Source organism: Bacillus sp. PK6-013, from assembly GCF_054161445.1.
Window position 1 is genome coordinate 1,960,436 of record NZ_CP096417.1, and the last position, 461,373, is coordinate 2,421,808.

General features: G+C 44.7%; 442 protein-coding genes, 1 tRNA gene, 1 other RNA gene and 9 pseudogenes (2 of these 453 only partly in view). 249 read left to right on the forward strand and 204 right to left on the reverse strand.

Translation table 11 applies throughout. From position 1 onward, the window contains the following. The 7 genes and pseudogenes from M1E03_RS09945 to M1E03_RS09975 all read left to right on the forward strand — a co-directional run. A pseudogene (locus tag M1E03_RS09945) lies at nt 1-895 on the forward strand (type III polyketide synthase) (it extends 204 nt beyond the left edge of the window). A 7-nt stretch (nt 896-902) separates the two neighbouring features. After that, nucleotides 903-1,407: pseudogene (locus M1E03_RS09950) on the forward strand (isoprenylcysteine carboxyl methyltransferase family protein). A 63-nt stretch (nt 1,408-1,470) separates the two neighbouring features. After that, on the forward strand, nt 1,471-1,566 hold the full coding sequence (gene fbpC / locus M1E03_RS09955; protein WP_003182857.1) for a Fur-regulated basic protein FbpC: 96 nt from the start codon (nt 1,471-1,473) through the stop codon (nt 1,564-1,566). Between the two features lie 143 nt (nt 1,567-1,709). Beyond that, nucleotides 1,710-5,273 carry a dynamin family protein gene (locus M1E03_RS09960; protein WP_458110763.1) on the forward strand — a complete coding sequence of 1,188 codons (3,564 nt, stop codon included), beginning with the start codon at nt 1,710-1,712 and terminating at the stop codon, nt 5,271-5,273. 74 nt (nt 5,274-5,347) lie between these two features. Then, nucleotides 5,348-5,617: a YpbS family protein gene (locus M1E03_RS09965; protein ID WP_023857403.1), complete on the forward strand. Its 270-nt coding sequence runs from the start codon at nt 5,348-5,350 to the stop codon at nt 5,615-5,617. 79 nt (nt 5,618-5,696) lie between these two features. Beyond that, a complete protein-coding gene (locus M1E03_RS09970) occupies nt 5,697-5,846 on the forward strand; it encodes a hypothetical protein (protein ID WP_003182852.1) in 150 nt (49 codons plus the stop codon). Between the two features lie 84 nt (nt 5,847-5,930). Next, entirely contained in the window at nt 5,931-6,818 is an 888-nt protein-coding gene (locus tag M1E03_RS09975) for a 5'-3' exonuclease (protein WP_020451896.1), read from the forward strand. 9 nt (nt 6,819-6,827) lie between these two features. On the opposite strand, the gene sspL is transcribed toward M1E03_RS09975, so the two are convergent. From sspL to M1E03_RS09990, 3 genes are read right to left on the reverse strand one after another with little or no spacing between them, the layout of a single operon-like run. Continuing rightward, nucleotides 6,828-6,974 carry a small, acid-soluble spore protein L gene (gene sspL / locus M1E03_RS09980; protein WP_003182847.1) on the reverse strand — a complete coding sequence of 49 codons (147 nt, stop codon included), beginning with the start codon at nt 6,972-6,974 and terminating at the stop codon, nt 6,828-6,830. A 42-nt stretch (nt 6,975-7,016) separates the two neighbouring features. After that, the gene (locus M1E03_RS09985; protein WP_020451895.1) at nt 7,017-7,415 is read right to left on the reverse strand and encodes a reverse transcriptase-like protein; all 399 of its coding nucleotides are present in this window, start codon (nt 7,413-7,415) and stop codon (nt 7,017-7,019) included. Beyond that, entirely contained in the window at nt 7,405-8,106 is a 702-nt protein-coding gene (locus M1E03_RS09990; protein WP_023857402.1) for a queuosine precursor transporter, read from the reverse strand. Before M1E03_RS09990 ends, M1E03_RS09985 begins: the two co-directional genes overlap by 11 nt. A gap of 75 nt (nt 8,107-8,181) precedes the next feature. Here M1E03_RS09990 and M1E03_RS09995 point away from each other — a divergent pair, with 75 nt between their 5' ends. Next, nucleotides 8,182-8,841 carry a reverse transcriptase-like protein gene (locus M1E03_RS09995; protein ID WP_020451893.1) on the forward strand — a complete coding sequence of 220 codons (660 nt, stop codon included), beginning with the start codon at nt 8,182-8,184 and terminating at the stop codon, nt 8,839-8,841. A gap of 14 nt (nt 8,842-8,855) precedes the next feature. Continuing rightward, nucleotides 8,856-9,041, forward strand: coding sequence for a zinc-finger domain-containing protein (locus M1E03_RS10000; RefSeq protein ID WP_003182841.1), 186 nt, complete (start codon nt 8,856-8,858; stop codon nt 9,039-9,041). A gap of 59 nt (nt 9,042-9,100) precedes the next feature. On the opposite strand, the gene M1E03_RS10005 is transcribed toward M1E03_RS10000, so the two are convergent. Further along, nucleotides 9,101-9,367, reverse strand: a complete 267-nt coding sequence (locus tag M1E03_RS10005) for a DUF2564 family protein (RefSeq protein WP_020451892.1) — start codon at nt 9,365-9,367, stop codon at nt 9,101-9,103. A 160-nt stretch (nt 9,368-9,527) separates the two neighbouring features. On the opposite strand from M1E03_RS10005, the gene M1E03_RS10010 reads away from it, so the two are divergent. After that, nucleotides 9,528-9,710, forward strand: coding sequence for a hypothetical protein (locus M1E03_RS10010; RefSeq protein ID WP_003182837.1), 183 nt, complete (start codon nt 9,528-9,530; stop codon nt 9,708-9,710). A gap of 54 nt (nt 9,711-9,764) precedes the next feature. Here the strand turns inward: M1E03_RS10010 and cspD are convergent, their stop codons facing one another. Beyond that, complete coding sequence (gene cspD, locus M1E03_RS10015) at nt 9,765-9,965, reverse strand: cold-shock protein CspD (protein WP_003230776.1); 201 nt, start codon at nt 9,963-9,965, stop codon at nt 9,765-9,767. Between the two features lie 284 nt (nt 9,966-10,249). Between cspD and M1E03_RS10020 the strand changes: the two genes are divergently transcribed. After that, entirely contained in the window at nt 10,250-10,939 is a 690-nt protein-coding gene (locus tag M1E03_RS10020; RefSeq protein ID WP_020451891.1) for an AIM24 family protein, read from the forward strand. A gap of 54 nt (nt 10,940-10,993) precedes the next feature. Here M1E03_RS10020 and M1E03_RS10025 read toward each other — a convergent pair whose 3' ends face one another. Next, nucleotides 10,994-12,145, reverse strand: a complete 1,152-nt coding sequence (locus M1E03_RS10025) for a diglucosyl diacylglycerol synthase (RefSeq protein WP_020451890.1) — start codon at nt 12,143-12,145, stop codon at nt 10,994-10,996. A 269-nt stretch (nt 12,146-12,414) separates the two neighbouring features. After that, on the reverse strand, nt 12,415-13,323 hold the full coding sequence (gene metA / locus M1E03_RS10030; RefSeq protein WP_020451889.1) for a homoserine O-acetyltransferase MetA: 909 nt from the start codon (nt 13,321-13,323) through the stop codon (nt 12,415-12,417). Between the two features lie 151 nt (nt 13,324-13,474). Between metA and M1E03_RS10035 the strand changes: the two genes are divergently transcribed. The 11 genes from M1E03_RS10035 to M1E03_RS10085 all read left to right on the forward strand — a co-directional run bounded on the left by M1E03_RS10035 (nt 13,475) and on the right by M1E03_RS10085 (nt 23,739). Beyond that, nucleotides 13,475-15,154, forward strand: coding sequence for a formate--tetrahydrofolate ligase (locus M1E03_RS10035; RefSeq protein WP_105981366.1), 1,680 nt, complete (start codon nt 13,475-13,477; stop codon nt 15,152-15,154). Nucleotides 15,155-15,169: 15 nt separating this feature from the next. After that, nucleotides 15,170-15,649, forward strand: coding sequence for a glutathione peroxidase (locus M1E03_RS10040; RefSeq protein WP_020451887.1), 480 nt, complete (start codon nt 15,170-15,172; stop codon nt 15,647-15,649). Then, nucleotides 15,637-16,308: an HD domain-containing protein gene (locus M1E03_RS10045; RefSeq protein ID WP_195536690.1), complete on the forward strand. Its 672-nt coding sequence runs from the start codon at nt 15,637-15,639 to the stop codon at nt 16,306-16,308. The genes M1E03_RS10040 and M1E03_RS10045 overlap by 13 nt, the downstream gene beginning before the upstream one ends. Nucleotides 16,309-16,338: 30 nt before the next feature. Beyond that, the gene (locus tag M1E03_RS10050) at nt 16,339-17,475 is read left to right on the forward strand and encodes a conserved virulence factor C family protein (RefSeq protein WP_096748197.1); all 1,137 of its coding nucleotides are present in this window, start codon (nt 16,339-16,341) and stop codon (nt 17,473-17,475) included. A gap of 343 nt (nt 17,476-17,818) precedes the next feature. Continuing rightward, a complete protein-coding gene (gene ilvD / locus M1E03_RS10055) occupies nt 17,819-19,495 on the forward strand; it encodes a dihydroxy-acid dehydratase (RefSeq protein WP_020451884.1) in 1,677 nt (558 codons plus the stop codon). A gap of 88 nt (nt 19,496-19,583) precedes the next feature. Then, nucleotides 19,584-20,018, forward strand: coding sequence for a BrxA/BrxB family bacilliredoxin (locus tag M1E03_RS10060; RefSeq protein WP_020451883.1), 435 nt, complete (start codon nt 19,584-19,586; stop codon nt 20,016-20,018). A gap of 36 nt (nt 20,019-20,054) precedes the next feature. After that, complete coding sequence (locus tag M1E03_RS10065; protein ID WP_458110764.1) at nt 20,055-20,825, forward strand: class I SAM-dependent methyltransferase; 771 nt, start codon at nt 20,055-20,057, stop codon at nt 20,823-20,825. Between the two features lie 272 nt (nt 20,826-21,097). Then, on the forward strand, nt 21,098-21,700 hold the full coding sequence (locus M1E03_RS10070) for a YpjP family protein (RefSeq protein WP_023857393.1): 603 nt from the start codon (nt 21,098-21,100) through the stop codon (nt 21,698-21,700). A gap of 15 nt (nt 21,701-21,715) precedes the next feature. Then, complete coding sequence (locus tag M1E03_RS10075) at nt 21,716-22,255, forward strand: phosphatidylglycerophosphatase A family protein (RefSeq protein ID WP_025811261.1); 540 nt, start codon at nt 21,716-21,718, stop codon at nt 22,253-22,255. A 357-nt stretch (nt 22,256-22,612) separates the two neighbouring features. Continuing rightward, nucleotides 22,613-23,101, forward strand: coding sequence for a dihydrofolate reductase (locus M1E03_RS10080; RefSeq protein WP_212110764.1), 489 nt, complete (start codon nt 22,613-22,615; stop codon nt 23,099-23,101). Nucleotides 23,102-23,115: 14 nt separating this feature from the next. After that, on the forward strand, nt 23,116-23,739 hold the full coding sequence (locus M1E03_RS10085) for a hypothetical protein (protein ID WP_025811262.1): 624 nt from the start codon (nt 23,116-23,118) through the stop codon (nt 23,737-23,739). A gap of 40 nt (nt 23,740-23,779) precedes the next feature. On the opposite strand, the gene trhA is transcribed toward M1E03_RS10085, so the two are convergent. Continuing rightward, a complete protein-coding gene (gene trhA / locus M1E03_RS10090; protein ID WP_020451876.1) occupies nt 23,780-24,421 on the reverse strand; it encodes a PAQR family membrane homeostasis protein TrhA in 642 nt (213 codons plus the stop codon). A gap of 15 nt (nt 24,422-24,436) precedes the next feature. After that, a complete protein-coding gene (locus tag M1E03_RS10095; protein ID WP_212110765.1) occupies nt 24,437-25,438 on the reverse strand; it encodes a sigma 54-interacting transcriptional regulator in 1,002 nt (333 codons plus the stop codon). Nucleotides 25,439-25,670: 232 nt separating this feature from the next. Here M1E03_RS10095 and ilvA point away from each other — a divergent pair, with 232 nt between their 5' ends. The 7 genes from ilvA to ypmT all read left to right on the forward strand — a co-directional run bounded on the left by ilvA (nt 25,671) and on the right by ypmT (nt 30,567). Next, nucleotides 25,671-26,939 carry a threonine ammonia-lyase IlvA gene (gene ilvA / locus M1E03_RS10100; RefSeq protein ID WP_020451874.1) on the forward strand — a complete coding sequence of 423 codons (1,269 nt, stop codon included), beginning with the start codon at nt 25,671-25,673 and terminating at the stop codon, nt 26,937-26,939. Between the two features lie 92 nt (nt 26,940-27,031). Further along, a complete protein-coding gene (locus M1E03_RS10105) occupies nt 27,032-27,283 on the forward strand; it encodes a YpmP family protein (RefSeq protein WP_020451873.1) in 252 nt (83 codons plus the stop codon). Between the two features lie 150 nt (nt 27,284-27,433). After that, nucleotides 27,434-28,276 (forward strand): DegV family protein, encoded by an 843-nt coding sequence (locus tag M1E03_RS10110; protein ID WP_151253415.1) that lies wholly within the window; start codon nt 27,434-27,436, stop codon nt 28,274-28,276. 17 nt (nt 28,277-28,293) lie between these two features. Beyond that, nucleotides 28,294-28,875, forward strand: coding sequence for an SCO family protein (locus M1E03_RS10115; protein ID WP_328056189.1), 582 nt, complete (start codon nt 28,294-28,296; stop codon nt 28,873-28,875). Between the two features lie 140 nt (nt 28,876-29,015). Beyond that, on the forward strand, nt 29,016-29,768 hold the full coding sequence (locus M1E03_RS10120; protein ID WP_212110767.1) for an SGNH/GDSL hydrolase family protein: 753 nt from the start codon (nt 29,016-29,018) through the stop codon (nt 29,766-29,768). Between the two features lie 9 nt (nt 29,769-29,777). Next, nucleotides 29,778-30,350: a YpmS family protein gene (locus M1E03_RS10125; RefSeq protein WP_020451869.1), complete on the forward strand. Its 573-nt coding sequence runs from the start codon at nt 29,778-29,780 to the stop codon at nt 30,348-30,350. A 31-nt stretch (nt 30,351-30,381) separates the two neighbouring features. Beyond that, nucleotides 30,382-30,567: a protein YpmT gene (gene ypmT, locus M1E03_RS10130; protein ID WP_326131224.1), complete on the forward strand. Its 186-nt coding sequence runs from the start codon at nt 30,382-30,384 to the stop codon at nt 30,565-30,567. A 111-nt stretch (nt 30,568-30,678) separates the two neighbouring features. Here ypmT and M1E03_RS10135 read toward each other — a convergent pair whose 3' ends face one another. Further along, nucleotides 30,679-31,383, reverse strand: a complete 705-nt coding sequence (locus M1E03_RS10135) for a DUF4397 domain-containing protein (protein ID WP_105981028.1) — start codon at nt 31,381-31,383, stop codon at nt 30,679-30,681. A 96-nt stretch (nt 31,384-31,479) separates the two neighbouring features. Between M1E03_RS10135 and M1E03_RS10140 the strand changes: the two genes are divergently transcribed. Together M1E03_RS10140 and M1E03_RS10145 are read left to right on the forward strand one after the other, a co-directional pair. After that, entirely contained in the window at nt 31,480-32,811 is a 1,332-nt protein-coding gene (locus M1E03_RS10140; RefSeq protein ID WP_105981027.1) for an MATE family efflux transporter, read from the forward strand. A 135-nt stretch (nt 32,812-32,946) separates the two neighbouring features. After that, entirely contained in the window at nt 32,947-34,035 is a 1,089-nt protein-coding gene (locus tag M1E03_RS10145) for a GGDEF domain-containing protein (RefSeq protein WP_105981026.1), read from the forward strand. A gap of 60 nt (nt 34,036-34,095) precedes the next feature. On the opposite strand, the gene M1E03_RS10150 is transcribed toward M1E03_RS10145, so the two are convergent. Both M1E03_RS10150 and M1E03_RS10155 read right to left on the reverse strand, forming a co-directional pair. Next, the gene (locus tag M1E03_RS10150) at nt 34,096-34,347 is read right to left on the reverse strand and encodes a hypothetical protein (protein ID WP_020451864.1); all 252 of its coding nucleotides are present in this window, start codon (nt 34,345-34,347) and stop codon (nt 34,096-34,098) included. Nucleotides 34,348-34,409: 62 nt separating this feature from the next. Next, nucleotides 34,410-34,844: a MarR family transcriptional regulator gene (locus M1E03_RS10155; protein WP_020451863.1), complete on the reverse strand. Its 435-nt coding sequence runs from the start codon at nt 34,842-34,844 to the stop codon at nt 34,410-34,412. A gap of 356 nt (nt 34,845-35,200) precedes the next feature. Here M1E03_RS10155 and msrA point away from each other — a divergent pair, with 356 nt between their 5' ends. The 14 genes from msrA (at nt 35,201) to M1E03_RS10225 (ending at nt 46,786) form a co-directional block, all read left to right on the forward strand. Continuing rightward, nucleotides 35,201-35,746 carry a peptide-methionine (S)-S-oxide reductase MsrA gene (msrA, locus tag M1E03_RS10160; protein ID WP_075213126.1) on the forward strand — a complete coding sequence of 182 codons (546 nt, stop codon included), beginning with the start codon at nt 35,201-35,203 and terminating at the stop codon, nt 35,744-35,746. Continuing rightward, the gene (msrB, locus tag M1E03_RS10165; RefSeq protein ID WP_458110765.1) at nt 35,733-36,173 is read left to right on the forward strand and encodes a peptide-methionine (R)-S-oxide reductase MsrB; all 441 of its coding nucleotides are present in this window, start codon (nt 35,733-35,735) and stop codon (nt 36,171-36,173) included. Before msrA ends, msrB begins: the two co-directional genes overlap by 14 nt. A gap of 349 nt (nt 36,174-36,522) precedes the next feature. Continuing rightward, nucleotides 36,523-37,290, forward strand: a complete 768-nt coding sequence (locus M1E03_RS10170) for a GNAT family N-acetyltransferase (protein WP_095291666.1) — start codon at nt 36,523-36,525, stop codon at nt 37,288-37,290. Nucleotides 37,291-37,370: 80 nt separating this feature from the next. Further along, nucleotides 37,371-37,499, forward strand: coding sequence for a YjcZ family sporulation protein (locus tag M1E03_RS10175; RefSeq protein WP_003182774.1), 129 nt, complete (start codon nt 37,371-37,373; stop codon nt 37,497-37,499). Nucleotides 37,500-37,638: 139 nt separating this feature from the next. After that, nucleotides 37,639-38,874 carry an MFS transporter gene (locus tag M1E03_RS10180; protein ID WP_020451857.1) on the forward strand — a complete coding sequence of 412 codons (1,236 nt, stop codon included), beginning with the start codon at nt 37,639-37,641 and terminating at the stop codon, nt 38,872-38,874. A gap of 165 nt (nt 38,875-39,039) precedes the next feature. Next, nucleotides 39,040-40,380, forward strand: coding sequence for an aspartate aminotransferase family protein (locus M1E03_RS10185; protein ID WP_043054353.1), 1,341 nt, complete (start codon nt 39,040-39,042; stop codon nt 40,378-40,380). Further along, nucleotides 40,377-41,069 carry a CoA transferase subunit A gene (locus M1E03_RS10190; protein ID WP_020451855.1) on the forward strand — a complete coding sequence of 231 codons (693 nt, stop codon included), beginning with the start codon at nt 40,377-40,379 and terminating at the stop codon, nt 41,067-41,069. The genes M1E03_RS10185 and M1E03_RS10190 overlap by 4 nt, the downstream gene beginning before the upstream one ends. Then, nucleotides 41,051-41,704 carry a 3-oxoacid CoA-transferase subunit B gene (locus tag M1E03_RS10195; RefSeq protein WP_020451854.1) on the forward strand — a complete coding sequence of 218 codons (654 nt, stop codon included), beginning with the start codon at nt 41,051-41,053 and terminating at the stop codon, nt 41,702-41,704. The genes M1E03_RS10190 and M1E03_RS10195 overlap by 19 nt, the downstream gene beginning before the upstream one ends. Nucleotides 41,705-41,717: 13 nt before the next feature. Continuing rightward, nucleotides 41,718-42,986 (forward strand): peptidase, encoded by a 1,269-nt coding sequence (locus tag M1E03_RS10200; protein ID WP_043054352.1) that lies wholly within the window; start codon nt 41,718-41,720, stop codon nt 42,984-42,986. A gap of 27 nt (nt 42,987-43,013) precedes the next feature. Further along, nucleotides 43,014-43,847 carry a putative beta-lysine N-acetyltransferase gene (gene ablB / locus M1E03_RS10205; RefSeq protein WP_458110766.1) on the forward strand — a complete coding sequence of 278 codons (834 nt, stop codon included), beginning with the start codon at nt 43,014-43,016 and terminating at the stop codon, nt 43,845-43,847. A gap of 98 nt (nt 43,848-43,945) precedes the next feature. Then, entirely contained in the window at nt 43,946-45,355 is a 1,410-nt protein-coding gene (gene kamA / locus M1E03_RS10210) for a lysine 2,3-aminomutase (protein ID WP_043054350.1), read from the forward strand. Next, nucleotides 45,352-45,633 (forward strand): YokU family protein, encoded by a 282-nt coding sequence (locus tag M1E03_RS10215; RefSeq protein WP_020451850.1) that lies wholly within the window; start codon nt 45,352-45,354, stop codon nt 45,631-45,633. Before kamA ends, M1E03_RS10215 begins: the two co-directional genes overlap by 4 nt. Nucleotides 45,634-45,718: 85 nt before the next feature. Then, nucleotides 45,719-45,940: a YozE family protein gene (locus tag M1E03_RS10220; RefSeq protein ID WP_020451849.1), complete on the forward strand. Its 222-nt coding sequence runs from the start codon at nt 45,719-45,721 to the stop codon at nt 45,938-45,940. A gap of 165 nt (nt 45,941-46,105) precedes the next feature. After that, the gene (locus M1E03_RS10225) at nt 46,106-46,786 is read left to right on the forward strand and encodes a hypothetical protein (protein WP_043054349.1); all 681 of its coding nucleotides are present in this window, start codon (nt 46,106-46,108) and stop codon (nt 46,784-46,786) included. On the opposite strand, the gene M1E03_RS10230 is transcribed toward M1E03_RS10225, so the two are convergent. Then, nucleotides 46,779-46,913, reverse strand: a complete 135-nt coding sequence (locus M1E03_RS10230; RefSeq protein WP_043054348.1) for a hypothetical protein — start codon at nt 46,911-46,913, stop codon at nt 46,779-46,781. The two genes, M1E03_RS10225 and M1E03_RS10230, sit on opposite strands and share 8 nt — an antisense overlap. 122 nt (nt 46,914-47,035) lie before the next feature. Here M1E03_RS10230 and M1E03_RS10235 point away from each other — a divergent pair, with 122 nt between their 5' ends. The 3 genes from M1E03_RS10235 to M1E03_RS10245 all read left to right on the forward strand — a co-directional run bounded on the left by M1E03_RS10235 (nt 47,036) and on the right by M1E03_RS10245 (nt 48,302). Beyond that, the gene (locus M1E03_RS10235) at nt 47,036-47,206 is read left to right on the forward strand and encodes a YozD family protein (protein WP_020451846.1); all 171 of its coding nucleotides are present in this window, start codon (nt 47,036-47,038) and stop codon (nt 47,204-47,206) included. A 109-nt stretch (nt 47,207-47,315) separates the two neighbouring features. Then, complete coding sequence (locus M1E03_RS10240; protein WP_229078789.1) at nt 47,316-47,927, forward strand: phosphatase PAP2 family protein; 612 nt, start codon at nt 47,316-47,318, stop codon at nt 47,925-47,927. 63 nt (nt 47,928-47,990) lie between these two features. Next, complete coding sequence (locus M1E03_RS10245) at nt 47,991-48,302, forward strand: YodL domain-containing protein (protein WP_173636688.1); 312 nt, start codon at nt 47,991-47,993, stop codon at nt 48,300-48,302. 37 nt (nt 48,303-48,339) lie between these two features. Here the strand turns inward: M1E03_RS10245 and M1E03_RS10250 are convergent, their stop codons facing one another. From M1E03_RS10250 to M1E03_RS10260, 3 genes are all read right to left on the reverse strand, one after another. Then, a complete protein-coding gene (locus M1E03_RS10250; RefSeq protein ID WP_023857374.1) occupies nt 48,340-48,471 on the reverse strand; it encodes a hypothetical protein in 132 nt (43 codons plus the stop codon). Nucleotides 48,472-48,541: 70 nt separating this feature from the next. Beyond that, the gene (locus tag M1E03_RS10255) at nt 48,542-49,414 is read right to left on the reverse strand and encodes a TIGR03943 family putative permease subunit (RefSeq protein WP_059230621.1); all 873 of its coding nucleotides are present in this window, start codon (nt 49,412-49,414) and stop codon (nt 48,542-48,544) included. Nucleotides 49,415-49,430: 16 nt separating this feature from the next. Continuing rightward, nucleotides 49,431-50,438 carry a permease gene (locus tag M1E03_RS10260; protein ID WP_020451841.1) on the reverse strand — a complete coding sequence of 336 codons (1,008 nt, stop codon included), beginning with the start codon at nt 50,436-50,438 and terminating at the stop codon, nt 49,431-49,433. A gap of 208 nt (nt 50,439-50,646) precedes the next feature. Here M1E03_RS10260 and deoD point away from each other — a divergent pair, with 208 nt between their 5' ends. Together deoD and M1E03_RS10270 are read left to right on the forward strand one after the other, a co-directional pair. Beyond that, nucleotides 50,647-51,345, forward strand: coding sequence for a purine-nucleoside phosphorylase (deoD, locus tag M1E03_RS10265; RefSeq protein WP_003182742.1), 699 nt, complete (start codon nt 50,647-50,649; stop codon nt 51,343-51,345). Between the two features lie 33 nt (nt 51,346-51,378). Continuing rightward, nucleotides 51,379-52,200 (forward strand): M15 family metallopeptidase, encoded by an 822-nt coding sequence (locus tag M1E03_RS10270; protein ID WP_020451840.1) that lies wholly within the window; start codon nt 51,379-51,381, stop codon nt 52,198-52,200. Nucleotides 52,201-52,235: 35 nt separating this feature from the next. On the opposite strand, the gene M1E03_RS10275 is transcribed toward M1E03_RS10270, so the two are convergent. Together M1E03_RS10275 and M1E03_RS10280 are read right to left on the reverse strand one after the other, a co-directional pair. Beyond that, nucleotides 52,236-52,490 carry a hypothetical protein gene (locus M1E03_RS10275; RefSeq protein WP_020451839.1) on the reverse strand — a complete coding sequence of 85 codons (255 nt, stop codon included), beginning with the start codon at nt 52,488-52,490 and terminating at the stop codon, nt 52,236-52,238. Nucleotides 52,491-52,589: 99 nt separating this feature from the next. Beyond that, complete coding sequence (locus M1E03_RS10280) at nt 52,590-53,300, reverse strand: class I SAM-dependent methyltransferase (RefSeq protein ID WP_020451838.1); 711 nt, start codon at nt 53,298-53,300, stop codon at nt 52,590-52,592. Between the two features lie 159 nt (nt 53,301-53,459). Here M1E03_RS10280 and M1E03_RS10285 point away from each other — a divergent pair, with 159 nt between their 5' ends. Continuing rightward, nucleotides 53,460-54,857, forward strand: coding sequence for a S41 family peptidase (locus M1E03_RS10285; RefSeq protein ID WP_020451837.1), 1,398 nt, complete (start codon nt 53,460-53,462; stop codon nt 54,855-54,857). A 43-nt stretch (nt 54,858-54,900) separates the two neighbouring features. Here M1E03_RS10285 and M1E03_RS10290 read toward each other — a convergent pair whose 3' ends face one another. After that, the gene (locus M1E03_RS10290) at nt 54,901-56,382 is read right to left on the reverse strand and encodes a sodium:solute symporter family protein (protein WP_020451836.1); all 1,482 of its coding nucleotides are present in this window, start codon (nt 56,380-56,382) and stop codon (nt 54,901-54,903) included. After that, on the reverse strand, nt 56,382-56,585 hold the full coding sequence (locus tag M1E03_RS10295; RefSeq protein WP_059230618.1) for a DUF3311 domain-containing protein: 204 nt from the start codon (nt 56,583-56,585) through the stop codon (nt 56,382-56,384). Before M1E03_RS10295 ends, M1E03_RS10290 begins: the two co-directional genes overlap by 1 nt. Before the next feature lie 320 nt (nt 56,586-56,905). Between M1E03_RS10295 and M1E03_RS10300 the strand changes: the two genes are divergently transcribed. Next, nucleotides 56,906-57,511, forward strand: a complete 606-nt coding sequence (locus M1E03_RS10300) for an alpha/beta hydrolase (protein ID WP_020451834.1) — start codon at nt 56,906-56,908, stop codon at nt 57,509-57,511. A 44-nt stretch (nt 57,512-57,555) separates the two neighbouring features. Here the strand turns inward: M1E03_RS10300 and M1E03_RS10305 are convergent, their stop codons facing one another. After that, nucleotides 57,556-58,176, reverse strand: a complete 621-nt coding sequence (locus M1E03_RS10305) for a nitroreductase family protein (RefSeq protein WP_020451833.1) — start codon at nt 58,174-58,176, stop codon at nt 57,556-57,558. Between the two features lie 134 nt (nt 58,177-58,310). Here M1E03_RS10305 and M1E03_RS10310 point away from each other — a divergent pair, with 134 nt between their 5' ends. The 3 genes from M1E03_RS10310 to M1E03_RS10320 all read left to right on the forward strand — a co-directional run bounded on the left by M1E03_RS10310 (nt 58,311) and on the right by M1E03_RS10320 (nt 59,727). Further along, nucleotides 58,311-58,631 carry a winged helix-turn-helix transcriptional regulator gene (locus M1E03_RS10310; RefSeq protein WP_023857369.1) on the forward strand — a complete coding sequence of 107 codons (321 nt, stop codon included), beginning with the start codon at nt 58,311-58,313 and terminating at the stop codon, nt 58,629-58,631. A gap of 5 nt (nt 58,632-58,636) precedes the next feature. Continuing rightward, the gene (locus tag M1E03_RS10315; RefSeq protein WP_025811284.1) at nt 58,637-59,383 is read left to right on the forward strand and encodes an SDR family oxidoreductase; all 747 of its coding nucleotides are present in this window, start codon (nt 58,637-58,639) and stop codon (nt 59,381-59,383) included. Nucleotides 59,384-59,448: 65 nt separating this feature from the next. Then, nucleotides 59,449-59,727, forward strand: a complete 279-nt coding sequence (locus tag M1E03_RS10320; RefSeq protein ID WP_043054342.1) for a hypothetical protein — start codon at nt 59,449-59,451, stop codon at nt 59,725-59,727. A 113-nt stretch (nt 59,728-59,840) separates the two neighbouring features. Here the strand turns inward: M1E03_RS10320 and M1E03_RS10325 are convergent, their stop codons facing one another. Together M1E03_RS10325 and M1E03_RS10330 are read right to left on the reverse strand one after the other, a co-directional pair. After that, nucleotides 59,841-60,539, reverse strand: coding sequence for an expansin EXLX1 family cellulose-binding protein (locus tag M1E03_RS10325; RefSeq protein ID WP_020451830.1), 699 nt, complete (start codon nt 60,537-60,539; stop codon nt 59,841-59,843). Between the two features lie 228 nt (nt 60,540-60,767). Next, a complete protein-coding gene (locus M1E03_RS10330; protein ID WP_020451829.1) occupies nt 60,768-61,220 on the reverse strand; it encodes a germination protein GerT in 453 nt (150 codons plus the stop codon). Nucleotides 61,221-61,301: 81 nt separating this feature from the next. Between M1E03_RS10330 and rarD the strand changes: the two genes are divergently transcribed. From rarD to bshB2, 4 genes are all read left to right on the forward strand, one after another. Continuing rightward, complete coding sequence (gene rarD / locus M1E03_RS10335; protein WP_043054341.1) at nt 61,302-62,234, forward strand: EamA family transporter RarD; 933 nt, start codon at nt 61,302-61,304, stop codon at nt 62,232-62,234. A gap of 74 nt (nt 62,235-62,308) precedes the next feature. Further along, complete coding sequence (locus tag M1E03_RS10340; RefSeq protein WP_023857365.1) at nt 62,309-62,584, forward strand: hypothetical protein; 276 nt, start codon at nt 62,309-62,311, stop codon at nt 62,582-62,584. 1 nt (nt 62,585) lies between these two features. Further along, nucleotides 62,586-62,936, forward strand: a complete 351-nt coding sequence (locus tag M1E03_RS10345; RefSeq protein ID WP_458110767.1) for a YojF family protein — start codon at nt 62,586-62,588, stop codon at nt 62,934-62,936. A 16-nt stretch (nt 62,937-62,952) separates the two neighbouring features. Continuing rightward, entirely contained in the window at nt 62,953-63,618 is a 666-nt protein-coding gene (gene bshB2, locus M1E03_RS10350; protein WP_025811289.1) for a bacillithiol biosynthesis deacetylase BshB2, read from the forward strand. A gap of 42 nt (nt 63,619-63,660) precedes the next feature. On the opposite strand, the gene M1E03_RS10355 is transcribed toward bshB2, so the two are convergent. Continuing rightward, a complete protein-coding gene (locus tag M1E03_RS10355; RefSeq protein WP_023857362.1) occupies nt 63,661-65,019 on the reverse strand; it encodes an MATE family efflux transporter in 1,359 nt (452 codons plus the stop codon). Nucleotides 65,020-66,138: 1,119 nt separating this feature from the next. Between M1E03_RS10355 and M1E03_RS10360 the strand changes: the two genes are divergently transcribed. The 6 genes from M1E03_RS10360 (at nt 66,139) to odhB (ending at nt 75,570) form a co-directional block, all read left to right on the forward strand. Then, nucleotides 66,139-67,443 (forward strand): C40 family peptidase, encoded by a 1,305-nt coding sequence (locus M1E03_RS10360; RefSeq protein ID WP_020451824.1) that lies wholly within the window; start codon nt 66,139-66,141, stop codon nt 67,441-67,443. Between the two features lie 110 nt (nt 67,444-67,553). After that, nucleotides 67,554-68,147, forward strand: coding sequence for a superoxide dismutase family protein (locus M1E03_RS10365; protein ID WP_020451823.1), 594 nt, complete (start codon nt 67,554-67,556; stop codon nt 68,145-68,147). A 94-nt stretch (nt 68,148-68,241) separates the two neighbouring features. Continuing rightward, complete coding sequence (locus M1E03_RS10370; protein WP_023857357.1) at nt 68,242-69,132, forward strand: ATP-binding protein; 891 nt, start codon at nt 68,242-68,244, stop codon at nt 69,130-69,132. 10 nt (nt 69,133-69,142) lie between these two features. Continuing rightward, the gene (locus M1E03_RS10375; RefSeq protein ID WP_458110768.1) at nt 69,143-71,056 is read left to right on the forward strand and encodes a cobaltochelatase CobT-related protein; all 1,914 of its coding nucleotides are present in this window, start codon (nt 69,143-69,145) and stop codon (nt 71,054-71,056) included. 384 nt (nt 71,057-71,440) lie between these two features. Next, nucleotides 71,441-74,275 carry a 2-oxoglutarate dehydrogenase E1 component gene (gene sucA / locus M1E03_RS10380; RefSeq protein WP_020451820.1) on the forward strand — a complete coding sequence of 945 codons (2,835 nt, stop codon included), beginning with the start codon at nt 71,441-71,443 and terminating at the stop codon, nt 74,273-74,275. Between the two features lie 14 nt (nt 74,276-74,289). Further along, entirely contained in the window at nt 74,290-75,570 is a 1,281-nt protein-coding gene (gene odhB / locus M1E03_RS10385) for a 2-oxoglutarate dehydrogenase complex dihydrolipoyllysine-residue succinyltransferase (protein ID WP_020451819.1), read from the forward strand. A gap of 31 nt (nt 75,571-75,601) precedes the next feature. On the opposite strand, the gene M1E03_RS10390 is transcribed toward odhB, so the two are convergent. After that, nucleotides 75,602-76,582 carry a bile acid:sodium symporter family protein gene (locus tag M1E03_RS10390; RefSeq protein ID WP_026579553.1) on the reverse strand — a complete coding sequence of 327 codons (981 nt, stop codon included), beginning with the start codon at nt 76,580-76,582 and terminating at the stop codon, nt 75,602-75,604. Between the two features lie 214 nt (nt 76,583-76,796). Here M1E03_RS10390 and M1E03_RS10395 point away from each other — a divergent pair, with 214 nt between their 5' ends. Continuing rightward, a complete protein-coding gene (locus M1E03_RS10395) occupies nt 76,797-78,137 on the forward strand; it encodes a sodium-dependent transporter (protein ID WP_025811297.1) in 1,341 nt (446 codons plus the stop codon). A gap of 224 nt (nt 78,138-78,361) precedes the next feature. Here M1E03_RS10395 and M1E03_RS10400 read toward each other — a convergent pair whose 3' ends face one another. From M1E03_RS10400 to M1E03_RS10410, 3 genes are all read right to left on the reverse strand, one after another. Continuing rightward, complete coding sequence (locus M1E03_RS10400) at nt 78,362-78,892, reverse strand: hypothetical protein (RefSeq protein ID WP_020451816.1); 531 nt, start codon at nt 78,890-78,892, stop codon at nt 78,362-78,364. Nucleotides 78,893-79,507: 615 nt separating this feature from the next. After that, nucleotides 79,508-80,293, reverse strand: a complete 786-nt coding sequence (locus M1E03_RS10405; protein WP_224067368.1) for a superoxide dismutase — start codon at nt 80,291-80,293, stop codon at nt 79,508-79,510. Between the two features lie 50 nt (nt 80,294-80,343). Beyond that, nucleotides 80,344-82,242: a terpene cyclase/mutase family protein gene (locus M1E03_RS10410; RefSeq protein WP_396278685.1), complete on the reverse strand. Its 1,899-nt coding sequence runs from the start codon at nt 82,240-82,242 to the stop codon at nt 80,344-80,346. 223 nt (nt 82,243-82,465) lie between these two features. Here M1E03_RS10410 and M1E03_RS10415 point away from each other — a divergent pair, with 223 nt between their 5' ends. Then, nucleotides 82,466-82,867 carry a cytidine deaminase gene (locus tag M1E03_RS10415; protein WP_095291980.1) on the forward strand — a complete coding sequence of 134 codons (402 nt, stop codon included), beginning with the start codon at nt 82,466-82,468 and terminating at the stop codon, nt 82,865-82,867. A 17-nt stretch (nt 82,868-82,884) separates the two neighbouring features. Beyond that, nucleotides 82,885-83,421, forward strand: coding sequence for a GNAT family N-acetyltransferase (locus M1E03_RS10420; protein WP_458110769.1), 537 nt, complete (start codon nt 82,885-82,887; stop codon nt 83,419-83,421). A 128-nt stretch (nt 83,422-83,549) separates the two neighbouring features. Here the strand turns inward: M1E03_RS10420 and M1E03_RS10425 are convergent, their stop codons facing one another. Next, complete coding sequence (locus M1E03_RS10425) at nt 83,550-84,686, reverse strand: MFS transporter (RefSeq protein ID WP_458110770.1); 1,137 nt, start codon at nt 84,684-84,686, stop codon at nt 83,550-83,552. 221 nt (nt 84,687-84,907) lie between these two features. Further along, nucleotides 84,908-86,395: an aldehyde dehydrogenase family protein gene (locus tag M1E03_RS10430; protein ID WP_458110771.1), complete on the reverse strand. Its 1,488-nt coding sequence runs from the start codon at nt 86,393-86,395 to the stop codon at nt 84,908-84,910. Nucleotides 86,396-86,662: 267 nt separating this feature from the next. Here M1E03_RS10430 and M1E03_RS10435 point away from each other — a divergent pair, with 267 nt between their 5' ends. The 4 genes from M1E03_RS10435 to M1E03_RS10450 all read left to right on the forward strand — a co-directional run bounded on the left by M1E03_RS10435 (nt 86,663) and on the right by M1E03_RS10450 (nt 88,686). Continuing rightward, entirely contained in the window at nt 86,663-86,872 is a 210-nt protein-coding gene (locus M1E03_RS10435; RefSeq protein ID WP_020451809.1) for a DUF6501 family protein, read from the forward strand. Nucleotides 86,873-87,307: 435 nt separating this feature from the next. Then, complete coding sequence (locus M1E03_RS10440) at nt 87,308-87,652, forward strand: PH domain-containing protein (RefSeq protein WP_003182669.1); 345 nt, start codon at nt 87,308-87,310, stop codon at nt 87,650-87,652. 112 nt (nt 87,653-87,764) lie between these two features. Next, a complete protein-coding gene (locus M1E03_RS10445) occupies nt 87,765-88,253 on the forward strand; it encodes a TraR/DksA family transcriptional regulator (RefSeq protein WP_020451807.1) in 489 nt (162 codons plus the stop codon). Between the two features lie 202 nt (nt 88,254-88,455). Further along, nucleotides 88,456-88,686, forward strand: a complete 231-nt coding sequence (locus M1E03_RS10450) for a hypothetical protein (protein ID WP_367304831.1) — start codon at nt 88,456-88,458, stop codon at nt 88,684-88,686. On the opposite strand, the gene M1E03_RS10455 is transcribed toward M1E03_RS10450, so the two are convergent. After that, nucleotides 88,574-88,978, reverse strand: coding sequence for an integrase (locus tag M1E03_RS10455; RefSeq protein ID WP_020451805.1), 405 nt, complete (start codon nt 88,976-88,978; stop codon nt 88,574-88,576). The genes M1E03_RS10450 and M1E03_RS10455 overlap by 113 nt on opposite strands. A 1,425-nt stretch (nt 88,979-90,403) precedes the next feature. Here M1E03_RS10455 and M1E03_RS10460 point away from each other — a divergent pair. Continuing rightward, a complete protein-coding gene (locus M1E03_RS10460; protein WP_025811298.1) occupies nt 90,404-91,867 on the forward strand; it encodes a serine hydrolase in 1,464 nt (487 codons plus the stop codon). Nucleotides 91,868-92,167: 300 nt separating this feature from the next. After that, the gene (locus M1E03_RS10465; protein ID WP_020451803.1) at nt 92,168-92,794 is read left to right on the forward strand and encodes an FMN-dependent NADH-azoreductase; all 627 of its coding nucleotides are present in this window, start codon (nt 92,168-92,170) and stop codon (nt 92,792-92,794) included. A gap of 42 nt (nt 92,795-92,836) precedes the next feature. Here M1E03_RS10465 and M1E03_RS10470 read toward each other — a convergent pair whose 3' ends face one another. From M1E03_RS10470 to M1E03_RS10485, 4 genes are all read right to left on the reverse strand, one after another. Next, a complete protein-coding gene (locus M1E03_RS10470; protein WP_020451802.1) occupies nt 92,837-93,352 on the reverse strand; it encodes a DinB family protein in 516 nt (171 codons plus the stop codon). Between the two features lie 123 nt (nt 93,353-93,475). After that, entirely contained in the window at nt 93,476-93,931 is a 456-nt protein-coding gene (locus M1E03_RS10475; RefSeq protein ID WP_020451801.1) for a YndM family protein, read from the reverse strand. A gap of 21 nt (nt 93,932-93,952) precedes the next feature. Further along, nucleotides 93,953-94,078, reverse strand: a complete 126-nt coding sequence (locus M1E03_RS10480) for a hypothetical protein (RefSeq protein WP_020451800.1) — start codon at nt 94,076-94,078, stop codon at nt 93,953-93,955. Between the two features lie 101 nt (nt 94,079-94,179). Next, nucleotides 94,180-94,785 (reverse strand): TetR/AcrR family transcriptional regulator, encoded by a 606-nt coding sequence (locus M1E03_RS10485; RefSeq protein WP_026579558.1) that lies wholly within the window; start codon nt 94,783-94,785, stop codon nt 94,180-94,182. A gap of 263 nt (nt 94,786-95,048) precedes the next feature. Here M1E03_RS10485 and M1E03_RS10490 point away from each other — a divergent pair, with 263 nt between their 5' ends. Then, the gene (locus M1E03_RS10490; RefSeq protein WP_458110772.1) at nt 95,049-97,715 is read left to right on the forward strand and encodes a phosphoenolpyruvate synthase; all 2,667 of its coding nucleotides are present in this window, start codon (nt 95,049-95,051) and stop codon (nt 97,713-97,715) included. 161 nt (nt 97,716-97,876) lie between these two features. Beyond that, entirely contained in the window at nt 97,877-98,335 is a 459-nt protein-coding gene (locus M1E03_RS10495; protein WP_023857340.1) for an NUDIX hydrolase, read from the forward strand. 152 nt (nt 98,336-98,487) lie between these two features. Here M1E03_RS10495 and M1E03_RS10500 read toward each other — a convergent pair whose 3' ends face one another. Next, nucleotides 98,488-98,673: a type Z 30S ribosomal protein S14 gene (locus M1E03_RS10500; RefSeq protein ID WP_003182651.1), complete on the reverse strand. Its 186-nt coding sequence runs from the start codon at nt 98,671-98,673 to the stop codon at nt 98,488-98,490. Between the two features lie 727 nt (nt 98,674-99,400). Then, the gene (locus M1E03_RS10505; RefSeq protein WP_020451796.1) at nt 99,401-100,024 is read right to left on the reverse strand and encodes a LysE family translocator; all 624 of its coding nucleotides are present in this window, start codon (nt 100,022-100,024) and stop codon (nt 99,401-99,403) included. A 174-nt stretch (nt 100,025-100,198) separates the two neighbouring features. Here M1E03_RS10505 and M1E03_RS10510 point away from each other — a divergent pair, with 174 nt between their 5' ends. Next, on the forward strand, nt 100,199-100,435 hold the full coding sequence (locus tag M1E03_RS10510) for a CotD family spore coat protein (protein ID WP_023857337.1): 237 nt from the start codon (nt 100,199-100,201) through the stop codon (nt 100,433-100,435). 82 nt (nt 100,436-100,517) lie between these two features. Here the strand turns inward: M1E03_RS10510 and M1E03_RS10515 are convergent, their stop codons facing one another. After that, nucleotides 100,518-101,021, reverse strand: coding sequence for a hypothetical protein (locus M1E03_RS10515; RefSeq protein ID WP_020451795.1), 504 nt, complete (start codon nt 101,019-101,021; stop codon nt 100,518-100,520). 137 nt (nt 101,022-101,158) lie between these two features. Between M1E03_RS10515 and M1E03_RS10520 the strand changes: the two genes are divergently transcribed. From M1E03_RS10520 to M1E03_RS10535, 4 genes are all read left to right on the forward strand, one after another. Continuing rightward, nucleotides 101,159-101,941 carry an alpha/beta fold hydrolase gene (locus M1E03_RS10520; RefSeq protein ID WP_458110800.1) on the forward strand — a complete coding sequence of 261 codons (783 nt, stop codon included), beginning with the start codon at nt 101,159-101,161 and terminating at the stop codon, nt 101,939-101,941. Nucleotides 101,942-102,173: 232 nt separating this feature from the next. Beyond that, entirely contained in the window at nt 102,174-102,383 is a 210-nt protein-coding gene (locus M1E03_RS10525) for a hypothetical protein (RefSeq protein ID WP_020451793.1), read from the forward strand. 230 nt (nt 102,384-102,613) lie between these two features. Continuing rightward, nucleotides 102,614-102,865, forward strand: a complete 252-nt coding sequence (locus tag M1E03_RS10530) for a CotD family spore coat protein (RefSeq protein ID WP_020451792.1) — start codon at nt 102,614-102,616, stop codon at nt 102,863-102,865. Between the two features lie 370 nt (nt 102,866-103,235). Then, nucleotides 103,236-104,585, forward strand: a complete 1,350-nt coding sequence (locus M1E03_RS10535; protein WP_103749488.1) for an amidohydrolase family protein — start codon at nt 103,236-103,238, stop codon at nt 104,583-104,585. Between the two features lie 171 nt (nt 104,586-104,756). Here the strand turns inward: M1E03_RS10535 and M1E03_RS10540 are convergent, their stop codons facing one another. The 6 genes and pseudogenes from M1E03_RS10540 to M1E03_RS10565 all read right to left on the reverse strand — a co-directional run bounded on the left by M1E03_RS10540 (nt 104,757) and on the right by M1E03_RS10565 (nt 109,561). Beyond that, entirely contained in the window at nt 104,757-105,401 is a 645-nt protein-coding gene (locus tag M1E03_RS10540) for a DUF1796 family putative cysteine peptidase (protein ID WP_020451790.1), read from the reverse strand. A gap of 162 nt (nt 105,402-105,563) precedes the next feature. After that, a pseudogene (locus M1E03_RS10545) lies at nt 105,564-106,430 on the reverse strand (SMI1/KNR4 family protein). 81 nt (nt 106,431-106,511) lie between these two features. Then, entirely contained in the window at nt 106,512-106,949 is a 438-nt protein-coding gene (locus M1E03_RS10550; RefSeq protein WP_020451788.1) for a hypothetical protein, read from the reverse strand. An 884-nt stretch (nt 106,950-107,833) separates the two neighbouring features. Beyond that, on the reverse strand, nt 107,834-108,088 hold the full coding sequence (locus M1E03_RS10555) for a YciI family protein (protein WP_101560992.1): 255 nt from the start codon (nt 108,086-108,088) through the stop codon (nt 107,834-107,836). Between the two features lie 498 nt (nt 108,089-108,586). Next, nucleotides 108,587-108,874, reverse strand: coding sequence for a YozQ family protein (locus tag M1E03_RS10560; protein WP_020451786.1), 288 nt, complete (start codon nt 108,872-108,874; stop codon nt 108,587-108,589). Between the two features lie 378 nt (nt 108,875-109,252). Further along, nucleotides 109,253-109,561: a hypothetical protein gene (locus M1E03_RS10565; RefSeq protein WP_149169608.1), complete on the reverse strand. Its 309-nt coding sequence runs from the start codon at nt 109,559-109,561 to the stop codon at nt 109,253-109,255. Nucleotides 109,562-109,894: 333 nt separating this feature from the next. On the opposite strand from M1E03_RS10565, the gene M1E03_RS10570 reads away from it, so the two are divergent. The 6 genes and pseudogenes from M1E03_RS10570 to M1E03_RS10595 form a co-directional block, all read left to right on the forward strand. After that, complete coding sequence (locus tag M1E03_RS10570) at nt 109,895-110,296, forward strand: YwqH-like family protein (protein WP_458110773.1); 402 nt, start codon at nt 109,895-109,897, stop codon at nt 110,294-110,296. A gap of 655 nt (nt 110,297-110,951) precedes the next feature. After that, entirely contained in the window at nt 110,952-111,617 is a 666-nt protein-coding gene (locus M1E03_RS10575; RefSeq protein ID WP_025811311.1) for a flagellar brake protein, read from the forward strand. 335 nt (nt 111,618-111,952) lie between these two features. Further along, nucleotides 111,953-112,129 carry a hypothetical protein gene (locus M1E03_RS10580; protein WP_458110774.1) on the forward strand — a complete coding sequence of 59 codons (177 nt, stop codon included), beginning with the start codon at nt 111,953-111,955 and terminating at the stop codon, nt 112,127-112,129. A 346-nt stretch (nt 112,130-112,475) separates the two neighbouring features. Further along, entirely contained in the window at nt 112,476-113,627 is a 1,152-nt protein-coding gene (locus M1E03_RS10585; RefSeq protein ID WP_051502138.1) for a serine hydrolase, read from the forward strand. A 342-nt stretch (nt 113,628-113,969) separates the two neighbouring features. After that, nucleotides 113,970-114,098 carry a hypothetical protein gene (locus M1E03_RS10590; RefSeq protein ID WP_257007282.1) on the forward strand — a complete coding sequence of 43 codons (129 nt, stop codon included), beginning with the start codon at nt 113,970-113,972 and terminating at the stop codon, nt 114,096-114,098. A gap of 134 nt (nt 114,099-114,232) precedes the next feature. Continuing rightward, nucleotides 114,233-114,340 (forward strand): annotated as a pseudogene (locus M1E03_RS10595) (XtrA/YqaO family protein); the annotation flags it as partial. Here M1E03_RS10595 and M1E03_RS10600 read toward each other — a convergent pair. Together M1E03_RS10600 and M1E03_RS10605 are read right to left on the reverse strand one after the other, a co-directional pair. Beyond that, nucleotides 114,333-114,890 (reverse strand): GNAT family N-acetyltransferase, encoded by a 558-nt coding sequence (locus M1E03_RS10600; RefSeq protein WP_458110775.1) that lies wholly within the window; start codon nt 114,888-114,890, stop codon nt 114,333-114,335. The pseudogene M1E03_RS10595 and the gene M1E03_RS10600 sit on opposite strands and share 8 nt — an antisense overlap. A gap of 344 nt (nt 114,891-115,234) precedes the next feature. Then, complete coding sequence (locus tag M1E03_RS10605; RefSeq protein ID WP_458110776.1) at nt 115,235-115,837, reverse strand: response regulator aspartate phosphatase; 603 nt, start codon at nt 115,835-115,837, stop codon at nt 115,235-115,237. Between the two features lie 279 nt (nt 115,838-116,116). On the opposite strand from M1E03_RS10605, the gene M1E03_RS10610 reads away from it, so the two are divergent. Both M1E03_RS10610 and M1E03_RS10615 read left to right on the forward strand, forming a co-directional pair. Further along, nucleotides 116,117-117,781, forward strand: a complete 1,665-nt coding sequence (locus M1E03_RS10610) for a T7SS effector LXG polymorphic toxin (protein WP_458110777.1) — start codon at nt 116,117-116,119, stop codon at nt 117,779-117,781. Continuing rightward, the gene (locus M1E03_RS10615) at nt 117,778-118,434 is read left to right on the forward strand and encodes an SMI1/KNR4 family protein (protein ID WP_025811315.1); all 657 of its coding nucleotides are present in this window, start codon (nt 117,778-117,780) and stop codon (nt 118,432-118,434) included. The genes M1E03_RS10610 and M1E03_RS10615 overlap by 4 nt, the downstream gene beginning before the upstream one ends. Nucleotides 118,435-118,808: 374 nt before the next feature. Here M1E03_RS10615 and M1E03_RS10620 read toward each other — a convergent pair. Then, a pseudogene (locus tag M1E03_RS10620) lies at nt 118,809-118,913 on the reverse strand (YjgB family protein); the annotation flags it as partial. A 147-nt stretch (nt 118,914-119,060) separates the two neighbouring features. On the opposite strand from M1E03_RS10620, the gene fdhF reads away from it, so the two are divergent. Genes fdhF through M1E03_RS10640 form a run of 4 tightly spaced genes read left to right on the forward strand, consistent with a single transcriptional unit; the run spans nt 119,061 to nt 123,251 of the window. Beyond that, on the forward strand, nt 119,061-122,018 hold the full coding sequence (gene fdhF / locus M1E03_RS10625) for a formate dehydrogenase subunit alpha (RefSeq protein WP_458110778.1): 2,958 nt from the start codon (nt 119,061-119,063) through the stop codon (nt 122,016-122,018). Next, complete coding sequence (locus tag M1E03_RS10630) at nt 122,011-122,571, forward strand: helical membrane plugin domain-containing protein (protein WP_025811317.1); 561 nt, start codon at nt 122,011-122,013, stop codon at nt 122,569-122,571. The genes fdhF and M1E03_RS10630 overlap by 8 nt, the downstream gene beginning before the upstream one ends. Nucleotides 122,572-122,631: 60 nt before the next feature. Then, on the forward strand, nt 122,632-122,901 hold the full coding sequence (locus M1E03_RS10635; protein ID WP_025811318.1) for a pre-toxin TG domain-containing protein: 270 nt from the start codon (nt 122,632-122,634) through the stop codon (nt 122,899-122,901). Beyond that, nucleotides 122,895-123,251 (forward strand): MmcQ/YjbR family DNA-binding protein, encoded by a 357-nt coding sequence (locus M1E03_RS10640; protein WP_151253421.1) that lies wholly within the window; start codon nt 122,895-122,897, stop codon nt 123,249-123,251. Before M1E03_RS10635 ends, M1E03_RS10640 begins: the two co-directional genes overlap by 7 nt. A gap of 244 nt (nt 123,252-123,495) precedes the next feature. On the opposite strand, the gene M1E03_RS10645 is transcribed toward M1E03_RS10640, so the two are convergent. From M1E03_RS10645 to M1E03_RS10655, 3 genes are all read right to left on the reverse strand, one after another. Next, nucleotides 123,496-123,569: transfer RNA gene (locus M1E03_RS10645), tRNA-Arg, on the reverse strand. Nucleotides 123,570-123,693: 124 nt separating this feature from the next. After that, nucleotides 123,694-123,870 carry a YjfB family protein gene (locus M1E03_RS10650; RefSeq protein WP_003182594.1) on the reverse strand — a complete coding sequence of 59 codons (177 nt, stop codon included), beginning with the start codon at nt 123,868-123,870 and terminating at the stop codon, nt 123,694-123,696. A 229-nt stretch (nt 123,871-124,099) separates the two neighbouring features. Continuing rightward, nucleotides 124,100-124,234: a hypothetical protein gene (locus M1E03_RS10655; RefSeq protein ID WP_255204346.1), complete on the reverse strand. Its 135-nt coding sequence runs from the start codon at nt 124,232-124,234 to the stop codon at nt 124,100-124,102. A gap of 101 nt (nt 124,235-124,335) precedes the next feature. Between M1E03_RS10655 and M1E03_RS10660 the strand changes: the two genes are divergently transcribed. The 4 genes from M1E03_RS10660 to M1E03_RS10675 all read left to right on the forward strand — a co-directional run bounded on the left by M1E03_RS10660 (nt 124,336) and on the right by M1E03_RS10675 (nt 129,619). Next, nucleotides 124,336-124,857 (forward strand): hypothetical protein, encoded by a 522-nt coding sequence (locus tag M1E03_RS10660; protein ID WP_458110779.1) that lies wholly within the window; start codon nt 124,336-124,338, stop codon nt 124,855-124,857. A gap of 184 nt (nt 124,858-125,041) precedes the next feature. Next, entirely contained in the window at nt 125,042-126,823 is a 1,782-nt protein-coding gene (recQ, locus tag M1E03_RS10665; protein ID WP_026579571.1) for a DNA helicase RecQ, read from the forward strand. A 236-nt stretch (nt 126,824-127,059) separates the two neighbouring features. Then, nucleotides 127,060-127,869 carry a 3D domain-containing protein gene (locus M1E03_RS10670; protein ID WP_023855696.1) on the forward strand — a complete coding sequence of 270 codons (810 nt, stop codon included), beginning with the start codon at nt 127,060-127,062 and terminating at the stop codon, nt 127,867-127,869. 160 nt (nt 127,870-128,029) lie between these two features. Continuing rightward, a complete protein-coding gene (locus M1E03_RS10675; protein ID WP_020451769.1) occupies nt 128,030-129,619 on the forward strand; it encodes a solute:sodium symporter family transporter in 1,590 nt (529 codons plus the stop codon). A 31-nt stretch (nt 129,620-129,650) separates the two neighbouring features. On the opposite strand, the gene M1E03_RS10680 is transcribed toward M1E03_RS10675, so the two are convergent. Continuing rightward, entirely contained in the window at nt 129,651-130,616 is a 966-nt protein-coding gene (locus M1E03_RS10680) for a S66 family peptidase (RefSeq protein WP_020451768.1), read from the reverse strand. A 44-nt stretch (nt 130,617-130,660) separates the two neighbouring features. Next, a complete protein-coding gene (locus M1E03_RS10685; RefSeq protein ID WP_023855698.1) occupies nt 130,661-131,170 on the reverse strand; it encodes a GNAT family protein in 510 nt (169 codons plus the stop codon). Nucleotides 131,171-131,399: 229 nt separating this feature from the next. On the opposite strand from M1E03_RS10685, the gene M1E03_RS10690 reads away from it, so the two are divergent. The 6 genes from M1E03_RS10690 to M1E03_RS10715 all read left to right on the forward strand — a co-directional run bounded on the left by M1E03_RS10690 (nt 131,400) and on the right by M1E03_RS10715 (nt 137,050). Then, complete coding sequence (locus M1E03_RS10690; RefSeq protein ID WP_020451766.1) at nt 131,400-132,380, forward strand: hypothetical protein; 981 nt, start codon at nt 131,400-131,402, stop codon at nt 132,378-132,380. Between the two features lie 152 nt (nt 132,381-132,532). Beyond that, nucleotides 132,533-133,066 carry a DUF420 domain-containing protein gene (locus M1E03_RS10695; RefSeq protein WP_020451765.1) on the forward strand — a complete coding sequence of 178 codons (534 nt, stop codon included), beginning with the start codon at nt 132,533-132,535 and terminating at the stop codon, nt 133,064-133,066. A gap of 169 nt (nt 133,067-133,235) precedes the next feature. Next, the gene (locus tag M1E03_RS10700; protein WP_020451764.1) at nt 133,236-134,453 is read left to right on the forward strand and encodes a glycosyltransferase family 4 protein; all 1,218 of its coding nucleotides are present in this window, start codon (nt 133,236-133,238) and stop codon (nt 134,451-134,453) included. 6 nt (nt 134,454-134,459) lie between these two features. Further along, entirely contained in the window at nt 134,460-135,002 is a 543-nt protein-coding gene (locus M1E03_RS10705; protein WP_020451763.1) for a hypothetical protein, read from the forward strand. 375 nt (nt 135,003-135,377) lie between these two features. Next, nucleotides 135,378-136,025 carry a DUF1796 family putative cysteine peptidase gene (locus M1E03_RS10710; protein WP_025811320.1) on the forward strand — a complete coding sequence of 216 codons (648 nt, stop codon included), beginning with the start codon at nt 135,378-135,380 and terminating at the stop codon, nt 136,023-136,025. A 38-nt stretch (nt 136,026-136,063) separates the two neighbouring features. Further along, complete coding sequence (locus M1E03_RS10715; protein ID WP_458110780.1) at nt 136,064-137,050, forward strand: polysaccharide biosynthesis protein; 987 nt, start codon at nt 136,064-136,066, stop codon at nt 137,048-137,050. 133 nt (nt 137,051-137,183) lie between these two features. Here the strand turns inward: M1E03_RS10715 and M1E03_RS10720 are convergent, their stop codons facing one another. Both M1E03_RS10720 and M1E03_RS10725 read right to left on the reverse strand, forming a co-directional pair. After that, nucleotides 137,184-137,834, reverse strand: a complete 651-nt coding sequence (locus M1E03_RS10720; protein ID WP_023855702.1) for a lysozyme family protein — start codon at nt 137,832-137,834, stop codon at nt 137,184-137,186. Nucleotides 137,835-137,924: 90 nt separating this feature from the next. Next, nucleotides 137,925-139,262, reverse strand: coding sequence for an APC family permease (locus tag M1E03_RS10725; RefSeq protein WP_023855703.1), 1,338 nt, complete (start codon nt 139,260-139,262; stop codon nt 137,925-137,927). Between the two features lie 152 nt (nt 139,263-139,414). On the opposite strand from M1E03_RS10725, the gene M1E03_RS10730 reads away from it, so the two are divergent. The 3 genes from M1E03_RS10730 to czrA all read left to right on the forward strand — a co-directional run bounded on the left by M1E03_RS10730 (nt 139,415) and on the right by czrA (nt 141,049). Next, nucleotides 139,415-139,666, forward strand: coding sequence for a YnfE family protein (locus M1E03_RS10730; protein WP_023855704.1), 252 nt, complete (start codon nt 139,415-139,417; stop codon nt 139,664-139,666). Between the two features lie 140 nt (nt 139,667-139,806). Further along, entirely contained in the window at nt 139,807-140,631 is an 825-nt protein-coding gene (locus M1E03_RS10735; protein ID WP_458110781.1) for a hypothetical protein, read from the forward strand. Between the two features lie 85 nt (nt 140,632-140,716). Beyond that, nucleotides 140,717-141,049 (forward strand): Zn(II)-responsive metalloregulatory transcriptional repressor CzrA, encoded by a 333-nt coding sequence (czrA, locus tag M1E03_RS10740; RefSeq protein WP_003182557.1) that lies wholly within the window; start codon nt 140,717-140,719, stop codon nt 141,047-141,049. Between the two features lie 40 nt (nt 141,050-141,089). Here czrA and M1E03_RS10745 read toward each other — a convergent pair whose 3' ends face one another. After that, nucleotides 141,090-141,569 carry a sporulation protein gene (locus tag M1E03_RS10745; protein WP_189396870.1) on the reverse strand — a complete coding sequence of 160 codons (480 nt, stop codon included), beginning with the start codon at nt 141,567-141,569 and terminating at the stop codon, nt 141,090-141,092. A gap of 208 nt (nt 141,570-141,777) precedes the next feature. Here M1E03_RS10745 and M1E03_RS10750 point away from each other — a divergent pair, with 208 nt between their 5' ends. The 9 genes from M1E03_RS10750 (at nt 141,778) to M1E03_RS10790 (ending at nt 148,817) form a co-directional block, all read left to right on the forward strand. Then, nucleotides 141,778-142,713, forward strand: coding sequence for a helix-turn-helix transcriptional regulator (locus tag M1E03_RS10750; RefSeq protein ID WP_079289530.1), 936 nt, complete (start codon nt 141,778-141,780; stop codon nt 142,711-142,713). Between the two features lie 53 nt (nt 142,714-142,766). Further along, a complete protein-coding gene (locus M1E03_RS10755; RefSeq protein ID WP_020451755.1) occupies nt 142,767-143,051 on the forward strand; it encodes a zinc ribbon domain-containing protein in 285 nt (94 codons plus the stop codon). Further along, nucleotides 143,048-143,521, forward strand: a complete 474-nt coding sequence (locus M1E03_RS10760) for a GyrI-like domain-containing protein (RefSeq protein WP_023855709.1) — start codon at nt 143,048-143,050, stop codon at nt 143,519-143,521. The genes M1E03_RS10755 and M1E03_RS10760 overlap by 4 nt, the downstream gene beginning before the upstream one ends. Nucleotides 143,522-143,602: 81 nt before the next feature. Further along, nucleotides 143,603-144,316 (forward strand): MBL fold metallo-hydrolase, encoded by a 714-nt coding sequence (locus tag M1E03_RS10765; protein WP_035338584.1) that lies wholly within the window; start codon nt 143,603-143,605, stop codon nt 144,314-144,316. A gap of 7 nt (nt 144,317-144,323) precedes the next feature. After that, entirely contained in the window at nt 144,324-144,896 is a 573-nt protein-coding gene (locus tag M1E03_RS10770; RefSeq protein WP_023855711.1) for a TetR/AcrR family transcriptional regulator, read from the forward strand. 243 nt (nt 144,897-145,139) lie between these two features. Continuing rightward, nucleotides 145,140-146,039: a DoxX-like family protein gene (locus M1E03_RS10775; RefSeq protein WP_039072779.1), complete on the forward strand. Its 900-nt coding sequence runs from the start codon at nt 145,140-145,142 to the stop codon at nt 146,037-146,039. A gap of 1 nt (nt 146,040) precedes the next feature. Beyond that, nucleotides 146,041-146,658 carry a DUF4166 domain-containing protein gene (locus tag M1E03_RS10780; protein ID WP_145624551.1) on the forward strand — a complete coding sequence of 206 codons (618 nt, stop codon included), beginning with the start codon at nt 146,041-146,043 and terminating at the stop codon, nt 146,656-146,658. Then, nucleotides 146,655-148,301, forward strand: a complete 1,647-nt coding sequence (locus M1E03_RS10785; RefSeq protein ID WP_145624550.1) for a YndJ family protein — start codon at nt 146,655-146,657, stop codon at nt 148,299-148,301. Before M1E03_RS10780 ends, M1E03_RS10785 begins: the two co-directional genes overlap by 4 nt. Before the next feature lie 30 nt (nt 148,302-148,331). Continuing rightward, nucleotides 148,332-148,817, forward strand: coding sequence for a DinB family protein (locus M1E03_RS10790; protein ID WP_020451748.1), 486 nt, complete (start codon nt 148,332-148,334; stop codon nt 148,815-148,817). A gap of 69 nt (nt 148,818-148,886) precedes the next feature. On the opposite strand, the gene yqeK is transcribed toward M1E03_RS10790, so the two are convergent. Then, nucleotides 148,887-149,501 (reverse strand): bis(5'-nucleosyl)-tetraphosphatase (symmetrical) YqeK, encoded by a 615-nt coding sequence (gene yqeK / locus M1E03_RS10795; RefSeq protein WP_023855716.1) that lies wholly within the window; start codon nt 149,499-149,501, stop codon nt 148,887-148,889. Between the two features lie 149 nt (nt 149,502-149,650). Here yqeK and M1E03_RS10800 point away from each other — a divergent pair, with 149 nt between their 5' ends. From M1E03_RS10800 to M1E03_RS10810, 3 genes are all read left to right on the forward strand, one after another. Then, nucleotides 149,651-150,136 carry a MarR family transcriptional regulator gene (locus tag M1E03_RS10800; RefSeq protein WP_186438601.1) on the forward strand — a complete coding sequence of 162 codons (486 nt, stop codon included), beginning with the start codon at nt 149,651-149,653 and terminating at the stop codon, nt 150,134-150,136. Between the two features lie 100 nt (nt 150,137-150,236). Continuing rightward, complete coding sequence (locus tag M1E03_RS10805) at nt 150,237-150,836, forward strand: TetR/AcrR family transcriptional regulator (RefSeq protein ID WP_023855718.1); 600 nt, start codon at nt 150,237-150,239, stop codon at nt 150,834-150,836. A 6-nt stretch (nt 150,837-150,842) separates the two neighbouring features. After that, nucleotides 150,843-151,253 (forward strand): DUF5367 family protein, encoded by a 411-nt coding sequence (locus M1E03_RS10810; RefSeq protein WP_026579583.1) that lies wholly within the window; start codon nt 150,843-150,845, stop codon nt 151,251-151,253. Between the two features lie 50 nt (nt 151,254-151,303). On the opposite strand, the gene M1E03_RS10815 is transcribed toward M1E03_RS10810, so the two are convergent. Continuing rightward, on the reverse strand, nt 151,304-152,632 hold the full coding sequence (locus M1E03_RS10815; RefSeq protein ID WP_023855720.1) for a S8 family peptidase: 1,329 nt from the start codon (nt 152,630-152,632) through the stop codon (nt 151,304-151,306). Between the two features lie 222 nt (nt 152,633-152,854). Here M1E03_RS10815 and csaA point away from each other — a divergent pair, with 222 nt between their 5' ends. Further along, nucleotides 152,855-153,187 (forward strand): chaperone CsaA, encoded by a 333-nt coding sequence (csaA, locus tag M1E03_RS10820; protein WP_020451742.1) that lies wholly within the window; start codon nt 152,855-152,857, stop codon nt 153,185-153,187. A gap of 44 nt (nt 153,188-153,231) precedes the next feature. On the opposite strand, the gene tlpB is transcribed toward csaA, so the two are convergent. Further along, a complete protein-coding gene (tlpB, locus tag M1E03_RS10825; protein WP_458110782.1) occupies nt 153,232-155,217 on the reverse strand; it encodes a methyl-accepting chemotaxis protein TlpB in 1,986 nt (661 codons plus the stop codon). A gap of 464 nt (nt 155,218-155,681) precedes the next feature. On the opposite strand from tlpB, the gene abc-f reads away from it, so the two are divergent. The 7 genes from abc-f (at nt 155,682) to M1E03_RS10860 (ending at nt 163,830) form a co-directional block, all read left to right on the forward strand. Next, on the forward strand, nt 155,682-157,409 hold the full coding sequence (gene abc-f, locus M1E03_RS10830; RefSeq protein ID WP_145930268.1) for a ribosomal protection-like ABC-F family protein: 1,728 nt from the start codon (nt 155,682-155,684) through the stop codon (nt 157,407-157,409). Between the two features lie 146 nt (nt 157,410-157,555). After that, a complete protein-coding gene (locus tag M1E03_RS10835) occupies nt 157,556-157,681 on the forward strand; it encodes a hypothetical protein (RefSeq protein WP_023855724.1) in 126 nt (41 codons plus the stop codon). A gap of 1 nt (nt 157,682) precedes the next feature. Then, entirely contained in the window at nt 157,683-159,251 is a 1,569-nt protein-coding gene (locus tag M1E03_RS10840) for a spore germination protein (RefSeq protein WP_023855725.1), read from the forward strand. A gap of 21 nt (nt 159,252-159,272) precedes the next feature. Further along, nucleotides 159,273-160,379, forward strand: a complete 1,107-nt coding sequence (locus tag M1E03_RS10845) for a spore germination protein (protein WP_105981012.1) — start codon at nt 159,273-159,275, stop codon at nt 160,377-160,379. Between the two features lie 30 nt (nt 160,380-160,409). Further along, nucleotides 160,410-161,510: a spore germination protein gene (locus M1E03_RS10850; RefSeq protein WP_023855727.1), complete on the forward strand. Its 1,101-nt coding sequence runs from the start codon at nt 160,410-160,412 to the stop codon at nt 161,508-161,510. After that, on the forward strand, nt 161,497-162,693 hold the full coding sequence (locus tag M1E03_RS10855) for a Ger(x)C family spore germination protein (RefSeq protein WP_095292027.1): 1,197 nt from the start codon (nt 161,497-161,499) through the stop codon (nt 162,691-162,693). Before M1E03_RS10850 ends, M1E03_RS10855 begins: the two co-directional genes overlap by 14 nt. A gap of 39 nt (nt 162,694-162,732) precedes the next feature. Beyond that, nucleotides 162,733-163,830 carry a spore germination protein gene (locus M1E03_RS10860; RefSeq protein ID WP_145624546.1) on the forward strand — a complete coding sequence of 366 codons (1,098 nt, stop codon included), beginning with the start codon at nt 162,733-162,735 and terminating at the stop codon, nt 163,828-163,830. A gap of 4 nt (nt 163,831-163,834) precedes the next feature. On the opposite strand, the gene M1E03_RS10865 is transcribed toward M1E03_RS10860, so the two are convergent. Continuing rightward, on the reverse strand, nt 163,835-165,292 hold the full coding sequence (locus M1E03_RS10865; protein WP_458110801.1) for an MDR family MFS transporter: 1,458 nt from the start codon (nt 165,290-165,292) through the stop codon (nt 163,835-163,837). Nucleotides 165,293-165,493: 201 nt separating this feature from the next. Here M1E03_RS10865 and M1E03_RS10870 point away from each other — a divergent pair, with 201 nt between their 5' ends. Continuing rightward, nucleotides 165,494-165,970 (forward strand): MarR family winged helix-turn-helix transcriptional regulator, encoded by a 477-nt coding sequence (locus M1E03_RS10870; protein ID WP_023855731.1) that lies wholly within the window; start codon nt 165,494-165,496, stop codon nt 165,968-165,970. A 40-nt stretch (nt 165,971-166,010) separates the two neighbouring features. On the opposite strand, the gene M1E03_RS10875 is transcribed toward M1E03_RS10870, so the two are convergent. From M1E03_RS10875 to ppsA, 3 genes are all read right to left on the reverse strand, one after another. After that, complete coding sequence (locus M1E03_RS10875; RefSeq protein WP_458110783.1) at nt 166,011-168,050, reverse strand: molybdopterin-containing oxidoreductase family protein; 2,040 nt, start codon at nt 168,048-168,050, stop codon at nt 166,011-166,013. A 146-nt stretch (nt 168,051-168,196) separates the two neighbouring features. Further along, complete coding sequence (locus tag M1E03_RS10880; RefSeq protein WP_026579590.1) at nt 168,197-169,621, reverse strand: MDR family MFS transporter; 1,425 nt, start codon at nt 169,619-169,621, stop codon at nt 168,197-168,199. Between the two features lie 438 nt (nt 169,622-170,059). Continuing rightward, nucleotides 170,060-172,654 carry a phosphoenolpyruvate synthase gene (gene ppsA / locus M1E03_RS10885; protein WP_048350721.1) on the reverse strand — a complete coding sequence of 865 codons (2,595 nt, stop codon included), beginning with the start codon at nt 172,652-172,654 and terminating at the stop codon, nt 170,060-170,062. Between the two features lie 342 nt (nt 172,655-172,996). Here ppsA and M1E03_RS10890 point away from each other — a divergent pair, with 342 nt between their 5' ends. Further along, complete coding sequence (locus M1E03_RS10890) at nt 172,997-173,713, forward strand: 3-ketoacyl-ACP reductase (RefSeq protein WP_020451729.1); 717 nt, start codon at nt 172,997-172,999, stop codon at nt 173,711-173,713. A 46-nt stretch (nt 173,714-173,759) separates the two neighbouring features. Here the strand turns inward: M1E03_RS10890 and M1E03_RS10895 are convergent, their stop codons facing one another. The 5 genes from M1E03_RS10895 to M1E03_RS10915 all read right to left on the reverse strand — a co-directional run bounded on the left by M1E03_RS10895 (nt 173,760) and on the right by M1E03_RS10915 (nt 180,942). Then, nucleotides 173,760-174,974 (reverse strand): cytochrome P450, encoded by a 1,215-nt coding sequence (locus tag M1E03_RS10895; RefSeq protein WP_020451728.1) that lies wholly within the window; start codon nt 174,972-174,974, stop codon nt 173,760-173,762. 236 nt (nt 174,975-175,210) lie between these two features. Further along, nucleotides 175,211-177,034 (reverse strand): ABC transporter ATP-binding protein, encoded by a 1,824-nt coding sequence (locus M1E03_RS10900; RefSeq protein WP_026579592.1) that lies wholly within the window; start codon nt 177,032-177,034, stop codon nt 175,211-175,213. Next, on the reverse strand, nt 177,031-178,758 hold the full coding sequence (locus tag M1E03_RS10905) for an ABC transporter ATP-binding protein (protein ID WP_458110784.1): 1,728 nt from the start codon (nt 178,756-178,758) through the stop codon (nt 177,031-177,033). Before M1E03_RS10905 ends, M1E03_RS10900 begins: the two co-directional genes overlap by 4 nt. After that, the gene (locus M1E03_RS10910; RefSeq protein ID WP_025811346.1) at nt 178,755-179,228 is read right to left on the reverse strand and encodes a MarR family winged helix-turn-helix transcriptional regulator; all 474 of its coding nucleotides are present in this window, start codon (nt 179,226-179,228) and stop codon (nt 178,755-178,757) included. The genes M1E03_RS10905 and M1E03_RS10910 overlap by 4 nt, the downstream gene beginning before the upstream one ends. A gap of 139 nt (nt 179,229-179,367) precedes the next feature. Next, complete coding sequence (locus M1E03_RS10915; RefSeq protein WP_026579594.1) at nt 179,368-180,942, reverse strand: alkaline phosphatase family protein; 1,575 nt, start codon at nt 180,940-180,942, stop codon at nt 179,368-179,370. Nucleotides 180,943-181,072: 130 nt separating this feature from the next. Here M1E03_RS10915 and M1E03_RS10920 point away from each other — a divergent pair, with 130 nt between their 5' ends. Beyond that, nucleotides 181,073-182,989 (forward strand): di-heme oxidoredictase family protein, encoded by a 1,917-nt coding sequence (locus M1E03_RS10920; RefSeq protein WP_103750501.1) that lies wholly within the window; start codon nt 181,073-181,075, stop codon nt 182,987-182,989. 69 nt (nt 182,990-183,058) lie between these two features. Continuing rightward, nucleotides 183,059-183,223, forward strand: coding sequence for a hypothetical protein (locus M1E03_RS10925; RefSeq protein WP_023855739.1), 165 nt, complete (start codon nt 183,059-183,061; stop codon nt 183,221-183,223). 156 nt (nt 183,224-183,379) lie between these two features. Here the strand turns inward: M1E03_RS10925 and M1E03_RS10930 are convergent, their stop codons facing one another. After that, nucleotides 183,380-184,282: a LysR family transcriptional regulator gene (locus tag M1E03_RS10930; protein WP_020451722.1), complete on the reverse strand. Its 903-nt coding sequence runs from the start codon at nt 184,280-184,282 to the stop codon at nt 183,380-183,382. 148 nt (nt 184,283-184,430) lie between these two features. Between M1E03_RS10930 and gltB the strand changes: the two genes are divergently transcribed. The 8 genes from gltB (at nt 184,431) to M1E03_RS10970 (ending at nt 196,943) form a co-directional block, all read left to right on the forward strand. Continuing rightward, on the forward strand, nt 184,431-188,996 hold the full coding sequence (gltB, locus tag M1E03_RS10935) for a glutamate synthase large subunit (RefSeq protein WP_256164076.1): 4,566 nt from the start codon (nt 184,431-184,433) through the stop codon (nt 188,994-188,996). Nucleotides 188,997-189,012: 16 nt separating this feature from the next. Then, nucleotides 189,013-190,494, forward strand: coding sequence for a glutamate synthase small subunit (gene gltD / locus M1E03_RS10940; protein WP_020451720.1), 1,482 nt, complete (start codon nt 189,013-189,015; stop codon nt 190,492-190,494). A gap of 233 nt (nt 190,495-190,727) precedes the next feature. Continuing rightward, nucleotides 190,728-190,928, forward strand: coding sequence for a hypothetical protein (locus M1E03_RS10945; protein WP_020451719.1), 201 nt, complete (start codon nt 190,728-190,730; stop codon nt 190,926-190,928). A gap of 139 nt (nt 190,929-191,067) precedes the next feature. Continuing rightward, nucleotides 191,068-192,768 carry a DUF6044 family protein gene (locus M1E03_RS10950; protein ID WP_412675748.1) on the forward strand — a complete coding sequence of 567 codons (1,701 nt, stop codon included), beginning with the start codon at nt 191,068-191,070 and terminating at the stop codon, nt 192,766-192,768. Between the two features lie 22 nt (nt 192,769-192,790). Continuing rightward, nucleotides 192,791-193,798, forward strand: a complete 1,008-nt coding sequence (locus M1E03_RS10955) for a glycosyltransferase family 2 protein (RefSeq protein ID WP_026579598.1) — start codon at nt 192,791-192,793, stop codon at nt 193,796-193,798. Nucleotides 193,799-193,863: 65 nt separating this feature from the next. Beyond that, entirely contained in the window at nt 193,864-195,105 is a 1,242-nt protein-coding gene (locus M1E03_RS10960; protein ID WP_020451716.1) for an MFS transporter, read from the forward strand. Nucleotides 195,106-195,122: 17 nt separating this feature from the next. Continuing rightward, complete coding sequence (locus M1E03_RS10965) at nt 195,123-196,229, forward strand: mandelate racemase/muconate lactonizing enzyme family protein (RefSeq protein ID WP_050821058.1); 1,107 nt, start codon at nt 195,123-195,125, stop codon at nt 196,227-196,229. 90 nt (nt 196,230-196,319) lie between these two features. Then, on the forward strand, nt 196,320-196,943 hold the full coding sequence (locus M1E03_RS10970; RefSeq protein WP_020451714.1) for a YitT family protein: 624 nt from the start codon (nt 196,320-196,322) through the stop codon (nt 196,941-196,943). An 18-nt stretch (nt 196,944-196,961) separates the two neighbouring features. Here M1E03_RS10970 and M1E03_RS10975 read toward each other — a convergent pair whose 3' ends face one another. After that, nucleotides 196,962-197,726: a phosphosulfolactate synthase gene (locus M1E03_RS10975; RefSeq protein ID WP_020451713.1), complete on the reverse strand. Its 765-nt coding sequence runs from the start codon at nt 197,724-197,726 to the stop codon at nt 196,962-196,964. A 611-nt stretch (nt 197,727-198,337) separates the two neighbouring features. On the opposite strand from M1E03_RS10975, the gene M1E03_RS10980 reads away from it, so the two are divergent. The 7 genes from M1E03_RS10980 to M1E03_RS11010 all read left to right on the forward strand — a co-directional run bounded on the left by M1E03_RS10980 (nt 198,338) and on the right by M1E03_RS11010 (nt 205,401). Continuing rightward, a complete protein-coding gene (locus M1E03_RS10980; RefSeq protein WP_020451712.1) occupies nt 198,338-199,048 on the forward strand; it encodes a phosphoadenylyl-sulfate reductase in 711 nt (236 codons plus the stop codon). A gap of 14 nt (nt 199,049-199,062) precedes the next feature. Then, nucleotides 199,063-200,202: an inorganic phosphate transporter gene (locus M1E03_RS10985; RefSeq protein ID WP_026579602.1), complete on the forward strand. Its 1,140-nt coding sequence runs from the start codon at nt 199,063-199,065 to the stop codon at nt 200,200-200,202. 302 nt (nt 200,203-200,504) lie between these two features. Further along, the gene (locus tag M1E03_RS10990) at nt 200,505-201,182 is read left to right on the forward strand and encodes a DUF421 domain-containing protein (protein WP_458110439.1); all 678 of its coding nucleotides are present in this window, start codon (nt 200,505-200,507) and stop codon (nt 201,180-201,182) included. A gap of 351 nt (nt 201,183-201,533) precedes the next feature. Beyond that, complete coding sequence (gene proC, locus M1E03_RS10995; RefSeq protein WP_075213795.1) at nt 201,534-202,385, forward strand: pyrroline-5-carboxylate reductase; 852 nt, start codon at nt 201,534-201,536, stop codon at nt 202,383-202,385. A gap of 38 nt (nt 202,386-202,423) precedes the next feature. After that, nucleotides 202,424-203,545: a glutamate 5-kinase gene (proB, locus tag M1E03_RS11000; RefSeq protein WP_020451708.1), complete on the forward strand. Its 1,122-nt coding sequence runs from the start codon at nt 202,424-202,426 to the stop codon at nt 203,543-203,545. A 25-nt stretch (nt 203,546-203,570) separates the two neighbouring features. Then, nucleotides 203,571-204,842, forward strand: coding sequence for a glutamate-5-semialdehyde dehydrogenase (locus M1E03_RS11005; RefSeq protein WP_023855748.1), 1,272 nt, complete (start codon nt 203,571-203,573; stop codon nt 204,840-204,842). A gap of 208 nt (nt 204,843-205,050) precedes the next feature. Further along, entirely contained in the window at nt 205,051-205,401 is a 351-nt protein-coding gene (locus tag M1E03_RS11010) for a winged helix-turn-helix transcriptional regulator (protein WP_020451706.1), read from the forward strand. Between the two features lie 34 nt (nt 205,402-205,435). Here M1E03_RS11010 and M1E03_RS11015 read toward each other — a convergent pair whose 3' ends face one another. Continuing rightward, nucleotides 205,436-205,996: an NAD(P)H-dependent oxidoreductase gene (locus M1E03_RS11015; RefSeq protein WP_020451705.1), complete on the reverse strand. Its 561-nt coding sequence runs from the start codon at nt 205,994-205,996 to the stop codon at nt 205,436-205,438. Nucleotides 205,997-206,226: 230 nt separating this feature from the next. Here M1E03_RS11015 and M1E03_RS11020 point away from each other — a divergent pair, with 230 nt between their 5' ends. From M1E03_RS11020 to M1E03_RS11080, 13 genes are all read left to right on the forward strand, one after another. Continuing rightward, nucleotides 206,227-207,387: an acyl-CoA dehydrogenase family protein gene (locus M1E03_RS11020; protein WP_020451704.1), complete on the forward strand. Its 1,161-nt coding sequence runs from the start codon at nt 206,227-206,229 to the stop codon at nt 207,385-207,387. Nucleotides 207,388-207,418: 31 nt separating this feature from the next. Further along, nucleotides 207,419-209,056, forward strand: a complete 1,638-nt coding sequence (locus M1E03_RS11025) for an AMP-binding protein (protein ID WP_081044000.1) — start codon at nt 207,419-207,421, stop codon at nt 209,054-209,056. Between the two features lie 507 nt (nt 209,057-209,563). Further along, on the forward strand, nt 209,564-217,219 hold the full coding sequence (locus M1E03_RS11030; protein WP_458110440.1) for an amino acid adenylation domain-containing protein: 7,656 nt from the start codon (nt 209,564-209,566) through the stop codon (nt 217,217-217,219). Between the two features lie 26 nt (nt 217,220-217,245). Next, nucleotides 217,246-224,940: a non-ribosomal peptide synthetase gene (locus tag M1E03_RS11035; RefSeq protein WP_274685512.1), complete on the forward strand. Its 7,695-nt coding sequence runs from the start codon at nt 217,246-217,248 to the stop codon at nt 224,938-224,940. Nucleotides 224,941-224,956: 16 nt separating this feature from the next. Then, the gene (locus M1E03_RS11040) at nt 224,957-232,597 is read left to right on the forward strand and encodes a non-ribosomal peptide synthetase (protein ID WP_026579609.1); all 7,641 of its coding nucleotides are present in this window, start codon (nt 224,957-224,959) and stop codon (nt 232,595-232,597) included. Nucleotides 232,598-232,619: 22 nt separating this feature from the next. Further along, entirely contained in the window at nt 232,620-243,410 is a 10,791-nt protein-coding gene (locus M1E03_RS11045) for an amino acid adenylation domain-containing protein (RefSeq protein WP_458110441.1), read from the forward strand. A 17-nt stretch (nt 243,411-243,427) separates the two neighbouring features. Further along, nucleotides 243,428-247,231 carry a non-ribosomal peptide synthetase gene (locus M1E03_RS11050; RefSeq protein WP_458110442.1) on the forward strand — a complete coding sequence of 1,268 codons (3,804 nt, stop codon included), beginning with the start codon at nt 243,428-243,430 and terminating at the stop codon, nt 247,229-247,231. A gap of 238 nt (nt 247,232-247,469) precedes the next feature. After that, nucleotides 247,470-248,810 carry an acetyl-CoA carboxylase biotin carboxylase subunit gene (locus M1E03_RS11055; RefSeq protein ID WP_082021583.1) on the forward strand — a complete coding sequence of 447 codons (1,341 nt, stop codon included), beginning with the start codon at nt 247,470-247,472 and terminating at the stop codon, nt 248,808-248,810. A 17-nt stretch (nt 248,811-248,827) separates the two neighbouring features. Next, on the forward strand, nt 248,828-249,040 hold the full coding sequence (locus M1E03_RS11060; RefSeq protein WP_003182452.1) for an acetyl-CoA carboxylase biotin carboxyl carrier protein subunit: 213 nt from the start codon (nt 248,828-248,830) through the stop codon (nt 249,038-249,040). Between the two features lie 17 nt (nt 249,041-249,057). Beyond that, nucleotides 249,058-249,969 (forward strand): hydroxymethylglutaryl-CoA lyase, encoded by a 912-nt coding sequence (locus M1E03_RS11065; protein WP_020451696.1) that lies wholly within the window; start codon nt 249,058-249,060, stop codon nt 249,967-249,969. A gap of 21 nt (nt 249,970-249,990) precedes the next feature. Next, complete coding sequence (locus tag M1E03_RS11070) at nt 249,991-250,773, forward strand: enoyl-CoA hydratase (protein WP_020451695.1); 783 nt, start codon at nt 249,991-249,993, stop codon at nt 250,771-250,773. Between the two features lie 20 nt (nt 250,774-250,793). Further along, nucleotides 250,794-252,323: an acyl-CoA carboxylase subunit beta gene (locus M1E03_RS11075; protein ID WP_020451694.1), complete on the forward strand. Its 1,530-nt coding sequence runs from the start codon at nt 250,794-250,796 to the stop codon at nt 252,321-252,323. A gap of 30 nt (nt 252,324-252,353) precedes the next feature. Continuing rightward, entirely contained in the window at nt 252,354-254,306 is a 1,953-nt protein-coding gene (locus M1E03_RS11080; protein ID WP_458110443.1) for an AMP-binding protein, read from the forward strand. A 70-nt stretch (nt 254,307-254,376) separates the two neighbouring features. Here the strand turns inward: M1E03_RS11080 and M1E03_RS11085 are convergent, their stop codons facing one another. Then, on the reverse strand, nt 254,377-254,601 hold the full coding sequence (locus tag M1E03_RS11085; protein WP_020451692.1) for a hypothetical protein: 225 nt from the start codon (nt 254,599-254,601) through the stop codon (nt 254,377-254,379). A 93-nt stretch (nt 254,602-254,694) separates the two neighbouring features. On the opposite strand from M1E03_RS11085, the gene M1E03_RS11090 reads away from it, so the two are divergent. From M1E03_RS11090 to M1E03_RS11155, 14 genes are all read left to right on the forward strand, one after another. Next, nucleotides 254,695-254,925: an excisionase family DNA-binding protein gene (locus M1E03_RS11090; RefSeq protein ID WP_020451691.1), complete on the forward strand. Its 231-nt coding sequence runs from the start codon at nt 254,695-254,697 to the stop codon at nt 254,923-254,925. Nucleotides 254,926-255,323: 398 nt separating this feature from the next. Next, nucleotides 255,324-255,758 (forward strand): helical membrane plugin domain-containing protein, encoded by a 435-nt coding sequence (locus M1E03_RS11095; protein WP_020451689.1) that lies wholly within the window; start codon nt 255,324-255,326, stop codon nt 255,756-255,758. 36 nt (nt 255,759-255,794) lie between these two features. Next, the gene (locus tag M1E03_RS11100; protein WP_020451688.1) at nt 255,795-256,973 is read left to right on the forward strand and encodes an NAD(P)/FAD-dependent oxidoreductase; all 1,179 of its coding nucleotides are present in this window, start codon (nt 255,795-255,797) and stop codon (nt 256,971-256,973) included. 186 nt (nt 256,974-257,159) lie between these two features. Then, nucleotides 257,160-257,765, forward strand: coding sequence for a TetR/AcrR family transcriptional regulator (locus tag M1E03_RS11105; RefSeq protein ID WP_023857514.1), 606 nt, complete (start codon nt 257,160-257,162; stop codon nt 257,763-257,765). Continuing rightward, nucleotides 257,758-258,612 carry an ABC transporter ATP-binding protein gene (locus M1E03_RS11110; protein ID WP_079289105.1) on the forward strand — a complete coding sequence of 285 codons (855 nt, stop codon included), beginning with the start codon at nt 257,758-257,760 and terminating at the stop codon, nt 258,610-258,612. Before M1E03_RS11105 ends, M1E03_RS11110 begins: the two co-directional genes overlap by 8 nt. Then, nucleotides 258,609-259,319 (forward strand): fluoroquinolone export ABC transporter permease subunit, encoded by a 711-nt coding sequence (locus tag M1E03_RS11115; protein ID WP_458110444.1) that lies wholly within the window; start codon nt 258,609-258,611, stop codon nt 259,317-259,319. Before M1E03_RS11110 ends, M1E03_RS11115 begins: the two co-directional genes overlap by 4 nt. Further along, nucleotides 259,316-260,032 carry an ABC-2 transporter permease gene (locus M1E03_RS11120; protein WP_096748123.1) on the forward strand — a complete coding sequence of 239 codons (717 nt, stop codon included), beginning with the start codon at nt 259,316-259,318 and terminating at the stop codon, nt 260,030-260,032. Before M1E03_RS11115 ends, M1E03_RS11120 begins: the two co-directional genes overlap by 4 nt. A gap of 63 nt (nt 260,033-260,095) precedes the next feature. After that, nucleotides 260,096-261,568: a D-alanyl-D-alanine carboxypeptidase/D-alanyl-D-alanine endopeptidase gene (gene dacB, locus M1E03_RS11125; RefSeq protein WP_458110445.1), complete on the forward strand. Its 1,473-nt coding sequence runs from the start codon at nt 260,096-260,098 to the stop codon at nt 261,566-261,568. A gap of 136 nt (nt 261,569-261,704) precedes the next feature. Beyond that, nucleotides 261,705-263,204 (forward strand): glycosyltransferase family 4 protein, encoded by a 1,500-nt coding sequence (locus tag M1E03_RS11130; RefSeq protein WP_458110446.1) that lies wholly within the window; start codon nt 261,705-261,707, stop codon nt 263,202-263,204. A 276-nt stretch (nt 263,205-263,480) separates the two neighbouring features. After that, entirely contained in the window at nt 263,481-265,706 is a 2,226-nt protein-coding gene (pflB, locus tag M1E03_RS11135; protein ID WP_020451683.1) for a formate C-acetyltransferase, read from the forward strand. Between the two features lie 60 nt (nt 265,707-265,766). Beyond that, nucleotides 265,767-266,525, forward strand: coding sequence for a pyruvate formate-lyase-activating protein (gene pflA, locus M1E03_RS11140; RefSeq protein WP_026579623.1), 759 nt, complete (start codon nt 265,767-265,769; stop codon nt 266,523-266,525). A 155-nt stretch (nt 266,526-266,680) separates the two neighbouring features. Next, complete coding sequence (locus M1E03_RS11145; protein WP_043054584.1) at nt 266,681-267,883, forward strand: DHH family phosphoesterase; 1,203 nt, start codon at nt 266,681-266,683, stop codon at nt 267,881-267,883. 91 nt (nt 267,884-267,974) lie between these two features. Then, nucleotides 267,975-269,168 (forward strand): glycoside hydrolase family 10 protein, encoded by a 1,194-nt coding sequence (locus tag M1E03_RS11150; protein ID WP_373368563.1) that lies wholly within the window; start codon nt 267,975-267,977, stop codon nt 269,166-269,168. A gap of 140 nt (nt 269,169-269,308) precedes the next feature. Beyond that, a complete protein-coding gene (locus M1E03_RS11155; protein ID WP_020451679.1) occupies nt 269,309-270,166 on the forward strand; it encodes a RhaT/GlcU family sugar-proton symporter in 858 nt (285 codons plus the stop codon). 22 nt (nt 270,167-270,188) lie between these two features. Here the strand turns inward: M1E03_RS11155 and M1E03_RS11160 are convergent, their stop codons facing one another. After that, nucleotides 270,189-270,914 carry an endonuclease/exonuclease/phosphatase family protein gene (locus tag M1E03_RS11160; protein ID WP_023857522.1) on the reverse strand — a complete coding sequence of 242 codons (726 nt, stop codon included), beginning with the start codon at nt 270,912-270,914 and terminating at the stop codon, nt 270,189-270,191. 123 nt (nt 270,915-271,037) lie between these two features. On the opposite strand from M1E03_RS11160, the gene M1E03_RS11165 reads away from it, so the two are divergent. The 4 genes from M1E03_RS11165 (at nt 271,038) to arsC (ending at nt 274,046) form a co-directional block, all read left to right on the forward strand. After that, nucleotides 271,038-271,631, forward strand: a complete 594-nt coding sequence (locus M1E03_RS11165; protein ID WP_020451677.1) for a YdeI/OmpD-associated family protein — start codon at nt 271,038-271,040, stop codon at nt 271,629-271,631. A gap of 207 nt (nt 271,632-271,838) precedes the next feature. Then, the gene (locus M1E03_RS11170; protein ID WP_020451676.1) at nt 271,839-272,186 is read left to right on the forward strand and encodes an ArsR/SmtB family transcription factor; all 348 of its coding nucleotides are present in this window, start codon (nt 271,839-271,841) and stop codon (nt 272,184-272,186) included. Between the two features lie 122 nt (nt 272,187-272,308). Continuing rightward, a complete protein-coding gene (locus M1E03_RS11175; protein WP_079289101.1) occupies nt 272,309-273,604 on the forward strand; it encodes an arsenic transporter in 1,296 nt (431 codons plus the stop codon). Between the two features lie 22 nt (nt 273,605-273,626). After that, nucleotides 273,627-274,046, forward strand: a complete 420-nt coding sequence (arsC, locus tag M1E03_RS11180; protein ID WP_023857526.1) for an arsenate reductase (thioredoxin) — start codon at nt 273,627-273,629, stop codon at nt 274,044-274,046. A 255-nt stretch (nt 274,047-274,301) separates the two neighbouring features. Here the strand turns inward: arsC and M1E03_RS11185 are convergent, their stop codons facing one another. Then, nucleotides 274,302-275,312: a LacI family DNA-binding transcriptional regulator gene (locus tag M1E03_RS11185; RefSeq protein ID WP_023857527.1), complete on the reverse strand. Its 1,011-nt coding sequence runs from the start codon at nt 275,310-275,312 to the stop codon at nt 274,302-274,304. A gap of 466 nt (nt 275,313-275,778) precedes the next feature. Between M1E03_RS11185 and M1E03_RS11190 the strand changes: the two genes are divergently transcribed. The 11 genes from M1E03_RS11190 (at nt 275,779) to M1E03_RS11240 (ending at nt 288,673) form a co-directional block, all read left to right on the forward strand. After that, entirely contained in the window at nt 275,779-276,783 is a 1,005-nt protein-coding gene (locus M1E03_RS11190; protein ID WP_144497696.1) for a TRAP transporter substrate-binding protein, read from the forward strand. Nucleotides 276,784-276,837: 54 nt separating this feature from the next. After that, on the forward strand, nt 276,838-277,353 hold the full coding sequence (locus tag M1E03_RS11195; protein WP_026579627.1) for a TRAP transporter small permease: 516 nt from the start codon (nt 276,838-276,840) through the stop codon (nt 277,351-277,353). A 38-nt stretch (nt 277,354-277,391) separates the two neighbouring features. After that, complete coding sequence (locus M1E03_RS11200) at nt 277,392-278,687, forward strand: TRAP transporter large permease (RefSeq protein ID WP_458110447.1); 1,296 nt, start codon at nt 277,392-277,394, stop codon at nt 278,685-278,687. 19 nt (nt 278,688-278,706) lie between these two features. Further along, entirely contained in the window at nt 278,707-281,115 is a 2,409-nt protein-coding gene (locus tag M1E03_RS11205) for a glycoside hydrolase family 31 protein (RefSeq protein ID WP_020451669.1), read from the forward strand. Between the two features lie 244 nt (nt 281,116-281,359). After that, nucleotides 281,360-282,430, forward strand: coding sequence for a mannonate dehydratase (gene uxuA / locus M1E03_RS11210; RefSeq protein ID WP_020451668.1), 1,071 nt, complete (start codon nt 281,360-281,362; stop codon nt 282,428-282,430). Nucleotides 282,431-282,446: 16 nt separating this feature from the next. After that, complete coding sequence (locus M1E03_RS11215) at nt 282,447-283,319, forward strand: SDR family oxidoreductase (protein ID WP_373926113.1); 873 nt, start codon at nt 282,447-282,449, stop codon at nt 283,317-283,319. A 297-nt stretch (nt 283,320-283,616) separates the two neighbouring features. Then, nucleotides 283,617-283,991 (forward strand): GntR family transcriptional regulator, encoded by a 375-nt coding sequence (locus tag M1E03_RS11220; protein ID WP_035338680.1) that lies wholly within the window; start codon nt 283,617-283,619, stop codon nt 283,989-283,991. 2 nt (nt 283,992-283,993) lie between these two features. Continuing rightward, complete coding sequence (locus M1E03_RS11225; protein ID WP_035338678.1) at nt 283,994-284,872, forward strand: ABC transporter ATP-binding protein; 879 nt, start codon at nt 283,994-283,996, stop codon at nt 284,870-284,872. Then, nucleotides 284,856-285,512 carry an ABC-2 transporter permease gene (locus tag M1E03_RS11230; RefSeq protein WP_023857535.1) on the forward strand — a complete coding sequence of 219 codons (657 nt, stop codon included), beginning with the start codon at nt 284,856-284,858 and terminating at the stop codon, nt 285,510-285,512. Before M1E03_RS11225 ends, M1E03_RS11230 begins: the two co-directional genes overlap by 17 nt. A gap of 272 nt (nt 285,513-285,784) precedes the next feature. Then, nucleotides 285,785-287,728 carry a BglG family transcription antiterminator gene (locus tag M1E03_RS11235; RefSeq protein ID WP_039072749.1) on the forward strand — a complete coding sequence of 648 codons (1,944 nt, stop codon included), beginning with the start codon at nt 285,785-285,787 and terminating at the stop codon, nt 287,726-287,728. 768 nt (nt 287,729-288,496) lie between these two features. Beyond that, a complete protein-coding gene (locus tag M1E03_RS11240) occupies nt 288,497-288,673 on the forward strand; it encodes a hypothetical protein (protein ID WP_039072748.1) in 177 nt (58 codons plus the stop codon). A gap of 189 nt (nt 288,674-288,862) precedes the next feature. Here the strand turns inward: M1E03_RS11240 and M1E03_RS11245 are convergent, their stop codons facing one another. Further along, nucleotides 288,863-289,177 carry a YfzA family protein gene (locus tag M1E03_RS11245; RefSeq protein WP_039072747.1) on the reverse strand — a complete coding sequence of 105 codons (315 nt, stop codon included), beginning with the start codon at nt 289,175-289,177 and terminating at the stop codon, nt 288,863-288,865. A gap of 538 nt (nt 289,178-289,715) precedes the next feature. On the opposite strand from M1E03_RS11245, the gene M1E03_RS11250 reads away from it, so the two are divergent. The 10 genes and pseudogenes from M1E03_RS11250 to M1E03_RS11295 form a co-directional block, all read left to right on the forward strand. Further along, a complete protein-coding gene (locus tag M1E03_RS11250) occupies nt 289,716-291,659 on the forward strand; it encodes a fructose-specific PTS transporter subunit EIIC (RefSeq protein WP_458110448.1) in 1,944 nt (647 codons plus the stop codon). Between the two features lie 18 nt (nt 291,660-291,677). Next, nucleotides 291,678-292,634, forward strand: a complete 957-nt coding sequence (manA, locus tag M1E03_RS11255) for a mannose-6-phosphate isomerase, class I (RefSeq protein ID WP_023857541.1) — start codon at nt 291,678-291,680, stop codon at nt 292,632-292,634. 460 nt (nt 292,635-293,094) lie between these two features. Next, nucleotides 293,095-294,810 carry an acyl-CoA dehydrogenase family protein gene (locus M1E03_RS11260; RefSeq protein WP_096748128.1) on the forward strand — a complete coding sequence of 572 codons (1,716 nt, stop codon included), beginning with the start codon at nt 293,095-293,097 and terminating at the stop codon, nt 294,808-294,810. A gap of 15 nt (nt 294,811-294,825) precedes the next feature. Next, nucleotides 294,826-295,713: an NAD(P)-dependent oxidoreductase gene (locus M1E03_RS11265; protein ID WP_020451657.1), complete on the forward strand. Its 888-nt coding sequence runs from the start codon at nt 294,826-294,828 to the stop codon at nt 295,711-295,713. 18 nt (nt 295,714-295,731) lie between these two features. Further along, nucleotides 295,732-297,186 carry a CoA-acylating methylmalonate-semialdehyde dehydrogenase gene (locus M1E03_RS11270; protein WP_096748129.1) on the forward strand — a complete coding sequence of 485 codons (1,455 nt, stop codon included), beginning with the start codon at nt 295,732-295,734 and terminating at the stop codon, nt 297,184-297,186. An 80-nt stretch (nt 297,187-297,266) separates the two neighbouring features. Further along, a complete protein-coding gene (locus M1E03_RS11275; RefSeq protein WP_079289547.1) occupies nt 297,267-298,052 on the forward strand; it encodes an enoyl-CoA hydratase-related protein in 786 nt (261 codons plus the stop codon). A 15-nt stretch (nt 298,053-298,067) separates the two neighbouring features. Next, the gene (locus M1E03_RS11280) at nt 298,068-299,129 is read left to right on the forward strand and encodes an enoyl-CoA hydratase/isomerase family protein (RefSeq protein ID WP_023857546.1); all 1,062 of its coding nucleotides are present in this window, start codon (nt 298,068-298,070) and stop codon (nt 299,127-299,129) included. Between the two features lie 115 nt (nt 299,130-299,244). Further along, nucleotides 299,245-299,652 (forward strand): hypothetical protein, encoded by a 408-nt coding sequence (locus tag M1E03_RS11285; RefSeq protein ID WP_224067041.1) that lies wholly within the window; start codon nt 299,245-299,247, stop codon nt 299,650-299,652. A gap of 176 nt (nt 299,653-299,828) precedes the next feature. Then, the gene (locus M1E03_RS11290; RefSeq protein WP_096748462.1) at nt 299,829-300,929 is read left to right on the forward strand and encodes an MBL fold metallo-hydrolase; all 1,101 of its coding nucleotides are present in this window, start codon (nt 299,829-299,831) and stop codon (nt 300,927-300,929) included. A gap of 180 nt (nt 300,930-301,109) precedes the next feature. Further along, nucleotides 301,110-301,981: pseudogene (locus M1E03_RS11295) on the forward strand (NAD(P)-dependent alcohol dehydrogenase); the annotation flags it as partial. A 239-nt stretch (nt 301,982-302,220) separates the two neighbouring features. Here the strand turns inward: M1E03_RS11295 and M1E03_RS11300 are convergent. Next, nucleotides 302,221-303,609, reverse strand: a complete 1,389-nt coding sequence (locus M1E03_RS11300) for an aminotransferase-like domain-containing protein (protein ID WP_458110449.1) — start codon at nt 303,607-303,609, stop codon at nt 302,221-302,223. Nucleotides 303,610-303,800: 191 nt separating this feature from the next. On the opposite strand from M1E03_RS11300, the gene azlC reads away from it, so the two are divergent. The 8 genes from azlC to M1E03_RS11340 all read left to right on the forward strand — a co-directional run bounded on the left by azlC (nt 303,801) and on the right by M1E03_RS11340 (nt 311,982). Then, the gene (gene azlC, locus M1E03_RS11305; protein ID WP_051967052.1) at nt 303,801-304,559 is read left to right on the forward strand and encodes an azaleucine resistance protein AzlC; all 759 of its coding nucleotides are present in this window, start codon (nt 303,801-303,803) and stop codon (nt 304,557-304,559) included. Next, the gene (locus tag M1E03_RS11310) at nt 304,556-304,891 is read left to right on the forward strand and encodes a branched-chain amino acid transporter permease (RefSeq protein ID WP_023857554.1); all 336 of its coding nucleotides are present in this window, start codon (nt 304,556-304,558) and stop codon (nt 304,889-304,891) included. The genes azlC and M1E03_RS11310 overlap by 4 nt, the downstream gene beginning before the upstream one ends. A 27-nt stretch (nt 304,892-304,918) precedes the next feature. Continuing rightward, on the forward strand, nt 304,919-305,377 hold the full coding sequence (locus tag M1E03_RS11315; protein WP_230459171.1) for a PaaI family thioesterase: 459 nt from the start codon (nt 304,919-304,921) through the stop codon (nt 305,375-305,377). Nucleotides 305,378-305,600: 223 nt separating this feature from the next. Continuing rightward, nucleotides 305,601-306,917 (forward strand): branched-chain amino acid transport system II carrier protein, encoded by a 1,317-nt coding sequence (gene brnQ / locus M1E03_RS11320; RefSeq protein WP_095290657.1) that lies wholly within the window; start codon nt 305,601-305,603, stop codon nt 306,915-306,917. Between the two features lie 137 nt (nt 306,918-307,054). Further along, complete coding sequence (locus M1E03_RS11325) at nt 307,055-308,461, forward strand: right-handed parallel beta-helix repeat-containing protein (RefSeq protein ID WP_458110450.1); 1,407 nt, start codon at nt 307,055-307,057, stop codon at nt 308,459-308,461. 268 nt (nt 308,462-308,729) lie between these two features. Further along, nucleotides 308,730-309,908, forward strand: coding sequence for an MFS transporter (locus M1E03_RS11330; RefSeq protein ID WP_328037930.1), 1,179 nt, complete (start codon nt 308,730-308,732; stop codon nt 309,906-309,908). Nucleotides 309,909-309,929: 21 nt separating this feature from the next. After that, the gene (locus M1E03_RS11335; protein ID WP_026579640.1) at nt 309,930-310,487 is read left to right on the forward strand and encodes a TetR/AcrR family transcriptional regulator; all 558 of its coding nucleotides are present in this window, start codon (nt 309,930-309,932) and stop codon (nt 310,485-310,487) included. A 358-nt stretch (nt 310,488-310,845) separates the two neighbouring features. Continuing rightward, nucleotides 310,846-311,982 carry an alpha/beta hydrolase gene (locus M1E03_RS11340; protein WP_458110451.1) on the forward strand — a complete coding sequence of 379 codons (1,137 nt, stop codon included), beginning with the start codon at nt 310,846-310,848 and terminating at the stop codon, nt 311,980-311,982. Between the two features lie 600 nt (nt 311,983-312,582). Here M1E03_RS11340 and M1E03_RS11345 read toward each other — a convergent pair. The 4 genes from M1E03_RS11345 to M1E03_RS11360 all read right to left on the reverse strand — a co-directional run bounded on the left by M1E03_RS11345 (nt 312,583) and on the right by M1E03_RS11360 (nt 315,816). Continuing rightward, the gene (locus M1E03_RS11345; RefSeq protein ID WP_197407288.1) at nt 312,583-313,089 is read right to left on the reverse strand and encodes a GNAT family N-acetyltransferase; all 507 of its coding nucleotides are present in this window, start codon (nt 313,087-313,089) and stop codon (nt 312,583-312,585) included. Between the two features lie 26 nt (nt 313,090-313,115). After that, on the reverse strand, nt 313,116-313,373 hold the full coding sequence (locus M1E03_RS11350) for a YnfE family protein (RefSeq protein WP_023857562.1): 258 nt from the start codon (nt 313,371-313,373) through the stop codon (nt 313,116-313,118). Between the two features lie 98 nt (nt 313,374-313,471). Next, entirely contained in the window at nt 313,472-315,019 is a 1,548-nt protein-coding gene (locus tag M1E03_RS11355; protein ID WP_041817446.1) for a cellulase family glycosylhydrolase, read from the reverse strand. 425 nt (nt 315,020-315,444) lie between these two features. Next, on the reverse strand, nt 315,445-315,816 hold the full coding sequence (locus M1E03_RS11360) for a DUF1360 domain-containing protein (protein WP_020451642.1): 372 nt from the start codon (nt 315,814-315,816) through the stop codon (nt 315,445-315,447). Nucleotides 315,817-315,981: 165 nt separating this feature from the next. Here M1E03_RS11360 and ric point away from each other — a divergent pair, with 165 nt between their 5' ends. After that, nucleotides 315,982-316,695 carry an iron-sulfur cluster repair di-iron protein gene (gene ric, locus M1E03_RS11365; RefSeq protein ID WP_075213281.1) on the forward strand — a complete coding sequence of 238 codons (714 nt, stop codon included), beginning with the start codon at nt 315,982-315,984 and terminating at the stop codon, nt 316,693-316,695. Nucleotides 316,696-316,739: 44 nt separating this feature from the next. Here the strand turns inward: ric and M1E03_RS11370 are convergent, their stop codons facing one another. The 3 genes from M1E03_RS11370 to M1E03_RS11380 form a co-directional block, all read right to left on the reverse strand. After that, nucleotides 316,740-319,094 (reverse strand): nitric-oxide reductase large subunit, encoded by a 2,355-nt coding sequence (locus tag M1E03_RS11370; protein ID WP_020451640.1) that lies wholly within the window; start codon nt 319,092-319,094, stop codon nt 316,740-316,742. 155 nt (nt 319,095-319,249) lie between these two features. Further along, the gene (locus M1E03_RS11375) at nt 319,250-319,918 is read right to left on the reverse strand and encodes a Crp/Fnr family transcriptional regulator (RefSeq protein ID WP_023857565.1); all 669 of its coding nucleotides are present in this window, start codon (nt 319,916-319,918) and stop codon (nt 319,250-319,252) included. A 43-nt stretch (nt 319,919-319,961) separates the two neighbouring features. Further along, nucleotides 319,962-320,201 (reverse strand): DUF2164 domain-containing protein, encoded by a 240-nt coding sequence (locus M1E03_RS11380; RefSeq protein WP_020451638.1) that lies wholly within the window; start codon nt 320,199-320,201, stop codon nt 319,962-319,964. A gap of 220 nt (nt 320,202-320,421) precedes the next feature. On the opposite strand from M1E03_RS11380, the gene M1E03_RS11385 reads away from it, so the two are divergent. Both M1E03_RS11385 and M1E03_RS11390 read left to right on the forward strand, forming a co-directional pair. Further along, nucleotides 320,422-321,606: a nitrate/nitrite transporter gene (locus M1E03_RS11385; protein ID WP_020451637.1), complete on the forward strand. Its 1,185-nt coding sequence runs from the start codon at nt 320,422-320,424 to the stop codon at nt 321,604-321,606. Nucleotides 321,607-321,752: 146 nt separating this feature from the next. Continuing rightward, nucleotides 321,753-322,466 carry a Crp/Fnr family transcriptional regulator gene (locus tag M1E03_RS11390; protein WP_411202503.1) on the forward strand — a complete coding sequence of 238 codons (714 nt, stop codon included), beginning with the start codon at nt 321,753-321,755 and terminating at the stop codon, nt 322,464-322,466. A gap of 45 nt (nt 322,467-322,511) precedes the next feature. Here M1E03_RS11390 and M1E03_RS11395 read toward each other — a convergent pair whose 3' ends face one another. Next, nucleotides 322,512-323,234 carry a YwiC-like family protein gene (locus M1E03_RS11395; protein WP_020451635.1) on the reverse strand — a complete coding sequence of 241 codons (723 nt, stop codon included), beginning with the start codon at nt 323,232-323,234 and terminating at the stop codon, nt 322,512-322,514. A 149-nt stretch (nt 323,235-323,383) separates the two neighbouring features. Here M1E03_RS11395 and M1E03_RS11400 point away from each other — a divergent pair, with 149 nt between their 5' ends. The 9 genes from M1E03_RS11400 to M1E03_RS11440 all read left to right on the forward strand — a co-directional run bounded on the left by M1E03_RS11400 (nt 323,384) and on the right by M1E03_RS11440 (nt 333,657). Continuing rightward, the gene (locus M1E03_RS11400) at nt 323,384-323,851 is read left to right on the forward strand and encodes a cyclic nucleotide-binding domain-containing protein (RefSeq protein WP_020451634.1); all 468 of its coding nucleotides are present in this window, start codon (nt 323,384-323,386) and stop codon (nt 323,849-323,851) included. Between the two features lie 112 nt (nt 323,852-323,963). Beyond that, entirely contained in the window at nt 323,964-325,067 is a 1,104-nt protein-coding gene (locus M1E03_RS11405; protein ID WP_023857568.1) for a TIGR04053 family radical SAM/SPASM domain-containing protein, read from the forward strand. Between the two features lie 109 nt (nt 325,068-325,176). Beyond that, the gene (locus M1E03_RS11410) at nt 325,177-325,401 is read left to right on the forward strand and encodes a DUF1858 domain-containing protein (RefSeq protein WP_229129053.1); all 225 of its coding nucleotides are present in this window, start codon (nt 325,177-325,179) and stop codon (nt 325,399-325,401) included. Further along, nucleotides 325,398-326,639 (forward strand): DUF438 domain-containing protein, encoded by a 1,242-nt coding sequence (locus M1E03_RS11415; protein ID WP_458110452.1) that lies wholly within the window; start codon nt 325,398-325,400, stop codon nt 326,637-326,639. Before M1E03_RS11410 ends, M1E03_RS11415 begins: the two co-directional genes overlap by 4 nt. 172 nt (nt 326,640-326,811) lie before the next feature. Beyond that, the gene (locus tag M1E03_RS11420) at nt 326,812-330,498 is read left to right on the forward strand and encodes a nitrate reductase subunit alpha (RefSeq protein WP_145623972.1); all 3,687 of its coding nucleotides are present in this window, start codon (nt 326,812-326,814) and stop codon (nt 330,496-330,498) included. Then, nucleotides 330,488-331,957 carry a nitrate reductase subunit beta gene (gene narH, locus M1E03_RS11425; protein WP_020451629.1) on the forward strand — a complete coding sequence of 490 codons (1,470 nt, stop codon included), beginning with the start codon at nt 330,488-330,490 and terminating at the stop codon, nt 331,955-331,957. Before M1E03_RS11420 ends, narH begins: the two co-directional genes overlap by 11 nt. A gap of 17 nt (nt 331,958-331,974) precedes the next feature. After that, nucleotides 331,975-332,517: a nitrate reductase molybdenum cofactor assembly chaperone gene (narJ, locus tag M1E03_RS11430; protein WP_020451628.1), complete on the forward strand. Its 543-nt coding sequence runs from the start codon at nt 331,975-331,977 to the stop codon at nt 332,515-332,517. After that, the gene (gene narI / locus M1E03_RS11435; RefSeq protein WP_020451627.1) at nt 332,514-333,200 is read left to right on the forward strand and encodes a respiratory nitrate reductase subunit gamma; all 687 of its coding nucleotides are present in this window, start codon (nt 332,514-332,516) and stop codon (nt 333,198-333,200) included. The genes narJ and narI overlap by 4 nt, the downstream gene beginning before the upstream one ends. Nucleotides 333,201-333,312: 112 nt before the next feature. Next, nucleotides 333,313-333,657 (forward strand): hypothetical protein, encoded by a 345-nt coding sequence (locus M1E03_RS11440; RefSeq protein ID WP_020451626.1) that lies wholly within the window; start codon nt 333,313-333,315, stop codon nt 333,655-333,657. Between the two features lie 45 nt (nt 333,658-333,702). Here the strand turns inward: M1E03_RS11440 and M1E03_RS11445 are convergent, their stop codons facing one another. Continuing rightward, nucleotides 333,703-335,115, reverse strand: a complete 1,413-nt coding sequence (locus M1E03_RS11445) for an alanine/glycine:cation symporter family protein (RefSeq protein WP_023857575.1) — start codon at nt 335,113-335,115, stop codon at nt 333,703-333,705. Nucleotides 335,116-335,453: 338 nt separating this feature from the next. Between M1E03_RS11445 and M1E03_RS11450 the strand changes: the two genes are divergently transcribed. The 3 genes from M1E03_RS11450 (at nt 335,454) to M1E03_RS11460 (ending at nt 337,045) form a co-directional block, all read left to right on the forward strand. Continuing rightward, a complete protein-coding gene (locus M1E03_RS11450) occupies nt 335,454-335,798 on the forward strand; it encodes a hypothetical protein (protein ID WP_020451623.1) in 345 nt (114 codons plus the stop codon). A 28-nt stretch (nt 335,799-335,826) separates the two neighbouring features. Next, entirely contained in the window at nt 335,827-335,952 is a 126-nt protein-coding gene (locus M1E03_RS11455; protein ID WP_020451622.1) for a hypothetical protein, read from the forward strand. A gap of 310 nt (nt 335,953-336,262) precedes the next feature. Then, the gene (locus M1E03_RS11460) at nt 336,263-337,045 is read left to right on the forward strand and encodes a (S)-acetoin forming diacetyl reductase (protein WP_145623974.1); all 783 of its coding nucleotides are present in this window, start codon (nt 336,263-336,265) and stop codon (nt 337,043-337,045) included. 226 nt (nt 337,046-337,271) lie between these two features. Here M1E03_RS11460 and M1E03_RS11465 read toward each other — a convergent pair whose 3' ends face one another. The 4 genes from M1E03_RS11465 to M1E03_RS11480 form a co-directional block, all read right to left on the reverse strand. Beyond that, nucleotides 337,272-338,678: a sugar porter family MFS transporter gene (locus tag M1E03_RS11465; RefSeq protein WP_026579648.1), complete on the reverse strand. Its 1,407-nt coding sequence runs from the start codon at nt 338,676-338,678 to the stop codon at nt 337,272-337,274. A gap of 281 nt (nt 338,679-338,959) precedes the next feature. Beyond that, nucleotides 338,960-340,384 (reverse strand): L-arabinose isomerase, encoded by a 1,425-nt coding sequence (gene araA / locus M1E03_RS11470; protein ID WP_458110802.1) that lies wholly within the window; start codon nt 340,382-340,384, stop codon nt 338,960-338,962. 43 nt (nt 340,385-340,427) lie between these two features. Continuing rightward, complete coding sequence (locus M1E03_RS11475) at nt 340,428-341,123, reverse strand: L-ribulose-5-phosphate 4-epimerase (protein ID WP_411202499.1); 696 nt, start codon at nt 341,121-341,123, stop codon at nt 340,428-340,430. A 17-nt stretch (nt 341,124-341,140) separates the two neighbouring features. Further along, the gene (locus M1E03_RS11480; protein ID WP_411202498.1) at nt 341,141-342,748 is read right to left on the reverse strand and encodes a xylulokinase; all 1,608 of its coding nucleotides are present in this window, start codon (nt 342,746-342,748) and stop codon (nt 341,141-341,143) included. 351 nt (nt 342,749-343,099) lie between these two features. Between M1E03_RS11480 and M1E03_RS11485 the strand changes: the two genes are divergently transcribed. Further along, nucleotides 343,100-344,191 (forward strand): GntR family transcriptional regulator, encoded by a 1,092-nt coding sequence (locus M1E03_RS11485; RefSeq protein WP_195536447.1) that lies wholly within the window; start codon nt 343,100-343,102, stop codon nt 344,189-344,191. Nucleotides 344,192-344,503: 312 nt separating this feature from the next. Here M1E03_RS11485 and parC read toward each other — a convergent pair whose 3' ends face one another. The 3 genes from parC to M1E03_RS11500 all read right to left on the reverse strand — a co-directional run bounded on the left by parC (nt 344,504) and on the right by M1E03_RS11500 (nt 349,636). Continuing rightward, nucleotides 344,504-346,927, reverse strand: a complete 2,424-nt coding sequence (gene parC, locus M1E03_RS11490; RefSeq protein ID WP_020451615.1) for a DNA topoisomerase IV subunit A — start codon at nt 346,925-346,927, stop codon at nt 344,504-344,506. A gap of 4 nt (nt 346,928-346,931) precedes the next feature. Beyond that, nucleotides 346,932-348,899 carry a DNA topoisomerase IV subunit B gene (gene parE / locus M1E03_RS11495; RefSeq protein WP_020451614.1) on the reverse strand — a complete coding sequence of 656 codons (1,968 nt, stop codon included), beginning with the start codon at nt 348,897-348,899 and terminating at the stop codon, nt 346,932-346,934. Between the two features lie 323 nt (nt 348,900-349,222). Then, complete coding sequence (locus M1E03_RS11500; protein ID WP_075754574.1) at nt 349,223-349,636, reverse strand: CoA-binding protein; 414 nt, start codon at nt 349,634-349,636, stop codon at nt 349,223-349,225. 178 nt (nt 349,637-349,814) lie between these two features. Between M1E03_RS11500 and plsY the strand changes: the two genes are divergently transcribed. From plsY to M1E03_RS11520, 4 genes are all read left to right on the forward strand, one after another. After that, complete coding sequence (gene plsY / locus M1E03_RS11505; RefSeq protein ID WP_025809960.1) at nt 349,815-350,408, forward strand: glycerol-3-phosphate 1-O-acyltransferase PlsY; 594 nt, start codon at nt 349,815-349,817, stop codon at nt 350,406-350,408. Between the two features lie 102 nt (nt 350,409-350,510). Further along, nucleotides 350,511-350,798, forward strand: coding sequence for a HesB/YadR/YfhF family protein (locus tag M1E03_RS11510; RefSeq protein ID WP_020451611.1), 288 nt, complete (start codon nt 350,511-350,513; stop codon nt 350,796-350,798). A gap of 267 nt (nt 350,799-351,065) precedes the next feature. Then, on the forward strand, nt 351,066-352,097 hold the full coding sequence (locus M1E03_RS11515) for a YdcF family protein (RefSeq protein ID WP_035338659.1): 1,032 nt from the start codon (nt 351,066-351,068) through the stop codon (nt 352,095-352,097). 426 nt (nt 352,098-352,523) lie between these two features. Next, nucleotides 352,524-352,886 carry a YxeA family protein gene (locus tag M1E03_RS11520; RefSeq protein WP_130569491.1) on the forward strand — a complete coding sequence of 121 codons (363 nt, stop codon included), beginning with the start codon at nt 352,524-352,526 and terminating at the stop codon, nt 352,884-352,886. Nucleotides 352,887-353,109: 223 nt separating this feature from the next. Here M1E03_RS11520 and M1E03_RS11525 read toward each other — a convergent pair whose 3' ends face one another. The 7 genes from M1E03_RS11525 to acnA form a co-directional block, all read right to left on the reverse strand. Next, entirely contained in the window at nt 353,110-353,412 is a 303-nt protein-coding gene (locus M1E03_RS11525) for a hypothetical protein (RefSeq protein WP_020451608.1), read from the reverse strand. Further along, nucleotides 353,412-353,828: a YbgC/FadM family acyl-CoA thioesterase gene (locus tag M1E03_RS11530; protein WP_020451607.1), complete on the reverse strand. Its 417-nt coding sequence runs from the start codon at nt 353,826-353,828 to the stop codon at nt 353,412-353,414. The genes M1E03_RS11525 and M1E03_RS11530 overlap by 1 nt, the downstream gene beginning before the upstream one ends. Nucleotides 353,829-353,932: 104 nt before the next feature. Beyond that, nucleotides 353,933-354,169, reverse strand: coding sequence for a small acid-soluble spore protein Tlp (gene tlp / locus M1E03_RS11535; RefSeq protein WP_458110453.1), 237 nt, complete (start codon nt 354,167-354,169; stop codon nt 353,933-353,935). Nucleotides 354,170-354,194: 25 nt separating this feature from the next. Then, nucleotides 354,195-354,338 carry an acid-soluble spore protein N gene (locus M1E03_RS11540; RefSeq protein ID WP_003182261.1) on the reverse strand — a complete coding sequence of 48 codons (144 nt, stop codon included), beginning with the start codon at nt 354,336-354,338 and terminating at the stop codon, nt 354,195-354,197. Between the two features lie 68 nt (nt 354,339-354,406). Further along, nucleotides 354,407-354,532, reverse strand: a complete 126-nt coding sequence (locus tag M1E03_RS11545) for an FbpB family small basic protein (protein WP_023857590.1) — start codon at nt 354,530-354,532, stop codon at nt 354,407-354,409. 71 nt (nt 354,533-354,603) lie between these two features. After that, a complete protein-coding gene (locus M1E03_RS11550; protein WP_020451605.1) occupies nt 354,604-355,110 on the reverse strand; it encodes a redoxin domain-containing protein in 507 nt (168 codons plus the stop codon). A 69-nt stretch (nt 355,111-355,179) separates the two neighbouring features. Next, complete coding sequence (gene acnA, locus M1E03_RS11555; protein WP_023857591.1) at nt 355,180-357,906, reverse strand: aconitate hydratase AcnA; 2,727 nt, start codon at nt 357,904-357,906, stop codon at nt 355,180-355,182. A gap of 234 nt (nt 357,907-358,140) precedes the next feature. On the opposite strand from acnA, the gene sspO reads away from it, so the two are divergent. From sspO to M1E03_RS11575, 4 genes are all read left to right on the forward strand, one after another. Beyond that, nucleotides 358,141-358,287 carry a small acid-soluble spore protein O gene (gene sspO, locus M1E03_RS11560; RefSeq protein ID WP_020451603.1) on the forward strand — a complete coding sequence of 49 codons (147 nt, stop codon included), beginning with the start codon at nt 358,141-358,143 and terminating at the stop codon, nt 358,285-358,287. 41 nt (nt 358,288-358,328) lie between these two features. After that, nucleotides 358,329-358,475, forward strand: coding sequence for a small acid-soluble spore protein P (locus M1E03_RS11565; RefSeq protein ID WP_003182250.1), 147 nt, complete (start codon nt 358,329-358,331; stop codon nt 358,473-358,475). A gap of 136 nt (nt 358,476-358,611) precedes the next feature. Beyond that, nucleotides 358,612-359,019 (forward strand): Hsp20/alpha crystallin family protein, encoded by a 408-nt coding sequence (locus tag M1E03_RS11570; protein ID WP_020451602.1) that lies wholly within the window; start codon nt 358,612-358,614, stop codon nt 359,017-359,019. A 204-nt stretch (nt 359,020-359,223) separates the two neighbouring features. Beyond that, entirely contained in the window at nt 359,224-359,652 is a 429-nt protein-coding gene (locus M1E03_RS11575; protein ID WP_020451601.1) for a DUF2621 family protein, read from the forward strand. Nucleotides 359,653-359,687: 35 nt separating this feature from the next. Here M1E03_RS11575 and M1E03_RS11580 read toward each other — a convergent pair whose 3' ends face one another. From M1E03_RS11580 to M1E03_RS11590, 3 genes are all read right to left on the reverse strand, one after another. Continuing rightward, on the reverse strand, nt 359,688-360,182 hold the full coding sequence (locus tag M1E03_RS11580) for a CcdC family protein (protein ID WP_020451600.1): 495 nt from the start codon (nt 360,180-360,182) through the stop codon (nt 359,688-359,690). A gap of 73 nt (nt 360,183-360,255) precedes the next feature. Then, on the reverse strand, nt 360,256-360,627 hold the full coding sequence (locus M1E03_RS11585) for a response regulator (RefSeq protein WP_020451599.1): 372 nt from the start codon (nt 360,625-360,627) through the stop codon (nt 360,256-360,258). Nucleotides 360,628-360,710: 83 nt separating this feature from the next. Continuing rightward, nucleotides 360,711-361,418, reverse strand: a complete 708-nt coding sequence (locus M1E03_RS11590) for a cytochrome c biogenesis protein CcdA (protein WP_212110211.1) — start codon at nt 361,416-361,418, stop codon at nt 360,711-360,713. A 242-nt stretch (nt 361,419-361,660) separates the two neighbouring features. Between M1E03_RS11590 and M1E03_RS11595 the strand changes: the two genes are divergently transcribed. Continuing rightward, on the forward strand, nt 361,661-361,822 hold the full coding sequence (locus M1E03_RS11595) for an aspartyl-phosphate phosphatase Spo0E family protein (protein ID WP_020451597.1): 162 nt from the start codon (nt 361,661-361,663) through the stop codon (nt 361,820-361,822). An 80-nt stretch (nt 361,823-361,902) separates the two neighbouring features. On the opposite strand, the gene M1E03_RS11600 is transcribed toward M1E03_RS11595, so the two are convergent. The 6 genes from M1E03_RS11600 to yneA form a co-directional block, all read right to left on the reverse strand. After that, nucleotides 361,903-362,121, reverse strand: a complete 219-nt coding sequence (locus M1E03_RS11600) for a YneF family protein (RefSeq protein ID WP_003182236.1) — start codon at nt 362,119-362,121, stop codon at nt 361,903-361,905. 84 nt (nt 362,122-362,205) lie between these two features. After that, nucleotides 362,206-362,643 carry a sporulation inhibitor of replication protein SirA gene (gene sirA, locus M1E03_RS11605; protein ID WP_020451596.1) on the reverse strand — a complete coding sequence of 146 codons (438 nt, stop codon included), beginning with the start codon at nt 362,641-362,643 and terminating at the stop codon, nt 362,206-362,208. 154 nt (nt 362,644-362,797) lie between these two features. After that, a complete protein-coding gene (gene tkt / locus M1E03_RS11610) occupies nt 362,798-364,801 on the reverse strand; it encodes a transketolase (protein ID WP_212110213.1) in 2,004 nt (667 codons plus the stop codon). Nucleotides 364,802-364,964: 163 nt separating this feature from the next. Beyond that, entirely contained in the window at nt 364,965-365,198 is a 234-nt protein-coding gene (locus tag M1E03_RS11615) for a DUF896 domain-containing protein (RefSeq protein ID WP_020451594.1), read from the reverse strand. Nucleotides 365,199-365,263: 65 nt separating this feature from the next. After that, nucleotides 365,264-365,911: a YneB family resolvase-like protein gene (locus tag M1E03_RS11620; RefSeq protein ID WP_020451593.1), complete on the reverse strand. Its 648-nt coding sequence runs from the start codon at nt 365,909-365,911 to the stop codon at nt 365,264-365,266. Nucleotides 365,912-365,929: 18 nt separating this feature from the next. Further along, a complete protein-coding gene (yneA, locus tag M1E03_RS11625; RefSeq protein ID WP_020451592.1) occupies nt 365,930-366,241 on the reverse strand; it encodes a cell division suppressor protein YneA in 312 nt (103 codons plus the stop codon). A 151-nt stretch (nt 366,242-366,392) separates the two neighbouring features. Here yneA and lexA point away from each other — a divergent pair, with 151 nt between their 5' ends. Then, nucleotides 366,393-367,016 carry a transcriptional repressor LexA gene (lexA, locus tag M1E03_RS11630; protein WP_020451591.1) on the forward strand — a complete coding sequence of 208 codons (624 nt, stop codon included), beginning with the start codon at nt 366,393-366,395 and terminating at the stop codon, nt 367,014-367,016. Nucleotides 367,017-367,214: 198 nt separating this feature from the next. On the opposite strand, the gene M1E03_RS11635 is transcribed toward lexA, so the two are convergent. The 18 genes from M1E03_RS11635 to M1E03_RS11720 form a co-directional block, all read right to left on the reverse strand. Next, nucleotides 367,215-367,643, reverse strand: coding sequence for a NucA/NucB deoxyribonuclease domain-containing protein (locus tag M1E03_RS11635; RefSeq protein WP_267493441.1), 429 nt, complete (start codon nt 367,641-367,643; stop codon nt 367,215-367,217). A gap of 293 nt (nt 367,644-367,936) precedes the next feature. After that, a complete protein-coding gene (locus tag M1E03_RS11640; RefSeq protein WP_075213301.1) occupies nt 367,937-368,776 on the reverse strand; it encodes a thymidylate synthase in 840 nt (279 codons plus the stop codon). A gap of 59 nt (nt 368,777-368,835) precedes the next feature. Beyond that, nucleotides 368,836-369,597, reverse strand: a complete 762-nt coding sequence (locus M1E03_RS11645) for a hypothetical protein (RefSeq protein WP_103750446.1) — start codon at nt 369,595-369,597, stop codon at nt 368,836-368,838. Nucleotides 369,598-369,685: 88 nt separating this feature from the next. Beyond that, on the reverse strand, nt 369,686-370,519 hold the full coding sequence (locus M1E03_RS11650) for a prohibitin family protein (protein ID WP_020451587.1): 834 nt from the start codon (nt 370,517-370,519) through the stop codon (nt 369,686-369,688). Further along, nucleotides 370,512-370,652, reverse strand: a complete 141-nt coding sequence (locus M1E03_RS11655) for a hypothetical protein (RefSeq protein WP_023857597.1) — start codon at nt 370,650-370,652, stop codon at nt 370,512-370,514. The genes M1E03_RS11650 and M1E03_RS11655 overlap by 8 nt, the downstream gene beginning before the upstream one ends. Nucleotides 370,653-370,961: 309 nt before the next feature. After that, nucleotides 370,962-371,576 (reverse strand): NAD(P)H:quinone oxidoreductase, encoded by a 615-nt coding sequence (wrbA, locus tag M1E03_RS11660; RefSeq protein ID WP_026579653.1) that lies wholly within the window; start codon nt 371,574-371,576, stop codon nt 370,962-370,964. A 201-nt stretch (nt 371,577-371,777) separates the two neighbouring features. Further along, nucleotides 371,778-372,386 (reverse strand): flavin reductase family protein, encoded by a 609-nt coding sequence (locus M1E03_RS11665; RefSeq protein ID WP_020451585.1) that lies wholly within the window; start codon nt 372,384-372,386, stop codon nt 371,778-371,780. A 21-nt stretch (nt 372,387-372,407) separates the two neighbouring features. Next, entirely contained in the window at nt 372,408-373,346 is a 939-nt protein-coding gene (locus tag M1E03_RS11670; RefSeq protein WP_026579654.1) for a ring-cleaving dioxygenase, read from the reverse strand. Between the two features lie 346 nt (nt 373,347-373,692). Beyond that, the gene (locus M1E03_RS11675) at nt 373,693-374,148 is read right to left on the reverse strand and encodes a MarR family winged helix-turn-helix transcriptional regulator (protein ID WP_020451583.1); all 456 of its coding nucleotides are present in this window, start codon (nt 374,146-374,148) and stop codon (nt 373,693-373,695) included. A gap of 215 nt (nt 374,149-374,363) precedes the next feature. Continuing rightward, nucleotides 374,364-374,969 (reverse strand): TetR/AcrR family transcriptional regulator, encoded by a 606-nt coding sequence (locus tag M1E03_RS11680; RefSeq protein WP_020451582.1) that lies wholly within the window; start codon nt 374,967-374,969, stop codon nt 374,364-374,366. Nucleotides 374,970-375,292: 323 nt separating this feature from the next. Continuing rightward, nucleotides 375,293-375,595, reverse strand: coding sequence for a hypothetical protein (locus M1E03_RS11685; RefSeq protein WP_020451581.1), 303 nt, complete (start codon nt 375,593-375,595; stop codon nt 375,293-375,295). A gap of 16 nt (nt 375,596-375,611) precedes the next feature. After that, nucleotides 375,612-375,959, reverse strand: coding sequence for a GNAT family N-acetyltransferase (locus M1E03_RS11690; RefSeq protein ID WP_229129055.1), 348 nt, complete (start codon nt 375,957-375,959; stop codon nt 375,612-375,614). Further along, a complete protein-coding gene (locus M1E03_RS11695; protein ID WP_229078912.1) occupies nt 375,917-376,105 on the reverse strand; it encodes a hypothetical protein in 189 nt (62 codons plus the stop codon). Before M1E03_RS11695 ends, M1E03_RS11690 begins: the two co-directional genes overlap by 43 nt. A gap of 130 nt (nt 376,106-376,235) precedes the next feature. After that, nucleotides 376,236-377,036, reverse strand: a complete 801-nt coding sequence (locus M1E03_RS11700; RefSeq protein ID WP_020451579.1) for a DUF2935 domain-containing protein — start codon at nt 377,034-377,036, stop codon at nt 376,236-376,238. Between the two features lie 82 nt (nt 377,037-377,118). Then, on the reverse strand, nt 377,119-377,982 hold the full coding sequence (locus M1E03_RS11705) for a manganese catalase (protein ID WP_023857602.1): 864 nt from the start codon (nt 377,980-377,982) through the stop codon (nt 377,119-377,121). Nucleotides 377,983-378,058: 76 nt separating this feature from the next. After that, nucleotides 378,059-378,511, reverse strand: coding sequence for a redoxin domain-containing protein (locus M1E03_RS11710; protein WP_458110454.1), 453 nt, complete (start codon nt 378,509-378,511; stop codon nt 378,059-378,061). Beyond that, nucleotides 378,453-378,578: a hypothetical protein gene (locus M1E03_RS11715; protein ID WP_256163837.1), complete on the reverse strand. Its 126-nt coding sequence runs from the start codon at nt 378,576-378,578 to the stop codon at nt 378,453-378,455. Before M1E03_RS11715 ends, M1E03_RS11710 begins: the two co-directional genes overlap by 59 nt. A gap of 61 nt (nt 378,579-378,639) precedes the next feature. Then, nucleotides 378,640-379,080 (reverse strand): hypothetical protein, encoded by a 441-nt coding sequence (locus tag M1E03_RS11720; protein ID WP_023857604.1) that lies wholly within the window; start codon nt 379,078-379,080, stop codon nt 378,640-378,642. A gap of 209 nt (nt 379,081-379,289) precedes the next feature. On the opposite strand from M1E03_RS11720, the gene M1E03_RS11725 reads away from it, so the two are divergent. Then, complete coding sequence (locus tag M1E03_RS11725) at nt 379,290-379,616, forward strand: YxeA family protein (RefSeq protein ID WP_217626321.1); 327 nt, start codon at nt 379,290-379,292, stop codon at nt 379,614-379,616. Between the two features lie 36 nt (nt 379,617-379,652). On the opposite strand, the gene speG is transcribed toward M1E03_RS11725, so the two are convergent. The 4 genes from speG to M1E03_RS11745 all read right to left on the reverse strand — a co-directional run bounded on the left by speG (nt 379,653) and on the right by M1E03_RS11745 (nt 381,541). Beyond that, nucleotides 379,653-380,195 carry a spermidine N1-acetyltransferase gene (gene speG / locus M1E03_RS11730; RefSeq protein ID WP_020451574.1) on the reverse strand — a complete coding sequence of 181 codons (543 nt, stop codon included), beginning with the start codon at nt 380,193-380,195 and terminating at the stop codon, nt 379,653-379,655. Nucleotides 380,196-380,223: 28 nt separating this feature from the next. Then, nucleotides 380,224-380,541, reverse strand: coding sequence for a DMT family transporter (locus tag M1E03_RS11735; protein ID WP_020451573.1), 318 nt, complete (start codon nt 380,539-380,541; stop codon nt 380,224-380,226). Between the two features lie 2 nt (nt 380,542-380,543). Then, nucleotides 380,544-380,876, reverse strand: a complete 333-nt coding sequence (locus M1E03_RS11740; protein ID WP_020451572.1) for a DMT family transporter — start codon at nt 380,874-380,876, stop codon at nt 380,544-380,546. Between the two features lie 80 nt (nt 380,877-380,956). Continuing rightward, the gene (locus tag M1E03_RS11745) at nt 380,957-381,541 is read right to left on the reverse strand and encodes a TetR family transcriptional regulator (protein ID WP_458110455.1); all 585 of its coding nucleotides are present in this window, start codon (nt 381,539-381,541) and stop codon (nt 380,957-380,959) included. Between the two features lie 560 nt (nt 381,542-382,101). Between M1E03_RS11745 and M1E03_RS11750 the strand changes: the two genes are divergently transcribed. Then, nucleotides 382,102-382,722 (forward strand): hypothetical protein, encoded by a 621-nt coding sequence (locus M1E03_RS11750; RefSeq protein WP_026579659.1) that lies wholly within the window; start codon nt 382,102-382,104, stop codon nt 382,720-382,722. A gap of 352 nt (nt 382,723-383,074) precedes the next feature. On the opposite strand, the gene M1E03_RS11755 is transcribed toward M1E03_RS11750, so the two are convergent. The 9 genes from M1E03_RS11755 to M1E03_RS11795 form a co-directional block, all read right to left on the reverse strand. Further along, complete coding sequence (locus M1E03_RS11755; protein WP_165389276.1) at nt 383,075-383,248, reverse strand: hypothetical protein; 174 nt, start codon at nt 383,246-383,248, stop codon at nt 383,075-383,077. Nucleotides 383,249-383,367: 119 nt separating this feature from the next. Then, nucleotides 383,368-383,844 (reverse strand): Rok-like winged helix domain-containing protein, encoded by a 477-nt coding sequence (locus tag M1E03_RS11760; protein WP_195536405.1) that lies wholly within the window; start codon nt 383,842-383,844, stop codon nt 383,368-383,370. Nucleotides 383,845-383,974: 130 nt separating this feature from the next. Next, nucleotides 383,975-384,547: a GNAT family N-acetyltransferase gene (locus M1E03_RS11765; protein WP_216920663.1), complete on the reverse strand. Its 573-nt coding sequence runs from the start codon at nt 384,545-384,547 to the stop codon at nt 383,975-383,977. A 33-nt stretch (nt 384,548-384,580) separates the two neighbouring features. Then, entirely contained in the window at nt 384,581-385,063 is a 483-nt protein-coding gene (locus M1E03_RS11770; RefSeq protein WP_224067360.1) for a DUF4944 domain-containing protein, read from the reverse strand. A gap of 105 nt (nt 385,064-385,168) precedes the next feature. After that, nucleotides 385,169-385,765, reverse strand: a complete 597-nt coding sequence (locus M1E03_RS11775; protein ID WP_145685451.1) for an SAM-dependent methyltransferase — start codon at nt 385,763-385,765, stop codon at nt 385,169-385,171. A 110-nt stretch (nt 385,766-385,875) separates the two neighbouring features. Further along, nucleotides 385,876-386,097 (reverse strand): hypothetical protein, encoded by a 222-nt coding sequence (locus M1E03_RS11780; RefSeq protein WP_026579662.1) that lies wholly within the window; start codon nt 386,095-386,097, stop codon nt 385,876-385,878. 59 nt (nt 386,098-386,156) lie between these two features. After that, entirely contained in the window at nt 386,157-387,137 is a 981-nt protein-coding gene (locus tag M1E03_RS11785) for an alpha/beta hydrolase family protein (protein WP_458110456.1), read from the reverse strand. A 240-nt stretch (nt 387,138-387,377) separates the two neighbouring features. Next, entirely contained in the window at nt 387,378-387,680 is a 303-nt protein-coding gene (locus M1E03_RS11790; protein ID WP_039072733.1) for a hypothetical protein, read from the reverse strand. Between the two features lie 604 nt (nt 387,681-388,284). Then, nucleotides 388,285-388,728, reverse strand: coding sequence for an HIT domain-containing protein (locus M1E03_RS11795; RefSeq protein WP_458110457.1), 444 nt, complete (start codon nt 388,726-388,728; stop codon nt 388,285-388,287). A gap of 666 nt (nt 388,729-389,394) precedes the next feature. Between M1E03_RS11795 and M1E03_RS11800 the strand changes: the two genes are divergently transcribed. Then, entirely contained in the window at nt 389,395-389,712 is a 318-nt protein-coding gene (locus M1E03_RS11800; protein WP_039072731.1) for a hypothetical protein, read from the forward strand. A 124-nt stretch (nt 389,713-389,836) separates the two neighbouring features. Here M1E03_RS11800 and M1E03_RS11805 read toward each other — a convergent pair whose 3' ends face one another. The 4 genes and pseudogenes from M1E03_RS11805 to M1E03_RS11820 form a co-directional block, all read right to left on the reverse strand. Further along, nucleotides 389,837-391,273 (reverse strand): DUF6179 domain-containing protein, encoded by a 1,437-nt coding sequence (locus M1E03_RS11805; RefSeq protein ID WP_458110458.1) that lies wholly within the window; start codon nt 391,271-391,273, stop codon nt 389,837-389,839. Nucleotide 391,274: 1 nt separating this feature from the next. Further along, the gene (locus M1E03_RS11810; protein WP_020451555.1) at nt 391,275-391,742 is read right to left on the reverse strand and encodes a DUF6323 family protein; all 468 of its coding nucleotides are present in this window, start codon (nt 391,740-391,742) and stop codon (nt 391,275-391,277) included. Between the two features lie 1,125 nt (nt 391,743-392,867). Next, nucleotides 392,868-393,020 carry a hypothetical protein gene (locus M1E03_RS11815; protein WP_231692497.1) on the reverse strand — a complete coding sequence of 51 codons (153 nt, stop codon included), beginning with the start codon at nt 393,018-393,020 and terminating at the stop codon, nt 392,868-392,870. Between the two features lie 357 nt (nt 393,021-393,377). Beyond that, a pseudogene (locus M1E03_RS11820) lies at nt 393,378-393,674 on the reverse strand (type I glutamate--ammonia ligase); the annotation flags it as partial. 132 nt (nt 393,675-393,806) lie between these two features. Here M1E03_RS11820 and M1E03_RS11825 point away from each other — a divergent pair. Further along, nucleotides 393,807-394,037 carry a hypothetical protein gene (locus tag M1E03_RS11825; RefSeq protein ID WP_009327761.1) on the forward strand — a complete coding sequence of 77 codons (231 nt, stop codon included), beginning with the start codon at nt 393,807-393,809 and terminating at the stop codon, nt 394,035-394,037. 32 nt (nt 394,038-394,069) lie between these two features. Here the strand turns inward: M1E03_RS11825 and M1E03_RS11830 are convergent, their stop codons facing one another. From M1E03_RS11830 to M1E03_RS11930, 21 genes are all read right to left on the reverse strand, one after another. Continuing rightward, the gene (locus M1E03_RS11830) at nt 394,070-394,657 is read right to left on the reverse strand and encodes a hypothetical protein (protein ID WP_020451551.1); all 588 of its coding nucleotides are present in this window, start codon (nt 394,655-394,657) and stop codon (nt 394,070-394,072) included. Between the two features lie 157 nt (nt 394,658-394,814). Next, nucleotides 394,815-395,507, reverse strand: coding sequence for a peptidoglycan recognition protein family protein (locus M1E03_RS11835; protein ID WP_188016677.1), 693 nt, complete (start codon nt 395,505-395,507; stop codon nt 394,815-394,817). A 446-nt stretch (nt 395,508-395,953) separates the two neighbouring features. Then, complete coding sequence (locus tag M1E03_RS11840; protein ID WP_035338636.1) at nt 395,954-396,583, reverse strand: hypothetical protein; 630 nt, start codon at nt 396,581-396,583, stop codon at nt 395,954-395,956. A 683-nt stretch (nt 396,584-397,266) separates the two neighbouring features. Continuing rightward, on the reverse strand, nt 397,267-398,601 hold the full coding sequence (gene glnA / locus M1E03_RS11845; protein ID WP_020451550.1) for a type I glutamate--ammonia ligase: 1,335 nt from the start codon (nt 398,599-398,601) through the stop codon (nt 397,267-397,269). A gap of 56 nt (nt 398,602-398,657) precedes the next feature. Further along, a complete protein-coding gene (locus M1E03_RS11850) occupies nt 398,658-399,065 on the reverse strand; it encodes a MerR family transcriptional regulator (protein WP_003182143.1) in 408 nt (135 codons plus the stop codon). Between the two features lie 102 nt (nt 399,066-399,167). Beyond that, nucleotides 399,168-400,433, reverse strand: coding sequence for a methionine gamma-lyase family protein (locus M1E03_RS11855; RefSeq protein WP_101560874.1), 1,266 nt, complete (start codon nt 400,431-400,433; stop codon nt 399,168-399,170). Between the two features lie 18 nt (nt 400,434-400,451). Then, entirely contained in the window at nt 400,452-401,696 is a 1,245-nt protein-coding gene (hflX, locus tag M1E03_RS11860) for a GTPase HflX (RefSeq protein ID WP_458110803.1), read from the reverse strand. A gap of 121 nt (nt 401,697-401,817) precedes the next feature. Further along, nucleotides 401,818-402,783, reverse strand: a complete 966-nt coding sequence (gene spoVK, locus M1E03_RS11865; RefSeq protein WP_003182136.1) for a stage V sporulation protein K — start codon at nt 402,781-402,783, stop codon at nt 401,818-401,820. Nucleotides 402,784-403,339: 556 nt separating this feature from the next. Next, on the reverse strand, nt 403,340-403,717 hold the full coding sequence (locus M1E03_RS11870; protein WP_103750441.1) for a hypothetical protein: 378 nt from the start codon (nt 403,715-403,717) through the stop codon (nt 403,340-403,342). Between the two features lie 35 nt (nt 403,718-403,752). Beyond that, nucleotides 403,753-403,908 (reverse strand): hypothetical protein, encoded by a 156-nt coding sequence (locus M1E03_RS11875; RefSeq protein ID WP_023857627.1) that lies wholly within the window; start codon nt 403,906-403,908, stop codon nt 403,753-403,755. A gap of 474 nt (nt 403,909-404,382) precedes the next feature. After that, nucleotides 404,383-405,081 (reverse strand): hypothetical protein, encoded by a 699-nt coding sequence (locus M1E03_RS11880; protein WP_023857629.1) that lies wholly within the window; start codon nt 405,079-405,081, stop codon nt 404,383-404,385. Between the two features lie 86 nt (nt 405,082-405,167). Next, complete coding sequence (locus M1E03_RS11885) at nt 405,168-405,500, reverse strand: hypothetical protein (protein WP_023857630.1); 333 nt, start codon at nt 405,498-405,500, stop codon at nt 405,168-405,170. 449 nt (nt 405,501-405,949) lie between these two features. Then, nucleotides 405,950-406,552: a PadR family transcriptional regulator gene (locus M1E03_RS11890; RefSeq protein ID WP_101560868.1), complete on the reverse strand. Its 603-nt coding sequence runs from the start codon at nt 406,550-406,552 to the stop codon at nt 405,950-405,952. Nucleotides 406,553-406,587: 35 nt separating this feature from the next. Beyond that, nucleotides 406,588-407,280 carry a HoxN/HupN/NixA family nickel/cobalt transporter gene (locus M1E03_RS11895; RefSeq protein ID WP_130569533.1) on the reverse strand — a complete coding sequence of 231 codons (693 nt, stop codon included), beginning with the start codon at nt 407,278-407,280 and terminating at the stop codon, nt 406,588-406,590. 65 nt (nt 407,281-407,345) lie between these two features. Continuing rightward, a complete protein-coding gene (locus tag M1E03_RS11900; RefSeq protein ID WP_105980968.1) occupies nt 407,346-408,170 on the reverse strand; it encodes an urease accessory protein UreD in 825 nt (274 codons plus the stop codon). A 1-nt stretch (nt 408,171) separates the two neighbouring features. Next, a complete protein-coding gene (gene ureG / locus M1E03_RS11905) occupies nt 408,172-408,783 on the reverse strand; it encodes an urease accessory protein UreG (RefSeq protein WP_020451539.1) in 612 nt (203 codons plus the stop codon). Nucleotides 408,784-408,803: 20 nt separating this feature from the next. Beyond that, a complete protein-coding gene (locus M1E03_RS11910) occupies nt 408,804-409,487 on the reverse strand; it encodes an urease accessory protein UreF (protein WP_026579680.1) in 684 nt (227 codons plus the stop codon). Continuing rightward, nucleotides 409,480-409,935: an urease accessory protein UreE gene (ureE, locus tag M1E03_RS11915; RefSeq protein ID WP_026579681.1), complete on the reverse strand. Its 456-nt coding sequence runs from the start codon at nt 409,933-409,935 to the stop codon at nt 409,480-409,482. The genes M1E03_RS11910 and ureE overlap by 8 nt, the downstream gene beginning before the upstream one ends. 10 nt (nt 409,936-409,945) lie before the next feature. Beyond that, complete coding sequence (gene ureC / locus M1E03_RS11920; protein ID WP_075213267.1) at nt 409,946-411,658, reverse strand: urease subunit alpha; 1,713 nt, start codon at nt 411,656-411,658, stop codon at nt 409,946-409,948. Beyond that, nucleotides 411,655-411,981: an urease subunit beta gene (gene ureB / locus M1E03_RS11925; RefSeq protein ID WP_020451535.1), complete on the reverse strand. Its 327-nt coding sequence runs from the start codon at nt 411,979-411,981 to the stop codon at nt 411,655-411,657. Before ureB ends, ureC begins: the two co-directional genes overlap by 4 nt. 21 nt (nt 411,982-412,002) lie before the next feature. Continuing rightward, entirely contained in the window at nt 412,003-412,305 is a 303-nt protein-coding gene (locus tag M1E03_RS11930) for an urease subunit gamma (RefSeq protein ID WP_020451534.1), read from the reverse strand. Between the two features lie 240 nt (nt 412,306-412,545). Between M1E03_RS11930 and M1E03_RS11935 the strand changes: the two genes are divergently transcribed. Next, the gene (locus tag M1E03_RS11935; protein ID WP_458110459.1) at nt 412,546-413,490 is read left to right on the forward strand and encodes an urea transporter; all 945 of its coding nucleotides are present in this window, start codon (nt 412,546-412,548) and stop codon (nt 413,488-413,490) included. 570 nt (nt 413,491-414,060) lie between these two features. On the opposite strand, the gene M1E03_RS11940 is transcribed toward M1E03_RS11935, so the two are convergent. The 17 genes and pseudogenes from M1E03_RS11940 to M1E03_RS12020 form a co-directional block, all read right to left on the reverse strand. Further along, entirely contained in the window at nt 414,061-414,312 is a 252-nt protein-coding gene (locus M1E03_RS11940) for a LacI family transcriptional regulator (RefSeq protein WP_458110460.1), read from the reverse strand. A 518-nt stretch (nt 414,313-414,830) separates the two neighbouring features. Beyond that, nucleotides 414,831-415,964 carry a Rap family tetratricopeptide repeat protein gene (locus M1E03_RS11945; protein ID WP_025811520.1) on the reverse strand — a complete coding sequence of 378 codons (1,134 nt, stop codon included), beginning with the start codon at nt 415,962-415,964 and terminating at the stop codon, nt 414,831-414,833. Nucleotides 415,965-416,023: 59 nt separating this feature from the next. After that, on the reverse strand, nt 416,024-417,277 hold the full coding sequence (locus M1E03_RS11950; RefSeq protein WP_025811518.1) for an MFS transporter: 1,254 nt from the start codon (nt 417,275-417,277) through the stop codon (nt 416,024-416,026). Nucleotides 417,278-417,482: 205 nt separating this feature from the next. Then, complete coding sequence (locus M1E03_RS11955; RefSeq protein ID WP_025811516.1) at nt 417,483-417,902, reverse strand: SMI1/KNR4 family protein; 420 nt, start codon at nt 417,900-417,902, stop codon at nt 417,483-417,485. Next, nucleotides 417,902-418,288 carry an immunity 22 family protein gene (locus M1E03_RS11960; RefSeq protein WP_026579688.1) on the reverse strand — a complete coding sequence of 129 codons (387 nt, stop codon included), beginning with the start codon at nt 418,286-418,288 and terminating at the stop codon, nt 417,902-417,904. The genes M1E03_RS11955 and M1E03_RS11960 overlap by 1 nt, the downstream gene beginning before the upstream one ends. A gap of 192 nt (nt 418,289-418,480) precedes the next feature. Then, a complete protein-coding gene (locus tag M1E03_RS11965) occupies nt 418,481-418,936 on the reverse strand; it encodes a DUF4274 domain-containing protein (protein ID WP_026579689.1) in 456 nt (151 codons plus the stop codon). Between the two features lie 267 nt (nt 418,937-419,203). Then, nucleotides 419,204-419,653, reverse strand: a complete 450-nt coding sequence (locus tag M1E03_RS11970) for an SMI1/KNR4 family protein (protein ID WP_026579690.1) — start codon at nt 419,651-419,653, stop codon at nt 419,204-419,206. After that, entirely contained in the window at nt 419,650-421,560 is a 1,911-nt protein-coding gene (locus tag M1E03_RS11975) for a T7SS effector LXG polymorphic toxin (protein ID WP_212791707.1), read from the reverse strand. Before M1E03_RS11975 ends, M1E03_RS11970 begins: the two co-directional genes overlap by 4 nt. 158 nt (nt 421,561-421,718) lie before the next feature. Continuing rightward, nucleotides 421,719-422,273, reverse strand: coding sequence for an SMI1/KNR4 family protein (locus M1E03_RS11980; RefSeq protein ID WP_025811506.1), 555 nt, complete (start codon nt 422,271-422,273; stop codon nt 421,719-421,721). Nucleotides 422,274-423,057: 784 nt separating this feature from the next. Further along, complete coding sequence (locus M1E03_RS11985) at nt 423,058-423,492, reverse strand: DUF2243 domain-containing protein (RefSeq protein ID WP_020451523.1); 435 nt, start codon at nt 423,490-423,492, stop codon at nt 423,058-423,060. A 171-nt stretch (nt 423,493-423,663) separates the two neighbouring features. After that, entirely contained in the window at nt 423,664-425,403 is a 1,740-nt protein-coding gene (locus M1E03_RS11990) for a hydantoinase B/oxoprolinase family protein (RefSeq protein WP_023857639.1), read from the reverse strand. Beyond that, nucleotides 425,400-426,878, reverse strand: a complete 1,479-nt coding sequence (locus M1E03_RS11995) for a hydantoinase B/oxoprolinase family protein (protein ID WP_458110461.1) — start codon at nt 426,876-426,878, stop codon at nt 425,400-425,402. The genes M1E03_RS11990 and M1E03_RS11995 overlap by 4 nt, the downstream gene beginning before the upstream one ends. Then, on the reverse strand, nt 426,875-428,980 hold the full coding sequence (locus M1E03_RS12000; RefSeq protein WP_256163818.1) for a hydantoinase/oxoprolinase family protein: 2,106 nt from the start codon (nt 428,978-428,980) through the stop codon (nt 426,875-426,877). Before M1E03_RS12000 ends, M1E03_RS11995 begins: the two co-directional genes overlap by 4 nt. Before the next feature lie 24 nt (nt 428,981-429,004). Beyond that, nucleotides 429,005-430,354: a cytosine permease gene (locus tag M1E03_RS12005; RefSeq protein WP_075213262.1), complete on the reverse strand. Its 1,350-nt coding sequence runs from the start codon at nt 430,352-430,354 to the stop codon at nt 429,005-429,007. A gap of 32 nt (nt 430,355-430,386) precedes the next feature. Beyond that, complete coding sequence (locus tag M1E03_RS12010; protein WP_020451518.1) at nt 430,387-430,773, reverse strand: OsmC family protein; 387 nt, start codon at nt 430,771-430,773, stop codon at nt 430,387-430,389. Nucleotides 430,774-430,775: 2 nt separating this feature from the next. Continuing rightward, entirely contained in the window at nt 430,776-431,399 is a 624-nt protein-coding gene (locus M1E03_RS12015; RefSeq protein ID WP_020451517.1) for a TetR/AcrR family transcriptional regulator, read from the reverse strand. A gap of 299 nt (nt 431,400-431,698) precedes the next feature. Then, a pseudogene (locus M1E03_RS12020) lies at nt 431,699-431,821 on the reverse strand (hypothetical protein); the annotation flags it as partial. A 441-nt stretch (nt 431,822-432,262) separates the two neighbouring features. Between M1E03_RS12020 and M1E03_RS12025 the strand changes: the two are divergent. Both M1E03_RS12025 and M1E03_RS12030 read left to right on the forward strand, forming a co-directional pair. Beyond that, nucleotides 432,263-432,712 carry a DMT family transporter gene (locus M1E03_RS12025; RefSeq protein ID WP_023857645.1) on the forward strand — a complete coding sequence of 150 codons (450 nt, stop codon included), beginning with the start codon at nt 432,263-432,265 and terminating at the stop codon, nt 432,710-432,712. A 21-nt stretch (nt 432,713-432,733) separates the two neighbouring features. After that, on the forward strand, nt 432,734-433,219 hold the full coding sequence (locus M1E03_RS12030) for a DMT family transporter (RefSeq protein ID WP_020451514.1): 486 nt from the start codon (nt 432,734-432,736) through the stop codon (nt 433,217-433,219). Between the two features lie 147 nt (nt 433,220-433,366). Here the strand turns inward: M1E03_RS12030 and ssrS are convergent. Further along, a non-coding RNA gene (gene ssrS / locus M1E03_RS12035) (6S RNA) lies at nt 433,367-433,550 on the reverse strand. A gap of 159 nt (nt 433,551-433,709) precedes the next feature. Here ssrS and M1E03_RS12040 point away from each other — a divergent pair. Then, the gene (locus M1E03_RS12040; RefSeq protein ID WP_025811494.1) at nt 433,710-434,471 is read left to right on the forward strand and encodes an N-acetylmuramoyl-L-alanine amidase; all 762 of its coding nucleotides are present in this window, start codon (nt 433,710-433,712) and stop codon (nt 434,469-434,471) included. Nucleotides 434,472-434,525: 54 nt separating this feature from the next. Here M1E03_RS12040 and M1E03_RS12045 read toward each other — a convergent pair whose 3' ends face one another. The 4 genes from M1E03_RS12045 to sufU form a co-directional block, all read right to left on the reverse strand. Next, entirely contained in the window at nt 434,526-435,500 is a 975-nt protein-coding gene (locus M1E03_RS12045) for a DMT family transporter (protein WP_020451510.1), read from the reverse strand. 7 nt (nt 435,501-435,507) lie between these two features. After that, nucleotides 435,508-436,173, reverse strand: a complete 666-nt coding sequence (locus M1E03_RS12050; RefSeq protein ID WP_198941257.1) for a GntR family transcriptional regulator — start codon at nt 436,171-436,173, stop codon at nt 435,508-435,510. A gap of 44 nt (nt 436,174-436,217) precedes the next feature. After that, complete coding sequence (locus M1E03_RS12055; protein ID WP_458110462.1) at nt 436,218-436,682, reverse strand: Fur family transcriptional regulator; 465 nt, start codon at nt 436,680-436,682, stop codon at nt 436,218-436,220. 94 nt (nt 436,683-436,776) lie between these two features. Continuing rightward, on the reverse strand, nt 436,777-437,208 hold the full coding sequence (gene sufU, locus M1E03_RS12060) for a Fe-S cluster assembly sulfur transfer protein SufU (protein ID WP_075213260.1): 432 nt from the start codon (nt 437,206-437,208) through the stop codon (nt 436,777-436,779). Nucleotides 437,209-437,407: 199 nt separating this feature from the next. Here sufU and M1E03_RS12065 point away from each other — a divergent pair, with 199 nt between their 5' ends. Next, nucleotides 437,408-438,208, forward strand: coding sequence for an MBL fold metallo-hydrolase (locus tag M1E03_RS12065; protein ID WP_079289119.1), 801 nt, complete (start codon nt 437,408-437,410; stop codon nt 438,206-438,208). An 18-nt stretch (nt 438,209-438,226) separates the two neighbouring features. On the opposite strand, the gene M1E03_RS12070 is transcribed toward M1E03_RS12065, so the two are convergent. The 8 genes and pseudogenes from M1E03_RS12070 to M1E03_RS12105 form a co-directional block, all read right to left on the reverse strand. After that, nucleotides 438,227-438,844: a hypothetical protein gene (locus M1E03_RS12070; protein ID WP_020451506.1), complete on the reverse strand. Its 618-nt coding sequence runs from the start codon at nt 438,842-438,844 to the stop codon at nt 438,227-438,229. A 117-nt stretch (nt 438,845-438,961) separates the two neighbouring features. After that, nucleotides 438,962-439,939, reverse strand: coding sequence for a class 1b ribonucleoside-diphosphate reductase subunit beta (gene nrdF / locus M1E03_RS12075; protein WP_020451505.1), 978 nt, complete (start codon nt 439,937-439,939; stop codon nt 438,962-438,964). 20 nt (nt 439,940-439,959) lie between these two features. After that, nucleotides 439,960-442,062: a class 1b ribonucleoside-diphosphate reductase subunit alpha gene (nrdE, locus tag M1E03_RS12080; RefSeq protein WP_020451504.1), complete on the reverse strand. Its 2,103-nt coding sequence runs from the start codon at nt 442,060-442,062 to the stop codon at nt 439,960-439,962. Continuing rightward, nucleotides 442,019-442,414: a class Ib ribonucleoside-diphosphate reductase assembly flavoprotein NrdI gene (nrdI, locus tag M1E03_RS12085; RefSeq protein ID WP_020451503.1), complete on the reverse strand. Its 396-nt coding sequence runs from the start codon at nt 442,412-442,414 to the stop codon at nt 442,019-442,021. Before nrdI ends, nrdE begins: the two co-directional genes overlap by 44 nt. A gap of 250 nt (nt 442,415-442,664) precedes the next feature. Then, the gene (locus M1E03_RS12090) at nt 442,665-442,877 is read right to left on the reverse strand and encodes a hypothetical protein (RefSeq protein ID WP_020451502.1); all 213 of its coding nucleotides are present in this window, start codon (nt 442,875-442,877) and stop codon (nt 442,665-442,667) included. A gap of 324 nt (nt 442,878-443,201) precedes the next feature. Then, nucleotides 443,202-443,424 (reverse strand): annotated as a pseudogene (hfq, locus tag M1E03_RS12095) (RNA chaperone Hfq). Nucleotides 443,425-443,465: 41 nt separating this feature from the next. Further along, a complete protein-coding gene (gene miaA, locus M1E03_RS12100) occupies nt 443,466-444,410 on the reverse strand; it encodes a tRNA (adenosine(37)-N6)-dimethylallyltransferase MiaA (protein ID WP_026579701.1) in 945 nt (314 codons plus the stop codon). Between the two features lie 101 nt (nt 444,411-444,511). After that, complete coding sequence (locus tag M1E03_RS12105; protein ID WP_026579702.1) at nt 444,512-444,910, reverse strand: YmaF family protein; 399 nt, start codon at nt 444,908-444,910, stop codon at nt 444,512-444,514. A 124-nt stretch (nt 444,911-445,034) separates the two neighbouring features. Between M1E03_RS12105 and M1E03_RS12110 the strand changes: the two genes are divergently transcribed. The 3 genes from M1E03_RS12110 (at nt 445,035) to erbB (ending at nt 446,341) form a co-directional block, all read left to right on the forward strand. Continuing rightward, nucleotides 445,035-445,256, forward strand: coding sequence for a hypothetical protein (locus tag M1E03_RS12110; RefSeq protein WP_020451497.1), 222 nt, complete (start codon nt 445,035-445,037; stop codon nt 445,254-445,256). Between the two features lie 394 nt (nt 445,257-445,650). Further along, entirely contained in the window at nt 445,651-445,968 is a 318-nt protein-coding gene (erbA, locus tag M1E03_RS12115; RefSeq protein WP_023857655.1) for an SMR family multidrug efflux transporter EbrA, read from the forward strand. A gap of 13 nt (nt 445,969-445,981) precedes the next feature. Next, nucleotides 445,982-446,341, forward strand: a complete 360-nt coding sequence (gene erbB / locus M1E03_RS12120; protein ID WP_023857656.1) for an SMR family multidrug efflux transporter EbrB — start codon at nt 445,982-445,984, stop codon at nt 446,339-446,341. Here erbB and M1E03_RS12125 read toward each other — a convergent pair. Beyond that, entirely contained in the window at nt 446,338-446,793 is a 456-nt protein-coding gene (locus M1E03_RS12125; protein ID WP_023857657.1) for an OsmC family protein, read from the reverse strand. The two genes, erbB and M1E03_RS12125, sit on opposite strands and share 4 nt — an antisense overlap. 165 nt (nt 446,794-446,958) lie before the next feature. On the opposite strand from M1E03_RS12125, the gene M1E03_RS12130 reads away from it, so the two are divergent. Next, on the forward strand, nt 446,959-447,264 hold the full coding sequence (locus M1E03_RS12130; RefSeq protein WP_020451493.1) for a hypothetical protein: 306 nt from the start codon (nt 446,959-446,961) through the stop codon (nt 447,262-447,264). Nucleotides 447,265-447,318: 54 nt separating this feature from the next. Here the strand turns inward: M1E03_RS12130 and M1E03_RS12135 are convergent, their stop codons facing one another. The 3 genes from M1E03_RS12135 to M1E03_RS12145 form a co-directional block, all read right to left on the reverse strand. Beyond that, the gene (locus M1E03_RS12135; RefSeq protein WP_025811475.1) at nt 447,319-448,170 is read right to left on the reverse strand and encodes an NmrA family NAD(P)-binding protein; all 852 of its coding nucleotides are present in this window, start codon (nt 448,168-448,170) and stop codon (nt 447,319-447,321) included. Nucleotides 448,171-448,187: 17 nt separating this feature from the next. Next, nucleotides 448,188-448,604 carry a nuclear transport factor 2 family protein gene (locus tag M1E03_RS12140; protein ID WP_020451491.1) on the reverse strand — a complete coding sequence of 139 codons (417 nt, stop codon included), beginning with the start codon at nt 448,602-448,604 and terminating at the stop codon, nt 448,188-448,190. A gap of 88 nt (nt 448,605-448,692) precedes the next feature. After that, entirely contained in the window at nt 448,693-449,277 is a 585-nt protein-coding gene (locus M1E03_RS12145; RefSeq protein ID WP_020451490.1) for a TetR/AcrR family transcriptional regulator, read from the reverse strand. A gap of 182 nt (nt 449,278-449,459) precedes the next feature. Here M1E03_RS12145 and M1E03_RS12150 point away from each other — a divergent pair, with 182 nt between their 5' ends. The 3 genes from M1E03_RS12150 to M1E03_RS12160 all read left to right on the forward strand — a co-directional run bounded on the left by M1E03_RS12150 (nt 449,460) and on the right by M1E03_RS12160 (nt 451,327). Beyond that, a complete protein-coding gene (locus M1E03_RS12150; RefSeq protein WP_328037538.1) occupies nt 449,460-450,719 on the forward strand; it encodes a glycosyl hydrolase family 18 protein in 1,260 nt (419 codons plus the stop codon). Between the two features lie 111 nt (nt 450,720-450,830). Continuing rightward, entirely contained in the window at nt 450,831-451,031 is a 201-nt protein-coding gene (locus M1E03_RS12155; RefSeq protein WP_023857660.1) for a spore coat protein, read from the forward strand. Continuing rightward, nucleotides 451,028-451,327, forward strand: coding sequence for a spore coat protein (locus M1E03_RS12160; RefSeq protein ID WP_020451487.1), 300 nt, complete (start codon nt 451,028-451,030; stop codon nt 451,325-451,327). The genes M1E03_RS12155 and M1E03_RS12160 overlap by 4 nt, the downstream gene beginning before the upstream one ends. A 44-nt stretch (nt 451,328-451,371) precedes the next feature. Here M1E03_RS12160 and M1E03_RS12165 read toward each other — a convergent pair whose 3' ends face one another. Beyond that, complete coding sequence (locus M1E03_RS12165) at nt 451,372-452,949, reverse strand: APC family permease (protein ID WP_020451486.1); 1,578 nt, start codon at nt 452,947-452,949, stop codon at nt 451,372-451,374. 126 nt (nt 452,950-453,075) lie between these two features. Further along, nucleotides 453,076-454,266 (reverse strand): UDP-glycosyltransferase YjiC, encoded by a 1,191-nt coding sequence (gene yjiC, locus M1E03_RS12170; protein WP_020451485.1) that lies wholly within the window; start codon nt 454,264-454,266, stop codon nt 453,076-453,078. 454 nt (nt 454,267-454,720) lie between these two features. Here yjiC and M1E03_RS12175 point away from each other — a divergent pair, with 454 nt between their 5' ends. Together M1E03_RS12175 and M1E03_RS12180 are read left to right on the forward strand one after the other, a co-directional pair. Further along, nucleotides 454,721-455,737 carry a serine hydrolase domain-containing protein gene (locus M1E03_RS12175; RefSeq protein WP_128822436.1) on the forward strand — a complete coding sequence of 339 codons (1,017 nt, stop codon included), beginning with the start codon at nt 454,721-454,723 and terminating at the stop codon, nt 455,735-455,737. Between the two features lie 33 nt (nt 455,738-455,770). After that, entirely contained in the window at nt 455,771-456,421 is a 651-nt protein-coding gene (locus M1E03_RS12180) for a TVP38/TMEM64 family protein (RefSeq protein ID WP_075213252.1), read from the forward strand. A gap of 49 nt (nt 456,422-456,470) precedes the next feature. Here M1E03_RS12180 and M1E03_RS12185 read toward each other — a convergent pair whose 3' ends face one another. The 5 genes from M1E03_RS12185 to M1E03_RS12205 all read right to left on the reverse strand — a co-directional run. Continuing rightward, a complete protein-coding gene (locus M1E03_RS12185; RefSeq protein ID WP_003182008.1) occupies nt 456,471-456,782 on the reverse strand; it encodes a YbjQ family protein in 312 nt (103 codons plus the stop codon). Between the two features lie 279 nt (nt 456,783-457,061). Further along, nucleotides 457,062-457,574 carry a ClbS/DfsB family four-helix bundle protein gene (locus M1E03_RS12190; RefSeq protein WP_026579708.1) on the reverse strand — a complete coding sequence of 171 codons (513 nt, stop codon included), beginning with the start codon at nt 457,572-457,574 and terminating at the stop codon, nt 457,062-457,064. 401 nt (nt 457,575-457,975) lie between these two features. Further along, nucleotides 457,976-459,346, reverse strand: coding sequence for an MFS transporter (locus tag M1E03_RS12195; RefSeq protein WP_261379649.1), 1,371 nt, complete (start codon nt 459,344-459,346; stop codon nt 457,976-457,978). A 293-nt stretch (nt 459,347-459,639) separates the two neighbouring features. Next, nucleotides 459,640-461,109 carry a potassium/proton antiporter gene (locus M1E03_RS12200; protein WP_020451480.1) on the reverse strand — a complete coding sequence of 490 codons (1,470 nt, stop codon included), beginning with the start codon at nt 461,107-461,109 and terminating at the stop codon, nt 459,640-459,642. Nucleotides 461,110-461,235: 126 nt separating this feature from the next. After that, nucleotides 461,236-461,373 carry the 3' portion of a YoaK family protein gene (locus M1E03_RS12205; RefSeq protein ID WP_075213251.1) on the reverse strand. The gene runs 540 nt beyond the window's last position, so 138 of the gene's 678 nt are visible here — the last part of the coding sequence; the start codon falls outside the window, past its right edge; the stop codon is at nt 461,236-461,238.

The window sequence follows — 461,373 nt, forward strand, 5'->3', positions numbered from 1 at the left end:
AAAAATCAGGCGTACATTGAAATGGCTGTCAGACACAGTGCAGAAGCCGTTTCGAATTGCCTGTCAGACGAACGGTTTTTGAAAAAAGAAATCCCTTTCGAAAAAATTGAAGCGATTTTTTTTATATCTTCTACAGGCATCTCGACTCCCGGCATTGAAGCGAAGCTCATGAACATTCTGCCTTTTTCAAAACAGACGAAGCGGATTCCGATTTGGGGGCTCGGCTGTGCAGGAGGAGCTTCAGGTATAGCGCGGGCATTCGAATACTGCAAAGCGTTTCCAAAAGCCCATGTCCTTGTGATTGCGGCGGAGCTGTGCAGCTTAACGTTTCAAAAGGATGATCAATCGAAAAGCAACCTTATCGGCACATCTTTATTTGGCGATGGAATCGCCGCGCTCTTAATGTGCGGCAAGGAAGCGGATTTCTCATCAGCCAGATTGGAGGTTCTTCCGGAAGTAGTGAGCTCACAATCAGCCACCTTGGAAGATTCGGAAGATGTCATGGGCTGGGAAATCAATGACAACGGTTTCCGTGTCGTTTTTTTCCAGGGACATTCCGACATTAATCAAAACACATTTAAAGAACGATGTCGAAGCATTTCTCAATAGGGAACAACTCGCTTTGGAGAACATTCAAGTATTTCTTGCCCATCCTGGCGGAAAAAAAGTTCTCGACGCTTATATGGCAAGCCTCGGCTTTTCCGAAGCGCACATCGACTGTTCACGAAAAATTTTGGCCAGGCACGGCAATATGTCATCAGCCACTGTGATGCATGTTTTAAAAGAATATTGCCTGCATGGCAGTCCCATACCGGGAAAATACGGTCTCTTAGGGGCGCTCGGCCCGGGCTTTTCATCGGAGCTGCTGCTTTTGAAATGGACAAAAAGAGAGTGACTGACACATGTTTTGGACAATTTTAAGCATTTTTGCCGCCCAGCGCCTGCTTGAGCTGGCAGTCGCGAAGTTCAATGAAAAAAAACGCTCTGAAAGAGGGAGCGGTCGAATACGGGAGACGTCATTACCCTTATATCGTCGCGATGCATGTTTTGTTTTTCATATGTTTGATTTGGGAAACGATCGTTTTTCAACGCGGACCTCTTCCGATGGCGCTTGTCGTATTAACAGGCCTCATCTTCACTCAGGCCCTCCGGTATTGGGCGCTCTTTTCTCTGGGGAGATGCTGGAACACGAAAATCCTTGTCATCCCTGGAACGAACCTTGTCCGAAAGGGACCTTATCAATGGTTCAAACACCCGAACTATGTGGCGGTGGCTCTTGAATTTCTGCTTTTGCCCCTGCTTTTCCAGGCATACGCCACCGCACTTTTATTTACGGTGCTCAACGCTGCTGTCATGTACATCCGCATCCGCACGGAAGAACAGGCATTAGAAAAATTACACCATTGAAAATGATTATCATTTGATTTATAATGATGATAAACATTCTCATTATAGGATGGTGAGTCGCATATGACGATGTTTTTTTTGCTGGCGGCGGTCAGTACATACAGTTTATTGATTGGTTATGTCTTAAAAGGTATCGCAGGAGCGAATCCGCAAAAATAAATAAATACACGTGCTGAAGCTGCCGAAACAGGCAGCTTTTTCTCGTTTTTTCTTTCAGATTGTGAAGAAAAATACAGCAAGGTTGTGTAAAATGGGAGAAAGGGCTAAGATGGCAAACAACAACGCAAAAAGGGGTAGGAAACATGGCGCAAATAAACACGAAAGACGACCTGTTGAAAAGAGCCGGAGCGGTTTTCGGGGAGCTCAGGAAGAACGGGGATGACAAGCGGTCTGCGCAGCTTGCGGGAATCATCCGAAAATGGCTGAGAAAAGAAGTGTATATTGCGTTAACCGGACATTATTCAGCAGGAAAATCATCGCTATTGAACGCGCTGCTTCAGGAAGACGTCCTGCCGACAAGTCCGATACCGACGAGCGCCAATCTTGTGCTGGTCCGCCGGGGGGAAATGAAAACAACACTCCATACGATCGATGGAAGATACGCCCGGATGGATGGCTCTTATGATAAAGAAAAAGTGCAGGCGTACTGCAGGGACGGCAGCCAGATTGAAATGGTGGAAATCGAGGGGCCATTTTCAGGAATCGCGCCTCAGGCCGTCTTAATTGACACGCCCGGAATTGATTCGACGGACGATGCCCATTTTTTATCGGCGTCTTCGATACTTCACCAGGCGGATGCCTTGTTTTATGTCGTGCATTATAATCATGTCCATTCCGAAGAAAATGTGAAATTTCTTCGATCAATAAAAGATCAGATACCCAATATTTTTTTCATCGTGAACCAGATTGACCGTCATGACGAAGCAGAAACAGGCTTCCATGCCTATAAAAAGCAAGTGCTTGATATGCTGCAGAAAGAAGGGATCGATGAAGATCATCTCTTTTTTACATCGGTCACCGAAGCCGGTCATCCGCTGAACGAATTCACCCGGCTTCGCGCTGTGCTGGAAAGGTTGCAGCATCAATCCGAACAGCAGCTAAAGGCATATACGGAGCAAAAAATCAGCAGCCTGATTTATGAACATATCAAAATGCTGATCAGTGACGAAGACACGGCTCTGTCTGAAGAAACCGCTTCCTTAAGAGAAAAAGTCGAGTCTGTAAAAGCACGGCTTGCCGATTTGATAGAACAGGAAAAACGGGCGGAGGAACAAATCAAAAAAGACATTCATACAATTGCCCAAAACGCAAACTTAACGCCGTTTGAGATGAGAGAACTGGCCAAATCGTATTTGGAATCTATCGAAAAAGGCTTTAAAAAAGGCTTTCTTTTCAGCAAGGCCAAAACGCTTGAAGAAAAACAAAAACGAAAAGAAGTGTTTCTTGCCGACGTTCAAAAAAGGGTTCAAGCCGAAATCGACTGGCATGTCATTGAAGCAATCAAGGCTTTCATGAACCGCTTTAACGTCCAGAGTGATGAACTGCTTCGGGACGTTCTTCAATTTCGGACAGAGGTAGATGAAAATGAACTGCTTCGTTCCCAGAAAAAAGGGGCTGAGCTTACACCGGAATATGTGCTGAACTATACGAAAGAACTGGCTGAAAACATCAGAAGAAAGGCAAAAAGACAAGCGCAGCCGCTTATCGATCAGCTCAAAACATTCATCAAAGAAAGAAGCGGCCTGCAGGCGGAAGCGATGAAAGTCGAATATGAAGCGGAACAGGCGAAGCTCGCCGAGCTCGAAAGCCGGTTGATCGAACAGCAGAAGTCATATGAAAAAGCAAACCGTCTCTGGGATCAATGGGAACACGGCGATCAGAGCGAGCTGCCAGCGAATTGGTATGCCGAAGAAAAAAAGCCCCTTGAAAAACCGCTTGATGCCCGACGAGCGGAACCGGTCCGTGTGCAAGGGGAAAACAGCAGCCGTAAAGACGATGTGCTCCATCCGAAAAAGGGCGTTTCTGAGTACATTGAGCACTTTTTCGACTTGGCCCGGTTTTTGGCGGATATTCCTGCTTTGGAAAAGCAGCGAAAAGCATTCTTGGACAAAACGGAACGCCTTCATACAAGGCAGTTTACCCTGGCGCTCTTCGGCGCATTCAGTTCCGGCAAATCGTCTTTTGCAAATGCGCTCTGCGGGCGGAAAGTGCTGCCGTCATCTCCGACGCCGACAACGGCAACGATTAATAAAATAACAAAACCGTCGGGAACCAAAAGGAACGGGACGGCTGAAGTCGTTTTTAAAACGGAAGAGGAAATCAGAGCGGAACTGGATCAGCTATTGGAGGGGAAAATGGCTGCGGCAAAAGGCTCCGCTTTTGGCGAAAAACTTGGAAAACTTTTGAAAAAAGGAGACCTGGATGATGATGAACGGCTGCTGATCAAGAACTTCCTCAAAGCTTATGAGCGTTATGGTTCATATATCAACGATCGGGAAATCCTGACGATTTCCGCTGAAGATCTGCATCCGTATGTCGCTGAAGAACAAACGGCCTGCGCCGTCCGTGAAGTCACCGTTTATTTGAGCACACCGGTCACGGAGAAAGGAATTACGATCGTCGATACACCGGGTGCCAGCAGCATGAATAAGCGGCATACTGAGCTTGCGTTTCAATACATGAAAGATGCCGATGCTCTGCTTTACTTAACATACTACCAGCATGCATTTTCCAAAGCGGACCGGTCGTTTTTGCGCAAGCTCGGACTCATTAAAGACGCTTTCAGCATGGATAAAATGTTTTTTATTTTAAATGCGGCAGACCTCGCGGAAAACCCGGCCGAATTACAGACGGTTGAAGACTATGTTAGGGGAGAGCTCTTGAAAGAAGGCATTCAAAACCCGCATCTGTATCACGTATCGAGCAAACAGGAGCTCAGCAAAAAAGCTTCGCCGAATAACGATTTCAGCAGATTAAAGCGGGAGCTCGACGATTTTATCGAAAATGGTCTAGCCAGAACAGCTGTCGAAGAGCTGCTTGATGAAGGCAAAAAACTGTGTGAAACCGTCTTTCAGCTCCGCCGTTCACTGCACCGTTCCGCTGAAGAAAAGGAAGCGGAGCAAAAGCGGATCGCCAAAGCTTATCAAGCGGCTTTAGCTGTCATTGAAGAAGCAGAAAAGGGATCATCAATCCTTCAAATGACCGAAAAGGATGTGGAAGAGCAATTTTACCACATGAGGCAGCGCCTGGCCTTTTATGCACACGATTTATTTAAAGCTGCAATCCATCCAGGGCTTCAGAACGGAGATTGGCGCGCCAATCTGCAAACCGCTTTGAAAAGCTGCTTAAAGGAGTATGAATTCGAATTTTTGCAGGAACTAAAAGCGCTTGATATCAGAATGGAAAACATCATGCTCAAGTATGCCGGCGAACAGTGGGCAAATGCCGTAAAAGAGCGGCTTGCCGATAATCCTTATTTTGCGGTTCATATCACAGCTGACCGCCCTGAGACCGGCAGCTGGGAAACAGCTGCAGCGTCAGCGGATGAAGGGGAATTTGCAGATGAACTGAAAATGTTCAAAACGCCTAAAGCGTTTTTTCAGCAAAATGGCAAAGCCCGGCTTGTCGAGGCGTTTACTGCAAAGCTTTTGGCTATCACGGACGAATGGATTCAACGTGAAAAGCGGACATGTTTAAAGCGCTGCAAAACGAGCGCCGGACAATTACAGAAAGCGGCTGTTCTGTCCGCAAAAGCTCAACTCGAAGAACAAAAAGAAGCGTACTTTCATGAGCCGTTGGAAAGCGCAGAGCGTGAAAACATTGAAAAAGCGCATAACTTGGCAGGCCAATGGCTCCGCTCAAGTTAAATCAGATTGATATTGGTATGGATATCTGGCCGGCAGACATGATAGACTGAATAAAAAAAGAAGGGAATTAGATGATGACAAACGTTCATGAAGCCATTACAGCACATTCCAAAAAACAGCACCAGCACATCAAGCAGTTCGTGCGTCTCGAACAGGAGAGGGAAAAAGCGATCGATGAAGCGGTTGATAAGTGCCGGCGAAATGAAGCATTTTCAACCGGCCTCATCAACCAAATTACCATGCAAATGAACGAATTGGCCAAAAAAGGCATCGTTCCCACGAGACGGCTCGTCTCGAAAGAAATGGTCGCCGAATACGTCAGCCGAAAATATCCGCAGGCCTAGCTGGTGAATCCTTCCGCGTGTGGCGTCATGTTTTTTTGCAAAACATAAACCATGACACGCCCGCTGGAGGTGAAGTGTAATGGGAAGAACAAAGCTTGGCAACGCGAATGCACAGCGAAACAACAACGCTAAAAAGAAGAACGGCTTTAATACTGAATTTGCGACTGAATCCTATTCGCAAATGGAAGCCGCCAAATTAATTTCTAGCAAAAAACAGCACCAAAAATAGAAACAGCGTCGATTGACGCTGTTTTCATCATTTTTGCTCCTGTGGTACAATAAGTGCATTGTATGATGAAAGGAAGTTTCCATAATGAACAAGAAGCTGCTGCTTGTAGACGGGATGGCTTTATTATTCCGGTCTTTTTTTGCGACTGCGGTGCACCGCAATTTTATGCTGAATGACAAAGGGGTGCCGACAAACGGGGTTCACGGCTTTTTAAAGCATCTGTTAACCGCGGTGTCTGCGTTTGAACCGAGTCATGTCGTCTGCTGCTGGGACATGGGAAGCAAAACGTACCGCAACGATTTATTTAAGGACTATAAAGCGAATCGCGGCGAGCCGCCTCTAGAATTGATACCGCAATTTGACATGGCAAAGGAAGCGGCGGAAGAGCTCGGGATTTTAAATATCGGCATTGCGGGCTATGAAGCCGATGACTGCATCGGCACGCTGTCAGCGATGTTCAGCGAAGAAGCGGAGATCACGATCGTCACCGGTGATAAAGATTTGCTTCAGCTTTTAACAGTCAATGTTAAAGTCGCCCTGCTACAAAAGGGAATCGGCAATTATAAAGTATACACGGAAGAATCATTCAGTGAAGAGACCGGTGTCGAGCCGAAGGCTTTGATTGACATCAAAGCGCTGATGGGTGATACAAGCGATAACTACCCGGGTGTAAAAGGCATCGGCGAAAAGACGGCCTACAAACTGATTAAGGAATATTCGACTGTTGACCGGCTGCTGGAAAACATCGGACAGCTGACAAAGGGTCAGCAGACGAAAATAACCGAATGTCTTGAAGACCTGAAGCTGTCCAGAATCCTTGCAGAAATCAAATGCGATGTACCGCTTTCCTGCTCATTGGACGACGCAGACTTCACCTTGATGCATGACAGGGCGAAAGCGATGCTGAGACTTCATCAAATACGGGGAATCGAACCGCTGCTGGTGAAATTCGAAAAAAGAGAGATCGGATAACCGATCTCTCTAATGTTTTGTATTGCTTTTTTTCGCCCGGTTTTCAAGCTCGGTTTTTGGGTCTGTATGCCGGTTATCCCGGTTTAATACAATATCTCCCTGGGGCGTGACACCGCCTGTCAGGCGGCCTCTTCCTGCTGAATGCTGTTTTTCCACATGAACCACCTCACTCGTTATGATGTGCAGCGGGAATGGATTTTACTCGGGGTGGTTCAGCAATATCGCCTTTTTCGCAAGCTTGTCAGCCGCCTGGTTAGACTTCGAAGGAATCCACTTGATAAAAAATAAATCAAAATCGTTTTTTAAGCGGATGATTTCATCCAGATAAGGCTTAAATGCCTGATTTTTGACAAACTCCAAATCCGCCGTGCGCTCGACGATCTGCGAATCGGTCCGAAACGAAACGATCCGGTAGTTTCGTTCGGCGCACAGCTTCATTCCTTCGATCAGCGCCTTGAATTCCGCTTCATGATTGCTCAGTAAGCCGGCGGGAAGGGAGAAGGACTCGGTCTTCTGACCGTCTTTGATGAAAATGCCAAGTCCGGACGGTCCGGGATCACCCGCGCTTGCTCCGTCGATATAGACCTCAATCGGCATTGTTTCCGCTCCTTTCATCCAAAGGGGTGATTCTTTTAGCGGCATAAGCGTACGGCGCTGCGAAAACGGCGACAACGAATTTCAAGACATATGTCGTGATGAAAATCTGAATCCAGACATTCAGCGGATAAGCGCCCATAAATGCGACGCTTGTAAAAATCAATGTATCGAGCAGCTGGCTTAGGGCTGTGCTGCCGCTGTTGCGAAGCCACAGTGCCCGATCGGAAGGAAATAACCTTCTGATTCCCGAATATACATAAACATCAAGCGTTTGGCTGATGATATAGGCGAGCAGGCTGCCGAGCGCCACACGGGGCAAGAAGCCGAATATCGTCTCCAGCGCAGGCTGTGCAATGTCTTCCGGATGCGGCTTGAACAGAAGCGCTCCCTGCATGACGAGCGTCAAAGCAATCAGAATGAAAAAACCGATTGAAACGGCTTTTTTCGCTTCTTCCTTTCCGTATCTTTCATTGATGACGTCAGTCGCAAAAAATACGCTTCCGTACAGGATGTTGCCGAGTGTCGCGGTCAACCCGAACAGCTCGACCGTTTTGACCACCTCGATATTGGCGGCGGCTGTCGCAAAACCGATCCAGACAAATAAACCGGTTTTGCCAAATCGTTTAAAAAAGAAGAGAACAATGATAAAATTAATGATCGCAAAACTAATCCATAATATTTCGTTAAACAAGAACGGGTACTTCCTTTCTGAATAAACTGTTTTGATTATAGCATAACAAGCCATAATTTGAATAAAGGTGATTTTGTGAAACTGAGAGCAGGTATGAAAATCAAGATTAAAGGGTCTTCACCAATTCCTTTTACAGCTGATGAATGGATCGAGATGAAAGAGGCAGTGGCGGCTGGGCGTCAGCTTTCTCAAAGTCCGTATGTCACTGAACTTGAGTTTGAAGATGAGAAGGGCAGCTTTTGGACTCTGAAAGAGCTGGAAAAGCTGAAAGAAGAACTTGCGGCTGAACCGGATGAGATCACCGTCTATTTTGACGGCAGCTATGATAAAGAAAGTCAGCTCGCTGGTTTAGGCATTGTGATATATTACTCCCTCGGCGGGGACCGGTACCGATTGAGAAAGAACAAGAGCTTTCGGCTGACAACGAATAACGAGGCGGAATATGCGGCTCTCTCCGAAGCCGTTAAAGAGCTTAGAGACCTTGGGGCAAGCAGGAACTCCGTCGTCATAAAAGGGGATTCGCTCGTCGTGCTGAACCAGCTTGAAGGTAACTGGCCATGCTATGACCCCGTTCATTCGAAATGGCTGGACAGAATCGAGAGCCAGCTTCAAAAATTAAAGCTAACGCCCACCTATATTCAAATCAGCCGCAAAGACAACAAGGAAGCGGATCAGCTCGCAAAAAAAATGCTTGAGCATACCATTGTGGAAAGCCAAATCAAACTAGATGAATAACGGAGATGAACGTTTTGGATAAGAAAGAGATCTTTAAGGAACTCACACATTTGCAGGACACCTACTGTGAAGGGTGCTTCATTAAAAAACACTTCAGAAAAGAATACGGAAAAACGTATGCCCACGCATTTTGCATTTCAAAATGCACGGTCGGAGAAAAGCTCCGAACCTATGGAGACGTGCTGACAAACAAAAATTGATCCCCCCAATAAACCATCTTCCTTGGGCCGCGCTAAAAAAACCGCTGAACGCGGTTTTTTTAATGCTGTGATTCGTCAAGCTGGTGCTGGCAATCATTTAAGATGTTGAGCTGTTCGTTTAAGAAGTCTTCATCCAGTGCGGATAGTTCCTCAGCCTGTGACAGCTGTCTGGCGTCTTCGATGGATTGATACGCCGATTTCAGCAAAGTGGAGCTCTTTTGCCTCGTCGCCATTCCCGTCGTCTTTTGGGCGGTTTCTACAGCTATTTCAAGCTGCTTGCGCTGATTAAATCCCGTTACAAGATCATCGCGATGTTCTGAGTTCATGATCATACACCTCCGACAAGTATTTTTTCTAAAAAAGGCATTTTTATGTGTGAAATAGAAAAAATAAAGTAAAATTAATCCGATATAACTATTGAACCTAAAAAATATAAGTCTTTATTACTAATTTAGGTAATCATGAAAAAAAGGAGTCTGAGGAACAGTGGAAAGCAATGAACTGCAAACCGTTCTTCACAAGACATTTGTGGAGGTATATAAAGATCTTGAACAGCTCGTTGATATCGCGAAAAAGGGGCGTCCATCTCTCGAGAAGAACATTGAGGAAATCGAGCAAAGGTTGAAGCAAAATATACTGGCAATCGAAATTCAGCTGAAAATTAAATAGGAGAGGCAAAAAATGCCTCTCCTCTTATTTGAAGTCTCAATTGTCTTGATTTTGTTAAAGCTTTACAACGTTAGATGCTTGAGGTCCACGATTACCTTCAACAATCTCGAAAGAAACTTCTTGTCCTTCTTCTAGAGATTTGTATCCGTCACCTTCGATTGCAGTGAAATGAACGAATACATCGTCTCCGCCTTCAACTTCGATGAAGCCGAAGCCTTTTTCATTGTTAAACCATTTTACTTTACCGTTTTGCATATTGCTTAATCCTCCTAGTACTGTAGCACAATGTGCTAAAAAAAATTTTCATCATCTAACGGTGTTCTGCTAAATGATGGTTTCACTATACACTATCTATGGAGGCTTCGTCAAGCTGTCAAGAGAAAAAAATGAACTTTAATGCTTTTTTAAGGAATTTCTTTGAAATCGTTTTCAGTTTCTGGTTATTGATCATTATTTTTCGCAAAGCGGACGAAACATTTTAAGCGTCAGCCCGTATATAATAAAACCAATATCAGGAATGCGAAGAGGAGTGTTTATAGATGAACCGTTATTCGGTTGATGAGTTTGTATCCAAAACCCAGCAGGAAGACAAAGGGGAGGGGCTGTTTGAAATGGAAACACCCCGTCTCTTGGAAGTTAATCTCGATGGAAAAGTGTGGGCAAAGGCCGGTTCGATGGTTTCCTACAGGGGAAGAGTCAAATTTAAGCGTGAAGGGGTATTTGAACACGGAATTGGACGGATGGTGAAAAAAGTGTTCAGCGGAGAAGGGGCTGCACTGATGAAAGCGGAAGGAAACGGAAAGGTGTACCTCGCTGATCAAGGAAAGAAGATTTCCATCTTAAACTTGAAGGGGGACTCCATATTTGTGAACGGGCACGATCTGCTCGCATTTGAGCCGTCGATCCACTGGGACATCAAACTGATGAAAAGAATTTCCGGCATGCTGGCCGGCGGATTGTTTAACATTAAGCTTGAGGGAACTGGAATGGCTGCAATCACAAGCCATTACGAACCGCTCACTTTGATCGTAACCCCGGAAAGCCCAGTCTATACCGATCCAAACGCAACGGTTGCCTGGTCTGGAAGCCTTCAGCCTGAATTTGTGACAGATGTATCTTTTAAGACGTTCATCGGCAGGGGAAGCGGGGAATCGATCCAAATGAAGTTTTCAGGGAACGGGTTTGTCGTTGTGCAGCCGTTTGAAGAAGTTTATTACTCGGAATCTTAATATTAAACGAAAAAAAACACTTGCAAGGCAAGTGTTTTTTTGACTCGGGCTTTTTTAGGACAGCGCCCGGACAGTCTGTTTTTTGTTCATGATGATTTCAGACTGCTCGATAATGTCCGTCAGGATGACTTCTGATGAATTGGATAAATGCAAGTTTTTAATGTTTTTCTTCATTTCGTTTAACTTTTTCTCATCAGCCAAAAGGGAGGAGACTGATTCAAGAATTTCCTCATGCCTGTTGACGACGATGGCAGCTCCTCTGTCTTCGAAGAACAGGGCATTTTCCTTTTCCTGCCCGGGAACAGGCTTGTAAAGGATGACGGGAACGCCGATTGCCGTGGCCTCCGTCAGGGTAATTCCGCCCGGCTTTGTGATCATGCAGTCAGCCACCCTGAACAGCTCGTCAATTCTTTCGATATAACCGAGTGATTTCAGCTTGTTTGGATAAAGGGCTTCAATGTCTTCCAGTGAAGATTTCAGCATCGTATTTTTTCCGCACACCACGACGACTTGAACATCCTCTTTCGTCACCAGAGATTCACACAGTTCCTTTACGTTTTTAAGAACCCCGTGTGCGCCTGCCATGATCAGCAATATCTTCTTGTCGGGAGACAGCTGATACTTCTCGTAGATTTTATCTTTGTCCATTTCTTCTTCAAACTGCCTGCGGATCGGAATACCCGTGATCTTGACATTGCTCGGGTGAGTGCCGATTTCGAGCAGTTTTTCCTTCACATAATCAGTGGCTACGTAATATTTGTCAATGTGTTCGTGGACCCAAATTTTGTGAAGGCAGAAATCCGTCATGACGTTAAAGGTCGGAATGACTTTTCCCATTCTCCGTCTGTATTCGGGTACGACAATCATTGGAAACGTATTGATAATGATGTCTGGCTGATGTTTTTTAACCAGTTGGTCCAGCCGTTTATTTCCCATTTTGAAATAAATATTAAACTTTCTTTTATTGTAAATTTTATCGACCCCATAGTAGAAAAGGCGATAAAACTGTTTACCGATTGAAAAGCTTTTCAGGTAGAGATACTGTGTGATCTCTGACACAATCGGGTTTGATTCTTGATACAAATTCGAAACAGTTACATTCTTAAAACCGAGCCGTTCGCACTCTTGGTAGAGCGTTTTGGCTACTTGAACATGGCCATTTCCGTAATTTGCAGTCAAAATTAATATATTTTTATTGGTATTCAAGCATATTCACCTCAATTAATTCAAACAGCAAGAGCTAAAATGGTAAAAAAACAGGAGTCAATGTCCACACATACCATACCATAAATATTATTTTAATTATAAATGAAGAACAAAAATTAAGGTATTTTTAAAGTATGGATCGGCAGGAAAGCACTGGGTTCCTTATTATTCCTGCTTTCGCGGCCAAGCCGAACCCCCTTATGGAAGACTAACCCAACAGTATTTTAACACATTTTGAATGTCTTGCATCAGACCAGGGCATGAGAATTTCATTTCCACTCGTACGGTGTTTCCTGGTAAACGTAATAATTCAGCCAGTTCATGAACAAAAGAGTCGCGTGGGCTTTCCAGCGGTTTACAGGCGCCGCACCGTCCGGCCCATCTTTAAAATAATTCACCGGCGGATCAATGTCCATGTTTCTGGCCAAATCCCTTTCATACTCTTCTTTAAGAGTATCTGTATCATACTCAGGATGTCCAGTTAAAAAAACTTGTTTTTCATCTTTTGAAGCAATTAAACAGACGCCCGCTTCATCGGATACGCTGAGCACTTTTAAATGAGAAACGGCTTTTAGGTCATCCATATTTATATCTGTATGCCTTGAATGCGGGACATAGTAGAACTCTTCAAAGCCTCTGACCAGTCTTTCATTTTTCTCCATTATTCTGTGTTCGAAAACGCCAAATGTTTTTTTCGGCAGTTTGACTTTGCGAATTCCGTAATGATGATAAAGCCCCGCCTGCGCTCCCCAGCAGATGTGAAGCGTTGACGTGACATGCGTTTTGCTCCACTCTAAAATCTCCTGAAGTTCTTTCCAATAGGACACTTCCTCATACTCCAGGTGCTCGATCGGCGCGCCGGTAATGATCATGCCGTCAAATTTTCTGTTCCTGATCGAAGAAAAAGTTGTATAAAACTGTTCCAAATGCTGCCTTGGTGTATGTTTTGGCGTGTGTGTAGACGGTATTAAAAAAGTGAAATATACCTGTAAAGGAGAATTTCCGAGCATTCTGAGCAGCTGTGTCTCGGTCCTGATTTTCTGCGGCATCAGATTAAGAATCACAATATTTAAAGGTCTGATGTCCTGATGAAAAGCCCGTTTTTCATCCATGACAAAAATATTTTCACTTTCAAGAATCTGCTTCGCTGGCAAATTGATAGGTATGTTGATAGGCAACACGCCACCTCCGGTTTTCTCCGCTGATTTTTCTTCATTATAGGAACTTTTTGGCGATATTTCAATGTGTGAATTGTGTTACAATGAAAGAAGTGTGTGAAAAATATGGAAAATCATCGTGTGATGAACCAAAAGGAGGATCCTCTTGCAAATGAAATCCCATCTATCAGACATAGAAATCGCCCAAAGTACGGAATTAAAACCGATTGCCGAAATTGCACGGAAGCTCAATATAAATGACGATGAAATAGAGTGTTTTGGTTGCACAAAAGCGAAAATTTCTTTAAAAATTTTTGAGCGTTTAAAAGAAAAAAACGATGGACAGGTGATTTTGGTAACCTCCATCAACCCGACCCCGGCCGGCGAAGGGAAGTCGACTGTCACCGTCGGATTGAGCCAGGCGCTCTGGCAGATTGGCAAAAAATCGATCGTTGCACTGAGGGAACCTTCACTCGGTCCGACAATGGGACTGAAAGGCGGGGCTGCCGGAGGAGGATATTCCCAGGTTCTGCCGATGGAGGATATCAATCTTCACTTTACAGGAGATATGCATGCGATCACAGCTGCGAACAACGCTTTGGCGGCTTTTATAGACAATCATATTCATCAGGGAAACGAATTAAACATCGATATTAGAAAAATCGTCTGGAAAAGGACGCTTGACCTCAATGACAGGGCGCTGCGCGAAACCGTTGTCGGCTTAGGCGGAAAAGCGAACGGATTTCCCCGGGAAGACGGCTTTGACATTACTGTCGCATCGGAAATCATGGCCGTTTTATGCCTGGCCGGAGACTTGGCCGATTTAAAAAGACGTCTGGCAGCAATGATCGTTGCCTACACTGTTGACGGACAGCCGGTGACGGCCGGCATGCTCGGTGTTCAGGGAGCGCTCGCTCTCCTGTTAAAAGATGCCATCAAACCAAACCTTGTTCAGACTGTTGAAGGAACACCGGCGCTCGTCCACGGAGGCCCGTTTGCAAACATCGCACACGGGGCGAACAGTTTGATCGCGACTAAAACGGCGGCGAAACTGGCTGATTATGTCGTGACTGAAGCGGGATTTGGCGCGGATTTGGGTGCGGAAAAATTCATGCACATCAAAACGAGAGCCGGCGGGTTCACCCCGGGAGCGGTCGTGATCGTCGCCACCGTAAGAGCGCTGAAAATGCACGGCGGAATGCCTCTCGCCGATTTGAAGCAAAAAGACGTAAACGCATTAAAAAGCGGAATCGCAAACCTTGCCAAGCATATCGAAACGATAGACGCCTTCGGTCTTCCGTACGTTGTGGCCGTCAACAGGTTCGTACACGATGCGGAGGATGAGCTTGAGACGGTTCTTGGCTGGTGCAGGGACAACGGGCATCCGGCTGCACTGTGCAATGTTTGGGAAGAAGGCGGAAAAGGCGGGATTGACCTGGCAAGGGAAGTCATTCATGTCATGGAGCAAAAGGACAATCATTTTTCCTATTTATACGAATTAACCGACTCGATCGAAGACAAATTAGCCAAAATTTCCCGCACCGTTTATGGAGCCGAGGGGGTAGAGTTTACCGAAAAGGCGAAAAAGCAGCTGCTGGAATTGAAAAAGAACGGATTGGACGGGCTGCCAGTATGCGTGGCCAAAACTCAGTATTCTTTATCAGATGATCCGGAGAAAATTGGCAGGCCGAAAGGTTTCAGCATCACCGTCCGTGAATTAAAACCATCGAGGGGCGCGGGATTTATCGTCGCTTTAACTGGCAGCATTTTAACAATGCCCGGGCTGCCGAAACATCCTGCTGCACTTAAAATGGATGTCGGTGAAGACGGCAGGGCCAAAGGTTTATTCTAAAAAGGAGGGACCGTCATGTCCATTTACGATATCAGCGTCAAGACGATTAAAGGCGAGGACACGACACTGCGGCCGTATAAAGGCAAAGTGCTTCTCATCGTCAACACGGCCTCAAAGTGCGGATTTACACCCCAATATCAACAGCTTCAAGACTTGTATGAAACATATAAAGACCGGGGGCTTGAGATTCTGGGCTTTCCCAGCAACCAATTCATGAATCAGGAGCCTGGCGATGAAAAAAGCATAGAAGAATTTTGCAGCGTAAACTACGGGGTCACGTTTCCGATGTTTTCGAAGGTGAATGTAAAAGGAGATCAAATCCACCCGCTGTTCCGCCACTTGACGAACAAGGCGAAGGGCATGCTTGGAACAAAAGCGGTCAAATGGAATTTCACAAAATTTCTCGTTGATCAAACCGGGGAGAACGTTGAGCGTTTTTCACCGCAAACCAATCCAAAGGAGATGGAGGAGGCCATTCAGAAATGGCTGGGCTGAATCAGGAACAAACAGAACAGATCCGCTTGATGTCCGAATGGGTAAGAAAAAAGCTCGCAGCCGAAGGGACAGGACATGACTGGCTGCATATCGAAAGGGTTCGGAACATAAGCCTTCAGATTGCAAAAGAAGAGGGTGCAGACCTGTTTGTGACCGAAGCTTCCGCCCTTCTCCACGATATGATTGATGTAAAGCTGGACGATGAACACCGGGTTCCGCTTGATGAGTTGAAAAGGCGCCTCTCAGAAGACTGGAAGGTCGATCCTGGAACGATTGACGGGATTCTTGCCATCATCACAAGAATGTCATTCAGAGACAGAGAAAAATATAAAGACGAACGCCTTTCAAAAGAAGGTATGGCAGTTCAGGATGCCGATCGGCTTGATGCGATCGGCGCCGTCGGGATCGCCAGGGCTTTGATGTATGCAGGGGCAAAGGGTCATCTCCTCTACGGGAGCGCCAATGCGCCTACTGCTGTCGGCCACTTTTACGAGAAGCTTCTCCTTTTAAAAGATTTGATGAATACAAAGACGGGAAGGATGCTCGCGGAAAAAAGGCATCAGCTGATGCTCGAATTTCTCGGCGAACTGGAAAATGAATGCGCCTTCTCCGGAGAAAGCCGCCTTGATAGATCAGGGCCGGGGGTTATGGTAGAATAAGACCGGATCTTTTAACAGAGGGGGACAATGATGAAAATTAAATCGATAGAACCGACACCGAGCCCGAATACAATGAAGGTGATTTTGACCGAAGAACTGCCGGGCGGAAAAAGCAATAATTATAAAAAGGACCATGCGGAAGGCGCGCCTCCCGTCATCCAAGAGGTTTTAAACATAGAGGGAGTAAAAGGCGTCTACCATGTGGCCGATTTTATCGCTGTCGAGCGCAATGCGAGATTTGACTGGAAAGACATCCTCCCTGCCGTGCGTGCTGCTTTCGGAATGGGCGAAGCCGAAGAGGCGGGGGGCCGTTCCGAAGAAAAAGAATCGTTTGGCGAAGTTAAAGTCTTCGTGCAAATGTTCAGCGGGATACCGATGCAGGTGAAATTGACCGACGGCGAGCGCGAGGAGCGCTTCGGCCTTCCAGAACGTTTCCAAGAAGCGATCTTGAAGCTTAAAACTGCGTCTTCCAACGTCGTGCTCGAACGGTCTTGGAAAGAGCAAGGCGTCAGATTCGGCGATTTTTCAGAAATCGGCCGTGAAGTAACGGAAGAGCTTGAGGCGGCTTACGATGAGGAGCGCCTGCGGAAGCTGACGGAATCAGCCGCATCAAGCGATGCTGAGGATAAACGCGCGGCTGTGCAGCGAAAGTCTTACCGGGTAACGCTTGAAATGATGGATGAGGAAGATTGGCAAAAACGCTATGCCCATCTTGAACAAATGGATCCGGATGAAAAGGACATTCCAGTACTCGAAAAAGCGCTCAATGACCCGAAAACATCGATCAGAAGACTTGCTGTCGTTTATTTGGGCATGATCGAAACGCCTGCGGTGCTTCCTCTTTTATATCAAGCACTCGAAGACAAAACGATCACGGTCAGAAGAACAGCCGGTGATTGTCTGTCAGACATCGGAAACCCGGAAGCGATTCCGGCAATGATCAAAGCGCTCAAGGACCCGAGCAAGCTTGTGCGCTGGAGAGCCGCCATGTTTCTGTACGAAGTCGGCGATGAGAGCGCGCTTCCCGCTTTAAAAGAAGCTGAAAACGATCCCGAATTTGAAGTCAGCCTTCAAGTCAAAATGGCGGTCGAACGGATCGAATACGGTGAAGAAGCGAAAGGCTCCGTATGGAAGCAAATGACGGAAAGCCGCAAAAAAGACGGCTGACAAGGACGCTGGAAACAGCGTCTTTTTTTATGCCTTAAGCTCTTCGCTCTGAAGCGGCGATCCATCCGGGAATTTTGAAAAAAGTCACGCGTCTTGTTATAAAATATCACTTTTTCTATAAAAATATTTCGAATATTGTTGAAAAACACGCTGAAAATATATATAGTAGTTAGCAATCATATGGAATGTGGAGGTTCTGATTCATGGGGAATGATTTACAGATGAAGATCAAAACAACCGTCATCTTGCGGATCAGTCCGGCAAGCGGTTAGCAGACAGTTTTTTAAAACTGAATATTCAGAAAATATAGAATGTAAATACGAAGATGTTTAGGAGGATCACGATGACAGGTTTACGCAGTGACATGATTACAAAAGGGATCGACAGAGCGCCGCACCGCAGTTTGCTGCGCGCGGCTGGGGTAAAAGAAGAGGACTTCGGCAAACCGTTTATTGCCGTTTGCAACTCATATATCGATATCGTACCGGGTCATGTCCATTTGCAGGAGTTTGGAAAAATCGTCAAAGAGGCGATCAGAGAGGCCGGCGGTGTTCCGTTTGAATTTAATACAATCGGGGTCGACGACGGAATTGCGATGGGGCACATCGGAATGAGATATTCTCTTCCGAGCCGCGAAATCATCGCCGATTCAGTGGAAACGGTTGTATCAGCGCACTGGTTTGACGGAATGGTATGTATTCCAAACTGCGATAAAATCACTCCGGGTATGATCATGGCAGCAATGCGGATCAATATTCCGACCGTGTTTGTCAGCGGGGGGCCGATGGAAGCGGGAAGAACGAGCGACGGACGGAAAATCTCGCTTTCCTCTGTATTTGAAGGCGTTGGCGCTTATCAATCAGGCAAAATCGATGAGAAAGGGCTTGAGGAGCTTGAACAGTTCGGCTGTCCGACATGCGGATCATGCTCGGGCATGTTCACGGCCAACTCGATGAACTGCCTTTCTGAAGCTCTTGGCATCGCCATGCCGGGCAACGGCACCATTTTGGCGACATCGCCCGACCGCAGGGAATTTGCCAAACAGTCGGCCCGCCAGCTGATGGAGTTGATCAAGTCGGATATTAAACCGCGCGACATCGTGACCGAAAAAGCGATCGACAACGCGTTCGCTTTAGACATGGCGCTCGGCGGATCAACGAATACGATCCTTCATACGCTTGCGATCGCCAATGAAGCGGGGGTCGACTACTCGCTTGAACGGATCAATGAGGTAGCGGCAAGGGTTCCGCATTTATCAAAGCTTGCGCCGGCTTCCGATGTGTTTATTGAAGATTTGCATGAAGCTGGAGGCGTATCAGCAGTCTTAAACGAGCTGTCGAAAAAAGAAGGCGCGCTTCACTTGGATACGCTGACCGTAACGGGAAAAACGCTTGGCGAAAATATTGCCGGGCGCGAAGTGAAAGATTACGAGGTCATTCATCCGATCGATCAGCCGTTTTCAGAGCAAGGCGGACTCGCCGTCCTGTTCGGCAACCTGGCGCCTGACGGTGCGATCATTAAAACCGGCGGCGTCCAAGACGGGATTACCCGCCATGAAGGACCTGCGGTTGTCTTTGACTCACAGGAAGAAGCGCTTGACGGCATCATCAACCGTAAAGTTAAAGCGGGAGATGTCGTCATCATCCGCTATGAAGGTCCTAAAGGCGGACCGGGAATGCCTGAAATGCTTGCACCGACTTCGCAGATCGTCGGAATGGGCCTCGGTCCGAAAGTTGCTTTAATTACCGACGGCCGCTTTTCCGGAGCCTCCCGCGGTCTTTCGATCGGCCACGTTTCGCCGGAAGCAGCCGAAGGCGGCCCGCTTGCTTTCGTAGAAAACGGCGACCATATCATTGTTGATATCGAAAAGCGGATTTTAAACATCGAAATCTCCGATGAAGAGTGGGAAAAAAGAAAAGCAAACTGGCCCGGATTTGAACCGAAAGTGAAAACGGGCTATCTCGCCCGGTATTCAAAGCTGGTGACATCTGCCAATACCGGCGGCATTATGAAAATCTAGCGGTTTTTTCGCCCGGTGTTTGAAATTCAGCCCCCGCTGTAGTATCCTTGACATCAGTAGTCAAGGTTTATAGAGGGGGCTTTTTAATATGTCAACAGCTTATGAAGAATACATGCGCCAGCTCGTTCTTCCGATGCGTCAGGAATTGGTGCAGGCCGGCTTTAAAGAGTTATCGACCGCGGAAGAAGTTGAGACATTCATGGAAGGTGCAGAAGGCACGACTTTCGTCGTCGTCAATTCAGTCTGCGGATGTGCCGCAGGGCTGGCGAGACCGGCAGCCGTTCAGGCCGTCTCCGGAAGCGAAAACGGGCCTGATGAGACCGTTACAGTCTTTGCCGGACAGGACCGCGAAGCAACGGCGAAAATGAGGGAATACTTCGAAGGATATGAACCGTCTTCACCTTCAATGGCACTGCTGAAAGGCAAAAAAGTCGTTCATTTCATTCCTCGTGAACAGATTGAAGGCCGTGAAATGACGGAGATTATGAAAAACATCACGGACGCTTTTGAAAAACATTGCTAAAATGCCCTTTGAAGGGCATTTTTTACGGAGAAGAACATGATTGTCACAACAAGCTACAGACCGACTGAAAACACGGTTTTAACGGCGGGAAAAATCAGCCGGACGCTCGGCGCCCGCTTTTCCGAACGGAGAAAACGGCCGATTCGCCAAATCCGGGAGACAGAGCAGGAAGATGTTCTCGTGGTTGGAAAAGAGCGCTTCGAGCTGTATCATTCAGAAGGCGAAAAGTTCTTTTTCCACCCGAACTCTGCGATGTTCCGGGCGAAGCGCATGTTAAGAGGCGAACCGGATCCTTTTGTCGAAGCTGCACAAGTTGAACCGGGAGACAAGCTGCTCGATTGTACGCTCGGCCTTGGATCAGACGCCATCATTGCAAGCCTTGCCGCTGGCGAACAAGGCGAGGTGTGCGGAATTGAAAAAAGCCCGCTCCTCGCTTTTCTTGTCGAGGCGGGGCTTCAATCGTGGGAGACAGGCCTTGACGCTTTGGATCAGGCGATGAAAAGGATTCGGGTTCATTCCGGCGACAGCTTTGAATATCTGCTGGAGCTTGATGATGATTCAGCAGATATCGTCTACTTTGACCCGATGTTTGATGATGGAATCGAAGAATCAAGCGGCATCGCCCCTTTAAGAAAGTGGGCGCATTCCGAGTTTACGCTTGACGGTGCTTTAAATGAAGCCCTTCGGGTCGCCAGAAAAAGAGTGGTCCTGAAAGACCACTGGAAAAGTCCGCGCTTCGAAAAATACGGATTTCGCGTAAAAAAACGCAAAACGGCCCTGTTTCATTACGGTGTTCTCGAAAAATGAAATCCCAAGGCATATACCTTGGGATTTTTTAATCTGCGATTTCCATGACGATAAAATAAGCGAGGGTAATCAATGAAGCGGTTATAAAAAGACCTTCAATCATGAACGATCACTCCCAATTTTGGAATTTTCATCTTTGATTGTAAACGTTTTATCGCCAAAAGAAAAGGCGTTTTGTTTATTTGCACCGTCACTTTATGAATGACTGAAAATTCAACCTATGATAGAATAAGAGAAAACGAGAAAGCGATCCAAAAGGGGACTAACCAGTCATGAAGATGTGGATGAGAAAAGCGCTTGTCACATTATTTACAATTGCAACGTTCGGCCTTGTATCTCCTCCTGCGGCATTAATGGCGGACAAGCCGCAGGAGCATCAGAGCATGAAAGAATCCGGGTATACAGCTGTTTATCAAAAGCAGGAAGAGCCCGAACTTGAAGAAGACGGCGAATCCAAATCTTCATTTGACAGCTACAAGGATGAACTGCTCAATGAAGCAGAAGATCTGTCATTCGTAAAATTCGGCAGCAGGATATCGCCGGTCATCGAAGACGAGTACAGGGAAGAAGTGCTTCCAAAGGTCGAGGAGATCATCGTCAGCCATCTCATGACAATGCAGGACAATGACGCTTACCAGGATCTTGTCATTTCCAAAACGCCGACGGCGGGGAAGTCGGAGAGAATCTTCCACGTTTACAACCGGAAAACGGGGGAGGATGTGCTGAGGTTCCATGTGCGCAGGGACAAGCCGCCGCATAAAGGGTACTGGTTTAACTTTCATTATCATACTGCCGAAGACGGCTTTCAAAAACATCACGATCTCGGAAGCATATACTGGGACCGCAATACACCGCCTAACTGGATGAGCCACTAAAGGAGATTGATGCAGATGAAGAAGTATACGATGAATGAAATGGTGCACTTAACGAAAAATATGCTGAATGAGCGCGGGGTTACGATTGAGGATATTGCACTGATCGTACAAAAGCTGCAGGAAAAATACCATCCTGATCTGTCGCTTGCTGTATGCGTTGAGAATGTCGAAAAGGTCTTAAACAAAAGGGAAATCGTTCATGCCGTGTTAACGGGGATAGCGCTTGACCAGCTTGCCGAGAAAAAGCTATTGCCTGAACCGCTTCAATATTTGGTCGAAACGGATGAACCCCTTTACGGGATCGACGAGATTATTCCGCTTTCCATCGTAAACGTCTACGGTTCGATCGGCTTGACGAACTTCGGCTATCTGGATAAAGAAAAGTTCGGCATCATTAAAGAACTGGACGACTGTCCGGACGATGAGGTTCACACGTTCCTTGATGATATCGTCGCTGCCTTGGCGGCAGCTGCTGCAAGCCGAATTGCCCATTCGCATCAGGATCTTGAGGATGAAGAGAGAACAGACGGACAGAGCGTTGCGAAAAGCCGTTGAAAGACCTCGCCCTCCCCGCCATCAGGCGGGGTTTTTTTATGCCGATATTTTATGTCTTTTCCCGAAAAATGTCTTGTTTTCGAAAGGTTAAACAAGATACACTACAAAAGGATGAAAAAAATGAAACATCATGCGGATATATCCCGTCATATGTTAGAGAACCGGAATTGAACAAAACGGGGAATGACACCAATGCATTCGGGCGGCCTGATCAGAATGAAAACCTCGAAGAAAGGTTTCCTCTCATCACAGCTTTAACCTCCATCTTCATGCATCATGTTCACAGATGATCACACAAAGAGATGAGCATCATCCGGCATTATTTCGCTACAAACATCATAAGGGGGCTTTAAATTAATGATTTCATTGATTACCGCCATGGACAGAAACCGCCTGATCGGCAAAGATAATGATCTGCCATGGCATCTGCCGCAGGATTTGAAGTATTTTAAAGAGGTGACGAAAGGACACGCCGTGATCATGGGGAGAAAGACGTTTGAATCCATCGGCAAACCTTTGCCTCACCGGGAGAACATCATCGTTACATCCAATAAAGAACTGGATATTCCGAATTGTCAGATGATGCACTCGGCAGAAGAAGCGGTGCAGTTTGCGAAAAACAAAAACGAAGAATGTTTTGTCATCGGCGGTTCAACACTGTACGCGGAGATTCTGCCTTTTGCGGACAAGCTGTATGTGACAAAAATCGATGAAACCTTTGAAGGGGACCGGTATTTTCCTGAATTCAGCGAAGCTGAGTGGGAAATCGTTTCGAGGCGGAAAGGCCTGAAAGATGACAAAAATCCATATGACTACGAATTCCTCGTTTATCAAAGAAAAGGATAGAGGAGAGGATTTTCATGTTTCGCTATTGTTTTTTATGGATGTATTCGGCCTATATGTTCATCAAGCATATCAAGCTCCTGCAGGCGCTACAGACACTTGACCCGCGCCTTTCGTACGCCAATCAGATGGAAGCTGTCTTTGATAAGCCGAAAGCTTTTTTACGGGGGTGCATCGGCTTAACCGGTTCGACCGTTTCCATCCATCAGAACGGAAGATCCCCGGCTGGCCCCGTCCTTTACGTGCATCCAAAGCTCGGCCTGTCAGAGCTCGCCGTGCTGCTCGGACACCTTGATAAAACGGCTTCGTTTTTTGCTGATCCGCGCGCCTTTCGTTATCCGCTGCTCAGCGGCTGGCTCAATAAAATGGCCGCGGTCAAAAAAAGCGCCGACAAGGAAGCATCACTTGAAAAAGTGGAAGAGATCGTCAGGAAAGGCCAAAGCTTTATTCTGTCTGAAGATGACGGGCTCGATTACAAATCTTTATCCAAAAAGCTCGGCATTCCGATCGTTGCAGTCGAAACAGCCGGTACGGAAGACATGAAGAAAGGCAAGTTGTTCAAGAGGCTGAGACCTGCTGATATCGACTTGACGATCCACCCGGCATACGTCCTGACCGAAAACAAACAGCTTCGGGCATAAAAAAACCAGGCTTCCTTTATGGGAGCCTGGTTTTCGCCGTTTATGATATAAACGGCACCTTTGCCACGTAGAAAAGCACGCAGAAAAACATGGAGGCGCTGCCGCCGAGTACGAAGGTGTGCCAAATCGCATGATGATACGGGATCTTTCTCCATAAATAAAAGATCGTTCCGACAGAATACAATATTCCCCCTAAGAGCAGCAGGGCGAATCCTTCTCCGGTCAAGGCCGTATAAAGCGGCTTGATCGCAATAATCGCCATCCAGCCCATCACAAGATACACCAGCGTGCTGACCACGATAAATCGTTTCACAAAAAAGATTTTAAATACAACTCCGCCAATCGCAAGTCCCCAGACGACCGCAAGCATTGTGTAGCCGAGCGTGCCTTTCAAAGGTCCGAGGAGCAGCGGTGTGTATGTACCCGCAATCAGTACGTAGATGGCTGAGTGATCGATGATCTCAAGAATATCTTTTGTTTTTTGGTGCTGAATGCTGTGCAGAAGGGTCGAACTTAAATACAGGAACAGCATGGAAGCGCCGAAAATCGAAAAGCTGACAACATCCACCGGACTTCCATAGCGAATCGCAAATATCACCAAAAATACGATGGCGGGTATGGAGAGGAGAACGCCGAGCCCATGGGTAATTGCATTCGCAATTTCTTCTTTAATCGTGTACATACCAAGACACCCTTTCTATTCTTGAATAATGTGATGCTTTAAAGAGCTTAAAAAGCGGAGGCCTTCAAGCGTGATTTTTGTCCCGGCTCTTCCGCGGCCCTTTGTAATAAACTCTCTTTTTTCCAAATAATCCAACCTGCTGCGCACTTGCTGGGGGGTAAGCTCCGACTTGCCGTTTTTGCTCAGTTCAGACAGAACTCTGCGGCTGGCAGGCTCTCCTTTTTCATTTAATTGCTTGACTGCATCGAGCAAAAACGCAAACTCCTCTTTTTCCATTAAAGTCAGTGATGTTGAAGCCGTTTTTTTATCTTTTGGCTTCTTCTTTTCGATTTGTTCTCTTAACGCCGGCGGAGTGTCGTAAAGCTGAATCGTTTTCCCGTCTGAGACGGTTTTCATATAATCCGTCATGTTTTTGAGTTCTCTGACGTTCCCCTCAAACTCATGCTGCTCTAAAGCCTTCCAAACGACCGGTTCGACATATATGTCATGATCCCCGCTTTTTAAAAAATGATGCACGAGAAGGGGGATGTCGCTTCGCCGTTCAGCAAGGGGGGGAAGCGGAAGGTCGAGCACATTGAGCCTGTAGTACAAATCCTTGCGGAATTCGCTGCTTTCAATCCGTTCACCGAGCGGCACGCTTGAGGTGACAATCAGTCTTTTTGGCATCCCTTTTTCAATGGCTGCCAAAAGCTTGCCCTGGAGAGGCAAGGAAAGCCCCCACACTTCGTCGAGAAACAAGGTTCCGGATTCATTCATCTCTGAAAGAAAAAAGTCTTCAGTCGCTTCATCTTCATTCAGCGTGCTGCAGCTTACGTGTGTGAAGGGATCATGGTTGAAAGATGATCCGGAATGAATGGCTTTGGCGAACAGCTCTTTGCCTGTGCCTGTTTCTCCATGAATCAGAATCGGATGGGAAGAGGCTGCAAATTGTATCGCTCTGTTTTTCGTTTGCAAAAAGGAATCGCATTCCCCGATCAGCTCGGAGAACCCTATGGATGGGTACGTGTGTTTAATCATGGCGGATCTCCTTTTGGTTCTAATTGGTTCTATTATAACACCCAATTAGAACAAATAAAGAGTTTTTTGAAAAAAAGTATATTTGGCTGCACATTAAGAATCGAAAAGAACTCCGTATATATTGAGAAAGTGTATAATATTCTGTAAATAACAAAGAATTGCCCTTTAAATTTTGAATATTCATGATATAATGGCGTATTAAATAAAGCTTTATACAGAAAGGATCTTATACATGAAACCGTTGCTTAAAGAAAACTCTCTCATCCAAGTCAAAGACATTTTAAAAGCCCATCAAAATGTAAAAGACGTTGTCATTCATACCCCCCTCCAAAAAAATGAGAGGCTCTCCGAGAGGTACGATTGCAACGTATATTTAAAAAGAGAAGACCTGCAGGTTGTCCGCTCTTTTAAACTGAGAGGCGCCTATTATAAAATGAAGCAGCTTTCAAAAGAAACGACGAAAAACGGGGTCGTCTGCGCCAGTGCAGGAAACCATGCGCAGGGGGTCGCTTTTTCCTGTAAACATCTCGGTATTCACGGAAAGATTTTTATGCCGTCGACGACTCCGAGGCAAAAAATTTCTCAAGTCGAATTGTTCGGCAAGGAATACATCGAGATCATCCTGACAGGCGACACGTTCGATGATGCATATCAAAGCGCAGTCGCTTGCTGCGAGGAAGAAAAACGGGCATTTATCCACCCGTTTGACGATCCTGCCGTCATGGCCGGACAGGGAACGGTTGCGGTCGAAATCTTAAACGATATCGAAACAGAACCCCATTATTTATTTGCAAGTGTAGGCGGCGGCGGCCTGCTTTCAGGAGTGGGAACCTACATGAAAAACGTGTCCCCGGATACAAAGCTGATCGCGGTTGAGCCCAAAGGCGCGCCGGCTCTATTTGAATCAAACAAAAAAGGCGAAGTCGTGACCCTCGAGAAAATCGATAAATTTGTAGACGGAGCCGCCGTGCAAAAAATCGGCGAAGAGACATTTAAAACGCTTGAAACCGTTGTAGATGATATTTTGCTCGTTCCCGAAGGAAAGGTATGCACCGCGATTCTTGAGCTGTACAACCAATGCGCGATTGTCGCCGAGCCTGCGGGAGCGCTGCCGATCGCCGCTTTAGACCTTTACAGGGATGAAATCAAAGGAAAGAATGTCGTATGCATTGTGAGCGGAGGAAACAACGATATCGGCAGAATGCAGGAAATCAAAGACAGATCGATGATGTATGAAGGACTCCAGCATTATTTCATCGTGAACTTCCCGCAAAGGGCGGGAGCTTTGCGCGAATTTCTAGATGAAGTGCTCGGGCCGACCGATGATATCACCCGGTTTGAATATACGAAGAAAAATAATAAAAGCAGCGGCCCTGCGCTCGTCGGCATCGAATTGAAGCAGCGCGAAGACTACGAGCCGCTGATTGCGAGAATGGACCGCAAAGGCTTCCGCTATGTCGAAGTGAATAAAGATGAAGGCCTCTTTCATTTGCTGATTTAAGAAATTTTTTTGAAAACACGCATAAATCAAAGACAACGGCTCCTGAGATTATGTATAATAAAGAAAATATCTCATAAATGAGGATTGATAGCTTGTTACTTAAAAGCCTGGAGTTCAAACGTTCGGATGGACAGAAGGTGAAGGTGACGGAAATACCCCTGCTGAAGGAGGACGACCCGCATTTTTTTATGGCCAGTCTGAGGCTCGAAATCTTTTTAAAGACACTCTATTGCTCAAAGCGGAAAAAAAACGTCTACTCCTTTAGGGACTACTTAAAGAGAGCATTGAAATGGCAGGATTACCTCGCCATTTATCAAGAGGAAGAATTGAAGCATAATGCATAAGAATTGATAGCATTCTTTGCCGGCCCATGAAGACAGCCAAATCCGCTTGGAAAAGGGCGGAAGACGGCATTCGGCCGGCAAAGAATTTTTCATGCCGAATTTGGCCTCACTAGGAAATTCACCATTTGAACCGACAGGATGTGAAGGGAATTGCCAAGCATTAAAATTGTAACGGACTCAACAGCTGACTTGAGCGAAGAACTGCTCAGAGAATATCATATTTCCGTTCTCCCGCTCTCGATATCAATCGACGGCATTGTTTACAGAGACAGGTTCGATATTCAGCCGGACGAATTTATTGAGAAAATGGAGAGCGCCGCAGAACTCCCGAAAAGTTCACAGCCGCCTTTAGGCGCTTTTATCGAACTGTACGAAGAGCTGACCGCTGACGGAAGCGAAGTGATCAGCATTCATCTCTCAAGCCAATTGAGCGGGACATACCAGACGGCTGTAAGCGCTTCAAACATGGTCGACGGGAATATTACGGTGATTGATTCCATGTATATTTCAAAAGGCCTCGGCTTTCAGGTCGTACGAGCCGCCTTGCTGGCCGAAGAGGGAATGACAGCCGAAGCGATTGTAAAAGACTTGGAGAACTTGCGCGACCGGACATCCCTCTATGTGACAATTGATCATTTTGATAACTTGATCAAAGGCGGCCGCATCGGGAAAGGAAAAGCGCTGATCGGCTCTTTGCTCAAGGTTAAGCCGATCGCGAGGCTTGAGGACGGAATCTATACGCCTGAAAAAAATGTCAGGAGCACCAGTCAGCTTATCCGTTATTTAACGGGTCAATTTCTTTCCGCGGTGAAGGGAAGGACGGTGCAAGCGATCGGAATCGCCCATGCCGATGCACTCGACCTTGCTCATAGGCTGAAAGACTCTTTGCTTGAACATATCCCGGGAATCGATATTGATATTGCGTACACAACGCCGATTATCTCTGTTCATACCGGAAAAGGAGCGATCGGTTTTACTTTTTACACCGATTGAAAAAGGGGATGTAAGGATTGAAAAACGTTTTTGGCATTTTCCTTGCAGGTATTCTCACAGTGTTTCTTTCGTCCTGCGGAACTAGCAAGATTGAAAATTCTTTAAACTATGACGTACAATCTTTTTCTTTTCAAAATCAAGATGGGAAAACCGTGTCTCTTGAAAGTTTAAAAGGCCAGGTGTGGGTGGCCGACTTTATATTTACGAACTGTAAAACGATCTGTCCGCCGATGACTTCACATATGGCTGAACTGCAAAAACGAATGGAAGAGGAAAACCTGCAGGCCCGCATCGTCTCATTCAGCGTTGACCCCGAAAATGACACGCCGGAAAAGTTGAAAAAATTTGCGGCCAACTATCCGCTCAATTTTCAAAACTGGGATTTTTTAACCGGATACTCGCAGGAGGAAATCGAAAAATTTGCGCTGAAAAGCTTTAAATCAATCGTGAAAAAACCTGAAGATGAGGATCAGGTGATTCACCAATCGTCATTTTATCTAGTCGATCAAAACGGCAAAGTCGTCAAGGATTATGACGGTGCAAAAAATACGCCGTACGATGAAATCATCGCCGATATTAAGACGCTGGAAAACCGTTGATAAAAACGGGCGGCCTGCCGCTGAAGCCTGCTTCCTGACCACCGGAAACAGGCTTTTTTTTACACCTGTCAAATCATTTTCAAAAGAATTAAAACATGGTACACTTTTTTTTAGGTATCTAGAAGGAAGGGGCATCATTTTTGAACATACGGTTTATAACAGTCATGATGGCCCTCGTCTGTCTGCTTTCAGCCTGTACGGAATGGAAGGCGGGCGTTGAAAAAACATCGGTCTCCCCTAAGCGCGATATCGTGATTGCAGCAGTGGGCGATTCTCTGACAGAGGGGGTAGGCGATCAAGAGAAGAAAGGCTATGTCGGCATGGTGGCCGACGAGCTTGAAAACCGGAGCGATGTGAAGTCCGTAACGGTCAAAAATTATGCCGTTAAAGGCTCCCGGACTGATCAGCTGCTTGAAAGATTAAAAGAAAAAGAAGTACAAGAGGGCCTGAAAGATGCAGACTACATTTTGTTTACAATCGGGGGCAACGACCTGATGAAAGTCGTCCGCCAAAACTTCGCGCACTTAACGCTCACACCTTTCCGCGTTGAACAAAAACTGTTTGAAAAGCGGTTTTCGAATATTTTAGCGGAAATCAGAGAGCAAAACGCCAGCGCTGAATTGATTTATGTCAGTATGTATAATCCGTTTAAGTTTACGCTGTCTGAACTGAGGGAAATTGACCAAGTCGTAGACGAATGGAATGAAGGAGCAGAAAAAAGGCTGAAAAAGGTCTCCAATACGAAAATGGCAAATATCGCTGATATTTTTGAGGAATACAGCGATGAAAAGAAGATTGCAAAAGATGAGTTTCATCCTAATCAATACGGGTATTCTTTAATAGCGAAACGCGTTTACGAACAAATTAAAAACGAAGACCCCCAAGCAGAATAAGGTGAAAAAATGAAGAAATGGAAGAACTTATTTTTAATTTTAGCAGCAGTCAACGTCATCATACTTGCCGGGATTTTCATTCTCGTATTCATGCCCGGCGGTCAAAAGGAACCGTCGCGGCCGACTCCGAGCGAATACCAATTGAACGTGACGAGCACGAAAGAATCATTGGCCGCATTCATCAACACATATTTGGAGAAGGAGTCTTCGCCGGATCTTGACTATCAAATCGAAATCGACGATGAATTCCACATCGTCGGTGCGATCCGCGCCTTTTCCTCGACAGTCGATGCGAGGGTGTCCTTTCGGCCGACAGTGGAAAAAAACGGAGATGTGGTTCTTGACGTGACGAGATTTTCGATCGGCAAGTTAAATGTTCCGATATCGATGGTGCTGAACTACATGGATCAATTTTATGATCTTCCTGATTTTGTACACGTTCGTTCGGATGCTAAAGAAATTCAAGTCCGTCTGTCAGAGATGCCGCTTAAAAACGGAATGTATGTGAAAGCAAAAGACATTGATTTAGAAAAAGATCAAATCGAATTTGTTTATTATCAGCCTGCACAAACAGATTCATAGATCGTGCGGCGGGATTTACAGGGGTGAACATATGGAACGTATCTACACATATTTCAGCTTGCTGTCTATGTTGTTTTCACTGTACTTCGGCGGCCTGGCCGCCTTCAGTTTCATCGATGAAAACATGGACAAGATGTATTTGAACATCGGGTATTGTGCGTTGTTTTTAAGCATTATGATTTTTACCCTAGATGCGAAAAAACATAAAAAAAACTGACCATCACAATCAATAATTGCCGGCAAAATCCTAAAACATGAGACCGTTTTAGGATTTTGTTGTCCATGCTTCAGCAGACTGTAAAAGAGACATCAGGTCTCTTTTTTTTCGCTATGAAGGGGGAGCTTTGGCAGGAAACGGCGCCGTTTTTATTGTGAGAGAAGGGGAGCCGTTGACGAAACCGAGGCCATACAAAGTTGTGGATTTCCCGGCGTGAAGCGTGATTTTCGGAACCTTCAGCAGGACCGCTGTTGAACCGGCGGCCTTTACCTCCATGTCGATTTTCTGTGAACGCACCTGGATGTACCGCGTGACCGTTTGAAAGGGGACACCTGAAAACAGGACAGGTCCGTTTTGCACTGCAAAGTCAAGAGCCGGAGAGTCCGGTGATAAATGAACGAAACGGATGCTGCGGCTTTCCGGATCAGCCGCAGGCCGGTCATACATTCCGACGGGAATGAGCTTTGCAGCTGTGCCTGTAACGGCAACCGTGCAGTACCCGCCGTGGATCAGGTGATACTGTACCGACAGCAAGGGACCGTGCGCCCTGCCTCTTTGAAAAACATCGATTTGAATACGGCCGGCAGGAAACCGGACATAAGAAGATAAATCTGTATAGGAGATGTTTTGAAAAACGGATATGCCGTTTATGAATACGTCGAGATTGTCGGTGTGAGGAGCAGCGTGGAGCAGTCTGATCATCGCTGCTTTTCCGCCGTTTCGAAAATAAAAGGGCGCCTCTACAGGCGGAAGATGGTAGCAGTTCCTCCGAAAACCCTCCGCCGTTTGCCGGGCATCATGATCTGTAGAGAACATTTTGTCACGCCCCTTTGCATGCTTTCTGACATTATATGAGGCTGAGAAGCGATCGGTCACATCGCGATCAAGACGACAGATGAAAAGGAGTAAACAATGAAAACGGATTTTACATACGGAAATGTGTTTAAACAGCTGGTCTTTTTTTCCGGCCCGATCATTTTAGCCAATCTTTTGCAGATTTCATTTCAATTCGTCGATAGCTTGTGGGTCGGAAATCTGCTCGGAGCAAAAGCACTCGGTGCTGCGGCCGTCTCGGGGACGGTTTTCTTTACGGTGCTGTCGTTCGTATTGGGCGTCAACAATGCGGCGCTGACGATTCTTGCGCAGCAGAAAGGAAAAAGGGATAAGAAGGGACTTGCTTCATATATCAACGCGTTTGTTGTTCTGATGACAGCGATGAGCGTATTGCTCGGGGTTATCGGCTATTTTTTCACAGAGCCTCTGCTCTCGCTTCTTCAAACGCCCGGAAATATGATGGATTTGGCTGCAAGCTATTTGAGCATTCATTTTATCGGGATTATATTTTTATTCGGCTATAATTTCATCAGTACAGTGTTAAGGGCGGTCGGCGACAGTCAAACACCTTTGCGTTTCGTCCTCTTGGCCGTCATCCTGAACCTGTTCATGGATCCGCTGTTTATCTCGGTATTCAACCTCGGAATTGCCGGAGCGGCCTATGCAACCGTCGTTTCCCAAGGGATTGCTTTCATTTACGGTGTGGTCTATACGGTGAGAAAGCGGCTTGTTCCATTTTCAAAGCCCGCGCTTCCGTCTCTGGAAGAGACGTCCGTCATTTTGAAGCTCGGAGTGCCTGCCGGCTTGCAAATGATGGTGATTTCAGGCGGCTCGATGGCGATTATGAGCGTTGTCAATTCATTTGGAGAACGTGTCGTGTCAGGGTTTGGCGCGGTACAGCGGCTTGACAGCCTGCTGATACTCCCGGCGATGGCCATCGGCACGGCTGTCAACAGTATGGCTGGCCAAACCGTCGGCAGCGGCGATATGGAGCGTACGAAAAAAATCGCTCACTACGGCGTCATTTATGTTCTGCTGTTTATGGCTGTCGTCAGCACCGCGATATTTCTGACAGGCTATCATGCGGTCAGGCTGTTTATTTCGGAAGCCGATTCAGCTGCATTCGGGGAAGAATATTTAAAAACGATTGCTTTTTTCTATCCGTTTATCGGGATTAACTTTGTGTTAAACGGTGTTGTAAGGGCAGCCGGCGCGATGTTTCAAATTTTGGTGCTGAATGTGATTTCTTTTTGGGTTTTGCGCTATCCGTTTACATACTTATTTTCAAAGTGGCTTGGAGATAACGGCATAGCGGTTGGCATTGGAATGAGCTTTATGCTGAGCAGCCTGACCGCGTTTTTATATTACCGCTACGGGAAGTGGAAGCACCTCGTTTTATTTGAAAAATGAAAGAACAAGCTCCTGCGGCAAGCCCCGGAAGCGATTCCCGCCGGGCATCTGAAGCAAAGAAACAAAAATGCTGTTAACGTCTTAATAATTGACGATATATACAATATAAAATGAGTTTGGTGTTGGGGGCTTGTCATGTTTTTAATCGATTTATTTTTGAATTTGTGCATTTTAATTACTTCACTCTTTATCTACACTCAGCTAAAGTGGAATATTTTTTCCCGAAAAGCTACAAACAAACAACTTAATTGGATTGACGGCGTCATGGGAGGATTGCTCGGGAATGTGCTCATGTTCTTTTCGATCCAGGCAACCGATGAAACGATCGTTGATTTGCGTTATGTGCCCGTTATGATTTTGTTTCTATTTACGGGCGTCTTTCCGGCCTTTATTTGTTCTCTACTGATTATAGGAGGAAGATTTGTTTACGGGGGGAATATATCTTCGATTGCAGCGCTTACAGGAATGATCGCTATATTCATAGGATATTATCTCATCCTCAGGGTCATGGATAAAGACGCTGACACTTATCGAAAGACATTTGCTTTGGTTATTTTTGCTAATGTGGCGATTTCAATTGTGATCTTGATGCTCCTCCATGATTTCCATTTAGTGAAAATTTTAATGATATGGTTCTGGATTTTATCTACTATCGGCGGATTTACATCAGTATATGTCGTCTCATATTTAAAAAAATCTCATTTTCTGTTGAAAAAGTATGAAGAGGAATCGTCGCTTGATTATTTAACGGGATTGAATAATGTCCGCCATTTTGATGCGATATGGAATGCTCATATTTCAAACGCAAGGGAGAAGAACGAGAAACTGTCTTTGCTTATGATCGATATCGATTATTTCAAAAGGATTAATGATACATACGGACATTCAAATGGAGACGTGATTTTAAAAGAACTGGGAACGATTTTAAAAAAGTCAACACGTGCGGAAGATATCGTATCAAGAAACGGCGGAGAAGAGTTTTCGGTCATATTGCCGAACAGTTCTCATTCGCAGGCTGCAGAGATTGCTGAAAGGATACGCAAGGAAGTGGAGACACACACTTTTTCAATTTCTCATTCTAAAAAGATTCATATTACCGTTTCGATTGGGGTTGCGGCATTTCCGGAGGTCATTCGCAGTACGGACGAGTTGATTGAAAAAGCCGACCAATGTTTGTACAGGGCTAAACACCTTGGGAGAAACCGGGTGTGCGCCTCCGTTTGAATTCACGTTAAGCTGCACGAAAAAGGATAGATGAAACGATGTCCATCTATCCTGTCTTTGTTATGTTCGTTTATCGAATTCCGCAAGTTTGATAAAAGTCTTTTCGTCTTCAATTAATCCGCACGCGCCGCACTGCACTTTTATGGCGGGACCGCTGTAGGGCAGGTGAAATGGAGAAAGCTCGTCATCTGAATACGTTTCCATGATCTCCCCTGTTGCCGGATCAATCTTAACGGATGTCGGGGACTGTTCGATTAAGTTGAACCGTGTTCGGTTTGTTTTGCAGTTTGGACAAAGATAAGGAGCTGTCATATGTCAATACACCTCTTTTTTAATTAAGGTGCACAGATTCGGGCCAATTTATGAAAACCCGATTAGCGCTGTTCCCGTTTTTTGTCCAATTTGCTGAACAGTTCAATCAGCGTTTTCAGCTCTTCATCACTGAAGCTGCTGAACCGCTTGAAATAATATTCCGTTTTCTTTTCTTCAAAATATCTGATAATTTCTTTTCCCGCGTCTGTCAGATGGATTTTGATGATCCGTCTGTCTTCTTTTGACCGGACTCTCGTGATCCATCCTTTTTCAACCAACGCATCGGTTACAGCTGTGATATGGCTCGCAGAAACGCCTAAAATCGTTGCAAACTCCGTGACTTTCTTCGGACCTTGCTCACTCAGCAGGCGGAGAATCATGAATTCATTGCGGGACATCTCTTTTTCGAGCAGCTCATTTATCTCATCACGTATCTGTTTAAATACTGTGCGAAGCAGTGCTTCCATATCATACATCATTTGTTCTCTAACTTTCAAAATTTCGCCCCTCCATATAAGTAGCAAATTTCAGCTTTTTTTAAAAAGGAATGACCGAATCAGCATGAATATTATTTTTCATGAACATGATATCACTATGATACCATAATTTTCGTTTTTCAAGTGTATGTTTCAGAAGATTTTTAGTTCATTTGACCATCAATTGAACAACGGTCCATGACAATGATAGATGAATACTGCTGTTTCTTAGAATATAGTGATGGCAATGACATATTATTGTCATTTTTTCTTTTTAGGCAGCGGCTGATTTTGCGATGAGCGGGAGAGGGCTTAAAAATGAGCATGCTGTGATATAATGGTTCCCAACAAATGTTGAAAAGAAGGAGGCAGAACAGATGGCTGAAAAACGAGAACTCGCCACATTTGCCGGAGGCTGCTTTTGGTGTATGGTCAAGCCTTTTGACGAACAGCCGGGCATTATAAAAGTCGAATCCGGCTATACCGGCGGCCATACGGAAAATCCGACCTATGAAGAGGTTTGCAGCAATACAACGGGACATAGGGAAGCGGTGCAAATCACGTTTGATCCCGATGTCTTTCCATACGAAAAACTGCTGGAACTCTACTGGCAGCAAATCGATCCTACTGACAGCGGAGGACAATTCGCAGACCGCGGCGAGTCTTACCGGACAGCGATTTTTTTCCATAATAACAAGCAGCGGAAACTCGCTGAGGAATCGAAGAAAAAGCTTGAAGAAAGCGGCATCTTTAAAGATCCAATCGCGACCGACATTCTGGAAGCCGCGCCATTTTATCCGGCTGAAGAATATCATCAGGATTATCATAAAAAGCATCCTGATCGCTACACACAGTATCGGATCGGAAGCGGAAGAGAAGGATTTATACAACAGCATTGGGGGCGTAAGCATGGCGAACAATAAAGAAGAACGGCTGAAGCAGCTGACCCGGATGCAGTATGAAGTGACGCAGAAAAACGGGACGGAGCCTCCATTCCAAAACGAATACTGGGATCTGCACGAAGACGGAATCTATGTCGATATCGTGTCGGGAAAACCGCTGTTTTCATCGCTTGACAAATTTGACGCACACTGCGGCTGGCCAAGCTTCACAAAACCGGTCGATACCGGGGAGATCGAAGAAAAACTTGACACTTCACACGGCATGGTTCGGACTGAGGTGAGAAGCAAGTCTGCCGATTCCCATCTTGGACACGTGTTCCCGGACGGCCCCGGACCGGACGGCCTGCGTTATTGCATCAATTCAGCAGCCCTCCGTTTCGTGTCGAAGGATGACCTTGAGAAAGAAGGGTACGGCGAATATGCCAAGCTGTTTGAAGGGGAAAAATAGATCTTAAAGGCACTCGTCGTGTACCTTGGTATGATAAATAACCAATGGTTTGCCCTCTTTGCTCTCACAAAGCAGAGAGGGCTTTTTCATCTCCGAATTTGGAATTGAATACTCCGAGCTAGAAAGTCGAGTAGTTTCTATTGCTAAAGTAAAGCGGCATCAGACTGCCGTGAGGATACCCAGCATACAGAAAAATCTGTTAACATCCCACGAAATACAAACGAAGAAAGCTGAGAAAAACGGCATGTTCAGATGACTTTTTTCAAAAGGGCCATCTTTTTTAGAGGATTTTCTGCTCTGAAAGCGAAAAACAATATAATAGAACATCATGAGAAAAGAGGCAGCCGTTGTGACATCCATTTCAAACACAGAAGACCGTTATTTAATGCTGACATGCAGCAAAAAAGTTGAGTCGCATTATCATATATACACAGATGACCAGATCCCGCAAATGTTTTCATCTCATTTTCTGCAGCTGCAGGACGAATTTCCGCTGACAGAGCTGTACTCCCTGCTCGTTGGGGTACCCGATATTTTAAACCGAAATTATATTCATGTGAAAAGCTCTTTTAACCGCGATCTCCCTTCCACAATGAAAAAGTCGCTCTTTGATCTTGGATACATTCTTGATGAAGAATTGTTTTATTCGATCCGGCTTGCAGATTGGAAAGGAGTTTCCCCTGTGCGGACAGAATGGGGGACGAAGAAATCTCTCATTGACGGCTGCCGCATCATGCAGGCTTATGATTCGTTGTCGATCAATGAAGCGTTTGCGAAGGAAAAGCTGCTGCGCAAGTATCGTTTTTACGAGGAAGGCATCATCCAGCTGTGTGTCTGCTACTCGGAAGAAGGAGAACCGATTGGATGTGCCGAGCTTTATCTCGATCAGGACGAAAACGTTGCTAAAATCGAGGAAGTCGCCATTTTGGAGCCTTATCAGCGGAAAGGCTATGGATCGGGCCTTATCAAGCAGATGCTCGTCGCTGCCAAACAATCGAGCATGGAATCGTGCTATCTTGTGACTTCGGGAAGCGATCAGGTGAAAACGTTTTATGAAAAGCTGGGTTTTCAGCAGAAGGGAAAGCTTACGACGATATTTAAATATTTGTTCGAATAAAGTAGGCAGGTGCACATACCAATTGGGACTTGGCCTGCATAGGCTGGGGTGTAGACTTTATACGAAAGGATGATAAGCCTGTGCATTACTCCCATTATTGCTGTCCTACTGGAGGATACGGCTACGGGTTTCACGGCAGAAACACATTTGTGCTCATCGTTGTCCTCTTTATTTTGCTCATCATTGTCGGTGCGGCTTTCATTTGCTAGCTAAAAGCCCAACGCCCGGTCGCTTGACATGCTCACAAAGCCTTCCATCCGGAAGGTTTTTTTGTTTTTGTTGTAAAATTTTACATATATATGTAATATAATCATGAGGTGAAAATATCGGACAAACGGGGGAGAAACTTTGAAATATGCTTGGGTCATTAAAGGGGACTTTTTCAGACTGTGGTCTGGAACGTTTTTATCGCTCTTTAGTTCGGTTCTTTTCTATTATTCATTGGTATGGTGGTCTTTAGCTGAAACCGGAAGCGCCCTTTCGGGAAGCGTCGTGATCGGCATCGGGCTGACTGTCTCGATTTTGATATCGCCGTTTACAGGCTGGCTGTCCGACAGGTTTCACAGGGGGAAATTGATTGCGGCTTCAGATATGATCATTTCAACTGTATTTTTAATAATCGGATTTTTGGCGCTGTCAGGCATGAGTTCAGTTATGTTACTGGCGGTTGCAAGGGTGATTGTATCGGCATGTTTGACCGCAATCGAACCTGCTGCAAGATCGCTCTTGCCGGATACACTGAGGAAAGAACAAATTGAAAAAGGAATCGCATTTCAAGAAGTGATCACACAGCTTATCCAAGTGATCGTTCCGCTTGTCACAGGGGTTCTGTTTTCCTTTCTGCATTTCGGCTGGTTATGGGTGCTGTGCGGAAGCCTCTCCTTCCTATCCATCTTTTTGGAGTGGAGAATCAAAGATAAAAGGGGCAGCCAAAAGCGTATTCCTTTTACAAACAAACAATTGTTCAGCGGTTTTACAAGCTTGCTTCAAAATAAGCCGCTCAAGTATTTGTTGTATGGGACGAGCATACAGCAGCTTGTATTCAGCGGTTTTCCAATATATATCGTCATTTGGACCTCGCTATTATTAAAAGATCAGGCTTGGCTGGGCGGCGCTTTTCAATCATTTTGGGCGTGCGGGACGCTGTCTGCGGCGCTTTTCTTGTCTTTTATCGCAAAACCGGAGCACGCAAAAGCTGCTGTGCCCGCTTTAATGCTGATTTTCGGCCTGCTTTTGTCGCCTCTAGGCTGGATTAATCATGTCGTGCTCGGCGCCGCGATTTTGATCGTCATCGGAATGATCAGCGGCGTAGTCAACATCTATATTGAAGGTTACTTGCAAAGGGTAACGGAAGGTGAAAACAGAGGCAGATCGCTGGGCGCTTTTTTTGCGGTCAACAGCGCTTTTATGCCGCTCGGCTATGCGGCCGCGGGAATGTTGTCGGATGCTGTCAGTCCCGAATATTTATTCCTCATCGTCGCACTGCCCGCGCCGTTTGCTGCGTTTTCGATGATGAGATCATTTTATTTATGGGAAAAACAGACGAAGGAAACCGTTGCTTTGCAGGACAAAACGTCAATGTGAATAAGCGCGCTTGGAAAAATAAAAGGACATGTCCTTTTATTTTTTTGTTTACACTAACGGCGATCGCTCCGAAATCAACCATTTCACTTGAAAAGAGAATGCCGCCTTTTCCCCATTCATATAATGTAAAGAAAAACCTCTCATTGGGGAAGGGGGGATGTTTTCATGTCATTTTTGCTTAAGCCTGATTTGCACGCAAGCTATCCGGTCGTTCAGTATGCAAAAGGAAGCTGGATTGTCGACAATTCCGGAAAACGGTACCTTGACGGCTGTTCGGGGGCTGTTACCTGCAATCTCGGGCACGGTGTACAAGAAGTGATTGATTCTCTCAAAGAGCAGCTTGATTCCGTTTCATTTGTCTACCGTTCACAGTTTACGAGTGAACCGGCTGAACAGCTTGCCGAACTCCTTGCTGAATGGCTGCCGGGTGATCTGAATTGGTCTTTTTTTGTCAACAGCGGGTCGGAAGCTGTTGAAACCGCCATGAAAATCGCCGTTCAATACTGGCAGGAAAAAGGACAAAACGACAAAACGATTTTCCTTTCAAGATGGAACAGCTATCACGGAATTACAAACGGGGCCCTGTCGCTGTCGGGATTTTATGAGCGCCGCTACAGGTTTACGCACATGCTGCACAAGTATCCCGCCGCTTCTGCGCCAAACTGCTACAGATGCCGGCTTTCTCATCCCGACTGCCAGGAAGCGTGCGTGAAAGAAATCGAGCTCGCCATTAAAAGGATCGGCAAGCAGTTTATCGCGGGCTTCGTGGCCGAACCCGTCATCGGGGCTGCTGGAGCAGCCATAACAGCGCCCGATGGTTATTACAAAAAAGTAAAAAAGATTTGCGAAGAAAATGAAATTCTTTTTATTGCGGATGAAGTCATGAGTGGGATGGGAAGAACCGGCCGGTTGCTGGCGATTGAACATTGGGGTGTGACCCCGGATATTGCCGTACTCGGCAAGGGGATGAGCGCAGGGTATTCACCGATTGCCGCAGCTGTCATATCCGATGACATCATGGAAACGGTCAAAAACGGCTCAGGAGTCATCATGAGCGGACATACGTACAGCGCAAACCCTTTTTCAGCCCGTGCGGCGCTCGCTGTTCTCCGCTACATTCTGAAGCACGATCTTGTCAAACAAGCCAGGGTAAAAGGGGAAAAGCTGAAAAAGATGCTGAAAGAAGTCATGAAACAGTCGAGCATCATTGGCGACGTTCGGGGCAAGGGGCTTCTTATCGGGATTGAATTTGTCGCCGATCGAAAAAGCAAAAAGACATTTCCTTCATCAATGCCGGTGTCGGCTCTCGTCATTTCCGAAGCGAAAAAAAGAGGCCTGCTTCTTTATCCGTCCCAGGCGGGCATTGACGGCGGCGGGGGAGATGCGGTCATCATTGCGCCGCCCCTTACGATATCGGATCAAGAGCTGGAAGAACTTATTCATATATTTAAACATGCCGTACACGAGATTGAAAAACAAGCAGAAAAGGTGATACGCGAAAGATGACGGTCCTGAACAAACGAATTGCTGTTGAAGATGCGATTGCCGATTTGAAAGACGAAGCGACCGTCATGTTTGGCGGATTTGGGGGAGTCGGTTCACCGCCTTCTTTCATCAGTGCGATTTTGAAAAAAGGCGTAAAAAATTTAACGGTCATATGCAATGACGCAGGCTTTCCCGGCATCGGCATCGGGCCATTAATCGTCAATAACCGCGTAAGGCGGCTGATCGCTTCCCATATCGGATCAAATCCCGTTGCGGGAAAACAAATGACTGACGGTTTTCTCGCCGTTGAATTTTCACCGCAAGGGACGCTCGCGGAAAGAATCCGTGCGGGCGGCACAGGTCTTGGCGGCATTTTGACCGATATTGGGATCGATAATGACATGGTGCGTCAAGGAAAGAAGATCGTTTCTTTGAATGGTCGTGCATACCTTGCCGAAGAAGCGCTGAGTGCGGAATACGCTTTTATTTATGGGAAAACCGCCGATGAATTCGGCAATATCATCTACGACAAAACGGCGCGTAACATGAACCCGCTTATGGCGATGGCTGCTGATCGGACATTTGCCGAAGTGGAGCGGATCGTTCCCCTGGGAGAGCTGGATGAAGAAGAAATTGTAACACCCGGTGTTTTTGTCGAAGGTGTCGCTGAAACGGAAGGGGTGAACTGGAAATGGGTTTGGGAGTCATAGAGCGGGAGAGAATTGCAAAACGGGCGGCCCGCGAAATCAAAAGCGGAATGATTGTCAATCTGGGCATCGGCATTCCGTCTTTAGTTCCCAATTTTCTAGATCCGGGCACTTCCGTTATGATCCAATCTGAAAACGGGCTTCTCGGCATCGGCGAGTCGCCTGAAAAAGGAAGGGAAGATGAGAATCTTTGCAATGCGGCAGGCTGGCCTGTCACCGTAGTAAAAGGCGCTTCTTATTTTGATTCGGCTCTGTCGTTCGGCATGATCAGAAAGGGCGCGATTGATGTCACGATTCTTGGTTCTCTGCAGGTCAGCCAGTCAGGCGATCTGGCCAACTGGATCGTCCCTGGCAAAAAGGTTCCTGGAATGGGAGGGGCGATGGAGCTTGCCCAAAAGGCGAAAAAAGTCATTGTCGTGATGAGCCATACCGATAAAAACGGCGCACCCAAACTTGTCGCGGACTGCACTCTGCCACTGACTGCAAAAGGCTGCGTTGACATGGTGATTACAGAAAAAGCCGTGATCACCATTGACAGCGGCGGCTTTGTATTAAAAGAGCTGATGAATGAAGAGGATCTTGATGATGTGCTGCGGCTGACGGATGGAAAGGTCCGGATCGAACTGCCGCTTTCGTAAGAGGAGGAATTGGATGGAGAACATAGAGAGAAAGGTGTGCGATTGGATCGATTCGCACGAGAAAAAAGCGGTTCGCCTTTTGAAAAAACTCGTCGGAGAAAAAAGCACAATGGGCAGTGAATTTACCGCCCAAGCTGTCGTCCTGGAGAAACTGAGGCAATTCGAAGCTGAAATCGATGTCTGGGAGCCGAGCATGAAGCAATTGGAACAGCACCCGCTGTTTAAATCAGACAGAACAAGCTTTAAAGAAAGCCCGAATATTACGGCTGTCAAAAGAGGAAAGGGCGGCGGGAAATCGCTGATCTTAAACGGACACATCGATGTCGTGCCTGAAGGAAACAGAAAAGACTGGGAGACGGAGCCTTTTCAGCCGGTCATGAAGCAAGGACGGATATACGGCCGGGGCACAACTGACATGAAAGGCGGCAATACGGCTCTTTTAATGGCGATGGAAGCGCTGGAGCAATGCGGGGTTCAATTAAAAGGAGACCTGATTTTTCAAAGTGTCGTAGACGAGGAGTGTGGCGGAGCCGGGACGCTGGCGGCCGTCATGAGGGGCTACAAGGCGGACGGCGCTTTGATTCCCGAGCCGACAAATATGAAAATGTTTATTAAGCAGCAGGGGTCGATGTGGTTCAGAATCACGGTCAAAGGGCTTTCTGCACACGGCGGCACAAGATATGAAGGTGTCAGCGCCGTTGAAAAAAGCATGCTTGTCATCCAGTCGCTTCGCCAGCTTGAACAGGTCAGGAATAAGAGAATAACAGATTCTTTGTATGACAATATCCCGATTCCGGTTCCGATTAACATCGGCACGATCAAAGGAGGCGCATGGCCTTCATCGGTCGCTGACACGGTGACACTGGAAGGAAGGTGCGGAATCGCTCCGAACGAATCTCCTGAAGCCGTCCAGTCCGAGTTTGAAAACTGGCTCAATGATCTTCAATACCATGATGAATGGTTTAAACACTACCCTGTTGACATAGAATGGTTCGGCGCCATGTGGCTCCCGAACGATTTGGCTGAAGACCATGAACTGACGAAAGTGCTGAAATCCGCCTATCAAACCATCACGGCAAACGATCCCCTAATCGAAGCTTCCCCGTGGGCGACAGACGGCGGAATATTGTCGCACGCCGGAGGCACCCCTGTCATCGTCTTCGGACCGGGAGAGACGAAAATGGCCCACCAGGCAAATGAATACATTGAAAAAGACGCCCTGATTCAGTCAGCCAAAATCATCAGCCTGTTTATTATGAATTGGTGTGATTATGAACGGTGAAAAGATCAGCTGTTTTGGAGGTTAAATATGGTGGAAAAATGGAGTAATGACAGCTGTACGCTTGAAGCGGATGTCGACTTGTTCAGTAAAAGAATCAGAATCATCAATTATGAAGGCGATGTGTGTTCATTTTTCCCCGCCATATTGAAAGAAGCAAAAAAACACGGCATAGGGAAAATGATCGTTTTCACCAAAACGAATGACAGAAACGCTTTGCTTGAGCGGACGTTTGAACAGGAAGGGAAAATTGACGGATACTTTAACGGGCATGATGCTGACGTGTTCGTAAAATATGTGAAAGAAGACAGGCGAAAAACCGCTGACTGGTTTGCGCAGGATCAAATGCTGACAGAGCTGTTCAGCACTCCCCGCATCGCGGAGGCCCAAAACGCTTCCTTTCAAATCAGGAGGGCCGCCTCCAGTGATGCGCCTGGTCTCGCCGATCTCTACAACTGCGTCTTTCCTGTATACCCCGCGCCTGTTTCAGATCCGGCATATCTTAAGGAAGCGATGGGGAAAGGGGCCGTTTACTACCTCGCTTTTGACGGGGAAAAAGTGATTGCATCAGCAGGTGCAGACGTGAATCCCGTTTTGGGGAATGCGGAAATAACAGACTGCGCCGTCCTGCCGGAATACAGGGGCTTTTCATTGACGAGGCGGCTGATTGCCGCACTCGAAACCGATTTGAAACAAGCGGGTATCTTTTACGTTTATTCAATCGCAAGAGCAGCTTCTTTCGGGATGAACGCCAGTCTTTATCATTTATCATACTCATATAGGGGCCGGCTTTTGAACAACTGCCTCATTTATAAAACCATCGAGAACATGAACATCTGGTGCAAAAATTTAAGCTGGTCTTAAAAAGCGGTCTTCCGCGGGTTTTATATTTGAAGAGACACTTTTCACACCGGTCACATAACCTGAAAAGTATAGGGAAAATGCTGATAGGGGGATGAAAGATGGAAAACGGTCTGTTTCAGCCGAAAAGGCACTGGAAGGATATTGAGCTTTGGAAAGATGTTCCTGAGGAAAAATGGAACGACTGGATCTGGCAGCTGACCAACACCGTCAGAACGCTTGACGATTTGAAAAAAGTCGTCAATCTTACGAAAGAGGAAGAAGAAGGGGTGAGAATCTCCACAAAGACGATCCCTTTAAATATTACGCCGTATTACGCTTCACTGATGGATCCGGATGATCCGCGCTGTCCGATCAGAATGCAGTCGGTGCCCCTGGCAGAAGAAATGCACAAAACAAAATACGACCTTGAAGATCCCCTTCATGAGGATGAAGATTCGCCTGTCCCCGGCTTAACCCACCGCTATCCGGACCGGGTTTTGTTTCTCGTCACTAATCAATGCTCGATGTACTGCAGGTACTGTACAAGGCGGCGTTTTTCCGGACAAATCGGCATGGGCGTGCCGAAAAAGCAGCTCGATCAGGCGATCGCATATATCCGGGATACGCCCGATGTCAGGGATGTCCTGATTTCAGGAGGGGACGGTCTTCTCATTAACGATCAAATTCTTGAATATATTTTGAAAAACCTCCGTGCGATCCCGCACGTGGAAATCATCCGGATCGGCACGAGAGCCCCGGTCGTCTTCCCGCAGCGGATTACCGACAAACTTTGCAGCATTTTGAAAAAGTATCATCCCGTCTGGCTGAATACGCATTTCAACACGAGCATCGAAATCACGAAGGAAGCGAAGGAAGCCTGTGAGAAGCTGGTCAACGCCGGGGTTCCGGTCGGCAATCAGGCCGTGATTTTGGCTGGTATAAATGACAGCGTTTCCATTATGAAAAAGCTGATGCATGATTTGGTGAAAATCAGAGTCCGTCCGTATTATATCTATCAATGCGATTTGTCTGAAGGAATCGGCCATTTCAGAGCGCCTGTCTCCAAAGGTCTTGAAATCATTGAAGGCTTGCGCGGACACACAAGCGGCTATGCAGTCCCTGCCTTTGTCGTTGACGCGCCGGGCGGGGGCGGAAAAATCGCCATACAGCCGAATTACTTGATTTCGCAAAGCCCCGATAAAGTCGTGCTCCGCAATTTTGAAGGTGTCATTACATCTTATCCTGAGCCTGAGAACTATATTCCGGGAAGAGCGGACGACTATTTTGCCGAAATTTTCCCTGATGTAATGAAGGAAAAAGAGGAGATCGGCATATCCGCAATCTATGCGGATCAAGCTCTTTCATACACACCGGACGGTTTAAAACGGCTTGAAAGAAGGGAGAGCTATTCTACAAGGCCCGATCATGAAACATTGAAAAGCCGCCGGGCAAAGCGCGATGAATTGAAAGAAAAGAAATTCCTTGCCCAGCAAAAAAAAGAAGGCGAAGCTGAGGGGCGTGTGCAATGAAGAGGTGTGAATGGTGCAGTGAAGAAAAAGCCGGGGAAGCCCGCACGGCGGTTTATTGGGAGCTTCCTGACGGGACAAAAGCGATCGAAATCACCGATACACCTGCGGTGGAATGCGAAGGCTGCGGCATGGTCTATCAGGAGGACAATGTCACTTGGGAAATTGAAAATCAGCTGCTCTTGATCGATACAAAAAAACTGCCTTCGTCCGTTTCGTATGATGCGCTGATGAAAACAGAGCGCATATTGAAGCGCAATTACTTTGATTTTTCTTCATGAAGCCGGCTTTTTGCCGGTTTTTTTGTTTGTATTTTTTCAGACGCCCTGTATAATAGAACATCAAAAGAGGACAGGAGGGGAGACCGTGAAGTCTTTTTACCATTATTTAATGAAATACCGCCATCCGAAACCGAAGGACGCGATCAGCGAATTTGCGAACCACGCTTATCTTGATCACGGATTTCCCAAGACATCAACTCATTACGATGAAATCAGCTCTTACCTTGAGCTTAATGGGGATTATTTATCGTCAATGACGACATTTGATGAGGCTTGGGAGCAATATATTTCGGAAACAAAGCGATAAAAAATCCGCAGTTCTGAATAACTGCGGATTTTTTACGTTCGCCTAAAGCCGGCTGGGCTTTTCGGAAAACTCATCGGGCTTTGTAACCTTAGCCCATGCGAATTAACAGCACTCAGCATACGATAAGCGTAACACGGAAGCTTCAAGGCAAGGGGGAATCCAAATATGAAGTCAAACGCGCCTAAATTCAAAGTCGGGGATGTTGTCGTTGTCGTGATGTACGGGACGGTCGGAACGATTACAAAAGTTCATAAAATCGATAAGCATTTTTTGTATGAAGTCAATCATAATGAAGTGCTTTATTTTGAGACTTCTCTTCAGCTCTACAAAGATTATGACGGGGTCATTGTCGATACGGAAAAGCTTGATATCGAATATGAATTTTTAATCGGGGATGTCGTCTATGTAAAAGATTACGGCAAAGAATTGTTTAAAATCACCGGGCACAGAACGGAAATTTGGAGATATGTGGAGGATGGCTGGGAAGACATCATTTACGAGCTGACCCGTTTGAAAGACGGGGAATGGCTTGAAACGGAAGAAGAAGATTTAACGCTCGTCCTCAGAACTTACGAAATGGACCAGTTCGTCCATCAGCTTCTGTTTGTTCATTATGTCGGCGAAGCCGGACAAGAGCTTGATGAACCGATATCTGAAAAGGTGTTTCTGCCATTCGCGGGGGATCCCGAGGAGCAAGAACATGAACGCAACATGGCAGTTGCTGTCGTGGATGAGCTGCTTGATATTTACAATGACTATAAAGTATTGTATGAAATGTTTCAGGATGCGGAATATAAAGAAATGATGGAGTTTGTGTTAAGCAGCCTGAAAGAATATTTCAAATGATAAACAACAAATATAAAAAGTAAGGAAAACAGCCGAACACAATGAGGCCGAACATGGCTTTTAAGACCTTCCCTAATACCAGGTCAAACCCTTCTCCGTCAAGTGCTTCAAGCGTTTTTCGGATCATTTTCTTTTCCCCTTCCGGCTTTTGTCTTGTTACGACATGTATATGACAGAGGACAAACATTATGACAAACCGGTTATAAAACCGGATGCCAGCTCATACATCAGAATAAGGAGGCGATCACAATGAAAGAAATTGAACTGATGATAGATACAGAAGAAATCGCTGATTTTTTTTATCTAGAGCTGACAAGAAGAGGCTACATACCGAGCGAGGACGAACTGTTCGAAATTGCCGATATCACCTTTGATTATCTGATTGCAAAATGTATGATAGATGAGCATATAGAGGATTGAAAAAAGGGACCGGGGCGCACCTGCTCCGGTTTTTCTTATATATTTGCCCAGCGGGGGAGCCGGGTGTAAAATGTTTAAAAACAATGACAAGGAGGCACTGATTTTTTCAATGTATAAAGCACTATTTTCAGCCGCTGTCTTTGCAATGATGGCCATTCTTATCCGCATCCCGGCGGTTCAATCGTTTGATGTGAGCGTGATACAGGCTCTCGAATCTGTCAGACACCCGGTTGTCACAGCGTTTTTTAAAGCGGTGACAGAGCTTGGGTCAAGCGGCTTCATGCTGCCGCTGATGCTTGCTTTAACCTTGGTACTTGCCGTCTATAAAAAAGCAGCGGCATCACTGTATCTTTATTTGCTGTTTTTTGTTGAAAGAACGGCCAATGAAGTTTTAAAAGGCTGGATTGCCAGAGAGCGCCCTGCGATAAACCCGCTCGTCCACGAATCGTCACACAGCTTTCCGAGCGGCCATTCAATGAATGCGGCGAGCATATATCCGTTTATCGCATATCTCTTTTTGCTCTGCATTCCTTTTTTTCAACAACGCAGTCGCGCACTTTACATGTGGACAGGCCTTATCGTCGGACTCATCGGCATCAGCCGCATGTATCTCGGCGTTCATTATATGACTGATGTCATCTCAGGATTTTCTCTCGGTCTGGCGCTGTTTTTCATCTTCAAAAAAATTGGCGAAAAGTACCCGCTTGTTCGACAAAAGTAGTCAAAGGGATTGAGCCGCGAAGCGCCAATTGTATAAAAAAAGGAGGGATCTGTATTGCCGTTAATGTTTCAACTGTTTAAAAAGAAGCTGACACCTTATGATGTGACGATTTTTCAAACGCCTTGCTTTGGTGAAGATAAGGGATATGAAATGGTTTACAGAACGGAAATAAACGGCAGAACCCATGAAGATGTGCTGGAACGGACATTTTCCACTTTCAATGTTTATGACACGGTGCCGAATGATTATAAGGCGAGATTCCTTGCAACAGGCGACATCGTTTTAATCGATGAAGGAAGAAAGGGAAAAACCTATTATAAACTGCTGTCTACCGGATGGAGCAAAATCAACCGCATTTTGCTGCAGTCATCGTAAAGCTGAAAAAACTGCGGAAGCGCTGTCCGCAGTTTTTTTATGTTGTATTCTTTCGTTTTCTGGCGCTGAATTCCTTTTCGTGTGCATCCTCTGCCGCGATGACGTCCTTTGTCGGGATGTGGTTGTTCTTTTTCAGACCGGTGACTCTGTTTCGCTGTTTTTTGCCCATCATTTATGACCTCCTTCCTAAAAAATAGGATGACTAAACGCCCCGCTATTTATCCAAGAGAAAGTCGTCTTTATTCTGTCATATTGATCGCGGCCGGGTAGACATACGGCTGCTTCAGCTCGCTGATCTCCTTCCATCGCTTCGTGCGGATGATCGGGATGACAGCGCCGTTATAAGATGCTTTGCCGAGCGTTCCTTCCAATTCAATCCATGTATCAGGCTGCAATTGCTCAGCGCCGCTCCATTCGGCGAGAAACCCGATCAGGCTGGCGTCTGCGATGCAGTGCGTGATCATAAATCGGGACAGCACGAGCTGGCGTGCGCTCAGCCCCGCTTCCTTATGGACGAAGCCTTTGACCGTGATTTCTTTTCCAATGTAATGATCAAGACGGCTTGTCACTTCATCATAATAGTCTGCAAACATATCGTCATTCATGACAATTCGCTTTTCATGCTTAAATTGCTCCATCTTCCGGTCATACGCCGACTTCGGCATCGCTGAATCGGCGAGCCCCTGCTGAATCTCCGGTGTCATGACATGTTCCTTTTCGCCTTCGGTTTGAGGGGCGATCTCCGTTTTGGTGAGCATCGTCCCTTTATTGGCGGCGACAGACGAATTCAGTACAGCCGGGGAAAGGGTGAATCCGGTGATAAGGGGAAGCGTGATTACGCCATAATGCATCAGCCTGATGAAAAAAGGCTTTGATTCGTCATGATCATGTCCGCAGCCGCAATCTCCAGAGTGGTCATCCTTCACCGTCCAGACCCTTGTCAGCTGAATGATAAACAGAAACGCAAACACACCTGCGGCGATGAGGCTTGTGTAATCGTATTTCGGATTGATCAGCTTATCAATTTCCCCTGTGTAATGGAGCTTGAAAATAAAGACGGAAAAAGCCGCCAACACGAGTGCGCGCAAAAATTGCCGAGGCTGAAAAACCATTGGTGAAACCTCCTTTCTAAAGCAAACTGACAAATTTGATACAAACATAGACAACAACTGTGATCAGAACAGACAAACAAATGACGAACTTTGGCTTAAACGCATGCAGCATCATGACCGTATTTTTTAAATCGAGCATCGGTCCGTATACGAGAAAAGCAAGGATGGACGAAGAAGGAAACAAATTGGAGAAGGAGGCGCCGATAAATGCATCCGCTTCAGAGCACAGTGATAAAAAGTAAGCCAGTCCCATCATGACCAATGCCGAGTCGAGCATGCCCCCTCCGAACAAAAACAGCGATTTTAACGGGAGGTAGGTTTGCACAAGTGCGGCAATTAAAGCGCCGATAATCAGAAACCTTCCCATATCAAAGAATTCGTCAACAGCGTGTTTCAGCATATCAAATAGCTTTTCCGAAAAAGGGGATTGTCTGCCGGAATGGGCGCAGTGTGCAGCTGTTATGCTGCTTTCCGTTTTCAGCTGGCTGGAGCGGAACATCATGCTGATCGCAAAAGCGATGATGACCGCTGCGGCAAAACCGACAGCAACCCTTAAAACGGCCATTCGCAAATCATTGCCAAATGCCATAAAAGTGGATAAGATGACAATCGGATTGATCAGCGGACCTGTCAACAGAAAGCCGACGCCGGCGTAGATGGGAACGCCTTTTGAGACGAGCCTTCTCACGATCGGGACAATTCCGCATTCGCAAGCCGGAAAACAAGCGCCGAGCAAACAGCTGACAATTACTCCTGAAAACCTGTTTTTTGGAAAAAGCGAGCGGATGTGCTCTTCAGTTACAAAAATCTGGATGAAACCGGCGATCAATACCCCGATTAATACAAAGGGAAGAGCTTCGATTAAAATGCTGATGAAAATCGTATTCAGCTGCTGAACGGAAGCCGGAATCTGGAAGGGGAGGCCTGCGGCGAGCGATCCGCCGGCTGACACAAGGCATAGCAAAACACCGATGACAACAAGCCCGGTAAAGTCGATTAAATAACTATTAAGTGAACGAAACATCACTTTTCCTCCATCCTGAAATAGCTAATCGTAATGATTCTTTTTTAAAGGTATGCCTGTCCTTTTTTAAACATGACAACAAAAGAATGATGCCGAAGCGTTGCAGGGCTTTATTTTCTTTTTCCGCGATGTTGGTTTATAATACATATGCGAGTGGATGCTGCAATCATCATCACCAATCAGCTTTAAAAAGGCAGGAGGAATATTCATGAGCGTACATATTGGCGCAGAAAAAGGACAAATTGCAGAAACGGTGCTGCTGCCGGGAGACCCGCTGCGTGCAAAATATATCGCTGATACATATTTGGAAAACGTTGAATGTTATAACGAAGTACGGGGAATGTACGGCTTTACGGGCACTTATAAAGGAAAGCGCGTTTCCGTACAGGGGACAGGCATGGGTGTGCCGTCTATTTCAATTTATGTCAATGAACTGATCAGAAGCTATGATGTGAAAAACCTGATCCGCGTCGGATCGTGTGGTGCGATCAGAAAAGACGTCAATGTAAGAGATGTCATTCTGGCAATGACTTCATCAACCGATTCGCAAATCAACAGAGTGGCATTCGGATCGATCGACTTTGCGCCCTGCGCAGACTTCGGCCTGTTAAAAGCTGCTTATGACGCTGCAAGTGAGCGGAACATCCCGGTTACGGCAGGGAACGTGTTTACGGCGGATCAATTCTATAATGACGACAGCCAAATTGAGAAGCTTGCCAAACATGGAGTGCTTGCGGTCGAGATGGAAACGACGGCGCTTTATACATTAGCTGCGAAATTCGGCCGAAAAGCCCTCTCCATTTTAACGGTCAGCGATCACGTTATTACCGGCGAGGAAACAACGGCAGAAGAGAGGCAGACGACCTTTAATGATATGATTCTGCTGGCTCTGGATACCGCATTGTAACCAGATACATGCACTGAAAAAGGATGGATTCGAATGAACGGAAAGTACAAATACGTGACGATTGCTTCATTGCTGAGTGCAGCGGTTCTGCTTGGCACAGGATGTACCATGACTGAACAGAAGCAAAATGACACGGCTAAAACACAGAACACTGCAAATGCAAGCAAAGATGCGAAAGACCAAAAGGACGACAGCAGCCTGGAAGATCAGGAGTTCATACTTGAGAGCAAGTATTTTAATCAAATTAAAGATGTAGACGGGCTGCCGACGATTCAAAATCCGGAAAACATACTGGCGCTTGTCAATAAAGAGTACGCGCTTCCCGGCAACTATGCACCGAGCGACTTGACAGTGCCTGATGTCGCGTTTTCTTTTACCGAGGATATCGACAAGCGGTATATCAGAAAAGAAGCCGCCAAAGCGCTTGAAGAGATGTTCAGTGCCGCGAAAAAAGAAGGCTATGAACTGGCTGCGGTGTCCGGCTACAGATCCTATGACAGACAAAAAGCGATCTATAACAACGAAGTGAGCCAAAAGGGAGAAGAAAAGGCGAAAGAAGCTGTGGCATATCCGGGTCAAAGCGAGCATCAGACAGGACTTGCGATGGATATTTCCAGCAAAAGCAACGGCTTCGCCTTATCAGAGGACTTCGGCAATACGAAAGACGGACAATGGGTCGAGAAGAACGCCTACAAATACGGCTATATCATCCGTTATCCGAAAAACAAAGAAGACATTACGAAATATAAGTATGAACCATGGCACCTGCGCTATGTAGGCAAAAAAGCGGCTAAAGTCATCCAAGAACACGGCTTGACGCTTGAAGAGTATTTTAAACAGGTGAAAAAGATATAAAAGGGAAAAGGCCGATAGATATCGGCCTTTTCATGTTACCAAAAAAACAAACCTGCAAGGGCCACACCGGCAATTAAACCAAGGCCAAGTCCGTATACAGGGCCCCAACCCCATCCGCCGCCGTAATATCCGTAGGCGAATCCGCGGCCTCCCCGTCTGATCATCGGGGCGATATACACTTTGCTTGGTGATACACGGACGATTCTTCCGACATGGACGCGGCCTCCTTTGTCGGTGATTCTCGCAACTCTGCCAACATTTTGGTGGCAAAACCTATAATATCGGTCCACTTGAATGCTCCTTCCATCATCTAATCTATTCTATTCCTAGTCAGCTTATGACAGTTTCAATAGAAAAGGTTGGACGAAAGAAGGAGGACAAATGATGGTTTATAGATGTGATATAAAAATAATATGATCAAGAGAATCCCGGTATTTTTCCAGGTAATGCAGGTGTTTTTCCATTGTTTCATAGTTTTTGTCGGAAATCGAAGGCGACAAATCCATTTCGACGGCGTCATCAGGGTCTGCTGCGTCTTCCAATAGGACAGGGATGATGCTAACCTTTGAAAATCCTTCTTCCCGCAGGACATTGACCCATTCATTCTCGGCATATAAAGCGGTGAATCCGTAAAAGTCCGTGATTTCTTTTTTGGCTTCGTCTGTCAGAGCGTTGCCTTCCTTAAGGCACACTTCGATCGCGATCAGCATCCCTCCGGGTTTTAAAATCCGCCGGATTTCCTGTAAAGCGGACCGGATATCTGTGAAGCTCAGTACAGATTCAGATAATACACAGGCAAAGCTTTCAGACTGAAACGGCATTTCCTCGAGGGGAGAGTGGACAATCGGAATGGATAGCTGTTCTTTTTTAAAACGCTGTCGGGCTTTATCGATCATGACTGGGTCGGCGTCAAGGGCAGTGACAGGAAACAGCAGCTGCCCCAAATAAGCGGCGGTCTGGCCGGTTCCGCAGCCTGCATCAAGAATCGGCTGCTCAGGGTCGATGCCAGCTTTGGCGAGCACTGCCTTTGACAGGGACATACCGCCAGGATGAGCGGATGAGACGCCGAAGCTGGCAAGCATGTCTAAATAATCGCTCAAATTGAGATCCCTCCTTTTTTGTATGCATATGCAAAAAAGGAATAATGGTTGAAAAACGATCGAATGCCAGCAGCCCGGAAAATCGGATCCTGAGTAATTCGAGTTGACGAATAAAGATTCGTCCATGATAATATGGTAAGAAGAAAAGGTGGTGTTCGTTTGAAACAGCAGTTAAAACTCTTTTTGGCTGTATTGATTACGGCTGTCGCCGCCTCCGCACTGACGCTTTATCTGGTGGGCAAAGGCAGCGGCGGTTCAGTATATTCCGCTTCAGACTCCGAGAAATTCGAAAAGCTGATGGCGGCGTACGACAAAATCAAGAGCGACTATTATCAAAATGCAGACGATGAAAAGCTGACTGACGGGGCAATTAAAGGGATGCTTGGAGCTTTGGACGATCCATATTCAACATACATGGATAAGAAAGAAGCTAAAAGCTTTGAAGAAAGCATTACCTCTTCTTTTGAAGGAATCGGCGCCCAAGTAGAAGAAAAAAATGGACAAATTCTAATCGTCGCGCCTATTAAAGGATCTCCCGCAGAAAAAGCCGGCTTAAAGCCGCATGATGAAATTCAGAAAGTGGACGGCAAAAGCGTAAAAGGCAAGACCGTCAACGAAGCGACAGCAATGATCCGCGGCAAAAAAGGCACGAATGTCAAGCTTGTTCTCAACAGGGGAGGCGTCGGCCAAATCGATGTTACGATTAAGCGCGATACGATTCCGATCGAAACGGTGTACTCTAAAATGATCGGCGGCAACATCGGTGAAATCCAAATTACGTCTTTCTCTGAAAATACCGCTAAGGAACTGACGAAAGCCATTGATGACTTGTCTGAAAAAGGTGCGGAACGATTTGTGCTTGACCTCAGAGGAAATCCCGGCGGCCTGATGGACCAAGCAATTATGATGAGCAACATGTTTGTCGATAAAGGCAAAACCATTATGCAGGTTGAATCCAAAAACGGGAAAAAAGAAGTGTACAAAGCTGAGAAGGAACGAAAAGTGAACAAGCCGACCGTCGTTCTCGTCAACGGAGGAACGGCAAGCGCCGCTGAGATCATGGCAGCAGCACTTCACCAGTCTTCAGGCATCCCGATTGTGGGTGAAAATACGTTTGGAAAAGGAACGGTTCAAAATGCGGAGAGCTTCTCCGACGGATCGACCGTCAAGCTGACGATTGCCAAGTGGCTGACGCCAAATGGTGACTGGATTCACGAAAAAGGAATCAAACCTCAATATAAAGCGGAGCTCCCAAGCTATGCTAAACTGCCGTACCTGGATTCCAAAAAAGAGTATAAGGCAGGCAGCACCGGAGACGAAGTGAAAGCTGCCCAGCAAATGCTCCAAGCGCTCGGCTATAAGCTGAATGCGACGGGAGCATTCGACGCACAGACGGAGGCTGCCGTTAAGGCTTTTCAAAAAGACCAAAAGCTGAAAACGACAGGCATCCTAACGGGCGAGACGACGATCAGCATGACAAGTAAGCTGCAGGCTAAGCTTGCTGACAATGATACGCAGCTGGATAAAGCGATAGAGATCTTAAAAAAAGAAAAATAAAAGAAACCCTTGCGCTCACACGAAGCGCAAGGGTTTTTAGTGATCAAGCGCTTTTTTGCACATCCTTCTTAGCATGGAACAAAAAGCTGATCACAGAATTGTGTTTTACATTTTTCACAAAAAACGGATTCAACAAGACAACGGTCAAAAGGTTGGCGGTAAGCCCCCAGAAGCCTTCGTAAATGCCGAAAGTGGCACCTGTTAAATAAACGGTAAATGTAACGGCCAGGCCGATGAGAAGACCGATGATCGTCGCTTCCTTCGTCTGGTTTTTCCAGAACAGGCTGATGACGATGGCAGGGAATATCTGCACCATGCCTGATACACCGAGCAGCTGAAGCGTTACAAGCGCTGCCGGGAACAGCATTCCGAATAAAAGGGCCAGACCGATGACGACGAATACCATCGAGCGGGTGATGATCGTCAGCTTTTGTCCCGAAACGCGGGGGTTGATCAAATCGCGGTATAAATTGTTAGCGAATAGGTTGGATGCCCCTATCGCCATAATCGAACACGGGATCAGACTTGCCAGGGCAATCGTTGAATAGGCGAATCCTTGCGTGACGCCGCCGTAGGAACTTTGAATTAAATACAGCAATGCAAATCTCGGGTTAATGTCATCAGGAAGTACGAGAAATGCGATAAAGCCTAAGAAAATGACTAAAATCAATACAATATTGTACAACGGCAGAAACATACTGTTCTTTCTGAGTGCATCCGCGCTGTTCGCCGTGAAAACGCCTGTCGCCGCATGGGCCCACATGAACAGAGCAAACGCGGAAACGATCGATGCCGTGATGAACCAGGCGATTCCGCGAGGTCCGTCAGAAGGGATTGTCAGCATATGCGGCGCTTCATTTGCCAGCTTGTCAATCATCGGCGTCCAGCCGTTAAAATGGATGAGCGGCAACGAAACGACCATAAACAGCATCATCACCCAAACTAAAATGTCTTTAATAATGGCAGTGTATGTAGGACCTTTGATGCCGCTGAAAAACGTATAAAGCGCGACAAGGACGAACGAAATGATTACGACGACATTGACGTTAATAAACCCTGTACCCGCGATTTGAAGCGTATCCTGAATTCCGCTGAGCTGCAGGCAGATATACGGGATCAGCATTAAGACGCCGACAATCGCAACAAGCGAAGACAGGAGCTTGCTGCTGAAGCGCTCCCTTGCATAATCGGCCAGCGTTGTGAGCTGGTGCACTTTCGCAACCTTCCAAATCTTCGGCAGAAAAAAATAGGCGATGAAATAGGCCAAAACCGAATAAGGAATCGCGAAAAAAGCGACGCTTCCGCTTGTAAAAGCGGTGCTTGTCAATCCTAAAAACGTGTAGGCCGTATACAAGTCGGCACCCACAAGAAACCAGACGAGCAGCCCTCCGAACCGCCTTCCGCCGACAGACCACTCTTCAACCGATTTCCGCGACTGCTTATTGCTGCCGGCGATAAACCCGATACAGACCACGGTCAAAATAATGCCGGCGGTGATGAGGAGCGCTGTTAAATTTCCCTGCATCACTCATAACCTCCGTTTCTTTTCTCAAATCTGTAAATCGCAAATGTGATCATCGGTGTCAGCACAATCCACAGCACCAGCCAAAAATGAAAAAATGGAAGTCCGAAAACGATCGGATCAATCCGGTTTACAAATGGTAGCAAAGCAAGCTGCCCGACAAAAGGGATGATGAACAAAACCCATTTAAAAAGCTGTTGATTCACCTTTTTTCCTCCTTTAGCGATTTTAATGTTCATAATCATAGCAGTTGTCAGATTTAATCACAAGATAATTATTAGAAAAAAGTGATTTTTTAAATTATTTAAACAGGCGTTCTGGCTTGCATATTCGAAAGTATAACTTTACAATAATTAATATCTTGAATTCGAGATAAAACAGAATGAAGAGGATCACCATGCAGGAGACTGCTGAGTAAAAGAATGGGAAAGAGACGGGCGAACGGGGGCTTTTTGATTGATGAACCGCTGGAAAGCACCGGCGCAATGACATCGCTGAAACAAAATGGGAAAAGGAGTGAAAGGAAATGAATCATATATATGAGAAAGGGAATTCTGATACCACCCTGTTGTTATTGCATGGAACAGGGGGAAACGAACACGATCTTCTGCCGATCGGCAGGATGATTGATTCCGATGCAAATTTACTCGGAGTCAGGGGAAATGTGCTGGAAAACGGAATGCCCCGTTTTTTCAGGCGCTTGAGAGAAGGGGTGTTTGACGAGAAAGATTTGATCGACCGGACGGATGAATTAAAAGCGTTTTTAGATGAAGCCGCAAATGAATTTCACTTTGACAGGAGCCGGGTGGTCGCAATCGGTTATTCAAACGGCGCCAATATCGCGGGAAGTCTGCTGTTCCGTCATGAACGTGTACTGAAAGGGGCGATTTTGCATCATCCGATGGTTCCGTTTAGAAATCGCAAGCTCCCTGATATGACAGGCCTGCCCGTGTTCATTGGAGCCGGCAAAACAGACCCCCTCTGCCCACCGCAGGAATCAAGCGAGCTTGCCGGCTATTTCACAAACGCCGGCGCCCAAGTGCTCCTTCACTGGGAAAGCGGCGGTCATCAGCTGACACACAGCGAGATCGACCAGGCGAAAATCTGGTATGAAAAGCATATAAAAGCATAAAAATAAACCTTAGTCCTTTTTGGGGACTAAGGTTTTTAGCGTGTTTACAGCCATGTAGATACGTCAGACACATCAAAACGATTGCTTTTGTGCGCAGGTTTGACCGGTTTTCCGATCGAAATCAGCATGACCGGTACATAACGTTCATTGATGTTGAATTCTTTAACGAACGCTTGCTTGTCAAAGCCGCCCATCGCGCATGTGTCATAGCCCATAGCTTTAGCCGCAATCATCAGCTGCATGGCCGCGAGCGATGCGTTAGTAAAGGCGGCGTCTCTTGCAAATCCGCTGTTTTGATAAGCGCCGTTGATTTGTCCGAGCAGCGTGTTTTTAATGTCTTCAGTCATATAACCTGCTTCTGTCAGAGGGCCGTATACGGCTTCACCGTTCAGGTTCGCTTGTAAGTCTCCAAGCACGGCTACAACCGCAGATGCCTGGCTGACTTGTTTTTGGTTGAACGCGATCGGAAGGAGCTTATCTTTTGATTCTTGGCTGTGGAAGACTGTAAAATGCCAGTGCTGCAGATTCCAGGCTGACGGAGCCTTTGTTGTGACGCTCAGCAGCTTTGTCAGCTCCTCTTTGGAAATGGAAACGCTTGTGTCATATTCTTTAATCGAAGTACGCTCTTCCAGAATGTTGAGAGCAGTGTTTTCTTGTGAAGACATGTGACTTCCTCCTTTGGGCTAAACATGTTATGATAGAGTCAGACAAAAAGTTAGAAACTTACTTTTTGTAACTTTATTGAGTATTTTAATGGCACACATTATATTTGTCAACTGGATATGGAGGGGTGAGAGAATTGGGGTTTACAATGTGTCCTAGAATGGAAGCCGCCTTTTCTTTACTCGGCAAACGATGGAATGGATTGATCATCCATGTATTGTTGGATGGACCTAAACGGTTTAAAGACTTGACCGAAATGATACCGATGATTAGCCAAAAAATGCTGGCTGAACGTTTAAAAGAGCTCGAACACTGCAAAATAATCGAGCGCCAAGTGCTGCCGGAAACGCCGGTAAAAGTCATCTATCAATTGACAGACAAGGGAACGGCGCTAGAGCCTGTCCTCAGAGAGATACAAACCTGGGCCGAGCATCATTGCGATCCGGAAGGGAGCTGACCGGATTGACTAGTAAAGAAACAGTCGTCATTACAGGCGGGGCCAAAGGCATCGGAAGAGACCTTGTGACCGCCTATGCTCAAAAAGGTTTTATCGTCGTATTCGCCGATGTACTGAAGGAAGAGGGTGAACAGCTTGAAAAAGAGCTGACCGCTTCCGGAGCGCGGGTTCAGTTTGCAGCTTGTGATGTGGGATCTGAAGAAGATGTGAAACAGCTGATGCAGGAAGCTTCCCGAAACGGCCGTTCGATATCTGCGCTCATTAATAACGCGGGCAGATCAGTTTGGAAGTCCCCTTATGATTTGACGGCGGAAGAATGGGACGATGTTCTGAATACCAATTTGAAAGGCGCGTTTCTTTGCGCAAAAGAAGCCGCCAAAAAAATGAAAGAAGCGAAAACAGGCGGAGCCATCGTCAATATCGCTTCGACAAGGGCGTTTATGTCCGAGCCTGACTCGGAAGCCTATGCCGCGTCAAAAGGGGGCTTAATCGCTTTGACTCACGCATTGGCCGCGTCTTTAAGCAAAGATTCAATCGTCGTCAACAGCATTTCCCCGGGATGGATCGAAACCGGTGATGATACTGCCCTGCGGCCTATTGACCACGAACAGCATTTGTCAAACAGGGTCGGCCGCCCTCAGGATATCGTCAAAGCATGCTTTTACTTGACCGATCCGGACAATCGCTTTGTCACCGGTACAAACTTGACGGTGGACGGCGGAATGACAAAAAAAATGATTTATGAAGAATAGCCCAAACGTTTCCCGACTTTATGAATACCTTTACTATAGGCAGACATAAAGGAGGATAAAAGCCAATGAACCCTCATATGCTTTATTCGAGATCAGGTCCTGCCGGATACCCGGCCAGATTCCCGTTATTCTGGGGTTTTGGAGCGCCGCTTGTCGGCGGATTGCTGGGCGGATTTCTCGGAAGTGCGATTTTTAACTACCCAAGACCTTACGCTTACCCGCCGCCATACCCGGGACCTTACGGCGGCACGCCTTATTACGGCTACGGGTCAGCTCCTGGGGCCGTTCCGTACGGAGGTGTTCCGGGCACAGCTCCATTCAGAGGGGCGGGACCGGGCTATTGATCAATAAGCCAATTGTTGCTGGCATCTAAAATGCCGGATGTCCAATATGAAGCGGCGGCCAAAGCTTGCGAATCTTTTCGCCTTTGGCCGCCGTCTCATTCTTTCCGGATCGATCAGTCAGGGAACTGTACTTTTCCAGGTACGGTATATGCGCTTGACGTCCCGTTTTCCGGCAGCTTTTTGATCGTGTCTTTTACGACTTTTCCTCGGATATCTGTAATTCTGACTTTAAGCGGACTTGTCCCAAGATTGGTGCTGACGAAATGGTTGTAGTCCGTTTTCTCCATGTTGATCCACTTTCCGCCTTTGTAATATTCCATTTTCATGACGGGATATTTGTGATTTCTGACTTGGATTGCCGCCCACCACTGGCTGCTGCCTTCTTTGATCCGGTAAGTGAAATTGCCGGTAATCGGCGCTTTGACTACACGCCATTTAATGTTGATTTTGCCGTCTTTCATATCGCCGATCTGGCGAAAAGCGTTCGGTGAAAGGTCAAGAGCTCCCGGCGCGCCTTCAGGATACAGATCGGTCACATAGACGGTCGTTTTTCCTTTCGGCCCTTCAACCCGCAGATAGGCGCCGGCAAGAGCTGCTTTCACTCCGCGGTAATTCATATCTGTCGGATTTAAAGCGGTGATCTTCATATTGGACGGAATAGGATCCAAAAGCAATGCACCGCCGGAGTAACCCGACCCCGTGTAAGTGGCGTAGCCCTTATGCAGTGAGTTGTATGCTGCAGAAGCTTGAGGTGAAAAACAAAGGATCGTCAAAAACATTGCTGTGATCAATAAGCTGATTTTCTTTTTCATATCCATCCTCCTGTTTTATAAATTGAGAACCATTATCATTATAAGGACTAACTGACAACAGCCGAAAGAGCAAATAGTTACAGAGATTTTTTAAGGAATAATGACTACCACCGTTGAAATGTAAAAGTTCAGCCGCATGTCAGGCAAATGAGGTGATCATCCTTGAGGACTAGTGTTAAAATGGTACAGGAAGAAAAAAAACAGCCTGCTTTGCCAAGCTGGCCGTTTTCAAAACGTGATGTCGATTTCAGACAGGTTAAAGTCCTCATTTTTTAAGAACATCACTTCTAAAATGCCGTCTTTAAATATTGCTTTCGTACCCTTTCTGCGCACTAGAGAGGGGAGAACGACTTTTTCCTGCCGCCCTTTTTCAGGGTAGTTTTCTATGATCAGGGTTTGTGAAGTATGTTTAATTTTCAGAAGGTTAAGCTGTTCTTTGGTGAGCGGTATTTTAACAAATACATGGCTTGTCGTTTCAAAAATATCAATCGGATCAGATTCATCTGCCGCCTGTGTTTCTTTTGAGAGAGGGTCACGAAAAGGAAATTGAACTGCATACCCCGGGCCGAAAACGCTTTTCATCATGTGGTGGATATACTGCTCCACATCTTTCGGGTCAGCGTTTTTTAATCCGTCCTTGGAAAACTGCTGAAATGGAAAAAAGCGTTGCCAATCAAACACGATCACACTTCCTTTCACATAGACGGTACAGTATATGCAAAAAAGTGCGGAAAGTGATGAGAAGAAAGGAAAGAAACAGACATGAATCATTCATCTCAAACGAAAGGAATCATTTACACAGCGCTTTCTTATCTGCTGTGGGGGCTCCTTCCTTTATATTGGAAAGTGCTCGATCAGACGGCTGCGCTCGATATACTGGCGCACCGGATTATCTGGTCATTTGTTTTCATGTGCGGCGTGCTTCTCGTTTTGCGGCAGTGGAAAAACGGAGTCAAAGCATTTCGCGCGCTTTCGGGAAACCGTAAGGAATTTATACCGCTCATTTTGTCGTCCGTTCTGATTTCGATCAATTGGTATGTCTACATATGGGCTGTCAGCAACGGCTATATTCTTGAAGCGAGCCTGGGCTATTACATCAATCCGCTCGTATCGATCGTGCTCGGAATTGTCTTTTTAAAGGAAAAGCTGACGCGGATGCAGGGAGCGGCAGTTCTTCTCGCTGCCTTCGGCGTGCTTATTTCCGCCTTCCAGTACGGTTCCGTGCCGTACATCGCCCTGATACTTGCATTCAGTTTCGGGCTCTACGGACTGGCGAAAAAGCGGACATCGCTCTCAAGCGCCATAGGACTTACCCTGGAAACGATGATGATCGCTCCGGTTGCAGTGATCTATCTGTTGTTCTTCAGCCATCCGGAAAAGGCTCAAGCCGCTTCAGGGAGCATCGGCATGATGGTACTGCTGTTTTTGGCAGGAGTGTTAACTGCGATTCCGCTGCTTTTATTTGCGGAAGGTGCGAAAAAACTTCCGCTTTATCAAGTCGGCATTTTGCAATATATCGCTCCGACCATTACATTATGCTTAGGCGTGTTCGTCTACCATGAACCGTTCAGCAGCAGTAAGGTCTTTACGTTTACCTGCATATGGGCGGCGCTGATTTTGTTTACACTTTCGCAATTTCAATGGAAGAAACCGGAGAAGGTATTTTTAAAAAGAAAAAATTCCTTTCATCCGTAAGCCCTTTTTCTTTTCAATAAGCACTGATTATGTATAATTAAACATTATTGAAGCAATTCGGAGGTTATTCCGTCATGGCAGACGAACTAGAGCTTTTCCGGGCGTATAAAACCCTTTGGAAAAACCGGACGATGGACGGAGAAGGCAGGCAGGCGCTTCATCGGGCGATTGATGATGAGTTGAACGACCTCCGCACCCATCCAAGGCTCAGAAAGACGAAGCACGAAAAATACTATCAATCAATCCGGCGCATTGTGAATTCACAATTGGAACCAGATATGAAGCTCAAGCTGATTGAATGGCATACGGAACGATTGGAGTTATTAACAAACGAAGAAAGCAGGGAGTAACATGAAAGCAATAATAAAAGAAGATGTGCAGGCTTCTTTGGAAACATTTTTAAACCAGCCTGTTTACATTCATTTGGAGACGACAACCGGATCGTATTCCGCGCATAAAGATGAGCAGAACATGACCGTGGTGGCGTATATCAGAAACGCGAAGGTGACATGCTCCCGCGCCAAAATCACGGGCGAGGGGCCATTTCGCGCCGGTTTGAAAATCGAAGACGGCTGGATCTACGCCGAAGGCCTGACGAATTATACGGTTGATGATGAAGGAAGGTTGCTTCTCGCCGGCTATTTGCCGGGCGGCAAACTCGCCATTTCGCTTCAAATCAGCAAAAAGCCATTTGCAGTCTAAAAAGAAGGTGTTATAGATGAAAAAACATTTACTCGTGATCTTGCCGCATCCTGACGATGAATCTTTCGGAGTCGCCGGCTTGATCGCCTTAAACCGAAAAGAAGATATACCTGTAACATACGCGTGCCTGACGCTGGGCGAGATGGGAAGAAATATGGGAGACCCGCTTTTTGCCAATAGGGAAACCCTTCCGCTGCTCAGAAAGCAAGAGCTGATCGACGCCTGCAGGGAAATGGATGTACAGGACTTGCGCATGCTCGGATACCGCGATAAAACGCTCGAATTCGAGGATGAAGAAAAACTGGCCGATCGAATAGAGGCTGTCATTGATGATGTAAACCCGAGCCTTGTTGTGACGTTTTATCCGGGACACGGCGTTCATCCTGACCATGATGCGTGCGGTGCCGCGGTTATCAGGGCATTATCGCGGAAAAAGAAAGAAGACCGGCCGCGCGTCTTATGCATGGCCATCACCCACCACAGGGAAGAGGTTCTTGGCAAACCTGATGTCGTTCTTGATATCAAAGAAGCCGCAGATATTAAAATGAACGCGCTCAAAGCGCATAAATCTCAAACAGGCGGCTTTATGAAAGAAATCGAGAAAAAACTCGCCAATGGCGAGCCGGTTGTTGAGACATGGTTTGAAAAAGAAACATTTTGGACCTATCAATGGAATGATTAAAATGATCAAAAAAGGTGTCGGGCATATGAGCCCGGCACCTTTTTACACGCTTTGAGTGTGAATATAGCGGTTTTGAATGCGTTTGAGCCTGAAAAACAGCCCGACTGCACCGGCTGCGAGCCCCGTGATCAGTCCGATCCAGTACCCGAAAGCTCCGAATGAAGTATACGTTCCGATCACAAAACCGACCGGAAGCCCGATAATCCAATACGAGACGAGAGCTGTGACAAGCGTGTAGTTAACATCTTTATATCCTCTGAGCGCTCCTTGAATAGGCGCGGCGATGGCATCTGACAGCTGAAAAAACAACGCAAATAGCAAGAAGTCCTTTGTCAGAAGCAGCACATCCCGGTCAGCCGCATACAAACCGGCGATTTGCTCTCTGAACAGTAAAATGATGAGTGCGGTGAATAATGAAAAACCGACCGCTATTGAAATGCCGAGATAGCTGTAGGTTCTCGAGTCTTTAAACCGTTTTGCTCCGGCCTCAAAGCCGACGACAATTGTCAGCGTCATCGATACGCTCAATGGAAGCATGTAAAGAAGCGAAGCGAAATTCATTGCCGCCTGATGGGAAGCGATCGTGACCGTGTCAAAATGGCTCATCAGCAAAGTGACAGCTGCGAATATACTCGTCTCAAAGAAGATGGCGAAACCGATCGGAATGCCGATCTTCAGCAGTTTCATACTTTCAGCAAAAGAAAATGAATAGAATGTTCCAAAAATCCTAAACTGGTGAAACGGCGTCTTTTTGTGGACGATGTATAAAGAGATCAGACAAATGCACCAATATGTGATGGCGGAAGCCATACCGGCTCCTGCTCCTCCAAGCTTTGGAAAGCCGAAGTTCCCGAAAATGAACAAATAATTCAAAACAAAATTAATGGGCAGAGAACAGAGCGTAACCAGCATCGTCACCCGCGTTTTTCCGAGTGAATCAATAAAGCAGCGCATCACATTGTAAACAAACAACGGCAATATGCCGAGCCCGATGCAGATTAAATATTGCTTTGCGATGACCGCTACCTTCTGTTCAAGATCGAGATTCTCAAGCACCGGATCAATCAGTAAGTACCCGGAGACGATCACGGCAATGCTGATGATTCCGGCCACATAAATCGATTGAATAACAGTATAAGGGACATCCTTTTGCCGCTTGGCCCCCATCAGTTGGGCGACCATCGGTGTTACAGCCGTCAAAATGCCGGCAAGCCCTGTATAAACCGGGGTCCACAAACTCGAGCCGATTGCGACGCCGGCGAGGTCGGCGGCACTGACTTTGCCTGACATCACCGTGTCGAGAACCGTAATGAGCGACAGTCCCGCTTGCGTAATCAAAATCGGAATTAAAATCGTTAAAAACTGCCTTGTTTTCTCCCGCAAATCCTTTGTTTCCCTCATATCAGTTCCCCGTTTCTTTTGGATAACGAGAGAAATTATAACACGTTATGTATAAAATGCAATAAATGTCTGTTCAATCTTTTTTCGCCTGTTTTGCTTTTTTAAACATTTGCACATAAATAAAGGAAAGAGAAAGAATTCCTAAACACGTACATAAATATTGACATATTTTTTGAATGGTCAAGAAGATTCACCTCCATATCTTAAAATGCGTCATAAAAGGAGGAAACATGCATGAAAGCGGCGGTAATAAACCGGAAGTTTTTTTATGTGTTTTCTAATAGTAAATAACGACTATTGATATACAAAAACAAATGAGTATTAAGTGTTAATTTTACATTTATCTTTATATTAAGATAGGAAATAAGAATCTATAGATGAAATAGTAAAACGCCGTTCGATCTAAAAAAAAGATACTCCCAATTCCGGATGTTGGCAAAAAAAATGTATGATATAGTCAATTTATGGTTTCGTGGAGGAATTGGTGCTGAAATGTAGAAATGTATAAGTGATCCTGATCTTTGCTTTTCGATTAGGCAATAGATGAGGATTGATCGGCGATTTACGGTAAACTAATGAATAAGAATACGCAGTTTTTACACCCTCAACTTGAACGCTGGGCTTGACCGTTTGATCCGAAAAAGAAAATCGGCTGTAAAACGGCACAGAAATCCGCATGTTACGGCGTCTATTCGGGCTGTTTCGGCACATGCAGCATATCCAGTTAACTCCTTCTCGCTGTTTTTCACCATGAACCTCTGATTTTAAAACAACTGATCATCGTATTTCCGAAAACTTAAAACTCAAACCTTTGCAAAAAAAGCACCCGATATCTCGAGCATTGAAAAAAGTGTTGATTTTTGTCAATGTGCCTATCAGTCTGTATTTTTAATAAGAAATTTGTAAAAAGGCAAAAAGACTATTAAAAAAATATAAATTAGACCGATACAAATCGTGAATTGCATTTTTTGCTTAAGAATATAAAAGGGGGCTTTCAGCCAAAGGCCATCCATACGGTGATCAGATCACCTGCCTGACCGGCTGGATAAAGTCTTAAGCAATGGCAAATGTAATGGCATACATAGAGAGAACGAAAATGAAACGGGAGGTTAAGAGGTTATGAAGAAGAAGATAGCAGTAGGTTTGGCGGCCTCTGCGGTAGTTGGAACTTCATTGGCGGCGTCACCGGTAGAAGCCCAAACCATCAAGGTGAAAAGCGGAGACTCACTGTGGAAGCTTTCAGCTGAGTACAATACCAGTGTTTCGGCACTTCAATCAGCCAACAATCTTTCATCTACAGTTATTTATGTCGGACAAACTTTAAAAGTACCGGACGGCAAGTCAAAAAGCAGCTCACAGACAAAATCCGCAAGTTCCAGCTCAAGCACTGCAAAGTCAACTTACACAGTGAAATTAGGAGATTCCTTGTGGCTGATTGCCAAAGACTACAAAACAACCGTAAAAGAGATTAAAAACTTAAACGGTCTGAGCAGCGATATGATTTACCCGGGACAAAAGCTGGTCATTAAAGGAAGCGCGAAAAACACCGGTTCCAGCTCTGGCTCAAGTTCGAGTTCCAGTTCGAAATCATCCAGCTCATCCTCAAGCTCGCAAAGTTCAAGCAGCACATACAAAGTCAAATTGGGCGATTCTTTATGGAAAATTGCCAATAATTTGAATATGACAATCGCCGAAATCAAAACGCTGAACAACTTGAAGTCGGACACGATCTACCCGAACCAGGTTCTTAAAGTGAAAGGAACGGTTTCCAGCGGAAGCAAAACATCTTCTGGTTCGTCTTCAAATTCTTCATCAAGTAAAACGAACACAAGCAGCAGTTCAAAAACGACCACTTACACGGTTAAACCAGGCGATTCTCTGTGGAAAATTGCAAATTCGATGAATGTGACAGTACAAAGCATCAGAGAAGCTAATCGATTAAAAACAGATGTCCTGCAAGTCGGCCAGAAGCTTAAAATCTCCGGTGCATCGACTTCCGGATCATCCGGCAGCCCGTCTTCCAGCTCGCCGAACTCTTCAGTTTCAACCGGCACTTCGACAAGTGCAAAGGTCGAACGGATGATTGCAGAAGCAGAAAAGCATATCGGCGTGCCTTACAGATGGGGAGGCAACAACCCTTCAGGCTTTGACTGCAGCGGATTCATCTATTACACGTTGAACAAAGTCACATCTGTCTCAAGGCTGAGCGCAGCCGGATACTGGAGCGTCATGTCACCAGTCAGCCAACCTTCAAGAGGAGACTTCGTTTTCTTCCAAACATATAAAGCGGGCCCTTCACACGTCGGCATTTATTTAGGAAACAACAAGTTTATCAATGCCAACGATTCCGGTGTCACTGTCAGCGACATGAACAATTCCTACTGGAAACAGCGCTATCTCGGCGCAAAACGGTATTCATTCTAAAAAAGCCATTTTATATGGCTTTTTTTTTGCGTGTTTTCAGGATAGGAAGGACAGGTTTAATGCCCCTCTTCGTTGTCTAAACTGAAAAGAAAAGCGAAGGGGGGAGCCGTTTGAGAACATTACATTACATATTGGTCACATGTATGGCCGTTTGTTTGGCAGCTGCATGCACACAGCAGAAAGAAATTCAGCAAAAAAATGTCGACCAGGAACATAGAGAAACCTTTGAAGCGATGACACAGCCGTTAAAAGTACCGCTGATCAAACGCGACGGTACGGAAACCGGTTTTATAGAAGTGTCTGAATCCGCTGCAGAAGGCCTTGATATCAGAGTCAGCGCCCATAATCTGCCGCCGGGAATGCTTGCTTTTCATATTCATGAAACGGGCGTGTGTAAAAAGCCTGATTTTGAAAGTGCGGGTGCTCATTTCAATCCTGACCAAAAGGAGCACGGCTTTCACAATCCGAAAGGACCGCATGCCGGTGATTTGCCGAATATTGAAGTCGGAGCCGACGGCAAAGTCGACGTTATCGTAAATGCGCCGGACGTCACCCTCGATCAGAAAAGCAAGTTCAGTCTGCTTGATCATGACGGAAGTGCTTTCGTCATTCATGAGCATCAGGATGATGATCTGACAAATCCATCCGGAAACTCCGGAGCCCGGATGGTTTGCGGAGCGCTGACGAACACCGGAAAAAAGTGAATCGGCGCATGGAAGCCGTTTATATTGAGGGCAGTGCATCTTTTCTAGTATACTTACATACAGAAGACGCTTTGAGAAAGGAATTTTACAACACATGAAATATGATCTGCATGAACTAGAGCTGCCTGAAAAAATAAAAGAGCGGCTGATTCAGTCTGCCGCTAAACCTGTTGCCGCGGAATACCAATCATTGATTGGAACGCCCGGTTATGAAGCGGAAGACAGCGCCATTCTCTATGACGCGATGATCGCGCTGTCACTCGGAAAAAACGTTTTGTTAAAAGGCCCGACAGGCTCCGGAAAAACAAAACTTGCCGAAACGCTCTCCGCTTATTTTCAAAAACCTATGCACAGTGTCAACTGTTCTGTGGATCTTGATGCAGAGGCGCTTGTCGGTTACAAAACGATTGAAAACACCAACGGGAACGCCTCTATTGAATTTATCGAAGGTCCTGTGACAAAAGCGATGAACAACGGCCATTTCCTATATATTGACGAAATCAACATGGCGAAACCGGAAACGCTGCCGATCTTAAACGGGGTGCTCGATTACCGGAAAATGATGACCAATCCGTTTACGGGGGACGTCATCAAAGCGAAAGAGGGATTCGGCGTGATTGCAGCGATAAACGAAGGCTATGTCGGAACGGTCCCGTTGAACGAAGCGCTGAAAAACCGGTTTGTCATTATCGACGTGCCCTACATTAAAGGTGACCTGCTGAAGCGGGTGCTTGAAACACAATCCGAACTAAAAAATCAGAAGCTGCTGAACCGGTTTGTTACCCTGTCATCGGACTTAATGACGCAGGCTCATAATGGACAGGTTTCTGAAGAGGCCGCTTCCATCAGAGCGCTTCTCGATACTTGCGACCTGTCGACATATATTCCGCCGCTGCGAGCGATCGAACGCGGCATCGTTGAAAAGCTTGATGATGAACGCGAAAAAGCGGCGGTCCGAAATATTGCCCAAACTTTGTTCGAATGAGGGTTTTTTTATGAAGTTTATTAAATTCAATGACAGCAAGATTGACTCTCTGCTTTTTATGGAGCTGACAGATCTCGCGAAAACGCTCGCGAAAAGCGATCAGGTTGAAGTGGAGTACGGGGTTCAGTCTTACTACAATCCTTTTGAGAAAAAGATCTACATGAGCCATTTTTGGAAAGACCGGAACCACCGGGATATGGTAGACGGTTTGAAAAGCGATGTATACTTGCGGTCAATCGGCTCCCGTTACAGCTCGATGAAAGACTTTTCCCGCCTGCTTGACGCGACTCGGAAATATCATTTTAAGAGTTTGGCAAAACAGTTGTTTATGCTTTTTGAAGATATCAGAATCGAAGAGTTCATCAAGAGGGAGCGGCCCGGTACAAAACCGGTATTTTCGAGCCGGAAATCAATGTACCGGAAACATTTTGCGACCCAGTTGACGCTGAATCTGGAGCGGAGCATTTTTACAGATGCTTTGTTTTGCGCTGTATATCTTAAGCTGACCGCGGAGTCGCCGCTTGATGAGATACCGGCTATCCATGAATCGGTCGATCCGATGAAGGGATTTATAGAAGCCGAGCTCGCCCGCGTATTCGAAGCGCGTTCAACTGCTGACATCGTCTCGATTGTAAGCGGGCTGATGGAAGGTTTTGAAGAGGTGCTCGAAAAAGATATGCTTAATACGTACTTCTTTTTTCCGGAATTGGAATACGAACAAGTTGACGAAGAAGCGCTTTTTCAAGATTTGAAAGCAAAACCGAAGCTGAGCGAGGATCTGACGCTTGAAGAGAAAAGTGCGGGTGATGAGGAAGTTCATGAAGAAGAAATGCCGACTTGGCACAGAGAAACGGAAGCTCCGGCGAAAAGCTTTCTCCAGTTTGATTTGGAGCACGGTGCAAAAACCGATATTTCCGGCGGGGCTTTAAGAGAAGGCGAAGACGGCGACCAAGCGCTCGGGTCAGTTCAGGGAACGGCGAAGCAGACGAAAAGAAAAGACTATTCAAAACTTGAATCGCTTGAATCTGTTCAAGATGAGCCAAACGGCGGCGCCGCACCAGCCGGCAAAGAAAACCGCTATGCGTTTTCGGTGATGAAGCCTCCGGAAAAACCTTCTAACGAAGACATATTAGACTACCAGGCTCAAGCAAAAACAATCGAATCGTATCAAAAACGGCTCAAGCAGATGATTCAAAAAACGCTCGAGCATAAAAAAACGCTCCCGAGAACCGATTTGCATGCAGGCAGATTGAACAATAAACTGCTCCGTTACTTTACAGAGCGCAATCCGCGCCTCTTCTATAAAAAGCAAGAACCGTCAACAGAGATCGACGCCGTTTTTACATTGCTCGTCGACTGTTCAGCAAGCATGCATGACAAAATGGCCGAGACGAAACGGGGCATTGTCCTGTTTCACGAAGCGCTTAAATCTGTTGCTGTCCCTCACCAAATCGTCGGTTTTTGGGAAGATACGAACGATGCGACAGAGACGAGCCAGCCCAATTACTTTCATACGGTCGTCTCTTTTGCGGATTCCTTAAAAGCAGGCGCCGGACCGCATGTCATGCAGCTTGAACCGGAGGAAGACAACCGGGATGGATATGCGATCAGACAGATGACAAAGATGCTTGTTCAAAGAAGCGAAGCTCAGAAGTTCCTGATTGTCTTTTCAGATGGGGAGCCGGCCGCATTCGATTATGAACAAAACGGGATTGTCGATACACATGAAGCCGTTATGGAAGCGCGGAAACGAAATATCGAAGTCATCAATGTATTTTTATCAAACAGCGAAATCGAAGAATCGCAAATCAAGACGATACAGGACATGTACGGAAAGTACAGCCTTTTCGTGCCGGACGTCGATCAGCTTCCCGATGTTCTGTACCCGCTTTTAAAAAAGCTGTTGAACAAAAGTATAGGCTAGATAGGACAGATGGCAGCAATACTCGCGGCCATCTGTTTTTTATCGTAGAAACACAGTGAAATATTGAAATTTTTATTATTTTTATCAACTTAATTTTTTGCGGAGCACATCGGGATGTTAAAAAATAGACGGTCAGGGGAAATATGTGAATAAATAATGAGCCGGTTTAAAAGAATTCGGTCTGAAAGTTCAAAATTATAAAATTTTTTATTTTTCAAGATGATTTTTTAATTTTATTTGAACAATCTGTGTAGAAACAAATGAGAAACAGTGGTAAAATGTACGTGGAAGCGTTTTTATTACATATTTCTGGGCGTAAGGTTCAGAAGATATATTAAGATAGTGAATCATTCACTTGATTATTAGGTTGGGGGTAATGTTCAAATGTTTCAAAATAGTATGAAACAAAGAATGACTTGGGAAGAATTTCACGGTCCGAACCTCGGCTATGTGCTGGAGCTTTACGATCAATACGTCAAGGATCCAGAAAGCTTGGATGCTGATTTAAAAGAGATGTTTGACGAACTTGGAGCTCCCCCGGGCGATATAAGGGCCGCCTCTCTAAAAAACGAAGAGGCAGATTTCACGGCTGGATCTATTCAAAAAATCGCATCAGTGATAAAACTCGCAGAAGATATTAGAACCTATGGCCATTTAAACGCTTCCGTCAATCCACTGAGAAAAACACAAGAGAAACAGGAGCTTTTTCCTCTTGCTGAGTACGGGTTAACTGAGCAGGATGTGAAAAAAATTCCGGCGTCTGTCATATGCAAAGATGCCCCTAAAGAAGTAACGAACGGTTTAGAAGCCATCCAGTACTTGAAAAACACATACAAAAAATCGATTTCTTTTGAATTTGACCATGTGCACATTTTTGAAGAGCGCAACTGGCTGATGAAAAAGATCGAATCCGGGGAATTATTCGCCCCGAAATCGAAAGAAAAGCTGGTGGAAGTTTTAAGAAGGCTGACAGAAGTTGAAAGCCTTGAACAGTTTCTCCACAAAACCTTTGTCGGGCAAAAACGCTTTTCAATAGAAGGACTTGATGCGCTTGTGCCCATGCTGGATGATATTATCGCCAAGTCCGTTTCGGCAGGTACGACAAACGTTAATATCGGAATGGCGCACAGGGGCCGCCTGAACGTTCTTGCGCATGTGCTCGGAAAACCTTATGAAATCATTTTTTCTGAATTCCAGCATGCGCCGAACAAAGATCTCGTTCCGTCGGAAGGTTCGACAGGGATCAATTACGGCTGGACGGGTGACGTAAAATATCACCTCGGCGCCAACCGTCAGATTCAGGATGAGCATACGAAAACGGCGCGCATTGCGCTCGCGAACAATCCGAGCCACCTGGAGTTCATCGATCCGATCGTTGAGGGATCGACAAGAGCCGCCCAGGAAACGAGAACGGAGAGCGGCTATCCGCTTCAAGACGTTAAAAAATCGCTGGCGATTCTGATTCACGGCGATGCGGCTTTCCCAGGGGAAGGCATTGTCGCGGAAACGCTGAATTTAAGCCAGCTTAAAGGCTATCAGGTGGGCGGAGCGATTCACATTATCGCCAATAACATGATCGGCTTTACGACGGAAAGCAATGAGTCAAGATCAACGAAATATGCAAGCGACCTTGCAAAAGGTTTTGAGATTCCGATCGTCCACGTCAATGCGGATGATCCTGAAGCATGCCTTTCAGCGGTTCAGCTCGCTGTTGAATACCGCATGACTTTCAACAAAGACTTTTTGATCGATCTGATCGGCTACCGCCGTTTCGGCCACAATGAAATGGATGAGCCGTCTGCAACGCAACCGATGCTGTATGATGCGGTCAGAAAGCACCCGACCGTCAAGAACATCTTTGCTGAAAAGCTGATTCATAACGGGATCGTCGATAATGAAACCGTCGACAAAATCGGGGACGCTGTCATGAAGCGTTTAGAAGAAGCCTATCGCAAAGTGCCGGCCAAAAAGGAAGATATGACGCATGAAATCGTTCTTCCGGAACCTGTTTCCAACGGTTTTCCGGATGTTGACACGTCGGTTGATGTTGAAACTTTGCGCAAAATTAATCAGGAGCTTGTTTCATGGCCTGAAAACTTCAACGTTTTCGATAAGCTAAAGCGAATCCTCGAAAGGCGCGCCAAAGCGTTCGACGATGACCGAAAAGTCGACTGGTCGCTTGCAGAGGCGATGGCTTTTGCATCCATTTTGAAAGACGGCACACCTCTAAGGCTGACCGGGCAGGATTCAGAACGCGGCACATTCGCACACCGCAACCTTGTCCTTCACGACAGCAAGACAGGGGACGAATTCATCGCACTGCATCACCTTGCAGATACGAAAGCGTCATTTGCGGTTCACAACAGCCCGCTTTCTGAAGGATCCGTCCTTGGCTTTGAATATGGATATAACGTGTCTTCGCCGGAAACGATGGTGATCTGGGAAGCGCAGTTTGGAGACTTTGCAAACGCGGCGCAAGTGTACTTTGATCAGTTCATTTCTGCAGGAAGAGCGAAATGGGGACAAAAATCAGGGCTCGTTGTTCTCTTGCCGCACGGCTATGAAGGGCAGGGACCTGAGCATTCAAGCGGAAGAACGGAACGCTTCCTTCAGCTGGCGGCGGAAAACAACTGGACTGTCGCCAACTTGACGAGCGCTGCCCAGTATTTCCATATTTTAAGAAGGCAGGCGAAGATGCTCCTTCGCGAGGAGATCCGCCCGCTGATCATCATGACGCCGAAAAGCCTGCTGAGAAATCCGAATACCGTATCAGAAGTGCAGGAGCTCAGCGACAGTAACTTTAAGCCGGTCTATGAAATGTCAGGACTTTCCCATCAGTATGACAAAGTGACGCGCCTCGTCCTTTCAAGCGGTAAAGTTTCGATTGACATCAGCAGCCATTTCAATAAAATGGAAGGTGAAAAAGATTGGCTGCATATTGCACGGGTTGAAGAGCTGTATCCTTTCCCTGCAAAGCATATTAAAGCGATCTTCAGCAAACTCCCGAATTTGGAGGAGATTGTCTGGGTACAGGAAGAACCGCAAAATATGGGTGCATGGAACTATATCGAGCCTTATTTAAGAGAGATTGCTCCAAAGGACGTGAAGGTCCGCTATATTGGCAGAAGAAGACGTTCAAGTCCGGCAGAAGGGGATCCGACGGTTCATAAAAAGGAACAGGAACGCATTGTATCTGATAGCTTGACTCGCAAAAATTAAGGGGGAACTAAAAAATGGCGGAAATTAAAGTACCTGAATTAGCGGAATCAATTTCAGAAGGAACGATAGCCCAATGGCTGAAACAACCGGGAGATTATGTAGAACAAGGGGAATTCCTGCTTGAGCTGGAGACTGATAAAGTCAACGTTGAATTGACGGCAGAGCAGTCCGGCGTTCTTCAGGAAGTGCTGAAAGATTCCGGTGACACGGTTCAGGTCGGCGAAATAATCGGAACGATTTCAGAAGGCGAAGGAGAAGGAGGCCAATCAACGGCTCCTCAAGCTGACGCTCAAGAAAGCGCCGGCGCTTCGGAAGAGAAGCCAGCCACGTCTGAAAAGACAGCCGAACCTCGCGAAAGCGCGAACGATGAGGCGGATACAACCAAAACAAGGACAATCGCTTCTCCGGCTGCCCGAAAGCTCGCCCGTGAAAAAGGCATCGATTTATCGGAGATTCCTACCGGTGATCCGCTCGGAAGGGTCAGAAAGCAAGATGTTGAATCTTATCAGAAGAACGAGCAGCCGCCAAAAGCTCAGCCTGAACCAAAACGCGAAACACAGGCGCCGGCTGCTAAACAAACCGAAAATGCAGGTAAACCGGTTGAGCGTCAAAGAATGTCCCGCCGGAGACAGACGATCGCCAAACGCCTCGTTGAAGTTCAGCACACCGCCGCTATGCTGACGACATTCAACGAAGTGGACATGACGGCGGTCATGAACCTAAGGAAACGCCGAAAAGATCAATTCCTTGAGCAGCATGATGTAAAGCTCGGATTCATGTCATTCTTTACAAAAGCTGTGGTCGCCGCGCTGAAAAAATATCCGCTCCTCAATGCGGAAATTCAAGGCGACGAGCTTGTGATCAAACAATTCTATGACATCGGAATCGCTGTTGCTGCGCCGGATGGCCTCGTCGTACCGGTCGTTCGGGATGCAGACCGCAAAACCTTTGCTGATATTGAAAAGGATATCGGAGAGCTTGCGAAGAAAGCGAGAAACAACAAATTGTCGCTCAACGAGCTTCAAGGAGGCTCCTTTACGATCACAAACGGAGGAACGTTCGGATCACTGTTGTCGACTCCGATTTTGAACAGTCCGCAAGTTGGTATTTTGGGCATGCATAAGATCCAGCTGCGCCCTGTGGCAATTGATGAAGAGCGTTTCGAAAACCGCCCGATGATGTACATTGCATTATCGTATGACCACCGGATCGTCGACGGTAAAGAGGCAGTCGGCTTCCTGGTTACGATTAAAAATCTGCTTGAAGATCCTGAACAGCTTCTGTTGGAAGGTTAAATCAAGAAAAAAGCTTTGGCCGCATGTACGGTCAAAGCTTTTTGTTTATCATCTGCGGGGCAGGAGAATAATTGTTATTCTTCTGCTTATTTGCTTTCTTGCTCCAGTATGTCGCAAGCCATGAGCCTGAAAGGTTATGCCAGACGCTGAAAACAGCGCTCGGGACAGCGGAAAGAGGAGAGAAGTGCGCCGTTGCCAATGCTGCACCGAGACCCGAATTCTGCATGCCGACCTCAATGGACACGGCTTTTTGTGATGCATAATCCATTTTAAAGCACTTTGCCAAAACAAAGCCAAGGAAAAGGCCGAGGCCATTATGAAGAACGACGACCGCAAAAATCAACAGCCCTGATTGAATAATGTTTTCCCGGTTGCCTCCGACGACCGCGGTGACGATGGCGACGATGCCGAGAACAGAGACGAGCGGAAGCACCTGCACCGCTTTTTTCACTTGTTTTTTAAAGAAAAATTGAACGATCAGCCCGGCGATAATCGGGAGCAGCACCGCCTGTAAAATCGACAAGAACAGTGAGCCCGGAGATACCGGAAGCCATTCTTTTGCGAAAAATAAAATGAGAAACGGCGTTAAAAAAGGGGCAAGCAATGTGGAAACCGTTGTAATCGCCACTGACAGGGCGATATTCCCCTTCGCCAAAAATGTCATGACGTTTGATGCCGTTCCCCCGGGACAGCATCCCACTAAAATGACCCCAACCGCTATTTCGGAGGGAAGCCCGAGTCCATAGGCCAGTCCAAAAGCGAGCAGCGGCATGACCGTATATTGAACCAGCACACCGATCAGCACATGCAGGGGACGTCTCAGCAGCTCTTTAAAATCGTCCGCTGACAATGTCAATCCCATGCCAAACATAATCACGCCAAGCAGGATGGTAATATAAGGGGTGATCCAGGTGAATTGCGTCGGAAAGGCAAAGCCGAGAACCGCAAACAGAATCACCCAAATGGCGAACGTTTTTCCTGCAAATTGACTGATTTTGATCAAATAACTCATAAGTCCAGCTCCTCACATCTGTAGAAAATATAACATCCTCTTATTATAATTAATATTCTGAATAATTCAATACTGGTAAAATTCGAATTTGTTTCAAATAATATTATTATGTAAACTGAAAGAAATGTTTGAAAACCTTGACGAATTCGTTTATGCTTTTTAAAATGATAGTTTGTAGCCATATGCAATTAGACCGAGAAGAAGAGGTGCTTAAGTGGAAAATCAACAAAATATATGGTCATCAAAGCTTGGATTTATCTTAGCTTCGGCCGGCTCGGCAATCGGGCTCGGCGCGATATGGAAGTTTCCTTATGTCGCCGGAACAAGCGGCGGCGGAGCATTTTTACTTATGTTTATTCTTTTTACTTTATTGATTGGGCTTCCGTTATTAATGGCGGAGTTCATTATCGGCAGAAAGACTCAAAAAGATGCCGTTGAATCCTATAAGGAGCTGGCGCCCGGCTCGCTTTGGCATTGGATCGGCCGGCTCGGCATTATCACGTGTTTTATTCTGCTGTCTTTTTATAGTGTTGTCGGCGGCTGGATCATCATTTATATTATCAAAGGACTGACCGGCGAACTGTCAAGAAGCACGGATTATGCAGGTCTTTTCGGAGAGACAATTGCAAATCCGTATCTCGTTCTTGCGAGCCAGTTTGCATTTATCATGATCACGATTCTTGTTGTTGCAAAAGGAGTCAGAAGCGGAATTGAAAAAGCGAGCAAGTTTATGATGCCTGCTCTGTTCGTTATTTTTCTGCTTTTGATCATCCGTTCGCTTACACTTCCCGGTTCAATGGAAGGATTGGAATTTTTCTTAAAACCTGATCTTTCCCATATCACAGCCAAAACGGTGCTGTTTGCGCTTGGACAATCCTTTTTCTCGCTGAGTGTCGGTGTTTCCGTTATGGTAACGTACAGCTCTTATTTATCGAAAAAAGAAAACCTTATACAGTCGGCCGTTTCAGTGACATTGCTCAATGTATCTGTAGCGATTCTTGCCGGGTTTGCGATTTTTCCGGCCGTTTTTTCATTCGGATTATCTCCTGATGCCGGCCCGATGCTGTTATTTAATGTGCTGCCGTCAGTCTTTCACAAGATGCCTTTGGGAATCGTCTTTTTATTGGCGTTTCTGCTCTTATTTTTATTTGCTACACTGACGTCCGCATTTTCAATGCTTGAGATCCTTGTTTCTTCCTTATCAAAAGGGGATCCTAAAAAAAGACAGGCTTTCGCTTGGGGCGGGGGAATTGCGATTTTCCTATTCGGAATTCCTTCAGCATTATCATACGGCGTGCTTCAGGATGTATCGATTTTTAATCTATCTATTTTTGATGCGGCGGATTACCTTGTCAGCAATATTTTAATGCCGCTCGGCGCTTTGCTCATCGCCGTTTTTGTGCCGCTCAAAATCCCGAAAGAAGAGCTTTTTGCCGAATTGAGGGAGGGCTCTAAAATCAGCAGAAAATGGTTTGCAGCATGGCTTTTGCTGATCCGCTACGCCGCTCCGATCGTTATTATTGTCGTCTTTTTGGACGTCATTGGCGTATTTTAAGATTGAATTGTTTATAAGGCCGGATTTGTCCGGCCTTTTTTTCATGCAGACAGTTTGTCAGCGGTACTTTCTTTTCTCTCTGTGAAATGGCAGCGGTATGACCGGCAAGGGAAGTGTTTGATTAATCGGCTTTTTTCTGCGGCAGACATATTAAAAAGGCCTGCCGTGAATTCGTTCTTGACGATTTTACCGGCAGGCAGAAGAGGGGGATACTTTGACTTTGATTAAGGCTTGCGGAATGTTACAGTTTGGCCGTTTCGATCAAACCAGCCTTTAAAGGCCCAGTTAATCCAGCCGCCGTCTCCCTGGTTTGTAAATTGTCCGCTTTCAAATACCCAAATGCCGTAAATCACGCCATGATAGTTGGCAGATCCATAAAATTTTACTCCTCTTAAACCGTTGTGATAGCCTTGGCTTAAGTTGAACACCATGACATTGTATCTTTGCCCTGCAGAATAAAAAGCGGTTTCCATGCAGTTTTTGACGAAACCGCTGCGGTTATTGCTTTGAACGATGGCGTCTCTAATCGAGTTTCCGATTCCTAAGAGGTCGAGGCTGATGTTGAGATTAATAGCGGAAGTTTTAAACTGTTGTTTTTCCTGGTCCAATGACTGATTGAGAGATGTGGATATAGACATAGAAGGCAAGGTTGTAACAGAACTGTCCGTATGCTTTGATTCTTTCGCTTCTGATAAGTACGGCAAACAAGTCAAACCGAGCATTAAGGCTGTAAAGAAAGCAAACATTTTTTTCATGATTTACCCTCCTAAAATAAATTTGCCATTTTCGAAAAACTGACCGGCTGAATCAGACAAACATCGACAGTTTATTCATTTATTCCCTCCCTTCTTGTAGAATAGCTTAACGAGTTTTGGAATTAGAAGAATGAGGAAAAACGACTATTTTCCAAATAAATCAAAAAATGTTCACATTCCATACTTAAGGCACAAATTTGGGATATATTGATAGACTGTTGAGATTCAGTATTTCATAAAGGGATGATCAAAATAGCAGATTCAGAAGGATGTATGGTTGTGGGGGTTCTCTTCCGACCCCTCCTTGCCAATCTCCGTGTAGCGGCCTTAACAATCCTCAAGAGAAACTGGGATATTTAAACTTTTATTTGTTATCTTATTACAGACGATAGAGGGTTTAAGGGATATAGATACGGTATTGAGAGTGATAAGGTATCGGCACTTTCGCTCGATTCGGCCAGTGTCGACGGCTGCCTGGCGCAGAGAAGAGAAAGGTGCGAGAGGAAAGGCTCGTCCGCTTTTTGAGGCAAGGCTTTGACGGGGAGGCCGATGTCGGGCGCAACTACCGAAACAAAAGAGGACTTCAGTAGTTGAAGTCCCGCCATTGAATTTGAATCAGAAGGGCTCCCATAGAACGCGCTTTGCTGTCGCAAACCGCCTTTCAGGTTCTCTCCAGTCAACGACATTCCACCAATTATCGACGTATTTTGCCCTTTCATTTTTATATTGAAGGTAGTATGCGTGTTCCCATACGTCGAGCGGGAGAAGGGGGATCACATCCCATTGGCTCATCAGCTGATGTTTTTCTGCGATCAGAATTTCCAAGCGGTGTGAGCGAGGCGCCCAGACAAGGATCGCCCAGCCCACGCCTTCCACCTTTTTCGCCGCTTCGGAAAATTGTTCTTTAAAGGCCGAATAGCTGCCGAAAGAACGGTTAATCATTTCCAGCAATTCGCCTGTCGGCCGCCTTTTTCCTTTTGGATGCATCGCGTACCAAAATATCGTGTGCAAATAGTGCCCGGCTCCGTGGAAGGCGAGCTCTCTTTCCCAGTGGTTTACAAGGTCGAATTGTTTGGTTTGCCTTGCTTTCTGCAGTTCTTTTTCAGCTTTGTTCAAGCCGTCGACATAGCTTTGGTGATGCTTTGTATGATGAAGAAACATAATTTCTCTTGAAATATAAGGCTCAAGGGCTGAATAAGAGTAGGGCAGGCTTGGCAGGCGATGGCCTCCGATCGGCACTGTTCTGAATGGCTGCCGACCTGCTTGAGACGCATCACTGCGGGAGATGGCTTGATACACGGCTTCTGCCTGTTCATACCATTCCTGTTCGGTCGCACGAGGATCATCCAGTGATTGAAAAAGTTTTTCTAACTGGCTTTCTATAGAAGGATCATCTTTCATCTGGTCTTTCAGACCTTTGGCCCATGACGCTATTTTTTCTTTGTAAGCATTCAATATGTCTCCCTCATTTCCGCTTTTTTAATAAATGCGCTTGAAGCGAGCAATGAAAACACAAAAGGATAACTGTGATAGCGGATGTAGAATTGTTTCGGCAGCCCGATTCCCGTCGGGTATTCGAGTCGCTCAGGCGAGCTTTCGTGATCATCGGTGAGAAAACGAATCCCTTTTAAGATCTTAGGGTCATCCGGACGCTCATATTGCAAAAGCGCCTCCAGCGCCCATGAAGATTGAACAACTGTTCCAAAGTGAAGAGGGACAAAACGCTTCGCTTCACAGCTTTTGCAAGATTCTCCCCAGCTTCCGTCTTCAAGCTGGATCGATTTAAGCCAGGAGACCGCTTTTCTGACAGACGAGTGATTGCGGGAAATTCCGACGGCTTTCATTCCGGTGAGTGCGGCCCATGTCCCGTAAATAAAGCAGACGCCCCATCTGCCATACCACGAACCGTCAGCTTCCTGATGGTGATCAAGCCACCTTAGAGCGCGTCTGACTGCGGGATGGTCATCTGTCAACCGCTCTTTAAGTCCGAGCAGATGAAGAATGCGCCCAGTCAAGTCTGCCGTTGACGGATCGACTGCTGCGTCAGCGGCAGATTCGAGCGGCAGATTTCGGATGAGCGGATGGTCAACGTTTTTTTCAAATGCTGAAAACCCACCATCCTTGTTTTGCATTGATATAAGCCAGGTGAGCCCCCGGTTCCAGGCAGCCGGACGCCTTTGAAACGGAATTGCTTTTAATGCCGCAGCGGTATCGTCCAAATCGGGATTGTTTGTATTGATGTGTGAAAAACCCCACCCTCCCGGTGCCGCTTGAGGGTTTGAGACCGCCCAGTCCGCTTTTTTCACATGCTGTCTTTTGAGAAGGTAGTCCGCTGCCGATGAGATGGAAGAATGTTGTTCAGGTATTCCGGATTCCTGCATGGCAAAGCTGATGAGCGCGGTGTCCCAGACAGTGGAAGTTGAGTTTTCCAAATGGAAGCCTTCCTCTCCGCATGAGGAAATAAGGCTTTTGATTCCGCCGACTGCTTTTTTAACAACGGGGGCGTTTTTTGATATTCCCATCGCTAGCAGGCTGTAAATCATGAACATGGTCGCGCTCGCATAGCTGTATAGTGTTCCGTCTTCTTCGATTCTGTCCAGCATATATTTTTTGCCCGCTTCAAATCCGAGCTGATGAACATAAGCCGGCCATTGAAAGAGCTGTTTCCATTGCAGATTGAAAGAATAGAAGGTTCTCTCGTCAAAAGAGCGGATGTTCAGCCATTCGAGAGGATTTTTTGACATGGCTTCATCCAGATGCCGAAGCGAGCCGATTTGGTTGTTTTTTAAAGAGAATCGTCGATTAAACGTAATGGCCATCGGGACAAAATGAATTCTTGCGTATGTGCTGAAATGGTAAAAATGAAGCGGGAAATAGGGCGGGATCAGTAAAAACGAAAGCGGAATATAGGCTCTCGGCCATGGATACAGCCCGTTGGCAGCGAGCATCCACTTCGTCATAAAGTGCACATTCTTCAAACCGCCTGCTGCCTTAATAAACGCCTCGGCTTTCTGCATATGCGCATCTCTCCGGTCATAGAGCCCCGAAGCCAGCATCCCGGTATAGCCCTGGACTGTCGCGGTCAAATTGCCTGCCGTTTCATCCGGATGATTGCGAAACGCACCGTCTCCGCTCTGCTTCGAACGGATTCGTTCAGCAAGACTTGTGATGAGAGAAGAGTCCTGATCGCCAAGTGAGGTCAGCATCAAAATGAAAAAGCTGTCTGTCATCACGGGCCCTTCAAAACAAAACCGCCATGACCCATCAGGTCTCTGTCTATTTTGAAGCTTTGCGAGCGTCTTTTGTCTGAAAGCTTTCACGTCTTCTAGTAAAGAACGCAATCTTCTCATCTCCTTCATTTTACTGTATTCATTTCGGAAATGTGTCATGCCAACCGGATGAAAACAGAAGAACAGCGATTTTGAATATGTGATGAGCATACAGAGGCATTCGTCAGCGCGGGCATGCGTGAGCATGATCAGGAAATCATGAATATCTTCGTTTACCTCTGTTCCATTATCAGGTATTGTAAAAAGAGAGACCTTAGAAACAATGTTTGGGGGATGTTGCTGAATGAATATTGAACAGATGCTGTATGACACCGCAGTCGAATTGATCAAAAAGAGGTATCCGACCGGATGGGGCGGGGCAGCCGCCATGTATACCGAAGACGGGAGAATCTTGACGAGCGTAGCGCCGGAAGTAATCAACGCTTCAACCGATTTATGCATTGAAACGGGCGCCATTCTCGAAGCCCATAAATATCAGGCAAAAATTACGCACTCTGTTTGTGTCGTGAGAGATGATGAACATTCCGAATGCAAGGTATTAACACCGTGTGGGGTATGCCAGGAAAGACTTTTTTATTGGGGGCCGGATCTTAAAGCAGCTGTAACTGTACCGGATGGGCATCTGCTTTATAAATCTTTAAAGGAAATACAGCCATACCATTGGTTTGCTGCGTATCAAAAGTAGCAGGGGAGGAGCGTTCGATGTTCGAGTGCAACAAGGTTTATCTCAGACCTGTTGAAAAAGGGGATATGGAGAGCTTTTACAAAGCTGTTCAAAATGAAGACATCAGATATATGACGGGCACGACGCGCGAATTTACGATGGAAGACCTTTATGAGCACTACGAGAGAATCACAAGCGACGAGACGCGCTATGATTTTGCCGTCTGCTTAAAGGAGGACGATCGCTTGATAGGCGATCTGTCCATCATTGACATCGACCGGACGAATCGAAAAGCAGGGTTTAGAATCGCTTTGCACAGCCCCGCTTATTTGAACAAAGGCTATGGTCCTGAAGCGGTGCGGCTGGCCATGCAGTTTGCATTCGAAATGCTCGATCTTAACCGCCTTCAGCTCGAAGTCTTTTCACACAATAAGCGCGCGCTGAAAGCATATGAAAAAGCCGGATTTAAAAGGGAAGGTACGGTCAGGGATGCTCTTTATATGAATAAACAGTACTCAGATGAAATCATTATGGGGATATTGAAGCGGGAATACGAAGAGCTGATATCCCGCTGAATCAGAGGGCGCGCAGCATGTTATTCTACTGAGCGCCGCTTTGTTCATTTTTATTTTTCAATCTTTGCTGAACGGCTGTAAATGCCGCCGGCAATCAGCGCCATTGTCATCGAATATCCACAGCAGCTTCATCGTTCTATTTGCCTTGCAGACTGGCTGTACGTTCTCACATCCCGCACGAAAAATGTGACAGCGGCTGTTCCGGCATATAATACAGCGGCAGCGATAAATACGCTTTGGATCCCGATCAAGTCTGCCAAAGCCCCCATAATGGCGATTGTTAAGACAGACCATGCAGTCAAAATGGTATTTTTGGCGGCGGTGACCGGTGCACGCTCTTCATCTGTCAACGTATCTTGAAGGATAACCGTCTGGCTGACGTCTCTTACTTGATAAAGCGGACCCATCATGATACAGAGGATGACCGAAAGGAGGGGATTTGACGAATAGGCGAATAAAAGCGTTGTGATTCCCATTGAAACAGAACCCAAGACAATCATGAGGCCAAGCCTTTTTTTGAGCTGGTTGGAAAAGAGCACAGCGAGAATGCCGCCCAAAATCGCTCCCAAAAAATAACCGGCATTGATGAATCCCCACCAAGCCTCCCCTTTATTTAGCACCTCTTTCGTAAAAGCCAGCAAAACGGCGGAAGTCCAGACCGCATTTGCTAAACCTTCTGACATGTCCATCATCGTAAGCAGCAAAACGGTTTTCTTCCTGTATACAGTGCGCCAGACTGATTGTGTGTGGGTTTTTTGACGAGGGATAACCGCTGTTTTCAAATCCGGCAATTTGATTAAAAGTCCTGATACGAAAAAGAGTCCTGCTGTAAACAATGTCAGCGTGTGAGTTTGGGCCAAAACGGTTAAATAGCCGCCGAGCCCCCAGCCTGCTGCCTGAACAAACTGGTTGACCGTTACGATGCTTCCCGATGCCGCCACGTAATCGCGCTTTTTAATCGCTTGATACAGTAAACCTAACTGTGCGGGGGAATACCAGGAACCGACAAAGCTTTGCAAAAACAGCAGCATATAAATGATATAAGAGGGTAAGCCCAGCGTTTGGCATAAGCCGATGCATAATGCGCAGACCGCTCTGAACCATGTTGACCAAGCCGCTGTTTGAAGCAGGTCGAGGCGCTGAATAGCAAAAGAAGCCATCGCACCGCCTAATACACTGCCGAACGAGGATAAAGCCAAGACCAGACCCGATCCGAATACAGAGTTCGTTTCCTTAAACACATCGACCATGACGATGATCGTCATCAAAATCGACCCGACAGCCTGTGCTGTTTGTGATGCCCATATGTATCTAAAACTTTTTTGATTCCAGAGGGTTTTGCCAAGAGAGGAAGAAAACACGATTCTATCATTCCATTCGACTTAAACTATCATCCATTTTACCATATGTGTCTATAAATGTTTATTTCTATAAAAAAGAAAACCGCCCTGATCGACAGGGCGGCTGCAGAAACTCATGTCTTGCGTTATTCGCCTGTATGAATCCAGACGCTTTTTACTTCTGTATAGTTATCCAGAGCGTATGAGCCCATTTCACGTCCGAGTCCCGACTGTTTGTAGCCGCCGAATGGGGATGCGGCGTCAAAGGCATTATAGCAGTTGACCCAAACGGTACCGGCTTGCAGACGGTCGGCGATATAGTGGGCGTTTTTCAAATTTTCCGTCCATACGCCAGCAGCAAGGCCGTATTCGCTGCGATTGGCCCGTTCGATGACTTCATCTACCGTTTCATAAGGGATCGCCGCCAAAACAGGACCGAAGATTTCTTCTTTTGCTATTGTCATCTCGTCTTCGACATTGGTGAATATAGTCGGAGAAACAAAGTATCCCTGCTCATAAGGGCATGTTCCGCCGGCTGCGATTTTCGCACCCTCCTGACGTCCTTTTTCAATATACGAGAGGACGCGTTCGTGCTGATCTTTGCTGACAAGCGGTCCCATTTGCGTGTCTTCATGAAGGCCCGCACCCTGGCGGAGCGACTTGGAATATGCGGCCATTTCATCGACGACTTTGTCATATTGGTCCTTATGGATGAACACGCGCGATCCCGCACAGCACACTTGGCCTTGATTGAACATTACGCCGGTTAGTGCGCCTGGAATCGCTTTCTTCAGATCGGCGTCAGGAAGGATGATATTCGGCGACTTTCCGCCGAGTTCAAGGGTCACCCGTTTAACCGATTTGGCCGCTTTCTCCATAATTTTTTTGCCGATTTCCGTTGACCCTGTGAATGCCAGTTTGTCGACAAGGGCATGATCGGTCAGAGATTCTCCGGCCGTCTCACCGAAGCCAGGAATGATGTTGATGACGCCTTTCGGGAAGCCTGCTTCATCGATCAGTTCCGCCAAATACAGAGCGGAAAGCGGCGTTTGTTCCGCCGGTTTTAAGACAACCGTACATCCGGCTGCAAGAGCGGCTCCCATTTTCCACATGGCCATCAGAAGCGGGAAGTTCCAAGGGATAATTTGCCCGACAACTCCGACAGGCTCATGTCGTGTATAGTTAAAATAAGGTCCGTTAACAGGAATCGTCTGTCCGGTTATTTTCGTCGCCCAGCCGGCATAATAACGCATATGTTCAATTGACAGCGGAATATCGCCTGCGGTCGTTTCGCTGATCGGCTTCCCGTTATCCAGCGTTTCAAGCTGAGCCAGTTCCGTTTTGTGTTCCTCCATCAGATCGGCGAGTTTGTACATCAGCCGGCTTCTTTCGGCCGGGTTCATCGTCCGCCACTCACCGCGGTCAAAAGCTTCCCGCGCGGCTTTCACCGCTTTGTCCACATCCTCGGGACCTGCTTCATATAAGGTGGCGAGCGTTTCACCAGTCGCCGGGTTTGGGGTCTCAAACGTTTTGTTTGAGGCGCTGGCTACAAATTCCCCGTTAATATAGAGCTTCTTTGTTCCCTGCAAAAATACCTCCAGCTTTTTACTGACCTGCATTGTTAATGAACTCATGTTTGTCAAACAAACCTCCTTTGAAATTTTGGTCTGTCTTCGGGTGAGTTGTCTTGGTGCTGGTTTGTCTTTTGATTTGGTCATTGCGCGGATGAAAGAGGGATATATTTCTGATTTTGGAACTATACACCACCATTCTATAACAGGGAATGAAACCAAATCAATATCCATGCTCTTTAAAATCACATTCGCCTCCAGATCGCATTGCATTTCGGCGAAAAAACGCTACAATGGAAACTATACACGTATGAAAAAGGAGACATCCGCATGATTCACGAAAAATGGCAGAACAATAACACCATTAAAAAAGTAAAGTGCATACATACCGATGCCAAAAAGTACATCGTCAACAGAGCGCTGACCGTAGGCAACGTATACGAGGTCAAAAACGAAACGGAAGAGTTTCTGTTTATCATCGATAATACAAACAAAGTCGGCGGCTATTACAAAGAGTACTTTGAAGAAGTAAAAGCCTGAATCAATTTGCACGGGTCATCAACAGCAATGAATGGGAGTTGAACATACACCCGCACGCATTCATAAAAAATCGGCTGACTGAATCAGTTGCTTGACCTAAGCAGAAGCAAGTGCCTGATATGTGCATATCAGGCATAATAGTCAGAAGAGAACCGCAGAGGAAGAACATCCTGCTGCGGTTTTTTGTTTTATCCGTTATCCACCTTTTGATTGGTAGCAAACGAAAAATAAGCTGAAAAAACTGATAAAAAGTTGAAACCTCCCGCGTCCGCCGGGCGTATTAATTGATAGTAAAAACAAACATATAGCGTTAAAGAAATGTAATCTGCTCGTAATTGTTTATAAATCAGGGTTATCGTATCCTTATTAGTAACATACAGCATACTTTGCCTTGTGCATAAACATAAATTGGACACACAGAAAGAGGGGTTTTGATTGGGCGTTTTTTCAGCAAGCAAGACAGCAGACGGCAAAAAATTTGAACCGCTGCTTATAGAAGGAGAAAAAATAGAATCGGTTTGCAGACTAAGAATGGATCAAATATGTTTTACGAACAAGCGGATTATATTTTTTGATAATAAACTGTTTTCCAAAAAGAAAGTCCGCGTCTTCCTGCCGTACAGATCGATTGAAGGCTTTGCGATCAGAGAAGTCAGCATGTTCAATCCAGACAGTTCTCTTTCTCTGATGACCAGCAGCAAAATCTTTGACCTGGAGTTTACGAAGGATACGGACATGCTTGAAATTCAAGCGCTGTTATCAAAATACTTATGTGCATAAACCGTAAAGGCTGTTCACCGCTTGCCCGCGTCTGAACGGCCTTTTTATTTTGGAAAGGCGGGTTTTTCTCCCACGAAATCGGGAAAGGAAGAAGAAAGGAGGAGGATCAGCCATGCCATTAACACAAAAACAAAAAGACCATCTCTACCATAAATTAATTGACTTAAAACAAAGCCTTTCCCCTGCAGAAGGAACAGATCAGTCGATGGCGGAAGAAACGGGCGAGCTTTCAAACGGAGTTGACAATCATCAGGCTGACCATGCCAGCGTTTATTTTGAACGAATGAGAGAGCAGACCTTCCGGCAGACGGACAGAAATTTATTAAAAGAAGTGGAAGACGCCCTCAAGCGATTGGAAGACGGCACATACGGAATATGTGAAGCAACAGGTCAAGAAATACCATATGAGCGCCTCGAAGCCGTTCCATATGCAAGAAAAACCGCGGAGACTCAAGCTGAAACAGAAAAAAGAAATCAAGAGGGGGAAGGATATGACGAGCAATTTACACGGCAAATGAAGGATTTGACAAACAGAGAAACGATGGATCAAAAGCGTTCATATGCTTACGAACGTCTTGATGAGGAGCAGGATTCAAAATAAGCACCCGCAAAAACAGGGTGCTTTTTTCTATGGCTCTGTTTGTTAAAAGAGATGTCCTACAACTGTCGACGGGGAGTCAAGTACTCGACACAATAAAACATTTATCAGTTATCGGAGGTTTAATTGCAGCTATTGATATTCTAGAGAAAATCCGGACATCCAGGAAAAGTTACACGAAAACGAAAAGTACTTAAGAGACGGCATTCAACAAATAGGTCTTAATGTATTACATAGTGAATCACCTATTATTCCAATTATTCTTCCAGATCGCGACACAACTTTACGTTTTGCAGACTCACTTCATCAAGAAGGTGTCTACGTTAACCCAATTCTCCTCTTCGCATACCTGTTTCTAAAGCTACTAAGACGAGCACATGAAATTCTTCCTCTGTGTGTGCTAGTAGATATGTTCTTAGCTTTTGGAAGTCCGTAATGGATAACGCTTTGTTTCGTTTCGATAACTCTTTCCCACGAGGTTTGACAAGTTCTGCGAAATCATTCGTGAGATAACCACGAGCGTAAGCGTCACGAAGTGCCATTTTGACTTTTATTAACAAGCTGCGAGTGGTACTGTGAGAACGCTTCTTTGCGTATTCATCAATTTTTCTTTGCACAGCAATGTCATTCATATCTTTTAACTGAATATTTCCGAATAACTTTCTAATAATCCCTGACGCTTCTAGGTATCTTTGAAACGTAGCTTTTTGTATATCATTTTTCTTCACAAGATATATCCAGTGTTAGTTGTTTAAAAGAATCTACATGCCTAAGTCAAATCTCTTTGTTTCTTCCATCAATCTGATATAAAAGTCTTTTTTTATCACCTTTTTTATCCAATTCCTTGATATGTCCGCCACAAAATTCCAGCACAGGACATCATTTCCCTTACCGTATCAACGGATTCCATACTATTATTCTCTATTTCCTACCTCCCTGTTAGATATGGAGAGGTAGAATGGTGTCGTTGCTACGCAACGACACGCACACCGCTTCCACTTGCTCGCTTTTGCTGCCGCTTGCGGAAGCGGTGTCACTTCGGCAGTTTTTCATAATTTCTCCATGCACTCACTTCCATTGTGAAAAATGAAGCACTATTTCTATTTATCTCGCTAACCGTTCGTATTCGGTATCTCGGCGCTTATCAATCGCTCTGGAATAGGCTTCCATCATGGCGATATATAGTAGATTGTTTTTACAATCATTAGTCTACATAACAGCTTTTACGGTCAATACTGCTCGCTGTTTTATCAACTACAATGTTTAGAGACTGCTTGTATGTCTCGCTTGAAACAAGTCATCTTAGGTTTCCATTCATGAATGTAGTAGTTTCAAACTTCTGTATTTAGTTGTATGGGAGTATTTTTAAATAATTCCTTTCAAAGACAGCTTATGAAGTGATTTTTCGCATGTAGAAAGGTTTTAGTATGGCTATTCTCACAAAATAAATATCACGATATGCAATGTTGTTTTTTAAAAAAATAGCTCTTCATACATCGCTCTTTCTCATTTTTATTTTCTCGCTTGCTAAGTTTCTGTCTATATCTTTGTTACGGTTAATATCATATTACGATTTGTATTGGAGTTGTAGGGGGGGTGCAAAATAAATCTTTATTTGTTCAATGTTATTATCGCATGATGTGTTGTGATATTGTGTAATATCCTTATCATATCAACTATTAGAGAGGGAGAAAAAAGTATCAAATTCTGCAATGAAATTCTTGCTGCAATAAAATTCTTGCGGACATATTGTCATAGGGGCATAATCGATGTTGAGTGAGAGACAGAACGCCGATAAAGTATAATATCTGGATATAAAACGAAGAAACAATTGCTTGATGGATTGTAGACATGAAAGCATTGAATATACACCTATCAAAATCTTTTACATTAGCAGAAAAATAAGGAGATTTACATATAATCATGTTTAATATGTAAATTTCTCTATTATGTTTATCAAAGATAAGGTAATAGTTTTTACGTACTGCGCCATAACTTAATCTATTTTTTTCCATTTTATTAATCTCATTACATATTCAGAAATAACCTTTTCCCTTGTATAATCGGTATAATGTGTCTGCTTTGAAATGAAAAAATATAGTGGCATCATGATCACAGATAGCGAGTCAATATTTTATTACTGGGGGTGTCTCATGGGAAGTAAGATGATAATTATAACAATAATCACAGTATTTATGTTGTTTGTTGGATTTAACACCTCAGCCTATGCATTGACAGAGGAAGAGTCTGTTGCAATCCAATCATTATTAGAAGATGCTAGGCGTATATCTGGCACACCGGGCATGTCAGTTTCAATACAATCAAGGGATGATACCTATTTCTTTTCATCCGGCTATGCAAACTCTGAGGAAGGGATTTTGACCAATGAAAACACCATATGGGAGTTAGCCTCCGTCAGCAAAGCTTTTACTGCTTTAGGAATTTTACTTTTGGAAGAGCAGGGATTTTTGTCTATGGACGATTCGGTTGTAGAGTATTTACCTTGGTTCTCATTGCGATATCAGGGACAGCCCGTTGACATGCAGAGTGTTACTTTGAATCATTTCCTTCATCATACTACAGGGTTAATCAATAGGTATCATACTCAGCATATCCCAGAGGGAAATACACCAGATATGTTGCAAAAGACCGTTGAAATGTTAATAGATGCCGAAGTGGTATTTCCACCTGGCGAAAGATATGAATATGGGACGGTAAATTATGATGTGCTGGGCTTGGTGATAGAAACCGTATCGGGGCAAAGCTTTGAGGATTTTATGGAAGAACAAGTATTTCGACCACTGGGGTTGTATGAAACTTATGCGAATAGAGGTAAGGTACAAGCGACAGGTCAGTTGGCACAGGGCTATCGTTCCGCTTTTTTCATGACGCTGCCATATGATGCACCGGAATTTAGAGGAAACACACCTGCTGGGTATCTGTTTTCGTCCTCTCAAGACATAGCCCGTTGGATGGGAATTCAATTGGGAATTGTTGAAGATATTCCGGAAATCTTTCAAGGGCTGATTGCAAAATCACATGAGGGCAATAGGTCTGTTGCGGCTGTGGATGAACTGTACTATGGGGCGGGGTGGGTCGTGAATGCAGATCAGACATTCATCCAACACGCAGGTGGTAATCCAACGTTTGCAACAAATATATTCTTATTCCCAGAAGAACAGCTAGGTATCTCTCTATTATCCAATAGTGCCAGTACAAATATTGATATGTTATATAATATTAAGGATATTTTAGACGGAAACATCTCCCAAAGCTATCAAATGAGTTTGATGCAGATTTCCGATATCGCCCTATCTTCCGCTACAATTGCTCTAACATTACTAGCAATTCTATTTTTCTTTTTAGGGGTGCGTAGAAAGAAACAGAATAGGAAATTACCGTTAACGAAAAAGAGATTGATACTCATAGCTTTTTGGCTTGTGACTACAATTTTTATAGGTATCCTATGCCTAATCCTCCCCACAATATTTGGGGCTAGTTGGAGGTCATTTCTAGTTTGGCAAACGTATAGTTATCTAACCGCACTGATTGCGTTGTCTTTACTAAGTGCAAGTATCACTTGGTTTGTATATTGTTATCGATATAAATGTTCCTAATGAGATGTGCCATTGTAACCTAAACGAAAACTTTTTTATTTGCTTCGCAGCATATTCCTACCACGCATAAATATGCTACATAATATAATATTTTATGCTTGAACTTAAATAATGTTGTATTATCCGAACGAAAGTTCTTGCTGATATGAGCAATCGTTTGTTTTTTATCAAATATGAACAGGGCTTTTTTGATAGAAACATCTTTTGGCATCAAAATAAATGAGTTGACTTTCTATTTAAAAGAAAGTAACATACTATTTGTAAGTAAATATTGAAACGTTAGCACGGGAGGAAAATAGAATGTCTAAAGTATTGTTTGTTAAAGCTAATGACCGTACTGCTGAAGAAGCTGTATCTGTAAAACTTTATGATGCGTTTCTTAACAGCTATAAAGAAAATCATCCAAACGATGAAATTGTAGAGCTTGATCTTTACAAAGAAAACCCGCCGTACCTGGGCAGAAATGCTATTAACGGGACATTTAAAGCAGGAAAAGGCATGGAATTGAACGAGGAAGAAAAAGCAGCTGCAGCTGTAGCGGACCGTTACTTGGACGAATTCGTCAAAGCCGATAAAGTTGTTTTTGCTTTCCCATTGTGGAACTTTGCTGTTCCAGCTGTACTTCACACTTATGTGGACTACTTGTCCCGCGCAGGAGTGACGTTTACATACACTCCTGAAGGACCTAAAGGCCTGATGGGAGACAAGAAGGTTGCTCTGTTAAATGCCAGAGGAGGCTTCTATTCTGAAGGACCGATGGCTGCAATGGAAATGTCATTGAACTACATGAAAACCGTCATGGGCTTCTTCGGTGTTCAAGACCTGCATACCGTTGTCATCGAAGGACACAACGCTGTTCCTGACGACGCTCAAAAAATCATTGAAAACGGCTTAGCAGAAGCTAAAAAACTTGCAGCATCATTTTAATTGTGAAACCCTTGTTCCAAAAGCGGAACAAGGGTTTTTTATTTATGTCGGCTGCTTCATGCTTAATAAATAATAAACATAGTCAGTCGGCACACCCGCTTCACCCATTTGCCTCAGCATCGCTGAAATGTTGCCTCTGTGGTACGTGCCGTGATTGACCACGTGATGAAGGAGTTCGCTAACAGGCGTTTTGATTTCGCCGAATGCCGGATGTGCAATCGTGATTTCACCATCGGGGTCTTCAAGATTTTCAAAAAACGTTTCATATTGAAGCGCCGTGTCTTGAAAAATGGAGACGAAGTCATCAATCTTTTTTCCCTTTAACATTTCTTTCAGCCGCATGCCGGTTTCCTTTGCTTCCTCGTAAGCGGCTCCGGATATTACTTTCAGCCACAAGGCGTCGGCCACGCACATATGGGTAACGACCTCAGATACAGATTGAAAAACGCTTTGGATTTCCCGGGTGAACAGCTCTTCAGGCAGGCTTTTCAGGTGGCTGAGCACCCTTTGATTCGCCCAGTTGTGATAATCTAAATGCTTTAGTGCGCGATGTGTCATATTTTTAGCCCTCCTCACTTTTTTATTATCAATTCGTGAAAAAGATCGATATTCCTTTAAATGAGGAAAAAATACCTCGGGGCATAAAAAGTAAAAAACCTGCCGATCGGCAGGTTTTTGTGCTTAGTCTTCGTCCTGTTTTTTAGATGGGGTAACCGGGTAAAGTTCTTCCGATGCTTCACTTTGATACTGCAATGAGCCTGGCTTTTCCCGTTTTTCGTTTTCCGTTTCGCCCAAAACGTTGGCTTCCATATAGCGGTGGAAGAAATATTCGAACACTGTGACGCCGATTGCTGACACGATTGAAGCGGCAGCAAGCGAACCATACGGCGGATTATTTTGCATGGCGAGAATCGCCCAGATCAATACGAGGGAAAGGCCAAAGTCTCCCATTGTTGCAGTTGTATTGTTTGTTCTCGGCAGAAGAAGAAGATCTCCGATCAGATAGGAGATCACACCTAAAAACAATGTCAAAACAAACATTTCGCCAAATGGAACGCCAAAAAATAGAGTTAGCACCACATATAAGAGGACAAGGCTCACAATAAATTTTAAACACAATGCTCTTACATGCTTCATTTCGTTTCCACACCTTTCAGCTTATTTTAAAGCATTCCTGTTTTGTTGCTGTTTATTGCTTTTGTTATCCTGCTGGAATGCGCTTTCTGTTTCGTGGTCGTTTTTCAGCTGCTCGAGGCTGCTGTTTTGAATGCCTTTCTTCTGCATGGTCTCACCACCTTTTTCACTATATTTTGGATTGTTTTTGATTTCTTATACATACCACGAAAAAAGCAAAAAAGAGGGTTATCCCTCTTCCTGAAAGCCTGTCATTTTTTTCTCAGTCCTGCCGCGTATGCAGGGCCCATCCCGGTTATTTTTGATAAAATGAGCGCCATATCATGCGGCGTCTCTTTCATGCCGTTTTCCAGCCATTGCTGCATGACGCTGATATGAGCGCCGGTTATATAGGAAATCAAGTAGTCCTCCGGTACGATCGGATCCGCCTTGATCGCTTTTTTCAGCCGTTTTAAATTGATGCTCAAAACCGATTTGAATTTCAAACGGAAGGAACCCGGGCCTTTCGGGCCTAAAATTGCCTTCATAAAAACCTCGTTTTCTCTTATATATTGAAAAATATCGACGACAAACGTTAGCGGATGATCAATCACATCCTGATTTAATATGTCCATTGAGTGAATCGAGCGTTTAGCAATGTTACTGATCTCTTGGATAATTTCCTCCTCGCTTTGTTCCAGCAAATCGTATTTATCTTCGTAATGCAAGTAAAACGTGCCGCGGTTAATATCGGCTTTCGTTGTAATGTCCGTGACGGATATCTCTTCAAACGTTTTATTTTTCATCAGTTCAGAAAGTGCGTCTCTAATCATTTTTTTCGTGCGCTTTACCCTGCGGTCTTTTTTTTGTCCAGTCATACAAATCCTCCTGAGGTCCATGAAAATCAACAATGTCCATGTTTGTGTTGAGAACTTAACATTTGCTGATTGATTGTTCATTGCATTCGCCTTTTGTGCAATTATAATAAACATGATGAATATTAATCAACACAGTGTTCAATATTTGTGTATGAAAAAGCATGCCTCATAAGACAAAGTGTGTTGAAAGTCCGGCCAGGGCAAAATCAATCGTCCAAAATGAGGCGTGGAATTTCAAAAAGCGGCTCTAAGGAGAGGATAGAATGGAGAAATATGTGCTGTATTTCAATGAAATCGATCAATTTGCTTTGCCCTATGTCGGCGGAAAGGGGGCGAACCTCGGGGAAATGACAAAAGCGGGTTTTCCCGTTCCCGAGGGGTTTTGCATATCAACTGCCGCCTATCGCGCGTTCATACAAACAAGCGGCATCATCGACAGCCTGCTCGACCAGCTTGGACAGCTCAAGCATGATGATCTGGAACAGATTCGGATTGCGGGGAAGCAGATTCGCGAGCATCTTGCCCAGATTCCCATACCTGACGAGATCAAATCGGCGATACTGGAAGGCGTTGATACGACCGGCAAAGATAAAGCCTATGCTGTCCGCTCCAGTGCTACGGCAGAAGACCTGCCGACAGCTTCATTTGCGGGGCAGCAGGATACCTTTTTGAATGTCTGCGGAAAAGATCAGCTTCTTGATGCGGTAAAACAATGCTGGTCCTCTCTGTTTACGGACAGGGCGATTTCCTACCGCGCGAAAAACGGTTTCGATCACCGCTCTGTTTTTCTTGCAGTTGTCGTGCAAGAGATGGTTTTTCCCGAGGTGTCCGGTATTATGTTCACTGCGGACCCGATCACGGGGCACCGCAAAACGGTTTCCATCGATGCCAGCTTCGGCTTGGGTGAAGCGTTGGTGTCCGGAATTGTGAGCGCTGATCTGTATCAGGTTCAGTCAGGTGAAATCGTCAAAAAACAACTTTCGAAGAAGGAATCGGCCATTTACTCCGTTCCAGAAGGAGGAACCATTCAGAAAACCCTCTCTCCGGAAGAACAACAAACACAGGCTTTGCCGGATCAAAAAATCGTCGAATTGGCAGAACTGGGGCGCAGAATCGAGGCTCACTACGGTAAGGAACAGGATATAGAATGGGCTTTTGCCGGCGGCAGCTTTTACATTCTTCAAAGCCGGCCGATCACATCCCTATACCCGGCCGTACACGTTTTTGATGATAAGCCGCATGTATTGATTAATTTTGGCTATATCCAAATGATGACCGATCCAATGAAACCATTGGGTGTATCGGTGATCAGCCAAGTTCTCCGATTTTTTAAAAAAGACCCTTCGGCACAGCCGATTCTTCGCGAAGCGGGAGGAAGAGTGTTCGCCGATATTACGGGTGTTCTTTCCCTCAGATTCGCCCGAAGCCGGCTGCTTAAAGTATTAAATGGTATGGATCAGCTGATGGCATCTGCTGTATCGGAGGCAGTCAAGCGCAAAGAACAACAGCTTAATTCCATTTCGATAAAAGGCATGTTTCATATTGCCGGGAGATTGATGCCGATTTTGATTCCGGCAGCATTAAAGGTTGTCGGAATCCTGCTGATGAAAAACCCCGATAAAGCCGAGAAAAAAGCGGAATTGATCATTGAAGCGATCGTGACGGACACCGAGGAGAAGCTTAGCCGGACTTCCGGTGCTGAGACGATCCGCGTCATCCAAAAAGGAATGGAAAGGATGTTCCAAGACGTGCTTTCAAAAGTCGCTGTATATGTCTTCAGCGGAATGATTGCAGCCGGAGCGCTCGAAAAAAAGCTAAAAAAAAAGCTGGGGGACGAAAAAAGCGCTATTTTACTGGGAAAATTGTATAAATCCCTGCCTCATAATGTCACAACGGAAATGGGTCTTGAGTTGGGGGATCTTTCCGATCAAGCGAGGAAGTATCCTGAAGTCATTGACTATTTCAAGCGTGCAGACAGCGAAAACTTTATGGAAGAATTGCTCAAAATCCCCGGCGGCGCCGAATTGAAGGCGAGTTTAGATGGTTATCTCAAAAAGTACGGGATGCGGTGCGTGGGAGAAATCGATATGACAAGGCCAAGATGGGCAGAGGCTCCGGTTCAGCTCGTTCCGTCCATACTCAGCCATATTCGGACGACTGCCCAAGGGGAACACAGGAGGAAATTTAAACAAGGCGAAATGGAAGCGGAAGAAGCAAAAAAGGAAATCATCTCTCAATTTCGTTTCACGGAAAAAAAGAGAATCTCCCGGCTCGTTCATATGTATCGAAGCCTGATGGGAATGCGGGAGCATCATAAATTTACACTTGTAAAATTGATGTTTTTATACAAAAAAGCCATTCTTAAAGAAGCCCGCCACCTCGTTGAAAAAGGAATCCTCAATTGTGAAGACGATGTTTTTTACTTGACGCTTGAAGAGCTTATCGCGCTATTGGAGAATCGCAGCATCGGGAATATTCCGGAATGGTTAACAGACAGAAAACGGCAGCATATGTCCAATCAAAAGCTCACATCCCCCCGTGTGATGACAAGTGAAGGGGAGATCATCACAGGGAGGCTGCGAAATGCAAAAAGTCCCGAAGGAGCTCTCACAGGGACACCGGTTTCTGCGGGCATCATTGAAGGGACCGCCAGAGTTGTGAAGAGCCCTGAAGACGCGAGGCTGAATCAAGGGGACATCTTAGTGGCGCCGTATACTGATCCGGGCTGGACTCCGCTTTTTACTTCAGCGGTTGGACTGATTACGGAGGTGGGCGGCATGATGACTCATGGTTCAGTAGTGGCAAGGGAATACGGCATTCCTGCGGTCGTCGGAATTGACAAAGCGACAGACATCATAGAAGACGGCGCCTACATCCGAATCGACGGAACAAACGGGTTTGTTCAAATATTGAACAGTGACGGCTCATGAGCGCTTATATTGATGTTTGATGCTTATACCTGATATAATAAAAACAGAACAAGAGTTCGGTTTGATTCTCAAGGTGAGCAAAGCGTTGAGAGCTTTCAATGAACAAAGCAGATTCATGAAAGAAGAAGCCAGTCAAACCAATGAAAATGAAGGAGAAATGGATGTCGCAAAATGGAATTGTTTTAGTAGCCAGTGTATCAATCTTACGGGATGATAAAGTCTTGATGATAAAAGAGAATAAGCCTACCGCCGTTCATAAGTGGAACTTTCCGGGTGGACGTATCGAATATGGAGAGGACATTCTCCATTCAGCTCGAAGAGAAGTTAAAGAGGAAACTGGATTGGACGTAAAACTGATTGCGGCTGCTGGTGTATATAATTTTATCAGCAGGACGAAGAATCAAGTTATTTTATTTCATTTTATTGGTGAAGTTACCGGAGGTTCTATCAAGCTCGAAGAAGATGAAATTTCAGACTGCAAGTGGATAAAAGTAAGTGACCTTGTAACATTTGAGAACGAAGACTTACGAGAACCAAATGTAATAAAGCAAATCATTGATAACCTATTAAAAGAGAATGTACACTCAATGAGTGTGTATAATGAGCAACTGATTCAATAGTTCTTATCCAGCTAACAGAGACGTTAGTTGAACAAGTATAGAGGAAACCCTAATCATAGGATTTCCTCTATTTTCATGCAATATCAACATTAAAATTCAACAGAGCCTAAATCAAAAAAGCCAGCCTCTTAAAAAGGCTGACGAAGTCGTTCTTACCAGCTTGCTTTTTTAACGCCGGGGATATGCCCTTTGTAAGCAAGCTCACGGAAGCAGATGCGGCACAATTTAAACTTCCGAATCACGGAATGCGGTCTGCCGCAGCGTTCACAGCGGGTGTACTCTCTGACTTTGAACTTTTGTTCCCGTTTTTGTTTGACAATCATTGAAGTCTTGGCCATCTTTTTACCTCCTTCATTTTAAATTCATCGATTTATATAAATAAAAATAGAATTTATTTCTGTAAACAATTTATTATAACATTTAAAATATCATTTGTAAATAAATTCAAAAGACTCGCTTTGCAGATAAAAAGCGAAAATGAATCTCATTGATTAAAGCAATTAAACGATCCCGTTTCTCCTTAAAAAGCGGCATGTTCTATCAAAAAAGACCCACGCCCATCGATTGACTGATCTGCCATCCCTAAGATCGATGTGTCCGCTTTGCTCGATCTGATGATTTGGATTGAGAGGAAAATAACCGATTTGCATCATTACGAAGCAGCGGGAAATTTGTATACTGGCTTCAAAGAAAGGGGGGAAGGATAGAGAACAACGGTATTTAGATTTTTGTCTCATTGTCTGACACTCCACTATACAATGAAACGAAGGAAGAATCTAACACAGCAAGAAAGCGCTGCAGAATTTGACAGTCTTGTGATTCGACTCCAGCCAAAGAAACAAATCACTTCGATTCCGCAACACCAGCTCCCGCTCCAGATCAAGCTTGAAAACGAATCACGGAATGCAGGGCTGTTCATTTTCACATGAACCTCGATGTTCTAGGGATGACATTGCCGCTGTGTCCTTGAAAACGGCGCCGACGGCGGATATGGTAAACGCGTCAAATGTTATAAGCGGTAAAATCGGGAAAAGGTGTGCCGGCTGCACACCTTTTTTTCAGCGGCTACCTTTGGCTGACCGCTATTTTAAGCCCGATCAAAGCGAATAAAGACCCTTCCAGCAAATGAACTTTTTTGGCGGCTTGCGGACTTCTGCGCAGCCGGTCTCCGACTTTTTCCGCAAACAGGCTGATCATCACAAAGATCACAAACGCTTGAATTAAAAATAACATGCCGTAAACGAGCATTTGCGTTGTCACGCTGAAGGTGCCGGGATGAATAAATTGCGGAAGAAAGGCAAGGAAGAACAAAGAGACCTTCGGGTTTAATAGATTCATCACAACGCCTTTTTGGTATAAAGCTCTGCGGTTCAATGAATCTTTAGCTTCAAGATTGAAACCAGCACTTTTTCGCCGGAAAGACTGGTAAGCTAAAAACAACAGATAGGCTGCACCTGCATATTTCACGATCGAGAAGGCGACAGCTGATTGATAGATCGCAGCAGAAATACCTGCTGCAGCAGCTGTGATATGGACGACTAACCCTGTGCATAGCCCGCATGCGGTTGCTGTACCTGCCGATTTTCCCTTTGAGATGCTCTGTGCCAAAACGAACAAGTTGTCAGGGCCCGGCATAAGTGTAAGCAGTACAGCCGCACCTAAAAAAGAAACGATCGATATCACATCCATCTGTCCAACTCCATTTTCATTAGTATTTTTTTATTATACTATCAGAGAAACTCTTTTTTGAGTGAAAAGGCGGGGAAAATGGACGGTTTTTTAGTTTCTTGTATTAGTACAAGTTTGTGCTAATCAACATATTTTGATAATGAAGAATGAAACTCAAGGAAGGGAGAAGTGCTTATGTCTTACTGCAAACCGCGCGTTCTGCCGCCAGTTGTGCATCCTACCAGGTACTGTGAGGATCACAGATACTCTAAAACGATCGTTCCTCACATCCATCCGCAGCATATTAAAAAAGTGGATCATCAGAAATACGAGCATGTTCACTATTATCCGCATTCTTATTCAAACTATAAGCCGGTTTATCATGATCACTCTTACTGCGGTAAACCTTGTAATCGCTACGAAAAATACTAACCTTTCCGGAAGAAAAAGTTCTTCTCATGAAAAAAAGGCCGTAAGAAGCGTCCTAATGGTGCTTCTGCGGCCTTTTTTTCATTTAGTTCCTGCAACCTTGCAAAGTCCCCTGCAAAACAGCTCGGCCGGCCTTTTTCGTCTTCGAATTGAAAGGACGCACTTCGACTCGGGTATTCACAGTCAGCTCTGACGATATTTCGTCAAATTTGCCCGCCCAAGGACTTCCGCCAAACCAGCTTGGCGCGTCTTCCCGGACGAGATGCATGGTGAAGCGCCAGCTGATCTGGTCCGGTATCCGGGCCATTCCTTCATATTGATCATAATCTCCAAATGAAGCAGGGGCCGGAAGCCAATCGGCGTAGATGCCGACGCTTCGCCGTTCCCTGACTGGACTGTCAGGTGCTTCGGTATACGGTTTTTTCACTTTTGCAATTAAAGCCGTTCCACGGGCATTGGGAATATCTTGGGCTGGATGAAGAACGACGCTGCATGGATAAGGTATTGGTGCGGCAGGCTGCGCTTGGATCGCCGCCGCAGGCAGCATGAGGACAAGCGACAGCGCAAGACTTCCCAAGCGTTTCATCATTGAACCACCTCCGTATCTTGAAATAGTCTAACCAGTCACACCTTTTCAAATTCTTCACCTTCAGCCGCCAGGACATTCACCTATTGACATTTTGGGAGTACCTTATGGTAAAAGACACCATGATTGGGGGCGACGGCATGGGATACTTTGTTCAGGCAGAATCAGGCGTTAACCTGTACGTAGAAGACATTAATCCTCAAAGCCGCAAAACAATTGTATTTTTGCACGGCTGGCCATTAAGCCATCTGCAGTTTGAATATCAATTTGACGATCTTTCACAAAAGGGATACCGCTGTATCGGCATTGACTGGCGGGGATTCGGGCGTTCGGATAAGCCGGCGACGGGCTACAATTACAACCGTTTGGCTGACGATATCCGCGCTGTCGTTGAGACGCTTCAACTAAACCGCTTCACGCTTGCCGGTCATTCAACCGGCGGCGCCATAGCACTTCGCTATATGTCGCGATACAGGGGTTCCGGGGTCTCAAAGCTGGTTTTGATCGATGCAGCGGCACCTGTGGGATTTACAGAAGAGACGGCAGCCAAATTGCTTCAGCAAGCGTCTCACGATCGTCCTAAGATGATGCGTGAAGTGAGCGACACATTTTTCTTTCAATATATTACACAACCGTTCTCGGACTGGTTTTTTCAATTGGGATTGCAGGCGGCAGGCTGGTCAACAAAAGCGGTCATCGACATGCTGAGAGATGAGAAACTGTATGATGATCTTGGAAAAGTCGCTGCTCAGACCTTGATCATTCACGGTGTTCAAGACAAGGTGATTCCGTTTGCACAAGCAAAGGAACTCAACCGCAAAATAAGAAATTCATATCTTGTTCCGTTTCAATACAGCGGACACGGTCCGTTCTGGGAGGAACGCGAAATGTTCAACCGTATTTTAACGCAGTTTATCGGTTGATTCTATACCGAGGAGCTGCCGCCACATAATGTTCAAAAAGCAGAAAGGAATATTTTGGATAACGTGTTATGATGATAATCACCGAGACTGCTTCTACAGTTTGTAGCGTAAAAATACCCGAATAATTTTGCATTCCAGGGAAGAGAAGAATCGCAATTTTTACTAGGGTGAATCTCCGTTTTGCGCAGAAGCAGAAGGAAGCATGACGTTTCTTGAGGGGGAATGGAATTTAATGAAGTCAATTCAAGCAATCACCGTTCATTCAAAGCAATATATTGTAGGTGAGCCATGCCATCCGCCAGGATTTAAAGACGAAGCGACCGTTATGAAAATTACAGAAAAAAACAAGTTCTATGGATTAATCAGAGGCTTTGTTGTTCATTTCGATACAAAAACAGAGCTGCATATTCATACAGAGCCCGTCAAGGTATATTGGAGATGAAGGACTTTAAGCGAACATTTAAAGTATTCGTTTAGTGTGTTTTTTAACTCCGGAAGCAAGGGGTATTCAACCGGCGGATGCTTCAGGGTAATCAAGCAGATTTTCCAAACACGATCTTCAGAAAATGAACGGGCAAAAATAGGGACAAAGTATAGGTACTTATGCAGTCAGGCTTTAGCTTTTCAGCATAATGTACTAGTGAATCTATAAAATGAAAGGAGCGTGTACACATGTACTGCAAAAAACATCATGAGCCGCATGTTTACCCTACGAAATATTGTGAGGATCATAAGTATTCAAAGTCTGTCGTTCCTCATATTCATCCACAGCATACTAAAAAAATTGACCACCACAAATATGAACATGTTCATTACTATCCGCACACTTATTCACATCATAAAGACGTTTCGCATGAACACTATCATTGCGGAAAACCTTGCAAAGGCTATGAAAAAAAGTCGGACTATGGCCATTGCTATTAATAAAAGCTTGATTATACCATATTTTGATCGCAGTTAAATATACGTTCACTCATTTCACAGACCATAGCTTTTTTATGGTCTGTTTCCATTTGGGAGGTAGTAACCGTATATCGTGATTGCGAGCAGTATGAAAGCAGAATTTACGATAAATACACAACGCATCATTGCAATTTAAACAACCGCTGTTTCCTGCAATTCACCTTTCTTTTTTTTCTAACGTGATCGTGTACTGCATCTCTTCCATCTAGCTCAGAAGGCGGATTTTCAAGTCGCACAATACATATTAATATCATTTATACCTTCTTTATTTTAAAATGGTACATATAGGATGCTGTTTTTTCTAGTTGGCTGGGAAGAAAGGAGAACCGTTATGAAAAAAACACTTTTTCAAAATGCAACGATTGTAACTCTTGATCCGCAGCTTCATACGATCGAAAAAGGGGACATGCTGATTGAAGGCTCCTTCATTCTAGACGTTGCCGAGTCGATTGCACCGGGAGACGCTGAGATTGTTGATGCCTCCAACATGCTGATCATGCCTGGATTTGTCGATACACACCGCCACGTATGGGAATCTGTGATCCGCGGAATCGGAGCCGACTGGTCCCTGCAAACCTATTTAAACCGGATTTATTATGGCAATTATGGATCAATGAGAAGGCCTGAGGATGATTGGGTCGCGAACTATTTAGGAGCGCTTGAGGCGCTTGAGGCAGGGGTCACAACTTTGCTGGACTGGACGATGATTGAATCGCCTGATCATACGGACCAGCTGATTGCGGGACTGAAAGACGCCGGCATTCGCGCAGTATTCGCTTTCGGAACATCCGGTGATGCCGAATATTGGGACAGAGACAGTGATCTTTCGAATATGGACGAAGCGAAACGGGTAAAAAAAGCATATTTTCAATCGAAGGATCAGCTTTTGACGATGGGGCTTGCCATTCGCGGTCCGGAGTTTTCTTCATGGAAGACATCTGTGTTTGAAATCGAAACGGCCCGGGAACTTGATGCCTTATGCAGCATGCATATTGCGTTTGGCAACTGGGGAGCGAAAGATCGTTCGATTGAGAAGCTGAATCAAGCCGGGCTGCTCGGTCCCGATTTAAATATGGTGCATGCCAATGCGATGAGTGAAGAAGAAATGAAAATGCTTGCGGCTCACGGAAGCTCGATTTCTGTGACACCAGAAATTGAGATGATGATGGGGCACGGCTATCCTGTTACAGGGCTCGCCTTAAAAAACAGGGTTCTTACTGCACTTGGGGTTGATGTTGTGACATCGACGGGAGGTGACCTTTTCGCACAGATGAAATTTGCCCTTCAAGCAGAGCGTGCAAAGCGCAATGAAGAGCTGTTGAAAGAAGGGATCATGCCTGGTCCCGAATTGAGCATATCGGCCGAACAAATCTTGAAAGCAGCGACCATTGACGGGGCGAGGGCATTAAGGCTCGATCATAAAATCGGCTCGCTTTCCCCCGGCAAAGATGCTGACTTTATCATGGTGAAAACGGACAGCGTCAATTTGCTCCCTTTGACTGATGCGGTGGGGGCCATCGTCCAAAGCGCGCACACCGGAAATGTAGATTCCGTATATGTCGCAGGAAAAGCAGTGAAACGAAACGGTCGATTGGTTGATGCAGATCTTGAAAAGGTGAGACAAAAAGCGCTGGAAGCTAGAGACCATATCTTATCCCGATCCCCTGAAGGCGCCTATTGATCTTTCCTTTGAAATTCAGTGATAAACTTACCTTGCTTGACTTCAGAAGGCCGCTCTTTGGGAATTGTTTCTGTTTGAAGACCAGCTTTTTGGTTTAGTTTTCAGAGAAGAGTATGTATGGAAAAGGTTATGATGATGTTATAACCTTTTCCTGTCGCTTATAAGTTTTGATTAGAAGGGGATATAATTCACGCCATTAAGCATTTCTCTCCACAGATGATCATTAGACTGCCAGATTTCACGATCTGGAAGTGTAACCGCGCATATTCTTTTTAATGGCCAATTTTGCTCGACAATTCCTTTAACTTTTGAGTGATTGATAAGGAGTACCCTGAAGTCGTTTTGTACTAAATCCGATAATACGGACTCCAGTTCTTGAGCCTCCTTGTAGGTTCCGTTAGTTCTGACAAAAAGGATCCGATTAGCGGTTGACATCTTTTCATAAAATCTGTTGATTCTTCTATTGAATTTTTCCATCACTTCATTGTATGTGGCAAGATGTTCGAGTGTATTTTTATCTGCTTTAAAATCATGAGCTGAATCGACATGATAATAATCATCTGTTAAAGAGATATAACGGTCAGTAGTATAAACACCTGTTGAGTAGCCTGTTACCCTTAGATTTTGGGGTGCCATAAAATTTGAAAAGCGATTCTTTAAAAGACGGTTCAGTTCGGTCAGGGAAGAGGTGCCGACCCAGTCTAAAGGACCTGCATACGGCCTTAAATTGTTTTTCCTAAGCTGAAGAGCAGTTAAACAGAGGTGGCCTAATCCGAAAATGGCATTATAGTCTCCTTTTATATCATTCAAATTCATAATCTTAACTCCTTTTGTGGATTAATTTCCAACAATCTATTTAGTATTCTATGTTTTATAAAAGGGTTGAGTAACAACAGTTGCCTACATTGAGGTCTCGGAACAGGAGAGTTTAAAGAATGGGGCGGAAACATAAATAAAAAACAACGTAAAAGTTGTTTTTTAAAGGGAATTTTTTATCTGTAATAAAAGGATGTCTATAACAGAGTCATTCAAATTCTTTAGAATAGCTGAAATGTCTAAAACCAGCCTTCTTGTTTGTTCGTTATCAAGGATTAAATCTTTATGATGGGAAATAATAGATTCCAAAACAACGGCAAGTTCGACACCATTGTCAATATTTGCTATCAATGAGCTTTCTTTTATTTTTGTCAGAAGCCAATTTAAATCATCCAAACCTTCAATAGGGTAGTAATGAATCTGATACAGATCGGCTGCCGAATTTTCAGTCAGAATCTGTTCCGCTTTTTCTTTTGTGATGGCATCTTCCGAATAGACATAGGGAATATCTGCATTCCCAGAATGTATGCCTCCCGTATGTCCGCAGCGGTCATCGTCAATGGAGTCATCTGTATAAAGTTTAGAGAGAAATTCTCCAAATGAGCCGGCTAATCTAAAATCTTCTTCAAATTCTGAGTCAAAATAGTGAACGGGCGGATTTTCTTTCGTCTCCCTGTAGTCAAGCGCTATCCACGTATGGCCGTCTCCATGAATAAGGACCAGGTTGTCAGGCAGTCCTCATTCTTTAATAAAGGCTTTACTCTCGAGAATTCCATCCTTTTTCCCTATGCCTAATAAGTAGTCAAACTGGACATGATCTTTAGCCCAGGAGGTGGGCCGTTCAGAAGGGAAGGCGTTAAAATTGATATAGCCACCATTTTGTTCAAGAATAAGCGCTTTATATTCCTCCGGAAGTCTCACACCTAACTTTTTTTCAGCTTTCAGAATGCCTCTCTCTGATATGCTTTTTAAAGTGTACGGATCTTCGTCTTCGTATATCCAAAAGTTTTTCAAATGATTCCCCCACATTCGTTTATATCAGTATCTATCATGCAAAATGCTGCTCGGGCCTTTATGCTTGTATTGCCTTCCTGCAGTCTTTTATAACGGCTATCTTTGGCTGAAGACCGAGAAATTATCATACGTTTGCGGAATAGCTCCGTATGTTCCTTTAATACGAATATCTTTACATTCACCTTCGGTATTCTCAAAATAAAGCCTGTAAGTCCTAGGCATCAATGTGATGACATCCTGAGCAGTTCGATCAGGCCAGTTCCCTTCAAAATCTTTAATGCTTAAACTCATAAACCTGCCGGAAAGATGCATCATCTGAATTTTAATCGTTGTTTTGCAGTTTTCTGCATTAAAAATCGTAAACTTGTAGCCAATATGCCAGTGAGAAACGTTAGAGTCGCTATAGGGAATGTCCTCCACATGAGTTCCCGTAAACGTAAGATTCAGCTTGTGCGGGAACGAATAAGCTTCAGCACTGCTCCCAAAACTGAAAAATCCACAAAATAACACCATGACCAGCAAAAAGCGTTTCATTCAAAACCCCCTCCTTTTTCCATTTTATTGTAGCATAGATGAGTTGAAAAAGATGGAAGTTTTTTGAGGGAGAAGCACAAAACCAAAAATCGCGTATGGCTTTGATAGGGTGTAAAAGCCTCTCCAACTTTTTTTAACCGGATGGTCGAGCAGCCATGAAATTGAAGATCTTGGTTTGACTTTTGCTGTAGGGGTTGATGAAGGCCGAGAGACTCCCCTTGAAAAAATTTATTTAAATGGGCGTCAATGATCCAAAGAAAGATCGAATTACCTTGACATACCAATATGTTAATCCGTACACAGCAGGAGCCCAGATTGCCGGGCATGATGAATGCTGGAACGAGCTATTTGCTTCAAACGTTATCGGTGTCAATAGGGAAATCAAATAAGCAGGAGTTGCAGCCATTAACGGAAAAACAAATAGGCTCCTTGGTTTACTAGATGAAAAAGATGTAGACGGGATCATGTGGATCAAAGGGAAAGGGATAGGCGGTACTGTCAAAAACTATGAAAAACAAAAAACTGACGGTCATGGCAGTCAGTGAAAGGGATAGAAGGAATGGGTGGAAAGTTGATCATAAACAGCAAGTGACTGTTCAGAAAATTGATTCGTGGGACTAGGGGGCTGCCGATTTCACCTTTGGCTCCCCCTAGATTGTTGATTGCAAGAAACAGCTTCTTGTCCTACCGACGAAGGAAAAGAAATATGGAACATGAAAAATCAAAGAATTTTAAAAAATGTCGATGGCCGTTTATATTATTCTCCTTCAATAGGGAAAAAACGGTTTTACCGTAATTTCAAAATGACCCGCAGGTCTAGATTTTCCGTTTAAGATTAGCCTTCCCGTGTTTGGAGAGGCTTATGTTGGCTATGTCCAAATAGTTTATTTAATCTGCCATTCTTTAATGACAAGTGTTGAAGAGCCGCTGTCAACAATCGGATCAGAATTTCCGATCTCTGTTGCTTCCTTGAGAGACTCTGCGCTGATAAGATAAGCGCCCCCGGAAGCATCGCTGAAAGGGCCAAACATTTCCAAGCGGTTCTCGGCTTTAAGCCTGTCCAAAAATTGATAATGGGCTGGCACATATTGATCTTTAAAATTCTCGGTTCTGGTTGTTATGAGTAAATATTTTTTCATCGTAGCACGCCTTTTTGTCAAAAGATGACTTTATCTTAGCACAAATATATAGAAGATTCATATAAAAGTTCGATCGGCGGAAGGCGTAGCTGTTTTCCTTTCGATTGCGCCACATTGGCAATGATTGAAAGTGATTTTGAAGTAAAGGAGTGGAAGACCAAGGAGACGGGATTTGAATTTCATGAAAAGAGTGACACGGATATTAATAGGGAAACAGGGAATAAAAAAATAGATATTTACAAAAATATTAGTCTTAAATGGAGAATCCTCGGACACAAAACCAGCGCAATCATGAGTTTGCTTTGTGTCTTTTTTGATCATATAATTGTCAAGATCATTGAGGGAATTCTAGAGATGAGGCAGTAAAAAGACTAAGCTTGTCATTCGGCCATCACTTTTGATGTTACTGAATGATTAATTGGGACTTGAGAACATCGATACTTTGTTAATCTAAGCGGAACTAACTTACTTTTTAAGTTAGTTCCGCCGTTCAAATGACTAATCCAGATTTTGATCGATCGTTCCTTCAAAATAGTCATCACTGACTTGTTCATGAGTTTCAGCCAATCCTTTTTCCAACTGCGTGGCTCCTTCATAATCCGAGGGGTCAAAATATTTTCCTGCCACATCCGTGCTGTCATTCATGTTTTCTTTGTTATCAGTTTCAGTATTAACGTTCTCTGTCTTAGCATTGCTGTCTAACGATTGCTGAGAATCGTATTCCTTGTCTGCTGAAGAAAATCTTTTGTAGTCATCGGGTCTATCTGCTCCATGTTTTTGCGTCACGTTTATCACTCCATATTATTGAATTTTATGTTTCCTTTAAAATAGAAAGGGGCATTTTCAGTCTGATGATCATTCAATACAATGGTTTCACTCCTTTGCGAATTGTGCTGAAATATCAACTCTTTTTATTGTGTCTGTTGAGGTGGTATTCATTCGCTTTTTCGGGAAATCAATCTTCAACCCTATATCAAGGGAAAGAGAACAGGCGCACAAAAATCATAAAGCAAAACCGGGCGTGCAGGAACGACGCCAATCCTTTCAATGGCAGACATCAAACAGGATAACTTCTCATTCGATGATTAAGGCTTATGTATTTAAGAGCATGTGAACTTACGTTGGGCGCCTCCTTTGGGAGATAGAAGCGGAAAAAAAGCGAATTCAACTCTGGAATATATATTTTCCTGCATGTTTATGTTTTTTGTTTCTATATGATGAAATGGTTGTTTTCAATGATGCATATGAACCAATAGCTGCGTAACCATAGAATCCGCCCATAAATACTCCAGCTATGAGGCTGTGTCGATGGCTTATGCAAACAGATATGATTAAGCCTAGTGCGATCGCAATTGATGGGACATACTTTTTGGGAACCTTGAGAAAAATTTTAATTATCTGTGTGACGATCAAAATAATTGGCACTGCTATAACAGCATCCCAAAAGTTTGTATGAATGATTGGAAAATCCAAAAAAGACACCACCTTTTCATCAGTATTTCTTGATTTGCTGAAAAGTATTTAACCCGAGCAGCAGAAAAACTTACGGATCGCATAAATGAGGCATTATATCAGCTTCAAGAAACATCACAAGCGCTCTCAGTCATGATGTTGTTGTTTAGCTTAGAAATAAGTTTTGAATTATCTTTTTGCAGCCGTTTCATTAGCGGCATTTTTTATGCGCTTGAAATTCTTGATTAAAGAATAGTTGAAAGGATTTATTCACCAATTCCTTTCCGTATAGTGGTAAACTTTTAGTTGGTTATTACTTTTGTCATACATTTTTCGGGAAGCGAGGTATTGCAAATGATCGGTTCAATACTTGGAGAAACGCTGGCTTTAGATATCATGAAAGTTGATTTATCGATGAAGAAAGAATTTTTGACAGAGCTGAAAGCTTGCCGTAAAGAGTTAGAAAAAGACAAAACGGAGTTCTCTGATTCTAAAAAGACGATCACCGAACCACAGTTGTCGTCTCATTCGTGGCAAGGCAGTCTTGCTGACTCCTTTGACCGTATTCGAGGCCTAATGAAGACTGCCTACAATGACATCAGCGGAAAACAGCTTTCTGATCTTTTAAGCAAAATCGATGAACGAATCAAATCTTTAGAAGAGGATATTCAATCGCTCAGCCAGGAAGTTCGTTCTTTAGAGAAAAAGATTGAGAACGCGAAGCAAGGAGTAAATGAAAAATGGGTCAAGAAATAAAAGTAAATACTGGGGAAGTCAAACAAGAGCTTTCTAAAAAAATTCCCTAATGAACTAAGAGAGTTTTATTTAAGAGTAGGGTATGGTTTTATTTGTAATCTTGATAAAACCCATAGAGATAGAGTAATGGATCCCCATGAACATGTTAGTCTTTTTTGAAGGGTGAGGGGACATATCTTACTCTAGATTTAGAACGGGAAGAAGAGAACGGTATTTGTCCAGTATATTATTTTGACAAGAAAATAGCGGCCATCACTCGAAGAGTTTTTGAAGAAAATGGATGAAGAACCAGACTATTATATTCATGCTTAAATTGACTTGAGAATTGATTAACTTTGAAGGATTACCTTGATTGGCTATTGCCTTTCAAGGTTTTTTATATTTACTCCGAAAAAAATCGAAAAAAGGGGCATAGAATGGAAGACACACCTATCCCTGATCAAATGATGTATTGAATGATAATGAAGTCGTCATCTTCACAGAGCAGCGAATGGAGTCTATGCAGTATTGCGCGTGATCGTCATTACAAAGCGTTACGGTCCCCATGGGTATGATAAGTCTTTCAATTTCTTCAATGCTTTCTTCTTTCTTTTTTAAAAATTATATGTCATAGTACCGATATAATGATTAAGTAGAATTGAAAGAGTGATGTCCATTGTTATCTTTAGGAAATATTATAACAATAGAATTTGAAAACGAAATTCAAGAATATGTCCTTGCGAAAAGTAAAGTGTTATCAATTGAAGACAATGTTTTAAGAGTGCATTATCCTGTTGATGAAGAAACGGGGAGAACTGTTATTATTCCAACAAATACAGCGGTAACAGTTCATTTTATAAATGAGCAACAAGTCCCATATAAATTTAATAGTGTAATAAAAGGCCGGGAAATTTATCAGGATATACCTGTACTAAATATGTATTTACCTGAAGAAGTTCAAATGAAAAAAGTTCAAAGACGGCAATTTTTTAGAGTCAATACAACGCTTCCCGTCACTGTTCGCCCATATGGATCTGGCTCAATGTTTAAAACATATACAGCAAATATCAGTGCTGGAGGCGCTGCGTTAATCATTGAAGAAACGCAAAAACACGAACCGGAAGAAGATTTGAAGCTAAGTATCCATCTGCCAAATGAGGGACATGATGAAGATGTGATTGACGTCCATGCTCAAGTTAAACGCACTTACATTGATCGCAGAACAAACAAACAGCTCATGACAGTTGAATTTATCAAGATGAATGAACATGATGAGCAAACCCTTGTACATTATTGCATAAAATTGCAATTGACAGAAAGAAGGAAATTGAAAACTGAATGAATGGAAGTTTAGGAATACAGTGATCTGCCTGATATCCCTCAATTAATTCAGAAGAGATGTTTCGTCCCCGCCATATACATTTATGGAAATCTGTTGGCAAGTTGGCGTCCAACTCTGCCAACAGAAGTCATCAACTGCACTGAAGTGTAGTGAGCCTTCATATGTAACAGATATTCTGCATGAAAACGGCAGATCGACAAGCAACATCGTCGGTGAAGCAGTGGAATCCTAGGCTGCGCCGGCCGATTTCAAGGTCAAAAAAGAAGCTTGAGTTCTCGTCGCATAAGCTTGGAATGCGTTATCAAAAAAGGTGACATAACCGGGATTCAATGGTCGTGACCGCTGAACCAACGAAAAAAAAGAGAAGCCTTTTTTCTTCTGCTAATGAAGAAAAAGGGCTTTTTAATTTGCTGAAAAACTTCTTTTTTGAAGCAAAGCACCAAACACCAGTAGAAAAAGGCGGTCGTAAGATTTCTGTGAGCTCTCGTCTGGCAGAATCGAATACGAATTGAAAAAAGGTTGAGAAATTGCTTGATGACAAATTAAAACCGATCAAGACTTAGTTAAAAAAGGCCGTTTGGGATGGCTTATTTTAAAAGGAAGATTACGATGAGAAACCCGGAGATTATCAAAAAGGCAGAAATAACGTTTGCTATTCTTAAAAGCGGTGGACTGGTGATTCCAGCTTAAGTATCAACGTGATGATGGCCGTGTCATTCGGATGGACCATGATGCCCAGAAATCCTGAGAAGAACGGTTTCTGGACTGCGTACCATAAGAGCTGGTGTGAAGGAAATTGAAACCTAACATTATTTAATTCGTATCTATAGTAATTTGAACATTATAGGGAGTGTTAAATTGAAGATTGCACTATTGATTATTGCAGGTATAATAATTTCTCTTGGTTTAGTAATAGCAATCGGTATTCTTATGTTTCGGAGGGAAATAAAAAAGTTAAATCCAGAGTATATTGTACAGTTTGTTAAAGCAAAATCAGGAAGCGGGAATGTCTCATTATCCATAAAACACAACGATGAGAATTGGGTTGATGTTAACGTAAACGAACAACTCCCTCTGGCAAGTACTGTGAAAATCATCTTAGCCATTGAATATGCACAACAAGCAGCAGCAGGAAAAATCGATCCGCAAAAAGAAGTAAGATTAAAGGAATTAGAGAATTTCTATATCCCAAAAACAGACGGCGGTGCGCATGAGGCTTGGATTATTCAATTGAAAAAAGACAAAGAGATAGAGATAGATCGTGTTCCATTATGTGAGGTAGTCAACGGGATGATTGCTTACAGTTCTAATGCAAATACTGAATACTTAATTGAGGTGCTGGGGCTTCAAAACATCAATCATGTTCCAAAGAGCTTAGATATGTTAAAGCATGAGCCTATGTATCCCATTGTAAGTGCACTTTATATACCTGCCCAACTGATGAATGAAAAGAACTTATCGAAAAAAGAAGTCCTAGAAGTAATGAAAAACATGGATATGCATGAATACCGTAATAAAGCGATTGAAATTCATAATAGATGGCTGAGCCAACCACTAACTGATCAAGAAAAAAAACAATTAAGAAAAACTTTGGACAATGATTTTCAAAAAATTTGGTCTGACCGTTTGCCCCGATCAACGACTAGAGATTATGTATCTATTATGAAAAAGCTAAATAGCAAAGTATATTTTAGTGAAAGTGTATATCAATATCTTGATCCAGTAATGGAACAAATAATGAGAAATCCAAACAATTGTGAATGGCTTGTTCATGCGGGACAAAAGGGAGGATCTACCGCGTTTATTCTTACGATTGCAATGTATGCGACAGATAAAGATGGAAACCAGACAGATATTGCATTTTTTGCAAATGATTTAACTCCAGTCGAGAAAGCAAAACTTTCTCGAAATATGAATGGGTTCCTGCTGAAATTTTTAAAAGACTCTAAATTCCGCGCCCATATCAAAAAAGAATTATCTATTTTAGATTTGCCTGGTTCACTTTCATGACTATCCCCCATCGGAAACCACGCTCGCGGTCTTTACCGTATTTGGCCAAAATATAATTTCAATTCTTGGTTTCTCGAAATCAATAATCTTAGCTGTTTACTCTCAGCTTAATAGAGACACGCAGCGTAAAGAGTTTATCAATGTTGAAGTGCTACTTCCTTCGTTCAGATTTGATCAATTTTACGCTACTGAAGAATTCAACATCAAATTGCAATCGGTATTTGTGAATGCGGGCTGAGACTCATGTTAAAGGTCGTTGGAAATATCAAAGAGGAAGAGGTCAATTCCGTTGGGGATGATAGTGTGTTTCAACAAGTTGTTGCAAAAACAGGAGTTGCTTCAGTGGCAAACGTACAAGTGCCAAATCCAGTCGTCTTGGCTCCATCATATAGAACGTTCGCCCAAGTTGAGCAAGCCAGAGTCAGAATTTATATTCAGAATGAAGAATGGTCCAATCTGTGCACTTTTTGAGGCTGATGGTGATACATGAAAGATCAAAGCGATGGACTCAATCAAATATTATGTCGCAACTGCTTTGAGTGAAGAAATCAAACAAAAGAAGTCCAAGTCATCGCGTAATGGGCAAGAGAAAAAAGCGGTGGTACGGAACAGCTTACGAAGCTAAGGCACCGGAACATGGAAAAACGATCATTGAAACGGTGAAGGGTGAATTTCCTCGTGTTGATTACAGAATGGGTTACAAGATTAAGTAGGAAATTTATAAAAGGATTTAAATTCTTCTTTTGTCATACCAAAATAGATTTCATCAAAATATGAACCATTTGTATAAATCATATTTCGTAACCTACCTTCTTCAACAAAATTAAGATTTTTGTGAAGAGTTATAGATTCATTGTTAAACGAGTAAACACAAATGGTTGCCTTTTGATATCTAAGTTCAAAGAAATAGTATCTCAACACAGTTAAAATCATATCTTTACTAAACCCTTTCCCTCTATAGCTAGGGAAAACAGATAAGGCATAAGAAAATGTACCATTTTTAATATCACAATCAAATGTTTCAATCGTGCCGATTACATTTTCATTTTCATCTTCAGCAATAAAATAAAAATCGTCACTTTCATTTAGAGGAGTTTTTGAAATAGTATCAATCCATTCTTGAATTTGTATTCTGGTTCGAGGAAAAGAAATTGAATTCAGATTCTTTAATATGACACGATCCAAAGTATCAAATATATGTATGTCTTCTTTTAAAGGTGCTCTTAACTTAATTGTATTACCGAGCCAATAAGCTGATTTCATTAAGTCTCATACCCTTCCATAAAAAAATGAATCAATCAAATTATACCATTTTAAAATTTATTGGAAAGGATTAAAAGAATTATATAAAGGCAATCATCGTTAATTCAAATACCTTATTGTGGGCGAACCATGCCCCCAAATGGGATTTAAAGATGGGGCTACTGCTTTGAGGATTACAGAAAAAATTCTTTGGTTTGTTCAATGGCTTTGTGGTTCACTTTGACACGAAAACAGAGCTGCATATTCCAATCGTATGATGTCATTGTTCATTAAAGATGATTATTTATTATATTAATTAAATTTTGGAGGTAATATTTCGAGACTGAAAGAATTGAAACTACATTTTAGTTCAGAAGGTCTAAAAGTTGATATAATGGGGGAGAGGAAAACTTTGCGATTTTGTTACATGCAATAACCATTTGACACGTTGCTGCTCTATTGGAATACATACCGTTTGCTTTAAAACTCTCTAATGCTCTTTCAGCATGATTTAAGGAAAAATAATTTTGCCGAATTTCATAGTATGCAATGGCAACTTGATAATTGAACTCTGCCCTTTCGATTTCGTCAGGGATTTTATGTAGACGACTTTCCGCGATTCTATAAAAATTAATGGCTTTGGTAAATCTTTTTTTATAAAACTCATACAATCCAGAAAAGAAATAGAAATAGTACTGAATCATATCATCAGTACAGGATTCTAAAGCTTTTGATTTGATATCGTTTAACAGATCTCCAGATTCTTTGTAATTCTCAGTCATCAGTTTAAATCGTGAATCTATAAGGTTAAAATATAACAGCACATTTTGATTTTCCTTCATATTAGGCAGTATATTTTTAATTTCTTCCCGCAGTTTAGTAGCATTTTGAATATTGTTTTGTCTAATAAAACAATACCAATCATTAAGCATTTTACCGACTTTCTCAAACGCAACTTTAGCTTCCAATGCCCCAGCATCCTTTCATATAGTTGTTTTTAAATATTCAAAAAATTAATGTCTGGTCTTTTCCTTTTTCTGCATATGATTCATTTTACATAAAGGATCATTTTTTGACAATGATTTTCCTTTTTTGGCATTTGAAAATAACAAGTCGAACGTGTCAGGGTATAAGACCTACTCAATAAGATTCATTTTCATGGATTGACAGGATTTATTCACCAATTCTTTTCTATAAAGTGGTAAAATATTTCGAGGTATGTCACATTAGTATTAGAGGAGAATGCTATGAAGACTCTTGATGTTCAGGCGTTGCACAAAGCCATTGATCAAACGCTGGAACAATTAAAACATCAATCAGACGAATTCGCCAAAGTCAAAAAGGCCGTTGACAGCATCACATCACTTGATGATGCTTTAAAAGGAAAAGGCGGCGACGCGATCCGCGCCTTTTACGAGGAGTGCCACACTCCTTTTTTGCGGTTCTATGATACTTTCATAGTGGAATATCGTTCCACGCTGAAGAAATTGAAAAGCGCGCTGAATTCCCTAGAACCAAACCACAACGGATTTATTTCACAGTCCTTTCTCGAACACGAGCTGGAACAAGGGGTGAATGCGGCCGACCGCACAACGAAGCGTTTGGTATCTAAAACAAATGCCTCGATCGCAAAAGTCAGCCACATCGTCGATTTGCCTGATTTGAATGACAGCGATTTTCACGAACAGAACAGGAAAGCATTAAAGGAAATCAATCAGACAATTGAAAAGCTGCACACTTTTGACCGCGAACAGACAAGCGCTCTTAAAACTGCTGAACAAGACCTTGAAACGATGCAAAAATACATCACAGAGCTTGAGAAAATGTACACAGGCCCCAAAATCGAGATCACAAGCTATAAAAAAGGCTCAATTTTAAAACCGGATGAGAATACAAACATTAACGGTCCGGTCGGCGGTTTAAAGGGAGAGTTAGAAAATGCTGAGCCTTCGCCGATGGAAATCATGCTAAAAAAATTGTCCGATCAAGAAGAATCTGAAGTCGATTCACTTACCAAAGCAGATCATTTTAAAAAGATTGATACAGGTATTCGCATCATCAAAGGCAAAGTATATAATATGAAGGGATACAAAAAGCTCGGTTCTGTCGATGTCACCGATGAAATCGGTACAGGCAAGGACTTCGTCGGCGGTTCGTACATGCTTTATTCAAACGGTCAAATTGTCCGAAAATACATATCCGGCGGTGAAGTGAAATACGAACTTGTCAGTCGTATACCGGAAAGCAGAGTGAAGAAAAGCGACATTGAAAAAGCTCTTGATTGGGCTAAAGACACAGTTGGAGAATTGTCCGGTGGTTATGATGGTTATAGAGCGATAACAGGTGTTGACCCTGTGACTGGTGAAAAACTATCCGTCACTGACCGTATCCTGTCCGGTGTTTCTGTCATACCCGCTACTAAAGTAGTCAAGGTAGGAAAATATGTTTTCAAAGCGAATAAAGGTGCGAAGACGGCGAAAAGGGTTTCGACCAGTACTGCTAAAAGGCCAGGGGGATATCTCAAGGAAGATGTTGATGAACATGGCTATTTAAGCCCAGGGGTTAATCGTGCACCAGGGAACAAAAATATTGCTTCTGATAATCGAGTACAGTCTCACCACCCAATACAAAATGAGTGGGCGAAAAGATGGGCTAAAGAAGGTGGATTTGATTATAACGAAAAGAAAGCATCCGCAATACTTCTCCCGTCAAGCTCGGGGCATTCACACGCAAAAATCTCTTCTATGCAAAGAAAGCGAAGAAAAATCGAGGGATTTAATACTGACATACGTTATGAATTTAATGTGAGTTATAGGGAAATGATTGAAGCAGGTGTTGATCAAAAAGCTACCCGAAAAGCAATGAAGGATGCATATAAATATTTCGATGGTTTGGGAGGTTTTGTAAAGTGATTGATTTATCAATGGTTTCAGATTTGATAAAAAATACTCCAGCAAGTGAAAGTGAAATTCAAGAGTCAGAAGATATTCTACAAGCTAAATTACCAAATGTATATAAGGATTTATTAAGAAATACAAATGGTTTTTCAATTGGTGGTGAGGTGGCTATTTATGGTACAGAAGATATTGTGGAAAGAAACGAGACATGGGAAGTAGATGAATATGCAAGAGGATATGTTGCTATTGGAGATGATGGCGGAGGTAATGTTTTCTTAATGCTTCAAAATGAAAAGGAAACAGAAGTATTGATTGTTGACTCTGGAGACATGGATCCAAGCCATGCTACTGTAATCACTTCAGATTTTATTGAATGGGTGAATAGTGGTTGTATTATAAGGGAATCGGAACAGAAAACAATAAGTGAGCCACCTGATACATGCAATATAGTGTTAGCAAAGCCTCTTGATGGAGGATTGAAAGATTTAATAAAAATAAAGAATATATTAGGTATTGAGATTTCAACAGCGGACCTACTAAAGGGTTCAAAAAATCCCCCTTATTTATTAATGGAGAGATTCCCATATGGAAAGGCAAAGAAACTAATTGAAAAATTAGGACCCATTGGTACGGTGCTGAGTTTAGAGCCGATTGTCAAAGATAATTAATATTGGAAAATTAAAGAGAAATACTGCTGAAATCACCAAAACCTTGATTGGCTATTGCCTTTCAAGGTTTTTTTATGTTCCAGTCCGAGAAAAATCCGACAAAAAGGGGGATAAAATGGGGACTTTTTCTATTCCATTTTGTCATACGATAGAGACAAGAAAACGAACGTATACCTGAGTCCAAGAAGGAGAGCCTGCGGACACTGATTTTTTGCACACGGATGTTGTGCAGCTGATTGGTGGCCGCTTTTTTATTGGCCGAAATGGGAGACGCACCTTTCCCTTATCAAGTGTGAACTCGGATGTATCGAATGATGATGAAGGTCGTCAGCTTCACAGGAGGAGCGGCTGGAGTCTATGCAGGATTGCGCGCCTTCAGTTACGGTGTTTGTCGGTGTTGAAAAGGATGCCGCCCCAAAGCCGGAAAGAGAGCCTGTCAGTGCTGCTGCCACGGTTAGAACAGACATTGTTTTTTTCATGCTGATCCCTCTTTTTCATCTACCCTCTCGTTTCCCGGTGAGGGTGCAATAAAACATGTGAGTGCGCTTTGTATGTTTTATTGATCCCTTGCAAGGGAAGAGAAATGGGTAATTCGGTATATACACAAGCAAGAAAGGGGAATGGAGATGGCTGACAAGAAAAAAATCACAATAAACGGCGTTGAAATGGAAGCGTCCGAGGAACAGACGGTGCTGCAGCTTTTGAATAACAGCTCGATTGAAGTGCCGCAAGTTTGCTATCATCCTAGCTTAGGGCCGATTGAAACATGCGATACGTGCATCGTCAGCATCAATGGCGAGCTGAAGAGGTCGTGCTCCGCTGAATTAAAGGATGGCGACGTCATTGATACGCTTTCGTCTGATGTGAAAAAAGCGCAGGTTATCGGGATGGACAAGATTTTATATAATCATGAGCTTTATTGTACAGTTTGCGATTACAACAATGGGGGATGTGAAATACATAATACGGTGAAAGAAATGAAAGTCAATCACCAAAGCATCCCGTTTGATCAGAAGCCTTACCATAAGGATGAATCAAATCCGTTTTACCGGTACGATCCGGATCAATGTATTTTGTGCGGACGCTGTGTCGAAGCGTGTCAGGATGTTCAGGTAACTGAAACACTGACCATAGACTGGGAGCGGAAACGCCCGCGCGTCATTTGGGATAATGATGTGCCGATCAATGAGTCATCTTGTGTATCATGCGGACACTGTTCTACCGTCTGTCCATGTAATGCGATGATGGAAAAAGGAATGGAGGGGGAAGCCGGATATTTAACAGGAATCGATGACGAAACGCTGCGTCCGATGATCGAGATTACAAAAGGCGTAGAAACAGGGTACGGCTCGATTCTCGCCATTTCCGATATGGAATCTGCCATGCGTGATGAACGAATCAAAAAAACGAAAACCGTCTGCACATACTGCGGCGTCGGCTGCAGCTTTGATGTCTGGACAAAGGGCAGAGACATTCTGAAAGTCGAGCCGCAGGAGGAAGCGCCGGCCAACGGCATTTCTACTTGTGTAAAAGGAAAGTTCGGCTGGGATTTCGTCAACAGCGAGGAACGCCTGACAAAGCCGCTGATCCGAGAAGGCGACCATTTCCGCGAAGCTGAATGGGAAGAGGCGTTATCGCTGATCGCCAGTAAGTTCACGGATTTAAAAGAGGAGTTTGGCCCGAATTCGCTTGCCTTTATTACATCTTCTAAATGTACAAACGAAGAATCCTACCTCATGCAAAAGCTGGCCAGAGGGATCATCGGCACAAATAATGTCGACAACTGTTCGCGCTATTGCCAATCTCCTGCGACTGCCGGCCTGTTCCGGACAGTCGGCTATGGCGGTGACTCAGGGTCGATTACAGATATCGCGGAAGCGGACCTTGTGTTGATTATCGGTTCGAACACGTCTGAATCGCATCCGGTCTTGTCCACTCGCATTAAACGGGCTCATAAGCTGAGGGGACAGAAAGTGATCGTAGCGGATATCAGAAAACACGAAATGGCAGAGCGCTCTGATTTATTTGTCCAGCCGCGTGCCGGATCAGATATCGTCTGGCTGAATGCCATCGCCAAATATTTAATTGAAAACGGCAAGGCAGATGAACGCTTTTTGCAGGAAAGAGTGAACGGACGGGACGAATATGTGAAAAGCCTAACGCCGTATACCCTTGAATATGCCGAGGAGAAAACCGGAATTGATCAAGAAACCCTCATCCAAATGGCGGAGATGATTGGTCAGTCTGACAGTGTGTGCGCATTGTGGGCAATGGGCGTGACACAGCATATTGGCGGAAGCGACACGAGCACGGCAATTTCTAATCTGCTGCTTGTGACAGGAAACTACGGTAAACCGGGAGCAGGCTCTTACCCATTGCGCGGCCATAACAACGTGCAGGGGGCAAGTGATTTCGGCAGCATGCCTGACAGAATGCCGGGGTATGAAAAAGTGACGGACGAACAAGTCCGCCAAAAATACGAGCGGGCGTGGGGTGTGCCGCTGCCGAAGGAGCCGGGCATGACCAACCACGAAATGATCGAAAAAATCCATTCTGGCCAGCTGAAAGCGATGTATGTAAAAGGTGAAGAAATGGGTCTGGTCGATTCCAATATCAATCATGTACACGCCGCATATGAAAAGCTTGATTTCTTTGTAGTGCAGGACATTTTCTTTTCACGAACAGCCGAGTTTGCTGATGTTGTTCTTCCTGCGAGCCCGAGCCTTGAAAAAGAAGGAACCTTTACAAACACAGAACGCCGTATTCAGCGGCTGTATCAGGTGTTTGAACCGCTGGGCGAATCAAAGCCTGATTGGCAGATTATTATGGAGGTAGCCAATAAGCTTGGCGCCGGCTGGCACTATGAGCACCCTGGAGAGATTATGGAGGAAGCAGCCATGCTGTCGCCGATTTATGCCGGCGTCACCTATGAACGCCTTGAAGGCTACAATTCCCTGCAATGGCCTGTAAGCGCTGATGGAAAGGATTCGCCTTTACTCTTTACAGAGCGCTTCCCTTTCCCGGACGGCAAGGCCAAACTCTACCCTGTTCAGTGGGCAGAGCCTGAAGAGTTCGGTGAGGAATATGACATCCACGTCAACAATGGGCGGCTCTTAGAGCATTTCCACGAAGGGAACCTGACCTACAAATCAAAAGGGATTTCGAAAAAAACGCCGGAAGTGTTCTTAGAAATTTCTCCTGAACTGGCGTCAGAGCGGGGAATTCAGGACGGAACCCTTGTCAGACTCACATCGCCTTTCGGAAATGTCAAAGTGAATTGCTTGATCACTGATCGTGTCAAAGGGAAGGAAGTGTATCTGCCAATGAACGATTCAGGGGAAGCAGCGATCAACCTGTTAACAGGCAGCCATGCTGATAAGGATACCGATACGCCTGCATACAAAGAAACATCGGCCAAATTGGAAATTTTGAAGCGCGATGGAACCAATCCGCTGCCTAAGATCAATCACCGCAACGGCAATCCGCAGCCGCAAATCGGTGTGCAGGTACAAAAGAAATGGGCGCGGAACGATTATATTTTCCCTGGCGACGCTGTGAAAAGGGGGATTGGGCATAATGGCTAAAGCGATTAAACGAATTCAGAAAATCGAGATAACCGAAGAGGATCAGAGAAAGCGTGATATGAAAGAAATAGAAGATGCATTAGTCGAAAATAAGGAAGCCATTCTTGAAACGCTGCATATGATTGGGCACATGAACGAGCGCGGTGTTTTGCCAATGCTCCGCGGCCTTTTTGGCCAAGGAGATAAAGTTCTGGACATCTTAGTGAAAAAGGCAGATACAGAGGAAACGGCCAACACGCTTAAAAATCTGCTTCTTCTGTTTGGGACGCTCGGCATGTTAGACGTGAAACAGCTGGAACCTCTCATTTTGAAAGTGAATGCGGGGGTTGCAAACGCGGTGGAACAAAAGGACAGCGAAGAGAAAACAGGTTATTTTGATGTCATCCGCTCACTCAAAGACCCGGAAATCAACAAAGCAGTTACACTGCTATTCTCCTTTTTAAAAGGAATGGGACAAGATACAGAGGAGCTGGAACGCACGACTCAGCCTCCGGAGCACCAAAAACATCATCAGGAACCCCGAGAGAAAAGGGGGATGAATCAGAGGGATTGACCACCCGCCCGAGCCGGCTGTTGCCAGCTCGGGTTTTTTGCAGGCAGCCGGCTAATCAATATGAAATCGAAGCAAAAAGAGCTCACTCAAAAAACAGGAAGATCTTGCGAGCGGGAGTGGTATGAAAAAGTGTTGGATGCAGGCAGCACATTTGCAGGAAACATCACCGGATATTATGATTACAAGAAAGCCACTGAGGGTGTTAATCCCGTTACAGGAGAAACATGTCTCCTTCACATCATGACTTCAAAAAATTCACCATTGTTCCATCTGGATCGGCAAATGCCGAAAATCTATTTAAGTTGTTGGAGGAATGATTCAGTATGTTAACAAGAGAAGATATCTTTAAGCATGTCAAAGAAAAATTCGGTACATCGCCAGATTACCCATTTCAAAAATTTCCATACTATGCCGCTTTAAGACATGAATCTAACGAAAAATGGTATGGTCTTGTAATGAATGTTCTTCCAGAAAAGTTAGGCTTAGATGGAAATGACGAAATAGATATTCTGAATTTAAAATGCCCTCCCGAAATAAGCGGCAGTTTAAGAAATGGAAAGAGCATTTTACCTGGATATCATATGGATAAGGAAAATTGGATATCACTTGTTTTAGAACGTATAGATTCAGAAGAAGAAGTTTATAACTTAATTGAGCAAAGCTTTAATTTAACCAAGTAAATCATGAAATGATCGTTTCGCAAAAGGAACCAGAAAATGTTCAAACTTTTTTATAAAACCGAAACTTAAATTCGTTGGATAAGAATCCGTTTTGATCAATCTTTTTTTCAAAACGGGTTCTTTCTATAATATATGGGTTCTCATGATGTTTTTGGTCAACTTTATTTTAAAGCAACAACAACACGGCCATTAACAAAAGAGGCAAACCCTTACGTACCAAGGGTTTGCCTCTTCTCATTTAAAACGTCCCAGGAGAGATTCGAACTCCCGACACACAGCTTAGGAGGCTGTTGCTCTATCCACCTGAGCTACTGGGACACAGAACAATATTATAGTGCAAAAATCAGAAAAAATAAAGAGGTTGCAGCGGTTTTTTTAAAAATTTCTTCGGGAAAACATACATCCGGCAGACTTCGCAGCCTGCTGAATGTATGTTTCGGCCTTAACCTTTCAGGTCAATATGATGTCCTGAAACGGGATGTGGCGCCTGAACCATGTCAACGAGCTGCTGTGCGCTTTGTTCGGCGGTGTCCAAAGCCGTCTTTGTCAGCGACATTTGCACGTTTTGATAAAGAGCGGCCTGACTCATGGCCATTGATAAAACAGCAATATCCAACATAACCACCTCCTTAACATGTGTATCGGTTAGAGAGGTGAGGACTTTACTCATATTTACTAATCAGAATATTCAATTTAATATAGTTGTAAACCGATCCCAGCGGCATCTTAAACACCATGAAAAAGAAGCCGTCTCTCAATACTGCCACTGACCGGTTCCTTGTTTGTCTTCGAATAAGGAGAGGGGCTGTTTTGTATCTTCCGCGATTCTCCACTTCCTGAGCATTTGTCTAATGTTTTTTGTTGATTTCATTCTCAAAGAGGCTGATGATTCTATCATTCTGCTTGACAAGCGTTCGCAACATGGCAACGATGTTTCCTGCAAATCCGATCAATATGATCATCAGTATGATGATGATCCACATGGTAAACCACACCCCTTAATGCACAAAATTTTCCTTTCGATTCAACATTACCACCTGGTCTTTCACAAAACAACTTTCCTTTTGAAACGGAGGCTGATTTTATGGATTGGCTTGAATTTGTTTCTGCGACGGTTCAATCATTGGCATGGCCAGCTACTTTGATGATGTGCGTTTTGCTGTTAAAGGAACCTTTGTCTAAACGGATGAAGGAATTGATCAAACTGAAATACAAGGACTTTGAATTGGAGTTTGACAAAAGGCTTCAGAAGCTCGTCTCCGTACGGGAAAAAAGGTTATCGGGACTGACATCTGTACGGTCAGCGCCGGCAGGGGAGAACATGATCGAAAGCGCTTGGTCTGATGTTCACAATGTTCTGCGGGAAACAGCCTCGACATTTGATCAAAATGCGATCCGCCTTGAAGGCGATGAATTGATTCAAATGCTGCATGACCACGGAATGATACAAGACGACGCGGCATCTGTGCTTTCAGAGCTTTCCGCTCTGCGTCGGGATGCATCGGACAGAGTGAGCATTACCGGAGCCCTGGCATACAAAACACTTTGCTTGGAGGAAGCGAAGCGTTTGCAATTATTAGCTGAACAACAAACTGCGATTAAATGAAAGGCGAAACGATTCATTTGATACTCTGACGCTTTACATCAGCGCCGGAGTTTTTTTGTATTTGAGCTAAAAATGAATTTTCTTTATCGAATAGACGATTTTACGGAGAGAGGCTGATTGCCGGTTTAAATATGATATCATGGTGGACAGGAAGAAGTTTATGATAAGAGAGGGTTTCATTTATATGCTAGAGAAAGCTGAAGCTTTATTGCAGCACTATTATGGCTATCCTTCACTGCGTCCGGGTCAGAAGAAAGCCATTCAATCGGTCGTTTCTGAAAAACGGGATACAGCATGCATTATGCCTACGGGCGGAGGGAAATCAATCTGCTACCAAATTCCCGCGCTCCTTATGGAGGGGACAACCATTGTGATCTCTCCTTTAATTTCCTTGATGAAGGACCAGGTGGATGCGTTAAATCAGCTTGGAATTCAAGCTGCGTACGTGAACAGTTCTTTAGGCCATGGCGAAATCGCTGAGCGGCTTTCCATTTTAAAGGAAGGCGGCTACAAGCTGTTTTATGTCACACCTGAGCGGCTGACGTCTCCCGATTTTATTCGCGTGCTTTCCCGCATTCATATCCCGCTGACAGCGATTGATGAAGCTCATTGCATTTCACAGTGGGGCCACGATTTCAGGCCGAGCTACAGACATATTGAAAGCTTTTTAAATAGCCTCGGCACCCGTCCGGTCGTATTGGCATTGACGGCTACCGCAACGCCCGAGGTTCATGAGGATATTTGTACACAGCTCGGGATCGAAAAAGAGAGCACGGTTTTCACCGGTTTTTCACGGGATAATTTGACGTTTAAAATTTTAAAAGGCGAAAACAAGGATCGTTTTATCGAATCATATGTGGAGAAAAACCGCTCAGAGGCGGGAATTATTTATACAGCGACAAGAAAGGAAGCCGAAAGAATATCAAGCCGCCTGTCTCAAAAAGGAATTGCGGCCGGGTGCTATCACGGCGGGATGAATGATGAAGAAAGGGACCGGCAGCAGGATCTCTTTTTAAATGACGAGATCAGTGTGATGACAGCGACCTCAGCATTCGGAATGGGCATCGATAAATCCAATATCCGCTATGTGATTCATGCTCAAATTCCAAAGAACATGGAGAGCTATTATCAAGAAGCAGGACGAGCCGGACGCGACGGTCTTGACAGCGAGTGTATCCTGCTATTTTCTCCTCAGGACATCCGGCTTCAGCGGTTTTTAATCGAACAGTCGACAGAAGATGAAGACATTCGGGCGCAAGACGTGAAAAAGCTGAGGCAAATGGTTGATTTTTGCCATACTGAAGGCTGTCTTGAGCGGTTTATTCTTTCTTATTTTGGCGAAGTTTCGACTGAAGACTGCGGCAGGTGCAGCAGCTGTCTCGACACCCGAAGCATCACCGATGTGACGAAGGAAGCACAGATGGTACTGTCCTGCATCATCCGCATGGGAGAAAGGTTCGGAAAAACCATGGTGGCGCAAGTTCTGGCAGGTTCGAAAAATAAGAAAGTGGCCGAAAACGGCTTCCAGCAATTATCGACTTACGGAATTTTAAAGAACCGGTCTATTGCCGACATCAGCGATTTTATAGAGTTTTTAATCGCAGATGAGTACATCCAGATGTCCGACGGAACATATCCCGTTCTCTTTGTCGCCAACAAGGGGCGAAACGTTTTGCTCGGCCGGGAAGCGGTGATGCGCAAAGAAAAAATGCAGACAAGTCAAATTGTTAAAGATGACGAATTGTTTGAACGGTTAAGAGCGCTGCGCAGAAAGCTTGCCCAGGAACAAGGCGTGCCTCCTTTTGTCATATTCTCTGACGAAACGCTGCGGGAAATGAGCGGGAAAGTTCCCCTGACAGACGAAGAACTTTTGTCAGTCAAAGGAGTGGGAGAACAAAAAAGAGTAAAATACGGCGCTGTATTTCTACAGGAGCTTCAAGCCTATAAAACTGAGAAAGAAGCATAAAAACCCAAAAACATCATATGTAAAAAGTTTTTTTAGTAAATCTCCTATTGCAGATAAAAAAAGATTGGAACCCTTGATACACCTGAATTTATGCCGATTTTTGGACGGCTGAAAATCCTCCTCGTAAAATAACTGTAATCAAAAACAAATTGTTTTGTTATTGATTTGACATTTTCATATGTTACGATTGCTCCTGTTAGCCGGACAATAAAAAGCTAACAAGGGAGGATTTACTTATGAAGAAGACGTTTATGTCCTTTGTTGCAGTTGCAGCACTATCTTCAACTGCATTCGGAGCGAGTGCCTCTGCAAAAGAAGTAACAGTCCAAAAAGGTGACACCCTTTGGGGAATCTCGCAAAAACAAGGGGTAAATCTGCAGGACTTAAAAGAATGGAATCAGCTTTCCTCAGACCTGATTATTCCAGGACAAAAGCTGAACGTTTCTGAAAAACAGACAGAAGAAAAGAAACAATATACCATTAAAAAGGGAGACACTCTCTGGAAAATCGCTCAACAATTCGGCGTTTCCGTGAACGACCTTAAAAATTGGAACAACATAAAATCAGATATCATTTACCCGAATACATCCATAACTGTTGACGGACAGGCGACGGTTCAAGCTGCTGCGGCGCAGCCTGCGGAAACAAAGCCTGCCGTACAAAAAGAAGCGAAAGTTGAGAAAGCTGCGCCTGCACCTAAGCAGGAAAAAGAAACGGCTTCCCGTTCAAACGAATCTCAAAGCTCTCAAAGCGCTGCAAAAGAACTGACGGTTACCGCAACGGCATACACTGCCAATGACGGCGGAATGACAGGCGTGACAGCTACGGGTTTTGATCTCAATGCCAATAAAAACGCCAAGATTATTGCGGTGGATCCAAACGTGATCCCGCTTGGATCCAAGGTGTATGTTGAAGGCTACGGAGAAGCGACTGCTGCCGACACCGGCGGTGCGATCAAAGGGAACAAAATCGACGTATTTGTTCCAAGCAAATCCGCGGCAAAAAACTGGGGCGTTAAAACGGTTAAAGTAAAAGTTTTAAAATAAGAAGTTTTACCATTGATGGACACTGACCATGGAGATGATCAGTGTCTTTTTTCTGTTTTCTGCATCTTTTTTTCGATTTAGATGTTTTTTTAGATTGGCAAATGGGTAGTTCAATAGATATGTACATATCAGCTGATTTAGAAAAGGAGATGTAGGAGTATTGCTGTGGATTATCATGACATTTTTATTGATTAATGCAGGGATTTTTATTTTTTCTTATCTGAGGACAAAAGATATTAATTTGAAGACGTCAGACGGTTATTTTCTCGGCGGGCGCAGTCTCACTGCTCTCTATATTGGAAGTTCGCTGCTTTTAACCAATTTGTCAACAGAACAAATGGTAGGGTTAAACGGTCAAAGCTATTCGGGAACGATGAGTGCGATGGCTTGGGAGGTTACAGCACCGCTTGCGCTCATTATGCTGGCATTCGTTTTTTTACCGAGGTATCTCAGTTCTGGGGTTACGACGATACCTGACTTTCTTGAAAAACGCTATGATCAAAGAACGCGGCAAATCGTCTCGATTCTCCTGCTTCTGGGATATGCGACCTCGTTTCTGCCAACCGTATTGTACTCCGGGGCGCTCGTTCTCGATCAAGTGTTTAATATTTCCTCTGCGCTTGGAATCAGTACGTTTGCGACTGTTTTTTTCATCTCGCTTGTGATCGGGGCCGCAAGCTGCTGCTACATATTTTTTGGGGGACTAAAAGCTGCGGCATCGGCTGATGCCATTTATGGCGCCGGTTTAATTCTTGGCGGTCTGTTTATTTTTGTGCTTGGAATCATGGCAATCGGCGACGGCAGTCTCTTAAACGGCTATACTGAGCTGACGAGTGTACATAAGGAAAAGCTGAATGCCATTACAGCCGACAACGCTGCAGAAGTCCCGTGGCCGACGATTTTTACGGGACTGCTTGTGAACAACTTATTTTATTGGGCTGTTAATCAGTCGATCGTTCAGCGGGCGCTCGGGGCGAAAAACTTGGCTGAAGGGCAGAAAGGCGCGTTGCTGGCCGGTGTATTTAAGACAATCGGTGTGTTTTATCTCGTTCTTCCCGGGGTTATTGCTTACCATCTTTACGGAGGTCATATTGAAAATGCTGACACCGTTTACCCTAAGCTGATCGTTGATTTGCTGCCGACTGCACTTATCGGTGTCTTTGCCGCGATTTTATTCGGAGCGATTCTCAGCTCGTTTAACGGTTCGCTGAACAGCACGATCACGTTGTTTACATTGGATTTGTACAAACCGATCTTCAAGCCTGAGGCAAAAGAAGAAGAGCTTGTGAAAACGGGAAGGATCTTTGTGGTGATCCTTGCCGCGGTGTCGATTATCATCGCGCCTTTTATTCTGTTTGCGCCGTCCGGACTTTACAATTATTTGCAGGAAATGTTCGGATTTTTCAATGTCCCTGTATTGGCTGCCGTCGTTGTTGGATTCTTTACGAAAAAAGTGCCGGCGCTTGCCGTGAAATGGGCGATATTCGCACACATTGTTTTGTATACCATCTCAAAAATCTATTTTGGCCATATTCATTTTCTCTATATATTGGCCGTTTTGTTTCCGTTTTCCGTCCTCTTGATGCTTTTCATCGGAAAATTGAAGCCAAGGCCGTCAGAATTCAAGCTTGAGAAAAATGCAAAGGTTGACTTGCGGCCATGGAAGCATGCCAAACTTGCTTCTATTCTTGTGATTTGTCTGATGGCCTGCATTTATCTGTTATTTTCGCCTTGGGGTCTTGCCAAATAAAAAAAGGCAGAGGATGTGTTCATCCTCTGCCTTAATGTTTTGTGATACAAAGTGATACATGTTCTTTCTGTGCGTCGATCCGGCACCGTCCGCCAATCGGAAATGTAAAGAAAGGGGTTGTATGGCCGAAATCTATATTTGCGATAACGGGTATTTGAGAAAGCTCTTTTTTTGTTTGCACAATTTGTTTAAGGCGCTCAAGCGTTACGGCTGATGCTGTCTGAAAACGACCAATGAGAACGGCTTTGACACCGGAAAAATCGGGCAGATGAAGCAAGGACTGCAGATCGCGGTCAAAAAACGCTGCCGGCGATTCCCAATCATCCTCAAGAAACAATACGGCGTTCTTGATGTCAGGGAAATATTCCGTACCTTGCAATAGGTTCAATGTGCACAAATTCCCTCCTATGATCTTTCCGTCTGCTGAGCCTTCGTTGATCACAACAGGGCCGCTGTTTTGTTTGGGACATTCTTCAGTTTCGATTTCTTCACACCACATCGATGATGGTTCAACATCGTAGACACCGCTTGCGCAACAGCACTTCAAAAAGTAATCTGTCATATAGTTCAGTCCATACCCCATTGAAAAGCTTGAAAAATGAGGTCCCGAATAGGTGACAAGCCCGGTTTTTGCATAGATCGCCGCTGAAAGAGCGGTAATATCTGAAAAGCCGCAGAACACTTTTGGGTTGGCTTTTATGAGTTCATAATTCAAATGTGATAACAGCTGATTGCTGTTATACCCGCCGAGCACAGTGAGTATTCCTTTGACGCGTTGATCGGAAAAGGCATCATGGAGATCGCTTACTCTCGATTGAATGCTGGAGGAAGAACATTCATCAATTTCATTAGCATGTGCGGAAAAAGAGATTCGAAATCCGAGATTGTTTAAAACCGTTCTCGCTTTTTCGATCTTATCGGTGTTGAGAAGTGACAGGCTTCTCGATGGGGCAATCACCCTGATTTCGTCACCGGGCTGTAGTTTTTCTGGAAACATGAACGGGCACACCTTTCATTGTTTCTATCTATTTCACCATACTTTTAAAGATCCTGCCACTGAATTTCACCGGATTTTAAACCGGGGTCGATCGTTACTTCAAAATGATGCTTTTCATAAAAATGGATCAGCCGGTCCACATGGTCCCAATCCCTTTCAGCAATGTCCCCCGTGATGACCGGTATGTTGTGCTCGCGGGCTTTTTCTTTTAAATATTTCATGCAGATGGAACCATAACCGTAGCCTGCCGGCCCTTTAATATCCCCGATATGGATCGCGCATTTTTCTTCTTTGTAGGAAGCGACAAGAGAAAAATCACATCTTCCGCGGTACGGCGACTGGCAATCGCTTAACATAATCTTGCATGTCCGGCCATCATCAATCGAATGGACAATCATCCATTCATCGTCTTTCGATTGATCAATACCGAGCACTCGCGAATCTTTGGAGATATCCTTCATATTTTCACGCATCCGAAACAGTTGAAATTGCAATTCGTTCAATTCCTTCTGCAAGCCGGAGCTGTCTTTTTGCAGTTCTTCATCCGTTATCATAAAACTTGCTCCTTTCCATTAAAACATACAGTTTTCGATTATAGTAAAAAGAACGGCAATTTGCAAATGGGTTGCTAGAATTAAATTTTAATGTAATTTTAAACAAAAATTTCACATTCTACGATTTTTTTGTGATAGAATTCATATGACTTCTGGTATATTTACCTAGGATACGAGACAATGGATCCTCCTAATCCCAGAAAAACCATGACAAAAGGAGCGTACGATTTTGAAGAAAAGAATTTTTTCTCTATTGATGCTGATGTCAGCTTTTGTTCTTGTATTAGCTGCATGTCAGCAGGCTGATCCAAAAGGATCTTACGCAACGGCTTATAAAAAGCTGATTTCTGCGAAATCATACGAATTTTCAAGTGATATCGGCTTGAAAGTTGACGCATCCAACCTTGGAGCGGAAGATAAGCAAGTTGCTGATATGCTGAACGATGCAACATTAACGATCAGCGGAAAAACGAATGCTGAAACGAAACAGTCTGAGGCTGTGATTAAAGCGAAGCTGAAAGTCCAAAACATGTCGCTTGATTTCGATATTCCGGTTTATATGGACGAAAAGAAACAAGTCGGCTACATCAAAATTGACAGCGTTCTTGACAGCTTCGGCTTCTTCCTTGGAACAGCCGGCATGAATTTTGACAGCGTCAAAGGCAAGTACCTTGAATTCCCGCTTGAAGATGACAAAACTTCATCTCAAGACACGGATGAACTTCAAAAACAATTGATGGAATCCATCAAAGAAGCTGCAGACAATCTGCCTGCAGATAAGTTTGAAAAAGCGGATCTGACAGATAAAGAAAAAGAGCAGGGTGCTGCTCAAAAAGTCGCTTTCAGCTTTAGTGACAAAGAAATTAAAGCTGCGGTCGTCAAGTTCATCGAAATCGCCGGAAAAGCGAGCGGAGAAGCTGTTCCGAAGAGCGAGCTGAACAAGATTAAAGACGGACTGAAAGACGTCACATTCAAAAAGTTCGATGTGACATCAACAATCGATGACAAAGAAAATCTTCTGACTGAAAATGCGGATATCTCTTTGTCTGTTGACAGCAAAAAAGCACCTCAATCTTTAGGCATCACGGCATCTACAACTTACAAAAATATCGATGGTGACGTAAAGTTTGAGCATAAACCGAATAAAGAAGATATCGTAACTGAAGAAGAATTCGAAAAATTAATGGCTAAAGATGCTATGAATTTCTAAGGCATCCGCCTTGGTTCCCTTCCTCGTTCTAGAGGAGGGGAATTTTTGTATATTCTGTGACTAAATTCTGACGAAAAGCCGAAAACGTTGACATTCCTCCTGAATTTGAATACGATTTTGATAGCTTGCACAAATAGGAGAGATTGCCCGATATGACACATACACAAAAAAATAAAAACTATACAGGCATTGTTGTTGCTCTGACGATTATCATAAACGGTGTCATTGCCCTCTTGTTTTTCATGCCGAAAAGCGACAAATTCGCTCATTTGGATTTGACTTTTCTGCCGCTTTTGAACGCAGTCTGCAACAGCTTCACATTCATTTTCTTAGTGGCTGCACTGATCATGATTAAACAGAAAAACATTAAGGCGCACAAGCGGTTTATTTTTGCCGCTTTTACGACAACGTTCATCTTTCTTGTTTCATACTTAACTTACCATTCATTAATGCCTGACACTCATTTTGGCGGGGAAGGGATTATAAGACCGATCTACTATTTTATTTTGATCACACACATTGTCTTGTCCGCTTTAATCGTTCCCTTGGCCTTGTTTACGTTGTTCAGAGGCCTGAGCATGCAGGTGGAACGCCACCGCAAAATCGCCCGCTGGACGATGCCGCTTTGGCTGTATGTCAGCCTGACAGGTGTTCTCGTCTATATGATGATTTCCCCATACTATTAAAAGCCGGAGAATCCGGCTTTTTTTTGTTCTTGCAACATTCTTCTCTTTTAAAAGCGATTTTCCTCTGGTACAAAAATATATCCTGAAATAGATGATCGTCTACACAAGATATGGAAATAGGAATATAAATAATTAGAGCTTTTTATAGAAATGAAAAAGGGAGATGGATATGAAAATTTTGCTTGCCACTTATTGGAGCATACCCCATGTAGGTGGTGTATGGACATATATGGTCCAATTAAAAGAAAAGCTGGAGTCATTAGGACATGAAGTAGATTTGCTCGGATACGGAGAAGAGAACAGCATCATTCATATTGTAAATGAAAACCGGAGTATCGCGAAAGATCAGCTGCTTCCATTAGTGAAAGCAATGATGAGCGAAGAGGATTTTCCGGAAATATACGCAAATCAATTGGTCAGCTATACTGAGCTTCAGCGGAATGCCTATGAGCTGGGCGCTGCCTATTTGGGGCTTGACAAATATGATATTATTCACGCGCAGGATGTCATATCAAGTGCGTGCATCAAGCGTATTATGCCGAAAGATAAGGTGCTTGTCACGTCAATTCACGGCAGTGTCACATATGAAATCAGAGATCAGCTCAACAATATTCACAGATCACCGACCTCCTATATTGCCAAGGAATATTTTGACCACCTTGAACATACGGGGGCGATGTCTGCAGAAACAGTGATTGTTGCAAACAATTGGTTGAAAGACATTTTGACAGAAGAATTTGCGGTACCAGACGGAAAGATTCACGTTTCCCAGTACGGCTATGATATTGACGGATTCCTTGCGCGGATGAACACAAAGACTGCCGATACGCCTGAGACAGACAAGAAAGTGATCCTTTTTACCAGCAGAATGATCGGGAATAAAGGCATCCATTACCTAATCGAAGCACTCTCCCAATTAAAGGACACCCGCAATGACTGGGTTTGCTGGATGGCAGGAGAAGGGGAGAAGCTGGCTGGACTCAAAATTCAAAGCGAGCAGCTAGGCCTTGTTGATGACGTAGTCTTTCTGAAAAACCGGGAGGATGTTCCTTATTTGCTGTCGCTTGCTGATATATACGTTCTTCCAAGCCTTTTGGATAATCAGCCGTTATCTTTAATTGAAGCCCAAATAGCCGGAGTTCCTGCAGTTGTCAGTGATGCCGGGGGATTGCCGGAAATGGTGGAGCATGAAGAGACCGGCCTTATCGTTCCAAAAGGGGATGCAGCTGCACTGTCAAGCAGTTTGGAACGATTGTTGAAAGACGATGATTTCAGAAATAAATTAGGAATTAACGCCAAGGAGTTTGCTAAGAAACATTGGGATATGGATCAAGCGGTTACGAGAATTCTTGATATCTATCAAAATACGAATGGGAAAGAGGAGTGAGATCATATGAAATCTTTAATTGTTAATCATTTGTTTGACAGCTTGAATAAAGAAATGGATGCCGACTGGTGGGCAAAATATTTGGATCTGCTCGTCGAGTTTGCCGAGGAGCGGGCTCTGCAGGAGCAGGATAGCTCTTCAGATTCAGCGGAAGAATCCATCGATGAAAGTCTGAAGCCTTTAATATCGGAGCTGAAATCTATTTTTGAGAGTATAAACAATAATATTTTAGAAAACAATAATAAGGTTTTAAAAGATATTTTAGGAGCTGCTGCTCAAGGAATGGATCGCCAAGTTTTAGAAGAAATTATCGAGTCGGTGCGTTCAGAAGCTCAATTATCCAACACCGAAACGGCAGAGTCTTTGGGAACGCTAAAAGAATCGCTGTCTGATAGTGGGACGGCCGCCGGCTCTACGAAAAGTGTCGAGCGGTCAGTTGTAGAAACGCTAAAAGAATCGCTGCCTGAAGACCACACGATCCCGAGAACTGAAACGGTAGAGGTCCTTAGAGCGGTTCAAGAGAAACATGAGGAAAACGAAAACAATTAATACTGAAATCTTGTCAGCCTTCGCAACTCGAAGGCTTTTTATTTTGGAAAAGAATCCTGCGTCGTGCCAAGCGTTTGTTTCTTGCTGGCTTTTCGGCGGACGCGGAGACCCCTATTACACATTGATCCAGCTGCTGCAAGGGAAAATATAAGCAAGACAAAGCAGAAAGAGTTTGCAAGACGGCTCACGCACAGCTAGGTTAATAGCAAAACGGGAAACAAAACGCCGCCATCTTTTTTCTCTGATTCAAATTAAAAAGGAGTAGGTGGTTGTCTTTTACCTTTCTTTGTAATGCGGCATACAATACTAAAAAACAGCGGATTCTTAACTATAACTATTAATGAACAAAACCGGGAACAATGGGGTGTTAGATAGGTGAATTTAAAGGAGATTAAAGGACAATATAATGCCGTGTTTAGTTTAGGGCATCTTTGTTTGACAGCTATACAGCTGAAAAACAATGACCTAAGACCGTTTTCAGGCCCTCTTGACTGGGTGACTATTCATTCCTTGACAGACCTCAACCTCCTTCTTCGAAATCGGTTTACCGGCTTTATGGAACCAAAAAACCTCAGGGTAATCGGATATAATACCGGTAAAAAAAAAGAAGAAGGATCTACTATCTATGTTTCAGATGATTTTTATAACATTGGCTCTGTTCATGATTTTGATGCAAATCAAAATACGCTCGACCATTTGGCTACCTATCCTGAGGTAATAGAAAAATACAATAGAAGAATCGATCGCTTTATAGAAAAAATGTCAACTAGTAAACGCATCCTATTTGTCAGGACAGAAGGAGAAGGCAGCTTTAAAGAAGCACAGGAACTTGAACTTGTATTATCAGATTTGGTTCAGCACGACTTTAGCGTTCTTCTGGTGAAGCACTCGAAGGTGAATGGGATTGTAGAGAAAAATTGGCCATTAGAAAAGACTTGCACTGTTGAACTGCCGGACAAAGAGATATGGGAGTCAAACAATGATCTATGGGCATCGTTGTTTAAAGGAATCACTCTCGTTTAAACCGGATTTTTTTGGAGTTTACCAGAGGAGGAAAAGAAATGTTTGAAAATAAAACGATATTCATTACTGGAGGAACAGGCTCATGGGGCCAGGAACTCATTCTTCAGCTGCTATCCTTAAATCCTAAAAAGCTCATTGTATTTTCCAGAAATGAAGAAAGACAAGTTCAAATGAGAAGGCAGATTGAAGATCCGAGGCTGACGTTTTTCATCGGGGATATCAGAGATCGGAAAGCGCTGAATACAGGATTAAAAGGTGTCGACTATGTCTTTCATTTAGCTGCGCTGAAGCATGTGCCGGTTTGTGAAGAACAGCCGCTTGAAGCATTAAAAACGAATGTCACAGGGACGGAAAACGTTATTGAAGCAGCGATCGAAAACGGGGTTAAAAAAGTCATCAACGTCTCGACTGACAAAGCGGCTGACCCTGCCAACTTTTACGGAATGACGAAAGCGATCGGCGAGAAGTTGATCGTATATGCGAACCATCTCTATTCAGACACGGATTTTATTTGTGTAAGGGGAGGAAATGTGCTCGGAAGCAGCGGAAGTGTTCTTCAGCTTTTTAAAGACCAGATCAGGAAAAAGAACCAGGTCTCCATCACAGACAAAAGAATGACCCGTTTCTTCCTCACGAAGGAAAAAACGATCCGGCTTTTATTAAAAGCGGCTGAAAGCGGTCAAGGCGGGGAAATTTTCATTATGAATTCGCCGGCCTGCAGAATTTTAGACATGGCTGAAGTGCTGATCGAAGCTTACGGAAACGAAAAAACGTCCATTGCAGAAACGGGGGCAAGGCCGGGGGAGAAGCTTCATGAACTGCTGATTTCACCTCATGAACGGCAGCATGCTGTTTCATTTACAAATGACCTCGCGGTGGTGCTTCCTGCAATCAAAATGCCTGAACTTCATAAAAAGTATGCGGATTGTCAGCCTTTAGAAACTGATCATTTGAGCTCAAAAGACTTTTTAATCTCAAAAAAGGAAGTAAGAGAAATGCTGAAAGAAGGCGGTTTTTTGGAGTAGAAGGATGGACCGAAGCGTTCACGGAGAATACGCGAACTGATGACAGGCATGGCATGCGGCTGCAGGCGATGCTTCTGTTCGCTCCTCGAAAACAGGACAAGCCGGACGAAAATTCACCCGGCTTGCCGTTTTGTCAATGTTCAAGTGTTAACCCTTCGATATGTTCTTCGACTTTTTTTGTGCGTTCCATTACTTTTTCCGTGTAAGAGTAATCCCCGTAGCAATAAGGGTAGCGGAAATTGTTTGTATCTCCGCCGCAATTATACAGATCGGGGTTCTTTTTGACTTGTTCCTCGGAAAATGCCTTTGCCAGCTTCTCTGAGTGCTTTCCGCCGTGTTTTGAGACGTAATCGATATAACCCGATCCCATATTATAGCTTTGGATGATCGTTTCAATATCGACGCCTTTTTTCTGTCCCTTTTTATACATTGCTGTAAAGTGGCGCACACCCTGCTTAATGCTTGCTTTTGGATCGTCAATCTCATTTCGCTTCATACCGAGAGATTCCGACGACTGCATCGGATCACCGCCTCTGCCTTTCGACTCCTGATACATCATGCCCAATAAAAGAGCGGTGTATTGTGAAAGATCCTGTTCATCGAGTTCTTCTTCAACAAGAGGTTTGTAATCTTTTAATCTCTCAAGAATGTTAGATTCAGTGTCAAGAGGAAGCCATTTTAATTGTTCCAGACCGGAGATGGCAAAGAAAATGATCAAGGGAACAAACACAAAAAAAGACAAACAGCCAGCTCCGGCTAAACATCCCGATTTCTTTTTCTTCAATGGTTTCACCTCTGTAGCGCCCTGATGCAAAACAGTATACAGCCTCATTTATTATGACATATATCTTCAAGAAGACCAAGCGATATCCTTCTATCTTGGATCGCGGTCAAAGCCGAATGTGACGTTCGGAAGAGTACGGATTCTGAACAAAAAGTATATAAAACCGGCAATCAGCCAGCCGGCTCCAATCATGAGCGCATTTTTGCTGATGCTAAGCAGCAGCCAGCCGCAGAAAGAGGCTCCCAAAAAGGGCAGAACCAAATAGCGAAGCGTTTTTAAAAAGCCTCTTTCCTGTTTTCGAATGTAGTAATGGCCGATGACAGACAGGTGGACAAAAATGAATCCGATCAGCGCGCCGAAACTGATGAAGGAATAGATGACCTCGAGTTCCCCGATCATGGCCGTCAATGAAATCAGCCCGATGAACATAATGTTAAACACCGGCGTCTTTAAAGTCGGATGCACATAGCCGAAAAAGCGTTTCGGAAGAGAGCTGTCCCGCCCCATCGCATACAAAAGCCTCGAAGCGCTCGCATGCGAAGAAAGCGAGGATGAAACGACAGCGACCATCGTGCCCGCCAAAAAGAAGGACTTTAAAAAAGCGCCTCCTGTATATAGGGCTATTTCCAGCGATGCCGAATCGGCATGCTGGAAGCTATCATAGGACGGATAGATTTGCTGCATCAAGTAAGAAATCGCCGTAAACAGCGTTCCGCCGATCGCTACTGTTAAAAAGATGGCTAACGGAATGTTCTTCTTCGGGTTGACCGTTTCTTCAGACATGGTGGAAATCGCATCAAAGCCAAGAAACGAAAAACACAAAATCGTCGCTCCTGATACAATCAGGGAAGGCTCGATATCAGAACGGAAAAACGGATCGGCTGAAACCAGCTCGCCCGTCCCGAGGCCGTCTGCGAGCCCGGCGATCATAAATCCGGCAAAAGTCAGGGCGACGATCACTTGAAAAGCGACGAACAGCCCTGTAATATTTGCGGTTAGTCTAATGCCTAAAATATTGACAACGGTAATCGATAAAGCGAGCAGAACGACCCAAAAGCCATGCGGCACTTCAGGAAAAGCCGCCGTCAAATAAGCGCTGCCGATCGCAAAATTGACCATCGGCAAAAATAAATAGTCTAGCATGATCGTCCAGCCGGCTAAAAATCCTGCGTGCGGATGAATGCTTTCATATGCATATGTATAAACCGATCCCGCTTTTGGATAGGCTTTGACCATGCTGCCGTAGCTCAAAGCGGTCAAAAGGAGTGCGGCAACAGTGAATATGTATGCCGCCGGAACGTGCCCCTTTGTCAGTTGTGCGACCACTCCGTATGAATCAAATACGACGAGCGGGTCCATATAAGCAAGGCCGATCACAACGAGCGGGCCGAGTGTAAGGCTTCGTTTAAGCGCAGTTTCGTTTTTCAATGACTTCTAAATCCCCTTATGTGAAAAATACAGAAATTAAGACATATTTTATCTGTTTTTTTGCGCTTGAGCAACTGTATAAAACCTCTTTTTTTCGTATAAAAATAGCAACAGTTGCAAACCCTTTGAAAAAAGGCAAGGAGTATGAAGGTATGGATATATTGAGAGGCTATGTTGAAGCCGTCAAAAGAAATATGGAGACGATGAATGCATCTGATTATGATGGAAAAGAAGAGGATCTAAGAAGACAGCAGGAAGAGCTCGAACGCTATGAACAACGGTTAAAAGAGAAAAGCGCTTCGGCCGATCGCTTTGATCAGGTAGTCGATGCCGCTGTAGATTGTGCGGCCGGCGATATTTCATTTTCACAGCTTGAACATATGTATCAGCAAGAAGGCAGCTAGCGTCCGGATCAGCGGACGCTTTTTTCGCGTTTCAGGATGATGCGGACAGATCAGCCTGGATAGCGAAATATATAGAAGCGAAAAAATCATGTACATGTGAAGGAGATGGTAAAATATAGTTTGAAAGGAGAGGAGCAATTTTGACTAACTATATTTGCACGACGTGCGGTGTTCAATATGACGCTGCTCCGAAAGAGCCGGCGGAATGCATTATTTGCAATGAAGAAAGACAGTATGTCAATCATTCAGGGCAAGCTTGGACAACGCTGGAAGAAATGAAGCAAAGCGGAAGGTTTCAAAACGAAATCGCATTGGAAGAAGAGCGATTATACAGTTTGACGACAACCCCCGAATTCGGCATCGGTCAATCGGCATACCTGATACAGGAGCCCGGTTTTAACTTACTGTGGGATTGTATCACATACCTGGATCAGCGGACGATTGAGAATATCGAGCGGATGGGCGGAGTCCAGGCGATCGCTTTATCACATCCGCATTATTATACTGCACAAACGGAATGGGCTGAAATGTTTGATGCTCCGATCTACATTCATGAAGATGACAAACAATGGGTGCAGCGGCCGAGCAGCCGGATTGTGTTTTGGTCCGGCGATTCCCTCAAGCTGTCAAGCGGGTTGACCTTGCACAGGCTTGGCGGCCATTTTAAAGGGGGAGCGGTCTGCCATTGGGCAAACGGAAACGGAGGCAAGGGAATCCTCCTTTCAGGAGACATTATCCAAGTCGTTCAAGATCGCAGATGGGTGAGTTTTATGTACAGCTATCCAAATTTGATTCCTCTTCCTGCCGGCAAAGTGGAGCAAATAGCTGATCAATTAAAAAATGTTCCATTCAACCGGCTGTACGGCGCTTTTCGCCGCTCTGTGGAAAACCATGCCGGAGAACGTGTACAGCTGTCAGCCGCAAGGTATGCAGAAGCGCTTCTGGGAACGCTGTTTTCGACTTGATCTGTTCCCTGGCTATAAAACTTTTCAACCGTTATGTTTTGGTATATGATATGAAGGTAAAAGTTGCGCGGAAAAGGTGAAAAGCATGAGTGAGCACAATCAGGAAACAACAGAAAAACAGGTGCGGGCCGAGTTAGATGAAGAAACTTTATTTCTCGTTTCACAGACGTTTAAAGCGCTCTCAGACCCTACGAGAATCAAAATTCTTCATCTGCTCTCACAAGGCGAACATTCGGTCAATGAAATAGCAGAGAAGCTGAGTCTGCTGCAGTCAACCGTTTCGCACCAGCTCAGGTTTTTAAAAAATCTTCGTCTCGTTAAATCAAGAAGGGCAGGGACTTCCATTTTTTATTCTCCGGAAGACCAGCATGTCCTCGATGTACTTCAGCAGATGATCGATCATACACAGCATGACTAAAGCTTATGAAAAGGCAAACTCCACATCCCGAGTTTGCCTTTTACGCTGAGCGTTTTTCTTCGTTTCTTCCTTTTTTTAAAACAAAAAAAGAGAAACCGACATAATAAACGGCCAGTACAAAAAAACCGATCATCGTGGCCGGGTCCTGCGCAAAAAGGGCGCCGTACGCTGCTGAACCCCCGTTTGAAACCGCAGTCTGGAGCTGGCCGATCTCGGCGATTCGGTAAAGAAACCGGTATAAAAATAACAAAAGTACGATCAATTCAATCCATAAATGCGTTCTGAAATAAAGGATGCCGTCCCGATTTTCGATTGACACATGCTTCAGCGCATAAGCGGTCAAGATGAGTCCGAGCGCGATCCCAATCAGATCATAGAAGTATGATAAAGGGTGAAGTGCGCTCATCGTCAGCAGAAAAACGAAAATTCCCGAAAAGAGGATGATCCGGAACAGCATGCGTGCCGGCTTTAGAGGCTGATAGCCGACTGAGCGTTTGAACTTGATATAGACGAAGGACACAATGGCGAAAAACTGTAAAAAATAATATATGATGTTTTTAAAACCTCCTTTTTTAAGGAGTATATGTCCAAACTGTATAAATCGTAACAGGAAAAGTGATTTTCTAAATAATTGGGTGATGAGATCCCCTTTTTTGTCATGATATTCCAAAATGGTGTGTGCTTTAGAATGAAAATAGGCAGCGTAAGATGAATGTGAGGGATCTGCGGTGAAAATTGACCGGCTATTGGCCATCGTGATTTTATTGATTAATAAACGCCAAGTGCAGGCAAAGGAGCTTGCCGGCATGTTCGAAGTCTCTGTCAGAACGATTTACCGGGATATCGAGGCGATCAACCAGGCGGGCATTCCGATTGTCACCTCACAGGGAGCGGGAGGCGGGATCAGCATCATGGAGCGATTTCGGCTCGAAAATAAACTGCTTTCTGCAGACGAACTGGCTGCCATTACTACGGCTTTGGAAAGCGTTTCTTCAACGTATGAAGTCCTTCATCACGGTTCTGCCCTTGAAAAAATCCGGTTTCTCGTTTCCGAAGAAGAAATGCCGGAATTCCGCAAGAAAACGGAAAAATGGTTTGTTGACATCTCTTCCTGGGGAGAAAGTCCTGTCATCAAAGAAAAGATCCGTTTGTTGGATGAAGCGGCAGACAGCACGCGGGCGGTCTCATTTACATACGTGAACAGAGAGGGGCAAACCGGAACAAGGAAAGCTGAGCCGCATACCCTCGTCCTAAAGGGAAGGCACTGGTATTTATATGCGTTTTGCCTAAAGAGACAGGCGTTTCGCTTCTTTAAACTGTTGCGTATGAAAGACGTGCAGATGCTTGAAGAAAAGTTTGAAAGAAAGGAAGTTGATCTGTCTTCACTTCCTTGGGAAACATCATGGTACAAACCGGACAATATGACCGAGTTGACCCTTCTCATTAAACCGTCGGGAGAGTCTTTGGCGAGAGAATGGTTTGGCTCAGAAGCTCTCACTTATGAAAACGGACAATGCGTGGCAACCGTTTCTTATCCGGAAGATCAATGGCTGTACGGATTTCTCCTCCAATTTGGAACACATATTGAAGTTCTCACACCTCCCCGCATCCGTCAAAAAATAAAAAATTTGGCTAATCAAATTGTACATTTATACGAAACCTGACACGATGCTGTCAGGTTTCTTTTTGTATGATGAAGAAAAAGGAGGAATGAAACATGGAACATCATATTTGCCAAAGCTGCGGCATGCCGATGACAAGCGAACTTTTCGGCACAGAAAAAGACGGGGGGAAGAATCGCGACTACTGTATGTACTGCTATGAAAACGGAGCATATACACATCCGGATGCGACATTGAAAGAGATGATCGACATCTGTGTTCCTTATATAAAAGAAGAGGGAAAAACCGAGGCCGAAGCGAGATCGCTCATGGAGCGGACGCTCCCTCATTTAAAACGGTGGGCGTCGGATACGCAAACGAAAGGCGGGCAGAGAAGATGAGCTTTTCTCATTTCGAAAAACAGAAGGCAAAGTTATTCAGCGGGATATCGACCGTGACAAGCAACCGTGATGAAGTATCTGAAAAAGGTAAAATTCCTTCCATGTGGAGTTTATATCGCGAAAAATTTCCGCATACTGAACGCCAGGACATTAGGAGAGACACGATCGCACTTTATTCAGATTATGAGACGGACGAACACGGGACATATACATTTTCAATCGGAACGTTCGTTGATCAGCAAGAAAAAACGGCCAATCTCATTTCGCTCCCTGCATCCGAATATGCCGTTTTTGTTTCAAAGCGGGGGAGGATCGCGGAGGTCGTGTTTGAAACTTGGCAAGAGATTTGGACATGGGATGAAAAAAATCTTCGTACTTATACCGGAGATTTTGAAGTTTATGATGAACAAGCAGAAAATCCCGAAAATGCCCAAGTTGTCATCTATGTTGCTGTCGATCGAAAAAAATAATGCTTGCAAAACTAATGCCATTAGTTTTAAAATGAAAACTAACGGTATTAGTTTTTTATTTTGATCGAAGAGGTGAAAGCGATGAGGATTACCCGATTTGAATCGGTCTACCAGCTGACTTTTTTTCCGCGCCTATTTCCTGTCAACTGTTATTTAGCAGATGAAGAAGACGGCCTTACATTAATTGATACAGGGATTCCGATCAGCAAAACAGGGATTTTAAAGGCTGCGGATCATCTCCGTAAGCCAATTAAACGGATTTTGCTGACCCATGCCCACAGCGACCATGTCGGTTCGCTTGACGCGCTGTACTACAGCCTTCCCGGTGTGAAAGTGTCCATATCTGAACGGGATGCGCGTCTGTTAAAAGGTGATACAAAGATGCTGGAAGGGGAGCGCGGAACAATCAAAGGAGGCGTTCCGAAAAACATCAAGACAAATCCTGATATCCTTTTAAAGGAAGGAGACAGGATCGGTTCATTGCTGACTGTTTCATCACCTGGGCATACGCCTGGCAGCATTTCGTTTTTGGATGAAAGAAGCGGTCTTCTCATAGTCGGTGACGCGTACCATACGCGAAGCGGCATGACGGTATCAGGACATTTAAAGCTTTCATTTCCTTTTCCGGCTTTGGCCACGTGGGACAAAGAAATCGCTTTAGAAAGCGCGCAAAAGCTGTTAGATTTAAAACCGAAGGCGCTTGCCGCCGGCCACGGCAATCTTGTCCATGATCCGGTTCAAGCGATGACAAAAGCGGTGAACGAAGCGCATATCAAATTGAACAGGAAAGGATGAAGAAATCGTGTCTCCACGAATCGGTTTGAATAAAGAAGCAGTATTGGAAGCTGCGGCATTTCTGGCTGATGAGGAAGGCATTCATGAAGTGACGCTTGCTTCTCTTTCCAAAAGGCTGAATGTCAAATCTCCGTCTCTGTACAATCATATAAAAGGATTGAACGACTTACGGAAAGAACTCGCACTTTACGGCTTGACGATACTTTATGAAAACATGGCTTCTGCTGTCCAGGGAGCCGAAGAGGATCAGGCTGTCAGCAGAATGGCTCACGCCTATGTCACTTTTGCCAAAAACAGGCCGGGGCTTTATGAAGCAACTTTTATTGCAATGCCTGATGAAGATGAACGGCTTGACGAAGCAGGAGACAGAATCCTCGCCTTGGTGCTTTCCGTTCTGAAAGACTATCATTTAGACAATGACTCCGCGATCCATGCGGTCAGAGGCTTGAGAAGCATCATGCATGGATTTGCAACACTCAGGCAACACGATGCGTTCGGTCTTCCTTATGATGTGGAAGAAAGTTTTGATCTGACAATCCGTGCCTTCCTAAAAGGCATCGCTATCTATCAGACCGAATAAACAAGGGAATTTTTCCTTAATTGTTTACATTTTTTCGAAAATTTAGTATGATTGTCGTATGGCTCTTCCATTTTTTGAGTCATAGGTATGAGAAGGCTTAACCAGCCATTAATTGCCTTGGCCTAACAGCCGAGGATTTTTTTATGTCGGCAAAGAGAGACTGGATATGCAAAAATTGGTTCACACATGATGTGTTCCATGTTATGCTGTTATTGTGAATATATTCACAAAAGGGCGTGCGCAATGAAAAAAACTCCGATTTACGTAGAAATATCTATCCAGACAGATATGGAGCGGCTATGGCGCTATACTCAAGATCCTGCACTCCATCGGCAATGGGACTTGCGATTTACGGACATTACCTATTTAAAGCGCAGACCGGGTGAACCGCAAAGGTTTTTATACGAAACGAGAATCGGCTTCGGTTTAAAAATTTCCGGTACAGGAGTGTCTGTCGGAAACGTATATCAAGACACGGGAGACAGAGTCTCGTCACTCAAGTTCGCTACAAACCACCCGCTTTCTGTCATTCGCGAAGGCCGAGGATATTGGAAATACAGCGAAAGCGAAACCGGGATCACGTTTATGACACAATACGATTATGACACCCGTTACGGGAGGCTGGGCCGGCTTGCAGATAAGGCATTCAGGCCGCTCATCGGCTGGGCGACGGCCTGGAGCTTTGCTGCGCTGAAGATCTGGCTTGAAAAAGGACACCATCCAAGGCTGCTTTTTCAAAAAACATTGATCTATTGGCTCGTTTGTCTGCTGTTTTCTTTCGTCTGGATTTACCAGGGGCTTGTGCCAAAGCTCATGATGGTTCATCCTGAGGAAATCAGCATGCTTTCGACTTTCACGGGCGGCCGTTTTCATCCCGAAATGCTCCTGAAACTGATCGGCATGGCCGAGGTGATAGCCGGCGTGTTATGGCTTTATCCAGGTCGGAAAAGGAAGTGGTTTCTTTTGCATATCGCCCTGCTTGTGCTGCTTTCGGTATCTGCAGGAATGGCTGATCTCGCATCTTTTGCCCAACCTTTTAACCCGGTCGTGCTTAATGCCGCGCTTATCATCTTGTCCGTTGTCGGCTATGTGAGCGCTTGCGGCATTCCAAACGCGGGTAATACGATCAGAAAGAGGCGTTGATTTGGTTTCGATGTATGAACGGGTGATCGAGGATTTTCATCTTCTTCACCCAAAACTCAAGGAACGGTATCACCTCACCCAAGAAAGCGCGTTCAGAGGAAAAGGAGTGATGACGGAAATATCCGGCGGTTCGTACTGGATCAGGCTGTTGTTTAAAGCGGGAACGGTCTTCCGCTGTTTTTTTCCCGAAAGAGGGAGGAACATTCCGTTCACGATTGAAAATCACATTCGGCTGACGAAAAATGATACACCGGCAGCCGTTTGGAACAGGACTTTCTTTTTTCGTGATAAACAAAGGTATTTTGATGCTGTCATGATCTATGATGAAAGCCGGGGAGAAATCATCGACTATTTCGGACATCCGCCAATCTTAATTTCAAGCCTGCGGTTTAAGGCGGAAGCTGACGGATCACTGTCGATTACTTCTGTCAGACAATGGCTGCCTTTATTCAGTAAAAAGCTGCCCCTTGCAAAGTGTTTATACGGTATTTCCAGGGTGAATGAATCGTATGACGAAGAAAAAAGCTGTTTTACGATTGATGTTCATGTGAAAAATCCGCTGTTCGGAACGCTGTTTGCCTACAGAGGAACGTTTAACAGGGAGGAGGAGATGGCATGAAATTCCGCCGCTTTTTTGTAAGCGTTCTTTGCTATGCGGTTTTTTTCGCCGGCAAAGCGCCGGACATCCCGCCAGCAGAGGCGCTGCTTTTATTAGCGATGCTATTTTTTGTTCCGGCCGCGCTGGATCTTACTCAGCATGAAAACGGAATGTTTCGGCTGATCAGCGCGTGCTTTCCTTATGCGGCTTGTGCGGCTTCGTTATCCCTGTTGTTCCATTCCCCGCTTTTTTCAGCGATTTGGCTATGCTATACGGGGATGATCGCCTTATACGGCGTCCTTCGTCTCTGGGAAAGAGGAGGAAAGGGCCTTGAAGAGGCATCGATTGACAGCGGTCTGCTTTACCTTCCTTTCGGAGGGGGTTGGCTTTTTGCTTATACGCTGAATCTCCAGGTCATGGATTTCAGCCCGCTGATCGTGCTGCTGACAGCGGTGCATTTTCATTATTCTGCATTTCTCATTCCGATTTTTAATGGAATGCTCGGAAGGAAGCTGAAAAAGAAAGGCCTTTTTTATACAGCGGTGACATGGCTCATCATGCTGTCTCCGCTTTTCATTGCGGTCGGCATATCGTTTTCGAAAACCATTGATGTCTTCGCCGTTGCGCTGTATTTGGCGGCCATATACGGCAGCGGCTTTCTCGTCTCGATCACGGCCTTCAAAAACAGCGCGGCTCGCCGCTTTGTGATCTTTTCGTCTTTTACATTGATGATTACCATTGCTTTTTCACTTATTTACTCTTACGGTGTTTATCGCGGCCGGCCGACTTTTACAATTCAGGAAATGATTTGGATTCACGGGCTTGTCAACGCTTTTGGCGTCATTATTCCAGCGCTGACCGGCTGGCGTCTTGAATCTCCTGAGCCGGACTGTGAAAGGAGGCAAGGCGAAATGATGAGCAACATTTACGGGTCATGGAGAATCGGAGCCGATTTTTTACAACGGCACCGATTACAAAGCGATTCGTCTTACCAAGGTCTTGCCGATGATATGAGCGCATTTCAGAGAAACGGATTTCAGCTTGAGACGGTTTCTCCTCTCATTCTCGATTTCTATGAGCATACTGCCGATTATTCGTTAACAGCGGAGATCGCCTGGCGTCCATGGTTTAAGCCGCTTGCGCACATGTATCAGCTGATTTCAAAAATGACAGGGCAAATTCATTTGGGGACAAAGACCGGGCGGCAAACGATGGAGGGCGAGATTATCGGTGTTGATTCAGCCAAAGACGGCAGGAAGAATGTGCGCGCCTGGGTCAGAACGAACGAGGAAGGCGAGACTGTGTTCGTGGCGCTTTATTCTGCTCATACCCATGATGACATCACATATATGAATATTGCACTGCCATTGCCGTTTTCCAATATGACAGGCATTTTAAAGCCGAAAGCAGAGGACGGCTGCCTGATTTTGACGAGCAGTGACAAACAATCTGACCGGGGTGATGAAGGCATTTTCCTTTCGACCGGAACAGGTACGTTTAAACTGCCGCTTGCCGAACGCTTTATCATCAAAGAGCAGGGACGAAAGAGGCTCTGCGCTCATCACTGCATGTGGCTGTTCGGCATACGGTTTCTCGACATTCAATATCATATTGAAAAAAAGGATTCTGCCGTCAATAGGGCGAAAATAGCAAAAGAAAGCTAGGCAAAAATCGAATCGAACTGGAGGGTATTTATGCTAAAAAACATTTTGCTTGAACAGTTTAAAGCATGCTTTAACGAAACGACTTGGTTTGTTTGTTTTCAAACGGCTTCCGCTGATCTTACGGAAAGCCAGGCAAGGCAAAAAGGGGAAGGTTCGGAAAATTCGATTTTAGAAATTGCCAACCATTTGATTTTTTACAACGAGCGCTATTTAAAGTGGTTTAAAGGAATTCCCGTTCCGGCTTTTGATTATACGATCGATGATACGTTTGTAAACAAAAGCGGACTGGGCTGGGAAGAAAGCCGGCAGGAACTGAATACGATCTATAACGAATGGATCGATGCGCTTTCGGCATGCGAAGAGAAGATGCTGAAGGAGCCGGCCCAGCATGATCCGCATTCCACCTGGGCGGAGATTTTGTCCCTTCTCATTCTTCATAACGCTTACCATCTGGGACAAATCGTCACGATCCGAAAACAGCAGAAATCGTGGGACCCTTCAAAAGGCGTCAACTAACGGTGTTGTCAGGCAAGATGGCGGCTTAAGGCGGTCACCCACCCTAAGCCGCAGTTCATTTTGCCTGGGTCAAGCTTCGATTATTGCTTTCAGGTGATAATAGGCGTCTTTTAGCCAGGGATGGACAACTTTCAGTTTATCTTTTTGTTTCCACAAATACTGAATATAAACAAACGCCCCGTGCTCCAGAGAAATTTCAAGCGCTTCACAAAGCTCCTTGATATAAGGCGGAGTCCCTGTCTGATCCCATTCTATTTTGTCCGCTGAAAACAGGACAAGGTCGAGCTGGGAGGGATTTTTTTTAAGCGTTGTATGGCATTCTATTGCATCTAAAATATCTTGATCCGCCACCTGAAACAGGTCCCGCGCCATCACTTTCGACAGTTTTTGATGGATAATCATCGGAAATATCCGTTCTTCGGGCAGAATATCAATACCGAGCGCCTCAGCAGCCGCAATTCTTTTTTCATTAGGGATGACACCGCTGATGTCATGCATAATACCGGCTATTCCCGCTTTTTGTGCAGGAACATGAAAACGCTTTGCCAATTCTTCCGCCGCTTTTTTCACTCTTATCGAATGTTCGGCTGTTTTTTCGTGGTTATGGCGTCTCAAAAATTCAAGGGCATCTGAACATACATCACCTGTGCAACGAACTTCCATCTCTATTCCTTCAATATTCATCAGAGATTCTCCTTTTTGAGGTTGTTTCATGATAAACAAAACACATTTGTTATCTGATTTTACCTTATCATAACATTGACAAATCCTAAAACATACCATTAAAATATTTTGTTAACCGGAAAATAAAAAGAAGGGACTGTCCATTGACTATGTCTGAACTGACAAAACAGCTGATCTATGATATGTATGTTAAACTCCTGCACCTGAACGAACAAAAAGCGGATACTGATCTCAAGGCATTTTTAAAGCAGGCGGCAGAATCTGATGTTAAACGGCTCCCGGGGAATATGACGACCATCCATGTCATCAGCTGTATCGGTCATGATGAACCGATTAATAATACAGGCATCGCCAAAAAAATGAATTTATCAAAAGCAAATATTACAAAAATCAGTTCAAAGCTGCTGAAAGAAGGCCTCATTAAACGGTTTCAATTGACGGACAATAAAAAAGAGATCTACTTCAGGCTGACGCCCAGCGGAAAACAAGTGTATGAACTTCATGAAAAGCTCCATCAGCAAAAAGCGGAACAGTTTCAGAGGTTTCTCGATTCGTTTTCAACAGCAGAACAGGGAGCTATTTTGAAATTTCTTCAAGGTCTGACACTTATGACAGAAACAAATAGGAAACAATAATAATATTATGTTAACTTGAATGAGCGATTGACAAGAAACCCCTTCCAGATTATAGTTGAATTAATGAGTTAGTTATTCAGATAACTAAGAGGTGAAGTGAATGGCGAGGCCGAATGTGACTTCAAAAGAAACGTTGATTGAGGCAGCTAAGCGCCGCATTGCCGGACAGGGTCTGGACAAACTGACGTTAAAGGCGGTTGCTGAAGAAGCAAAGGTGACACAGGGAACGGTTTACTATCATTTCCGGACAAAAGAGCAGCTTGTGTTTGAAGTGGTCCGCGACCTTTGCCGCGCGTCGTGGGAACGGTTGAAAGCAAATGATAGACCCGCTGCCGAAAGGATAAAAGACGGATTGTCATCGGCGAAATCAAGAACACGGAAAGATGCGTATTACCATCAGCTTTTTTTAGAATTGGCCGTTTTAGGTTTTCGAAATGAAAAGATAAACGAGCAGCTTGGAGAACTTCTCGAAGAGGAAAATACGGTGTTGGCAGAACAGCTTTCCGAGATGTGGAAGCGTTCTCCTGTTGACGGGGTTTCTTTCAGCACGTGGGGCATTCTTTTAAACGCACTAATCGACGGTCTTGCTCTTCAGTCGCTGATGTCTTCGGGATTTTCCTCTGAAAAAGTCTACGGGGAATTAGAGGCGGTGCTGCAGATGCTGACGGAAACCGCCGTAAAACAGCATGGAGGGGAGTAAAGGGAGATGGAGATGTTAACTGAAAAACTCGGTTTGGCTCTTGTTTTTTCGTTCGTTGTCTGGCTTGGCGCCACCGTGTTTTTTATGCTGTTCGGCAGTGCGGTTCTTGCCGAACCCGGCCAAGATTCTTTTATGCTCCGCTTTTTGCTTCTTGAAGCCGGAACTTTTGCCCTACTATATGCCGTGATCCTCGCTTACCGGCGAGTTGACAAATCGAGGTTTGCTGCGGTTAAGTTTGGCATTGTAGGGTCGGCAGTCGGTTTGTTTCTCGACACATTTTCTTTATGGCATCATTCATTGATCTTCCCGGCGCTTTCAAAGGGCCAGGTGATTGGATTTGCGGTTTGGATGGTCTTCGCGTATGCCATGTATTTGACGATACCGCTCATACTTGAAAAAAGAAGGTCTGCGGTTTAAATCTTTTATGTAAGATTCGCCCGCTTTATGCTAAAACGGGCGAACGGTCTTTAATCTTGCGGAACCGATTGTTCTGCATTAATGTATCCCGCACCGTAAACATTTGGATCGCGATCTTTCCATAAATCGGTTCCGTCTATTAACAGTTGTTTGATTTCATCAGGTCCTGTCCCTGGGGCTTGCTGAAGAATAAGGGCTGCAATGCCTGCGCAGATCGGCGTGGCCATCGAGGTTCCGGATAATATCATATAATCTGTGCCGACTCTGTTTGCTTTTTGCATCTTATCGAGGAAAGATCCAGGTGAACGAAGCGATGTAATATTTGTGCCCGGTCCCAGCAAGTCCGGTTTAACTTGACCGTAGATCGTCGGCCCTCTGCTTGAATAAGAGGCAACATCATCATCCTCCCGGCTGACTGTATCCCGGTCATCCAAAGCTCCGACTGTAATAATCTTGCTGCTGACGCCCGGGCTGGCAATCGTTTGCGCATCAGGACCGGAATTTCCGGCTGCCGCACATACAACAATACCTGCGTCCCATGCTGCATGAACAGCTTTAACGACCGGATCTTCTTCCTCATTCTCGTAGCGTAACGCATCTGCCCCCAATGACATTGAAAGAATGTCGATCGGATCATCAGGGTTTTCCTCATTGAATTGAATGCACCAATCGATCCCTTGAATGACAGTTTCCAGCGTGCCGGATCCCATTTTGTCCAATACTTTTACACCGACAAGTTCCGCTTCAGGAGCAGGCCCCCGGTACTGACCCGATGAGGCAGCTCCGTTTCCGCAAGCATCGCCGGCGCAGTGTGTGCCATGGCCATTGTCATCATACGGTTCTGTCCTTTGGTTGACAAAGTCTTGAAAAGCCCTGATCCTGCCTTCAAGATCTTTGTGAGGGTATATGCCCGTATCAATGACAGCGATTGTAACACCTTTGCCTGTCAGCGTCTGGTTGTTTCTGATCACCTCTTTGGCACGGCTTGATTCAACCGCTACGTCGAGGAGCGCTTTCACTTTGCGATTTAAATAAATTTTGCGAATGTCACCGCATTGAGATAGAAGCGATTGCAAAGAAGAAGGGGTGACTTCCGCGCTGCAGCAGCTAATGTTGGAAAAGCGATGCTTGATTTTGTTTCTTCTCTTGCTGCCGATCATTTCATTGACTAATTGATAGCCTTTATGGTGGCTGTCTTTTTCAAATTCAATAATGACCGGTATTTTTTTGTTCTTCATTAATATTTTTTCGAAAAATCCGTGTAAAAAGCAAGGGGTCCATTTAAAAGGTTTATAGAGTTTCAGCACGCTTTCTCTCAGCGGCCGGTCCAGTTTATGGGCGTTGGACCTTACCATTTGAACCATATAGGAACCGAACATCCTAGTTCCACCTCATCTCTTATAGTTTATTCTTCCTCTTAATCTATGAATGAAAGGGGGGTCCCGTAAAGTTGGCTGTCCTAAAACGGCGGCAAAAGAGGCCTGTTTCCCATTCGCTTCTGAAAGTGGCAACGGAAGTCCAGGGTTTAAACGAGCCAAAATACATGATATTCTAGTCATGTCAATATCACCCTCTAGAAAGCGGCCAAAGGAGCTGAATTCATGGCAACAATCGAAGATTTTTTAGAGCTGGATATTCGGATTGGGACAATTTTAAAAGCGGAAGAGTTTCCTGAAGCGAAAGTGCCGGCTATTAAGCTTGAGATCGATTTCGGAGAAGAGATTGGCGTCAAACGTTCGAGCGCTCAAATCACAAAGCGTTATACACCTGAAAAGCTTATAGGCCGGCAGGTGACGGCAGTCGTCAATTTTCCGCCGCGGCGGATTGCCGGGTTTAAATCGGAAGTTCTCGTTCTTGGCGGCGTGCCGGAAAAAGGCGACGTTATTTTGCTGGCGCCTGATCAAGAAGCGCCCAATGGAACGAAGATCAGCTGATGCATAAAAGAGAGGCTCCCTCTACCAGAAGGAAGCCTCTTTTTTTATTTCACCTTGAATTTTTTCGTCAATTCTCGCAGATCTTCCGCCATTTGTTCAAGTGTGGCAGAAGACGTACTGATTTCTTCCATTGAAGCCAGCTGTTCTTCCGCTGATGCCGCAATATCTTGTATTCCAGCTGTGCTTTCCCTTGAAACATCGGCGATTTCCTGAACGGCACCGGAGACTTCCTCTGAGCCTTTAGACAATTGTTCGACCGCTGCATTTAGCGTTTGCAGCTTGCCGGCAATCTCATTCGTCATGCCGCTGATTTCGTGAAAGCTCGTTTCTGTTTTCTCGGTAATTTTGAGTCCGGATTGGACTTCATGGTTGACCGATTGAAACATCTTGAGAGAATGTTCGATTTCTTTGACGATTTCCTGAATCAGCGCTTCGATTTCTTTTGCCGATTCCGCTGATTGGGCAGCAAGCTTTCGAACTTCTTCGGCGACGACGGAAAAGCCTCTGCCTGACTCGCCGGCGCGGGCCGCTTCAATCGCAGCGTTCAATGCCAATAGATTCGTTTGATCGGCAATTCCATTAATGACCCTGAGAATTGATGTGATATCTTTCGATTTGCCTTCGAGACCTTTGACGACGCTCTCAGCTTGTTTGACAGATCGATCGATGGAGTTCATCTGGCCGACCGTTTTCTGAACGAGTTCTCCGCCGGTTTCGGCGATTTCTGTCGATTTGATCGATGATTCAGTAATCGATTCCGACACTTCGGTCATTTCGCTCAGATGTTCATTCATTTGGCTGAGTTGCTGCGAGCTGGTTTCGACTTTTTCATTCTGGCTTTCGGCCCCGTTCGAGAACTGTTCGATCGCGGAAGTAATATGTTCTGTCGCTTGGCTCGTCTGTTCCGCGCTTGCTGTCAGCTGCTCTGAAGATGAGGCGACATTCTCAACCGATTCCTGAATGGTGCCGATCAGTGTGCGGAGCGATTCCGCCATATCATTGAAGCTTGTGCCGAGCTGCCCGAATTCGTCATTTGAACGCACTTTAATTTGCTGTGTCAAGTCGCCGCTGCTGATGTTTTTTGCAGATTGAACGAGCTGATTCAATGGTTTGCTGATCGCGCGGATGATAAAGAAAATGAGAATTCCGCCTAGCACCAAAGCCACTGAAAAGACGATAAGAGCCATATAAAAGACGGGCTTTGTGGCGTTTGTTATCTCATCGGAAAACATTGTCCCGGCAATTTTCCAGCCTGTCAGTTTGTTTGTTGCAAACGCCATTTGCTTTTCTTTTCCTTCAAAAGTATATTTGAATTCACCTTTTTCTTTGCCGTAAACTTGGTCAACCCAACTGCCTTCACCTTCAGTTCCGGCTTTAATCTTCGGATGGGCGATATATTTTTTAGATGCACTTGAGATAAAAGCAAAGCCGTCTTTTCCAACTTTGACATCATTTGTCGCTTTAATCAGCTCATCGATATTCAAGCTGAGCGCCGCGACGCCTGACCCGTCTTCATTCTGCTTGGCGATGGTAATGACCGTGTTGCCGGTGGCGGCAGAGGTGTATGGATCAGTGACGATGATTTCGCCTTTTTTCTCAACCGCTTCTTGGAACCATGGCCTTTCCGCGGGATTATAGCCGTCAGGCATTTTCGTATAAGGATGCTGCACGTAGACACCGTCTGCAGAGCCTGTGAACACGGCTTCTACATCTTTATTTTGTCTGGCGTATTGTTCAAATTTTTGTCTTAACGAAGTCTGGCCTTTTTCCTTGTATGCTTTTTCTTTGATCACTTCACTGAAATATGTAATAGCATCCGCTTTTTTTTCGATATTTTGATCGATCGTTTCGTTTAATTGATCCACGCTGTTTCTTGCGCTTCTCATGATTTCATCTTCAATCGAACTTCCCGCCGTATAATAGGAAACACCTGAAAGGATTAAAACAGGGAGTGTTAAAATCAATAAAAATGAGACCGCTAATCTTTTGGAAAGAGATGGATGCTTGATCCAATTTACTATTTTTTTCATTCGCCAAAACTCCTTTTTATAGGTTACGAGATTAATATCGGACAGTTTTCACACTTTTGCATCAAATTTTAAAATTTAGACTTCAAAATAAAATGCTCAACTAAGGCGAAGGCAACAGTTTTCGGGATTGGCTGAAAAAAGGGCTGCATAACTGTTGACAAAGTTTACCTTCGTTTATATACTAATCGGTAAATACAGTGAAAGGAATAGGTATAGGGGACATGAAGCAGTAATCTTATTTTCCATCGTTTTTTTTTATATGAAAAAACGGAAACTTGGAGAATAGGATGAGTATGCCCTTTTATACCTTGCATCAATTTCTGAAATTTGCATGTTTTTTGTCGTGCAAAGAAATGGGATCGGTTCATACCGCTTTCACGGTGCATATTTTGGCATGATATCCTCTCCGGGTTTCCGCGAGAGGTTTTTTGTTGTCAGCCAAAATAAAAACAGAGGTGAACGGTATGACGATCTTAATGAAAATAAGAGGTTTGCAAAAAAGCTTTGGAGAGCAAACGATTTTAAAAAACATCGATTTTGACATTTCCAATCAAGAGCGGATTGGGTTGGTCGGATACAATGGAGCGGGGAAAACAACGCTCGCAAATATATTGAGCGGTCATATAAAAGCTGACAAAGGCACTGTTCAAACAGACCGGACGCTTAAAATCGGCTATCTGCTCCAGTCGATTGAGTACTCCATTCATGACTTCAACAGCATATTAACAGACGATGAGGGCGGGAAATTATATCAGTTGACCAGCCGTCTTGGCTTATCAAAGGTCCAAAGCTGGAATTCCGAGCGGCTCAGTCATTTGAGCGGGGGAGAAAAACTAAAGCTTGCGCTTGCGCACGTCTGGAAAACGATTCCTGACCTCCTCATCTTAGATGAGCCCACCAATCACTTGGATTTAAAAGGAATCAGCTGGCTCCTTGAAGAACTGCAACAATATCGAGGGGCTGTATTGATTATTTCTCATGACCGTTATTTCTTGGATCAATCCGTTTCCAAAATACTTGAGCTGGAAGATGGGAAGTTGCACACTTATCAAGGAAACTATAGTGCATACAGGCAGGAGAAAAAACGGTTATATGAAGAACGTCTGCACCAATATGAAGTCCAGCAAAAGCAAAAAGAAAGAATCGAGTCACAGATTGCAACGCTCCAAAATTGGTCGCAGAAAGCCCACCGTGACTCAACAAAACAGGGATCACGGTCAGAACGAAGGCAGCTGGGTTTTAAAGAATACCACCGGGTAAAAGCCAAAAAGCTCGATAACCAAGTCAAATCAAAGCTTAAACGCCTTGAACAGGAACTTGAAAAAAACAAAGCGGAAAAGCCACAAGAAGCAGAATCTGTCAATTTTCAATTTTCATCGGGAGAAAAAAGGGGCAAACGGATTATCGAAGCGAAAGGCCTGACAAAAGCGTTTGACGGACGCACCTTATTCAAAGACAGCCATTTTTATGTCAAACATGGCGAGAGAATAGGGCTTATCGGAGACAATGGCTGCGGCAAAACGACCCTTGTGAAGATGATGTTGGATGCTGAACCTGCAACAGCCGGAACGCTATGGAAGAGCCGATCTGTAAAGGCCGCATATTTAAGCCAGGATGTCAGTGATTTAAGCGTTGATCAAACAGTGGCTGAAGTACTGAATTTGTCTGACAGAGCCGAAATCGCAAATGCGCGGACCATTTTGGCCAATATGGGAATCAAAGAAAATCGCTTTCATAATGAAATCGGGACATTCAGCCTCGGGGAGCGGACCCGGATTAAACTGGCAGGTATGATTTTAAAGGATTATGATCTGCTGATTCTGGATGAACCGACCAACCACCTTGATTTGCCAAGCAGAGAGCAGCTTGAACAGACATTGCTTGAGTTTCAAGGCACGATCATCATTGTGTCGCATGACCTGTATTTTACAGATCAATTGTGTAACAAACTTCTCGTATTTGAAAATGGGCGCATCACCCGCGTCGAAACCGGATTGAAAGATTATCGGAGCAGAAAGAAACAGCGACATGCAAAACGCGATGAAGAGGAACGGCTTCGCATCGAAAATCGGATGACCGCCGTTCTCGGAGAATTAGCCGGACTCACCCCCCAAGACCCGAGATATCATGAATTGGATCAGGAATTTTCAGAGCTGGCCAAACGCAAACGGGCGTTTTTAGAAAAAGAATAAATGGAAAGAACCATTTGTGTTTTTTAACACAGATGGTTCTTTTTTGTTTGACGTGGTTTAAATTACCACCCATTAGAGATGGCATCCAAGGTAATAATAGGATAAAAATGATGGACTTACTACAGCAATAAAAAAGGGTGATCAACATGTGGAAAACGATTGTTTCCTATTTTCCGGACTGGATGGTCCTGATGCAGGCTTTTTTTGTTTTTTTCGTCCCGTTTGCCATATCAAAAGTATTTCTGTGGCTTCGTACGGCAGGGGATGATTGATATGAGATGGTGGAAAGCAAAAACGCGCAGATTGATACAGTCGTCCAACAAGCCGGAAAAACCTAAAAATGAAGTGCCGGCTTTGGAATCAACGGGGTATTTGACCGGCGATTTTGATCACGACCTGCAAGCGGTCAAAACAGCCTTGGAGAATAACTCAGACGTTCATTTCCGAGAATTCAACTTAGGGCGCACCGGCATCCGGGCGGCGATTGTTTTTGTTGAAATGCTTGCAGATCAAGACCTGATTGACAAACATATTATGAAATCCCTTATGGATGATTTCTCCAAAGAATATAACATTGAGCTTTCTTCATTAAGCAGCAATATACCGGACTTAATCCAAAAGCAGATTTTATCAATCAGCGGAGTATCAGTGGCAAAGCATGTCAGCGAAGTGGTGCCGGAAGTGTTGATGGGTACGGCCATACTGCTGATCGACGGTTCAGCGGAAGTTTTATTGCTGGGAACCGTTAAAAAAAATACAAGGAACATTGAAGAGCCCGTATCTGAATCCTTGGTCAGAGGGGCGCGCATCGGCTTTACGGAAACAATTGGCACAAATACAGCCCTTTTGAGGCAGCACGGCAAAAATCAAAATTTGTCTATGGTTCAATTTCAAGTTGGGAAGCGAGCTGTCAAAAATCTTGTCGTCGCCTATATTAAAGACGTGGCTGAACCAGGACTGGTGGAAGAAGTCAAAAAAAGAATCGAAAAGATTGATATCGATGATGTGCTCGAATCAGGTTTTGTCGAACAGCTGATCGAAGACAATTATCTCAGTCCATTTCCGCAGGTGCAAAGCACTGAACGTCTTGACAGGGTGATGAGTGCGTTAATGGAGGGCAGAGTGGCCATCTTATTGGACGGGACGCCTTTTGTTTTAATCGTTCCGGTTACATTCAGTATGCTCCTGCAATCGCCCGAGGATTATTATGAACGCTGGCTCCCGAGTTCACTGATCCGCATCATGCGAATTGGCGCAGCGATGATCTCGCTTCTTGGACCCGCTTTATATATTTCCTTTATTTCGTTTCATCCTGGGCTGATTCCGAGTGAACTTGCGATTTCTATTACCGGAACGAGGGTGGGTGTACCTTTTCCATCGCTGATCGAAGCGCTCATTATGGAAGTGGCGATCGAAATTTTGCGCGAGGCCGGCCTCCGACTGCCAAAACCAATCGGTCCGGCGATGGGAATCGTCGGCGGTATCATCATCGGGGAGGCTGCCGTGCAGGCAGGCATTGTCAGCCCGATTATGGTCATTGTTGTCGCCGTTACCGCGATTTCTTCATTCGCCATTCCGCAATACAGCGCCGGTATTTCGCTGCGCATGTTGAGATTTGTGGCGATGTTTTGTGCAGCCACATTCGGTTTGTACGGGGTGATTATGTTTTTCCTCATGCTTGCCAGCCACGCGGTGAAGCTGAAAAGCTTTGGTGTTCCATACGCAAGCCCGGCTGTCCCTTATCGTTTGCAAGATTGGAAAGATTTCATCGTTCGCATGCCGATACAGATGATGAAAAAGCGGCCGAAAATGCTAAAAACAGACGATTCGACACGTCAGTAGCAGAGAAAGGAGAAAACGCTTATGATGGTCAGGCAAGAAGAGCGCATTACCACTTCGCAAACAGCTGTTATCATCACCAATTTCCTGCTTGGGACAGGGATCCTGACACTTCCGCGAACGTCTGTTGACGAGGTCGGAACCCCTGATGTTTGGATCACGCTTATATTAGGCGGCTTAGTCGCTCTCTTGGCCGCGGTCATCATGGTAAAGCTCAACCATCAATATCCTGATAAAACCTTTTATGAATACAGTCAGGACATCATCGGCAAATGGATCGGCAGCCTGATCAGCTTGTTTTTCGTATCTTATCTATTGGCCCATTCCGGTTTTCAGGTCCGCTCGATGCTTGAAATCATTCGCTTTTTTTTACTGGAAGGAACACCCCGCTGGGCCATTGTCATGATTTTTTTATGGGTGGGATTATACTTGATCGTTGGCGGTTTAAGTTCGATCGCCCGATTGTTCCAAATCGTGCTCCCCATTACATTTATTCTTTTTCTGCTGGTCGTGTTTATGGGTATCGGAATTTTTGATGCGGACAACTTGCGTCCTGTACTTGGCAAGGGAATAGGGCCTGTCTTAAAAGGAATAAAGGTGACCGCATTGTCTTTTTCAGGTATTGAAATCATTTTGATCCTGATGCCCTTCATGTATCAGCCTCGCAAGGCCATTCATACGGTTGTGATCGGGATCGCCATCCCTTTGCTTTTCTATATGATCACCGTCGTTATGGTAATCGGCGCCCTGTCTATAGACGGGGTGGTATCACGAACCTGGCCGACGATTGATTTGATGAGAAGCTTTGAAATACCCGGTCTGATATTTGAACGGTTTGAGTCTTTGCTGCTGGTCATCTGGATCATGCAGCTGTTCTCCACCTTTGTCATTTCTTTTTATGGTGCAGCATTAGGCCTGGCCCAGCTCTTTAAAACAAATATTCGGCCGATGCTGTTTGCTTTACTTCCGGTGATTTATCTCATGGCCATGATCCCGAAAAATATCAACAACATGTTTGCATTCGGAGATTTTATTGGAAACAGCGGCGTTTATTTAGGCGGCATGACACCGCTCGTCCTGCTGGTGATTTCAAAAATAAAAAGGAGGAAACAAGGAACTGACAGAGGCTGATGATTGAAAAAGGAAAGGGGGGATTTCTCCATGATGGTGAGTCAGCAAGACAAAATTACCGTTTCGCAAACCGTCATCGTCATCACGAATTTTCTGCTGGGAACTGGTATCTTGACACTGCCGCGGACATCTGTGGAAGCGGTTAAGACGCCGGATGTCTGGCTGTCTGTTGTATTTGGAGGATTGATTGCTCTATTGGCAGGTTTCATCATGGTGAAATTAAGCATGGAATACCCCGAAAAAACGTTATATCAATACAGCCGCGATATTATTGGCAAGTGGCCGGGAGGGCTTTTCAGCCTGCTTTTGATTTGCTATTTTCTCGCAACGTCGAGTTTCCAAGTCCGTTCTGTTACAGAGGTTATGGGATTTTACTTACTGGAAGACACGCCGCTTTGGGCGATGGCGATGGTTTTTTTATGGAGCGGGATCTATTTAATAACCGGCGGTATCAATCCGGTTGCCCGACTTTATGAAATCATTTTTCCGATTACAGTTCTTATTTTTCTTGTCGTCATATTTATGAGTGCAAGCATATTCGAGACCGACAATTTGCGTCCGGTTCTCGGGAAAGGGATCGTGCCGGTGATGCAAGGAGTCAAGACAACGTCTTTTGCTTATACAGGCATAGAAGTTCTGCTGATCATCGTTCCTTTTATGAGAAAGCCCGAGCAAGCGTTAAAAGCTACTTTAATAGGTATTTCTTTCCCGATTGTCTTTTATATGATCACCGTTATTATGGTGATCGGTGCACTGTCGATCGATGGAGTGACATCCCGGACCTGGCCGACGATTGATTTAATGAGAAGCTTTGAAATACGAGGGCTGATTTTTGAACGATTTGAGTCCTTGCTGCTGGTCATCTGGATCATGCAAATATTCTCCAATTTTACGATCAGCTATTTTGCTGCTGCTATAGGTCTGTCACAACTCTTGAAGAGGAGGATGGAACCGATATTATTCGGCTTGCTTCCGGTCATTTATCTCATTGCGATGACGCCTAAAAATATCGACCAGCTCTTTCAAATGGGAGATCTGATCGGCAACAGCGCCATCTTTTTAGTCGGGCTCATTCCGCTCATGTTTTTGGTGATATCGAAAGTAAGGAGGAGAAAGTTTGAAAAAAATTAACACCATTCGCTACTTAACGATTGCTTTACTTTTGTTTTTATTAACCGGATGCTGGAGCAGCCACGAAATTGAAGAGCTGGGTCTCACATTTGCGATGGGGATTGACAAAGGCAAAGAAACCGAACTTGAAAAAAAATTTGACGAAATGGGAGGTGATTACCCGAAAAAAGATCGGATCACGATGATCTATCAATACGTGAACGAACAGGCGGCCGGTTCAAAATCGACTGGAGGAAGCACTGATCAAAAATCGTATATTAACGTTTATGAAACGGGGGACTCGCTTCAGCAAATTAACTCTGAAGTAGCATTGAGACAGGACAGGCCTGTATTCAGTCCTCATTTAAAGGTAATTGTCATCGCCGCTGAGCTTCTCCGCACCTATTCGCTGGCAGAACTGCTTGATCAGCCTCTCCGCGATAATGAAATCAGGCCGAGCAGTATGGTGATCGTCACAAGAGGGCGGGCGAGAGACACGCTTGAGCTGAAGGAAACCGGTGAAATGCCGGCGTTTCGACTGCGCAAAATTGTCGAAAATGAATATAAAGCGAAAAAAATTCTTCCTCCTGTGACACTTGCCAAACTGACAGGCAAAATGAGGTCAGGAACGAGCTATCTGCTTCAAAATGTTATTGGTACCGATGGGGAAGTCAAATATGCAGGAGCAGCCGCGATCAACGGAAAAACCAATAAGCTGATCGGTTATTTGGATGAACATGACTTAGAAGGGGTAATGTGGATCACCGGAATGGGAATTGGAGGCACGGTTAAAAGTTATGATCCGGAAGAAAAAAAAGTGACCGCATTTGGTGTCGAAACGATTAAAAGCGACATCAAGCCCATTGTCAAAGGAAACCGTCTTTCTTTTGAAGTGAACGTAAAGTCAGATGGGTATCTTGCGGAAAACTGGAGCACGAATGAAAAAGCTTTTGATAACAAATTTTTAGAAAAAGTCGAAAAAACAACCGCGAAAACCGTAAAAAAAACGATGGAGGACATTACAAAAAAAATGAAAACCGAATACAAAGCAGATCTTGCCGGATTCGGAAACGAGCTGAGGATCAAGCATCCGAGGCTTTGGGAAAAACTAAAGAAAAATTGGGATGAGACCTTTACCGATATACCGATTACATTTCATGTGCAAATCACGATTAAAGAATACGGTACCGTTGGGGATCAGTAACAGAAGCACTTCTAATCACGAAAGGCGGAGAAATACGCAATGATCCGTTCCGAAGATAAAATTACGACTTCTCAGGCCATTATTGTCTTAGTCAGTTATATTATGGCTGCCGGGATTCTCACCTTGCCAAGAACCGCTGCAGAAGAAGCCGGTACGCCGGATGTATGGATTTCCGTCCTATTAGGCGGAATTATCACAATGGCAGCCGGAGTGGTGATGACAAAATTAAGCCAGGATTATCCCGGGCAAACATTTTTTCAATATGGGGGAAACATTGTCGGAAAGTGGCTCAGTATTGTGATCAGCCTGCTGTTTATTGAGCATTTTGTGATGATTGCGGCTTTTGAAGCAAGAATTATGGCAGAAGTCATCACCTTTTTTTTGCTGCAGCAAACACCGATTTGGGCGATCGTCATGTCGATGATGTGGGTCGGATTTTATTCGATAAAAGACGGTATGGGATCGCTTGCCCGTTTATTTGAAATCATTTTTCCGATTACAATCCTTTTCTTTTTAACCGTCGTATTTATGAGTTTTGGCATATTCGAACTGGATAACCTGCGGCCAGTCCTCGGGGAAGGCATCATGCCGGCATTAAAGGGGACAAAAGCGACAATGCTTTCATTTATCAGCGCAGAAGTGATGATGTTTCTTTTGGCGTTTATGAAAAAGCCGAAAGATGGTGTCAAAGTCGTTGTCATGGGAATCGGCATTGCGATACTCTTTTACTTAACGACGGTCGTATTCGTGATCGGAGGGCTGTCAGTCGACGGGGTAACCGCGTTGACATGGCCGACGCTTGATCTCATCCGCAGTTTTGAAATGCCCGGCTTAATATTTGAACGTTTTGAATCGCTGCTCCTTGTCATCTGGATTATGCAGTTGTTTGCGACTTTTTCCGTCTCATTTTACGCCGCATCGCTGGGGCTGTCGCAAATTTTCAAAAAAAAGAGCAGACCGATTATGTTCGGTCTGCTTCCGGTGATGTATGTTATCGCGATGACGCCCAAAAACCTCGATGGCGTTTTTTCTCTCGGCAACATGATCAGCTACATTGCGGTGGTTTTATTCGGCATTGTGCCGGTTCCGCTTTTATTGATTTCGAAAATGAGGAAAAAGAAACCTTTGCAAAGCTAGATGTTCAGCCCGCTTTGTTCACTTGCTTCTTAGCTCTCGGTTTCACCCTGTCATTCGGCATGAAAAACACGAGCAAAAAGGCGGCCGCTGCGGGGAAAATTGCCCAAGTAAACGTATGAACAATCGAATGTGAAAGCGCCTCGGTGATGTGATTTAAAATATCCGGTGGCATTGATGCCCGGGCACTAGACAAAATCTGGTTGGCATCATTCGGTGAGGCGAGATTTGAAGCGCCTGTGCTTTTAAACATATCTTCCATCTGTTCTGAAAATTGGTTTTTTTGAATCATGCCGAACATACTGGCGCCGATCGTCATGCCGAGAGAGCGCATAAAGTTGCTCGTAGAAGTCGCTGAGCCGCGCTGTTCCGGGCCGAAATGATGGATAGCCGCCATGCTTAATACAGAGAAAGAAAAACCGACTCCCAAGCCGACAACAATCATATAAATGGTTAATAATAAACGCGGAGTGTCAATGTTAAGCGTGCTTAATAAAGAAAACCCGCTGACGAGAACCAGTCCGGAGATGAGCATAATGTTCCGGTAGCTCATTTTTGTCGTTAAGAATCCGCCAAGCTGGGCTGATACGACAGAGCCGAGCATCATCGGCAAAAGAACAAGCCCGGAGTTTGTCGCAGAATCTCCGTAAACACCCTGAACAAAGATCGAAATCTGGATGGTAGCTGAAATAAATGTCCCGCCGTAAAATAAAGCGACAAGCGTGCTGCCGGCAAACAGCCGGTTTTTAAACATATGAAACGAAATGATCGGTTCACTGGCCTTACGTTCGATCATGAGGAAGCAAACCAATAAGACGGCTGCACTTCCGAAAAGTGTAAGGATGACATTCGAATCCCAGGCGTATTTCTCGCCGCCGAGCTCCAACGCAAACATGAGGCAGACGACCGCTCCTACGAGCGTGATCGCCCCTAGCCAATCAATGCGATGCTTTTCATGCTGTTTCGTTTCTTTGTAAAATAGAAGAATGAAAACAAAAGAAACCATACCGAGCGGCAGATTCATATAAAAAATCCAGTGCCAGCTGATGTAGTCAGTGACATAGGCGCCGATGAGCGGTCCGAAAATGCTCGAAAGGCCAAAAACAGCGCCGAAAAGTCCAGTGATCTTACCGCGTTTTTCCAGCGGGAAAATATCAAAAATGATGGTAAAAGCAATCGGAATGAGCGCGCCTCCGCCAATTCCTTGGATCGCGCGGTAAATGCTGAGCTGCTCAATGGTTGTAGCCGTTCCGCACAATGCTGATCCCGCCATGAACACGATGCTGCCAAAAAGAAAAAAACGTTTTCTTCCATACATATCCGACAGCTTGCCGAATATCGGCATGCCGGCCATTTCAGCGACCATAAAGGCAGATACAACCCAGACAAAGCTGTCGAGTCCGCCAAGATCGCCGACAATTGTTCCCATTGCCGTGACAACGATGGTATTGTCCATCGAAGCCATCAAAATAGCAAGCAAAAGCCCTGCTACAACAAATCCTAATTTTCGATTTTGAGTTTGTGACAAATCAATCTATTCTCCTTTAAATAAATTCGTTCTAAAGCAGCGTTTGGCATGGACGCTTCATCCTGTTATGATCATTTATATCAGGAAATAAATATCTTAGCTGCTAAGACATAATGATTTTATAGAAGGGTGTTACCGATGTCAAGAACAAATCATATTGAAGGAGAAGGGCTGCTCAACGAGCTGATACAGCAGTTGAGATTTCACAGCACCGCAACCATTTTTCTGCACGAGGCGATCGGCGAGAAAATCGGACTGAACGCCACGGATCATAAATGCCTTGAGATTATCGCGCGGGAAGGGAAAGTAACAGCGGGGGAGCTTGCCGCAAAAAGCGGGCTGACAACGGGAGCGATCACAGGCGTGATCGACCGCCTTGAGAAAACGGGCTATGTCAGACGCATCAGGGATTCGTCCGACAGAAGGCGTCTTTTAGTCGAGCTGATCCCGGAAAACATGGAGAAGATCTCTCATATCTTTCAAGACTTGGCGCAAGAATCTGCCGGATTTTTAAGCCGATATTCAGAGGGGGAACTGCAAACCATTATCAAATTTTTGAAAAACAGCACGGCGTTCGCCGCCGATTATGCCAAAACTTTAAAGAAGACAAAGTGACAAAAGACCGGTTTTGTTTCAACCGGTCTTTTGTACACGTTCATATTTTTTCAATTTGAACTCTTCCGGAAAAGAAAGTTGCTCCACCGCCCATATCAGCTAATCGATCAGGCGTCAGCGCATTGACGAGATAATGCTTCCCATCTGCATCCGCCCATAATCCTTGGCTGACGGCCACACCCGGAAGGACGTGTTCTCCGACCGCAGCGGGCAGGATACATGATCCGCGGTCATTCCAAACCTTCACCAAATCTCCGTTTTCGATGCCTTTTTCTTCGGCATCCTTTCTATTTAAGTGAAGTTTCGGCTCCTTTTCTAGTTTGATATGCTTTTCATTGTTTGAAAAGGTCGAATTTAAAAAATTATGATTCGGTCCGGGTACAAATAAAAACGGATACTTGTCAGTTTCAACAAGCGGGGTATGAGTCGGCAGGCCCGGATAGCCGTGCTGTTCCATCAGTTTTGAGTACAATTCAATTTTTCCGCTGGGCGTTGGCAGTTTATCAGGAAAAATCGTTTTCCGATTGGCTTTGACAAAATGCTTTTCAGTCAGGCTGTCGTAGTCAATGCCGTCGAGCCACGGATTATCAGGGTAGTCAAGCGCCTGTCTGATCATCTCTTCGTCGGAATCTTTCAGCGGTTCATCATCAAAGCCCAGCGCCTCAGCCAAAAGTCTGAATACTTCTGTATTTGACTTGCTCTCACCGTATTTTTCAATAACAGGCTGCTGAATTTGCGCATAATGGTGCCAATATGATGTATAGAAATCCGTATTTTCGAAAGCGGAAGAAGCCGGCAGGACGATATCGGCATACCGTGCCGTTTCCGTCAGGAATAAATCGTGAACAACCGTGAATAAATCTTCGCGCTCAAGCCCTTTCCTGACTTTGTTCGCCTCCGGCGCGACGACGGCCGGATTGCTGCTGTACACAAACAGCGAACGGATCGGAGGCTCGGTTTCTAGGAGAGCTTTGCCGAGCTGATTCATGTTGATGACTCTCGGCGTTCTGCCTTTTAGTAAATCGGGACGCTGCAAAGCTTTTGTATTATAGGCCAAAAATGCCGTGTTGCCTTTGATCGCTCCGCCTCCTTTTTTCGTCCATTGGCCCGTGATCGCGGGCAGGCACGCGATGGTGCGAACAATCATTCCTCCATTGTCATGATGCTGAAGACCGTTGCCGATCCGGATCAGGGAAGGGGAGGTGCGGCCGTACAAGCGGGCGAGCTCGATAATATCATTCCGGGATACGCCGGTGATTGCCTCTACAGTGGCGGGATCGTATTGCAGTACATGGCGACGGAGCTCTTCATGGCCGACTGTAAATTCTTTCAGAAATGGTTCATCAGCCAAATTTTCCTCGAATAAGACATGCATAATGCCAAGCGCAAGCGCGCTGTCCGTGCCGGGACGAATCGGAATAAACCAATCCGCCATCCGCCCGGTCTGATTTTTATGAACGTCGATCACAACGATTTTTGCACCGTTTTTCCGGGCTTTTTGAGCAATAGTGATTTGATGCATGTTGGTTGAGACTGCATTGATTCCCCAAAAGATAAACAGTTTTGTTTCCGTTGTATCTTCAGGGTCTGTGCCGATGCTTCCGCCCATCGTGTATTTATAGCCGACAGAACCGGCAGGAGTGCAAATCGCCCGGTCAAGCTGGCTCGACCCGAGGCGGTGAAAAAAGCGCCTGTCCATTCCTTCAGCCGTCAAATTCCCCATATTGCCGTAAAAGCTGTAGGGCAGAATGCTTTCGGGGCCTTCCTGTTCAATGAGCGACTGCCAGCGGGAGCGAATCGTTTCAATTGCTTCATCCCAGCTGATCGGTTCAAAAATCCCGTCACCTTTTGGACCCGTCCGTTTCAGCGGAGTTTTCAGCCGTTTGGGATCATAAATACGCTCCGTCATATTGCGGACTTTATTGCAAATATTGCCCTGTGTGACCGGATGGTCCGGGTCGCCTTGTATTTTAACGATTTTTCCGTCTTTTTTATGAACGAGCAGCCCGCATTGATCCGGGCAGTCGAGCGAACATACGGATTTGAAAATCCCTTCTTTTTGATCAACAAATGACTCCATGGAATCCGTTCCTTTCCGATAAAATGAATATGATTCTAGCATTATATCACAAAATCTCGTCAATTCTGAAAATAAGAGCCGAAAGAATCGCGGCAGAACAACGATAAAAAAGGATGCCCCTGGAAGGACATCCTTTAAGTTTTTGTTTATTCTTTATCAAAATCAGGCGCGACCGCTTTTTTAATAAATAAAGCGGTAAAGAAAGCGATACAGCATAAAGCAAGCGCAAACCAGTAGGCATGGTGAACACCGTGAGTCATCGCTTCATGCACGATTTGTGGGCTTGCGGCTTCTTGTCCGGCAAGATAGCTTTTCTGGCCTTGGCTCATGATGCTGACGAACACCGAAACACCGAGTGCGCCTGCAACAGGCTGAAGCGTGTTGGCGATTGCCGTTCCATGAGGATATAAATGTTTCGGCAATTCGTTTAATGCATTCGTCTGCGCAGGCATCATGATGGCTGAGATCGACAGCATCAAGATGATGTACACAATAATAAACGCCCAGACCGGCACCGAAGGATTGATCCTGCTGAAGAAAAACATCACGCCGACGAGAACGATCGTACCCGGAATGATGAGTTTTCTCGGCCCGAACTTATCGAATAAAGCGCCCATGGCCGGTGACATGAGACCGTTTAGCAAGGCCCCGGGCAAAAGTAAAAGCCCTGCTGCTTTGGCTGTAAAACCAAGCGGTCCTTGCAAATACATCGGCATCACGATTTCGGAAGCGAACATCGCCATAATGACAATCACAAATAGGCAGACCCCGCGCGTGTAATTTTTATAGGCGAACACACGCACATCGAGCAACGGTTGTTCAAGCTTCAGCTGACGAAGCACGAACAACACGATACTGATCAGGCTGACGATGATTACACCGATGATCAGAGGGGACTGAAACCCTTCCGGAGCCTCTCCGGCACTGCTGAATCCGTATACGATTCCGCCGATCCCGATGGTTGAGAGAACGATCGATAAAAAATCAGCCCGCGGGCGCGTCGCTTCTCCGACATTTTGCAAATACTTCACCGCAAACAAGATTGAAAATACTGCAAAAGGGATGACGATAATAAACAGCCAGCGCCAGCCGAGGATGTCAACAATGACGCCCGAAAGAGTGGGGCCGATCGCCGGAGCAAACATGATGACCAAACCGAACGTCCCCATGATTTTCCCGCGGACTTCAGGCCGATAAATGAGCAAGAGCGCGTTCATAATAATAGGGATCAAGAGACCTGTACCGACCGCCTGAATCATGCGCCCCGTCAAGAGCATCGGAAAATTCACTGCACAAGCGGCGATGATGGTTCCGACTAAAAAAATCGACATGACGCCGATAAACATCTGTCTTGTCGTGAACCATTGAATCAGTAAAGCGGAAATAGGCATTAAAACACCCATGACAAGCATAAATCCGGTTGCCAGCCATTGAACAGTCGGGGCATCAACGTGAAAGACTTCCATCAGCTCTGTTAATGCGATGTTCAACAGCGTTTCATTTAATATTGCAAAAAATGCACCAATCATGAAGGTGACTAATATTGCTTTGGAATTAAACTTTTTCTCCATATCAAACCTCCTGTAATACAATTTACCCAAAAACATGACGACAAATGATATGTAGGATTCCCAGATATCCGGAGTCCCAATTTGTTTCTTTCGTTTTTCATCTTATATAATAACGTGTCTCCACCGCCGTTCATTGTTTTTCTTCATGATTGGCAACTATATGAGTATACTCGGTTTCACCCATATTTACAATAAAATTGTCAGGTTCATCTTTTGAAGTTAACGTATGGATGATTATGAAAAGACAGGGAGGGAAGGACATAGATCATCTTTTCAGTCAAATCAGCCGATTATTACAGGTATAATTTACCTGTATTGCTGGCAGCTGTTCTGACTGAAGAAATTTATCTCCGGATCCTTTCCCTGATAGATACTAAATCTGAAGAGTTCTTTTAAATGCACTGTCGACTCCCGTATTTATTTGGGCAACAGACACCATTACAATATTTCGATATATCCCTCTGTGCCATGCACGCGAATTTGTTGCCCATCTTTTATCAGCCCAGTCGCATTCTCCACTCCGACGACTGCCGGCAGGCCATATTCGCGTGCGATCACTGCTCCGTGGGTCATCAATCCGCCGACTTCGGTGACCAGGCCTTTTATGGATACAAATAATGGTGTCCAGCCTGGGTCTGTAAAGGAGGTGACTAATATATCTCCATCTTCCAGATCGGCATTTTCCATGTTTAAAATGACACGTGCTCTTCCTTCTATCACTCCGGAAGAAACAGGCAGGCCTGCAATCGCATTAGGCGGCAAATTTTCTCGTTTGTACGCACTTGTAATGATTTCGCCATCAGACGTGATCACACGCGGTGGAGTTAGTTTTTCATATAATTTGTACTCGTCTTTCCGTTTGCTGATGATCTGGTTATCTATTTTTTTTGTGCGTGCGACTTCGTAAAGCTCTTCAAAAGTGAGGTAGTATATATCTTCTTTTTCATGAATAACGCCCGCTTGTACGAGTTGTTCGGCTTCTTTCAGCAATGCCTGCTTATATACGAAGTAGCGACTGACTATGCCGTATTTTGGATATTCCCGGTAGCCGATGAAATTCCGGATGAGATCGATCATTCGTTTTGTTTCTTTAGCTTTTTGTTCACCATCCGGCAATTGCTTCAATCGATCAATTAACTCTTGTTCTTTTTCCAAAGCAGCCCGCAGCCCTTGCTCAAACTTTCGATTGCCGGCGTTAGGCTCGAAGTTTTTGATATGACTAAGAATCATGGGGACAAGTGTAATTGGTTTTTCACTCCAGCGAGGTCTTGTAATATCAATTTCTCCGGGACACCGCATTCCGTATTTGCTGAGATAATCATAAATAGCGTCTTGAATTTCCTTTCCACCATCAAACTTAACCAGTTCATCGAGAAAGTTATCTTCTTTTGCATGCTGCAAATAATCAATCACTTCTGGATAAGGGCGAATCACATCCGCGACATCCATCAGCTCCAGACCCATTTCCGAAGTAATATTGCCCGGTACAGATTGAGAAAGGGTATCAGCGGCGTTTTTTTCGCCTAGCCACTTGTTCATGTTTTCATTGATCCATGTTGTCGCATTTATAGCAGCCATAAACACAGCCGTACTTTGCGGGTCAAATACGATCTTCTTTAATTGCTGGATATCTTCCAGTATAAAATCAAACAAGTCCGATCCCGATTTCGCTTGGATGTTTTGCTTTAACTCTTCGATCGATGTTTGATTGCGCTTCATCAAATCAGAAACGATTGTCGGATCGTTCTCGAATTGCACCGGCATATCTGTTTGACCGTTGCCCGGAATCGGTGCTGTTTGATCATTTGGCATCAATTTTATAAAATCTCGCTCGATTACGGTCATGAGTGCGTCTTTTGTAAGCGGATCTGCTCCCACGGTGTTTAATAAAGCTTCCCGGCCGGCACGTGTCGTCAGCCTAGGCGCAACATCAACAAACAATCTCCCGCCGGCTTTACGCATAGGTGCAGGAGTAATTAACAGATAAAAAGACAATCCCAACGGTTTAATGGGATCAGTCATCATTTGCTGATGACCAACAGATAGATAGACGTGATTTTCTTGATCATTCGCTTCAGGGATCGGGAATAAAGTCGTGATCGGCCGGCTCTGAACAATATAAAATGTATCATCAGCCAAACACCATTCGATATCTTGCGGCTGGCCGAAATGAGCTTCGATCTGTCTTCCGATACGTGCCAGCTGTAAAATTTGCCCATCAGTGAGTGCTTGAGACATCTGCTGATCAGGATCGATCTGCTTTGTCTCTGTTCCGCCTTGTGCTCGTCCATAAATCGCCAATTTCTTGGCCGCTATTCTCTTATCGGCGATTTGTCCGTTTTGCACTTTATAACAATCGGCAGAGACCAAGCCGGAGACCAGAGCTTCTCCAAGTCCAAAACCAGCATCGATTGAAAGCAGTTTCCGGTTGGAAGTCATCGGATCAGCGGTAAATAAAATCCCTGAAGCATGCGGGAAAACCATCTTTTGAATGATAACGGATAAATAAACTTGCCTGTGATCGAATCCATTCTGCATACGGTAGATGACCGCGCGCTCCGTAAACAGGGAAGCCCAGCATTTGCTGATATGCTGCAAGATCGCATCCTTGCCGATAACATTTAAATAGGTATCTTGTTGACCCGCAAAAGAAGCATGCGGCAAATCCTCGGCAGTCGCGCTAGAACGCACTGCATAAGCATGTTTCTCGCCAAATTGAGAGAGATAGTGAGCAACTGCTTTCACAACATCAGCAGGAATTTCTGCTTCCATAATGATTTGCCGAATCTTCCTGCTGATGTCACTAATTTGATCCCGATCCTCAACTTTTAGCATGGCCAGTTGAGCCAGCAACGCTTGGAACGTTTCGTTTCCCTTGACGGCTTTTTGAAATCCTGCTGTCGTGACGCAAAAGCCTTCTGGTACTTGTATTCCTTGAATTTTTGATAATTCCCCTAAATTTAACCCTTTTCCCCCGACAAGCAAAAGCTGTGTTTTTTCCATTTCATGAAAACCGAGAACGAAATGACTCATTCTGCATCTCTCCTTCGAAAAAAAATTTGACAAGAGCTTTCTGATATGGTAGACTTAAAATGTAAGATGGGATATCTATGACATTTAATTTTAAACGTGCGTGATCTGATTATATCATTGCGTCTGTTTTTATGCAATATTAAAAGAACCTGGTAAAACCATGGTTCTTTTTTTGTTTCTTCATGCAATCGAATATAACGATGGCCGATTTAATCCGGTCGGTTCGCGGAAGATGCCAGCTGCGCAGGCGGTTTATTCTTCGCAAGTCGTCATATTTGCAAAAACGTAGTTTATTTTCCTATAATTTAAACGTGTGATACATATAGAAAGGAAGTTTTTCATATGCAATCTTTACAAAACAAAACCGCTCTGATTACAGGAGGGGGAAGAGGGATCGGCCGCGCAACAGCGATTGCCCTTGCAAAAGAAGGCGTACATATCGGCCTTATCGGCCGTACAGCTGCGAATCTTGAAAAAGCAGCAGAGGAATTAAAGGCGTTCGGCGTAAAAGTATCTGTAGCCGCAGCTGACGTAAAGGATTTAACAGCTGTAGAACGTGCAGTCCAATCCGTAAAAGGAGAGCTTGGACAAATCGACATTCTCATTAACAATGCCGGGATCGGCGGGTTTGCAGGATTTCTTGAGCAATCCCCCGAGGAGTGGGAAAATATTGTCCAGGTGAATCTGATGGGAGTTTATAATGTAACACGCGCCGTTCTGCCTGAAATGATCGAAAGAAAAGCCGGCGATATTATTAATATTTCTTCTACAGCAGGCCAAAGAGGAGCAGCCGGGACAAGCGCCTACAGCGCGTCTAAGTTCGCGGTACTCGGACTGACCGAATCGCTGATGCAGGAAGTCAGAAAGCACAATATCCGCGTGAGTGCTCTTACACCGAGCACGGTTGCGACGGACTTGGCAATCGACTCCAAATTAACAGACGGCAATCCGGAACGCGTCATGCAGCCTGAAGATCTGGCGGAATACATGGTTGCCCAACTTAAACTGCATCCGCGCATTTTTATTAAATCAGCGGGCATGTGGTCTACAAACCCTTAAACAATCAGGAAAGGACAGGCTTGAAACAGCCTGTCCTTTTTTCGTGCTATTTTTGCGAAAGGCGTACGGGGAGATGACGGACGCCGAAGACAAACGGACTTTGAATCGCTTCAAGCTCCTCTGAGCTGTCCTTTTCCACGGATGCATGCCGCAGCAAGTAATCGAGTGCGACTTTCGCTTCAAGCCGGGCAAGGGGAGCACCGAGACAAAAGTGGATGCCGAAGCCGAAGCTCATATGAGGGTTTGATTTACGATCAAGCTTAAAGCTGTCAGGGTCGTCAAATTTCAGTTCGTCACGGTTCGCTGAAGCGACCCAGTTGATCACCGTGGAACCTTTTGCAATCCGCACGCCTTTGATGTCAAGGTCTTCAGCCGCCGTGCGGCCGATTGCTTGCACGGGCGGATAATACCGCAGTGTTTCTTCAACAAAAACAGGAACGAGGGACAAATCTTGCCTTACGGCTTCCTGTGTGGCTTTGTCTTCGGTGAGATAGCGGACGCTGTTTGCGATCAGGTTAGTTGTCGTTTCGTTGCCTGCGACCAAAAGAATGATGCAAAAATTCAGCAGTTCTTCTTCTGTCAGCGACTTGCCGTCAACTTCTGCCCGTAGCAAAAGCGAAATCAGGTCGTCTTTTGGCTCTTTTTTGCGCTGCTTGATAATGTTTTTAAAATAATCCGCCAAAAACCGATTGCCTTCTTCACGGCGTTTGTACATCTGTTCAGCGGCTTCAGCCGAGCGGTCTTCCGCACCTGCGACAAGGATGTCTGAATAATGTTTAAACATGAGGCGGTCTTCAGCCGGAACGCCCAAAAGTTCAGCAATGATAATGACGGGAAGGGGAGCAGCCAAGTCATCCACCACATCAAACAAATCCTTCTGTTTCGCTTCGTTAAATAAAAAAGCCGTCACTTCTTCGATATGCGGCTCAAGCTCTTTCACCGCTTTCGGCGTAAAAGCTTTATTAACGATGGCCCTCATTTTTGTGTGTTTCGGCGGGTCCATTGTTAATATGCTTTTTCCTTCCATATTACCGCCGCGTTTTGAAGAGAAAAGCTTCGGGTTTTTTAACACGAATTGAACGTCTTCATACGAAAAGATATCCCAGCATTTTCGCTCATCATCGTAACGCACAGGAGACGTCTTTCTGATCCGGTTATAAATCGGGAACGGAAACAGCCGGTCATTACTGGAGCTGATTTCTTTCATCGGAATCCAATTGGCATAGTGCTTGCTTGATTGAAGTGAATTTGAATTTGCCACGTCAACTCTCTCCTTTAACATGAATCGTTTATACATGATGAACCGGTTCAATCTTTACGTTATCACTATTTTTACAACGGTTTCAACGGACATATCATGAAAAAATTGTCAATTGGCCGAAAGTATCGGATCTAAAAAAGGAAAAAAGGCGAGGTATGCTCACAACACCGGGAACATCAGCTCAGAGATGGATGAAAAAAACGAGGCCGCACCTGATCAGGTACGGCCTCGATCTTTCAGCTTACGGCTTCTTCCCGGGAGAACTGGCTGTTATACAAATCGGCGTAAAAACCGTTCTCGCGGAGAAGCTCTTCATGGCTGCCTTTTTCAATAATATCTCCGTTTTTCATCACAAGAATCAGGTCGGCATCTTTAATGGTAGAAAGACGGTGGGCGATGACAAAACTCGTGCGGTTAGCCATCAGTTTGTTCATCGCTTTTTGAATATTCATTTCCGTCCGGGTGTCGACACTGCTAGTCGCTTCATCCAATATTAAAATCTTCGGATCGGCTAAAATGGCTCTCGCGATCGTGAGGAGCTGCCGCTGCCCTTGCGAGATGTTTTGGGCATCTTCGCCCAGTACCGTATCATAGCCGTCCGGCAAGGTACGGATAAAATCGTCGGCATAGGCGGCTTTTGCCGCCCTGATGATGTCTTCATCTGTTGCGCCATCACGTCCGTAGGCGATGTTTTCGCGGATGGTGCCGTTGAACAGCCATGTGTCCTGCAAAACCATCGCAAACATGCTTCTGGCCTGTTCGCGCGACAGTTCGCTGATGTCAGTGCCGCCGACCTTGATGCTGCCTTTGTTTAATTCATAAAACCGCATCAGCAAATTGATGATCGTCGTTTTTCCTGCACCAGTCGGTCCGACGATCGCAATTGTCTGGCCTTCTTTGGCATGGAGGCTTAAATCGCGGATGACCGGAACGTTTTTATCATAGCCGAAGGCGACACGTTCAAACGATACATCGCCTTTTAATGCGCCGGTATCGATGGAAGCCGGCGTCTCCTCGGTTTCCTCGTCTTCGTCTAAAAGACTGAACACCCTTTCGGCGGATGCGATTGCCGATTGGATTGTATTCGCGATTCCGGCAGCTTGAACGAGCGGCTGGGAAAATTGCTGCGTGTATTGGATAAAAGCCTGCACGCCTCCGATTAAGAGGGTGCCGTTAAGAACGAAAATACCGCCGGTTATGCTGACAAACACATAGCCGAGGTTGCCGATGAATGTCATGATCGGCATCATCAGACCTGAAATAAACTGCGCTTTCCAGCCTGACTGGTAAAGACGCTCATTCACTTCATTGAATTGCTGAATCGCTTTTTCTTCATGACCGAATGCCTTTACTTCCTGGTGCCCTGTAAACATCTCTTCAACGTGTCCGTTGATGTCGCCGAGTTCTTTCTGCTGCGTGCCGAAGTGTTTCTGCGAAAATGAGGCGATAAATCGGACAGCGAGCATGCTGAGCGGAACCGTGATGAAGACGACGAGCGTCAGCACAGGGCTGATCAGGAGCATCATGACGATGATTCCGACTATGGTAATGACAGACGTAATCATTTGCGTCAGCGCCTGCTGCAGTGACGTATTAATATTGTCAATATCATTGACGGCGCGGCTGAGCGTATCGCCATGCGAATGCTTGTCATAGTACTTTAAAGGGAGCCGCGTCAGCTTTTCATTCACTTCCTGGCGCATTTCGTATATCGTTTTCTGGGCTACGCCGGCCATCAGGTATTGCTGCAAGAACGTAAAGAAAGCAGAAAGCAGATACAGTCCTGCCAGGATCATCGTGATCCGGCCGAGAAAGCCGAATTGAACACCGGTGCCTTCTGTAAAGCTTGCGAAAAGGGAAGAGGTCGCATCTCCGAGAAGTTTTGGACTGATGACATTAAACAACGTCGCCAATATTGCAGCACAGACAACGAGCACCAGCTGGAAGGTCCGCGGTTTTAAATAGCGGGCCAATCTCAAGAGGGTCTTTTTAAATTCTTTCGGTTTTGTCTCGTGCATTCCTTTTGGTATCGAGCCGTGATGCTTTTGTTGTTGGCTCATGCGCTTTCCTCCTCGGCCTGCTGTGATGCCACAATTTCCTGGTAAATTCCATTTTCAGCAAGCAATTGTTGATGGGTGCCGATACCGGCTATTTTTCCTTCATTTAATACGATGATTTGGTCCGCATCTGTAATCGTGCTTACCCTTTGGGCAACAATAATGACGGCGGCATCAGCGGTAGTTTTCTGAAGCGCTTTTCTCAGCTTTTGATCCGTTTTGTAATCAAGCGCCGAAAAGCTGTCGTCAAATAAATAAATTTCCGGTTTTCTGACCAATGCCCGGGCGATGGAAAGCCGCTGTTTCTGGCCGCCTGAAAGGTTGGCTCCGGCCTGCTCGATATCAGATTCAATTCCATTTTCCTTGCCTTCCACAAACTCGGCAGCCTGTGCCGTTTCAAGTGCTTCCAAAATTTCTTCATCTGTTGCATCTTCTTTGCCAAATCGGATATTGTCCTTGATCGTCCCGCTGAATATTGAAGCTTTTTGCGGGACATAGCCGATTTTCGCGCGAAGCTCCTTTTGCGCCATCTTTCTGACATCTGTTCCGTTGACAAGCACAGACCCTTTTTCAATATCGAAAAATCTCGGGATCAATTGAAGGATCGTCGTTTTTCCGGCCCCTGTGCTGCCGATGATCGCAGTCGTTTCACCCGGTTTTGCCTTGAACGTAATATTTTCGAGAACGGGCTTTTCAGCTCCGGCATAACGAAAAGTCACATCTTGAAATTCCACATAACCGCGCAAGCCGCTGTCTTTCTGCGGCTCTTTCGGATCGGTAATCGAAGGCACTGTTAACAGCACTTCGTTAATGCGGTCGGCAGATGCCTGAGCCCTTGGGATCATCACGAATGTCATCGCAAGCATGATCAGCGCGATTAGAATCATGGATGCATATTGAAGGAAAGCCATTAAGTTCCCGACCTGCATGCTGCCTTGATCGATGCGGATGCCTCCGAACCAGATAATCGCGATGTTCGTGAAATTCATCATAATCATCATGACAGGAAATAGAAAAGCCATAATTCTGTTGACGGCGATGCCTGTATCGCGAAACTCTTCGTTTGCCTTTTGAAAACGGGCTTTTTCTTGATCAACTCGGTTAAAGGCGCGAACGACGCGAACTCCAGTCAAACCTTCCCTAAGAACAAGGTTGAGACGATCCGTCTTTTTTTGAAGAACGCCGAATAAGGGAACAGCTTTTCTTGTAATGAGAAAAATCAGCCCCGCAAGGATCGGGAGAGCGGCCAGAAATATAATCGACAGCTTGGCATCTCTGGACACGGCAAGCACAATACCGCCGACCAGCATTAACGGCGCTCTTGTCATCAATGAAAGCATCATGTTGAGTACATCCTGGACTTGCTTGACATCATTTGTGGTACGGGTAATGAGAGAAGCAGAACCGATTTTTCCGAATTCATCCATTGAATAGTGTTCAACTTTGACAAACAGCTTGCGCCTGATATCCCTTCCAAAGCCGAGGGCTGTTTCCGAAGCGAAAAACGCTTTTCCGACAGTCATGATGATGGCCAGAAGGGAGCAGGCGATCATCCAGCCGCCGGTTCTCAATATGAATGGCATGTCGCCGTTCACGATTCCGACATCAACGACATCTGCCATTAACGTCGGCAAATAAAGCTCAAGCACACTGCTCAGCAAAGTAAAAACACCGACAAGAATCACTTGCAGCTTATAAGGCTTTAAATATTTTAAGAGTGAGATCATTTTTCAACCTTCTTTTCACTTGTTTTTTCTCCGTGTTCGATAAACTCGGATAACTTATGAATCAAATCGGCGAACTGCCTGCTTTCATCCTCGCCCAGAAACCGAGTGAGCTGCAGGAACCACCGGTTCAGCCCTTTAAGCGCATCGTCCGCCGCTTTTTTTCCTTCATCGGTTAAAAAAATCCGGACGATCCTCCTGTCATCCTCATCCATGCGCCGAAAAACGAGCCCTTTTTTTTCCATTCTGTTCAACATCTGCGTGACGAAAGGGGAGGTGACATGCAGAGCGCGGCTGATTTCGGATGCCATTTTGCCTTCACCGCTTGCTTCATTTAAAAGCATCAGCGCTTTTGCCTCAGTCTTTTTCCATTCAACCGCAGGAAAAGACTGCTTCATTTCCGCATACCGCAGCCGGTTGAAAGCTTCGATCAACTGCACAACGGTCTTGCGGCTGACTTTATCTTGTTTCATAAAAAGCACCTGCTTCTCCATTTTAATTAATTAAGTAAATAAACTAAAACACGGTATTATCATACATAGAACAACAAAAGATTGTCAAAGAAGAAACTTATAAAAAAGAAAAAACCCGATCATTGATGACATGACCGGGTCATTGTACGAGCTTCATAAAAAAATCTTTCATTTCAAGGTGGCGAAGATGTTCCGGAACTTTTTCCGAACCGACGATGATCATCGGAGCCAAGCTATCCGTTTTATAAAGTGAGCCATGGCCGCCTCCGCCAAAATGGAGGGGAGACTTTTCGCCGGCAAATTGGAACCCGGGTTTCGCGTCGGCGATCACAAACTGTCCGCGATGCGAATGCATGGCGCTGTATAGGCGGGCAAGAGCATCCGGGTAATCGCCGTATTGGATCGAGACGCCGTCTGCTTTAATGTCCAATAAAGAAAAATCTCCGCTGATCGTCCATGACTGCCCGTAAGGATCTTGATAGCCGCCTTTTGGACGAAACCGAAGCGGTTTTAAAGAACGCTTCGAATCAACATATATCCAGCCGCTTTTTTTCCACGCTGTGAAAGCGATTCGTTCGTCTTTTTTCAATTCATTGACGGCACCTTGCAGCGGCATGTTTCGATCCGTGACATAAATGTATGCCATTCTGTCGTTTACTGCAAAAAGAAGCTGGGCGTTTCGATCGGGGGCTTCGTTTATTTTAGCGATCCGGTATCCTTTAAAAAGCGAATGAAGCCGGATGGCGGCCTTGTCTTTATCGCGTCCGATCGCTGTCTGCCCGCCATCACCCATGACGACCCATACCGCTTTTTCGGCCGCATCGCGCCAAGAATCATATGCATTCAATATACGCTGCAGCTGCTGGTCCATTTTTTCGAGGCCTTTCATATCCATCGGGCCTTTTTTGTGTGCATCATGGTCAAAATCGGGCAAGTAGGCGACAGTCAGCGCAGGAAGCTTCCTCTTTTTAATTAAATAGGCCACTTCCTGTGCTGTGAACTTGTCGTTAACGCCATAACTTTGCCAAATATGGTGGTGGGGGTTATCGGGATCGAGCTGGGCAAAGCGGCCGAACGAAAAAAGAGCCGGCCCGTTTACCATCATATGTTCAGGCATCAATTTAAGCTTTTTGAGCGGGGGCGGGATATTTAATTCGTGGCGGTCAGGCCCTCTGTATATGAGCCCGTTGATGGATGCCGACTGTTTTCCTCGCACTTGCAAATCATCATGGACCGTTGTCACCTTCCGGCTTAAATGGCGGTGATTAAGAGAAAATATCCCGTCTTCGATCGTTTGTTTGATGCCGAGTGTGGCGATTTCTTTTTTATCGCTCCCGTAATTCACGATTCTCTGTTCATCCTGATCATACCAGACGAGCCCGGGAACGCGGTGGATATTCGGATAAGTTCCGGTGAGCAGGGTGCTGTCAATCGAGACCGACATGGTCGGATACGCGTTTACCACTTCAGGTTCATAATGACCGTTTTCAAGAAAGAATTTTAATGCCGGGGCGCGGCCTGCTTGAATCGCTTTTTTCAAAGGCTGATCCATCAAAGAGTCGATGATCAGGACAATGACCGGTTTTTTGGAGGATTTGACGGCCTCTGCTTCTTCATCCGGGAGTCCCAATTTTTCATTCCCGGCATTCAGCCATATAATAAATGAAATTAGCGCACATATAAAAATGGCAAGAACAATGCTTAGCTTTTTCAAAATGGCCTCATTCCTTTAATCCCATCATATGCATATTCTGGCATGAGACGCCGGAAGTTATAGCTGGTAATACGTTCTAAATGATTCACTGCAGCTCTGGGGAATCCTATTCAATTAGAAAGGAGGGTCAATGATGAATAAGCATAAATGGTTAGCCGCATTTGCTATCATCGCGATTTTAGCCGTAATTGGCTATATCACGGTCAGACATCTTGAACCGGAATATGTATATATGCCTCCTAAAGAAAAAGTCATCTCAAAAGAAAAACGAGTGCACGGATACGATCTATGGGGAGCATTTACACCGGACAAGCCCGCCCCCGCAGAGGAGGGAGCTGTAAAGGTTGATGACCGCCTTCTCGACTTGGGACGGGAGACATTTTACAAGGAAACTTTCGGCAACGAAGTGTTTTTGACAGATATCATCGGACTCCTTGACGGTCCCATTACAGCAGCCAACATGACGAAAGCCATTGCCGGATTGAAAGGGAAAGGGACGACGAACTTGCGCATCGAATTAGCTGAAACGGTTAAGGTCGGCGGGAAAATCTTTAAAAAAGGCGAGAAGATCGACACCGGCATTGATGTTCCAAAAGGGGCATACGCACCGCTCGGCATGCCTTTCAAATACGCTGACGGAAAAATCAAAGCCGGCATCAGCTGTGCGGCCTGCCACGCCGCAGTCGATCCGAAAACGATGAAGGTGATGGAAGGCGTGACAAACTCTGATTTAAATACAGGGCTGATGCTGGCGCTGGCGACAAATTCAGCGGCTTATTTTACACATGCCGAAATTGATAATATTCAACAATTTATGAATGATAAAAGCCCTGTGATCACTGCCAGAAACGGCAAAAAAGAACGCCTTCCCGATCCGGACCGCCTCGAAGATGCGGTCGATCGCATTTTCCTGAAGTGGCCGAGAGGTTTTTTCGACTCGACGATCGATATGAAAAGCAATCCCACGCAGATTCCGGATGCCTATACATTGGGCGACCATCCGTACAGCTGGAGCGGTTCGGCAATGGCCGGTCCTTTTAAAGGCTTGACTGTGTTCAGCAATAATGTTCATGCGCAAAATTCGGACAGCCTCTCGCAAGCCCCGGCAAGCCGGGCGCTTTTCGGCATGAGCGAAGATGTTTATATCGGGACGATCCTGCAAAGGGCTCCCGTCTCAACATACAGGTATCAGCCGAAAAAAAAGGAAAGTCCGACTGCGTTTTTCAAAAAAGCCGATCCCACTCCCGGAGTACCGGGCGTCAACCAAATGGTCAAGCCGCCAAACTATCCTAACATCACATTGGCGGCGCCCGACGGCGTACTTGTGAGCTCACCCGGACGAAAAGTGAATGAAGAAAACAACGCTGTATCCGCCTGGCAAAATACACTTAGACCTCCTGATCCGCGGCAAAAAACCGACAGCCAAACCGTCAGGCGCGGCAGGCGTGTTTTTGAACAAGCGGGCTGCATATCCTGTCATGCCGGCCGGTATTTGACGAACAACAAGGTCATCTCGGTTGAAAAAATCGGAACCGAGCCGACAAGGGCCCGGTCTTTTAAGAAAACGGAAAACATATTCGGGAAAAGCCTTATTCATTCGCCTGACACACCGGTGCCTCTGCCGCGCAAACCGAAGATCCTGAAAGTCCCGACAGCCGGGTTTGACCCCGAACAGATCAAGCTTTCCTGGGCGCAGGGAGATTCCAAAGGCGGGTACAAAGTGCCGAGTCTGATCGGCGTTTACTGGCGCGCTCCTTATTTGCACGACGGAGGGGTTGCAGTGGGAAGCTCATTAAAAGAGACAGGCTTACCAAAGACGGTCATAAACGGTAAGCAGGCGGATCCTTATAACAGTTTGCTGGCGATGATCGACAGAGATTTAAGACAGCAGGTCGTCAAAAGCAATTCGGAATCGCCCGACTTAAAAGCGGTCAGGGTAACCGGCAAAGGGCATGAATTCTGGATCGACGCCAAAAGCGGCTTTTCCGAACAAGAGCAAAAAGCGTTGATTCATTATTTAATCCATGCCGATATGCCGAAAAAGTAAGGAATAAAATGAAACGATAAGCCGCCTGAATGGCGGCTTTTTTTAAAACTTCATCACGGGAGCGGCGATATGATCGCCTTTTCGGTCCTTTGTGACGGCGCGATCCGGCTGACGGAATATGTCATTCACTTCAGCGGTTTTGACGAGTCAAAGGCCGGTTCCAGGCTGCAGCCAGTGCAGGCGAGCCCGTTTCCAGACAGAAAAAACTGGCGTCAGTATGAAAAATCAGCATAAAAAAAGGGGATAAACATACATATATAAGATGCGCTTTTTACAATAGAAGAGATGCGCAGAGAATAAATGGACAGAAAATTCAGACATTAATCATTGTTTATGATAAAATGAAAACAGCCAAGCTTTTGCGCCCGGCTGAATTCGTTGTCATACTGGCTATTGGTATTGCTGAAGGCGAGAAAAAAACTTCTTTACGAACTGATAAAAGACTTTTGCAGAAGGGGAAAGCTCCCTGTTTTTAGGGGTGATGATTCCGACTGTGCGCTTTACTTGAGGATAATCAATCGGGATCTTCTTTGTAAAACGGGGAGCCGTTTCATTAAAGGCGCTTTCCGGCAAAAGCGTCACACCCATATCAGCAGAAACCAGCCCTTTGATCGCATCCAAATCTTCGCCCTCTGAGGAAATTTTAGGCGTATATCCTACTTGCTTGCATGCATCAACAGCCATTTTTCGAAGGATGTATCCGTCTGGAAACAGCACATACTGATCATTTCTGAGATCGCCGAGATGAAGGCTTTGCTGGCCTGATAGGGGATGATTGATCGGCACGAGTGCCAAAAGGCTTTCCGAAAACAAAATGTCCCCTTTAATCTCAGCGATATTTGACGGAACAGGACCGAGAAAAGCCAAATCGATATCCCTGTTTTTCACCGCTTCGATTAAAAATTTATAAGATCCCTGCCTTAAAAGAAAAGCGACATGAGGATGCTCCTCTTTAAAAGCGGAAATAACCGTCGGGAGGAACTGGCCCGCAAGGCTTGTCGGGAAACCGATTTTAACGGTCCCGCGATTCGGGTCCAAATACTCATCGATTTGTTCCTTCGCGAAATCGATCGCTTTCATCGCTGTTTTAATATGGTCTAAAAACTGTCTCCCGATCGGAGTCAGCTTCACATTGCGGCCTTCGCGCTCAAACAAATCAACACCGAGCTCTTCTTCGAGATTGGCGATCTGCCTGCTGATCGCCGACTGAGCGACATGAAGGTGCATGGCCGCTTCCGATACGTGCTCTCTTTCTGCAACTTCCATAAAATAATGCAATTGGCGTAATTCCATCGTTGTTTCACCTGCTCATCTCAAAATGAGATAGTTTTAATCTAAATTATATATTGTTTGTATAGATTTGAAAACCTACAATAGGATTAGAGTTTGTAAGATTTTATGACCGGGGACAAACGGGAAAAATGAACGGGGGAGAGGAACAATGACTTATAATCAACTACCAAAGGCACAAGGTCTCTACCGTCCTGAATTTGAACATGATGCATGCGGAATCGGCCTTTACGCTCATTTGAAGGGCCTTCCTACTCATGATATTGTCAAAAAAGGATTACAAATGCTTTGCCAATTAGACCACCGGGGCGGTCAGGGCAGTGACCCGCATACCGGAGACGGAGCAGGCATCATGATGCAGATTCCGGATGCTTTTTTCAAAAAAGTCTGCGCCGGTTTCAACTTGCCTGAAAAAGGACGCTACGGCGTCGGGATGATCTTCTTTTCTAAGGATGACAGCGGGCGCGAAAAAACCGAAGCGCGCATTAACGAGCTGATCGAACAGGAAGGACAGACAGTGCTCGGCTGGCGAACTGTACCTGTAAATGTCGGAAAAATCGGAACAGTCGCACAGAAAAGCGCGCCAATCGTCCGCCAGGTATTCATCGGAGCAAATGAAGCGATGAAAGACAATCTGGCATTCGAACGGAAGTTGTACATCATTCGCAAACAGGCCGAAAATTGGGCGAAAGAACACGACAAAACGTTCTATTTTGTCAGCCTCTCTAGCAATACCATCGTATATAAAGGACTTCTAACACCCGAGCAGGTTGATGCTTTCTATGAAGATTTACAGGACGAGGACTTCGTCTCAGCTTTTGCATTGGTTCACTCCCGTTTCAGCACAAACACGTTTCCGAGCTGGGAAAGGGCACATCCGAACCGCTATCTGATCCACAACGGGGAAATCAATACGCTGCGCGGCAATATGAACTGGATGAAAGCGAGGGAGCAGCAGTTTGTTTCCGAAGCGTTCGGCGAAGACTTGCCAAAGGTTTTGCCAATCCTCGATGAAAACGGAAGCGACTCCTCGATCCTGGATAACGCTTTTGAATTCTTTGTTCTGGCTGGAAGGAATCCGGCCCATGCTGCAATGATGCTGATTCCGGAGCCGTGGAACGAGAACCCGTACATGTCAAAAGAAAAGAAGGCATTTTACGAATATCACAGCTCTTTAATGGAGCCATGGGACGGCCCGACTGCGATTTCATTTACAAACGGAAAACAGATCGGAGCCATTTTAGACCGGAACGGGCTCAGACCCGCTCGCTATTATGTCACTAAAGACGACTACCTTATTTTTTCCTCCGAAGTCGGCGTGATTGATGTCGAACAGGAAAACATCTTATATAAAGACCGGCTGGATCCCGGGAAAATGCTTCTTGTTGATCTTGAAGAAGGGCGGATTATCTCCGATGAAGAAGTCAAATCCGAAATCGCCGGGGAGTTTCCGTACCAGGAATGGCTCAGTAAAGAACTGGTTCATGTCTCAAACGATATTGAGGAAACCGAAGAAAAATCTGTGCCTGACCTATTGACCCGCCAAAAAGCATTCGGTTTTACGTACGAAGATATTCACAAATATTTAATTCCTGTCATTACAGAAGGCAAAGACCCGCTCGGTTCAATGGGCCACGATGTCCCGCTGGCGGTGTTGTCAGACCGTCCGCAATCGCTGTTCAACTATTTTAAACAGCTGTTTGCACAAGTTACAAATCCGCCGATTGATGCAATCCGCGAGCAGATCGTCACTTCGACATTGACATGGCTCGGAGCGGAAGGCGATATTCTCCATCCGAATGAAAGCAGCTGCCGCCGGATTAAATTGTATACACCGGTCTTGACAAACGCACAGTTCAATTCTTTAAAAGGACTTGTGCATAAGGATTTCAAAAGCAAGACGATTCATACGCTCTTTACAGACGACTTGAAGAGCGGCCTCGAAGATATGTTTAAAGAAGTGGACAGAGCGATCGCCGAAGGCGTGACTCTCCTTATTTTATCCGACCGCAAAATGGACGGTCAGAAAGCGCCGATTCCTGCGCTGCTAGCCGTCAGTGCCTTGCATCAGTATTTAGTCCGCGCGGGAAAACGTACGAAAGTCAGCATTATCGCCCAATCCGGTGAAGCGCGCGAAGTTCACCATTTTGCCGCCTTGATCGGCTACGGAGCGGATGCCATTCATCCGTACCTCACGTATGCGACATACAAGCAGGCGATTGAAGACGGAGCACTTTCCATCAGCTATGAAGAAGCCGTTACAAAATACAGCAAAAGCGTGACAGAGGGCGTCGTAAAAGTGATGTCCAAAATGGGTATTTCCACTGTTCAAAGCTACAGGGGCGCACAGATTTTTGAAGCGGTTGGGATCAGCAAAGACGTCATAGACAGCTATTTCACAGGAACGGCATCACAGCTCGGCGGAATCGGTCTGGATACGATTGCCGAAGAAGCGAAGCGCCGCCACAGGGAAGCGTATGAAGATACATTCAGCGAAACGCTTGATTCGGGAAGCGATTTTCAATGGAGAAAAGGCGGGGAGCACCACGCTTTTAACCCGAAAACGATTCACACGCTGCAATGGGCATGCCGCAAAGGTGATTACAGCCTGTTTAAACAATATTCGAAAGCAGCTGATGAAGAAAGAATCGGTTTTCTCCGCAATCTCTTCTCATTTGATGAAAACCGGAAGCCGCTGCCGCTTGAAGAGGTCGAATCCGCTGAATCGATTGTGCGCCGCTTTAAAACAGGGGCGATGTCATTCGGCTCTTTAAGCAAGGAAGCCCATGAAGCGCTGGCGATTGCAATGAACCGTCTCGGCGGAAAAAGCAACAGCGGGGAAGGCGGAGAAGATCCGGCGCGCTTTACGCCTGACGCAAATGGCGATAACCGCCGCAGCGCGATCAAGCAAATCGCTTCAGGCCGTTTCGGTGTGAAGAGCCATTATCTCGTCAATGCCGATGAGCTGCAAATTAAGATGGCGCAGGGTGCAAAACCTGGAGAAGGCGGACAGCTTCCTGGCAACAAAGTGTATCCATGGGTTGCCAATGTACGCGGATCTACGCCTGGGGTCGGCTTGATTTCACCGCCGCCGCACCACGACATCTACTCGATTGAAGATTTGGCGCAGTTGATCCACGATTTGAAAAACGCCAACCGCGATGCACGGATCAGTGTAAAGCTTGTCGCTAAAGCCGGGGTCGGCACGATTGCAGCCGGAGTCGCCAAAGCGACTGCCGATGTTATCGTCATCAGCGGCTATGACGGGGGCACTGGAGCCTCACCGAAAACAAGCATTAAGCATACCGGCCTTCCGTGGGAGCTTGGACTCGCAGAAGCTCATCAAACACTGATGATGAACGGTTTGCGCGAACGCGTCGTATTGGAAACAGACGGCAAATTAATGACCGGCAGAGACGTTGTCATGGCTGCGCTTTTAGGAGCCGAAGAATTCGGTTTTGCCACAGCGCCGCTCGTTGTTCTCGGCTGCGTTATGATGAGAGCCTGTCATTTGGATACTTGCCCTGTCGGGGTAGCGACGCAAAACCCTGAGCTGCGCAAAAAGTTCATGGGCGATCCGGATCATATCGTGAATTACATGCTCTTTGTCGCAGAGGAAGTTCGCGAATTGATGGCCCGGCTCGGTTTCAGAACAGTTGATGAAATGGTGGGCCGCACGGATGTCCTTCGTGTCAGCGAACAGGCGAAAGCACATTGGAAAGCGGGTCAGCTCGATTTATCAAACCTGCTATATCAGCCGGAAGGCGCACGCACATTCCGTACGCCGCAAAACCACAAAATCGATGAATCACTTGATATTACGCAAATTCTACCCGCCGTCCAGTCAGCTGTTGAAAACGGCACGTCTGCGGAAGCATCCTTTGAAATCCGCAACATCAACCGTGTAACAGGAGCCATAACCGGAAGTGAAATTTCTAAGCGCTACGGCGAAGAAGGCCTCCCTGAAGATACGATTACGCTCAGATTCACAGGTTCAGCGGGGCAAAGCTTTGGCGCGTTCGTACCAAAAGGAATGACAATGTATTTGACAGGAGATGCCAATGATTATATCGGCAAAGGTCTTTCAGGCGGAAAAATCGCCGTCAAAGCGCCTGACGAATTCAACCCTGCATTCCGTGAAAATGTTATTGTCGGAAATGTTGCGTTCTACGGTGCTACAAGCGGAGAAGCTTATATTAACGGACTCGCCGGCGAACGGTTTGCCGTCAGAAACAGCGGAGTCAGCGTTGTCGTTGAAGGCATCGGCGACCATGGCTGCGAATACATGACCGGCGGACGCGTCGCTATTCTCGGCGACGTCGGCAAAAACTTTGCCGCGGGCATGTCAGGCGGAATCGCCTACGTGTACGCCGAAGACAAAAAAGCCTTTAAACGGAAATGCAATCCTGAAATGATCGAATTTGAAACACTTGAAGCACCTGAGGAAATCGCCGAACTGAAAACGATGATCGAAAACCATTACAGATATACTGAAAGCTCAAAAGCAGCTTCGATACTTGATCATTGGGAAGAGGCCGTCGGCCGGTTTGTGAAAGTGATTCCGAAAGACTTCAAGCAAATGATAGAGCGGATTAAAGAGCAAAAAGAAGCCGGCTTGTCTGATGAAGAAGCGCTGATGTACGCGTTTGAAGCCGGTACGAAGCAAAAGATTGAACCGTCTGCGGCTGCTTCATCAAAAGAAGCGGTGGCACAGTAAGAAAGGGGAGGGGAAAATGGGCAAAGCAACAGGATTTATGGAATTCAAGCGGGAAAAGCCTGCTGAACGCGATCCTCTCACACGGATAAATGACTGGAACGAATATTCGTCTCCATTTTCTGAGGAAGCATCAAAAAGACAGGGAGCGCGCTGCATGGACTGCGGCACCCCCTTTTGTCAAATCGGCATGGATATAGGCGGTTATACGTCAGGATGTCCGATACACAATTTAATCCCTGAATGGAACGACCTCGTTTACAAGGGAAGGTGGAAAGAAGCGCTTGACCGCCTTCTGAAGACAAACAACTTCCCTGAATTCACGGGGCGGGTCTGTCCGGCGCCTTGCGAGGGCTCTTGTACGGTGGCGATTTCCGACCCGGCCGTATCCATCAAAGGGATCGAACGGACGATTATTGACAAAGGATTTGAAAACGGATGGATTCAGCCGCGGATTCCGAAAAAACGGAGCGGCAAAAAAATCGCGATCGTGGGCTCAGGGCCTGCCGGTCTGGCAAGCGCCGATCAATTGAATCAAGCGGGGCATTCGGTCACTGTTTACGAGCGCAGCGACCGCCCGGGCGGCCTGTTAATGTACGGCATTCCAAGCATGAAGCTTGAAAAAAGCGTTGTCGAACGCCGCATCAAACTATTGACGCAGGAAGGCATCGACTTTGTCACCAATACGGAAATCGGCAAAGATATTACAGCCGACGAGCTAAAAGAACAGTACGATGCGGTTATCCTTTGCACAGGAGCCCAAAAACAGCGCGATCTCTTGATTGAAGGCCGGGAAGCAAAAGGTGTCCACTTTGCCATGGACTATTTAACAGGCACTATAAAAAGCATGCTCGATTCGAATTTTAAAGATAAACAGTTTATCAATACGAAAAATAAAGATGTCATCGTCATCGGCGGGGGAGATACCGGAGCAGACTGCGTTGCAACGGCCTTGCGCCAAAAAGCGCGAAGCGTCGTCCAGTTCGGCAAACATCCGAAGCTGCCCGATACAAGAACCGCCGAAAATATGTGGCCTGAACAGCCGCATGTCCATTCACTGGACTATGCTTATGAAGAGGCGCAAGCAGCATTCGGCAGCGATCCGAGACAATATTCGATCCAAACGAAAAAGCTTGTCGCAGACAAAAACGGCCATTTGAAAGAACTGCATACGATTCAAATGAAAAAAGTAAAGAATGATCAAGGAAAATTTGAGTTTCACGAAATTCCGGGCACGGAAAAAGTATGGCCTGCTCAATATGTCTTTATCGCTATCGGCTTTGAAGGAACGGAACAGCCGCTGCTTGAACAATTCGGGGTAAATACAGTGAGAAATAAAGTTGACGCAGCATACGGGGAATTTAAAACGAATGTCGATGGAGTCTTCGCAGCAGGGGATGCGAGAAGAGGACAGAGCCTGATCGTTTGGGCGATTCACGAGGGACGCGAAGTCGCCCGTGAGGTTGACAAATATTTAATGGGAAGTTCTGTACTGCCATAAAACAAAGGGGTTTTCACATCATATAAATAAAGCCTGTCCTGCGACCTTCTTTAGGTTGACAGGGCAGGCTGTTTTTTTGTTTGCTTCACAATATTCACCTGCTGATTCGACTTGCCATATCGTTATTTGTTCGAATTTATACAAAGGCAATGATAAAAAAATTGTGTACGTACTCCATTTAATGGTATATAACATAACCTAAAGTATGCAACGCAATAAAGGAGGCTATAACAGTGGAAGAAACTTATCAATATCAAGATGACTGGACGGATGCGGATAGACAGCAGCCTTTTACTTATGGCGGCTACGGCGGCTACCCCTATCCGCGGCCAAGACCGCGCCCTAGACCGAGACCGCCGTTTTATCCGTATCCATTCTTCTATCCGTTCTTTCCTTTTTATCCATACTACCCTTACTACCCGTACCCTTGGTAATGGGTAAAGCGAAGCTGTCTGGTGAAACAGACAGCTTTTTTCATTTTGATGAATTTTTCAAAACGCTTCCACGAATAATAACAGCGATATGATAAAAGCTCTATATTTCCAAAAGAGAACAAAATTGGATGTGGTATTCGTGTCGTTATTCGTCAAAAAGACCAGCAAGGAAAAGCGATATTTAATTTTCGCATTCAGTGTCATTCTTCTCTATGTCCTTCCGCTTTACATATTAAATGAAGACGCTCATATCCGCGTGCATGACAACCTGGATTCCAACATTGCATGGTATAAGGTGCTGGCGGAAAGCGGTCAACTGCTCGGCGGTGTTAAAGCCGTTATTCCGCAAATCATCAACGGACTGCCGCGGGATGCTTACGGAACGGAATGGAGCGGCATTGTCTGGCTTCATGCCTTGTTTCCCTCGATGACCGCATACGCTATAAGCCAAACGATCACGAGGGTGTTTGCCTTTGTCGGGATGTACCTGCTGCTGAAAAGCCATTTGATTCGCGATGAAAAAGCGTATTTCATCAGAATCGCGGTATCACTTGCTTTTGCCCTGACACCCTTTTGGCCTTCGGGAATGCTCAGCACGCTTGGCCATCCTTTAGCTTTATGGGCTTTTTTAAACATCAGGGCAGGAAGAGACTCATGGAAAGAATGGGCGACCCTTGCGCTTTTGCCGCTTTACTCAAGCTTTGTGCTCGGTTTCTTCTTTTTCCTAGCAGCCGTTTCACTGATTTGGCTTTATGATTTGGTTTCAAAGCGCAGCTTTAACCTTCGCTTTCTCGGAAGCATCGCTCTCATGACGGGCATTTTTCTGGCGATAGAATACCGGCTTGTTTATTCGGTTTTCGCTTCAGGCGAAACGATGCATCGGGTTGAATTTATTTCATCCAGGCACGACATCCTTCATTCGTTTCGGCTGTCATTTAAAAATTTCGTGCTCGGCCACAATCATGTCATGACCGTCCATACGGCGGTGATCCTGCCTTTGATTGTGCTCACTTTTGGGCTCGTCGTTGCGAGACAACGAAAAAAGCGGCCAAGAGAAGAAAAGCTGTTCATCTTTTTATTCATTTTAAATTATGCGCTTTCTTTATGGTATGCCCTCTGGTTCAACAAGCTGTGGGCGCTTCCCAAGGAAAAGATCAGTCTGCTTTCGGCATTCAATTTCGCGCGTTTTCACTTTTTGCGCCCTCTTGTGATATACGCAAGCTTTGCAGTTGCATGCTACATATTGTGGAAAATGGGGAAGAGATGGCGGCGCATCGTCCATGCCGCGCTGGTCGCCCAGCTGCTCGTGCTTATACCGTTTCATGAAGAGCTGACTTACGGCGCATACCACCATGCCCCGACCTTTCGGGAATTTTATGCATCAGATCAGTTCAAACAGATCAAACGGTTCATCGGCCGGTCTCCCGATTCCTACCGGGTGGCGAGCATCGGCCTGCATCCCGCGATTGCGCAGTATAACGGTTTTTACACACTTGATACGTATGCCAATATTTATCCGCTGAAGTACAAGTATCAATTCCGGAAAATCATCGCCAAAGAGCTTGATAAAAATCCGGTCTTGAAACGCTATTTCGATGAGTGGGGGAGCCGCTGCTACTTGTTTGTTGACGAGCTCGGAAAACATTACGCATTCAAAAAGAGCACGAAGAAAAAAATCACGAACCTCGAATTGAACACTGAAGCGTTCAAAAAAATGGGGGGGCGATATATTTTTTCTTCGGTTCCGATTATGAATGCAGAACAAAACAAGCTGGCGTTTTTAAAGCGGTTCAGCCACCCGCAGTCCGCTTGGAACATCTATGTATATGAAGCGAAATAAGCATCGATAAGGAGGAAGCAAATTGAATCTTCAACAGCCTTTGCTGACAATCGTCATACCCTGCTATAACGAAGAGGACGTGTTTGCCGAAACCGCAAAACAGCTGACTGCGGTATTGGATGATCTCACAGCAGACAAGCTGATCTCTGCAGAGAGCAAGCTTTTATTTGTCGATGACGGATCGACGGACCGCACATGGCCGCTGATTGCTATGGAAAGCACAAAAAACCGCTATGTGACAGGCTTGAAGCTGGCCCGTAATTCGGGACATCAAAAAGCTCTCTTAGCCGGACTAGATAAAGCGAAGCAAAAATCGGATTGCGTTATTTCAATCGATGCCGACCTTCAGGATGACATTTCGGCGATTCGCCGGTTTATCGAAAAATATCATGAAGGCTATGAAATCGTCTACGGCGTACGCCGCAGCCGGAAAACGGATACATGGTTTAAACGAACGACAGCCGCATGGTTCTACCGGATCATGAATAAGCTCGGCATCCAGCTGGTCGATAACCATGCCGACTTTCGGCTTTTGAATAAACGGGCGCTTGAAGAGCTCAGCCGTTATGCAGAAGCAAATGTTTTTCTGCGCGGTCTGGTGCCTTTGATCGGCCTTCGGTCGGCCAAAGTGTTCTATGACAGAAAAGAGCGGCTGGCTGGAGAAACGAAATATCCGCTGAAAAAAATGCTGTCTTTCGCTTTTCACGGGATTACGTCATTCAGTGTCGCTCCGATCCGTTTTTTTACCCTGATTGGCTTCTTCTTATTTTTCCTAAGCTGCATCGCGGGTATATATGCAATGATTCAAAAGCTGCTCGGCTACACGAATGCTGGCTGGGCTTCGTTGATCATTTCGATATGGTTTTTGGGCGGTTTGCAATTGATGGGGATCGGCATTATCGGCGAATATATCGGAACAATTTTCACCGAAGTGAAAAGAAGGCCGAGGTATGCGGTGGATATCGATTTATATACGGAACGGCTCGGCCGGCGCGAACCTGAAAAACGGCCGGAAACGAAGTTCAGTTGATGACGGATCAAACGGATTACTTAACTTTTACAGTTCATTTTGAATAAGGAAGGATGTACAAATTTATGACAGAAAAACAAACCTCTGGCATGACGGTTGTCGCGATCGGGTCGATCCCATTGATTATGACGTTGGGAAATTCGATGCTGATTCCGATTTTGCCGAAGATGAAATCTGAACTCAATTTATCGCAATTTCAAGTCAGCCTTGTCATTACCGTGTTTTCGATTACTGCAGCGCTCTTTATTCCGCTGCTGGGTTACTTGGCGGACCGCTTCTCAAGGAAAGTGGTGATTATTCCGTGCCTGTTCCTTTACGGGGCCGGCGGGATTCTTGCAGGATTTGCATCGACGACCTTTGCGAACGCTTTCCCGTGGGTGCTTTTCGGGAGAGGACTGCAGGGGCTTGGAGCAGCCGGTACAGCGCCGATCGCAATGGCGCTGACAGGAGACCTTTTTAAAGGATCTGAAGAAAGCCGGGTGCTCGGTCTCGTTGAAGCCTCGAACGGCTTCGGAAAAGTGCTGTCTCCGATTTTAGGATCATTGATAGCATTGATCGCTTGGTTTTGGGTGTTTTTTGCATTTCCTGCTTTCTGTATTGCACCGATCATTTTGACTTGGATTTTTATCAAAGAAAAAGACAAGAAAAAAGATCCGCCGCCTCTCGGAAAATATGTGAAAGGGCTGACAAGCGTTTTTAAACATGAGGGCAGATGGCTTTTCACCGCATATCTCGCAGGGGCCGTCTGTTTGTTTACTCTGTTTGGCATCCTCTTTTACTTATCTGATGTTTTGGAAAAAGAATTTCATACAGACGGCGTAAAGAAAGGTCTGATCTTGGCGATCCCTCTGCTTGTCATGTGTACAACATCATATATTACGGGCAGCAAAATCGGACAAAATCAGCAGCTGATGAAAAAAATGATGGTTATCGGGCTCGCTCTGATTACGGTTTCCTACGGCACACTGTCTTTTTTCTCCGCGCTCATTCCTTTTATTTCGATCCTTGTCATCAGCAGCATCGGTACAGGCTTTGTTCTGCCGTGTGTCAACAGCTTCATAACCGGGGCTGTCGGAAAAGAGAGGCGCGGCTTTGTGACATCGCTGTACGGATCGGTCAGATTTTTAGGAGTCGCGATCGGTCCGCCGATTTTCGGGAGGCTGATGGAATGGTCGAAACTCGGCATGTTTATGTCGATTGCGGGCCTGACATTAGTCGTCGGTGTGTTGGTGCTGACGATGATTCATGTCAAAAAGGAAGACACCAAAAAAGGGGAGAAGGGGCTGCAGCCTGCTGACGCAAGATAGGAGGGAAGAGAAAAAATATGCGCATTGAAAAGGTTGACACATTTCCGCTGTTCCACAGGCTTTCCTCCCCTTACGGCGATGCGAACGGATTGAAAAGCTACAGAACGTGCTACCTGATTCGGATCACGACAGCTTCAGGCCTGTCGGGATGGGGAGAATGTGCGGATTGGCTGCCTGCTTTGGATGCGGGCTTTAAAAAACGGATCATTCCTTACTTAATTGGAAAAGAAGCGGGCAATCGCACGGAGCTTGTCACCGTCATCAAAAAGTGGCATCAGCGGGCCGCAGCTGCCGTTAGCATGGCTTTAACGGACATTACGGCGAAAAAAGCAGGCCTTTCGGTATGTGAATTATGGGGAGGAAAACTGAGGGAGCAGATCCCGGTCTATGCCTCATTTCAATCATATTCAGACAGGCCCGATTGGAGCCGCCATTCCCTCCGGCTCGTCGAAAAGGCCGTGCGGTCCGGATTTAAAACCGTCAAGCTGAAAGCGGGAGGCAAGTTGTTTTCCGAAGACTTGGCGCATATTCAGGCGTTCCAGGAGATGACAGGCCAAAACACCCGACTGATACTCGATGCCAACCAGAGTTATGACCAGGCCGCCGCACGGAAGTGGGAAACGTGGTTTTCCGCCTGGGGCAACGTGCTTTGGTTTGAAGAGCCCATGCCGTTTGACGTTCCCGCTGAATACCGGATGCTGCGTTCAGCGCTTTCTGTTCCGGTTGCCGGAGGAGAAAATGTAAAAGGCGCAAAACCGTTTTTGCCGATTTTTCTGGAGAACGCAGTCGATATTGCTCAACCCGATGTTATGCACTGTGACGGCACAGACGATTTTCAAACCGTTCTGAAGCTCGCCAGGCATTTCGGAAAAAGGGTTTCTCCCCACAGCTATGACGGCGGACTTTCAAGAATGTACGCCGTTTTCGGACAAGCCTGTCTGCCGCCTTGGACCAAAATGGACGGAGAAGATATCGAACCGCTCGAATGGGATGCGATGGAGAATCCGTTCACAAAACTCGTGCCCGTCAGCATAAAAGACGGATACATTCAAGTCCCGGACAAAATCGAAATCGATACAGAGCTCGTAGAAGCGTATGGATGGGACGGCTCGTCTTACATGTGAAAGCGCCAACTCGAAAAAATGTGATATTTTTCATTTCCCCTTACATATAGTAGGAAGAGGACAAGTTTCTTTAAAGGGGATTATATCCGTATGGGAAGAAAGCTCAAAATCGTACATGCTATCGTGCTGGGCAGCGTGTTACAGGGTCTCGGCATGGCGCTGTTTTTGTTTCCGAACCATATTCCTTCAGGGGGCGCAGCCGGCATCGCTGTTTTGCTCAATTTTTGGTTTCAGGTTCCGCACGGATTAACCGTCTGGGCTGTCAACTTTTCGCTGCTTTTAACGGCCGTTAAATGGCTTGAACCCGTAACGGTCTTCGGGACGATGGGGGCGATTACCATGACGTCCGTTTCGGTGCAGATCTTCGAATCCTGCATGCCCCTCATGACGACGAACAATATCTGGCTGGATTTATTTTACGGATCCGTCCTTTTGGGGACGGGGGTTGGACTGCTATATAAATACAATATTTCTAACGGCGGTTTTGGCGCCCTGGCTTTAATGATATCGATTTACCGCGGTGGAAAACCGGGAACGGCGCTGTTTATGATGAACGCATTCATCTTCCTTTTGACGGCGTCTGTCATCGCCTGGGGAATCGTTATCCAAGCTCTAATCTGCCAGTGGATTTCTACGAGGATCATCGATGCGATTTATCAGATTCGCTTCCGTCCGTTATTGATGCCTATCGCCAGTTTCCGCAATAAAAAATAGGCCGCTTTTCAAACGACCCTAATCATATAAATAAAATGTATCTGATCGAAGTCCCAGTCTCAGCGTTTCAAGCGGAATGGCATCCTGAAACGGTATATTCGCCAAATTGGCGTCAGGACCGATTTTTTCAATGAAACACGTCTGCAGCTGTTTCGTCGGCGCTTCAAAAATTAAATCCCTTGAAGCGATGCCGGAATGAAGGATCTCCTCAATAAGCTGGGACCGCATTTCTCCATCGCTTTTGCACAGCCCGCTCGTGCCGCTTTCCCTCGTTTCCGTGATCACTTTCTCGGCCCCGGCTTCAAGATCTTCGAGGATGTAATCGATCCATTCGGCTGACTCGAGCTCACTGCTGAGGGCGCTGTCTTTGCTGCCGACTTCGCTGAACACGTGAAACTCTTTCGAAAAATCGGAAATAAAGCTTGCTTTATCTTTATTAGAGAGACGGACCGTTCCGTTTGATATTTCCACATAACGACATCCATATAATTTGCAGTAGCGATAGTAATCTTCAATTTTATCCTGGCTTAAAAACTTCTCAAACAACGTTCCGCCAAAAAAGAATTGAACGTCATTTTGCTTCAGACAATCGATTTTCTCAACCAAATATTTCGTAATTAAAGATGTTCCCCATCCAAATTTCACAAAATCTATATAATCTGCCGCTCCGTGAATCGTATCTTTAAAAAAGTTCAAGGGAACCCCGTTATCAATCAGGATGGTGATCCCTTTTAATCTTGGTTTAAGCTGCCTGTCGGGCAGTATCAGTTCAGATGAAATCATTGATTACCCCTCACAATCTGCTGTATCTTTCATACTTTTAGGTAAATGTCTGTCGGCCATTATTCAGCTGTCACAATAAGAATTCACCTTTTCCCGTTTATCGTTTCTCCCATTCATGTGTTGCCGTTCGGCAAGGAGTGATCTTCGTCCACCTCCCATTAGGCAGCATGTTAGCCTCTCATCTCCTGACTTGCTTCTCAACTAGGTATCTATCCATTTTGTGAAGTCAAAGTAAGTATATTCGCCGTCCTTTCATATGGTTCCTCACTAGTTCTTCACAATGAAAACTGACGTAAAAAGAAGGCCCGCGACAGATACGCGAAGCCCTTACTTAATCTTAGAAAATATATCAGTATATCAAATCCGGATCTCTCACCGCCAGTTTTTATTTTAATGCCGCAAGACAGATGTAATGATTGACTGATATGAATCGGTTTATTTCAATTTGGCGCGCCGGGTCTTTCAGATATTCACAAAATTGCTGAAATCATAACAATTTCCAGATCACATTTAGTTTAAAAAGTGAATAATCTGCCTATATGTTCTTTCAGTTCATGTTTCGTATCAGGGGGTAAGAAAACTAACCTTTAGGACGTATTGGGGGAAAATCGATGAACGATGTTTTAACGTATCACACATGGAATGAAAAAGCTTCTGAAGAGGTGATGGATACCTTCAGCGGCGAGATGGACGTTTTGAAATGGGCGTACAGCACGTATCAAAAAATTGTTTATGCCTGCAGTTTCGGCGCGGAAGGAATCGTTTTGATCGACTTGATTTCAAAAGTTGTGAAAGAAGCGGACATCGTGTTTTTAGATACAGGACTGCATTTTCCGGAAACATATGAACTTATCAATGAAGTGAAAGATCGCTATCCCGGTCTGTCGATTCGCTTTTTAAAACCCGGCCTCTCGCTTGAAGAACAGGAAAAACGCTATGGCAGCGAACTTTGGAAACGCCATCCGGACCATTGCTGCCGCCTTCGCAAGATCGAGCCGCTCAGAGAGCATCTGTCAGGGATGGAGGCATGGATGACCGGGCTGAGGCGGGAGCAGTCGGAAACACGGAAACATGTCCGTTATATCAACAAGGACGACAATTTTAAACTGATTAAAATCTGCCCCCTTATTCACTGGACATGGGAAGATGTCTGGACTTACATTAAGCTGAATCAGCTGACGTATCACAAGCTTCATGATCAAGATTATCCGAGCATCGGCTGTGAGGTGTGTACGTCTCCCGTGGCAGACGGCGGCAATTTAAGAGCGGGAAGGTGGGCCCGTCAGGAAAAAACAGAATGCGGGCTGCATCAATTCCGGTAGGAGCTGGGTAAAAGATGACGATTACCATTTTGGCATTCATTATCGCTTTGTTTTTTGCCATGAACATAGGAGCGAGCGGAGCAGCAGCTTCAATGGGAATAGCGTATGGCGCAGGTGCCGTCCGGAAAAGGCAGGCGGCCTTGTGGATCAGCGGAATCGGTGTATTTTTGGGCGCCATGATAGGCGGAGGAGAGGTTGTGAAAACAATCGGTTCAGGCATTATCCCCACGTCTATTCTCAATGTGCATATTGTCGTGATTATCCTCGGAGCATCTGCGATTTCGCTGTTTATTGCAAACATCGCGGGGATTCCCCTTTCAACCAGCGAGGTGACGGTCGGCTCGATTGTCGGGGTCGGCGTCGCATTTCAAGCGGTATTTACCGATAAGCTGTTGGTGATCGTCATGTATTGGCTGATCATTCCGATTGCCGCTTTTTTTCTCGCTTTTTTCATTGGACAATTGCTGAAAAAAGCCGAGAAGAGGCTGCGGTGGCTTAAACAGCAAAAATGGGCGCGGCTGCTCACCGCACTAGTGATTTTAACCGGGTTTTTAGAAGCCTTTTCGGCGGGAATGAACAATGTCGCGAATTCCGTCGGACCTCTCGTTGGAGCAGGCCTCTTGTCAGTCAGCAGCGGAACGCTTCTTGGGGGACTGTTCGTGGCTATCGGAGCCATTTGCCTTGGAAGCAGAGTCATTGAGACGAATGGGAAAAAAATCACCGAGTTTTCGCTTTTGCAAGGGTCATGTGTTTCCGGACTCGGTGCGTCCCTAGTCATCGGCGCTTCGCTATTTGGCATTCCCGTGCCGCAAACCCAGATTACGACTTGCAGCATCATTGGGATTGGCCTTTCTGAAAAGGGAAGGGCAATTTTTCGTAAAAGCGTTATTTTGAAGTTAATGAAAGTATGGGTTGTTTCACCGGTTTTTTCACTTGTCATTTCGTATAGTCTCGTGAAAATCTTTCTCGATTTTGATTTATATTCAGTTGCAGTTGTTTTATGTGTTTTTCTTGCCACTCTTGGATCTGTAAGCCTTATGAAACATGCCAGGCAGAAACAATCAGATGTCCGAAGAAACAGGGATCATGTAAAGTCGATCGTTGGAGGAAGAGGGCGTAAAAGAGAACCTGCCGCATGGAGGGACTTTAGTTAACCGGCCCGCCTGTTTTGGATGATTGGGACTAAGGCCCGGAATCAGCCGGATTTAAAAAAGGCGCTCGTGCAGCTTTATCTGTTTCATTGCCTGATCGTGAGAAGTCATGAGCGGAACGGCACTTCTCAGCCGTATGATCGAAGAAGAGGTTGGCACGACGCCGCTATTTTTTGAAGAATACCAATGGATTGGCAGAAGGCGCGGCGCAGCAGATGGCCCTTTTTCTCAGGAAAAGTATTCCTCTGGTTTAAACTACATCCCGATTGTTAACAATGAAGAGAGAGATTCGGGAGGGAACCTTGATGGAATATGTACACTTGGTAGTCGAACTGACGATAGGGTTTGCAGCTTTATTTCTGATGACGAAAATTCTGGGGAAAACCCAATTTGCCCAAATTACGCCGTTTGATTTTATTTCCGCTTTAATATTGGGGGAAATGGTTGGAAACGCGATTTTCGATCAGGATGTCACCATCTGGAAAGTCCTTTTCGCCATCCTCGTTTGGGCCATTCTAATCTATTCAATAGAAGTTTTATCACAAAAAGTGCAAAACACCAGAGGTTTTCTCGAGGGCAGGCCAAGTATTGTGATCAATAAAGGAAAAATCGATTATAATGCCCTCAAAAAAAATAAATTGGACCTGAACCAGCTGCAGACATTGGCACGTGAAAAAGGCTGTTTTTCCTTAAACGAGATTCAATATGCCATCCTTGAAACAGACGGTTCGCTTAGCGTCCTGCCAAAACACAAATACGGGATGCCGACAAAAGAAGACTTAAACATCCCTTACAAACCGGTTCAGCTCCCGGTGCCGTTAATCCTCGACGGCGAGCTCGAAAAGAACAATCTGCATGAAGCCGGCTTTGACGAGCTTTGGCTGCAAAATCAATTATCAAGTCAAGGTATTACACAGTATCAAGAGGTGCTTTATGCGGAATGGCGCGGCGATGAGGGGCAGCTTTACGTTACAACCTATTGATATTGGCAAGCGCGGGTTCGACAAGCTTCGAGCCCGCGCTTTTCTATTTGCGCTCACACGGCTAAAGGATCGTACTTTTTTACCGGTCCGAAAGGCTGTCAATCTCTAAAAAATTCCGTTAAATCATTCAAACGGCCTTCAAATGGAGGAAAGACAAACGACAAAAGGTGCAATTGAAGCTGAAAAATCTGCTTTCAGCCTCTTTTTCTTTTCCTTTTTTCTTCAAAAATCTCCATTTTTCACATGACCTGCGCTGTCCAATCAAAACACGCAAACTTGACATAAATATCTAAAGTGTTAATATACTAACCGTGTTCGAAAAAATACGAACAGAAATGCGAACAAAGGGAGATGTTAAAGATCTTTAATCAAAAAAACGTAGCTTTTATAGGGGCAGGATCAATGGCAGAGGGAATGATCTCAGGCATCGTTCAATCCAAAAAACTGCCTGCTTCGCAAATCTATGTTACAAACCACACGAACCACCGGCGTTTAGAAGAACTCCAGCAGAAATATGGAATACGAGGCGTCAGAAAAGAAGAACTTGACTATCAGAACATCGATTGCTTCATCTTGGCGATGAAGCCGAAAGATGCAGAGAGTGCTCTTACTTCCATGAAACCGCATATTCAACCCCATCAGCTTATCGTGTCAGTTTTAGCTGGCATATCAATTTCATTTATTGAAAACGAGCTGCACGGCATGCAGCCTGTCATCCGAATCATGCCTAACACCTCAAGTGCAATCGGCGCATCTGCAACCGCCATGGCCGAAGGCAGCCATGTAACAGCCGATCTGTCAAAAACCGCGAAACAACTGCTTCAATGCATGGGAGAAGTCTATTCCATCGAAGAAAGCAAAATGGACATTTTCACCGGCATTGCCGGCAGCGGGCCTGCTTACTTTTATTATTTAATGGAGCACATCGAAAAAGCGGGAGCCGAGGCTGGATTAAGCCAAAAACTAACGAGGGAAATCGGCGCGCAGACATTGTTAGGCGCCGCCAAAATGCTGTTGGAAAGCCCTGAAGATACAGCTGTTCTCAAAGACAACATCACTTCCCCTAACGGTACGACTGCCGCCGGTTTAAAGGCCTTGGAGGAAAGCGGCGGAGGCGAAGCGATCGAACAGGCGGTCAAACAAGCCGCAAAACGATCCAAAACCATCAGTCTCGAACTTGAACAATTAGTCGCAGCAAAGTAAGCACCCGTAACGAAGAAAAATACTACAGGAGTGATAAAATGACCTCTAATCAACAGAGGGTAGTTGTCAAAGTGGGAAGCAGTTCTTTAACAAGTCTTCACGGCGAAATCAGCAGCAAAAAGCTCGAAAAGCTCGTTGAGCAGATCGTCCGCCTCAAAGATGAAGGGCACGAAGTCCTCCTCGTTTCATCTGGCGCTGTGGCGGCCGGATACCGGAAACTTGGCTTCATTAACAGGCCGGATACATTGCCTGAAAAACAAGCATCCGCATCTGTCGGCCAGGGCTTACTAATCGAAGCGTATTCCAAGCTCTTTTTATCCCATGGCTATATCGCTTCACAAATATTAATCACAAAAAGCGATTTTTCAGATGAAAAACGGTACAACAATGTGAGAAATACGATGAATGTTCTGTTGAAACGCGGCATTATTCCGATCATCAACGAAAATGACACAGTTACCGTCAACCGGCTCAAATTCGGAGACAATGATACGCTTTCTGCTAAAGTGGCGGGTCTGATCGACGCTAACCTGCTGACCATCCTCTCTGATATAGACGGCCTTTATGACGCGAATCCGCGAAAAACGCCGGACGCCGCACTCGTCCGGGAAGTAAATGAAATCACGCCGGAGATAGAAGCTTCAGCAGGGGATGCCGGAAGCGAAGTCGGAACAGGCGGCATGAAGTCGAAACTGGACGCTTTTAAAATTACAATGGCTTCAGGCATCAAAGGATTTTTAGGGCGTGCAGACACCTCCGGTCTGTTGCAAGAAGCAATCAGCGGGACTGCGAGGGGAACGTATTTTATTCCGAATGACGATTCACACACACTCAACCATAAAAAGCAATGGATAGCATTTAACTCTGGACCTGAAGGAGACATCATCGTCCACAACGAAAGCAAAGAGTTTATTATCGACCGTAAAAAAAGCCTGTATCCTTCTAGTATTTACGAAATTAACGGCCGTTTCAGCAACGGTTCCGTCGTTCGAATCCTTGATCAGGAAGGAGAGGAAATCGGCCTCGGCGTCGTCAACTTTTCCTCATCCCAGCTTCGTAAATGGAAGAAGGATACGAATCAGGAAACAGCCGCTTCCTCACAGGCTGTCGTTGACAGAGAAGCGTTTGTCTGTCATTTAGAGCTATCCGTTCCGCTTTAAAAAACAAATCAAAGGAGGAATTGACATGACGGCGACAAGCGAGAACACCAGGGCACAAATCGAAGAAAAAGCGATAAAGGCAAAAACAGCCGCAAAATCTTTGCGGCTGACAACTGAAAAAGACAAGAACGAGGCGCTTGCTACACTGGCCGAACACCTGAAACAAAACATGAGCTATATTCTCACTGAAAATGCCAAAGATATTGAAGCGGGACGAAAAAAAGGCTATGATGCAGCCTACATCGACCGCCTGTCGCTCAATGAAGACAGGGTACTGGATTTTGCCAATGGACTGCTGGAAGTCGCGGAACTGGATGATCCGGTCGGAGAAACGCTATCAAGCTGGACGCTCGACAACGGGCTAAAGGCGGAAAAAGTCAGCGTTCCTCTCGGCGTCATCGGCATGATCTATGAAGCGCGTCCGAATGTGACTGTCGATGCGACCGGGCTCGCTCTAAAATCGGGCAATGCGATCGTTTTGAAAGGCGGCTCTTCCGCCATTCATTCGAATACAGCGATCGTATCGGTCATGCACCAAGCGCTGGAAACGACAGACATTCCCCGCGATGCTGTTCAATTTATCGAAAGCACGGACCGAAGCGCCACGAAGCAGCTCTTCAAGATGAAAGAGCATATCGATGTACTCATCCCCCGGGGAGGCGGTGCCCTCATTCAGGAAGTCGTTGAGAACGCAACCGTTCCCGTTCTTGAGACGGGAGTCGGCAATTGTCACATCTATATCGACCGGGAAGCAGACCCTGAAAAAGCAATCAATGTCATGATCAATGCGAAAACAGACCGCCCCGCCGTCTGCAATGCGCTTGAAACGCTGATCGTTCACGAAAAATGGCTTGAGGAAAACAGTGCAGCGCTTATCAATGCTTTAAACGAACACGGTATTCAAGTTCACGGGGACGAAAAGGCGGTTCAATGGATTCCAGGCGCGATACCAGCGGGGGAAGCCGATTGGCAGAACGAATATTTAAGCCTTGATCTCGCGGTTAAAGTCGCAGCAAGTCTTGAAGAAGCCTGCGATCATATCGAAACATACGGAACAAAGCATTCAGAAGCGATTATCACCGAAAATCCGAAAACAGCCAAGGCTTTTCTGAATACCGTTGATGCGGCAGCACTGTATCACAATGCCTCAACCCGGTTCACCGACGGCGGCGCACTCGGCTTCGGCGCGGAAATCGGGATTTCTACACAGAAGCTTCACGCCCGCGGACCTATGGGTCTGAAAGAATTGACCACATGCAAATATATCATGAGAGGCGACGGCCATATCAGAAGATAAATAAAAAAGCCTGCATTGAAACTGCACCTCAATTGTCACCTGACAATCTTGAGGTGCAGTTTTTTCTTACGGCTGCATCCGCCGTATCACGGAAAACATACGGCGCTGTGGTTTTTCTTTAAGCATCCTTTAAAATCCTTCCTTTACATCCTTTCAATCAAATTACATAATGATCTATGATATAGGATTCAAAAGGAGAGTGTACGTTATGCAACCCCCAACCGGAAAAACCTGCGTTCCGACCGGTGTGGATCTTAAAAACACCGGTTTTGGATATACGTTGTCATTGATAAGCGGCAAATATAAAATAATCATTCTATATTGGCTGTCTGAACGCGAAGTGATGCGGCATAATGAGCTGAAGCGAAGCATCGGCACCATTTCCTTCAAAACGCTGAGCATCATGTTAAAAGAGCTGGAGGCAGACGGCCTTATTATACGTAAGGAATTTCCCCAAATTCCCCCAAAGGTGGAGTATTCATTATCTGAACGCGGACGTTCTCTCTTACCTTTGTTCAATATGATGTGTGAGTGGGGAGAGAAAAACAGGCTGGGCTGACAGCCTGTTTCAACCGGAATGATTTCCGCAAAACTTAAAGATTGTCAATAAAACGCAAATAATCCCGGGCGCTTTTCTCCAATTCTCCCGCTCCCGGCCCGGTCGCTTCTTCCTCATTTCCGCCGGGCTCATTTTCCTTGCCGTAAAACGCAAAAAATGAACGATAGTCTGCATGACAATATCGGAATGTCGTTTCAAATGGAACTAATATTTGTTCAAGCGTATAGCGGTACCTTCCGTTTTCACCATAATCTTCTTCTTTAATTCCGGCGGATACACCTAATGCCACTTTACGATTTTTTAATCGATCACCTCCATTTGAACCATAAGCCCATCCGTAAGCCAATACATCATCAAGCCATTTTTTAAGAAGAGGCGGACAGTTAAACCAATAGATAGGGAATTGAAAAACAAGATTGCCGTGCGCTTCCACCAATTTTTGTTCTTTTTCCGCGTCAATGTTTCCATCCGGATATACGTCGGACAATTCGTGAACCGTATACTTTTCCGGATATTTTTTGAGCTCCTCTACCCAGCGCTTATTGATAACTGATGTTTCTAAACTTGGATGTGCAACGATAATCAGTGTTTTCAAAAATTTTCCTCCTCCGGCATGTTTTCATCTTGATTATAAAGTTCACACTGCGAATTTGTAAGTATGCACTTTTGGTTCAGGTACTTACGTAAAGGTAAGTATCAGTTGTCATCAAACGGTCCGATTTTGCCTGTCCAAAATCCTCTGGCATGAAAAATGCACTTTTTTAATATAATGTTACAAAGCTCTGCTGCCTAAGGAATTTGACGATCCAAAAAGGGGGTCACTTTATGAATTTTGAACTAACAAGAGAACAGCAAATGGTTCGCGAACTCGCCAGAGATTTTGCGAAACAGGAAATTGCACCGCATGCCGAACATGTTGACAGGACGGGAGAATTTCCGGTTGAGACATTTAAAAAAATGGGGGAGCTCGGCCTCTTGGGGATTCCGTTTCCGGAATGCTACGGCGGGTCAGGCGGGGATACGATTTCCTATGCGCTTAGCGTCGAAGAAATCGGCAAAGCGTGCGGGAGCACCGGTCTAAGCTATGCTGCGGCTGTATCGCTCGGGGCTGCACCGGTTTATTATTTCGGCACCGAAGAACAAAAACAAGAATATCTCGTGCCACTTGCGACGGGCCGGGCGCTCGGAGCGTTCGGGCTGACCGAACCGAATGCAGGATCAGATGCGGGCGGCACCCGGACAAAAGCCCGCTCGGAAGGGGACAGCTATGTGATCAGCGGGGAGAAATGCTGGATCACCAATGCCGGATATGCCCGGACCGTCATCGTCACCGCCGTCACCGGAAAAGATGACAACGGAAAAAACATCATCTCCGCCATCATCGTTCCGACAGATTCGGAAGGCTTCACCATTAATAGCGAATATGACAAAATGGGTGTCCGCGGCTCCAATACATCGCAGCTCATCTTGGACAATGTCCGCGTTCCAAAACAAAATCTGTTGGGAAGCCCGGAAAAAGGGTTTAAACAGTTTCTCAATACACTTGACGGGGGCAGAATTTCGATCGCCGCGCTGGCCGTCGGTATCGCTCAAGGCGCATTTGAGGCCGCGCTTGCATACGCACACGAACGAAAACAATTCGGCCGGCCCATCTCCTATTTCCAGGCGATTCAGTTCAAGCTTGCCGACATGGCCATGGAAATTGAGCTTGCCCGCAATATGGTGCTGAAGGCCGCATGGCTGAAAGATCAAGGCCGGCCGTTTACAAAGGAAGCGGCTTTCGCCAAGCTTTATGCCTCAGAGATGGCGTTCAGGACATGTAATCAGTCCATTCAAATACACGGAGGATACGGGTATATGAAAGAGTACGGAGTCGAGCGGATGCTGCGGGATGCCAAATTAATGGAAATCGGTGAAGGAACTTCAGAAATTCAACGGCTCGTCATCGCAAGGCAGCTCGGCATAGGCAAACAAGCGGCAAAATGAAAACGCTTTCCGGGAGAAGGGAGGGACAACGTTGGCAGAGCTGCTCCATTTGACTATCGGAAAATTGTTGGAGAAAACCGCGGCAAACGCACCTGATCACGAGGCTGTCGTCTATCCGGATCGCCGTCTCCGTTATACGTACCGGCAATTTGACCAGTTGTGCAGAAAAGTCGCAAAAGGACTGGTGGCGCTCGGTATTGAAAAAGGTGAACATGTCGCAATTTGGGCTTCCAATACTCCGGAATGGCTCACCGCCCAGTTTGCCTCGGCAAAAACGGGCGCGGTGCTTGTCACAGTCAACACGAACTATCAATTATCAGAGCTTGAATATGTGCTGAAACAGTCAGATGCCACAACACTCATTTTAATGGAATCATACCGGGGCACTTCTTACATTGATATCCTTTACAAACTGATTCCTGAATTGAAGGAGTCGGAACCGGGTAAGCTCGCATCTGAAAGACTGCCTTTCTTAAAAAATATTATTTTGATGGGAGATAAAAGGCATCCCGGCATGTACCTTTGGGATGACATATTAAAGCTCTCCGGTTCGGTAAGCGAAAAAGCGCTTGATCACAGGATGGAACGACTCAAAGAGCATGATGTTATCAATATGCAATATACATCAGGTACGACAGGCTTTCCAAAAGGCGTGATGCTCACTCATTCCAATTTGGCAAACAACGCGGCAAATATTGCGGAATGCATGAATTTATCGAGAAAAGACAGAATGTGCATCCCCGTACCCTTTTTTCACTGCTTTGGATGCGTGCTGGGAACTCTCGCTTGCGTCACCGCCGGTGCGACGATGGTGCCGGTGCAAGAATTCAATCCAAAAGAAGTGCTTTCCGCTGTCGAAACGGAAAAATGCACGGCGCTTCACGGTGTACCGACCATGTTCATTGCCGAACTGAATGATCAAGATTTTGCATCATATGACTTGTCTTCTTTAAGAACGGGTATCATGGCCGGTTCAAACTGTCCGATTGAAGTTATGAAAAAAGTGATCAATAACATGGGGATGTCTGAAATAACGATTGCATACGGACAGACGGAAGCATCACCGGTCATTACCCAGACGAGGGTCAACGATTCGCTCAAAAGAAGGGTCGAAACCGTAGGGCGCGCCTTGCCGAATGTTGAAGTCAAAATAACTGAACCGGGCACAAATCAGGAGGTTGCAAGAGGCGTTCAAGGCGAGCTGTGCACACGCGGCTACCATGTCATGAAAGGCTATTACAAAAATTCTGAGGACACGGCAGCGGTGATTGATGAGGACGGATTTTTGCATACAGGTGATTTAGCCGTAATGGATGAAGAAGGCTACTGCCGGATTACCGGGAGATTAAAAGACATGATCATCCGAGGCGGAGAAAACATATACCCGCGGGAAATAGAAGAGTTTTTATACAAGCATCCCAACATTCTCGACGTCCAAATTGTCGGTGTGCCTGACGAAACATTCGGTGAAGAGGTCTCGGCCTGGATCAAACTGAAAAGCGGAGCATCCATGACAGCTGACGAATTAAAAGAATACTGCAAAGGTAAAATCGCCCGTTATAAGATTCCGCGCTATATCGCATTTGTCGAAGAGTTCCCGATGACGGCATCGGGAAAAGTGCAGAAATTTAAATTAAGGGAGCAAGCGCTTGAACATTTTCAATTGTAATTTTCTCTTGCAAGTGCGACGAACTAAAATGAGGGACTCTTTTGTTAAACGGATCATCCGCACATGTAAACGGATACCGTGTAGCCTAAAGCTTTTGAAAGTGAAGCAAAACTGTATCTTAATTGGTTAAGGTACAGTTTTTTTATGAGATTTTTCAAAAACACGTGAGATGATATTTTTTACGAATAAATGATGACAATTTATTTCCATTTCTGCTCGGAGTGCGTGGAATTCCAGCTCTGTTTTTTGAATAAAATGGTATAAACATCGTGATATTTTCTCCGCTTTAGAGCTTTTCTTATGTTATGAGCAGTAAAGACAAGAATTTTGCAGATGAGATAAAATAACCATTTTCTAAAAAATTATTGAATTTATTGTAAACATTGTTGTATTTTATCGAATTTGTATTACAATGATTCTCATACGTATGATTTAGCCATATATTGTCATATAACCTGTAATTATTTTACTTTTTTATTCTCTTATATTTGAAATGGAGGGGTTCCATTGAATACAACCTACACTTTGACCCATGCTCAAAGGAGAGTATGGTTTACCGAGCTGCTCGATCCGGGTACAAGTATCTGCAATCTTGCAGCCTGTGTCAAATTCAGGGGCGCTATTGACCTTGATGTGCTGCGGCGGGCTTTGGACTTTTCAGTTTCCCGGCATGATTCACTTCATTTTCAGCTGACAGAAGGGAAAGGGGAAGAGCCTGATCTTTATCTCGCTGAACATCGCTCGCTTTCCATAGAGACCATTGATTTGACAAAGGCCGGCAAGTCCGAACGGAATAAGTGGATTGACGATCAGACTTCGATTCCGTTTAAGCTGTTTCATTCACCGCTTTATCAATTCACCCTGCTGGCGATTTCGAGCGAAGAAGTTTGGCTCTATGCAAAATTCCACCATATCATAATGGACGGTATTTCTCTTAATCTGCTAGGCAATCAACTGATTGAGATGTATCAAAAAATGATTCGGAATGAACCCTTACCTCAACATCATGAACCTTCCTATCTCACCTATATCGAAAAAGAGAAGCAATACTTGCAATCTTCCCGGTTTGAAAAAGACCGTTTATTTTGGACAAACACCTACCACACCATTCCAGAACATTTCCCACTAACAGAAAAAGCCTTGCCTCAACAACAAAGCACCGCCGCTTTAAGAGAAACCCTGACTCTTTCACATCCCTTGGCAGAATCAATCCGACACTTTTGCGAAAAGCATCAAATCAGCATTCTTTCTCTGTTTATGGCTTCGTTTTACATATGCATCAGCAGAATGACATCCAGCAAGGATATTGTGATTGGGACCTATTACGGAAACCGCGCCTCCAGGCTGGAAAAAGACATGCTCGGTATGTTTGTGAGCACACTGCCAATCAGAATGGAAGTTGATCCGGATTGTGATGTTCTTTCATTTGTCACAAGCATCGGGAAAGAACAGCTTTCAGTCATGCGTCATCAAAAATATCCCTACAATCTGCTGATGAACGAATTAAGGCATCAGCATGGTGATCTGCAAAATTTAATCGTCACTTCCATACAGTATCAGCCGCTTCAATGGCAACAAGCAGATGGCTTTGAATATGAAACGGCCATGTATTTCAGCGGGCGCACTGCAAATCAGCTGTCTGTTTCAATTAAAGAGCGCCTTGATACCGGTATCATACAGTTAAATTTTGATTATCAAACCGCTATGTTTACTGAACATGACATCAAACGGATTCAATCCCATCTTTTAACCGTTTTGGAGAAGGCGCTTGAGAAGCCGGACCAGCCGATTAAAAACATCGATATGGTAGAGTCCAACGAAAAGGAACGGATTTTGTCTGCTTTTAACCAAACAGATTCCGTCAAACCTTTGGCGCCGACGCTGCATGGTTTTTTCACCCGCCGCGCGGCGCTGTCGCCGAGCTTGCCGGCGCTTCGTTTTTCCGGCGGTATCTTAACGTACGGAGAGCTTGATCAGTATACCAATCAACTTGCTGTCCGGTTGAAGAAAAAAGGCGTCGCCAAAGAAAGTGTGGTCGGCGTGCTCGCCGACCGTTCACCGGAGATGGTGATCGCGGTGCTGGCTGTTTTGAAAGCCGGCGGCGCTTACGTGCCGCTTGATCCAGACTATCCTGAAGAACGGCTCAGATATATGCTCGCTGACAGTGGCGCCCGGCTTCTCGTCACAGGGCCGGGTTTGTCCGTCTCCGGATTTTCCGGGGAAACGCTTGAAGTCAACCTGTCATCACTTCGAACGGAACCAGCGGAGAACGAACCGGTTTGCGCTCATACGGATGGCGGCTCACTCGCCTATGTCATCTATACATCCGGTTCAACCGGGACACCGAAGGGCGTCGCGGTTGAGCACCGACAGGCTGCCGCCTTTTTGTCCGGGATGCAGCGCCAGTTCCCATTAACTGAAGATGATGTCATCGTGCTCAAGTCATCGTTTTCATTTGATGCTTCGATCTGGCAGTTGTTTTGGTGGATGATTCCCGGCGCCTCCATGTATTTGCTTCCGCAGGACTGGGAGAAGGATCCCGCTTTAATGACAGAAGCCTTCACAAACGAAGGAGTGACGACGGCGCATTTTATCCCGGCGATGGCCAACAGCTTTTTAGACCAGGTGGAGATGGAAACAGAGGAGAAAAGGACAAGCCTTGCGAAAACCTTGAAACGCGTATTCGCCGGAGGTGAAGCGCTCGCTCCCCAGACAGCCGCCCGATTTGCCCGGTCTTTGCCGGAGACTGCGGTCATTCACGGCTACGGGCCGACAGAAGCTACGGTGGATGCCGCATTTTATCGGTACGACCATGAAAAAGACAGGGAACGGATGCGGCTTCCGATCGGAAAACCTGTACCGGGAGCCCGTCTTTATATTTTAGACAGTGAGAAAGCTGTCCAGCCCATAGGGGTGGCCGGAGAACTGTATATCGCAGGCGCGGGCGTCGCAAGGGGCTACTTGAACCGTCCGGAGCTGACAGAAGAACGGTTTCTCGATGACCCCTTTTATTCAGGGGAACGCATGTATCAAACGGGCGATCTGGCGAGATGGCTCCCGGACGGCACCGTTGAATGGCTGGGCCGCATGGACGGTCAAGTGAAAATCCGCGGCTACCGGATCGAACCGGGGGAAGTCGAAGCGGCGCTTCGCCAGATCGACGGCGTGCGGGAAGCGGCGGTTGTCGCACGGACAGAAGGGGAGGAAACCGAGCTTTACGCCTATATTGAAGGTCAGGACCAAAAGACCGCAAGGACAGAACTGGGCAAACGCCTGCCGGTCTATATGATGCCTTCAGCCTTCATCGAGATGGAAAAGTGGCCTGTCACTCCGAGCGGAAAGCTTGACCACAAGGCGCTGCCCGCTCCCGACGGAGCGGCTGAACGACGCGCTTATACCGCGCCGCAAACCATCACGGAAATGAAGCTCGCTAAGCTTTGGGAAGAGGTGCTGAAATACGGCCCTGCCGGCACTCGCGACCACTTTTTTGAACAAGGCGGCCACTCGCTGAAAGCGACAGCGCTCGTCTCCCGCATCGCCAAAGCGTTTGGCGTGCAGGTGCTGCTGAAAGAGATTTTCGCCAAGCCGACACTGGAAGAGCTCGCCGCCGTGATTCAGGAATTGGATGAAAGTCCGCATGCGGCGATTGAACCGGCGGACAAACAGGACACCTACCCGGTGTCCTCGGCGCAAAAGCGGATGTATGTGCTTCAGCAGCTGGAAGACGGCGGTGTCGGCTACAATATGCCGGCGGCGCTTAAGCTGACAGGACCGCTCGACCGCGCCCGGCTTGATGAAGTATTCAGGCAGCTGATCCGCCGCCACGAATCGCTCAGGACGTCGTTTGAAACCGGGGCTGACGGCGAGCCTGTCCAGCGCATCCATGATGATGTCCCGTTTCAGCTGATGGAGTTGGTCGCGGCTGAAGACTTTGTCCGTCCGTTCCGGCTTCAAGAAGCGCCGCTTTTCCGCGCCGCTCTTGTGAAGGAGGCGGAGGAGAGCCACCTGTTGTTGGTGGACATGCATCACATCATTTCCGACGGGGTGTCTGTCGGCACCTTAATCCGCGAATTCAGCGAGCTGTACGTCAGCCAGACGCTTCACCCGCTGCGGATTCAATATAAAGACTACGCCGTCTGGCAACAGGCATTCAAACAAAGGGAGGCGTACAACAGACAGGAAGCCTATTGGCTGAAGCAGCTCGACGGAGAGCTACCGGTGCTGGAGCTTCCGGCCGACAACGCCCGCCCGGCGGTGCGAAGCTTTGCGGGTGATACAGTGTCCCGCACGCTTGATGCGAAAACAACAGCCGGCCTATACAAGATCGCCCGCGACAACGGCTGCACCCTGTATATGGTTCTTCTCGCCGCGTACAGCACGCTTCTTGCCCGGCTCAGCGGACAGGAGGATATCATCATCGGTTCACCGATCGCCGGAAGGCCGCACAAAGACTTAGAACCTGTCATCGGCATGTTTGTCAACACATTGGCGATCAGAACGCATCCGGCAGAAAACAAATGTTTCAGCGATTTTTTAAGGGAGGTCCGAGAAACGGCGCTTGAGGCGTTCGAACATCAGGATTATCCGTTTGAGGAGCTTGTCGACCGGCTCGATGTCGTCCGTGATATGAGCCGCAATCCGCTGTTTGACGCCATGTTTATTTTGCAAAACATGGAACAGCACGATATGCAATTAGCCGGCCTTCAAGTCAATCGCGTTCAAACATTTGCCCATCAAGTATCTATTTTTGACCTTACATTGACCGCTTGCGAATCTAACGGGAATATCCGTCTCGACATGGAATTCAGCACCGATCTTTTCTTAAAAACAACCATCGAGCGCTGGATGAAACATTTGCTTGTACTTTTGCGCCATATCGCCCATCAGCCCGAGACAGATCTTGCACGCTTCAATCTTCTGAACGATGAAGATCAATACCAAATTCTTGTTGAATTTAATCACAAACACCTTCAACTTCCAGAACGAACAGCAGTGTTTCACGAACTGTTTGAAGAAACAACAGCGAATAATCCTCAGAAAATCGCAGTCATTGAGGGCTCGAAACAGATCAGCTATCACCAATTGAATGGTCGCGCCAATCGACTGGCGCGGACGCTTCAAACAGCCGGAATCGGTCCTGGAAAACGAGTTGCGATTTTGGCCAATCGTTCGATTGAAGCCATCATAGGTGTTTTGGCCGTGCTGAAAGCGGGAGGAGCGTATATCCCGATAGATTCCCATTATCCAGAAGAAAGAATTCGGTTTTTATTAAAAGACAGCGAAGCATCTGCGCTACTGGCCCAGGCTGAATATATAGATATCGCTTCACTTTTGACAGATGGCAGTATGCCTTGCATCCAGCTTGACCATGAACATAATGGCCTGCACGAGGAAAATATAGTTTCAACAGCAACTCCAAAAGATACTGCCTATGTCATCTATACTTCGGGAACAACAGGAGCGCCAAAAGGAGTTGAAGTCAGACATCGCAATTTCACACATGCAGCGCTTGCTTGGCGAAGCATCTATGAGCTTGACCGCACACCGGCGAGAGTGCTGCAAATGGCCAGTTTCTCGTTTGATGTCTTTTCAGGAGACATAGCCCGGGCATTCTTAGACGGGGGAACGCTTGTGATTTGCCCGGATGATGTCCGAATTGAGCCCGAACTGTTATGTAAGCTGATGAATCAACAGCAGATTACATTAATGGAATCGACACCAGCCCTGATTGTTCCCTTTATGGAATATGTTTACCGGCGGAAATATCGATTACCGAGCCTAAAGGTGCTGATTCTGGGCTCAGATATTGTCAGTGCACAGGATTTTTACACATTAAATGAACGATTCGGAAAAGAGATGCGGATCATCAACAGCTACGGTGTAACAGAGGCGACCATTGATTCAAGCTATTATGAAATCACGATGAGTAAAGAGCGCTATCACGATTTTGTACCGATCGGCATTCCGCTCCCAAATGTACAAATGTATGTTCTCAACAAGAACAAACAAGTTCAGCCCATCGGCGTCCCGGGAGAACTTTTTATTGGGGGAGAAGGCGTGGCCAAAGGTTATTGGCGAAAAGCAGATTTGACAAAAGCCAAATTCAGCGATCCTTTAGCGCAAGGTCGGCCGCTGTATCAAACCGGAGATCAGGCCTGCTGGCTTCCTGACGGCACCCTCCGTCTTTATGGGCGTCTTGATCAACAAGTCAAAATAAAGGGCTACAGAATTGAGCTCGAAGAAATAGAAAATGCGCTTTTGAAGAACGAGCATGTCAAAGAAGCGGCAGTCGCCATTCAAAAAGATATTGAAGAAAAAACCTATTTGGCGGCATACGTCGTTCCTAAAGAAGCAGACATCATCGATTTGCGTTTAGATTTGGCAAAAAGGCTTCCGGCTTACATGATTCCAGCTCATTTTGTCGGTTTAGAGAAAATGCCGCTTACATTTAACGGCAAATTGAATAAAGACGCTTTGCCTGCTGCACATGTTCAGCCCCTGGAAACTTACCATGCCCCGCAAAATGAAAAACAAGCATTGCTATGCCGGATTTGGGAGGATGTGCTCCATGTACGGCAAGCCGGCATCACCGACTCTTTCTTTCAGCTGGGGGGAGACTCCATAAAAGCGCTGCAAGTGTCGGCTCGTCTTGCCGCTGAAGGATGGGATATGACGATTCGGGATTTATTTCAATTTCCGACCATTGAAGAACTGGCGAGTCACCTGACTCCGACCGTATCAATTGCCGATCAGGGACCTGTTGAAGGGAATGCCAGTCTAACACCTGTACAGCAAAGGTTTTTTGCCTATCCTGGCGCCTTTGAACATCATTACAATCAAGCTGTCATGCTCACAAGTGAAAAAAGATTGGACGAGACTGCACTGCGCCGGGCCGTATCCGCTTTAATCAAGCATCATGACGCCTTGCGGATGATGTTTAAAAAAGACGATAACGGACGCATCCTTCAATATAATCGCGGAATCAGTCAAACGGATGAGGATGGATTCAGCTTTAAGACCATAGACCTCGCCGATGAGACGCAGATTGCCGAACGCATAGAAGCGGAGGAAAAACGAATACAGCGGGCAATACGTTTGGACGAAGGACTCCTTTGTCACATTGGATTGTTCAGATTGCGGGATGCAGACCATCTGCTGATCGCCATTCATCATCTGATTGTGGATGGTGTGTCATGGAGAATTTTGCTTGAAGATTTACAAACAGCTTATCAGCAAGCTTTAGCAGACAGAAAAATTAAATTGCCGCAGAAAAGCGATTCTTACGTAACATATGCAAACAGGCTGCATCCATTGTCAACAAGCAACGAACTGCTTGAGGAAGCGGCATATTGGGAGCATGCGATATCTTTTGAAACAGCCGCATTACCAAAAGACGGTCATAGGAATGCGGACAGGCTGCAAAAAACGGCACTCATCGCTTCGCGCATGTTAAGCGTGAAACTGACAAACCAGCTGCTGTTTCAGACAAAACAGGCATACGGCACAGAGGTGAATGAACTGATGCTGGCGGCCTTGGGAATGGCGCTTGCCGATTGGACGAAACGTGAGCATTTCCTTGTCAGTGTTGAGGGACATGGCAGGGAAGGACATGTTCCGGACATTGATATTTCCAGAACTGTAGGATGGTTCACCTCGATATATCCGGTTCTTCTGGACATGAGTGTACCGGACAATTCAAGCGAAAAAACCGCTTGCCGTATAAAAAACGTGAAAGACATGATGAGACGCGTGCCGAACCAAGGAACCGGATACGGGCTTTTGCAATCGTCCCAACGTATTCAGCACCGTGAACCTGAAATCTGCTTTAACTATCTCGGACAGTTCGACGGTCTCGAAGGAATGATGCGGATGTCTCCTTATCAGCCGCGCCACAACATTGCAGAAGAGCGGCCGAGAGAATTTGATTTGGACATTAATGCCATGGTCGTCAATCAGCGGCTTGATATTCAAACTGTCTATACCGACGTCTTTTCCAGGCGTACGATTGAAACATTTATGGATGGCTTCCATGACCGCCTTTGTGAGGTGATTGAGCATTGTTCCGCCAAGAAAAAACGAGAAAAAACATTGAGCGATTTCAGCAATAAACAATTGACTTCCGCTTCATTCGAAAGTATTGCCAATCTCGTAAAAAAACTTTAATTTCGCCGGAAAGGTGTGTGGCATTCATGGCGCAAGAGACAGAGATTCAAGATATTTATCCATTGTCATATATGCAGGAAGGAATGCTGTTTCATTCACTGCTTCACCCTGATTCAAACGCCTATATTGAACAAATTTCCTTCACCATCAGCGGTGATTTGTGTCTGGATTCATTTCAGAAGAGTCTGGATCTATTGATTGAACGTTACGACATTTTCAGAACGATTTATATAAAAGAGGTGCCTGATCTGGACGGGCCGCAGCAAGTCGTTCTATCACACCGAAAAGTAGCTGTTCAGACGGAGAATATTTCTGCCTTGACGGCTGAACAACAGAATACGTTGATAAATAGCTGCAAACAAGCAGATCGGCATCAACGGTTCGACCTGCAAAAAGGCCCATTAATGCGGCTGACCCTGTATCAAACAGGAGAAAAACGGCATACATGCGTCTGGACCCACCACCACATCATGATGGATGGATGGAGCTTAGGTATTGTGCTGCAAGATTTTTTCCATATGTACTACGCTCTAAGAAACGGCCGGCCTTTCCGCCTTGGGAAGCCGGCGCCTTACAGCACATACATGACTTGGCTTCGCGGTCAGAATAGAGAAAAAACAGCTGCCTTCTGGTCCGATTATTTGGAAGGGTACGGGGAGTCTGTCTCTGTCCCCGGTTCAAAAAGCAAAACAACAGAAGGCGGTTATACACCGAGACACCTTCAATACTCACTCAAGCCGGAAACGGTTGAAAAACTTTCCGATTTAGCAAGGCGATTGGGCGTGACGTTAAACACGTTGTTTACAAGTATATGGGGCTTGCTTCTGCACCGCTACAACGCGACTGATGACGCTGTATTCGGCGCAGTTGTTTCAGGGAGGCCTTCCGCCATTGACGGAATCGAATCAATGGCCGGATTGTTCATTAACACGGTGCCTGTCCGGATTCGTTCTTCCGCGGGTATGTCATTTTCTTCACTCGCCAAACAAGTGCAAAAAGACATCCTGACTTGTGAAGATCACGGCTATTATCCTCTCTATGAGATTCAAAACGAGAGCGGCTTAAACAAAGACCTGGTCAATCATATCCTTGTATTTGAAAATTATCCCGTCCAAATGCAGAAAGAGGTTAACGGCTGGGAAGAATCGGAGGAAAACGCTCTTCATCTTGATCATTTTTCCACGTCAGAGGAAACCAATTACGACTTGAATATTGTCATTGTTCCCGGTGAGACCTTTTACATAAAATTCAGCTATAACGCCGAGGTCTATGATCAAACCGACATACTTCGGCTTCAAGGGCATGTAAAAGAAGTGATCGATTGTATACTATCAGATCCCGATCAATTGATCACAAGCATTGATCCCGTGCCACTCGCTGAAAAAAAACTGATTCATTCCTTTCACGGCAAACAGCGAACTTATCCGGATCAAACAGTTTATGAGCTGTTTGAAGAGCAGGCCGCCAAAACACCGAAACAAGAGGCGCTCAGATTCAATGAAACAAGCTGGAGCTACCGTGAATTAGATGAGCGAGCTAATCAAATCGCTCGTGCGCTAAGGAAAGAAGGCGCAGGTCCAAATCAAGTTGCAGCTGTTATGCTGCGCCGCTCAAAAGAAACTGTCGCAGCTCTTCTCGGCATCTGGAAATCGGGCAGTGCGTATATGCCGCTTGATCCGGATCATCCGCCTGAGCGGCTCTCGTTTCTCTTACGCGACAGTCAAGCCAAATGGCTCGTTACGCAACAAGAACTGCTCCCTTTTATCCCTGCGGATTACAAAGGGAAGATTGTCACAATTGAAGAAACAGACGCGGAACCAAAAGCCGCTCTTTCAGTACAGTCAGACAGCGAAAATTGGGCCTACATCATTTATACATCAGGGACAACGGGGCAGCCCAAAGGGGTGCTCGTCAGCCACAGAAGCATTTCCAATACATTGCAATGGAGACGGGAAGAATACAGCATGACAGACCGAGATATCGCGCTCCATCTCTTTTCATATGTGTTTGACGGGTCAATAACAGGTCTGTTCACACCGCTTCTGTCAGGCTCCTGCGTCTTGCTGACCGATGAAGATGATGCAAAAGATGTCGTGGCTATGAAACAGCTTATCGCCCAACACGGCGTCAGCCATCTGCTCTTCGTTCCTTCCTTATACCGCGTACTGCTGGAGACCTTGACAAAAACAGACGCGGAAACACTCCGGGCTGTGACATTCGCCGGGGAAGCCGTGACACCTGATTTAATCACCGTAAGCCGCGAGATTTGCAGCAACGCCGAACTGATAAACGAATACGGACCGACAGAAAACAGCGTGTCAACGACGGTGCTGCGGAATCTTCAGAAAAGCGAGCGATTGACAATCGGACGGCCGGTTGATAATACATCTGTCTATATTATGCACGGGAACCTCCTTCAGCCGATCGGTGCTGTCGGTGAATTATGCATTTCAGGAAAAGGCCTTGCTGAAGGGTACTTTCAGCAAAAGGAATTGACAGATCAAGCCTTTACCGCCCATCCCTTTCATGAAGGAGAACGGCTGTACAGGACAGGGGATAAGGCGCGCTTTTTGCCGGATGGAACGATCGAATACCTTGGACGCCTGGATCACCAAGTAAAAGTCAGAGGATTCAGAATAGAACTAGGAGAAATTGAATCCGCACTTCGCGGTATTTCCGGGGTAAAAGACGCGGCGGCACTCGTACGCACCACAGCAGATGGAGAACAGGAGCTTGCGGCTTATGTTGTGTTGCAAAAGGAAACAGAGCGCTTGGACCTGCATAGAGCCCTTGCCGGGAAATTGCCGGCCTATATGATGCCTGACAGCTTTACAATACTGCCCAAAATGCCGCTTACAACGAGCGGAAAGCTGGATCGCTCCGGTCTCCCGGAACCGGCACATTCAGGCGGGACAGACGTCATGCCGAAAGCGCCCCGCACTTTGCTGGAAACAGAGCTTATGTCGATTTGGCAAGACGTGTTGAAGCGGGAGCGGATTAGCATACATGATGATTTCTTCCAATTGGGCGGTCAATCTCTTAAAGCGGCGGCGCTTGTCTCAAAAATCTATCAGCGGCTTAATGTTCAGCTGCCGATTCGCGAAGTCTTTTCATATCCGACGATTGCCAGCATGGCTCCTGCAATAGAACGGGTCAAAAGTGAGACCCGTCCGGAGATAAAACCGGCGCCGGAAAAAAATCTGTATCCTTTGTCTTTCGCGCAAAAAAGGCTCTATGCCCTGCATCAGCTGGCAAAAGACAGTACAAGCTACAACATGCCCGCTTGCTTGGAACTCTGCGGAACACTGAACCGAAAGCGATTGAAAGAAACTTTTGCATCATTAATCGACAGACATGAGGCGCTGCGCACTTCGTTTGTTTTACAGGACGGGGAGCCGATGCAAAAAGTCGTATCATCTGCCGAAGTGAAATGGACAGAGTTGCACATCCAATCCGAGAAATCGCTCAATGAAGTGTTGGAATCGTTCGTTCAGCCGTTTGATCTTGAAAGAGCTCCGCTGATCAGAGTCTGTTTAGCCGCGTTGAACAAAGACCGGCATTTCTTCCTGCTTGATATGCATCATCTCATTGCTGACGGAATGTCAATGAGCACGTTTATTCGTGAATTCACGGCCATTTACAGCGGGAAAGAGCTGCCTCCATTGACACTGCAATATAAAGATTTCGCTGTATGGCAAAATGAACAGTTTTCAGCCGGGGCATTCTGCAGCCAAAAACAGTACTGGCTGGAAGTGCTGAAGGGAACGTTGCCGGTGCTGGACTTGCCGCTTGATCAAAAACGGCCGCTTCTCCCCGATTTTAGCGGAGACACTTTGACCACGCATATTGACAGGGAAACAGGGGCAAAGCTGCGCCAGTTAATGGATGAGACCGGTTCAACGTTATATATGGTGTTGCTGGCTGGCTTCTCAGTCTTTCTTTCTAAAATGAGCGGCCAAGAGGATATTGTCATCGGTTCGCCTGCACATGGCCGAGAACGCGCAGAACTTGATGGCGTGATCGGGATGTTCGTGAATACAATGGCGATGCGAAGCAAGCCTGAAGGGAATAAAACAGTCCGTACATATTTGAAAGAGATCAAAACACTGACACTTGAGGCTGTTGACAACCAATATTATCCGTTTGAGGAGCTCGTCCAACACCTTGACGCCCCACGAGAAGTGAACCGCAACCCGCTTTTTGACGCTATGCTGGTGCTTGAAAACAGCGATGATTTCAAGATGGAATTACCGGAACTGACGCTTTTATCACATAAACTGCCGCATCACTCGTCAAAGTTTGATTTGACTTTGCATGCCGAAGAACAAGATGACGGTACGATCAGCTGTCATTTTGAGTACAGTACCGCCTTATTTGAAAAGGCAACGGTCGCGCGCTGGTCTGATCATTTTAAAGCGCTAATCGGCAGCATGTCGGCCAATCACGACATGAAACTGTCCGACATGCAAATGCTGACTCCGAAAGAACAAAACATGCTGATCAATGCTGCAGGAGAAACGGCTGAATACCCGAGACAAGAGAACATCGCGAGTCTATTTGAAAAACAGGCAATGGCCGCTCCGGATCAAATAGCCGCCGTGATCGATGATCGGCAGCTGTCTTACCGGGAACTTGATGAAAAGGCTGAACGGACAGCTGCTGTGTTGAATGAACATGGTGTCGGTTCAGGGCAAGTGGTCGGTTTAATGACAGACCGTTCACTCGATATGCTGGTTGGGATTCTCGGCATCTTAAAAGCGGGAGGCGCCTATTTGCCGATCGACCCTGATTATCCAGCTGAACGGATCCGCTTTATGCTGAATGACAGCGGGGCCAAACTGCTGCTTACTCAATCCGGACAACAATGGGAAGAACCTATAGACATACCTGTTTTATATATTGACGAGGCAGAAAAAGCCGCAGCGAAAAGGCGGCGCCAGCCGATATCAGCCGAACAGCCGGCATATGTGATCTACACATCAGGAACAACAGGAAAGCCAAAAGGTGTAGTGATTGAACACCGCAATGTGGTCAGCCTGATCAAACATGACGAGCTGCCTTTTTCATTCGGATCCCGGGACGTCTGGACACTGTTCCATTCCTATTGTTTCGACTTCTCGGTTTGGGAAATATTCGGCGCTCTTTTACACGGCGGAAAAATTGTCATTGTCCCGAAAGAAACCGCCCGCGATCCCCATGTCTACCGGCGGCTTTTACAAAAAGAAGGCGTGACTGTGCTAAACCAGACGCCTACAGCTTTTCACGGGCTTATCGATGAAGAATTAAGGCATTCGGACCGCTTACAGCTCCGCTATGTCATCTTCGGGGGAGAAGCCCTGCAGCCCGGGATGCTGATGAACTGGATTGAGAAGTATCCAGAAACGGATCTCATCAATATGTACGGCATTACCGAAATAACGGTGCACGCCACGTATAAAAAGCTGACTCGAACCGATATGAAACACAATAAAAGCAATATCGGAAAACCTCTGGCAACCCTACAAGCCTATGTCGCGGACGCCTATATGAACCTGCAGCCTGTCGGTGTGCCGGGAGAACTGTATATCGCAGGCGCCGGAGTCGCAAGAGGCTATATCAACAGAGAAGAGCTGACCGCTTCCCGATTCATCACAAATCCATATGTCGGAGGTCAGCGCCTGTATCGTACGGGAGACATCGTCAAAAGGATGCCAAACGGCGAGCTGGAATATGTCGGCAGAAAAGATGCGCAAGTGAAGATCAGAGGATACCGGATTGAGTTGGGAGAAATCAGAAGCGCCCTTCAAGAACTGCCTCCAATCAAGGAAGCAGCAGTCATAACAAGAAATGACAAAGACGGACAGCAATCGATCTATGGATATGCGGTAACGGCGCAGAGTATGAATGAAGCAGAGATTCGTACATCTCTCAGAACGCTCCTCCCGGAATACATGATACCCGCGCGGATCATACAGGTTGATGAACTGCCGCTGACAGCTAACGGCAAGCTCGACGAAAATGCGCTGCCAGAACCGGCGGCCAATCAGGGCGCAGGTGAAGATATAAGTCCAAGAAACGATATTGAACAGATGATGGCTGAGATTTGGGAAGAGCTCTTAGGAATGGAGGGGCTCGGTGTGAACGCCCATTTCTTTCACCTTGGCGGAGATTCTATTAAAGCGCTGCAAGTATGCGCAAGGCTAAAGCAGCGAGGCTATGAAACAACGGTTCGCGAGCTGTTTAAACATCAGACGCTTGCCGAGCTGTCAAAGCGGGTAACGAAAGTCCGGCGCGAGATTGATCAAGCGCCCGTCAACGGCGAAGTGCCGCTGACGCCTGTACAGCACTGGTTTTTCTCACAACCTTTGTCACACGATCACTTTCATCAATCTGTCATGCTGCACAGTTCCGCGCGATTTGATGAAACAGCTCTGCAAAAAACACTCGCCCATATCGTGGTCCATCATGACGCATTGCGGATGGTATGCGGATATCAAGACGGAGTTTTAACGCAGTACAACAGAGCCGAAGAGCTTGCCAAAGAGGAGCTGTTTTCGTTTGAACTGCTTGATGTAAGAGAAGCAGGATCATTAGCTCAAGAGCATGTGATGATTGAAAGGGCCGCGGAACATATTCAGAAATCGATTCAGCTTCAGACAGGGCCGCTTGTTGCAGCCGGCGTTTTTCGCGGATCGGACGGCGATCATTTGCTGCTTGTGATTCATCACCTTGTCATCGACGGAGTATCATGGCGCATCCTCTTCGAAGATTTAACCGCCGGATACAAACAGGCCCTGGCGGGAAAAGAAATCGTGCTTCCGGAAAAGACAGATTCCTATCAAACCTATGCCAAGCGGCTGACCGATTACGCAACAAGCCGACAGCTATTACGGGAAATAGATTACTGGACTGAAAGGGAAAAAACAAGAGTTGAACCGCTTCCGAAAGATGCCGAAACCATTACGAATCTGCTGCAAGATACAGACACCATAGACATTCGGCTGACAAAACAAGAAACAGAGCGTCTGTTAACGGCTGTAAACAAGCCGTATACGACAGATACAAATGACATATTACTCGCCGCGTTAGGTCTTGCGCTTCACAAATGGACCGGCAATGATCGATTCAAAATCAGCTTGGAAGGCCATGGAAGAGAAGCGCATTTGGAGGATATCGATATCAGCCGGACGGTCGGCTGGTTTACCTCGATTTATCCTGTTTTACTCGATGCAAGCCTTCCGGAGTCCGCAGATGATCATGAGCGTTTCGGCTACCACATCAAGCGGACAAAAGACATGCTGCGCCGTATTCCGTATAAGGGCGTTGGCTACGGGGTGCTGAAATACATCGGCGGCATGTGGGAACCTGAAGATTTCCAGCGTCCCGACATCAGCTTTAACTATTTGGGACAGTTTGACGAAGATATCAAGTCGAGCGGATTTCGCGTTTCTCCCGTCAAAGCGGGGCATGAGATCAGTCCGGATTGGGAGCGGCCTCATCTTCTCGATATCAGCGGCGCCGTATCTTCAGAATGTCTCGTCATGCACTTTGTCTACAACCGGCTTCAATATGAGAAAGAAACAGTACAAGCTCTGGCAGACCATGTTCAATTTTTTCTCAAAACGATCATCAAGCATTGCACAGAGAAAGAAAACCATGAAAAAAGTGCAACAGACTTCACTGATGAAGATTTAACTTTGGAGGAACTAAGCGACATTATGGGAGCTGTCAATAAATTATAGAAAAGGAGAGTCGCTGATGGTGCAGCAACCGGAAATACAAGATATCTATCCTTTATCTTTTATGCAGGAGGGCATGCTGTTTCACTCGCTGTTGGATCAGGAATCTAGAGCCTACTTTGAACAGGCATCATTTACGATAAACGGCTCGCTTGATACAGAACGGTTTCAAAAAAGTTTAGACGCGCTGATTGAACGCTATGATATTTTCCGCACTGCGTTTATACACAAAAATGTGGCAAAGCCGCGCCAAGTCGTGTTAAAAGAGCGGCAAAGCCGCCTTCAATTTGTTGATATTTCTCATCTGGACGAGGCGGCTAAAGAAACATTTGTCGATCAATTCGAACATGACGACAAGAAAAAAGGATTTGATCTGCAAACAGACCCTCTTATGAGAGTATCTATCTTAAAAAGGGCACACGAACAATATCATTGTATTTGGAGCCATCATCACATTTTAATGGATGGCTGGTGCTTTGGTATTGTGATGAAAGAATTTCTTGCGATTTACAAGGCTTTAGGAAAAGGGCAGCTTCCTGATTTTGAACCGGTTCAGCCGTTCAGCAAGTATATTAAATGGCTGATGCGACAGGATCGAAAAGAAGCTGAAGCTTTTTGGAAAACAAGGCTTATCGATGTCAAACAAACCGCATCACTGCCCAAAACATCATCATCCTCAAAAGGAAAGCTTGAGCAGATGGCATTTACCCTATCTAAAGAACAGACTGAAGGGCTGCGAAAATTGGCCTTGCAAGCAGGCGCGACGCTGAATACGGTTTTTCAGGCATTATGGGGAATCATTCTGCAAAAGATCAACCGCTGTGATGACGCAGTCTTCGGCTCCGTTATTTCCGGGAGGCCGTCTGATCTTGAGGACGTAGAAAAAATGGTCGGGCTTTTCATTAACACCATTCCCGTCCGGGTCAAAAGCGGGCCGGAGTCCTTTTTGACATTGGTCAGCCACTTGCAGCAGGAGTCACTGAAAGCGGAAGCGTACAGTTATTATCCTTTATATGATATTCAGGCGCAAAGCACGCTGAAACATGAGCTGTTTGACCATATTGTCGTATTTGAAAACATACCGGCCCAGCGCGAAATTGAAACTCTGAATCAAGCTGATGCATTCGATTTCACAGTCGATGATTTCGATATGGAGGAAGTTACCAACTATGGATGCAGCATTAAAATCATTCCGGGAAGCTCGCTTTATATTCGCATAAATTTTGATATCGGACTGTATGATCCAGCCATGATGAAAAAAATCGAACTGTATTTACGCCATATCATAGGCTCTGTCATCGCTGATCCCAATCAACAAATCGCACAAATTGCATTGCTTGGCGAAGAAACTGCCAAAAAGATGCTGTACGAATTCAATCAAACAGAGCCCGCTGCACCTTTGGCGCCGACGCTGCATAGCTTTTTCACCCGCCGTGCAGCTCTGTCGCCGAACATGCCGGCGCTTCGTTTTTCCGGCGGTATCTTAACGTACCGAGAGCTTGATCAGTATACCAATCAGCTCGCTGTCCGGTTGAAGAAAAAAGGCGTCGCCAAAGAAAGTGTGGTCGGCGTGCTCGCCGACCGTTCACCGGAGATGGTGATCGCGGTGCTGGCTGTTTTGAAAGCCGGCGGCGCTTACGTGCCGCTTGATCCAGACTATCCTGAAGAACGGCTCAGATACATGCTCGCCGACAGCGGCGCCAAGCTTCTCGTCACAGGGCCGGGTTTGTCCGTCTCCGGTTTTGCCGGTGAGACGCTTGAAGTCAACCTGTCATCGTTTCAAGCGGAGACAGCGGAGACCGAATCGGTTTGCGTTCATACAGATGGAGGCTCACTCGCCTATGTCATCTATACATCCGGTTCAACCGGGACACCGAAGGGCGTCGCGGTTGAGCACCGACAGGCTGCCGCCTTTTTGTCCGGGATGCAGCGCCAGTTCCCATTAACTGAAGATGATGTCATCGTGCTCAAGTCATCGTTTTCATTTGATGCTTCGATCTGGCAGTTGTTTTGGTGGATGATTCCCGGCGCCTCCATGTATTTGCTTCCGCAGGGCTGGGAGAAGGATCCCGCTTTAATGACAGAAGCCTTCACAAACGAAGGAGTGACAACGGCGCATTTTATCCCGGCGATGGCCAACAGCTTTTTAGACCAGGTGGAGATGGAAACAGAGGAGAAAAGGACAAGCCTTGCGAAAACCTTGAAACGCGTATTCGCCGGAGGTGAAGCGCTCGCTCCCCAGACAGCCGCCCGATTTGCCCGGTCTTTGCCGGAGACTGCGGTCATTCACGGCTACGGGCCGACAGAAGCTACGGTGGATGCCGCATTTTTTCGGTACGACCACGAAAAAGACAGGGAACGGATGCGGCTTCCGATCGGAAAACCTGTACCGGGAGCCCGTCTTTATATTTTAGACAGTGAGAAAGCTGTCCAGCCCATAGGGGTGGCCGGAGAACTGTATATCGCAGGCGCGGGTGTCGCAAGGGGCTATTTGAACCGTCCGGAGCTGACAGAAGAACGGTTTCTCGATGACCCGTTTTATCGAGGGGAACGCATGTATCAAACGGGCGATCTGGCGAGATGGCTCCCGGATGGAACCGTTGAATGGCTGGGCCGCATGGACGGCCAAGTGAAAATCCGCGGCTACCGAATCGAACCGGGAGAAGTCGAAGCGGCGCTTCGCCAGATCGACGGCGTGCGGGAAGCGGCGGTTGTCGCCCGGACAGAAGGGGAGGAAACCGAGCTTTGCGCCTATATTGAAGGTCAGGATCAACAGACCGCAAGGACAGAACTGGGCAAACGCCTGCCGGTCTATATGATGCCTTCAGCCTTCATCGAGATGGAAAAGTGGCCTGTCACACCGAGCGGAAAGCTTGACCGCAAGGCGCTGCCCGCTCCCGACGGAGCGGCTGAACGACGCGCTTACACCGCGCCGCAAACCATCACGGAAATGAAGCTCGCCAAGCTTTGGGAAGAGGTGCTGAAATACGGCCCTGCCGGCACTCGCGACCACTTTTTTGAACAAGGCGGCCACTCGCTGAAAGCGACAGCGCTCGTCTCCCGCATTGCCAAAGCGTTTGGCGTGCAAGTGCCGCTGAAGGAGATTTTTGCCAAGCCGACACTGGAAGAGCTCGCCGCCGTGATTCAGGAATTGGATGAAAGTCCGCATGCGGCGATTGAACCGGCAGATAAACAGGACACCTACCCGGTGTCCTCGGCGCAAAAGCGGATGTATGTCCTTCAGCAGCTGGAAGACGGCGGTGTCGGCTACAATATGCCGGCTGCGCTTAAGCTGACAGGACCGTTCGACCGCGCCCGGCTTGATGAAGTATTCAGGCAGCTGATCCGCCGCCACGAATCGCTCAGGACGTCGTTTGAAACCGGGGCAGACGGCGAGCCTGTCCAGCGCATCCATGATGATGTCCCGTTTCAGCTGATGGAGTTGGCCGCGGCTGAAGACTTTGTCCGTCCGTTTCGACTTCAAGAAGCGCCGCTTTTCCGCGCCGCTCTTGTGAAGGAAGCGGAGGAGAGCCACCTGTTGTTGGTGGACATGCATCACATCATTTCCGACGGGGTGTCTGTCGGCACCTTAATCCGCGAATTCAGCGAGCTGTACGCCAACCGGATGCTTGCCCCGCTGCGGATTCAATATAAAGACTACGCCGTCTGGCAACAGGCATTCAAACATGGGGAGGCGTACAACAGACAGGAAGCCTATTGGCTGAAGCAGCTCGACGGAGAGCTGCCGGTACTGGAGCTTCCGGCCGACAACGCCCGCCCGGCGGTGCGAAGCTTTGCCGGAGATCATGTGTCCTTTTCACTTGATGCGGACACTTCATCCGGCCTATACAAGATCGCCCGCGACAACGGATGCACCCTGTATATGGTTCTTCTCGCCGCGTACAGCACGCTTCTTGCCCGGCTCAGCGGACAGGAGGATATCATCATCGGTTCGCCGATCGCCGGAAGGCCGCACAAAGACTTAGAACCTGTCATCGGCATGTTTGTCAACACATTGGCGATCAGAACGCAGCCGGCAGAAAACAAATGTTTCAGCGATTTCTTAAAGGAGGTCCGCGAAACGGCGCTTGAGGCGTTCGAGCATCAGGATTATCCGTTTGAGGAGCTTGTCGACCGGCTTGATGTCGTCCGTGATATGAGCCGCAATCCGCTGTTTGACGTTATGTTCGCTCTGCAAAATATGGAGCGGGAATCACTGACTCTGCATAACTTGCATTTGACGACTATAGCTCATGACGCCCATAAAGTCTCTAAGTTTGATATGACTCTTTATGCAGCTGAAGAAGATCAAGAGACAATCCGTTTTGATGTTGAATTCAATACAGACATCTATCAAAAACAAACGATCAAGAAATGGCTTTCCTACTATATTCATATTCTCCATCATGTGATCGAACATCAGAACATTCATCTCGGAGATATCCATGTATTAGATGAACATGAGACAAGCTCATTCATTCACACATTTAATCAGACAAAACAAGACTACCCGAAACACGAAACGATCAGCCGTTTATTTGAATATCAAGCAGCCAAAACACCTCACGCCCCGGCCGTTATATATGACAGACAAACCTTGACTTACCGTGAACTAAACGAACGCGCCAACAGAATAGCCGCTGCGCTTCGAGCAAATGGCGTCGGTTCAGAAAGTGTTGTCGTACTATTAACAAGTCGCACCCCTGAACTTGCGGTCGGAATTCTAGGTATTTTAAAAGCCGGCGGAGCCTATCTTCCCGTCACTGAAGACATGCCGACAGAACGGCTGGAATGGATGTTGTCTGACAGCAATGCTGTGATGCTCCTCCAATCAGATCGATTAGAATCTCATATGGCAGGAAAACGGTTATTCATAGAAGACATCCAGCTTGAGGCCGGCATTTCAGCAAACAATCCCGAACAGCAGGGCGGTCCTGATTCTCTCGCTTATATCATGTATACATCCGGATCAACCGGCACGCCAAAAGGCGTAATGGTTGAACAGCGCGGCGTCGTCCGTCTCGTAAAAAACAGCGATATGGCATTTTCACCTGAAGACAGGATTTTATTGACAGCGTCATTGGGATTTGACGCGATGACATTTGAAGTATTCGGACCGCTATTAAACGGTGCTTGTTTATACATCAGTGACAAGGAAACTTATTTAGATTCCGATCGGCTCAAGACATTCATACAGCAGAACGGCATCACGACTTTATGGCTGACATCATCCTTATTTAATCAATTATCAGAACAAAATGAACGAACATTTTCCGACCTGTCCAGATTGATTCTCGGCGGAGAAGCCCTGTCGCCAAGCCATGTCAATCGCGTTCGCAACGCGGCGCCGGATCTCGCGCTATGGAATGGCTACGGCCCAACGGAAAACACAACATTCTCAACGTGCTTCCGGATTGAACACGAGTATAAGCATTCCATTCCGATCGGCCGCCCAATCGCTAATTCAACCGCTTATATTGTCAACAGCCGCGGGAGATTGCAGCCTATGGGTGTCATCGGAGAATTATGCGTTGGCGGGGACGGGCTAGCCAGAGGCTACTTCGGGAGACCTGAACTGACGAAAGAAAAATTTGTGCCAAATCCCTTCACACCTGGTGAACGAATGTACCGGACCGGTGATTTGGCCCGCTGGCTGAAGGATGGGTCGATTGAATATATCGGCCGGATGGATGATCAAGTAAAAATTCGCGGCTACAGGATTGAGCTGGGAGAAATTGAAGCAGCATTGCGGCAGATTGACGGTGTCAAAGAAGCCGCCGTCATCGTGCGAACCGGTCCCTCAGGACATAAAGAACTCCTTGCCTATATGAGTCTGCAAGCGGAAATGAATATCGAGAAAGTCAGATCCCTTCTTTCTCAGCAATTGCCCGGGTTTATGATCCCGGCGCATTTGGTTGAGCTTGCCGCCTTGCCTCTGACACAAAACGGAAAGCTCGACAGAAGAGCGCTGCCTGAGCCGGAGACCACAGCAATCAACACAGCATACGCCCCTCCGCGCAACCAGCTGGAGGAACGGCTTGCCGTGATCTGGCAAGAGGTGCTCGGCGTTGAAAAAGTCGGGATTGAGGATTCGTTTTTTGAACTGGGAGGCGATTCGATTAAAGCCCTCCAAGTATCTGCGCGCCTTGGACGGTTTGACTTGAAAATCACGGCAGGCGACTTATTCCGCCATCCAACTATTAAAGAAGCCGCGCCTCTCATCCGCAAGACTGAGAGAAATATAGATCAGCGGCCGATTGAAGGAGAAGTACCTTGGACGCCCGTTCAGCGCTGGTTCCTCGCACAGCATATCGAAAAGAGGCAGCATTTCAACCAATCTGTCATGCTTCATAGCTCAGAAGGATTTCAGGAACAGCCGCTTCGAACAGCTTTACAGCATCTTGTCATCCATCATGATGCCCTCCGCATGACAATCATCGATGACGGCGGCCAGCTGCAGCAATTTAACAGGGGAATTCATGGAGAACTTTACAGCCTGAACATAAGAGACCTTTCTAAAACGGCACAATGGGAGAAGCTGATTGAAGACGAAGTCGCTGATTTGCAGCGCAGTATCCATTTGCAAACAGGCCCACTGCTAAAAGCAGGCTTGTTCAACACAATGTCGGGAACTTATTTATTTCTCACCATTCATCATTTGGTCGTCGACGGGGTCTCATGGCGGATTTTGCTTGAGGATTTATCGGCAGCATACAGTCAGGCGGCCGCAGGACAACCGGTTCAGCTTCCGCGGAAAACGGACTCATACCAATATTTCGCAAACCGGCTTGCCGAATACGCAGAGAGCAGCAAGGTCATTCGCGAACAATCGTATTGGCGCACTGTTGAAAAAGAAAAAGCCGCTTTACTTTCTTGTGAAAAACCGCATAGCGCTGCGGACAACATTCGGAAAACGGAAAGCTTTACCCTTTCCGAAGAAGACACACACGTTTTAATCCACAAGGTTAACAACGCCTACAACACAGACACCCAGGATATTCTGCTGACGGCAGCATCATTAGCCCTGTGTGATTGGATGGGAGAGAGGAAACTGCGGATCGCGATGGAAGGACACGGGAGAGATCACCCCCTACCTGAATTGGATATCAGTCGGACAGTCGGCTGGTTTACCACAATATATCCTGTGTTGATTGATTTACATGCAGCCGAAGGCGAGTTGGGGCTGGCAGTGAAAACAGTCAAAGATACACTCGGCAGAATACCGGACAAAGGAATGGGATACGGCATTTTGAAATATTTAACAGCCTCTGAAAACAAAACAATCCAGTTCGGCAAAGCGCCTGAAATCGGTTTTAACTATTTAGGGCAATTCAATGATACAGAACGCCAACAAAAGTTCAGCTTTTCGGGGCTTGCAAGCGGGAAAGACATTACACCTACATGGCAGCGTGAGCAAACGCTGGAAATGAGCGCCATGGTAAGGCAAAATCAGCTGCATTTCAATTTGAGCTATCCGCCAAGCCGGTTCCATACAACAACAATGAAACAGCTGCTGCACATGGTGAAACATAATTTGCACCAAATCATCAAACATTGCGCACATAAACAAGAAACAGAGAAAACGGTCAGCGATTTTAGCAGCCAATCGTTAACAGCGGAAGATTTGGACAATATTGCGAGCTTTGTCGAGGAACTGTAGGAACAGGAGGCAGGGAAAAAATATGACAAAAAAACATGAGATTCAGGATATTTATCCGCTTTCTTATATGCAGGAAGGCATGCTATTTCACACCCTTCTTAACAAGGACACACAGGCATACGTCGAACAAGCCTCATTTTCAATGACAGGAAAGGTTGACACAGACATTTTTCAGAAAAGCATCACTGCTCTGTGCGCCCGGCACGATATTTTCAGAACGATTTTTATCAGTCAAAATGTATCCGTTCCGCAGCAGGTCGTCTTAAAAGAACGGACGATCACAATTGAAGAAAAAGATCTGACTCATTTGGACCGATCCGGCCAGCTCAGATTGATCGATGACGTCAAAAAAACAGACAGAGCCAAAGGATTTCATTTGCAAAAAGATGGATTGATGCGCGTCATTCTTTTTAAAACAGGGGAACGCGAATTTACATGCATATGGAGCTTCCATCACATCATTATGGACGGCTGGTGCCTCGGGATTGTTCTGAAGGAGTTTTTCCATATATACGCTTCCCTTTTGCACCAAACACCATTAAAGCTTGAGCCTGCTGTGCCTTATGGGAGCTATATTCAATGGCTGATGGAGCAGGACAAAGAAGCCGCCGCCCGGTACTGGGAGGGTTATCTTGAAGGATATGACCAACAGAGCCGGCTGCCGCAGCAAAAAAAAGCGGGCGCCAAAAGCAGACAAAAAGAAGTCACCTTTTCCCTTTCTAAAACAGTTACGGATAAGCTGAAAGAGCTGGCCGCAAAGGAAGAGGTCACGCTGAGCACCATTTTTCACACACTTTGGGGAATGTTGCTGCAAGCTTATAACCAGACGGATGATGCGGTTTTCGGTTCGGTTATTTCCGGCAGGCCGGCTGAAATTGCAGGGATAGAGCGGATGATCGGCCTTTTCATTAACACGGTACCGGTGCGTGTTACCGGTACAAAAGTGCCTTTTGTGAAACTGATTAAACAAGTGCAAAAAGATGCGCTGAATGGGCAGCCGTACAGCTACCACCCGCTCTATGAGATACAGGCGGAATCCGCCGTCAAACAAGGCTTAATCGACCATATTCTTGTTTTTGAAAATTATCCTGTTGAAAAAGAAATCGCACTGCTGAACAGTGGACAAGATGCAGAGGATCTGTTTCGGATTCATGATTTCAACATGGAAGACGAGACCAACTACAGCTTTTATCTCATGGTAGCACCAGGTGAAAACATTCATCTCAAAATGAGATTTGATTCCGGCATTCATGAACGTTCTTTCATCGAAAGCGTCAAAGGCCATTTGCAGCATATCATCGCACAAGTGCTGGAAAATCCGAATTTGACCCCGGAGGAATTGGCGATCACAACACAGCAGGAACAAAAAGACCTGCTCAGCACGTTGAAAATAGAGACTAAACAGCGTGAATATGAAACGATCCAGTCGATGTTCGAACGTCAGGCGGCACAATCCCCTGATGAAAAAGCAATTCACTATGAAGGGCAGTCGATCACTTATAAAGAGCTGAATGAAATGGCCAACAAACTTGCACGCCTTCTCCGAAAACGGGGTGTCAAACGCCAGGAGCCGGTCGCGATCATGGTCGAACGTTCTCCCGCATTAGCGGCGGGAGTACTCGGCATTTTAAAAGCGGGCGCGGCATTTGTTCCGATTGACCTGAGCCATCCTGCCGAACGCATTCGCTATTGCATAGAAAACAGCGGCTGTCAGCACATAGTATCACAGCATCATGTGGCGGCTTTAGCAAAGTCAGCCGCAACAAAACGATCTGTGACATTCATAGAAGAAGCAGATGCGGAAAGCGACGGAAGCAATGTCGAGACGGTAAACACTGCGGAAGATTTGCTTTACATCATGTATACATCTGGAACAACGGGGAAGCCGAAGGGTGTTTTATTTGAACATCGAAATATGGCCAATTTGCTTCATGACCAATTTGAAAACTCACGTATTGATTTCAAAACAAATGTGCTCCAGTATGCATCTTGTGCGTTTGACGTCTGCTATCAAGAATTGTTTACAACTTTGCTTAGCGGCGGCACGCTTTGCATCACGCCTGAATCAATCAAACGCGACCCAGCTCAGTTGTTTTTGTTGATCAATACACAGCGAACAGAAGTCGTCTTTTTCCCGACGGCTTTTGTGAAGATGCTTTTTAATGAGGAACACTATGCGAACCACTTTCCAAACTGTGTGAAGCATGTCATCACTGCAGGGGAGCAATTGACGGTCTCGCATATTTTTAAGGCATTGCTCAAGCGGCGCGGCATACACTTGCATAATCATTACGGCCCGGCGGAAACCCATGTCGTCTCGACATGCACCATTCATCCTGAGGGCGACATCCCGGATTCTCCGCCGATCGGAAAACCGATCAGCCATAACGCCATGTATATCCTTGACAAATACAAACGACTTCAGCCCTGCGGTGTAGCAGGAGAGCTTTATATATCAGGCGCGAGCGTCGGGAGAGGATATGTCAATAATCCAATCTTGACAAAACAGAAATTTTTGCCCGATCCATTCAGAGCGGGAGCCGTCATGTATCGAACAGGAGATATAGCAAGGCTTCGTGCAGACGGACAAATGGACTATATCGGCCGGACGGATGATCAAGTGAAAATCAGGGGCTACCGGGTCGAACCTAAGGAAATAGAGGTGACATTGGCAAATCATCCTGCTGTTAAGGAAGCGGTTGTCCTGGTTCAAAAAGACAGTGAAGGGGAACATGAATTGTGCGCATACTACAGCACACGGAAACCGATCGACCCTTCTGCATTGCGTCATGATTTGGCCGACGCCATCCCTGACTACATGATGCCAGTAAAATGGACTGCTGTGCCAGCGATTCCGCTTACCGTAAATGGAAAAGTCGACAAAAGCGCCCTCCCAGAATCGACATCATCCGCATCGCATCAGTCATACGCCGCACCTCGCAATTTGAACGAGCTCAGGCTTTCACAGCTTTGGGAAGGTCTACTGAAAAGGGGGCCGGTCGGCATCCGCGACAACTTTTTTGAACTGGGCGGCCATTCTTTAAAAGCAACATCGCTCATCTCTCGCATCGCCAAAGAATGGAACGTTCAGATTCCGTTAAGTGATGTCTTTGCCCATCCGACCGTAGAAGGATTGGCAGCAGTCATCAGTGAAGCGGAAGAAAACCCGTTTGCTTCGATTCAGCAAATAGAGAAGAAGGAGACATATCCGGTTTCTTCCGCACAAAAACGGATGTATGTTCTGCACCAGCTTGATGGCGGAGGAGTCAGCTACAACATTCCGGCCGTTTTGGAGCTGACAGGCGAGCTCGATCAACAGAGAGTGGAAGCTGTATTTCGCGAACTGATCCGCCGGCATGAACCCCTTAGGACATCATTCGAAGCAGGAGACGACGGCGAGCCGGTGCAGCGGATTCATGAAAAGGTGCCGTTTGCTTTTTCAAACGACTCTTCATCTGAATCATTTATCCGGCCGTTTGATCTTGGAAAGGCTCCGCTTTTCAGGGCGGGCTTAGCGACCATTGAAAAAGGACGATATCTGCTTTTAGTGGACATGCACCATATTATTTCAGACGGTGTCTCCATCCAATTGCTCATGCAGGAATTCAGCGAGCTGTATAAAAGACTTGAACTGGCTCCGTTGCGCATTCAATACAAAGACTATGCAGCATGGCAAGAAACATTCAAAACAAGCGACATATACAAACGGCAAGAATCGTATTGGCTCAAACAACTGGCCGGTGAGCTGCCAGTGCTCGAATTGCCGACGGACAAACCGCGGCCCCCGGCAAAAAGCTTTGCAGGTGACCGGGTTACGTTCGAGATCAGTCAGGAGCTTACATCACGTTTACAACAGCTCGCAGGAGAAAACAGATGCACACTGTATATGACGCTTCTTGGCATATACACCGTTTTATTATCACGGCTAAGCGGGCAGGAAGAGATCATTGTCGGTTCGCCGATCGCGGGCAGACCGCATGCTGACCTTGAATCCGTGCTCGGAATGTTTGTGAACACAATGGCTTTTCGAACACGTCCGGTGAGCGGAATATCTTTCAAACAATATTTACAGGACATTCGAGAAACAGCGCTAGAAGCCTATGAACACCAGGACTATCCGTTAGAGGAGCTGGTTGACCGCCTCGGCGTTCAGCGGGAGATGAGCCGAAATCCGCTCTTTGATACAACGTTTGCACTGCAAAATATGGAGCGGCAACAATTGTCGATGGAGGGGCTTGAGCTTCGGCAAAAAGATATCAGCCACCCGATTTCTAAATTCGACCTGTCACTGTACATGGCCGAAAGCGGCGGACAAATATATTGTCAGTTTGAATACAGTACAGATTTGTTTGAACGGAAAACGATTCAAAAATGGGCCGATTTTTTTAAAACGTTGGCTAAAAACGCTGCACAGCATCCGGAGCTGGAACTGGACCATTTGTCAATCCTTTCGAAAAAGGAAGAAAGCGCGCTTCTGCAAAACTTCAGTCCGATGCAAAAAATCGATTTCCCACTGGATCAGCCGCTTCACCATCAGCTCGAGCAGCAGGCAGAAAAGACGCCTGATCGTCCGGCCGTTTTGGCGGATGGCGTCTCCATCTCCTACAGAGAACTGAATGAACGGGCCAATCAAATTGCATGGAAGCTAATTGGCCTCGGTATTCAACAGGAAGATGTGATTGCCGTGATGGGGAGACGTTCACCAGATATGCTGATTGGAATTTATGGCATTTTAAAAGCGGGAGCTGCTTACGTGCCGATCGACCCTGACTATCCTGAAGAACGAATCCGTTTTTTAATGAAGGACAGCGGCGCAAAGACCTTGCTTGCAGAATCTAATCCATCGATGTTTGAGGGAACCATTTTGCCGCTAGATGGCGGGCGCGGGAATCACGGAGAAGCGGCAGTCAATCCGAATCTCCCGGTACCGCCCGATGCCTTGGCCTATATCATCTATACATCCGGCTCAACGGGACGCCCAAAAGGCGTCATGGTGGAACACAGGTCCGCGGTCAATTTTTTATACTCACTGCAAACCCGCTACTCACTTAACGACTCGGACATCATTCTGCATAAAACGTCTTACTCGTTTGATGCTTCAATATGGGAGCTGTTCTGGTGGCCATTCGCCGGGGCTTCTGTTTATCTGCTTCCTCAAGGAGGGGAAAAAGATCCTGAAATCATCTTAAAAGCGCTGGAGGAAAAGGAAGTTACAGCCGCTCATTTTGTCCCTTCTATGCTTCACTCATTCTTGGAATATATGAATCATAGAAAAAAACCGGCCGACATCAGACATTTAAAAAGAGTCTTTGCAGGCGGTGAGCAGCTGGGGGCGCACCTCGTCTCCCGTTTTCATGAGCTTCTGCCGGGGGTGGAATTGACAAATTCCTACGGACCGACGGAAGCGACGGTAGAAGCGGCATACTTTGATGTCCCTAAAAGGAAAACACTTGACCATGTCCCGATCGGCCGATCAGGACACAATATGAGACTCTATATTTTAAATAAAAAACGGCAGCTTCTGCCGTTCGGCTGTCGAGGGGAACTGTATATCGCAGGCGCGGGCGTCGCAAGGGGCTATTTGAACCGTCCGGAGCTGACAGAAGAACGGTTTCTCGATGACCCCTTTTATTCAGGGGAACGCATGTATCAAACGGGTGATCTGGCGAGATGGCTTCCGGACGGCACCGTTGAATGGTTGGGCCGCATGGACGGTCAAGTGAAAATCCGCGGCTACCGGATCGAACCGGGGGAAGTCGAAGCGGCGCTTCGCCAGATCGACGGCGTGCGGGAAGCGGCGGTTATCGCCCGGACAGAAGGGGAGGAAACCGAGCTTTGCGCCTATATTGAAGGTCAGGACCAACAGACTGTAAGGACAGAGCTGGGCAAACGCCTGCCGGCCTACATGATGCCTTCATCCTTCATCGAGATGAAAGAGTGGCCTGTCACTCCGAGCGGAAAGCTTGACCGCAAGGCGCTGCCCGCTCCCGACGGAGCGGCTGAACGACGCGCTTACACCGCGCCGCAAACCATCACGGAAATGAAGCTCGCCAAGCTTTGGGAAGAGGTGCTGAAATACGGCCCTGCCGGCATTCGCGACCACTTTTTCGAACAAGGCGGCCACTCGCTGAAAGCGACAGCGCTCGTCTCCCGCATCGCCAAAGCGTTTGGCGTGCAGGTGCCGCTGAAGGAGATTTTCGCCAAGCCGACACTGGAAGAGCTCGCAGCCGTGATTCAGGAATTGGATGAAAGCCCGCATGCGGCGATTGAACCGGCGGACAAACAGGACACCTATCCGGTGTCCTCGGCGCAAAAGCGGATGTATGTCCTTCAGCAGCTGGAAGACGGCGGTGTCGGCTACAATATGCCGGCGGCGCTTAAGCTGACAGGACCGCTCGACCGCGCCCGGCTTGATGAAGTATTCAGGCAGCTGATCCGCCGCCACGAATCGCTCAGGACGTCGTTTGAAACCGGGGCAGACGGCGAGCCTGTTCAACGCATTCATGATGATGTCCCGTTTCAGCTGATGGAATTGGTCGCGGCTGAAGACTTTGTCCGTCCGTTCCGGCTTCAAGAAGCGCCGCTTTTCCGCGCCGCTCTTGTGAAGGAGGCGGAGGAGAGCCACCTGTTGTTGGTGGACATGCATCACATCATTTCCGACGGGGTGTCTGTCGGCACCTTAATCAGCGAATTCAGCGAGCTGTACGCCAACCGGACGCTTCACCCGCTGCGGATTCAATATAAAGACTACGCTGTCTGGCAACAGGCATTCAAACAAGGAGAGGCGTACAACAGACAGGAAGCCTATTGGCTGAAGCAGCTCGACGGAGAGCTGCCGGTGCTGGAGCTTCCGGCCGACAACGCCCGCCCGGCGGTGCGAAGCTTTGCCGGAGATCATGTGTCCTTTTCACTTGATGCGGACACTTCATCCGGCCTATACAAGATCGCCCGCGACAACGGATGCACCCTGTATATGGTTCTTCTCGCCGCGTACAGCACGCTTCTTGCCCGGCTCAGCGGACAGGAGGATATCATCATCGGTTCGCCGATCGCCGGAAGGCCGCACAAAGACTTAGAACCTGTCATCGGCATGTTTGTCAACACATTGGCGATCAGAACGCAGCCGGCCGAAAACAAATGTTTCAGCGATTTCTTAAGAGAGGTCCGCGAAACGGCACTTGAGGCATTTGAACATCAGGATTATCCGTTTGAGGAGCTTGTCGACCGGCTTGATGTCGTCCGTGATATGAGCCGCAATCCGTTGTTTGACGCTATGCTTGTCGTACAAAATATGGATCGTCAAGAGCTTTTCCTGGATGGACTGCATATTCAGCCTGCCGATATGCCTCAAACTGGGGCGAAGTTTGATCTGACGCTGCAAGTTTCAGAAGGGGATGAACGCATACACTTTCGGTTTGAATATGCATCATCTTTATTTAAACAAGATACGATCGAACGCTGGGCATCACATTTCACGACAATGCTTCAGCACATTGTCCACGCGCCGCAGACAGCGTTGCCTGCCATCAGCATGCTGACAGCTAAAGAACAACAGCTGCTGAGGACAAACTTTAACAGGATGCCGGAACAACACGGCCCTAACATAACCGTTCACGAATTATTCGCCCGCCAGGCGGCAAAATCGCCGGGTGCAACTGCACTCATCACTCGGGAAGGGGTGCTCACTTATCAAGAATTAGACGAATGGTCCAACAAAATAGCGAGAACATTGCAAAATCAAGGGATTGGTCCGGATCTACCTGTAGGTATTATGATTCCTAAATCAACAGGCTTGATCGCAGCCGTTCTCGGAACCTGGAAAGCAGGGGGCGCCTATGTCCCAATTGATCTTGGATATCCGGACGAGCGCAAACAATATGTATTAGCCGACAGCGGAGCTAAACTGCTAATCACCGATAAAAAAGCAATTCATCAAGTACCTGATGGTTTTAAAGGCGAAGTGCTTCTGATTGAAGATGTACAGGAACAGGACACCTCACCTATTCTAACTGCTTCCGGGCCTGATCATTTGGCTTATATCATTTATACATCAGGTACGACGGGCAATCCAAAAGGCGTCATGGTGGAACACAGAGGAGTCGCTTATACAGTTCAGTGGCGCAGTGCTTTTTATGAATTTCATGATCATGATATCGCGCTTCAGCTTTCCTCATTTTCTTTTGACGCATTTGTCACAAGTATGTTTGCGCCGCTTATATCAGGAGTGCAGACCGTTATCCCGGCTGAGGAAGAAGCGAAAGACATTCTCGCTATTAAACAATATCTAGCCGATTACGGCATTACGCATATGAATCTCGTTCCGATTCTATACCGGACACTGCTTGACGTATTGCAGCCGGAAGATGTACAAACACTGCGACTTGTCACATTAGGAGGCGAAGCGATTGAACCGAATTTGCTGGAGCGCAGTTTCTCGCTCAGCCCTGACATAGAGATTTCCAATGAATACGGGCCGACAGAGAGCAGCATCACGGCCACTGCGGCCAGAAGATTGAAACGAGAAGAAAACATCACGATCGGCCGGCCGATCGGCTATACAAATGTTTATATTTTAAAAGGAGATCACTTGCAGCCTATCGGTGTCACCGGAGAACTTTGCATTACAGGACCGGGGCTTGCAAGAGGATATATCAATCTCCCTGAGCAAACGGCAAAAGCTTTCGTTCAAGATCCGTTCCATCCAGATCAGCGCATGTATCGGACGGGGGATTTGGCGAAATGGCTGCCGGACGGCACACTGCAGTATGTCGGCAGGATGGATGAACAAGTCAAAATCAGAGGCTACCGAATCGAGATAAAAGAAGTGGAAGCGGCACTCTCCGGCCTTGCCGTAGTAAAAGAAGCGGCAGTGGTGGATTCTGTTACCGCAGCAGGTCATAAGGAACTGTGCGCTTATATCGTTGTTGAAGACGGCGCAGATTGCGGCATGGTGCGCAAAGCTTTGGCCAAAAAAGTGCCGTCTTACATGGTACCGGCGTTTTTCCAAACGCTTGATGCATTGCCTACCATGCCAAACGGGAAGCTGAATAAGCCCGCACTGGCAAAGATCCCGCACAAGGGAGAGACTAGGCAAACATTTACGGCTCCGGCCACTGATATTGAAAAAGAATTGGCTGCCATCTGGCGCGGGGTGCTCGGTGTGGACAAGATCGGAATTGATGAATCATTTTTTGAGCTTGGCGGAGATTCCATTAAGGCATTGCAAGTCTCCGCGAGATTGCATCAATCAGGAAAGCAATTGGCCGTAAAAGATATCTTCAGCCATCCGACAATCCAAGAATTGGCGCCATATGTCCGTTTATCACAACAACCGATCAGCCAAGCATCTGTAGAAGGCGAGATGACATGGTCACCGGTGCAAAAATGGTTCCTGTCTCAAGATATAAAAGAAGCCCACCATTTTAATCAGTCGGTTATGCTGCATCGGTCAAATCCGTTAGATGAAGATGCATTGAGGAAAACGCTAAAAGCGATAACCGTCCATCACGATGCACTCAGGCTCATATGCGCCAAAGATGAACAAGGGAACTTGCGCCTGTACAATCGTCCAGCGAACATCGGAGAGGACCAGCTTTACAACTTGCGAATCTTCAATCTGGCCGGCGAACCAAAAGATCATGAACACATTATCAAACACCAAGTTCGTGAGCTGCAAAAAGCAATGGACTTGGAAAACGGGCCGCTGGTGCAAGTCGGGCTTTTCCGCTCAAGCGAAGGAGATGACTTGTTTCTTGCTATCCATCACTTGGCCGTCGACGGCATATCATGGCGGATTATCCTGGAAGACTTGGCATCGGGCTATGAGCAGGCGATTCGCGGAGATGACATAGCACTCCCGCCAAAAACCGCATCATTCCAGACATATACCGAGCAATTAGCCAAGTATGCAGAAAGCCGGCGGTTATTACAGCAAGCAGACTATTGGCGCGCCATCGAACAACATGAAACAGTTGCACTGCCAAAAGATCAGACACATATCGACAAAACCGCTTTGAAAAAACGTAACACCGTATCATTTACTTTAGCTCAACAAGAAACAGACGCGATTCTAAAAGATGTGCACAATGCTTACAATACGGATACCCAAGACTTGCTATTGGCGTCAGCGGTACTCGCTATATGGAAATGGGTGCCGCAAAAGGCGCTAAAAATCGCGCTTGAAGGGCATGGCCGTCAATCTGAGGCGGCATATCACGATATCAGCCGAACCGTAGGGTGGTTTACTTCCATATATCCAGTATTGCTTCAACTTGAACCCAATACATGGGATGACCATCATGAAGAATATATGATCCGCGCATTAAAAATAACTAAAGACACGTTAAGGCGGATACCTGATAAAGGATTTGGATACGGTGTTCTCAAATATATGACACCGCCTGAAAAAGCAAAGATCAAATTCGGCAAAGCACCTGATATCACCTTTAACTATTTAGGACAATTTGAAATCGGAAACCGTGCGCAAACCGAAACAGAACAGCTTGATGCATTTACATTTTCTCCTTTGGGGGGCGGCGAAGATATCACCGGCACTTGGAAGCGTGAACAGTCGCTGGATATCAGCGCACTCGTAGCCGAAGGCAAACTGACCGTTAACATGACATATGAAACAGGGCGTTTTCAAAAGGAAACCATTGAGCGGCTTTCCCAAGATTGTCAGTACTATCTCAGAAAGCTGATGAACCATTGCCTCGGCAAAACTGAAACAGAAAAGACCGTCAGCGACTTTGATGATCGCGAGCTGACCGAGGAAGCTTTTAAAAATATAACCGACTTACTCGGATTTCATTAAACGAGCGGAGGGAAACAATGGATCATACACAAAAAATCCAAAACATTTATCCTTTAAGCCACATGCAGGAAGGAATGCTTTTTCATTCTTTCCTGCAAGACGAAGGAACCGCATATATTGAACAGTCCGTCTTCACAATAAGGGGTCAGCTCCATTTAGACTGGTTTCAACAAAGTGTCCAATCGATCATTGACCGCCACGATATTTTCAGAACGGTTTTTTTGCCTCATGTTGCCGGGCTGAAAGAACCGCGCCAGGTCGTTTTACGCGATCGATCCTTTCAGTTGCATGCTGAAGACTTGACCGAAATGCCGGAGACCGATCAAACCGCGTATATCAGCCAGTTTAAAGAGCGGGATCGGCAGAAAGGCTTCAATCTGCAAAAAGATATGCTGATGCGTATTTCTCTGTTCAAAACGGCGCCGGAACAACACGTATGTGTATGGAGCCATCACCACATTTTAATGGACGGCTGGTGTCTCGGGATCGTACTCCAAGAATTTATGCAGTTGTACGAAGCCATCTATACGGGTGAATCTGTGCCTTTAGATCCTGTTCAGCCATACAGCGCATATATTTCCTGGTTGTATGATCAGGACAAAGACAAAGCCAAGGAATATTGGAAGAACTACTTGACAGACTTCAATGCGCCAACAGGTCTTCCGAAAGTGTCTGCAAAACCTGCTGAAAAGGGATATCGGCAGAAAGAGCTGATGTTTTCATTAGACCGAAAGTTGACAGTCAGACTCAAAACAATCGCCAAACAGCATGGAGCCACACTCGCCACTCTCATACAAACCGTGTGGGGCTTAATGCTTCAGCGCTATAACCGGACAGATGATGTCGTGTTCGGCTCTGTCGTTTCCGGCCGTCCTTCCGTGATTCCGGGCGTTGAGAAGATCATCGGTTTATTTATCAATACTGTGCCGGTGCGAATCAAGACCGAGAGCGAAAATGAAACCTTTTCAGAGCTGCTTCGCCGCTCCCAAAAAGAAAGGCTCGCTCAAGACATGTTCAACTTTTATCCATTGGCTGACATTCAGTCGCATATCGCTTTCAAACAGCATGCGATTGACCATATTTTCGTTTTTGAAAACTACCCTTTGCAGCAAATGCAAGACTCGGCAAACCGCGCCGAATCACCGCTTCAGATCGAAAATGTAAAAGTGTCGGAGCAATCAGGCTACAACTTCAACCTCATGATTGCCCCGGATGATGAACTTGTCATCAAGTTCATCTACAATGCAAACGTTTATGATGAATCATGGATTGACTGTGTGAGGGGCCACCTGCTGGAAGCTTTGCGAAGAGCGGCGGAGGACACCGATATCCCCGCCTCCAGGCTGCCGATGATCGCGCCTGACGAAAAAGCCCGGATCATCGGGGCATTCAACGATACAAAAACGGATTACGATACGAACAAAACAATCACTGACTTGTTTTCCAATCAAGTAGAGAAAACGCCGGATCATATCGCACTACATGCCGGCGGCTTGACGATGACATACCGGGAGCTGGATCAAACATCCACTGCATGGGCCCGCATCTTCCAAGAACAAGGCTTAAAGAAAAACGGAATTGCCGGCATTTTAGCAGAGCATTCACCTGAATTCATCATCGGAGTTCTTGCCGTTTTGAAAGCGGGCGGCGCCTATCTCCCGCTCGATGCCGAACTGCCGCCTGAACGGATCAGCTGCATGCTGAAAGAAAGCGGGGCGGACGTATTGGCCGTTCAGAAAGGACTCAAGACGGACATTGATTTTCCGAAAAAAGTGTTGATATCCAAGGAAGCGCAATTGGCACCTGTCAGCGCTATCAACATAAATACGCGTCCGGATGATCTGGCTTATATCATGTATACATCAGGTTCGACAGGCAAACCAAAGGGCGTAATGATTTCGCACCGCAATGTCGTATCACTGATCTCAAACAGCAATTACACATCAGCCGATACAAATGACCGATTGATCTTAACCGGTTCACTCGGCTTTGACGCCATCACATTTGAAATATTCGGAGCGCTCCTGAAAGGAGCATCTCTTCATGTTATTGACCGCTTGACGATGTTGACTCCTGCCCGTTTTGGCAGCTATTTGCTTCACCATGATATCACAGTGCTGTTTTTAACAACGGCTCTCTTTAACCAGCTGGCACAAGCCCAGCCGGACATGTTTTCAGGGCTCTCCACTTTATATGTCGGCGGGGAAGCTTTGACGCCTGCACTGATGAATACGGTCAGACATCGGTGCCCAAACCTGAAGCTTTATAACATATATGGTCCGACGGAAAATACAACATTCTCTACATTTTATGAAGTCAAGCAAGATTTTTCACAAGCGATTCCCATCGGAAAACCGATCAGCAATTCAAATGCCTTTATTGTTGACGAGAGCGGTCAGCTCGCGCCGATCGGCGTTCCCGGCGAACTTTGCGTCGGCGGCGATGGGGTTGCAAAAGGATATTTGCACAGACCTGATTTGACGGGTGAAGCATTTGTAGAGCATCCGTTTCAACCAGGGGAAAAAATGTACAAAACCGGCGATCTGGCGCGCTGGCTGCCAGACGGCAACTTAGAATATATCAGCCGGATGGACCGGCAAATCAAAATTCGCGGCAAACGAACTGAACCGGCTGAAATAGAAGCGCGGCTCATCGAGATTGAAGGCGTTCAAGAAGCCGCTGTCATCATTGAAGAAAAAAACGAAGAAGCATTCCTTATCGCATATTATGTAAGCGATGATCAAACAGAGGAAAAAACGATCCGTTCATTACTATCAAGGCAGCTTCCCGACTATATGATTCCTCATGATTGGGTTAAACTGGACCGCATGCCTCTTTCGGCAAACGGCAAAATCGACCGCCGCGCGCTGCCTGCACCTGATCAAAAAACGGCTTTGAAACAGATTGTGCCGCCAAGAAACTGGGTCGAAAAAGAACTGATTGACATATGGAGACCTATCCTTGGCGTGAAGGAGCTCGGTATTGAAGATGACTTTTTCGAACTTGGCGGTCATTCGCTAAAGGCTCTTCAAGTCATTCACCAGCTGAAAAACAGCCAGGGGATCGATATTCCGATTGAATTATTATTCGAGAATCCAACAATCGAACAATTGGCCGAAAAGCTGTTTTCACATGAGCTGCGCGCCTCGGCCGTACAGCATGTCAGCAGACTGAATCCGCCGACCGGAGTGAACCTTTTCTGCTTTCCTCCCATTTCGGGCTTCGGGATATTTTATAAAGATCTCGCTGCTAAGCTAAACGGCAAAGCGACTGTGTACGGATTTAACTTTATTGAAGAAGACAGCCGTATGGAACAATACGTGAACAACATCATCCAAAAACAGCCTCGGGGTCCTTATATCCTGCTGGGATATTCAGCGGGAGGCAACACGGCATTTGAGACTGTCAAAGAAATGGAAAACCGTGGTTTGGAGGTCAGCGATCTCATTATTGTCGATGCATATCAAAAGAAACAAGCATTGCCGCCACAGCCAAGCAGCACCACGGCAGAACATGTTCCCGCTCACCTCAGGGAAGCAGTCATCAAAAAGACGGCAAACTATCAAAAATATTGGGCACAATTAATCAATGGCGGCCAAATCAACGCAAACATCCACTTTATTGAAGCCGGCATTCAGACGGATCAAATTGACAGATTCATATTGCAAAAATGGGCCGACGCCACAACAAGAAACTATCAAGAGTATAAAGGAGCCGGACCGCATCAGGATATGTTCGAAACTGCCTTTCTGTCAAAAAACGCCGAGATCATTCAACATATCCTCACAAACAGCGGCAAACATGCAGAGCATTCTCGGTAAAAGCCGTCCAAACACCAACAGGCCCGAGCCAAAACATTGAGAGTTCTAAAGCGATTTCTTAAGCTTTAGGACTTTTTTCTTTCAAATCATCATAAGCTGTAAAGAACAGACAAGACCCGTCTGAACCTATGGCAGGAAACAGGATAAGCTACTTCACTTTCGAATTCGCACAATAAATAAATGAAGGCGCTTTCAAATTCTATTTCAGACACTTTTGAATATGAAAGGGGGCATTTTTTTGCTTCAAAAATTGCTTATCGCCAATCGTGGCGAAATCGCACTTCGGATCATCCGAACTTGTAAACGGCTCGGTATTCAGACAGCTGCCGTCTACTCTGAAGCGGATGCTGAGTCCCTGCACGTTAAAGCTGCAGATGAAGCCTGGCTGATCGGCAAACCGCGGGTCAGTGAAAGCTATTTAAATATCGAAAAAATCATCGAAACTGCTAAAAAAGCGGGGGTCTGTGCCATCCACCCGGGATACGGCCTGCTTTCCGAGAACAGCCGTTTTGCCGAAAGATGCCTGCAGGAAAATATCACGTTTATCGGTCCGCCGTCCGATGTGATCGCCAAAATGGGGAGCAAAATTGAAGCAAGGCTAGCGATGGAACAAGCCGGGATTCCCGTCGTTCCCGGCGTGACAAAAAGCTTGGCCGGTCTGAATGAAGCCAAGGCTCTTGCCGAATCCATCGGCTATCCCGTGATGCTCAAGGCTTCTTTTGGAGGCGGAGGCATCGGAATGCAGCTGATTCGCAATGAAGGCGAATTAGCAAAAGCATATGAAGGCAGCCAAAAACGAGCCGCCGATTTTTTCGGAGACGGGGCTATGTACATCGAGAAATATATCGAAGATGCAAGACATATCGAGATTCAGATTTTAACAGACGAATACGGAAATGCCGTCTATCTTTGGGAACGGGACTGTTCGATTCAGAGACGCCAGCAAAAAATCATCGAAGAAGCACCTGCTCCGTTATTCGATGAAAACATGCGCGCGAAGCTCGGTGAAGCGGCCGTGAAAGCCGCGCTGTCGATCGGCTATGCCAACGCCGGGACAATCGAGTTTTTAGTAGACAGCAAGAATCATTTTTATTTTCTCGAGATGAATACCCGCCTGCAGGTCGAACACCCGGTGACAGAGGAAATTACAGGGCTCGACATTGTCGAAGAACAGCTCAATATCGCAGCAGGCAAAGCGCTTCCGTATAAGCAGAAAGACATTCGGCGTGACGGACATGCGATCGAAGTCAGAATCTGTGCCGAAGATCCGAAAACATTTTTCCCTTCGCCGGGACGGATCACTGACCTTAAGCTGCCTGAGCACCCGAATGTCCGTCATGAATGCGCAGCAGCCCCAGGTATGAACATCACACCGTATTACGACCCGATGATCGCCAAAATGATCGTCAAAGGAAATAGCAGAGATGAAGCCATCCGCACATTGGCCGAAGCGCTCTCACAATATCAAGTGAAAGGCATTAAGACAAATATTCCGTTGCTTGAAGACATCGTACGTTCTGACGAATTCCGAAAAGGCGGGGTCCAAACCGATTTTATCAGTCGTTATCAGTCAAAATGAAATTAAGGAGGCGTGCCATGAATACTGTTGTCACCAATATGGCGGGAAACGTGTGGAAAATATTAGTGAAAGCAGGAGACAAAATCGAAAAAGGGCAGGAAGTCGCCATTTTAGAATCGATGAAAATGGAGATTCCGATTGTCGCCGAAACGGCCGGCACCGTCAAAACCGTCAGAAAAAACGAAGGTGATTTTGCCGATGAAGGAGATGTCTTATTGGAGCTTCAATAAGGTCTGGAGGATGGCAAATGAATGTACCGAAGAAAATTTTCATTAAAGAAGTCGGGCCGCGCGACGGTCTGCAAAATGAAGAAACCGCACTCTCGACAGCCGATAAAATAACCTGGATCGACATGCTTTCCCAAACAGGGCTTTCATATATCGAAATCACTTCATTCGTTCATCCTAAATGGATTCCTGCACTGTCTGATGCCCTTGACGTCGCCAAAGGCATTAACCGGAAGCCGGGCGTCACCTACGCAGCCCTCATTCCGAACCGAAAAGGGCTGGAACGGGCTCTCGAAGGAGGGATCGATGAAGCTTCTGTTTTTATGTCGGCAAGCGAGACACACAACCGGAAAAATATTAACAAATCGATCGGCGAAACGCTTCCAGTCTTGCAGGAAGTCACCGGGACAGCCAAACAAGCAGGCCTCACCACCAGAGCCTACCTGTCCACCGTATTTGGCTGTCCTTATGAACATCATGTGCCATTAGAACAAATCATACGCCTCTGTGATGCGTTGTTCGACATGGGCATCGACGAACTTTCTCTCGGAGATACAATCGGCGCAGCGAATCCCGTGCAAGTTCAAAAGGTGCTTGACGTACTTTTAAAACGCTTTCCGAAAGAGAGTTTCGCCCTTCATTTTCATGATACGAGAGGGATGGCGCTCGCCAACATGATCACAGCGATGGATATGGGAATCACCGTATTTGACGCATCATGCGGCGGGCTGGGCGGCTGTCCTTATGCCCCTGGAGCCACGGGAAATGCGGCAACTGATGATTTGATTTACATGTGCGCCCAGATGGGCATCGAAACCGGAGTTGATCTCAGCAAGCTGCTTTCAGCTGCCAAATGGATCGAAGACAAAACCGGGAGAGAGCTACCAAGCCGAAATTTGCAGGCGGCGAAATCAAAGAATTGCTTTTCATAGATTGAGGAGGAGGAAGACCGAATGGAGCCCAATGTTCTTTATTCCATAAACGAGCAGGCGGTCGCCGTGTTGACGTTGAACAGACCGCAAGCTGCAAATGCCCTCTCGCTCGGACTTCTCGACGACCTTCAGCATATCCTTCGCGATATCCGTTCAAACCCGGCCGTCCGCTGTGTCATTATAACGGGAGTAGGGAACAGGACGTTTTGTGCAGGTGCCGATTTAAAGGAAAGAGCCCGCATGAGCCCCACAGAAGCGAAGCAGGCCGTTTCCATGATTCAACAAGTGGTCAGCCAGACGGAAAAACTGCCGCAGCCCGTCATCGCTTCATTAAACGGAAGCGCTTTGGGAGGGGGGCTGGAGCTTGCATTGGCGTGCGACATCAGGATCGCAGCCGAACATATTGAACTCGGCCTCCCCGAAACAACGCTCGCGATCATTCCCGGGGCAGGGGGAACACAGCGGCTGCCCCGCTTGATCGGCAGGGGAAAGGCAAAAGAAATGATCTATACCGGCTGCCGCATCAGCGCCGAAGAAGCGCAAAAGATCAGCCTAGTTGAACATGTCGTTCCGCTTCAAAAGTTAAAGGAAACAACCGAAAATATCGCAGCGAACATTGCGGCGAACGGACCGGTTGCCGTCAGACAGGCGAAGTTCGCTATCAATCAAGGGCTTGAGACAGATATCGAAACTGGACTCGCGATAGAACAAAAAGCCTACGAGCTGACGATTCCGACGAAAGACAGAACAGAAGGGCTGAAAGCTTTTACAGAAAAGCGGAAGCCGTATTATACGGGAGAATAAAACGAACGGGGGGACAGCCGATGCCGGCCGAAAAGGAATTGTATGAACGCATTCGCCGGATTCAGGAAGGCGGAGCGCAAAAATACCATGAAGCTAATGAGAAAAAAGGAAAATTATTTGTCAGAGACCGATTAAAGCTGCTGCTTGACGAAGGCCTCGACCTTGAGGACGCTTTTTTTGCCAATTGCATGGCAGACGGGCTTCCGGCAGACGGAGTCGTCACGGGAATCGGAAAAATCGGCGGCCGAACCGTTTGCGTCATGGCTAATGATTCAACGGTGAAAGCAGGATCATGGGGAGCGAGAACCGTCGAAAAAATCATCCGCATCCAGGAAACAGCCGAAAAGCTGAATTGTCCGCTTCTTTATTTGGTCGATTCAGCAGGCGCAAGGATTACGGATCAAGTTGACATGTTTCCGGGGCGAAGAGGAGCAGGGCGGATTTTTTATCAGCAAGTCAAATTATCCGGGCGCATCCCGCAAATCTGTCTTTTGTTCGGTCCTTCAGCGGCAGGCGGCGCCTACATACCGGCTTTTTGCGATATCGTTATCATGGTCGAAGGTAACGCCTCGATGTATTTAGGCTCGCCGCGCATGGCGGAAATGGTGATCGGCGAAAAAGTGTCGCTTGAAGAAATGGGCGGAGCGCGAATGCACTGTTCTGTTTCAGGCTGCGGAGACATTCTTGCCGAAACGGAAGAAGATGCGATCAAGTCGGCGCGCCGGTATCTTTCCTACTTTCCGCCGAATTACACCGAAAAAGCGCCTGTCATTGAAGCAAAACCCGCTCTTCCGTTTGACCGGCCGTTGGAGGAGATCATTCCGAAAAACCAAAACGCACCGTTTCAAATGATGGATTTAATCGACCGGATCATTGATGAAGCGTCTTTTTATGAGATCAAAAAATTGTTCGCGCCAGAGCTGATTACCGGTTTGGCGAGGATTCACGGGCAGCCTGTCGGCATCATCGCCAATCAGCCGCGTGTCAAAGGCGGTGTGTTGTTTCACGATTCGGCAGACAAAGCCGCAAAGTTTATCAATTTGTGCGATGCCTATCATATCCCGCTGCTGTTTCTGGCTGATATCCCCGGCTTTATGATCGGAACAAAAGTCGAGAGGGCGGGTATTATCAGACACGGTGCGAAAATGATCTCAGCGATGGCCGAAGCAACCGTGCCGAAAATATCTGTCATCGTCAGGAAAGCTTATGGCGCAGGCTTGTATGCGATGGCGGGACCGGCCTTTGAGCCTGACTGCTGTCTGGCGCTGCCTACGGCTCAGATTGCTGTGATGGGTCCGGAAGCAGCGGTAAATGCCGTTTATGCCAAAAAAATCGCACAATTGCCTGAAGAAGAGCGGTCCGCCTTCATTGCCGAAAAACGGGAAGAGTACCAAAAAGACATAGACATTTACCGGCTTGCTTCAGAAATGATTGTCGACGGGGTCATTCCGGCCGATTCGCTTCGTACGGAACTCATCAAACGGCTGAATGCATATATGACCAAATACATGATATTTACGGAACGGAAGCATCCTGTTTATCCCGTCTAAAGGCCAATGAAACGAAAAGGGGGAAACGGTATGGCCGAAAAAGCGGTTTGGCAGCCTGATCCGGAATTTGTAAAAGCGACCCGGCTGTTTCAATGGATGACAGCTCTCGGTTTTTCCGACTATGATGATTTTTTGAAAGCAAGTACAGACGATATCGCCTGGTTCTGGGAAGAGGCCGAAAAAGCGCTCGGCATCAGCTGGTACAAGCGGTACAGCCAAACATTGAATCTCGATAAAAGCATAAAATGGCCGAAATGGTTTTCCGGCGGACGCTTAAATGCCGTTTGCAGCGCCGTGGAAAAATGGTCCCGACAGCCTGATACGGCCGAGAGGACAGCCCTCATCTGGGAAAGTGAAGACGGAAAAACAGAACGGATCACCTATTCTTCTTTACATCAAAAAGTCGCCCGTGCGGCAGCAGGCTTTAAAAAACAAGGCATATCAAAAGGGGATGTCATTGCGATTTACATGCCGATGATCCCGCAAACGGTCATCGCCATGCTTGCCGCCGCTAAAATCGGCGCGGTATTCTCCCCGGTTTTTTCAGGCTACGGGGCCCATGCGGCAGCCGCGAGACTCAGCGCTGCCGGAGCAAAAATTCTTGTCACGGCAGATGCCTTTTTGCGAAGGGGAAAGAAGGTCTGTATGAAGAAAGAAGCTGACAAAGCAGCAGACCGCGCCCCCACTGTCCAAAAAGTTGTCGTCTGCCGGCTTCACGATGGCGAACAAGATTGGAATCATAAGAGAGATATAGACTGGAATGAATTGATGAAAAGCGATCCTCTCCAGATGACAGAAGAAATGGACAGTTCAGATCCGCTCATGCTGCTTTACACATCGGGCACGACAGGACAGCCGAAGGGAGCGGTTCATACCCACGCCGGTTTTCCGCTGAAAGCTGCATTTGATGCGGGCTTCGGGATGGATGTCAAACAAGGGGACACGTTTTTCTGGTTTACAGACATGGGCTGGATGATGGGACCGTTTTTAATATTCGGGGGACTCATAAACGGAGCGGCAGTTTTGCTGTATGACGGAGCACCGGATTTCCCGGCCCCGAGTCGGCTGTGGGAGCTTGTCAGCAGACACCAGGTGTCGCATCTCGGCGTCTCTCCGACGCTCATTCGCTCACTGATGCAGCACGGCGAAAATTTTCTTCATCAATGCGACCTGAGCAGTCTGAAGGCAATCGGCTCAACGGGAGAACCATGGAATTATGAACCGTGGATATGGCTGTTCCGCCATGCTGGAAAAGAGCGGATTCCTATTTTTAATTATTCAGGAGGAACGGAAATTTCAGGCGGCATTTTGGGCAATGTGCTCCTGCGGCCAATCACGCCGATGACGTTTAATTCGCCTCTGCCTGGCATGGCGGCCAATGTCTTCAACGAAAAAGGGGAGGAAGTCGTCAATGAAGTCGGGGAGCTTGTCCTGACAAAGCCGTGGGTCGGCATGACGAATGGTTTTTGGAAGGAGCCGTCCAGATATGAAAAAGCATATTGGAGCCGCTGGACTGACGTCTGGGTGCATGGCGATTGGGCAAAACGTGATGAAAACGGCTACTGGACGATCAGCGGACGTTCTGATGATGTGATCAATACTGCTGGGAAAAGGATCGGGCCCGCCGAAATAGAGTCCGTACTGGTCGGCCATCCAGCGGTGGCGGAAGCAGGCGTTATCGGCGTTCCGGATCAGCTCAAAGGTCAGGCTGCCGTCTGCTTTGTCGTCCTCACACAGTCGGAAAAGCCGTCGGAAAAACTAAAAGATGATTTGCTGAACCTCGCCTCTGACGCGATCGGTAAAGCGATCAAGCCAAAAGCGGTTTACTTTGTCAGCGGTCTGCCGAAGACGAGAAATGCAAAAGTGATGAGACGGCTGATCAGAGCTGCCTATTTGAACGAGCCGGCAGGCGATTTGTCAACATTGGAAAATCGTCAAACATACGATGAAATTACCGGCCTTTCAGCGCAAAAAAATCTGTAGTATACTGGATAAGGCTTGCAGACAAAGAAGAAGGACACGTCCTTCCTCTTTTTATTTTAAGACCAAAAACTCACATTCTGACGATAACCGAACCTCCGCCGGCCGCGCAGACGCGGTTTTGCTGCTCTTCAATTGAACGCAGCAGCTGATTGTTGCATTCCATGAGTTTGATCAGCAATTCCATTTGATCTTCGAGATTTTTCAGCCTTTGATTCATCTGCTGAGAAGATTGGCCGGTGTGCATGTGCGGGGCTGAAGGCGGATAAGACGTTTCAGAATTCCATTTTGAATACATAGAAATAGGCCTCCATCATCTAAACTGATATATCTTATCGTATGATCCTAAAATCGCAACGTTCGCCTAAATCAAAACGAGAGGAACTAAAACATGTACTTGACGATAAAGGAAACCGCAGAATATTTAACGCTTTCAGAAGCATATGTTGAACAGCTTGTGAGAGAAAAGAAAATTCGCACCGTCTTCGACGGACAGCAGCATTTAATCAACAAAGATCAATTCAATACCCATATGGAACAGATGGAAAAGTATAAAGAGTGGGCGGAATCCGTTCTGAACGAACCCATCCCCGAAGATCCGGATGTTAAAGATGAAGATTAACCAAGATAACGATAATTACATTATGTAAACTAGGTGCGTTTCTGGGAAATATTCGCACGACTCTATCATGACGTGTGAATGGGACGTTTCGTAAAAAAAGACACAATATAGGAAATGAAAGGGATGAAAGAAGCCCTATATATAAAGTTTTCTATGATTTTATTTCATTTCCGAAACAATCACGTTCATTTTTTGTTCAAAAAGTGTTATCATTTAGTAGTAAAAAATACAGTGTGTTTTGAGATTGCGGGTTTTCGGGAATTCCAGACTGAAAACAGCAAAACAAACACAAAAGGGGAGAACCTTTTTGCGGACTTGTTTGTGCACAAATTCACAAACTGTGAAAAAGGGGTTCCTTCAAAAAACAGCACATCGCTTATTGAAAAGGAGAATTGGTTATGCCGGAAACAATCGATCAAACAGCTGATCAAACAAACGAATCTGTAAGCCAAAGCCAACGCGATCTTATCGATCAACTGCTAAAACCTGAAGTACAGGAGTCTTTGACTGTTTTAGTCGACCAGCTTCCAAAGCTGACAGAACTGGTCAACATTTTGACAAAGTCTTACGATTTCGCACAATCCGTTGCAACTGATGAAGTATTAAAAAATGATACGGTCGGTGCCATCACAGAAATTCTTGAGCCTGTCAAAGATACGGCAAAAGAAATCGCGGCTACCGCCATTGAAGCAAAAGACCGCGCTGACGAAAGCAATGAAGTCATCGGACTTTTCGGTTTGCTGAAAATGCTTAAAGATCCGCAGGCCCAAAAGATGTTCCGCTTTGTTCAAAGCTACCTGCAAATCATGTCAGAACGCGAAAAACAAAAATAATCACTATACATTCAGAATAAGGACGGAGGATTCACGATGTCAAAACATATCGTCATTTTAGGCGCTGGTTACGGCGGATTACTGTCTGCTTTAACAGTTCGCAAACACTACACAAAAGAAGAAGCAAAAATCACAGTGGTTAACCAATACCCGACACATCAAATCATCACAGAACTGCATCGCCTTGCTGCGGGCAACGTGTCAGAACAGGCCATTGCGATGCCGCTTGCAAAGCTTTTCAAAGGAAAAGACATCGATCTTAAAATCGCCAAAGTCAACTCGTTCTCAGTTGACAAAAAAGAAGTCGCTCTTTCTGACGGCTCTACCCTGACGTATGACGCGCTTGTCGTCGGTCTTGGTTCTGTCACTGCTTACTTCGGCATTCCTGGCCTTCAAGAAAACAGCATGGTGCTCAAATCTGCAAACGATGCAAACAAGATCTTCAAACATGTTGAAGAGCGCGTGCGCGAATACGCTAAAACGAAAAACGAAGCGGATGCTACGATCCTAATCGGCGGCGGCGGACTAACAGGCGTCGAGCTTGTCGGTGAACTCGCCGATATCATGCCGAACCTTGCGAGAAGCTACGGTGTCGATCCGAAAGAAATCAAGCTGAAGCTTGTTGAAGCCGGTCCGAAAATCCTGCCGGTTCTTCCGGATGAGCTGATCGAACGTGCGACAAAGAGCCTTGAAAAACGCGGCGTTGAATTCTTGACAGGACTGCCTGTCACAAATGTAGAAGGAAACGTTGTTGATTTGAAAGACGGGCAAAAAATCGTCACAAATACATTTGTCTGGACCGGCGGTGTTCAAGGCAATCCGCTGATCGGCGAGTCAGGTCTTGAAGTGAACCGCGGACGCGCAACTGTAAACGATTTCCTTCAATCCACATCACATGAAGACGTATTTGTTGCAGGAGACAGCGCCGTTGTCTTCGGTCCGGATGGCCGTCCGTACCCTCCGACAGCTCAAATCGCTTGGCAAATGGGCGAGCTGATCGGCTACAACCTGTATGCATACTTAGAAAACAAATCAATGGAAACGTTCAGCCCTGTCAACTCGGGCACGCTTGCAAGCCTTGGCCGCAAAGATGCAGTTGCCGTTATCGGCGCGAACAGTACATCTCTTAAAGGCCTGCCTGCTTCATTGATGAAAGAAGCGAGCAACGTCCGTTATCTGACTCATATTAAAGGTCTGTTCAGCCTTGCTTATTAATGGAAATGAAGCGCTACTTATAGTTTAAACTATAAGTGGTGCTTTTTTTTGCTTTAAATTTGACGGGCAAATGAAAATATTGTGGTAAATTTGAACCAAAATGCATTGACAAAAAGACGGTCTCATCGCATTATATGAATATAAAATAAAAATATTTATATGTTTATAAAACAAGGAGAGACTGACATGCCGAAATTTACCGAAAAAGAAAAGGAAGCGATACGCTCAGCTTTAGTGCAAAGCGGAAGAGAGCTTTTTGCGCAGCTTGGATTGAAAAAAACGAGCGTTGGTGAGCTAACAGCCTCGGCCGGAATTGCCCAAGGCTCATTTTATACATTTTTCGACTCGAAAGAGGAGCTTTATTTTGAGATTTTGCAGCAGGAAGAAAGTAAGATCCGCGCCCAGCTTGAGGCATCATTTTCTGAAAGCGGGAAAACATTTGCACAGTTTTTGCGTGAAGCATTGGCGGTGGTGGAAGATAACCCGTACATTCGCCAAGTTTACGATGACAACTTACTCGAGACACTCTTCCGCAAACTCCCCGAAGAAAAGCTGCAGGCGCATTTCGACAGCGACGAAGATTTTTTCAAGCCTTTAATTGAAATGGGCCAGGAAAAAGGCTGGCTTGTCAGAAAAAAACCGGAGACGATCGTCAGTGTGATTCGCGCCATTGTTCTTTTATCCTTTCAAAAAACAAATATTGGGGAAGACCGCTACGACGAAACGATGGATTTGCTTATCGAATTGATCGGACAGGGGCTTTCGGCCAAGGAGGATGCATCCCATGATTGAAGTCAGCGGGCTTCGCTTCACATACCCCGGACAAAAAACGCCCGTATTGAAAGGAATCGACTTTTCGATTCAAAAGGGTGAAATTTTTGGATTTCTCGGCCCGTCCGGCGCTGGAAAAAGCACGATTCAAAAAATATTAATCGGTATTTTAAAGCAATATGAAGGCCGGGTTTCTGTGATGGGGAAAGAATTGAGTCAAGCCGACAGCTCCTTTTATGAGAAAATCGGCGTCGCCTTTGAATTTCCGAATTTCTATCAACGATTAACGGCACTGGAAAACTTAAATTTGTTCCGTTCCTTGTATGCATCTGAAACCGAGGAGCCGGAAACGCTGCTCGCTTTAACGGGTCTTGAAGAGTACGGCCGGACAAAGGTATCCGCTTACTCAAAAGGCATGAAAATGAGGCTGAATTTTTTGAGAGCCCTGATCAATCAGCCTGATCTTTTATTTCTAGACGAACCGACCTCGGGGCTCGATCCCGTGCATGCCAAAAAATTAAAACAGCTTATCCTGAACAAAAAGGCGGAAGGGAAGACGATCCTGATCACAACGCACCACATGCAAACAGCTGAAGAAATCTGCGACCGCGTAGCTTTCATCGTTGACGGCAGGGTGGCTTTGATTGATTCTCCACGCGCCTTGAAAGTGCAAAAAGGAAAAAGGCACGTAAAAGTGGAGTACCGCAGCCGCAGGCAGCTGGAAACTGCTCAATTCGACCTTGATCAGATCGGCAGCAGCCCGGAATTTTTGAACTTGATCAAGGAGCACCCTGTGGAAACCATTCATTCCCAAGAAGCATCGCTTGAAGACATCTTTATCGATGTGACGGGGAGGCGTTTAAGTTGAGGATCTTATCAGCGATTTCCCATGATATCAAACTTCAGTTCAAGCACGGTTTTTATTATGCCTATTTGCTGATCAGCGCGGTGTATATCGCCGTGTTGCAGTTTCTTCCGGCTGTTTACAGGGAGGCGGCCAACATTGCCTTGACGTTTTCAGATCCGAGCTTCCTGGGGTTTTTCTTCATCGGGGGTCTTGTTTTACTGGAGAAAGGGCAAAACATCCATGACAGCCTGTTTGTAACGCCGCTAAGTGCGAGTGAGTATATTTTTTCCAAAACGGCGTCCTTGTCCGTTTTGTCTCTTGGATCGAGCATTTTCATCCACAGCAGTGTGTTTGGCTATGGAACAAATTCCGGTTTGTTCGCTTGCGGCGTGCTTTTTACTTCATTTTTCTTCACGATGATCGGCTTAGGTTTGGCGGTGCGGTGTGAAACCTTAAACGGATTTTTCTTTTTGTCTTCTTTGAGCACCTTTGTGTTCGTTCTGCCTTTGTTTGAAACAGCGGGCATTTGGAGCAGCCCGCTGTTTTACGCTCTGCCGTCAAAGGCCTCATTAATGCTGTTAGGTTCCGCCTTTACCGGCCTTCAGCAGTGGGAGCTCGTCTACGCGATTTCCACTCTCTTGTTGTGGAACAGAGCCGCGTATTTCTGGGCGAGGCATTCACTTCAAACGTTCATCACATTAAAGCTTGGCGGAGGTGATACACGATGATGAAAATCATTCAGCTGATACGCGGAGATATGAAACAGATCAAACGTGATTCAATGCTTGCTTTTTACGGTCTGGCGCCTTTTCTGCTCATCATCGTGACAGCCGCTGGCATTCCTTTGTCAGCGGAACTGGCGGCATTCAATATCACCCCATACCGTCATTTGATCATGAGCTTTGCCATGCTTTTCATCCCCCTGATTCTCGGTATCATGTCGGGGTTTATCCTGCTTGATGAGCGCGACGAAAATATGATTCAGTATTTTGCCGTGACGCCCTTGTCGAAGCGCGGATATGTCTTGATACGCCTCATCCTGCCAATGGCGCTGACTTTTTGCTACAGCATTTTGCTGTTTGCATCCGGCGGTTTAATGGCGCCCGGCTCTGTGTACCTTTTGTTCATCCTGATCATGGTCACGCTTGAAGCCCCGATTTACACGCTGCTTTTAGCCGCTTACGCTTCGAACAAAGTGGAAGGGCTCGCTTTAATGAAAGGGTTCAGCCTGCTCACTTTCATGCCGGCCGCGGTTTATTTTATTCCTTTGCCGTGGCAGCTTTTCGGCGTTTTCACGCCGACCTACTGGACAGCGAAAACGTACTTGGCAGGAACTTCTCATGAAGGGCTTGTTTTCGTTTTCGGGTTCATCGGAGTTGTGCTGCATGTAATGATACTGCTGCTTTTATGCCGGAGGTTTTTGGTGAAAACCGACCAATAGGAGTATATCCCGCCGCGTTTTGCAATAAAGTATTAAAACCATCAGCGGGAGGCGGGATATTCTATGAAGAAAAATATGAAGCTTTGTCTGTGTATGATGATGATCTTTGTATTGACGTTGGCCGGCAGCATAGACGGCTTGGCCGCCGGGGAAAAAGGCGCCGGGCTCAAAGAGCAAATCGATCAGCTGTTAAAGACCGAGCCTGATTTAAAAGGAGCGCTCGCAGGCATCAGCGTCAGGTCCGCGGAAAGCGGGAAAATGATATACGGCCATATGAGCGATACACGGATGAGACCGGCGTCCAATCTGAAGCTTTTAACGGCAGCAGCTGCCTTTTCCGTCCTGGGTGAGGACTATACCTTTCCCACAGAGGTGATGACAGACGGCGCACGATCTGTGAGCACACTCAAAGGCAGCCTTTATCTAAAAGGAAAAGGCGATCCGACGCTTTTGAAAGCCGATTTTCAGCAAATGGCCAAGGCACTCCGAAAACAAGGGATCACTGTCATCCGGGGAGACTTGGTCGGCGATGATTCCTGGTATGATGAGGTCCGCTACTCTCCAGACCTTTCCTGGAGCGATGAAGACGCATACTACGGAGCGCAGATCTCGGCTTTAACAGCTTCGCCAAACGAAGACTATGATGCCGGAACGGTCATCATCGACGTGAATCCTGACGGCAAAACCGGGAAAAAACCCGTTGTATCGCTTACTCCGCAAACTAATCATGTCAAAATCGAAAACGGTGCCAAGACCGTTGCTGCAGACGGAAAAAAAGATATCACGATTAAAAGGGAACACGGCGGAAATACCATCCAAATCAAAGGGACGATTCCACAAGGCGCTTCAAGGGTCAGACAATGGGTTGCGGTTTGGGAGTCGTCAGAATATGCACTCGATTTATTTAAACAGGCTTTACAGCAACAAGGCATTCGAATCCTGGGAAAGACTAAAACCGGCAAAGCGCCAAAAAAAGCGCGCCGCATCACCGCACATCAATCCATGCCGCTTTCAGAGCTGATGATCCCCTTTATGAAGCTCAGCAACAACGGCCATGGCGAAACACTGATCAAGGAAATGGGAAAAGCCGCGAGCCGTGAAGGAAGCTGGGATCAAGGTCTTGAAGTGTTGAATAAAGAACTGCAGGGATTTGGAATGGACACAGAAAAGATCGTTCTCAGAGACGGCTCAGGCATCTCGCATATCAATTTGATTTCTGCCGACCAGATCACAAAGCTATTGTATTCCGTTCAAGAAGAGAAATGGTTTCCGTCGTTTGCCCGTTCACTCCCGGTTGCGGGGGAAAGCGACAGAATGGTCGGCGGCACATTAAGAAACCGGCTGAAAGACCCGGCTCTAAAAGGCAAAGTCAGAGCGAAAACAGGCTCTCTTTCAACCGTCAGTACCTTGTCGGGCTATATCGATACTGCAAGCGGCAAGACATTGATTTTCTCCATTCTTCTCAATCAGCTCGTGGATGATGAAAAAGGAAAGGATATTGAAGATAAAATCGTTCAAATATTAGCTTCTTCATGACAGCTCCCATTGCTTAAGGCAATGGGTTTTCTTTATTGAAAAGGCTTTCCATTCACTTCGTACTTTTTTCAGCTGAGGCCATATAATGCTAAGAGATTTCATTTCAATAAGTTTAACAGCAGGCAGGGGGAAATATATGAACATTTTGCTGGCTTATTATCGATACTCTCCACATACAAACGGCCCGTCTACCTATATTGATATCCTTAGTAAAAGCTTGGAAGGAGAAGGGCATTCTGTCGATTTAATGTCGCACGATACCCGATGGCTCAACATTCAGGTCGCCGATCAGCAGCCGGCCGATAAACACCGGTTAAAATATGAGCTGATTCACCGTCTTCAAACAGCTTATACCGAAAAATATCCCCTGTGGATATATTGGCGTGAAATGGAGCGCTACAGTTTGGAACAAGCTGTTAAACAGTTTGATCTTAAGAAGTATGATTTGATCCACTGCCACGATTTTATGACGGCAAGAGCACTGGCCCGTTCCAAACCTCAGCACACGCCTTTAATCGTGTCCCTCCATAACTTTAAATATCATGAAGCAAAGATTACCGGGGAATTTGACGAGAAAAGCGGGCAGGAACAGCAATACATGAAAATCGAAGAATGTTTGGGCGCAATGTCCGGAGACGTTGTGGCCGTTCCGTGCGAATGGCTGAAACACGAGCTGATTCAAATTGGTGTGACGCCTTCGAACATCCGAGTCATCCCGTATGGAATTGTAAAAACACCCTTTATCGAAAAGAAAAATAATCTCCCTAAAAGCCTCCCGCATCAAGGAAAAAAGATCATTCTCTGTCCGGCGCGGCTCGTTCCGGTGAAAGGACACCGCTATTTGATCGAAGCGCTTTATAAACTGCGGTGCGAAAGGGATGATTTTCACTGCCTTCTCGCAGGCGAGGGTCCGGAGCTCGAAACTCTGCAAAGCCTGTCCGAAAAGCTCGGTATCGCGTCGGCGGTCTCTTTTCTCGGAAAGCGAAAAGATATACCTGACTTAATGAATATTAGTGATGTCATTGTTTTGCCGTCGCTTCACGATACATTTCCGCTCGTCATCCTGGAAGGGCAGTTCTCCGCAAAACCTGTGCTGGCGACAAACGTAGGCGGGGTAAAAGAAATCATTGATGACGGTGCGAACGGATTGCTTGTTCCCCCGGCAGACAGCGAAGCGCTTACTGAAAAGCTGCGCCTGCTGCTCGACGATGACAAAACCCGGCAAAAATTGGGGCGCCAAGCGTTTCAAAAAGCTATGAAACATTGGGATATCAGCTTTCACATGAGGTCGATCGAAAACCTGTATCAAACATTCGAGACACAAAAAAGAGCAGTGCGGTCCTGCAAAAATCATCGAAAAGAGCAGGGGCTGGACCTGGAAATCCTCGAACAAATCGGTGAAAAGAAAACGTCAGAAGCGGAGTACACGATTGCCGGGGAAATCCCGGAACATCTCAAAAGCCAACTTAAAAAAGAGGACCATTACATTCATGTTTATGATTTGTCAGGCGTTTTACTGCAGACAAAAGCGGTCGATTCGAAAGGGTGCTATGAATTTCACCAGCTCCCCCGAGGCAGCTATGTCTTGAAAAGCACTATCGAAGCATTCGGCAATCAGTTCGTATCCCTCGACTGATGATAAATACTTCTGCGCAAGCCGGCTGTTTAGCCGGTTTTTTTATATAACAGTTTTCATTTTATTTGACTTTATTATAATACAGATTCAAATAAGAAAATTGCTTCAAACAACATCCTATATTAGGAAAAACGCGATGTTCAAAGAACTTTCTTAAATTTGTTAACTATTTCACAAAATATGTGATTTTTATCACATTCAAAACTGTTATATTAAACATAAGATATAAATGCAACAACTGTTATATCATTTCAACTTGAAAAGAGGGGGATTTAAATGGAACAATGGAAAGGTTTCACCACAAACGTTTGGCAAAAAGAAGTCAATGTCCGCGATTTTATTCTCTCGAACTTTGAGCCATATCAAGGTGACGAATCGTTTCTCGAACCTCCGACGGAAGCTACATCGGCATTATGGGATCACGTAATGGACTTGACAAAAAAAGAGCGTGAAAACGGAGGCGTCCTCGATATGGATACAGAGATCGTCTCAACGATTACCTCGCACGGTCCCGGCTATTTGGACAAAGACTTGGAAAAAGTCGTCGGCGTTCAAACCGATGAGCCGTTTAAACGGTCGCTTCAGCCTTTCGGCGGCATTCGCATGGCGAAACAAGCATGTGAATCCTATGGTTTTGAATTGAATGAAGAAGTGGAAAGAATTTTTACCGATTACCGCAAAACCCATAACCAAGGCGTGTTTGACGCGTATACGGACGAAATGAAACTCGCCCGAAAGGTCGGAATCATTACCGGACTGCCTGATGCTTACGGGCGCGGGCGCATCATCGGCGATTACCGGAGAGTGGCGCTTTACGGCGTGGACTTCCTGATCGATGAAAAGAAAAAAGATGCGGCCGGCACCTCTCGCGTGATGTCTGAAGAAAACATCCGCCTGCGTGAAGAATTGTCAGAACAAATCCGGGCATTGAATGAACTTAAAGCACTTGCAGCAAGTTATGGCTTTGACATTTCCGAGCCTGCGGCGAATGCAAGAGAAGCATTTCAATGGCTGTATTTTGCCTATTTGGCTGCCATTAAAGAGCAAAATGGAGCAGCAATGAGCCTTGGCCGCGTGTCCACGTTCCTTGATATATACATCGAAAGAGATTTGAAAACGGGCGCATTAACAGAACAGGAGGCCCAAGAGCTTGTCGACCATTTTGTCATGAAGCTGCGCTTGGTCAAATTTGCACGCACACCTGACTACAATGAGCTGTTCAGCGGCGATCCGACGTGGGTGACAGAATCAATCGGCGGAATAGCGCACGACGGACGCGCACTCGTCACGAAAAACTCGTTCCGTTTCCTGCATACGCTTGACAATTTAGGTCCGGCGCCGGAACCAAATTTAACCGTCCTTTGGTCTGTCAGGCTGCCGCAAAAGTTTAAAAACTACTGTGCCAAAATGTCGATTAAAACGAGCTCGATTCAATACGAAAATGACGATATCATGCGTCCTGAATACGGGGATGACTACGGCATCGCCTGCTGTGTATCGGCAATGGCAATCGGCAAACAAATGCAGTTCTTCGGAGCACGCGCCAACTTGGCGAAAGCGCTTTTATATGCGATTAATGGCGGAAAAGACGAAAAGCATAAAATGCAAGTCGGTCCGGAAATGCCTCCGGTTGCTTCCGATGTGCTGGACTATGACGAGGTCATGCATAAATTCGATCAGACGATGGAATGGCTTGCAGGCTTGTACATCAATACGCTCAATGTCATTCACTACATGCATGATAAATATTGCTATGAAAGAATTGAAATGGCGCTACACGACACGGACATTTTGCGGACGATGGCCACCGGGATCGCCGGCTTGAGCGTTGTGGCCGATTCGTTAAGCGCTATCAAATATGCCAAAGTCAATGTTGTCCGCGATGAAAACGGCATTGCCGTCGATTTTGAAACAGAAGGCGACTTTCCTAAGTACGGAAATAATGATGACCGCGTCGACGCGATCGCCGTTGACATTGTCAAGCGCTTTATGAAAAAACTGCGCAAGCACCAGACATATCGCCAGTCTGTTCATACCATGTCAATTTTAACGATCACGTCAAACGTCGTTTACGGCAAGAAAACCGGAAATACGCCGGATGGACGCCGGGCGGGAGAACCGTTTGCTCCAGGCGCGAATCCGATGCACGGCCGCGATACTAAAGGAACGCTTGCATCGCTGTCTTCAGTGGCAAAGCTGCCTTACAGCTATGCGCTCGACGGCATATCCAACACCTTTTCGATCGTCCCGAAAGCGCTTGGCAAAGACGAAGAGAGCCGCGCCGTCAATTTATCAAGCATCCTTGACGGTTACGCCGCAAAAACAGGGCATCACTTAAATGTAAACGTATTTAACAGAGAAACATTGCTCGACGCCATGGAACATCCGGAGGAATATCCGCAGTTAACGATTCGCGTCTCAGGCTATGCGGTCAACTTTATTAAGCTGACGAAAGAACAGCAGTTAGACGTTATCAGCCGTACCTTCCATGAATCGATGTAACGAGCATAAAGCGGAGCGCGGCCGAGGCGCTCCGCCCCATAAAAAGAGGTGATCTTCATCATGGATGGAAATATTCATTCAATCGAAACATTCGGCACCGTTGACGGTCCGGGCATCAGATATGTCGTCTTCACACAAGGCTGCCTGATGCGCTGTCAATTTTGCCATAATGCTGATACATGGGAAATCGGAACCGGAAAACAAATGACGGTTTCCGAAATCGTTCAGGATGTCCAGCAATATCTCCCGTTTATTCAATCATCAGGCGGAGGCATCACCGTTAGCGGAGGCGAACCGCTTTTACAACTGCCATTTTTAATCGAGCTGTTCAAAGCCTGTAAAAGCCATGGCATACACACGGCGCTCGATTCGTCCGGCGGATGCTATTCGGCGGCGCCGGCATTTCAAGAGCAGATCAAAGAGCTGATCCAGTATACAGACCTTGTTTTGCTTGATCTCAAGCATATCAACAGGAAAAAACATATCAACCTGACAGGAATGCCGAATGACCACATATTGGATTTTGCCCGGTTTCTCGCTGATCATCAAGTCCCCGTCTGGATCCGCCATGTACTGGTTCCGGGGATCTCTGATATCGATGACGATTTAGCAGCCCTCGGCACGTTTATCGGCACACTGGCGAACGTTCAGAAGGTGGAGGTTCTTCCTTATCACAAACTCGGCGTCTACAAGTGGGAAGCGCTTGGCCTGGATTATCCATTAAAAGGGGTTGAACCGCCAAGTGCCGCCAGGGCCGAAAACGCATACAGACTACTCACCGCCCACTTGCAAGGCGGAGCCATGCTGCAAGAAACATAAACCCTTTTAACCGGACAGACTTTTTCCAACAAAAAGCTGTCCTTTTTGTCTTACCGCACAACCGTATAAAAAATCCCTTTTTTTACAATAGTAAGATGAGAAAGATGCGCCTGCTGCGGCAGGCCGACAATAAAACAGCAAGGTGGGCGGGAAGCATGTATCATTTGTATTCTCACAACGACTTGGATGGAGTCGGCTGCGGAATTCTCGCAAAGGTGGCTTTTGGCGAACGGGTCGAGGTTCGCTACAATTCGGTCACCGGACTTGATATGCAAGTCGGACGTTTTTTGGAACGGACAAAAGGAAAAGAAAAACAGCATGAAGGCCTGTTTATTACCGACTTGTCCGTTCATCAAGAAAATGAAGAAAGGCTGGACCATTATGCTGAAGCGGGCGGAAAGGTCAAACTCATCGACCACCACAAAACTGCGCTTCATTTGAATGAACGCTCTTGGGGCATGGTAAAAGTTCAATATGAGGACGGCAGGCTCGCTTCAGCGACATCTCTTTTTTATGAATACTTAATAGACAACGGCTATATTCAAGAGACAAAAGCGATGGATCAGTTCGTCGAACTCGTACGCCTCTATGATACATGGGAATGGGAACAGACGGACGCGCTCGAAGCAAAGCGCCTGAATGACCTGTTTTTTATGGTCTCCATTGACGAATTTGAGGAAAAAATGGTCCGGCGCCTTAAAGAAAGCGACGCGTTTTCATTTGATGAATTCGAAGTAAAAATCTTGGATATGGAAGAAGAAAAAATTGAACGGTATATCCGCAGGAAACGGCGGGAAATCGTTCAGACCTTCATCAATGCACACTGCGTCGGCATCGTGCATGCGGAATCCTATCATTCCGAAGTAGGGAACGAACTCGGAAAAACGTATCCGCACCTTGACTATATCGCCATCTTAAATATGGGCGGCAAAAAAGTGAGCCTTCGCACCATCCATGATGAAACAGATGTATCAGAAATCGCCGGCACGTTCGGCGGAGGCGGCCATGCCAAGGCAGCGGGGTGTCCGCTGACAGATGAAGCATTCAAGCTGTATGTGACTGAACCGTTTCCGCTGGAGCCCTTGAGAGCGGATGCCTTTAAAAACGTCTATAATGTAAAAGAGTCGGATAACGGCAGCCTTTATATCAACAGGAACGAAGACCAGTTTTTTCTCTTTCCTGGAGAACACGGCTGGAACATTCAATTAAACGGCGTGACTCAGCATGAGACATTTACTTCATTCGAAGAGGCAGAACGGTTTATTAAAAGAAATTATGCTGCATGGCTCGCAAGGGATGAAGCATTTGTCCAATATTTGATGCAGCAGGTGAAACAGGCGATCCAAACGACAGGCTAAAGACTTCGACAGTCTTGGCCTGTTTTTTTATATACAAAAAAGAACAGCCGGCATATAATAACAGAAAGTTCTGATTTTTCCAAAAGGGGAGATGTTCATGAAAGAAAAGAACACAAGCTGCGAAACAAAAGAATTTCGGGCCGTGTGGATCGCCACCGTCACAAACATTGACTGGCCTTCGAAAAAAGGGCTGACAATCGAAGAGCAAAAAACAGAATATGTGAAGCTTTTGGATGCTGTGACAGCCATGGGGATGAACGCAGTTGTCGTTCAAATTAAGCCGGCGGCGGATGCGTTTTACCCTTCCGCATACGGGCCGTGGTCGGAATACTTAACAGGCGTTCAAGGAAAAGACCCCGGCTACGATCCGCTGTCATTTTTGCTCGAAGAAACCCACCGGAGAAAGCTTGAATTTCATGCATGGTTCAACCCTTATCGGATCACGATGAATCATACGGATTTGAACAGGCTCTCACAGGATCACCCGGCTAGAATGCACCCCGATTGGGTCGTTGCCTACGGCAGACAGCTGTATTACAATCCCGGCATTCCTGAGGCACAGGAATTCATTGTCCAAGGCATAGCAGAGGTCGTCAAGAATTACCAAGTCGACGCCGTTCATATGGATGACTATTTTTATCCGTATAAAATTGCGGGCGTCGAATTTCCCGACTTGAGCACGTATGAACAATATGGAAAGGACCGTTTTTCAAATATTGAAGATTGGCGGAGGGACAACGTCAACCAGCTTGTCAAACAGATCAACGCCGCCGTCAAAAAAGAAAAAGCATCGGTCAAATTTGGAATCAGCCCCTTTGGTGTATGGCGCAATATAGCAGATGATCCGACGGGATCGAATACAGCCGCCGGAATGACAAACTATGACGACCTTTATGCTGACACGAGGGAATGGATCAGGCAGGGATACATCGATTACATCGCCCCGCAAATCTACTGGAGCATCGGCTTTGCCCCGGCTTCCTACGACATTTTAGTAGACTGGTGGAAAAATGAAGTCAGCCAACGCCCCGTTCATTTATACATCGGACAAGCAGCCTATAAAATCAATCAAAACTCAGATCCCGCCTGGTCAGACCCTGAAGAATATCCGCGACAGATCGCCTTAAACCGCGACTCAATGGTGATGGGAAGCATCCATTTCAGCCTGAAAGATTTAAACCGGAACCCGCTCGGCATAAAAGACAGGCTGATCCAGGACTTGTACAAAAAACCGGCAGCTATTCCCGGTATGCCTTGGCTTGACAGCGTAAACAGCAAACAGTGAAAACTGATATTTTAGTGATACGGCCGCCGGTAACAGTACCAATCCATTTTGACAATGTTCAAAATGGATTTTTTGTGTTAAAAATCGCATGAATAGAGCACCTTAATAGATAAAAACAAGGAAAGAAAGGTTTAAATCAAATGGACATTTTCTTAGCGATTTTACCAGCGATTTTCTGGGGAAGCATTGTGCTCTTTAATGTAAAGCTTGGGGGCGGACCGTACAGCCAGGTGCTCGGTACGACATTCGGCGCTTTAATTTTTTCAATCGGAATCTACTTTGTCGTCCAGCCTGAATTATCTCCCCGTATATTTGCCGTCGGCGTCGTCTCCGGACTATTTTGGGCGCTCGGCCAGACCAACCAGCTGAAAAGCATCAAGTTGATCGGCGTGTCTAAAACGATGCCGATCTCAACGGGACTTCAGCTTGTATCCACTTCTTTGTTCGGCGTGCTTGTTTTTCGCGAGTGGGCGACAACAATCTCGATTGTTCTCGGGATTCTGGCGCTGATTTTCATCATCGTGGGAATCGTGCTGACATCACTGGAAGACCGCAGCCAAAAATCTGAGGAAAAAACCGGCGACATGAAAAAGGGAATCGTGATTTTGCTCATTTCCACATTCGGCTATCTTGTGTATGTCGTCGTCGTACGGCTTTTCGATGTCAGCGGCTGGGCGGCTCTTTTTCCTCAGGCTATCGGCATGGTAGCCGGCGGCTTGATCTTGACATTCAGGCATAAGCCGTTTAATTTTTACGTCATCAAAAATATCATTCCAGGTTTAATTTGGGCAGCCGGAAACATGTTTTTATTCATTTCCCAGCCGCGGGTCGGCGTAGCGACCAGTTTTTCGCTATCGCAGATGGGAATCGTCATCTCAACGCTCGGCGGCATTATTTTGCTCGGCGAAAAGAAAACGAAGCGGCAGCTGATCGGTATCGCCATCGGCATTATATTAATCGTCGCAGCCGGCGTTTTGCTGGGCATTGCAAAAGCTTAAGGACGGCTTCTCAAGCCGTCCTTTAATATGTGACAATGCCCTTAAGCGGCAGGTGGTCGGAAGCGTTCGGATCAACGGCGACAACTTCAGCCACTGACACATGAAAAGACCGGCTGAGGAAGATGTAGTCCAAGCGTCGTCTCGGGCGGTGCGAAGGGTGGGTGAACCCCTGTCCGTATTGTCTTTCATCCCACAGGTCGGCCAGTTTTTCCGCGACCTTTTTCCACCCCCGTGAATGAGGTTTCATATTAAAGTCTCCCATGACGATCACAGGCAGATCACTCTCTTGAACCCTCTCGATTAAAAAATCCGTCTGCTTGCCGTGAAGCCACGGATTCAGGCTCAAATGCGTAACAAAAACGCGAAGGAGCCGATCACCGATCCGGACATCAGCCTCAAGAAGAGACCTTCCTTCGATCAGCCCTTTGACAAAGTTGAATGAATGATGCCGTTCTTTCACAATCGGAAAACGCGTTAAGAGAGCGTTCCCGTATTGCCTGTTCACTGAAGAATCACCGGAACTCAATGAAAGGGAGGGGCAGTACGCATAGTGCATGTTCAATTGTTCTGCTAACGAGCCGATTTGGTCTTCGTAATCGCTTCTATTGGAGAAATGCTGATCTACTTCATTAAGGCCGACGATGTCGCAGCCGCTCTCGGCGATCACACCGGCTGTTCTCTCTAAATCAACGCGACGGTCCCTTCCTTTTCCATGATGGATATTAAATGTCATGATGCCAAATTTCATAATCAACCCGCCTCTTCTTTAAGCTAAGCATATTGTACCTCCGGAACGATTAAAATATTTCTGCTGTCGGCGGAGCGAGATTAGGTTAAAATGACATTATGATATAAAGAGGAGTGTTCCTTGATGACAAATAGCAGAACGAATCCAAAGGTTGATGAATTTTTAAGCAAAGCCGAGAAGTGGAAGGGAGAGTTTGAGAAGCTGCGTCAAATCGTTCTTGACTGTGAGCTGAACGAAGATTTCAAGTGGAAGCATCCTTGCTATACGTTCGAGAATAAAAACATCGTATTAATCCATGGATTTAAAGAATATTGTGCGCTCTTGTTTCATAAAGGCGCCTTGTTAAAGGACCCCAACGGGATTCTTATCCAGCAGACGGAGAATGTACAAGCCGCGCGGCAGATTCGATTCACCAATGTACAAGAAATAGCTGAAATGGAAACCATCTTGAAAGCTTACATCAATGAAGCGATTGAAGTGGAAAAAGCCGGTCTTGAAGTAGAGTTTAAAAAGGCTGCGGAATATACGATTCCAGAAGAGCTTCAAAAAAAATTCGCTGAAATCCCAGCTTTAAAAACGGCGTTTGAAGAATTGACGCCGGGACGGCAAAGAGCATATATTCTTTATTTTTCTAAACCAAAACAATCCAAAACCCGAGAATCGAGGATTGAAAAATATACAAAGCAAATTCTTGATGGAAAGGGATTGAATGACTAGTCTATTTCGCAACTACCGTTTTCATGATAGAGGCGAATCATAACCATATGGCCGAAGAAGCGGTGAATTGATTAGTGAAGGGCCGCTCAATTTTTCGAATGGCACGAGATCCATACCTTGATGATCACCGCTTGATTATATAAAAAGACATTTATATAATGGAGGCAATATACCGGCTGCAAAGCGCCTGAGATTGGAGGGAATGTCATGACCGTACAAACGAAGCTTGATTCGAAAAGCACGGTGAGCTGCATGAAGATATTGAACGATTCCACCCGGCTCTTGATCCTGAAACTGCTTCAGGAGAAACCTTATTGCGTCTGCCAGCTTGTCGATATGTTTGAAACAAGCCAGCCCGCCATCAGCCAGCATTTAAGAAAGCTGAAAAGTGCAAATATGATCAAGGAAGAAAGAAGGGAGCAATGGCGCTTTTATTCGCTTCATGACAACTTTCCGGAACGCGAATTGGTCCTTGCCATTCTCAATCAGATCGATGAACACGATGAGGTTCTTCAAACCGTTAAAAGAAAAGAAAGACCCGTTTCGTGCCAATAAAAAAGCAGAGGGAGGACGGTTCCCTCTTTTTCATTTCACTTTTTATATAAGCATTGACTTATATAACGATTTTATTATAAGATGTGTCCGGAGAGGAAACCTATGAAGGAGGCGTACACGCGATGACGACAGTCTTAGCCATTTTGATTTTTCTGCTGACCCTCACGCTTGTCATTTGGCAGCCGAAAAATCTATCCATCGGCTGGTCGGCCTGCGGAGGTGCGGTGCTGGCTTTAATTGCCGGGGTCGTCAATTTTCAGGATGTATTAGATGTGACGGGAATCGTATGGAATGCGACTTTGGCTTTTGTCGCGATCATCATCATCTCCCTGATTCTTGATGAAATCGGATTTTTCGAGTGGGCCGCCCTGCACATGGCCAAGGCAGCGAAAGGAAACGGCATTCGGATGTTCGTCTATGTCTCCCTGCTGGGAGCCATAGTAGCCGCGCTGTTTGCCAATGACGGAGCTGCTTTAATTTTGACGCCGATTGTGCTTGCCATGGTACGCGCGTTACATTTTCAAGAAAAGCTCGTTTTTCCTTTTATTATCGCAAGCGGATTTATCGCGGATACAACATCGCTGCCGCTTGTTGTCAGCAACCTTGTCAATATTGTCTCAGCAGACTTTTTCAACATCGGATTTATCGAATATGCAACAAGAATGATTGTTCCAAACCTGTTTTCGCTTATTGCAAGCATCATCGTGCTTTTTTTGTTTTTCAAAAAAAGCATTCCGCGGCATTATGACATGACAAATGTAAAACAGCCGGCGGAAGCGATTAGAGACAGGAAAATATTCCGCTTGTCATGGCTCATATTAGCCGTTCTGTTGGCCGGTTACTTTATCAGCGAGCTGTTCTCGATCCCTGTCTCGATCATCGCAGGCGTGATCGCCGTCATTTTCTTAATTACAGCGAAAAACAGCCCCGCGGTACAAACGAAGAAAGTGCTGAAGGGAGCGCCTTGGGCGATCGTTTTCTTCTCAATCGGGATGTATGTCGTGGTATATGGTTTAAGAAATGCCGGCTTAACAGATATTCTCTCACAGGTCATCCAGACCGTCAGTGATCAAGGGCTGTTTGCCGGAACAATCGGAATGGGCTTTATTGCAGCCACCCTGTCTTCATTCATGAATAATATGCCGACGGTGATGATTGATGCGCTTGCGATTCACAATACCGACACACACGGGATTCTCAGAGAAGCGCTGATTTACGCCAATGTCATCGGCTCTGATCTCGGTCCGAAAATCACGCCGATCGGCTCCCTGGCGACGCTTTTGTGGCTTCACGTCCTTTCACTGAAAGGCGTAAAGATTTCTTGGGGAACCTATTTTAAAACAGGTGTCATTTTGACCATTCCAACCCTGTTCATCACGCTTGCCGGACTTTATGTGTGGCTGCTGATTATCCACTAAACATGATAGGAGACAATGACCAATGTCAAAAAAGACCATCTATTTTTTATGCACAGGCAACTCCTGCCGCAGCCAAATGGCTGAAGGCTGGGCGAAGAAACACCTCGGAGACGAGTGGAACGTCTACAGTGCAGGGATTGAAGCGCACGGTTTAAACCCGAACGCGGTCAAAGCCATGCGAGAAGCAGGCATCGATATTTCTGAGCAGACGTCCGATATCATTGATCCCGATATCTTACACAACGCAGACCTCGTCATTACGCTGTGCGGGGACGCGGCTGATAAATGCCCGATGACACCGCCGCACGTCAAGCGCGAGCATTGGGGTTTTGACGATCCCGCCAAAGCAGAAGGGACAGAAGAAGAAAAATGGGCATTCTTTCAGCGTGTACGCGATGAAATTGGAGAGCGGGTCAAGCGTTTTGCGGAGACAGGCGAATAAATACAAAGCTCAGGTATTGTTACCTGAGCTTTGTATTTTTTAGAAACATCTATTTTTGATAAAGAAAGAACGTACCAAAAGGCATGCGGCCGTTCATGTAAAAATTCAAAAATCAATTTACCGAGAAATTCTGTAAGATCCATTGCCAGAGGCTGAATGAGTACCAAGGGATTCCCGGCAAACACTAAAAAACCCCCAGGCCGGGGATTTTTCACTTTAATAAGAAAAGATGACCTGAAAGACTCGTTTTAAATGTTAATTGTTTTCTTTACCTAAAACTGCTGGAGAAGCGCATGACATTCTGACGTTTAATTCAGGGTCCATTTTTTGAGTTAATGGTATTGAGCCCGGCTCACGAATAAGAGACAGCAGAGAATCGACCATTTTGTGAGCCAATTGATCGATTGGAACCCCTACGCTCGTCAGCGGGGTTTCAAGGCTTGCCATTTGAGGAATATTATCATAAGAAATTAAAGATAGGTCTTCGGGTATGCTGAGCTGTTGTTCCTTTACGGCTCGTAAAATCCCTACACTGATATCGTAGCTTCCGCTAATAATAGCTGTAGGTTTTGAGGTTTGTTGTAACAGTTTTTTCGCAGCGGTGTAACCGTTATACCAGCTTAACCCATTAGTATTTAAAATACTGTTTCGACTTAACTTTAAACCGGCTTCCATCATAACCTCTTCAAACCCTTTGCTTTTTTCAATCTGACGCTTATCGGCAGGGGAAAGGTCGCCGACGTAGCTAATGTTTTTGTGGCCAAGTTGATACAGATACGCAACGGCTTTGTAAATTGCTTTTTTATGATTGACATCGATAATAGGATGTGTATGTTCACCTGACACTCCGTAAGATAAGATAGGAATCGTTAATCCAGTATCATCACTGAGCTGAGTTTCGCCGCCTTCTTCAAAAATCATGATCCCATCCACGCGAAAACTCTTGAACAATTCCACTGCCTCTTTAGCTCTGTTAACGGATAAAATCATTGAATAGCTGTTCTTTTCGACCACTTCATTTATTTTTGTAACAAGTGCCGATAAAGCGATTCTTTCAATTGTAGGCCAGACAAGTCCGATCGTTTGACTTTTTTTAGATGCCAAGCTTCTCGCTGCAAAATTCGGAGTATACCCTAATTGTTCGGCAACTTGCAAGACCTTTTTCTTTGTATCCGGTTTTACAAGAGGGCTGTTTCTTAAAGCCTTTGAGACTGTTGAATAGCTTACTCCGGAAGCGTGGGCGATGTCTTTAATAGTTACAGTCATTTTGGACCTCCAAAAAATCCTTAAAAATATAATATTGCAAATTTTCGAAAATAATTTTATGATAATAAATAACAACGTTGTTATTATAAATGATACATCATAAAATAACAATCATATACATCTTCCAAATAAAATAACAACGTTGTTAAAGGAGTTTTTCGGATGATGAAGCAACGTTTATTTTTAACAACGTTGTTAAACTTTACATAAAGGAGGGGAAGTGTGAGAAAGACGATCATCTAATGTCTTGCACCACTAAAATATTACACAAATTGTTACTGAACATCATCGGAAACGGTATTCAGGGGATAAACCGAAACATACAATGCAATAATTTTACTTATTCGTTCACTATTTGAGCGAAATTGTAAACGCTATCAAAAAAATATGACGATGAAAGAAATCATGAATCGCAATCAATCATTGCTTAGAAAGCAACGGTCATGAGATTCAAGGAGGGTAGTTCATGAGAAAAATGCTATCCGTGTTTTTTGTATGCGCTTTAATCTTTGGGATGCTTACGGGATGTAAAAGCAGCGATGTAATAGGCGCCGATAAAACCGTAACGTTACGGCTTGCTCACAACCATAATGAGGAGCACCCCATCCACAAGTCTTTACTCAAATTTTCAAAAGACGTAGAAAAGAAAACCAATGGCACCGTTAAAGTGCAATTGTATCCAAATGCTCAGCTCGGTTCAGAGCGTGAAGTGATTGAATTGACACAAACCGGGGCTGTCGATCTGGCTAAAGTAAGTGCGAGCGCTTTAGAAAGTTTTTCAGAGGTCTACTCCATCTTCAGCCTGCCTTATTTATTTGACAGCAAACATCATTTCTATGAAGCCATGGACAGTGATATTGCAAAAGAAATGTATGATACAACGAAAAACATAGGTTTTATTGGATTAACCTACTATGATGCCGGTTCACGGAACTTTTACACAAAGAACAAACCGATTATGCACCCAAATGACCTTAAAGGTTTAAAAATTCGGGTGCAGCCGAGTGCTACAGCGATTCGAATGGTCGAACTCATGGGTGGAGCACCTACTCCAATGGCTTATGGAGAAGTGTATACAGCATTGCAGTCAAGTGTAATCGATGGCACCGAAAACAACGAAATGGCTTTAACAAGCAGCAATCACGGGGAAGTGGCAAAAGAATATTCATACTCAGAACATGCGATCGTTCCGGATATTTTAATCATGAATTTGGACAAAAAGGATCAATTAAGCGAAGAGCAGCAGCATGCGGTGATCGAAGCGGCGAAAAAATCTACTGAGTATCACAAAATCGTTTGGGCTGAAGAAACTGAAAATGCGGTTAAGAAAGCAAAGGAAATGGGAGTGAAGTTCCACAAACCAGACAAGACTCCATTCCGGGAAGCGGTAAGCCCGCTTCATGATGAGTTTGCCAAAAAAGAATTGATCGGAAAATACTATAGGAAAATTGTGCGAAAGCTAAAAAAGTAAAATGACTCTGGATGAATGAGGGACTCGAATATGTTTCGATAAGGGGGGATGTATATGCTAGCTTTAAAAAAAGCAGTGAATAAAACGATTGAATGTTTGACTTGCACACTAATGGCCATCATGGTTTTGGTTGCGATATGGCAAGTATTTACGCGATATGTACTGAATTCTCCCAGTACGTTTTCAGAAGAATTTTTACGCTATTCACTGATATGGATCTCTATGTTGGGCGGTGCCTATGCATTTTGGAAAAAAAAGCACTTGGCGATTGAATTTATCGTTCGAAAACTTCCAATAAAAGCAGCTGTTTTCGTTCATACTTTCATTCAGATTCTTTTGATTGCTTTTGCTCTGATTGTGTTGGTCTTAGGAGGTTCGAAAGCAGTGATCACCACAATGGAGCAATCTTCAGCAGCATTAGGGATACCGGTGGGATTTGTTTATCTATCACTTCCTGTTGCAGGCATACTCATCATTGGATACAACTTGGCCGGTTTATATGAATCTTTACATGAATTCAATTCAAAACAAAAGTCAGGTGATGATGTAAAAAAAGCAGCAAAGATGTGACTGAGGCTTTTTGAAAACTAAAAAAGAGGTGAAATGATATGGCCATAGCAGCAGGTCTCATTTTATCGGCAGTATTCTTCATATTGTTGTTTCTCGGCGTTCCGATTTCTGTAAGTATTGCGGCGGCATCCATTGTAACAATGCTTACCATTTTTCCTTTTGATGTTGCCATTTTCACTTCGGCGCAAAAAATGGTCACTGGAATCGACAGCTTTGCTTTATTAGCGGTACCGTTCTTCATTTTATCAGGCATTATTATGAATAATGGCGGTATTGCAATGCGGCTCATTAACTTCGCAAAATTGATCAGCGGCAGGCTGCCCGGTTCTCTGGCCCATACAAATGTTGTCGGAAACATGTTATTCGGTTCCATTTCCGGTTCGTCTGTAGCTGCGGCGGCGGCAATCGGCGGGGTCATGTCGCCGCTGCAAGAAAAAGAAGGATATGACCGGACTTACTCTGCCGCAGTAAATATTGCTTCTGCACCAACTGGTTTGCTTATTCCGCCTAGCGGTCTTTTGATCATTTTCTCATTAGTCAGCGGCGGAACATCTGTAGCCGCTTTATTTATGGCGGGCTATTTGCCCGGAATCTTGTGGGGGCTGGCTACGATGGTTGTCGCCTGTATGATTGCAAAAAAGAAAAAGTACCCTGTTGCGCCAAAAATTACGATTAGTCAAGGTTTTAAAGTGCTGCTCGATGCGATTCCAAGCCTGTTGCTCATTGTAATCGTAATCGGGGGTATTATCGCCGGTGCTTTTACAGCAACTGAAGGAGCGGCAATAGCGGTGGCTTATTCCTTATTGTTATCGCACTTTTATAGGACATTGAAATGGAAACAGCTCCCCCAAATGCTGCTGGAAACGGTAGAAATCACAGCCGTTATTATGTTTTTGGTTGGGACATCAACGATGCTCTCATTGGTCATGGCGTTTACAGGCATACCGACGGCAATCAGCAATGGAATTCTAGGGATTACAGATAACCCAATTTTGATCTTGCTGTTGATGAATATCATCTTATTAATAATCGGTACATTTATGGACATCACTCCGGCTGTATTAATTTTCACTCCAATCTTTCTGCCAATTGTTCAAAGCTTTGGCATGGATCCCGTGCATTTTGGAATTATGATTGTATTTAACCTTTGTATCGGCAATATCACTCCTCCTGTGGGAAGTGCTCTGTTTGTGGGCTGCAGCATAGGTAAAGTTGATATTGAACGAGTGGTTAAACCGATTCTGCCATTTTATGCTGCGATCATGATCGTCCTTTTAATTGTTACCTACATTCCACAAATCAGCTTAATGCTGCCTCAATTATTTGGACTTTAAGACAGGAGGCGTCTATTTAATGTCAATTAAAGAAACCTACATGTTTACATTTATGAAAGAAGAGAAAAATGTGCTACATTTTCATTTAAATGACGGTCATGCACATGCGAAAATATTCATTCTTGAAGAAGATATAATTCGGATTTTACTGACGGAGGGAGAAGCGTTAACGCTTGAAAAAACGTGGAGTGTCGCGCCTGGACAGATCGATGTGCCATGGGAGGGACGCCATCGTTTAGACATGAGCGGATTTACATTGCCTCAATACGAATTCCAGCAAGTCAAAGATGTTTTTATCGTGAAAACCGGTAAGGTCAAGCTTCATGTTCAATTGAACGGCTTTAGAATCAGCTGGTTTTATCACAATGGTTCTGAATGGATCAATGTTGCAAACGATCGGCAAACACAAGGGTATAATTTTGAAGGGGCTTTTGGAAAGGACGTATACCATTATTTACAACGCGATGTCCAGGAACAATATTTTGGATTTGGCGAGAAAACGGGAAACGTCGATAAACACGGGAAACGCTACCGGATGTTAAATATCGATGCGATGGGGTACGACGCAGAGTGGTCAGATCCGCTATACAAACATATCCCATTCTATATTACACGTCATAAGAAAACAGGCATCTCCTATGGAATGTTCTACGATAATCTATCAGCTTCCATTTTTGATATGGGTTCAGAGCTTGATAACTATCATGGACTGTACCGCTATTATCAGGCTGAAAAGGGGGATTTAGACTACTACTTCATAGCCGGTCCGAAAATAAAAGATGTAGTCGAAACATTCTCTTGGCTGACAGGCAAAACGATCTTGCCGCCAAAATGGAGCCTGGGCTATTCAGGCTCTACGATGAGCTATACCGATGCGCCAAATGCACAGGAACAATTAAAAAACTTCGTTCGTCTTTGTGAAGAACATGATATGTTATGCGATTCGTTTCAATTATCGTCAGGATACACATCTATCGGTGATAAACGTTATGTCTTTAACTGGGATGAGAGCAAAATCCCTGCTCCAAAAGAGATGGTGCAACACTTCCATGAGAAGGACGTCCGTTTATGCGCCAACATTAAACCGTGTTTGCTAAAGGATCATCCGTACTTTGATGAACTACAAGAAAAAGACATGTTCATTGTAAACAGAGAAACACAAAAACCGGAAATGGCCCAATTTTGGGATGATATCGGAGCTTATTTAGACTTCACGAAGCGCCAAACGTTCGACTGGTGGAAGGCTCAAATAACAGAAAAGCTGTTGGAATACGGAATTGATTCAACTTGGAACGATAATAACGAGTTTGAAATATGGAGTCAAAACGCCAAGTGTCACGGCTTCGGCAAAGAAGTGGAATTTGAACTGATCCGCGCGCTTCACCCGCTTTTGATGATGAAAGCGTCTTTCGAGGCGCAGCTAGAATACAACCCGGAATTACGCCCATATCTGATCTCAAGATCCGGCTGTCCCGGCATGCACCGTTATGCACAAACTTGGACGGGTGACAACCGAACAAGCTGGAAAACATTAAAATTTAACATTAAAACAGGCATCGGTCTAAGTTTATCAGGCATTTACAATTTCGGCCATGATGTCGGCGGATTTTCAGGACCGGCCCCTGAACCGGAGCTATTCGTAAGATGGATTCAAAACGGCATCATGCATCCGAGATTTACCATTCATTCGTGGAACGATGACGGGACAGTTAATGAACCATGGATGTTTCCTGAAACAATCGATGAAATCCGTGAACTCATTAAGTTTAGACATAAGATCATCCCTTACATTTACACCGCGCTATATGATGCGCACGAACATTATCAGCCGATCATTCGACCGACATTTTATGATTTTGAACATGATGAGAAAACATTTGAAGAGAACGATGAATTTATACTTGGTGAATCTTTGCTGGTTGCATCTGTCGTCGAAAAAGGAATGACGGAGCGGGAGGTATATTTACCGAACCATGAAAAAGGCTGGTATGATTTCCATACGGGAACATGGTATGAAGGAGGGAAGACAGTCGTTCTGCCGGCACCATTACATTATACTCCGCTATTAGCGAAAGCGGGAGCGATCGTTCCGGTAAATGGTGCAAAAGTGACATTCCAAACAAAGAACCAAGATGAAAGAGGATTTTTGTTATTCCCATTCAAAGGAAAAGGAAAATCGACTTATCGTTTGTATGAAGATGATGGGTTAACAAATGAATATACTCGTACATTTGCCTTTATACATGTCGATATGGAGACAACAGAAGACGGGATCAATCTTTCAATACAAAAGGAAGGAACATACGAGTTATCGTATGATCAACTCACTTTTCACGTACCAAATGGAGAAAAGAGAAAACTGATCGTAAATGGCACAGAGCTGGAAAGCAAGAACGGAGCGTTTTCTTACAGTTTGCCGTATGATTAAAAGATTAAGGCCACATGATGATGATGTTTCCATTAATCGAGCAAGAATCTTTGTCCGCGGTTACATCCCGGCCAGCTGAATTTTGTCATCTAGCACGACACATGAATCATGATCATGAAAATTTATGTAAGCGGATACTAATCGGCAAATTCTTTTGAAAAAAACCGCTCCAATATATTGTTATTGTCATGCGAAATGATGATATCGATTGTTAAATAATAAGAGGGAAGAGGATGGGAGAACCATGCAAATGACGTTTCGATGGTACGGAGACAGCGACCCGGTCACATTAGAGTATATTCGCCAAATTCCCGGCGTTACTGGAATTGTTTCGGCCATTTATGATATTCCTGTAGGGGAAGCATGGCCTTATGAGAAAATTGTAGAGTTAAAAGAAAAAATTGAAAATCATGGTCTATCGTTAAGTGTCATTGAAAGTGTACCTGTCCATGAAGATATTAAATTAGGTCTTCCGACAAGAGATCAATATATTGAAAACTATAAAACGACGATACGCAACTTGGCAAAAGCGGGAGTTAAAATCGTTTGTTACAATTTCATGCCTGTATTTGACTGGACTCGTTCTTCTTTAGACTATGCACTAGAAGACGGTTCTACAGCATTAATTTATGAAGAAGAAAAAGTTAGACAAATGAATCCATTACATGGTGAACTAAAACTTCCCGGTTGGGACACAAGCTATGAAGATGGACAGCTAAAGAATCTTTTTCAACAATATCAGCACATGACGGAAGAGGATTTATGGGAAAATCTTTCGTATTTTATTAAAGCGGTTATACCGGCGGCAGAAAATGAACAAGTCAAAATGGCGATTCACCCGGATGATCCGCCATGGCCTATCTTTGGACTGCCTCGAATCATAACGAACAAAGAGAATTTGGAGCGATTGATTAATCTCTATGACAGCTCCTTTAACGGTTTGTGTTTATGCAGCGGGTCACTGGGTGTGAATTCAACAAATGATATTCCGGAATTGATTCGTTATTTCGGAAAAAAAGGAAAAGTCAACTTTGTGCACCTGAGAAACATTAAGATCATTGGAGAAAAGTCATTTCAAGAATCCTCCCACCGTTCAGAAGACGGTTCTTTAGATATGTATGAAATCGTAAGAGCATTAAGAGATATAGATTTTGCCGGACCAGCCAGACCGGATCATGGAAGAATGATTTGGGGAGAGGCCGGTAAACCGGGTTATGGTTTATATGACCGTGCGCTGGGTGCAGTGTATTTAAATGGAATGTGGGAAACATTGACGAAAGAAAAGAAGCGGATAGCCTTTGAATGCAATAAATGAACAAGCACTAACTAAAATGCAGAGACGAGGGATGAATGTGCAGATTCCTTTTCATGTCAACTTGAAAGATAAGGTGGCTGTAGTGACAGGTGGAGGCGGCATTTTATGCAGCTGTTTCGCTAAAGCAATAGCTCAATGCGGTGCAAAAGTAGCAGTAGTCAGCCGAAGAGCTGAATCGGCAGACAGAGTAGCGAAAGAGATCCAAGAAAACGGAGGCGAAGCACTTGCCGTTACAGCAAACGTCCTTGATAAACAAAGCCTTGAACAAGCGAAACAACTCATTAACAGAACATTCGGCAGATGCAATATCCTAATTAACGGTGCAGGCGGCAACCATCCAAAGGGAACAACAGATAAAGAATATTTTTATAAAAAGGACTTGAATACTAAAGAATTGACTACGTTTTTTGATTTAGAAATAGAGGGTGTAAGGTCTGTATTTGATGTAAACTTTCTTGGCACACTGTTAACCACTCAAGTATTTGCAAAAGACATGGCTGATCACGACGGAAATGTGATCGTTAACATCTCATCCATGAACGCCTATACGCCGCTGACGAAAATTCCCGCCTACAGCGGTGCAAAAGCGGCCGTCAGTAACTTTACCCAATGGCTTGCTGTGCATATGTCAAAAGTCGGAATTCGTGTCAATGCCATTGCCCCAGGCTTTTTTCTTACCGCCCAAAATAGGAGCCTATTGCTCAATGAAGACGGAACATATACGGAGCGAGCACAAAAAATTATCAACCAGACGCCGTTGGATAGATTTGGGGTTCCGGAAGATCTAATCGGAACGTTATTATGGTTGGTAAGCGATAAAGCCTCGCGATTTGTCACTGGAACCATCATACCGGTCGATGGAGGATTCTCCGCCTATTCTGGAGTATAACTAAGAGAGGATTTGCTTCAAAAAGCTGATTTTCAACACTGAAAAAATCCCAATTTCTCTGTGCCACATTGAGAAATTGGGATTTATTAATTCAATTTTTCCTTTTTACAGGCAAGAAGATAAACAATTGTATGATCTGCTTCCTTATTTCATCAATATTACCGAATCACTACCGCCGTGCAGGAAGCAGGAGGTTTTCCGCTGCTAATATGTATTGTTTTGTTATTGTTTGACAAAGGTGTTATATCTGTTTATATTGTATATATACAGTTATAACGAATAGAGGGATGTCATGCATTGAATATCATCATTTCAAATTCATCGGATGAACCGATTTATTTGCAGATCGTCAACCAATTAAAAGATCAAATCGTCAAGGGAGAACTCTCGGAGTCAGAGGCGCTCCCATCGATCAGAAACCTGGCCAAAGAGCTTAAAATCAGCGTAATTACAACAAAAAGAGCCTATGACGAACTGGAGAGAGAAGGGTTTATCGTCACAGTCGCGGGAAAGGGCTCGTATGTCGCAGCGATCAACAAAGACGTGCTTCGAGAAACAAAAGTCAAATTGATCGAAGAACACATAGCAGAAGCCGTCACTGAAGCGAAACAAATCGGCTTTACATACGAGGAACTTCAAAAGATGCTCAAACTGGTTTATGAGGAGTGGTAAAAATGACCAGCATACTGGAATTAAAAAATGTATCAAAACATTATCAAGATTTCTCTTTAAAAAACATCAACTTCTCGCTTGAAAAAGGATATATTATGGGCTTTATCGGCCCGAACGGAGCCGGAAAAAGCACGACCATCAAGCTGATCATGAACCTGATCAAAAAAGACGAAGGAGACATCAGCATTTTCGGTCTCGACAATGAAAAGCACAATATCGAAATCAAGCAGAGGATCGGCTTTGTATACGATGAAAATCATTTTTACGAAGAACTGACACCGAACGAAATGAAAGGAATCATCAGACCGTTTTACAAAAAGTGGGATGAGGCTGTTTTTCAGCGGTACGCAAAAGACTTCCAGCTCCCTTTAAACAGGCAGATCAAAAACTTGTCAAAAGGAATGAAGATGAAATTCTCACTGGCGGTCGCGCTTTCCCATCATGCCGAATTATTGATCATGGATGAACCGACATCAGGACTCGATCCTCTTGTCAGATCGGAGCTCCTCGACGTGCTGCAAACATTGCTGCAGGATGAAAACAAGTCGATTTTCTTTTCGACGCATATTACCTCTGATTTAGAAAAAGTAGCGGACTATATCACTTTCATTCATAACGGCCGGCTCGTGCTGAGCAAAACAAAGGATGAGCTGTTGGAGGAGTACTGCATTGTAAAAGGAGACCTCGATACGCTGCATAAAGGAAACGAAGACGCCTTAATCGGCATTAAGAAAAACAGCTATGGCTTCGAAGCGCTCTCCAAAGATAAGCGGGGAGTCGTTCAGCATTTCGGGGATTCGGTCATGATCGAAAAACCGACTTTGGAGGATATTTTGGTATTTTCAACCGGCAGGAGTGATCAACATGTATCATCTTATTAAAAAGGATATTTTAATGCAGAAAAGAGCAATGAAACTATCGCTGTTATTGATGATATTTTTTACTTTTACATTGTCACAGCTTGAGCTCGTCGGATATACAGTGGCGGTTTTGGCTGTCACATATCAGCTGGCATTAGGCGCAAGCTCCTTAGAAGACAAAAACAACAGTGATAAAATCCTGATCAGCTTGCCCATTAAAAGAAACATCATCGTCTTATCAAAATATGTATCGGTTTATGTCTATGCGGCTTATGCCATTCTCTTCTATTCTTTGATCAATGCAATCGGACATATGCTGCACTTGCCGCTTGATTTCCCATTGACACTTTCAGGCGTCATGGGTGCTGTTGTGGCTGTCACTTTATTTAGCTCGATCTCATTTCCTCTGATTTTTAAGTATGGCTATTTGAAGTCCAAAATGGCCAATATCATCATATTTTTCGTCATTATATTTGGAGGGACGGCCTTTTTTAAATTTATAAATGCGGGGGAAAACCTTGCACTAAGCCAAAAATTAACGGCTTTTCTGAGTGAAATGTCAAATGCGGGCACATTCATCCTTTTAGTTGGCGTACTGCTCGTGATGATTTCTGTTTCATATGCGATATCGCTCAGCTTTTATAATAAAAGAGAATTTTAGTTTAAGGATCAGCGGGAGGAGCTTTCGCTGATCCTTTTTTCGTTGCTTAGAACCGTACGGCTGTTTCACTTTCCTCCCACTATCATCTATTATAAAAAATTTCTATAAAAGAAAAATTTCCGTGTTGATAAAAGCATTTTTTCCGGAAGTTTCGGTAAAAAACGAAACTTTTGACCCTTTTATTTCACTGTATAATGTAAACGGTTACGTTTGTAGTATACTTATACTATCATTTCTTTTTAGGGAAGGATAGAAAAACAGGTGAGAGAGATATGAATACAAGGCAAAAAGACATTCTGAATCTGTTGTTATCTGAACCTGAAGACTATTTAGTCGTACAAGATTTCGCAGACAGGGTAAAGTGTTCTGAAAAAACGATCAGAAATGATCTAAAAACGATTGAAGATTATCTCAATCAGCACTCTGATGCTCAATTGATTCGCAAACCGGGACTGGGCGTTTATTTGAATATTGAAGATCATGAAAGGGTCCGTTTAAGCCGGCAGTTATATACCGAACATCACGCCGCACAGCAGCAATCCGATGAAGAAAGGATGCTGCAAATCGCTTATCAGTTATTAATGAATCCAAAGCCGGTTTCTGCAAAAGAAATGGCTGCCGAGCACTTCTTGAATAAGTCTTCCATTAAAAGGGATTTGAATCAAATCGAAGTTTGGCTCCAGCGGTTTGGCCTCACTCTTGTGTCCAAGCAGCGCCTCGGTTTAAAGATCGAAGGAAGTGAAAAAAATAAGAGAAAAGCGCTGGCGCGCATCTCGGAGTTGATTGATAACCCGGAGTTTACAAGCCGATTTATTAAAAGCCAATTTTTAAGCCATGAAGTGGAATTTGTTAAAAGCGAAATCAGATCATTGCAAAAGCGACATTCTTTATATTTCACTGATGAAACGTTCGAAAATTTACTGTTGCATACACTGCTGATGATTCGCCGCATCAAAATGAAACAGCCGATTACCATTTCTCCGGAAGAAATAGATGCAGTCAAAAAGAAAAAAGAATTTCAGTGGACGTTTGCTTGTTTAAAACGGCTGGAAGCTGTTTTTGCGATCCGCTTTCCTGAAGAAGAGGCCGTCTATTTAACATTGCATATATTAGGCGGCAAAGTTCGTTATCCATTTGGGAAAGAAGGGGAGAACGGACTGGAAAACCCTTTGCTTCCAAAGGTTGTCGAATATTTAATCCGGCGTGTCTCAGAGTTGAAAATGATGGATTTCCGCGAGGACCGGGTTTTGATTAACGGATTGAAAATTCACCTTAATACCGTTTTAAACCGGCTGAGCTATGACCTTTCCGTATCAAATCCGATGCTCAACGATATCAAAAAAATGTACCCATATCTGTTTCATATTGTCATTGATGTTCTTGAAGACATCAACCAAACGTTTTCACTTTCAATTCCCGAGGAAGAAGCCGCCTATCTGACATTGCATTTCCAAGCGGCGATCGAGCGCTTCAGCTATGGAAAAGACAAGCATAAAAAAGCGATCATTGTCTGTCATATGGGCATCGGGATGTCACAACTGCTGCGGACAAAAATTGAACGGAAATTCTACCAAATTGCCGTGATGGACTGCATCGCAAAAGCTGATTTGGCGGACTATACTGCACGACATGAAGATATCGATCTTGTCATATCAACGGTCAGCCTGGAGGATTTATCAATTCCCCATATCGTTGTATCTCCGCTGCTCGAGTCGGCCGATGAGAAAAAGCTCAGCGCTTTTATGGATCAGCTCGGTGAATCGTCCCGGCAAATACAAAAAACGTTTAAAGTGCTGAATGACACGACTCCTTTCCTCGTCTTCCTGCAGCAAGAATCAGAACACCGCTACAAGCTGATTGAACAGCTGGCGATGGCTTTATACGAGAAAGGCTATGTAGAAAAAGAATATGCTGTACAGGCAGTCATGAGAGAAAAAATGTCGGCGACAAACATCGGAGCGGGCATCGCCATTCCTCACGCGAACGCCAAATTGATTAAACAATCAGCCATTGCGATCGCCACATTAAAAGAGCCGCTTGACTGGGGCTCTGAAAAAGTATCGCTCGTCTTTATGCTGGCTGTCAAACACGAGGATCAAAACATGACAAAACAATTGTTTCAAGAGCTGTCCAGCTTAAGCGAGCAGCCGGCTTTCATCCAAAAGCTGACGAAAGAAACAAATGTGATGAAATTTTTATCTTATTTGGATTATTAAAGGCGGGGTTCTGACCTTCATCAACATTCAAGAAAAGATCGATATACAGACAACAGAATGGGATAGGTGAGCAGTTTTGCTTTATCCTATTCTTTTTTTATTGCAAGCCCAACAACAAAGGGTTATGTTGTCCATAAAATTAGATTTTTCAATGTGTAATTAAAATATATTCTTTGGAGAAAGGCTTTATTAAAGTATCAACTTTGTTTTTAGTTAGAGGGAAGAACTTCATTTTCGCTTAACATCTTCAATGCGATTCTATGTTTTTTGTTAAATTGCTGCGGATGTTTTTTGATTTAACTGTTTTATTTGGGCTCTCCGGGCTTCAACTTTTCTGTTCTTACGTAGTACTTCTTGAGAAACTTTCCAGCATCTTTTCCAGTTACAATGGGGCTGCCTCTCATTTCCGCATCCGTATAGTTACCTCTTTATGAAGAGAGTATCAATAACGTTCCTACAATTTAAGAATTTTAACTATGAGATAAGTATTTTAAAAGAGAAATGAGCATATGAATTGAATGTTTTTCAAAATGAATGAATAGTTCTGATCTTTATAAAAAACACAAACCATTACATCGGGAAAATTTACTCAAATTTTGGACTTTTTATGTAAAACGAAAAGGCAACGTGTTAGAGTTAGGCATAATGAGAAATTTTAAAGCCGATAATTACTATAAAGTTATTTATTTTCCAATAATATAAAAATTTATTATTCCAGGGTTGCATCAAATATGCACCTAGAATCAATTGCTTAATGGGGGGAACTTGATGTACAACAAGAAAAATGTTTTTGATATTGTGATGTACATTATTTTCTGTCTGATCAGTCTTTATTTAGTATCAAAAACTGATTTTGGCACTGGAGTATTAGTGTTTATTGCAATTTTATACCTCGCTGTAATTGCTTATAAAGTTAAGCAATTATTTAGTAATTCTAATTCGTAAGGTGTAACACGAGGAGGATATTAGTGAACAAGGACTAGCACGCCTGCACGTATAGATTTACCCAATAGCTAATGTTGCCGAAATCGCTTTGCCTCTGTTTAGAGACAAAGTGATTTTCAATTTCACTCAAAAGCAAAACCCCTCTCAAATTTATTCATTTTAATCAACCATATTTATTTTTAATCACGGTTATTTAGAGTTATTACTATAGTGTCTAGGCGAAAATACGTTTTTTAATGCACTTATTATTCCTGGCACAAGAAAGAAGACGCCAAAAAAGACAGTAAGTAAATTTAATTGTGGTGTTTCATAAAAAGTAAACCATTCTTTAAAAATTGACGATTCCGTAATTCTCCCAAATAGTGTTCCATCAATCTCTCTATAATTAGGTATCCATCCTGTTGTTTCAAATGTAATAAAAATTATCTGTGACAATAAAAATACACCAATTTGAGAAACCCAATATTTTTTAAAAAATGGAACCCTTTTTTGCTTTTCAGCCAACGAATATTCCTCCCCGCATTAGATGCCATTTTATATTGATATACGGAAAATTAAAGAATAAGTTTCAATATTTAATTCTCTCGACATGATAGGAGGAAATACTTTCTTTTTTACATTTCACTCAAAAGCAAAACCCCTCAAGAAAGGGATCTTGGTTTTTGAATAAAAGAGTGATTTTACATAAATATTTGATTCGAAGATCATAGTTTTTCATTGTAGTGGAAACATCTTCGTGTTCAGCAGGGATTTGCTGACAAGTTCAACCTTGATTTTCTTGATTTCGAGATATCCTTCATTAAAAAGGAATGTCCTCACTTTACACCTCTTCGAAAAATTTCAGTCCCCAATTGTTGCAATACGGCACATTTTCACAATCAGTCCCAAGTGTTACAAGTCGCCCCTTATTGCAGTCCGGTTTTTTTAAAAAAGCCGGTTTTTCCGGAACATGCGGTAAAAAACAACGCTTTTACACACACGTTTTTATTATAAAGTAATGACAAGAGCTGCTCACTACTTTAGTTTCAGAAGGAGGATTCGCATGAAACTGTTAGCGATTACATCATGTCCAAACGGAATTGCCCACACGTATATGGCTGCGGAAAATTTGCAAAAAGCGGCCGATCGAATGGGCGTTCAAATGAAAGTCGAAACACAAGGCGGCATCGGGGTGGAAAATGAGCTGACCGAGCAGGAAATCCGCGAGGCAGACGCGATTATCATAGCCGCAGACCGCTCGGTCAACAAAGACCGTTTTATCGGGAAAAAACTTCTGGCTGTCGGTGTTCAGGAAGGCATCCGAAAACCGGAAGAATTAATACAAAAAGCGATCAGCGGCGATATACCTGTCTATCGGCCGGCTGCGAAAACGGAAGCCTCAGCTCAAACTGAGAAAAAACAAAATCCGATTTACCGGCATTTAATGAACGGTGTATCATTTATGGTTCCTTTCATCGTCGTCGGCGGATTATTGATTGCGGTCGCACTGACGCTTGGAGGTGAAAAAACGCCGAAAGGGTTAGTGATTCCTGATGAATCTTTTTGGAAAACGATTGAGCAAATCGGGGCTGCCTCATTCTCATTCATGATCCCGATTTTAGCCGGTTATATTGCCTACAGCATCGCCGATAAACCGGGGCTTGTGCCAGGGATGATCGGCGGATACATCGCAGCGACAGGAAGCTTTTACGGCAGCGGAAGCGGTGCGGGGTTCCTCGGCGGCATTATCGCGGGCTTTTTAGCCGGATATGCGGCGCTGGCCATCAAAAAATTAAAAGTGCCAAAAGCCATTCAGCCGATCATGCCGATCATCATCATACCGGTGGTTTCCTCGCTTATTGTCGGCTTGGCATTCGTATTGCTGATCGGCGCGCCTGTCGCGCAAATCTTTGAATCTTTGACGGTTTGGCTGGCTGGTATGCAGGGCTCAAGTTCGATTCTTCTGGCATTAATTTTAGGGGCGATGATTTCGTTTGATATGGGCGGCCCCGTCAATAAAGTGGCATTCCTGTTTGGTTCAGCCATGATCGGTGAAGGAAACTATGAAATTATGGGTCCGATCGCCGTCGCCATTTGTATTCCTCCGATCGGGCTTGGCATCGCAACGTTTTTAGGAAAAAGAAAATTTCAGGCGCAAGAAAGAGAAATGGGAAAAGCAGCATTTACAATGGGGTTATTCGGTATTACTGAAGGTGCCATACCGTTTGCTGCACAGGACCCGCTTCGCGTCATACCAAGTATTATGGCGGGTTCAATGACTGGTTCTGTGATCGCCATGATCGGTAATGTAGGGGACAGAGTCGCCCACGGCGGACCGATTGTAGCAGTGCTTGGCGCTGTCGATCATGTGTTGATGTTCTTCATCGCCGTTATTGCCGGATCCCTGGTCACCGCTCTTTTGGTCAATGTACTCAAAAAAGAGGTCGCAGCCGCTCCTGCAGGGGCAAGTGAGACTGCTGCAGTTCATGACATTCCGCAGCCGAACATCGAAATAAAAGCGGAAAGCAAAAAATCCGAAATACCGGAAATTAAAAAGCTCACTGACATCATTGATACAGATTTGATCGAACCTCATTTATCAGGGGATACGAGAAACGACATTATCGATGAAATGATTCAAAAATTGTCCCGTAAAGGTGCACTGCATTCGGAAAGCGAATTTAAACAAGCGATCATGAACCGCGAATTAGAGGGGACAACGGCAATCGGCATGAACATCGCGATCCCGCACGGGAAGTCTGACGCCGTCAAGAAGCCGAGTGTAGCATTCGGCATCAAACGTTCGGGCGTCGACTGGAAGAGTCTTGACGGAACTGACGCCAAACTGATCTTTATGATCGCCGTCCCGAAAGAAAGCGGGGGAAACGAGCATCTGAAGCTTCTGCAAATGCTCTCCCGAAAACTGATGGATGACACCTACAGGGACAAGCTTCTCTCTGCTCAAACAAAAGTAGAAGCATACAAACTTCTGGATGAAATCATCTAAAAAAGGAGGATGCCCGTCATGACTGAACCATTATTTTTCGAGCCTGTTTTTAAAGAAAGAATTTGGGGCGGCACAGCTTTAGCCTCTTTCGGCTACGAGATTCCATCCGAACAAACGGGGGAGTGCTGGGCTTTCGCCGCCCATCAAAATGGGCAAAGCGTCGTGAAAAACGGCATGTATAAAGGGCTCACACTCAGCGAATTATGGAATGAACATCGCCATTTATTCGGACATATAAAGGGAGACCGCTTTCCTCTTCTGACAAAAATTTTGGACGCCGACCAAGACCTATCCGTACAAGTGCATCCAAACGATGAATATGCAAAACTGCACGAAGACGGGGAGCTTGGAAAAACGGAATGCTGGTATATCATGGATTGCAACGAAGATGCGGAGATCATTTACGGCCACCATGCCAAAACGCGGGAAGAACTGGTCTCAATGATCGAACACGGGAAATGGAACGAGCTCTTGCGCCGCGTCAAAGTGAAGCCGGGAGATTTCTTCTATGTGCCGAGCGGAACCGTCCATGCGATCGGAAAAGGTATTTTGATTTTGGAGACGCAGCAGAATTCAGACACAACCTACAGACTATATGATTATGACAGAAAAGATGCTGAAGGAAACCTGCGCGAGCTCCATTTGCAAAAAAGCATAGAAGTGATCGACGTCCCGTCTTCGCCTGGCCGCGAAGATGTTCAATATGAAACATCGGGTAATGTCAAGACTGCCGCACTGATTGAGTGTCCTTATTTCTCAGTAGCAAAATGGGATGTAAAAGGATCAGCCTGGTTCAAACAGGATAAACCGTTTCTTCTTGTCAGCGTCATAGAAGGGGAAGGGCAGATCAATGCGTCTTGCGGCAACGACTTTTCTTTTAAAAAAGGAGATCACATGCTGCTGCCTGCGGGCTTTGGAGAATTTACAATCGCCGGCCGTGCAGAATGTATCGTCTCAAGCCTGTCAAATGAATAAGCCATCAACGGTCACTTTCTAAACAGACCATCAAAACGATGGTCTGTTTTATTTTTTCAAAAAAGCATGCCGGCTTGCCAAAACGCGTTCGCCACAAGGCGGACAATGCATATTCCCAAGCTTTCACAAGTAAAATAGAGTAAACCAAAAAAACATTTGGAAATCTTCCAATTATTTGATAAGCTGATATTAAAAGCTTCATAACTTACACATCAGCTGCACTGCCCGGAGCTTTTCGCGGAACAGTTGCTTCATGAAACAAAAAAGCGGGGCTGTGTTCCGGCGACAGGCAGAAGAAAAGCCTGCTAAATGACCGAAACAACCGTGCCCTTCATAATTGGTTGGTCCTTATCTGGATGAGAAAAGGAGACGATGATTCGTATCAGGTAAAATGTAAGCGGATTCATCGTCTTTTTATCTCAGTTTATCACTCTTTTTAGCGGAAGCGAGGAGGAAAGCAATGGGGAAAGCAAAAATTCGATGGAATGAACCCTTGATTTCTCAACACGAATCGGCTGCTGAAGGATTTACGCCGGAAGATTTCACAGAGGAAGATCAACTGATTTCAAAAACGACAGAATCATTTGTCAAAAATGAAGTCATGCCCCTTCTTGAATCGATCGATCAGCAGGATCACGAAAGCGTGAAAAAATTGTTTCAAAAAGCGGGAGAGCTCGGATTGCTCAGTATCGAAGTTCCTGAGGAATACGGCGGCCTTTCACTCAGCAAGAAGCTTTCCGGGTTAGTAGCAGAGAAAATGGGAGCCGGCGGATCGTTCAGCGTCTCCTTTAATATTCATGCGGGCGTCGGGACATTGCCGTATATTTATTATGGAACAGAAGAACAAAAACGAAAATACCTTCCGAAACTGGCATCGGGCGAATGGATCGGAGCATATGCTCTGACAGAGCCGGGCGCAGGCTCAGATGCTTTAAACGCAAAAACGACGGCCGTCTTGAATGGCGAAGGAACAGCCTGGGTTTTAAACGGGGAAAAACAGTGGATTACGAACGCGCAAGTAGCTGATGTATATGTTGTCTTTGCAAAAACGGCGGAAGGCATGACAGCATTTATCGTCGAACGTTCGTTTAAAGGCGTTTCCATCGGACCTGAAGAGAAGAAGATGGGAATCAAAGGGTCTTCGACGGCAACCTTAATCCTCGAAGAAGTCGAGGTGCCAAACGACAATGTTTTGGGTCATGTCGGGAAAGGTCATCACGTCGCTTTGAACATTTTAAACATGGCCCGCTTAAAGCTCGCGTTTTCGAACATTGGAATGGCAAAGCAAGCATTGAACCTTGCCGTTAGCTACGCCAAACAGCGCAAACAATTTAACAAGCCGATCATCGGTTTTTCAATGATTCAAGAAAAGATTGCCGACATGGCAATTTCGATTTTCGGCGCCGAAAGCGCTGCTTACAGAACGGCAGACTGCCTGGACCATGTTTTAAATTCGGCTGAGCCATTAGACGACAGACTGAGAAAACTCACAAACTATGCATCCGAATGCGCGATCAATAAAGTTCACTGCTCCGAAATACTCGACCGAAATGCAGACGAGGCGGTACAGATTCATGGCGGCTACGGATACATGCAGGAGTACGAAGTCGAACGTTTGTACCGGGACGCGAGGATCAGCCGGATTTTCGAAGGGACAAACGAGATTAACCGTTTGACGATCGCCAAACTGATGATGAAAGAAGTGAAGCAAAACGGCATCTCAGAGCCGGAAGCTCAATTAAGCAGCGGGGAAAACCGAAACCGGCGGTTTATTCAGCTGTCCAACAGGCTTTTCGGCAAAACATTAAAAGCGCTTAAACGCTCCCACGTGAACATTCAAAAGGAGCAGGAATACGCGCGGATTCTCGCCGACATGCAAAAAGAACTCTATGTGATGGAATCCGCCGCCCTCCGGACCGAAAAGGCAACCAAAAGATACGGAAGCGAAAAAGCACGGTTGAAAGAAATGATGACGAACGTTATTTGTGAAGAAGGCTTCCGCAAAATCGAAGAGATGGCGGTAACCGCCTTATCAGGCATAGAATCTGATGAAGCCGAAAGAAAGATCGCAATGGAAGAGGCTCACAGCCTTACTTTGCCCCTTTTCAGCAATCTGTTTGCTCAAAAACGCGAAATCGCAGAGAAAATAGCCGCTCATGAAAAATATACGGTGTGATCGGAGGGAAACCGTTTGAAAAAAATCGGGTTTATCGGTTTGGGCAACATGGGTCTGCCCATGTCGAAAAATTTGCTTCAGGAGAACTTTGCGGTGTATGGAACGGATCTTAACAAAGAAGCTGAATTGGCCCTGCATCATGCAGGGGGAACGATCGGGATTTCAGTTGAAAAGATGGTAAAAGAGTGTGACGCCATCCTCACAAGCCTTCCTTCATCAAAAGCTGCAGAGGAGGTTTTTCTGGGGAAAAAGGGGCTCGTCCACCTGGCTGAACCAGGCGTCCTTCTGATTGATACAAGCACGGTCGCTCCTGAACTGAATATCCGGATTGCAGAGGAAGCGAAAAGCAAAGGAATTGATTTTCTTGCGGCGCCGGTCAGCGGCGGTGTAATCGGAGCGGTCAACCGGACGCTTACCTTTATGGTCGGGGGGCCGAAGTCTGTTTTTGATAAAGCATTGCCTATTTTCAACGTATTGGGCGAGAATATTTTTCATGTGAACGAAAACATCGACAGCGGAACGAATACGAAGCTGATCAACAACCTCTTAATCGGTTTTTATACAGCCGGCGTCAGTGAAGCCTTGCATCTTGCCAAAAACAGCAATCTCGATCTCGAAAAATTGTTTGAGATGCTGAACGTCAGCTATGGGCAGAGCCGAATCTATGAGCGCAACTATAAAAGTTTCATAGCGAATGAAAACTATGAACCTGGCTTTTCTTTGAAGCTGCTGCTGAAAGACCTTGGCTTTGCACTGGATTTGGCTGAGAAAAATGAGGTTGAACTGCCGGTGAGCAAGATTCTCTTCGGCATCTATGAAGAAGCCGATCAAAATGGATACGGCGACAAAGATATGTCTGTTTTATACAAAAAAATAAGCGAACAGAAGACAACTTATCGGTAAGGAGAGGTGAGAAAGTACATGATCACAACGAATGCCAAGAAAATTATGAACCATATCGACGGGGAGTGGGTGAATTCCTCAGGTACGGAAGCTGAAGAAGTCGTCAATCCTGCAAACGGAAACGTCATCGCTTATGCGCCCCTATCTGTGAGAGCGGATGTAGATCATGCCGTGCAGGCTGCCAAACACGCTTATCAGACCTGGTCACTTGTGCCTGTCCCCAATCGGGCGAGACTTTTATATAAATATTTGCAGCTTCTTCAAGAGCAAAAAGAACAATTGGCGGACATCATTACGACGGAAAACGGCAAAACGTTAAAAGACGCCCGAGGCGAAGTGCAGCGCGGAATCGAAGTTGTTGAGCTTGCAACAGCCACACCTACTTTAATGATGGGAGAATCCCTGCCCGCGATAGCAGGGGGCATCGACGGATCGATTTGGCGCTATCCTTTGGGGGTCGTCGCCGGTATTACGCCGTTTAACTTTCCAATGATGGTTCCTCTGTGGATGTTTCCGCTCGCCATTGCTTGCGGAAACACGTTCGTCCTGAAACCTTCGGAACGCACTCCTATTCTTGCCGGAAAGCTTGTCGAGCTGTTTTATGAAGCCGGGTTTCCGAAAGGTGTGCTGAACCTCGTTCATGGAGGAAAGGATGTTGTAAACGGAATATTGGAGAACGATGATATTAAAGCCGTCTCCTTCGTCGGTTCAGAACCGGTCGCAAAATATGTGTATCAAACGGGCACAGCCAACGGGAAGCGCGTTCAGGCTCTGGCCGGCGCAAAAAACCATGCGATTGTGATGCCGGATTGTCATCTTGAAAAATCGGTTCAAGGCATCATCGGGGCGGCATTCGGAAGCAGCGGAGAACGCTGTATGGCCTGCTCCGTCGCGGCGGTCGTTGATGACATCGCCGATGATTTCATGGAAATGCTCGTGTCTGAAACACGGAAGCTGAAGCCAGGGGACGGCAGATCAGAGGATCACTTTGTCGGCCCGCTGATCCGCGAAGTTCATAAAGAACGCGTTCTTGACTATATCGACAGCGGTATAAAAGAGGGAGCCGCACTCGCCGTGGACGGACGCAATCCGGATGTTCAGGAAGGATATTTTGTGGGAGCCACGATTTTCGATCATGTAACACCGGAGATGAAAATCTGGCAGGACGAAATCTTTGCGCCGGTCTTGAGCGTCGTCCGCGTGCAAGACCTTGATGAGGGGATCGAGCTCGCCAATCAATCCAAGTTTGCCAACGGCGCTGTCATTTACACGTCGAGCGGGAAAAGCGCCCAGCAGTTCCGCGACAAAATCGATGCCGGAATGATCGGCGTCAATGTCAACGTACCAGCTCCGATGGCATTCTTCTCCTTCGCAGGGAACAAGGCCTCTTTCTATGGAGACCTTGGGACAAACGGAAAAGATGGCGTCCAGTTTTACACGCGCAAAAAGGTCGTCACCGAACGCTGGTTCTAATTCTTAACATAAGGCTCCCTCTCATGCGCAACAGATTTTTTCAGAGGGGCCTTTTCTATTTCAACAGGGAGGGATCCATATTGAACTTGAAATATGCCACACTTAAAACCGAACATAGCATCACAACCGTCACGTTGAACAATCCGCCGGCAAATACACTCTCTTCTTCCTGTATCGCCGAATTGCGCTCTCTTTTTCGGGAATTGACCCGCGACGAGGAGACAAAAGCGATCATCGTCACAGGAGAAGGACGATTTTTTGTGGCGGGAGCGGATATAAAAGAATTCGTTTCAAAACTCGGGGACCAAAAACAAGGGCTGGCACTCGCACAAGGGGGCCAGGCGCTCTGTGATGAAATCGAAGCTTCCAATAAGCCCGTCATTGCGGCGATAAACGGACCGGCTCTTGGCGGAGGCTTGGAACTCGCAATGAGCTGCCACTTCAGAATCGTATCAGACGATGCAACACTCGGCCTTCCCGAATTAAAGCTCGGCTTGATTCCCGCGTTTGGAGGTACACAGCGGCTTCGCAACATAACGGATACAGCGACAGCACTCGATCTCATCCTGACGGGCCGAACGCTTTCAGCTCAAGAAGCGGTAGAGCTGAAAATTGCGCAGATGGCGGTAAAGGGGGAGGAACTGATGAAGACGGCAGAAGGGGTCGCGTCGTCTTTTATCGAAGGAAAAAGCATGACCAGCGTGAGACGCGCCGTAGAATGTGTCGTACAGGGCGCCTCTGAAAGCATGGAACAGGCACTGGAGAGAGAGCGAAACAGATTCGCCGAGCTGTTTGTCACTTCAGACGCCAAAGAAGGAATTCACGCATTTGTCGAAAAGCGCAAACCAAACTTTCATCATTCATAAAAGGAGTGGATCCAGATGTCCGATGATGTGCTGTTTTCCGTTAATCAAAACGGCGCCGCAGCGATTGTTTTGAATCGTCCGAAAGCGCTCAACTCCCTCACATACGACATGGTCCGTCTGATTGGTGAAAAGTTAAACGAGTGGGAGACAGATCAAAACGTTTCTGTTGTGGTCATCAAAGGTGCAGGACCAAAAGGACTGTGTGCCGGAGGGGATATTAAGGCACTCTATGAAGCACGTTCGTCAAAACAGGCCCTGCAAGAAGCCGAGTGCTTTTTTGAAACAGAGTACGAAGTCGATATGGTAGTCCATCGATTTCCGAAACCGATCATCGCCTGCTTGGATGGGATCGTCATGGGGGGAGGCGTCGGCCTGACATACGGGGCCAGCCACCGGATTGTCACGGAGAGGACAAAATGGGCGATGCCTGAAATGAATATCGGTTTCTTTCCGGATGTCGGGGCAGCCTATTTTTTAAACAGAGCTCCGGGACACATAGGAAGATATCTTGGATTAACGGCATCTGTCATCCATGCGGCAGACGTGCTGTATATCAATGGGGCAGACGCCTACATGGAGAGCGGCGCTTTAGAACGATTGATCCAAACAGTGGAACAAACAGATTGGCGCCTTGTAAACGTTGAAGAAAAGCTCAATCAGCTGATCGGCGAATCGAAAACGAAGCCCTCCCAAGAAAGCACGCTCGCCCGTGATCAGCAAGCGATTGACCGGCATTTTAAGTATGATAAGCTCGAAGAGATCCTTCAATCGCTCGAAAGCGAAGGAAGCACTTTTAGCTCGAATGTGAAAAAAACGATGCTTTCCAAAGCGCCATTTTCATTGAAAATCACATTGAAACAGCTGGCGGACGGACGTCAAAAAACATTGGAAGAATGCTTTGCAACAGATCTGGTGCTGGCGAAGAACTTTTTGAAGCACGACGATTTCTTCGAAGGCGTCCGGTCCGTCCTGATCGACCGTGATCAATCACCGAACTACAAGTATCGGCACGTTTCAGATGTAACCGATGAAGCAGTGGACCGGTTTTTCCAACCTTCTGAATCTGTCCGATTTTAAAAGCGGGAGCTGACGATTAACGTCAGCTCTTTTTTTGTAAGAGCCTTATGAAAGAGGTATATATTTCTATCTGGAGAATATGTATACTAACAATATTTGGTTGGAGGCTGACAACATGAACATCGGAAAATTAAGCAAGTATTTCTTGTCCCTTGCCGTGGCTCTCGCGACGGTGATGTCCTTTCATGCCGTCTCTGTAGATGCCGCATCGGTCGGTACCATTAAACCGAGCGAATGCTCAACTCATATTCTCACCGTATATGACGAAACAGTCGGCATTGGCGGTTCCGGACGTGCACACTTTTATTGCGGCAGTATAAATGGCGGTCCTCAAATTGAATTTTCGGACGACGATTTAGAGGTTGCGGTCGATGATCCCTTTATTCTTCACGCATATGCTAATCCGGGCTTAAATTCGGTAGACTACGAAGGACGCCAAAAGGGGGATGCGGAGGTAACGATTTATTGGAAAAACAAGCCGGAGGGCACCAAATACACATTTTTATTGGTGAAAATCATATAATTACGGCACGCATTTACCTCATAAAAAAGAACTCTCCAAATTGGGAGGGTTCTTTACATTTACGATGGTATGATCCCATACACAGCAGCGTTACACTGGCGATGATGCAGGTATAATCGGTAGAATAAGAGGAAGCAAGAGATCATCCTAAAAAGGAAGGAACAATGAAAAAAATCATGATGTTTTTATTCATTTTTATCATCGTATTTTGCGCGGGTGTTTTGTTATTCATCAATTTACACCCCGTGTTTGGGGGAAATCCAAGTACAGAACAAAAAAAGCTGTATCAAAACTTTGACAATTATGCAGATGGCAAATTTGTCAATCAGACTCCGGAAAAGATGGATATGGGTGGAATCTCCGGCGTTTTCTCGATGATAAGAGACGCTGTTTCCGGCGGCAAGGAACGCAACCCTTCCGGTCAAATCCCTGTTTCTAAGATCGATTGGAGCACAGTTAAAAGTAACGAAGACAGTTTAACGTGGTTTGGACATTCCGCTTTTTTACTGAGTATCGATCGCAAAAAAATACTCGTAGATCCTATGCTGGGGCCAATTGCTTCACCCGTATCATTTATCGGAAGCAGACGCTACAGCGAAGACATCCTGCATATGGTCGATGATATGCCGCCGATTGACGCCGTCTTGATCACACATGATCATTATGATCACTTAGATTATCCATCCATCTTAAAACTGAAGGAAAAGGCCGGTCATTTCTTCGTTCCCCACGGAGTCAGCGCACACTTGATACGGTGGGGAGTTGAGAAAGAAAAAATCACAGAGCTCAATTGGTGGGATGAAACGGAGTTTCAAGGTTTGACGATATCCTTAACACCGTCCAAACACTTTTCGGGTAGAGGGTTGTTGAATCGAAATACGACCCTGTGGGGCGGCTGGGTTATCCTCGGAAAGCATACGCGTTTTTATACGAGCGGTGACGGGGGATATGATGAACATTTTAAGGAAATCGGCAAAAAATACGGCCCTTTTGATATCACCTTAATGGAGGGCGGTCAATATGACAGACGCTGGTCCGGAATTCATATGACACCTGAACAATCTGTACAGGCCCACAAAGATGTAAAAGGAAAGAACATGATGTTGATTCACTGGGGCGCGTTCACCCTCGCCTATCATGGCTGGAAAGATCCGATTGAACGTGCTTTGAAAGAAGCTGAGAAAAAAGGCGCCAACATGATTGCTCCCGCGATTGGTGAAACAATCCTGTTAAACGGCCAATACTCGCTTCCCGAATCCTTTTGGTGGGATATGTAAACATGCCGTTTATCCGTATAAAAGTCACACCCTTTGCAACTCTAAAAAAAGCCGTTTCCAGCGCAGGCTGGAGACGGCTTTTATCAGGAAATTTCACAAAAACCCTTGCGTTAAAGTGGACTTTAACGATTATTCTGTAGATGCAGCTTATTCGCAGCCTTAATCGAAAAAAGAAAGGAGAGTTATGATGAATGGGGAGGCGGAATCTTTCCAATGGTTCCGGGACATGAAATCGCCGGCGTTGTCAAAGCAGTAGACCAGACGTTAAAAAATTTGCTGTCGGCGACCGCGTCGGGGTCGGCTGCTTCGTCGACTCCTGCGGCGAATGTGAATACTGTCGGAGCGGAGAGGAGCAATTTTGTACGAAAGGCGTGATCCAAACGTATAACTGTTTAGACTACGATGGTCATCCGACATACGGCGGTTACAGCCAGTACATCGTGGTCAAAGAAGATTTCGTTGTCCGCATTCCGGACAGTCTGAACTTGGATGCTGCCAGCCCGCTCTTATGCGCGGGCATTACCACGTACTCTCCTTTGAAGCATTGGAACGCAGGTCCCGGCAAGAAAATTGCCGTTGTTGGAATGGGGGGACTCGGCCATGTCGCCATCCAATTCGCGCATGCCATGGGGGCAGAAGTAACGGTCCTGAGCCGCTCTTTGAATAAACAAGAAGAAGCCTTGCGTTTTGGCGCAGACCATTATGTTGCAACTAGTGATCCTGCTGTATTTATTGAACTGGCCGGCCGTTTTGACCTCATTTTAAACACGGTGTCCGCCAATCTGGACGTTGATGCCTATTTATCGCTTCTTCGCGTAGATGGAACACTTGTTAACGTCGGCGCGCCGGCAGAACCGGATCAATACAGTGTGTTTTCCTTAATTATGGGCCGCCGCAGCATTGAAGGTTCGCTAGTCGGCGGCATTCGCGAGACACAAGAGATGCTTGATTTCGCTGCTGAACACGGCATCGCTCCGCAAGATGAAGCGTATGAGCGCGTACTTCGCAGCGATGTGCGTTATCGATTCGTGATTGATATCTCCACTTTGTAAATCATATGTAATACAGAGAGGCCAGTCATTTTATTTGACTGGCCTTTTTTGGCATGATCCGGCAATTTCAGCAGAGTGGATGGACATACAGCTTCATTCTATATGGCATTTCACAACCTCCCAAATGTAAGATTTCTTTTCCAATTACCATTTTACATGATGTAACAGAATTGTAAATTATCTTCATAGGGAAGAGCTATCTTCATGCATACATGTTGGCAAGGCCGTAATTAATCAACTTATCCAAGATACTGTTTTAATATATCCAACCCTAATTTCAGCTCATCTAATGAATTTGTAGAAGAAAGCGCAATGCGCAAATATTTTTCGCGCGTCGTCTGCCCGCTGAGAAAACGCTCGGAATGAAAAACCCGAATCCCACGCTTCCTCAAATCCGTCTCCAATTGTGATGAGTCAGCATGCTCTTCAATCGGAAGCCATCGGTATAAACTAAGAGGATGTTCACCAGGCTCAGTTACAGGAAAATATGCCGCATAAAGATCATTGGCCGACTGTGCAAGCTTTTTCTTTTGAGCAACGATTTCATGAGCCTTACCTGATAAAATCAGCTCAGTAATGACCTCCGCATCTAAAGATGACGTTTTGACATTGATGTTAAAAATGCCCTGCAATATCTTTTCCCGTAAAGCATCCCCATACACCATATAGGCAACTCTTAACCCGGAGCATATCGACTTTGAGGTGCTGCAAATGTATATGCTCTGATCTGGAAGCAAACTAAACATTGGCTGCTGATAATCTGATACAATCCCTGCCGTCAGAAACGCATGAATATCATCCTCGATCAACAGCAAATCATGCTTGCGGATGGCCTCCACTAATTCATGCTTTCGAACATCTGATATCATCACGGTTGTCGGATTACAGCATGAGGGCATCAGAAATATGCCGTGAATTTTCGTCTGGCAGCACTGCTTTTCAAGTTCATCCGGCAGCATTCCATACTGGTCACCGGAAACAGGTACCAATTGAATATGGAGCATTTTGGCCAGCTCAATAAAGTTCGAATACGTGTATAGGTCAGTTGCAATGCGGTCACCAGGGTCAAACAGCGAGGTCAATGCAATGGCCAACGCATTTTGAGCACCGGAAACAATCGCAATATGTTCTTGGTCTGCGTGAATACCGAAAGATTCCATCCAGTTTAGCCCTGCCGTTTTTTGATGCGGAATACCAGTCGGGTCATTGTAGTCCATTAGCTTCTCCAAATAGCTTTTATCTGCAGCTTTTTGAACAACCTCCGCTACCATTCCGTTGGTTTGCTCAAAAGAGGCTACAAATCCGAGATCAATGCAGTTTGTCACCTTATCTGCGGAAATGGTGATAGAGCGGGCAGCATTAGGAGCGACGAAGGTGCCGCTTCCGGTGACAGCATAAATCAGCCCCTTGAACTCACATAGTTTGTAGGCGCGTGTAATCGTGGTAAAGTTTAAATCAAGAAAATCTGCCAGTTCCCGTTGCGGAGGCAGCTTTGTCCCAGGCGCCAAAAAACCGTTTACGATATCCTCTTCAAGCAATGTCGCAATCGAATAATAATAAGGACGCTTCAATGCTTTCTTATCAGGTTTCCAAGACATTGGATAGTTGTCAAACGAATTGACTGGCATTTTGCTCCTCCTACATTTAAATTCCATACAATAATATCATCAATAGTTTGGAATTCAAATGCAGAACGGGAAGTTTTAAAGAGGGGACAATTAAAGGAGGCCCGATCTGTAAAAGTCCCTGAAAATGGGGCTTTTTTTAAACTAAATAATTGTAATCCATACAATTATCTTGTTTATTGTATGGATTTCGTATGTTAAATTTGTATGGAATAAAGCTGGTAACAGAGGATGTGAACCATGTGACAAAAAGAGATCATATATGGAGTGCATGTCGAGCGGCTTTTCCATATACCGTACCTATTCTTGCAGGCTTTGTTTTTTTGGGGATCGCCTATGGAATTTATATGAATTCCTTAGGGTTCAATGCAATTTACCCTATCATAATGAGCTTCGCTATTTTTGCAGGATCAATGGAGTTTGTTGCGGCCAATTTACTTCTTGCCGCCTTTAACCCGACGAATGCCCTATTTCTAACCCTCATGGTGAACGCACGCCATTTGTTTTATGGCATTTCTATGTTGGATAAGTATAGGGGAACAGGCAGAAAAAAGTTTTATCTGATTTATGGACTGTGCGACGAATCTTTTTCTATCAATTGTACCGTAAATGTTCCAAAGGATATAGACAAGGGCTGGTTTATGTTCTTCGTGACGCTGTTCAATCATTTCTATTGGGTGATAGGAGCGGCGATCGGCGGCGTTTTCGGATCTTTTGTCCGGTTCAACACAGAAGGGCTCGATTTTGTGATGACTGCTCTTTTTGTGGTAATTTTCATAGAACAATGGATGAAAGAGAAAAAGCACCACAGCGCGCTTGCAGGACTCGGACTTACTGCAGTCAGTCTGATCATCTTTGGCGGAAATCACTTCATTATCCCAGCTATGCTGGCCATTCTCGGGGTACTTACTGTCCTTAGAAAACCATTAGAGAAAGCTGAGGTTACTGTATGACGATGAGTTTTACACAGCAAATGATCACGATTGCCATGATCGTGTTAGGCACAATGCTGACAAGGTTTCTTCCTTTTATGATTTTTCCATCGGACAAACCTACGCCGACATATGTTCAATACCTTGGAAAAGTGCTTCCTTCAGCGGTAATCGGACTTTTGATCGTTTATTGTTTTAAGGATGTGAGCCTGCTTTCCGGCAGCCGCGGAATCCCCGAACTGATCGGGGCAGCGGCAGTTGCGCTGCTTCATTTTTGGAAGAAAAATATGCTCCTTTCTATTGCCGGAGGAACGATTATCTATATGATACTGGTGCAATGGGTTTTTAATTGAACAACCTCATGACCAAAGGAGGAGACGATGATGAAGAGAAAAATCGATGAAGTGAACATTCACGAAAAACACTATGACCAAATCCATAGGCAAGTAAAGAACGATCCGTATGCCCGATCGCTGGGAATTGAGTTAACAAAGTTTCGGGCAGGTCTTGCAGAGGCCGTTCTTGAAGTACAAAGCCATATGGTAAATGCTTACGGGACAGTTCACGGAGCCGTCATTTATGCCTTAGCCGATCACGCTTTTTCAGCGGCATGTAATGCATACGGAAAAACATCTTTAGGACTCACCACAACAATCCAGTTTATTGAATCAGCTAAACCAGGAGACAAGATAACTGCCCGTGCGAAAGAGGAAAAACGAAACTTCCGCACAGGCTTCTACCGAATCGACATCTTGCATGGAGAAAATCTGATAGCTACAATGGATGCCGTATCTTATCGTAAAAATCACTACTTTATTGAACTTGATGAACATGTTTAAGATTTCAAGTTACTTGATCTTGTATTTCAGCAAGAAAGAGCGTCCGGTTCTATCATTACAAACTAAACCTTTGACAATACAAGCAACAGCTACTATAGTAGGATAGTACTTTTATTTAATATTTACTGATAATTCAGGACATTCATTTATGAAATTTTTATCGTGCTACACTGCTGACTACTACAAACACACTAATAGCTTAACCCGAATCGGAGGACTCATGATGGCAAAAAAAATTCCTTTTTCATTTATCCTAATCATAGGACTAATGTTGTTTGCATTATTTTTCGGTGCAGGAAATCTCATTTTCCCGCCTATGCTTGGTCAGATGGCCGGAGAGAATGTATGGACAGCCAATGCAGGATTCTTAGTGACCGGAGTCGGATTGCCATTACTCGCCATTACCGCATTCGTTTTTTCAGGAAAAAATGATTTGCAGTCTCTGGCCAGTCGTGTGCATCCATTGTTCGGCATTGTATTTACGACGGTTCTCTATTTAGCAATCGGCCCTTTTTTCGCGATTCCCAGATCCGGTAATGTATCGTTTGAAATAGGGGTTAAACCTTTTTTATCTCATGATGCAAGCCCTGTCGCCTTAATCATATTTACCGTATTATTTTTCACGGTGGCCTGCTTGCTGTCTCTGAATCCAACTAAAATTATTGATGTTATCGGAAAATTTTTAACTCCTATTAAATTAACATTTATCGGATTGCTCGTCGTTACGGCAATTATTCATCCAATCGGAAGCTTTCAAGCTCCGTCTGCAGGATATGCATCACACGTGTTTTTTAAAGGGTTCAAAGAAGGTTACTTTACACTTGATGCCCTTGTCGCTTTTGTATTTGGAATCATCATTGTGAACGCCATGAAAGAGAAGGGAGCGGTCTCCAAAAAACAGCTCATGATCGTTTGTGCAAAATCGACGGCGATTGCAGCAGCGCTCCTGGCTCTGATCTATTCAGCGCTTTCATACATGGGGGCTTCCAGCGTTGAAAAACTGGGTCTATTAGAAAATGGAGCCGAGGTTTTAGCGAAGGTTTCATCCTATTATTTCGGACCATATGGTTCCGTTTTTTTGGGCTTAATGATCACAGTGGCATGTCTGACAACAAGTGTGGGACTCATCACAGCATGCTCTTCGTTTTTCCACGGCTTGTTTCCAAACATCTCCTACAAAAAAATTGCTGTCATTCTATCAATGTTCAGCACCCTTGTAGCAAATATAGGATTAACACAGCTGATTAACGTTTCAATGCCGGTTTTAACAACTTTGTATCCCATTGCGATTTCTTTAATATTCTTAACATTTTTACATCCCTTATTTAAAGGGAAGAGGGAAGTGTATCAAGGCAGTCTGATAATGACCTTTATCATCAGCTTGTTTGACGGCCTGAATGCTGCCGGACTCAAAATTGCAGCTATTAATCAATTTTTCAATCAGTTTCTCCCGATGTATGACATCGGATTAGGATGGGTGCTTCCGGCGATTCTAGGAGGAATAGGCGGCTATATTATTCATAGACTGCGGAAGTGCTGAATAAACTCATAAACATGGAGGCAACCCTTTGATCACAGGGTTGCCTTTTTCTTTCAAATGTTTGCGATGGTTTTCCATAAATGGATATTCTATAATGGTGTTAGTTTATCCATTTTGAAAAGAAAAGAGAGCTGAGTATGAGAAAATGGTATTTTATTTTATCAGCGTGTATTTTAGTTTCTGTTATCATCGCTTTTGCTTACGATAAGACCGGAGCAAAAGAAGCAGAACCGGCTAACAGCTTGTATGTTTCCCCCGATGGAAATGATCAAAATGAAGGAACGAAAGAAAAGCCGTTTCGAACTCTGGGACATGCAGCAAAAAAAGCTGTCCCCGGCACAACTGTTATGATTCGGGAAGGCACGTATCATGAAACGCTTGATGTGAGGGAGAGCGGGTCGGCTGAAAAGCCTATCACATTTCAAAACTATGAGAATGAAAAAGTCGTCATCAGCGGAAAATCTATTCAGGACGCTGAATATGAAACACCGCTCATTCAGATTCACAATCAACAGTACATCACAATCAGCGGCCTGACGATTCAAGACCTTTCCGTTTCATCGGAAGAAGCAACCGCCATGGGAATTTATGTTTCAGGCTCCAGCAGTCATATCACCATTAAAAACAATCACGTCCGGGATATAAAAACAACAGCGGATGACGGCAATGCCCACGGGATTGCCGTCTATGGCTCCGGCAGCATGAAAGACATTAAGATCGAGGACAATACGGTTGAAAAGCTGACACTCGGGGCGAGTGAAGCGGTTGTGCTGAACGGAAACATTGACGGTTTCACGGTGAGAGGCAATGTGGTTCGCGACAATAATAACATTGGAATTGATCTGATCGGTTATGAAGGAACGGCCGCTCAAAACGATTTTGTGCGCAACGGTATCGTAGAAAACAACACGGTTTACAATAACTCCACTTACGGAAATCCCGCCTATGGGGATGATTACTCTGCGGGCGGAATTTATGTTGACGGAGGACAAAGCATTGACATTAAGAAAAACACGGTCTACGGCAACGATATCGGGATAGAAGCAACGTCTGAACATAAAGGGAAATATGCTGATGATATTCAAATAACCGACAACAAAGTGTATGAGAATGCGTACACGGGCATTTCTATCGGCGGATACGACCAAAAGCGGGGAGGCACCAGCCATTCTGTTATTGCGCACAATATTGTTTACCGCAATGATACAAAGGGGCTGGACGGCGGACAGCTTTTGCTCCAGTATGACACAAAAAGCAACAAAATTGAAAAGAACATCATCACAGCAAGCGATTCGCGAATATTTATCGCAAACGATTTTACGAAAAATGAAGGAAATAAAGTAAATCATAACGTGTACCACAAGGAAGCCGGCAAAGACGGTCTGTGGATTTGGAAACAGAATGAATACGACTCGTTTTCGTCGTATCAACATGCGACAAATCAAGATCAAGACTCGATTTATGCCGATCCGATGTATCGCGACGAGACGTCTTATGACTTTACATTAGATCCGGCTTCACCGGCTTGGCCGGTCGTTAAATAATTTCATAGGAAAACAGGCTTAATTTATGAAGCGTATGGAAGTTTAATGCCTGCACGCACCACAAAAGCTACTCTTTGAGAGTAGCTTTTTTATTTATTGGAAGATACCCTTTGCGACTCAACTTCTATCTGTCAACAGTCAGTTTAATCAAGTTTTATTTTTTAAATTCTGCTTATTAATAGCTTAAATTATATTTACAAACTGACCGTGGTCAGTTAAAGTGAATGCTTAAGAAGGAAAATAAAATCAGTGAGTGAGAGGTAGCCAAATGGAATTGAATGTAGAAAAAATAAATACTGCAAAAATATGGTCATTGTCATTTGTTTTTGTGACGTTTGCAAATGCTTTCTTGTTTATGGTATTTGAAATGTTATTGCCGACATTGCCTTTGTTTGTGACGGCTATTGGGGGAGGGGCAAAACAAGTCGGGTATGTTACAGGTATTTTTATGATCTCTGCAATTGCTGTTCGTCCTTTTGCAGGGGCACTGGCTTTACGGTTTAATAAAAAATATTTGCTCATTTTAGGACTTGTGATCAGCGCTTTCTCAACAGGCGCCTATTACCTGGCGTCTGATGTCACCGCTTTATTACTGATTCGCTTAATACATGGCGCCGGGTTTGGATTAGCGACGACCTATTTAGCAACAATCGCAGCTGAAATTATTCCTAAAGAGCGCAGGGGTGAAGGAATTGGATATTTTGGAGTAGGTGAGACAATTGCAGTTTCCGTTGGACCGATGATCGGTATCGCGGCTCTGGAGCTTTATGATTTTCAAAGACTTTTTTTAGGCGGGATGTCCGTTCTTTTGCTGGCGGTACTTATGGCTGTTTTCGTGCGCAGACAGCCGGAAACAACTGGCACTGGCGGAAAAGGAACTGCAAAGTTAAAAGTATTGGAAAAACGTGTACTGTTTCCGTCAATACTTATTTTATTCGTTGGTATTGCTGCATCTGGAATTATGTCTTTCTTTTCGCTCTATGCAATCGAAAAGGGGTTTCATAGTGTCGGGATGTTTTTCTTTTTGATTGCAGGAGCCAGTTTTTTTATACGGCTTATTTCCGGCAGAACATTTGACCGATACGGAGCTGCCGCCATCCTTATTCCCGCCTCGCTATTTTCAATAGCAGGGCTGTCAATATTATATTTCGCGCAAACAAATGCAATGTTTTTTACAGCGGCTATATGCTACGGTTTTGGATTCGGCTCAATTTTTCCCGCCATCCAAACATGGTGTATCAATCTTGTGGAAGAGCATGAACATGAGGATGCAATGGGAACGTTCTTTAATTTTTTCGATATGGGGATTGGCGGAGGGTCCTTATTATTAGGTTTGGTGGCGACGGTTTATTCCTATCGGGAGATCTATATTACCGCCATTTTCATGTACCTTCTGTTTCTTTTATTATATATTTTATATATCTGCATGAAGAGAAAAACAGCCTGAAAAATAGGGGAGGACGGTATATTGACCAGAGAGAATATAAAGCGTACAGCGGTTCGCCAATTTAATGAATTGGGATATGAGGGAGTCAAAATGTCGCATATCGCACAAGAATTGGGAATCAGAAAACAATCTCTCGCTTATCATTTTTCGTCAAAAAAAGAGCTGCTGATGGAAATATACCCCGAGATTGTGGAAGAGGAAATTTCATTTATCAACGAATTCTTCGATTCAAGAAAACATATGCCTGCAAAGAGTCAAATATATGACTTTTTAAAAGAAACCCAAGTCCGTTTTCATGCATTGCCAAATGTGGCTTTTTTGCAGGCAATGTCCTTTAAGGCGCCTGCTGAAGTAAGCGATTTTATTTCAGCCCAATACCTTTTATATCTGCATACTTTAAAAGAACGGGTAGCGAATGTTTTTAAGGAATCGGATGTGAACTGTCCGCCGGAGAAATGTGCGATAGGCTTTATTACGCTTTATGACGGGCTTAACATTCAACTGGTATACGAAAACAAACAATCATTTGAACGGTCTTTAGAGATATCATTTGATATTTTTTGGCGCGGACTATTGTAGGTGCATCTGATTTAATTTAGAGCTGGAATCCATGGTTGAAAGGCAGAAAGGGGGGAGGCCGCTTGTCTGGAGTTATTTTTGGAATCGTATGCTTCTTTCTTGTGTTTTATTTCCTAAACTATATCGGTCAAAAGTTAATATCTAGAAAATCACCTGTGAATCATAAGATTATCATTTCGATTTCATTTGTAGAAGCTCTTATTTCACTAACTTTAGTCTATTACCGTCCCCCATTTTTATAATAACAAATTAATTTTAAGTTACCTCCATTAAGAAGTGTCTATATCTAATTGTGGCTTTTCTTTGAATCTTCAGCAAGTACTTTGCTGACTTTTATTAATTAAGGGGGAACAAGAAAATGAAAACTTATGACACATTTCCAGAACCAATTGGCGGCTATACTGTCGGTCGAACCCAGATGGATTTTGATTACACGGCATCAGACCACTCAAAAAGAGAACTGACGGCGTTTGTGTACTATCCGTCCGACAGTAGCGAAGGCAAGACTGCATCAACGTACATGTTTCCTGAGGTCTACGAAATGCTTGATGAGCAGCCACTTCTCACTGCGTTGAAGGATGCTTACTCTATAGATATCAAGACCCAGTGTTACGACGACCTTGCTCTCTCCGCGCAGGAAAAGCGCTATCCGGTGTTATTCTATGTTTGCGGCGGGGGCGGTTCTCCAGAATGGGGTACAGTGATCTGTACAGACTTGGCAAGCATGGGATATGTTGTGGTAAGCATCGGCCATCAGAATAGCACGATGTATAAGCGTAAAGATGGGCGCCTGTTTAATGTATCAAAGGATTTTTCGGATGCCATTATGGCGTTTTCTGAAGATCCGGAGATGCTGGCGTTGGCTGGTAAGATGGAGATGCGGCCTGACGATGAAACTGCCATTGAGATGTGCCGTAACGTGCTTACACTGCCGATACTTGCCAAGTTAACAGAGTATAGTGAATTACAGGCAGAAGATGTAAGGTATGTAGCCGATTATCTTTACAAACTGGACTCTGGAGAACTGAATTCCATCTTTAAGGGCAGATTGTTGCTTGACATCGGCATGGGCATAGTCGGACATTCTTATGGAGGGCCTACGACGGCGATTGTTTGCCGGGACGACGACCGGTTCGCCTGCGGGATTGGCTTGGATAGCGGTGCGTTCGGCCTTCGCGACAGCGACCTGAAGAAACCCTTTTTGCTACTGTTTTCTGAACCTAACTATAATATGAATGCGATCATTGGCGCTAACAACAGCATGGAAACCTATTATTTCTCTGTTGATCGTGTTGCGCATTTAGATTACTGCGACATCGTGTTTACCAGTGTTAATGAGGAACTCAGAGGCGAACGGGATGCTATGGAGATGCGAAATCTTGTTACAAACTATACGAAGAACTTTTTTGATCATTACATACTGCAGAAGGCTGCAAGTGTGGAAAGTCTGGCATACGATGGCGTGGACTTGATCAAGAAGACCAGCAACAAGTGACATAGCCGAGAGGTTGCTGATAAACGCATGTCAAAGAGCTAGCCGTACAGACACAGAGCCGATAACCCTATTACGCGGTTATCGGCTCTCTCATATTTCAGGCATTGTTTTTAAGTGATACAAGCTTTTGTCTAGATACTGAGATGAGTGTTGATTTGGGAGAATCGCGTCCAATTAAAACTAAATGAATATGCAAACTGCATGCTTAATGTATGGAGTGAAGTTAATACATTACATGTGAATGCTGATGTTGAAGTCAATGAACTATTACATATAATGTTGTGGACATTTCAAATCAGTAAAGTAAAGTTGAGAGAACCAGCCAAAATTACAATGTAAGTTAAAGGAGTTTGCGAAGAATGGGTTATAGGAATGGAAATTATGGCTGCATTTTATGTCAAAGAACTGTTTAGTGAAAGTAGTTCAAGGGCTAATGCAACCAAGGGTTTTGTGTCGTACAGCTGATGGAGGAACATTGCATAATCCTGACCTTCATTTCTTTCTAGTTTACATAATATATATTCTCGGAAGTTAAGGATTGAAAAGAAATTCTGTCTCAATCTCAAAGTATACTCAAGTTAGTGAGACAGAATAAAAATTTTATCGATAAACTGAATATACGGCAATTTCTTTTCCCCATTTATGTATCGTTTTTTCTAAAGTCATGCCGATTCGTTCGGCAACTTTTCTGGACGGCAGATTTTTCGCATCAGGTAAAGATACGATTTTTTTCAGGTGAAATGACTCAAATCCATACTGTTTGCATGCTGATGCTGCTTCGGTTGCATAGCCGTTTTTCCAGACGCTCCGTTTAAACAAATAGCCGATTTCCATTTCGTCCGATCCTTCGACTTCCTGTGGCACGATGCCGCATTGACCTAGAAATTCGCCTGTTTGTTTATGTTCGGCAACCCACAGGCCGGTTCCATGTTTTTCATAGTTTTCAAGTGTCCAGTCGATCCATTGCAATGTCTGTTTTTCATTCTTTGTCGATGGATAATATCCCATGGCTGTCGGGTCAGAAAAGATTTCGAGCAGGTTTTCGGCGTCATCACGCCTCATTTTTCGCAAAATCATCCGGTCTGTCTTCATGATCGTATCTTTCATGGTTCTTCTCCCCCTTATTTTATTGATTATGAAGACGTTAATTCCCGATAAACCGTTTCTAATTCTTCCATTGTCAGATCTCCGTATGCGCATTTAATCACGGCATCTGCGAATTCATCATAGTCGTCATCTGTTGAAAAACCTTGCTGGAGCGTTTTGGCGTAAAGCTCGATTTGTTTTTTTCGCTTTTCAATGTCTTCCTCTTTGCCTGCGTAATCAGGTCCATTGATCGTGTCGTAGTTTTCCTTGACAAGCATCATGTATTGCTGCAATGTTTCATTCATACATCCATCTCCTTTCATGTTTACAAAAATATTCCTCATTCCTTCCATTATAATATATACGAAAACGGACACCAAATTCGGTGTCCGTTAATGTGCCGTTATTTAGGTTCAGCGCCCCAAATCAGTTTTCCATTCTCATACAACGTGATTTTTTTCGTATTTTTAAATGTGTTTGAACCTGAAGAAAATGAATAGTCGCCGCTTTGGGCATAATTGCTCCAGTTGTCATTGTGAAGACGGATCTGGATTTCGCCTGTACTTGCACCCGGCGCTAATGTACCGTTTTTAAATCCTACTTCAAGATACGTGTCTGCTCCGTTTACCGCTTTTTTTAATTGGACGAATTTGTGCGTGATTTTGCTGCAGCCGATTTGGGCATAGTCGCAGTCAAAATTTTGTCCTTTGTGATTCGTTTTATACCAATAGCGGACAGTGATTCGATTTAAAGACACGGTTTTTTTGCTGTTGTTTTTAATGTTGAGCTGAGGGCGGATTTGGTTGCCGTTTACATTGTTGTCCCCCGCTCTGTATTGTACTGCTATCGTGTTGGCTGCAGCGCCGCTGTCTTGACCTGGTTTATCCTGATCCTTTTTCTGGTCTTTTTGATCTGACCCTTTCGAATCCGATCCAGAGTCTCCTGACGAACCGTTTGATCCGCTGCGGATGTTTTCCCTGACGAATTTACCTGATGAGGATAAGTCGGATTGAGACCATCCTCCCTTTTTAGAGGCGCCGGAGTTTAAAGCAGCTGACGACTCTTGTTTGTCGCACAAGCTCCAGTTTACCCAGCTGATTTTTTTGCTGTCTAAATATTTCAGCCACTCCCTGGATTGGTCGAGGTAGACACCGCCGTTTCCGGAAGCATCGCTCGTTCCCCATTCTGTGACGAAAATCGGCGCTCCTTTGCTGAGTGCATAGTCTGCTTTATCCCGCAAAGACTGACCGTGCGTACCCGCATAAAAATGGAGCGCGTACATGACATTGCCGTCTTTCAGCTGATTGTCCGCCGCATCGTTGACATCTTGGCTCCAAGTGCCTGTCCCAACGATCACAATATTTTTCGGAGAATTTTTGCGGATCACGGACAAAATGTCTTCAGCGTAAGGTTTAATGTCACGGTTCCAGTTGACATCGCCGTTCGGCTCGTTGGCAATTTCAAAAATGACGTTTGGCGTCTTGCCGTAAAGCCTTGACATTTCGTTGAAAAACTCTTTTGCTTTCGCTTTGTTTTGGTTTGGATTGCCGTCGCTCAGTATGTGCCAGTCGATGATCACATAGATTCCGAGTTCTTTTGCCGCTTCGACGGCTTCCTTCACTTTGTTTTTAACCGACGGATTGTCAATATAGCCGCCTTCACCCGTATACATAGCCGCGCGGAAGACATTGATGCCCCAGTCGTCTCTCAGCCATTTTAACGAGTCTTTGTTGACATAATCGCCATACCACTGCAGCCCGTGTGAACTGATTCCTTTCAGCTGAACCGCTTTTCCTTTTTGATTGACGAGCTGCGTACCTTTCAAGGTGAGCTGTCCGTTTACAGCAACGGGTGTTTGAGAAGCGGCAGACGCTTTAGGTGCGATGATACCGCTGATGCCGAGTGTTGCTACCATGAAGCAGGCGATGAAGACAGAAATGGAACGTTTCATGTATGACATTCTTTTTCCTCCAATGATGTTATTTTCCAAAAACACTTTCTGGCAGACATTTTCACCCCTTTCTTGGCTTGTAGCACGTTACTGATTGTAAAAAAACTATTCATTGATTGTCTATCAACCATATTTCACGTTTTTTTCGTTTTGAAAATCTATCTATTTCCTCTTTTCGTATGAAATGGGAGGTCTGAATGCTAATGATGAAAAGCTAAAAAAGTATGACCGGGGACTTTGTGCTTCCTTTTTCTCTCAATTCAAAATTTTAAAACCTGATTCTTCTTCAAAATAATGTCTTCCCTCTGCCTAAAATGCGGCAACCGGGAAAAAATTGCTGTAAAAAGTTCACAAAGCGGACATGTTCTCTCTGCTGTTTGTGTCACTTTATTGTCAAAAAAATAAAACCATCCGCTTGGAATGGTTTATTTCTTTAAATCAGAGAAAAAGCTGACAAGTTTTGTTGCGACACCGACAAACGTTTCAAGAATCGCCTGTCCACCTGCGACCGATAAAATTAAAATTAACGGGAATATCGTTTTTGGGACAATCAGATACCCGACAGCAATGATCAAAGCGCACCATATCCCTGCGCACCAATAGCAATTCAGCAAATAGCCGAAGTTTGATTTCGGCACTTTTTTCGTTTCTACATGCCCTTGTTCATCAACCGTCTGCTTTTTCTTCATGAACGGTTTCCGGATAAACTCCGTGATCTTGTCAAAAACAATCAAATGAGTTAGCCGGTAACTGGCGAGAATCAGCATCGTAAATGTAAGCCAGGATAAATGCTCCATTGCAGGCCTCCAACATGAAAAGTTATCTATAGCTATTTCCCGATTTCTTCTGACTTATTGCTTTTTTTGTCATTTTTCCCGAATGTGATGTAGATCACGATTTTCCATCGGTGAACCCGTTACATTTAACCCATAGCATAAAAAACACTTCAGGAGGTTTTACAAATGGAAGCAGTATTTGATCAAAACACAAAAACAGGTGATATTGTTACGCGTTTTCCAAGAGCCAGCCGGTTGCTGAAAGAATATCGCATCGACTTTTGCTGCGGGGGCAACCGCCCGATCGGTGAAGCGATAAAAGAACAGGATTTAAATGAAGAAGAGATCTTAGCAAAAATCAATACATTATATCAAGAGACAAAGGCATTGAACGCAAAAGAGACGAACTGGAGTGAAGCCCCGTATTCACAGCTGATCGACCATGTGATTCATACGCACCATGCTTACCTGTATGAGGTGCTTCCTGAACTATCAGGCTTTGTCACAAAAGTCTACCGGGTTCACGGCATCCATCATCCGGAACTCGCCCAGGTCCATCAATTGTTCCATCAGCTGAAAACTGAACTGGAACACCATCTCTTTCAGGAAGAGGAACTCATTTTCCCGAAAGTGACGGCCTATGAAGAGACGCGATCAATGGACAGCCTGGCAGAAGCGGTTCAGGCGATCGACGTCCTTGAACAAGAGCATGAAGCCGCAGGCAGCATCTTGAAGGAACTGAGAAAAGTGACCAATGACTATACCCTTCCTGAAGGGGCATGCACAACATATACACTGACTTACTTAAAGCTTGATGAATTGGAAACAGATCTTTTTCAGCACATTCACCTGGAAAACAATATTTTGTTCCCGCGGCTTGAAGCGGAAGCCAATCAATAAAATAAAAAGACAGAGGATTTCACTTCCTCTGTCTTTTTGTTTATCTATTCATCTGAAGCAATGTCTTTAACTGGAAGCGCTTCTCCTTCCTGATGCGTCGGTTTGCGGAGATGGAATAATGCTCTGATGCTGAATATGACCAAAATCACGATTCCGGCTAAAAAGATCGTATCCGGCACAGCCCTCCAAGTCAGCAGCGTTTGCACCGTATCCTGCTGTAAAAACTCAGGCGCCCTTGAGCTCCAGTACCCGTCTTCAAACGCTTTTTTCAATTGAAGAAAACCGACCGGCAACAAATTGATAAACACCATTCCGAACAAGCCGATGTTCAGCGACCAGCAGGCTATTTTCAGCCATTTATCATTCCACGCTTCTTTTTTGGCGATATTGCGTAGCGTATACAGCCAGACAGCAATGGCAAACATGCCGTACACGCCCATCATCGCCCCGTGCCCGTGGGCAGGTGTCAGGAACTGGCCGTGCTCAAAATAGCTGACAGCAGGCAGATTGATCAAAAAGCCCAATACCCCTGCACCGACCAGATTCCAGATCGCCGTTGAAATCAAGAACCAGAACGTTGCTTTATACGGGAAATGATGGCCTCCGTCTTTCATCATCTTGTATTGTTCATAAGCTTCCAATACAAGCAGGGTAAGAGGAATCACTTCCAGGCATGAGAAGACGGAACCGAGGCCGATCCAAACTTCGGAAGAACCGTTGTAATAGTAATGATGTCCGATCCCGATGACACCGCTCCCCAGCAGGATCGTCAGTTGAAAATAAAGCGTTCTGACGGTCGATTTTTTCGTAACCAGGTTCATTTGCACGAGCAAAAAGCCGATGACCACGACGGCAAAGACTTCAAAAATCCCTTCCACCCAAAGATGGATAATCCACCACCGCCAAAAATCCGACATTGTAATATTTGTGCCGGGATTAAAGAAAAAGGCTGCACCGTAAAACAGCGGAATGGCGATCGAAGAATAAAACAGCAGATGAATCAAACCGCCTTTATCAGATTCCCGCTTGAGGCCGCTCTTAATGCCTCTGAAAACGATAAACAGCCATATCAGCATGCCGAGTGCGAGAATGACCTGCCAGAAGCGGCCGAGTTCAATATATTCCATTCCTTGGTGGCCGAATAAGAACCAGTTGTTTCCTAAAAGGCCTTTCGCTCCGAGCCATTCGCCAGCCATGCTTCCGCCGACAAGGACGATCAGCGCCCAAAACAGAATATCGACAAGCAGCCCCTGCCTTTTCGGCTCGCGGCCTCCGACAAGCGGCGCTGCATAAATGCCCATACCGAGCCATGAAGTCGCAATCCAGAAGATCGCCAGCTGGAGGTGAAATCCCTTAGATATGCTGAATGGCAACATATCCCTGATCCAATCGATCCCAAAAAAGCTGTCCGGCTCAATATAATAGTGGGCAAGCAAAGCTCCGAACATAGCCTGAACAAAAAACAGCAGCGACACAACGGCGAAATATTTTCCGGTTTTAACCTGTGATGCCGTAAGCGGCTGTTTATCCAGATCAAATACCGGAAACGCCCCTTCCTGATAAGCCTCTTTCATTCCAAGCTTGTAACGGTAAAACACGAATAAAATAATGCCGACAAATAAAATAAGGATGGTGACGCTTGCGCCGCTCCACCAAACGGCGGCAAATGACATCGTGTTTCCGGCATCTTCATCATACGGCCAGTTGTTCGTGTACGTAATGTCGTCGCCAGGCCTTAATGTACTGGAAAGCCATGCCGTCCAGAAGATAAAATCGGAGATCTGCGTGATTTGGTCTTCGCTGTCAACCCACGCTCTGTCGCGTTTAGGCATGTGGCTTTCTTTAATTAAACCGGGCTCAAGCCCCCAACCGTCTCCTTTTGTAAAGACATTGCGGTAATGATCACGCACTTGCTGCAATCCATAAACCTGCGCATCTGTCAGCTTCAATGTATCTGACGCGCGATTATAACGGTTTTTTCTCATTTCGCGGATGACTTGATTCCGGATGGTGGACTGCTTTTCATCTGAAAGTTGTTTAAAGCGCTTGCCGTATCGTGCCTCCGCCTTAAAATCCTGCATCCCTTCCGTATAGATTTTCAGGGCTTCGGCCGTGTAATCAGGCCCCATGTAAGATCCGTGCCCCAAAATCGTGCCATAATCCATCAGCGCGTATTTTTGAAATACGGCCTGACCGCCTGAAATGGACGATTTGGTCATGAGCACCTCTCCGTTTGGCCCGGACACTTCAACTGGTCTTGGTGCAAGTCCTTTGAAGATCCAATAGCCTCCCAAAAGCAGCACCGAAAAACTAACGATTAAAGTAAAGACGAGAACAGATTTCAAAAAACCGTTTTTCGATGCTTTTTTAACGGGCACCGTCTTTCTTTGAACTTCCATTGCGGTTCACTCCTTTTTTGATTTTGCATGTCCTAAGATACTGGATATGCAGCACACCGGTTGTGAACCAGATCACTTAAATAATGGCGGATTTGTGAACAAAATAAAAACAGGCTTTCCATCTGTTGTTCAATGGAAAGCCTTCATCTTATCCTTCAATTGCAGCCGTTCAGCCAGTCTGTATCATGTATGAAAATTCCGCTCCTGTCAGCTGTCAGCAGATTTTTCTTTTTCATTTCATTTAACGTGCGGTTAATCGTTTCCCTTGACGTTCCGACCATGTTCGCAAAATCCTGATTGGTAATGGGCAGGCTGATGTAGACACCTTTTTCTTGAGGAATGCCGTGTTCTGCAGCGAGCTTCATTAATACATGCGTCAAGCGGTGCTGGACATCTTTTGAAATAAAACCCTGGATCCGCTCTTGCAAATCGAGAATCTTTTTCCCCATGATTTGCATCACTTTTATTGTCATTTCCGGATATTTCATCAAAAGTTCATTAAAATCAGCGATGCGGATTACGATCAACTCGGTTTCCTGAACGGCTTCGGCTGTTGCCGGGTATGGGGAGCGGTCAAAAAAGCCGACATGGGGAAACATGTCCCCGCTTTGCAGAATCGAAATCACTTGCTCATTGCCGTCTTCATCGATTTTAAAGGCTTTAACAAGACCGGATTTAATGAAGAATACCGCTTCCCTCTCTTCCCCTTCCATAAAAACAAACATTCTCGGCTGATAGGTGCGCTTGACCGCGATTTGCTCGATTTGTTTGAACTCTTCATCATTCAGCCCGCTGAAAATCATAAATTGCTTCAGAAACTCCATTGGTCTTTCAATCCCTTCGGTTTTGCTAAAGGAGAGCGCGTTGTCACAGACGGCGCTCCAGCGCAAAGAGCTCTTCTTCAATCGCCGCTGCCTTCTCTTCCACGACTCTGCGGCTGTCCTTCAGCGCCTGATTATAAAAGTAAGGGCCCAGCTTTTCCTTTACGAATTCAAACATTTGAATCGCCGCGATGTCTCCAACCTCTTCTCCCCTTTCTTCAACATAAAAGCGTTTGATTTCCTCGATGATCGCTTGTTTTTCTTCTTGCGTAAGCTTTATAAACATAAAAGCGGCACTCCTTTTTTTATTTTCATGATAAACGAAAAAGTCCGCAAATGAACCATTTATTTTTTACATCCGTTTACTATCCCTCACTTACCGATATTAAACACGAATCAAACGAATGACCGTGTGACGTAATTCACAATGTTTTTAAAAGACTTTTTGTAAGATAAACATGCTGATTGATTTATTCATTTTTCCCTTTGAAAGGAGCAAAAACGCAATGGTAAATCGTCAAAAAATACAATTACCGCTGCAGTCATTTAGTTTAGTCGCAGGATTTATGGTTTGGGTGTTGATTTCCTCTTTAATGCCCCACATTAAGCAGGACATCGCCCTGACAGACAGCGAGATATCCCTTGTCACGGCCATTCCGGTCATACTCGGCTCGCTTCTGAGGATTCCGCTGGGATACTACACAAACAGATTTGGTGCGAGAATCACATTCATGATCAGCTTTGTGCTGCTTCTGTTCCCGATTTTTTGGATTAGCACAGCCGATTCGCTGTTCGACTTGATCCTTGGCGGATTCTTCCTCGGCATCGGCGGAGCGGTCTTTTCCATCGGGGTCACATCATTGCCGAAATACTACCCTAAAGAAAAACACGGGTTTGTCAATGGGATCTACGGCGCCGGGAACGTCGGTACAGCGATTACCACGTTTGCCGCTCCTGTCGTAGCAAAGACAGCCGGGTGGGAAAATACGGTGCGGATGTACATCGTGTTAGTCGCCGTATTCGCTTTATTGAACTTTATCCTTGGAGATCGAAAAGAAACAAAAGTGACGGTTTCTGTAACAGAGCAAATGAAGGCAGTCTACCGAAATCAGACATTATGGTTTTTAAGCTTGTTTTACTTCATTACATTCGGATCTTTCGTCGCGTTTACGATTTATCTTCCGAACTTTCTTGTTAATCACTTCGGGCTTGATCCCGTTGATTCAGGGCTTAGAACCGCCGGATTTATCGCTGTCGCAACTTTTCTGAGGCCTGTCGGCGGCTGGCTCGCGGACAAATTCAACCCGCTGAAGCTGTTGATGTATGTATTTGCCGGCTGTACCTTGTCAGGGATTTTATTGGCCTTTTCACCCAGCCTCGGACTTTACGGATTTGGGGTATTAACCGTTGCCGTGTGCGCCGGTCTTGGAAACGGGATCATCTTTAAGCTTGTGCCGCTTTATTTTTCAAATCAGGCCGGCATCGTCAATGGGATTGTATCAGCGATGGGCGGCTTGGGAGGATTCTTCCCGCCACTCATCCTGTCAAGCGTTTTTCAGGCAACCGGCCATTATGCGATCGGATTCATGGCGCTGTCAGAAGCAGCCCTTGCCAGCTTTGTGATCGTGGTCTGGATGTATTTTCAGGAAGTGAGCAAAACATCGACCAAAACGAAGACGAACCATTTATAAACCTTTCCTGCAAAAGGAGCCTTGAGCTGATGTGCTCAGGCTCTTTTTTGGGACTTTATTCATAAGTTCACAATATTGTTTATATTTAAAAGGTCACTCAGCCTTATTTAACGTTAAAATAAGAACTGCTAAAGGGGTGACGCTCAATGAATATTTCTGTTAGAAAATCAGACACAGATTTGCTCTCAGACGATCTGCATCACTTGCTGGAATCAATCAGTACACGACGAAAAATCAGGCAGGACACATTCCTTTTTCAAGAAGGGATGGATGCGGAGGAACTGTATCTTATTCAGTCGGGACTTGTCCAAATCGGCAAATTGACGTCCGATGGCAAAGAACTGACACTCAGAATGTGCAAAAAAAATGATATTGTCGGGGAGCTTACGCTTTTTACAGAAGATGCGAAATATATGCTGAGCGCAAAGATCCTCTCTGATGGCGAAGTGTTGGTCATCAATAAAGATAAGCTTGAAAAAGAACTCATTCAAAACGGTGCAATGACGTTTGAGTTTATGAAATGGATGAGCACGCATTTGCGAAAGATTCAATCGAAAATCCGCGACCTTTTGCTGAATGGTAAAAAAGGCGCGCTCTACTCCACCTTGATCCGTCTCGCAAACAGCTACGGCATCACAAGAAGCGACGGGATTCTCATCAATATTGTGCTGACGAACCAGGACTTGGCGAAATTCTGCGCCGCCGCAAGGGAGAGCATCAACCGCATGCTGAGCGACCTCCGGAAGAACGGTGTCATTTCAATTGAGGAATCGGGAAAAATCGTCATTCATCAGCTCAACTATTTAAAACGCGAAATCGACTGTGAAAACTGCCCGCTCGACATCTGCAATATCGACTGAAAAAACGAAAACAAACAAGGACATGAAGCACAGTGTCCTTGTTTTTTACGTTTGCAGCAGAAAAACGATCAACACGGCCATAAAGAAACAGGCATTCACCAGCTCTGAGATTCCGATTGTCTTAATCGACAGTTTCTTTCCATGTAAAAACCACGCTCTGAAACTGCTCGGCACTACACCAAGCACGGCCCATCCTGCCCCCGCGGCCAGCGAGATGAACGGCAGGAATACGTGGTATCCCCATGAATAAAGTTTAAACCGATTGTTTTTCTTTTCGCGGATCATCGACTTGACATAAAAGGCGCTCCCTGTGAAAAACAAAGCGGACTGGATAAAAACAAACAATGCTTCACCATCAAGCTTCCCCGCTCCCATCCAGAAGCTTGCAAGCCCGCCCGCGCTGAAAACAAGGATTGCAGCAATATCATTTAAAAGCGCCCTGTCGTTGTTTCTTTTCGCATAATAAAGATTGATGAGAAAGAGCGGAAACAGCGGCAGCCCTAGAAAAACGAGCCGCGGCTCCAGCCAGACCGAAATAAGCAGGAAAACGATGGCCGGAATGCCGTAGATGAGAACCCATTTTTGATAGTAAACGATATTTTTCTTCTTCACCATCATCGTAGCCGGAAATGCCGCTAGATATAGAAACAGCCATCCGCAGAACAGCGGAATATGCTTTACATCCGCGCCCCCGGCGAACATGCCGAGAACAAACGGGATGACAAGCATCGCCCAGGCGCCGTGCTGCTTCGGTATGAACACTTTCATCACGAATCCTCCCTTCTTTTCTATTACATTATAAAAGTTTCGTCTTTTTTACACAGTGACATTTTGCATACAGGCGTGTGAAATAAATCACTGCGCCCTCCAGCCCGGCGCTTTATACTAAATGCTAATATATAGAAGGAGGATATACCATGGACCGGTTTGACTACTTATTGTTTCTGAAAAATCTTCCTATGTTTCTCGGGGTACCCCTTCCGATCATCAAAAGGCTGCTGAAAAACGGGAAGGTGATCGATATCCAGCCATCTCAGCATTCGCGATCGTTCCTTCATTCGCAATCCGTCTATTTTGTTTTAAAAGGGGAAGTTCATTTTTCTGACAGAAGACTTCCAGAAGAATCCCGAACGATCGCCGAGTGGGAAAAAGGCGATGTTTTCCCTATTGATCAAAAAGGCGAACCTTTCGTATCTCCGTTTATTTCAGTCAACACTGCCGCAGAAACCGCCGTACTTGAAATTCCATTTCATACTTTCAAAAAAATGATGACTTATAACCGCCAATTACAGACGAACTTTCTCATGCTGCTTCAGCAGAATTTGTATTTTTCCTACCAGCTTTTTTTGCGTTACCTCAACTCCTCCGCAGAAGACGACGCGTGAGAAGGGCCTCCCCCTTCTTTCCCTTCCTTTTCTAAATGTGATCTACTTAACTTTTTTTCTTTTTCATTTCCGCTACGATACACATGAATGCAAACGAAAGGACAGATGAAAGATGATACATTGCGATTTCGACAAGTCTCCGTTTATCGTCATTTGGGAGCTGACAAGAGCGTGCGAGCTCAAGTGCCTTCATTGCCGGGCATCGGCTCAAAATAAACGCGATCCGCGGGAGCTCACCCTGAAAGAGGGAAAAGATTTAATTGATCAAATTCATGCGATGGACAATCCCCTCCTCGTGCTGACAGGGGGTGACCCTTTAATGAGAGACGACGTATTCGCCATTATTGAGTATGCCGTCCAAAAAGGGGTTCGCGTCTCCATGACCCCGAGTGCTACGCCGAATGTTACAAGAGAAGCGATTCAATCAGCAAAAGAAATCGGCTTATCCCGATGGGCGTTCAGCTTGGACGGCCCAACCCGAGAGATTCATGATCATTTTCGAGGAACGGACGGTTCCTTTGACCTGACCATGAAGGCCATACGCTACATTCATGAATGCCATCTGCCTCTGCAGATTAATACCGTTATATCCGCTTATAACATCGATTACCTGGATGAAATGGCAAAGCTGATCGAAGAATTGAACTGTGTATTATGGAGTGTATTTTTTCTCGTCCCGACAGGCCGCGCGAAGCGGGAAGATATGATTTCGCCGGTGGACCATGAAAAAGTCTTTCTTTGGCTCAGCCGTTTGGCAAAAGAAGCGCCTTTTGACATCAAAACGACAGCAGCCCAGCACTACCGACGGGTCGTTATTCAACAAAAAATGCGGGAAGCGAAAGACCCCAACATGAAAATCCGTTATGAACACGCATTGCAGAAAGGGAAAATGGATGCGATCGGCGGATTGGGCCGGGCTCCGAAAGGTGTGAACGATGGCAACGGCTTTATGTTTATCTCCCATATCGGCGATGTATATCCAAGCGGACTCCTGCCGTTTAAAGCCGGAAACATCCGCGAACAGCCGCTGGCTGAGATTTATCGCGAATCACCGATCTTTAAGGATTTGCGAAATCCGGACGGATTTAAAGGAAAATGCGGCGTCTGTGAATTCCGCCATGTGTGCGGCGGTTCGCGCTCACGTGCCTATGCTCTGACAGGCGATTATCTGGAAAGCGACCCGAGCTGTATTTATATTCCGAAGGCTTTGCGCTGAAAAATGTGATGTACGTCACATTTTTTTCAGCATACTTGTATTACGGTATAGATGAGAATGATCATCACTATCAAAGGATGTGATCCCTCTGCATAATAAAAAAATTGATTTGAACGATTCCGTATACGAACTTTGCACATTGCATCCTGAACTAAAAGCCGTGATGAAGGAAGCCGGGTTTAAAAACATAACGAAGCCCGGCATGCTGGAAACAGCCGGGCGTATCGTGACGATTCCGAAAGGCGCACGAATGATGCAAATCGAATGGCCGCATGTCTTAGACATATTGAAAGCGCACGGATTTGACCCCGTTTGGAAAGGAGAAAAACAATGAGCGAAATGATTAACAACCGGGAAACGCAGCAAGGTCTGCCAGAGGAAAAAAAGCAGCTTCTGAAAGAAATCATCATCGACCTTCATAAAGGAAAACCGCTTGCCGACGTCAAAAAACGGTTTGAAAAGGCGTTCGGTTCAGTCAATGCTGAAGAAATCGCTCAGCTGGAACAGGCGTTAATGAAGGAAGAAGGCATTACCCCCGAAGAAATTCAAGAGCTTTGTTCCGTTCACGCCGCTGTGTTTAAAGGATCGATTGAAGACATTCACCGCGCTGACGCCGATAAGCAGCCAGGCCATCCCGTTCATACTTTTATGAAAGAAAATAAAGAAATCGACCTCCTTTTGAACTTTAAAATGCAGTTTCATTTGGAACGTTTTGAAAAAGAAGATCACCGCGACAACATTCTCAAGCTACTCACAGACTTAAACTTGCTCGCCGATGTCGACAAACATTACAGCAGAAAAGAAAATCTTCTCTTCCCCTATTTAGAAAAGTATGGAATTACTGGGCCCAGCCAAGTGATGTGGGCTGTCGATGATTTTATCCGCAAGAGCATCAAAGAAGTGAAGCGTTTGTTGGAAGAGTATACGCCGGACAAAAAAGATGAAGTCATCCGCGAGCTAACGTTTATCATTCAAGAAGGCACGGAAATGATTTATAAAGAAGAAAATATCCTCTTGCCGATGGCGCTCAGAACGCTGACAGAAGACGAATGGCTGAAAATCGCGGCTGAAAGCGACGAGATAGGATATTGCCTGACTGCTCCGGAAACGGTGTGGAAGCCTGAACGCCATCAGCTCAAAACAACAGAAGAGGCGGCTGACGGATATGTCAGGCTCTCTACTGGTATTCTGTCCGTGGCCCAGCTTGAGCACATGATGAACCATCTTCCGGTCGATATCACCTTCATCGATGAAAACGATGTGGTCCGCTATTTTTCACACGGAAAGGAACGGATTTTCGCAAGGACAAAAGCCGTAATCGGCCGGACCGTCCAAAACTGCCATCCGCCGGCAAGCGTCCATATCGTCAACAAACTTCTTGACGACTTTAAATCAGGCAAAAAAGACGTTGAAGACTTTTGGATCAAATTTAAAGACAAATACGTGTTCATCCGCTATTTTGCCGTACGCGATGAAAACGGCCGCTATATCGGAACTTTGGAATTCACCCAGAACATCGCCCCGATTCAAGAGATTACCGGGGAAAAGAGAATTTTGAACACGAGCGATTGACCCATTCGACAGCCCGCTTCCATGCAGGCTGTTTTTTTGTCCTCCCTCTCCCCTCCTGAAAATGTGACAAATTTGTGAAAACCCGAAACCATGTGACAAATTTAACAAGGTCCAGCGCCTCCTCCATATATAGTGAGGGTAGCATCACTGACTCAGAAGGAGTGAACCAGCAATGAAAAAAAAGAAACAGAGTCCCATTTTCAGGAGATTAAATTATTTCTCTCCTATTGAACGCCATTCCAATCAACACAGCCAAACCACTTATGAAGACCGGAATTGGGAAGATGTATACAGAAATAGATGGCAGCATGATAAAGTGGTTCGCTCTACCCACGGGGTGAACTGTACAGGCTCCTGCAGCTGGAATATCTACGTCAAAAACGGAATCGTCACATGGGAAGGGCAGCGACTCGATTACCCTTCGACTGGCCCTGATATGCCGGACTTTGAACCGCGCGGCTGTCCGAGGGGAGCGAGCTTTTCCTGGTATATATACAGCCCGCTCCGCGTGAAATATCCGTATGTACGCGGTGTGCTGATCCAGATGTGGCGCGAGGCGCTAAACAGCAGCAAAAATCCGCTGGAAGCATGGAAATCAATTATCGAAAACCCTGAAAAAGCAAAGGCCTATAAACAGGCACGCGGAAAAGGCGGATTTGTCCGCGCCGAATGGAGCGAAGTCCTGAAGCTGATTTCGGCTTCCCTTCTGTACACCATTGCCAAATACGGTCCTGACCGAAATGTCGGCTTCTCGCCGATTCCAGCCATGTCGATGCTCAGCCACGCAGCAGGGTCACGCTTTATGTCCCTGATCGGCGGGCCGATGCTGAGCTTCTATGACTGGTATGCCGACCTCCCTCCTGCTTCACCGCAAATTTGGGGAGATCAAACCGACGTTCCGGAAAGCAGCGACTGGTACAATTCAGGCTACATCATGACATGGGGTTCTAATGTGCCGCTTACCAGAACGCCTGACGCTCACTTTTTAGCCGAAGCCCGCTATAAAGGGGCAAAAGTGATTTCGATCAGCCCGGACTTTGCCGAGTCCTCAAAGTTTTCCGATGATTGGCTGAGCATCAGACAAGGCACGGACGGCGCACTGGCCATGGCGATGGGCCACGTCATTCTCCAAGACTTTTATGTCAACCAGAAAACGGAGCGTTTTATTGATTATGCAAAACAATATACCGATTTCCCGTTTTTGGTGACTTTGAAAGAGGAAAACGGAACGTTCACAGCAGGCCGCTTCCTCCATGCTAAAGATATCGGGCGTGCTACAGAGCATGATGAGTGGAAGCCTGCCGTTTGGGATGAAGACACAGATGGATTTGCGATTCCGCAGGGCACGATGGGCTCCCGCTGGGACGGCCAAGGAAAATGGAATCTGCGCATGGTTGATGAGGATTCAGAAAAACCGATCACACCTCGGCTTTCCATGCTTGGACACGAAGATATGATCGGCACGGTCAACATTCCTTACTTCTCACATGACGGCAATAAAGTGCTTGAAAGACCGCTTCCGATCAAAAAAATGATTCTGGACGGAGAGGAAGTTTTTGTTTCTACCGTTTTCGACCTGACGCTCGCCAACTATGGCGTCAACCGCGGAATTGACGGGCAGACGCCGGCATCATTTGATGATCCTGAACCGTTTACACCGGCTTGGCAAGAGCCGATTACTGGCATTAAAAGTGAAATGGTGATCAAAATCGCAAGGGAATTCGCGCAAAATGCGATTGACACAGAGGGCCGTTCAATGATCATTGTCGGCGCCGGGATTAACCATTGGTTCAATTCAGACACCATTTACAGAGCTGTGCTGAACCTTGTGCTTCTCGTCGGAGCTCAAGGGGTTAACGGAGGCGGCTGGGCCCACTATGTCGGCCAGGAAAAACTCCGGCCGGCCGAAGGATGGCAGACGATCGCGACGGCAAAAGACTGGGGAGGCCCTGCCAAACTGCAAAACGGAACATCATTTTTCTACTTCGCTACCGATCAGTGGCGCTATGAAGATCAGGAAATCAGCGGGCTTGCTTCCCCTATCGCAAAAACATCGCGCTACAAGCACCACGCCGATTACAATGTGCTGGCGGCAAGACTCGGATGGCTTCCATCGTATCCGACGTTTGAGAAAAACGGTATCGATCTGTATAAAGAAGCAGAAAAAGCAGGCGCTGAGAACGCTCAGCAAGTCGGAAGCTATATCGCCAGACAGCTTGAGGAGAAAAATCTCAAGTTTTCGATTGAAGATCCTGACAATGAAAAGAACTTCCCGAGAAATCTATTTGTCTGGAGAGCCAACTTAATCTCGAGCTCCGGCAAAGGTCATGAATATTTTCTGAAGCACTTGCTCGGCACGACTAACGGACTGATGAACGATGATCAGGATAGCATCCGTCCCGAAGAAATCACATGGCGTGACAAAGCGCCTGAAGGCAAACTCGACTTACTGGTCAATCTCGATTTCCGGATGGCGGGAACAGCCCTTTATTCAGACATCGTGCTCCCTGCGGCCACCTGGTACGAAAAACACGATCTCAGCAGCACGGATATGCATCCGTTCATCCACCCGTTTAACCCGGCAATTAGCGCGCCGTGGGAAGCAAAGTCTGATTGGGATATTTTCAAAGCATTGGCAAAAGCGGTTTCCAATCTGGCTGAAGAAATGGACATGGAACCTGTAAAAGAGGCTGTTGCGACTCCTCTTCTCCATGACACTCCACAGGAAATGGCGCAGCCGCTCGGGAAAATCAAAGATTGGAGCAAAGGCGACTGCCCTGCCGTTCCCGGCAAAACAATGCCGCAAATTCATGTTGTGGAACGGGATTACAAGCAGATTTTCAATAAGATGACATCGCTTGGGCCGAATGTTGTCAAACAGCCGTTTGGTACGAAAGGTATGAACTGGTCTGTTGAAGCGGAATATGATTCCCTCAAAAAAACGATCGGCGTCGTAAAAGACGACACGATCGCCAAAGGCTGTCCTGACATCAGTGATGCAAGACAGGCTGCGGAAGCGGTATTGACCCTCTCTTCCACTTCAAACGGGAAAGTAGCCGTTAAAGCGTGGGAATCGCTTGAAAAAATAACGAATCTTGAGTTGAAAGACTTAGCTGAAGAACGGGAAGAGGAATGCTTTACATTTGAGCAAATTTCGGCTCAGCCGAAAACGGTGATCACCTCCCCTGCTTTCAGCGGTTCTGAAAAAGGCGGACGGCGCTATTCTCCGTTTACAACGAACGTTGAAAAACTGATTCCGTGGAGAACGCTGACCGGCAGACAGTCTTTTTACCTTGATCATGAAATGATGACGGAATTCGGCGAGAACATGGCGACATTCAAGCCGATCCTGATCCACCGCCCTTTCTTGAACAAGCGTCCGGATCAGGAAGGAAAAGAAATCGTTTTAAACTATTTAACGCCGCATAATAAATGGTCGGTTCACAGCATGTATTTTGATTCCCTGCCGATGCTTACCCTTTTCAGAGGCGGGCCGACAGTCTGGATGAATAAAGACGATGCGGAAGAAACCGACATTCAGGACAACGACTGGATCGAATGCTTCAACCGAAACGGAGTCGTCGTCGCACGGGCCGTGACATCACACCGGATTCCAAAAGGAATGGCCTTTATGCACCATGCCCAAGACCGGCATATCAATGTACCGGGAACAAAGCTGACGAATAACCGCGGTGGAACCCATAACAGTCCGACCCGCATCCATGTCAAGCCGACGCAGATGATCGGAGGCTACGGCCAGCTCAGCTACGGATTCAACTACTACGGGCCGACAGGAAATCAGCGCGACCTCAATGTCGTGATCAGAAAATTGAAGGAGGTCGATTGGCTTGAAGATTAAAGCTCAAATCGGAATGGTAATGAACCTTGATAAATGCATCGGCTGCCACACATGCAGCGTCACATGCAAAAACACATGGACAAACCGTTCCGGTGCAGAATATATGTACTTCAACAACGTCGAAACAAAACCGGGCATCGGCTACCCTAAACAATGGGAGGACCAGGATAAATACAGAGGCGGCTGGGAGCTGAAAAAAGGCAAACTTCAGCTCAAATCAGGCGCCAAAACAACGCGGCTCATGAATTTATTCTACAACCCGTACCAGCCGACGATCGATGACTACTATGAACCTTGGAACTATGATTATGAAACGCTGACAAACAGTCCGGAGAAAAAACACCAGCCTGTTGCAAGGCCGAAGTCTTCCATTACGGGAGACTTCATGAACCTTGAATGGGGTCCGAACTGGGAAGACGATCTTGCCGGCGGCCACATTACAGGCCTTCAAGATCCAAACGTCAAAAAAATGGAAGAATCGATCAAGACTGAATTTGAAGACGTCTTTATGATGTATCTGCCAAGGATATGCGAACACTGCATCAATCCTTCCTGCGTCTCCTCCTGTCCGTCGGGAGCGATGTACAAACGCGAAGAAGACGGGATCGTTCTCGTCGATCAAAATGCGTGCCGCTCATGGAGACACTGTGTATCATCATGCCCTTATAAAAAAGTGTATTTCAACTGGCAGACGAACAAGGCGGAAAAATGCACATTGTGCTTCCCTCGTCTTGAAGCAGGACTGCCGACAATCTGCTCTGAGACATGCGTCGGCAGAATCCGCTATCTCGGAGTCATGCTTTATGATGCAGATAAAGTCGAAGAAGCGGCTTCAGCCGAAAATGAAAAAGATCTATATCACTCCCAGCTGGAAATTTTCCTTGATCCGAATGATCCCGCTGTCGCAGAAGAAGCAAAAGCTCAAGGCATTCCGCTGGAGTGGATCGAAGCAGCGCAAAAATCTCCGATCTACAAAATGATCATCGATTGGAAAATCGCTCTGCCGCTGCATCCTGAATACCGGACATTGCCGATGGTATGGTATATTCCGCCGCTCAGTCCGATTATGAATATGTTTGAAGGAAAAGGAACGGCCCAATCAGCTGAAGATATCTTCCCTGCCATTGATGAAATGCGGATTCCGATCGAATATTTGGCCAATTTGCTGACTGCCGGTGATACACACCATATAAGAACGACATTAAAGAAAATGTCTGTGATGCGTATGTACATGCGAGCGACTCAAACAAACAAACAGATCGATTCAGCCCTGATTCAAGATACCGGATTGACTGAAGAGCAGATTGAAGATATGTACCGTCTGCTTGCGATCGCCAAATACGATGACCGCTTTGTCATTCCGCAAACCCATCGCGAAGAAGTCGCGGATCTGTACATGGAACAAGGAAGCTGCGGATTATCGTTTGCCGGAGGACCCGGATCTTGCCAAAACATATAACACTGGAGGGAAGCTTCATGAATGGAACAGACAAACAAACCGTTTTTGCCGCTCTTTCTCACCTCCTCTCCTACCCTGATGAAGAGTGGAGAAAAGAACGTTCCGAATGGCAGCAGATCATCGGCGAAATCGAACATGAAGCGCTGAAAGGGCATCTGCTTGCCTTTTTGGAAAGCGCGGCTTCCTATTCGTCTGAGGAATTGATCGAAACGTACGTATATACGTTTGATTTCGGCAAAAAAACGAACCTTTATGTCACCTATTTCAACTCCGGTGAACAAAGGGAGCGCGGAATTGAATTGCTGCAGCTGAAAGATCTGTATCAGCAGTCCGGTTTTCAGCCGACAGACAAAGAGCTGCCGGATTATCTGCCGCTCATGCTTGAATTTGCTGCAGTCGCCGATCATGAAAAAGCTGCGGCTGTATTCCAAAAATACGCAGCGAACCTGGAAGAATTAAGATTGCAGCTTTCAGAGAATGAAAGCATCTATACGCCGTTATTAGACGGATTAATGATGATTTTAGAGGAAATTGGTGTTGAAAGGAATGTACAGCCATGATCGAACAAATCCTGTGGGTCATCCTCCCCTATATCGTCATCACCATTTTTATCGGAGGGCATATATACCGCTATCAACATGATCAGTTTGGCTGGACGGCCAAATCAAGCGAAATGCTCGAAAAGAAAAAATTGGCGCTTGGCAGCAGCCTTTTTCACTGGGGAATCTTTTTTGTCATCGGCGGGCATGTGATGGGAATTTTAATTCCGGAAAGCCTTTATCAGGCGCTCGGCGTATCAGAGCATATGTACCATAAAATCGCGATCGGTTTCGGACTGCCCGCGGGCATCGCCGCGCTGTCAGGACTTATCATATTGACCTACCGCAGATTCACGGACAAACGAATTCGAAAAACGAGCTCTGCCGGTGATTTCATCACGCTGGTCGCTTTGTTATTCGTCATGACGACTGGGCTTGCGGCAACCTTCTTGAACATCGATTCAAAAGGATTCGACTATCGGACAACAATCAGCCCGTGGTTTCGCAACATTTTCTTATTCAAGCCTGATGCCGGACTTATGGCGAGCGTGCCCCTCTGGTTTAAGCTTCATATTATGATGGGCTACGTCATTTTCATCGTCTGGCCGTTTACTCGGCTCGTCCACGTATTCAGCATGCCGCTAAAATATTTGACAAGAAGCTATGTTGTTTACCGAAAACGGGCGCCCCGCAAAAGCATTTAAACATTTTCCCTAAAGCCAAAACGGCTTTAGGGATTTTTTTCTCTATAGGCAAGCTACCCTTATTCCCTATCAATCATACGATAAAGCAAACCATCAGAAAGGAGCGTTTTTATTGTATCCATACGATCCTTCACTATATGATCCGTATCGCCAGCAATTTCCGCCGGGGCCGCCTCCAGGAGTTGGAGGACAGCAGCAACAGCAGTTTCTCCCCCCGCCGCCGAGCCAATTTCCGCAAGACACCGGCCCTTCGGTATTTGCCGTTGATCCCGGCGGAATCAGAAGATGCCTGTTCAAATATACATTCATCCGCTTAAGAAACGGCAGCCGCTTTTGGTTCTACCCGGTTTTCGTCGGACGTTATTCGATTGCGGGCTACCGCTGGAGACCGCGTCAATTCCGCTGGGTTTACTTCGGTATTGACTTGAACGAGATTACCTCATTCAGCTGTCAGTAAAAAAACAAGAAAAAGGCGCCCCAAGGACGCCTTTTTTCATATTGTTTATTTCGATTGCAATGTTTCCTTCTCGTCTTCCCAAGCCTCTGTGTTTTTCAGACCTGGAATCGAGCTTGCCTTAAAGACAGGGTTCTTCCCTGTTTTACGCTGATCAGTATAGTCTTTCAGCACTTTCGCGGCAATTCCGGAAAGAAGCAGAATCGCAATCAGGTTAATGATCGCCATTAATCCCATAAATAAATCCGCCATGTCCCACACAAGTTGAAAACCGGATACAGATCCGAAGATGACCATTGCGACAACAGCTGTACGGTAAACGGCAAGCGTCGTCTTGCTCTTTTTAATAAATTCAATATTCGTCTCACCATAATAGTAGTTTCCGACGATTGAGCTGAAAGCGAACAGGAAAATCGCCACTGCGACAAACGCAGGCGCCCAGCTTCCGACATGATGCTGCATGGCTGCTTGTGTAATTTGAATGCCGTCAAGCTCTTTGCCCGGCGTCAGATTGAACAGCAGAATCATAAAGGCTGTCGCACTGCAGATAACCATCGTATCAAAGAATACGCCAAGCGTTTGGATAAAACCTTGCTTCGCCGGGTGAGAGACATTGGCAGTCGCCGCTGCGTTCGGCGCGCTTCCCATTCCGGCTTCGTTTGAAAACAAGCCGCGCTTCGCACCGATAATAATGATGCTACCGAGCGTACCCCCTGCAATCTGCTCGATCCCGAAAGCATCTTTCACAATCATCGCGAAAACGGCCGGTATTTGAGAAATATTCGTCAGCACGACAAATAAAGCAAGTCCAAGATAAATGACCGCCATAACCGGAACGATCAACTGCGAAACTGTCACAACCCGTTTCAAACCGCCGAAAATGATAAATCCGGTCAATACCGCCAAAACAATTCCGACCGTTGTTTTATCAAGGTTGAAAGCCCCTTCCATCGAACCGACGATCGTATTGGCTTGCACCGCATTAAAGATCAATCCGAATGTAATCGTAATCAAAACGGCAAAGATAATCCCCATCCATCTGGCGCCCAGCGCTTTTTCCATGTAATAAGCTGGGCCCCCTCTGAAATGATCGCCGTCTTTGACCTTGTACACTTGAGCCAGCGTACTCTCCACAAAGCTGGAAGCCATACCGACAAGCGCGACAACCCACATCCAAAAGACCGCTCCAGGTCCTCCTGTTGCAACAGCAAGCGCGACACCGGTCAGGTTACCCGTGCCGACACGCGAAGCGGCGGAAATAAAGAAAGCCTGCAAAGACGAGACGCCTTTTCCTTTCTCCTCCTTTTGTCCGACGATACGAAACATCTCGAAGAAATAGCGGAATTGAACGAATTTCAATTTAAAAGTAAAGAACAGGCCTATTCCTATTAATATATAGACTAAATAAGTCCAAATAAAACCGCTTGGGACATTGATGATTTCGCTTAAAATTTCTTCCATAGCACCCTCCTGAAACAAACGAATTTTGTTTTGATGTTAAGTTTTCTAACATGATAGGATTATATCATAATAATGACACAAGAAAAACTAGATAGAATTTTCTGTCTTTTGAACATAAAGGCTGTTAACATCATTATTACTTTAGTCCCAATGCTCATTATAGCAGAGTATCATCTTTATTCATATATAAAAATGCGCTTTCATTCCAAGTGCGTTCCAAGTGCGTTGCGAAAAATCTCATATTGTCAATAAATATTTGCCAACTGTCACAAAATAATCATCTTTTCTTATAACATAAAATATGCTAAGATGATGAGATACTAAGGGGATGAGATCAAATGAAAAAGACATTGTTTCTGCAACTGTCCATATTCTTTTTAGTCATTGCGAGCCTTCATTCGTTCTCAATGCCCCAGATGCCGGCAAATCACCATACGCAAAAAGCCGCTGTTTCAGGAGACGAACTCCATGAACTGACAGCCGGCAAATATGGTGAAGAAAAGGCGAAATCATTGTGGAATTCACTCGGCTTCGGAGCTGAATCCATCCTTCTCTTCATCTTAGCTGCAGCTTCCGGCCAGGCGTTCATGATGAACAGGCGGAAAGAGCATCTGAAGGCATTTATGCTCGCGGTGTTCTATCACTCTTCTTATTTCGATAAAGCGCATGTTTTAAAACCATAACCATACGAAAAAAACGGGAGGTTTTAACATGTTATTTATTATAAGAACGGTGATTATTGGACTATTTTCATTGGCAGCAATCAATTTGTTTGTTTTTCAAGGAATTGAATTCATGCACGCGATTACCGACCTTTTCAATCGCCAGGACAGCTGAATTTGAAGCGATTTGAAAAAGCTAGACAATAAAATTTCAAGAAACAGTTTGATTGGCATGAGTCCGGCACTGCACGGATTCATGCCTTTTCATTTGGTCTTCCTTCGTCTTGTGATTGCAGTAAAAGCGGAACAATCCTATTATACTTAAATACAGCTTTTCCATCTTCTTCAAAAACAATTAAATTTTTTCGAAAAATTTTAAACATTTTTTCAACAACTGCCGGGATTTTATTTCAAATCTACAAATATAAGATATAATGTTTCTGTACCAATTAAATACCAATTACTTATAGAAAGAAGATGTTCATATGAGTAAAGTATCTGGAAAAATTGCTTTTGTTACTGGCGGAGGCCAAGGAATTGGCGAAGCAATCTGCAAACGCTTGGCGGAGGATGGGTTCGCTGTTGCAGTTGCCGATTATAATGTAGAAACTGCAACACAAGTTGCTGAGGACATTAACCTGCATAACGGTAAGGCAATTGCAGTTAAAGTGGATGTTGCTGATCGGGACGATGTTTTTAAAGCAGTCGATGAAACGGTTAAACGCCTCGGCGGTCTTGATGTGGTGATCAATAATGCAGGTCTTGGACCAACCACACCTATTGAAAGCATTACATATGAAGATTATCGGAAAATCTATGATGTTAACGTCGGCGGTACTTATTGGGGAATTCAAGCAGCTGTAAAAGCCTTTAAAGAACTTGGACACGGCGGGAAAATCATTAATGCTTCTTCTCAAGCCGGTCAAGTCGGTAACCCGGGCTTGGCAGTTTACGGCGGAACAAAGTTCGCTGTTCGCGGGATTACGCAAACGGCGGCAAAAGATCTAGCTGAATTAGGCATTACGGTTAACGCCTTTTGTCCGGGTATCGTAAAAACGCCTATGATGATGGGGATTGCACAGCAAACCGCTGATGAAGCAGGCAAGCCATTTGAATGGGGAATGGAACAATTCGCTAAAAATATTGCATTAAAACGCTTATCAGAGCCGGAAGATGTAGCAGCATGCGTTTCTTATCTTGCAGGGCCGGATTCAGATTATATGACCGGCCAGTCTCTTATCATTGATGGCGGAATGGTATTTAATTAATTTTAAAATCATATTCAATATGGAGGGCGGAGTTTTCCGCCTCCATATTGAAATAACAAGCTAGAGCTGATATGTCACGGTTCGTCCAATCACGCCCCGTTTAAAAATTTGGACCAAAGAGCGTCTTCCCTTTTGAAACCCCCTGTTTCAAAATGAACTAGTGCGAAGATTTCCCCTGCGATAAGCGGCACCCAAGATAGCTCCTTTCGATTCCCCACTCCAAGCCTCATAGGTTTATTTGCGCGCTTTTTCCGCCAATTTGTTTATTTCCTCCATTTTTTTCGATTTCCTCTAAACTGCGACCTCGAGTTTCAGGGACGCGTGTCCGGATAAATACAACTCCAAGTAAACAAATAACACCGAAGATTGCAAACACAGCTTCTTGAGACATCGAAGCGGTCATAATAGGAAATAGCAATCCAACCAAGAAAGAGCCGATCCAGTTAAATGATGAAGCTATTCCAGACGCGCGCCCGCGAATGACCAGAGGGAAAATTTCTCCAACGATGACCCAAGTTAAAGGAGCCCACGTGAATGAATAAAGTGCTACATAGATACTTAAAAAGACAACCATCATCATCGGATTTGCATTAGGAATTAATATATTCAATATTGCCGGCAAAATAAAGGACAGCCCCATAACGGTTCCGCCTACTGTTAATAAAGTACGGCGATTAAATTTATCAGCGATCATGATGAATAGCAATGAACCTAGCACGAGAATAACACCTTGAATAATCGGCCACATCAACGCTGAACTTGCCGCATTCCCTGTTGCTTTTTCTACAATCAAAGGAATGTAATAAAAAATTGCGTTAGCACCCTGGAATTGTTGAAAAGCGGCAACACCCACACCAGCAATTAATAAAAAACGATATTTATTACTTAAGAGTGTAGCCCATGATGCTTTTTGATTTGCCTTTGTTTCCTCTCTGGCAGTTTCTTGTATTTGTGCTATTTCAGAATCAATCTCCCCTTTGTTAGAGCGAATATAGCTCAACACCTTGCGTGCTTCATCAAGTTTATTGTTCTTGATTAAAAAACGAGGTGATTCAGGTAACTTTAACATTCCAACATATAAGATCACAGCAGGTACGGCAGCCAAACCAAGCATCAACCGCCATGCCATTGTTTCCGGCAAATCTTTCAATAGAAAATCAACAATGTAAGAAAGCAACATTCCAGAACAAATCATGGTTTGATTAATTCCTGACAGCCGTCCGCGTAAACGTGCAGGCGCCATTTCCGACATATAGGCCGGGACCAATGCAGAGGCAGCACCAACGGCCAATCCTAATAAAACCCGAGAAATAATTAAAAACAGTACCCCATTATGAGGTGCTATTCCTGACAAAATGGATCCAACAACAAAAATGACAGCGGAAATTAAAATCATTTTGCGACGTCCCAAACGATCAGAAAGTTGTCCGGCCAGGGCGCCTCCAAAAATAGCGCCTAACATGACCGAAGAAGTAATCCAGCCAATAACCCCGGCGTTGTCTTGAAGGTTCCAATCGTGTTGCAGAAAAGGCAAAGCACCCGTCATAACGCCGATATCATAACCGAAAAGAATGCCGGCAAAAGCCCCGAAAAAATAAATGAAGCCACTTGAGATTTTCTTTTCATTAACCATTTAAGTTCCCTCCTCAAGGTTGAAATTATATTGTGTAATCCAGCCACCAAAATTATCGATGGCTTTTTCAGAAATCATTAAAGTGTTTCCAAACTGCAAATACATGCTAGGATATTGGTGGGATTTCTCACTAAACCTCATGGTTTTATTCGCCTATTATTAAACGCTTTCAATTTTTCCGGAACATAACGATAACGCTTACAAAATCATGAATATTTTGATATCTGATATCCCTATTTTTCACCTCCAAGGAAGCAGAGCCTCCTCGGAGGTTAGAGGCATTACTTAATCACTACATATTCCAGGTCAACCAGCTTTGCATAAGTGATCATTTGGTCTGTTGTTAAATTCAATGAAACAACTGTATGGTGACCGCCGCCGTTTTCAAGCCACGCTTTCACTCCATCCTGAAAGCTAGGCTTCACTTCCCAAAGCACCCGTGCCACCGGAAGGTTTGGTGCCGGAACAGTTGGTTCAAATGCAGAAACTTCGTTAATCAACAGTTTGTAATGCGTACCAAAGTCTGCCATCGAAACAACCACACCATCTCCTGCTTTTCCGTCGAACACTAAGCGTGCCGGGTCTTCACGATCACCAATACCTAATGGAGATACGATAATTTTCGGTTTGCTGCTTGCTAAAGATGGGTCAACTTCAAGCATATGTGATTGAAGGATTGATTCTTGACCGGCAGCTAATTCATATGTGTAATCTTCCATAAAGCCGGTTGATTGGTTACGGCTCATCACTTTGAGTAAACGATCGAGCGCTGCAGTTTTCCAATCTCCTTCACCAGCAAAGCCATATCCTTGGGCCATCAAACGTTGGACGGCAAGACCCGGAAGTTGTTTCATCCCATATAAATCTTCAAAGTTAGTTGTGAAGGCATTATAACCACCATCATCCAGGAAACGTTTAATGGCGATTTCATAGCTTGCTTGTACTTTTACGCTCTTCTCCCAATCTTCCTGACTGTAAGTACCATAATCAAATTCATAAAGGTCTGCATATTCAGCAAACAATCGATTAATTTCTTCATCTGTAACCGCATTCACGTATTGAACAAGATCACCAATGCCAAAGTAATCAACTGTCCAGCCAAATTGAATTTGCGCTTCAACCTTATCCCCTTCAGTAACAGCAACGTTACGCATGTTGTCACCAAATCGGGCGACCTTGATGTTGAAACTTTCGTTATAAGCAACCGCTACGTCCATCCATTCCGCAATTTGCTGTTGCACTTCAGGGCGTTCCCAATAACCTACGACAACTTTATTTTGTTTTTGCAAACGGGCATTGATAAAACCATATTCACGGTCCCCATGAGCAGATTGGTTTAGGTTCATAAAGTCCATGTCAATCGTTGTCCATGGAATACTTTCATTAAATTGTGTCGCTAAATGAAGTAACGGTTTTTGTAATAATTTTGTTCCGCGAATCCACATTTTTGCAGGTGAAAAAGTATGCATCCAAGTGATAACACCGGCAACTTCGTCACGATAGTTCACTTCTTTCATGATGCTTGTGATTTTATCTGCACTAACAGCTAAATCTTGCAATACAAGCGGGTATGGCAATACAGCGCTTTCATTTAATGCATCAGTCACGGCTTGCGCGTGCGCTCTGACTTCTTCAAGCGCTTCTTCCCCATAAAGATGTTGTGAACCTACGACAAACCAGAATTCTTTTTTTCCTTGTGTTAACATCATAACCCTCTTTTCTTAAATGAATAGTTTGATAGAATTGATTTTACTTTTGACCATAATAAGCATTTTTACCGTGTTTTCGTAAATAATGTTTATCTAAAATACATTGTGGTAATTCTTTTGCAAAATGATTTAATTCTCGGGTAAATAAATTCATTTTCGCGACTTCATCCAACACCACACTATTCAATACTGCTGATTTTACATCTTTGCCCCAAGTAAATGGACCATGACCATGAAGTAAGACACCGGGAACAGCTAAAATATCTAACCCGCGCTCTTCAAATGTTTCGATAATGACATTACCTGTTTCTACTTCGTAACCTCGATCAACCTCCTCTTGTGTCAAGTATCGGGCACATGGCACGGAACCATAGAATGTGTCTGCATGAGTGGTCCCCATCGCCGGAACATCAAGGCCTGCTTGAGACCAGATTGTCGCCCAAGTTGAATGAGTGTGTACAATTCCTCCAATTTCAGGGTAATGCTTATAAAGTACCGCGTGAGTCGCTGTATCTGATGAAGGCCTCAGCTCTCCTTCAACAATATTGCCATCTAAATCAACAACCACCATATCACTAGCTTTCATTGTTTCATAATCAACACCACTAGGTTTGATAACGAATAAACCAGTTTCACGGTCAATGGCACTTGCATTTCCCCATGTGTATTTCACGAGTCCGTATTTAGGCAAGTCCAAATTTGCTTGTAACACTTCTTCTTTCAGTTGTTCTAGCACGTCAACCCCTCCACTCATTAAATCAAATGATCCACAGCGGCCTGCTCAATCATTAAACCTTTTTTGTACCGTTCGATAAATGCTTCAAATCCTTCAACATCTAATTGATCAGGGTAAATTTCTTGCCCGGCATCCTCTTCAAAGACTTTTTTGTCGAGGAAATCTTCTAAGCTTTCTTGTTGATCTTTGTTCATCATGTAAGATGCAAGAATAGCCATTCCCCACGCACCGCCCTCTCCGGCAGTTGCCATAACTGATACTGGCGTATTCATTGCAGCTGCAACAATTTTTTGTCCGACAAGAGGGGTTTTGAATAAACCGCCGTGAGCTAAAATGCTATCAATATCAATATTTTCCTCTTTGGTCAAAATATCCATTCCGATTTTCAAAGCTGCAAAAGCTGCAAAAAGGTGTGTCCGCATGAAGTTTGCTAAATCGAAACGACTCTCTGGTGAGCGGACAAATAACGGCCGGCCTTTTTCTAGTCCTGTAATATTTTCACCAGAGAAATAACCGTAGCTTAGTAAGCCACCGCCGTCTGAGTCAGCCTCCAATGCTTTATTCAACACCACTTCGAATAATTTATTCATTTCAACCTTTTGTCCCATTGCCTCAAAAAATTCACGAAACAACCCTAGCCAAGCATTCAAATCGCTTGAGCAGTTATTCGCATGAACCATTCCAACCGGACTGCCGTTTGGCGTTGTTACCAAATCAATTTCTGGATATACTTTCGAAAGTTCTTTCTCTAATACAATCATGGCAAAAACTGAAGTTCCTACTGAGATGTTTCCAGTGCGTTTCCTCACACTATTCGTAGCAACCATTCCTGTTCCAGCATCGCCTTCAGGCGGACAAACCGGAATGCCCGGTTGTAAATTTTTTGACTGATCCAGAATTTTCGCGCCAATTTCGGTTAATTCGCCAGCTTGCTCGCCTGAAATATAAACTTTAGGAAGAATATCCTTTATCCTCCAAGGATAGCCTTTGTTCGAAATCAGTTCATCAAACTGCTTGAGCATCGATTCATTGTAATTTTGCGTTGATTCATCAATTGGGAACATGCCCGAAGCATCTCCAATGCCAATTGCTTTATTGCCAGTCAACAACCAGTGAATGTACCCAGCTAAAGTGGTGATATAATCAATGCGAGGCAAATGTTTCTCTTCATTTAATATCGCTTGATATAAATGAGCAATACTCCACCGTTCAGGGATATTGAATTGAAATTGATCAGTTAATTCTTTTGCTGCAGCACCGGTTGTTGAGTTACGCCAAGTTCGAAACGGAACAAGCAGCTCCCCTGTGTTGTCAAAAGCCATATATCCATGCATCATTGCAGAAAATCCAATAGAACCGATTTTGCGAATGGTGATGCCATAATTTCGTTCAACATCATTCTTCATTTCACTATAAGCTGTTTGCAACCCAGTGATAATATCTACTAAGTTGTACGTCCAAAATCCATCTTCCAAGCGGTTTTCCCACTCATAACTTCCAGATGCGATTGTTTCAAAACTGCTATCAATCAACACTGCTTTAATACGTGTGGATCCGAATTCAATTCCAAGCGATGTTTCTCCCTCAGTTATCGCCTGCTTGATGTTTACTTGATTCGCTTTCACGTTATCCCCCCTCTGATAGCGATTTCAATATTATTCGAAAGAAGGCATTCCCCTTTTCGCTTAACTTAATTACAGACTTAGTATATTTTTTGTACGTACATTTGTCAATCAATAATATAATATGTTCATATAAATATCACAACGATATTTCTATTCTTTTTCTCTTCATGCTTATAATAAAAAGTATTTGTATAACATGAAATTTAAAGAAAAAAATTAGAATTACTTATTCATTTTCACGAAAATAAGGTGAAATCTTTTCATTCATTGAAAGCCATGATAAAATATGTCCACACAAATCATTCAATTAAAAAAATTAGAATGCGAACAACTATGAAAGAAGTGAGTGAAATGAAACCAAAGTATAAGATCATCATTAATGATATAAAAAGTAAAATCCTTTCAGGAGTTTACAGGGTAGGAGAACAAATTCCTACTGAATCCGCCATACAAGAAGAATACAAAGTCAGCCGGCACACTGTTCGAAAGGCGATTTTAGAGCTGGCGAACGAGGGGTTTTTAAGAAGTGAAAAAGGATCTGGCACTTATGTAAGTAACCAGTATCAATCAAAACCTGGAGGGAATTCCAATAATAAAATAATCGGTGTAATTACGACCTACATTTCAGATTACATTTTCCCCTCAATTATTCGCGGAATTGAAGGGAGATTGAATGAGGCTAATTATTCGTTACTATTAGCTAGTACAAATAATGATGTCGAACAAGAAAAAAAAGCTTTGGAAATGATGTTGTCATTTGGCGTCGATGGTTTAATTGTTGAACCTACGAAAAGTAATCTATACAATCCCAATATTGCTTACTATTTATCGTTTAAGGAACAGGATATTCCTTTCATCATGATCAATGCTTATTATGAAGAATTAGATGTTCCTTTTCTTTGTCTCGATGATGTGCAGTCCAGCTATCTCGCAACAAAAGAATTAATATCAAAAGGACATACACAAATTGGTCTCATTTCAAAAATGGATGATTTACAAGGAAAGTATCGAATGAAGGGGTATATAAAAGCGCTTGGTGAAGCCAAATTACGATTTCAACCAGAGCATGTGCTTTCGTACAATACAGAGACGAAGCTGGATCTATACACAAACCTGAAGAAGTTTCTAAATGAAAAGAGAGACGTGTTGACTGCAATTGTTTGCTATAACGACGAAGTAGGATTGGAAGTAGCAAATGTATGCAGACAACTTAATATTTCTGTCCCGGACAAATTGTCAATTATTGGACAGGACAATTCGTATATTGCCAAAAATGCGAATATCAAACTAACAACATTGACACATCCTCAAGAACAAATGGGACACGATGCAGCTGATTGGGTCATCAAGAAATTGCAAGGAAAGAAGGATTTACCAAACGAAACCTACTATCAGCCTGTGTTAATTGAAGGTGAAACCGTAAAAGAGTTAGATGTACAATAATCTTGGTGTGATCAAGGAAAACCCAGTCCATGTGCACTAAAGGCGTGAACGCGGACTGGGTTGTTTTACTCTGTTATCAATTAAGCAGCAGAGAACTTTCATGTATTTGACGCTTACTCCAAAAAGAAAGCGAAAATCTCACCGATACGGGAAAAAGCTTGTATCACAAGAAAGTAGCCTAGCGTTAAAAAGTGAACTGTGTAAAGTTTATCTGGCATGCTCTTTTTCTGCAGCATTCTTCGTTGTCTTGCAGAATGGCTCTATTCTTGATAGGCATGTGGTGATATCCCTAGAATTGGGCGCAGGTCGATTTCACTCCCGTTCATGTTTGCTGATCCATACATCCGTTACTTCCCCTGCCTCATCTTCGTCGATGATGAAAGAACCGTTGCTGTACCGGTCATGAAGCTTGATATCTTTGACAAGCATCTCCTCTGTGATGCCTTTTTCGGTTTGAAGCGTGATTTGAGCATGATATGAGCATGCGAGCAGCCCGGTGATGCGGTGAGGTTTTTTCTTCAATTCCCTCAGCATGAGAACCCCTCGTTTCGCCCGTGACGTTTTTTCAAATTCGGTGCGGTTCATCCGCTTAATAGATCCGCGCTGGGTCACGAGCACAAGCACATCCGATTCTTCTAAAACCTGCCCGCTGGCGACAAAGTCGCCGTCTTTCAAATTGACGCCTTTGACACCGGCCGCCCTTGCGCCGACGACGCTGACCTCATCTTCTGAGAACCACAGACCGTAGCCGGAATGTGTCGCGATAAACAAATCTTTCGTTCCGTCCGTTACATGAACATCAACCACTTCATCGTCGCCTTTTAAGTTAAGAGCGACCAATGCTTTTGAATAGCGCTGTGCTTTATACTGCATCAGCTGAGTTCTTTTCGCCATTCCGTTTTTCGTAAAGAACAGCAGGTATTCAGATTCGGTAAACTCTCTGACAGGGATCGCCTTGACGATGGATTCATCGCTGTCGATCGATATGATATTCGTGATGTGCTGACCCAAGTCTTTCCATCTGATATCAGGAAGCTGGTGAACCGGACAATACACATAGCTTCCTTTATTTGTAAATAAAAGCAGTACGTCTGTCGTATTCATTTCCAGCTGACAGAGCAGACGGTCGGTATCTTTCATGCCGAAGTCCTGGCCGTTTGATGCAGCAAAAGACCGCTGGCTCGTTCGTTTAATATAACCGTCTTTCGTCACGGTCACATAAACGTCTTCAGACGCCACCATCACTTCAAGATTGATTTTGATTTCTTCAATTTTCTCCTCGATGACAGAGCGCCTTTGACCGGCATAGGTTTTTTTCACCTTTTTCAAGCTGTCTTTGATCACTTTCAAGAGTTTCTTGTCATTGGAAAGGATCTCTTCCAGCTCTTTGATCTTCTGGTCGAGTTCTTTTGCTTCTTCCTGGAGAGCCGTAATATCTGTGTTTGTCAGCCTGTACAGCTGCAATGAAACGATCGCTTCAGCCTGCGGCTCTGTAAATGCGAACTTTTCGATCAGATTGTTTTTGGCATCGCGCTTGTCATTGGAGGAGCGGATCGTCGCAATGACTTCATCCAAAATGGACAGTGCTTTCATCAATCCTTCTACGATATGATGCCTTTCCTTCGCTTTTTTCAGCTCATACTGAGAACGGTTGGTGATGACTTCTTTTTGGTGGCCGATATAAGCGTCCAAAATTGATGTGAGATTCATCAACATCGGTCTTCTGTTATGAATAGCCACCATGTTAAAGTTGTACGGAATCTGCAAATCCGAGTTTTTGTACAAGAAATTTAAAATACCTTGTGCATCCGCTTCTTTTTTCAGCTCAATCACGATTCTGAGTCCTGTCCGGTCGGTCTCGTCACGGACTTCGGAAATCCCTTCGACCTTCCGTTCAATCCTGAATTCGTCCATTTTTTTCACTAAATTCGCTTTGTTGACTTCAAACGGAATTTCAGTAATGACAATTTGCTGGCGGCCGCCTCTGATGGTTTCGATCTCGGCTTTGCCCCTGATGATGATTTTACCTTTTCCGGTTTCATAGGCTTTTTTTATGCCTTCTTTACCCTGAATGATTCCTCCGGTCGGAAAGTCCGGTCCTTTTACGAGCTCCATGAGGTCATCCACACTGCAGTTCGGCGAGTCAATCCGCCTTATCACGGCATCGATCACTTCCCCGAGATGATGCGGCGGAATGTCAGTCGCATACCCGGCGGAAATCCCTGTCGATCCGTTGACAAGCAGGTTCGGAAACATCGCCGGAAGGACGACGGGCTCCTTGCTTGTATCATCAAAGTTTGGCACAAACTCGACCGTTTCTTTGTCAATATCTCGCAAAAGCTCTGAAGCGATCGCTGCGAGCCTTGCTTCTGTATAACGCATCGCAGCCGGCGGATCACCGTCGATGCTTCCGTTGTTACCGTGCATTTCAACCAGCACGTTGCGAACCTTCCAGTCTTGGCTCATCCGCACCATCGCTTCGTAGACCGAACTGTCTCCATGAGGATGATAGTTCCCGATTACATTACCGACCGTTTTTGCGGCCTTGCGGAAATTCTTATCGTGCGTGTTCCCTTCCGCATGCATGGCGTATAGGATTCTTCTTTGAACAGGCTTCAGGCCGTCCCTGGCGTCAGGGAGCGCCCGATCCTGAATAATATATTTGCTGTATCGGCCGAAACGGTCGCCGATCACGTCTTCCAATGGTAAATCATGATAAATCTCTGGCTGTGCCATTTATTTAAACCTCCTCAGCGACCGATAAATTCTCGTTTTCTAAAATGTTGCTTTCTTCATCAAGTCCGAAGGCGACGTTTTTCTCAATCCATTTTCTTCTCGGCTCAACTTTGTCGCCCATCAATGTCGTCACGCGCCTTTCCACACGGGCTGCGTCATCGATTTTAACCCTGACAAGCGTTCTTGATTCGGGGTTCATTGTCGTTTCCCAAAGCTGGTCAGCGTTCATTTCGCCGAGACCTTTATAGCGCTGAATCGTATATCCTCTTCCGACTTTTTTGAGGACGTCGTCCATTTCTTCATCAGACCAAGCATATTCAATGATTTCTTTTTTGCCAGACCCTTTGCTGACTTTATAGAGCGGCGGCAGCGCGATAAACACTTTTCCGTGCTCGATCAGCGGCTTCATATAGCGGTAGAAAAAAGTCAGGAGCAACACTTGGATATGAGCGCCGTCTGTATCCGCATCTGTCATGATGATGACTTTGTCGTAATTGATGTCCTCAATGTCAAAATCAGCGCCGACCCCTCCGCCGATCGCGTGAATAATCGTATTGATCTCTTCATTTTTAAAAATATCGGCCAGCTTCGCTTTTTCCGTATTGATAACCTTTCCGCGGAGCGGCAGGACAGCCTGGAATTTCCGGTCTCTTCCCTGCTTTGCTGATCCTCCGGCAGAGTCACCCTCCACGAGATACAATTCGTTTTTGGACGGATTCCTTGATTGTGCAGGCGTCAGCTTTCCGGAGAGCGTCGCTTCGGATTTCTTTCTTTTCTTTCCGCTTCTTGCCTCTTCTCTTGCTTTTCTCGCAGCTTCTCTTGCCTGGGAGGCTTTAATCGCTTTTTTGACGAGCAATGTTGCCGTTTCCCTGTTTTCTTCAAGGAAATATGCGAGCTGCTCGGAGACGATCGCATCAACGGCTGATCTTGCTTCACTTGTGCCGAGCTTTCCTTTTGTCTGTCCTTCAAATTGAAGAAGCTCTTCTGGAATCCGGACGGAAACGATGGCTGACAGGCCTTCCCGGATGTCCGTTCCTTCAAGGTTTTTGTCCTTTTCTTTTAAAAGGGCCACCTTTCTCGCATATTCGTTGAATGCTCTTGTCATCGCCGTTTTCGCACCGGACTCATGGGTTCCTCCGTCCTTTGTTCTGACATTATTGACGAATGACAGGATGTTTTCGGAATAGCCGTCATTAAATTGAAACGCGAAGTCCACCTCGATGCCGTTGTGCTCCCCTTCAAATGAGACCACTTCAGAAAGCGCGTCTTTCTCCTCATTTAAATAAGCGACAAAAGCTTCGATTCCGTTTTCGTATAAAAACGTTTCTTTTGTTTGATCGCGTTCATCGATCAATTCGATTTTTAATCCTTTTAACAAAAAGGCTGATTCTCTCAGACGCTCTGAAAGCGTTTCAAAGTTAAAAGTCGTTGTGCTGAACATCGTAGGATCAGGCTTGAAATGAATCAGGGTGCCGGTCTTTTTGGTCGTTCCGATTTTATCAAGGGATGTCACCGGTTTGCCGCCGTTTTCAAAACGCTGCCTGTAAACATTTCCGTCCCGCTCAATTGTGACTGTCAGCCACTCGGACAGGGCGTTTACAACGGATGCACCGACGCCGTGCAGCCCCCCGCTCGTTTTATAGCCGCCTTGGCCGAACTTTCCTCCGGCATGCAGCACTGTCAAAATAATTTCGGGAGTCGGTTTGCCCAGCTTATGCATTCCTGTTGGCATTCCCCGGCCTCTGTCTTGCACCGATATGCTGTTATCTTTATGTATCTTTACTATAATATGATTCCCATGGCCCGCAAGGACTTCATCGACGGAATTATCGACGATTTCATATACGAGATGGTGCAGACCCCGGCTGTCTGTCGAACCGATGTACATACCGGGGCGTTTTCTGACCGCTTCAAGGCCTTCGAGCACCTGTATGGAATCATCATTATAGTCAAATTGCTGTTTCTTAACCAAATGCATAAACCCCTTTCAAAAATCAAACATTGCTTATAAAGAATAATACACACTCTGTCATGTAAAGCAAAGTATTATCCGATTCTTTTCCAATCGCTTCAAGCATTGTCGGGAAAATGTTAAAATGAATGCCGTTTTTTTGCACAGCCGTCATTTTACACGATTCGCCCCCTGGAGGACAAGGCTTTTCCACCAGCAATTGGAAAATCATTCTTAAAAAAACTGTCCAAGACTTATTGTAGCCGTTTTTCACAGCAATTCGCAAACATATTCTTGCATAAAAAAGACAAAAACCCTTGAATAAACAAGGATTTTTGTCTTTTTTATGCCGATTTTGTTAACGCGTGTGCCACTTTTATACACAAATCCATAATCACCGTATAGCCTTTTTCGCTCAGAAGCCGATAAGCTTCTTCGTTGACAAGCCCCTGCTGCGCCCAAAACACATCTGCGTCTATCTCCAGGAATTCCTTTGCGACATCGGGCAAATGTTCGGATCTTCTGAACACATTGACGATATCGACATGTCCTTCAATGTCTTTTAATGATGCCACAGCCTTGACGCCCAGCGCCTCATCTATGGACGGATTGACAGGGATGATGTCATATCCCGCGTCCTGCATCGCTTTTGATACCATGTACGATGTTCTTTCAGGATTGTCGGACAGGCCGACTACCGCGATTCGTTTACTGTTTTCAAGAATGCTTTTGATTTCCTGTTTAGAAGGGTTTTCCATGGCGATCACTCCTTTTACGTTCAGTTTACACGAAATCAAAGGCGATAATCAAAATTTTCATATGATTAGGGCGCATTATCTTGTATGATATATACGGTACTTCTAAAGAAAAGCCGTCATGAAAAGCGCCTCTCATGTTAAAATAAAGAGAAGGGATCATCTAAAAAGGAGAAATGAAATGTTAATTGCTTTATTATTTGTTTTAGCCTATCTACTCGGCAGCATTCCGTCCGGCTTAATTGTCGGAAAGGCCGCCAAAGGAATCGACATCAGGGAACACGGCAGCGGCAATCTTGGCGCCACCAATGCATTCCGGACACTTGGGGTGAAAGCCGGCTCCATCGTGGTGGCTGCGGATATTTTGAAAGGGACGCTCGCCGCCTTTCTGCCCGCCATCCTCCACATCGGCGTACACCCTTTGTTGGCCGGTGTAGCCGCAGTCATCGGGCATATGTTCCCTGTGTTCGCCAAATTTAAAGGCGGAAAAGCTGTCGCTACTTCCGGAGGCGTATTGCTTTGCTATCAGCCTTTTCTGTTTCTCACAATGATTGCGGTGTTCTTTCTGTTTTTGTATATCACAAAATATGTATCGCTTTCTTCCATTTTAACCGGCTTGTATACAACGGTTTACAGCCTGTTTACGAAAGATCTTTTATTGGTGGCAGTCGTCGCCTTTCTAACGGCGTTTGTCGTATACAGACACAGGACGAACATTAAACGCATTATGGATAAAACCGAGCCCAAAATCAAGTGGATGTCCGGCAAAAAATGAGCCTATCCGAAAAACATTATATTTTCATGATCGGACAAAATCGTTATATACTATAAATAGATTCAGCATGCTTTGAAACAAATGATGAAGGAGTGCTTGCCCGTGAATTTGAAAATTAATGAAGAGGCGCTTAAATGGTATAAGGACGAGCTTGATTTAAAAGAAGGAGATCAGGTTCGCTTCTTTGTCCGCTACGGAGGCTGCAGCAATGTTCAAAAAGGCTTCTCCCTTGGGGTTTCAAAAGATGAGCCGCAGCAAATCGGTGTGAGCGCGGAAAAAGACGGCATTACGTTTTTCGTTGAAGAAAGCGATGTATGGTATTTCGACGGCCATGATCTGCTTGTCACCTATAACGAATCTTCGGAAGAGCCTGTTTTTGAATATCAGTAAAAAAGAGCATTTTATAAAGCTTGCAGAGAAACTCTTGTTTTTCTGCAAGTTTTTTTATTTTTCATCTTAATTAAAGTACCGAAAAAAGCCTTCCAACACATAGACTGGCTCGCCTGAGTGTGCGGCAGCTGCACACCGTACGCTGCGTACACCTCCCGAATAACCGAGTGAGTATAGATTCTGTATATCTAAAATGCAGTTCGTCTAAAATAAACCGGCAAGGATTTTCCCATATTATACAGAGTCACTGATATCGAGGTGTTTGACATGGTTTACGGTGTGATAACCTTTATTTTGCTAGCTGTTTTTCTGATCTTTTATTTAACGGACCGAAGAAGGATCATCAACGGTTTTTTATTCAATCTATTTTTTTGTTCATTTCTTGTTCTATCCTACTATCTGGCATACGTTGTCGGAATCGGTTTTTTCAGACTGTTCGTCATTGTACCGCTGCTGATCTTTTTCTTTATCCTAACGTTTGGTCTATTTGCTTTAATGATCGGGTTATTTCTGAATGCGAGAATTCTTATCAAAAGAGAAGGACGGCGATTGTCTAATTGTTTGACTTTAATTTCCGGGTTAGGCATTATCATATTTTTCCTATTATCCGTGATTGACCCCGCTCGTTTTTTATCGCCAAATGTTCAGCCATTGTTTGCGGGATCATCGCTTATTACGGTCTATTTCTTTTTTCATTTAACAAATTTCTTAACAGCTTATTTTCTATATCAATTTAACAGACCGAAGCTTAATCAGGATTACATCATCGTTCTCGGGAGTGGATTAATTAACGATACAGTACCCCCGCTTTTAGCAAGCAGGATCAATAAGGCTGTCGATTTTTATTGGAAACAGACAGCTATTGCTTCTCCGCCAAAAATCATTTTCTCCGGCGGGCAAGGACCTGATGAAAATCTTTCTGAAGCCGAAGCTATGCAAAGATATGCTATAAAAAAAGGGATACCTGGAGAGCACACTTTGAAAGAAGACCGTTCTGTAAATACATATCAAAATATGCTTTTCTCCAAACAACTGATGGACTCATTAACAGACGGCAAATATAACAGCATCTTCACAACAAACAATTTCCATCTGTTCCGTGCCAGCCTATATGCAAAACGAGCAGGCTTGAAAAGCGATGGCATCGGTTCAAAGACCGCTTTTTATTATTGGCCGAACGCCATGATCCGTGAATATATCGCTGTTGTTGTGATGAATCGTAAACGGCATAGCATTGTCGTGGGAACTATATTGGGCATTTCTATCCTTTTGACCGCATTTAATTTTTTCATTGATTAAAAAATGGCAGTCTCAATTGATTATGATGGGTATTTTCGAAGGACATCTTCACCAAAAAGATGTCTTTTTGCTTGGAAAATATAATTTCACTGCACTGATGCTTCAAATATCTTTTTAATAGTCAGCATAACAGCGATTGATAGAATGGAAAACGATTTTCCCCCTATTTCGCAAAAACCTCCCCTTCTTTTATCTGCAACAAGCCACAACTGAAAAGTGATTTTCTCAAATGCTAAAGCCTCAATTTACCCTTATCAGATCTAATGGTGAACAGATTCTTTTTTCTCAATGCTTCTTCCTACTTCAAGTAGCTGTTTTTTTGGTGCGCTTGGACTTTAAATGCTTACAACAGTGAAAGGAATATGTAAGATAAATCAATGGTTTCGTTTGGAGGTTTTATATATGATGGGTTCGAGGTGATAAAAGATGAAATGGTTTTTAGGGATTTTAACGGTAGGACTGATGATTTTGGCCGGGGGCTATTTTTTATATTCCGGATATTATTCAACGGAAGCTTATTACGTCAAAATTACAACAGATCCAAAAGTCGTTAAAGAAAAAACAAGTGATGGATACACATATATAAATTATAACTATGATGTTACGGGTTATGATAAAGATGGAAAACCCAAAAACCTAAAACTCTCTTCTCAGGAAAAAATGCAGAAAGGTCAGTATTATATTATTCATTGGGAAGACAGAAGAGAAATCATATCCAGCAAAGAAAAAGCAAGCGAGAAGCAAATAGATCAGGACATCCTGCACAAATTAAACAATCAAAGTCAATGAGACGCTCACTCTGCTCCCTAAAACTTCTTGTTTTAGGGACTTTTTCACGAAAAATAAAATGACTGCGGCCTTATCAAGGCATGAAAAACACTAAGGTACGACATCTTGAAACTAAAGATATCGTTCCGACTTTTTCTCCTTCAATGTTTGCTCGTCAGGATGAAACAAGCAAGGACAATCCTTGCTTGTTTCAAGGGTGTCCGGGTTTCTCTAAAACACCGGATTATTCGAGCCTGAAACGCTTGATATGGCTTGAGAGCTTTTCTTGTTTTAAAATCTCGATCTGCTTCTCTCCCAATAAATCAAAGTGAGGAAATTTGCTTCTTTTATGGATCCACTCTTTTTTCAGTCCGTACTGTTTGCCCCACTCTGCAAGCTTATCAATGTTGCCGCATCCGGCTTTTGTCACGGTATTGACATCCGGATACCTGTCATCGAGCCAGTAATGCGTGAGGAACGCAACTTCGCCGTTTAAAACGGCGCGCTTCCATTCGTTCAGCTCGTTTCTTTTAATACCGAATGCCATTACTTTTTGGCCTCTTCATAAGCTTCATGCCACTTTGGATAAAGCTTACGGAACTGAACCGGTTTGAAGCTGTCCCCGTCAACGCAAATATGGGACGATGTGGCCTTCACAGCGGTTTCACCAGCGGAATTGAAGATTTCATACCCATATACCGTTTTAAAGCCGTTATATTCTTCAATCCATGTATGTACCGTCGCGGTTTCACCGTAGCGAAGAGGTTTGACGTAGCGGACATTGATATCCACGACAGGCGACAGGATGCCGTCTTTCTCCATTTCGGCGTAAGAGAAGCCGAGTTCTTTAATTAAAGCCGTCCGTCCAACCTCCATCCAAATCAAATAATTGGCGTGATAGACGACGCCCATTTGGTCTGTTTCGGCATAGCGGACTTCTATTTCTTTTTTTGAGACGTACAAATTCCTCTACTCCCTTTTCACAATATATATAATCCAATCTTAGCATATAGAATGGGCAAAAACACGACAGACGGCTTCATGCAAAAAAACCAGGTCGCCCTGGTTTATTGATGATATCCGTTTTCGCGGTCTTCCGCCTCGTCATGGATTTCATTGCGCATCGCCTCAATGCTCTCATTTCGGCGTTGATTTTTTTTGCGGATCTGCTCCTGTTCCGCCTGGTTGGCAAAAGACAGCTGCTCCTCAGACTCCTCGATATTTTCGATTGTGTTCTGCACCATGTCTTGAAGCTTCTCCACGTTGTCTGATCTGTCATCCGGATGATGTTTTTGGTGTGTCATGCGGGTCTCTGCCTCCTTTTCTTCTTTACTCGCCCTTTGTCTGCATAATGATCGGCGTTTCTCCTGATTTATCATGCATCTTTTTTCCTTTGTTGCGCTTATATTCTACCGGTTTTGTCCCAAGATGGCTTGGGGCAAATTTAGACTGTTTGTCATGTTCCCTCGGCATGTCTATCCCTCCTTTTCAGCATTAGGATTCTCAAAAAGGAGCGTAAACATGAATCGATTTTTAAAAAGTCACTTCAGCTTAAATTTCTCTTCAAGCTTATCTTCCAGCCGATCAAGAAACTCCTGGTTGGTCATGAGCTCCTTTTTGTTTTCCAAGACAAGTTCTTCAAATGTCCGCCTTTTCGTTTTTTTCATGTTTAATCACCTCCAGCTTGTTTTCATTTTCACCATTTTTTGGGCGATATAAGCAAAAAAGCCGGGATTTTTTATAATCCCAGCTTTTCTTCCATATTCTTTTTCGACATCGTCCCAAGGACGATATCTTGAATCATTCCGTTTTCATCAATAATAAATGTTGTCGGATACGAAAAAATCTCGTATTTCGCATTGATGCCCGTTCGATCTAAGACGATAGGGAAATGTAAACCGTGCCTTTCGGCAAACGTTTTGACCGACTCTTCGTTTTTCTCGGAAGAGGTAAAGTTGACGGCCAAAACGGCAATGTCCTGATTTTCGTTTTGGAGTTCTTCCATTGCAGGCATTTCTATTTCACACGGTTTACACCAGGTGGCCCAAAAATTTAACAGCACTTTTTTCCCTTTAAAGTCTGATAAAGATACATCGTTTCCATCCTTTAAAGACGGAAGCGTAAAATCAGGCGCCTTGTCTCCTTTCGCAATGCCGATTTCGGCTTCCTTTTGCCCTGTGAAGTTCCATACCGCAAGACCGGCCAAAACGAAAAGAAACGCGGCAGCCAGCAATTTTTTCATCATCGGCATCCTCCAATTCAGGATCACGCTGAAAAAAGAAGAGAAAGCTAAAGGCTTTCTCTCCTCATTCAATTACTGTTTCATTTTATTGCGGAGCACCATTTGCAGGATTCCGCCGTGACGGTAATAATCGATTTCTACTTCGCTGTCAAAGCGTACAACAGCTTCAAACGACTTGACTGTGCCGTCTTCGGCAATCGCTTTGACTTGAACGAGATCCCGCGGGCGAACCGTCTCACTCACGTCAACTTCAATCGTTTCTTTCCCGGTCAAACCGAGCGTTTCAGCGTTTTCTCCCTCTTTAAATTGAAGCGGAAGAACGCCCATCAGCACAAGGTTGCTTCTGTGAATTCTTTCAAAGCTTTCTGCAATGACGGTTTTGATGCCGAGCAGATTTGTTCCTTTTGCCGCCCAGTCGCGGGAAGAACCCATTCCGTAGTCTTTTCCGGCAATGACGACCAGACCTGTGCCGTCTTCTTTATACTTCATGCAGGCATCGTAGATGGACATTACTTCTCCGGTCGGCCAATACGTTGTATAACCGCCTTCTGTACCCGGAGCGATCTGGTTTTTGATTCTGATGTTGGCGAATGTTCCCCTCATCATGACTTCATGGTTTCCGCGTCTTGAACCATATGAGTTGAAGTCTCTAGGAGAAACGCCTTTTTCCTGCAGATATTTTCCGGCTGGCGTGTCTTTGCCGATCGCTCCCGCAGGAGAAATATGGTCTGTCGTGACAGAATCTCCGAATTTGCCGACAATGCGCAAGCCTTTAAGCGGTTCAACCGTACCAGGCTCAACTGACATGTTTTCAAAGAACGGCGGGTTTTGAATGTAAGTGGATTCTTCATCCCATTTATACAGGGCTTCATCCGTTGTTTCAATCGCATTCCAGCGTTCATTGTCATCAAACACGCGCTCATATTCTTTTCTGAACAACTCAGGAGTAACGGTTTGCTTCACGACGGAGTTGATTTCGTCCATCGTCGGCCAAATATCGTTGAAGTATACGTTTTGACCGTCTTTTCCGACGCCGATCGGTTCGTTTTTCAGGTCAATATCTACCGTGCCCGCCAATGCATAGGCTACGACAAGCGGCGGAGACGCCAGGTAGTTTCCTTTGACAAGCGGATGAATCCGGCCTTCAAAGTTACGGTTTCCGGAAAGGACAGACGTAATCAGCAGGTCATTTTCGGCAACCGCTTTTTCGATTTCAGGCGCAAGCGGTCCGGAGTTCCCGATACATGTCGTACAGCCGTATCCGACGATGTTAAATCCAAGCTCGCGCATATATGGAAGCAGGCCTGAATTGACTAAGTAGCCTGTTACGACTTTTGAACCCGGAGCCAGGGATGTTTTCACATAGTTCGGTACTTTCAATCCCAGTTCAACTGCTTTTTTAGCGACAAGGCCCGCACCGATTAAGACATAAGGGTTTGATGTATTTGTGCAGCTGGTGATCGCCGCAATCGCAATCGCACCCGTTTTCATGACGGCTTCTTCGCCGTTTTCAAGCTTAAATTTGATTTCTTTGTCAGCCTCACTCGCGTTTAAACCGAATCCCTGGTTCCCTGCAGGGCTTGCCAAATGCTTGTGGAATGTCTCTTTCATGTCAGTCAGCGGAATGAGATCCTGAGGACGCTTCGGACCTGAAAGATTCGCTTCAACTTTTGACAAGTCAATTTCAACGATATCGGTAAATACGGGATCTTCCTGATCAGGCGTGTAGAACAATCCGTTTTGACGGCAATATTCTTTCACCACATTGATATGTTCTTCATCACGGCCTGTTAAACGCATGTATTCCAATGCTTCCTCATCAACAGGGAAGAAACCGCAAGTCGCGCCGTATTCAGGAGCCATATTTGCGATTGTCGCACGGTCTGCAAGCGGAAGTTCTGCAACACCCGGTCCGAAGAATTCGACGAACTTTCCGACCACGCCTTTTTCACGCAGCACCTGTGTTACTTTAAGCGCCAAGTCCGTCGCCGTCGTGCCGTTCGGCAGCTTTCCGACAAGCTTCGCTCCGATTACTTCAGGTACAGGGAAATATGAAGGCTGGCCGAGCATGCCCGCTTCAGCTTCAATTCCGCCGACGCCCCAGCCGAGAACGCCGATTCCGTTGATCATCGTTGTATGGGAGTCAGTACCGACAAGCGTGTCAGGATAAGCGACAATCTCGCCGTCTTCTTCCACAGCATGGACAACGTTTGCCAAATACTCAAGGTTCACCTGGTGAACAATACCTGTAGCAGGGGGAACAGCCTGATAGTTATTAAACGCTTTCTTAGCCCAGCTTAAAAATTTGTAACGCTCTGCATTTCGTTGGAATTCAAGGTCCATATTAATTGTCAATGCATCTTCCGTACCCGCTTTGTCAACTTGTACGGAGTGGTCGATGACAAGGTCTACCGGTATTTCAGGATTGATTTTATCCGGATCTCCGCCGACTGAAGCCATCGCTTTTCTTAATGAAGCAAGGTCTACAACGGCTGGAACGCCGGTAAAGTCCTGCAAAATAACGCGGGATGGTTTGAAAGGAACGTCAATATCCTTTAATTCGGCAGTGCCCCATTTTGCCAAGTTTTCAACGTGTTCCTTTGTAATGACTCTCCCGTCTACTTGACGAAGAACGGATTCGAGCAAAACTTTAATGGAATAAGGAAGTTTTGATACGTTTCCGATTCCTTGATCCTCTAATGCTTTTAAAGAATAATAGCTGTACGTTTTGCCTTGTACTGTAAACGTTTTTCTTGATTGAAAAGCGTCTTTTTTTGCGACTTGTTGCTGATTCGCCATTTCTCCAAAATCCCCCTTTAAAGATCAAGATCATACGCCAGAAAAATCGGCATATTTCACCACAATTTTCTCACAATTTAATCTTAAAACAATTTTAAACATAAGTAAATATCAATGTTTTTATTAAATTCAATAAGAATGCCTTATATAAGGAAAAAAGTTTATTTTACTGGAAATACATTTTTTTATACAATACACCCGCTAAGGCTATACTACAGTCTGAGGTGATCGAAATTGGCCAAACGAAAAGCAAATCATGTCATCAATGGAATGAACAATGCTAAACGCCAAGGAAACGGCGCGGGATATATTGAAGATGACCAGCATATTCTCACTGAGGCGGAACGCCAAAACAACAAAAAACGGAAGACCAATCAATAAATCCTAAAAATCCTTCATGAATGGCTTAGGAGGTTAAGACATTGACAAATAAAAACGACGGCAAAGATATGCGCAAAAACGCACCGAAAGGAGCTCAGCCTGGGCAGCCAGAGCCTTTGAGCGGAAGCAAAAAAGTTAAAAACCGGAACCATACGAGACAAAAACATAATTCCAGTCACGATATGTAACATTTTCCGCGTCTTTCACGGCGCGGTTTTTTACTTTACCTCTCTGGCGATGCAACCCCCTTCGAATCGCCTCCTTCACATGAATTCACAGCTGTGCATAATCTAACGGTAAGGCTAGGTATGGAGGAATGATCAAATGACAAATACAAAACGTTTCGATTCCGCAGATTTTGATAAAGAATGGATGAAACAGTTTGTTGACGACCCTTTTCTCCTCTATGATGAGACTTTTCCGATCGACCTTTATGAAACGAGCACTGAATATATAATCGAAGCAGATTTAAGCCGCTTGAATGCCCGGCACCTTGACATGACGTTTTCCGGCTACGATTTCAAGCTTGCGGTTAAAACCGATGAACAGCATTACGAAAAATCGCTGATGCTTCCTTTCTTTTTGAATGACAAACAGATCGAAGCGGAATGCGAGAACAGCATTCTTGCAGTTAAAATCAATAAGGAAGCAAGCCAAGATGAAGTTTCGCTTTCATTTCATATTCCTTTTATATCATACATGCACAACAAGCAGAACCCGGACAGCGCGTAAAACACTTTGCCATCCGGGTTTTTTCCGTTCGTTCGTCAAATATCCGCTAGCAATTCTCTATGGCCGATTAGGGAATTGCTATACAATAGATTATGTTCTAGCACCTCTTTTGATCAGGCCGGTGTCCCATTTTATATTATTTTTTCTATGTTCTTCTAAAACGCCTTCATGTAAAATAGGTTATAGACAAAGGAGTGATGAGAGATGCTGGAAGGATGGTTTTTATGGCTGATGCTCGCTTGGATCGTCATCATGATCGTCCTCTTGTCAATCGGCGGTTTTTTCATGTTTCGCAAATTTTTAAAAAGGCTGCCTAAAGAAGATGGGAAGTCTGAGCTGGACTGGCAGGATTATTATATTGAACAGACAAGGCATTTGTGGAATGAAGAAGAAAAAGAACTGCTTGAAGAATTAGTTTCTCCCGTACCCGAACTGTTTCGCGATGTAGCAAAAGCGAAAATCGCCGGAAAGATCGGAGAACTCGCATTAAAGGAAAAAGCAGGTGCAATCGACCGGGATTTAATCGTCAGAGGCTATATTATGGCCACACCGAAAAAAGACCATAAGTTCCTCGTAAAGCGTTTAAAAGAAAAGAACATTGATCACTCTTCCTATCAAGAGCTTTTTAAATAAACAAAACCTTTCCTGAAAGAAGGAAAGGTTTTGTTTTAATTGACCTGTATGTGATTTGACGCTTCAATCTGGCTTGAAAGCTTTCTGAACGATAAAAACATGGCAATCCGCCAAGGAACGATCATCCCGAAAGCCAGAATCCAAAACATTCCGCTCAGTGCGCCGTAATCGATCGTTGTGCTTAATATGCTCTTCATCGCGATCCGGATGACGAGCAGCGCAATTAAAATAAACACAAACGATTTGGAGCGTTTAATATAGATTTTATCATCGCGGATTTCAAATTTTGAGGTTTTAATTAAGAAAATAGAAAAGATCATGCCCACTGTGAGAGCTTCCAAAAATTCGGCACCGGTCACGTGGAACATCGGAAATAAAAACATGAGAGCACCGGTGCTCATAAAAATCGGAGGCAGTATAATTTTTTTGGCCGTAGCCGGTTTTTCAGATGACTTGATTCTGACAGCCATGACAATGACGGCCATCACGACGGCAAGTATAGATGAAACGACGATCATCATACATATCATCCCTTTTTCTAAAGCTAATTTCTCTACTTGTTACTATACTCCAAAACAAAGAAAAAAACCATGTTCAGGTTTTTCAGCTGCAAGGATTTCCGAGCACGTGGCGAATCGCTTCGACGACTTTCGTCTCCTCGAAAGGCTTGACGATAAAGTCCTTGGCTCCGGCTTCGATCGCTTCAACAACGATTCGCTTTTGCCGCATGGCCGTACACATGATCACTTTCACCTTCGGGTTCAGCTGGATCATGTCCTTTAAAGCTTCAATCCCGTTTTTCACAGGCATTGTAATATCCATGATAACCAAGTCCGGCTGCAGCTCTTGATAAAGCAAAACAGCTTCTTCCCCGTTCCCGGCTTCACCCGCGACTTGCAAGTCTTCTGTTTCAAGTATTTCTCTGATTTTATCTCTCATAAATTTTGCATCATCAACAATTAAAACCCTTGTCATACTCCCCTCCAACATCATTATTCAATTTTGCTGTGAATAAGTCCTATTATAACAAAAAACCAAGGCGGTCCTTAGCCAGGTATCTAAAAGCCTCTGAAATCGCCGAACAGGCCTGACAGTACGATAATGATTTTCGTCATCCAGTCAAAGAACAGCAGGATTCCGACTGCAATCATTGCAATTCCGCCGATCTTCATGATGATGAGCTGATGCTTCCGAAGCCATTTCATCTTTGTCATGAAAAAAGACAGGAGCAGAAACGGCAGGCTGAATCCGAGCGTATAAAGCACCATATAAGGCACAGCCGACATCGGGTTCGTACCGGCGAGTGTGATGACCGCTGCAAGAATCGGACCGGTGCAGGGCGTCCAGCCGGCGGCAAATGCCATTCCGATTCCGACAGAACCGAGCAGGCCGCCGGGCCTGTTTTTAAAATGGAGGCGCCTTTCTTTCATTAAAAATTCAGGCTTAAAAACCCCCAGTGTGACAAATCCAAAAAAGATGATGAATACCGCGCCAAGCTGCCTGATGAGCTGATGATAATCCTTAAAAAAGGACCCGACAAGCGATGTGCTGTAGCCGAGAGCCACAAAGATCATCGAAAAGCCAATCAGGAAAAAGATCGTATGTATCAGGCTCCTTTTTTGAAACATAAGTCTGTCAGAATGGATTTCACTCATGCTGACACCTGTAATATATGATAAAAAAGCGGGATACAGCGGCAGGCAGCATGGCGAAATAAACGATAGAAACCCTGCACCGAAAGCGAGAATATAGTTGATATCAGCCATCTCTTTCTCCCTTCTATTTTTTGGAATACTATGAAAGAAAATCATTTGATATGACAATTACATTTCAATTTCCTAACATATCACAAAAAAGGATGTTGGTTTCACGAATTTCTTTATATAATCAATTTTGACAATTTACCCTTATCACCTTCAGAATTGAAAAGGAACCTATATATGGATATAATAACATTTAGTAGGCAACAAAAAGATGATTTTTACAGAAGAAAGGATAAATTCCTGTGATGAAAGAAAATCTGCTTCATGAAATTGAGGAAAAAAGAAAAGAGCTGCTAAAAATCGTCATGACAAACGGCATGACTTCACATATCACCATTCAGCACAGCCAGCAGCTGGATATCCTTCTTTTGGAATACCAAAAACTATCTCTCGGACATACACAATAATCATAGATCAAAATAAAAAACCCGGAAGCGGGTTTTTTATTTTATAACCATGTTCCTTCTATGTCATAATCGCATTCGTATTATTTCGTTTGATTTTCCATGGCTTTCATCATTTGATTAATTTTCTTCTGGGATGGTTTCATACCCATCTGCATCATCATCATGCGCAGCATTTGTTCATTAATTGGCGGATTTTTTTTCAAATAGTTCATCATATATTTACGAGCAATAAAAAATCCGAGTGCAACACCTGCGAGCAATGCTAAAACGCCCACTAGGATGACAACCCATAAATCCATTTAATTTCCTCCTTCATGTTGTCTCGTATAAAGTGTACTAAACCAAACGCTATTATACAACATCTACAGTCCAAAATCTTTTTTTTATACAAAATTTCTTTCTTTCACAGGGTTCAGCCAGCCGTAACGTTTCATATTAAAATCCATCGCAAGGAAACACGGACTTACTTTCCGCAAAACCTCAAAGAAAACCGTTTCGGCATCGAATGGACCCTTCGCCAAAATCTCAATATGTCGGTCTTTGATAATAAAAGAAGCGCTTCCTTTTGGAACAATCAATCTGTATACATAGTCAACTTGTGTATAGTCTTCCCGGCAGAGGTTCATTTTCATTCTTTTGTGTATATGGGCTGCGGGAATCGGTTTTGTAATGAACTCGATCTGCTTGGCGGCTAATGGAGACTTTTGATCGGGGCTCGTCCAATGATAATCGTAAAACAGCTTGAACATGACAGACTCTCTTCCAAAATAATGGCTGGCAAATTCCTCTTCTATCAAATACGTATAATAATGGCGTTCCATCACTGTCTCATCCCCCTGTATCGAAGAATATATGCTTTCTATTATACAAAAGGGGGTTAGAAATAATTGTCTGATGATGATAAAAGAAGCGACTAATTTTGTCGAAATGAAAAAAAGAGAATGATCCGCAGATCATTCTCTTTCATATGCCCGATTAGCGATTTAACAGTTTTTTCACCCGGTCAACTACATTCGCAGGCGTAAAACCGTATTCTTTCATGATCGTTTCGCCGGGAGCTGAAGCACCGAAATGGTCGATTCCGAGAATGTCCCCGTCAGTGCCGGTATATCTCTCCCATCCGAGCGGTGATCCCATTTCAATTGCGAGACGCTTTGTCACATCAGTTGGAAGAACAGCGTTTTTATATTCGGCCGGCTGCTTGTCGAAACGATCCCAAGACGGAACGCTGACAACGGATACGTCAATGCCTTCTTTTTTCAGCTCGCTTTGTGCGTCAAGCGCAAGGCCAACTTCAGATCCGCTCGCAAGCAAGATCGCTTGCGGTTTTTCGTTTTGGCTTTTCGAAACGACATATCCACCTTTTTCAACGCCTTCATAAGCTGCTTCAGGAGACTGATCGATTGTCGGCAAGTTTTGACGTGTCAACACAAGCGCAGTCGGCTGACTTTTTGATTGAAGCGCCAGTTTCCAGGCTGCTGCTGTTTCATTTCCGTCTGCAGGTCTGATGACGGACAAGTTCGGCAGCGCACGAAGTGATGCCAGCTGTTCAATCGGCTCATGAGTCGGTCCGTCTTCTCCGACGGCAATGCTGTCATGTGTAAACACATATGTGACAGGAAGCCCCATTAATGCAGCAAGACGGATCGCAGGTCTCAGATAGTCGGAGAAAACGAAGAACGTTCCGCCGAATACGCGAAGGCCACCGTGGAGAGCCATTCCGTTCAAAGCTGCTCCCATCGCAAATTCACGTACACCGAACCAGATATTTCTGCCGGCGTAATCTCTCGCTGAAAAATCTCCGCCGTTTTTGATTGTCGTTTTGTTGGAGCCGGCCAAGTCAGCGGATCCGCCAAAGAAGAACGGCACTTGTTGTGCGATTCCGTTTAATACTTCCCCTGAGGATGCACGCGAAGCAAGGCTGCTTCCTTTCTCATACGCAGGTACTTTCTGATCCCAACCTTCAGGAAGCTCGCCCTTTATCGCAAGTTCAAGCTCTTCGGCAAGTTCCGGGTGGGCTTTCTTGTATGCGGAGAACAGCTCGTTCCATTCCGCCTCTTTTTTCTTGCCCGCTTCTTTCACTGTTTCGTTAAAGTGTTCGTACACTTCAGAAGGGACATGAAAATCTTCTTCGTATGTCCACTCATACGCTTCCTTCGTTAATTTCGCCTCTTCTGAGCCAAGCGGAGCACCGTGAACGCCGGATGTTCCCGCGCGGTTTGGAGAGCCGAAACCGATCGTTGTTTTCACTTCAATTAATGTCGGCTGCTTTTCATTTTGTTTCGCTTTCTCGACGGCCGCCGTAATCTCGGCAATGTTATTGCCGTCTTCAACATAAAGCACTTCCCAATTCATCGCTTCAAAACGCTGCTTCACATTTTCAGAGAATGAGCGGTTTAATTCACCGTCAAGCGAAATGTCATTTGAATCATAAAGCACGATGAGACGGCCGAGTTTCAAATGTCCCGCAAGCGAAGCCGCTTCCGATGAAATTCCCTCCATCAAGTCTCCGTCACCGCAAATGCTGTATGTATAATGATCAACGACGCGATAGTCGTCACGGTTGTAAGTTTCCGCAAGGTGACGTTCAGCAAGCGCCATTCCGACAGCCATTCCGATTCCTTGGCCAAGCGGGCCTGTCGTCGCATCTACGCCCGGAGTATGTCCGAATTCCGGATGTCCAGGCGTTTTGCTTCCCCATTGGCGGAAATTCTTGAGGTCTTCAATTGAAACGTCATATCCGCTTAAGTGAAGCATGCTGTACAGAAGCATTGATCCGTGTCCGGCGGACAGCACAAAACGGTCCCTGTTAAACCAATTCGGATTTTCAGGGCTGACATTCATCATTTTTGTCCAAAGCGCATAAGCCATCGGAGCAGTCCCCATCGGCATGCCGGGGTGACCGGATTTAGCTTTTTCAATCGCGTCTATGGAGAGTGTTCGTATTGTTGCGACAGATTTTAATTCAATCGTTTTCATTATGATCCCCTTCCTGTATGGACTCTACTTTCTTATCATAAATCTACCCATCGGTTTTCACAACCATTTCAGCTCAAAAGCAGTGAAAAATGACGAATCTTTGCCTTCATTTTAAATTGTAGTATATACAAAAAGGGAATACGATATCGGCGTATTCCCCAAATTAATGCAATCGGCGGTTTCTTTTTTCCTGTTTGAGCTTTTCAGGCGTCACATCATTACCTTCAGGGTCAACAATCGTCACAGTTTTCAACGTGTTTTTCATAGACGCGCGGACGCCTTGAAGATATTCCTGGCGAAGCTTCTGCTGTTCTGCTTTTTCTTCGTCTGTTAAAGATCCGCTCTTTGCTTTTTTGGCAAGCTCGTTAATTCTGGCTATTTTTTCATTAGAAATCATAAGATACTCCTTTGATTCGGTATATATCCATCATACTACTAAATCCGCTTTCGTTTGACAACAGATTAGTCTGCAAGGCCGTCCTTATACTCCTGGTAGCGGCGGTGAACGGTTGCTTTTGAAATGCTGTATCCGAACCCTCTCAACACGGCTGCAATCTCCGCAAACGTCAGCTTGTTCTCCCTGAGCCTGACGATTTCTGAAAGAGGCGCTTCGATCCGCTCTCTCCCGCCGCCTTCATTGCGGTGTTTCAGATTCCTCTCCGGGCGGTAGCCGTTTTCGACCGCCTTCTTCATTCCCCGCTTAATCTTCAGGTTATGTATTTTCCGCTGGTATTCTTCGACAATCCCGACAATCTCCAAAACCATCGAATCCGCTTCGGAAAGCTCAAGCTTTCCCCGGTGAGCCAGCGTGTAGATTTGAACGCCTTCTTTATATAAACAGTGAAGAAGGGCAATTTTGGCATTCCCTCTTCCAAGCCGCGTATCATCCTGTATTAAAACCGCGTCAATGTCTGATGTTTTGATTTCCTCGAGCAGATCGAAGACGCCGTCGCGGTCCATCTCATATCCGCTCGCCTGTTCGGAAATGACGTTCACGACGTTCATCCCGTGCTCAGCGGCAAGCGACTGGAGCTCTTCAGCCTGCCGTTTTAATGAGGTTTCCTGCTGCTCCTTCGCAGTGCTTACCCTGGTGTAAATAATCGCATTCATGGAAATCCCCTCAATCATTTATTCTACAACTGCAAGCTGATATTGATCGGAGTGCTGTTTGGCTACCGGCAGGACCAAAACATCGCCCGGTTTAATAACGGATGTCGGCAGATTGTTTTTATCGGCGACCCATTCGATGAATTTTTGTTTGTCAGCGGGTTTTCCGCCTTTGATCCGGTCGGCCAGCTCCCACAATGTATCGCCTTCCTGCACTTCTATTTTAACATATTGCTTTCTTTCTTCGATTTTACCGGCAAAAGACACAAACAGAATACAGCAGCTGATCACAGCAGTAAACAGACTGACAAAAATCAATGATTCTCTTTTCATATCCATCACCCCAGAATGTTTGTTCGGTTTTATGATTTCAGTATACATACGAACAAATGTTTCTGTCAATCGTTTTTTTCGAACCTATGTTTGTACTCAAAGGAAAAACATGCTATAATCTAGCTAAAATCGACGTTTTGAGGTGCAAAAAATGACGAAGCTATCAAAAAGACAACTTGATATTTTGCGTTTCATTAAAGAAGAAGTGAAACGCAAAGGCTATCCGCCTTCCGTCAGGGAGATCGGAGAAGCGGTCGGCCTGGCGTCAAGTTCAACGGTCCACGGCCACTTGGCAAGGCTTGAAACGAAGGGATTGATCAGAAGGGATCCGACGAAGCCGAGAGCGATCGAAATTCTCGATACAGAGGAAGAAATTCACATTCCGAAAAACCAGGTTGTCAATGTCCCGGTCATCGGAAAGGTGACGGCCGGTACGCCGATTACCGCAGTCGAAAACATTGAGGAATACTTTCCGCTTCCAGACCGCCTGGCGCCGCCGGATGAGCATGTCTTTATGCTGGAGATCATGGGCGAAAGCATGATCGATGCCGGAATTCTTGATCAGGATTATGTGATAGTCAAACAGCAGAACACCGCAAACAACGGAGATATCGTCGTTGCGATGACCGAAGACGACGAAGCGACTGTTAAGCGGTTTTTCAAGGAAGAAACCCATATCCGCCTTCAGCCGGAAAACCCGACGATGGAACCGATCATCCTCCAGAATGTGACGATTCTCGGAAAAGTCATTGGCGTATTCCGCACGGTTCATTAAAAAACGGACTCATCAGCAAAACCGCCGGTCGGCGGTTTTTTTTCGCACGAAAAAACAGGCTCACATCCATACGGAAATGAAGGATGCGAGCCTGAAACAGAGGGATTGATCATATGCTTACATTACCATTATCCCCCAAACGAGTTTTCTTGTCAACAAAAATGTTTCCTTGAGGAAACATTTTTCATTGTCTCCCTTTTATCGAACGATAAACAAAATTCTCGTCCCGTCAGCGTAATCGCTCAGCCTGTTCCCGACCCAGGAGCCGGCTCCGCGGTTATCCGATGAGCTGACATATCTGACCGACGCTCCTTTTCCTCCTTCTTCACACATGGCCATCGGCCATTCGTCACGGTCAAAGCCCGGCTTAGTCGGAATCCCTTTTAATGATTCCTGACGGCGCTTATCCGCTCCAGATCTTTCAATTGTGCAGACATCTGAATGGCCCGCTTTGATCGCATCGCTTATATGAGCACCGGTTTCAGGATAGCGCGATGCCGGAAAATACAATACGTCATCATACCTTGCAACGCCTTCGGCATGCTGAGAAGAATATGCAGCCCCTCCCGAAAGCCCAAGCAGCACCAATGCGGAAAACAGCAGATGAATCGCCCATTTTTTGATCATGACAAAAACAACCTCCTCTTGTATATGCTGGTGTCACTAACAGATTAAGAGAGAATTGTTTTTGCTTTTCGGGCTCTTTGTGAAAAAGACGTTTAGATTGTGTAAATAAACGTAAGTTAAATGCTCGGGTCATACCCGTGAAAAACTGCATGTGCTTTTTGCGTCCGCTCTAAACGTATACACGGCTGCCATCAGGAAACATGCGGCAGCCGGATATGCAAATTTTTTCATCGTTGTATTTTTTAAAAATGATTCATTCACACAACAAAAAAACAGGCGGAAAATTCGCCTGTTTATACGGCAACTTCAAATGTCAGCTTGTCGCCGTGCTTATAGTCAATTAATTTAAAATCATCGATTGTAAAGTCATAAAAGTTTTTGATGTCCGGGTTGATCCACAGCTTCGGCGCTTCATATTGCTCGCGTTTCATCTGAATGTTTAAATTATCGATGTGACGGGTATAAATGTGACAGTCGCCGATATTGAAGATGTATTCGCCCAGCTCATAACCGAGGACTTGGGCGATCATGCGCTGCAAGACGTTATATTGGAACACATTGAACGGGTTGCCAAGCGCCATGTCATTGCTTCTCGCTCTTACTTCCAAAGAGAGCTTTCCTTCTTTCACATACCATTGCGTCTCATAGACGCAGGGCGTCAAAGCCATGCCGTCCAAGTCATCGGGATTCCACAGCATGGTCAAATGCCTGCGTGAAGACGGATTATGCTTTAACTGATGGAGCAAATAATCCACTTGATCGGTTTTCTGCCCGTTAACCGTTCTGTTTTTCTTCGCTAATTGATAGCCGTAGGCTGCTCCGATTGTGCCGTCTTCAAGCCGCCATTGATCCCAAATATGAACCCCCATATCGTTCAGAACTTGGACATCATTGGATTTCAGCTGCCAGATCCAAAGCAGCTCTTTGATGGCCGTTTTCCACGCCACCTTCTTCGTCGTCAAAATCGGCACTTCCGAATTGTCAAACCGCATTTTTTCGCTCATGATGCTCAGCGTATGAGCCGGCGTTCCGTCTGAATCCCACTTCGTCCGGACCTGATATTCTTCATCGGAGATCCCTGATTCAATAATTTTTTGAATGATAGCATTGTATTGCTGGTCATAATGGCTCATCTTATCCTCTCCTCTTTCCACATGATATGTATAAAATGAGTTTTTTTCAAGGTTTAAGATCATGCGCGGGTTTGATAAATCTCCAACGCTTTCTTGATAACATTTTTATCGTATCCAGTGACATCATGGATTTTCTCAGTCCAGCCTTCGATTGTGTCCGGCTTCGCTTCTCTGTATAATCCTTTGCTCGTGCTAAGATATATGTCCCAGCCGCTGAATTCCCAATGCGCGATTTCATGTTGAAACGGAATTCTGCATTCCAGTAATGGCGCAGGCTTCAATGCCGCTTGCGAGTATTCAGCCGCCTCCCAAAAAACGGACATGTCAACAGGGTCTGTAGAGTAGTCTTGAGTTGACACCTTTCCGTTCGGCCGATGGTAAAGAACCTTAACTCCGCCGGTTGTCGGCTTGACTTGAATTTGTGCTGCCGGGAAAAAACCGTCCAGCTTTTCACTGGTATAATCTTCACATTCGCAGTCGATCAGAATCGGCTGCAGCCATTGATCTCCCAGATCACATAAAAAGCGCCGTCCTCTTTCATCAAGCGCGATGACTGCGGCATGCGCGCGTTCTGTTTTGAACGAACGGCCGATTGGAAAAGCTTCCACTCCGTCTTTTGTAAACTCGTCCAGCAGCCAAATCGAAAGGTCAAAGCAATTGCCGGCAATGCCGTACTCTTGGTGGTGTTCCTTCATCATTGAGACGTTCCGCTGTTTCTGATCCCCTCCCTGATGATAAAACCATGCCTTTGTCAGCGTTTCCATCGGAAAAGCGTCGAATCTTCTCCACGTACGGAGAATGGCATCCGGAGCAAACATCATCTCCCCCCCTGTCCAGAAGCGATTGTTAACACTATTATATACGGGCGACCGAGACGAAAAAAATCCCTTAGCAAGGGATTTTTTCGTTTTATTTTCCTTTCTCATCAGTCGGAATCTGGATCAGGGAATTCGATCCTGTCGCTTTAGGCATTTTTCCGTCCCATTTTTGGATCCATTGATACTTGATCATTTCATCTGACATCGATTTTTTAATAATTTCATTATACTCGGCAATACCTTGGGCTTCGATCTTTTTCTTTTTCGCTTCCGCTTCGGCGATCTTCAGCTCTGTCTGCGTTCTTTCCAGTTCCTGCGAAGACTTCACGCGCGCGTCAATCGCTTCCTGGGTCGCTTTATCAGGCTTTGGCACACCGAGTGTTAAATCGTCAATGACAAAGCCGAGCCCCTTCATATCATCTGCAAATGTTTTTTGGATTTCTGCGGCGGCATCAGATGATTTTTGTCCGTATGTATCAATGACGGAGTATTTGGAAATCGACTTTCTTGCAGCGTCCCACAGCCTTGTTTTCAAGTAGCTGTTTTCGATTGATTCAATATCGACCGCTCCGAATTTATTAAACAATTCTACGACTTTATCAGGCTGAACGACATAGTTGTAGGCGATGTCCATTGAGATGTTTTTGCCGTCAGAAGTAGCCACTTGAATATCCTGATTGTTTACAGTCTGCATCCGCACCGGATATCTTGTGACTTTGTCAAACAGTCCGACTAAATGCCAGCCTTGATCAAGCGTTTCCGATTTCACCCCGCCATTCGGGGAATAAACGACGCCGACATATCCGTTCGGAATTTTCTCGATGAACAAGGAAGCTGTGAATCCTCCGATAATTAAAGCAACAGCGACAATGATTCCGCCGAGCAGCGTTTTGTTTTTATTCTTCTTTGGTTGTTTTTCATTCATCTTTGTCATCCTCCAGCGTTTTCTTTATTTTGCTCGCCCCGCTTCCGACTTTTTTAAAAAGCGGGCTTAACATAAGCCATACGCCAAACCCTATAATGGATAGCAATATGATCGAACCAATCATGACTTTCACTTTTGTTTCACCTCTTTTGCATTTGTTGATTGATCGTATGACTAAATAAAATCATTTCACTTATGTTTACGTTCATATGAACTTAAAGTTTCATTTTTTTAAAATGTAATAGAAAAAATTTTATCATTGCAATTGCGAAATCAATGGCATCGTTAAAGGATATGTCGGATATCTTACTCTTTATGCCGCGTATATCATGGCGTGTTTGCAGTCAAATGAAGACGAAGCGGCATGCCGAACCAACTATCAGCTGGGCACATACTAAAAAAAGAGCCAAATGATTGGCTCTTTTAAAAATATTAAATTCAATTATTGTTGATTGCCCTTTTTAACCCATTCAGCTACTGTCACTGTGCGTTTAGCTTGATGTTTCACTGCAGCTTCCACGTCTTCAATCATCTTCCCGTTTTGATCGACTGTAACACTCGTTCCATATGGATTTCCGCCAGCCCCGAAGAGGACAGGATCAGTGTATCCCGGAGAAGCAATAATAGCTCCCCAGTGCATCATTGAAGTATATAAGGACAAGATTGTTGCTTCTTGACCACCATGTGGATTTTGAGCGGAGGACATTGCGCTTACAACCTTATTTACTGTCTTTCCGTTTGCCCAAAGTCCGCCTTGTGTATCAAGAAACTGTTTCATTTGGGATGCCATATTGCCAAAGCGTGTTGGTGTACTGAATATAATAGCATCTGCCCACTCTATATCTTCTGAGGATACGACTGGAATGTCCTTTGTTGCATCAACAGTGGATTTCCACACTTCATTTCCCTCAATGGCTGATTGCGGAGCCAATTCTTGTACTTTTAAAACTTTGACCTCAGCACCTGCTTCTTCTGCACCTTCTGCAGCCCATTTGGCTAATTGATAGTTTGTTCCGCCCATACTATAAAAAACTACAGCTAATTTTACATTTGACATATGATCCAGCTCCTTTGATTTTCTAAATAGTTTGTCTAAAAACCCCATGTTTTAACACCTGCTTTTTTGTTTTCTTTTCGGCAAACCTTTTAAGAACCACCCCCTTGAAGTGTTTCGCTGCCATTATTATTCCTTGCTAGAATAAACTTAAAACATTTCAATTTAATGAATCTCAACTTCAAGATATTATGGATGGTTATATTACTTCGGTCTTTTTCTGGTGAAGATTTCGCCAATCTTTGCGTAATCATGCCCGGCTAAACGACTGATGGCGCCGAGGCCTCTTGGATCGATTTTTCCATTTTCATAGATGCCGCTTTCGATATGATATTGAACGACTCTGCCTATCATAAAATCGCATCCGTCAGAGTGCTTATCTCCCAACTCTAATGAATACTCCAGAACACATTCCATACGCACTTTTGCTTCTATCACGCCCGGCACCGAGACTTTCATACTTTCAACGGGGGTTAACTCCGCTAACTGAACTTCACTTTGACTTGGTGGTAGGCTGGCGGCCGTTAAATTCATTTTTTCAACGTTTTGTTCATCAACGATATGGACCACAAATTCTTTGCTGTTCAAAATGTTTCTCGCTGTATCCTTTTGGCTCCCTTCAAAACGTTGAATAGAAAGGGAGATCATCGGAGGATTTGAAGATACAATATTAAAGTAGCTAAAAGGAGCTCCGTTTAAGACACCCTCCTCTGATAAACTTGTAACAAATGCAACAGGTCTCGGTATAATACTCCCGATTAAAAACTTGTAGTTCTCTCTTTCTGTTTTTGTATTGGGATCAATGGACAGCATCGAATCACTTCCTTACAAAAATTAATCCAGCGCCTTCACTGTTACAGGAATTAATCTTCTTTCTAACTGCTCTCTGTAGTGTTCATACTGGGCCGGCAGCATTAACTGTTCTCCCATTGTTTCATATGATTCATCATGGGCGAATCCTGGTGGATCTGTTGCAATTTCAAATAAGATTTCCCCGTGTTCTCTGAAATAAATCGCGTTAAAATAATTTCTGTCTTGCACAGGTGTAACACGGTATCCGTTTTCCGCAACATATTTTTGCCATTCCAATTGATCATTGTCATCAATGGCTCTCCAGGCAATATGGTGAACTGTACCCGTCCCCATTTGTCCGCTTCCTATAGTTGTTAATTTCAAATCAATCATATTTCCTATGTCACCAGCAGAACGAAAACGTACAAAATCTCCTTCTTCTCCAACTTTTTCAAGTCCCATGACCTTTTCTAATAATTCAGCCGTTTTTTCGGGTTGTTTGGATAACAGTGTTGCTCCACCAAATCCTTTGATTGCATTGTCCGGTGTTATTTCCCCTACTTTCCAGCTGTTCTTTTCCCCTTGTTCTCTTTCGACAATTTCCAGATGAAGACCATGAGGATCATCGAACTCCAAGTATTCCTCTCCAAAACGGTTCATTTTTGTATAAGGCACATTGAATTTTGCTAATCTGTTTTCCCAAAAAGCCATTGCGCCTTTAGGAACGACGTAAGAAGTCACTCCCACTTGACCATCTCCAATGACTCCTCGCCGGGCACCTGCCCAAGGAAAGAATGTAATAATCGTTCCCGGTTTCCCGCCTTCATTGCCAAAATAGAGGTGGTATGTTCCCGGATCATCAAAATTAACGGTTTTTTTCACTAAACGTAAACCAAGAACGCCAGCGTAAAAATCCACGTTCTCTTGCGGATGGCCGACAATCGCTGTAATGTGATGGATTCCAGTTGTTTTCTTTTTCATTCCATTTCACTCCTCTTTCATGAAACATAGCTTTATGATGAGAAATACGTTACAAATTCATTTACAGGTTTTCTAAATCCCCGTGATTTTTCTGCTTTTTATTTTTTCCTTCTTTAAAAGATCAAAATCAATGGACAAGCATCCCTGCCTTTTTCTTTATAGGACTCCGGGCAGTTTTCAACCTTCGTAGATTTCTGTTGCTTGCTAACGATGATGACTGCCGATGAGCCCAGGATCTTGTTATGTCATGAAGCTCCTGTTCAGAAATAGAATACCCAGTTCAATATTTATTTCTCATTATCATGAATTCATATATTTCGAATTAGAGATATTATTATAAAAAAATTTACATGCTTTGGGCATGGAAGCCAAGTTTTTTTAACTTTTCAATTAGAACTTCTTTTTCTTTTATGTCTAAGCCGCCGAAAATGCCTTTCATAGCTGTTTTATGTTTTGGAAAAAGATTGTTCATCAGTGCAGTTCCTTCATTCGTTAAAGCAGCGTATGTTATACGGCGATCTTTAGGACAAGGCCTTCTCTCTATTAACTTTTTCTTCTCTAATTTATCTACAACATAGGTAATGCTGCTGCTTGCGATTAATACTTTTTCGCCTATTTTTTGGATCGGCTGATCGCCTTTACTATAGACTAATTCTAGAACAGCAAACTCAGTTGGGTTTAGTCCTAAACATTTAATATCCTCTTCCACACGCTTTTTAATCGATTGCAGTGCACGAGACAAGACAATAAATGCCTTTAAAGACAACTCCTCTTCGTATCTCTCCATTTCCTGACTGCCCACGGTATTCATCCTTTTTAATTATCTCGAATTCGAGATAATTGTATAATAACGATTTGCTGTTGTCAACTTTTTAAAACGGTTTATGTTATTACGAGTTAAAACAGATGAGACAGAATTGTTAAACGGATGCATTTCCATTGCCGAAGCAGGATTCGGATCTAACACAAAAAACCGCCGACTCAAGGTCGGCAGCGCCGGCTGTTTCAGAAGTCTTGTCATACATGAAATAGTTTGTCTTTTATCTGGAGATGCAGCTTCGGATTCAGCAAGAAAATAATGGACTGAAGCTGTTCCTGTTTATTAATCGAGGGATCCGCGTGGTGTTGATGGTTGTATCCGTTAAAGATTGCAATCAGCGTGGTGGCCATCACCTTCGGATTGAGCTGTTTTTGAACGATGCCTTCTTCCTGAAGCTGCTCGATCAGTTCGACAAAAAACTCTCTCCACTGCTCATACAGAAGGGCTACTTTTCTTTGAATCTCAGGATATCTATGACTATTTGCCATAAATTCCAAAAACAAAGCTGTCGAATGCTCTTTATTTGATGTTTGAATCAAGTGTTCAATCCCTGCGAGCAATCCCCTCAGCGTCTTTTTTCGAAAACAATTCATGCTGGTTTGAAAGCGATCTTCCATTTGCTCATTCATAATATGGAGAAACAGCATCTCCTTTGACTTGAAATACAAATAAAACGTAGCTTTAGAAAATCCGGCTTCTTTCATAATTTCATCTACAGAGGTTGCCGAATATCCATTTTGGGCGAACAGATGATATCCGGCTTCTACGATCTTTTGAACCGTATTCTGTGTCTTCTTTTTCATTAAGCTGTCCTGTCCTCTCTACTTCTCTAATTAAGTTAACCATCTATGTATTGAGATATACTGGGAACGTCAAGGACTCGTTATGTTAAAGAAAATTGGAAAAAGACGCTTAAAATCTTTTGCTCAAACATACACTTGCAGCCTAAGCGGACGTTCTTTCATCAAGCATAGCAGTGACATATAAACACCGCCAAGTGACATTAGTCCGGTAAGTCAACAAGGTCAATCGCCCTAACAGGCCGGTAGCCGTATGTTCCTTTCCTTGCAAAATTCCCAACATTCATTCTAGCATTTACTGCTAAAAACTTCATATATATTGTAATTTATTTAATTGGATTTTTCTGTTTTTTAAAAGCCTCTATGAAATACCCGGGGTCCGCATCCACTTCATAAGCAAATACCCCTTGGTTCGTATGGAGGTAAAGCAAACCGGCCTCGGAAAAAGGTCTGTATGATACATCGTGGACGTGCTCAAGGCGATACTGGCGGCTTGCCGTTAAAATTTTATCGTTGTACAGGTACATTTGATTATGCTTTTTTGTATAGGTTTGCCGGTTAAAATCAATCGTCCGTTCTGTTTTGTAGTAGCTGACAGCGGCGATGGCCTGATGGCACCCGTCTTTCATTTGAAACCTCCATTTGCTATTCGTTGATTAATTTGGACATGACATATTCATCAACATATTGTCCTTTTACTTTCAAAGCGTGCTTTTTAGTGCCTTCAATGATAAAACCCATTTTTTTGTATAAACGCACGGCGGCTGTATGATGGGTCATGACAGTCAGCTCAAGTCTGTGAAGCTTTTCTTCACAGGCCCATTTTTCCAATGCCTGAAACAGCTTTACTCCAATACCTTGTCCAATATATGTTTGGCGTATGCCAATGATGATATGGGCACGGTGGCGTGTTCTCTGAACCTGTCCTCTGACTGCTGCAACATATCCGACTAAGCTTCCGTCATCAGCCGCACAAACAAAAACTTCACACACGCCGGATTGATCTGTTTGATTTGACGTTGTGCCTGAAGCTTTCGTTCACCCGGTTCAAACAGCATGAATTCAGATTCTTCATCGATCGTTTCACAAAGCTTCAGATAGTTTTCTGCATCTAAAGCTGTTAATTTTCTGACATGCAAGAAAGGCCCTCCAAACAGTTTTTAGATTATCTATATATTCTGAATTATAATCGCATGAAAAAGGCTGTGCAAACCGCAGGTGCCAAGATCGATTCGCGGCTTCATCAAAAAAATAGCAAAACCGCCGGCATTACTTTTCAAGCAGCCTCGGTTTCGCAGGGTCGCACGCAGGTTTTTGCGTATTTGTCGATTCGGCGATTTTCATTAAATAATAGCATTCTTCCCTCATCATGTGGTCTGCCATCAGCGCGGAGAACGTACCGAGCATCTGATCTGTAAGCTCCAGCTCCTCCACTTCTTTCAAAAAGGTACGAAACAGCTCAATCTCAAGCTTCACGTCTTTATTCATCCTTCTGAGAGCGGGAAAAGATTCAACATTCGCTCTGAGATACCCCGTCAATTCAACGGATTTAATATAGAACTGTTCAAAGTGTTTGACAAACTCCCTGCTCTTCTCTTTCAACCGTTTTTCCACCGCATCCAGGTCATCGGCAATTGCTCCAGCATGTCCGGCGGCATCCATCAGCCACAGCATATGGTGGTGCAACTCGTGGAAAACAGGCGGCACTTCCCGTTTTTTTAAGTATTTTAGCACAAGCAAGTACTCCTCCAGTTCATTTACCATATGGTTGATAAAAGTCGGAGGAAGGTGAATTTTAATATCGCCTGTCAGGTGCCTTTTAATGATGGAGAGTTTAAATTTCCTGAATTGAAGGGCATATTCTTCAGCTTCAAGCGTTAATGAATACAAATCAGGCGAAGCATTCACTTTTTTCAGCAAAACATCAAACGTCTGCTTGAACTGCTTCGCCTTTTGAATATCTTCTTTTTCCCTTTCAGCCAAAGAATCCAAAATAAAACGCGCATGATCACCCAAAACCTGAAGCCAAAATTTATGTTCAAAAACGGCCGTCTCCTTATAAGTTTTCAAGCTTGCGCCTCCCTTTAAATACCATTCTTCACTATGGCTATTCGCTGCAAGCCCGAAATATGATCATGCAAATAGAAGCTGATCAATAAAGATTCGGAGGCAGTATATCATCCCGGGGATGTTGAATAACCGATGGCGGCGTATCATGAATATATGCAGGCGCAGGTTTTAACACCGGTTTTTTCGCAAGGGGCTGAGGATGTTCAACATACTGAAAAACGCCTTCCCCATCCATGCTCGGTCCCTTCGCCCATCTGCCTGTAGCGCTCTCGTTGCCTCTTGAAAAATTAAATAATACATGAGAGACTTCCCTTTTTTCCAGATGGCGCGGAAACGTGCTTGGGACGACGACATTTTCTTTCGCTTCCAGTTCTTTAATGGCTGCAAGCCACTGGTTTTGATGCATCGTATCCCTTGCAATCAGCCAGGACAGCATATCTTTGACACCGCGGTCCGTCGTCTCTTCATAAAGGCGGACCGCCTGCAGGCGTCCCTGTGATTCCGCGTTTAAATTTGCCCGAAAGTCAGCAAGCAAATTTCCGCTTGCAATAATATAATCGGCAGTCCAGCGGTTTCCCACACTGTCGGCCGGCATCGCCCCTAATCCTGATACGATGGCATGCTGCGGATTCATCCCTCCGAGAATGGCACCGAGCACCGGATCTTTTGCAGCTTTTTCAAGATCGCCGACCGGCGCACCGTCCAAAAGCCTTGCAATCATCGTCGCCAGCATCTCGATATGGGCGAGCTCTTCAGCTCCTGTATCCATCAGCAGATCTTTGTACTTGCCGTTTCCTCTGACACTCCAGCCTTGAAAAAGATATTGCAGAGCTACTGATATTTCGCCGAACTGTCCTCCCAGTATTTCCTGCAGCTTTTTCGCAAATAATGGATCGGGTTTTTCAGGCTTTGCATGATACTGCAGTTCTTTAATATGAAAAAACATAAGATCGCTCCTCTCCTGAGCTACCTTATGAACGATAAGAACAATAGGTGTTTGTCTATCCCTTTTAAATGAGTTTCTATGAACCGCTAAGAAGGTCTTCAATCCACATATCAACTTGCCGCTCAGACATTCCTCCGACATACATCCGCTCTGGTCTTCCTTCCCGATTAATGAATATACTTGTAGGCAAATAATAAATTTCCCAAGAACGGTAAACTTCAGCCGATTGATCCAAAGCGACCGGAAAAGTTAAGCCATGGCGGTCGACAAAGCTCTTTTCTGCACCTTTCGATTCACGCACATTGACAGCGATGATTTCAAAACCGTCTCCTTTAAAACGGTCATAAGCTTTTTGCATGACCGGCATCTCCTCTTGGCACGGTGTACAAAAAGTCCCCCAAAAGTTAACAAGTACCGCCTTTCCCCGTAATTTTTTCAGTTCGATGTCACCGCCCTCTAAAGTCGATAATTTAAAATGTAATGCCTGCCTGTTCATTCCGGCCTCCGGCAATATGCTGATAAAGAGCATAACCAGACGCACAACATAGGAGCAAGAGGATGGCGCCTCTCAATAAAAGCAGCGTTTGTTTTTTCATTTTTTTCTCCCGATATGTTAGCCCTAATATGAAAAAAGGACTCTCCTCTGCTGGGCTTTCTTTATGATGAGTAGTCCGGCATTTCATGCTCAAAGCCGTAAAAGCCTGTAATTCCAACATCTCCGCAGCCTGACACTTTTGTGATATCCAGGAAATGATTGCGGTGCGGCGTCCCGCTCACTTTATCTGCAGCACTTAAATGAAGATGATTTCCAGTAAATTCTTTCTCGCTTAAAGTGATCGCATGTCCTGTTAACGTGATTCTCTGCAGCTTGATCTTGAGTGTACAGCCTTCTGCATTAAAAATCGTAAACTTATAATACAGCCATGTCGGGTAGTAATTTACATTGGTGCTGTCCGCCATAAAAAATCCCACTTGATCTTCAGTCATTGTCATGGTCGTCTTTTTCTCATCTTTTGTAACCGCAGCATCAGCAGGCTGAATATGAAAACTGCAGGCCATCATGATTGAAAACAACATCAAAAATAAATTTTTTTTCATTGGCGCCCCTCCCTTTTTCCATATTATAAACTTTATTGAATAAAAAGGATATTGAAATTTAATCTCCCGTTTCAAGATGAGTGTGCCGAACGATCCCTTACAAAAGTGTAATGTTCATGTCACGTTATTCGATTTTTTTATCAGACAATGAATCTTAGAATGATAAATGAGGTGAAATTGTGAAAAAGCATATCGTATGGATCAGCCTGATGATCATATTTACCGCATTATTAAGCGGATGTAACTTAAACCGTGTGGGAACAGACGAATATTATGTTCACATTACCGGAAACGGGAAGGAAGACACGTCGAAGTTTGACGACGGCGAGGAATACTCCGTCTTCAAATATGAACTGGCCGGTTTTGATGAGGACGGTCAAGAAAAAACAATGGAATTCACAGCTGATAAAAACCTTCGTACAGGCGCGTTTTTACGGCTTTTCTATTCTGAAAATAAAGGCGTGAAATCGTGGGAAGAGGTTGAAAAAGACGATATTCCCGACAAAGCCAAAGATCGATTAGGTGTGAAAAATTAAAAAACATGCGGGAGATGGCGGCGCCATCTCTTTTGTTTATCCTTGCATGCCTTCCTTTTTGCTTTTTTTAAGTGATAAAAATTCATCCTGAAAAATGCACATTCTAATAGCGTTACGATAATAGCCGTCAACGAAAAATTCATCCTGCAGCTCGCTCTCGATTGTGAACCCTGCCTTTTTATACAAGTGAATCGCTTTTGCATTATCTTCGTCGACGATCAAATACAATTTGTGCAAATTCAAAACGGAAAACGCGTAGTTCATCGCCAAATACGTTGCGCTTGACGAATACCCGTTCCCTTGATGCTCGGGATCAATGATGATTTGAAACTCCGCCCGTCTGTGAATATAATCAATTTCGACCAGCTCAACCAATCCGATCATCTCAGTCTCTTTCTCTATGATAAAGCGCCGTTCGCTTTGGTCATGAATGTGTTTGTCAAACAAATCCTGCAGCTCAACAAAAGTCTCATACGGTTCTTCAAACCAATACGACATAATCTTCGCATCGTTGTTAAGACGGTGGACAAACGGAAGGTCTTCTCTTTCGAGCGGACGCAATTTAAGCTGATTGAACATATCAGCAACCTCCAATATAAATTAAAATTTAAGATGATGTAAGGCGCAGGCCGATCACCCCGATTATAATAAAGCCAAGTGAGATGAGCTGCGGAGCGCGAATCCGCTCCTTAAACCAAAATAAGCTGACTGCCGTAATGCCGATGCTGCCGATCCCGGTCCAAACAGCATAGGCAACACCGGCTGAAAGTGCCTGCATGGCTTTCGAAAGGCAGAAAAAAGACAAAGCAAACCCCAATACCATGACAATAATCGGCCATTTTTTTCTTGTGCCGTCTACATATTTCATAGCGATGGCGGCAATGACCTCTTCGATTCCAGAAATCACCAAAAATAACCACGGCATGATCAATCACCCCCTGACTGGGTATTGTTCTCTTTTGTAAACATTTTCATGCCAATAATGCCTCCCAACAGCACGATCAAAAAAAATATTTGCCCTCCTGAAAAGGGTTCGCCCATAAAAACACCCGTCACATATGTGCCGGCCGTTCCGATTCCGACAAATACGGTATAAGCCGACGCCATCGGAATGTTCCTGTAAGATCGTATCAGCATGAGAAAACTTGCCGCGATCAGTACAAAGATCATCAGCCAATCGGCGAAGGAATCCGCATGTTTAAGACCTGAGGCCCAAACCACTTCCAAAAAACCCGCAATAATGACGAGGAGCCAACTCAATGATAACACCCTTCCTGTTGTGAATGAACGTCAGTCATTTTTAGGCCGATAAAAAATGAACAGCTGCAGCCGGTCATTTTTCACTTGGTTCCTATGCTTCTCTTCAGAAAAGTAAATATTTCTTTTTTGAACACACTGAGCTCTTCGTCTTTTTCCGCCCCGATGTAATAACGTTCCGCTGTGTTTTCGACAAAGTTGATAATCGTTCTGGCCGTCCAGCGCACATTGATGTCCGGAATGACCTCGTTTTTCTCAACTGCTTTTTCAATAAGTCCTTCAAGCCAGGAATAATAAGGCTGATAGATCGCCTCCCATTTTTCCATCGAATGGTCAAAGGCAAGACCTGAGTAGCAAAGAACGATAATATCCTGATGAAGTTCCGTCATGTTAAACGTCTCATCGATCATGATCTCCAAGGCGGTCCAGAAAGACATGGTTCCGTCGACCTTGCTCTTAATATGGTCCAAAGAATGTGTCAGAAGATTTTCCGCGATCGCGGGAATCAATGCATTTTTGGATGAGAAATAAAGATAAAAAGTGCCCTGCGCAGTACCTGCTTTTTTCACGATATCTGAAATCGACGCCTTATCCAGCCCCTTTTCAGAAATGACTTCAATGGCCGCCTGCAAAATCTTTTCATATTTCCCGGACGTTTGCTTTGGCATGTTGCAGACCTCCCTAAAAATGAATGACTATCATTCATTTTAGTGGAGCGGCTTTTCATTGTCAACCGGGCGGCGCAGGACTTATTTCCTTAAAATTTCTTTAAAATCCTAAGCATAAGCTGTCTTTGGATATGAATCCCTTTTATACTTTACACATATACCGAAAACAGATGGAGTTGATATTGTTGAAACCGCTGATCAAGCTGGCATGCGGAGCTGCCTCTCTTATCGCAGCCGTCCTCGCAATATGTTTTGCAGTGAAACGGAGCAAAGACAAACAATAGGAATTAGGAAAAGTTCTCAGCAAAAATTTTCTTTTGCTAAAAGTTTTTTTGTTGATCTCCCTGTTCATTTTAAAGAGAAATGCAATGCATAGTGATCATGAAATCGAACAATCGATTAGACCTCCTACAGCTTTTTATGAATCTTTTTGGACTATTATCCTATATGAAAATATCCACACAAAATATAACACTTGGAAAATCAATATGATATAATCATCACTCTAATGAGTAAATAAAGAGCTTTTTTAAATATATAAACTGCGAAGGGGCTATAGAATGGAACTTACGATCACCAGAGCACTAAGCGAACTCAAAATGTTGGATAAAAGAATCAAGCGGGCCGTAAATGAGAGTACATTCGGAGGCTTGATGATCGGAAAGAAACTGCCGAACGGATTTCGGACAACCGAAGACTTGGAAACTAGGGCGAAAGCCGATTATCAATCAATTGAAGCCTTAATCAAAAGGCGAAATGCCATTAAGTCTGCCATTGTTGTATCCAACGCGACGACCAAAATCGAAGTGGCCGGAGTCAAGATGACTGTGGCTGAAGCCATCGAAAGAAAAACCTCCATCAGCTACGACATTCAACTTTTGGATAAGCTGAAAGAAGTGTACGCTGATTTAGTCGACGAGGCCGAGAGCGTCAATCAAAAAGTAACAGAAAGACTGGACAAACATCTGGAGACTCTTTTCGGAAAAGACGGCAAAGTAAAAGCGGCTGAAAACCAGGAAATCGTCAAATCTTTCCTCGCTGAAAATGAAGCAAAAATCATCGATCCGCTGAATCTAAAAGAGAAGATCGATTCCTTGTCAAAAAAGATCGAGGACTTTGAAATGGAAGTTGACTTTGCATTGTCCGAGAGCAATACACTCACCAAAATCAAAATCGATTAACGGCCGATTGTTAGCCAACCGAAAACCGATAAAACTAAACACCTTCCGAGGGAAAGGTGACTCCCTCCTTTTATTTCATCTGCACAGCCAAAGAGACGCTGTGCCAACATTGAGATAAAAGCTCAAAGCTCAACGTTCAGCGTTTACAGCTTAAGTATCAAAGCTCTTAACAGTTCAAAGCTTACGCCTTAAAGTTAAAAGATCGATAAAATCTGGGAGAAACGGCTGCTTGAGCATTTGTTTACCGGCTCAGTCGGTTGCCGCCCAGCAGGTTGGCTAACAATGGATATCAATAACAAAAAAACGTCTATATAGACGTTTTTTTAGTGGATTCGCAAATCAAAGGATGCGCTCAATCTTTCTGTTTGTCCTTTTCTATATGCACCCAAAGATAATAAATCACCCCGCCTGCTAAAATAAACACAATCCCCAAGTGCCCTTGCTCTGAGGGAACAAAAAATTGAAATAAAAACGCTAAAATTAAAGCCGGTACCATAATCATGAAGTATTTCTTTTTATCCAACATGTAAAACACCCTTACATTGATTTTAGCTAACGATACGATATAAGTGCTGTTTGGTTTCAATTTTTAAAGATTCCGCTCTGATTTATGACATATATGAATCTAGAATTATGACGAAAACCTCAAAGGCCTTTTTCTTTTTGCAAAATATAATGGCCGCGGGCAGGTTTTTTAATATCTGGGCGATGTTTCATTAAGCTCTTCATAAATGTTGTCATGTTTTTAATCGGAAAGCCGGTTTCTTTCTCGATTTCAGTTTTGAGCTTAATGCCTTTCAAGCCCTCTTCATAGCGGCTTAAAATGTTTAAGGCAGCCTCACGCTGTATGGTTGTTTTTGATTGGAAAATAGTATGAGATGGAGTTTTGATGGGCGGATGTTTGTCAGCGGCAATCTGGGATTGTTTTAATTCCTCTGCTGCAGCGCTTGCCAAGTCGATTAATGAAGATTTTTTGTTAATTGCGGGATCACTCTCCCGATCCAATTCACGCAGCTTCGAATAAATGTCTTGTCGTTCTTTCCGCAATTCCCGCATCACCTGAATCTCCGCATCACCTAGCTGTTCAAGTCTCAAACGCAACGCTTCTCTTTCGTCGAACATATCTCCCACATCCTAAAATTAAGATTCCATTATAGTTTATAGGACTTTTTTAACTTTAACAATTTATTTAAAAATAAATTCAAGAAAAGTTCTTTTTATCGTTAAAACATATATGGAATATAAAGGATGATTACGTTATTGATGTTCTTGTATCAATCGGCATATCCTTCGTCCGTCTCCTCCAAATCATATGATCATATCCTTTCCCCCAATAATCCTTCAGCATATAGTCAGGCTCGCCGAATTTCTTCTTCCATATTTTCTGTGCACCGGGATAACCGCTGTCCAAACAAAATTCCTTCACTCCCCGATTCAGAAAGGTCAAAAACATAACGTTGAACAGCAAAGACCCGATTCCGCGTCTTTGATAATCCGGGTGGACAAATACCGTCCCTACCTCATATAAATCCTTTAAAGCCCCATCCGTACAAATATCGATCAATTCGCTGGCAAGGCCATATTCGATTGTACCGATGATTTTATTCAGACGTTGATCTGAAGCGATAAAAAAGTGCCGGCTCTTCCCTTTGCTGTCTAAGTCTGCTTTCAAGTATTGCCTCTTACTTTCAATTTCACTTTCTTGATCATCAAGCAGATCGGATATCCCCTCTTTAGCAAAAGTATCCTCGACCACGATTCTGAAAAACTGATTCAGCTCTTCAACGTCGTCAATTTGCGGCCTTCTGATCTCAATTTCATTCATTTTAAATCACTTCCTTATTCAGTGATTGTCGTTTCATTTATACCACGGAATCTTGGTTAATTTCATTATTTCTGCGTCCTCTTCATCTCCGGTTTTCCACTCCACTTTGACTGATAACGCATGCCCGATGACATCCTCTTCAGGCATAAAATCAAAAGTCGCGATATGATCTTCCATATGGCCTCCGTCATCCATTTCCTCTCCGGTATACTCAGAAAGATCGTATTCTCCTCTATCATCATACTTTTTGCCGTCTATGTATAAGGTGATTGTTTTCACAATCGTTCTTTTCGCATCTTCTTTCGCGCCATCCCAATACAAATTCAAAAAATAATTAGGCCCGATTGACGTTTTATCTGATTTCTCAATCGAAGCATGCCACAGACCGCTTTCCCCCTCTCCTTCATACACCACTTTCTTTCCGAAGATCATTGCACTGACATATCCCCCGCCAATTAAAAGCAGAAATGCGCTGCTGATCATCAGCAGCCGTTTGAGTCCATTTTTGTTTTTCATCATTTCCCCCGCTTTCATCACAATAGTAGTGATGACGGTGAAAAAAGTTACGCAAAAAAGGCGCCATAAACGGCACCTTTTTAAAATCATATTTCCCCGGAGTATTCAGCGCTTTTGACCAATAAATTGAATGACATGAGACAGGCCGTTGTGCCAAGCCCCTTCATGACGAACGACTTCTCCCATAAAAAAGTGGACAATACGCCAATCTGAAAAGGTTTGTAAAAATTCTTCCGGTGTATATAAAAGCTCCGGATCCTGCGGCCCGCCGCTTTTGTAAGGAATTTGGTGCGTCGAATACACTTCCGTCACGAAAAATCCCCCGGGCTTCACGGCTTCTTTTACTCCAAGAAGTGTTTTTCGACGCAGCTCTTCTGGAAAATGTCCAAAAATACATACAATCTCGTCCCACTGCCCTTGATTCCAAGACGCTTCATTTAAGTCAACAAGCTCCGTCTTCACCGATACATGACGGGTTTCAGCAAGCTTTTTCGTTTTCTCCAACCCTGACTCGGCATAATCCCATGACGTGACGTTCATCCCTTGTTCTGCTAAAAAAACCGCATTGCGCCCCTCGCCTTCTGCAATGGCTAAAGCATCACCCGACAATTGAAGTTTTTTCTGCGAATCTGCCAAAAACGCATTCGGTTCCGTTCCATACACATAGTTCTCATCTTGAAAGCGCTCGTGCCAAAAGTTCATCGTTTTTGTTCTCCTTTTTTTAGAAGCTTTCATATCAATGATATACCCGTTTCTTTTAGATGATGCATCTCATTTTCGCTTCGCAGTCAAACTCGATACTCTCCTTCGAATTAACCCTTATCATTTGTTCGCAAATGAACAATAATCATGATGACGCCTAAAATGAGAAGCAAAACAGGATAAAACAATACAGATGATTGAAAATAAACCGAAGCTTCACTATTGCCATCTGCATCCATTATATAATGAGGAAAAGCAACAGATAACACCTGTAAGAAAAACAGCGTTAATAGACCCAGCAAAATTGAAACAAATCCGGAAACAAAGTACATAAAAAAACCTCCTATTCGTACATTTTGAAAATTGCCAGCTTTTTAATAAATTAAAGAAATTATCCCTCATGAAGCTGCTTTAATTTTTTTCGGATGAAAGAAATCGTATCTAATGCCAGCTTTTTACGACAAAGAACAATTCCGGCATGGCCGCAATTGTAGAGATGTCTTTCGGGTTTCCCCCAGCTCTCCCATAACTTATCGGCATCCTCTAAGTGAACATGTTGGTCATGAACGGCGGAAATCAGCAAAATGTGATCTTTGTTAACTTTCGGCACAGCCTGACTGGGATCTGTAATTTCCCAATATGTTTGTAAATCTTCATATGTCACACCGTACTGTTCCAATTCTTCTCTTATGAATTTACCCGGGATGGTATTCCATATCGCATAAGAAAGACGATTGGCATAAAATATCGATACCACGATGTCGATTTCAGTCTCAAGGGCAGCCAGTAAATTTGTCATCCACCCGCCTAAACTGACGCCCACTATAATAACAGGGCCGGTTTTATTTGCTTTGATCCAGTGAATGAGTGCCCGTAAATCCACGACAGCTTGTCTTGTTGATTCAACTGTACGATTCAAATGCGCACTTATCATCAATTCACCGCTGTAAAGCGAATATTCCGGCTCTCTTTCAAAATGATATGGAAGAGAATAGTAGTACATGTTCCAGCCTAAATCGTTCATCATACGATTATGAAATATCTTTTTTATTCTGTCGTATGAATCCATTCGCCAGCCGTGTACAAAAATAACATTAGGTTGATCTATATCATTCTTATTTAAAAAAACCTCGCCTTTTAAACTATCATTGACAGGGTCCCCGGATGGAATGATAGATTCATAGCTGAAATGTCCAGCCAAATAGTTTTTTCTCGCTTCATGAAGAGTAAAGGAGACATCAGCCGCTTTTGCTTGATAGAATTCGTCCCTGTCAATCGAATCCAATGAAAAAGCGGAAAAATGTTTTTCTTTACTTCTTTTCCTGTGCAAATCATATAACGCTAAACGATCGATCATCTTTGCCAAAAACACTTTTTGTCCTCCTGATTGGTATAAGTAATGGTGCTTTTTTGATTGAAGGCAGTTCCGCCAAGTCCTTTCACACAGACCATTGGCCATTTAATCGGCTGAGCCTGATGAATCCACGAAGCTGCCTTGACAAAAGGGGCTGTTCACAACACCAAATATCAAAGGTAATTATGATTGCTGCGGTTTATCGGGTAGAACTTGCTTTATTTTCACCAAGAGAACTGTATTCAAACAAGAATGCTGTTATAGTTGTTCTAAAAATGCTAATAGTTCTGAATCATTAATTTCAAAAATTATAAATTGAATATAATCTATTTTGTTCGTATCAGGGAAAAGAAAATGATTTATCGTAAATTTCGTGGCGGATTTCCCCAACATACCAGCAATACGCAGGGCGATGTCTACATTTTCAAAGTCAATATCAAAGGATGCAAACTCTTGAATCTCTTGATTCACATAGTAATTCTTTACTTTTGTCTCCATTGGGTTTGATGGGTTTGACGCGCAATTAAGAAATTTCCTTAGTTTTTCCGGATCGAAATTCATCAATAGTCCCCTTTAAAGTATAGTGGATGCAACTTTTATGTAGAGTAAGGCCTTTGCTTACGGTCCTTACCGATATGCCATACAAACTGTTAGGATTAAAGCAATTGGATACAAAACCGATGCTAATCTCTGCTTCTTTTCATCAATATGAATGAAGTTTTTACGAGATAAAAATTTGCGAATCTCGGGTAATAATATCAAAATAACTTGGGACAAGAAAGACAGCTTTTGCATCAGGGTAAGTGGACTAAACGTAAACCCGACTCCCGCATTCCCTCCTATCGTTGTCCAGTACATATAAAAATTAAGGAAAGGGATGACGAAGCAAAATATAAGTCTATATTGATTAATATAACAATCGTATTTTTCAGCATTAATGCCTTTAGAAGAAAATCTAAATCCGTAGATGAAAAGAAAAAGTGTCCCCATGCTTAATATCGGCTGCTTGATAAAATACGCCAATACAAAAGCTATTAAAAACATAATTTACTCCCTTGCAACCATTGTTAATCATCACCATTATACAACAAAGGAAAGAATTTCTGGACGAAATGATGAATTCAGCAAAACCTGCACGAGATCATATCAAATCATCTTTCCATTTTTAAATTCTAGGACAATCTTTTCTCATCATCTTTCTCCATACCGAAAGTAAGTTACTTTTCTCAGCTGCAGTAAAGTCGGTGTTTAATTTGAATTCAAACTTTTCATTCATGTGTCTCGGTATGACATGAAAATGCAGGTGCTTAATATCTTGCTGAGCAAAGTGACCGTTGTCTGAGAGTATCGTGTAATCATCACAAATACCTGAATGAATTAATATTTGAGGTACTTTAATTAAAGAATCCATTATTTCATTAGATAGATGGGGATCGTTAATATGATCGAGTCTTTCAATATGCTTATTTGGTATGATTATTGTATGGCCACATGTAACAGGATTTATATCAAGAAATGCTGTTACATCGTCATTTTTATAAACCTCATAACTTGAAATTTTTTGACTAACGATTTCACAAAATATACATTTGTCCATTTCACTACCCACACTTTGTTAAGTGTCCCTCTCTTTCTGAAGTTTTTTCGGATGCCCAAACTCACAACTCGTTAAGATCCTTTATAAACTAGAGATATTTGAAAAATGATCTAGCTATGTTTAATCCGAAATTCGAAATGATTACCTTCCTTTATTAATCCAAAGAATATTTTCCCTGCATGTTAAAATAGAGAAAGAAACCGAACTTTATTAATCGGTCTCTTTAATATTGATTTCTTTTTCTTATAAACATTCCCAAAATACACCCGACAATTGCCGCTGCAACATTGAGTATAAGTTTATTCTCCAGGGATAAATTTTTGGAAGAATACTCAATATAAAAAGTCACTAAAAATACAGCAATACCCGCGAAAACCGGCGGCAAAAATCTAATAACAATCTCCCCTTCTGATAATTTTTCATTGCTTCGAATTCTTTCATTTAATCTAATCATTTGTCGGCAGCTTAGCATGCTACCTTATTTTATATACAGATAATAACATATCAACCTATATATAGATACAGTTCGATTGATACATGAGTTATTTCCTTAAGACAGCGTTTGGAGTTGCGATTGAAAATCAGAAATTCTTATTGCCCAGTAATGATCGATATAGTTAAAGATCTGCGGTTTTTTTAACTTCATTAATATCACTATAATTTTAAGGAGTCAGTTGGATGTTTATAAAATATAATGAATATGATTTACTAGAACTTTTTGAGAGTGAGCCAGCCAGTATAGCTGATGATCCAGAGGCTGGCGAATTTATTTATACTTATAAAGATAATCAAAACTTCAAGTTAATCTTGACGCTGGATGTTTATCAACTAACTTGCAGCCTGGATATAACCTATAAAGATTTCGCGGTATTTACAGGTGTTTTTCAAAACGTAACTAGCATTAAGAAAGTTGAAAATTTCATGGTTGTAAGTATTGGAGAAGAAGAGAGAATAAAAGTAAAATTCACTAAGCAAGTTGGAGTAGAATTACTTTAAGCTTTTAAGTTGTGTTGAAAAATAACTTTCTTGGCGGGATAAGATTGCATTTATCGAGTGCTGTTATTTATCTTCGTCTTTCTTTAGACTCTCCTTTGTAAAAACTTATAAAAACGTCTTTAACTTAATAAAACGATATCTCCTCATAGTCAATATCATTGATGAGCTGTCCAATCGTTGCAATGCGCTCATCTTCTAATTGTTTAATAAATTTCATATAATATGTTTCCCACTCGCTCTTTGCTTCAGAGCAGTCAGCAACAATGTCAATGAAATTGAGGATTCCCCCTCTTAATTCTTCATAAAATACAATTTTCGCAAAAATGGCCAATTCAAAATTCCCAAACGTAGCAAAAAGTGCGTTATATTCGTCGTCAAACAGACATCCCGAATTTAGCAAATCCAAATAATCATGCAGTGAAACAAAATGATCGCGGATCAGCGATATTTTTTCTGCTGTGTTTTTTCTTTCCATGATGCAATCCACCAATTTCCGCATTTCAATATCACTCATGCGATCATTTTCATTTAACATTAACGCTATTGGTTTTTCTCTCTCTTCAATTTCTCTGATGATCAACATTTTGAAGCTATCAATTTCCGCAGCGTTATTTACCCTTTGAATACATTCATTGCGATACAAATTGATATAATCAGTAATCGTTTGATCTGTCTTTAAATCCCGCTGTAACCGATCAAATGCTTCGTTAATCAAGTTTGCCCTTTTATCAGCATGGCAATCACTTAACAACCGACTCAACCTGTCATATTGAACTTCAGAAATTCTGACTTGATTGGCTTCGCCCCCGGATAGCAGTGAAAAAACAGCATTGTTTATCATTAACTCAAAAATATTAAAAAGTTCTATGCGATAATTAAAGCGGCATATTCTCCCGAAGTTTGTCAAGATATACATTAGATCTTGATGGTTAAAAAAGTGACAGAATCTCGTTTCTATCAGCAGTCGCTCTAAATACTGTTTAATATAAAAAACACCTTGCAGTTCCATGTTGTCAATAGCTAAAGGATAGTCAATGCTCGCCATCGTATTTTGAGCTTCAAAAATAATATTATAATGATTCATAAATACAGGTAACGATTCGTCAATGGTTAAATTATAAGCATCAACAGGCACATCTAACTTTAATTTTTTTACGTCTTGATACAATTGTTTAGCTTCTTCAAAATAACAGTGAAGTAATTCGACACCTTTGGTATATATATTTTTTATACTATCAGAACGTAAATGTACGATAACCTCTTCAGGTTTCTCAAAATGGAGAGCATAAGCATCTATTGCATACATGAGGGAAACCATAATCCCTTCCGCCGTTTCTGTAGTAACCGACGTACTTTCCCCTTTGGTATACTGGCCTATCAATCGTTGCAGGATTTGCATAATCTCTACCTGTATCTTGTAAGCTTTTTCGCTGGTAATAACTCCAACCCTTTGGCCTTCTTTTAGAAGCGACAACATAAATTGGCTTTGCTTTAACTTTGATTTATCAATCGTAAAATTTGAAACCAAATCATAGCGATTTAAAGTATTTTCTTTTCCCATGTTATTCATCACCTTTATATAAAGACTCACTTCTCATCGTATTTCTTCTGAAACTCTCCGCGAGTTCCTCCATTTTACTTCTTAATAACTCTAAAGACCCCGCAGAAGGTCCGTTAAAACACTCCATCATCTGATGAATCAGTTTCATGTCACCTATCTTATCTTCTGTTTCATTTCTGAGATAATAAAAAATCTCCTGAAGCTCGATTAACGTTTCGACATCATGATCCTCATCCATATAGGGTGAAGCAGCAAACACCTCAATTAATTCCTTTAGTACTTCAATCCCCAGCTCTATACGTCCATGATCATGAAGCACTTTATTTCTATAAACGATTAATGTTTTGATATCGCTGGGTGTTAAGATCAAGCCATGCTCTTTTGTTTTTTCATTTAATTCAAGCAGTTCCATCATAGGTTTTGATTGAGGGGATAATTGAATGGAATTCAAAAAACGAGATAAGTTCATAACCTCTCTTCCTTTCAAAAGCATCTTTTTTTAAAAAAACATTGACTTTTTATATCTTGTGTGCTATGATAAAATTAGGTGTTTTTTATAACAATAATTAATTTATTCTATTTACTTACATATGTCAATAGTTGTTTTTCAGCAGCATTGTTTCTTTCCCTCTTAAATCAGCTTTTTATTCCTCAAGACCAATTTAATTTCCCTTCAACTCAACAGATTTCGTTCAAAATTTTTATTTGCTTATACTTCATTCTATTAATTGTTGTGTAATTTAACTTTTCTATTTTTTGTCTTAGACCCGTAAATACCATCAGTGACGGTCCCGCCGCTTTCTGACCGTATTGCCGTCAATACCTTGCTCTCTTAGGGCTAAAGAACAGCCAACGTTTCCTGAACCTAACGTACAGCCGCTCCTTTCATTTCATGCGTTTGTCACTTTAAAGATGCCGACCAACAGTGTGTTGGATGATTTCTTTCCATTTGTACTAACTTTTTTCAAACTAAAAAGGCTGCAGCTTGCAACCTCATTTTGTTAACCTTTTTGTTTCAATGCCTCTTTCTGTTCTGGATATGATAGGTTTTCATTTCATTTTCGACAACAAAAGAAATAAAGACATTTCAATAAGGAACTCATACTAGAGAGTAAGTGAATGCCAGTGTTCATAGTGAGAACTCCGAAGGAACTATAATGTCCGAGTTGAAAACAAACGGTTTTGTTCTTCAGTCAAAGAATGAAATAAAGATGCTTATTTCATCGACATCTCAATCCTAAATGTGGTAAAATCGATGACAATGTTAACCATAAAAAGGAGGATTATGTGTATATGAGTATTATTATTTTGGCATCCATACTTTTATGGAGTGCATTAATCTATGAATTAAGTAAATCTCCAAAAAAGCAAAACAACCGAAAAATTGTATCTTTGATATCTTTGGGCTCTTTATCAACCTTAGTTATTACTATTTCGCTTTTTCAAAACCTCCCGTTTTAAAAAAATTGTTTATAACTAAATCGATCGTATATGTCGTCGGTGTGGTATTGTTATAAAAAAATCCTTCTTGCAAGAAGGGTTTTTTATTCATTATTCTCTTCTTTATTATCCAATTCTGGAAAATCCTCAATCATTATCGAATATCTTCAACAAATTCTTTCTCTGTATATTGACCACCCGCGTGTTTTAGATTATCCAGTTTTCCGCAAATAATCTTAAGGATTCCCTTTGCGTGCTCTTCTTTAAGGCCGTTTACTTTGTTTATCATCTTATCCAACTCAAACATTTAATAGTTTCCCCTTCGCTTATTGTTCCCCTAAATATAACATATTCATTCCAATCAGTATTTGGTCACTTTTGCCGCGTCCATTCCAAGCTGACCACGCTTTTCGCCTAACACACGTGGTTTTACTCTTGGAATTCAGGTACAGACATGAAATATATTAAGAAAAGCAGATGATGTTTACTCCCAATATCAGTAAGAAACTTGACCAAGATAGAATCGAAGATTACGAAGGTTATGTCTCATCGATTATGGAGTTAGATAGAAACTTCAAATTTTTTTGGTCATATTTTGGTCACCCAATCTTTTGACCAAAATTCAAACCCCCCTGGCACCACTGGTGCCAGGGGGGTTCCTAGATTAATACTGAGACATATACTGCTCGCGCTCCCAAGGGTGGACTTGTGTGCGGAACATATCCCATTCGATTTCTTTTGCTTCGACGAAGTGTTCGAATAGATGGTCGCCGAGGGCTTTGACCATGACTTCGTTTGATTTGAATTCTTCGAGAGCGTCTGCGAGTGTCGCAGGAAGGTCGACGATTCCGTTTTCGAGGCGCTCTTCTTTTGTCATCACATAGATGTTGCGGTCGATCGGAGCCGGTGCTTCGAGCTTGTTTTTGATGCCGTCAAGTCCTGCTACAAACTGTATACTCAAGTCTATAGTTATCACGAAAAAATTCCTCTTTTGACAGGTGAAGATGTTACAAACGTCTCCTTTTCTATTATAAACATTTTTGGTAAAATCAAGTTGTTGGTTAAAGAATTCAAAATGTGGGAGTGACCAGCAATGCTTTTGTTTTTTGGTAAGTTTATCTTGCTCTATTTGCTTTGTTCAGTTGCATACGCCTTTTTCAACGTGCTGTATTACAATATCGGCAAAAAATTTGTTTCAAAGACGGTCGATGGTACAAAATTGAATTGGGCTTTAAATGTTTTTGTTAAAAACGGCACGAAAATGGATAGTAGTGATTACTTTATTATGGCTGTCTTAGCGGCTTTATTGGCGATTTACTTATAAAAAAGCTCCTGGAACTAATCCAGGAGTTATTTTTATTTTGTTGGATATCCATTATTTTCACAGAAGGCTTTAATCTTCTTATGTTTTTTTGAAAACTTTTTGCATGCTTCTTTAATCCCATGTGTGTAAATGTCTTTTAAGAACTTTTGAGCAACACCAGCTAATCCCACAGCTGTTAAAATTGCAATTAACTCTTGCAACGAAATATATACAACCCATGGTAACGCAGGCACAAACATAGGCTTGATTTGATTATCGCCTTTTACCGCAACCTGTTTCCCTTCCTCTAAAAATTTCACTTGTTCTGTTGGCAAGTTTTCATAAAACATCGCCATATTTGTTACTTGATCTACAGAAAAACCAATTTGGAGTGCTTTTTGACGGTCTACAGAATATGTAAAATCATCATTGGTTTTCAATGCTTCTTTTACAAACTTTTTCGCTTTTTCCATGACTTTTTCATCAACATTTTGCACAACATCGCTAACTTCTTGATGATTGATCAAACTTTCTGTTGCATTTTTTGCCTGTACCGTAGCCGCTGGCGTAGTCAATACTACTGTGGTTAGGAGTGCAAATACTGAAAAAACCATTAACACCCTAGCCTTCATACTTTTCATACCAAAAACAACCTCCTATAGTTTATATTTACAAGTAATATATTAACATATAAACCAACTATATGGAAAAGCTCCTTTTGAAAATTTTACGAACTTTTAATTTTCTATCTGATAAAAGATTAGTATAAGAAGGTTCTCGAGATAGAAGACCTTGTCTTCACTGCAATAATGATTCAAGTTTTGCTTTCGTTTTTGGCCCGTAAATACCATCCGCAGACAGCCCGTACATCAGCTGGAACCGTTTGACCGCGTTTGCCGTTTTCGGCCCGTAATAACCATCTATACCGTTATTTTTCGCGCCCTTCTCCGGATAGAAATAGAGGGTAGCTAAGGCCTTCTGAATCTGGCGGACGGCCGTTCCCTTCATCAACGGGCTTTTTACTTTATAGATGCCAGACGGCAGCGGGTAGGATGATTTTTTGCCGTTCGAGAAAGGCTTTTTCTTTTTCGCTTCAATAGCTGCAAGCGCCTTTTCTGTCGCCAGTACGTAAATTCCATCCACCGCGATACCCGCTTTCTTTTGCAGGGCTTTAACAGCCTGCACCGTCTCATTGCCATACGAGCCATCGTCCCCATACTTCGGCAGTGAGAAGCCTGCGGCAATCAAACGTTTCTGCAGCGCCTTGACCTGGGAACTGGTCGCCCCTTTTTTCAGAATGGTCCCTGTGGATTTGCTTGACTGGCTCGTGGATGATGTTGTCTTTGAGACAGTTTTATTTCCAAGTAGGGCATCAACTTTTTTGAAAGTCACCAACTGACTTGAATCACTCACCCACAGCGCCGGACAGTTTTTGTTTGTCACATCATAATAGCGAACGATTTTTTCTGTAGAAAGGCGTAACGCTTGCACAGATCGGCGACCAATTCAACAGCATTCTGAACCGTTTTCACTGTGAATCCTGCCGTCTTTTTCGACACACATTTCAACGCTGTTTGACTTTGTATTGGCGTTCGGCTCAAAAAAAACTGACATAGCAGCGGTTTGATCATGGATGTGATAAGCGACTTCATTTTCAGGAATAATCAATTATGCTTCTTTTTGTCGCTTAATTGTCGTTTTCATTCTAACAAAATAAACAAAAAGAGAGCAGATTGAAATCTGCTCTCTGCAAAAATTTATGATTTTTCATTATCAGATAATCTTAGAACCGCAATACTCAATAATATTAAGCCTATAAACGTGCCGTATTTTCCGGTATCTATATCTGTAAGTGGGGCTACAATATATTCAATTAAAAATATAATAATAGCTATTGAGACCAATATACGATTCATTTGACATTATCACCTCAATTATTAACCATTTCTCCAAGGAAAAATAAAAATGGTACCAGGTACCCAATTATAAGAAATTCCGTACTTTCCATTATCAGATATTTTTTTTATAACATACTTACCAGCAAACATTGCCCCTGCAATTGCTCCAGCATATACTGAAATCCCAGGTACTTTCTTTACCAATGCTGTTATCCCAGCGATAGCCCCTGCAATACCGTCAGCATCCTCAACAATATTCAAGAATTTTTTAATTGTACATGAATTCAAATGCATCTTGACTAAAGGATATTCTACTGAAGCACCTTGTTTCCCTCTACATTTTGCTTGAATTGACATCTTGCTTGATTCCTTAGAAAGACTGACTGTAGCAGAATCAACTAGTGTTTTATGTCCATCAGTTAACAAATATTGATCAACTTTGATTGCCTCTTTAGAGGTTCCTTTATCTAATGTTTTTTGATCAATAAGATACTGTTTTCCACCGTATTCAAGTGTATAAGATGCTTCATCTTCAGACTGGCTTATAACATTAATTCCAGAAGCATTAGTTTTTGCCTTTTCATTCATCGATGTCTTAGCATAAGATGGAAGTGCAAATCCGCAGACTAAACTTAATACAAGTAGCAAGCTTACTATTTTTGTTTTCAAATTATTATCCCTCCTTTAACGAGATTAACATAGTCATATTGAAAAATATACCACCTAACGATAAAACAGGAATTTTCACCCGCACAAATGCTAACTGCAAAAAAGCACTCAGGTTATTCCGAGTGCTGTTGCTATACGATATATTGTACGCTGTTTTATTTCATAATAGGTGTCCTTTTTGAAGCTGAGTTCCATATTAATTTCTTTGACCCTGAGTTCTTTAAAATGCTGATTCCTTTTGCTTCCTCATATCTACAATAATGATCATGCTGTCGAGGATACTTTTCATTTCAGTATCCGAATAGTGTTAGTGAATAATCGTCATCCTTTCTTCCCCTTAAAATACAACATAGCCCTTTCATAGATTTCTAAAGAGAAGCTTGTCCGTTTCTTCATCCTCAAAATTCGAAACAGAGCTGTTCAGATCTCTCCAGCCGTGTTCAGGAGCGCCTCGGCCACAAAAGTATTCAAGTAACATCCGATATTTATTCTCATGTCAGCAAAAAGATTGATATGGATTCAATGAATAGATATGAAGAGTATATCTCCACGATAATGGAGTAATTTTTTTATTGATTTTTTGTGGGTGATTTGTGGGTGATTAATGTTCCCTCTTAAAATATTAAAAATACCCACAAAAACAAAAAACCCCCTGACACCACTGGTGCCAAGGGATTCCTAGATTAATACTGAGACATATACTGCTCGCGCTCCCAAGGATGGACTTGTGTGCGGAACATATCCCATTCGATTTCTTTTGCTTCGACGAAGTGTTCGAATAGATGGTCGCCGAGGGCTTTGACCATGACTTCGTTTGATTTGAATTCTTCGAGAGCGTCTGCGAGTGTCGCAGGAAGGTCGACGATTCCGTTTTCGAGGCGCTCTTCTTTTGTCATCACATAGATGTTGCGGTCGATCGGAGCCGGTGCTTCGAGCTTGTTTTTGATGCCGTCAAGTCCTGCTGCAAGAAGTACGCTCAAAGCAAGGTACGGGTTCGCAGAAGGGTCTACGCTTCTGACTTCTACGCGCGTGCTGATGCCGCGGGAAGCCGGGATACGGATCAATGGGCTTCTGTTTTGCGCGCTCCATGCCACATAGCAAGGTGCTTCATAGCCTGGAACTAGGCGCTTGTAAGAGTTGACAGTCGGGTTTGTCACAGCTGTAAAGCTTGTTGCGTGCTTGACGATGCCGGCGATGAATTGCTTTGCCGTTTCACTCAGCTGAAGGTCAGTGTCTTTGTCAAAGAAAGCGTTGGCTCCGTTTCGGAAGAGTGATAGATTGCAGTGCATGCCCGATCCGTTTACGCCGAACAACGGTTTTGGCATGAATGTTGCGTGCAGGCCATGTTTGCGCGCGATTGTTTTAACGACGAGCTTGAACGTTTGGATATCATCGCAAGCGCGGATGGCTCCAGCGTATTTGAAGTCGATCTCGTGCTGTCCAGGTGCAACTTCGTGGTGAGACGCTTCGATTTCAAAACCCATTTCTTCGAGCTCAAGTACGATGTCGCGGCGGCAGTTTTCGCCAAGGTCAGTCGGCGCAAGGTCGAAGTATCCGCCTTTGTCGTTCAGTTCAAGGGTAGGCTCGCCTTTTTCGTCAAGCTTGAACAGGAAGAATTCCGGCTCCGGTCCAAGATTGAAATCTGAGAAGCCCATGTCTTCCATTTCTTTCAAAATGCGCTTCAAGTTGTTGCGCGGATCGCCTTGAAACGGCGTGCCGTCCGGATTATAAATATCGCAGATGAAGCGGGCTACTTTACCTTTTTCGGCGGTCCACGGGAAAATCACAAATGTATCTAAATCAGGGTACAAGTACATATCGGATTCTTCAATGCGGACGAATCCTTCGATTGAAGAGCCGTCGAACATAACCTTATTATCAAGTGCTTTTTCCAGCTGGCTCACAGGAATTTCAACGTTTTTAATCGTTCCAAGAATGTCTGTAAACTGAAGGCGAATATATTTTACATTCTCCTCATTTACTAGTTTAACAATATCGTCTCTTGTATACTTTGCCATTCGTAAAACTCCTCCTCTAAAAGGTAAATGTATATAGCAATGCAGTTGCTAACAAATTAATGAAAAAACCTGGACATGTCTCCCTGGCGGAATGTCGTCCCTCTTTGGAAACGGCCTGCTTGGATAAGCTCGTTTTTCAGCAGTTTTCTCAGTTCTTCATCCGACAAGTTGTGTTTCTCTGCTTTTTTCGGCTTGTCTTGTTTGTCTTCTTTTTGTTCGTTTTCTGTTTTGGCGAAAATTTGTTTGATCCCCGCCATGTTTACACCTTGTTCGATCAAATCTTTAATTTCGAGCAGCTTATCTACATCATGGAATGAAAATAAACGTCTGTTCCCTTCACTTCTTGCAGGAAATACCAGTCCATTTTCCTCATAATACCGAATTTGTCTTGCGGACAGTTCGGTCAGCTGCATGACGATACCTATCGGAAATAAGGGCATTGAGCGGCGAATTTTATCACTCATCTCAATTTCCTCCTTTTCTTATATAAATTTATTATATGTGATGTTATATAATGTGTCAACATGATGTAAGGATTCTTTACATGAAAATATTCTTTATTTTCTTTACATTAATCCCTGCTTCATGAGCGCATCCACAGCACTGCATATCGCATTCTTCACATGGGAATAGGTTAATCCGCCTTGGACATATGCCACATAAGGCGGTCTTATAGGGCCATCCGCTGATAGTTCAATGCTTGCTCCCTGTACAAAAGTGCCGGCCGCCATAATGACATCGTCTTCATAGCCCGGCATATAGCTCGGATATGGTGTCACATGGGCGTTGACAGGAGAAGCGTACTGAATGGCCTGACAAAACGCGATCATCTGCTCCGGGGTGGAAAATTCGACAGACTGGATCAAATCGGTCCGCTTGCTGTCCCACGAAGGATTCGTCCTAAAGCCGAGCTTTTCAAGAAAGCGGGCTGTGAACACGGCTCCTTTTAATGCCTGGGAGACGACATGCGGCGCAAGGAAAAAGCCCTGGTACATTTCCTGAAGGGTGTACAACGACGCACCGGCTTCACTTCCGATTCCAGGTGACGTCATTCTGTAGGAGCAGGCTTTCACCCATTTTTCCTTGCCGGTGATATAGCCGCCTGTTTTAGCGAGGCCGCCTCCCGGGTTTTTAATCAGCGAGCCTGCCATCAGATCCGCTCCAACATGGCACGGCTCACGCTCTTCTACAAATTCGCCGTAGCAGTTGTCGACGAAAACGATGATGTTTTCGTTTACTTCTTTAACAAAGCGAATCATCTTCTCAATCTCATCAATTGTAAAAGACGGACGGTCTGCGTATCCTTTTGAGCGCTGGATTCCGACAACTTTTGTCTGCGGTGTGACGGAAGCTGCCACGCGGTCAAAATCAACGGCTCCTTCTTCAGTCAGCTCGACATGGCTGTATCCGATCTGGAAATCTTTCAAAGACCCCGAGTTTTCCTCACCTCTGACGCCGACGATCTCTTCGAGGGTATCGTACGGTTTGCCTGTGATGTAAAGAAGTTCATCTCCCGGGCGGAGAACGCCGAATAAAGCAATTGATATCGCATGGGTTCCCGAGATGATCTGCGGTCTGACAAGGGCCGCTTCACCGCCGAAGACGTCGGCATAGACTTTTTCCAGCGTATCGCGGCCGATGTCATCGTAGCCGTAGCCAGTCGATGGTGTGAAATGCGTATCCGATACTTTGTGCTTTCTGTAGCTTTCAAGCACCCTCCACTCATTTCGTTCACTGATTTCATCAATTGTTTTATGGATTTGAGCGATATCGGTTTCAGCCTCTACCGCCGTTTTCTTTAGTAGATCTCCGTGTTTTAATGTCTCAAACATGTTCTGCAGTGTCCTTTCCTACATATACTTCTTCAGCTCTCCCAAAATGTTTTGGTCAGGGAGAATATATCCTTCCACGTCATATGCTTCGCGATCTTCGTCAAAAATGGTGCTGTTCGTCATTGTCTCAGACTTGATTCTCGACAACAGCCTTCCTTCTGAAGCGGGAATTCTCACATCATACGGAACGAGCAGTTCCTTTTTCAGATAGTCTTCAACCGCCTGCTTAAACAGCGGCAAGTCTCCGTTTATTTTGGCGCTCGTCATGATATGACCTCTCCCTGAAGAAGGGATGAAATCCGGCCGCTTCCGGTCTCTTTTATTATAGACGGTTAAAACGGGAATATCATCGGCTTCAAGTTCTTCAAGAAGGCGCTTGACCGTCGCTTCGTGGCCCTCGTAGTCTTCGTGTGAAGAATCGATCATATGAAGAATCAGATCGGCTTCTTTCACCTCTTCGAGCGTCGATCTGAAAGCCGCGATCAAAGTCGTCGGCAGATCCTGAATAAACCCGACCGTATCTGAGAGCAGCACGCTGTATCCGCTCGGCAGCGTCATTTTGCGGGTCATCGGGTCAAGTGTGGCAAACAGCAGGTTTTCTTCATAGCTGTCGGCGTCTGTAAGCCTGTTAAACCATGTCGATTTCCCTGCATTGGTGTAGCCGACGAGCGCGATTTGCAGTACGCCGTTTTTCTTTCTTCTTTCTCTGTATCTGCTTCTGTGGCGAATGACGGTAGACAGCTGAACATTGATTTCATGAATCCGGTTTCGGATATGGCGCCGGTCGGTTTCCAGCTTTGTCTCCCCTGGGCCTCTTGTTCCGATTCCGCCGCCTTGCCTTGACAGGTTGATTCCCTGGCCGCTTAACCGCGGGAGGGCGTATTGCAGCTGCGCCAGCTCAATTTGCAGCTTTCCTTCCCTTGTCCGCGCGCGTTTGGCGAAAATATCGAGGATCAACTGCGTCCTATCGATAATTTTCACGTCAAGCGTTGTGACAAGCGCTTTCAGCTGACTCGGCGACAATTCATCATTAAAAATTAAAACATCGGGCGACAGCTCTTCACAGAGCACCGACAATTCATCTACTTTTCCTTTTCCGATATATGTAGCAGCATCCACACGGTTCCGCTTCTGCGTGACCGTGGAAACAACCGTTCCATCGGCCGTTTTCGTCAGCGCGGCGAGCTCTTCCATCGAGTATGAAAAACGCTCATCAGATACGTGCGGAAGCTGGCATCCGACTAATATGGCTTTCTCTTTCATGACGTCCTGTCCGTTCAAATGATCATGTTCCTTTCTTAACGTTAGTCAATAAGCAGTACTATCATAACAAACGGAGGGAGCGGTTGCCAGAAATCCTCGAAAATAAAAAAAGAACGCGCCATTATACGTGCGGCGCGTCTTCCTTCAAGTCGAGATCCTGGCTTTTAATGGTTATCAGATCATTCTTTAAATAGCAGTCTCCCATCAGTAGTCTCATCGCCTGCGACCGGATGGATTTTTCGATCAGGTTGCGGACGAAGCGGCCGTTGCTGAACTTCGCGGGGCTGACCGTGCTTTTGACGGCCATCAGATGATCTTTCAACTTCCATTCGGCCTCAGGGCTGAACTGATATTCCCTTTCCGCCATCATCCGTTTCGCAATGTCCATCAGCTGGCTGACCGAGTAATCGGGAAAATCGATGCTGATCGGAAACCTTGACTGAAGGCCTGGATTTAATGAAAGAAAATGATCCATTTCCCGCGAATATCCAGCGAGGATTAAAATAAATTCGTTCCGCTTATCTTCCATATGTTTGACTAATGTATCGATTGCCTCCTTGCCGAAGTCTTTCTCTCCGCCTCTGGCAAGGGAATAGGCTTCATCGATGAACAGGATTCCGCCCATCGCTTTTTTGATTAAATCCCTCGTTTTTTGCGCCGTATGACCGATGTACTCACCGACAAGATCGGCGCGCTCCGCCTCGATCAGATGGCCTTTTGAGAGAACATTCATTTCGTAAAAAAGTCTGCCGATCAGCCTGGCGACGGTCGTTTTTCCGGTTCCCGGGTTTCCTTTGAACATCATGTGTAGCGCCTGTTTTCCGGCTTTAAGGCCTTGTTCTTCACGCTTTTTATTGACGAAAATCCAGGCGTAGATTTCCTTAATATTGCGCTTCATTTCCTCCATCCCGACCAGGGTGTTCATTTCCCTTTCAATTTCCTTCAGAATGCTGTGTTTGGCTTCATTTTTTTGCAGTGCGGCCTGATATTCGGCTTCAGCCTCTGAATTGGCCAAAACCTGCTTTTGACCGTTCAGTATGATATTGATTTGTCCGTTGTTTTTATAAGTAACAGCCCTTTCCAACACACTCACCTCACCATTCTCTCTTTATATCCTATTCATGGCGCGCTTAAGCCGTGACAGACGCCCACATGACTGCGCATTCCGATGTTTTTTGAGAAGGACGGGGCAGGTCTTGTTGAAACCTGCGCTTTCCCGAGAAATACTTTATTTCTTATTGTATTCAGGTAGGCTGTGCGGACAAACCAATTTTTTATTTCTATTTGCCTTTTTGGTAAATGCTTAACGGGTTGACATGTTAGATCGGTAGAAAATGATGAATGATGAGGACCTTTGGGAAATGGAGCCAATCCGTCTGAAGATGTGCTGCGGCTGTTGCTCGGCTCAGTTCTTTCATCTTCTCTTTGTTAGCTTTTGATTGAGTAAATCCTAAGTGATGAAATGCATGGCAATTAACGCATATTAAATCAAGATCAATTACTTTTACTACAGATTAGCAACAGGATGACAATTGTTTATTATTATTAGTTTTAAATCTAATAAAACAATTAATTATTGAGATTTGAGTATTTACTTTCATTATATCTTTAAGCTTTCTAATATCTAGATAAAACGATGGTTTTTATTCGCATTCATTGTATTCAAGATATAAGTTAAGCCATTCTTCTTCCTCTGGGAATGGCTCCTTATTTGTACGATACCATCCATTAAAATATGCTACCAAATGCATCATTATCTCTTCTGCTCGTCCTTTAGAATCCATTCCTAATTGAGTAAAGCCATTTTTGCTGCTTAATGGATCTTTATCTCCTGGTTTATCGAACTGAACAAGAGCTATATAATATCTTCTGAGTCTGTACCAAAAGGTAATGCTTCCCCCGGAATGGTCTCCAAAATGCATTACATCTACTTTCGGCTTAAAGCCTCTTAATCTTAAATAATCAGCGATTTCTTCAGCACCAAATTCTTGATCTATTTGCCCTCTTTCTTTGAGTACCAAAATTAACCCCTCTCTACGTAAAATGATTATTAGAGCTAAAATTCATCAATTATTAAATTTAAAGCAATAAACAACAGAACAATTGCTATTACAATAATTGTTTCGATAGTATAGGTTCTGTGATTTTTCTTCTTTTTCATTTCCTCCCTATATTTTTCTTGAAGCTCTTTCCTCTTCTCATCCATTTTCATTATTAGGCTCCCCTTTCGCCAAAACCAAAGTATGAACCTATTTTCGAGTCGTCTAAACAATGGGCACTTAAGAAACTAAAACGTAAGACATACGAAACCTGTGTTTTGGTTCCATTATACAACAAAGGAAAGAATTATTGGCCAAACTGAGAAACAAATAATATGATTCCTATCCCTGCGCTCATCGCACCAAAAAGATTAAATCATCGTAAAGTCGAAACTTATATCTGAAGGTGATTTAATGGAGAATCGGAATCTCTAGACAACTAAAAAGCGCAGCAACAACAATAAACCCTAAGATTAGCTGCCATCCTTGTTTAGCCCACCAAATCACGTATAATCCTCCTTAAAATGTTTTAGACCCTATTCAGTTCGTTTATTTAAAATTAAAGCTTGCAATTAATTAAAAAATGTGCAGTCAATGGATACTTGTTGCAGCATTTCATTTCCTTAGCTGTGTCCTTTTTCATATTGTTATTTTTCGTAATAATAAGCTTTGACCCAATAATAGTTTCTCCCCTTATGTTCACACCATTCAACAAATCCCTTTGATTGTTCTTTTGTAAACATCACCCAGTCATTCAATAGATCTTGATAATAGTTAAGTGCTTCGTTATTGTTTTTTCTTGTTTGTTGACACTCTACCTTGTTGTTTAACTCCCGGGACTTAGCAAGAAGTGCTGTATCTTCTTTAATATCGCCAAGATATAAATCTTCGGATATATGATGGAATGAATACCAAAGGGCGTTCAAATTAATATCGATTAGCGTTAATAAGGATAATTGTTCATTGCTGCCACCAAGTCTAAGTGCATTGTGTAAGTAATCGACACGTTTTTCAGTATTTAAAAACACGCCATACCACCTATATGGTCTTGGATCTTCGGGATTACTCTTCATCCATCTCTCAAGTAAAGGCTTTAAAAGTTCCTTTTCCAATGGATGAACGAGTACATGGTGAATATCTTCTGATGTTTCAAATAAAGCAAACAGCCAACAAGCAAAATTCTGTTGTGCATTATCATCCCACATCTTTGCTTCATCAATAAAGGAAGATAATGATTTAAAGGATTCCTTACGCAACCCTTTTTCTTTAAGGGAACAAAACTTTTTAAATAACGGATATACATCCAATCTGTCATTTTTTAAGATATTAGTTAAGACATTTACCATTTTTACACCTCTCTTTGCTCAGGATAAATTCGTAATTTTATTCTAATATCTATGATCGGCACGCTTTCTTTCAATGGATAATTTTTTTACCACCAGTGAGTGCTCCTATAAGATCCGCTTAAAACTTCTATTAATGCCAGATCACGATCATCCATGGTTTTAATAATTTTTGTTCTTTTATACCTTGGTATATCAATTGTATTTACTCCATCACTTCTTAATTCAGATATACTGCCGTAGTTCTTCTCTAACATCTCGATAGACTTAGCACCATGAATATTCCTGAGAATCTCAGTTTCATCTCCAGCTTTGTATCCCCCAGATCCAGGTAAGAAAAGGACTGCTATAACTGCTAAAGCTAGAAGAACGCCAGCAATTTCATAAAACGCTTTTTTTATGAGTTCTATTAATTTATCCACGAATTTGATTATTGGATTATCTATATATTGATGTTGTCTTTTTTTTCCCGTGATTGCATTCTGTGCTCTTCTTTCTTATTTTAAATTTTCTTTATTGAGTCCTAATGATAGCTTCCATCATCAAAATGAACAGCAAATGTTTTTTCACCAACCATCTTCAGTTCTCCTTCAGTCACGTTTCCATCACCAAACCATGTAACCCGATTCTCATTTAAAAACACCTCCAAGTCATATTTCGGATAAGATTGATCCGATTTCAAACTCGAAGGTGTTTTTTATTTGTCTCATCTTGTGGGGCAGTCCGGCAGTTCCCTCGCTTGTTTAACAAAAATGGCACGTTTCGTTTTTCTGCACCATTCGTTAGTTTTGAACGCGGGCGTGAACATGCGGCGTTCTCACTGTGTTATATTGAAGCGCCTTATTTTATGTACGTGACATTCGTTTTCTGTCTAGATAAGCAGTGACGCTCCATTTATCCCTTCTACACTGACATAACACAGAAAGGGAAAATTAAATTTCTTATCTTTTATTAGATTTAAAACCTTTTGACACCATGTTTTTTCTTCTTTAGCCAGTCTGAATTTGCGATCAATCAAGATATAACGGCCAAAGTTTTTAGACATGCTATCCGATTCCTTGTTTTCTAGCTCCGCCATTTTGTTCAATTGGGTATCAATTGTTTTTTCTAAATTTTTGATTCGATCCTGAATCAATTTTACGGAATCTTCCTCTTTCAACAACCAAATCGAATATACTTTAATAAGAAATTCGTCCCTATTTATTGGATCTGAAGGAGATACAGCGATCCAATCTTCTAACGCTTCTTTTCCCTTTTCAGTAATGGAGTATATTTTTTTATCAGGTTTCCCTATTTGCTCTACATGCTCGTATTCAAGAAATTCTTCTTGTTCCATTTTATTTAGCAAAGGATATATTTGACTATGTTTTGCCGGCCACACTACCTCCAGGTACTGGACTAACTCATATCCTGAACAAGGTCTTCTGCCGAGAACGCTCAGAATGGCATACCCTAAAGTATTTATATCATTCACCTCAATCTTTAAATGGCGGTTACTTTATACTATTTTTAAATCCAAAGGTTAAATAAACCCTCATTAATACCCAAGTTATACATATAGTATACACCAAAAACAGCACTTATTACACCCGTCGTCATCCCTAGTGTTCCGCTGATTGCCCCTCGCTTCTTACTCAGCACAAAGGGAATTCCAATGATTGTTGTAAAGAAAAGCATACCAATAACTGTTCCTGCCCCGAATATAAGAATATATATTGCCGCTTCCTCTACACTCTTGACAGTACTTATCGTTAATAAGACCATGGCTCCACTTCCTGCAAGACCATGAACTAAACCGATGAATGTTGATCTTAAGTACGTTACGTTTTTATTGCGGCGCTTATGGTCGCCGCTGCTTTGATGGGTGTGGAGATATTTGTGTTGATGCGTATGTACAGGGCTATTCTTGAAAGAAAGAATCGTTTTAATCCCTAAATAAACAAGCATGACTCCTACTAAAAATTCTAAGGACATCGACCATTTTTCTGATATTTGCCCCTTCATTACAATGACAATGATTCCAACTATAAACAATGTTACAGTATGGCCAATGCCCCAAAATATGCCCGCTAAAGAAGCTTGCCATAACTTTTTACTTTGACTTGCAATTGTCGATACCGCAATCACATGGTCAGGTTCAATCGCATGCTTGATTCCTAAAATTAATGCCAGCATTAAAACCGAGAATAATGTACCTTCCACAAAATACAGCCCCTTCTTGAATCTGAAAAAAACCAACAATTGAACAGTTGCTGGTTTTTTAACCGTTAATATTTTCTTAAAAAACTTGGGGTTTTGTTAAACCATACTTGGTTGAGGAGATGATGAAATTCGGAAAACAGACTTTCGATGATCTGTGTTTGATTTGCTAATACCCGTACGGAAAACCCAGGGACAGGCAATAAAGATATGCCTATTTTATATTCTTTTGTCTGAGTATCCACGGCCTGATATAAACGATCAAGAAGGTCATGATCTACTTGTTCATTGATCACAATCATGGAACCTAAGTGAGAATAGCCTTCCATTAAACCCAGACCATCTATATTTTGTTTGGCCGGGCATAGTTTGATATGGTCATAGACTGCCAGCTCATTTTCCATATAGATTTCATTAATGAATTGAAGCATCTCATAGGTAAACTTTTCTCCACTAGGAGACCATCCAGGAGTCACAATATCTGAATAAAGGAACGTACATCCTTTTTCAATATATACTATATTTTTTTGTTTATACCGTGCATTTTGATAGCCGATAAGCGGATCGGGAATGTACTCAAGATAACTGCCTTCCTTAAGGTTAAATTCCGTTTCCTGATATGCATGTGTATGCGGTGTCTTATATATTTTAGTTGCCGATTGGGTTGTTAATGTTAATCTTGCTTGTTTCTCCAGTGAAATCTTCATTTGATAGCGATCACCGTCTAAATAACCGCCGCCGGGGTTTAAAATATAATAACAGGCTTGTCCTGATTCATCATGATAAATAGGACGCATGACTTTATACGCCCCCTGAAAATACACATTTTTCGCAATGGTCTTTCCATTTTTTTCTTCAGCGCTCAAACGCAAAACGCCTGTCCAGTCCCCCATCTTACTCCAGTCCTTTTAATAGTGCATTTTCCTTAATCCAATCAATGACTTGATCAAGACCTTCATTCGTTTTTAAATTTGTAAAAGCGAACGGCTTGTCTCCGCGGAAAACCTTCGTATCAGATGCCATAACGTCCAGATTTGCTCCAACGAAAGGCGCTAAATCTGTTTTATTGATGATAAACAAATCAGATTTAATCATTCCTTGACCGCCTTTTCGCGGTATTTTCTCCCCTTGGGCCACATCAATAATATAGATTGAAAAGTCAACAAGTTCAGGGCTGAATGTAGCTGCCAGATTATCTCCGCCGCTTTCAACGAAAATAAGTTCAACGTCTGGATTCTTCTTCACTAGCTCATCAATGGCTGCAAAGTTCATTGATGCGTCTTCGCGTATTGCCGTATGAGGGCAGCCGCCTGTTTCCACACCTATAATCCGATCTGCGGGAAGCACCCCGTTGTTCATTAAAAACTTGGCATCTTCTTTTGTATAAATGTCGTTTGTCACAACTGCCATACTCATTTCATCTTGCAAATGCCGGGTTAATTTTTCGACTAACATCGTTTTCCCTGCTCCTACAGGTCCTCCTACACCGATCCTAATTGGTTTCATACCTAACACTTCCTTTTTTATTAAGACATGAAAATACGAATATTTACACGCTCGTGCATCATTTGAGATAATTCTAAACCGGGAGAAACAATCCCGAATTCTTCTTCATTTAAACTTTGAATTTTTTCTGTTGCTTCGATTAAAACAGTCTGAAATTCTTGAATTGTCTTTTGACCTGCCACTTGCCCTAGAGGGACAGCCCGTACCGCATTTTGAACAAGATTTGAGACTGCTGAATACAAATAGTACAGTGTAGTCGTTGATGAAGGGACACCAAGATGATGACCTACAATCGTAAATACAATGGAGGGATGTCCAAACGATTGCTTTTGATCTATACGCTCCCGATATGTTGAAAGAATGGGTATATCATATAGGGATTCAATAAGATTTAACATCCGCTCGCCCATCCTTTGGGTTCCTTCTCTTGTTTCACGCGGCAAACTTTGAACAGTCAACATGCGATCTAATTTCCATACTGTTTGTAAATCTTCGTTCTCTAAAGCTTCATATACAAGACGGGAAGCCAACCCATCTGAATAGATGAGCTGCTCGTTTACATACGTATGAAGCCATTGTACGAACGTTGCTTGATCATGGACTTTATCTTCTTGAATATAGGTCTCAAGACCATACGAATGACTAAAAGCCCCTATAGGGAAATTTGAATCACATAGTTGGAGTAAAGATAAAATATTAATCATGGCTATGACCGATATGGCGGAAAGCCTGTTTTACTTTTCGGTCTTCACGTTTATATGGAATTTGCAGGTCTTGAAGTAACTCTTCTACAAGATAATCATATTGAACAAGCATTTCGTCCTCTTCAAACTGCGCCGGCAGGTGGCGATTTCCTAATTGATGAGCGATCGTTCCCATTTCATTCAAGGTGCGCGGTTTGATAACTAATAAATCATCGGACAGTACATCGATGACGACCATATTTTTATCGTCCATATACAAAACATCACCAGCGACAAGGTCACGCGCTTCTTTTAAGCGTATTCCAATTTCGTTGCCATGATCTGTTTTCACCCGTTGGATTCGTTTTACTAAATAAGCACTTTCAAGGTAAACTTTTTCAATATGGCGTTTTTCAATTTCCTCTTTTTCCATGTTTTCAAGATTTGTTACGATTTGTTCAATGATCATGACTCTCACCTCAGAATAGGAAATATCGTTGACCCATTGGCACCTTATCAACAGGGTCACATGTAATTAATTGGCCATTTACTTTTACTTCATATGTTTGTGGATCGACCGTTATTTCAGGAGTTTCGCAATTCAGCTTCATATCTTTTTTCGTTAGTTTGCGAATGCCGCGAACCGGAAGAATGATTTTTTGCAACCCAAGCTTCTCATGCACTTTGTCATCGAAAGCTGCCTGGGAAATAAACGTAATGGAAGTGCTGGACAACGCCTTGCCAAACTGCCCATACATCGGACGGTAAATAACAGGCTGCGGTGTCGGGATAGAGGCGTTAGCATCTCCCATTAAGCTCTCTGCAACAAAGCCGCTTTTCATCACCATTTCAGGCTTCACACCGAAAAATGCTGGATTCCAGACAACGAGATCGGCCATTTTCCCTCTCTCGATAGAACCGACATATTCGGAAATACCATGAGTAATGGCAGGATTAATTGTATATTTGGCAATATAACGTTTTACGCGGTTGTTGTCCGAAAGCTCGCTGTCGCCCGCCATTGTTCCTCTTTGTTTTTTCATCTTATCGGCTACTTGCCATGTACGTAAAATGACTTCTCCAATCCGTCCCATCGCTTGGGCATCCGAACTAGTCATACTGAATACACCCATATCCTGGAGAATATCCTCAGCTGCAATCGTTTCGCGTCTGATACGTGAGTCAGCAAACGCCAAATCTTCCGGAATAGATGGATTCAAGTGGTGACAGACCATTAACATATCTAAGTGCTCATCTACCGTATTGACTGTATAAGGTAATGTCGGGTTCGTAGATGACGGCAGAACATTGTTAAAGCTGGCCGATTTAATTAAGTCAGGAGCATGTCCTCCCCCTGCACCCTCTGTATGGTACATATGAATGACGCGATTTTTAATAGCTGCCATTGTATTTTCCATAAATCCGCCTTCATTTAATGTATCCGCGTGAAGGGCAACCTGAACATCATATTTGTCAGCCACACTTAGCGCATGATCGATAGCTGAAGCTGTAGCGCCCCAGTCCTCATGAACTTTCAGTCCAATGGCGCCGGCGCGTATTTGCTCTACCAGCGGAGCTTCTGAAGCGGCTTGTCCTTTTCCTGTAAACCCAACATTAATCGGCATGCCCTCTGCCGCTTCAAGCATTCGGTGCATATGCCACTCGCCCGGTGTAACCGTGGTAGCCTTTGAACCTGCAGCAGGGCCTGTTCCTCCTCCAATTAGGGTAGTAAGACCTGAAGCTAATGCTGTTCTGATTTGCTCCGGATTAATAAAATGGACGTGAGTGTCAATTCCGCCCGCAGTTACAATCATACCTTCAGCAGCAATAACTTCTGTACCAGAGCCAATCACAATATCCACATTGTCCATGATTAGCGGATTACCTGCTTTCCCGATTCCAGCGATTTTGCCATCACGAATTCCAATGTCCGCTTTATAAATACCAGTGTAATCTAAGACAACAGCATTCGTAATGACAACATCTGCTATTCCCTCTCCACGTGTAACTAAAGGGTGTTGTCCCATTCCATCACGAATAACTTTACCGCCGCCGAATACCACTTCATCTCCATATGTCGTGTAGTCTTTCTCAATTTCGATGAGCAAATCTGTATCTGCCAGACGAATAGAGTCCCCTGTAGTCGGGCCGTACATTTCAGCGTATTGCTTTCTTGGCATCTTGAAACTCATGATTGGTTCCCCTCTTTTTCCAATGATCCGTCCACTTTATTATTAAATCCGTATACCCGGCGTTCGCCGGCGTAAGGCACTAATTCCACTTCTTTTTCATCACCGGGCTCAAAACGCACAGCTGCTCCTGCCGGAATGTTTAGTCGCTTTCCAAATGCTTCTTCTCGTTTGAATTGAAGCGCTTCATTCGCTTCATAAAAATGAAAATGTGAACCTACTTGAACTGGGCGGTCACCTGTATTCGTTACATTCAATTTGGACGCCGCTCTTCCGACATTACAAATGATATCCGTTTCTTTTAAAAATAGTTGCCCCGGTTCCATTTCAATAGCCTCCTATCCATTTTATTTAATTGGACTATGTACAGTTACAAGCTTTGTGCCGTCTGGAAATGTAGCTTCTACCTGGATATCATCAATCATTTCCGGAATGCCTTCCATTACATCTTCCCGCGACAATATGGTTGTTCCATATTCCATCAACTCCGCAACTGTTTTTCCATCCCGTGCTCCTTCCAACACTTCATACGTTATAAGGGCTACTGCTTCCGGGTGATTCAATTTTAACCCCCGTTCTTTACGTCGCTTCGCAAGATCTGCTGCGACAACAATCATAAGCTTGTCTACTTCACGCGGTAATAGTTGCATCACAAAACCTCCCTGTATTTTTATTACGACCAAACGGTGAGCATTCATATAAGGGGGAGCCAGTTCATTAACATTCTGAGCTGAAAGCGCAAAAACTAAAAAACTGAAAATATATTTGATTCCCCTGCTTCTGTTTTAAATGTATATCATTTTTTACATATATGTCAATTTATATATTCAAAAATTTATATATGATACACTGAAGATATATAACCTTGAAAAGAAAGGAGAATATTCATTATGCGAAAAAACAAACATCATTTATTAAGCGAGGGGGTGTTTTTCCGTTTAATAACAGCTTCTCTCAAAGGCATCTCTCAAGTCATCCTGATTGAGAATGTGATGACCGGCTTTCTAATCCTTATAGCCATTACTATTTTTTCCTATTATTTAGGTATAATCGCTTTGTTGTCCGCTGTTATCGGTACTTTAGTAGGGAAATTGGGAGCGGCAGATGAAAAGATTATAAATGAGGGACTATTAGGATATAATTCTGTGTTAACAGGAATGGCATTGGCATCATTCTTAACTGGCCCTTACATGTGGCTTGTCGCTTTAATTGGATCAGCCTTAGCAGCCATTTTTACAGCCGCCATGATGCATTTTACGAAAAGAACCGAAGTTCCAATTCTTACATTCCCCTTTGTTATCCTGACGTGGTTTATATTGCTGGCTTCATACAAATTAAATGGGATTAAATTAAGCTCTGCCCTGATACCTCAGGATTTAACACACTGGGAACTAAAGACAGCAGGGGAAGTCAATTTAATAGACGGGGTCTTTCATGGAATTGGACAAGTATTTTTTCTGAATAACACAGTATCCGGGATTTTAATTTTTCTCGCCGTATTTTGGGCAGGAAGAAAACTAGGACTTTATGCAGTTACCGGAAATGCAGTTGCCATCATCATTGCATTCCTTTTAGGAGGAGAGCGTTCTCTCATCACATTGGGTCTTTACGGGTATAATGCAATTTTAACAATCCTGGCCGTATCTGCCATTTTTAAAAGTGAACATAACCGGTTTTCATTTTTGTCAGGGATCATTTCAGCTTGTCTGACGGTGCCTATAACAGCGGGACTCAGCACATATCTTTTGCCATATGGACTCCCCGCGCTAACAATGCCGTTTGTTCTTTGTTCATGGCTGTTTTTAGGTGCAAGAAAGGTTCTGCCAAACTTATAGCTTTGCCTATTGATGATGTAAATCAGCCGCTTAGTGGTTACGCAAGAAATAAAAGTCATGGAAGAAACCCATGATGTCTTACTATACGAATCTACTCGCGTTTAGACATTAATGAATGATAACTTGTGAAAAACGATGGTGAGCTAAAAACTTACAGGAATGCCGGGACTTTGATAGGAATGTTCCATTTCATTGACACTCTCACTTCAGAAATATCTGGAATCAATCGATTACCACATGAAACAGACTTATTTTTCAATAATGATGCTATGAGAGCGTCTCCGACATTATTCGCTAGATAAGACCCTTAGGCCAGTCAGTCTGAAGGTGTGCTGCGGCCGCTGTTCAGCTCTCCCCTGTAAACTGTGAAAAACTCATATTGGCGCAAGCATATTCTGATGGTGCCGATGAAAACTGTTCCAGCTTTGTTTTCATTGATCAACGAGAGGGGCATAAATAAAGAGGATTTGGACACAGAGAGGTGAAAGTAACTGATTTGGTTAATGAAAAAAATTCTGTCTCAGAAAGAATAAGAATACAAACGATTGAGACAGAATTTTGTCTTACGGTTTACTTATACACGTAGCAAGTTCCTTGTATAACCGTAACACATGTATATGTTTCATGATAAGATTTACCTTGGCTGTCTCTAAAGAAAACAGTTACAGTATTGTTGCCATTCCATTGGAATTGATAGGCGTCTGGATACTTGTCTCGAATCGGAGTTAAATCCGGCGCAGCACTTACAGGTAATCCGGATACCAACAGAGCCCCAGCAACTGCAACCGCTCCCGCTACTTTTTTGAGTTTGTTTTTAAACATAAACACATCCCCTTTTCGTTTTGTTTAACTATTAAATGCTTGTCCATTTAATAGACACCTTGAGCTTAACACCAAAAGGATGAAAAAATTGTCAAATGGTGTAGAATTGAAAAATAATTCAAAAATAATACACATTTTTACAATTGATTAGCCATAACTTTAATCACTTTTCACTTAGGATTTACTTTAATTGCATTCCTCAGCATCAATCCTTCCATTTTTTCTAGAGGCAATTCTGGTGTTGGGAGTATATTTGAGAGCCGCTTCTTTACTGGCTTGAATATATTGGTGAAATCCGGAAAACTAATCGATATTTCAGAAATGAAAAAGACCAGCCCATAAACTCACAGTGAGTTTCACGAACTGGTCTCTTTTAAAGGTTCTATATATTAATTTAGCAGTCTCAGAGTTAAATTGCTACCCTGTCAGCAACATGATATGCTGTATTTGTTGATTGATCGTAAGAAGTGCCCAATAAACCAACTGCACCTAATAACAGAATAGAGCAAATTAGCAACTTAGCTTTCATGTACTGTCCCACTCCTTTGTATTTGTCTTCTTGCCTCAACTACTCTGCGGTAAAACTCAAGTGAATCATGTAGCATTTCTTTTCCTTGTAGAAGTTCTGCCGTGATGACTCCATACTCTTCTATGTCTGCATACATACCTTTTTCACTGAAGAACTCAAAGGATTCTCGAACTGTGTCAAGGTCAAATGATAAATACAACCCGTAAATCATTTTCAGCTTTGTAAGGAATTCTTGGTCCTCAAATTTTTGAGCCCATTCCATACCCTCAAAGTACCGATCTTCTGCTTCAATCCATTTCTCTTGTTTCGCTTTAACGTGCGAAATATTAAAGAGGGCTTTTGGCAAAAAGCTGTGCTTTTCATTTTTATAAAGTTCAGCAGCCATTTGAAAATGATTTTCTGCTTTGTAAAGTTCTTCAAGTTGATTATAACATATTCCAATATTCAAGTGTGAAGAACCAATTAAATAATCAACTTGTAATTCCTTTGCATCTGACAGTGCTTTGCTGGTATGCTCCAGGGCTTTTTCAGGATTCATTTTATCCAGCCAGTTACCAGTCATTAAAAATTGGCATTGTACTCTACGCTGTCCATATGTTGGCTGTTTTAAATAAATCTTATATGCATGATTAGCATAATACATTGAAAAATATGTTTGTTTCATATAGTAATAAATTTCTGACAATTTGAAATAAAATTCTGCCTTTTCAACATCATCGCTTTCAAATGAATTCAATTGATTTTCGGCATTTTGGTAGTAAGCTAAAGCATGAAGAAGTTCTTTCTGTCTAAAATGATACATTGCTGTGAAGAAATAGTAATAATATTCGAGCATACCATTCAAATTTCTCCCACCTTTAGTCTTTTCCCTTAACTCTTCATAATGAACCTGTATATCTTTTGCTGCTTCTGGACAAATGTAATCCAACATCAGCTTATGACGGAATTCAAGCAATGAAAAATATATAAGGACATCCTGATTTTCTTCCATTATAGCGATCTCTTGTTTAACCTCAGATTTCATTTTTTCAGCTTCATCAACCCAGTCATTTTTAAGAGCTACATACCAATAATTCATTTTCGTTGCCACTAGGTCATAAGGTATTACGCTTTTATATACCAAAATAAAAACCCCTTTCTTAATCATTTTGAAATATTCGGCATTTAAACGTGTGAATTTTCTTACATTTTTAAACTTTCTTCTTTATCCCTTATCATGTCTGAACGATTGGTTTTACTTAGTTTCGTAAGAGTTAATATCGCAATTCCAGCTAGAATTTCAATCAGTCCGCCGAAAGCGATAACTTTTCCTGCACCAAAGGCAGCGGCTGCATAGCCGCTAATTAAAGCCCCTAATGGTACCATCACATGAGAGATCATTCTAATAACAGCAAATACCTGCGGCTGATCTTCATCTGCAACTGAGGTTTGAATAATGGTGTGTTCAGGTACGTTTATGGCACTAATGGTAGCCCCCAAAACAAATGCTGCGAGAAGAAGTAGTAATAAAACTGAATTCATTCCTGTTATGAAAAGTGCAATTCCTTCTATAATTCCAGCGGAGACAAACAATAGTCCATATCGGTTCACTCTTACTTTAGTTAAGATAAACCCCATTAAAAAGGCTCCGGTAGCTGTTGCTACTCTTATGAAAGAATGAATGACCGAACCGCCGCCTAAATCTTCTGACAGATAGATCGCTGAAAGCGCCTCCCAAGGAGCTGAACCGATATTCAACAAAATGCAGTATACGGCTAGCGGAAGCAAAATATGATGATTTCGAACAAGTACAAAACCTCTTTTTAGCTTTTTAAAATATGCGCCTTTTGGTTTCTGTTCCTGAGCCCCTTCTTCTTTCGAGCTAAATTTTATACACAGAACTAAACAGGCTGAAGCGATGTAAAATGGAAATATAATAAGCATTGTATAAGCAGCGCCTATTACAGCAATCAATATACCGCAAACCATTAACGAGACCAATTTTACAATTTGGGCTGAAGATTCTATGGTGGCATTAGCTTTTTGAATAAGTTCATTCTTAACAATTTGCGGAATCATGGAAATGGATGCAGGATCATAAGAAGCCCCAGTTGCCGAATGTATCAGCATTAGTGAAATAATGAACCATAATGGTGAAAATCCACTAAAATAAAAAATTGGAATGATCAGCATCAATGAAGCCCTTGTTATATCTGCGGAGAACATCCAGAACTTAAGAGTTTTTGGTTTCATAAAAGGTGAAATCAACGGTCCTATTAAAGCTTGGGGAAGAAGGGTGACAGCTATTAGCATACCTGTTCCGACAGCCCCTTTTCCATCTAAAATGAGAAACCACAAAATAGAAGTAAAAGCAAAGCTGTCTGCGGTTATTTTCACCATTTTAGAGACAAACAGAAAGGAAAAATTTCTTTGCCACACAGTGGAGCCACTATTCATTCCTCAAAAAATCCCCCTTACAAAAATCCCTCATTTTTACAGGTCTCTCACCAAAGCATATCCTATATTTGGTTTCTTGGTCAATGTAGGAGAGGAATAATTTAAGAAACATTAAGGTAAAAAGGGCTTTCACAATTAATCGTCTCCCTTCTAAAACAAAAACCCCGCCCTTTTTAGAGGTGGAGTTTTAAATCTTGGCTTTTCCTTACCAGTTATCTATTGCTTCTTGAAAACTGTCTTGTAAATAATCATCAAAGCTAGAATATCTTTCAATCTCCTTTTTGCTTATGTCATCCCACCTTATTACACAATGATTTTCTCCAGTATTGAGACAATAAACAAACTCGTCCACATTTTCAATAACTAAGTATTCCTCAGGTAAACCAAATTTTCTAAATCTTTCTGTAGCATCAACTACTGAAGCATATCCATTTCCCTCTACTCCTAAGACCTCAACTCCACATATTCCTCCTGAGCCATATGCTTTAACAAACTCTTTATATTGCCTTGGAAATTTGCATCCTAATTTCTCTTCAGCCCTCGAAATATCTTCATCGGGTACTGCTCCGAAAAAATCATCTTTTTCTATATATTCATTTATCATCATTGAAATTTGAGTATTCATTACATATATTTAACTGAACCTAAAAATTTAAATTCACCGCCACCAATAGATACCTTCTTTTTGACACCTTTATAGTCGAAATTATATAAGAGTACCACCGCATTATAATTTTTTGTCAGGTGCTCTCCACATACTGAAATAAATTCGGGGATAATCGTATGATCGTAAGAGAAGTCTTCTAATAATCGACTTACTGAGTTACTAGACTCTTCATAAAAATCTGCTTCACGAACAGACTCGTCATACCTTTCTATATTAAAGCTATGAGCAAATATTGAAGGAATAAAATCACCATCTTCAGTATAAGAAGTTTTAAGAATCTTTTCTAATTCTTCTGGAGAACTGATACTGCCTACCCAAAGTGATACAAACTCTTCTTTTTGCATAAAGCTACCTCCTCTTCTATAGCTGCGCCTTTAGTGCCGACGACAGACGTAGCAACCATTCCGGTAGCCATATTTAAAACATCTCACCCGGCTTCTTCCCAAAACGCCTATAATTCCGCCCTATTCCTTGCTGGGTTTCTCCAATTTGTTCAAAAACCTTGAAAGGCACTGCCGTTCAAGGTGAAAAACGCATCAAATTTTTGGAAGTTCAATCAAAACCCCTGGTGACTTATCAAGTAAAGCATCGGGAATATGCGGGTTATTTTTTTTCAACTTAAACCTATGAACCCTTGTTATTTCAGGATCGAATGAAATATTTTGAGAATTAAACTGCAAATTTATAAGCTTTTGATATGTTTGAATTAAAAAATCCTTCCATTCTTCTAAAGCAGATGCTGAAACATCGTCTGGGCTTTCGAGCATACGATAACCGTCTGCATAATGGAACATTAATAACCCCGTACCATAATCGCAATTTTCATTCTCTAGAATTGCTTTTGGAACTTCAAAACCACTATTCCAATTATAATTCGCTGCAAAAACGTGAAGAATAACAGGGTTTTCAATATTTCTCATCACTCTTACTAGATCGTCTTTATCTGTATTATAAAGCAGCTCCTCGAGGAACTTAATATCTTTCTTATCCAATACTGTTTTACCTCCTAACAAAAACACTTTAAATATTAGACCAATTGTTTAAGCTTTCTCCTTCATAATAAGTTCCCTTAGGGAGCTTATTATGAAGGACTATTTGAATTTAAATACTGTTCTAAGAACCTAATGTTATTTTCATCATTAGGAAAATTGCATAGATTTCAGACCACTTCTTATATGAAGATGATGTCCATCTCGGATTTTTCTCGATTTAAACAAAAAAGCACCCAATCAAAGATTAAGTGCTTGAGATTTAATATATTATTCTTCCTCGTACCAATCTTCTTTAGCTTGATTTAAATATTCCCATAAAAACTCAAGGAAGTTAGGAGCCTTTTGGTGATCATATCCGCTTTGATAAACCCATGTAACTACAGGACATTCTCCGTTATCCATTTTTTGTGTATCTAAGCAATAAGCAAATGCATCTACATCAACGACTACTACAATGTGATTTGGTAAGTCGTAGAGCTCCCTATAGTCTTTGGTGAACTCTACGACTTCCGGGGATACAAGTCCATGACCCAATATTTCGACGCCAAAAGAGCCACCTGAGCCATAGTTTCTTAAAAACCATTTATAACTTTCAGGAAGAGTGGTTTGTAAGTCATTTTCAATTTTTTTGATTTTTTCCTCATTAATTCCTCCTGTAAAATCATGGGGAGTAGCATGTTTGTTTATAAAGTCTATAATTAATTCTTTAGTATTCATTGAGATCCACCTTTCAAGCTCTTTTCATATTGTTCAGCTCTCCACATCCAGTATTTTCTTCTGAAACTATCGTATTGTTGTTGCAGTTCAGGATTATTTCTAAAGCTATCCCCCTTCTCCACTAACTGGTGCAGTACTTTATGGTATTTTTTATGAGTGGTATGAAGTATCTCCAACATCGTCCCTGGCTCTTTTTGTATTAAATGATGTAAATTAATTGGTTTGCCATCTTCCCCAATGGGCGCTTTTCCGCTTTTCATTAATTCTAAATTAGTTATATTTTTATTTGGATGCTTCATGTTGAAGTCAATGTTTTTAAGTTGATAAATTCTTCTGTCAACATCTTTCAAATTTCCTTTTGGTTTTACTTTACCTTTAACTTCAACTGCATTGTACTTTTCTTTATTTAACCATGGTACTGAGATATTACCACCTGTAAACGGTTTTCTGCTTATATCAGAGACTTTCTTCGCAAACTGAATAAGACTGTCTTTTATATGCTCCCCATTAAGTGCATGATAAGGAACTTTACCCCCGCCTGCAAGCTGAACTTGCGGCGCAAAAGGGTTGTGTATTTGAATTCCTTTTATGTTTGAAGCGACCCTTTGCATCGATTTCTTGAAAGACGCTACGCTTTTTTCCAAAGCTTGTTTCGATACTTTTTTAGAAGCTTTAGTTGCTTTGGCAGCGACCTGCCCTACCTTCCCCGCTTTGGCGGCTTTTGCTGCTTTGTCAACGCCTTTAGAGCCAACAATCGATGTCCCGACCATTCCAACGGCATAGCTAAACCATCTGGCTTGGGTGTAAGAATCACCATTGACGACATCTCGTTGATACGAGTCTTCAATTCCTTTTTTTATAATATTGAATGTGACATCAGGATGATGAAGTGTAAAGTTAATGCCCTCAATCGTTTCGTCTGCGTGAACGACCATGTCCCATAGGCCTACCGCAGTATCGACGACTGCATTTTTGAGTCCTTCAGCACTTCCTTTAATTGCGTTGCCAAAATCACGAGCGCCTTCAATTTGATTGAAATATCGCTGTTGCCAAGGGGAAAGGTTTTCGTACCCAATTTCCGCAGCCATCTCGTAAAACTCTGAAGCTGTTGAAAAATTGTAATCATCAAGCTTCTCCTTTAGTTTAGCAATTTTATTATCCTGTTTGCTAACCTCGCTAACTTCTTTTTCAAGCTTCGATCTCTTGTCCAGCTTATCCATCATGACGCCCATCGATGTGTCTTGGCCACCACGCAAAGCATCTATCTCATCTGGTTTTAAAATCGAGCCTTTTTGATAGCCGGTAATTTCAATTTTAGGCCCTGTGTACATTTTTTCAAGCCTGGTTATGTATCTCTGCATTGTTTCCAGGTCGTTTTCAGCGGTTTTAAGAGCATTTGTCTGTTCCCTGTCGAACGTATGCAGCTTTTCAATTGTCTGATTGATTTCCTTTAAGGATTTCTGATTCTGTTCATGAAAGTCGCTGTCGTTTAAATCCGGCAAATCAACAATATGGCTGACTTTTGAGATCGTGGCGTTTGATTTAGACACCAGGTGTTTGGTTGTTCGATCGGCTGCATTCAATCCTTGTTCTAGCTCGTGCTCAAGAAAGTTTTGCGAAATAAACCCATTATGGTTAGGTTCCAGAGAATTCAACGCGGTTTTCATTTTCTTCAGCGTGGAACTGTATTCCTCTATGAAAGTATCATAGAACTGTAGAAAAGGAGTGTGGCATTCCTCGTAAAAGGCGCGGATCGCGTCGCCGCCTTTTCCTTTTAAAGCATCATCAAGTGATGCGATTTCCTCAACGCTTTTTTGGACTTTGGCGATTTCGTCTGATTGATGTTTTAATTGTTCCAGCGTTTGATCAATGGCTTTGTGCAACGCCTGCACGTCCAAAGTCTTCATGGCACTCTCCTCTAATACTAAAGTTACAATCATTTTAGAGTTTACCACTTTATAGAAGGGAATTGGGGAATAAATCCTGATCACCCATGAAAATGAATCCTTAGAATTAGGATGAATAACCTGTTCGAATTCAAAAAAGACGACCAGAAATCGGGTCGTCATATTCTATAATAATTCTCCGCTGTGTAATATCTCCACTCCCAAAATGGCTGCCCATGACACATAACATATCGGTCTAAAAATATCTCAAAATTTAAATCGAGAGGCTTATACTCAAGACCATCCTCAAGTAAATAAAGGTAGTTGGGATCTCCTTCCTTGAGCCTGTCTCTGTCAATCATTAGATCGCACTCTTCCAGCAAATGTCCAATTGGAATACCGCTAACATCCTCATACAATTCTTCATCTTTTAGTTCTGTGTCGATTTCCTTGATGTTAAATAAATGCAGACCTCCGCCAATATTCACTCCATCTAAAAGACTATCAAAAATTCTAGCTCCATTATGTAGAGTTAAAAATTTTTTATAATCATCAGGAAGAGATAATTGGTGATGTGTTTCGAAAGCTCGTATATCGCTTTGAGAGGCTCCGCTGCCAGAGAATGTGACAAGAGCATCTGTAATTTCACCTTCAGAGCCAAGAATCCTAATGACTCCATTTTGATCTAATAAGCTCTTTAAACCATGCACGGTATTCTGAACAAAACTTGTCAAGTGTATCCCCTCGCATTTACAGATTATTTATTTCTCCAACAACATGAATCTTTCTTATGAGCATCTATTTGAAGAGGAAGCAAATTGTTCAGGATGTCGTAATCATCACAAGTTTGTCTTTTAAGGATTTCCAATTACCGTATTATGTGAATTCGGAATAATTAAGGTTATTTTATTTAAAAGTTTAGGGTACACAGCAGCAAACCAATAGCTGCATGAAACAGCCTCCTTGCAAATCTAAACCCGACTTTCACTTGAACAAAAGGTACAGTCTTATCCTCAAATGTTTCCTCTGAGGCACAACTAAATCACTCTAGAAATATAATATCTTTTATTTCCGCTCTAAATCTTTGCTTTTCACTTCCTTTAATATCTCCCTAAGCAACTGTTGAGTTTCCTCGTTTTGTTTGCGATTTATCTTGTTTTCCTTTACCAATACGATCATGTAACATAAAAATAAAATGATACAGAAAGGATAAGCAAATTAGGCAGCAGCACACTTAACATTTTATATGTAAACCTCCTATTAAAAGATGGCAGTCAAACGATATAAACACCTTTTTCCATTGAATATGTGAATCCCCTTTTTGCTTGAAGTGAACAGTTGCACTTTGCCGAGCTTTAAAAACTTGTTACATAAACCGAATTCTTCAAGCGGCGGTCACTGATCATATCAACTTTTAAAATGGAGTTTTTTATTTCTTCAAATTTTGACAAAAACAGGGCAGGTCTTGTTGAAACCTGCGCTTTCCCGAGAAATAATTGTGCGAGTCAAACCAATTTTTCATTTCTGTTTGCCTTTTCTGTAGATCAGCCATCCGGCCAGAATGATCAAAAGGCCTGATGCGTCATAGGCTAGGTCGAATAAGAGGCGGTTCGGGCTTAGCGGGTTGACGTGGTGAATCTGAAGAAGATGATGATTGATGATGCCCTCGAGGAAATTAAACCAGCCCGCTCCTAACAAAGAGGCTCCCCAAAAGATGTGTTGCGGCCGGCTGCTGCTCAAGTCACCTCTGTTCCACAACAGGATCCCGCCGATAAAAAGAATGACGAGCGAAAACAGATGGAACAGTCCGTCGCTCATAATTTGGTGAGAGCGGTCTGTGTCCATGTACACGCTGTGCCATTGAAGCAATTGGTGAAAAACAATGCCATCGATCATGGCGATGATACCCACACCGAACAGAAAAGGTCCCCAAAACGCTTTTTTGTTTTTCATATGATTTGTCCTCCTTTACTTGCTAATCTTTTATGTACCCGCCGGCTTAAAAGATCAAACCGGTTATGTTTACATTCTCTCCCGAAAGCGATTATCCTCTTTTTACCATATGAGTATTTAAAAAGCTGATCCGAAAAGGTGTCTTCATTCCTTTCAGATCAGCTTTTTTATTTATGAAAGGCGGGAAGCCCGCACACGATTTGTTTCCATTTCATTAATGGTAAGTGTCTCAGGGTCAATCACGACACCGTAATCTTGCAATGCTGATTCAATGCTGACAAACTCGTTGAAGACGTCGTCCAGCACCTTTTCGGGTTCACGTTCCAGCGGATTTCCCCAGCCTCCGCCGCCTGCACGGTAAAATTGGATGATGCCGCCCGCAGGCATTTTGACTTCAAAAGCCGTTTCCTCGATCTCTTTGGCTTCGTCTGTTCCATACCCGACGATCACCTTGTTGCTTGGTGCATCGCCAGCTCCGCAGAAGCCTTTTGTTGTATTTCGGACCCCTGCCATCATGACGCTTGTGCGGCTTTCCTTTAAGTGCTGGATCTGAACATCCAACCCGGGGGTGCCTCTCCATCGGCCTGCTCCCGTAAAATCGCTCGTATATTCATGCTTTAATACACGGCTCGGGTATTGAACTTCAGTCATTTCAATAGATGGCAGAATAACTCCTGTCATAACAGGCGGATAAAGCCCCCATCCGTCCGTTTCGTATGCAGCCCCCGCACCGCCGGTATAGCCGTAAAAATTCAGGTTCACCCACGGCTTCCCGTCGTCGTATTTTCCGTGGGAATAAGCGAGAGGAAGCTTATGGGCGTTCACTCCGACGCGTTTTGGCGCACATTGGGAAATGGCCTGGAGAACAGCCTCGGCTATTTCTGCTCCTACGCACGCAGTTGCGTGTCCGCACGGTGCCGGCAGCTGCGGGTTCACAACTGTTCCTACAGGCGCAGTTACTGTTACCGGATTCATATATCCTTCATTGATCGGAATATCCTCATCACAGCAAGTCGAAATACCGACAAAAGCAAATGAAGTCGTATTTGAAAGCGGGCTGTTGATGAAGCCCTTTACTTGCGGAGAGGAGCCGGTAAAGTCAATGTGAAGATCGCTGCCTTTGACGGTCACCGTTGCGCGAACCTTAATATCGCGGTTGCCTTGAAAGTCGTGGTCAGCAAATGTTTCACCGACATAGGTGCCGTCCGGCCAGCTGGTGATTTCATCGCGAACCCTGTTTTCTGTATATTGAATCCGGTTGTCAATGGCCGTAATCACCTTCTCGGCGCCATACTTATCCAGCATCGTTTGGATTCGGGAGGCAGCAACCTTGCATGCCCCGATCATCGCGTTTAAGTCGCCTTCAAGCCAATGGGAAAGCCGGTTGTTTGCAACAATTAAATCGAATACATCCCTGCGCTTTTCTCCCCGCTCATAAATTTTTAATGGCGGAATCCGCAGCCCGTCATGCCAAATGTCTTTTGAGCGCGGATTGTACCCTCCGGCAACCGGTCCTCCATTATCGGCCATATGGCTTCGGACAGCAGGAAGCAGGATTGGCTTGCGATTATAAAAAACCGGCATGACGATTGTCCAGTCAAGGCTGTGCGAGCCTCCATGATACGGATCATTCACCAGGAGAATATCTCCGGGATGAAGATCGTACCGAAAAGCGTCCAATAAATGGTCAACTGCGCCTACTACCGCATAAAGGTGCAGCGTACAGCCCGGGGCTTGCGCGACAAGGCGCGATTTTTTGCCGGAAAGGTCAAAGACGCCCGTCGTAAAATCGTGTGCTTCGTTAAACAATGGTGAACGGGCCGTTCTCGTAACAGTGGCGCTCATTTCCCTGGCAACCGCATCAAGGGAACCGCCGACCACCTGTGATAGAATAAAGTCCTGATTAATCATAGCTGCTCCTCCTTTTGAGAGTACGTAAAGACGAGGAGCTCGCCTTTTTTCACATGTTGGTTTACCGTGCTTTCATAAAAGATTTCGTCACGATCTCCCGTTCTTGACAGAGACCCGTATTCTCCCCTTTCACTAAAAGGCAGAAGAAGGTTGAAATAAATATCGTCCTCCTGGTTAAACAGAGACACTTTCATTTCCTCCCCATTGTCCGTCCACTCCCGGGAAACCATTTTAAAACCGTGGTAAAGCTCCAATTCCTCTGCAGAGACAAGCATCCGTTGACCAAATAAAGCAGGCGGCCCGAAGCCTTTTGAAGCTGATGGATACCCGGGCGCCAAAACGATTGATTTCGTTTCAGCTTCAGCGCCAAGCTCCGGATAAAAAACGGCCTGCGGACCTGTCCCGTAAATCGGCGGAAATTCTTCATTCGTGCTTTGTCCGTTTTGAATGGCTTTATATACCGCTTCAGCGATGAAATGGCCGGTAATGCTTGGAGCTAATGCTGTCGCTGCAGGAAATTCCGGATCCAAAATCGTACCCAGCCTCGTCTTCGTTTGAAAAGGTTGAAGCGTTCCTTCATTGATCGGTATTTCATCGGCAATTCTCGCCAGGAACGGCCAAACGGCAAACGCCTTCGTTAAAGCGGCAGGCGAATTAACCGGCTTTACGGATTGCGCCGATGATCTGCTCAAATCGATTTCAACCGCATCGTCCTTCTTTGAAATTTGCACATGAATTGTACTCTTGCTTCCTTCGGAAACTTCAAACTCCTGGACAGCGCTCATTTCTGTTTCAGGCAGATAAGAGACATGGTGCTCAACCCTTTTGCGGCTGTATTCAAACATGCTGTCGATCGATTCGGTCACTGTTTTCTGGCCGTAGCTGCCAAGAAACGTTTTCAATTGCTGTTTGGCGCCATGCAAACATGTATACATGGCTTCCAAATCCGCTTTAAAAGAAGCGGGCACCCGGCTGTTTGATAATAAGAAACGAAGAATATCGGTCTGCAGAACGCCTTGCTTATAAAGCTTAACAGGTGTAATTCTGATATTTTCCTGCCATACTTCAAATGCATCGGGATGGAATCCGCCCGGATACTCGCCGGCCAAATCGATCATCTGAGCGCGGACAGCGGGGAAGAGTACGAGCTCCCCTTCAAGAAATAACGGCGCCGCCATGGTGAGCGACTGTCCTTTCGTTCCGCCGCTGTATGGATCTGCGACGAGCAACACATCTCCATCTGCGATATCAAATGAAAAATAGTCGAACAGATTTTCCACGCTTTCTTTTAATGCGAACAAATGTTCAGGCTCATATTGATGTTGAACCGCGATTTTCAGCTCATTCGTAAAAATCGCTGTAGCAAATGCCCGGTCTTGCGAAAGCAAAGGGGAACGGGAGATTCGCTGCAAATTATCCCCGACTTCTCTGCCGATCGATTGCAGCTTGCTATAAAGAATTTGAGCTTGGATCATGCATTTCCACCTCTAGTCGTCTGCTGAGAGTGCTTTACTTCAATGACACAGTTGCGGTAAGAATCGATTAGAGCCTCATGTCCCGGATAAACAACAATGGTCGTACCCCATTGCTCAATGATGGCCGGACCGACAATCAAGTTGCCCGGCTCAAGCATTGATCCGTTGAAAATAGGCGTCCTCGTCGGTTCGATGTCAAAATACATATCGCGTTCACCTGTTTTCGCTTTTAAAGGGTCCTCCTGCTCAAACGGCTCCTCTTTAAGCTTTAACGGCTCTCTGACGCCAACCAGGTCAAGGCGGAGATTTAAAATTTCAATGTCGTGCTCGGGATCTTTATGGGCAAACATTCTTTCATGAAGGTCATGGAAATCTGCCGCCGTTGCTTCAAGATTCAATTCTGTAATCCTCCGCGTCCTCGATTTTACCGGTACGGTTACTTCATGGACTTCCCCGGCGTAGCGCATATCGATAAAGCGGCGGGTTTCATATTGATTGGTGACCGACTGGCCTCCAAGTTTTTCGCGGGCCGTCTGCTCCATCTTTTCAAAATCCGCATTCATCGCTTGCAGGTCAACGTTTTTCAGACTTTCAAAGCGCGTCCTGAGCTCCGTTACTTTAAGGTTTGCTGCCACATCGCCGAGCGCACAGAAGACCGGGGCAAGGGACGGAACAATAACGGTTTTAATGCCGAGGTCTTCCGCCTGCTTGCCTGCATGGATGGCTCCGGCGCCGCCGACAGCCATTAGGGCGAAATTCCTTGGATCATGACCCCGTTGTGTCGTCACAAAGTGGACTGCATTTGACATATCGCTATTGACGATTTGTGAGATTGCAAGAGCGGCTTCCACTGTCGATATTCCGAGCGGTTCGGCAATTCGTGTGCGGATCGCCTTTTCAGCCAGTGAACGGTCAAGCTTCATTTCTCCGCCTAGAAAGTTATCTGGGTTAATATAGCCTAAGAAAACATTCACGTCCGTAACTGTCGGTTCTTCTCCGCCTCTTCCGTAGCAGGCCGGCCCCGGATTGGAGCCTGCGCTTCGCGGGCCGACTTGTAAAGCTCCGCCGCTGTCAATCCAGGCGATGCTTCCGCCGCCGGAGCCGATCGTGTGAATATCCATCATCGGCAGGGCAACCCGGTATCTGCTGATCCAGTTCTCAGTCGTGATCGCCGGATTTAACTTTTCGATAACCGAGACATCGTAGCTTGTTCCGCCCATGTCTACGGTAATGACGTTCTCGTAGCCCGATTTTTCTCCGATAAAGGAAGCAGCCGTCACTCCTCCGGCTGGACCTGAGAGAAGGCCTCCTGCGGCAAATTTTCCGCTTTGAATGACATTTTGGACCCCGCCGTTAGATTGCATGACAAACAGTTCTCCGGCAAATCCGTCTTCGCGAAGCCGTTCGTCAAGATGGTCCAAGTAGCTTTGCATGGAAGGGCCGGTAAACGCGTTGACAATGGTCGTGCTCACCCGTTCAAATTCCCGAATCTGCGGCAGCACTTCATACGATAACGATACAAACATGCCGGGAGCTTCCTCTTGAATAATCTCTTTAACGCGGATTTCGTGCGAAGGATTCATGAAGCTGAACAGAAAGCATACAGCAATCGCCTCGATCCCCTCTTGGATAAACCCTCGGACTGCCCGGCGGACGGCTTCTTCATCAAGCTCAGTTACGACATTTCCTGTATGATCCAGTCGTTCAGGAATCCCCACACGATATCTTCTTGGGACAATTTGATAAGGTGCTTCCAAGCGCGGAGAAAACACGCTTTCTTTGTACGCGCGGCGGAATTCGATTTCGTCCCGAAAGCCTTCCGTTGTGAGAAGCCCCACCTTTGCTCCGTTATATTCCAGCAAAGCGTTAGTGGCAACTGTTGTTCCATGGACCACTAATGGACTATTGGCTAACAGGTCCTTTACGTCTATTCCGATGATTTCAGCCATTTTTTTAATTCCGTTCATGACACCATCAGACTGATCAGGGGTTGAAGGCGTCTTCGTCGAAACCATTTTCCCTCCCTTGTTGACAGCCACTAAATCTGTAAACGTCCCGCCGACATCAATTCCAAATACCCATTGGTTTTTTTCATTCATCATTGAAAACCTTTCCTCCTTATCCGCTTAAAAACCAGACGATTCCTCTGTCGCTTCTCCGATTTCGTAACGGAGATTTAATTTTGTGAAAATAAATGTAAAAACGATATAAATCAAAAATGCAAGTACAGTAGAGTTAATCGGTCCGATGCCGAACGTTACCTTTGAAGCGGTAAAACCTCCGATGATCACCGAAAGAATCGCCGCAACATTCAGCTTCGAATAAGTTGTTCCAGCCCCGAATCGATATTGTTTTTTCTTGATGACAGGTGCTGTGATCCAATGATCTGCGATCATCACGCCTGCGATCGGCGGAACATACAAACCTAAAAATGTTAAGAATGGCACAAACATATTCTGGACACCTAATAATGCAATCATGATGCCGATCACGCCCATGATCGCCACAAGTGCTTTCTTAGGAATGTTCACAACATTGCGAAGCCCCAGAGATCCGGTATACAAATTGTTATCATTCGTCGTCCACTGTGCAAAAACGATGATGAAAAATGCCAAAAATCCAAGTCCGAGCTTGCTCATCGCGGCAGGAATATTCGGTGTTGACCCGATATCCGGAACATTCGCAGCAATGGCCATTGCCGCTCCTGCAACAAGACAGAAAACACCTCCAAGGAAATAACCGACAGACGCACCTATTCCTCCTGAAACCGCTCCTTTTGCATACCTCGTCACATCAGGAAAAACAACCGCACCCAATGCAGCATTTCCAACTACGATTGTAATTCCGGCAAATATCGTCATAGGGTCCCCTGTCGGATGAAACGTCAGCAAGTTATGCCAGCTTCCAGAATAATTGACAGCACTCACAATGCCCCATATAGAAAAGATGACGACTAAAGGTACAGCGATAAAGCTTAAAGCGGCAAGTCCGCGATATCCTATAAAAGCGGTAAGGATCATTAAAATGCCGCCCCAAACGATGGCGACTTCAGGCTTTGCAAGCCAAACACCCGGAAACATTTCAGAAATGGTCGTGCCGAAAAAAGCAACCTGCCAGCCAAACCAGCCGATTCCCAGTGTCAGCGCCAAGACGATTCCAAAAAGGCCCGATCCGTAGCGTCCAAAAGCCTGACGGGCAAGAACGGTTGTCGATATTCCGTATTTTGCACCCATTACACCTTGAAAAAAGCCATAGACCGCAAGAATCAGCATACCTAAGACGGCAGCCAAAACGGCGTGCGCAAAATTCAATCCCTGGATCAGCGCTCCTCCAGTCACAATCGTCGACAATGAGATAATCCAGGCACAGCTTGTAATCGTAATGTTAAAAATCGATTTTCTCTTATTTTCAGGCACTGATGTAACAGCAAAATCATCAGCATTTGTATAGGAAGGTTTTTTACTGTTGTTTTCCATTTTCATGCTCCTTCGTTTCATCATGTAGGTTGTTACACCATATTCGTATCAATCGTTACCCCTCGTTTTAACGTATTGCCGATTGTACATGCCCTTTCAGCAGAGGTGATTAATTTCTTTTTATAGTCGGTCGGAAGATGCTCGGGCAATTTGACGCTAACCGTACATTTTTCAACACGGGACGGGCCATCGGGCGCTTTAGCAGCGGAAACAGAAACTGAAAATTCATCCTCCTGCACTTCTATGCCGTCCCTTTCAAACATCCTTTGCAAAGAAATGGTGATACACATCCCTAATGAAGCTTCCAACAGCTCAATCGGCGAAAGGCCGTCTGAATTCGGAGTGAAAGACCCCTTGGCCTGCATACCGGCTTCATGAAAAATCCCAAACTCTCCATTTGTTTTTTGGATAATAGACAAATTTAATTCCTCCTTTGGCCAATCAGCCCGAAAAATTCAAAATGAACCAATTCTTCAGTCATTTCATCAACTGAAAACTTAGGGACATAATTCAGATCATGCTTTGGTCCAAACAGCCATTTTGATAGTGTGCCCAACACAAGACTTGTTAACATGGTGGCCTGCAGATCAGTATTATGGGAGGAATTTAGCATGCCAAGCTCTGTAGCCCTTTGGATGTTCTTTTTAAATGCTTGTTCAACACTGATCAGCGCCTCTTCGATTGCCTCCCTGATTTCCGGATCGGCGCCTTGTCCCTTGACTAATAAAAACGTCATTAAGTTTCGGTTCTCCTGTGCAAACGTAAAAATTCTTTTCATAAGGGCTGTCGTGGATTGGATCATATCATCTGTAAGAGCAAACGTCTGCCTGTAGCCTTGATGAATGGCTGCAAGAAGGTTTTTTTTCCCCTTGTCTATGATTTCCTTGACGATTTCTTCTTTGCTTTTGAAGTGCCAGTAAAAAGTTCCCTGTGCAACGCCAGCCTGTTTTACGATGTCTGAAATTTTTGTCGCGTGATATCCTTTCGTAGCAAAAATCTCAAGCGCGATATGTAGCAATTCCTCTCTTGTATCCGTATTTCCCAAGTGTTTTCCTCCTTACCCGGAATCTCGATTGACAAGTCAGTCAGTTTTAGGGCCGTTATTCCTATTGGATTTGTAAGAATAATCTTATACAATGTTCTTTTCCTAGTCAAGTTGCTAACCTTTCCATTTTTCGCGCAATTACAAAATATGAACAAAGCAAAACCTCTATTTCATTCTTTCATCCCCCCTCACGGCCACTGGATCAAACGGCTTTCGGTTTATTTTTTCAAGAGATTTACAGTTTCATCGACTAATTCTAATAACGTTTTTTTATGATGTGATGATGAAACTTTTTGATGATCTAATTCCCGCAGCCTCGAATAAATGTCTTTCCGCTCATTTTGGAGTTCGCGTATGGCTTGTATCTCGGCATTGTTCAGTTGTTCCAGTCTTAATCGGAGCGCCTCTCTTTCGTTGAACACATTCCCACCCCCTAACAAAATATTACTTGTAGTTTATAGGACTTTTTTCAGTTTAACAATTCTTCTTTCCTGAAAATTTGCTTGTACGATTTGGATGAGCTGAATTTTGCCGGGATTCCAACTTACTTTTTATGGAGAGATTTTACGGCTTTGAACACGAGGAACCGGACTTACAAAAACCAAAGAGAACTCAGCCGGAGTCCTCTTTGGTTTTTTTATCGCTACATCACCTTATTGAATCTCAAAATCTTCTTGAAACATGATTTTCAAAAAAGAAAAACATGATATAGATACAAAGCTGCAAATTTTGAATTCTTTTCATCAATCAGCACTTGCATCATGAACTCCTTTTCGCCAAAATACAAAGTGTCCCTCAAAAACAGCAAGACTTTCAGCTTTGAAATAATCGTCCAATTACCGCAAAAAGGAGTTTTTAAAAATATGATCATTTTAATACTTATAGCCGGGATTTTGGCCGGAATGGCCATTCCTGTTCAAACCTCAATTAATTCACGGCTAGGCATGAAGATCGGGTCTCCTTACGGGGCGGCGGCCATATCTTTTTTTGCCGGTACGCTTATCCTGGTCATTGTCGCCTTAGTGACAGAGCGCCATTTTTTGTCTATCATCGGACTTCTCCCTTCCATCCCCTTGTGGATCCTCATTGGAGGCGGATGTTTAGGCGTTTTTTATTTAACTTCAAATATTTTGTTGCTTCCGCGTCTTGGATCAGCACTGACAGTTGTCGTCACTTTGCTTGGGCAGATGGTGATGGCTCTGGCCATCGATCACTTCGGATGGTTTCATATTCCCGTTCATGAATTAAACTTTCCTAGAATCATCGGCATTTTGTTCATCATCTCCGGGGTTTTCATTATCAAAAAATATTAATAGCAAGGGAGTTCATCACCGATGAAAAACAACACTATGAACGTTTTTCTTTACATGATGCTCGGGCTTTTTGCCGGAATGGCATCACCGATTCAAACATCTATTAATTCAGAGCTGAGAAATGCTCTCCAATCACCTTTTATCGCTTCACTTATTTCGTTTTTGGTTGGAATGGTCATTCTTCTCTTTCTTACGTCGATCATTGAACATCGGCGGTTATTTCATTTAAACAATTTACATACAGCAAAAACCTTTATCACGGGCAGCCCTTGGTGGCTCTGGACTGGTGGAATACTTGGCGTCATCTTTATCACATCCAATATTTTGCTTTTGCCGATTGTCGGAGCGTCACTTACTGTTGTTTTGGCTTTAAGCGGCCAAATGATCATCGCCCTCATCATCGATCATTTTGGCTGGTTCGGAACCCCCAAACACCGCTTAAATGTGCAGCGCATGCTGGGAATTGTCCTGATGATCACGGGAATTATCATCATTCAGCATTTTTGATGCCAGTCATTTTTGCACCTTCTACCTTTAAAATGAATAAAAGGGCGGTGTCCGCCCTTTATTTACAGCAAGTTAGTTTACATAAAACATTTACAGTAAACCGATTTTAAGCAAATAAAAAAAGCCATTTTATTCAAATGACTTAAGTGAAGTGCTGCAATTGCCGTATGCAAGTAAGAAAGTTTTAAACCACACTCCTCAAAGTGGGTGTCTGCAGAAACGTTCCTGTCGTCCTTTCGAGGAAGGCATGACATTCCGGTTCCGATATAAAACTCCCTATTACAGCTTAAAGGTTAAAACTTAATTATCATTACGTACAATGCAGCGTAATTGAATTATATGATAAAAACATTAAAAATGCAACCTCTTGCCTGAAGAGAATATGACGCTCTATAATAAGTTGAATATTTACAAAATTCTGCAATATTGTGGCGTTCGTACAACCCTTCATGTCCATCTGTTCATAGACTGTCTATTGAGGTGATGTCTTGTGGTAAAAATTTTTATCGATCCCGGCCATGGCGGGTCTGATACAGGTGCTTCAGCTAATGGTTTGCAAGAAAAACAGTTAACATTGCAAACCGCCTTGGCTTTAAGAAACATGCTGCTGAATGAATATCAAAATGTTTCAGTCCTGTTGAGCAGGACAAGCGACCAAACCGTCAGTCTGACGCAACGCACGAACGCCGCGAACAGCTGGGGAGCGGACTACTTTCTATCGATTCACATGAATGCCGGGGGCGGGACAGGTTTCGAGGATTACATTTATCCCGGCGTCGGCGCACCTACCACCACCTATCGGGATATCATGCATGAAGAGATTTTAAAAGTTGTCGATTTCAGGGATCGCGGCAAGAAAACGGCCAATTTTCATGTTCTTAGAGAAACAGCCATGCCCGCACTCCTTACGGAAAATGGCTTTGTAGACAATACAAACGACGCCGAGAAACTGAAGTCTTCCGCGTTTATTCAATCCATTGCCAGAGGCCACGCCAACGGACTCGCAAGGGCATTTAACCTTTCCAAAAACGCAGCAGCTCTCTATAAAGTGCAGATCGGCGCTTTCAGGACCAAAGCCAATGCCGATTCGCTTGCCGCTCAAGCGGAAGCGAAAGGGTTTGATGCCCTTGTGATTTACAGGGACAGCCTTTACAAAGTGCAAATTGGCGCTTTTTCTTCAAAAGAAAATGCCGAAGCGCTCGTTCAGCAAGCCAAAAACGCCGGATTTGACGCTTTCATTTACCAGGAATAGGGACAATCATCAAGAAAAGCCCGCGATCTGTCTCGTATAGATCGCAGGCTTTTTTTATGCTTTTGCAGCTTTACTTTGAATCGCCGGCTTTTGCGTTTGATTCGATGCATGGCTGTTCAACACCATTCCGATAATCACAAGTGCCATGCCGCTCCATGAGATGGCACCAGGAAGCGGACTTGAAAGAAGCAAAATTTCACCAGCGGCAGCAAACAGCACTTCAAACGATTGTGTGGCCTCGACAGCCCCTAATTTTCGCATATCCCCTTTTACAAGATCGGTTGCGGCAAAGAACAGCACAGTTGCGCATATTCCGGAAAAGACAGCCACCAAACCTGACTGAATGACTTGTCCCCGGCTGGGCGCACCCGCCGATGCCAGCCCGTACAGTGAGAGGATCAGCCAAAACGGAAGGCTTGCCAACGTCATCCCCAATACCCGCTGATAAGCATCAAGGCGCCCGGCGCATGCTTCCATCATTTTTCTGTTCCCAAGCGGATATGCAAATGAAGCCAACATAACCGGCACGACGCACAGCAGCATCTCATGCAAAGAAAGCTGTGCCGCATGCTCAGCCTGCATCAGCGCCACCCCGATTAAAATGATCAACGACATCGCCAGCCCTTTATAGGGAATTTTGCCCCTCATCTGTACGGGACCTGTTTTTGTTTGGATGGTTTCGTAAAAAAGCGGCGCCAAAAGGGAGCCGGAAATAATCGTGATTTGCCATGTTCCTGCAATCAGCCAGCCCGGCCCGTAAGCCGCCGCAAAACAGAGCGGCGCATAAAAGAGGCCGAAGCCGACGATGCTCCATCTCAGCCAAATGCCCGGTGCTTTTTTGATTTCCTGAAAAAGTTCTTTTACGTTCCCCCTCAGCCAAACAATGACAAATAAAAGAGGCGCCATAAAGATAAATCTTAGCGATGCGCTCCAGATCCAGCTTCCACCTTCAAGCTCCATCGCCCTGTTTAAAACGAATGTAAAAGCAAAAAAGAAGGCTGCAAAAACGCCCAGTATAATCGGCCTCACAATCCCCTCACTCCTTTTCCTGATGTCCGGCCAATCGGTCTCCGAGACTGAGCCAGTTTTCCTCGGCAAGCTTGATGGCCGCATTCCGATCCCCCTGTCTGCAGGCATCGATGATGTTCTGATGCTGTTCGACAGATTTCAAGCTGCCGATCGAGGAAAACTGCGACATCTCAAGGCGGTAAATTTTTGAAGAAATTCTCTCCAATGCCCGGGTAATTTCCGGGTTTTTTGATGCTTGTAAAAACACCTCATGAAAAGCAGCATCCGAGTCGATTGCTTCGATAATGTCTTCTTTTTGAATCGCTTGCTGCAACGTTTGATTATGCGCCTCCAGTTGATCAAGGTCTGAATCCGTTAAAAAAGGAAACGACAGCTTGACAGCCAGCGCATGCAGTGCTGCAGTGACTGTAAAAGCATGTTCAGCTTCCTCGCGATTTAACGGTGCTACACGTGTTGCTGAACCCGGAACGGTTTCAACAAGTCCTTCATCTTCCAGGCGTTTGAGCGCCTCCCTGACAGGTGTGCGGCTAATGCCAAACTGCTCTGCAAGCTCCTGATCATGCAAGCGCTCCCCCGGCTTTAGTTCCAAATATACGATGGTGCGCTTCAGCGTTTGATACACTTCTTCCCGAAGCGAAATTCGTTTGATTCGTTTAATGTTATTTTTCATCATAAAACCAATATATCGGATTTTGGTTTTATGCACAACCAAATTTTTTATCTAATCCCTTTCTCTTTAGCGGCGTATTTTCTTTTCGCCTGGCAATCGTTGCAGATGCCGTACAGTTCCAATCGGTGATGTGTCACTTTAAATCCGGTCAGCCGTGCCGCAATGTCTTTTACTTTCTCCAGTTGCGGACAATGAAAATCGACGATCTTCCCGCATACGTCGCATATGACATGATCATGTTCCTCTAGAGCCAAATCAAAACGAAGCGGATCGGTAAACCCCATTTCTTTTATAAGGCCCTCTTGTTTAAAATAGCGGATGGTGTTGTATATCGTCGCTGTACTGACGGCAGGATATATCTCCCTCAATGATTGTTGAATTTCAGCTATTGTGGGGTGGTTCCTGTTGGCTAAAAAATAATGGTAGATAGCCAGCCGCTGCGGCGTCATTCGAATGCCTTTCCGTTTAAGCTGCGCCATTGCTTCCTGCTTTACATTCGTTTCGTTTTCCATACCTCTTTCGTCACTGCCCCTTTTTTCCCTTGAATCTTCCGATATTCTTTGCCCGGCGGCCTTAGAACCGGAGTGCTTTAGATGTGATGTTCATTTAATAAACGTTCTCCTTGATCCGATCGAGCGCCTGCCAAGGCATCAGGGCACAGTTATGACGGGCCCGCAACGGATGGACGCCAATCAGGGAAACGGCATCTCCCAGCAGATCCTCTTCCGGCTCTTCTCCTTTTCTGATCATATTTTCCATCGCTTCACGCATTAACCCGGCTTCTTTTAACGTCTTTCCTTTTATCAGTTCAGTCATGATTGATGAGGAAGCCATGCTGATGCTGCACCCATCTCCGATAAAAGCTGCGTCTTCGATCTTTTCATTTTTAATGTCGATAAACAAAGTCATCACATCACCGCATGTTGGATTTTTGTAATGGACGTAATACACGCCGTGTTTATCGATTTTTCGAAAATTTCGCCTGTATCTTGCATGATCCATAATGACGGACCGATACAGCTCTTCCAGTTTCGGCATGAAATGATGCTCCTTCCCTTTTAAACAGTTTATTTTGGTTGAAAGAACAAACGGATTTAGTTATACTTCCGTTATTAAATCGTAATAATTACGATTTAATAATAACCGATCAAGAAGCTCACCGCAAATGAAAAGACACAATGAAACTGCCTCTTCTAATAAAGAGACAGATCCAAACGCAAAGGGGGAAGGGTTTATTATGAAGGAGCCAGACCGCATTCAACTCGATTCTTTTCACATGACAATTTTATCTGATGGAGCATTTCGAGTTTCAAGGGATTTCTTTTTGGCGGGAGGAGACCCCCATGAAGCAGAACATTATCCTGAAGAATTTGAAGTAGCGCTGAACTTTATCTGTCTGGAAACAAACAGAAAACGGATACTGATTGATACGGGATTTGGCGAAACAGGCGGACAAGAAAGCGGGCACTTGATTCATCACCTGACACAGGCGGGAATTAAGCCTGATTCCATAGACTTTGTCATTTTGTCACACAGTCATTTAGATCATACGGGAGGTCTTCTGAATAACGGGATACCCGCTTTTCCAAACGCTGTTCATCTGATCAGTGAAGCAGAATGGCTGTACGCAAAACAAACGCCTGCCTCTGAACAGTTTCGCATTCTCTCCGCTGTCCGGCCGCTTCTGAAGCTGCTGACAGAAGATACCGAACTGCTTCCCGGACTGAAGCTGATCCATACGCCTGGACATACACCTGGACACTTGACTATTGAATTACAGACAAAAGACGGGGTCTGTCAGATCATCAATGACGTATTTCACATTCCCGAAAGCATTTCCAATCCAAAGCTGCGGGTTTCGCTTGAGCATGACCCTAAAGAGGGAGAAAAGACAAGAAGACTGCTGGCCCGGCAGGCTTATAACGGACAGGTCCTGCTCCACGGGTGTCATTTCCCCTACCCTGGTTTCGGGTTAATTGAAAAGCAGGGCTCACTTTTTCAATGGAAACCGGTCCAATACGAAAAGAAAACTCGCTGAATCAGCGAGTTTTCCAATTTAAACCAAGATATCAACGACAAACTGTGACCAAGATTCAAGTCTGTCATAGACGCTTTTATCTTTCAGATCACTGGCTTTCATCCACCGGCCGGCAATCTGCTCCTTTTCTTTAACTTCAACGTGTGCGCCCGGTTTTAATTCAAGCGCTGAAAGGATTCCGATATGTACTTTTCCGACGCTGTTTTCATCATCATTAATCAGTCCGAGCGTCACCATTTTTTCTTTATCTGATTCCTCAATCAGAAGCTCCTCATCAAGTTCACGGTCTGTGTTTAACTTCAGAATACCGGAAAAATCAAGCCCTTCGGCAAAGTTCATGTGGCCGCCGAAGCCGAGTGACAGCTTGTTGTGAAGCCGCGCTTCCCCTCCGCCTTCGAGCCGCTCGTATACAAATATTTCGTCTTCTCTTTTGATGACAACATAAGGGATCGGCTGTTTAAACGCAGGATCTTCTTCGGCGTCTCCCCTTCTCATTTCACTAAAGTGCTGTTCAATATGCGCCATGATCTTCCCGACCTTCTCACCGTCGCTGTTGACGCCTTGGAAGGTCAGCGTTTCATTTGCAAATACGTTTTCCCGCGGGACCACGAGAATGATTTCATCCATTTTTCCCATTGTATCCGTTTCCTCCTCAAAGTGAAAAGAGCAGATTCGTTCTGCTCTCATTTTGCCGTGTATCTATAACTGAAAGGCGGGGCTTGGGCGCGGATGCGCCCTTTTAGCCCGGCCGGCTTACTTATCGTCAAAGTAAAAATCGTCGTCTCTTATCGGTTCAACTGTTGCTTTTTTATAGCCGTTTCCTTTCATTGAGAAGAAGTCGTGTGACTTCGTTTTCGTATTCAACCCGTTCAACACAATCGGATTGATCTCTTCTTCTTCAAAATAAGCTTCAAAGCCAAGGTTCATCAGCGCTTTGTTGGCATTATAGCGGATGAACTTCTTCACGTCGTGTGAAAGGCCGACCTGGTCGTACAGATCTTCTGTATATTCAAGCTCATTTTCATAAAGCTCTTTTAATAGATCAATGGCAAACGCGTACAGCTCTTCTTTTTTCTCAGGTGTCTGCTGATTGTAAATTTCCTGAGCGAGCAGGCCGACATAGACGCCGTGAATCGCTTCGTCCCGCAAGATCAGGTTGATGATTTCGCCGCTTTGCATCAGCTTGCCCTGTCCGTAAAAATAAAGCGGGTAGTAGAAGCCGCTGTAAAACAGGAAGCTTTCTAAATAAACGGATGCGACCATCGCTTTAAACAGCGAAATTTTATCGCCCTGGCGGATTTTCTCATAGAGTCCGACAATGACCTGAGCTTTTTTCTGCAAATATTTGTTTTGTTTAACCCATTCAAAGACTTCGTTGATCGTCTCTGTCGGGGCAAGCGTCATGAAAATGTTTGAATAGGACTTGGCGTGGACCGCGTTTTCCATCATCGCCATGAAGTTCAGCACCGCTTTGCGCTGATGCCCTTCCACATGCTCAGCGACAAGGGGCATTCCCGTGTTCCCCTGCTCTGTATCGAGAAGCGTCAGCCCCGCGAGCACCTTCATGTATGTGTCCTGTTCATTTTTACCCAAGTACTTCCATGTCAGAAGATCTCCATTAAGCGCAATCTCTTCCGGAAGCCAAAATTGCTTCACATTTTGGTTGTAAAACATTTGGGTAAAATCATCTTCATGCTTTGACCAGTTTGCTGCATCATAAATTTTCGTCACTTTCGCATACTCTCCTTTAATCAAACGACACAAGAAAGGCAGCCTTCTTGCCCTGTATCCTTCGTTCTTGCATAGTAAAGTGTTTTGATTCCTTTATGGTGGGCATAAAGATCGATCCGGTTCAGATCGCGTGTCGTCATTGTATCTTTCAGGAACAATGTAAAGCTTATGCCTTGGTCAACGTGCTGCTGAATCGTCGAGATCATGTCGACAACTCTGAACATGTCCATATCATACGCTTCTTTATAGTAGAACCAGTTGCTCGGCGCAAGTCCAGGCATCGGATAGTACGTCTTGGAGTTGCCGTAAGTTCTTTCTTCAATCCGCTCCATGATCGGCATGACTGATGCCGTACTTGACTGTACATATGAAATGGACCCGGTCGGTGCGATGCACAGTCTGTAGCTGTGATACAATCCGTGTTCTTTGACAAACTGTTTCAGCTGTTCCCAGTCTTCTTTTGTCGGGATGTGCATGCCTTCAAAAAGCTTGGCCACTTTTTCGAATTTAGGCGAGAAATCTTGTGTAACATACTTTTCGAAGTATTCACCCGTTGCGTAAGCCGAACCTTCGTAGTTATGGTACGTCTCACCTTTTTCTTTGGCGATTTCGGCAGACCGTTCAATCGAGTAAAAGTTCATCATCATAAAGAAAGTGTTCGCGAAGTCCCTCGCTTCCTCACTTTCGTAGGCGATATTGTTCTGTGCCAGGAATCCGTGCAGGTTCATCGCTCCAAGGCCGATGGATTTCATCGCTTTGTTCGCTTTTTTGACCGCCGGTGCGTTCGTGATGTTCGTCGTTTCAGAAACGTGCGTCAGCGAATCGGTTGCAAGCTTAACCGTCTGCTCAAGCGATTTGTTTTTCATGACGTTCAATATGTTCAATGAACCAAGGTTGCAGGAGATGTCCAGGCCGATCTCATCTTCTTGACCGTAGTCTGTGTATGAAGAAACCTGTGAAGCCTGAAGAACCTCTGAGCAAAGGTTGGAAAATTTAACCTTGGAAATATGATTGTTCGCATGCGCGTTGTTGACATTGTCCTGGAACATAATGTACGGATATCCTGATTCCGATCTTAACATCGCAAGCTTTTCGAGCATCTTGCGCGGGTGGATTTTTTCTTTTTTGACGCGCGGATCTTCCACAAGCCGGTCGTACATCTCGTTCATATCCATTTCATCGAGGTGCTCGCCGTACGCTTTATAAACGGTGTGCGGATAGAATACGTATGCCGCTTTATCCTCTCTTGCAAGCTCGATGAATTTATCTGGAATGACGACTCCGATGGACAATGTTTTCACCCGGACATCCTCATCAGCGGAAATCTTCTTCGTATCGAGGAAATCGTTGATGTCGCGGTGGAAAATGTTTAAGTATGCAGCCCCTGAGCCTTGTCTTTGTCCCATCTGATCAGCGTAACGGAATGCGTTGTCAAGAAGCTTCATCACGCCGACAACGCCTTTTGTCGCGTTTTCGACGTCTTTGATCGCTTCGCCTTTCGCACGCAGTTTTGAAAGGTTCAACGATACGCCTCCGCCTAGCTTTGACAGCTGCATTGAAATATCAATCGCTCTCGAGATGTCGTTCAAGGAATCATTGACTTCCAAGAGGAAGCAGCTGACCAGCTCTCCGCGGCGTTTGCGGCCGGCATTTAAGAACGTCGGCGTGCTCGGCTGATACTCCTGGTTGATCATCATTCTGACGAATTCCTTCGCCTTCTCCTTATCCCCGTTTGCAAAAAATAAAGCTACGATAGAGATTCTGTCTTCATAGCGTTCAAGAATTTTTTTCTTGTCGTTTGTCTTCAGCGCATAGTCATTGTAAAACTTAAAAGCGCTCATAAAGGACGGGAATCTGAATTTTTTAGCGTAAGCCTCTTTGAACACTTCCTTGATTTCTTCGAACGTGTAGCGGCTTAAAAACTCTTCTTCATAGTAGTCATTCTTGATTAAGTAATCGATTTTCTCTTTCAGATCATGGAAAAATACCGTATTTTGGTTGATATAGTCTACAAAATAACTATGTACAGCTTCTTTATCTTTATCAAACTGGAATTTCCCGTCTTTTTGGATCATGATCTCATTGTTTAACTGGATCCATTTTGGCACTTGATTTTGTGACAATTCTTTCTACCTCCTGAGTAAACAGTTCAACGTCTTTGGCCGTCCCGCTGAGCTCAAATTTGCCGAGAATCGGAACCTGATACTGCTTCGAGATTTTTTCTGCGCTTTTCGCAAAATTGTCTCCCCACACTCTGTTTCCGCTTGCCGCAACTCCCAAAAGAAGATGGGCGTTTTTCTCAAGAAACATCTCAGTCGTTTTCGGAACTTCCCCAAACCCTGTCGTGTACGTGATCAAAACAAACGGTTCGTCTAGATACTCCTCTGTGCTGACTTTCCGTTTATTGCGAAAAGGCGTCTTATCCACAAAGCGCTGAACGTTTCCCGTTTTTGAATCAAATACGATCTGAATCATCATTATCACGACCTAGTAAAATTGTTTCCGAGTCTTTCAACTCGAACCTTACACAATATATAGTATACTATCATTCAAGAAAACACAATATATTGTGCTCAGGTTGATGAAAGTTCACAATTTGCTTCAGCTTAGGAGGCCTAAGGCCAAAGAAATATGAGTAGAATGAGAGCCGTTCGCTCATCCTACTCACAAACCGAAATCTATCATAACACGAAAAAAATTGAGTTAGTAGACTAGACTTTTTCGCTTATTTTTTGTAAGTGTCACAGCACTTGTTCTCGCATACCTCTTTAATATCGGCTTCGATGCCGAGTTCCTTAAGAACCGACTGAACAGCCGTCATGATCGACGCTTCCCTGACAAGTTCTTTTCCGTTGACGAGAATACTTGTGCCGTATTCATAGCAGGAATCATCTTCACACGTCTCTTCCCAATGGTTGATGACGATCTTAGGTTTCATTGTTCGCTCATTCCTTTTCATTTTCAAACTGAATTGATGTAAACACTACTTAGTTTAGCGATTAGATGCCGCTTTGTAAATTTGAATGCCTCGGTCTTTCACAGGACGTGATGACGGCGGCGTTTTAGACAGGATGTCCGGCAATTGGCCGCCGTTCCTTTTATTCCCAGACTCCTGCTCGGCAGGACCGGCAACGGCCGCAGTTGATTGTAAAGTCGCCTCGAAAACGACAAAATCCCAAAACAGTAAACAGTAAACTGTTTCAGGATTTTGTCAGGCAATCTGAAAAGACCATGCCAGGCATGGTCTTTTAGCCGTAAATCGCTATTCGAGTTCGAGTTGAACGTTTTTTTTGCGGTGCAAATGTGGAAATGGCATGTTTGTATATAAGCTGCTGCTTTCCTTCCGATTCAATCAACACTGTAAAGTTGTCAAATCCTTTTACTTGTCCGCGCAGCTGAAATCCATTCAGTAAAAAGACCGTGACAAATGTACTTTCTTTCCGAATCTGATTCAAAAACTGATCTTGAATATTTATCGATTTCATGTTTCTGGTCCTCCTTGTTTCTCTATACCATACTGTTTCGATTAAAGTTCGAGCTTTCCTGCTATGTAAGTGAAAATTTCCTGTTTTTTCTGCTCGATATTGACAGGGGGCGTCATGTCATACCAGGCGACATCCATTTGATTTCTGAACCATGTCAGCTGTCTTTTGGCGTAGCGTCTCGAATTCCGCTTCAACGTCTCAACCGCCTCTTCCAAGGACGCTCTGCCTTCAAGGTGCGCATAAAGCTCTTTGTACCCGATGGCCTGAACAGACTGGCAATTTCTTATGTTTTCATCATAAAGCTGTTTCACTTCATTCAGCAGCCCCTCATCCATCATCTGGTCTACGCGGCTGTTGATCCTGTCATACAGCACTTCCCGTTCCATCGTCAAACCGATGAGAGCCGTGGTGTATAACAGCTCTTTTCGCTGTCCTTCTATATGTTCAGACATCGTTTTTCCTGTCGTATGGAAAATTTCAAGCGCCCTGATGACCCTTCGTTTATTGTTTGGATGTATGGCTTTTGCCGCTCCGGGATCGCGCTCTTTCAAAAGACAGTGAACATATTCGGCTCCTCTCTTGTCAGAGAGCGCCTCCATCTCCGCTCGGAACTCAGGATCGCCCGCTTCCTCTGTGAATGAATAGTCATAAAGGACAGACTGGATATAGAGCCCTGTCCCCCCCACAATCATCGGAAGCTTCCCTCGCCTGCCAATCTCTGCGATTTTTTGTCTGACGATCTCCTGATATTCAGCAACCGAGAAAGATTCCGTCGGTTCTTTAATATCGATCAAGTGATGCGGAACCCCGTTCATTTCTTCTTCTTTAATTTTTGCTGTGCCGATATCCATTCTTTTGTAAATCTGCATCGAATCTCCGCTGATAATTTCCGCATTCAAATGCTCGGCCAGCATCACGCTTAATTTTGTTTTACCGACAGCGGTCGGTCCGATCAAAACGATGACCGGCGGTTTCGTTTTATTCACTGCTGATCACTCTCTTTAAACAAGCTCCTCCCATTATACCATTTCACGTTCAAAAACATCCATTTCATTTTACCCGTTTTCATTGCTTTCCAAACATTCCCTCACCACCCTATCGGCTCATTCCCCACAATTTCTCTAGTGGAACCTTTAAAAGTATGCCGGTGCCTCTCCTTTCTTCCATCGCTTACATACACGACTCCGCCAAATCTGATCGGGGGAGCCGCAGAATATGCCAGATAGGTCGTGCCCCCGATTTCATGATAGTGCGTGCCGTCCGCCCGCGGAATGGCGGGCCCCGTAATCGCGTAATACCTGTGATAATGTCCCTTATCGAAAGAAGTGATGCCGGAATAAAAATGAACGTGCCCATCTGTATTGCTCCCGTTTGCCGGCTGGGAAAAGCCTTCAATTAGGTGGTAATGGCCATTGGCAGTCGATGTTCTCGCCCTGTAAGCGTGGGCATGGGGAGGCGCTTTTGACCAATCCGACTGATACAGCATGTTTCATTCACTCCTTTTTAAGGGCGGCTTCACTAAAAAATACGACGGGCGCCCAAGCAAAAACGGCTGGGCAGAATACAGTGATGTTAGTCAGGTTTCATTTTATTATTGGAGGGATTTTTTTATGAATCATTTCGAGCACGCTCCTGTATATGGCGACGACAACCAGCGCATCATCGGCAGACCTTTCTTTGGCGGACCTTTTGGGCGCCCGTTTTTCGGCCCGCGTCCGTTTTTCGGTCCGGGCCCCTTCTTCGGAGGTTTTTTGGGCGGACTTACTGCCGGAGCGCTTCTCGGCCCTTGGGGATATCCGTATCCGCCGTATCCTTACTATCCTTTTTTCTGACAGATAAAGGCTCTTCCAGGGGCCTTTTTACATAACTTTTTTCTTGACTTAGAACTTTTGCATCAATTAAGATGGATTTTACCAACCGGTTAGTAATACGGGTTTTTTTTATGTCTAAAAAAGAAGAAATCTTTGAAGCGGCCTCATGACGATTGCGGAATACACCTTTAACACTTTAAGATCGTTTATGGGCTGCGTTTTTTGATATTCGAATGAAAACTAACTTTGTACAAGCGCCCTTGCTGCGGCAGCATGTCTTAAACCGCAGCGTGAGTTGTGTGAAAAGAGCGCTGGCAAATGGTCAAAGTCTTTTGTTTCAATTGGAACTGCTGGCTGACGAAGAGAAAGCTCTCCTTTTGAATCATGGAATAACATTGATAGAGGAGGATTTCATATGATTGCAGGCTACATTTTTCTAATGATCGCCATCTTGTCAGAAGCGGCGGCAGCCGCCATGCTGAAAATATCTGACGGGTTCGCGCGCTGGCGGCCGTCGGTTCTCGTAGTGATCGGCTACGGTCTCGCATTTTACATGATGTCGCTCACATTGCAGGTCATCCCGCTAAGCCTCTCCTATGCGACTTGGAGCGGAGCGGGCACCGTACTGACTGCAATCATCGGCGTCTTGTGGTTTCAAGAAAAGCTGAACCGGCGAAATATCGCCGGCATTATTTGTCTCGTGTCAGGCGTTGTCCTGATCAATCTGTCATAAGGAGGAGAATGTCATGAAAGGCATGATCTTTTTGGCGGCTGCCATTTTGTCCGAAGTATTCGGAAGCACGATGCTGAAGCTGTCAGAAGGCTTTAGCGCCCCCCTGCCCGCGGCCGGTGTCATGATCGGTTTTGCGGCTTCTTTTACGTTTCTGAGCTTTTCATTAAAAACACTGCCTTTATCTGCGGCTTATGCGACTTGGGCCGGCACCGGGACGGCTTTGACAGCTGCGATCGGGTATTTTATATTTCAGGAGCCATTCAATCTCAAAACTCTTATTGGGCTTGTATTGATCATCTGCGGCGTCTTTTTGCTCAATTCAAAGCATGCTGACGCCGCAGACCAAAAGGCTCAGCTCACGATCGAAATCTAATCCGCTTTGGAGACGACAATCTTCGGGTCTAATTCAATGGCGACATTGCCCTGAACCGCCCTTGATATCATACAGGATGTCTCCGCCTTTTCAGCCAGTCTTTCGGCAAGTTGGACCTCTTTTTCCGCCGCTTCTTTCGGAAGGCGGATCAGAGGTCTGTGAATGATTTTTTCGTACGTAAACACCCCGCCTGTCACATCGACAACAGCCTCGGATTCCATCGTCAGGCTCTCTTTTTCCAATCCGCTTCTTTCCATCATGGCTGCAAGCGTGATGATATAGCAAGTCGCAGCGGCGCCGAGCAGCATTTCGTCAGGGTTTGTCCCTGCCCCCGGACCGTCCATTTCCTTTGGAATTGAAATTTCTGTTTTTAAATTCCCGCTTTCAATCCTTCCGATGTCGTTACGTTTTCCAGGCCAGTCTGCCTGAAGGTAAAAATGATGTCTAGCCATAAAAAATACCTCCTTTTTTTATCCTGCTTAAAGTCTACCGGTATTTGACCTTTATGTCTGTTGATTTGCCTAAAAAACCGGTAAACCGTGACAGCCGTCTAACACACGGGGCATGAGCGGAACATAGAATACAACGAAAATCCGCGCAAGAAAGGACGAAAAGAAATGGAGAATGTAGAACATTTACAGCAGACACCGGCTCCCGAACAGCATATGCATATCCCCCAGTATCAGCACGCCGAAGCAGCCGTGCACCACATCAAATGCCCGTTGTTTCCGCACTTGAAACATAAGACGTTGTGCACAGTTGCGCCTTTTGTTCATTACGGTTTAAATGAAGCGCAAACCACTTCCTATCACCACGCCATGGAAGAAGTAGCGGCAATGGCTTATTTAATGGGCATGGGTATGGACCCTCACTTGGCCTACTGTACAGTTGAGTCATGGGAAATCAACGAAACATTCTACTAATTAGACTGAACGGTCAAAAATAAAGAGAAAAGACCGTTCAGTCTCAGGAACGAGTTAAAGCAGACGCCAGCGTCCGGCGTGTTCATTGGCGAAATCAGCCAGTGAACGCGGTTTTTTTCCCGTGATGCGTTCTACTGTATCTGTGATGCGGTTTTCTTTGCCATTCTTGATTTTCTCGTCTAGTTCCGACATGAATCCGGCATAATCGGGAGATAATCCTGCTTTTATATACCTTTCCCTCAAAGCGGACACTTCGACATTGACATGCCTGACGTCGCGGCCTGCCGCTCTGCCGATGATTGCCGCGGCTTCAGCATAACTCAAGGCTTCCGGCCCGGTCAAGATATGGCTCGTATTATGCGGCTTTTGATCAAGCAATGCGCGCACAGCCACTTCAGCAATATCGTCTGCCTCTATAAACCCGACTTTGCCGCTGCCTGACGCCGTGACGATTTCATTTTTCTTCCGAATCGAAGCGCCATGCTGATGGTCAAAATTCTGCATGAAATATGAAGGCTTTAGCACCGTCCATTCAGGAACATATCGCCTGACCGCGTGATGAAGCTTCCCGAATACGGGTCCGTCTTCATCAATAATGGCAGCGCTGAGCAGAACAATGCGGCGGACGCCGGATGCCGCTGCCATTTCCAAAAACGGCACAACGAGCGGCGACGGTTCGAATACACCGACAGGCGCAACCAAATACAATGAGTTCGTGTTTTTTAATGCGTCTCTGTAAGTTTTTTGATCATTCCAGTCAAAATACACATGTTCCGTTCCGGCCATTGCAGGCATTCTCCGGCTTGCGATCCGGACACCGGCCCCCAAACGTACAAGCCGTTTGGCGATTCGGCTTCCAGTCGTGCCGGTTCCGCCGGTAATCAATATTTTTTTCTCCACTTTTATCACTCCTTGTTACGTCATTAAAAAGTCTGCAGCCGTCCCCCGAACGATTCGATGACAGTCAGAGGATTCCAATAATCTTTGTAGTGGACAATTTTGCCCTCTTTCATGTTTACAAGGCTGATGTACTGTTGGTTATAAGGAAGCCCCGTCTCGCACACCGTGCCTTCACATTCAAATTCGACAGCTGCATAGCCCGTATTTGCCATTTGATGAATAGTGGGTGCTGTGAAGCGGACAATATCGATCTTTTCGGGAAAATCCTTTATATATTCGTAAATCGCCGACTTTCCTTCTAGTTTTTTAGGAAAACCTGGCGGTGCATATGGATGCTCAAACACCGCGTCTTGATCCCAAAGCTGTATCCACTTTTCCATATCCTTTTCGAGCATCGACTGCAAAAATTGTTCCATCACATCGGTTATCGTATGCGCCATTTTCTTTCCCCCATTATTTTTTTGACCACTTGGTCTAAAATAGTGATAAAAACGAGCGGCAGCCCATCTTCCTTGACGAAAAAATTCTTTAATCAAGAACAGACAGGCTGACATCGATCAAATCCTGAAGGGCGTCAAAGTCCCCCGTTAACTTCGCCTGAAACGTGAGCGACAGCCGGGTTTGATTTAAAAAACGGGCAACTGCTGAAAGATCTTGACCTCCCTTCTTTAGTTCCCCCTGTGACTCGGCCCGGACAAGCGCTTTGTAAAAGGCGGTTTCCAGTTGCTTTGTCTGCTTATCAAAGTATTCGGCAACCTCTTGATCACGGGGAATTTGTTCAATTGCACTGTTGATGATATAGCATGCCTTTGAGCGCTCGGGGTCTTTCAGAGCGTTTAAGCTTTCCTGAAAGATCTGCCGAACCGATTGCTTCACTGAGCCGGGGCTTTCAAGCCTGGCGATTACTTGAGCATTTTTATCATCAAGATATCTTGTAAGAGCGGCAATAAACAGATCCCGTTTCGTGCCGAATGTATTGTACAGACTTTGCCTGGCAATTCCCAGGCGGCTGAGCAGCTCTTGCATCGATGCGCCTTCATAGCCGAATTGGCCGAAAACCTCCATTGCTTTATGAAGGACGAGGGCGGTATCGAATTCTTTGCTTCTTCCCAAGCCTTTATCACCTCCTTTATTTGAAGAATACACTTTTTTAGATCGATCAGTCAAGAATTATCCGCTTCACGGATCTATTCACCATTCCGATTGAGAAAATCGGCGCATGATCCTTCAGCGCCGGTCATAGACATAGCATAAAACCCCTGTCACATACAGAGGAACAAAAGGAAGTGTGCCCGTTGTTTATTTATACGGTTCAGCCGGGAGATTCATTATTTGTCATCGGTGCCAGGTTCGGAATTTCGATTGACCAGATCCGATTGGTAAACGGGTTGGTCGAAACAAACATTGTCCCCGGACAGGCTCTTTTAATACCGCTTTATACATATACGGTTCAGCAGGGAGACAATTATGATTCGATTGCCCGCCGGACGTTTGTAACCGCCGAAGCATTGCAAAAAGCAAATCCGTCTGTAACGCCTGCCAATATGAGGCCGGGGATGAAAGTGACCATTCCGGAATTGCCGAAAAAACCGATCACCGCTTTAGGATATTACACATTGAGAAACCCAGGCTTAGACCAGGAATTGATTCATAATTTTGCCCCCTACGCCACATATCTGGCATTTTTTGAATACCATATTTCAAGCGACGGATCGTTAAGCGAGCTGAATGATTCACCGGCGGTACAAACGGCCTGGAGGCGGCGCGTTCCTCCCCTCATGACAGTCACCAATCTGACAGAAACAGGCTTTAGTCCGTCTCTTGCGCACCGCGTATTAAATCAGCCTGTCGTAAGAAACCGACTCATCGACAATATTGTTCAAACGATTTCCAGAAAAGGATATGCTGGCGTCAATATTGATTTCGAACAGATTGTGGAGGAAGACAGAGATTTATTTTCAGGTTTTCTCCGCCTGTTGAAAGAGCGGCTGAAGCCTTCCGGTTATGTGTTGACGGTTGCCGTTCCGCCGAAAACAAATGAAAATATCGCCTGGCTGAAAGGGTATGACTATGGCGGAATCGGCGCAGTGAGCGACCTTGTCTTTATCATGGCATACGACTGGCACCACGGAACAAGCGAACCCGGCCCCGTCGCTCCGATCAATGAAGTCCGGCAGACGATTCAATTTGCCCTTCGCCATATTCCAAAAGAAAAAATCATTCTCGGCTTTCCGCTTTACGGCTATAACTGGACGCTGCCCTATCAGCCTGGTACCGTATATCCGGGAATCGCCAACCAAGGCGCCGTTCAGCTCGCCATGAAGCACCAGGTACCGATTCAATATGATACAAAGTCTGAGTCCCCTTTTCTCCAATACACAGATGAACAAGGCAGAAGGCACATCATATGGTTTGAAGACGCACGCAGTATTGGAAAAAAACTGCAACTCATCATCGAATACGGACTTGGCGGCGGCGGTGTCTGGCAGCTCACGCTCAGTTTTCCGCAAGGAACCTGGCTCTTGACCAAATTCTTTCGCGTCAGAAAAGCCTGACAGCAACATGTAATTTATTGTAAAACAGCAAACAGAATAATCCCGCTAACGAACCTTGATACTAATGATGTGTCCTTCACACAATAACAAATCTGAAAGGAATGTTTGCAATTGAATAATGGGATTCATGAAACATTGGAACTGCATGAGCTGTTAATGTTTAAAAACCTTTGCCTGACTAAGTCATCAACAATGACGGGAATGGTGCAGGATCAAGAGCTTCGCGACATCTTGGAACGTGATGCTTCCCAAACAAAGCATCAGATCGAGCATTTGCAAGGACTGCTGTCAATGAGAGGTGAAACCGTATGAACGAATTCATCCAAAACATGACAGGAATGGGCGCGATGACTGAACAAGTGATAGCGACCGACTTTTTAATCTCAGCGAAAACCGGTGTCAAAAACATTGCCACTGCTATCACAGAAACATCTTCTCCAGAAGTGCGTGAAACGCTTAAGCAGTATTTAAACGACGCGATTGATACTCATGAACAGATCACAAACTATATGATGTCAAAAGGTTATTACCATCCTGCCAATTTATCTCAACAAATTCAAGTTGATACCAAAGCTGCCGAAACAGCTAAAGATCTTCCGCAACTGTAATGAAAACGTGAATCCCCCGCAGTCCATACGCGGGGGATTCTTATTTAAACGGTTTCTTCTTTTTTCTCATCATAATCAATGACTGCCTTTGGAAGGGCCGTATATTTCGCCCAGTAAAATACCGCAATCGATCCTGCTGCGATCAAGATTAAATCGACCGGCGTCCTCAATAGGCCCACTCCGTTACCGAATGAGCCGAGATACGACAAAATCAAGAGCATGACATAATAACCGACAATCCACCAGCTTGATTTAAGCTGCTGTGCAAACGAAACATCGTCTTGGGGAACATATTTTTTACACGCGCAATAAACGGCAAACATCACGAGCTGCGATCCGAGCAGCCATGACACGGTGTTCCAGCCTGACCAATAGACGATATACGACGCAAATACGAAGGAGACAGGAGCAATGACAGCCATCCCCTTGATTTGCAGAGGCTTGTTGAGCTGCTTGGCATTCACATTCAGCGCTGCCGCTGAAACCGGAGCAATCGCATAGGAAAGAATCAAGGCTACAGAGCAAACATTGACGAGCGCGTCCCAAGACGGAAAAGGAAGCGTCCAAAAAACGGCGAGCGCGAACGACAGCCACAACGACGGACGCGGAATTCCCGTCGATTTATTCACCTTGGCAAACACTTTGAACAACGTGCCGTTCCGCGCCCATGCATAAACCAAGCGCGACGTCGTATTCATAAAAATATTGCCGTTTCCGCCGGGTGATAAGATCGCATCCAGAACGACAAGAGTGGCAAGCCAGCCCATCCCAAGAAGCACCGCGATGTCTTTGAATGGAAGAGAAAATTCCTTGCCGATCGCTTTCCAGCCGTCATTCAGCATATCAGTCGGGATTGCTCCGATAAACACCACTTGCAGTATCGTATAAATGCAAGCCGAAACAATGATGCAAATCAGCAGAGCGACCGGGATGTTCCGCTGCGGATTTTTCACTTCACCAGCGACCGAAACGATCGGATGAAGACCGAGGTATGCAAACATCACCCCGCCGGTCGAAATGGACGCCTGCACCCCGTCAAAGCCAAACGGGGCAAATTCTCCCGCAAAGTTGGCCGACTTAAAATGGAATATCAATACGACAATGATCGTCAAAGGAACAAAATACTTAAAAACCGAAATGATTAAATTTGATTTCGCAAACGCTTTGACACTCCAATAATTGAGTAAAAAGAACAAACAAAGCAGCACAAACTGCAAAAGCCAGCCGATAATCGTCGGCGATTCAGAACCTTTTATCGTCAAACCGGGAAACCAATAAGCTACGTATTGCCTGACAGCGGTCACTTCGATTGAAATCAGGCTTGTATAGGCAACGATCGTGATAAATGAAATCAAGTATCCGACAAGGTGGCCGTGGGTATACACCGGATAGCGGATAATCCCGCCCGTCCGCGGCAAAGCAGCTCCCAGCTCGGCATAAACGAGGCCGATTAAAAGGATAATGACACCGCCGATAATCCACGAAAAGCTTCCCGCGGGCCCGGCTTTTGAAGCGACATTGCTGACGGCAAACAGCCAAGCCGAGCCGAATATCGCTCCCATGCCGATCAAAATCAGGTCAAGCAGAGAGATCGTTTTTTTGAAATTGCCCTGATTTGACAAATCACTTCCTCCTTTTTAATACATTTAATAGAAGGTAGTATGTTCAAAAAGCGCCTCTGTATACTTTTCCCGCTTCCTTTCGGCTGCAACAAAAAACCCGGAGATTTCCCGGGTTCCTTCATATGGTTATTTCACTCCTGCCGGTGCTAAAAATGACTCAATTTCATCTGCGGCTTTCTCGGCTCCTCCTGCTTGTTTAATGTGCTCTTGCATGTCCTTTACGCGTTTCAGGACATCCAGGTTACCGTCCGTCTGGGAGACGGCTTCCCGCAATGAAGCAACTGTTGTGTCCTCCGGCTGCAAATGCTTGCCAAGCCCGAGTTCTTCGACGCGGCGGGCAGTGATTTCCTGTTCAGGCATTTGCGGGACGGCAACAAGCGGTACACCGGCATTCAATCCTTCCATCGTACTGTTCATACCCCCATGGGTGATGAAAAGCTCTGCTTTCTTCAGGATTTCCAGCTGGGGAACGCGCTGATGAATCGAAAAGTTATCAGGTATGTCGTCAAAGCTTTCAGGATCGATTGTCGTGCCGACAGCCATGATCACCTGCCACTTCGTGTCCCTGAATGCTTCGATGCACATATGATAAAATTCCGGCCAGGCATTGAACGCCGTCCCTAAAGAAATCAGCATGACAGGACGGCCGCTGTCCGAAATAACCGGCGTGTCTTTTTCCTGAAACTTGCGTTTGGCTAGAGAAGGACCGACAAAAGAGAACCGTTCATCAAACGTTTCGCCGTAAGGCTGAAAAGCACGAGGCATAAATACAATGTTCAATTTTGCCGGTTCGAACATCTCTTCAAAATTAAATGACGGAAGATTCGCATTTTTCAAAGCGGCTTCTTGCTCAGGCGTGAGCTCGATCTTAAACTCTTCAGACATTGATTTGAATGAAAAATGTTCGTTCTGTGCATATGTAGAACAAAGGCGAACCGCCTCTATTCCAAACTTCTCAGCCAGCATTTTTCCCGCCATGGCCATAAAGTCAAAAAGGATGAGGTCAGGCTTGTCATTCTCATAAAGCGCTTCAAGCTGAGGAAGAACCTCCTCCATTTCTTTCATAAACATCATCGGAGCCTGTGTCATATCCTTTTTATTTTTCATCAGCTCCCGAATTTGCTGCGGATCGATATTTAAAGTTGAGCGGTAGTTGAGCGGCTCTGCCCCAGTTTCCTCAACAGCTTTCACAAACTCATCCGTTACCGGATATGTTACCCGATAACCGCGTTTGACAAGGCTTGCCGTTAAAGCAAGCGTCGGATTAATATGCCCGTGAGCGGGAATATTAAAAATCGCGATATGTTTTTGGCCCATTTTTTAACCTCCCGTTATTTTTCGCTTCATAACAGTAACGATGATTTTAAATCTCTTTCACTATGTTAAACAACATATTATAGATAATAAAGGAAAAACCCTTCAAAATTAAATTAAAATTAAAAAATACTAATATAGTCCTTTTTCTCACAAAAAAACACCAAACTTTAGACCTTAGTTTAAGGCCGCACTCGACTTTATTCCCCTTTTCGATACTGCCGACTTATATTTCAATCGTTTTAAAACAAAAAACAACCGTCAAAACAGCACTCGTTTTAACGGATGTCATGAAATTGCCATATTTTAAATTTAGTTTAAATTATTCTGTAAATGATGGTAAATACAAAAAAATTTTTATAATGTTATTTTGTCGCGCTTCCTGCTTCATTTCCTTTCAAAACTATCGTTTATCGTTTCCTTCTCCTCATAATTAGATATGAAAGGACTGTTGTTATTGGTATATACAGCGGAACATCTTGATGATTATTTAATGGAACAAGCATCCAACAATCATTTTCACGGCAGCATTTTGCTGGCAGACTCAAACGGTATTCTGCTATCGAAAGGATACGGTTATGCTAATTGCAAGGACAAAGTGAAGAATAAACCGTCTACACGCTACCAAATTGCTTCGCTGACAAAGCAATTCACAGCCATAGCGGTCATGCAGCTGCAAGAAAAGGGGCTGCTTCGTACTGATGATCCGGTACAAAACTATTTAGAAGGCTATCCGAACGGCGACAGCATTACCATCAAACATTTATTAAGCCATACGTCCGGAATTCCTGATTTTCTAGAGGAAGAATTGCTCGATATTGAGCTGGAGCGCGCACCGTTAGACCAATTTATCGGCCGGTTTATTGACAAACCGCTCGAATTTCGCCCGGGACAAATGTTTAATTACAGCAATTCAGGATACATACTGCTCACAAAAATCATTGAAACAATCACAAATGAAGCTTATGGAGATGTCATTCAAGAATTGATCTTTGACCCTTTAGGCATGAAAAACTCCGGTTTCTTCGCTTCCCCGGAAGATATTTCGCCCACAGTCGGATACTTATGCCTGAATCGGGAAATGATCAAAGCGCCTATCGTATACGGCTACGGGGAAAGCGGGCTGTATTCAACCGTTGAAGACTTGTACTTATGGGACAGGGCGCTTTACACTGAAAAGCTTGTCACAAAAGGCGCTTTGAAAGAAGCGCTTTACAGCTGTGTCAAAAAACCGGCTTTTACAGCCGAAGGCCCTTCTCCGGCACTCATTCAAAACAATTCGATCGGATACGGATGGTTTATTAATCATCAAAACAAGTATAAAATATGGCATGATGGAGAAATCCACGGTTTTATCAGCTCGATTAACCGATACATAAACGAGAAAAAATTGCTGATTATGCTTAGCAATTGCAACCTGTCAAAAACAGACGAGATTTTGGCAAACGTGGAACAAGCTTTATTGCAAATATAGAAGCTAAAAACAAAGAAAGGCAGCGGGAGCGGTATGATCAGAAAACTATTCACTATCATCATCATGGCAAGTATCATCGCGGTCGGATTCGTCTGCAAAGATTCCTGGCTCGGCGTCATCAGGGACGGAGGCGTTTATTCGGTGCTATTCAGCATGCTGCTTGTGGCGGCCTGTGTATTTTTCCCGATCGTCCCGTTTGCGCTCATTGCCGGATTAAACGGCGCTTTGTTCGGAATCGCAAACGGCGTGCTGATCACGCTGACAGGGTCGATGCTCGGCACCATGCTCTTGTTCTTCCTCTCACGTTACGGATTCAGAGATTTGGCTCGCAAACGCTTAACGAAATACCCGAAAATGAGCGAATATGAAGCCTATTTTAACCAAAATGCTTTTACAGCCGTACTATTGGGCAGACTGATCCCCGTTATCCCCGCCGTTGTCATGAATATTGTCTGCGGTTTAAGCAAGGTGAAATGGGCTGTCTTTTTCGCGGCTTCGACACTTGGAAAAATCCCTAACGTTCTCGTCGTCTCGATCGCAGGTGCCAATTTCAGTGAAAACAAGCTGATCTCTATCGGTGTCTACGGCTTATACATGGCGATCATAGCGCTTGTCATCTACAGAAAGTATCCCCATCTGACTCAAAAACATAAAGAGACCAAACAGACAGGGAAGCCTTCTTGACCCGCTGAGGCGGCAATGATAGCCGCCGCCTTCGTTTTTCGGTTGAACGTCAGCCGATTACAACAGCCGTACCATATCCGATTAGTTCGGAGGTACCCTGGCCTGCAGATAGTTCGAACCTTAGACCGACGATCGCGTTTGCTCCGAGTTCTTCAGCTTGATTCACGAGCCGTTCTCTCACAGCTTTTTTCGAATCCTCAAGCATTTGGGTGTAATTTTTTAATTCTCCGCCAATGACCGACTTCAATCCTGACAGAATATCTTTTCCGATATTCCGCGACTGAACGATGCTGCTGGTGACAAGCCCTTTGACTTCGACGATATTTTGATTCGCGATTGTATCTGTTGTGACGATGATCATTAATATCCTCCCTTTTCCTATACTTACTAGCTACCATACCATATCCGCCGGAAGCGTGCAGTTATTTATCCATCATATCGGCTGGATTATTAAAATGTTAAGTTTTTTATGCAAAGTTTTACCACATTGCATAGCCGCATCGTTTCAATCGCGGGCTTTTCACAAAATGGAAAATGCCTCGAAAGAAGTGAATATAGATAACTTTATAGCATTGTTAATTTCAGCTTCATAAGAAAAATTGAGTATCTTTTGAATGCACTTCTTCATGTTAACACGATTTCATCCCAGTTGATTCTTCTTCCACTTCCTTATTTTAGTCCTGAAGTTTTTAAATGGAGCCACAGAGTTGACGTGAATGAACCTTATAGCAGGCCACTTCGGGTTTTCACCTGTCCAATTCAAAGTACCTTGGGTGAATAATTCTTCATCCGTGAGCGTATCAATCCAAGACTGAAGTTGTGCCTCTGCTTTCTTGAATTCTTGGCGAAGCTCAGTTAACGAAAAGTGAGAATACATATCGTAAAAAGATTGATAAAGAGCACCCAGTTGGTTCCATTTATAATGAGGAGAGGGAGTGACAACGGTTTTTCCCAAGCGCTCATCCCTGTCCCAGCTCATCAACAGGTTTAACCATCCGAGCTGATAAGCAAGGATTTCCCCTGGCGTTCGATCTACGTCTTGATCCCGAACATCTCTATACTGATCGGGGATATCGTCAAACTCCCCATCTAGTAACAAATAACGCTTATGAATTTCTTCTTTCAAATGTTTCTTGGACTCGTACACCGTAATCCCTCCTTGATATCAACTATAGTGTACACTACACGGATTGTCCGCCTTATTTTAAAACAAATCATGAACTTTTAAGAGCAGTTTGCGAGACTTCCCTTACATTGCATGTATATTAATTTGTTCGACGGTTCCCGCTTCAATATGAGGTAATGTGAATCGGCTCCCCTGCCGTCGACTCTACGTCAACCTCTCTTGATACCCAAATTCAATTCAAATGCCTCCATGCATCACTAGAATCGGCTTCCCTTCACCTATTCGCGAATATTCAATTGTCAGTCCGTCAATTTCAAAGGTGCCGATGCTTCTTTCATAATTTCTTCATCCTTTACTTTCATCATGTTTCAGAAAATCCATACAACATAAAAAACGGCTGGGCGGTCCCGCCCAACCATTCGAATATGTTAAGATTTTTTGCGTTTGCAAGTCAATAAATATAGCAATCCGCCAGCCAATACAAAGACTGTGAATATGGCAAACGAGCGGCTGAATACAGCGCCCCAGGCATTGTCCATTGCCGGAAGCGCAGAATAGCCGAACCCGCGCACTGCCATCAAGCCTCCTGCAAATGCGACGCCTATTCCTTCAGATAAAAAACAGGCAAAATTCAGCATCCCCATTCCAGCGCCTGCAGCCTCTTCTTCCAAGCTTTCTGCGGCACTATTGGAAATCGACGTCTTCACAAATGAAAGACCGCCAAATATAAGCACGAGCAGCATCGTCATCAACCATGGTGTCCGGTCACCGAACTGTGACGCGGCCGCTATGGTTGCCAAGACCAATAACCATCCAAGAGTAAAAACAAACCGGCTGCCGAAGCGATCGGTAAGGGCTCCCCCCGCGACGCCGAAAAAGATAACGCCCACACTACCCGGAAGCATGATACCGCTTCCGATAATATCGGCATTTAAACTGAACAAGACTCTCATCATATATGGAACGACAGAGACGATTCCCGCAACGCTTCCCAATACGATACATCCTGCCAAAACGACGCCTATATATCTGCGATTCTTGATTAAAGACCGGTCAATAAAAGGATGTTCCGCATATCGGGTATGAACCGCAGCTCCAATCAAGCAAAAAATGCCCGCCGCTAAATAAAAGACATGATACAGCGATATATATACAGCGAACATCACAATGCTGATTGTCAGCAGTCCGATCCCTATGATATCCAAATTTGCTTTTACAGCGGCTTCAGCAGGCATATTTCTGAGGAAGAATGGAATCGACATCAGCGCCGCCATCGGAAGAAGGAACAGAAACGACCAATGAATATGATGTACAATCATTCCGCCGATAGCCGGACCTATTCCCTCGCCCATTGCCACCAGTGATCCGACAAGGCCGAACGCTTTGCCCCGGCCCTCCGGACGGACATAGCGTGTAATGATGACCAGGATAAGCGCGGGTACAGCGGAAGCCCCGGCTCCTTGAACAAAGCGCGCAAAGATCACGGCCGTGAAATAAGACTGAGCCGAAAAACCTATTAACGAACCTCCGCCATAGATGATTAGTCCGGCCACAAACAGCTTTCTGACACCGTACATATCAGAAAGCCTGCTGTAAACGACCGAACCGGCAGCAAAGGAAATGATAAAACTCGTATTCACCCAATTTGCCGCGGCAGGCGACACGCCAAATTGATTTTTTATGTCCGGCAATGCAACATTAAATACGGCTTCGTTCATCACACTGAAGAAAGCGACAAAGCTAAGCCACCAAAACGCCTTCTTTTGATGCTTGAAGGACTGCATTTTACTGTTTTTCAATTGAATGATACCCCCAAAATTATAGGGGAATCACGCAGTTTATAGGGTTAATGATGCGCTTTCCCCTCGAATGTTAACCCATTTATTTTTTTGCACTTCATCATTCATGCGCCTCCTCATATTTGATTTTTAAATTATACAATTGATCAACAAAGGGATCAATGTAAGGAACATAAGCTGAACTTTCACATTGCAATAAAAGGCCAATGAAGAATACCGGTGCAGTACCCTTCATTGACCTTTATTCGTGACATACTGAGCAAGCCAGCCTTGTCCTGTGCTTTTCCGAAAGCTTAATCAAATTCCCTGTTTAATAATTTTTTCAGTTCCTTTTTTTGTTTTTTCGATACGAGAATATACAAAATATCGCCTGATTTAATTTTCGTTTCTCCGTGCGGCGTGACCAAATCCCCGTTTCGGATGATCGCATTGATCAGGGCATCTTTCGGAAAGCTGATGTCTTTCAGTGCCTGCCCGGTGATGGCTGTTTGGTCATCGACTTCAAATTCGATAATTTCGGCGTTCGCCTTGCCGATGGAAACAAGCTCGAGCGAATGCGGCGCTTCGACTTTCTGCGGTCCGTTCAATTTCAATTTTTCTGCGAAGACCGATATGGTTGATCCTTGGATCAAAGCAGATGTTAAAACGACGAAGAATACGACATTGAAGACCAATTGGCTGTTTTCAAGCCCCATCGTCATGGGGAATGTTGCGAGAACGATCGGAACGGCCCCTTTTAATCCGGCCCACGACAAGAAGATTTTTTCGTTAAAATGAAAGCCCATTTTGATGGTCGACAGAAAAACGGCAACCGGTCTGGCGATAAAAATTAAAATCAGCGAAAGCAGGAAGCCTTTGAAAATGATATCGAAAGATAAAAATTGGGCAGGAAAAACCAATAATCCTAGAATAATAAACATCAAAATCTGCATCATCCAGGCAAAGCCTTCATTAAACCTGAAAATAGAATGTCGGTAAGTCAAATCTTGATTTCCGATGACAAGCGCAGCAATGTAGACGGCAAGCAAGCCGCTCGCCCCGATGACATCTGTAAGACTGTAGGTAAGAAGCGCAAAAGCAAGAGCAAAGATCGGATAAAGTCCGCTTGAATCCAAGTTGATTTTATTGATGGCAAAGCTGGCGAACCGCCCGAGTACATATCCGAGCAAAAGCCCCATTCCCATCTGCCAGAAAAATGAAATCACAAGCATGAAATAAGATGAATGATCAGCCGTCAGCAGCTGGATGAGCGATAAAGTCAAAAACATCGCCATCGGATCATTTGTACCCGACTCTGCTTCCAGTGTAGAGCTCAATCTGTCTCTAATATTCTGGCCTTTCAAAACGGCGAAAATCGCGGCCGCATCTGTAGAACCGACAATCGCTCCGAATAAAAAGCCTTCCATCCAGGAAACATTAAAAATCAGTTTGGCCGCAACCGCAACCACACAGGTGGTCAGCAAAACGCCAATCGTTGCGAGCGACAATGAAGGAACGGCGACCGCTTTGATTGAAGACCATTTTGTTTGCAGACCGCCTTCAAAAAGGATGACGACGAGTGCGATAACTCCGATCAGCTGGGCTAACTCGGGATTATTAAAATAAATAATTCCGAGACCGTCGCTCCCCATGATCATCCCGACAATCAAGAACAAGACGAGAGCGGGCACTCCGAGCCTAGTCGAAAATTTCGTTGTCAGTACACCGATAATCAGCAATAAGGCCGCTAATAAAATAAACTGCTCCATATTAATGTGTTCCAACCATTTATCCTCCTCCCAATCTTAACCGATACTGGTGCTGTCCCCCGTTCTTTTACCCGAACAGGCACCCTCATAAAACGTATGTAACAAACGATGTTCGCGTATGCTCGTGTATGGGACCGTCCTTCAGTCTTCACTCCGTCCGTGAAACTTTGTGCCTGCAATCGCAATAATCCCAATAATGATTGTGATTGGAATCCAAATCACGGCAAACGGATGCGCAGGCTCAGCAAGTGCGGCGATGACGGCCCCCAGGCAATAGAG

Excerpts from the sequence above, each read along its gene's own strand:
- M1E03_RS11150 (WP_373368563.1), top strand. The coding sequence starts at position 267,975 with ATGTTCATGAAAGAAAAGAACACAAGCTGCGAAACAAAAGAATTTCGG.
- M1E03_RS11720 (WP_023857604.1), bottom strand. The coding sequence starts at position 379,080 with ATGAAAAAAAATTTATTTTTGATGTTGTTTTCAATCATGATGGCCTGC.
- M1E03_RS10930 (WP_020451722.1), bottom strand. The coding sequence starts at position 184,282 with ATGGAATTACGCCAATTGCATTATTTTATGGAAGTTGCAGAAAGAGAG.
- M1E03_RS10150 (WP_020451864.1), bottom strand. The coding sequence starts at position 34,347 with ATGACAGCTCCTTATCTTTGTCCAAACTGCAAAACAAACCGAACACGG.
- M1E03_RS09975 (WP_020451896.1), top strand. The coding sequence starts at position 5,931 with ATGAACAAGAAGCTGCTGCTTGTAGACGGGATGGCTTTATTATTCCGG.
- M1E03_RS11215 (WP_373926113.1), top strand. The coding sequence starts at position 282,447 with ATGCAGAGACGAGGGATGAATGTGCAGATTCCTTTTCATGTCAACTTG.
- M1E03_RS10960 (WP_020451716.1), top strand. The coding sequence starts at position 193,864 with ATGACAGAAAAACAAACCTCTGGCATGACGGTTGTCGCGATCGGGTCG.
- deoD (WP_003182742.1), top strand. The coding sequence starts at position 50,647 with ATGAGCGTACATATTGGCGCAGAAAAAGGACAAATTGCAGAAACGGTG.
- M1E03_RS11420 (WP_145623972.1), top strand. The coding sequence starts at position 326,812 with ATGAAAAAAAAGAAACAGAGTCCCATTTTCAGGAGATTAAATTATTTC.
- M1E03_RS11340 (WP_458110451.1), top strand. The coding sequence starts at position 310,846 with ATGAAAACTTATGACACATTTCCAGAACCAATTGGCGGCTATACTGTC.
- M1E03_RS10515 (WP_020451795.1), bottom strand. The coding sequence starts at position 101,021 with ATGATGAAACGCTTGGGAAGTCTTGCGCTGTCGCTTGTCCTCATGCTG.
- M1E03_RS11160 (WP_023857522.1), bottom strand. The coding sequence starts at position 270,914 with ATGAAATTTGGCATCATGACATTTAATATCCATCATGGAAAAGGAAGG.
- M1E03_RS10470 (WP_020451802.1), bottom strand. The coding sequence starts at position 93,352 with ATGACACATCGCGCACTAAAGCATTTAGATTATCACAACTGGGCGAAT.
- M1E03_RS12125 (WP_023857657.1), bottom strand. The coding sequence starts at position 446,793 with ATGGCTAGACATCATTTTTACCTTCAGGCAGACTGGCCTGGAAAACGT.
- sirA (WP_020451596.1), bottom strand. The coding sequence starts at position 362,643 with ATGGAACGCCATTATTATACGTATTTGATAGAAGAGGAATTTGCCAGC.
- M1E03_RS11645 (WP_103750446.1), bottom strand. The coding sequence starts at position 369,597 with ATGATGTTTGCTCCGGATGCCATTCTCCGTACGTGGAGAAGATTCGAC.
- M1E03_RS11990 (WP_023857639.1), bottom strand. The coding sequence starts at position 425,403 with ATGATTAATCAGGACTTTATTCTATCACAGGTGGTCGGCGGTTCCCTT.
- M1E03_RS11680 (WP_020451582.1), bottom strand. The coding sequence starts at position 374,969 with ATGAAAAAGAAGACACAGAATACGGTTCAAAAGATCGTAGAAGCCGGA.
- M1E03_RS10425 (WP_458110770.1), bottom strand. The coding sequence starts at position 84,686 with ATGACGATCATCGTCATGGTCGATGTGTTTAAGGAAACGAACTCTGTA.
- M1E03_RS10810 (WP_026579583.1), top strand. The coding sequence starts at position 150,843 with ATGGAGATGTTAACTGAAAAACTCGGTTTGGCTCTTGTTTTTTCGTTC.
- M1E03_RS11600 (WP_003182236.1), bottom strand. The coding sequence starts at position 362,121 with ATGGATTTATGGGTTGTCATCCTAGTGGGCGTTTTAGCATTGCTCGCA.
- ilvA (WP_020451874.1), top strand. The coding sequence starts at position 25,671 with ATGAAACCGTTGCTTAAAGAAAACTCTCTCATCCAAGTCAAAGACATT.
- gltD (WP_020451720.1), top strand. The coding sequence starts at position 189,013 with ATGGGCAAAGCAACAGGATTTATGGAATTCAAGCGGGAAAAGCCTGCT.
- M1E03_RS10765 (WP_035338584.1), top strand. The coding sequence starts at position 143,603 with ATGAGGATTACCCGATTTGAATCGGTCTACCAGCTGACTTTTTTTCCG.
- M1E03_RS10255 (WP_059230621.1), bottom strand. The coding sequence starts at position 49,414 with ATGGTTTTTCAGCCTCGGCAATTTTTGCGCGCACTCGTGTTGGCGGCT.
- M1E03_RS11805 (WP_458110458.1), bottom strand. The coding sequence starts at position 391,273 with ATGGGAAAAGAAAATACTTTAAATCGCTATGATTTGGTTTCAAATTTT.
- M1E03_RS10630 (WP_025811317.1), top strand. The coding sequence starts at position 122,011 with ATGGCTAAAGCGATTAAACGAATTCAGAAAATCGAGATAACCGAAGAG.
- M1E03_RS11170 (WP_020451676.1), top strand. The coding sequence starts at position 271,839 with ATGACCGTACAAACGAAGCTTGATTCGAAAAGCACGGTGAGCTGCATG.
- M1E03_RS10260 (WP_020451841.1), bottom strand. The coding sequence starts at position 50,438 with ATGTTTCGTTCACTTAATAGTTATTTAATCGACTTTACCGGGCTTGTT.
- dacB (WP_458110445.1), top strand. The coding sequence starts at position 260,096 with ATGAAGAAAAATATGAAGCTTTGTCTGTGTATGATGATGATCTTTGTA.
- czrA (WP_003182557.1), top strand. The coding sequence starts at position 140,717 with ATGAGTGAGCACAATCAGGAAACAACAGAAAAACAGGTGCGGGCCGAG.
- acnA (WP_023857591.1), bottom strand. The coding sequence starts at position 357,906 with ATGGCGAATCAGCAACAAGTCGCAAAAAAAGACGCTTTTCAATCAAGA.
- M1E03_RS11590 (WP_212110211.1), bottom strand. The coding sequence starts at position 361,418 with ATGGCTGATATCAACTATATTCTCGCTTTCGGTGCAGGGTTTCTATCG.
- sufU (WP_075213260.1), bottom strand. The coding sequence starts at position 437,208 with ATGCCGAAACTGGAAGAGCTGTATCGGTCCGTCATTATGGATCATGCA.
- msrB (WP_458110765.1), top strand. The coding sequence starts at position 35,733 with ATGGCGAACAATAAAGAAGAACGGCTGAAGCAGCTGACCCGGATGCAG.
- M1E03_RS11485 (WP_195536447.1), top strand. The coding sequence starts at position 343,100 with ATGAAACCAAAGTATAAGATCATCATTAATGATATAAAAAGTAAAATC.
- M1E03_RS10510 (WP_023857337.1), top strand. The coding sequence starts at position 100,199 with ATGTCTTACTGCAAACCGCGCGTTCTGCCGCCAGTTGTGCATCCTACC.
- M1E03_RS11020 (WP_020451704.1), top strand. The coding sequence starts at position 206,227 with ATGAATTTTGAACTAACAAGAGAACAGCAAATGGTTCGCGAACTCGCC.
- M1E03_RS10715 (WP_458110780.1), top strand. The coding sequence starts at position 136,064 with ATGTTTGAAAATAAAACGATATTCATTACTGGAGGAACAGGCTCATGG.
- M1E03_RS10925 (WP_023855739.1), top strand. The coding sequence starts at position 183,059 with ATGATCGCCTTTTCGGTCCTTTGTGACGGCGCGATCCGGCTGACGGAA.
- manA (WP_023857541.1), top strand. The coding sequence starts at position 291,678 with ATGACTGAACCATTATTTTTCGAGCCTGTTTTTAAAGAAAGAATTTGG.
- M1E03_RS11105 (WP_023857514.1), top strand. The coding sequence starts at position 257,160 with ATGCCGAAATTTACCGAAAAAGAAAAGGAAGCGATACGCTCAGCTTTA.
- M1E03_RS11500 (WP_075754574.1), bottom strand. The coding sequence starts at position 349,636 with ATGGAAAACCCTTCTAAACAGGAAATCAAAAGCATTCTTGAAAACAGT.
- azlC (WP_051967052.1), top strand. The coding sequence starts at position 303,801 with ATGTTAAATTTGTATGGAATAAAGCTGGTAACAGAGGATGTGAACCAT.
- M1E03_RS11775 (WP_145685451.1), bottom strand. The coding sequence starts at position 385,765 with ATGAACTTTTGGCACGAGCGCTTTCAAGATGAGAACTATGTGTATGGA.
- M1E03_RS11260 (WP_096748128.1), top strand. The coding sequence starts at position 293,095 with ATGGGGAAAGCAAAAATTCGATGGAATGAACCCTTGATTTCTCAACAC.
- M1E03_RS10835 (WP_023855724.1), top strand. The coding sequence starts at position 157,556 with ATGTGGAAAACGATTGTTTCCTATTTTCCGGACTGGATGGTCCTGATG.
- M1E03_RS09985 (WP_020451895.1), bottom strand. The coding sequence starts at position 7,415 with ATGCCGATTGAGGTCTATATCGACGGAGCAAGCGCGGGTGATCCCGGA.
- M1E03_RS11405 (WP_023857568.1), top strand. The coding sequence starts at position 323,964 with ATGATACATTGCGATTTCGACAAGTCTCCGTTTATCGTCATTTGGGAG.
- M1E03_RS11175 (WP_079289101.1), top strand. The coding sequence starts at position 272,309 with ATGACGACAGTCTTAGCCATTTTGATTTTTCTGCTGACCCTCACGCTT.
- M1E03_RS12070 (WP_020451506.1), bottom strand. The coding sequence starts at position 438,844 with ATGGGAAAAATGGATGAAATCATTCTCGTGGTCCCGCGGGAAAACGTA.
- M1E03_RS11615 (WP_020451594.1), bottom strand. The coding sequence starts at position 365,198 with ATGATTTCTAATGAAAAAATAGCCAGAATTAACGAGCTTGCCAAAAAA.
- M1E03_RS10065 (WP_458110764.1), top strand. The coding sequence starts at position 20,055 with ATGATTGTCACAACAAGCTACAGACCGACTGAAAACACGGTTTTAACG.
- ureC (WP_075213267.1), bottom strand. The coding sequence starts at position 411,658 with ATGAGTTTCAAGATGCCAAGAAAGCAATACGCTGAAATGTACGGCCCG.
- M1E03_RS11400 (WP_020451634.1), top strand. The coding sequence starts at position 323,384 with ATGGACCGGTTTGACTACTTATTGTTTCTGAAAAATCTTCCTATGTTT.
- M1E03_RS11380 (WP_020451638.1), bottom strand. The coding sequence starts at position 320,201 with ATGTTTATAAAGCTTACGCAAGAAGAAAAACAAGCGATCATCGAGGAA.
- M1E03_RS11360 (WP_020451642.1), bottom strand. The coding sequence starts at position 315,816 with ATGGAGCATTTATCCTGGCTTACATTTACGATGCTGATTCTCGCCAGT.
- M1E03_RS11670 (WP_026579654.1), bottom strand. The coding sequence starts at position 373,346 with ATGAAAAAGAAAACAACTGGAATCCATCACATTACAGCGATTGTCGGC.
- M1E03_RS10020 (WP_020451891.1), top strand. The coding sequence starts at position 10,250 with ATGAACCGTTATTCGGTTGATGAGTTTGTATCCAAAACCCAGCAGGAA.
- M1E03_RS10190 (WP_020451855.1), top strand. The coding sequence starts at position 40,377 with ATGACGGTCCTGAACAAACGAATTGCTGTTGAAGATGCGATTGCCGAT.
- M1E03_RS10035 (WP_105981366.1), top strand. The coding sequence starts at position 13,475 with ATGAAATCCCATCTATCAGACATAGAAATCGCCCAAAGTACGGAATTA.
- ureE (WP_026579681.1), bottom strand. The coding sequence starts at position 409,935 with ATGATCATTGAACAAATCGTAACAAATCTTGAAAACATGGAAAAAGAG.
- M1E03_RS11520 (WP_130569491.1), top strand. The coding sequence starts at position 352,524 with ATGAAATGGTTTTTAGGGATTTTAACGGTAGGACTGATGATTTTGGCC.
- M1E03_RS10800 (WP_186438601.1), top strand. The coding sequence starts at position 149,651 with ATGTCTGAACTGACAAAACAGCTGATCTATGATATGTATGTTAAACTC.
- tkt (WP_212110213.1), bottom strand. The coding sequence starts at position 364,801 with ATGAAAACGATTGAATTAAAATCTGTCGCAACAATACGAACACTCTCC.
- M1E03_RS11290 (WP_096748462.1), top strand. The coding sequence starts at position 299,829 with ATGATGTTTTTATTCATTTTTATCATCGTATTTTGCGCGGGTGTTTTG.
- M1E03_RS11780 (WP_026579662.1), bottom strand. The coding sequence starts at position 386,097 with ATGTACTTTGTTTCCGGATTTGTTTCAATTTTGCTGGGTCTATTAACG.
- M1E03_RS10900 (WP_026579592.1), bottom strand. The coding sequence starts at position 177,034 with ATGAGCCAACAACAAAAGCATCACGGCTCGATACCAAAAGGAATGCAC.
- csaA (WP_020451742.1), top strand. The coding sequence starts at position 152,855 with ATGGCAACAATCGAAGATTTTTTAGAGCTGGATATTCGGATTGGGACA.
- M1E03_RS10785 (WP_145624550.1), top strand. The coding sequence starts at position 146,655 with ATGAAATTCCGCCGCTTTTTTGTAAGCGTTCTTTGCTATGCGGTTTTT.
- M1E03_RS10650 (WP_003182594.1), bottom strand. The coding sequence starts at position 123,870 with ATGTTGGATATTGCTGTTTTATCAATGGCCATGAGTCAGGCCGCTCTT.
- M1E03_RS11985 (WP_020451523.1), bottom strand. The coding sequence starts at position 423,492 with ATGAAAAACAAAAAAGCGTTTTGGGGACCTTTTCTGTTCGGTGTGGGT.
- M1E03_RS11155 (WP_020451679.1), top strand. The coding sequence starts at position 269,309 with ATGGACATTTTCTTAGCGATTTTACCAGCGATTTTCTGGGGAAGCATT.
- M1E03_RS10420 (WP_458110769.1), top strand. The coding sequence starts at position 82,885 with ATGTTCGAGTGCAACAAGGTTTATCTCAGACCTGTTGAAAAAGGGGAT.
- M1E03_RS10790 (WP_020451748.1), top strand. The coding sequence starts at position 148,332 with ATGCTAAAAAACATTTTGCTTGAACAGTTTAAAGCATGCTTTAACGAA.
- M1E03_RS10850 (WP_023855727.1), top strand. The coding sequence starts at position 160,410 with ATGATGGTGAGTCAGCAAGACAAAATTACCGTTTCGCAAACCGTCATC.
- M1E03_RS11195 (WP_026579627.1), top strand. The coding sequence starts at position 276,838 with ATGCTAGCTTTAAAAAAAGCAGTGAATAAAACGATTGAATGTTTGACT.
- M1E03_RS10705 (WP_020451763.1), top strand. The coding sequence starts at position 134,460 with ATGAAATCTTTAATTGTTAATCATTTGTTTGACAGCTTGAATAAAGAA.
- M1E03_RS11585 (WP_020451599.1), bottom strand. The coding sequence starts at position 360,627 with ATGACAAGGGTTTTAATTGTTGATGATGCAAAATTTATGAGAGATAAA.
- M1E03_RS11685 (WP_020451581.1), bottom strand. The coding sequence starts at position 375,595 with ATGAAAGACGGGTGCCATCAGGCCATCGCCGCTGTCAGCTACTACAAA.
- M1E03_RS10860 (WP_145624546.1), top strand. The coding sequence starts at position 162,733 with ATGATCCGTTCCGAAGATAAAATTACGACTTCTCAGGCCATTATTGTC.
- M1E03_RS10865 (WP_458110801.1), bottom strand. The coding sequence starts at position 165,292 with ATGGCTTCGATGGACAATACCATCGTTGTCACGGCAATGGGAACAATT.
- M1E03_RS10980 (WP_020451712.1), top strand. The coding sequence starts at position 198,338 with ATGAACGATGTTTTAACGTATCACACATGGAATGAAAAAGCTTCTGAA.
- M1E03_RS11385 (WP_020451637.1), top strand. The coding sequence starts at position 320,422 with ATGGTAAATCGTCAAAAAATACAATTACCGCTGCAGTCATTTAGTTTA.
- M1E03_RS11100 (WP_020451688.1), top strand. The coding sequence starts at position 255,795 with ATGTCAAAACATATCGTCATTTTAGGCGCTGGTTACGGCGGATTACTG.
- M1E03_RS10600 (WP_458110775.1), bottom strand. The coding sequence starts at position 114,890 with ATGAAATCAGCTTATTGGCTCGGTAATACAATTAAGTTAAGAGCACCT.
- erbA (WP_023857655.1), top strand. The coding sequence starts at position 445,651 with ATGATTGCAGGCTACATTTTTCTAATGATCGCCATCTTGTCAGAAGCG.
- M1E03_RS11185 (WP_023857527.1), bottom strand. The coding sequence starts at position 275,312 with ATGACTGTAACTATTAAAGACATCGCCCACGCTTCCGGAGTAAGCTAT.
- M1E03_RS10845 (WP_105981012.1), top strand. The coding sequence starts at position 159,273 with ATGATGGTCAGGCAAGAAGAGCGCATTACCACTTCGCAAACAGCTGTT.
- M1E03_RS11465 (WP_026579648.1), bottom strand. The coding sequence starts at position 338,678 with ATGGTTAATGAAAAGAAAATCTCAAGTGGCTTCATTTATTTTTTCGGG.
- tlpB (WP_458110782.1), bottom strand. The coding sequence starts at position 155,217 with ATGAAAAAAATAGTAAATTGGATCAAGCATCCATCTCTTTCCAAAAGA.
- M1E03_RS11635 (WP_267493441.1), bottom strand. The coding sequence starts at position 367,643 with ATGATCAAAAAATGGGCGATTCATCTGCTGTTTTCCGCATTGGTGCTG.
- M1E03_RS11855 (WP_101560874.1), bottom strand. The coding sequence starts at position 400,433 with ATGTTTGAGACATTAAAACACGGAGATCTACTAAAGAAAACGGCGGTA.
- msrA (WP_075213126.1), top strand. The coding sequence starts at position 35,201 with ATGGCTGAAAAACGAGAACTCGCCACATTTGCCGGAGGCTGCTTTTGG.
- M1E03_RS12065 (WP_079289119.1), top strand. The coding sequence starts at position 437,408 with ATGAAGGAGCCAGACCGCATTCAACTCGATTCTTTTCACATGACAATT.
- M1E03_RS12025 (WP_023857645.1), top strand. The coding sequence starts at position 432,263 with ATGATCATTTTAATACTTATAGCCGGGATTTTGGCCGGAATGGCCATT.
- M1E03_RS11250 (WP_458110448.1), top strand. The coding sequence starts at position 289,716 with ATGAAACTGTTAGCGATTACATCATGTCCAAACGGAATTGCCCACACG.
- M1E03_RS10465 (WP_020451803.1), top strand. The coding sequence starts at position 92,168 with ATGTCTAAAGTATTGTTTGTTAAAGCTAATGACCGTACTGCTGAAGAA.
- M1E03_RS10200 (WP_043054352.1), top strand. The coding sequence starts at position 41,718 with ATGGAGAACATAGAGAGAAAGGTGTGCGATTGGATCGATTCGCACGAG.
- M1E03_RS11065 (WP_020451696.1), top strand. The coding sequence starts at position 249,058 with ATGAATGTACCGAAGAAAATTTTCATTAAAGAAGTCGGGCCGCGCGAC.
- M1E03_RS10970 (WP_020451714.1), top strand. The coding sequence starts at position 196,320 with ATGGGAAGAAAGCTCAAAATCGTACATGCTATCGTGCTGGGCAGCGTG.
- M1E03_RS11120 (WP_096748123.1), top strand. The coding sequence starts at position 259,316 with ATGATGAAAATCATTCAGCTGATACGCGGAGATATGAAACAGATCAAA.
- tlp (WP_458110453.1), bottom strand. The coding sequence starts at position 354,169 with ATGACACACCAAAAACATCATCCGGATGACAGATCAGACAACGTGGAG.
- narI (WP_020451627.1), top strand. The coding sequence starts at position 332,514 with ATGATCGAACAAATCCTGTGGGTCATCCTCCCCTATATCGTCATCACC.
- M1E03_RS11955 (WP_025811516.1), bottom strand. The coding sequence starts at position 417,902 with ATGAATACTCAAATTTCAATGATGATAAATGAATATATAGAAAAAGAT.
- M1E03_RS11375 (WP_023857565.1), bottom strand. The coding sequence starts at position 319,918 with ATGGAGTTTCTGAAGCAATTTATGATTTTCAGCGGGCTGAATGATGAA.
- araA (WP_458110802.1), bottom strand. The coding sequence starts at position 340,384 with ATGTTAACACAAGGAAAAAAAGAATTCTGGTTTGTCGTAGGTTCACAA.
- M1E03_RS09970 (WP_003182852.1), top strand. The coding sequence starts at position 5,697 with ATGGGAAGAACAAAGCTTGGCAACGCGAATGCACAGCGAAACAACAAC.
- M1E03_RS11880 (WP_023857629.1), bottom strand. The coding sequence starts at position 405,081 with ATGGTAAATGTCTTAACTAATATCTTAAAAAATGACAGATTGGATGTA.
- proB (WP_020451708.1), top strand. The coding sequence starts at position 202,424 with ATGACCTCTAATCAACAGAGGGTAGTTGTCAAAGTGGGAAGCAGTTCT.
- M1E03_RS10305 (WP_020451833.1), bottom strand. The coding sequence starts at position 58,176 with ATGTCTTCACAAGAAAACACTGCTCTCAACATTCTGGAAGAGCGTACT.
- M1E03_RS10540 (WP_020451790.1), bottom strand. The coding sequence starts at position 105,401 with ATGAATTTGAATGATATAAAAGGAGACTATAATGCCATTTTCGGATTA.
- M1E03_RS11760 (WP_195536405.1), bottom strand. The coding sequence starts at position 383,844 with ATGTTCGACGAAAGAGAAGCGTTGCGTTTGAGACTTGAACAGCTAGGT.
- M1E03_RS11005 (WP_023855748.1), top strand. The coding sequence starts at position 203,571 with ATGACGGCGACAAGCGAGAACACCAGGGCACAAATCGAAGAAAAAGCG.
- M1E03_RS11580 (WP_020451600.1), bottom strand. The coding sequence starts at position 360,182 with ATGATATGTATGATGATCGTCGTTTCATCTATACTTGCCGTCGTGATG.
- gltB (WP_256164076.1), top strand. The coding sequence starts at position 184,431 with ATGACTTATAATCAACTACCAAAGGCACAAGGTCTCTACCGTCCTGAA.
- M1E03_RS10355 (WP_023857362.1), bottom strand. The coding sequence starts at position 65,019 with ATGAGGGAAACAAAGGATTTGCGGGAGAAAACAAGGCAGTTTTTAACG.
- M1E03_RS10640 (WP_151253421.1), top strand. The coding sequence starts at position 122,895 with ATGTTAACAAGAGAAGATATCTTTAAGCATGTCAAAGAAAAATTCGGT.
- M1E03_RS11040 (WP_026579609.1), top strand. The coding sequence starts at position 224,957 with ATGGTGCAGCAACCGGAAATACAAGATATCTATCCTTTATCTTTTATG.
- M1E03_RS11825 (WP_009327761.1), top strand. The coding sequence starts at position 393,807 with ATGCTTTTGTTTTTTGGTAAGTTTATCTTGCTCTATTTGCTTTGTTCA.
- M1E03_RS10270 (WP_020451840.1), top strand. The coding sequence starts at position 51,379 with ATGAACGGAAAGTACAAATACGTGACGATTGCTTCATTGCTGAGTGCA.
- M1E03_RS10905 (WP_458110784.1), bottom strand. The coding sequence starts at position 178,758 with ATGATCTCACTCTTAAAATATTTAAAGCCTTATAAGCTGCAAGTGATT.
- cspD (WP_003230776.1), bottom strand. The coding sequence starts at position 9,965 with ATGCAAAACGGTAAAGTAAAATGGTTTAACAATGAAAAAGGCTTCGGC.
- M1E03_RS12160 (WP_020451487.1), top strand. The coding sequence starts at position 451,028 with ATGAACGAATTCATCCAAAACATGACAGGAATGGGCGCGATGACTGAA.
- M1E03_RS10320 (WP_043054342.1), top strand. The coding sequence starts at position 59,449 with ATGAACCCTCATATGCTTTATTCGAGATCAGGTCCTGCCGGATACCCG.
- M1E03_RS11090 (WP_020451691.1), top strand. The coding sequence starts at position 254,695 with ATGTACTTGACGATAAAGGAAACCGCAGAATATTTAACGCTTTCAGAA.
- M1E03_RS12000 (WP_256163818.1), bottom strand. The coding sequence starts at position 428,980 with ATGATGAATGAAAAAAACCAATGGGTATTTGGAATTGATGTCGGCGGG.
- M1E03_RS11235 (WP_039072749.1), top strand. The coding sequence starts at position 285,785 with ATGAATACAAGGCAAAAAGACATTCTGAATCTGTTGTTATCTGAACCT.
- M1E03_RS11930 (WP_020451534.1), bottom strand. The coding sequence starts at position 412,305 with ATGCAACTATTACCGCGTGAAGTAGACAAGCTTATGATTGTTGTCGCA.
- M1E03_RS11750 (WP_026579659.1), top strand. The coding sequence starts at position 382,102 with ATGGAACTTACGATCACCAGAGCACTAAGCGAACTCAAAATGTTGGAT.
- bshB2 (WP_025811289.1), top strand. The coding sequence starts at position 62,953 with ATGAAAAAACATTTACTCGTGATCTTGCCGCATCCTGACGATGAATCT.
- M1E03_RS10050 (WP_096748197.1), top strand. The coding sequence starts at position 16,339 with ATGAAAATTAAATCGATAGAACCGACACCGAGCCCGAATACAATGAAG.
- M1E03_RS11975 (WP_212791707.1), bottom strand. The coding sequence starts at position 421,560 with ATGAAGACTTTGGACGTGCAGGCGTTGCACAAAGCCATTGATCAAACG.
- recQ (WP_026579571.1), top strand. The coding sequence starts at position 125,042 with ATGCTAGAGAAAGCTGAAGCTTTATTGCAGCACTATTATGGCTATCCT.
- proC (WP_075213795.1), top strand. The coding sequence starts at position 201,534 with ATGTTAAAGATCTTTAATCAAAAAAACGTAGCTTTTATAGGGGCAGGA.
- M1E03_RS11165 (WP_020451677.1), top strand. The coding sequence starts at position 271,038 with ATGACAAATAGCAGAACGAATCCAAAGGTTGATGAATTTTTAAGCAAA.
- M1E03_RS10485 (WP_026579558.1), bottom strand. The coding sequence starts at position 94,785 with ATGACTGGACAAAAAAAAGACCGCAGGGTAAAGCGCACGAAAAAAATG.
- M1E03_RS10985 (WP_026579602.1), top strand. The coding sequence starts at position 199,063 with ATGACGATTACCATTTTGGCATTCATTATCGCTTTGTTTTTTGCCATG.
- M1E03_RS11345 (WP_197407288.1), bottom strand. The coding sequence starts at position 313,089 with ATGAAAGATACGATCATGAAGACAGACCGGATGATTTTGCGAAAAATG.
- M1E03_RS12050 (WP_198941257.1), bottom strand. The coding sequence starts at position 436,173 with ATGATGAAAAATAACATTAAACGAATCAAACGAATTTCGCTTCGGGAA.
- M1E03_RS11900 (WP_105980968.1), bottom strand. The coding sequence starts at position 408,170 with ATGGGGGACTGGACAGGCGTTTTGCGTTTGAGCGCTGAAGAAAAAAAT.
- M1E03_RS10695 (WP_020451765.1), top strand. The coding sequence starts at position 132,533 with ATGACACATACACAAAAAAATAAAAACTATACAGGCATTGTTGTTGCT.
- M1E03_RS10760 (WP_023855709.1), top strand. The coding sequence starts at position 143,048 with ATGAGCTTTTCTCATTTCGAAAAACAGAAGGCAAAGTTATTCAGCGGG.
- M1E03_RS10840 (WP_023855725.1), top strand. The coding sequence starts at position 157,683 with ATGAGATGGTGGAAAGCAAAAACGCGCAGATTGATACAGTCGTCCAAC.
- M1E03_RS11315 (WP_230459171.1), top strand. The coding sequence starts at position 304,919 with ATGATGAAGAGAAAAATCGATGAAGTGAACATTCACGAAAAACACTAT.
- M1E03_RS11620 (WP_020451593.1), bottom strand. The coding sequence starts at position 365,911 with ATGAATGCGATTATTTACACCAGGGTAAGCACTGCGAAGGAGCAGCAG.
- M1E03_RS12105 (WP_026579702.1), bottom strand. The coding sequence starts at position 444,910 with ATGCTGTATCAGTCGGATTGGTCAAAAGCGCCTCCCCATGCCCACGCT.
- M1E03_RS10040 (WP_020451887.1), top strand. The coding sequence starts at position 15,170 with ATGTCCATTTACGATATCAGCGTCAAGACGATTAAAGGCGAGGACACG.
- M1E03_RS10080 (WP_212110764.1), top strand. The coding sequence starts at position 22,613 with ATGATTTCATTGATTACCGCCATGGACAGAAACCGCCTGATCGGCAAA.
- M1E03_RS10075 (WP_025811261.1), top strand. The coding sequence starts at position 21,716 with ATGAAGAAGTATACGATGAATGAAATGGTGCACTTAACGAAAAATATG.
- M1E03_RS10070 (WP_023857393.1), top strand. The coding sequence starts at position 21,098 with ATGAAGATGTGGATGAGAAAAGCGCTTGTCACATTATTTACAATTGCA.
- nrdI (WP_020451503.1), bottom strand. The coding sequence starts at position 442,414 with ATGATTCAGATCGTATTTGATTCAAAAACGGGAAACGTTCAGCGCTTT.
- M1E03_RS10805 (WP_023855718.1), top strand. The coding sequence starts at position 150,237 with ATGGCGAGGCCGAATGTGACTTCAAAAGAAACGTTGATTGAGGCAGCT.
- speG (WP_020451574.1), bottom strand. The coding sequence starts at position 380,195 with ATGTTCAATCAGCTTAAATTGCGTCCGCTCGAAAGAGAAGACCTTCCG.
- M1E03_RS11300 (WP_458110449.1), bottom strand. The coding sequence starts at position 303,609 with ATGCCAGTCAATTCGTTTGACAACTATCCAATGTCTTGGAAACCTGAT.
- M1E03_RS11460 (WP_145623974.1), top strand. The coding sequence starts at position 336,263 with ATGAGTAAAGTATCTGGAAAAATTGCTTTTGTTACTGGCGGAGGCCAA.
- M1E03_RS09960 (WP_458110763.1), top strand. The coding sequence starts at position 1,710 with ATGGCGCAAATAAACACGAAAGACGACCTGTTGAAAAGAGCCGGAGCG.
- M1E03_RS10990 (WP_458110439.1), top strand. The coding sequence starts at position 200,505 with ATGGAATATGTACACTTGGTAGTCGAACTGACGATAGGGTTTGCAGCT.
- M1E03_RS10880 (WP_026579590.1), bottom strand. The coding sequence starts at position 169,621 with ATGGAGAAAAAGTTTAATTCCAAAGCAATATTAGTCACCTTCATGATT.
- M1E03_RS11050 (WP_458110442.1), top strand. The coding sequence starts at position 243,428 with ATGGATCATACACAAAAAATCCAAAACATTTATCCTTTAAGCCACATG.
- M1E03_RS12140 (WP_020451491.1), bottom strand. The coding sequence starts at position 448,604 with ATGGCGCATACGATAACCGATGTGATGGAACAATTTTTGCAGTCGATG.
- M1E03_RS11225 (WP_035338678.1), top strand. The coding sequence starts at position 283,994 with ATGACCAGCATACTGGAATTAAAAAATGTATCAAAACATTATCAAGAT.
- M1E03_RS12180 (WP_075213252.1), top strand. The coding sequence starts at position 455,771 with ATGATCAGAAAACTATTCACTATCATCATCATGGCAAGTATCATCGCG.
- M1E03_RS11960 (WP_026579688.1), bottom strand. The coding sequence starts at position 418,288 with ATGCAAAAAGAAGAGTTTGTATCACTTTGGGTAGGCAGTATCAGTTCT.
- fdhF (WP_458110778.1), top strand. The coding sequence starts at position 119,061 with ATGGCTGACAAGAAAAAAATCACAATAAACGGCGTTGAAATGGAAGCG.
- M1E03_RS10910 (WP_025811346.1), bottom strand. The coding sequence starts at position 179,228 with ATGAAACAAGATAAAGTCAGCCGCAAGACCGTTGTGCAGTTGATCGAA.
- M1E03_RS10550 (WP_020451788.1), bottom strand. The coding sequence starts at position 106,949 with ATGAAACGCTTTTTGCTGGTCATGGTGTTATTTTGTGGATTTTTCAGT.
- M1E03_RS10060 (WP_020451883.1), top strand. The coding sequence starts at position 19,584 with ATGTCAACAGCTTATGAAGAATACATGCGCCAGCTCGTTCTTCCGATG.
- M1E03_RS12005 (WP_075213262.1), bottom strand. The coding sequence starts at position 430,354 with ATGGAAAACAACAGTAAAAAACCTTCCTATACAAATGCTGATGATTTT.
- M1E03_RS10360 (WP_020451824.1), top strand. The coding sequence starts at position 66,139 with ATGAAGAAGAAGATAGCAGTAGGTTTGGCGGCCTCTGCGGTAGTTGGA.
- lexA (WP_020451591.1), top strand. The coding sequence starts at position 366,393 with ATGACGAAGCTATCAAAAAGACAACTTGATATTTTGCGTTTCATTAAA.
- M1E03_RS11355 (WP_041817446.1), bottom strand. The coding sequence starts at position 315,019 with ATGAAACGTTCCATTTCTGTCTTCATCGCCTGCTTCATGGTAGCAACA.
- M1E03_RS11080 (WP_458110443.1), top strand. The coding sequence starts at position 252,354 with ATGGCCGAAAAAGCGGTTTGGCAGCCTGATCCGGAATTTGTAAAAGCG.
- ablB (WP_458110766.1), top strand. The coding sequence starts at position 43,014 with ATGGTGGAAAAATGGAGTAATGACAGCTGTACGCTTGAAGCGGATGTC.
- M1E03_RS11800 (WP_039072731.1), top strand. The coding sequence starts at position 389,395 with ATGTTTATAAAATATAATGAATATGATTTACTAGAACTTTTTGAGAGT.
- narJ (WP_020451628.1), top strand. The coding sequence starts at position 331,975 with ATGAATGGAACAGACAAACAAACCGTTTTTGCCGCTCTTTCTCACCTC.
- M1E03_RS10340 (WP_023857365.1), top strand. The coding sequence starts at position 62,309 with ATGGCAGACGAACTAGAGCTTTTCCGGGCGTATAAAACCCTTTGGAAA.
- M1E03_RS11595 (WP_020451597.1), top strand. The coding sequence starts at position 361,661 with ATGAAAGAAAATCTGCTTCATGAAATTGAGGAAAAAAGAAAAGAGCTG.
- M1E03_RS10095 (WP_212110765.1), bottom strand. The coding sequence starts at position 25,438 with ATGATTAAACACACGTACCCATCCATAGGGTTCTCCGAGCTGATCGGG.
- M1E03_RS11285 (WP_224067041.1), top strand. The coding sequence starts at position 299,245 with ATGAACATCGGAAAATTAAGCAAGTATTTCTTGTCCCTTGCCGTGGCT.
- yneA (WP_020451592.1), bottom strand. The coding sequence starts at position 366,241 with ATGAAAAGAGAATCATTGATTTTTGTCAGTCTGTTTACTGCTGTGATC.
- M1E03_RS11230 (WP_023857535.1), top strand. The coding sequence starts at position 284,856 with ATGTATCATCTTATTAAAAAGGATATTTTAATGCAGAAAAGAGCAATG.
- plsY (WP_025809960.1), top strand. The coding sequence starts at position 349,815 with ATGTTAATTGCTTTATTATTTGTTTTAGCCTATCTACTCGGCAGCATT.
- M1E03_RS11145 (WP_043054584.1), top strand. The coding sequence starts at position 266,681 with ATGTATCATTTGTATTCTCACAACGACTTGGATGGAGTCGGCTGCGGA.
- M1E03_RS10400 (WP_020451816.1), bottom strand. The coding sequence starts at position 78,892 with ATGAAAAAAATGTTTGCTTTCTTTACAGCCTTAATGCTCGGTTTGACT.
- M1E03_RS10535 (WP_103749488.1), top strand. The coding sequence starts at position 103,236 with ATGAAAAAAACACTTTTTCAAAATGCAACGATTGTAACTCTTGATCCG.
- M1E03_RS11755 (WP_165389276.1), bottom strand. The coding sequence starts at position 383,248 with ATGTTGGATAAAAAGAAATACTTCATGATTATGGTACCGGCTTTAATT.
- M1E03_RS11445 (WP_023857575.1), bottom strand. The coding sequence starts at position 335,115 with ATGGAAGAAATTTTAAGCGAAATCATCAATGTCCCAAGCGGTTTTATT.
- M1E03_RS10325 (WP_020451830.1), bottom strand. The coding sequence starts at position 60,539 with ATGAAAAAGAAAATCAGCTTATTGATCACAGCAATGTTTTTGACGATC.
- M1E03_RS10755 (WP_020451755.1), top strand. The coding sequence starts at position 142,767 with ATGGAACATCATATTTGCCAAAGCTGCGGCATGCCGATGACAAGCGAA.
- M1E03_RS11240 (WP_039072748.1), top strand. The coding sequence starts at position 288,497 with ATGTACAACAAGAAAAATGTTTTTGATATTGTGATGTACATTATTTTC.
- M1E03_RS11190 (WP_144497696.1), top strand. The coding sequence starts at position 275,779 with ATGAGAAAAATGCTATCCGTGTTTTTTGTATGCGCTTTAATCTTTGGG.
- M1E03_RS10920 (WP_103750501.1), top strand. The coding sequence starts at position 181,073 with ATGATGAATAAGCATAAATGGTTAGCCGCATTTGCTATCATCGCGATT.
- M1E03_RS11810 (WP_020451555.1), bottom strand. The coding sequence starts at position 391,742 with ATGAACTTATCTCGTTTTTTGAATTCCATTCAATTATCCCCTCAATCA.
- M1E03_RS10085 (WP_025811262.1), top strand. The coding sequence starts at position 23,116 with ATGTTTCGCTATTGTTTTTTATGGATGTATTCGGCCTATATGTTCATC.
- M1E03_RS12130 (WP_020451493.1), top strand. The coding sequence starts at position 446,959 with ATGGAGAATGTAGAACATTTACAGCAGACACCGGCTCCCGAACAGCAT.
- M1E03_RS11110 (WP_079289105.1), top strand. The coding sequence starts at position 257,758 with ATGATTGAAGTCAGCGGGCTTCGCTTCACATACCCCGGACAAAAAACG.
- M1E03_RS11455 (WP_020451622.1), top strand. The coding sequence starts at position 335,827 with ATGTTATTTATTATAAGAACGGTGATTATTGGACTATTTTCATTGGCA.
- abc-f (WP_145930268.1), top strand. The coding sequence starts at position 155,682 with ATGACGATCTTAATGAAAATAAGAGGTTTGCAAAAAAGCTTTGGAGAG.
- M1E03_RS11770 (WP_224067360.1), bottom strand. The coding sequence starts at position 385,063 with ATGAAAAACAAAAATGGACTCAAACGGCTGCTGATGATCAGCAGCGCA.
- M1E03_RS10240 (WP_229078789.1), top strand. The coding sequence starts at position 47,316 with ATGTATAAAGCACTATTTTCAGCCGCTGTCTTTGCAATGATGGCCATT.
- M1E03_RS11310 (WP_023857554.1), top strand. The coding sequence starts at position 304,556 with ATGACGATGAGTTTTACACAGCAAATGATCACGATTGCCATGATCGTG.
- M1E03_RS10445 (WP_020451807.1), top strand. The coding sequence starts at position 87,765 with ATGCCATTAACACAAAAACAAAAAGACCATCTCTACCATAAATTAATT.
- M1E03_RS11010 (WP_020451706.1), top strand. The coding sequence starts at position 205,051 with ATGCAACCCCCAACCGGAAAAACCTGCGTTCCGACCGGTGTGGATCTT.
- M1E03_RS10235 (WP_020451846.1), top strand. The coding sequence starts at position 47,036 with ATGAAAGAAATTGAACTGATGATAGATACAGAAGAAATCGCTGATTTT.
- M1E03_RS10145 (WP_105981026.1), top strand. The coding sequence starts at position 32,947 with ATGTTTTTAATCGATTTATTTTTGAATTTGTGCATTTTAATTACTTCA.
- ilvD (WP_020451884.1), top strand. The coding sequence starts at position 17,819 with ATGACAGGTTTACGCAGTGACATGATTACAAAAGGGATCGACAGAGCG.
- M1E03_RS11200 (WP_458110447.1), top strand. The coding sequence starts at position 277,392 with ATGGCCATAGCAGCAGGTCTCATTTTATCGGCAGTATTCTTCATATTG.
- M1E03_RS10680 (WP_020451768.1), bottom strand. The coding sequence starts at position 130,616 with ATGTTTCCAGAAAAACTACAGCCCGGTGACGAAATCAGGGTGATTGCC.
- M1E03_RS10410 (WP_396278685.1), bottom strand. The coding sequence starts at position 82,242 with ATGAGAAGATTGCGTTCTTTACTAGAAGACGTGAAAGCTTTCAGACAA.
- M1E03_RS10215 (WP_020451850.1), top strand. The coding sequence starts at position 45,352 with ATGAAGAGGTGTGAATGGTGCAGTGAAGAAAAAGCCGGGGAAGCCCGC.
- M1E03_RS10525 (WP_020451793.1), top strand. The coding sequence starts at position 102,174 with ATGAAGTCAATTCAAGCAATCACCGTTCATTCAAAGCAATATATTGTA.
- M1E03_RS10480 (WP_020451800.1), bottom strand. The coding sequence starts at position 94,078 with ATGCAGAAGAAAGGCATTCAAAACAGCAGCCTCGAGCAGCTGAAAAAC.
- fbpC (WP_003182857.1), top strand. The coding sequence starts at position 1,471 with ATGACGATGTTTTTTTTGCTGGCGGCGGTCAGTACATACAGTTTATTG.
- M1E03_RS11075 (WP_020451694.1), top strand. The coding sequence starts at position 250,794 with ATGCCGGCCGAAAAGGAATTGTATGAACGCATTCGCCGGATTCAGGAA.
- M1E03_RS11575 (WP_020451601.1), top strand. The coding sequence starts at position 359,224 with ATGCTGGAAGGATGGTTTTTATGGCTGATGCTCGCTTGGATCGTCATC.
- M1E03_RS10475 (WP_020451801.1), bottom strand. The coding sequence starts at position 93,931 with ATGAAGCATGTAAGAGCATTGTGTTTAAAATTTATTGTGAGCCTTGTC.
- M1E03_RS10135 (WP_105981028.1), bottom strand. The coding sequence starts at position 31,383 with ATGTTCTCTACAGATCATGATGCCCGGCAAACGGCGGAGGGTTTTCGG.
- M1E03_RS11765 (WP_216920663.1), bottom strand. The coding sequence starts at position 384,547 with ATGAATGAAATTGAGATCAGAAGGCCGCAAATTGACGACGTTGAAGAG.
- pflA (WP_026579623.1), top strand. The coding sequence starts at position 265,767 with ATGGATGGAAATATTCATTCAATCGAAACATTCGGCACCGTTGACGGT.
- M1E03_RS11205 (WP_020451669.1), top strand. The coding sequence starts at position 278,707 with ATGTCAATTAAAGAAACCTACATGTTTACATTTATGAAAGAAGAGAAA.
- M1E03_RS09965 (WP_023857403.1), top strand. The coding sequence starts at position 5,348 with ATGACAAACGTTCATGAAGCCATTACAGCACATTCCAAAAAACAGCAC.
- rarD (WP_043054341.1), top strand. The coding sequence starts at position 61,302 with ATGAATCATTCATCTCAAACGAAAGGAATCATTTACACAGCGCTTTCT.
- trhA (WP_020451876.1), bottom strand. The coding sequence starts at position 24,421 with ATGTACACGATTAAAGAAGAAATTGCGAATGCAATTACCCATGGGCTC.
- M1E03_RS11710 (WP_458110454.1), bottom strand. The coding sequence starts at position 378,511 with ATGCTCTTTATCAGCATATTGCCGGAGGCCGGAATGAACAGGCAGGCA.
- M1E03_RS11350 (WP_023857562.1), bottom strand. The coding sequence starts at position 313,373 with ATGAATGAAACATTGCAGCAATACATGATGCTTGTCAAGGAAAACTAC.
- M1E03_RS11745 (WP_458110455.1), bottom strand. The coding sequence starts at position 381,541 with ATGCCAAAGCAAACGTCCGGGAAATATGAAAAGATTTTGCAGGCGGCC.
- M1E03_RS11515 (WP_035338659.1), top strand. The coding sequence starts at position 351,066 with ATGGTTTACGGTGTGATAACCTTTATTTTGCTAGCTGTTTTTCTGATC.
- M1E03_RS11650 (WP_020451587.1), bottom strand. The coding sequence starts at position 370,519 with ATGAATGAAAAACAACCAAAGAAGAATAAAAACAAAACGCTGCTCGGC.
- M1E03_RS10045 (WP_195536690.1), top strand. The coding sequence starts at position 15,637 with ATGGCTGGGCTGAATCAGGAACAAACAGAACAGATCCGCTTGATGTCC.
- M1E03_RS10700 (WP_020451764.1), top strand. The coding sequence starts at position 133,236 with ATGAAAATTTTGCTTGCCACTTATTGGAGCATACCCCATGTAGGTGGT.
- parC (WP_020451615.1), bottom strand. The coding sequence starts at position 346,927 with ATGGCACAGCCAGAGATTTATCATGATTTACCATTGGAAGACGTGATC.
- M1E03_RS10430 (WP_458110771.1), bottom strand. The coding sequence starts at position 86,395 with ATGAGTTCATTAACAATGCAGGTCAGTAAAAAGCTGGAGGTATTTTTG.
- sucA (WP_020451820.1), top strand. The coding sequence starts at position 71,441 with ATGTTTCAAAATAGTATGAAACAAAGAATGACTTGGGAAGAATTTCAC.
- M1E03_RS11330 (WP_328037930.1), top strand. The coding sequence starts at position 308,730 with ATGGAATTGAATGTAGAAAAAATAAATACTGCAAAAATATGGTCATTG.
- M1E03_RS10500 (WP_003182651.1), bottom strand. The coding sequence starts at position 98,673 with ATGGCCAAGACTTCAATGATTGTCAAACAAAAACGGGAACAAAAGTTC.
- M1E03_RS10230 (WP_043054348.1), bottom strand. The coding sequence starts at position 46,913 with ATGATCCGAAAAACGCTTGAAGCACTTGACGGAGAAGGGTTTGACCTG.
- M1E03_RS11850 (WP_003182143.1), bottom strand. The coding sequence starts at position 399,065 with ATGAGTGATAAAATTCGCCGCTCAATGCCCTTATTTCCGATAGGTATC.
- M1E03_RS10300 (WP_020451834.1), top strand. The coding sequence starts at position 56,906 with ATGAATCATATATATGAGAAAGGGAATTCTGATACCACCCTGTTGTTA.
- M1E03_RS11325 (WP_458110450.1), top strand. The coding sequence starts at position 307,055 with ATGAGAAAATGGTATTTTATTTTATCAGCGTGTATTTTAGTTTCTGTT.
- M1E03_RS11725 (WP_217626321.1), top strand. The coding sequence starts at position 379,290 with ATGATCATATTTACCGCATTATTAAGCGGATGTAACTTAAACCGTGTG.
- M1E03_RS10375 (WP_458110768.1), top strand. The coding sequence starts at position 69,143 with ATGAAGTTTATTAAATTCAATGACAGCAAGATTGACTCTCTGCTTTTT.
- M1E03_RS11095 (WP_020451689.1), top strand. The coding sequence starts at position 255,324 with ATGCCGGAAACAATCGATCAAACAGCTGATCAAACAAACGAATCTGTA.
- M1E03_RS11130 (WP_458110446.1), top strand. The coding sequence starts at position 261,705 with ATGAACATTTTGCTGGCTTATTATCGATACTCTCCACATACAAACGGC.
- M1E03_RS11550 (WP_020451605.1), bottom strand. The coding sequence starts at position 355,110 with ATGATGAAAAAATTGCTGGCTGCCGCGTTTCTTTTCGTTTTGGCCGGT.
- M1E03_RS11950 (WP_025811518.1), bottom strand. The coding sequence starts at position 417,277 with ATGAATAGTGGCTCCACTGTGTGGCAAAGAAATTTTTCCTTTCTGTTT.
- M1E03_RS11395 (WP_020451635.1), bottom strand. The coding sequence starts at position 323,234 with ATGAAAGTGTTCATACCGAAGCAGCACGGCGCCTGGGCGATGCTTGTC.
- ric (WP_075213281.1), top strand. The coding sequence starts at position 315,982 with ATGGAAGCAGTATTTGATCAAAACACAAAAACAGGTGATATTGTTACG.
- ypmT (WP_326131224.1), top strand. The coding sequence starts at position 30,382 with ATGGAACGTATCTACACATATTTCAGCTTGCTGTCTATGTTGTTTTCA.
- M1E03_RS10125 (WP_020451869.1), top strand. The coding sequence starts at position 29,778 with ATGAAGAAATGGAAGAACTTATTTTTAATTTTAGCAGCAGTCAACGTC.
- M1E03_RS10730 (WP_023855704.1), top strand. The coding sequence starts at position 139,415 with ATGGATATATTGAGAGGCTATGTTGAAGCCGTCAAAAGAAATATGGAG.
- M1E03_RS10195 (WP_020451854.1), top strand. The coding sequence starts at position 41,051 with ATGGGTTTGGGAGTCATAGAGCGGGAGAGAATTGCAAAACGGGCGGCC.
- kamA (WP_043054350.1), top strand. The coding sequence starts at position 43,946 with ATGGAAAACGGTCTGTTTCAGCCGAAAAGGCACTGGAAGGATATTGAG.
- glnA (WP_020451550.1), bottom strand. The coding sequence starts at position 398,601 with ATGGCAAAGTATACAAGAGACGATATTGTTAAACTAGTAAATGAGGAG.
- M1E03_RS10530 (WP_020451792.1), top strand. The coding sequence starts at position 102,614 with ATGTACTGCAAAAAACATCATGAGCCGCATGTTTACCCTACGAAATAT.
- M1E03_RS11940 (WP_458110460.1), bottom strand. The coding sequence starts at position 414,312 with ATGTTTAAAAACAAACTCAAAAAAGTAGCGGGAGCGGTTGCAGTTGCT.
- M1E03_RS10250 (WP_023857374.1), bottom strand. The coding sequence starts at position 48,471 with ATGGGCAAAAAACAGCGAAACAGAGTCACCGGTCTGAAAAAGAACAAC.
- M1E03_RS12055 (WP_458110462.1), bottom strand. The coding sequence starts at position 436,682 with ATGGAAAACGAAACGAATGTAAAGCAGGAAGCAATGGCGCAGCTTAAA.
- M1E03_RS11830 (WP_020451551.1), bottom strand. The coding sequence starts at position 394,657 with ATGAAAAGTATGAAGGCTAGGGTGTTAATGGTTTTTTCAGTATTTGCA.
- M1E03_RS10635 (WP_025811318.1), top strand. The coding sequence starts at position 122,632 with ATGAAATCGAAGCAAAAAGAGCTCACTCAAAAAACAGGAAGATCTTGC.
- M1E03_RS10490 (WP_458110772.1), top strand. The coding sequence starts at position 95,049 with ATGGAGAAATATGTGCTGTATTTCAATGAAATCGATCAATTTGCTTTG.
- M1E03_RS10405 (WP_224067368.1), bottom strand. The coding sequence starts at position 80,293 with ATGAAAGATGATCCTTCTATAGAAAGCCAGTTAGAAAAACTTTTTCAA.
- M1E03_RS11450 (WP_020451623.1), top strand. The coding sequence starts at position 335,454 with ATGAAAAAGACATTGTTTCTGCAACTGTCCATATTCTTTTTAGTCATT.
- M1E03_RS11735 (WP_020451573.1), bottom strand. The coding sequence starts at position 380,541 with ATGCCGTGGTTATTTTTGGTGATTTCTGGAATCGAAGAGGTCATTGCC.
- M1E03_RS11910 (WP_026579680.1), bottom strand. The coding sequence starts at position 409,487 with ATGATTAATATTTTATCTTTACTCCAACTATGTGATTCAAATTTCCCT.
- yjiC (WP_020451485.1), bottom strand. The coding sequence starts at position 454,266 with ATGGGCCAAAAACATATCGCGATTTTTAATATTCCCGCTCACGGGCAT.
- M1E03_RS10685 (WP_023855698.1), bottom strand. The coding sequence starts at position 131,170 with ATGATAACGGATGAAGAACTGCAAAAAGACAGCTCCGGCTTGCAGAAG.
- M1E03_RS11270 (WP_096748129.1), top strand. The coding sequence starts at position 295,732 with ATGATCACAACGAATGCCAAGAAAATTATGAACCATATCGACGGGGAG.
- M1E03_RS10555 (WP_101560992.1), bottom strand. The coding sequence starts at position 108,088 with ATGAAAAAATATTTACTCATAACAACCAGAACCGAGAATTTTAAAGAT.
- M1E03_RS10245 (WP_173636688.1), top strand. The coding sequence starts at position 47,991 with ATGTTTCAACTGTTTAAAAAGAAGCTGACACCTTATGATGTGACGATT.
- M1E03_RS10975 (WP_020451713.1), bottom strand. The coding sequence starts at position 197,726 with ATGATTTCATCTGAACTGATACTGCCCGACAGGCAGCTTAAACCAAGA.
- M1E03_RS10370 (WP_023857357.1), top strand. The coding sequence starts at position 68,242 with ATGAAATATGATCTGCATGAACTAGAGCTGCCTGAAAAAATAAAAGAG.
- M1E03_RS11665 (WP_020451585.1), bottom strand. The coding sequence starts at position 372,386 with ATGCTGTCCATTGATCCCAATACAAAAACAGAAAGAGAGAACTACAAG.
- M1E03_RS11370 (WP_020451640.1), bottom strand. The coding sequence starts at position 319,094 with ATGGAAGTTCAAAGAAAGACGGTGCCCGTTAAAAAAGCATCGAAAAAC.
- M1E03_RS11390 (WP_411202503.1), top strand. The coding sequence starts at position 321,753 with ATGAATATTTCTGTTAGAAAATCAGACACAGATTTGCTCTCAGACGAT.
- M1E03_RS10520 (WP_458110800.1), top strand. The coding sequence starts at position 101,159 with ATGGGATACTTTGTTCAGGCAGAATCAGGCGTTAACCTGTACGTAGAA.
- M1E03_RS10495 (WP_023857340.1), top strand. The coding sequence starts at position 97,877 with ATGTCGCAAAATGGAATTGTTTTAGTAGCCAGTGTATCAATCTTACGG.
- M1E03_RS10875 (WP_458110783.1), bottom strand. The coding sequence starts at position 168,050 with ATGGAGTCATTTGTTGATCAAAAAGAAGGGATTTTCAAATCCGTATGT.
- uxuA (WP_020451668.1), top strand. The coding sequence starts at position 281,360 with ATGCAAATGACGTTTCGATGGTACGGAGACAGCGACCCGGTCACATTA.
- M1E03_RS10965 (WP_050821058.1), top strand. The coding sequence starts at position 195,123 with ATGCGCATTGAAAAGGTTGACACATTTCCGCTGTTCCACAGGCTTTCC.
- M1E03_RS11060 (WP_003182452.1), top strand. The coding sequence starts at position 248,828 with ATGAATACTGTTGTCACCAATATGGCGGGAAACGTGTGGAAAATATTA.
- M1E03_RS10140 (WP_105981027.1), top strand. The coding sequence starts at position 31,480 with ATGAAAACGGATTTTACATACGGAAATGTGTTTAAACAGCTGGTCTTT.
- M1E03_RS10005 (WP_020451892.1), bottom strand. The coding sequence starts at position 9,367 with ATGAACTCAGAACATCGCGATGATCTTGTAACGGGATTTAATCAGCGC.
- M1E03_RS10460 (WP_025811298.1), top strand. The coding sequence starts at position 90,404 with ATGGGAAGTAAGATGATAATTATAACAATAATCACAGTATTTATGTTG.
- M1E03_RS10670 (WP_023855696.1), top strand. The coding sequence starts at position 127,060 with ATGAAGAAGACGTTTATGTCCTTTGTTGCAGTTGCAGCACTATCTTCA.
- hflX (WP_458110803.1), bottom strand. The coding sequence starts at position 401,696 with ATGAAAGAGAAAGCCATATTAGTCGGATGCCAGCTTCCGCACGTATCT.
- M1E03_RS11085 (WP_020451692.1), bottom strand. The coding sequence starts at position 254,601 with ATGTATTCAAAATGGAATTCTGAAACGTCTTATCCGCCTTCAGCCCCG.
- M1E03_RS10185 (WP_043054353.1), top strand. The coding sequence starts at position 39,040 with ATGTCATTTTTGCTTAAGCCTGATTTGCACGCAAGCTATCCGGTCGTT.
- M1E03_RS11035 (WP_274685512.1), top strand. The coding sequence starts at position 217,246 with ATGGCGCAAGAGACAGAGATTCAAGATATTTATCCATTGTCATATATG.
- M1E03_RS11705 (WP_023857602.1), bottom strand. The coding sequence starts at position 377,982 with ATGTTTTTTCATATTAAAGAACTGCAGTATCATGCAAAGCCTGAAAAA.
- M1E03_RS10655 (WP_255204346.1), bottom strand. The coding sequence starts at position 124,234 with ATGTGGATCATCATCATACTGATGATCATATTGATCGGATTTGCAGGA.
- M1E03_RS11815 (WP_231692497.1), bottom strand. The coding sequence starts at position 393,020 with ATGTTTGAGTTGGATAAGATGATAAACAAAGTAAACGGCCTTAAAGAA.
- M1E03_RS10890 (WP_020451729.1), top strand. The coding sequence starts at position 172,997 with ATGCAATCTTTACAAAACAAAACCGCTCTGATTACAGGAGGGGGAAGA.
- M1E03_RS12030 (WP_020451514.1), top strand. The coding sequence starts at position 432,734 with ATGAAAAACAACACTATGAACGTTTTTCTTTACATGATGCTCGGGCTT.
- M1E03_RS11875 (WP_023857627.1), bottom strand. The coding sequence starts at position 403,908 with ATGAAAATGGATGAGAAGAGGAAAGAGCTTCAAGAAAAATATAGGGAG.
- M1E03_RS10815 (WP_023855720.1), bottom strand. The coding sequence starts at position 152,632 with ATGTTCGGTTCCTATATGGTTCAAATGGTAAGGTCCAACGCCCATAAA.
- M1E03_RS11640 (WP_075213301.1), bottom strand. The coding sequence starts at position 368,776 with ATGAGCCATTATGACCAGCAATACAATGCTATCATTCAAAAAATTATT.
- M1E03_RS10660 (WP_458110779.1), top strand. The coding sequence starts at position 124,336 with ATGGATTGGCTTGAATTTGTTTCTGCGACGGTTCAATCATTGGCATGG.
- M1E03_RS11545 (WP_023857590.1), bottom strand. The coding sequence starts at position 354,532 with ATGAAAAAAACGAAAAGGCGGACATTTGAAGAACTTGTCTTGGAAAAC.
- M1E03_RS10390 (WP_026579553.1), bottom strand. The coding sequence starts at position 76,582 with ATGAGTTATTTGATCAAAATCAGTCAATTTGCAGGAAAAACGTTCGCC.
- M1E03_RS11415 (WP_458110452.1), top strand. The coding sequence starts at position 325,398 with ATGAGCGAAATGATTAACAACCGGGAAACGCAGCAAGGTCTGCCAGAG.
- M1E03_RS12185 (WP_003182008.1), bottom strand. The coding sequence starts at position 456,782 with ATGATCATCGTCACAACAGATACAATCGCGAATCAAAATATCGTCGAA.
- yqeK (WP_023855716.1), bottom strand. The coding sequence starts at position 149,501 with ATGAATATTGAAGGAATAGAGATGGAAGTTCGTTGCACAGGTGATGTA.
- odhB (WP_020451819.1), top strand. The coding sequence starts at position 74,290 with ATGGCGGAAATTAAAGTACCTGAATTAGCGGAATCAATTTCAGAAGGA.
- M1E03_RS10610 (WP_458110777.1), top strand. The coding sequence starts at position 116,117 with ATGAAGACTCTTGATGTTCAGGCGTTGCACAAAGCCATTGATCAAACG.
- pflB (WP_020451683.1), top strand. The coding sequence starts at position 263,481 with ATGGAACAATGGAAAGGTTTCACCACAAACGTTTGGCAAAAAGAAGTC.
- erbB (WP_023857656.1), top strand. The coding sequence starts at position 445,982 with ATGAAAGGCATGATCTTTTTGGCGGCTGCCATTTTGTCCGAAGTATTC.
- brnQ (WP_095290657.1), top strand. The coding sequence starts at position 305,601 with ATGGCAAAAAAAATTCCTTTTTCATTTATCCTAATCATAGGACTAATG.
- ppsA (WP_048350721.1), bottom strand. The coding sequence starts at position 172,654 with ATGAGTCATTTCGTTCTCGGTTTTCATGAAATGGAAAAAACACAGCTT.
- M1E03_RS10415 (WP_095291980.1), top strand. The coding sequence starts at position 82,466 with ATGAATATTGAACAGATGCTGTATGACACCGCAGTCGAATTGATCAAA.
- M1E03_RS11570 (WP_020451602.1), top strand. The coding sequence starts at position 358,612 with ATGACAAATACAAAACGTTTCGATTCCGCAGATTTTGATAAAGAATGG.
- M1E03_RS10290 (WP_020451836.1), bottom strand. The coding sequence starts at position 56,382 with ATGCAGGGAAATTTAACAGCGCTCCTCATCACCGCCGGCATTATTTTG.
- M1E03_RS12090 (WP_020451502.1), bottom strand. The coding sequence starts at position 442,877 with ATGAAACCTAAGATCGTCATCAACCATTGGGAAGAGACGTGTGAAGAT.
- M1E03_RS10345 (WP_458110767.1), top strand. The coding sequence starts at position 62,586 with ATGAAAGCAATAATAAAAGAAGATGTGCAGGCTTCTTTGGAAACATTT.
- M1E03_RS12110 (WP_020451497.1), top strand. The coding sequence starts at position 445,035 with ATGAATCATTTCGAGCACGCTCCTGTATATGGCGACGACAACCAGCGC.
- M1E03_RS11995 (WP_458110461.1), bottom strand. The coding sequence starts at position 426,878 with ATGATCCAAGCTCAAATTCTTTATAGCAAGCTGCAATCGATCGGCAGA.
- M1E03_RS10225 (WP_043054349.1), top strand. The coding sequence starts at position 46,106 with ATGAAGTCAAACGCGCCTAAATTCAAAGTCGGGGATGTTGTCGTTGTC.
- ureG (WP_020451539.1), bottom strand. The coding sequence starts at position 408,783 with ATGAAACCAATTAGGATCGGTGTAGGAGGACCTGTAGGAGCAGGGAAA.
- M1E03_RS11970 (WP_026579690.1), bottom strand. The coding sequence starts at position 419,653 with ATGAATACTAAAGAATTAATTATAGACTTTATAAACAAACATGCTACT.
- M1E03_RS11525 (WP_020451608.1), bottom strand. The coding sequence starts at position 353,412 with ATGGCATTCGGTATTAAAAGAAACGAGCTGAACGAATGGAAGCGCGCC.
- M1E03_RS11715 (WP_256163837.1), bottom strand. The coding sequence starts at position 378,578 with ATGAAAAAACAAACGCTGCTTTTATTGAGAGGCGCCATCCTCTTGCTC.
- M1E03_RS11045 (WP_458110441.1), top strand. The coding sequence starts at position 232,620 with ATGACAAAAAAACATGAGATTCAGGATATTTATCCGCTTTCTTATATG.
- M1E03_RS11790 (WP_039072733.1), bottom strand. The coding sequence starts at position 387,680 with ATGAATTTCGATCCGGAAAAACTAAGGAAATTTCTTAATTGCGCGTCA.
- M1E03_RS11280 (WP_023857546.1), top strand. The coding sequence starts at position 298,068 with ATGTCCGATGATGTGCTGTTTTCCGTTAATCAAAACGGCGCCGCAGCG.
- M1E03_RS11540 (WP_003182261.1), bottom strand. The coding sequence starts at position 354,338 with ATGCCGAGGGAACATGACAAACAGTCTAAATTTGCCCCAAGCCATCTT.
- M1E03_RS10870 (WP_023855731.1), top strand. The coding sequence starts at position 165,494 with ATGTCAAGAACAAATCATATTGAAGGAGAAGGGCTGCTCAACGAGCTG.
- ureB (WP_020451535.1), bottom strand. The coding sequence starts at position 411,981 with ATGGAACCGGGGCAACTATTTTTAAAAGAAACGGATATCATTTGTAAT.
- arsC (WP_023857526.1), top strand. The coding sequence starts at position 273,627 with ATGTCAAAAAAGACCATCTATTTTTTATGCACAGGCAACTCCTGCCGC.
- M1E03_RS11935 (WP_458110459.1), top strand. The coding sequence starts at position 412,546 with ATGCGAAAAAACAAACATCATTTATTAAGCGAGGGGGTGTTTTTCCGT.
- M1E03_RS10435 (WP_020451809.1), top strand. The coding sequence starts at position 86,663 with ATGATTCACGAAAAATGGCAGAACAATAACACCATTAAAAAAGTAAAG.
- M1E03_RS10775 (WP_039072779.1), top strand. The coding sequence starts at position 145,140 with ATGAAAAAAACTCCGATTTACGTAGAAATATCTATCCAGACAGATATG.
- wrbA (WP_026579653.1), bottom strand. The coding sequence starts at position 371,576 with ATGTCAAATGTAAAATTAGCTGTAGTTTTTTATAGTATGGGCGGAACA.
- M1E03_RS10570 (WP_458110773.1), top strand. The coding sequence starts at position 109,895 with ATGATCGGTTCAATACTTGGAGAAACGCTGGCTTTAGATATCATGAAA.
- M1E03_RS11070 (WP_020451695.1), top strand. The coding sequence starts at position 249,991 with ATGGAGCCCAATGTTCTTTATTCCATAAACGAGCAGGCGGTCGCCGTG.
- M1E03_RS10505 (WP_020451796.1), bottom strand. The coding sequence starts at position 100,024 with ATGGATGTGATATCGATCGTTTCTTTTTTAGGTGCGGCTGTACTGCTT.